Source organism: Streptomyces sp. SS7 (assembly GCF_037993025.1).
GTDB lineage: Bacteria > Actinomycetota > Actinomycetes > Streptomycetales > Streptomycetaceae > Streptomyces.
The window spans coordinates 2,670,858-3,126,274 of sequence record NZ_CP141223.1; the positions used below are offsets into that span (position 1 = coordinate 2,670,858).

Genomic DNA, 455,417 nt, shown 5'->3' on the forward strand with positions numbered 1-455,417 from the left:
GGGTAGGCCTCGTACACCGGGTCCTGGCCGACGCGTTCGCACCAGCGCAGATACGCCGTGGTCGACAGATGGGTGTACGTGTCGGTCGAGGTCCCCGTCAGCAGTCCGATGCGGCGGGCGCCGGCGTCGGCCAGGTGGTCGAGGATGCCGAGCACGGCGGCCTCGTGGTCGTTGTCGACCCATGCGGTGACCGGGAGCGAGCCAGCCGGGCGGCCGTCGGAGACGACGGGCAGCCCCTGCCGGACCAGCTCGCTGACGACCGGGTCCTGGTCGGAGGGGTCGATGACAACCGTGCCGTCCAGGGCCACGTTCGACCACACGTCGTGCCGTGAGGTCGCCGGCAGGATCACCAGCGCGTAGCCGCGGGCGAGGGCGGCAGAGGTGGCGGCGCGCGCCATCTCGGCGAAGTACGCGAACTCGGTGAAGGTGAAAGGTTCACCCCCGTACGTCGTTACGGTCAGGCCGATGAGTCCCGACTTGCCGGTGCGGAGCGTGCGGGCGGCAGCCGAGGGGCGGTATCCCAGCCGGTCGGCGACCTCGCGGACATGGCGGCGGGTGGCGTCCGGGAGCCGGCCCTTGCCGTTGAGGGCGTCGGAGACGGTCGTGATGGAGACCCCGGCCGCCGCAGCCACGTCCCTGATGCCCGCCCGGCCCGGCCGGCTGCCTCGACGTGAGGTTTCCGCGCGGCTCACCTGGTGCTTCCCTGCGTGCGGGTCGTCCGCAGAGCGCTATCGTCGGTGATCGGGGATGTGTAGCGACTGGAAGTGCCGTGCTTCGCGCTGCAGTTCGGGCCGATGATCCAGGCCATGAGTTTGCTCCTGATGTGTGTCGGGGTGGTCAGTACTTCTTGCGCCGGCGCGCGAGACGCCAGCGGTAGAGGGGGCTCGGCACGCGGTTGGACTTCCGCCGGTTGTGCTGGCGGCAGAGCAGCTGGCCGTTCCACAGCTCAGTCGCCCCGCCGCGGCTCCAGGGGTGTATGTGATCGGCCTCGGTTCCCGGTGCCGCGCACCGGAACCAGAGGGGCGGTTTGTGCTCGCACCGGCCGTTGGCCTGGCGGATGAGTTGCTGCTTCTGGGGCCAGCTGAAGAGCCGGGTGGGATCACGCCAGCGCCGCTTACGGCCAACGCCGGCGGCGAGGCACAGGATGCCGAACGCGGCAACGGCCAAGCAGGCGAGCAGCACAGTCGGGGCAGGCAGCACGGCGCTCAGTGCCGGTCGTTGCCGAAGGAGATCAGCTCATGCCCGGCCGCCCAGAACAGGTCCTCGGCGTCGACGACCGTGACGAGACCGGCCTTGCCGAGGCAAAGGTTGGCCCTTCGGGGCTCACGATGTCCTGCGCCGGGGTCGGGATCGGAGACGATGCGGTACTGGGGCATGGTCGAGGGCTGCTTTCTGTACAGGAACGCGTGAGCCGGACAGCGAACCGCCGAGGAGACCGGAGTGGCTCCTCGGCGGTTCGGATGGGGGCGTCCTCAGAAATCGATGGAGTACTTCGGGGGACGGCGCAGGATCACCGCAGCGGCACGCAGGTCCTTCTCGTCGTCGGGCGACCTGTCGTCCTCGTCACGGAGGTCGGTGAGCGTGAAGGCACCATCCGGGAGCTGGTAGCCGTCCTCGGACGGGACGGCGTCGCGCATGCGGAACTGCAGCCCGGTGCCGGTGTCCCAGTCGTTGATGGTCTGCAGGCTGTCGCTGTTGAACAGATCGACACGGCCATCGAAGACGTCGGTGTCGCCGTTCTTCCAGGTGATGTGGGCCTCGATCCGCGAGCCGGCGTGCTCACTGCGCTTGATGTTCAGGTCACCGATCACCTCAGCGAACGACTCGCCCAGGCGCAGCTCGAAGGCGATCGCCCGCAAGTGGTCGAAGTTGATGTCGTACTTCCGGGAGAAGTCGACGATCTCGGCCACCTGCTTCTCGGCCACTCCGGGCACCTGGTCGCGCAGGTAGGTGGCCACCGTCTCGGGCTCGGGGTAGGAAAAGCGCATGTGGTAGTGGAAGCGGCCGGGGCGGTTGAGCATGTAGTCGTTGACGCGGTGCAGCTCGTTGACCGACAGGACGTAGAGGCGCTTCGTCGTGCTCAGCCCGTCGAACAGACTCAGGAACTGGTTCTGCGACTCGTCGTCCTCGTTGGAGAAGATCTTCTCGAACTCGTCGAAGACAACGACGACTTCGCCCAGCTCGTCGAGGAAGGCGGCCAGCCCTGGCGTGTCGTGCTGCACGAGCACGGTGGGCAGGTGGTGTTCCTCGCGCATCCGCTCGGCGAGCAGGCGGAGCATGAGGCTCTTACCCATGCCCTTGTCGCCGGAGAGGATGACGCCGAGCGAACGGTCCATAGCGGAGTAGCCGGTGACGATCCGCTGTACACGGGAGGCGTGGCTGCCGTAGACGGTCTCCTCGGCGGATGCCAGCGGCTCCGTCTGGCGCAGGCTGTAGCCGGCCACCTGGGAGAAGGAGATCGTGTAGGTGGCCACGGGCAGATCGGAGAAGGTCTGCACGGAGTCCCCGTAGAGGCGAAACTCCCCACCAGAAGCAACGATCGTAGATGCGGGCATGAAGACTTCTCGCTTTCGCGGGAGTTGAGTTTGGTGGTGGTGGCAGCGCAGCGGCGCTCAACGGATATGGGCAGCACGCTGCTGTCCGGGCGGTAGACGCGCTCTCCCTCATCGAGCACGGACTCGGTGAGGGTGACGGTGGCCGGCATCAGGTCTGTCGCGGCGCGGCGCCAGGTTCGCGGCGGGGTTGAACGTGACTGGTCTTCGCGGGCGCGTAGTCGTGGGGTCCTGCGTCATGCCGCGAGTCGACGCAGGTCCGGCGATACCCTTGAGTCGTTCAGTTCAGAAGCGGTCGCCGATCTCGACGCTGTCGTACTCCTCGCGCGTGACGGTCTCCCAGTCGGTCACATTGCCGTCCTTCAGTCGCAGCTCCCACTTCGCGGGTGTCTTGTATCCCCTGAAGACGCGCACGGTGGTGGTCCCGCACGGTGCAGAAGAGCCGCCCTTGCCGGGGGTGCGGGCACTCGGTGTAGAGCGGGGCGGGTTCTTCTTCGAGGTGTCGGTGCGCGGCGGCTGCTGTGCGTGCTGATCCGGCTGGTCATCGCTCGTGTCAGCGGGCGGCTTGGGCCGGGGCTTGGGCAGCGGCTTGGCGAGCGTGGTCCGGAGCATCTGGGTGCGCGTGGACCGGCAGGGGGCCGGCCGCTCGATCTGGTCGTAGACGGGGTCCCGGGCGGCCCGGCTGCGCTTGTCGATGACCTTGCCGTGGTCAAGGTCGGTGCCGGAATCCGCGCATCCGGCGAGAGTGAGGGCTGTGGTGACGGTGGCCACGGTCGCGATAACCGACCGCACGGCGGTGGAGCGCAGGATGCGTCCTTGGGGGAGGGAGTGGCTGGCCACGGGCTTGCTCCTTGGCAGGGATGCTGGTGGGTGTGTCATGCGTGTGCTGCGTGCCGCCCGTGTGACGTGGCGGCGTAGGTTTTCCTGTACCGGGCCCCGGGCTGTGGGTCTCCGGGCCGTGCTCGACTTTCGCTGTCAGCGGGTCAGAAATTTGTCGAGGAGGCTGTCGATGTCGACGGCTTTGGACTCCTGGCCTGCGGCGACGGCCGCGTAGGTCTCGGCGAGCCACTCCTTGATGGGGGCTGCCGGTCCTTCAAGGCGGGCGTATCCGTCGGGGGATTCCAGTTCGATCCTGAGGCGGCGGTTCTGGAGAGGGCCGATCGGAGTGATCTTCACGTCGCCGATGCCAGCGGGTGCGGTGAGGCCCTGGTCGAGCAGCTCCCGGGCGAACGTCCACCGGACCACATCGTCGGGCGTGACGTCGAAGGAGAACTGCACCGCGTAGGGGTCCGTGTTCTTGTAGTACAGCCGCACGGGGACGAATACACGCAAGTCCGGGCCGGCCACGAGCGACATGCGGATCTTCAGTTCCAGGCCGGGAAAGCCCATGGGCGGATTCCTGTTCTTCGGCGGAAAAGCGTGGTGGAGGCGGGCGGCAACGCCCAGCGATGCTCAAACACCGCCGTCCCGCCGAGGTCGTGAGGGGGACATGGCGGGTGCGGCTTGCTGCGCCTGGCGTTCTGCCAGGGCGTTGATGGCGAAGAGGACCTCGCCGTGGATGGCCCATTGGTCGAGGTAGCGCCAGGCTTCGGCGAGGCTCTCGGCGAGCGGTTCGTCGTAGGCCTTCGTGCCGGGCGCCCTGTGTGCCAAACACGGTCATGGTGTGGGCTTGGGGGCTGGGTCATTCAGGTGTGTGAAGGGTGGAAGACCGCAGGGGCGGGTGTCTCGCTCGTCGAGAACACCCGCCCCTGCGGCATGGGGTGGCGGCGGTTGGTCAGACGGCCGCAGTGACCGCAGAGCGATCGTCAGTGTTACCGGGAGCAGCGCTGTCGTTGTCGTCCAGGAGGTCCGGATCGATGCCGAGGGCACGAGCGGCGTTCCTCTTGTCGCGCTCGGTCAGAGCCGTCACGATCTGCTCGTAACTGCTCTGGATCGGCGGGTTCTTCACGGTGCCGTAGCCGAGTACGTACTGGCTCTTCATGGCACGAGTGAAGGCGACGTAGAACATCCGCTTGACGTCCTGGGTCATCTTCGTGTCCTCCCTGTAGAGGACGACAGCGTTGTCGAATTCGAGACCCTTGGCACCATGGATCGTCGAAACGACCAGGTCGGCCTTGGACTCGAGGTTCTTGCGCTTGCGCTCCTGGTTCCTCTGCTTGTTGATGTTCAGCTTCTGCTGGTTCCGCTGAATCTCGAAGGAGAGCAGGTTGTCGCGCAGTCGATCGAAGAACGCCTTGTGTGTGAGCGTGCCCTGGTGGCAGAGCGTGACCCAGCCGTTGATGGTCGCGCTGTTCTCGATCCACCACTCCGAGATCGTGCGCAGGATCGCCTTCTCAACGTTGGCGTTGGCAGCGTTCTTCGTCAGCTTGCCCATGTTGTCCTTGATCCCCTGGGAGACCACGAACGCGGCGTTGGTCGGCGGTGCCTGCAGGACGTCGTTCCAGAAGAACTTGATGTACTTCGAGAAGATGTCCGTGGCGTAGACGCGATCGCTGACCAGAGAGGCGACGCGGCGGTCCGGGTAGCGCTTTTCGAGCACATCCTGGATCAAGGACACCTCGCGGCGCGAGTAGGCCAGGAAGGCCACCTGCTCGCCCCGGTCCAGGCACTTGTCCACGTAGTCGGGGATGACCGTGTTGCGCACGATCGCCTGCAGGTCCTGGGTGACGAACCCGGTGAGTCTGGCCACCTCGCGGTACTCCAGGGTGACCTTCTCCTGGAACGAGTCCGCCGTAGGCATGGCGAGCGAGTTCGCCTGCAGCTGGATGTTGGCGAACTTGTTGGTCTCCAGCCCGCCGAGCACGACGTTCGCGAAGTCCAGGATCTCCTGGTTGCTCCGGTAGTTCGTCGTGAGCTTGAAGGTCGCGAAGACCCCCGAGCCCTCCAGCGTGTTGAGCGCCCGCGGGTTCGCTGAGCGGAACTCGTACAGCGTCTGCGAGGCATCGCCGACGATGAACAGGGACTGAGCGTGCTTGGTGATGTACTTCAGCACGTAGATGAACTCAAACACGCTGTTGTCCTGCACCTCGTCGATGATGAGGTATTTCGACTGCACGTGGGCCGGCTCGGCCATGTCGTCGATCTTCTGGTAGCAGATGATGATCTGCAGCTCCAGCGACGTCTGCTCGATGCGGTCGAGCAGGGCGATCACCTCGTCGAAGTGGCTCTCGACGAAGGTGTTCAGGGCCGTGAAGGCACCGGTCCTGTTCTGGTCGACCTCCAGCAGGCGGTGGCGGAACGTCGCCGCGAACTGGCTGTTCGGGTAGAAGATGTCGATCGAGTTGATGATCGTGTCGATCGCCGAGACCTTGTGCCTCGGGTGGTTCATCGAGTAGATGTCGATGATCATCTTGGCGATCGTCATCGAGCCGACGTCCGGGTTCTTCTCCGTGATGTTGTCGGCAGCGGCGTTGGTGAACGAGAGCACCGTGATGTCCGAGGCGGGGACGCCGCAGGCTTCGAGGTACTTGATCCGTTCGAGGATCACGGTCGACTTGCCGGTGCCGGCTCCCGCCTGCGTCATCACCAGCGGCTCGTGCGTGGTGAGCGCGTCGAGCTGCTGTTTGGACAGGTGAGGCGGCAGATTCGGAGGCGTGGCCGGCTGCGCAGGCACGATCAGCTGAGGCTTCATCTGCTCCAGGTGGTCGAGCGTGTGGTTCATCAGCAGGCTGAGGTTCTGCTTCGACAGCTTCGTGGCGATCTGGTCGGAGAAGGTCGCATCCAGCTTCTTGTGGATCTGGCGGTAGGCCTCCAGCGGGACGTTGTAGTTCTCCAGGTAGCGCAGCTGGACGGCGAGCATGTTCAACTGCTGCTCCGTCGGGCCCGCGGGCATGTCCTGGATGTAGCGGCAGACTTCGTCGGCAATCGCCTCGGAGTCCCAGATCTGGGCCAGGCGCGTGATGCGCTCGTAGATCGAGTACTGGCGCATCCACTCGTCGAACTCATCGCCGAGGTTGGAGGCCGTCAGGCCGGCGGATGTGAGCACGTCCTGGACGTAGTCACGGGCGTTCTCCAGCGGGCTGGTGTCCCACTGCAGGAAGACGGCGGCGGCGTGGTTGCCGTAGCCGACCGAGCGCGAGACGGCGGTCGCGTACTCGGGCTCGGGGAGCCCCTTCTTGAAGAGGTACAGCTCCATCCGGTACTGGATGACGAGGTCACGCGTGGACTTGCCGCCGGACTTGTCCTCGTAGAACACGAGCGCCTGCGGGGTCATGTCGAAGGCGACGTCCCAGTCGTCGAACTGGCTGGACGAGGTGTCGACAGCGAAGCGGTCGTCGGCGTGCGGGCTCGGCAGGGTGAAGGACCCGCCGGCGTTCAGGGCGCGGCGCGTGATCGGTGCGAGCGGGATCGATGTCGTGGTGATGTCGTGCTGTGTCGAGCTCTGCTTGACCTCGATATCGGTGGCCATGGCGTAGGCGGTGTTGGTGGCAGTGTTGATCGGCAGCAGGGACTCGTTGAGCAGGCCGATCTTCTTGCCGTTGCCGGTGAGCTTCGAGGAGAAGAACTTCGGGTCGACGGCCTTCTGAGCAACGGCATTGGCCGAGAGGTCGAGGTCATCAAGCAGGACAGGCATGTCGTTGCCTTTCTCCAGTGGATCGAGAGGCGAATTGAGAGAAGGTACAAAAAACGTCGCACAGCAATTCCGACAAGAAATGAATAGTCAGTCGAATGCTCGAAGGCGAGCGAAAGCGCAGCAACAGGGCTGGGCCATGGGCGCAGGTACGAACACGGGCGGGGCTCTCGTCAGCCGACGAGCCCCGCCCGTGTTCCTCTCAACCCACCCGTCAGGGGCCGTTAGGCCCCTAAATCCGGGGTATGTGGCGAAGCCACGCCCCGGACACCGCGCGCTACCCAGGCGCGCGGTCGTTCATCAGCGGCAGCTCATCTCACTTCGAGGTCGAGTCCGAGCGCCGGTCGGGACCATCGACGGCAGCATCGCCGACATCGAGATCCCAGGGGCAGGCCGTGACGAGGGATCCTGCGGGATCGACCTCGACCAGGCCGAGCATGAGGCCCAGTTCGCGGAGTTCATCGGTGCTCCGGACATGGGTGGCGAGGTTCGCTCGGGCCGCGGCGGAGAGCTCCATGGCTCGCTTTCGGTGCTCTTGGAGCAGAGGTTCGGGGAGCATGGTGGACATGGCTGTCCCCCTTTCTGAGCAATGAGGGTGTGGCGGTGAGGTACGCCGAGGGCTCCTGTTCCGGAAGATCTGGAACAGGAGCCCTCGGTGCGATGCGGACGGCTACTCAGTCGTCCGACGGGGATGCCGAGGCTGTGCCGCCGGTCTGGGCAGCGAGCAAGTAGTCCTCGATCCAGGTGCGAACAGCCTTGCGCGCCGGCCGCGCACCCTGGGAGTCCACGTAGGTGGTCTCTTCGATGGCGCGCAGCTCGTCGTCGGGCATCGACACGGGCAGCGCCTGGGCCAGCCGCGGCTTGGCCTCAACGATCCGCTCACGCTGCCGCTCGTAGTCGGCGGCCATGATCTGCCGGTAGGTCTGCCGGTCGATGGGGTTGAACCCCACGACCAGTGAGAACCGGCCCAGCAGCTCGGCGTCGAAGAACTGCTCCAGTGCCTTGTTGAGGCTCTGGTTCGAGATGGTCTTCGGGTTGTTACCGAAGCCGATCATCTTGCCGTCGAGCGAATCACGGGCGGCGTTGGTCGTGCAGATGACCAGGGCCTTGGAGAAGTCCAGCATCTTGCCATGGGCGTTGCGGATGTAGCCCTCGTCGAACGCCGAGAGGAACAGGCGCTGCACGGCCTTGTCGGCCTTCTCGAACTCGTCGAGCAGGATCACCCGGTGGGGGTTGGACTCCAGCGTGTCGAACGGGAGTTCCTGGTTGGAGTCCGATCCGACATAGCCGGGAGGTGAGCCGATGATCTTCGACGTCGACCACTCGCTGTGGAATTCGGTCATGTTGAGGATGATCGGCTCGGTGCCGGTTGTCTCCTCAGCGATGATCTTGACCGCCTCGGTCTTACCCACGCCCGAGGCCCCGGCGAACAGCCACGTCGTGGGCGTCTTCGTCGGGAACAGGTCGAGTTCTTCGCGGGCCAGACGGTCCGTGAGCTTGGCGAGCACGTCGTCCTGGCCCTGCAGGCGGCTGGTGAGCGTGGCGCTCAGCGCGGCGACGTCGAGGTCTTTGCGCTGGGCGTTTCCGGTCATCAGGCGTTTGGCCACATCGAGCACACGGGTGTTCGTCAGCGGCACCTGCGGGATGGACCGCAAGGTCTGCGCGAGTGCCGTGTCGCCGGCGTTCACGGCCTGGACGATGAGCTTCTTCTGCTCCAGGACCCGATCAGCCATCGCGCGGTCGAGCAGCGTGATGGCGTTGTCCGGACGGTGCTGGCCAGCCCGGGAGTTCGCTTCGGCGATCTGCACCACCGAGGCCAGGACGTCGTCGGAGACTCCGATCTGGTGACGGTAGTGCGCCATCAGGCCGGGCCGGACCGCGGTCATCACGGCCAGCGTCTGTTCCACGCTCAGCTCGTCGACGATGAGCCGGGTGAAGCGGCGGGCGAAGGCCGGGTCCTCGTCGAAGGCCCGTGACTCCGTACTGGTGGTCGCGCCGATGACGGACATGTCGCCGCGGGCCAGGGCCGGCTTGAGGATCTGCGAGATCTTGCGGCCGACGGCGTCTCCATGGCTGCCGGAACCTCCGGTGATCTGGTGGATCTCGTCCATGAACAGGATGGCCTTGTTCTTGGGGTCCGAGGCGAACTCGACGATCGCCTTGACCTTCTCCTCCAGCGAGCCGACGATGCCTGTCCCGGCGATGATGTTGGTGACGGGCAGCTCGTAGATCGTGTAGTCCTTGAGCTGGTCGGGAATGAGGGCGTCGCCGAGCGCGATGCGCCGTGCAATGTCCTCGACGATCTTCGTCTTGCCGACGCCGGCGGAACCGACCAGCAGAGCGTTGGGCTTGGTCTTGCTGATGACGACCGAGAGGACCTGCCCGATGAGCGTGTCACGGAACATGGTCGGATCGGCGTTCTTGAACCTCTCGTTGTAGTCGACGAGGAGCTCCTTGACGTCATCGGCGCTGCCACCGCTGGACGGCAGTCCCACGGACGGGAACTGCGGAGGGAAGCTGCCGCCACCGCCGTTGCCCTTGTCGTCGTCGGAGCCGCCGGGTGTGAAGTTGCTGAGACCCACCGGGTCCTCCTTCGGTGCGGGTCGCTCGGCGTGGTGGCGCGCTGGGTGGATGCGCCACGGTGTCCCGAGCAGGGATATGGATGAGTGAGAGGGAAAGTCAGGGGTCGTCAAAAGCGGCACTGCTCTTGACGTTTTTCGAGGGGCAGCCGGATCAGGTGGCCTCGACAGTGCCCGGCGCGGTGATGGGCTCAGGCTTTGCGAGCGTGGCAGCGACCTCCTCGAAAGCGGCGATCGCTTTGCGAAGATCAGCGACGATCTCCGCAGCGATGTCGGCCGGGTTTCCGAGTTCCTCCACGTCCTGCGTAAGGAGGTCGCGCACGGGCCAGACCGTGGGCCGGGCGTCGGCCGGACGGGTGGCAGGAATGGTGACGAGGACGGTGTCGACGGTCGTCCCGGACTGGGCGAACGCCCGGGCCGGAAGTGCTTCGACGAGACCACCGCGCTGTTCCACGAGCTTTCGGAAGGCTATGGTGCTGCCGGTCTGTTCAGCGACGGCCCACGACATGACCGACACCAGCAGCCCGTCCGGCTTCAGGAACCGCAGGGCATGGGTGACATGAGCCATGTCGGTGCCGCGGGTGAACGGCGGGTTCATCAGCACCCGGTCGTAGCCAGGGTTGGCGGGGGTGGTGAGAAAGTCGGCGACCTGCACTCGTCGTACCACATGCGTGTCCAACAGGTCGGTGGCGTACCCGGGGTCCCGCTCGATGCAGTCCACGATCGCACCGCGGGCTGCTGCGGCTGTGGCTATGGCACCGGAGCCGGCAGATGGTTCCAGCACCGTCATACCGGGCTCAAGGGCGGCCAGAGCGATGAGCCGGCCGACAACGGGGTCGGGTGTGGGGAAGTACTGAGCGAGGGTGCGTTTCTCCCCCAGGGTCACGACTTCACCAGTGGTGAGCACTGGGGCGAGCGCCTCGGCGGCGTCGACGGGGAAGAGGTGCGCACCCTCAGTCTTCGTCCATCGACCGCCGACCGCTTCGAGGACCTCGTTGACGCGCTGGTACAGGGCGGGAGTCAAGCGGGGGCCGACGAGCACCAGGCGATGACCGTCAGTCCTGGTGCGATCTGAGAGAACTGCGAGCACATCCGTGGGGATTCGCATCGATGGTTCCTTTGGTGCGGCCGAGCAGGGACCGGATGGACGAGAGAGAAAGGCAGGGGTCGCCAAGAGCGGTGCCGACCAGGGGAGTTGGTTGCACGGCACCGCTCTTGGCGGTCTTTGGGGGCAGCAGAGTCAGACGACCATGCCGAGGAGCCTCTGCCGGATGCTCGGATCGATGTGCTGCATCGAGTCGGCGTAGCGTTTTGCCAGGTCAACCATGAACGACCAGTCCATGGCGGAGCACGGTGCGTAGTACAGGTTCTTCGGGTGGTCCTGACGCGTGGACGGCGGCAGCCAGTCGAAGTCGGTGACCATGAGCGAGAGCCTGCGCTGGCGCACGCGGCTGGCGTTGATGTACCGCCAGATCTGCGTGTACTCCGTTCCGCCCGACACCTTCGGGATCCTGCGGAACTCCTTCCAGATCTGAGCCGTCGACTTGTTCTCCGTACGCAGCATCACCTCCTGGGACAGGAAGTGGCTGAACGAGTTGAAGTACAGGTTGATGTTGAGCTTCTTGGCGATCCGGATGAGCATCATGACCGCCTCCTGGTAGTTCTCCTCGGAGATCGATCCGGAGGTGTCGATGTAGATGTGCAGGTCGGGCATGTACTGCACCGAGGTGATCCGGCCGGGCTTGTTGAAGTCGTCCGGGTTCCGGCGGTTGGCCTTGAGGAAGGTCGCGCTCGTCGTGCGGAAGATGTTCTGCGACTTGTTGACCTTGCCCATCCGGCGGAGCACGCGGGTGATGTCCTTGAACAGGTCGAGCTTGCTCGGCGGCTGCTTGCGGAACGCCACCTGGGCGCTACGGCTGCCGGGTTGACCCGATTGCTGTTTGGCGCCCATGGCGGCGGCCCGGGCTGCGGCCCGCGGCAGTGAGGTGAGCTTGGACAGCGACGCGTTCGAGACGACCTTCACCGGCGAAGCCAGCGACTGGTTGATGAGGTTCCACTCCCCCGTGATCTTCGCCGCGGTGGCCCGGGCATGGGCCTCGACGTTGACCAGGACGAGGGAGCGCGGGCAGAACAGCTCCCCGACTGTGAACGGCAGGACGCCGGTGTCCAGGGCGGTGTTCTGCTGGCTGGCCTGGGCCCGCTGCTGCTCGACGTAGTTCATGAGCATGTGCACGAGCACGCGGGCGAAGGAGTGCTCATCGTTGGCGTCAGAGTCGTCCTTGCGCACCAGCAGCGACTCGGTGAGTCCCTTCAGGGACAGGGCCGTGAAGTCGTTGAGCAGCTTGGTGGTGGCCGGCGGCAACGCACTGGCCATCGTCTGAGTCTGCTGGGCCAGCCAGATCTTGAAGTCGTCGAAGGCTGCGGAGGACTGGAACCAGAACCCGAGGGTGTCGGGGTTGAAGGTGTAGGCGATCGAGGCGAAGAAGGCGCTCTCGTCGCCGGTCCCCGCAAGCAGAGCCTTCGCGGCCGGGAGGACATCAGCCTGCGCGGTGTAGAGCACCCGCGGGGAGGGCGCGGGCATCTTGTTCTGCTGCCCGGCCTGGACGGCGAAGAGCTCGGCGACCGGCAGCGGCGTGCCCTGGTCGAAATTGATCAGGGTCTGCCCGAGCAGCTCCTTGACGGTCTGCTCGCTGGCCACGTTCAGCGTGTCGCCGAGGCAGCTCAGAACCAGATCCGGGATGTCCCCCGTCAGATCAGCGCCCTGAGCGTCGGTGATGCTCGCCGGGGCGTTGGGGTTCAACGGCTCCAGCAGCGGGTCGATGAGGGTCTGCCGGATCGCCGGCATCGGGTCGTAATCACCGGTGCACGAGATGGTGTGCAGTGCGTCGAGTACGGCCGGCTTCTGGTTCGTGACGGTGATCGTCATGGGTCGTGGTCTCCTTCTGAGGACAAGGCAGCGGCAGAGCGCCGCCGACGGTGGGGAGTTGCAGCAAGGACGGCAGCCCGCCGCAGTCCCCACCACCGGTGAGCGAGCGATCAGAGGAAGGCCGAGAGGACCGGCTTGGCCTGGTTGACGATCGGAGCGTCGATCTCCATGAAGGCCTCGAGGTTCTGGCGGTCGATCTGCTGGCTGGTCACCATCTCGATGAGCGTGCGCGTGTGCTCCGGCTCGATCTGGGTGATGGCCTGGGCCAGCTGCTCGATGAGGCGCGCGTTGTCCTTGCTCTCCTTGAGCGCGTACAGCAGCGACCCGGACTTCTCGTTGTCGGTCAGCGTCACGATGACCGCGGCCATGTCGGTCATGGTCGCTGCGGCCTTCAGGCTCTGGTAGCAGTTCGGCTTCGGGACGTTCACCCGGTTCTGCTGCACGCCGCCGACGTTGTTCGCCAGGTCCTGGGCGATGGTGGCCACGAGCTGCGTGGTGAACATGGTGTCCCCCACGTAGGCCTCGATGGCCTCGTTCAGCAGCGAGGTCTCGCGGTCGCCGATCTGGATCGGGGTGGCCAGGTACTGCGCCAGCTGCTGCGGGTCGGCCGCGTTAAGCCACTTCGACAGGTTGTCGATGGTGCGCGGCGTGGTGAGCTGGTTCATCTCCTCGCCGCCGTCGAACAGATCGGCCATCGTGACGTTGCCGTTGTCGTCGTCGTCCTGGCCGTCGGCGACGATGGCCTCGGGCGTCGACTTCTGGAAGATGAGCCCGGGGTACTGCGTGAGCACCGTCTTCACCCAGGGGTTGATGTTGTCGCCGAGGACGGACATGAGGGTGGCGGCGTCGGGCTCGACGTGAAAGATCGCGAAGCGGGACAGGCTTGCCTCGTCGAGCGAGGTGACGTTGCCCCTGTCGTTGCCGGCCACGACGATGCGGACATTCTTGGGCAGCTCGACGTACCCCATGCGGCGCAGCGTGACCAGGGTCAGCGCGCCGGAGGTGACGTCGGAGGTGGTGCGGTTGATCTCGTCGAGGAAGAGGATCGGCCACTCGCGCGGGTTCTTCTCGGCGTAGTCGATGCACTCCTGGATCACCTGGTGCGGGTAGAAGACCTGCTTGTAGCTCTGCGTGCCGTCGTCCTTGGTGTACGGCACCAGGCGCGCACCGGTGAGGTCGGCCTTGTCGGCGAGCTGGTTGCACGGCAGCGTGAATGCCTGCGTGCCCATGGAGTAGGCCAGGTCTTCGACGAAGCTGGACTTGCCGATGCCGGGTTCGCCCATGAGAGCGGGCGTCGCGCCGACCTCAAGGGACTGCTTGATGAGGGTCGTCAGGGTGTCGTTGAACTTCATGTCGACGTCTTTTCTGTGCGTGGGCGAGGAAGAGAGAGAAAGACAAGAGAGGTCGGAGGACGGCGCTGCTGATCTCGGCGTCGCCGAGGCTGCATAGGCCGTGAACGGTCCTGTGGCGCGGGCCGCGCCGTCGGAGCCTGGCGGAGACCTGCACTCCCGCCATTGGTGGCGATGGAGCCCCGCTGCACATCGCCACCCGATCGCGCTCCGCGCGATCCAGCACTGTCCTCCACCTGTGCTCGGCCCCGCCGCAGCACCGGTCACCCACCCCACCCGCTGCCGGAGGCAGCAGATGAACCAGGAGCAGAAGCAGCAGCAGGAACAGGCACAGAGCGTCAGTCAGTTGGTCGACGAGGAACGGGCCTCGCGGTCGGCCACGAGCGCAGCCGCCCGGTCGAGGAGGAAGGGCCGGCCGTTGCGCCGCTCGCTGTGCTTGGGTCGCGCAGGGATGACATCGACCGCCGCCTTGTAGAGCAACCACGCGGCATCGCCCGTCGAGAACTCGACGCCGAGGGCGCTGTAGGCGCGCAGTTGCGTCCGCATCCAGCCGTAGAGCGACGCGAGAACGGAGAACTCCCAGCGGGACATGTCGTGGTTGAAGTCGCCGGGATCCCGGAGCTGATGGCGTGCGCTGGCCAGGGTCTGCTCGACGATCGCCTGTGAGTACGGGATGTCGGGCATGTCCTCGGCGGTGTCGACATCTGATGCTGAAGCACCGGAGCTCTTGCTGGCGTTCACGGCCAGCTGCGCGTAGAGGTCCTCGATGGAGGCGAAGGCCGGCGCGCTAGTTGCTGCGTTGACGTGAGCGACGATGCGATCGGGCACCGGCTGGCGGGTGAAGGTCGACCAGTGGTCCAGGAGCAGCTCGTACCAGCCGTGTTCCTCACGCAGGACGCGCTTGCCGGCGGCCACGGGGAAGTCGTGGAAGTTCTTCGGCAACGGCATGACGAGATGGAAGCCCTGGCCGGACATCGACAGCTCAGAGTAGAGGATGCCCGGCAGCCGCAGCAGGTCTGTGGCCACACCTAGCGGGCAGTCGGCCTCGATGTCGAGGACGAGCAGCCCGTCAGTCTGGGCTTGGAGGTAGAAGGCGGTGTTCGCGGCGTCCGGTATCGCCGCGGTGAGTTCGTCGAGGGTGAGCAGGCAGGTCTCGTCCAGGGCGAAGGCTCCGCGTAGTGGGCCGGCGTGCTTGCAGCTGGAGGTGCAGCCGGCGAGCAGGTGCCGTACGTCGATCGGGGCCTTGCGCTTCGGCGGCCTGGTGGGATCGTCAGGGGTCTCTTCCCCGATCTGGCCGGAGATGGTCCACCGACCGGCACTGGCGAGGGTGCGGATCGCGGGGTTGCCGTAGAACTGCGGGAACCAGGCATGGGGGTCGGCTGGAGTCATCGTGGGACGCACGCTTTCGATCGGAGGCGTCAGGAGGGGAAGAGAAAGACAGGACCCCCGTACTGCACGGATGCGAGTACGGGGGTCTCATCGATGGTCAGCGTGAATCAGCCCTGGTAGGTGATCCCCGCCTGCTGGGCCGGGCCGGAGCCGTTCCAGGGGCCGGTGGCCACGGGCGTGCCCACCGCCGAACCGGCGTCCTTGAGGGAGGCGTTCTCGGCCTCAAGGCGCGCGAGCTTCTGCTCCAGGGTCTCCTGCTGGGCAGGAGCCGGAGCTGCGGCCGCAACAGCAACCGGAGCAGGAGCAGCAGCGACGGGCGCCGCCACGGCGGTCGCCGGGGCCTGAACCGGAGACTGCGCGGCCACGGCCACAGGTGCGGAAGTCGGCTGCGGGGCCGGGAAGGACAGGCCGTCCTCCACCTCGGTCGCCACGGGGACGCCGGCGGCAGGGGCAGCACTGGCAGGAGTGGCCTGAACGGGGCGCGGCGTGCCGTTGAGCACGATGCCACGCGCAGCCAGCTCAGCCTGGTCGATGCCGCCAGCATTGTAGTAGCGCGGCACCTCGTGGACGATCACCTGTTCGAGGGCCAGGCCGCGGTTGTTGAAGTTCTTCGGCTTGTAGGTGCGCAGCACGAGCGTGACGTCGAGGCCCTGCGCGAGCTCCTGGCCGGACTCGTCCTGGTCGTAGGTGCCGTCGCCCTTCAGAGAAGGGATCGCAATGACCGGCAGGGTGCTGCCCTTGGAGTCGATGGAGTAGTTGGGGCCGGTTTCGGGCCGCTTCGGGGAGTCGTAGCGGCGCTCGGAGACGAACTGCTCTTCGAGGGTGGGGTTGTTCGGATCGGCGAACTGGACCTCGGCGTGAATGATCGTCGCGGTGGTGTGCGGCTTGCCGACGGGGTTCATGCCGTTCTTCGTCTTGCGCTGGTCGCTGGCAACGAGCTCCGCGCCATCGATGAGGCGGGCGAGTACGGCGAAGCCGAGCTTCCCGCGGATGAAGACATTCTTGCCCTCGGTGATCTGGCTGGCGGAGATGGAGTAGTTGGCCATGGTGATGCGGTTCCTTCGTTCGGTCTGGCGGTCGGTGACTCAGGGGTCCATTGGGGTGCTATCGGACAGGATTCGGACTGCCATCCAATCCCTTATTCTATCAACTTCTGTTCGGCTATGAGTAGAATGTCAATGCCAAACATGAATGGTTGTGTGCGCTATTCGCAGAGGAGTCGAGACAGGGATGACGGCTACGATTCAGAGGCCAGTGGGGACGGCGTTGAAGCCGTCGGCGCAGACGAGAGCAGCTGCCGGGAGTCACGCCGGCCCGATGGGCTTCGGCAACGGACCCGTCATCGCCGCCAGCGTCATGGTGGGCGGAGCGGCGCTCTTCGCCGGATGGGGCCTGACGCAGCTCGCGACGTCCGACGGCGGCTTCATCCAGGCACTGCAGGGCCATCACGCCCCGGTCGAGGCACCGGTGCATCCCGGCGAGAAGAACGCCGGAGGCGGCAGCGCCCAGCAGCCGAGCGAGGGCGGCACGGGGAAGCAGGACGGGAACGGGGCGAGTCAGGATCCGACGCCGGGGCGCGGCGACGAGGACAAGCCCAACGGATCGGGTGCACCGGCCGAGGCGAAGCCAGCGCCGAAGGCGAAGCCGTACACCATCAGGCCAGGCGATACGCTCACCGCGATCTCGGGGACGACGGGGGTGCCGATCGGCATCCTGGTCGAGACGAACAAGATCCAGTATCCGGATCTCATCTACGCGGGGGCCTCGCTGCTCATCCCGCCGGTATGACGACCCGGCAGGGCGGCACTGCCGCGTACCGAGCCTGATTCGATGCCCTGAACGCCACGAGGCGGTCAGGGCATCGTCGTCTTCTCAGGCGGAGGACTCTGCTTCCCGGCGGGCCTGCACGTCCATCAGTCGCGTGCGCAGCTGCTGCAGCTGCTCGACCTCGTCATTCATGGACCGGATGTCATCCGGCTCGAAGTCCTGCGGGTATTCGAGCTTGTACTCGCTGAGCAGTTCGATCTTCGCATCGACGAGATCGAGCGCTGTACTCAGATCGAGGACGTCGTCCAGCGTGAGCCCGGAATCGGCGGAGGCGGTCATGCTTCGGTCCTGGGCTCTGCCACCCAGTCGTCACTCAAGGTCGGGGGATGGTTCTGGATGTCCAGCCAGCGGTTCATCGCTTCATCCTGGTCGGCGACGCCGTCTGCGTCTTTGTGCAGGGCCAGAAGCGTGATCCACCCGGTGGGGACGAGGGTCGCGATCTCGAACTCGGCCGGGTCCAGACGCTGGACGACGCGGTAGAGACTTCCCTCAGGGGCCTGCCAGATCGTGGTCTCGACGTGGGAGACGCCGACGCGACTGCTGTGGAACTTGACCGTGAGGTCCTCCATGCTCAGCGGTTTACTCATGGTTGCTGCTCCTGGACGTCGAAGGTGCCGAAGACGAGCTGCGTGGCCCCGTAGGGCTCACCGCGAGGCGTCACCCGGGACCGGCGTGAGCCGGTCCACGGCATGTCTCCCCGCAAAGCACTCGGCCCGGGTTCGACGCCCGGATCAGCTGTGCTGATCCCCTCCCCTGTTGCGAAAATGCAGCACTGTAACAGCGTCAGAGATCAGAAAACCCCGCCGGCCAGGCAGCCGGCGGGGTCGCCTGAGGTACGAGTTTGTGGCCTCTCACGCCGCATCAGTGTCACCGGACTCACCCTGGCCAAACAGGAATCCGCGGACGTCACCGTTCTTCATCATGTCCTGCAGATGCGCCAGGAACACCGCGCGCTGTGTGGCCCGGCGATCGGCCAGGAGGTCGTACTCGCGCAGGGCCGTCATGTTGACGACCCAGCCGTTCTCACGGGAGATGGCCTGCTCAAGTGGGGAGTCGGGTATGACGTCCATGCCGGTGAAGTCGTGGTCGAACTCGGGCGCGATGTCGAGGTGTTGATTCGGCTCGTCGATGTAGAGAGTGTCGACGCCGACCTGCTGGCCGGCCTTGTCGAATGCCACGAGGAACACACGGTCTGCCCTGGTGGTGTTGTCGACGTGGACCGCTGCAACGTTCGTGTCACCGATGAAGCTCGTCTGCTCGAACCGCTCGTACACGCGAGCACGAGCGTCATGGCACCACATGATGCGCCGGGCTTCGTTGAAGCCTTTGAACTCGTCAGAGTTGGACGCTTCTGGGTGGGGGTGGTTCATCGGTCGGTGCGCTCCTTCATATGCGAGATCCGGGAGGTTTGCGATGCCAGGGGGCGTATTGGCTACGACACATGCCTCTAAGCAGCGAGCCTCAATCGTTCTTCACTGCGGCGCGGCAGGAGCAGCTGCTGGGAGTTCGCCTCGCTCCTGCTGCGCGCCGCTCGCTCGGGGGAAGCAGATCTTCCCCGGGCGGAAGGGCCGGCCATGGATCTGGTGAATCCGCGACCGGCTCGGACGCGCCATCGGGCGTGTTCGGGTGCTAGCCACTCAGCCCGGCTGCTCCGAGGTCCCTCGTACGGTCCGGCTGGGCCCAGGAGCATCGGCGGTGAGCCGTCACTGTGGCGCGCGGCGCCGGCTGGTCCGTCGCGTGCTTGGAGGTCATGCAGTTCGCCCCGTCTGGCTCGGGGGGCCTTCTCTCGTGAAAGTCCAGCGGAAGCTGTTCTCACGCCGCGCACTGGTCTATTCTCAGCACCGCCGACGTGCTCGAACAGGCCGGTGGAAGGCCCCAGGGTTCCTCAGATCTGCTGGTGGTGACTCTGCTGAGAGTCGTTATGAACAGGCCCTGGCAGGGACCTGGTTTTGCGCTGGCGAGAGCGGGCGCCGGGACAGTGGTTGGAGCCACCCTCTGATGCCCGCCTCCTGGTGCTGCGGCGCATTCGTTGCCGCTCACCGGGCCAGCTCGCCGCTGGCCTGATCGGCTCCCCCGCGGACGGGTTCGGCTTGTGCCTCACTCGTCCGGTGGTGGGGCCGGGCTTGTATCGACAACGCTAGGCATATGCTGCGGGCGATGCCATTTCGCCGGTGCACAAACTGATCAATTACACCTGTTGGCATTGCACCAGTCGGCCGCGCGCCAGCGCGGAAGTGCACCTTCCTCATGACGGTCGTGTCGGGGGTGCACACATCCCGGTTCCCGGCATGACCCATCCGGCACTTGGCAAACTTTGCACCACATTCACAACACCACGCCTCGACCGGCCAGTTGGTCGGCAAAGCGCCATTTCACCGGTGGACCTTTGTGATCTTGGCAGGGTGAGTTTACCCCCTCTCGACGAGCCACTTTCCTCGTGTCCTCCTTGGGTCGGTGAGGGGTTTGTGGTACCCCCTCCGATGTGATCGAGCTTCCCGCCGAGCCGATGCTGGCGACACCCGTCGAGACGTTTACCCTCCCGTTGAATTGATTTGCCGAACCGAAGTGGGACGACGACTTCCGGGCCTTCGCAGCGCGGGCTGCTGATGGTTCCTCGGTGCTGCGCTCGCGCAGGGCGGTGAGCTGGCCGCGGCCTTTCCGGAGATCACCGATGCCATCGGCCGGCTGGACTGCTCCGTCGTCTTCGACGGAACTGGTCGTGTGGAAAGAGACCAGGCTCGCGTTCGAGCGGCTCACACAGCGGCTGCACCGACGGGGTGCCGCCGCACAACGTGCCGCGGCCGTCTGGCGGGCTCACTATGTTGCCTTCGACCTGCTCCATCTGGACGGCCGGAGCCTGCTCGAGCGCCCCTACGTCGAAAGGCGGTACGCGCTGGAGGACTTGTTCCGGCGGGAGGGTCCTCGGCGCCCTGGACGTTGTGCCCGTCAACCAATGATGCGGAGGTGGCCCGCGGGTGGCTGGCCTGGTCAGCAGCCGGCGTGGAGGGCTGTGTGTTCAAGGACGGCGGCGAAAGCTAACGGCCAGGGGCGCGCTCCTGGCGGAAGTTCCGCGTGCGCGACACCCTCGAGATGGTCGTCGGTGCGGTCACCGGAGCGCCGCACCGCCCCGGGATCCTGCTGCTCGGCCGGCACGACTCGGAGGGACGACTGCGATATCTGGGACGTACAAGCGCCTTGCCAGCCGCCCAGGCCCGGAGCGCGGGCGGCTTCCTACGCCCGGTGCAGACGGATCACCCGTGGGCCGGGCGGTCCTTCTCTGCCGGTTGGGGATCACAGCAGAAGCTGAAGGTGTCGCTGGTCGTTCCGGAGACGGTCGTGGAGGTCAGCGCGGACATCTCCCGGGACGCTCGAGGCCGTCTGCGCCACCCTGTTGGGTTCGTGCGAGTACGAGCGGACATGGCCGTCGCCGACGTGCCACCCTTCGAGGTCCGCAGGCCGGAGGGGACAGGGAGATGAAGACCGGGACCCGCGCCGGGCGCTGGCGGCGACGGTCAGCAGGCGACCACGGACAAGCCCGGACGATCTGAGCGCAGATCAGGCTGGCCCGTGACGACGTGCAACGAGAACTGGAGATCGCGTACGCCCGCGAGGGTGGCAAGATCGCGCTGCATGTGGTCCTCCACGGCGCGCAGGTGGGAACGCACCGTGACCTCGGAGAGACCGAGCGCGCGGGCTGCGGGCTCGACGTGTGTGTCGAAGGTGAGCCAGGCGAGCGCCGTGGACTGGAGGTCACGCCGGTCCGCCTGGACCGGTCTGACCAAGGTCTGTGCCCACGCGTGCACGTGGGGAGTTTCCAACAGCCGTGCCAAGGAGGGCGGTTCCGAACCGCTCAGAACCGGCGAAGCGGAAATCTCTCGTTGCGTGACCAGTTCCATGGCCAGGGCGACGGCGATGCGGTCGCTTATGGACGCGAAGTCCATGCGCAACAGTTCAGCGGCTCGTGAGGCGCGCCGCATGACCGTGTTGCGGTGCAGGCGCAGCCGGCGGGCGGCCACCGTGTAGGGGTAGGCGAGGGCGGCAGGAAGGGTCTCGCGCATGGACTCCCACTGCGTCTCGTCGCGCATCAGCGGGTGCAGCAGGCGGCGGGCCCAGTTTTGCGCTTCAGCCTGCGGCAGGAGACTGACGAGGTCGGAGCCGTGTACGGAGAGGGCCACGGAGTCCGGCTGGGAGGCGGCGAACCTCTGGGCGGTGATGGCCTCGTGAAGTGCGTCGGCGAGCAGAGTCATGGAGTAGACCCCGCTGCCGCCCAGTGACGAAGGGGGTCCCAGGGCGGCCACCAGCCGGGTGAGTTCGGCAGAGACCTCTGCCCCGGTGTCTTCGTCGGAGCGGATCGGATGCACGATCAGGATCCGCCGGTTGTCTCGCGGGTCAGGGACGACAATGGCCTGCTGGCCGACGGCTGCGCTGCAGCGGCGTGCAGCCAGGTCCCGGCGTGCCTGCTGGGTCTCCACAACGAAGACGCGTGCGGTTTCCGTTTCCAGAAGTCCGGGCGCCAGATTGGCCATGACGCGCCGCGCCTTTTCGACCTCGCCGTCCAGAAGAAGCTCGAACGCTGCGCTGCGCGCCGCGCGGGACGCGTCGGAGGCTGCCCGGTACTCGCGGTGCGCCTGGTCGACGAGGCCCAGCAGTTTTGCCGCATGCCGCAGCAACCGCAGGTCGGCCTCGTCGAATGGGGTTCTGCGGGCCACCGCGAGGACGGTGTCCGCGGCCGAGGCCGGGGCCAGCGAGATGAGCTGGGTGTGGGGTCCGGAAAGCGTCTCGGGGAGAATTCCGTCGACGGACTGCCGGATGATGGCTTGGGCCAGTTGCTCGGCGGCCGTGGCCGGTGAGGCGGCGAGGACGCGCTCCGGTTCGCTGACCAGGACCTGACAGTCGAGGGCCCGGGCGAGCCAGTCCGCTATGCGCTGCATGGCCCGCGTATCGGCCAGCTGGGCCGGCAGTTCCTGTACGAGCGAGCTGAGTTGGGCAGCACGGCGTTCGGCGAACATCAGGCGAGCCTGCTGGATCTCCTCATGCACCCCGTCCCAGGACTCGGTGGGCGCGGACGAGGTGAGCAGGGCGATGCCAAACCGGGCGGCCCGGTCCACGATGTCCGGGGGGAACGGCTGGCTTGCGCCGAGGGCAGCGCTCACGGCCAGACCTGCTCCGCCGTCCCGGCTCATCCGCTGGAGCAACAGCTCGAGCACCGTCGTGATGCGGCCGCGGAGACGGAAAGGCGATGTGCCGGTGATCAGGACGAGCGAGCCATCGGGCAGAGTCGACGGGACTCCGTCTTCCAGCAGTTGTTCCGGCGTCATCGTCACCACGCTGTTGATTTCCGTGGTCTGGGCACGCCGGGAACCGCTTTCCACGAATGTCAGTTCGAGTTCAGGCTTATCGGTGGGCAGTGAGCCCAGGGTCGGCATGACGTGCTCCTCGGGAGTTGGGACGAGGTCGTGTAGCGCCCCTGGCACCGGCTGGCCGGCATGGGCGCGCGGCGATCACGGCCTCATGGCTCCACTCCCGTCAACCCGCGCTGTCGACCGTGGAGTCGCACCCTGACGCACCCGTCCACCGAGAAGGGGAAGCCGGGGATGTAGCGCAGCCGTCCTCTTGAGGCGGTGCCGCGTCTGCGGTGCCGCCGTGCGGGCGAGGATCCCGGTCGGGAGTCCTCTTCCGGCGCGGAGCACGCATACCCGGCGAAGGACCACGCGGCGGCGAGGACGATCCGGCAGCCCTCCCCCGGCGGCCGCCCTTCTGGACCGAGAGCGGCGGCGGTCAAGAAGCGCACGCGGCATGGTCGGCACTCCGCCGCGCGCACCCTGGCCAGCGTGGTCACTGATGTTGGATGCCCGCTCCATCGTCAACTCTTCCCCCCTGCCGGTGCAGCGCCAACCTGCAAGCGCGAGCCGCAGTTCGGCAAACACCAACGTCGTATCCCCCGCCGTCGCGCCAACTCTTCGGGCCACTGGGGACCCAGCGCCCGGGAGATCATTCCCGCACTACGGACGTCATGGTCAGTAACCAATCCGCTTCACAGGGTTTCATTCTCCCTATCGCGATCCTGCCTTGCGCCCCCGATCATGTCAACTAAAGTACACAGCAACGAACCCAGCCCCGACTGAGCGAAAGATCGATACGTGGTGGTGTGCAGTCTTCAGCAGGACAGCTCCCGGGCCCTGTCCGGCAACTCCTGCCTGTGCTGAGGCGCAACCGCCGTCCACTGGCGGAGAGACTCAGCGCCCTGATGGCCTCCCGTCGGGATGCCAAGGGCCGCGCGTTCTCGTCGCGCACCTTGTCTGCTGCCGTGGACGCACTGCCCGGCGAGCATCCCTCGGTGTCCCACGCTGCCATCGCCAAGCTGGCCAAGGGGGCCCAGGACAACCCGACCGTGGGAACCATCCTGGCTCTGTGCGAAGCTCTGGGCGGTGTTCCACCCGCGCACCTTCTGCCGCACGACAGCTACGGCGATCTCAAGGCCCTGGAGGCCTTCGAGGATCCTCTGCTGCGCCGTGTACTGGCACTACTGAACGGCATTCCTCCTGACGAGGTGCAGAACGTCATCGCGGACTTGGAACGCCGCCGCGATGAACTCGGCCTGGAGCCGGTGCCGGACGAGACGGCCCAGACGCCGGGCAGGCGCCAACGGCGCCGGAGTATGGACGACGCCGCACGGTATGCGGCAGATTCACTGGAGGGGCTGTAAGTGGTCGACGGCATAGTCTTCGGGACGTGCACCGTAGCCGGATTGGTGGTCACGGTGCTCTGCACGCGGAGAGCCGTGGGCAATCCGCGGGTCTCTACCTGGGCGATCGCCCTCGCCTTCGGGGTGTGCACACTGGGCGTCCTGTGCGCCGTCCCCGCGGTGGCCGATGCGTTGCAGGACATCACGGGCGTGCACAACGTCGGCAAGCTGGTGGCTCACATTTGCGCGATCCTGTGGTGCGCCTTCCTCCAGATCACGATGGTGGACCTGGCCTACCGGCCCGAGTATCTGAAAGCCGCGATGTTCCAGCGCGGCTTCGCCGCCACGGTGGAACTGATGATCCTGGTACCGCTCTTCCTGGCCACGAACCGATCCGATGTCGAGTTCACAACCGAGTACGTCGACGACCCGAAGGTCGCCGCCTACCTGCTGATCTACCTCTCCTACGTCCTGGTCACCTGCGCTGAACTCGCATTCATGTGCGGCAGGACGGCACGCCGTAACTGGGGCATCAGACCGTGGAGTGGCGTCGGCTTTGCCTTGTCCTCCGTGTCGGCGGCCCTCGGCCTGGCGTACGCGTTCTCCAAGGGCTCGTACATCATCTTCTACACCCTCGACAATCCCTGGCCGCTGAAAGCCGAGGAGGTCGTGAGCCCCACGCTGAGCGGACTGGCGGTGCTGTTCCTCTTCGGCGGCCTGACGCTCCCCATGATCGGTGCTCTGCGTGAGCGCCTTCGCGACAAAAAGGCGCTGGCCGGAGACTAATTAGCAGTGAAGCCGAATGTGGACATCAACGGGGAAGGCCCTGCTGAGGCGTGGGCGCGGAACTTTGCTGACCTTGCAGGCGTCGAGTTCGTTCCCGTGGTCCGGGTACGTCCAGCCGACGAGCCCGGCATAAGCGTCGTGCGGTACCTCTTTGAACGGACGCACCGGTTAGACAAGAACGAGGGGCCTGTGACCCTGTCTGTGCACGCCGAGCATGCCAGGCATAGCGGCCCGGGGAGAGCTAATCGGGCGGCCGGGCCAGAGCCCGAGAACCGCTCATTCCGTCGGGCGTCCTAGGGTGGGCGCATGGATCTTGCCGACGATTTGACAACCCGCCCATACGACGTGTATCAGAGGCTGCGGACCACCTCTCCGGTATACCGCATCACGGGAACGGATGGGCAACCTGCCTGGCTCGTGACCCGGTTCGACGACGTTCGCGCAGGCCTTGCCGATCCGCTGCTGTCGCTGGACAAGACGCATGCGCGTGAGGGCAATTACCGAGGGCTGTCCCTGCCTCCGGCTCTGGACGCCAACCTCCTGAATATGGATCCTCCCGACCACACCCGTCTGCGTCGCCTCGTCGGGAAGGCCTTCACCCAGCGCCGGGTCGAGCAACTGCGCGCGCCGATCCGCGCCACCGCCGACCAACTCCTGGACGCTCTGGGCGCGGGCGGTACCACAGACCTGATCACCGCCTATGCGGCCCCGCTGCCGATTACCGTGATCTGCGATCTCCTCGGCGTCCCGGCAAGCCACCGCAGGGACTTCCGCTCCTGGACGACAGCGCTGATCGCCCCGGATCCGGCCCGCCCCCACGAAGCCAAGGAAGCCATCGTGGCCATGCTGGGCTTCTTCACAGAGCTCATGGCCCACAAGCGGCGCGAGCCGGCCGACGATCTCCTTTGCGACCTGATCGCCGTACGGGACACGGAGGGCGACCGGCTCACCGAGGACGAGCTGATGTCCTTGGCCTTCCTCATCCTCTTCGCCGGCTACGAGAACACCGTCCAGCTGATCGGCAACGCGATCCTGGCCCTGTTGCAGCATCCGGACCAGATGGCGCTGCTGAGGCAGGACCCGTCCCGGATTACTGCCGCCGTCGAGGAGTTCGCCCGATTCGAGGGCCCGGCCTTGCTTGCGATCCGGCGCTTCGCGATCGAGGACGTGACGATCGGCGGCGTCCGGATTCCGGCGGGCGAGACGGTACTGCTGTCCTTGTCCGCCGCCAACCGCGACCCGGACCGCTTCCCGGACCCGGACCGCCTGGACCTCGGCCGCGACGCCGTCGGCCACCTGGCGCTCGGCCACGGCATCCACTACTGCCTGGGCGCACCCCTGGCCCGAGCCGAGACCGAGATCGCTCTGGCCGCGCTCCTGGAGCGGTTCGCGGATCTCGAGCTCACCGGGAAGGAACCTCGGTGGCGGCCTTCGCTGCGCGCCCGCTCACTCCTCGAGCTGCCGGTGCGCTACGCAGGCACCCAGGCCTCGTCCTGACCAGGGCACTCGCCGAAGACGTCGCTGCCGTTCCCGGCGAGGGCAGGGCAGCTCGATGGCGTCCCTTCTCCTCATACCGGTGTCAGGACAGTGGTGCCAGCGTGATGCTGTCGGTGTAGCTCGGACAGCGGCAGTGGGTAAGCAACCCCGTTGCGGCGCTGCCTGAGCATCGAGACCGGCTTACCCAACAGGTCTCGTATGCCCTGTTCCTGGGCCTCAGCGAACGCGAGACGCTCCGGCTGGACTTTCAAGGTGAGCTTCCACTGCTTCTGCCCGGCCCGGACGCACAGCCCGCCGCATTTGTTGCGCGGCACGGCAGGCAAGGGGCGCGGCAACCGGGGGTCAGGGCTTGCGGTCGAGGTTCACCGTCATCGTCGGCGTCCACTTCTCGATGGGGCGGCGTACGGCCCTGCCCTCCCTGACAGCCTCCTGCGCCAGGCGGTTGGCCTCCTGCGCGTCCGGCGCGTCCACCTCGACCTCGGCACCGGCGTGAGCATGAAGAAAGACTTTGTACCGGGGCATGCGTTCCTCCAACTGGCCACAGACTGAGCGGGAGTACGGCGCGGCCACAATCGGCGCGACAGTGATCTGTAACGGCGCTGTGCAGCACGGGACTTACTGCTGCCCTGGCCGCCTGCCGCGCTGTGCCGCACCCAGAAAGCTACGGTCCTGCTCCCCCTGCTGGCAGAGCGGTGACCAGGAACAACACCGCCGCACCGCTGCGCGCTGGTGGCCGTGGCGGACCCGGCAGCCAGACCGTGGGAGTGTCGACGGTTCCGCGCGGCCTCGGCAACTCCGATCGATGTGCCCGGCCGGCTGGTCGGGCGGTGCCCAGGAGACGGCAGCACGTGGGGCCCGAACCCGGGTTGCCGGGTACGGGCCCCACCACGAACGCGTGGCTGCCGCTCAGCGGTCCCGGCTGCCGGGAGTGTCACCGGCGTCGGGGTGGGCTGGTGATCCGTTAGGCCGCCCACTTTCCGGACCGTTCGAACTCGCCGGTCGTGAGGTCCACGATCAGGTGGTCGCCGGGCTGCGGCGGGGTGTCGGAGGCGATGTCTGTCAGCAGGTCCCGGAACATGTCGTCCAGGTCGGCGTACAGCTCCTTCTCGTCACCGTCCTCGGTGAAGTCCTCGAACTCGTCCACCGACCCGTCCGCGTGGTGGAGGTAGACCCTCGACTCGTTCCAGAACACGCCGTTCTCCGCCGGGGAGTCGGTCACGAACTCGACCCGGGCGACAGGCTCGCCTGCGCTCGGGGGGATGTAGAACAGGGCGCGCAGCACGTCCGCGAACATGGACTCGCGGCGCCGGATGCTGGCGGCCGTGAGGGCGCTGGCGGCGGCCGTGAGCTGTTCCAGCGACCAGTCGGCGGTCGCCTGCTCAAGGGCAGCATGGTCGGCCAAGAACGAGGCACTGAGACGGCCCACGCACATGGGCCGGGCCGAGGTGGCGGCCAGGTGCGCCGCATCGCCGGTGGTGACGAAGCTGTCCGGAGCCAACTCGGTCGTGCTGCCGTGCTGCTCCTCGTACAGCTTGATCAGGGTCGAGCAGACCTTGCAGTCCGTTGCCGGGAATTCCTCCAGCTCCGAGTGGATGCGGCAGTTGCCAGCCGCGTCGACCGGCCAGCCATGGCGGTGCTCCAGCCAGTCGTTGTAGTCCATGCCGGTCAGCCCGACGAACTCGTACTGCTCAGCCGGCTGCTTCTCCCACTGCTCGCGCAGCCCGTCCATGAACGCCTGACGATTCACTGAGCTGGTGTCCTGAGACACATGTTCTCCTCTCGTTTACTTGCGGACACCACGTCCGCATGGAGCCCTGGCCGGGAGGCGAGTCCGGCTGTGGTCGGTGTGTGGTGGCCCGGCTTTGATGGAGGGGGATTTGGAGGCCCGGGGTGGGCCCGGGGGTGGGGACGTGGGGGCCCGGCGGGGTCAGTTCAGTACGCGGAACGTGCGCCAGTCGGCCCACTCGATCCAGGTCGGCCATTGCGGAACGGACCCGTCAAGGATGCGCGTGGCGCCGTTCTGCTGCTGGTAGTCAAGGAGTCGCACGCGTCGGGTGGCTGCGATGAGCACGGTCCGGGAGTCGACCATGACCGAATCGTCGACCTCGATCAGCTTTCCGATGTGCTCTGCCGACAGGTCGGCGAGAGTTGTGCCCATATCAGGTGCTGCTCCTTGGTGGCGGGTGGAGGGGTTTCTCGGTCAGTTCGGCGCGGGCAAGCTTGAGGGCCTGGATCTTGCCGTTGATCTTGTCGATGGCGTCCTGGACGGCTTCGGCCCGCTTGGTGTCGAGGAACTGGGCGTTGGCCTTCTCCCGCGCCGGGGTGGCCTTGTCGGCCTGGTAAGCCCGGTGACAAGGTCCTGGACCTTCTCGAAGGCAGCTGGGGCCTCATACCGTCGGAGCCTGAAGAAGTAGACCGGCTCCGACAGCTCACCTGTCGAGGCCAGCCGGCTCACGGGTGACCACGCACACCTTGTCGTAGCAGAGCGGGTCTCGGCTGCCGTCCTCGAAGACGAGCGCGTAGCCGGTCACCGGCGAGTTCGGCACTACAGCGGCGAGCCGCTTGAAGGAGAAGTTGTACATGTGCGCGGGCTGGAGGACGCCTCGGGCCTCGTCCACTCCGTGCGGGTCGTCGCGCCAGTACGCACGGCAGACCAGCTTGCCAATCAGTTCCCTGCTACGGCAGTACACCTCGTCAGAGGTGCTGATGTACTCGTACGCCCAGCCCTCGGCCGCCGCCTTCGCCTCGATCTCCGCGTGTCGCCTACGCACACGGTCGTAATGCCGGTTGTCGCTGCACCGCCGGCAGCAGCTCTCCCCGTTCTCCGGGTCGGTGAAGACACCCGGCTCCTGGAAGGAGAACAGCTCGTCCGGCTCGTGTCCGCAGCCAAGTATCCGGTGGTGGTTGATGAGTTCCATGCCGCTCCTAGAACGTGACCCGATTGCGGAGCATCTGCAGACCGTCGTTCGGGTCGACCGTCGACATCTGGTGGCTGTTCAGCAGCGGGGTTCGAATCGTCGTGCTGGACGTCGTGCCGACCGCGAACGCCTCGGGGTCGACGTTGCTTTCGCGCCGTACTCGGCGAACCGGTCCGCGCGGTCTTCCGCCTTCTCGTCCCGCTCGGCCTCCGCCTACGCGAAGCTGCGCCGCGCGGCGTTGTCGATTGACCCGGCATACCTTCAGGCCGAGTTCCGAGCGAAGGACGACGCCTTCCAGGGTGTGAAAGTCCGTCATGGGGTTCCGAACCCGTCCAGCTTCGTCACGGCGTACCCGGCGACCACGACCCCGTTACCCCGCTGCTCCCGTTGTGGGTGCAGGCGGGGCGGCTTTCGCCCCGGGGGAACTCGACGGCCGCACCGCACGAGCAGCACCCGCCCACCATGACCGGCGCGGTCGTCTCGGCCTTCGCGTCCTTGACGGGGTAAACGCGTCCGTCGGCGGACCGGTACAGCGTCCCCGCCACGATCAGCGGCGCCACACGGGCAGCGGGCACCCTACGGCCCGCGTGCCCGAACCCGTCACCGCGCTGCCACAGCAGACCCGCCCCGGCCCACTCGATCACCTCGGCATCCGTGCCCGGCTCGGCGGTCTGTACGAACTCACGCGACGCCCACAGCTCCGGCGACTCCTGCGCCTCCGGCTCCTCATCGGCGGCGAGCACGGCGAGCGCGGCCCTGCCTGCGTCCATGGCGGCCTGAAGGTCGAGCCGGTACACCCCGTACCGCTCATCCACCGACGTGCACAGCGCGTGCCAGGTGTCGGCCGTGGCGTCGGTGAGGTTGGCGGGGATCGCCGACAGCGTGTCGGCCGCCTCGCTCGTGATCGGCTTCTCCACGCCGTTCACGTTGTACGTACGCGACACGTGCCGCTCATCGTCGTTCGAGCCCTCATCGAGGCGGACCGAAGTAGCGCCGGGCCGGTACCGGGTAATGACGTGCCCGATGTACGCGGCCGACAGCACCGCCACCGCGTTCTCGTCCAGGCCCTCACGCCCCAACGCGTCGATCACGGCGAGTTCGTCATCAGTGGGCGTCGCGGCCTTCAGTGCCGCGCGCTCTTCCTCGGCCTTGCGCAGCGCTGCCGCCTCCGCCTCCGCCTTGGCCTCCGCATCGGCGGCGGCCTGCGCGGCCTTGACCTCACCGGGCCAGGTGTCCCCGGCGGAAAGCCAACGATAGGGGCCATCTTTCACGGCCGTGTGCTTGGTGTCCTTCTCCGGCTCGGTCACTGCGCCGATGCGCACGGCCTGAGACCACAGGCGGAACGCGGCCTCACCCTCATCGGTGAGACCGAACGCGCGCACGCCGGGGGCGACGGCGTACACCTTCACGAACCCGGCCAGCCACAGGCCCGGCACCCGCTGCTTGTTGATCTTCGCGGAAACGTCAGCCCTGTCGGGGGAGACGTCAAAGGCGGTGAACCCGTCGGCGGTCTCGCGCACCTTGCCCTCACGCATCCATCCGAGGGCGCGCCACTGGTCCCGGCTGAAGTTCAGCGACTGGGCGGCGTCGATGTCGTCGGGGGTCATGGTGTCGGCGTCCTGTGCGGCGTGCCGGTCCAGGTGGAGGCGGACGGCGTCGTCGGCCTCATCGCGGGAGGTGTACACGTACGCGGCGGAGACGTCGGCCACCGGGTCGCCGTACTTGTTGAGGGCCATGGAAACGGGGCCGTGCCGGTCGCACTCGGCTACCCACTTGGTCTCGCGGACGTCCAACGCGACCGCCCGCGCGGGGGTCGGCGTGTTGTAGGCGTCGCCGGAGGCGGGGACGTCGGCGGCCTCGTCCGCGTCGCTGCCCTCGGCGCTCTCGCCGGCTGCCTCCTCGGGGGTAGCGACGGCATCGGCGGCCCGCTCGGAGTCGGCGGGGAGACCGGGAACGGGCTTGCCGTCGGCGTGCGCCCTGACAATGTCGCGGATGTCGTCGGTGGACGGCTCGTTGTTGATCACGGACGGGTGGGCGATGCGCTCACCGACGGGGGAGACCACGATCCACGGCCACTCGCGGCCGTCCTCCTGCACGATCGTATACACCTGCCCGCGCGTGGTCGCGTGCCACAGAAATCCCGTGATCCGCTTCACCGTGATTCGCCGCTTACCCGCCATGTCCGTGTGTCCATCCGTGTCGTTGTCGTGGTCCTGCTGTGTCCTGCTGTCGCTGTCGCCCGGAGGAAGGGCGGGGAAGTCCTCGATGCCCCGCGCTGCCAGTTCCCGGCACTCCCCGCACCGCCAGTCCAGCGGCCACACCCCCCGGCAGCACCGGCGCGGGGCGGTGCGCTCGGCCTCCCGTGCTGCCTCGCGACGGGCCTCCCGGCGGTCCCGGATCCGCGCCCGCCGCATCAGGGCCTCGATGCGCTTGCGGGTCTTCTCCGCCTCGACGGCCGCCCGCTCCGCGCCCTTGCGGGTGACGGCCAGGCGGCGGCGTTCCTCACCGCCCCCGGGGAGCACCGGCAAGGCGTGCGAGTCCTGGCCAGCGTGGCTGTCCCACTGGCGGGCGCGGCGGGCCTTGCGAACCGACGCCATGACGTCGGCCTCATCGCGCAGCACGCCTGGCCCGGCAGCCTCGGCGAGCCTGAGCGCCTCGTGTCCGTCCTCCGTCGCCACGACCAGGCCCGAGGCGTGACGCGCGAGGTATCCGCAGCGGGCGAGTAGCCGCACCCGCTCACCCTTGACCCGCCGCCCTGTACGGCCGTCCGCGTCGACCGCGCGGAACCCGGAACCGTCGGCTTTCAGGCCACCGGCGACAGCCAGCCGCACCGTGTCCACGAACGTGGCGCACCAGCCGAGAGCGGCCATGGTCCGCGCGGCGTCGCTATCCGGGCCCTGTGAGCCGGCCGCGACCTGGGGGCCAGCGACCAGCGCCGGCCGAGGTCGGGGGGCCGCCCCGAAGAGGGCGGCCGTCGTCTTGCTGCTCATCAGGCCCTCCACCCAACGCGAGCGGAGATCGTCAAGCGACGCCGGAACGGATCCACCGACAGCAGCACCTCAGCCGGGGGCGCCGGGGCAGGGGCGCCCGGGTCGCGTCGTACTGGACGGTGAGGTCGTCCTCGGTGACGAGGGGCGGGTCAACAGTGGTGTAGGTCATGGTCTGTTCTCCTGGGTCGCGGTGAGGCTACGGATAGCGCTCAGCCGTTGGCTGATGGTTTGTTCGAAGCCGTTGGATGTCGGCAGGTAGTACTGCGTGCCGAGCGCTCGGTCGGGTAGGTACTGCTGGGTGACGACGCCGTGCTCGAAGTCGTGCGGGTACAGATATCCCTGGCCGTGGCCGAGGGCCTTGGATCCCGGGTAGTGCGCATCGCGCAGATGCACCGGGACCTCCCCGGTGCGGCCACGCCGCACATCTGCGAGCGCCTGGTCGATACCACGGACGATGGCCGGCGACTTGGGAGCCGTGGCGATCGCAACCGTCGCCTGGGCAAGGTTGATCCGGGCTTCCGGCATGCCGATCAGCTGAACCGCCTGCGCGGCGGCCACTGCGATGGAGAGCACCGACGGATCAGCCATGCCGACGTCCTCGCTGGCGTGCACGATCAGCCGGCGAGCGATGAACCGCGGGTCCTCCCCCGCCTCGAGCATCCGGGCCAGCCAGTGCAGGGCAGCGTCGGGATCCGAGCCGCGAAGCGACTTGATGAACGCCGAGATGACGTCGTAGTGCTGGTCGCGGTCGCAGCGCTGGAGTGCTGCGCCGGTAACGAGCTCGATGGTCCGGGCGGTGACCTCCGTCTCGCCAGCAGCCATCGCTGTGGCGGCAGCCGTCTCAAGGCGGCTGAGCGCCTGGCGCACGTCGCCGGCGGACAGGTTCGCGATCAGTTCGAGCACCGAAGACTCTGCGCTGACGTGGCCATCGAGGTCAGGGTCCTCATTGAGCGCGCGGGCGAGGAGCTTCACGATGTCGGCGGTGCTGATCGGCTTGAGCACCATGAGGATCGAACGCGACACCAGCGCAGCGTTCACGCTGAAGATCGGGTTCTCGGTCGTCGCGCCGATCAGCGAGATGACGCCGTCCTCCACGGCAGGCAGGAGCACATCCTGCTGAGCCTTGGAGAAGCGGTGGATCTCGTCGATGAACACGAGCGTCCGGGTGCCGTCGACGTCGAGCTCCTTCTGGGCCGCGGCAAGCACCTTGCGCACCTCGGCGACGCCCGCCGACGTGGCAGAGAGCTCGACGAAGCGGCGGCTCGTCTGGTGCGCGACGACGCTGGCGATGGTGGTCTTGCCGCATCCTGGCGGGCCGTACAGGAGCACTGAGGTCGCGCCGCGGCCGGACACGAGCAGTTCGAGCGGCGAGCCGGGGAAGACGAGGTGCGCCTGTCCGACGATCTGGTCGAGCGACGTCGGCCGCATGCGGGCGGCCAGGGGCTGATGGGTGGTGGTTGGCACTGCTCAGCCCTCTTTCTCGGGGTTTTCGCGTTTCTTCCGGGCACGCCGCTCGGCGACTCATTCGGGGGGTGTACTCGGGGCAGTTTTGGCTGCCGTTCTGCTGGAAGAATCGGCCGGACTTGATGTGGCCCCAGGCGCGTAGGGAGGCGAATCCGGGCATAGAGAAACCCCGCCGAAAGGGGAATTTCGACGGTGTTTCACAAGGTCCGCGCCTGGCGTCTCCGGGAGTTGATCAGACTCCCTCTCGCTTCGGCCGTCCTCACTCGGGACCGGATTCACCTGGTGCCGAGCTGCCCTGCTCGCCCAGGATGGGCGCCTCCAGCGACGCTTCGTACGCTCCGTATGCGGCATCGCCAGCATGCGTCCAGCCCCAGCCGGTCGACGACTTCGCGCAGGCCGTGGCGGTAGCGGAAGTGGAATACAGCGCTGCCGTCGGAGAAATCGCATGTCCAGGGAAGCGGCAGGTCGCTGATGCTGCCGTCCACGATGCGAACGAAGCCGAGCCTGTCAGCATCCACCGGCATACGCGGATAGCCAGTCATCATCGCCCCCGATCCTCAGCACCTCGATCACGGTGTGCTCGCCTGTGGCGGCTTCATCGACGATGTCCGACTGGTGCTCGTTGCAGGCCGCGGGATGCTCCTCCCGGAGTCCTAGTTGTTCTGTCTCGGGAGGTTGTGGACGGGTGAGCCAGGTCTCGGCTGAGGGATCTTGAACAGGTGAGGGCCTTCCGGTTCGGTGTGGATTGCGACGTCTACACCAATAGAAAGGCCCTCGTGCCCCACCGTAATGCACCCCTGACCGAGACCGGCCGTCTGCGTCTGGCCCGCTGCGTGGTCGAGGACGGCTGGACCCTGCGCAGGGCCGCCGAACGCTTCCAGGTCTCGCCGACCACGGCCCAGCGATGGGCGGGCCGCTACCGCGGGCTCGGCGCGGCAGGCATGAGCGACCGCTCGTCCCAACCGCACCACAGCCCGAGCCGGACCCCGACCCGCACCGAGCGGCGGATCATCAAGGTCCGTGTCCTGCGCCGCTGGGGACCGGCGCGCATCGCCTACCTGCTGCGCTTGAACCCCTCCACCGTGCACCGGGTCCTGGCCCGCTACAAGCTGGCCCGTCTCGCTCATCTCGACCGCGCCACCGGACGGGTGATCCGCCGCTACGAACGGTCCGCGCCGGGCGAGTTGGTGCACGTGGACATCAAGAAGCTCGGCAACATCCCCGACGGCGGCGGCCACAAGACCCTGGGCCGCCAGGCCGGCCGCAAGACCCGCTCCGGCGTGGGCTACAGCTACCTGCACAATGCCGTCGACGATCACTCCCGCCTCGCCTACAGCGAGATCCACGCAGACGAGAAGAAGGAAACCGCAACCGCCTTCTGGGGCCGGGCCCAGACGTTCTTCACCCAGGCCGGGATCACCGTCCAGCGGGTGCTGACCGACAACGGCTCCTGCTACCGCTCACGCGACTGGCGCGATGCCCTTGCCACAGCCGGGATCACCCACAAACGAACCCGCCCCTACCGGCCGCAAACGAACGGCAAGGTCGAGCGCTTCAACCGCACCCTCCTCGACGAGTGGGCCTACGCCCGCCCCTACCGCACAGAGGCCGAACGACGCGACGCGTTCCCCGGCTGGCTGCACACCTACAATCACCACCGCGGACACACCGCACTCAAGGGCCAACCACCTTCCAGCCGCGTCCCCAACCTCACGGGTCAGTACACCTAGTGCGCCCTGCCTGCGGACGTATCAGACCGAAGGATCCTGCAACGCCTCCACTGACCACGTCAGCAGGTAGGCCCGGAACGTCAGCCCCTCAGCCCGGGTGCTGGGTTCCTCGTTCGCCCATGCGGCCCGCTGGATTGCCTCCTGGGGTTCCGGGAACGTCCAGTACCCATCGAACCGCTTGGCGTCCGGGAACGGGGCGTTGGGCTTGCTCCACACGTTGTGACGTCCCTCGGTGCTCCAGGCGAACACCCAGTCCTCCCCCGGGGGCGGGCGTGTTTTCTCGTCAGCCAGCATGCTCGCGCGTTCCACGCAGTAGAGAGTCGGCCCCATGCGGCTGGCCTCTTGACGCTCCGCGTCTTCCCGGGCGGTGTGGACGTGTCCCGCGAGCCATGCGCCGTCATCGGCCTCCCGCAAGCTCACCAGCCCCCAAGCCAGTTCGGGTGAGGGCGCCCACACGTAGTGGATCAGCGTCTCCAGCGCGCTCATGCCATCACCTTGATCCCCGACAGCGGGCACTCCTTGCCCCGGACGAAGTGCCGCTCGATCTTGCCGCCAATGATGCTCACGATCTCTTCGCAGTCGACCGACGGGCACCGCACAGCCATCGGTGCGCCCTGGTCGTCGACGAGGGGGGCTTCTTCGGCAAAGCCCAGGGCCTCCTGCTCGCCGATCTGACGCGCGGAAGCGACAAAGGTGATGGCGCCCGTTTCCTCCTGCTCTTTCATGCAGGAGGAGCAGACGGCGCGCCGGCGGGACCGCTTCATGGCCTCTGAAGTAGGTACCCTGGGCGCGCCCGTTGCCGGGTCGATATTCGGCGGCAGACCTGTCTCAGGATCTATGAGGAGACTCTTCGCGGTGTGGCGCTCCAACTGGTGCAGCAATATGGGGTTACCACAGCACGGGCATTGCATTAGGTAGTACATGTCTTGATCCGCCGCATCTCGACGACAGCGTCATCGTTTCCGGAAAAGAGATCTTCGGCGACGTCGGCCAGGTTTTCTTTGCACGCCGCCGCAGGACTGGTGTCCCAGTCGCCCGTAGTGCCCTGCTGGCGCACGAACCAGACGGAAGGATCTGGGCAGTTGCCGATAGGGCTGACGCCATGGCAGTAGATGTGTTCGCTCACGACTTCATCTCCCCCACGAGCTGGGCGGTCGATCCGTCGCGGTAGACGGCCTCCCAGGAAAGTGACTCGCGATCGTACTCAACCCAGAACTGTTCGTCATTCTCATGATCGCGATCGCAGTTGGAGCCGAGCACATGTCCTATGCCCGGGGTATGGAGGATCGTCGGATTCTCGCCGGCTTTATCGAGCTCGTTGAGCACCGCGGCGAGCAGATTCCAGAGTGGCGCTGAACGTTCGGCCATCACTGTCACCCCCTCAGCTTCGATATCAGCGTCGACTCGAAGACCAGATTACGCTCGACCGGCAGCTTCAGCGGGGGCGCGAGGACGTCGTCAAGCCCCTCCAGGCCGATATAGCCCCACTCGGGATGACCCTGGCTGAGGTCCTGGAAGCCGTATGCCCGGTGCGACGGCGGATCCATTTCCGTGAGGTACCAGTCGCAGCCGCCGATGAGGTAGTGGACGTAGACCACCATGGCTTCGCCCCTGCCCTCTTGAGCGCCGATCGGGGGCGGGATGCTGCCCTTGATGTTCGGGTAGAACGCATGACTCTTGCCCCATGCGCGTCCGGGAATGGTGGCGTCGCAGCCATCTTGCGAGAAGTGTTCGACAGTTGATCGCCGGTTTTCGCGTCGACGGTCGACGGGCATGATTCCTCCTTGGTTCATGGTCTTGTGTAGTTCAGTAGTGCCGTAGCCCGGAGTCGAACCGGGCCGAGAAGCATCTAGGGCTGCTCTACTTGAGCCACGACAAGCCGTACAGAACGCGCAGAGTCGGCCGGTTCACATTGGTGTACATGCTGGGCATATCGAGTTTCACCCAGTAATGCTCCTGAAGGACTGCAGCGCAGAACTCCAGCCCCTTACGCTGTGCATCCTGATCATCATCCGGGTCGAACGTGTGCCAGATGATCCACGTCTCGCCTTCGCGATGCTCCGCATGCCAGACCTCGAAACCAGCTCGCTGCTCCTTCCAGGAATACTCCGGGATACCTGCACGCTTCAGGTGGGTGCGAAGGTTCTGCCGCATGCTCTTGAGGGTCTGAACCTCTACTGCAATAATCGGCATTCCTGTTTTCCCTTTCCAATCGAGTAAGGGACTAGCTGACCTCACCTATGTAGTGGGTGGAGTAGCGACCTCCGTAAGGAACGACATCCAGAGCAATGCGGCGAGCCGCAGCCATAACGGAATCCTTACTTTCTCCCCAAACGGTGTGCCGCAGCTCCTCAGGAAGTTTCACGTCGCAGTCAACGACAACGTCTGTGTCCTCGGACTTTTCCGCGCACCGCTTGTGTGCGTGATCTGCGGTTACCGTGACCTCGTGGACGCCTTCTGCTTCCGGGGTCCACTGAATGTAGGCCCAATGCACTTCGCGCCCTCCAGGGCTTGTATCAGCAGCCGTAAAGCTCTATGTCGTCGCCAGTGTTCTGGTTCGTAATCCAGACATCACCATTGCTGACGGTCCAGACGTCGCCGAAGGCCCACATGCGTACCCGGTCAATGCGGGACTCGGGCGTCCTGTGGTCGTCGAGGAATGCGGCGAATATGTCGAGCCAGTCACCCTGCGAGCAGTCGCAGGGTGACTGGATGGCGACCGCGTACTTCTTCTCGGGGTGGAAGATGGCGAGCCAACGACGCGCCCTGCCTCATCGGCTCCCGGGGTTGCGGTCAACCTTCCTTGGGGTGTTCGTAGATGGGCTGAACGGTGTCCAGGTCGACGACCTGGCCCACGCGAAGGGTGTTCAGCCCGCGGAGCATCGCGATCTCCTGCTTGCGCTCTGCGATACCCGCGGGGCTCAGCGGCCGGCCGTCCTGCCTGACGTTGCCCTCTTCGAGCATCTGCTCAAGCGTGTTCTTCCACTCGTTGACCTGGTACTGCGTGATCTTCTGCGTGCGGGCCATGGGTCAGTCCCTCCTTGAAGGACGTGATGTGGGTTGGATGTCGAGCTGCACGACCTCGTCCAGCGCGAGCACGTCGTCGATGACACGGGAATTTCTTCTTCAGATGGCCGGCGGTTACTGGATCTCCCCCCGGACCCTGAAGGCACGCCTGAACTCGGGAGAGTCCTCTTCTTCTGCGTGGTCCAAAGCGTCGAGGTACTCCTCCGGCTCACCGCTGGGACATCTTGCGGGGGTCCGTCGAGTCAGCTATCGGAGTTTTCCTCGGCGGCGCGGCTCTTGCGGGCCGAGCGTCGGCGGATGCTGGCGGCGAGGCGGTCGTACTCTCGACGTGCCTCGCTCGCCCTGACACGGTGGTGCTCCGCCTGGCGGTTGTGCTCTCCGATCATCTTCCCGAGCCGGATCAGCTCCCGATGGGCAAGGTGCGCCTTTTCGCTCCAGTACATCTCGCGTACGGCGGCGGTGAGTTGAGACTCCTGCATCATCAGCCACTCGCCGGGGATCCAGGCCATCACGTAGGGCTGCGTCCTGCGGTCAAGCTGGAGCATGATCTTGCCGTCGCCCGTCATGGGCGGTCGAGCGAACGCAACGCTTGGTGAGCCGAGGAACGGCCTGAGTATCTGAGGCACCGTCTCCGCGGGAAACTTCGCGAGCACGCGCGAGATGAGTCCGGCGATCTCCTGGAGGTCGGCGTACATCTGGATCGTGGCGTCGACGATCTCTGTGGTCTTGTGCTTCGTCACTGCTGGTCCTTGAAGATCGGGTCCTGCTCGGGGAACCGGGACAGGACCGCCTCGCCTTGATTGGCCTCCCCCTCATGACGTAGAGGAAGGCGCTGCCCTTGACGCAGAGGATGGAGGCGCTCTGTTCCTTCGTATCTATGGCCAGACCCGTCGTCAGGGCGCGCTCGTGTGAGGCCGTCAGGGGTCTGGTTGGAGGGCGATGCGTGTCCCGGCCGGTGCATTGACGGGTCTCATCGGTGTCTTGCTCGGGGTTTCGGCGATCAGCGTCGTTGTCGCGTCCGGCCGGTGGCCGCAAAACGTCTCCTCAGGGGGCACCGCCGGAACCCGGGGATGCCCATGCCGAGACGCCGACGTATCAACGGGGAACAGGCCGATGCACGAACACGCGGCCTGTTCCGGTGTCGATCCCGCACCCGGGTCGGCTATGCCGACCCAGCCCCCCGAGGCCAGCGCCCTGTCAACGGCCATGTCGTTCCCCGTAGGCGGCGCAGGAGTTCGCCCCACTGCACAGTCAGCGCCCGTAGGGCGCGAAGCCGAGGGGGTTACTCTTGCGACTTGCGGACCGTTTCCTCCAGGCGGGCCCGCTCCTTCTCGTAGTCATCGAAGAGACCCAGCATCGTCAGCCTGAAGTCGCCGGTCGCGGAGGTCAGGTCGAGGTCATCCAACTCGACCGTGAACACCTGAACACCGTGCTTCCTGGCGATCTCCGTCAGCGCTTTCAACTTGGCCGCCTGCCGGCTGTACCGATCGCTCTTCGTGGCCACTACCGCCTCTACCTTGCCAGCGGCGACGTCGTTCATCAGGTCAAGGAACATGTCGTCCTGCCCGACCGACTTGTAGGTCTCCGTGACCTCCATGCCGTGCCGCTGTGCCCACTCCGCGCAGTCCTTCTCCTGAGCTTCCAACGCTGCGGGATTCTCCTTGGCGACCCGGCTGTAGACCGCCACGCGCTTCGTCTCGCTCACCCGTCCGCCTGCCCATCTTCCATGGCGATGAGAACATCAGCCAGGCCAGCCTCGGTGAGGGGCTTCTTGACCTCCACCGGCTCACCATCCGGGTCGTCGTACGACAGCGTCACGACCGGGATCCAGGCTCCACGGCCTTCCATGCTCTGTCCTCTCTTTGAATCGAAAGCCTGCCACATTGGTGTGACAATCGTGGCGCGCTCAGGCCGGCACGAATCCGACGCTCAACCGCCACCACTCGCCACCGCCCGGAGTGATCCGCCGGCTGATGTCCTCCGGCAGGACTGAGGTCATTTCCGGAAGGAACCACACCGCCAGCGTCCCGCCCGTCGCAAGGGTCAGGGCCGCCCACCGACGGACACCTTCCGCGAGCGGCAGAGCAATATGGGCAACACCATCATCGGCAAGAAATGTGACGGTCACCCGTCCATCCCGCTCGATCGTCCACCGGGCCTGTGACTCCGCCGCCCGTGCCGTCTCTCCGCTCGGGGCGAAGTGGTGGCGTTCGAGGAAGGCGTCGATCTCCTCCCGAGAATCCTCAGCTGTACCGATGAGGGCCAGCGCTGGCTCCAGCGTGCCGTCCTTCTGTGGCGCTCCAGTCGGAACCGCGGCCGTGGCCGGCACACCGTTGATCGAGACCGTCGAGACCAGCCGAAGCGGCTTCTTGCGTCGGCTGCTCACTCGCCAACCTCGTCCTTCTTGCGCACGCAGTCTGCGTGGGCCTTGGAGACCCGCGCCTTCCACTCCTTCCACGCCTCGTACGTGGGCAGCGTCTTCGGGATGCCCTCGCCGATCAACGTGTTCGAGAAGTCCCCCAGAACGATCTCCGGCACGCCGCTGCTGAGCCAGCCGTAGTGGCGGTCGCCCCGGATGGTCGTCCTCGTCGGCGAGTCGTCCTCCAGCACCTGGCGGATGAATCGGGGGTCGGGGGTGAAGCGCCAGGAGTGCTCCACCATGACCCGGGTCGTGAACAGCTCGTCCTCGGTCAGCCGGAGGCCCGGCTTCCGGTCGTGCATACCTCTCCTCTCAATGACAGGGGAGCCTGCCAGACACCACTGACAGGCTCCTCGGCTGTTTGGGCTGCCTAGCCCTCGGACTCCCGCAGACCTCGCAGCTCACGGCTGAGGTTGGCGCCGAGCTTCACGAACTCGGCAACCTACTCCTGCCGCGGTTGCCGGGCCTTCTTGCCCTTGCCAGCCGGCTTGACCGGCGGGCGGTACAACTCGGCGTCCTCCGGGTTGCTGCTGGCGTAGGACACGGTGTGCAGCACCTGCATGAGGTACTTCCGCAACCACGCGTGTTCGGTGAGCGGTCGCCGCAGCGACGGTCCGGCTGTGGGATCACAACCGGGCCGTCGTCGGATGGGTGTGGGTTAGACCCGCTCGGAAGCCCAGAGGTCGTTGAGGTCCTCGCGGATCTCTTCCTCCAGGGCGGCGAGGAGTGCCTGCTCTGCGTTGAAGTCCCCGGAGACGGCCTCGATGAGGTCGTCCTGGACCTGCTGCTTGCCTGCGAGCACCGAGGGCATCCGCTCGTCCTGTGTGCCCTTGGCGATGAGCCGATGGACGGTCACCGGCTTCGTCTGGCCCGTGCGGAAGAGCCGGCCGTTAGTCTGCAGGTAGTGCTCGAGCGAGAAGGGCAGCGTGTACCAGATCAGCGTCGAGCCGCCGTGCTGCAGGTTCAGGCCGTGCCCCGCGGCGGCAGGGTGGAGCAGCATCACCGGGATCTGCTTGGCATTCCACCGGCGGACCATGTCGCGCGAGCCGTCGAAAGCCTGCGCGTCGATGCCGGCCTTCCGGAGCCGCGTGAGCAGCTGCTCCTTGTCGGACTTGAAGTGATAGGCGAGGAGCACGGGCTCGCCGCCGTTGTTCCGCACCAGGTACTCGGTCATCTCGATCTTCTTGTCGTGGATGACCTCGTACCGGCCCTTCGTGGCCGGGTCGTCAGGATCCGCGGTGTAGAGCGTGCCCGAGGCGAACTGCATCAGCTTGCTCGTCAGCACCGCCTGGTTCGCGGCAACGATCGATTCGACGCTCTGCGTCAGCTTCCCGTCGTCGTCGGTGTAGGTCTGCACGATGTCCAGGACCAGGTCGCGCTTGAAGTCCTTGTAGGCCTGGAGCAGGTCCGGCGGGAGCGTGACATTGACGTCCTGGATGCTGAGCGCCGGGAGCTGCAGGCTCGTGTTCTGCGCGCTCATCACCAGGTGTGAGATGGCCTGATGGATCTCAGCCTCGGCGTTTGCCGTGGGGATCCACTTCGCCGGCGTCGTAGTGCCGGGCACCATCTTCGGAGTAAACCACCGGTTGCGGAACGCGGTGATGTTCTGACCCAGCGTCTGGCCCTGGTCGAGCAGGTAGACCTGGCTCCACAAGTCGTGGAGACCGTTGGGGCTGGGCGTTCCCGTCAGTTCGATGAGCCGGGTCATGGCCGGGCGCACCGTCGCCAGGGCCAGGAAGCGCTGCGAGTCGTGCGACTTGAAACCCTGGGACTCATCGATGATGACCGTCTGGAAGGGCCAGATGATGGTGTTCTGGCCGTTGATGTTCTGGACCGGCAGCTGGTCGACCAGACCGAAGCGGCACTGAGCGCAGCCTGCGCCGGAACAGGTTCGGCAGTCATAGGCTTCCCATGCCACCAGGGCCGATTTGAGCAACTCCTGAATCCAGGCGCGGATCTTGGCCTTGGCGGGGACCCGGTTGTTGGCGTTGCCGGCGACCAGAGCGCGGTACTCGGTGATGACCTCGTCTCGGTTCAGTGGCCCCTGGGCCTGGAGCAGACCCAGGATCGCCGTCGCCTCCGGTGAGACGGTTGGGGCAGGCACTGCGCCCGGCACCGGCGTGATCAACTTCGTCTCCTGGGACGGCTGAGTCAGCAGCTCCTGGTTGATGAAGTACATCGTCGGCGGATCGGTGGCGACTTCCTGGAAGCGCTTCAGGCGCTTGGTCTTGGAGAGCTTCCTGTCGTTCTCGTCGACGATGAGCGACTTCGTCCGGATGGGGAAGCCCCACTTCTCGATCTCGTCGATCCAGGTGGAGCGGGCGATCGCCACGGGCGCTATGACGAGGATGTGCCCCATCGGGCGGACCGTCTGCAGGACACTGAGGGTCGTGAGCGTCTTGCCGGCCCCGACGCCGAGCCACGCGCCGGCGAAGGGGTGGTCAACGAGGAAGTCGTGGATCTGCTGCTGATGCGGCATCAGCGAGATCGGAGACGGAGCAGTAGCCGCGGTCATGTCGCTGGTCATCCCTTCTCTTCGAGTAAGTGTTCATTCGCTTTCTGCGGAGCCTCGGGAGTGATGCCGGAGTTCGTTCTGGTTGCGGGAACCGACGCGGCACAATCGAGGTGGACTCGCCGACGCGAGCCCAGAGCAACCGCAGTGCTGAAGGGTCGCTGGCAGACCTCGTATCTGAACTCCTGTGCCCGGGGCGTGTATTCGGCTTCAGTCGCGCGTATGACCTCGAATAGCGGCTGACCGGACTCGTCGAAGGTCATCTTCAGCGGCGCATCCGCGGGAAGGCTGCCTTCTTGGGCGTCGAACCAGGCGGTGAAAGCTGTGCTGTGCTGGATGAACGCCTGGGCCACCGTGATCTCTTGGGCCGGTCTGGGTTCCTGAGTGGTGTCCGACGATGGAACTTCAGCATGGTGCTCGGCCATGAGCCGGCGCATGTCGGCCCTGGCTCGCCCAGACGGCCCCGGAGGGTGCTCAGCACCCCGGCGTCTCCGTCATCCGTCGGCCAGCAGTTCATCCAGCAGGCGGAGGCTCTGTGCGTCCAGTCGGTTCCGCAGACGGCGTTCAGCCTGGAGCGGCGCCACCTTCTGAACGGACTCCCGGATCTTTCCGCTGTACCTCACGACGCGCCCCCGATGCCGTAACGCTCCAGCGCCGCGTCCACGCCTCGCCGGAACGACTCCAGGTTCAACCGAATGTCCGCCGGGACGGGCACGCCCCGGTAGTGCGGCTGCGGAACATCCCGGCTGCCGAACCCAGGGCCCCACTCCCCGGCCGGAGGGCGCTCGCTGTAGGGGTACGCCATCGGCAGCGGGCCGTCGTTGTGCGTGCCCCACATCTTGGCCGTGTGCATGGTCGGGGTGAGGGTGCCGGCAAGGCCCCGGCAGCGGTTGCAGGGGTAGTTGACGTACCGGACGTCCGTGTTCGCCCGCTGTCCGTCGCAGGCGGAGCAGTTCCACGTGCCGCACCGGCGGCACGCGTAGCGAGGCTCGCTCACGACGCACCTATGTATCTGTGGGTCATGGTGCTGCTCTCTGTTGGTTGGATGAGATCCTGAGGAGGTGCCCGATGAAGACGTCGATGCTCGGCTTGTCGTCGACGACGTGAACCTCGGCCCCGTGGCGGCGCAGCTTGGCGTGCGTGAGTTGTTGCAGCTTCCGCAGCTGGCCGCCGGGGCGCTTGACCTCGACGAACACGGTGCCGCCGGGGGCGACGACGATCCGGTCGGGCACTCCCCCGCGTGCCGGCGAGACGAATTTCAGGCACAGGAAGCCGTGCGCCCGGCACTGGCTGAGGAGGTAGTCCTCGATGGTGCTCTCGCGCGTGCGAGCCATCAGGGCTGTGTGTTCTCGTCCGAAGAGGCCGTCGGCGCACCGTACTTCAGCTCACCGGGCTCGACGAGCCGGAAGCCCGTGGAGTGCCTGCACATTCGGGAGACACTGAGGGTGGAGTGCTTCGTGCCGTAGTGATCCCGGACTTGGGCCTCCCCGTCCGCAACGGACTCGATGACGACGCGGCGCTTGTACTGCCGAGTGTCGAGGTCCTCCCAGATCTGCCCCCGGCGGACCAGGATGCCCTCGCGGGTCGTGTTCTTCTCCTGCTGGGCCTGTGCGTCGTCGTCCTGGGCGGAGGTGCCGGTCGGCACGGCATCGGGCACGATCTCGCACTTCTTCAGGAACAAGCAGAACTCGGTGATCGTCCGACGCTGCGCTCGATGATGGACCGAGCGCCGGAATTGGAAGGGTGAATCTACGTAAATGACCTTGGTCAGGACCCCGTCGCTTTTGCGCCGCCAGCGTTGACCGGGCTGGACTGGTTCGGTCGCGGCACTCACAACTCGTCGCCCCCCTCAACGGTGCGGACGGGAAGTGTGGTCTGGAACATGACGTCTCTCGCTTCTCTTGCCATGGCGAGCCAGACTCGCCTTCATCTCAAATTCGACTCGGGCACCGAGCAGCGTCGTGTCGACACGGCCCGGCACCCTGCGGTCCGATGGTGATGCGGGGAGCTGATCAGGCGGCGTTCTTCCAGTTCTTGGTGAACGTCTCGTCGAGCATCCGGGTGTAAATGTCGAGGTCGAGCGCCCCGATGAGCGGCTCGACTCGGGAGGCCGGCAGCGTGCGGAGATCGTCATTGACGACGACCACCGACCAGCACGGGTCGATGCCGTTGATCCGGCGGATCACGACGTCCTGGTCATCGGGCAGCAGCGTGAGGCCGTCGGAGGTGCTGGCCTCGCTGCGGTTCTTCGCCCACCCGTGGTGGCGCAGGATCTCCAGCGCGATCGGGTCACGTCGCACGCCGGCGCTGCCGGACTCGCGCCGCTTGCTCTGGCTGGCCGGGGTCACTTTCCATGCGCCGGCGTTGTGCAGGCTCACGGCACCGATTGTGCCGCCGCGGACGATGAAGACCCGGTTGACCATCTGCAGGGCTCGTGGGTTCACCAGTTGCGCATCGGTGTCCTCGTTGTCGTCACGGTCGGGCCCGGCGCTGACCGGGTCGGCGGCGAACGGGTAGGTGATTGATCCACGCGAGGCGGCGAGGACGTTCTGGAACAGCAGCAGCGTCCGCACGGGATCGGCCGGGTCGATCGCCTCCTCGATCATCTTGCGGCCCAGTACGGGATCGAACGGCTCGGCGAGAGCCTCCTCTCCCCTGCTGGCAACGGCCTGCAGGTAGCGGGCCAGGGCGAAGTCGATCACGGCCGGGTGGGCCAGCGACTTCGTGGGGGTAGGACCCGCGTGGCAAGCCAGCGTCCCGCCGGAGGCGGTGATGATCGGGCTGTCGGCGACGCTCCGGTCCTCACTGGGCGACTCCAGCTCGAGCCGGTTGTTCGAGTCCTTGCTGATGAGGAACATCAGCTCCGGTTCGATGTCGATACCGATGGCGGCCTGCTGCTCGGCGAGCACCCGGTTGTTGGTCGTCTCATCGAAACCATTCTCGCCGCCGACGACGGAGTAGAGGCCGTCGGTGTTCGTCGAGATGATCCGCGCGCCGGCCAGCGTCTGGGCCTGCCCGATCCGCCAGCTGAACAGCTGGCCGATGATCCGCATCGAGATGGTGCGGTTGTTCATCCTGATCGGGGTCCGGTGCGCGGCGTCAGCAGCTCCAGAGGCCGAGTTGAGGATCAGCTTCGTGCCGTTGCGCAAGGTCGTGAGCCGGGCCTTCTCCTCGGCGGAGATCCCCGGCTTCTTCATCTCGAAGCCCAGGCGCTCCTTCTCGAAGAAGATCGTCGTGTAGCGGTCCTCGCCCAGCTCGGGGTTGTAGAACGCCCTCATGTTGCGCAGCAGGTTCGGGTAGTAGCTCGTGAAGTCCTCGTGGATGACGAGGCCTGCCGAGGTCCGTGCGAACTTCGGGTGCAGCTTGGTGGATTTGTCGGCCTTCGCAGTGAACAGCGTGGGGGCCTTCTTCGCCGGCTCATCGCGATAGATGGCCTTGACCGCCGAGGTGACGGCCAGGACGATCTTGCCGTCGAGCACGGTCCCGTCGGCCAGGCGCACGTGCATCGCCTCGGTGTCCGGGCGCTGAGTGTCCAGCAGCTGGGCTGGATCCGGCACTTGGGCCTGCGCACGCGCGAGCTGCTCGGCCTGGTCCGGGTCGTCCCTTTTCGGCTTGCGGTACTTCACCTTTTTCGGGTCCGAGCCCAGCAGCACGAGCCGCTTGTCGACGGTCGTGCCGTCGGGCAGCGCGAGCAGGTTGTGCTGGCGCTTGGCCTCGGCGACGAAGTCCTTCGCGTCCGGGTAGAAGAGCTTGGCGAGGCCGATCATGGCTGCCTGTTCCCGGTGTTCGAAGGAGTCGGCGTCGAAGACTGTCATGTCTGCCTCGGCTCCGTGGATGCCGCCGGTGCTGAACGTGGCGAAGCACGACGACGGAGAGGCGTCACGGTGGAAGTAGGGCACGTTGTTCGGTGTCTTCGGCAGCTCGCGCAAGGACTTGGCCGGGAGGTCGAACAGGTCGCGGTACTCCTCGGAGTCGTTGAAGTTCTGTCCCTCGATCGAGCGGTAGTAATTGACGACCTGTATGAACTGGCGGTGCGCCTTCGCCTGTGCCGGCGTCGCGGCTGGGTCCTTGGCAGGGTCGGGGGCCACGTTGTCCTCGAAGAAGCGCACGCACTCGTCGAGAACGTTGACCTGGGAGATGCCCTGCTCCTCGGCCACCTCTTTGGCCGGATAGAGGAACGACACGGCCTCGATGTCGTTCAGCGAGGTGTACGGCGCGAGGATGCGGCCGACGAACTTCGCCGAGGACGAGTCGATGGTCAGGCGGTCCCGGCGCACCGAGCCGTTCTTGGCGTAGACGGTCTCGGAGTACTGCGCCAGCAGGCCGGCCTTGAGGTCGAAGTTGCTGGCGTAGGCTGGGTGCTGGAAGAGCTGGGCCAGGCCCAGGCAGTCGGAGACGTTGTAGGCCAGCAGCTCGTAGAGATCCTCGATCGTGGCGATCGAGGTGTCGTGGCTGAGCTTTTCGGACTCCTTGATCTGGCGGCCGAGCATCCCGAGCAGGCGCTTGAGGCTCACCTTGGTCTGCAGCTCGTTGAGACGGGCGACGTCCAGGTGCCGGCCCGAGTGCATCATGGCGCGGCGGATCTTGGCGGCCGGGCCGTCCCAGCCGAGGTAGCCGGGCATGTACTCGGTGTGCTCGTTGAACAGCTTGTCGTTGTGCTCGCGCATCTCGCGCGCGGTGGTCGGCTGGACAAGACGACCGGAGTGCGGAGCCGGGAAGGTCTCCATCAGGTACAGCGCGAGCATGGTCATGTCGTAGTTCAGCGAGTTGTACCCGGCCAGGAACGGGTGCTTCAGCGGGTCGTACTCGGGATCCGTGTCGCAGACCGGGCGCAGGCTCGCCGGATAGGACGAGACCTCGCTGCGGTCGTTGACCTGGTCCGCGTTCGAGAGGCCCATCAGCTCGGCGAGGCGGAGGTTGCCCCGCTCGCCGCGCAGGTTCCACAGCTGGACGCTCACCGCGGGCAGGCCCGGGTTGGAGCGCACCACGGCTTCATAGAGTGCCTGCGGGTCCACGGTGTCGGAGAGCTGCTGGTTGTCGGCGAGGAAGAAGATCTCCAGGTCGTCGACGGCTCTGCCGGGCCGCGGGGTGTAGGCGCACAGAGTGAAGACGTCCGGCAACGACTCGATGTCGTAGAAGGTGAAGCGCGCCTTCGAGGCCGTGACGGGTGTTCGCTGTGTGGTCATGATGGGGGTCTCCTTTCGTCGGTCCGACCATCACGGCCGGCGTCTGGGAGGAGGCGCGCGTGGCCTCAGAAGGAGTCGTGAGGAGAGCGCCGGTGCAGGGCATCCATGCACCGGGCCTTCTCCACGGGGTCTGCCGTGATCTGCGGGCGGACGATGAGGTTGGTGATCCGCTGCTCGCGCGCGTCGTCGGACATCGCCGTGATCAGGCGGCCCTGGCCGCGGGCGAGTTCGAGTACAGCCTGGGTGAGTTCGCCGACTGCGCCGGCAGTTTTGACCACGGCTGCATCAGTCCTGTTCGTCAGTGGTGTCGCAGGTCGAGGCGGATGCGCCCGTGTGCCGGAGCAGTCCGCGGTAGTTGGCCTGCAGCGTCGGCTGGGATTTCTTCTTCGGGTCGCTGCCGGTGTAGCCCGGGTGCATCCACTTCTTCAGCTCGTACTCGGCGATGAGCACCTCGGGGTCGCTCATCATCTGGCCGGGCCGGATCTTGCGGTTCTTGTCCGGGCAGTGCCACAGGGCATCCGGCCGGACGATCGCCACGAGGTCGGTGATGAACTGCTTGTTGCTCACAGGCGAGCCCGACGGCGAGACGTCGGCGAACCACGCCTTGTACAGGTCGTAGAGAAACGTGAACGGTGCCAGGTCCCAGACCAGCCGCCCGCGAAACTCCTCCCAGAAGGCGCGCACGGGGTCGTTGACCTCCTTGTACTCGGCCAGGACTTCCTTGGTGGCCACCGGCTCTGAGAGCTGGTAGTAGTCACCCGGAGATGACGCGCCGGCACGGTTGATCGCGTACCAGAAGACGTACTCCAGGACCTCGCGGCGCTGGAGGTAGTCGTCCTTGATGTACTTCTTCTCGGCTCCGGTGAAGCTCTTGGTGAAGGGCACGAAGAGCTGCCGGCGGTAGAACGACTCGGACTTGTCCTTCACACGCGGGAACTCGTTCAGGCACTGGACCATGAAGCCGAAGAACTGGTAGGCGATCGGCATCCGGTACTTGCGGTTGATCTGGATGACGTCGTTGGTCACGATCGCCTTCAGGTTGGCCGCCTTGTCGATGAAGGTGCCGACATCGTTCTCATCGACGATGATCGCGTTGGCGCGCACCAGCGGTTCGAGCGCGAAGTCCTTGCCGAAGTCCGAGAGCGGAATCGAGGTATGCGCGCCGCTGCCGACGAGGTTGCGCATGAGCGCGCAGAGCGTGCCCTTACCGTTGTTGCCCTGCTCGGAGTAGAACCAGGCGGTCTTGCCCCAGCGCACGTGCGGCCGGATGATCGCGCCGATGATCTCCCAGATCAGATTGGCGAGGCCCTCGTCACCGGGCTGGTCGAAGAGCTCTTCGATCCAGGCGACGACTTCCCAATCTCCGTCCTCAGGGTGCGTGATGACCTGCTGCGGGGCGTCGTCGACGTAGTCGACGTCGTTCTTGGTCAGCAGCACGATGGCGGGGTCGAAGGGGTGGACCTGCTTGGGCTCGAAGTGGAAGTCCTTGCCGAAGATCGTGACGTCCAGCGGCTCGGTACCGTAGAAGACGATGCCGTTGCGCGCGGCGATGAAGTCGCGGTTCGTGCTCTGGTGCCGGCGCGGGCTGTCCTCGCGCAAAACGGCCAGGACCTCGGCGAACTCCTTGAGGGTCAGCTGGGTGTTGTACATGCGCGCCGTGGTGCGGATGTCGTCCTCGCTGGTGGTGTACGTCCCACGCGCGCGGCCCGCGGCCTGGTACATCGCCAGTAGGTCGTACTCGCGGTCGGTGTCCTTGGCGTTGGGCGCGATCCGGATGACGTGGTGCAGACGCAGGAGGATCTGCGCGACCTGCCAGTACGTCAGATATCTCGGCAGGGGGTACTTCTCGGCGGCCGCGGCCGCCTTGAAATTCTCGGCCTTGATGACGCCGCCCACGATCGCCAGCAGCTCCTTCTCCAGCACGCGAGGCGTCGGAGGATCGGTCGGGTCGATCTGGTCGAGGTAGGCGGCGGTGACGTAGGTGACGATCTCGTTCTGCGGAGCCATGTCGTCGCGGGTCGAGAAGTACCCCATGACGCTGGCCAGGACGTCGGCGACGGGGTTGGTGCGCGGTCCGGCGTTGGAACCGGCGGCAGGTACGGACATGAGGGCATCAGGAGGCGTCATGTTGCTGCTTTCTCGATCGTGATCGAGTTCCTGCCGGCGATGAGTGGGAAGCCGATTGGACTCGTAATCGAATGGAACGCGATCTTGACCCTACGCCACCCGAGTGCTCTTTTGCAACGATTGGACTACCAGTCGATAAGAGAGTCAAGTGATGCACTGAATGGCAGTCAATGGAAGCCCGAAAGGGCCACTGACAGGGCCCGGAGAGAGCGCGACCGTCACGCCCATGCCACACGCGTCGCAAGCCCGGGTGGGACGTGAGAACCCGCGACTCAGTCGGGCACATGCCCCACGGAGTCGCTGGCTTCTCGTGCTCGACCACGCGCCCGCGGGCGGCGTGAGCCGCCCGGCCCGCGGTCGAGGTCCGGAGGAGTTCTTCTGACCGGCCGGGCCAGCTGCCACCAGAGCATCGACCGGACGCTCTCCAGGGGGATCCCAAGAGCCACATACCCTCTAAGGGTATGTGAGGCGTGTACCACTTGACGTGGTACACCTGTTTTCCCAGGTCAGAGCGAGAAATCCGGGAGTCCGAGAGCAAGCTGTACCATGTGGCATTTTCTACGTGGTACAGGTGTTTGCCCAGGTCATGCGAGGCTTACATACCCCCCGTACCACTTGTACCAGGAAATAGAGACTAGATACACACGCAGGGGGGATAAGAGAGCAGACTGGCGAGCTGGGGCTGGAGCCGCCTGGATCGCTCCCGAACGCGCCCTCCATGTAAACGGTCAAAAAGACGTGGTACTCGTGGTACATGGGCGGGAAACACTGACTGACCAGGCAAAACGTCGTACCACGTCGGCGATCCCACGTGGTACACCCGATGCGGGAAAGAGCCTCGCGGTACAGGTGTTTGCCCAGTTCAGACGCGGTTTTCAGGGGTGTACCACTTCTCGTGGTACAGCTGGCAGCTCGATGCGCCCAGCCCCCTGGCGACCAAGTCGAGGCGGACTTCCACGCCGAGCCGCCGTGCGGCTTCCAGGCGGCGCGGCCGAGCCTCAGCGGGACTGGAAGCCGCATGGAACATCCTCGGCATCCTGAGGCTCGCAGAAGGCTCCTGACGCGTCCTCCGAGCGCGAGTCAGAACTCTGTCCGAGTCGTTCGTCCATGAGGCTCTACTGGAAGCGAGAGGGTATTTGACTGACATTCATTGCTCATTGCGAGTGATGCACGACAGCTGCTATCTTTGACGCCAGGTGATCGATGTTGCACTGGAACGTGGAAACAGAGAGGCCGGAGAGCATCCCCGTGGGAAGGGAGCTCTCCGGCCTCTTTGCATGTGCTGATGAGTGCGAGGCGTGGATGGCGCGAATCACCCAGGGGTGACCGTGCTTCAGCCTCGCTGGTGTCCCGCATTGGGGGACTCGGGACTGCGGCTACGGGATCGCTCGTCTGCTTCGACGACGTAGAGGATCTCGTAGGAAATCGTGGTGTTGAGGTTGAGCCGGTTCTTGCTCTGGTTCTTCTTCATCGTGATCTTGCGGAAGCCGCGAACGGCCTCAGCGCGATCGAAGAACCGGCGCAGCCTCGAGTTCACGCGCTCACAGGCCTGTTCGGCCGTGACGCCCATGTCGGAGATGACGAAGACGTGCGTGTGACCGCGGTCGAAGGTGGGCTTCTCACCAGTGTCGAGGTCCAGACGGATCTTCGCACGGCTGATGTCGAGCGTGTCGGGACGGACGAGCTTTCCTCGTGAGTCGTACGTGCAGGTGCTGACGATAGCCATGATGAGATCCTCTCCTCTCCTGATGAGTATGACTGAATAGTTACTTTCAGTCACACCCCCGGTGACCGGAGCACCCCGGTCACCACGAGCATGCCCTCCGCACGAGGGACCGGCGGCTGAAAGGCCGCCGGGTCCCGCAGGGAGGGCACCATCGTTTTTCAGAAGAGGCTGAGTATCTCGATCACTGCATCGCGGACTCGTCTCCCGCGCCCTGGACTGCGCCTGGCGCAGTCCCGCCGGCGACCCGCCGGTAGAGCCCTAAGGCACAACCAGCAAAGGCCAGGCACAGGAACACCGCGGAGACGGGGTTCGCCAGAGCGCCGAGCGCCTGCGCTGGGACAAGTGCGGCAGCGAGGTTGAAGCCCAGGTGCAGGAGCACGCAGGGCCACAGCACACGCGTGCGTTCGTAGACCAGGGCCAGGAGCACCGCCAGCGGCAGGGTCGAGGCGAACTGCACGGCGTTGCCGTGCACCAGGCCGAACACCGCGGCGGTGACCAGCGTTGAGACGAGGATGCTCACCCGCTTGCGCAGCAACGGGTAGATCAGCCCTCGGAACAGGGTCTCCTCCCCTGCGGGAGCCGCGACGAGGGTGAGCAACAGGGTCACCAGGGCTCCAGCCGCGTGCCTGGTCCGGTTCGAGGCGTCGAAGCCGGCGGATCCGACCGTGACGTAGATCCACAAGGCCAGCGACTGGCCGGCGAGGAAGGCCAGGACCGCGCAGCCGAGGACGGTCCACCCGAAGCGTGGGATCTCCGGCCTCGGCCGCGGCCCCGGCGCATGCGCGAGCCACCGGGGCCGCTGGATCCTCATCGAACCGACCAGGACGACGACGAGCATGCTCAGGACGGTGGTCGCAACGATCGGCTCTCCGATGAGGCGGACTGCGAAGGTGCCGAGGCTGAGGTAGACCGCGACGGCGGCGAACGGCACGAGGACGCACCACCCGATGCCGAGCAGACGCGAGGTGATCGGTGACGTCGTCAAGGTCTCCTCCTCTACGGGGCTCAAGCCGCCGTGGTGATCTGCTCGTTGATGACGGCCTGGACGCGGGTGTCGCCGCGGAAGGTGTTCAGCTGCAGCGTCGCCGTGAAGCGCAGCGTCCCGAGCTCGGTGCGGCTGGCGCGCTGCACGAGGCCCCGGAGCATGTCGAACTTCTTCTCGGCGACGTTCCACCACAGGCAGGACAGGCCGGACCGGGTGACCAGACGCAGGTGCTGTGATTCGGATCCGATCCGGTCCACGCGCAGTCCCAGGGGCTCGATCGCGATCTCGATGACCGGAGCGGTGAAGCCGTGCCCGAAGGGCTTGAGCCCCTCGGTCCGGCGCACCAGCTCGAACAACGGCTGCAGGTCCTCGAGGCCGGCGTCGCAGTCGGCGTCCGGGCCGAGCACGAGATCACCGTTCGGTCCGTCGGTGCTGACGGCGAGCAGGGCGACCTGTGTGGCTTCCTGCAGCACAGCGACGAGGTCGCCGAGCTTCTCGGCTTTCGCGACGCGGACGCCGCAGGCCTGCTGGTGTCCGATGGCGCTGAGTCCGTCGTGCGGTTCCAGGCTGGTGATGATGTCGAACCAGCCCGGCGCGCGACCGGAGCCGCTGACGAAATCGTCGGGACTGACGGGGCGGTTGACGACGACGACCGGGTGGCCGTTGAGTTCCATCATCCGGTTGGCCAGGAGCCCGTACATGCCCGGGTAGGCGTCCGAGAAGTACACCCACGGGGCCAACGGCTGGTCCCCGGTGGTGAGTTCTTCCATGTGCTCGATGACCAGCTGCTTGCGCAGCTCGTTGCTCTCGATCACCTGGTGGGCGACCTTGAGCTTGACGTCAGCACCGGCGGCCGTGAACACCGCGAAGCACGGCTCAAGCGGGGCCCCCGTGCGGCGCGGGCTGTTCATCGCCGGGGCGAGGTAGAAGCCGAAGAGGCCCTCGTCGAGGTCGTCGACGTCTCGGATCTTGCCGATCTGCGCGAAGGCCTTGAGCATGATCGCGAAGCCCTCGAAGGCCCGGAGGAAGACCGGGTGGTGCGGCTCGGTACGCAGCAGTTGCATCAGGATCGACTGCTCGATGTCGATGGCATCGGGATCAGCGTCGAACCCACCCCAGGGATTGGGGATCGTCTTCGGCGCGGCGACGCGCAGCAGGCGGGCAATCGAGATCGCATCGCGCACCAGCTGTCGGTTCTCGTACAGCACGGGCATGACGTCGGAGACGGTGCCGAGGCCGGCGAACAGGCGCAGCAGGTGGATCTCCCAGAGCTTCTCGGGCCGGTGCACGCGGGCGTAGGCCTCGATCACCTGGTAGAGCACGTGGGCACCGCAGATCCCGGTGTGGGCGTAGGTCTCGTCGATCCGGCACGGGTTGACGGTGATGTCCGCGGTCGAGCCCGGCGCGAGCTCCTCGTGGTGATCGGTCACCAGCGTCGTCCAGCCCAGGGCACGCGCGGCGGCGATACCGCGGTGGGAGTTCACTCCCCCGTCGCAGGTGAGCAGGACCCGCGTGTCGGGCCACTTTGCGTGGATCTCGGCGATGTCCTCGGGCGTGAGCTCGTGGCCGCGGCGGTAGTCGGGCAGGTGCAGCTCGACGTCGAAGCCGAGCTCGGACAGGCCTGCGTAGCCGAGGACTCCGGAGGAGATGCCGTCCATGTCGAAGTCGGGGGCGATGGTGATCTTCTTGCCCGTGGTCCGGGTGTCATGAAGGGCCTCGACCATCTCGGCCAGGTCCAGGAGCTCGTCATGCTCGGTGGACTCGATCTCCTTCAGGTACTGATCCGACCACCCCCTGCGCTGGCACAGCAGCTCGAAGAGGTCGGTGTCCTCGTCGGTGAGCGAATGGTCGTCGACGGTGTGGAGCGTGGACATGGTGGAGGCCTCTCGATCGGGGTCTTGGTCGGTGGGGAACGGGGTACGAGACCCCCTCGCGGCACTGTGATTTTAGCAGTGACATTCACGCCCTCTGCTCTTTTCGCAGTAATTCTGAGTCTCATTCGGGCCCTCAATGGCACACTTATCGCGAATGACCGCGACAGACTTTCCAAGGTCCTTGCGTATCGGCTACTCTCGCTGGTATGGCCATTCGAAGCATTGTCGAGTCGGATCTCAGTGGTAAGCCGGATGCGGCTACACAGATGTTCGGCTTGGGTGACACCTGGTACGAAATCGATCTCACAGCTGAGGAGCAGAAGAAGCTTGAGGAAGCGCTGAAGCCGTACCTGAAGGCCGGCCGGAAAGCTGGGAAGACAACGCCAGTCAAGAAGCGAGTCGTACCCGAGACGACTGCCGAGGAGCGCGACAAGATCCGCGAGTGGGCCAAGAAGGAGGGCTATGAGTTCGCGGAACGGGGACGCATCCCGAAGGCAGTCATGAAGGCCTATGACGAGGCACACGACATCGATCGGAGCAAGTAGCGCTGAGCCTGGTGTTCGCCTCCCGGCCGACTCCTCCCATCCGTCCCTGAAGGGCCCTGCAGCACACTGCAGGGCCCTTCGTGCGTCATCAGAACGGCGACAGCGACGGATGGAGCACAGTGGCCGTCTCGATCCCCGCGGCTCGCGCGCGAGACCTGCAGTGGATCGTGCCGTGCGAGAAGTGCCCCGGCGTATGCGGCATGAGCTGCTCCTGGTCTCGCTGCGGGCATCCGGACTTCCGGCAGAGGTCGAGGAAGGCCGTGCACAGCACCTGAGCCCCGGCCTCGCGGAAGACCTGGGCGGCGTCGACCATCTCCTGGTTGCGCTGAAAGCCGGCCCGCTTCCCATGAGCCGACCAGTCGGCAGGGAAGGTGATGATCTCGAAGCCGACGGCCCGCCACAGGCGCTCGGCCATAGCGTCGGCACCCTCGGGGCAATGCCCGGAGAGGAGCACCGGCCGGGTGACGTTCTTGGGACCCCAGTCGCGCCAGGCGTCGTCGAACGCCGAGCGCATGCTCTGCTCGTCGTTCCAGCTGCGGGAACCGGTGACGAGGACGACGTGCGAGAACGATTCTGGAATCATTTCAGCAATCATTCGAGTCTCCTCTCCTTATGACTCGGCGGTCTCCACAGCTGGAGTCGAGAGCTGTGGCCACGATGTCTGGACAGGCGCAGCGGCCTGCATGTCGCTGGCTCATACCGGCCGACTGGTACTGGGCTCGATGACGGCCAGGTCCTTCTCCCGGTGGAGCTCGACGCGGATCTGATCGTCATCACACATTGGCATGAGGTGGACGGTGTACATCCCGTCATCGCTGCGGGAGACGTGCACGGTGACGACCGTGCCGTTCTCGCCGTTGGTGAAGTCGACGTTGCCGATGTCCCCGGCTTCGCCGGAGCGCATCACCTCGGCGACAGCTTCGCTGTTCGGTTGCCACAACTTCGGCCCGTAGCGGGCTCCGGTGTCGTAGCTGGAGATTTCGGGCTGGGACTGCGTCCTGGTGGCGCCTCCTCGTGGACTCGGGTGCGGGTGACGACCATCGAGTGCGGACCCCGGTGGGGTCCGTGTGATCTCGATGTTCGACCCAGCTCCCGTGCCAGCTTTGCTGGCTGACGACTCGGAAGATCTTACTGGCGCGATCTGCTCCCGGATGGATCGCGTGGCGAGCCGTCGCACGGGTCGTCACTTCTCGCCTGAGCCAGGCGCGCAGCGCCAGGCGATCCACCACTGCTGCACCCTTTGCCGCTGTCCACATCTGTGGACAACTGCAGCGGGGCAGTGGTGGGGTTTCGTCTCTCAAGCGCAGCGCTGGGCATAGCCGGAGAGAGCGCCAGCGACCGACGGACCGGCGAGCGAAGCGATCGGTGGAACCCGTCGGCTATGCCGACTAACACGTCCTCGGAGCACAGCGGAGAGGCCGAGCGAAGCGAGGGTCCGCAGGACACGTGTTATCAGGTTCCCTTATGCCCTTTTGCTTCCTTGCCGTCGTCCTCGCTGTTCCACGGCTGGAGCGTTAGCGGAAGCCTGGAACATCAGGGGAAACGGTCCGTACCCTCTTGACCCGTACCCCTCCTCTTCTTCCGCGTAGCGGGAGTACGGGTCTGGCCGTTTCGCCTGGTCATTGCATCTTCTGGCTGTACTGCTGTTTTGCCGCCCGTGATACGGCCGTACCCCCATGCCGATCCGTCCTCGTGAGGCACGAGCGAGGCGGGGGTACGGGTCTGCTCCTGACGGGGCGCAGCCCCGGTTCATCACTCTGGTGCCGTCGGCGGCACAGCCTTCGCCGCCCAGCGGATCCGCCCTCTCGCGACACCGTCGCTTCGGCTGTGGATAACGCTCTGCTCCACCGCTCGCCGCGGCGGCGCAGCCGGCCTCGCCCCGTCGCGTTGTGCTGGCTGCGCCGACGTGGATTCACCTCGCTCCGGTGCTGCCGCGGCAGCGTGCCAGCACTTTATGCACCGCGTCCGAGGCGGGCGTTCTGCACTGTGTCGACGACGCACGTTCCGGCCCCGGGCTGTGCTCCGTCTCGCGCTTGCGCGGCGAGCCCGGGGTGGTCCTTCGTGGACGCATCAGAAGAAGAGAGGCCCGACTGCTGCGACCATCTGCTCATCGAGCGAGCCGAACGTCTCCAGCGTCATCGGGCCGTTGTGGGATTCCTCCAGGGGCTGCTTCCGCAGCAAATGCCTCTGCTCTTCCTCCACCCCACAGGCCTTTGCTGCGGAAGCAAGTCGTTCCTCGCCCTCTCGCTGCATGCGGGGCCTACTCCCCTCCGCGCCTTCTCCCTCTGCTCTCCTCCGCGTGACCACGACGACTTGATGACGCCCCTGCACCGACCGTCGCAACAGCACTGCTCCGGTGGTACGCCGCCGGCGGTTCCGGTCTCGCTCCGCCGGCTGTCCGCGGCTGGTTCGCCGTGCCCACCGACGGGCTTCGACAAGGGGGTGCAGTCAGGCTTCCCGGCCCCATGGGACAGTCGCGAAACGGCGTCTCCCCCGCGTCTATGAGGTGACTCATCGGGACACTCCCGAGACGCGACAGAGACGCAGATAAGACGTCGACTGGTAGCAGTGAGCTTCTCAGAGTCCCGCGCGTGTCCCCTTGTTGTTTCTCCCGCGCTCCGGCTGCGCTGCTCCGGCGTCGCCCCCGGTGCTCTTTGAAGACTCTCCCGTGCAGGGGTGCCGGGTGACGTCTCCCAAGAGACACAGACCGGACGCCAATGGGACGCCGCAGGTACTCCAATGCGGCCTTCTTGGATCACTGTCGGTACGGCGGGCGCCTCGGAGGCGTCCAGCGTGAGCACCCATGGTGTCGCGGATGGGGCGCAGAAGCGCATGGCTTCGGCGACTTGCGTGCGGCCGCCCCAGGCGGGGGCACTGCGGCGTCCCGTAGGTGTCCCTGCCAGCACTCGATAGGGACACCACTGGCACCCTACTCGCGTGTCGAATGGGACTTGCATAGGACTCGATAGGGACGCTAACGTGAACTCGCATCGATTCCCATTCGAGAGGAAACGCGAAGGGCGGTGAGTCCATGTGACAGAGCGAGAGACATCCGGCGAACGACCGGATGAAGTGCAGGAGCGAGTGGCAGGGCGAGGTGAGTGCAATGGCGAATCAGTCGGGTGAACCTCGCAAGGTCCGCTGGACCGTGCCCGCTGCCGACACCTCGGTGATCGAGTGGCTCGATCAGCAGGAGAACATCTCGCAGTCGCTGCGACTGCTCATTCGGGAGTCCATTCAGCGCGACGGATACGTCGACGTCTACTACAAGCCCGTAGAGCAGCTGCCGCGTCGCGGCCGGCCGCCGCTGGAGAGCATCGAGCAGCGCGAGGAGGACGAAACAACAGCCGAGCACCGCCCGGCCGCCAGGCCGGTTCAGCCGCAGCCGCAACCCGTGGTCAACGACCAGGCCGACGCCATCGTCGAGAAGACAGCACCAGCGCCGGTAGCCCAGCCCGAGCCGGTTCCCGCACCGGTTGAGACGGCCGAGGAGCCCGCGGCAAGCGCCCCCAGCGCATCGCCGGAGCCGCCGAAGCAGGCATCCATCGACGAAATCATGGCGAGTACTCGGCGCTGAGTGACGCGGTGAATTTCATTTTCCAGGCAGACAACACAGACACCGAGGGACCGAATTCATGAGCGCCAACAGCAACGACATCATCACTCTCACCGGCGGCATCGACGTCGGCAACGGCTACGTCAAGGGCGTCATCCAGAACACGAAGCAGGGGACTTTCGACGAGATCGATCTGCCCAGCGCGGTCGTCTCGACTTCCCGCACCTCACCGAAGGTGCCGCTCCCCGACGCGGATGCGGCCTCCGTGCTGGCCGGCGACTTCTACAATCAGATCGACTGCTCGCTCACCACTCCCCTGGTGGCGGCGTCGGACCGCCGGATCTTCGGCCGCGCAGCGCTGTCTGTGCGTGGCTCGAAGTTCACCGAGTTCGAGGTGTTGGGCAAGCACTCCAAGGCCGATCAGGAGCTGAGCAAGGTTCTGGTCCTGGGTGTCTTCGCCGCGAAGGCCCTGCGCGACTACGTCCGCGAGAACGGCGCGCTGCCCGATCACGAGCTGCGCGTGCAGGTGCGCGCCGGCCTGGCGCTGCCGATCTCTGAGTTCGTCGCGCGTCGCCACGCCTACGCCGCCGAGTTCATCGGTCTGCTGGGCAACGCGGATCCGACGGTGCACCTGGTGACGATCAAGAACTTCAGCACTCCCGTCTCGGTGCGTCTGCAGTTCGTCGACGTCCAGGTGATGGCCGAGGGCGCCTCCGCGCAGTTCGCCATCACCGACAAGGGCGAGCCGCTCGCACAGGCCCTGCTCGATGATCTGCGCGCCCGTGACGCGTCCATCGTGGAAGGTGTCTCTGCCTCCGATCTGGTGGCGGTGCAGAACACCATCGGCGTCGACGTCGGCGAGGGCACCGTGAACTTCCCGGTCTTCACCGACGGCCGGTTCAACCCCGAGGCGGCCGACACCCTCGAAGAGGGCTACGGCACCGCGCTGATGAACGCCATGGAGCGCATGAGCGAGTCCGACGCCACGCTGCAGTTCTCCTCGCGCAAGCAGCTGGCCGACTTCCTCCACGCGGAGCCGTCGGTGCTGGTGAAGAACCGCCACCAGCGCGCCGCCGGCTTCGTCGAGGACGAGGCCAGCTACCTGGTCGACGAGATCGTCTCCTCCTTCGGTGACGTCCTCTCCCAGGCCGGCGCGACGACTGAAGTTGTTTACGTCTACGGCGGCGGCTCGGGCCCGATCAAGCACCTGCTGCACCCGGCGCTGCTGAAGGCCGCCGGCGATGTGCCCGTGCTCTACCTCGACTCGAGCTACTCGCGGCACCTGAACCGCGAGGGCCTGTACATCGCGGCGCGCCACGTCGAGCAGCAGGCCCTCGCCGCGAAGCCCGCGGGCAAGCGCAGTAAGGAGGTGGCCTGATGTGTGAGGCACTGGATGCGACCTCGAAGGCCGAGGCCGAAGAGATCAGCAGCCGCATCGAGTTGTCGGACGAGATCGTGCTCGCGTTCTTCCGTGATGGGGCGCTGGTTCCGCTTCGCGAGCAGGCCCGGCAGAAGCCACTCGGGTCGGATGAGGAGCTTCCGGGCTCCGCCGCAGTCCTCACGGTCGGCTCGAAGAGCAGCCTCGAGCCGGGCGTATGAGCGGCTACCGCGAGATCGTGAAGTTGCTGGCGGCGAACACCGGCGCGAAACGGATGAGCGAAGTCTTCGACAACTTCGTCGAGATGGCGGCGCTGGCTCTGCGCAACGCCGTGGACGTCCGCGGGAGCGAGGCCTGGGAAGCGCGCGAAGGGCAGTACCTCCAGATCGCCAGCCGCTACAGCAGAACAGAGCTGGACCGCTTCGCGCACGCCCTGGCACTGGTGACCACGGAGATGCAGCGCGAGCCCTGCGACGTACTCGGCCGCCTCTACATGGAGTTGGAGCTCGGCAACGAGCGGCTCGGCCAGTACTACACTCCCTACGACATCGCCCAGCTGATGGCCGAGATGCAGATCGACTCGGTGGTCGAGCAGGTGCAGAGGGACGGCTTCGCCAATGTGTACGAGCCCGCCTGCGGCGCGGGCGCGTTCATCATCGCCCTGTCGCAGGCGATGCTGGAGCACGGCCTGAACCCACAGACGCAGCTGCATGTGACGGCAGAGGACATAGCACCGCAGGCCATGCACATGATCTACGTCCATCTGACGCTGCTGCACATCCCGGCGGTGGTGCGCCGTCGCGACGTCCTCACGCTGGAGACCTTCGAGTCGTGGCCCGCTCTCGCTCATGTCCTGGGCGGTTGGAGCCGGAAGCTCAGGCTGGCCCAGGCGGTCAATGGATCACGGCGGCTGATCATCGCGTCGTCTCAGGGGACCACCGAAAAGCCCACTGATGCTCTGGAGGTGCAGCGATGACGATCACGCAAGAACGAAACCGATCTCTCTGGCAAGGGAACTTCACGTGCCCGCCTTCCTGAGGCAACCCGTACACGGACCAGCCGGCCCTGACAACAAGGGTTGGAATCGAGTCGGCCCGAACGTCCACTTCGACCAGCTGCACCAATGCGGGTGGCAGCCGATGAACCACGCAGCCCTCGCGGAGGCGCTGACCGGCCGCCAGCGCTGGGGCAGTTACGAGAGCTGTTCGGAAGACGGTCCCACCGCCTGCCGGACGTGCCCGGTCCAGCAACGCCGTCTCGCCCGCCTGGGCGACCTCCCGTGGCCCCCTGACGTGCCCGTGCTCCTGGCCCGCACGACGCCCCGGACGCCGACCCCGGGGATGCTCTTCGCTGACCCCGCCCATGGACGCAGCACGGTCGAGCTGTTCGGATGGAGGGACAGCCGGCCCATCGCCACTACAGGATGGGAAGAGATTCTCAACTCCCCGTCTATGCACATCAGCTGGCGTTGGATTCACGCCGGACGAGAGGCATTCTGGATCGTCCGGGACCGCCCAACGGCCGACGTAGTCTCGGTAGATGAGCAGCACGGCGCTGCAACCCGGCACGAGTTGCGCTCCAGGCACAGCAGCAGCCGACTGGCCGTTATGACCTGCCACGGCGCCTGCGCTCACAACACAGGCCATCTGGAACAGTTTGCTGCTGACCTCGCCGTCCACGCGGCACCGTCGACCGAGCCGGACGAGTTTCCCGAGAGCCTGCCTGGTGTGCCCCTGCTCCGCTTCTCCAACGAGGGCACCCGCACTGTCCTGAACCGGGAGCGCTCCCGCGACTACCCCGCCTCCACCGTCCACATCACCTGGGACGTTCCCGGAGGCGACAGTGCAGCCGCCGCGTTGGTCGCCCATGCCGTCCGACTCACCTGCCTTTGCATCTGAGTCGGGGACAGACATCCCACCTCCCGACCGCGGCCGGACACTCGACCTCATCAGCGCATACCCACCAGACCCACGACCGCAGAAGTGAAAGCATGACGCAGGCAACCCGCCGGTCCACGACCGCTGCCAGGCCCTCAGCCAGGTCGATTGGCGAGGACTCGGCCTCCCTGAGCACGGAGCCGGCCACACAGCACGAACTCGGCGAGGACCAGGCCTTCGACTACATCGGTGGCACCACGGTGGTCCGGGTGACGGAAGCAGAGAACATTCGTCAGCAGGTCGCACGGGCGGTCTCCGAGCAGTACGGCATCGATCCCCGCGACATGGCCGCCGACTTCCTCCTCCTCGTGACGGACCCGTCGGGCGGCCGACCGTCGCGCCGGCGGGTGGGCATCGCCGTCTTCGAACAAGGCAGGCCGCACGAGCAGGAGTTCATTCGCCGCATCGTGGTCACTGCCGCCCGGCCCAAGAAGAACCGTGCCATCTCCACCAGCAGCGACCAGGCGCAGAAGCACACAACCGAGGTCACAGCGCTGATGGACGCGGCCGGCCCCGGTTGCAGGTACGGCATGTGGACGGACGGCACCGACCTGTTGTTCCTCGGCCGTGACTCGTCCGGCGCTTCACAGAACACCGTCCTGCCCCTGAAGAACTGGCCGCCCGTGCACGCGCACACACCCGGCTCTCACCAGGATGACCCGTTCGCCGTCACCGCGCCGTCGGCCAACGAGATGATGCTGCGCCTCGCCGTACGCCGCTGCCGTAACGCCATTGGCGATGAGGGGCAGTCCAGCGACACGGCCTACTGGCAACTGCTCTACGTCCTGTTCGCCAAACTGCACCACGAGCGCCTGGTCCGCGAGGGCCGAGCGGACGCCATGTCCCCGGCAGGAACCGCCACTTCGCTGCTGAGGGACCTCTTCGTGGATGCCAAAGGTTCCGCCTCGCGAGGCCTGTTCGGCCAGCACGACCAGCTCACCTTGGGTGACCGCGCCCTCGCCTTCGTTCTCAGCGAACTGGATCCCTTCGACCTGCACAGCACCCCACCGGACACTCTCAGGAGTGCCTACCAGGAACTGTTCGGCACTCCCCTTGCCGGAGACCGGGGCCAGTTCTTCACACCGCCCAGCATTGTTCGACTTCTGGTGGAGATCACTGACCCCGCTTTCGAGGAGACGGTGATCGATCCCTGCTGTGGCAGCGGCGGGTTCCTGCACGAGACCATCGCCCACCAGGGACGTAGTCTGAGCGACCCCGGAGGGCCGACACCAGACCAGAAGGCTGCCCGCCTTCGTCAGTACGCCCGGACCCGCTTGTTCGGCGCGGACCTCGATCCTGTCCTGGCCAGGGCTGCCGGAGTCGGAGTGGCGCTGCTGACCGGCGCCCCGGCCACCACCTTCCATTTGGACTCGCTCGCATATCCCGGCGGCTCCCTGCCCGGAGCCCTCCAGGCCAGGAATCATCGTGAGCGCATCGGACCGGGAGTCGTCGATGTCGTGCTCACAAATCCCCCGTTCGGCGCTGACATCGCCGTCAGCGGTCCGGTCCTCGAAGAGTTCTGGACCGCAAGCGACCCCACTTCCACGCCAAGCGCGGCCTACCAATGGACCCGGCAGAAAGACGGCACCCTCAAGCGTGGCGCGCCGGCCTCCTCCGTCGCACCCGAACGGCTCTTCGTTCAGAAGGCCATCGAATGGGTACGTCCCGGCGGTCGTATCGGCCTCGTCCTGCCGAACGGGCCACTGTCCAATCCTGGCCCCGACGACGAGGCGCTACGCCGCTACATCCTGGACGAGTGCTGGGTCCTGGCCAGTGTCGAGATACCTGTGGAGGTCTTCCTCGTAGGGGCGGGCGTCAACATCCTCACCACTGCTCTCGCCCTGCGGAAGAAGACCGCCTCAGAGAAGAGCAGGGAGAAGAAGCACGGCCCGGTCGACTATCCGGTGTTCATGGCCGTCGTCGAGAAGGTCGGCCACGACCGGCGCGGAAATGCGCTGTATGAGCGGGATGCCGCAGGCAGCCTCGTCCTCACCCGACACGAGGAGCGGGACGAGATCATCGCCTGCGGCGAGACCATCTCCCGTACGACGATCAGGCATAGCTCCGTACTCGATGACGACCTCGCGGCTCCACGGGGACCACACGGGGCAGGCCGCCGCCAGAGCGTCATCACGGCATACCGGGAGTTCGTGGATGACCACTCCAGCGAGTTCCCCTGGATGGCGGGAGAGCAGGCGTGAGGACCGAGGCATCCGCCTTCAGCGGGCTCGGCTGGATGGGGTCACGCTCTGCTGTTGCGCGGTGCGGAAGAACGTGACAGGCACAGACCAGTCTGCGGACCAGCAGCGCGCCGTCATCGTGGGGGCGGCCGGCGTGATGCAGATCGAACCCGCAAGGCTGCTTCAGGAACCGACGGATCCCGACCGTCCAGTCCTGGCCGAGATGATCGCAGACCTGGAGCCGGGCGACGAGGTGACCGTCTTCAACCGCGAGGTCGTGGGCGACGACGCTGCCGCGGCGACCGAGGAGAAGGGCGCTACGCCGCACAGCGTCACGGAGCCACATCAGCCGACGAGGACCTTTGGCTACGTGCGGACGGCGAGCGGATCCGCGGATTCGCAGCGTGCCGCTATCACGGAGGCAGTCGGCGCGATCCGGATCTTCTCGGACGAGGGCGTCTCAGGAACCACCGCAAGCACTGACCGCCCCGGGCTGCGCGAGCTGGTGGCGGAGCTGCAGGCCGGCGACGAAGTCGTCGTCTGGCAGTACGACAGGCTCGGACGGACCCTCGAGGCAATGCGGGCCGTCGTTGAGCTGATCACCGCGAAGGGTGCGGCGCTGCGCAGTCTCACGGAGTCCCCCGCCGAGGGGTTGTTTTCGATGAAGTTCATGACGGCCCTTGCCGAGTACGAGCACGCCTGGAAGCTGGAGAAGTAGGAGCACCGCCGGCCGCCGGCGAGAAAAGAAGATCCCCGTGGAGCGCACGTCTCCGCGGGGATCTTCGGAGTTCAAGGTGGGTGTCAGGCACACCGTTCGATGGATGTGGCCCCCGAGTCGTCCTGAAGCCCGGTGGCCAGGTCGTACCAGAAGCCACTGCCCAGTCGGACCAAGGTCTTTTCCTCCCGACCTCCCCAGCCGGGGATGGCGGGGACGTCGCGTCGGTCGAGGACGGTGGTCGTGCAGATGGACTCTCCGGTGTTCTCGTCAAGGCCGCTCTTGACGACGACCTTGTCGCCGGTCTGAAGGTTCGCAAGATCATTCGTGCTGATGGTGCTGGTGCTTATGGCGCCGTGTCTCTTTCGGATCGAATCTGGACTGCGGTTTCAGTTCTGGGTCGCGCTCATGAGCGCCTTCTTCGCGCGGCGCTTCTCGGCAAGAGCCCGAAGGGTACGCAGGAGGATCCACCAGCACAGGCCGCTGAAGGCGATGCTGACGATGATCGGCGTGTACTGGTCGGTCATGACGCAGAAGACCGCAGCCGGTGCGAGGACGATCACATTCGTCGCGATCATGAGGGTGAGGAGCACCCGGCCGATCGTCTTGACGGCGCGGTCGCGCCCCGTCGAACCCGCGGTGCTGGTAGTGGCGTTCATGCGCTGGGTCCTTCCTCGATGATGTAGATCTTCTCGGCGACGTAGGCGTCGTCCTGCTCCTCGGCTGCACTCTCGACCTCATGGGAGATCTGGCTGATCACAGGGATCAGCGTCAGCCGGTCGATCGGGTAGGCCGTGCGGATGGTGATCACGGCGGTGGTGAGGCCTGCAGCAGACGGGAACGTCACGCCGTCAAGCTCCGCGTGTGCACCACGGATGCTGCAGCCCGCCGAAATGGACACCGTGTGCCGCGGCAGCTCCGGCATCTGCTCTGCGCGTGCGTGCAACGCGGCGCTCACTGCGCCGTGAGCATCAGCGAACTCGCTGGCGTGCAGGACCACCGGCGTAGCGTGCTCGTAGCCCGCCGCCACCTCGAAGGCGACCTTGGCGGCCTCGACGGCGCGCGTCGGACAGTGCGGTCCCGGGTAGACCTCGTCTCGCCCCGTCATCTCGGAGCGCAGGTGGCAGTGCGCGGGCCCCAGGTCCGGAACGCAGTCGCAGCGCATGTGCTCCGTCTGCCGGAGATCAGTGGGTTCGAGGGGCTGGCTCATGGCTGTACTCCTGGCGCTGGACGTGATCTTTCGCAGACCAGACCGCATCAGCTCCGCTGATCAGACAAAGAGAGACCCCCGCCCAGCGAGCATGATGCTCAGCAGGCGGGGGTTCTGCGGAGTTCAAGGAACCGGCGGGCGGCCGGCCATTCGGGTCGGCCTGCACCGGGGGGCAGGGGCGTTACGGCGCCGTCCTTGCGGCTCGGTGCGCCCCGGCGTGGCGGACCGAGCCCGTCCTGCGAGAGCAGGCCAACGGCCCCGCCCCCGCCGGTCGGCGCAGGCCGTGGGGCGGGGTTCAGCGCAGGCCCATGCTGGCCTCGATCGCGTCACCCTCCTCCTGCTGGTCCTGCCAGCAGGGCTCGCATGGGTCGCTCTCGGAGCACTCCGGGCTGGGCTGCCCGTTGGGGCACAACTCACCGGCGGCCCCGGCAGGCTGGGCGGGGGTTCCGCCGGTGCCGCACTCGCACGTGTGGGCGCAGCGCTCACAGTCCTCGCAGACCTGGTGCGGGCAGCAGCCGCAGGGCAGGAACCGGTTCGGCGGCAGGGTGCAGCGGTGCGTGGCCTCTGCGGCGGCCGCGGCCTCGGCCTCCTCGCGCTCCTCGCGCTTGCTGAGGAGTGCCTTCACGCAGGCCTGGCACGACACGTCGGTGCCGGGGGCCTCGAGGCTGCTCTCTATGTCCTGCGGGAAGTACGTGCCGCACGCGCTGGCGTCGCCGACGCCGCCGTCCATCTGCCTGGTGGCGTATACGGCGTAGCCGCGGTTCGCCTTCTTCCGGCTCGGGTAGCCGTCGCGCCCGGCATCCCGCTCCAGCTTGGCCAGGGCCTGGCGTACGGCGTCGGCGTCGGCGTCGGTGCGGATCCCGACGGCGCGCAGCGACTTGCACGGCCACGGCACCTGACCGCCGATCGTGTGCTCGCTGCTCCGGCACTCCGGCCGGTGCGTCCCCTTGCAGACCTTCGGCGTCGCGCAGCACCCGTGCCGGGGGTTGGCCGTCTTCGGGTGCAGGGCGAGCATCGCGCCCTGGAGGCGGAGCGCGTCCACCGCGGCGGCGGCCCGGACAGTGTCCTCGTGGGCGTCGAGGAGCGCATTCGCCTCCTCGTGGAACATGGGCCCGCCGGCCTCGGGGGCGACGAGTTGGTTGAAGATCGGGCGCCGGGTCCCGTTCACGGTCGGATCCGGGGCCTGCCCGCCCAGCTCGTCGGCCTGGTCGTCCAGCCGCAGAGCGGAGATGAGGATGGCGTCGTGGGTCTTGGAGTCGGCCGTATCCGGCAGGTTCAGTTCCGTGCGGCGCAGGAACTTCGCGGCCCGGCGCAAGGTGGGGATGTCCTTCGGGGTGAATTCGACGGCGACCATCGGTGTCCCTACTTTGTAGGTGGGTTGATTCCGGCCACTCGTAGGATCGGGAGACCCAGGAATGCCGGGTGTGGCACACGGGCGGCCACGTCGGTCTGCTGGCGGCGGAGCCGATGCCGACGACTGGCTCGTGCGTGAGGTTCACGGCGACCTGGTCGTACATCAGGGCGCTGTTGATCCGAACGGAATGCGTGGGCCACGTTCGTCGGGGTGTTCAGCTCGGTATGTCCGGGAGGTCGAGCGCCCGCCACTGCTCCCCGTTCCAGAACTGCCAGGTGGTGGTGTCGGGGTACTGGTCGTCCGACTCGGGGGCGGTCCAGTACCGGGACGCGGTGTCGCACCCCGCGCCCTCGGCAGGCGTGCCGTTCTCCTGCAGGAACATGTGCGTCCGCGTGCCCGGGTTTCCGGGAGTGCGCCGGACTGCGGTCCTAGCGCCAAGTCCGCGAGCACCCCCGGGACCGTGGCCCACGTCTTGACCTTCCTCGCCGTTGCCGGTCGCGGCCGGGGTTGTGGCGGGGCTCGAGAGTCTGGGCACGGACAGAGGGGGAGCACACGGTGAACACGACCACGATGGCCGCGCCTGTCGCGCGGCGGAACCTGGACGTCAGCGACCCCGGCGAGGTCGTATGGCCACTGTGGGCAGCCATGACCGCATCCGGCGAGTGGTTCCGGCGGGCAGGGAAGGCATGGCGCACAGACCCGGCAAGCGGCCGGGGCATCGGTTCTGCTGGGACGATCAGTCAGCGGATGGGCTTCCCGCACTGGTCGCAGCGGTACGCGTAGACGGCCATCAGGTCCGAGCGTCGCGCGGGCATCAGCGTCTCGATGTCGTCCCGCTCCCGTGCGCAGGGCGGACAGAACCAGAAACTGCCCATGAGGTACGCGACGGTTTCCTGCTGCGGGTCGCCCTGGCTGGCGTTGATCTCAGACATGGCCCGATCCTTTCAGCGCTGCGGCACGGCGGTGTAGTGGTGGCAACCCTCCAGCGCCTTCACCGGCAGCTCGGAGCCGCCGGGGGCTTGCGGTCGACGGACCACCACGAGTGTTGGCGTCCAGCGGCCTCGATGACCGGGTCATCGAGCTGCCATGTGTCGGTGGTGGACTGATCCCAGCAATCGCTGCTGGGGAAGTCACTGGCGGCCATGGCTTCGCCAGGGTGGTGGGGCGGGTGTGCGGGGGAGCGGGCTCACTCGGAGGCGGGCGGGCTCACTCACTCCAGCCAATGAGCCTGAACTCAGTTCCCTCGCTCTCCAGCTCCTGTTTCGAGCTGCACTGCTCCGAGGCCCAGACGAGGCGGAGGATCGCGTCTCCGCGCGCCGCATGCTGGCCGTGTGGCACCGGACCAACCGCCGTGCGCCGCAGTGATCGTGACCGTCATCGTGTCGGATCCCGTCTCAGTAACCCTTCTCTCAGTAGCCCTTGCGGGCCGCCGCGCGGGCCTGCGCTTCGGCGTCACGGGCGGGGATGGTGGCGAGGAGTTCGCCGGGGCTCGCGGCCCTGGCGAGGGACTTGGTACGGGCCGGGTCGGCGTACAGGGTCCACACGTCGCCGCCCATCCGGGGCCAGTAGGAGAGCTGCCAGAACCGGCGGTTGGCGTAGCTGATCTGCCAGGAACGCGGGCCGGACGGGTGCGCGCTCACACCGGCCGGAAGGCCCGGCAGTTCCGGCGCGGGACCGTACGCGCGGTCGATGTAGGCGAGGTGTTCGGCCGTCGCCGTGATGGCGACGCGCACCGTGTGCGGCCACCGGTGCCCCTCGGGCAGCATCGGCGACCACTCCTTCCACTGCGCCTCGCTGGTCGCGCAGCCGGTGTACGGCGCCCAGGCCGCACCGCGCGCGTAGTTGAAGCCGAGCCGCATCAGGTGCCAGCCGGCGGCGGTCTTCAGCCCTTCCGTGTTCGCGCCGTCGGTGATGGCGTCCAGGTAGATACCGGCGGGGTCGTTCTCCCGACCGGCCGCGCCCTGCTCCGTGAGCGGGATCATGTGGCGTTCCGCCGTGCTGCCCTCGGCGGTCATCAGCCGCAGCGTGGCGCCCCCACCGGCGAGCGGGTACGCCATGCGGATTTCCGCGACGGTCGGCAGGGCGGCGAGTTGGCCCGCACGCATTCGCTCCAGCCGCTCGGTCATGGTGGCCGACACCTGGGAACGCTCGCCGCCCTCGGCGGCCATACGCCACGCGGCGCCGTGTGCACGGGTACCCTGCTCGCGAGTTGCCGGCGCGGCGGCCTTCTCCCGTTGCTGGGCAACCGTGTTCACCGCGAGCGCGAGCGCGCCCTTACGCGTCGTGCTGTCGGATCCGATCTGCCTGCGCTCACCCCCCACCTCCCGCACCCTCCAGAACAGCGCGCCGCGCTCGCTCACCTGAAAGGCGGCGTACATGGCCTGCGGGAACCGGACACCGCCGAGAGTCTCGCCGGGCAGCGCGAACAGCCAGCCGTCAACGCCGAAGTCAGCGCCGTCAGGCTTCTTGCCGTTGGTCGGCGTGTACCGGGTGTATTCGGGCTTGGCAGTCTCCCGGACGATGCTGCGGGCCTGCGTGGTCATGCTGGGTTTCCTCTCGGGTTGCTGCCGTGGTCGGGTGTGTGCTGAGTGCCCCGGCCGGTCTCGAACCGGCCGCACTCCTCGCAGGGTCGGGGGCGCCATGAGGGCTAGAACGGGGGGCAGCACAGGGGGCCGGTGCACTCGTGCGCGGCGGCCTGCGCCTGCGCGGCCTGGCGCTCGCGCTCGGCCTGATTGCTGCGCATAATGCGCCGGGCGACACACGGCGCGTTGTCGCACGTGGTGTGCCCCTTCAGGGCGTCGGTGGAGTCGTCGAAGACCTCGATCAACCCGTAGTCCTCGCACCAGCCGCACAGCGGCTCCGGGGCGTGCAGGCTCTCGCCGTCCACGCACCCGGTCCGGTTGGACGAGTCGTACCAGGCGCCCTGCCCGTCGGCCTCGATCCACTCGATAACGCGCGCGCAGTGCAGACAGGTGTACTCAGGCTCCGGCACCGTCAGCCCGAAGTGCTCGGCCACGGCGGCAGCACACTGCCCGGCCTGCATGCCAGCGCTCGCCGTGGGCTTATGCTCGTCGCCAAACCCGTTGAACACGAACCGGGTTGACTCGTCGTCGGTGACTATGGCGGCCACGGCCCGCAGTGCGACCGTGGGCAGGTCGTAGTGATCGGCGAACCGGCGGTCCTCCGGGGTGCGGGCGGACGGGTCGGCCACACAGTGGATCCACACCCGCGCACGCCCCGGCACGCTGCACACCAGGTACTCCGTAGGCAGCCCACGCCACGGCTGGTCCACGTGGTGCACGATCCCGAGTACTTCGAGCGCGTCACGGAGCATGGCGCCGGTGTGGCCGTCATACGCGGGGTGCGTCTTGGTGAGGCTGGGGCGTGCGGTGAGCGTGGACATGCGGGGGTTCCTCCTCGGGTTGGTTCGGATTACGCGGCCGTGGACGTCCCACCCAGGTGCAGGGCGCCGTAAGGGGGTTGGGGCGTCAGGTGCCCTGGACGGTCAGGCCGCGCGCGGTGCGGTAGGCGGGGATCAGGTCCCAGGTGGAGCCAAGCCGGTACCACCAAAGAGTTCGCCGCGGTCGCGGCCGGTCGCGGGTTCAGCGGGTCTCGGCGGTGAGGTCGGCCACGCGCCGCTGGTAGGCGCCCCAGACACTTGCGGTGTCCAGGCTGGGGCCGGTGGTGTAGCCGGTGGGGGAGGATGCGTGCGCCCACGTGCCGTGTGAGGTGACGACTTCCCGGTATTCGGTGCGGCTGGCCGGGTGGGATGCGATGGTGACCCACTGCGCGCCGGTCAGGGACGGATAGGCCGCCAGGTGGGCGGCGACGGCCGATGCCATGGCGTCGGCGGCGGCGGCCGGGTCGGTGATGGGCGCCTCGGTGAAGTCGTAGTGCACATAACGGGTGTTGAATTCGTCGGTGATCACAGCACTGATGCCGAACAGTCCGGCCAGTGGCACGTCGTAGCCGGACATGGCGGGGCCGTTGGTGTGGGAGTGCGCGTCGATCCACACGTCCGGCTGGCCCGGGGCGGTGGTCACCAGGGAGGCGCCGGGCAGGGAGCGCCAGGGCTTGACCACCCGGAAGGTGACGCCGTGCGCCGTCAGCGCGGCCTTGAGGATCGTGCCGGTGCGCTCGGCGGCGGCGGAGGCGGTCTTGCTCAGGTCGTGGGGCCAGGAAAGCATGGTGTACCTCTCACATCGATGGAGTGTGGGTGGGGCTAAGTGCGTGCGGCCCGGTTCGGCCGGGCAACCGGCCTACCGGGCGGCGCGGGTGGTGGATCAGAAGAGCGGTGCGTCCTGGTCCGTGCGGACGGGCGGGGACCAGACCGGCGCTGATCGCCATACGGCGCTCGGGGCTCACCCGCCGCTGAGGGGCACGCCGGGCACGCGGAGGCCGTGCCTTTGAGGTGGGTGCGCGGCCAGAGCGGCCGCAGCCTCCGCCGTGGCCTCCGTCTGCCCGAGGCTGCTGCCCGCGCCGTTGCGGTACTCCGCCGGAGCCGGAGCCTCGGGGGTGTTGCCGTCGTGCAGCTCAGCGACCGCCGCGATGCGGGCCGCCTTGCCGCGCGCCGTGCACGGGTCCTCATACCCTGAAGACCAGACCGGATCAGCTCCGCTGATCAGGCAGACAAAGAAGGACCCCCGCCCGGCGAGCGTGATGCTCAGCAAGCGGGAGTTCTGCGGAATTCACCTGCCGACGCCCAGAGGTGAGCCCCAGTCGGCTACGGCTGGATGCTGCCGTCCGGCACGAGGATCGTGACCCGGTCCTGGCACAGCTGCTGGCTTCCTGCGTCCGTGCCTTCCTGGTCGGGCCCGATCTTCAGCCGACTCCTGTCGTGCGGGTCGCCGGTGTAGCTCGGCTTCGACGCATCGACGGGCTCGACCGTGCAGCGCAGCCGCTCGACGCGCGGCGTCTGGTCTGCTTCGTGTGGATCGATGACTCGGACCGTGATGTCGTTGATGAACGTCGAGCGGTGCCACAGGAACGACGGCTGAGCTCTGCGCTCCTCTACCGACACGCTTCTGGGCACGACGACGTTGTGGTCTTCGATGGTCGTGTAGTCGTAGGTGCCGGTGTACGGAGTCTCCGCCTCGGGGGTCGCCTTGTAGTAGGAGCCGTCGGTGCGCTTGACGAGCTTCTGCACGGGGTCCGCGACGTAGACGATCTTCGTGTTCGCCATGGCAGCCCGCTCCTGGGCGTCTTGCTCCTTGATGTGGTTGAGCCAGAGGAACACGCCTGCGACCAGAGCGGCAACTATCGCGATCGAGATCGCCCAGTCACGCAGACGTTGGCGTTGACGTAAAGGGGTGTTGTACATGGTGCTGGGTCTCTCTCATTCTGAGCGTGGTCAGGTGGTTTCGACGTCGCTGCGCACGCGCAGCCGTTTGGCGAAGAAGCCGGCCTGGACGGTGAAGTAGCCCTGGTGCAGTTCGTAGATCTCAGGGACGGGCCCGGAGGCCCATGCCTGGATCGCTTCCGGGAAGAGGGCTCTGCCCTCCCAGGCGAGGTGCCAGGCCTGGCAGTAGTAGACGAGCTTCTGGAGCTTCATCGCGGTCATCGCCGGCCGGGCGGGCTCGGCCGCGGCGTGCTTCTGCAGGATGTACTCGGCGACGTCGAAGACGGATGTCTGAGACTGAGCGATGGTTCCAACCTTCGTTCCGCTTCGATCACCACCAGTGCCGGAACAGGTAGTCGCCGCGCGGCAGTTCGCCGCGGCGGATCAGATCGGCCAGGACCAGCCGCAGCGACGGCGAGAAGGCGCGATCGGCGAAGAACCGGTCCTCGAACACGGCGTTCTCAAGGTCTTGCGTCGCCGGCGGGTTCGCCTCGACGGTGGCTGGTGTGTTTTCGTCGGCGACGCGGATGCTCAGCCAGTAGTCCAGCTCCGTCATGCCGGTCTTGAAGGCACTCTCGCCGGTGCGGGAGTCCCAGCCCAGGTAGATCTCGGCGCCGTCGAGGTCGCCGAGTGCCTGCAGGTAGTCCCCGTCGGAGGTGAGCTCGTAGAGCTTCACGCTGTCATTGCCGATGTGCTCGTCGTCCCGCTGGCATCCGCGCAGCGAGCTGTACGGCTTGCCGTAGACGCGCTCGGCGATGGCCTCGATCGGAATGTATCCGTTCTCGGCGGTCACAAGATCAGCGTGCGGTTCCAGCGTGTAGATGCTGCGGGGCGTGTATTCGGGTGCATCGGGCATGACGGAGCCTCCTATGGGTGGTTCGGTGATGGCTGCGGGGGCGAGCGCGTGCGGCTCAGTACTCGCCCCGCAGGAGGTCCGCCAGAGCCTGGGCATGGGCGTTCTTCGCCAATTCGACGGCTGCCTGCTCCTGGAGGGAGTGGATCTTCTCCCCGGCCTGGATGCGTTCCTCCACGGCGGCCATGGCGAGAATGGCGGCAGCGAGCTCGAGCCGGGCGTCCGCCACGCGGCGCTTCAGCTCGGGGTGCCGCTCGGACATCATGCTCAGTCGGTGGACGGCGGCGACCTTCTGCTCTTCGCTGATGGTCATGGTGCTACGCCTCCTTGGTGGCTCTCCCAGATCTGCCTGCGCTCCGGGCAGACCGGGTACTTTTCCGGGTTCTTCGACGGGGTCCACTTCTTCACTTCTTGCCGCAGAGGGCGAAGACGGGCTCGCCCGTCATGGAGGAACGGACGATGTCCTCCTTGCTGATGTAGTGGCTCAGGCGGTTGTGGTCACCAGCGCCGTCGTCCTTCACCCGCTCCTCGTTCTCGACGATCGAGTCGAAGAGGGTGTTGCTGTCCGTGTTGGTGCCGGGGCGGTCGAGGGTCGTGCTCATGCTGCGGGCTCGGCGAGGTCGATCTTCCGGCCGCGGGCCAGCTCGGCGGCCGGGACGACGATGCGGTAGCCGCCGACTGGGTAGCTCGGGTGGTCGGAGTACACGACGGCGCAGGTCCAGGAGCCGGAGTGGCGCTTGCGCGGCAGCGGCTCTTCCTCGACGCCGTCGGGCAGGGGATCCTTGCGGAACTCGATCGGCACCACGACGACGCGGTACGACTGATCGGTGCGCGGCTGCTGCCAGGGCAGCTCGACGACCAGGTCCTTGGGCCAGCCTTCGATGGTCACGGGCAGGGTGGACAGATAGTGGTTGGTCGAGCCTTCGGGGGCCTGAGCCAGCCGGGCCTGCTCCTGCTCTGCGGTCTCAATGAAGCCGATGCGGCTGAGGAAGCTCATGGTGGTCAGTGCTGGGCCAGTGGGCGGTGCTGGGGCCTGGCGGCCGGCGCGTGTTCGAAGAAGGCGAGCTCGTCGAGCTCGCAGCGCACGCCGTGGATGCGCGCGGCCTCCAAGGCGGCGAGGTCCTGGTGCACGAGGTCGTCCGACTTCGTCAGCCAGTGGACGAACACCCCGGTGTCGATGTCGTTCAGGGAATGACGCACGACGATGCCGATGCTGCCAGGAACTGCGCCGAACTCGTATTCGAGGTAGCCGCTGGGCTCGGCGAGGAGGACGTAGCTGCCGACGGCGGGCCGGACGCGCTGGCCGGGCCTGCCGTCGTGGTTCTTGGCCTTCGGCTTCCGTCCGATCAGGTCCGGCAGGAGGAAGGCGAGTCCCATCGTCGCGAGGGCGGCGGCGAAGACGATGAGAATGATGGGCAAGCCGGGCATCGTCTGGAGCGTGTTCATCGGCGTGGTTTCCTTCGCGATCGCAGTAGAAGAAGAGGAAAGGCAGGGCGAAGAAGCCGCTGGTCAGCGCGTCTCGCTGTAGCCGCACTCGGAACACGTGTGCGTGACCTTTTCGGCCTTCTTGCTGGCGCGGACGCCGTGGGCGTTCGACTCCATGTCGATGGCGCAGTTCGGGCAGTTCATGGCTCGGCTCCTGACGCGACGAGGATGTTCTTCAACGCCAGATCCGGATCAGCTCCGCTGATCCCTTGTGCTCACTGCCTTCACGGGACGAGCAAGGCGAGCCACGAAGAAGAAAAAACACAGCACCCCGGCGCATCTGCTGCCCAAAGGCAGAGCGCGCACCGGGGTGCTGGGGAAGCCGGAGCCGCGGAGATCTCCAGGGACGCGCCGCGGGGATCAGCTGCAGCGCTCAGGAATCGAACCTGTTCCGCGGTCGGTCTGCACGGTGTGCCCACTGGCGCACGCCGAGGATCAGTCGGCGTACTGCGGATTCGAACCGCTCCGTGCAGAAGTCTGTGGTGGGTCTACTGGGCCAACCGCCGTGCGGCTGCCCGGAAATCCTCGAAGGTGACGGGCTGCGCCGCCTGGTGGCCAGAGCCGAATGCGCCGGCCCAGCGGCTCAGGTAGCCCTTGCACAGCTCTTGGTCGGCCAGGCGGTCTTCTTCGCTGTAGAGCGGTGTGTTGGCCGCGAAGTCGAACGGCAGGGTCTCCTACAAGATGGCGACGGCGCTCACGACTGACCTCCAGACGTGACAAGGATGTTGTTCGCTGATCCCCTTCGTGGTGACATGAGATTCAGCGAAAACGAAGATCCCCGGTGACGGAGCGGGACAGGCTCCATCACCGGGGATCGCTGTATTCGATTCTCGGTATTCAATTGTGGCTTGTGGCGGCTTGGCTCAGCCGAACGGCAGCTGCTCGTCCACGGCGCTCGCGTGCGCGACGGCCGGGGCGGCAGCCGCCACGGGAGCAGCCTGGGCCTGCAGGGCCTGGTTCTGGGCCTCGGCGTTCTGCACGCGCTCATTCAGGCGGGCCTGGGTCACGGAGCGCGGCTCCAGGAAGGTGATGTCCTCGGAGATCACCTTCAGGTCGAAGACCTGCTCACCGTTCTTGGTGTAGCGGTCCATGCGGAGCGAGAAGCCGACGGCGACGAGGTCGCCCTTGTGGATGTTGGCGTAGGGGCCCAGACCCTGGGTCTGTGCGCGGACGAAGGCCTCGACCGGCACGGCGTCCGAGTCGCGCTGGTTCTGCGCGTTGGTGTAGGCGCGGTCGGTGAAGACCGTGAAGAGGACCTTCTTGGAACCGTCCTTGTTCTCGAAGACCTTGGGGTCGTTCGCGAGGCGGCCGATGAGCTGTCCGTTGTTGCGGGGGTTCGACATGAGTTCTTCTCCTCGAATACAGCACAGCGCACGGTCGACGTCGTCGTCCGCGCGCAGTTGGGTGGGTTGAGCTGAGATGTTCAGTTGTCTGTCATGCCACCATCCGGATCAGCTTCGCTGATCAGACGATGTTCTCTTTCAAATGCTTCATCTGAATCAGCTGTGCTGATCGAATGCTTTGTCATTCCGAGTCCCGAATCGGCTTCGCCGATCAGACTCGTGTTTCTCGCTGGTTTACCGGCCACTTCCCCGACCAGACCCCCGACGTGATGTCCGGATGTCCCGCAGCTCGGCTTCTACCTGGCCTGCCCTGGCGGTGTCGCCTCTCGTGCAGGCGAGCCGGTAGGAACGTTCGAGATCCGCGATCTTGGCCCGGTGGAACGTTGCGGTGGTGAACCAGAACACCAGGGCCATTGCGAAGATGATGAGAGCGCCTACGAGGAACGGACCGAGGAACTCAGGGGCGGGAGTCCTACAGCGTCACCTGCACTTCGTAGGCCGTCGAGTGGTAAGGCCCAACGGTGAGTGCGTGTATGGGCGTCACCAGACCTGCCTGCGCCAGGCGAGCCGTCAAGCCCGAGTGTTCAGACCAGTCCTTGATGAAGACGTTCCCGGGCTCGGGCGTGAGACCGTAGCCCTGCAGGCTGATCGAGATGGGCTCGGCGGGGCCCTCTGCGTTTTCGAGTTCCAGCACACGGTTCTCGTCGTCGTGCACGAGCGCTCCGGTCAGCTCGATGCCGCCGAAGTCGACGGTGACGTCGTGCTTCACGGTGGTCGTGGACTCAGCCATGGTGGTCTCTCTCTTCTCGTGATGTGGATTGTGGACGCCGATGGGCGCGATCAGCTGATGCCTCCTCCGCTTTCGCATGCTCCGTGGGCGTGAAGCGCGAGCGATAAGGCGGGGGCGGCAGGATGGTGCCGGTTCGTGGTCACGGCTGGTCCCCCTGGAGTACGGCGCGCAGCCGGGCGGCCAGGTCGGTGTCCTGACCCTCCAGCAGCGCCAGGGCCCGCTCGATGCGCTGCTCGGTCGTCAGGCGCCGGCGGCGCTCGGACTCAGCACGGTCGTGCAGCTCCTGGATCGCGGTGTTGAGCTGCCGGTTGGTGCGGGTGCGGATGATGCCGAACATGATGTGCTCCTGGTTCGGAAGGTGATCTGTCCGATGGGGTGAGCGACTGCGGCGGCGCCGGCGTTGAGCTCGTAGCGGCAGGAAGACAACCGACCTCATGGGCTCCGGCACAGCGGTAGGATTCGAGCCCACGAAGCGATCGCGCCCGTGGGCGAGGGGGATGCCTATGCCCCTGCAGATCTACTTCCGGATCGACTGCGTCGATCCAGATCAGTCACCGACCGGAACCTGTTCGCGATACAGCTCGCTGATCCGGGCAACGGCTTCAGCTGGAGGCTCATAGACCGGTGGCAGCTCGCTGAGTGCGATGTCGAGGTCTCGGGCATCCGGCAACGGTTCAGGTCGGAGCATCGCTGCTCCGTCGGCAGTGCTCAGGTAGAGCTCGATCGCGCGCTCGATACGCCTGTTGCGGGTCAGCACTCTGCTGATGCCGTTGACCTCGTCGAGGTCCAGGTCGCGGGTCACCGCCCGGTTGAGTGCCCGGCGCATGCGGTGCTCGATGGTGCAGTGCGCGTTCAGATCGATGGTGGTGTCCTTGTATCCGAGCAGCACCGCGTCGAAGACGCCCTCGATGCTGTCCGGGAGCTGCCAGCCGGGGAGATGTCCCAAGGTGCCGTCCGTCTCGCGGTCGTCGGCGTCGAACAGAAGGTTCCAGTCGTCGCGCCGGCGCATCCACTCGTCCTTCCGGATCTCCTTCGGTCGGTCAGCCTGGTTCTGGTAGTGGTAGTCGACGAAGAAGGGCCGGCCGTCGGCTTCGAGAGCCCTGAGCGCGTCGGTGTACGCGCGGTTCCCGGCGAAGGGGTACGCCAGCCGGCGCGTGCCGTAGTCGTCGTCGACCTGGCCGAAGACGATGCTGAAACGGAGCGGGTCGTGGAACGTCATGCGGTCATCGAGCCCGGCCTGCTCGTCGAGCCAGAGCTTCCGGGCCCGGTAGACGGTGTAGTTGTGCAGGGGGCCGCCCATGTCGCGTTCGCGTACCACGGTGTCATCGACGACGCGGGCGACATTCCTGGCGATGACGGGCACAGCCAGCTCGCGGAAGACCTCACGCATGCGCTTGGAGATCACGCGGGTGAGTTCGAAGAGGTCGGGCGCGTGCGCGGTCAGCCGCAGCCCGTCATACAGCTCGGTGCTCATCGGATTTTCCGTTCTCAGGATGCTCCTAGAGCTGTCAAGCAGCTGGAGCGAGGTCGTTTTGAGTGATGTGCGTGGCCGGTGTGCTGGTCAGGGCGCGGTAGACCTCGCGGGCGACGAGTCGCTTGAGGCAGCGCATGATGTCCTTCTTGGACAGCCCTTCCTTGGTTCGGCGTTCGACGTAGGCGCGGGTGCGTTCGTCGAAGCGCATCCGGACCAGCACGATGGTGTGCAGCACGTTGTTCGCGGCCCGGTCACCGCCGCGGTTGAGGCGATGGCGGTGGGTACGGCCGGCCGAGGCCGGGATCGGAGCGACACCGGCGAGGTGCGCGAACGCCCTCTCGGACCGCATGTGTTCGGGGTTGTCCCCGGCCGAGGTCAGCAGCTGGCAGGCGGTCTCGCGGCTGACGCCGAACAGATGCAGCCCGAGCCGTACACCCGGCCCGCATCGCCCGCGTGCCCGAGGTCGTGCCCGCCGCCGAGCAGCACCTCGCGTCCGCCCCGCCTGCGCGTGATCGGGTAGGTGCGCATCGACGGCATGCTGCACCGGCAGTACGGGCCCGAGTATCAGCCGGTCGCCTACGCCCCGCCCCCGGCGCCGTCCGGGCTCGACCCGCAGGCGAAGCGCACCGCCGCGAAGGGCGTGTTCGCTGCGGGCGCGGGCGCGGGCTCTTACTTCGGCATGCTCGCGCTGCAGATCCTCGTCGGCAACCTCGTGCGGCTGCTCGCCGCCGCCGCAGTGGTCGCCGTCGTACGGTGACCGCGGGCGGCAGACGTGGGGGCGCGTCGACGACATACGTCACGAACAACCGCGGGTTCCTGGGAGGTTGGAAGTCGCAGAATGGGCGGCACCGTTGACCGTGGAACGCGACAATGCGGTCATGACTGCTTGTCTGCTGTCGATCGACGGGGCATTCACGCGGCACGCGACAATCGAAGAGGCCGGCGAGGCAGCCATCGCGGCGATTGACAGTCGCCTCGATCAGGCGACAAGCACATTCGTGCGTGATGCGAGGTACGTGAAGCGGGCGTTGGCCTCCGGAGACGTCAAGGCCGCTACGCGTGAACACGGAGAGTGGTACGGATCCCTGGGCAGTTCCGGCGATGCCACGATGCATGTCCGAGTGATCGAGGACGTGAACGGGAAGCTCTGGGCGGAAGTAGCAGCAGAGGCAGCCGCGATCGACGACATGGACGCCGAGCCGGACGCGCACCGCGACACACTGCTTGGACAGCACTTCGGCGGGCTCAGTGAGGAGTCGGCCGACGCAGTACGACGTGAGATGCAGCGCCGGGAAGACGCCGGGCTGCCCGCAGTACCTGAGATGCACTGGGAAGACTGACCGGCCGCCCCAGCAGCACCCGCTCGGCACCCCGCCGAGCGGGTCCCGCAGTCCCGCAGGGCGCCACGGCACATCCCGAACAACCGTGGGGTTTCTCGCAGGCTTTCGCTCGCAGAACGGCCCGCGCCGATGAACACCGGAGAGACACCGTGACCGAGCAGACCAGCCACCAGGACGACCCCGAGACGCGCGTACGGCGCCCCTTCGGCTACCGGCCGTACCTCGTGCCCAACGACGCGGGGCGCGTGCTCGGCGAACTGACCGCCATGTATGCCGACGGCGACGTCGGCCTCGAAGCGATCGCGAAGGTTCTCAAAGCGTCTGACGACGCCGGCCGCACCTTGGAAGACAACACCCTCGGCGTGCTCGACGCGCTGCGTGCCGAGGGCACCCTCGACGCCGCGACGTACGAGCGGCTGCGGGGCGCCGTCGAGCGGGCAGGCGATGAACAGGTCGGCGAGGCCGGCGCGTACGTCATGAGCACCCGCGAGCGGGCAGACGAGCCGGCCGGCGAGGGCGGTTTCGTCGACGACTTCACCTCGGCCAAGTGTGACTGACCCGCCGTGGCCCCTCTGAGCCCAGCGGCGTTTGCGGTCCGGTCCGGACGGCCCATGTCCCCAACGGTGACACCGGCGGCAGCCAGCACCCGGGCGAGCCCGGCACCGTAGGCGCCGAAGTCCCCCCTCCACACCGGCCGGGAACGACGCAAGCAGGCGGCGTCAGCGCTCCTCGCTGATCTCGATCAGGTCGGTGCGGATCGCGCCCATCGGGTCCGGCGCCTGCACCCGCAGGCGCACGGGCTCGCCAGGCACCGTCAGGATCGGTTCGACGGTCAGGATGTCTCTGCACTGCGTGCCGGCCTGCGCGTTCAGGTCCTTGTGGATCAGCGCGCGCAGCTCGATCGGGTTCATCGCCGGACCTCCTTGACGCTCGGGGTGCCGTTGAACTTCGCGACCCACGATCCGGGCGGTCCGGTCAGGCGGGCCGTTGCGGTGCCGTCCGGGCTCGGCGCCCAGCCGGCCATCGCCGTCCGGCGCGCGTCCTCCTCGTCCAGCGCACGGACGGTCGTGGTGATCGGAGCCGTGATCGTGACGGTGAACGTCTTGAGCGGCGGCGCCGTCCTGCGCCACTTACGGTGCTGAGCAACGGCGTGCTGGTAGCGCACCAGCTCCCGCACGTACTGCTCGATGCGTACGAACCCGCGGGCCGCGTCGTGGCCGGTGGTGTTGATGTCGCTGAACCGCACCCACTCTCCGGTACCGACCCCGCAGGGACCCGAACGCTCGTACAGGGTGTCCAGCGGGGCGCCTGCGGCCTTCGCCTTCGCGCACCGATCCTTGATGTACTCGGCGTGGGACCCGATCTCTACGGCCCAGGCGACCATGTGCACGTAGCCGTGATGCTCGGCGGGATCGGTGACGTGGCTGATGACGCCACCGTAGGGCGGGTTGAACTTCGGCTCCTGCACGGTCAGCTCTCCTTGATCGCGGTGTCGGAAGTGGTGGTCGGAATGTAGAGACGGCGTCCGTCGACCCGGCACTTCGAGGAGAAGCCGGTCAGGTGCGCGACGCGGTTCGGGTACAGCGGCTCGACGTCTTCGTTTTGGACGCAGGCCCAGTCGTTGATCTCGTTCGCGACGGTGTCGGCCTTCGCATAGTCGTCGAAGATCACGCCCATATGCTGCTTGGCCCTGGCCTCCAGCTTCGGGGTGACCGCGATGGCGACGACGAAGTTGGCCAGGTTCTCGTGCTCGACGAGGGTGTAGCGGGGCATGGTCAGGTCTCCTTGGAGGTTTTCAGGAGGTGGGCCGGCCGAAGAACCCGGCGCTGATGAGGTCCGTGTGTGTTTGACCATCAGGTCGTAGAAGGCGGCCCGGGCTCGGTTCATCACCTCGATCTCGTCGGCCAGTGCGCCGTGGGTGGCCTCGACGGCGACGTTGTCCTCCTTCCGGCATAACAACAGCGGCCCACCGGAATGGTGAGCCGCTGAGTTGTTGTGGCGTCCTTGGGTCTACTGCTCTTCGTGACAGAGCCCGTTGTCGATCAGGTACGTCTTGTCGGCAGCGAGCTGCCGGATCTTCTCGATATAGCTGGATCTGGTCCTGACCCGTGCTGCGGCTGCGTCCGTGATGACCCTCATTGCGGACTGCCACTCTTCTGCGCTGCCTTCTGCCTGGTGCGCCTGCTGTAGTCGTCCGATCAGGCGGTAGGACCGCACGAGATCCTGGGCCAAGTCGCTCGGTGCGGGAAGCGGCATGTGGTGGAGGCTGCTCCACGGCGTGGTGAGCAGCGCGGTCGAGCTGACAACGGCGATCTTCATTGGTCAGGGGTTCCTCTTGAAGATGAAGACGCGCCCGTTCTCCTGGACGAAGGCCTCGTCTTCCCTGAGCACGTACTCAGTTGAAGCGGGTGAGGGACGTGTACGACTTCTCGGCCTCGGCCCGAACGCTGTGGGCGAGCTGCCTGTCGAACTGTACGTCCGTCAGCTTCTTCGTGCCGTCGGCTGCGGCCACGCCGACGTTCTCGCGGACTTCCTCGACCGTTGTGAACCGCTGCTCGTCGGCGTCAGCGTCCCATCGGGAGCACCGGACGGCGTCCTCCCACATCCGGATGCGGACCCACACCTTCTCGATGTTCCGCGCGGTGATCTTCTCGATGCCGACGATCCGCAGCATCTTCGCCAGGTGCTCCTGCACGTTGCTCACCGGTGCCCCTCCTGCTCGATGATCGCGGCCAGCGTCAGCTCGGCCCACTGCTTCTTGACGTTCTCCACTCCGAGCTTGGAGTTCGGGTAGCCCTCGCGCGGGTTCGGCACGTTCTCGCGGATCGTCATGCTGCCGATACGCGAGCCGTCGCTGAGGCTGAACCGGCGGCCGTCGAACTCGGCGTACTCGCACGCCTCGGTCGACTCGCAGTTGCAGACGCTCGTGATGCTGTCGGCGAAGATATTGTTGCCCTTGAGGCTCTCTCCGAAGTACTTCACGGCCAGGGAGCGACGGACCTCGCCGAACACATCCAGTGACATGTTGTGCTCGTCGGCGTACTTCTCCAGCAGGATCACGTCCGTCTTGCGATCCGCGGTCTCGTCCTGCCCCGGGCCGCCGAGCGGGTCCCGGTAGTACCAGACCACTTCAACCGTTCGAGCCAGGCTCACTTCTCCGCTTCCTTCCAGTGGTGACCTCTCTGACCTTCTTCAGTTCCTCGACCCACACCAGGAGACGGACGGCTGTCGTGGTGGTGGGCTGGCAGAGAATGAATCCGGTGTTGGCACCGATGTCGCCGTAGTCCTGGCCGACCTGGTCGTAATTGACCACCAGCAGGTTTTCTCCGCCGAAGGTGACCAAGTCGCCGGGCCCGATACCGAAATACGGGGTCCAGTGATCGGTGGCGCAGTACGCCAGCCACTTCTCTTCGATTTCGGCGGGCCGCTGGTAGACGCCTTCGAGGCCGGGGCCGGCCAGCCGGTTCGGGCACTCCGTGATGACCTCGCCGATGCTGTCGATGATGTCGATGACGTATACCTGGAGCAGACCCGCGCGCATTTCTGCTGCGTCCTTGACGTCCCACCAGTCGCTATCCCGGGGGTACGCGTCGGGCTCGTCGTCGAACTGAATCCGGACCCTGATCCTCGGCGACATGCTCTGCTCTGCGGCACCGTTGCGGGCCAGGTACGGGCGCCAGCGCTTGACCCGGTTGGTGCGCATGTAGTTGTTGCCGCATTCCTCGCACACCTGGTCGTGCACCCGGCGCACGTTGTCCGCGAGCGGGGAGTCGTCGTTGTACTCCAGGAGGTGGGTCGCCCTGCTCTGGCAGCCGCCCGTCGTGCACGTCTTACGCAGCGGTGTGTGCACCCTGCTGCTCCTTCCATGCGGCGTACATCTCGGCAGCCGGGGCCGGGACCAGCCAGGGGAAGGTCTCGGCCCACTCCCGGTACACGTCGGCGTCGGACTTCTCCCACACCTCCCGGTAGTCGGTGACCGGTCCCGTGATCAGCGTCGGGTCCGCACGCAACTCCAAGATCGTCTGCTTGGCGTTGCGCTGGGACATCAGTGCCTCGTCGGCGAGATCGGCCCGCTTCTCCGGGGTGTTGCAGGCGTCGCAGAACCGCTTCTTCCGCCCGGACACCTTGTGGATCACCATCACCGTGGCGGGCGGCGGGTATGGGCCGTGACCGCCGATGCACTGGTAGACCCCGTAGTTGTGCTGCGGCCCACCCTCGTGGACCTGGGACCACTCGGTGACGATCTCGAAGTCCTCGATCTCCGCGACCAGCTCGGACAGCGGCACAACGTGGCTACGGGTGTACTCCGGGTGGAGAAAGGCGGCGTACGGCCTGACCATGTTACGGCGGTAGAAATTCCCGTCGGGCTTGCGGAAGTTCTCGATCGGCCCGTAGTGGTACTCGGTGAAACCGTCCTCGACCTCCACCGTGATGCGCACCCAGTCACCGACCATGAACCGGATGTGGTGCTTTTCGACGGCCGCCTTCCACACCTCGTCCGACCCGTTGCCGTTGACCCAGGCGTCCCGAACGATGCCGTCGATGTTATACCGCTCCGGGTCGCGCCCCTCCCATTCGAGGTATTCACGAGCCGACTCGCGCATTTCGCGCATGCTCGCACCCATGGTTTCCCTTTCTGCTGCTGAGACGAATGTGTGTAAGTGCCCGGTCCGGGAATCGAACCCGCCGAATGCCGCACAGGGGAGGACGGGCTTTCGTTGCTCATCGGCCGGACCCGACATCTAGGCGTCGACCAGAACGCCCCAAACCTTGTCGATGATGTGCGTGCCCTCGTCCTTGACGTACGTCTCGTACGCCTCTTGCAGCGCGCGTTTGTGGTCGTCGACCAGGAAAGAGGCGGCCCACGCCATGCGGTCTTCGTCGTCCTGCTCGTCGACCAGGGCGGTGATGGTTTCTTCCGGCATGTCGTCGGGGAACTCGTCCGACGACTCGACGATGAGATTGCCGCCGTGGTCCCAGCGACCCATCAGAAGAATCACGGTCAGATCTCCCAGCCTTCGAAGACCCCGTCGAGAACGCCGAGGATCTGAAGGTGCTTGGCGACGTTCTCTGCTTCGCCGGCCGCGCGTTCCAGCTCTTCACGTTCGGCGCGCGGGCTGTCGCCCTCCGACTTGAGCTGCTTCCATGCTTCGAGCGCCGACCGCAGCTCCCCGCACTTGACCTTGAGGATGTTGCGGTTCGCCTCGGAGATCACCCGGTCCCCCTCGCAGACGAGCACATTCATGTGCGGGTGGTCGGTCTGCATGCCGGGCTGGGCGTGCCAGGCGTCCGGGAGTCGGCCGCCCTCGCGGGCCGCCTGGTCGATCGCACCGAAGTGCTCCAGGAATCCGCTCTGAACCGGCGTCAGCTTCACGCCTCGTCCTTGAGTGCTGCGGAGCGCTGCCAGCATGCCGGTCAGCACGTTGTGCGATCCGTTGGCGTCGTACGGCTCGGAGACTGCGGGCATGGGTGTTTTCCCCCTCATGTCGTGGGCTTGGCCTCACGGAACTTGATCTGCCCCTTGACCTGGACCTCGTGGCCGTGCGGCGCATCGGCCGGCACGTGGTTGCCGCAGGTGGTGCAGGTGAACGTGTGCTTCTCCCAGGGCTGTTCGCAGTAGAAGCAGGGGTCGTTGTCGTACTGCGGCGTGCGCATCAGCACGATGCGCTGCGGGTTGCCTTCGGCGTGCACGGTGGCGTAGTCATGCGGGAACATCACGGCGGCCTGGCGGACGTTGTCCTCCGTGATGAACTCCGGGTGCGACAGGCCCCACTCGCGCAACTTCCTGGCGATCTCTCGGGCCAGGGCCTGCGGCAGCTCGTAGTCGTCGCGGACCCAGCGGGTCAGACCGGCCTCGGTCGGCGACTTCTCCCCGAGCTTCATCCACTTCCCGCACCGGTCGCACTTCTCGTCCTCGATCTCGCCGCGCTCTCCGTCCGGCAGCTCGGTCAGCTCCGTGCGGGCCTGCTGGCTGGTGATCGACTTCGGGAAGTCGCTGGCGTCGTAGGAATGCTCGTCGCTGTAGTCGACTCCGACCCGCTCGGCGGCCCGTCGGATGGCCTCGTCCTGCTCACTGCTGCGGGCGACCTTGATGCCGTTCGCTCGCATCCGTCCGACCGTGCAGGAGGGGCAGAGGTTGTCGTGTGCATACGTGTAGCCGACGACTGACATGTTCAGCCCTCCTGCTTCTCGGTGCTGAACTTGATCCACGAGCCCTGGAAGGCGCCGAACTCCGCGCGGTCCTTGAGGCGCATCGATCCGCGCGTCCCGGCGACGAGCCAGCCCACGTGCCGGATGCCGTGCTCTTCGGACGCCTCGATCAGGCGGTGGTAGCCGATCAGGTCCCCGAGCTTGATCAGCTCGGCCTCTTTCCTAAGCAGGGCCTCGTCGACCGGCGGGAAGACATCCCGCTCCAGGTGCTCCCAGATGAGCTTGGTCAGCTCGCCTATGTGCTCGTACGAGGGCTCGGGCGTCTCGAACCCGCACGCGCACATCCCCGCATAGCCCTCGTATGAGGGCAGCCGTCGGAAGCTGTGGTAGCCGGGCTCACCGCTCTCGGCGATCATCTGCTTCGCCGTTTCACGGGCCCACTGCGCGCCGGGGAGGTCATCGTCCAGCCCCAACTCAGGGATTTTCGACATGATTACGCTCCTTCGAATTCTTGAATTCCGTTCTTTCCCTTGCACGCGGCACACTCGCAGAAATGCACATTGTGCAGTTCGCTCGGCTTGAACGCGCCCATCATCTGCCACGGTGCGCTTTCGGTTTTCCAGGCGAATTCGACCAGGACCATGCCGTCGCAGATCAGACGCTTTACGTACGCCTCAAAGGAGAACGGCGACCGGACCACCGTGAGGCAACTCTGGCTGGTCGGCACGTTGTAATGCGGCCGGGCCCGCACCAGCGTCCCGTTCTCCGTCAGCATTTCTGCTGAGTCATCGGCATGAGTGATCGGCTCACCGATCGGCCGAACCTCCCTGCTGAACGCCGAATACCTGACATACGTCTCCGGTTCGTTGTCCGTCTCGGTCTCCTTGTTCGCCACGTTCATTCCTCTCCACTGATGGGCGTGCGCGTTCCATCGACGTGCACAACAAATGCCTGACTGAAATTGCGCCCCTCGTACTCACGGACCTTCAATCGGAACTGAGGCTCGCCCTTTTGCTGACGCGCTCGCATCTTCGACCTCGATCACCTCGACGCCCGACACCTGGGCGTAGATGTCCTCGACCGTCCGCAGCAGGGACCGGGCGTCTTGCTCCTTCACATCACCGACGTCCAGGTCGAGGAGCATGTCGTCGATCACGATGCGCGCGTACGTCAGCTGCTCCCGGACCGTCGGCTCACCCTCCGAGCGCTCGGCGGGCCACTCGACCATGCGCGTCGACGACAGCACGGACTTGACGACGTCCCGAGCGCTGCGCCGCTTACGCCGCCTGACCTCCGGCACCACCGGCCGGGATGCCGGCTCGCTCTGCCCGTAGACGTACGGCTTGGTCAGATTCACCGGCGCCAGGTGCGACTCGTGACGGGTCGGCGACTGGCCGCGCGCCATGGCCCCTTGCCGACCCTCGACTGTGGTGATCCGATTCCGTCGGGAATTGGTCATGCGGTGCGGATTCCTTCCTTTTCGATGATGGACGGCAGCACCTTCGTGGCGGTCTCGGCCAAACCGCCACGCCACCAGATCGGGCACAGCAGGTTGGGCAGGCGTGGGAGTTGAGGGCGGTCAGATGATTGGAGTGCTGGTCTTCAGAGACCGTGCTTCTCGTAGTCGTAGGGCTCGTCCGGCCGGTGGACCGCGATGCACACGACGGGTGTGGACCCGTCGGTCGCCGGGCGCGGCGCGGCCGGTGCCGGCGTCCGGGTCTGGGTGCTGATCTCACGGGCGATCCAGAGGATGCAGGCGACGATGGCCGGCACGATGAAGAGGAGCGCCAGGCTCTGTAATGGCGTCAGGGGGTACATGGGGAAGGTCCTTCCGGTGAGTGGAGCGTCGAGCCGCCGAATCGCAGAGCTCGGCGAGTGTGTGGCCACAGGAGAGGTAGGTGACCTCGTACAGCGGACCCTGGCCCCAGCCCGGGTCCCAGTCCTCGGGCGGGAGGGCGGGTTCGACGGTGCGTTTGACGATGTCGCGGGGCAGGCCCGGCTCGCTGGTCTCGTCGTAGGAGCAGAAGGGGCACCACTCCAGCTCGGGCAACTGCGCGGCGACGCCGAGCAGTTCAGGCGCGGTGCCTGTACGGGTCATCTCGGCCGACGCGGCGTCGGTCAGGAGGAGGTCAGTGATCGGTGCGGCGATGACGGTCATGGGGTCCTCGGCTCGGTCGTGGTGGGATTCGCGCAGGGCTGGACAGCGCACAGCGCAAAAAGAGGAGTTTTCAAAGTTGAGTAGTGCGGAGGTGTCCGCGGACTCGGCGGGTGGTGACACAACGTGTCCGTAGTTGTTGGTTCACGGCGTTGCGGAAGCCTTGCATTTTGAGTTCCCGGTCACTCCGGGTGATGCGTACCGCTCGGGGGCGGGACGGACTCCGCAGTTCTTGTGACGCAGGTTCTTCCACCGCCGCCAACGCCAGCCGCATATCGTCCGCGGTTACTTCGGCGGCTCACACGTCCGCTGCACTTTCGAATAGAACCCTTTGATCCAGGCCTGTTGATTAGCGCGGCGCTTCGAACCGCAGTGTCAGTGTGGACGCTCGACCGCCGGTGTATGCATGGTCAGCCTTGTACTTGGTGATTGCGGTACCCTCAATGGTGAAATCGTCACCTTCCAGTGGCCATGTGTACAGGCTCGGCGCTCCCTTGGTCGGATTCATCCTCACTTCGGATACACCGACTTCGGCAATGCTCAGTTGCCCCCGGAACTCGTTGGCCTCGTGACTAGTCCAGTGCACGGTCCAGCCCGATTGGACAAGCGCGATCAGTTCCCGGAGCCTTTCCATGTTTCCGGGGAAGATAACGTTTGCACCAGAGACCCTGGCGGATGTCTCCTTTACTCCCGGCTCAGCAAACAGCGGGCGATAGGCCACACGACGATCCGGAAATTCAACCCCAGGCGGAATCTGATCGGCATTCGGTCCCGGTTCGGCATCCCCGAACGGAACCAGAATCGGGGGAGCCGAGACACGCTCCACCTCGTAGTGGCCAGCATGCTTGTGGTCATTGCTGTAGCGGACCCTGGCAAACCCATACACGGTCTCACCCTTCACATGGACTCGTACGCGGAGACCCGTGAGAGGTCGCTTTTCGGTTGACACAACAGTTCCCCTTTCCAGATCCTTGCGGTTCATCGCCCCATTCGGGGATCGAACGGTGTCGCAGATACCGATGGATTTCAGCCGCAAGCCAGCTCTGTGGCCCGCGACCAACTGCCCATACGGAAGCGGATGGTGGTGGCCGGCGGGACATCACCCTTCAGGTCCGCCGGATCAGTGCGCCAGGCCTCGTAGGCCGCTAGCGTCGTGGATCCCGTCTCCCTCAGGCACTGCCGGATCGCGGCAATGAGCTGCTCCTGGGTCCACTTCGTTGTCGCAGTCCGGAGCTGCTGGGGCTGTTCGGTCACGGCGAGACCCGCGAGCTCCAGCGCACGGTTCCAGCTGCCGAAGCGGCGCTCGTAAAGCGGAGCTGATGGATCGGTGCCCCTGCGGCGCTGCTCGAAGGTGCGACGTCCCAGGGTCTCCTCTCCCTGCGCCAGGTGGATGAGCACGTGCAGGAGCTGCTGGTCGGTGTAGACGACCGGCCCGGCCTTCATGGGCGCAGGGACGTGCACAGCAGACAGAGTGATGGTCGGACCTACCTCTCGTTCTGAAAGCCGGATGCGCGTCAGAGCGTCTGCACTTGCACGAGCTGCCGGTCGCGGGCGATGGACGCGAACACCTCGTTGAAGGTCCTGGGGAACTCGCCGTCGAAGTCGATCGGGTGCCAGGTCTTCTGGTCATCGCTCATGTGCAGCGTGAGCGTCACCGGATCGGCGTCGGTGGTGGCCGGGGCAGGAGCAAGAGCAGTCATGGCGAGCGGTCCTTCACGGGATGAGATGAGAAGCCCACGCACTGCCGCCCGGCAGGGGGCCACCCGTAGCCGGCACGCGCACGACGTGTCGCAGTGCCCTCCGGATCAACTCCGTTGATCCCCAAGCGCCAAACAGCCCCGCAGGCACCCTGCGCGCCCGAGCCCCGCTCGGCGCGCCCTCTGCACCCCCTTACTTCACGGCATTCTGACTCATCACAGACTGCCATTCAATAGGCATTCGCATAAGATACCCTCAGAGACCAGTCGATCCAATCGGACTGGTCGGCAACAGGCGAGGCGAGGCGAGAAGCGATGAAGACCTGGAGGACGAGGAAGGCTGCACCCGCGGCCGCAGCACTCGGTGTGGCCGCGGGCGTTCTGCTCGCCGGATGCTCCAGCGGCGACGGCAGCACAACCCAGGCGCCGTCTGCGCCGAGCCCGACCGTGAGCACCGTCAAGGTCACCGACATGGCCCTCGGCGAGGCGCTGGACAAGCTCGCCTTCCAGGGCACTGGGAGTTTCAGAAAGGATGGCGGGGCCTGCCTAACCAGAGCAGTGCGGAAGGCGGGCATGCCGGAGGAGGCGCTGGCCTACATCGTCAAGGCCGACGGCGACGACATGGGTGCAGTCATCGACGGACTGAACAAGGTGAGCGAGGACGACGCTGCGCTCCTGGCCTCGCGGTCGCTGCGCGAGGACTTCGACGCGTGCATCGACAAGGCTGTACTTCCGAACGGCAGCAGCCCCAAGACTCAGAGCTACGTGCCGCCGAAGGCAGCCGCGAAGCCTGTAGATGGTAAGCCGAACCTGAAGCCGGCTTACCAGGTCCGCGCGGATCAGCCGGTCAACTCGTCCATTGAGCTCACCAAGGGTCTGGTCTCGATGTTCTCCTCCTACGCCCTGGACGAGGGTCAGAGGAAGACCTACGCGACGGCCGGCCAGTGCCTGTCGACCTTGGTGTACAACGCAGGCTTCAGCCAGGAGGCGCTGCACTTCTTCGCCGGCGGCGCGCCCCTCGGCGCCGGGTCGATCGTCGAACACCTGCCGAACGACAAGGACAAGGCGATCTGGCAGTCGCCGAGGTTCACCCAGGGGCTCGTCGACTGCACGACAAATGCGACGCCGACTCCCATGCCCGGCCCCTGAGCGGAAGTCCATCAGGCAGACGAAGGACCCGGTGCGCCATGTGTCGCACCGGGCCTTTTCTCTTCTCGCCTTCACGCGAAGGTGGGTGTGGTCCGCAGCAGGTGACCCCGCCCGAGAGGAAAGGAATCGAACAGGGCCACCCGCTGCGGTGATGCGCCGCCAGGGGGACTGACTGGGCACGGCTGCGACTCTACTGGTATTCGAGTGGAAGCGCAAAGAGTGCAGATAGCTTATCGACTAGCATTGATAAGATGGCCTCATAGATCAGACAAATAAGTCAAGGAGAAACCGCGCATGACCGTCACGAAGGAGTTGGAGAAGGCGACGCAGCCCGTGCGCGGCACGAAGAAGAAGCCGCCGGGCGCGACGCAGAGCAGCAGCAGTAGTGGCCGCCAGGGCATGTTCGTCCGGCTGGATCCGGACGACAAGCAGCGCGCGGAGTACTGGGCTGACAAGCGCGGGTTCTCCTCGGTGAACGAGTACGTGGCCGAGGCGGTGGTCGAGAAGATCCGACGCGAGAACCTCGACTACGACCTGCCGACCCTGGAGATCGCGCGACTCAACGAGCTTGTCGACCAGGTCGCGGCGCTGGCGAAGAACTCGGCGAACCTCGAACGCGTCGTCACCACAGGCTTCGACTCCCTCATCGGGCTCACCCGCGGCGACAACTACCTCCTGGATGACGAGGACGGTGAGCTCGGATGAGCCGGGACTTCGCAGAGATGCTGGAAGCGGCCACACCCACCGCCGAGGTGATGGAGGTGGACACGTCCTTCCTCGACGCCTACCGGCGCGGCGGAAGCGAGGAGCTCAAGCGCGTCCAGGCCCAGGCAGCACCGCCTGAGCCTGAGGTGGCAACGCCCGAGCCGGAGGCGCAGCTTGACGAGGCTGGCGACGTCGACTCTCAACCCGAGGTTGAAAGTCTGCAGACTGATCCCGACGTGGACGCCGAAGAGGATCGCCTGGACCTGGAGCCGGACTACGAGCCCGACGCCGGCGACTCCGACCGGGCCGGCGGATCCAACCAGCGTGGCGGTGGTGACGTCGGTGGACAGGGAGGAACTGCCGGGACGCTCCCGGATGGTGCGCCGGCAGGCCCTATGGCTGATGCTGTTCCGGCTCCCGGGGCACAGCCGGACGTCGAGGACGCTGCCGCGGCGGAAGTCACTTCTCACGACGTCGTCGCCACACCGGATGAACCCGAGCATGTAACGCCCGGCTCGCTCCAGCTCACCGACCATCAGGACGCCGTGCAGAGTGCGGCAATGAAGGGCGGATCGGGCAGCACAGCCGAGACCGCCACGCTCCCCCAGTCGGGCTTCCGGCTCACCGGCGTGCAGAGCCAGCCGCACATCAAGGCGCTGCCCGAGAGCATCATGAACGCGCTGCGGGAGCAGCTGCGAGCAGCCGCGGTCCGTGAGCTGGGCGTGAGCGACAGCGCTGCTCGGGAGTTCAGCCAGCGGCTGAGCCAGGGCACGCTGGTGACGGCGTTCCTGCTGGCGCAGCTCGACCTGCACCTTGATGCCGATCCTGCCACCGAGCGCGCCGTCGAGCTGTTCCGCTCCCGCGACCCGCTGCTGGGCAGCGTGGTGGCACGCCTGGCGAACATCGAGGCCGCTGAACGCAAGCGGGACGGGTTGCTGCGCAAGCTGCGCGACGAGCTGGGCGAGGTGCGCCAGACCAGCGCGGTGATCGAGCAGGCGCTGGCGTACTCCATCGCCGACCGCACGGAGAACTTCCTGCGGGGCTCGCACAACCTCCACGACGCGCCGATCACGCACAAGGAGGCGATCTACTTCCGGGACAAGGCCCGTGAGGCGACCAGGAAGCAGCTGAAGCTTGAACGCGAGCGGGACGGACGGCCGATTCGATGACCACGGCGAGCAAGGAGAAGCTCTTCCCCGCCCGGCACCGCTGCAAGACGTGCGGCAAGGGTCTGGGCCTCCGCGCCCAGGACCCGGTGTACCTCGGCCTGTACTGCAGCCCGCGCACTCAGCCTGACCCCCGTTGTTCGCGGGCGAAAGCCAGTGGACGAAGACCCGCCGGATACCGGAGCCGCACGCGCACGAGGACGACCTGCGCCACCTCGCCTACCAAAGATGATGGACGCCGCCGTCCTCCAGCGCGGCCGCCTGCGGGGCCTCGCCCTCTGAGCCGAGCACCTCATCGACGGCGCCGACGCTGCCGAGCAGATCCTCTTCGACCGGGCCCGTGAACCCCGGCTCGTGGCCGAAGGTGCCGTCGACCGGATCCGCGACAAGTTCGGCGTCGCATCATCGCTCCTGCCGCGGTTCACCGCCGCGTGTCCTGCCCCTCGCTCGCAGCTACGCCTCCTGCTTCCCGCCGTCCGGGCCCGCGGCCGCCGCCAGGGCGGCGTGACTGAGACCGCTGCGTGCGTCCGGGCGTTCCGGTTCGGCGACCGCACTCCAGAAGCCGTGCGTGATGATCGTGGCGGCCAGTTCGCGCTCACGCTCGCGCAGTTCGGCGACTTGCTGCTGCTCCGAGTCCGTCCAGCCGGGAGAGTCCGGGTACGCGCGGGGCGTGGCGAGCCAGTAGCCCTCGCGCTCCCAGGCCTCCATCGGCTCCACGCTGTAGGGCAGCTTCTTGAACAGGGACGCAAGGTCGGCGCGCACCGTGTGGAGGTCGCGCTGCGCGTTGAGGAGATCGTCGGGGTAGTTGCACTTCGCCTTTGCCACGTCGGGATATTAGTTCGACCCTGCGCGGCCGGAAGCTCGGCGTGCCGGTCGCCGGCCCTGCGGCGCGGGCGCCGGGCAATCACGTTCGATCTGTCGCTCATCAGGGTGGCGAGAGCCCCCGAAGTGCTGTCACAGAGCCCCTATAGGTACGCACGCCGCGGCCGCGCATCGGTCGGCGGCGCACCTGCCCACCATCCCGAGCTGCTCCCCGTACGCCCCGTGTACGGGGAGCAGCTCTGTTCACCATCGCCAGCGCAGAGGAGACCACATGATCACCATCCACAGGGTGGCGCTCGCCACCCCCGCCACCATGGACGCTGACGCCTACCGGGAGTTCTGCTGGGGCGCTGGCCTGGAGCGCACAGACACCGGCTACGGGCTGCTCCTGGTCTTCGACGACATCGGTGACGAGTTCACCGCGGTCGTCAACGACGTGGAGTACGTGCGGCTCCTGACCCAGATCTCCGGGATCGCCGTACCCGCCGACAAGGTCACCCACATCCTGCGCAAGTGGCCGGACCTGCGGCCCGAAGCCGCCACCGTCTGGCCCTGACACGAGGTCGCGCCCGGTCAGGAGGCCGGTCCGGCCGGGGCGTCGCGCAGCAGGTCGGGGCCGGCGCCGTCCGGGCCGACCCGCCCCTGCACCGCCTTGACACTGGTCAGGCTCCCGCCGATCCGCGAGATGGGGATCGGATGCGTCGGGTGGTGGGCGAAGTGCTGCTGGACGTCGTCGTGAAGACGCGTCGACGAGCTGGTACTGGTGCGAAGAGAGTTGTGGCGCGATTCGCGTCGGCCACACGCGCATGAGCGAGCGTGAGAAGTTCCGGATGCTCTAGGACCTGACCGCGGACCTGCCGGATCTGCTGATCAAGCTCAGGGGTCAGGCCACACGCAAGCAGGTCGCCGAGGTGGCCGGTGTGCGGCCCGTCCGCCTGAAGGAGCTTGAGGAAGGCCTGAAGCACCCGGAGGGACTCGAGACGCTCGGCAAGGTGCTGTCGGCGTGCCGGCGCCGGCCTTCTTCACATGACCCTCGCGCCATTCAAAGCCCTTTCATGCCCCTTTCGACTCTCATTCAGCCGCCCTTTTCGAGTAGGCTCGCACTCGCTTCCAAGTCAACGAAGAGAAGGAGTCGACATGGTCGCGATCGTGGTCGCAGAGAAGCCGAGCGCAGCGAGGAACATGGCCAGCGCCCTCGGCGGGACGAAGGGCAGCTACAAGGGCACGGCCTACGAAGTGGCGAGCCTGCGGGGTCATCTCTACGAGTTCGCCCAGCCACACGCGATGGTGGACTCCTCGCTCGCGGACGCCTACCAGACGTGGGACCTGGGCAATCTGCCGTGGAACCCGCAGGATCTTTCGTGGAAGCGCGAGCCACAGAAGAACGTCGCAGACGTCATCAAGGCTCTGCGTTCCGCGCTCAGCCGCGGTGCCGAGATCGTCATCGCCACGGACCTGGATCCGTCCGGCGAGGGCGATCTGCTTTTCTGGGAGGCGATCGACGAACTCGGCTTCCATGGCAAGCGGTTCAGCCGCATGGAGTTCACCGACGAGTCGAAGGCCTCGATCCAGAAGGCCTTCGAGCAGCGCCGGCCGGTGAAGTCCATGCAGGACGAGGGCGACTACCGCAAGGCGATGTACCGCTCGCAGTGGGACTTCCTCTCGATGCAGTTCACCCGTATCGCCACGGCGATGGGCCGCCAGTCCGGTCAGGACCTCGTGCTGCGCCAGGGCCGGCTGAAGTCGGCGATGGTCTCTCTCGTCGGCGACCAGCAGAAGGCTTATGACGCGTACGTCAAGAAGCCGTTCTTCCAGAACCGCTTCCGCGACGAGAACGACGTCATGTACACGAACCCTGATGAGCCGCGGTTCGACGAGAAGGGCCAGGTGCCGCAGCAGTACGGCCCCTCCCCTGTCGTCCTGGACAGCAAGGCGGGCAAGAAGACCGGGCCGCCGAAGCTGCTCGACCTGGCGTCGCTGTCCTCGATGCTCGTCGGCAAGGGTGTGAAGGCGAACCTGACGCTCTCGACGTACCAGAAGATGTACGAGGACCAGGTCGTCTCGTACCCGCGCACGGAGGACAAGACGATCGCGCCCGAGCAGTTCAAGGACCTCGCCCCGCTGGTCGACAAGATCGCCGCCGTGGTCGGCGTCGACGCTGGGCTTCTGACGCACCGCCAGCCCCGGTCCACACACGTGAAGCCCCAGGGCGCGCACGGCGCGAATCGTCCGGGACCGAAGGTGCCCTCCTCGCTGGACCAGGTCGAGCACAAGTACGGCAAGGCCGGACGGCTCATCTACGAGATGCTCGCGAAGAACTACCTGGCCATGCTCGCCGAGGACTATCTCTACGAGCAGCAGAAGGGCCACGTGGAGAAGTACCCGGACTTCGTGGGCATCGCCAATGTGCCCAAGAGCCCCGGCTGGCGGGCCGTGTTCGATCCGGACGCCGGCGACGACACGGCCGAAGGCGACGAGAACGAGTCCGGCAAGGGCCTGGGCCAGACCGCGGAGCCGTTCATCTTCGAGGGCGCGAACAAGCGCCCCGAGCATCCGACGATGAAGTGGCTGATGAAGCAGCTGGAGAAGCGCGACGTGGGCACGGGCGCGACCCGCACCTCGACGTATTCCGAGGTCACCAATGGCAAGGCGAAGTACCCGCTGCTGACGGAGAAGGGCCGGAAGCTCAGGCTGGCGCAGGCCGGCGAGATGAGCTGGCGGCTCCTGCCGGGCACGCGCATCGGCGACCTCGGGCTCACCGAGAAGGTCTACGCCGACATGCGCGACATCGCTGCCGGGACGGCGACCGCTGAGGAACGCCTGGCCGTCATCGCCGACTGGGTGCGCGAGGACATCGACACGATGACGAAGAACGCCGCGTCCATGCGCGCCGAGCTGGGCCTGAAGAAGCAGGCCGTCGCCGCCCGCGCCGAGGGCGTGTGGCAGGCCGCTCCGGGCGGCCCGAAGAAGATCGCCTTCAAGAAGATCTGGTCGGGCCACGAGTTCAGTGACGACGAGGTGGCGAAGCTGCTGGCTGGCGAGACGATCTCGTTCGAGACCACGAACAAGGCGGGCAAGCCCTACACGGCCACCGGAGCGCTCGGCGTCGGCGACTACAAGGGCCGCAAGTTCGTCGGGTTCCGGCTGGAGGTGCCGGACAAGCCGACGAAGTGGTCCGGCCGGACGTTCACGCCGACGGAGGTCACGGCGCTCTTGGCGGGCCAGTCGCTGGAGATCGACGACTTCGTCAGCGCGAGGACCGGAAAGACCTTCGGCTGCAAGGTCAGCTGGGACGCGAAGGCCAAGAAGATCGTCCCCGACTTCGGCTCCGGCGACGAGCCGCCGCGGTCCTGGTGCCAGCACGTGTTCACGGACGCGGAGCGCAAGGATCTGGCGGCTGGCAAGACCATCCAGGGTAAGGGTTTTGTTTCCGCCAAGGGCAAGACGTTCGATGCCGCCGTGTCCTGGAAGGAAGAGGGCGGCAAGAAGAAGATCGTGCCGTCATTCGGCTGATGCCCAGGCCGTTGACGACTGAGGAGTGGGTGGACCGTGCACGGTCCACCCACGGGGACAAGTACGACTACTCACGGGTCGAGTACGTCAACAAAACCACCAAGGTAGTGATCGTCTGTCCGACCCATGGTGAGTTCGAGCAGTCCCCTGTGAACCACGCTTTTCACGGTCACGGATGCTTGCCATGCGCGTCAACTCGCACGGGTCGGGCGAGGCGTATGTCGACGGACACATGGATCGAGCAGGCGCGGGCTGTGCATGGGCATCGCTATGACTACACAAAGGTCCAGTACGTGACGGCATTCGACAAGGTCACGATCGTGTGCCCAGAACATGGTGAGTTTCTGCAGACTCCAGCGAGTCATGTTCGGGGTGGTCGGCGCTGTCCGGCATGCGCTGACCGCTCGCTGACCACTGAGGAGTGGATCGAGCGAGCCTATGAGATTCATGGTGATCGATACGACTACGGGCAGGTCGTATACGTCCGAGGTCGGGACAAGGTGCAGATCACATGTCGAGAGCATGGTGACTTTGAGCAGCAAGCCGCATCGCATCTGTTTGGTTGCGGGTGTCCGGCCTGCCTTCTCCCAAAAGGTGAGCAGGCGATTGCTCGAGTTCTTGATGAGCTCGGAGTGCTGTCCGATCAGGAATGGGGTCATCCCACGTGCCGGCATAAGAAGCCGCTTCGCTTCGACTTCCATCTGCCCCGCCATCGGGCGCTGATTGAGTTCGATGGTCTGCAGCACTTCCAACCCGTGAGACGACCTGGCATGGCGGAGGGAGACGCGGAGCGGGAGTTAGTCGGCGTTCAACACCGTGACCGGATCAAGACGGCCTGGGCAAAGGCGAACGACTATCAACTGCTGCGTGTGACTGACCTTGATGCGATCGAGGTCGAGGTGCCTCGGTTCATCGCTGTGCTCAAGGAAGACGAGCACCGACGAGCAGCAGCGGGTCCCGGATCTTGGGGCCCGCTGTCGGCATTTCACGACAGAGACAGCACGAGGGAGCGATGGAGACGATGAACGAAGCAGTGCGGCTGGGAAAGATCGGGTGGGCTTGATCGGCGGTGTCCATGGTCAGCTGGCCGTGGTGGGCTCTGCCGTCGCTACCGAGGGCAGCCAGCGAACAGCGTTGTCGTGGAAGGAGGCGTGGATCGGCACGAGGTCCTCGCCGCTGGCGTCGTCGAGGGCCGTGACGTTGATGCCGAACTCCGGGATGTCGCTGTCGATCGCCGCGACGCGGCTGCCGCAGGTCGGACAGAAGCCGCGCTTCGCCTCACCGGGGAAGGTCTCGTACCAGGTCGGCTCGCCACCCTCGCCGATCCAGGTGATCGTCTTGAAGCCCACCCACCACATCACGGGGGTGCCGCCGAGTTTCTGGCAGTGTTCACACTCACAGGTGTGAGGGAAGACTGCGGGGCCCTGGGCGGTGAAGCGGAGGCGACCGCAGAGGCAGCCGCCGGTGCGATCCTCGGCCTGCTCGGTTCGCTGGGTGTCGGCGGTGGGGGTGGCGTTCATCAGGTGATCTCCCAGGTGTGATGGGCAAGTTGGGCAGATCAGTGTGCCATCGGTTCCATGATCGTCAGGACGCTGTTGGCGGCTCTGGTCCGGCCGCGTGCGCCGATTGCGGAGGCGTCACGGGGCCGGGTGACGAAACCGCGGCTCAGGGGCTGCCGAGGGCGCGGACGGTCCATCCGGCGTCGCGCCAGGTGTCAGCGTTCAGGGTGCCGCGGTCGTCGTGACGCGCGGGGTGGCGGTTCGGGCGGCGGCGCGGGGCGGGTCGATGCGGGAGGACGAACGGCTGCGACAGTCAGGGACCAACGTCGCGCTCCTGCCCGCCCTGAGCCCACCTCCACTCTGCTCGGGCGCGTCACCTGCCAGTTCGCGCGGCCTTCAGCGGTGTGACTAATGTGTCGCGCGCCAGGCATATGCGTCCTGCCACGGGGGACCCGCCCTTCCCCTGAACGGGGCATAGACCTTTGTCCTGGCGGAGCACGGACCGGGCGAGTAGGTATGCGAGCAATCTGGTGATGCGCGAGCTGGACGAGGAGGCCGCCGGCGGCCCGATTGGGGCCCGCCTGGCCGCCTGGCGCCGCCGCCGGGAACTGACCCGGGATGACCTTGCCTCCCGCACCGGCCTGGAGCTCGATTACCTCGTCGGACTGGAGACGGGCCGGGAGTGGGTAGACCGCCGTGGCCGACTGGCGGCGCTGGCCACCGCCTTGCGGCTGGATGTCGCGGACCTGACCGGGCAGCCCTACCCGCCACGTGGGGAGGAGCACGCGGCGGTGCGGGCGGTCGCCTTCCACGTGCGGCGCAGCTTGGTCCGTCGACAAGCGGATGCAGCCCCCGGCGTGCTGCTGGAGGAGCTGGTGGAACGGACCCGGGCCGCCGCACGGGCCGATGCCGCGGGCGATGAGCACCATCTCGCGCTCGAGCTACCGGACTTGATCGAGACGGCCGACCGCGCAATGGCCGCCGCTGCGGGGCCCGGGTGGGAAGAGGCGGTGCGGCTGCGCGTGGACGCGCATGTGCTGGCCGCCGGGCTGCTCAGGCGCCTGGGTTACAAGGACCTGGCGTGGATGCTGCTGCACCGGGCTCGTCCCGGCACGCGCGAACCGCTGCCGGTGCTGGTCGAGGAGGTGCGGCTGCTGATCGACCTCGGCCTGCCGGAGTATGCGCTGGCCCGCGCCGACCGCGCTGAGGATGCCGGAGCGGACTGGGAGCTGCCGGCGCTGGCCGCCGTCGCCCAGGCGATGGCCGGACGCCGCCTGGCGGCCGAGCAACTTCTTGCCACGGCCGCCGAACGAGCCGACGGCGTACGGGAGGCGGCCCTGGTGATCGCGGCCCGGGCTGCCGTCGCGGCCGAGGCGGGGGACGCGGCGGAGGCCGCCGACTATGCCCGCGCGGCGGATCATGCCGCACTCGACGGCGCTCACCGCTCCAGTCTGCTGGTGGTCGCCGCGGCGGCCGAGGCCCGCCAGAACCGTGCCGATGAGGCTGCCGCCCGGCTCATCGAGGCCGATGCGGCGGCACCGCTGCGGCTGCGGCTGGACCCCTTCGCCCGGGACCTGGTCGCCGCGCTCACCGACCGCACCACCGTTCAGGCCGCGGCATTGCGGGATCTGGCCGAGCGGGCCGGGCTGCGGTGATGTCGCCCGCCTGGCGGGAAAGACCCCTGAGGGCGGCAGGCTCGCCCTACGCTACGGCTGAGGCACGGGAGTTGAGGCGGGGGCAATGAACGAAGAGCAGGCTCGGAGGATCGGCGAGCGTCTGCGCTCGGCCCGCCGGCAGCGCGGGATGAGCCTGCGCAATCTCGCGGGCCTGGCCGGGGTGTCGGTCGGCTACCTGTCGATGGTCGAGAACGGCCAGCGGCTGCTGGACCGCTCCAGTCTCATCACCTCCTTCGCCGAGGCGTTGCAGATCGCCCCGTCCGAACTGACGGGGCAGCCCTTCGCCCCCGTGGACCCGCACACCAGCGCAGCTCACGAGGCGATCCCCGCCCTGCGGCTGACGCTGATGGGCCTGACCATGGCCACCCCACCGGACCGCCGCCCACCGGAGGTTCCGGCAGCAGTGCTGACTGAACGGGTGGCGAAGGCCAACCGGCTGTACCACGGGGCCGAATACGGCACCCTGGCCGCCGGGCTGCCGACGCTACTGGCCGACCTGCACGCAGCCGCCGAGGCCGCCGACGGCGCCGCTCGCCGCGACCTGCTGAAGCTACTGGCGGACGCCTACCATCCGGCCTGCACCCTGCTGCTGAAGAATCTCGGCTACACCGACTTGGCGTTCATCGCGGTGACCCGTGCCGCCGAGGCGATTGCGGAGTTGGACGACCCGGTCTACTCCGCCCTGTCCGGCTTCTTCCACACCCACGTGCTGATGTCGGCCGGCAGTCCCACTCAGGCCCTGGCTCAGGCTACCGCCGCCGCCAACACGCTCGAAGCGCACCTGACGAGCCCTGATGCTCATGCGCTGCTCGGTGAACTCCACCTGATCTCTGCCACCTCGCTGACCCAGGACCGGCAGCGGCCCGGGGACACCCGCGCTGAGGATGTCCGCGGCCATCTGGCGGAGGCCGCCAAGCTGGCTGGCCGCACTGGCGAGACGCGGGCCTGGCACCTGAACTTCGGCCCCACCAACGTCGGCATCCACAAGGTGAGCCTGAACACCGACCTCGGTCTGCACGGAGTGGCCGTCACCGCCGGGGGCGGGGTCCATCCCGAGACGCTGGCGGAGGCTCCGGGACGGCAGGCCGCCTTCCACGCTGACCTGGGCCGGTCGCTGGCTCATCTGCGAGGCCGGGAGGCTCAGGCGGTTGCGGCCCTGCTGACCGCCGAGGAGATCGCACCGCAGCGCATCCGCGCCAACGCACCGGTGAGGAACACCGTCGAATTCCTGACCGACCGGCAGCTGTCCGCCCACGCCGCGCGGGACCTGCGGGGCCTGGCCCACCGTATCGGTCTGCCTCTCTGACCAGCGGCGTCTACCTGATCCGGCTGAGCGCATAAGTCCGTAGGCGGCTGGCGACGGTCGGCACGTGACTTCTGTACGGGCGCCGTACCCGGTTGAGCACGTTGGTCTGTACGCAACTCCCGTACCCGAGTCGGCGTTCGCCGTCGTTCGACCCTGATCCGGGGCTCGGGGTGGTGGGTTCACCGTCGTGAACACCTCTGCGTGCTGGGGCTCTTACCTTCGGTTACGGTCCGGGCGCTGCCGCTCGGAGAGAGGGTGAGTCCCGCGATGTCCAGCACCGTGATGCGCCACGACTTCCAGGTGGTCTCCGAGGCCGAGTACGTCCCGCTGGCCCGCCGTGAGACGGCCAAGGTCCTTGCCGGCTGGGGCATGTCCGAGGAGGTCGTGGGCACCGCCTGCCTGATCGTCAGCGAGCTGGTGACGAACGTGGTGCAACACGCGGCCGTGCTTTCGCCCACCGCCGCCGTCACCCTCGCTGTCGAGGAGGAGGCTGCGCTGGTGCTGGCCGTCGCGGATGCCCACCCGCTCAAGCCGAAGCCGCTGCCCGCCGCCCACGACCTCGGTGGCCGCGGCCTGTTCCTGGTCGACGCCCTGGTGCGGGAAGTCCACGGCAGAGCCGAGGTCCTCCCGGAGACGGCCACGGGCGGCAAGCGGATCGTCATCCGCCTTCCCCTGGCTCCCATCGCGGCCTGATCCATCCCACAGCACCCGCATCAGACGGCGGCTACAGCGCCGTAGACGACCTGCACCTCCCACCACACGAAGGGAACCGCTGATGCTCGAATCGGTCCGCCAACTTGACCAGGTGGCCCGCGAGTGGAACGTCAACCCCGAGGACGTGCTGCTGATCGCGCTCAACGCCTCCGGCGCCCGCTCCCCGCTGACCAAGCCGCGCATGCGCTTCCGGCTGCGGCTGGACTCCCGCCCCGACACCCCGCTGTTCCTGATCCTCTCGCTGGGCCGTGAGGACTCCCCGTTCGAGCTGGACGAGTACGAGCTGCGGCTGAACGGCGAGAAGGTCGGCGAGGTCGACGGCATCGAGGACGACGACGCGGTGCTGGGCTACTGGCGCAACGGCACGAAGATGCTCACCCTCAACTCCAACGCCCGCAGCCAGTGCACCGGCTGCGTGTTCTGCCCCAACACCCTCGAAGACGCCTCCGACCCGAAGATCAAGGCCCTGGACCTGCCCGGCTACCTCGGCGCTCTCGCGGCGAACTCCGGCATGGAGGACCTGTCGTCGGTGGAGACGGTGACGGTCTGCACCGGCTGCTTCCTCTACGAGCACCTCGCGCTGGACCATCTCGCCGAGGTCCGCGCGGCGATGGGCCAGAACGGCTGCACCGGAACCCTGCACTTCCTGTCCTCGGTGCTGAGCAGCGACGAGGGCATGGACGCCGCCGCTGGTCTGGGCCCGTTCCACCTGACCCTGACCGCGGAGTGCTTCACCGAGCGGCGGCAGATCCTCAAGGAGTCCAAGGCCAAACTCACCCCCGCCGAGATGACCGCCGCCCTGGGCCGGGCCAAGCAGCGGGGCATCACCACCGACTTCACCTACATCGTCGGCCTGGACCCGATCGAGGACGCGATCGAGCACCTGAAGGACTTCGTGCCGGTCACCACCGCCTTCCCCCGGTTCCAGACCTACCAGGCCCACAACGCGTTCATGGACGTCTACCGCACGCCGGGCTCGGACACGATCGAGTGGCACCTGACCATGCGCCGGCACCTGGAGGAACTCTTCGCGCCGACGGGCTTGCGTCCGCAGTGGTGGCAGAACTACCGCAGTCCGTGGTGCTTCACCTTCGCCGGGGAGGAACTGACGGGGGCGAAGATCTGATGACGACCCTCACGGTTCGCGCACCCGCCCAAGCCGGGATGGCCACGAAGACCGTGGTCCGCGCCGTCCGCGCCTGGCAGCTGCCCCCGCAGCCCGCCGGGCTGCCGTCCGAACTGCCCGAGCCGGTTGCCGCCGCGGCAGGTGAGCTGCCGGCGGGCCCGGCCTGGGCCGAGCACCGCACCCGGTTCGCCATCGAGCTGGTCGGCGACGGAGTCTCCGGCTGGCATGCCCCGGTCGCCGAGACCGTCGCGCAGATCATCGCCGACGATCTGGCCGCCGGGCTGATCGGGCACGATGCCGCCGCCCCCCGCTGCCTGGCCTACCGCAAGAAGACCGGGCGGCACCGCAACGGTGCACACGCCCGGCAGGCCGCCTCCGCGGTCGAACTGGCCTGCTGGGACCTGGCCTCCCGGGCCACCGGGCTGAGCGTGACCGGCCTGCTGGGCGGCACCATCCGGCCCAAGGTCCCCGCCTACGCCTCCGCCCTCGGCCTCGACCCGTCCCACGCCTCGGCCCCGGAGGCGGCGGCCTGGATCACCGCGGCGGGATTCTGGGGGCAGAAGTGGCCGCTGCCCAAACCGCTGATCCTGGCCGGTCCGAGGGCGGTCGCGAAGACGCTCGGGCGGTTACGGGAAGCAGCGGGCGAGGGCCGGTTCATGGTCGACGCCCTGGGCCGGTGCCGTCTGGACGAGGCGATGCAGCTGCTGCCCGTCCTGGCCGATCTTCAGGTGACCTTCGCCGAGGAACTCCTGCCGCCCGGCTCCTTCGGCTGGCACCGGCTGCGGGCGGCCGGAACCGGGGTCCCCCTGGCGGCGGGCGAACACGCCGTCGACGAGGCCGAGCAGACCCGGCTGCTGACCGGCGAGGCGGTGGATGTCTGGCAGGTCGATCCGGGCTGGTCGGGCGGGCTGGCTCGCTCGCTGCACACCACCGAGGTCGCCGCGGACCTGGGCATGGCGACCTTCCCGCACGGCGACCGGCTGCCCGCCGCTCTCGCCCTGGCCGGCGCCTGCTGCCGCGACAAGATCCCAGCTATCGAGTGGCACCTGACCCTGGAGCCGCTGCGGCAGCAGATCTACCCCGCCCCCGTCCAGGTCGAGGACGGGATGCTGCCCGTCCGCACCGTCCCGGGCCTTGCCGAGGCCCCCACGCTGCCTGAGAAAGCGGCAGTGCTGGAGGTGACGGGCTCGTGACTCCCCAGCAGCGGTTGCGCCGCACCCTCTGGGAGGGGGTACGTGGCATCTGCTTCGACCTGGGCGGCACCCTGGTACGTCCCGAGTCCGAGCCGACCACCGGGCAGGTCGCCCAGTTGCTGGGCATCTCGCTGGAAGAGGCCCGCGCGGTGATGGAACAGGGAGCGAAACGCCGCCGGATCACTCCCGAGGACCTCGCCCGCGACCTGGCAGCAGCCTTCCGCCGCCCTGCCCTGGTCGGCCCGCTCACCCACGTGCTGGAGCGGGCCCGGCAACGGGCCGCCGAGCCGGAGCTGTTCCCGGATGCGAAACCGGCACTGAACTTGCTGCGCGAGCGGGGCTTCGCACTGTTCGCCCTGACCAACAGCCTCGGATCCTCCATCCCGGCCGAGCCGCCGCAAGCATTCAGGAACTTGCTGGATCGGGTGATCTATTCGGCCGAGACCGGCGCGGTCAAGCCCGAACGCGAAGCCTTCGCCGCCGTCGAACACGCCTCCGGGCTCGGCCCGGATCATCTTCTGCACGTCGGGGACTCGCCCCGGGCGGATGTCGCCGGAGCCGCTGCGGCCGGCTGGTACACCGCCTGGCTGGATCGCCGCATGGCCGGCGGCCCGCTGATGACCTCCGCCCGCACCGTTCGCCTCCACACACTCACCACCCTTCCCCTGCTGCTGCCCGCCGGGCCCGCACCGGCCCCGGCGACGACCTCGGAGGCTTCCCGCTGATGGACCCGACCGGCAAGCACTGCCCGAAAGTGGCCGCCCACGACCCGCTCGTCAGCTCGGTGCCGCTGTTCGACCCCGCGCAGCTCCCGCTGCGCGAGTGGTGCGCCGGCAGCCGCGAGGACGCGGTGACCGGCCTGGTCGCCTTCCCCGACTTCCACAGCCACATCCCCCGGGCGCTGGCGTCCGCCCTGACCCGCGGGGGACTGGTGGGGCTGGCGATCGGCGACGTCGACGGGCTCAAGGGCCACGTCGAACAGGCCAACGCCACCGACCCCGGCTGCTACGGACACCTGGCCGGAAACAAGGTGATGGCCCGCCTCGGCGCCGTCACCCGCACCTGGTTCCACACCCAGCCCTGGGAGGCCGCATGCGCGGCCACCTTCGGCGGGGACGAGGTCATCATCGCCGCCGCCCTGGACGACGCGAACGCCTTCCACCGGGCCGTCACCCAACTACGGGACCGGCTCGCCGACGAGCTGCCGGTACGCGTCTCCTTCGCCCTGGCCTTCGCCTCCGCCGAGCACCTCCCCACCGACCGTGGCGCCGGCGGCTGGAAGCACCACTTCACCGACCAGCTGCTCGCCGCGGTGGACCGCTGCCTGTTCACGCACAAGGCCACCCGCCGTGCCACCGGCGGCGAAGGCGGCATCATCGCCATCACCCAGCCCCCGCTGGCCGGCCACCTCTCTCTGGCCCGGGATCATCGCACCCTGCTGCCGCTGCCTACCGGCGGCGAGACGCTGCACGTGCTCGCCCGCCCGGCCGGCACCGGGACACGCAGCATGCTGCTTCTGCCCTGCGCCGGACCGGCCGGTCTGCGCGGCAAACGGCTGCGGGTGACCTGCCCCGACGGCACAGCCCGCACCGCTGTCGCTGTCTCCGTGTACGGCCAGGCCGCCGTCCCCCACGCAACCGCCGCGACCGACACGATCGAGGGGCCAGGCATCCCGCTCACCCTCCAGCCCGTCCGCGAGAAGTCCACCCGTGGCGTCCCCGACGACCTGGCCGCAGCCCTGGAGAAGGCCCAACTGGACTGGTCGGTACTGCCCGCCCACGAGCAGGCCCAGATGCTCCACCTGATCACCGAATCCGCCACCGCCGACATCCGCACCGCCCGCATCACCGCCGTCATCGACGCGGTCGCCACCCGCACCCAGAGCTGACCCATGGCCTTGACCACCGAACGCGTCGCCGACCCGGCCCCGCCCGGCTTCCCCGACTGGAGCTACGCGGCACGGCAAGCTGCCGAGGCTGTGCCCGACCAGGCCATCAACGCCTGCTGGCGGGCGTTGAACCACCTGTCCGCCGCCCAGCTCTACCTCACGGACAACGCCCGCCTCGCCCGCCCGCTCCGAACGACGGACGTCAAGGAGACTCCCCGCGGGCACTGGGGCGTCTGCCCGCCGGTCAACTACATGCTCGCCCACCTCGGGCCGCTGACCGCCTGGCGGCCCGCGGGGTCCGAACTGCTGGTGCTGCACGGCGCCGGACATGCCGGACCCTCGGCGCTCGCCCACGCCTACCTGGGCGGCAGCCTGCACCTGACCGGGAACGGGCCGGGCTGTTCGATGCCCGAACTGCGTGCCCTGATCACCGGCTTCCCGCACCCGGAGCGGTTCGGCGGGGAGATCACCCCGCTCATCCCCGGCGTCCGGCACACCGGCGGACAGCTCGGCCCCGCCCTCGCCATCGCCCAGGGCATGGTGCTGGACGCCCCGCACCGTCTGGTCGTCCCGCTGATCGGGGACGGCGAGCTGGAGACCGGGGCGACCGCGGCGGCCTGGCTCGCCCGCCGAGCCCTTCACGGCAGCGGAGAGCACGGGGCGGTGCTGCCGGTGGTGCTGGCCAACGGGCTGAAGATGGGCGGCCCCTCCCTGCTGGCCGGCATGAACCAGGACGAGGTACGCGCATATTTCACCGGCCTCGGCTACGAGCCGCTGATCCACGACGGCGCCGACCTGCCCGGCTTCCGCCAGCTGCTGGCCGACGCCCTCACCCAGCAGCGGCCGCTAGGCGAGCCCGCCCGGCAGCCGGTGATCGTGCTGACCATGCCCAAGGGACACACCGGGCCCGAACGGGTGGCCGACCGGCAGATCGCGGGCACCCCGGCCGTCCACAAGACCCCGCTGAAAAGTCCCCGCCACAACGACGCGGAGTTCGCCGCACTGGCGGCCTGGCTCGCCTCCTACCGACCCGCCGAGCTGTTCACCACCCAAGGACGGCCGACCCACCTAGTCCGCCAGGCCCTGCCCGGTCCCCCCGGCGAACCGGGGACGGCACGGCCCTCGGCCCCGCTCGCCTCCCGGCGGCTTCAGTCCTGGCCCGACGTGTCCACAGCTATCCGCGAACGCGCGGCCAGCGGGGCGTTTCGCCTGTTCAGCCCGGACGAGATCGCCTCCAACCGGCTGGTGGTGACGACGGACGATGCGCTGCCGCCCTGGGCGACCGAGATCCTGAATGAGGAGATCTGTCACGGCTGGCTGCAGGGCTACACCGAGACCGGCCGGGACGCGCTGCTGGCCACCTACGAAGCCTTCGCCCCGGTCAACACCAGCCTGCTCGTCCAGCACCTCAAGCACCGGCGGCTGCGCTATCTCACCGGGCAGGGCGGACTGCCCTCGGTCAACTACCTGATCACCTCGCTGGGCTGGCGCAACACCTACACCCACCAAAACCCCGGCCTGGTCTCCTCGATACTGGAGACCGAGGACGGCTTCGTACACGTCTACACCCCCGCGGACGCCACGCGGGCCGCCGCCGTCCTCGCGGCGATGCTGGCCGGGCACGACCGCGTCAACTTCCTGATCACCGACAAGCACCCCGGCCCCGCCTTCCCGCCGGACCCGTTCCGCGACGAGCTCACCGACGGCGCCGCCGTCTGGCCCCACCTGAGCCACCACGGCCGCCCGCACCTCGTCCTCGCCTCGGCCGGGGACGTCCCGGCCCGCGAGCTGACCGCCGCCGCCACGCTGCTGCGCCGGTCGCATCCCGAGATCAAGATCCGCTATCTGCATGTCAACGATCTCGCGGTCCTCGGTCCGGCCCCGCACTGGCCCTACGCTCTTGATGAGAGGACCTTCACCCGCCTGTTCGGCACCGGCACTCCCGTCCTGATGGCCGTCCCCACCCATCCCGCTCCCGTCCGCGCGCTGCTGGCCGCCCGCGGCGAGACCAGCCGGTTCCACGTCGTCGGCTACCGGGAGCCCAGCCGTCCCACTACCCCCGAGGGCCTGCTGGAGCACTGCGGCCTCTCGTCCGCCGCCCTCTCCGCCCAGGCCGCCCTCATGATCAAGGAGCACAGCGGATGACGACCCTCGAAACGGCGTCCCCGCCCGACCCGAAGGTCCTGGACGCCTTCGAACGTGACGGCTTCGTCGTGCTGCGCGACGTGATCACGCCCGAGTGGCGCGAGCAGGCCGCCGCGGCGGCGTTGCGGCTGCTGGCGAGCGACCGCACCCTCGGAAGGGACCGCAGCGTCGACGGCAAGGACGGCTTCCGCGGCATCGTCGCCATGGACGACACCTTCCTGCCGCTGGTCACCAACCCGAAGGTGCTGCCCACCCTCGTCGCGCTGCTGAGCGCGAACCTGCTCCTGATGTCCAGCAACCTGATCTACATGCCGTCCATCCCGCCCGGCGGTACGCGCACCATCCGCGTCCCCGAGCGGCACGGCTGGCACCGCGACATGAGTTCTGCCACCCGCGACCTCGGCACCGATGTTGTCCCGCGCATGTCGATCAAGGTTGCCTACTTCCTCAGCGACCTCACCCCCGACGCCGGCGTCACCATGGTCCTCCCCGGCAGCCACACCGACACCGGACCCGTCACCGTCCCGGCCGGAGCAATCGACCCGCCCGGCGCGATCACCCCCGATGTCGGCCCCTGCGACGCGTTCCTGTTCGAGAACCGCACCTGGCACGCAGGCGGTCTCAACACCTCCGGCCACCCCCGGCTGGCAGTGATGATGCAGTACGGCTACCGCTGGCTCGCCCCCGTCGACGACCCCGCCCCCCAGCTACTACAACGCGGGGATCTGACCGACATCGAGCAGCAGCTGCTCGGCCGCCCCGACCGCAACCCGGACGGCTCCGTTGCTCACGAAGGCGCCGGAGCCGCGGTCCTGCGCGCCTGGTGGCAGCACCTCAACGCGGACCCGGCTCGTTCTCCGGAATGACACCACACACGGCCAACTGAACGCGAAAGACTGACGAGATGACCTACACGCCCGACGAGCTGTTTGCCTCCACCGCCCCCTACTACGCCCGCTACCGACCCGGCTACGACCAGGCTTTCTACGACATGCTGGCCGCGCGCTTTGCCCTGGACGGCACTCAGCGCGTCCTGGACCTGGGCACCGGCACCGGCGTGCTTGCCCTCCCCCTCGCCAAGCTCGTCGGCCACGTCACCGCCGTCGACCCCGAGCCCGGCATGCTCGACGAGGGCCGCAAACTCGCCGCCGAGCAGGACATCACCAACATCGACTGGCGCCAAGGCGACTCCACCACCCTTCCCGGCATGGGCCTGGAACCGGTGCTGCTGACCGTGATGGGGGCCGCCTTCCACTGGATGGACCGCGACCAGACCCTTCGCGATCTCGACCAACTCGTCGAGCCGAACGGGGCCGTCGTCCTCGCCTCCGGCGGAGCCCCCGGCGACCTGGAGCCCGCGCCCTGGCTCCAGGTCATCGCCGACGTCCGCACCCGCTACCTCGGGCCCGAGCGACGGGCCGGGTCGGGGACCTACTCCCACCCCAGGGAACGCCACCAGGACGTGGTGGCCCGCTCCCCGTTCTCCAACGTCGAAACCGCCCGCTGGGACCGCACCGTCATCCGCACCCTGGACGAGGTGATTGGTCTTCAGTTCTCGTACAGCTACTCCAGCCCCGCCCAACTCGGCGCCCAGAAGGACGCCTTCGAACGCGACCTGCGCCAGGCACTCAGCGAGTTCGCCCCCGACGGCGTCTTCGACGAAGTCGTACGCACCGAAGCCATCATCGCGACGCGCCCCTGACAACTGCACGCTACTGCCTGGCTCACTTCCTCGTCATGCGGCCAGGCAGCGGCGAAGCCTTGAGACGCTCCGGGGCTGGACGAGCCGGCCAAGGACTGCGTTCCCGCGTTCAATGGCGCCCTCGCCCCCTGGGCGGCGCGAGCCAGCCGTCCGCGAGTCCACCCACCGGACCCGCAAGGAGCTCGGCGTCGCCGCGTGACGGCCTGCTCTCTTTATTCGCCGGGCGGGCGGAGCGGGATGACGTTGCCGGGGGCAGGCTGGTCCAGGCTGACGGGTCGCCGGAGGGTGAGGACGGCTGCCGCGAGGGCCATCTGCTCCGCCCGATGCCGGGACTCGGCCTCGGCAGCCCGGGAGTCCTTGAGAGCTTCCTTCAGGCGGACGACCTCTTTGCGAAGCCGCCTTTCGACTTCCGGTGTCTGGTGCGTTTCCGTACGCACCTGCGCGTAGAACTCCTCCTTGAGGTCGGCGTGGCGCTTCTGCAGAGCCATGCGGTGCACACCCGCTTCGGCGGCGAGTGCGACCACCGTGAGGCAATCATCAGGGAAGCACAGCTTCGGGATGATCTGGCGCGGCACGCGCAGCGAGATCCGGGCTCTGGAGGCTTTGAACAAGCAGCTCGCCCTGCTGGGCGAGCGCCTGCACGTCGTGTTAGGCGACCACGATAACTACGACGTAATCGACGCGCTGTTGCGCAACGGCCCCGGGGTCCTCTGGATGGGACCGCACCTGGCGCTCCTCCCCCGCTCCAGTCTCGTGCGCGCCGACCAGCACTCCGTCGGCCGGCTGGCAGGGGCCGCGAGTTTCGACCGGTGCGTGCGGATGCCGGGCCTGACGTGGTGGGAGGCTGAGCTGCCCACGGACGAGCAGGCGGCGGGTCTTCTGGACGCCGGGGCAAGTCCTGATGTGGTGCTCGCTCACGAGGCGCTGATGGTCCCGGGGTTGATCCAGCGGCTCGGCGACAGCCACGGCTGGCGCCCCGACGATCTGGCGTACGCGCGCGAGGCGCAGCAGGTGCACACCGCGCAGGTGCTCTCGGTGCTCGATCCGGCCAAGGAGACGCTGTGCGTCGCCGGGCACTACCACTTCCGGCACTCGGAGCAGGCAGTGCTCGATGGGATGCCGGTCCGTCAGGAGATCTTCGACCGGGACGACGCAGCCGATCCGCTGGCGGTGCTCGACCTGGACGACGACGTCCCGCGCTTCGAGGCCGCAGCAATGGGCTGAGCGCGTCTGCTTGCGTGGCATGGCTGCTCTGTCAGCCGCTCAGACGACACCCGATAACCCGAACTCGTCAGTCCAATCCATCGGACGTCGCCATTCAATCCCCTTTCATCCTCGATTCGAATGGCCTATCTAAGATAGGATGCCATCTACGCACCTCATGTATGAGGACTTTTCGACAGAACGAGCAATGACCATTGGGGTTGCAGCGGGAGATGAGAGATTCATGGCGAAACTGTCCTATAAGGTGCCGAGTTCGCTGAACAGGAGCTTCCTCGACCACGAGATCACGCTGAGCAAGGGAGGTTGGGCGGCCAAGCCCTCCCCGATCAAGCAGCTGCTCTTCTTCGGCGGTGGCATCCTCGCCCTGCTGTGGTTCAGCACGTCGACGTTCGTCGCGAGCTCGGGCCCAGTCGCCATCACGTTCTTCGTCCTCTGGGGACTGGCGGCGATCGCCTACTTCGGCGGGCTGATGAGGACGAAGGAGCTGCGCATCATGCGCGTGCCGGCCTTCCTGGCTTACCTGCCGCCGAAGGCCCGTCACGTCTTTACGCGCCGCAGCTCGAACCCCACGGACTTCTACTCGATCGTCGGCATCGACGGGATCGACGAGGACGGGCTGATCCGCTTCTCCGACGGCGGCGAAGGTCGGGCCTATCTGGTCGTCGGCTCGGCGAGCTACTTGCTCTTCGACGAGGACCGGGTCGGGATCCTCGATCGGGTCGACTCTTTCTGGCGCAAGGTCGAGACGGCCTGCGAGCACAGCTTCATCACGACGAAGGAGCCGCAGCGGATCTACCACCAGGTGGCGAACCTGGAACGGCGCAACCAGGCCCTGCAGGTCCGCGATCCCGATCTGATCGAGCTGCAGAACGAGCAATACGACATTCTCACGCAGCACGTGGGCGGGAAGTTCACCTCGATCCACCAGTACCTGCTGCTCAAGGGCAAGAACGCCGACGCACTGCGCAAGGGGCACCAGGTCCTCCAGGCCGAGGTCGGCGGCTCGACTCTGATGATCAAGGAAGCCACGATGCTCGACCGCGAGGAGGCCCTGCCGATGCTCCGGGTCTTCTACCAGGGCATCGACGACGAACTGCTCAGTCTCAAGGCGTCGCTGAACTGACCAGCGCCAGGCCGACCACCACGACAAGGAACGAACGAAGGACAACATGGCGCTGATGACGAAAGTCCGGGCACAGCTCGGCATCCCGGGAAAGAAGCCTGACGAGACGAATGAGACCGCGGAGCTTGTGGTCGATGATCCGCGCGCGGACGGTGCTGCTCAGGCTGAGGGCGTGCAGGACGCTGCGCCGGCGGACGGCGCAGCCGATGAGGCCGCCGAGCCGAAGAAGAACTGGTGGCAGCGCCGCCGGGAGGTGAAGCACCTCCAGGGCACGTTCGACGCCTACCCTCACCTGCTCGCGCTGAAGCCGAAGGAGAGGTACCTCTTCCGCTCCGACTACTTCGAGGTGGACGGCTCGGTCGCCTGCATCCTGGCGTACTTCCACGACGACGCCGCGCACGACAACTTCGCCGCCTTCTGGGGTATCGACCGGATCCCGGACGGCTTGGACGAGCGGGTCACCGCTGTCGTGCTTGAGCAGGTCAAGCGGATGGATGAGAAGTGGATCGACTCTTATATCAAGCAGTCGGAGAAGCTGGACCGGCTGGATGCGAACGAGCAGGAGGAGACGGGCACGACCTCCTCCAAGCGCAAGGCCGCGAAGATCTCCGGTGACCTCGGGATCACGATCGGCGAGATCCAGGACGGTGCGAGCTACCTCTCGGTGCACAACCGGCTCTTCCTCAAGGCCCCCGATCTGGCGACCCTGGACGACACGATCGACCGGGTCACGCGTTTGTACATCGACCGATTCGGCACGCTGAAGGCTGCGCCCTACGCCGGCGAGCAGCGCCAGGAACTCTCGGGCCTGTGGAAGAACAACGAGAAGAAGAAGGGCAAGGGCTTCCACTTCACCTCGACCGAGCTGGCCGGCTCGTACTCGCTGGTGACCAATGGCCTCAACGACCGAGGCGGCGAGTACGTCGGCTACATGGTCGGCGACGTCAACAACAGCGCCGTGCTCATGGACGTCAACGCCTACGACCACCACGCGATCGTCGCCGACGCCACGCTCAGCGAGTACCTCGACCGCCAGCGGGTGGCCAACATGTGGTGCTCGAAGATCTCTCAGGCGGCGCTGCTGAACAACGGCCAGGTCGTCCACCTCATCCTCGACGGAGCGAACCTCGACAAGCTCGGCCCGAAGTTCGAGCGGCTCACCTCGCGCGTGGACCTGAATCAGGGCGACGTGAACATGTTCGAGATGTTCGGCGAGGAGGAGGACGAGCTGACGGTCTTCTCCGCCCAGATGGAGAAGCTCAAGCTGATGTTCGAGCAGCTCTACGAGACCAGCGACGGAGCGATCGGCTCGATCATCCGCAGCGCCCTCGAAGACACCGCGACCGACTTCTACATCGAGCAGGGCATGTGGCGGCACAACGCCAAGGAGCAGCGTCACCGCCTGCGCGTGGTGAACATCCCGCACACCCAGGTGCCGCGTCTTCAGATGTTCGTCTCCTACTTGGCAACCGCGCACAAGGCGCTGCTGAACTCCAGCAAGACCGACCCGGACCAGCTGCGCGCCTACAACGTGCTCAGGGGCATCGCCAACGCGATGCTGAGCACCAACGGCGACCTGTTCAACAACCACACGGCCTCGGCCGTGGACGGGGTCCGGGATTCGCGGCGCGTGGTCTACGACTTCTCGAGGCTCATGCGCCGCGGCAAGGGCGTGGCGATGGCGCAGCTGGTGAACATCGTCGGCTTCGCCGTCGGCAAGCTGGGGCTCGGCGACACGGTGATCATCCACGGCACCGAGCACATCGACGACCGGGTGAAGAAGTACATCAAGGACCAGTTCGACCATATGTACGAGCGCGGCGGCCGGGTGGTCTACAGCTACAACGACGTCGACACAATGCTGGCCGACAGCGACTTCAACAAGTTCGACGCCGCGGACTACACGCTCTTCGGCCCGATGCGCGACGGCACGGTGGCGGAATACCAGAAGCAGTTGCACCAGCGGATTCCGCCGGACCTCGCCCAGCTCATCACGACCAGGGGCGAGAACCTCACGTACCTGCGCCGGGGCGTCTCCAACGTGGTCTTCCACCTGGACCTGGCACTGGGGATCAACCCCTACCGCGAGGCCCAGCGCAGGCAGGTCCGCCTGGAGGCGGCCAGGGCCGAAGAGGCGGCGCGAATGGACGCGATCATGCACGACAAGCCGGCACCGGGCGCGAACCTCACCAGCATCCAGAAGCACAGCGAGGGCGGCGACGGCGAGGCTGACGCGAGCCAGAGCGACAGGGGCAGGCGCCGCGACGGCAAGAAGAGCCTGCAACTGCCCGAGGACGGCGCAAGGCGGCCAGCGAGGAAGCCCAAGCCGAAGAAGCTGGCCAAGGCATGAACGAGGTCAGCGCTGATACGAAGGCGAGGAGTAAGGGGGAGACGATGAACGGGACGATCACGGCGGTGGCGCGGATGCGTGCCTGGGCCAGCCACGGCGGTGGCGGAGCCCGCCAGGGCAGGCTCGCGCGCGGGCTCGCCCTCGTGCTCCTGGCCGCGCTGTTCGTGCCGGTCTTCATGATGGCGGCCTCTTCGCCGGCGTCCGCGGACGACCAGAAGGAGCGCGACAACTACAGCCTCTACCAGCTGGCTTCGAATGCGAGCTCGTACTTCAGCGAGAAGAACTCGCCGTCGAACGACAAGGGCATGCACGAGAACTGGAAGCCGGTCACGAGCAGTCCTGCTTCGGGTGGTTCCATGCTCGGCTACTCCGACCCGGATTTCAGCCTGGGCAACATCGTGGGCTGGTTCTTCGCTGAGGTCTCGGGGTCCTCGCAGACCGTCACGTACGAGACCCTGGCAGCGAAAGACGACAAGGGCAACGCGAAGTACTCGGGCATGCTCGACTACGCGCACTTCGGGGCGGCGAACGCTGACCTCGGCCTGGACACGATGTCCTCGGGCATCGGCGGCCAGATCGTGAGCGTGATCGGAGGCTCCATCATCTGGGTCCTCTACGCCCTGGCGCTGGCGGTCGGCACGCTGTTCTACGTCATCCTGCAGTTCCTGAAGCTCATCAACCCCTTCATGTGGTTCTACCAGGCGGTCAGGGCGGTCAATCCGACCTTCGCCGACGGGATGACGGGAGGTGACACCGGAGGCGGCGCGCTCTCGGGCCTCCAGCACTGGATCAGTGACTGGTATGGCCTGCTTGTCGATATCTCGTGGCAAGCGCTGGTGCCGATCTTCATCGGCTTCCTGCTCATCGGCCTGGTCATGTTCAAGAAGATGGACCGCGGCTCGGCGATCAAGAAGCTCATCGTGCGCGTCGTCTTCATCGGCGTCGGCCTGCCGCTCATCGGCTCGATGTACACCAGCGTGCTCGACAAGTTCGACAACTCGGTTCTCGGCCAGCATGCCGGCCCGACGCGCGTCGTGCTGAGCACCTACGTCGACTTCGAGGCGTGGATGATGAACGACCGCCTCGGAATCCCGGACCAGGCCACTGTCTCCTGGAACGGCGACCAGGCCAGCTCTGACGCGATGATGTCGGTGCGCACGAGCGCGCTGGCGATCAACAAGCAGTCCCACGGAGCGACGTTCAACGGCATCAGCATCGGCACGAAGGCCAACGACGCCGAGTCGGCCTGGAAGGACGGCACGGTCTCCGTCGGCACCGGCGCGTCGGACGACTTCAAGGCGGTGTTCTCGACCTTCGGGATCATCGGCAAGTACATCGCCAGCAACGAGATCGCAGCTTCCGACTTCGAGTCGGGAATCAAGAGCTCGATCACGCAGCTGGACGAGAGCGCGGATGTCAAGAAGAGCTGGTTCGTCGACAAGGACAGCTACGGCGACGTGGAGGGGTTCGGTGAGGAGAAGGGGCCGAAGCCGGTCGATCACCCGGTGATCTCGACCGACGGCACGGGCCTGACCTCCTCTCGTCCCGGCAAGGACTCGACGGTTTTCACGACGACCGGGACGAAGAGCAACTGCGGCTTCACGGTTGGCAAGACGCCCTCCTCGTGCAACCTGTCGCCCCTGGCGGCGTACAACTACCTCAACACCGGGTTCAGCCCCAGCTCGCTGGACATGTACAGCTCGAACAACGCCACGTCCGGCTTCACCCGCGAGAACCACATGGCCGTCAGCCAGGTGGGCACGGGGCCGGCGAAGTTCATGTACTGGTCCAACGCAGCCACGGTCCTGGGTTCCATCGTCCTGCTCGGCTTCTGGTACGCCATCGGCATGCTGGCCGGCGCGATCAAGAGGACCTTCGGCCTGGTGGCAGCCGTGCCGTTCGCGACGCTGGGCGCGATGGCCGCGATCGCCAAGGTGATCGTCTACTCCATGGCGCTGATCCTCGAGGTCCTCGTCACGCTGTTCATCTACCAGTTCGTCGGAGAGTTCCTGATCTCGGTCCCGGACATCATGGCCGGGCCCGTGTCGAGCTTCATGAGCCCGGGCGGCCTGTGGGGCAGCGCTGCGCTCGGCGGGATCATCGTAGTGATCCTGACGTTCATCTCGTCGTTGCTGATCATGGGCATCACCTTCGCTCTGCTACGGGTCCGCAAGACGGTGCTGCAGGCGATGGACGAGGTGGTCACCAAGCTCGTGGACAAGTTCCTGGAGACCAACACCGCGCCGAAGCCGGACAAGGGCGGGCTGATGCCTGCTCTGGCCGCAGGTGCAGGGGCCGGCGCGGGTATGGCCATGGGCAACAAGCTCGCCAACGGGTTCAACAGCAAAACCAGCGGCCCAGCGTCTCCGAGCACGGGCAAGCCCGCGGGCAAGACCGAGTCGACGAACGCCGGCGGCACGAACGGCGACGCCACGGCGCTGCCCACGGGCAAGGAGGCGCTGGCCCTGGAGGGCGACGGAGAGGGTGACTCGGGCGATCCGAACAGCCCAGCGCTGGACGGCGGTCCTGGTGGCGGTGGCCCCGGCGGCGGCGACGCCAAGGCTCTGCCGGGCGGCAGCGGTCCTGCTGGTGCCCTGGGCGCGTCTGACCAGGGCGACGGCCCCGACGACAAGGGCGGTCCGCTGCAGCTGACGAGTGGCGGAGCGGGCAGCTCGCACTCGGACAAGCAGACGGCACAGAATCTGAGCAACCAGGGCGGCCTGTCGAACCTCGGGTACACCTCGGACGGCAACAAGGTCATCCCCGGCGAAGTTCTGGCCTCGCACACGGAGCCGCCGAGCTCGCGCGGTGGCGCTCAGGGGCAGAGCAGCGCCGTCGGCGCTGGTTCTGTCCCGACCAGCCGAGAGGCTGTCGCCGGCCAGACGGGCCCGACGCAGTTCGGCACGGGTGCCCAGGGTGCGCAGAGCCAGCAGGGCAGCAACCAGCAGGCTGCACCGCAGCGCTTCAGCGGCGGCGCTACTCCTGATCTCGTTCCCGTTCGCGCTTCCGGGCAGCCGGCCGCACCGAGCACGCGTCCGACGCGCTCCGCTCAGGACACCCCGACTCCGAGGCAGTTGGGCGCCGGAACGTCGGCTCCTCGTCCCGTGGCCGCTCCGGTTTCGGGTCAGACTCCGGCTGCGCCTGGTGCGCGGACTCCGGCCCGGACGCAGGCAGCGCGTCAGCCGAGTTCGATCCAGGCGTCGACGCCGACACCGCGCCAGACGCCCGCCCCGCGGGCTCAGGCTCCGCGGCCGTCGGCTCCTGCACCGGCTCCTTCGCCGCGGCAGGCTCCGGTTCCGCGCCGGGTTGCCGAGCCAGCCCCTCAGAGCGTGGAGACTCCCGAGCCGCAGCAGCGGCCGGCCGGTGGTCTTCGCCGGCGCCGGCGCGAGAAGCCGCAGGACTGATCAGGCGAGCGTGGAGGGCTGCCGCACCCGGTGAGGACGACCATTGCGATCGTCCTCACCGGGTGCGTCGTCTTTTGCGCGGCAGGAGGAGAAGGAAGAACATGAGGCTCGGATCGAGGCTTCGCGGCGAGTTCCCGCGCGGCTGGTGTCGCTCGGCGCGATGGTGGATCACCGGGATCCGCGACATGGCATTGAGCACTGCGGCGGCCGTGGCCACCGTGGTGCTCGTCGGCGAGATGAAGCGCGCTTTGCGGCATCGCGACGAGCCGCGGACTCTGGCGCGCCTGTCCGGCACGTTCGAGGGGTACGTGGCCAGCCTCTTGGTCAACAGCGCAGGCTTGGTCGTTCTGGTCACCATGGCGATCGAGGACGGTCTGCCTGTGGTGCTGACGGCGTTGCTGGCTGGGTGGTGTCTGCTCAACATCGCCATCAGTGCCGCGGTGTTCGTCGTGGTGGCCCGGTCGAGGATCCGGCAGCCGGCAGCGTGGGCTGAGCTGGATTTCGTCGAGCAGCACGCGCCGAAGTACGGTCGGCCACCTGAGACGATTGAGGAGTACCGGGCGCAGCAGCTCCAGGAGTAGGTGTCAGAGAAAAGACAGAACCCCGTGGACATCATGTCCACGGGGTTCTGTGCTGCCTGGGTGGTGCGGCAATCAGCTCTGCTGGTTGCAGTCCTTGGCCATCAAGGCCTTCGCCTGGTCGCTGCCTGCGGGGATGAGCTGTACCTGGTCGATCGAATAGGCGAAGGTGTACCCGAGCGTGATCATGCTGTCCGACATCGAGATCGAGCCGGATCCCGGATCAGTGCCTGTCTGGTCGGAACCGTTGACGTCGTCCCAGAGCACACTGGTCCGGCCGTCGTTGATCGTGCCGGTCGAGAGAACCTGGTACTGACCCTTGTCGGTCGTGCCGTCCTTGACGATCGAGCCGTGCTTGATGTCGTCGAGGGCCTTCGTGGTCAGCTGGCACTGCTGATCACCAGCGGTGACGTTGATGTACGTGATCTTGTGGCCGTCGATGGCAGCGATGCCGCCGCGCGCCCCGTCGGTGATGGAGATGTAGGCACCGTCGAAGCTGGAGGCCTGGCTGCTGCTGGGGCTCTGCGAGGAAGCGGCATCGCTGCTCCCGCTGCAAGCGGTGAGCATGAGAGCACCCGCGGCCAGGGCCGCGGCGGACACGGCGATCCTGGTCCGCGTCGCACGTGCGGTCCTGGTGAAGTTCATGGTGTTCTTCCTTCATTCGTTCTGGACAGTCGGTTTGGTTCAGCTCTGCGGAGGCTGGACCGGCGGCATGCTCGGCATCGGCGGAACCGCAGAGGCCTCACGCGGCGGCAGCAGGATGAGGATGGCCGTAGCCAGCATCACGACCGACAGCAGGGACAGAAGTACCAGCCCGCCCCCGACGGACACGCCGTCGGTGCCGCTGACGGAGCCCATGGTCCCGAAGCCGTCGATCATGCCGATCAGGCCGGCGACGATGCCCACGACTCCGGCGGTGATGCGGGACCAGTTCGCCTTGCGGATGACTGCCACGACAGAGGCAGCGATGGCCGCGAGCATGATGAAGAGCAGGAAGCCGCCCTCGCCGCCGGCCTCGTCGCTGAAGTAATTGACCGAGAAGCCCATGGCTGAAGCAACCGGCATGAACAGCGAGATGATCGCCAGGAACGCCGCGGCGGGAAGGATGAAGGTGGCCATCCCCCTCAGCTTGGCCAGTCCCGCACGCGAGGTGCTCTGCTGCATCGAGCGCGTGGCGCTCTGCGCGGCGGGGGCAACGCGGTTGCTGAGGAACTCCTTGGCTCCAGAGTTCTCGACGGCCGGCGCGACCTTGGTGTTGAAGAAGTCCCGGGCACCGTTGACGACCTGCTTGGCTCCGTCGGCCATCTGTTGCATCGACGGATCACGAGGCCGGCGCTCGGGATCGATCAGTCCGGCCTGAACGGCGGCCTGGCACTCGGACATCGTCGGCTCGCGGTGATGCGTCTGCTGGACCCCGGCGGCCCACTGCTCGGCCGTGACAACGGGCGGAACCTGCGGTCGCGGCGGCACGGCCTGCGATGCTGTTGCATGGCCCTGTGGCGGCTGCTCGGGTAACTGAGGCTGATCCGCAGTCATGATCGCCCCCGCTTTCCCTCGTTCAGTCCTGCGCGTCCAGGTGGTGCCCTCTTCACAGGGACCAGCGTCTCGGCTCCACAGTTCCACACTGCATCCCGGAGACCCGGATCCCGACCACGCCCAGGAGCCGAAGCCGGCCCCCTTGAGGACCACCTGACCGACTTCCGAGCTTTCTTCTCGTACATCAGCACTTGCGAAGTGCATTCACAAGAGCGCTATTAGTATTGCAGATTGCTGTACCAGATGTACCACCTAACGACAGAAGGCCAGTCAAAGTCGCCTATGCATAGGTGACTTTGACTGGCCAGGACTCAGACTGTCAGGCGTCTTCTCGGAGGTTGTCGAGTCGATGCTCAGTCAGCGCCAGTGCGACTTCGGACTGGTTGAGCGCGTGCTCGCCGTCCTGGATGCGCCACTGAAGACGCTGCACCGGCGGGGCGTCTGCTTCCTGGAGCGCCAGGTCACCGAGCTCGCGCAGCTCCGCGTACGCACCCTGCAGCTGTTCCTCATGGTGCGCCGACCGGACCCTGAGGCGGGCAACCCGCTCTCTCCACCAGTTCACCCGCGACTCGCGGTCGAGCGTGGTCTTTCCCTCAAGCCAGGCGCGGAGCTCGGCCTGGTCGACGTCGCCGGGGAGCCCGGTGGCCAGGGGCCCCTCGGGTTCCGGCATGTCGATGGGAATGTGCGACAGCAGCACCGCGGGGGTCGTGTCGAGCGCGTAGGCGATCGCGACGAGGTCGTCGACGGTCACGGGGCGAGCACATCGCTCCATCTCCGCAAGGGCGTCGGCCGAGATCGGGTGATCGAGCATCCGGAGCACATAGGCCAGCTCGTCGACGCTCAGCTCGCGCAGCTGGCGGTAGTGGGTGATGGCGTCAGACACAGCAAGGGACGTGGGAAGGGACGACGGCATGCATCGATCATAGGCGCGCTCGGCGCGGCCCCCGGGTGGGTTGTCACAAAGTCCTGAGCCGTCGCCACAGAGACGCACGACAGATTCCGGGAGTCGTAGCCTCCGCGTCCCCTCACACCGAAGGCGGGTGCGACAAGAGGCGCAGCTTGGCGAAGAAGCTCAGGTCGGTCTTGCAGTCACAGCCAGCTCTGCACATGTCCCGCACAGTGGCGTTCATTGAGCCGCAGTCGACTAGCCATTGAATAGCAGTCGGACTCATGATTCGATAGGGTGGCAATAGACGTTCGGTTCACTCCATACAAGGCGGGCAATCATGTTCGGGCGCGACTCTTCCGCTGATTGCGGCGCGGTCGTGACCGAGCGTGCCTCCTCGCCGAGTCGAGTGCGAGTCTCCACCGCCGCGTCTCGCGCAGTCTCGCTTCGCCCGATTCCCATGGAGGCCATTCAGGTCGGAGCCGCTGCCGCTGCATCCATCGCCTTGCGGCGCGACGCCATGACGACAACTCAGGCCTCGGTCGCACGCCGGAGGAAGGCCGCATAGAACCGCCGGCGTCTCGCCCCGTCACCCATGTCCCCACCCCATGAATTGAAGGGATCCCATGCGACTTCGTACTCCCGCTCGACTTGCCACCACGGCCATGCTTGCCCTGTCGGTGACCGCCGGCCTGGCCGCGACTACCGCCCCGGCCGCCACTGCGGCCGAGATGCCGTGCAAGCCGCGCGTCTACTACGAGATCAACACCAACGCGGTGAACTTCAGGACGGGGCCGTCGACCGCCTACAAGTCCAAGGGCCTGCTCTACAAGGGCGACTGGGGCAAGAAGGTCGCCACCAAGGGCTCCTGGATCAAGCTCCAGCTCGGCCAGAAGTCCAGGACCGGGCTGGCCAAGAACACCACCGGCTGGGTCGCCAAGAAGTACGCCTACGACTGCGTCCCCATGCAGCTCGACTGATCCGGCCGCAGCTCGCCGATCCACGCCGGGCAACTCAAGGCGTCATCAGGCAGACACACGCCCCGCATCACTCACCAACGCACCACTCCGCACCCCCACACAGCGGTCCCCCTGGCCGGGCTGCCCGGCCAGGTTCGCCTCCACTCGAAGGAATTCACCGTGATAACCCAGCGCGTCAAGCGCACCCTCATGGCCACGACGATGGGCCTGGCCGTCGCCACCGGCGGCCTGGCCACCGCCTCGGTGGCGCAGGCAGCCGACACCGGCCACACGAAGGTCAGTTGCAGCGCGGTCAAGATCCGCAAGGCCCCGTCGAAGTCCGCCACGGTGGTGGGCATCGGCTACCGGGGCGACAAGGTCGCCTACGACCAGTGGGCCTACAAGCGTGCCGAGAAGCAGTGGTACACCCGCGGCACGGTCACACGGAAGAGCGACGGCAAGAAGGTCCGCGGCTACATGGTCTACCAGTGCGCCAACCCTTACGGCACTAACCCCGCGCCTACGCCGCCCATCCCCAAGTAGCCGACGTCTGACCGGCGTTGTGTCCGACGGCGCCCACGTGCGTGCCGTGGATGGTCTGTCCGTCCCCCGCGCCCAGCACCGGACGTGCCTCCTCCCTTTCCAGGGGGGCCATCACGTCACAGTCCTGCCGCAGGGGCCCCGCCCTCTCCTCCCTTTCGGAAGGTCGCGTTTCCCAATGATCCGCAATCTCGCCCTCCGCTCGGTCGCGCCCGCCGCCCTGGCACTCGCGGCCGCTGCCACCCTGACCGTGACCACCGCCCCGGCCGCGCACGCCGTCGGCGAACACAGCAAGTGCACCACCAACTGGACAAACTTCCAGGCCACCGTGGCCAAGAATGGCTGGAACTACCGCACCGGCCCGGGCACCACCTACGCCAGCCGCGGCCTCCTGTACCGGGGCGACAAGGTGACTGTGCTGTGCAGCCGCGGCAACTGGGACTACAGCCAGCTCACTCAGCGCTCCAAGTCCGGCATCCCCAAGGGCACCCGAGGCTGGGTGCGCGACGACGGCCTCTACCAGCTGGCCGGTTGACCAACCCAGTCCGCATCCCGTGCGGGATCCCGTCTGAGGACGACACAGAGCCGACTAGCCGCAGCAGTGCTGGTCAGGGCCTTCACCGCGGACACCCGACCGCGGAATCTGCACGTGCTCACCGCCCCTTATCAACGGCCAGCCCACGAACAACGGCCCGCCGACCCCACTCGCCTTCCGGAGGAAACACCTGCATGCCCGCGTTCAAGCGCACCGCCATAACCCTGCTCGCTGCCGGAGCCCTCGCCGGCACCACGCTCGCCACCGCGACCACGGCATCCGCCGCTGACTACAGCTGCAAAACCAGCAGTGCTTCCGTCGACAATCCGGCCTACTCCGGGCCGTGGGCCGACAACTACAACTTCGACGTCACGCTGTGTGCCAAGCGCTCCGGAGGCTACATCTACGCCTACGCCAACGTGAAGTTCGAGGGCCCCGTCTCGTACGTCAACATGACCGAGACCCTTGATGGAGCCCGGTTCCACCTCCAGGTCAAGAAGTCGGTCTCCGGTCCCGACCCCGTCGTGAAGTGGGCGAACTACACCGGCCTCGAGTACAAGCTCGAGCACGGCAACATCGCCGGCAACGGGAGTTACAGGACCGGGACGGTCAAGTACAAGGCCGGCTCGGGCCGGTACCTCGCCGACGGGGTCATCCAGCTGGACTGGAACAACGACGGCAAGGGCTACCGCAACACGAACTTCCGAGCCTCCCCGACCGTGTAGCCGCACTGAACTCCCCGGCCGGACGGAGCGTCCTCCGTCGGCTGGCACCAGGCGCAGCCCGGCCCCTCGCTCCCATCCCCCTGGGGTGACATCCCCGCGTCCTTCCGACGCGGGCGCGGGCCCGGCTGCTCAGTGGGGGCGTCGTCCGCCCACGGCGACGCCCCCACCCACTCCACCCTTCCCGTCCGGCGCCCGAACCAGCTGACGCCGGCCGCCCCATCAGGAACGTCTCGCCCCTGCTTTCCCTGGAGCGTCTGTGTCAGCCACCACCATGCCCGTCTCCACCGGCAAGGCCGTCGAGCCGTCCCGACCGCGGCCCTGGCCGCCGGCGATCTGGGCACTGCTCGTCATCACCTTGGTAGCGCGCGGCTTCGGCTTCGCCTATCCCTTCCTCAGCTATCACCTCAAGGACCTCGGCTACACCACGGCCGCCGCCAGCCAGGCCCTCGCGGTCTTCGGCATCGGATGGCTCGTCGGCCAACTGCTCACCGGCTGGGCCGCCGACCGGCTCGGCCGGCGCCGGACCCTCGTGGCCGCCATGCTCACAGCCGCCGTCTGTCTTCCCGTGATGTCCCAGGCGCACGCGTTCGCCGCCGTGTGTACCGGAGCCCTGATCGCGGGCATCGTGTACGACGCGCCCAGGCCGGTCGTCTCCGCGGCCATCGCCGACCTCATCACCGACGACGGACAGCGCGCCGCCGTCAACGGCTGGCGCCACGGGGCCGTGAACATCGGCGCGGCGATCACAGGCGCGGCCGGAGGCATGCTGGCCGGACAGCTCGGCTTCCCGGCGCTGTTCTGGTTCAACGCCGCCGCCTGCGCGGCCTGTGCCCTGCTCGCCCACCGCTATCTCGACGACGACACCCCGGCCGCCTCCGCCCGGCCCAGCGAGCCCGCCGCGCGCACCCCGCTGCGCTCGGCCATGCGCGACGCCAGCCTGTGGCTACTGTGGATGGCCAGCGTGGCGGCCCTGACCTGCGCTGCCGGCATGTTCACCACGCTGCCACTGCTGATGGAGGACGACTGGCTCGCCGCCGACGCCTACGGATGGACACAGGTCGCCAACGCCGGCGTCGTCGTCCTGCTCACCCCGCTGCTCAACCCGTGGTTGCGCCGCCGCTGCGACGGGCCCCAGCCGGTCACCGGCCTGCTCGCCGTCGGCTCGCTCCTGCTGGGCGCGGGCATGGGCAGCGCAGGCCTCGCCGACACCACGGCCGGCTACAGCCTCGCCGTGGCGGCCGCCGTCCCCGGGGAGATCGTCTTCTTCATCGCGGCCAACGACATCGTCACCAAGATCTCGCCCGTTCACGCCCGCGGTCTGTACGCCGGGATCTGGGGTTCAACCCTCGCCGTCGCCGTGATCACCGCCCCGGTTCTCGCAGCCGTGTCCCTGACATCGGGCGGTGGGGTTCTCGCCGCGCTTACCGCCCTTGCCGCCGGTGCCACGGGCGCAGCCCTGTGCGTGCCGCTCGCCGGCCTCACCCACCGCCGCACGGCCTCCCGTGTGACCGCCGCCCCTGTCCCCGCCGCCACCTGACCGCCGCATCGGAGAACCCGACCATGAGACACAGCACCACGTGCCCCAACTCGTGGGCAGCACCGCACAGGTGGCCTCCCGTTTCGACAGCCTTGTCCACACCCGTGCCGGGGGCAGGCCGATGACCGCAATCGCTCCGGCCCAGCAGTCCGCACCGCCGACGAGCGACCGACGGCTGCTGCTCGGTGTCTTCGCCGTGATGGGTCTCGTCATGGCGGTCTGGGGCACGAGGATGCCCTCAGTGCAGAGGGCGGCCAACCTGGGGACGGGCCATCTGTCACTCGTTCTTCTCGGCGCCGCAGCCGGCATGGTCGTCGGACTCCAGCTCGGCGGGCGCCTGGCCCACCGGCACGGTTCCTCCCGACTGCTGGTCGTCCCCGCCGTCGTCTTCGGCCTCGCCCTGGCTCTCCTCGGCCAGTGCCGCACGCTGCCGACCCTGATCGCGGCTGCCGTCGTCTTCGGCCTCGCACACGGCCTGCTTGACGTCGGCTGCAACGTCTCTGCCGTTCACTGCGAGATCGCCTTCCAGCGGTCGATCATGTCCGGGCTGCACGCCGCCTACTCGATCGGTGCTCTGTGCGGGGCCGCGCTCGCAGCCGTGACCACCTGGATGTCCCACGAGTTGCTGTTCGCGATGGTCGGTGCCCTCACGGTGATCGCCGCTGTCACCGCCGCTCCTGCCGTACGAACGGCAACCTCCCTCGACCACGCACCCGAGCGTCCCGAAGCGGCTGCGGACGAGGCAAAGCCGGCGCAGACCTCCCACATCAAGGTGTGGCTGTTCGGTGCCCTGGCCGCTGCGTGCCTGCTGGCCGAGGGTGCCGCCGCCGACTGGTCGGCAGTTCACTTGCACTCCCTCCACAGTTCCGAGGCAACCGCGGCAGCCGCCTACGCCCTCTACAGCGCCGCCATGGCCGCGGGCCGGCTCGCCGGTGACCGGCTGACCGGCCGCTACGGAGCACCCGCCCTGCTACGCGCCGGCGCCACCCTGGCCGCCGCCGGACTCGGCGCTGCACTGATCGCCGGCAGCGCCCCGGCCGCCCTGCTCGGCTGGATGGCCCTCGGAGCCGGCCTGTCCACGGCCATGCCGGCCCTCATCACAGCCGCCGGACGGGGAGGACCACGCGCGGTGGGCACCGTCTCCACCATCGGCTACCTCGGCCTGCTTGCCGGACCGGCTGCCATCGGGGCGATCGCCTCGCTCACCAGCCTGACCACCGCGCTGGCCCTGCTCGTCGTCCTGACCGCGACCGTCGCTGTCGTCTCCCACCGAGCCCTGGAGTCCCGTTGACCTCTTCCCAGCCCACCACCCCCAGCGGCGCCGACCTCGAGGCCGTGATCCTCGACTACAACGGGGTCATCGGCCGCCAGCCCGGCCCGGCCCAGTGGGCCCAGCTCGCCGAAATCGCGGGCTGGCACCCCCACGAGACCCACGCCTTCCAACAGGCGTTCTGGCAGCGGCGGGAGCCCTACGACCAGGGCGTCGCCCTCACCCACACGTTCTGGAGCGGACTGCTGCGTAACGGGCGCACCGCGCCTGTGGGCAGCACCCTCCTGGCCGCTCTCGAACACGCCGACATCGACATGTGGACCGACACGGACCCCGCCGTGCTGGACCTCCTGCACACAGCCCACGCCACCGGGCTGCGCCTCGTACTCCTGTCCAACGCACCCAAACCGCTGGCCAACACCCTCGACGACGCCGAATGGTGCGCCACCTTGTTCAGCCGGACCGTCTACTCCGCCCGCATCGGAGTGAACAAGCCCCACAAGCGGGCCTACGAGGCAGCGCTCGAGGCCGCCGGAATGCCCCACCCCTCAAAGACCCTGTTCGTCGACGACCGGCTGGACAACGTCGAAGCCGCCGAGCAACTCGGCCTGCAGGCCCTGCACTACACCGGCGCCCCGGCCGCACTCGCCCGCTGGCTTCCCCGGCCGCCCGCCGTCACACACCCGGCAGCCGCCCTCACCACGAGCGCATGACCCCCCTCGCGACGCCCTCCCGCCAGCCCGGCACCCGCCGCATCCCGATCACCGAACCGGAGATCCGACGATGCCCATGACCGCCCTGCACCCCAACTCCCGTGCCGTGACGAGCACGTGGCACTCCTCGGTGGTCGCACTCCCCGCCGAGCGGCGCGCCGCCACCCCCTTCCACACCCGCGAGTGGGCCTCTCCACCTTGTCCCGCGGCGTCCTAGGCGCCGCGGTGTGCCTGCCGCTCGGCCTGCTCCTTCGCCGGGCCCGCGCACCGAAAACAGGCGCCTCCTTTCACCTGAAGTCAATCCTTGGAAGGAACTCTGTGTCCGTCTCACGCTTCGTCAAACACACGGTGCCCGTCGCTCTGGGCGGTGCGCTCGCCACCATCGCGCTCGCCACCACCCCGGCCTCCGCGGTGAGCTCCGGCTACGTCTACTCCAGCGGCCGTGGTGCCGAGGGCTGGTACTACTACGGCAACGGCCGGGTCTATGCGAACGACATCAAGGCCGACGGTTTTGCGTCTGTCACCCAGGTCTTCGCCGACGACGGCCGTCGTCTCCTCGTCAGCGTCCAGGACTCCGGGGCCAATAACGGGATCAGCTGGAAGACACCTGTCCTTTTCGAGGGTTATCACAAGATCCGGGCGTGCGTTTACAAGACCGGTCACGCGCCCACGAAGTGCGGCGCGATGACCCGCTGGTACGTCGACTGACTTGTGGGTCCATCGGCTGACCCCTCTGCGCCCGGCCCGGACTTGCCGCAGGCGCCCCTGACCGCCCTGCCGGCCCGGGCCGGGTCCTCGTCTCACCGTTTCCGTTCCGTCCGGATCCACCGGACCACCATTCCCTCTTCCTGGCCCGCTCGGGAGTTCACCTGTGCAGCAGCCCACTTCACGGCCGGTCACCGGCGCCTCGTCCGGACCTGCTGTGGCCGTCCTCGGTTCCACGGCTGAGCCGCCGAGGCGTCCGGTGCCTGTCGGGTACCGCGATGTCCTGCGGGTGCCCTGCGCGGCGCGTCTGCTGGCCGGGACGCTCATCGGACGCCTTCCCAACGGGATGGCCCCGCTCGCGATAGTGATCGGAGCTCGCAGCTCCGGTGCGGCGGTCAGCGCGGCTCTGGCCGCCTTGTACCTGGTGGCCAGCGCGGTCGGCGGTCCGCTGATCGGCCGTCTGGCCGACCGGTACGGACAGACGCTCCCATTCTCCGCAGCCACCGTGCTGAGCACAGCCGCCCTCGTCGGCGTGGCAGTTGGGTCTCAGCACCCGTGGTGGGCGATAGCCGGCGTTGCGGTCGCCGGGGCGGCCAAAGCTCCGCTTGAGGCAGGGTTGAGGGCGTTGTTCGGAACGGGGTCCTTCATGCCGAGCCGCGCCCACCAGCGAACGGCGCTGTCGCTGGAGGCAGCGGCTCAAGAAATGATCTACGTCGTGGGGCCGCTGCTGGTGGCGGGGATCGTCATGGTGTCCTCGGCATTCGCCGCGCTGGTGGCGACGGCCGCTCTCGGTGCCGTCGGCACCGCTCTGGTCGTGGCGACGCCGGCCTCCCGGACGTGGACCACCGTCCGCCTCCACAGGTCCGACTGGCGGGGTCCGCTCAGGTCCCCACAGTTGCGCGGGTTGTACCTGGCCATGGTGGGCGTCGGTATCCCCCTCGGCGCTCTCACTCCCCTCGCGGTATCGGCCGCCGCCGAGTACGGCACACCGTGGCTGTCCGGAGCCCTCCCGGCCGTGCTGTCCCTCGGTGCCGTCGTCGGCGGACTCCTGTACGGGGCGCGGCTATGGCCGGGCACAGCAGTTCAGCACCTGATCGTCCTGAGCTCGGCTTTTGCAGGGGGCTGGCTGCTGATCACTCTGGCGGCCAGTCCCACAACGGCGCTGGCCAGCACGGTCGTCCCGGGCCTGGTGATGGCGCCGCTCCTGGGCGTCGCCTTCGCGGTCACGGGCGATCTGGCCCCGGCCGGCACCGCGACGGAGGCGCAAGCGCTCTTGGTGGCCGCGCTGGACGTGGGATGCGCCGCGGGCGCCGCGGCCGCGGGCCTGGCACCGACCGCAGGGCTGCTGCCGGCCGGCGCCGCGGGCGCAGCCCTCATCCTCGTCGCCGCCCGCCGCCGCCTGAGCGTGACCGGTCGCCGTCCGCCCCTGCCCGTGTCCTGACCCCGTCTCAAGGGAGCTTTGTCGTGAACTCGTTCCGTCTCACCCGCACCCTGCCCAAGAATGCAACGGACGCCGCGCTGCGTGCCGACGTCCGCCATGGCCTCACCAGTACTCCCAAAACGCTGCCGCCGAAGTGGTTCTACGACGCGTACGGCAGCGAACTCTTCGAGAAGATCACCGAGTTGCCCGGGTACCACATCGCACGCTCGGAGCGTGAGCTGCTGGCGGCCCACGCCAGCGAGATCGCCAAGGTGTGCGGCGCACGCACCCTGGTGGAACTCGGTAGCGGTTCGTCCGCGAAGACGCGGCACCTGCTCGATGCACTGCCCGGATTGCACACGTACATACCGGTCGACGTCAGCGAGAACGCCTTGCGGCAGGCCGGGCAGGCTCTGATCGTCGAACGCCCGGACCTCACCGTGCACGCGCTGATCGCCGACTTCACCAACGCGCTCACCGTGCCGGATATCCCTGGCCCGCGACTCGTTGCGCTCCTCGGCAGCACCATCGGCAATTTCCCGCCCGCCGAACGCGCCGTGTTCCTCGCCGCCATCCGCGCCCTCCTCGCGCCCGGCGACGCCCTGCTGCTCGGTGCCGACCTGGTGAAGGACCCTTCGCTCCTCGTCGCCGCGTACGACGACGCGACGACCGGCGCTTTCAACAAGAACGTCCTCACGGTCATCAATCGGGAACTCGGCGCCGACTTCGATCTCGACGCCTTCGAACACGTGGCCATCTGGGACGCTGCCGTCGAGCACGAGTGGATTGAGATGCGGCTGCGCTCGCGCATCGAGCAAACCGTGAAGATCCCCGCCCTCCAACTCGCCGTCGACTTCGCGGCAGGTGAGGACCTGCGTACCGAGATCTCGGCGAAATTCCGGCCCGCCGGCCTGGCCGGTGAACTCGCGTCCGCCGGAATGGAGTTGGAGCGGTTCCTGACCTCACCGAATCATTCCTACGGCCTGGCGCTCGCCATCCCCAAGGAACACGCAGCGGTCCAGGACGCGTCAACGAGCCACAGCACCGCCTGTGTCCGCTGATCCCGGCAGCCCTCCGCCCCCTGTCCATGCGTCTCAAGCGTTTCGGAGTGGCCCCATGGCCTTGCCTTTGATCAGTCCCGACCGAACCTCTGCTGGTAGCTCCCTTTCGTCGGTCCTCCCGGGGCGCGCCGCTGTCGTCGCCCCGTACGGCTCGGGCAGGCACTACCAGAGCGAGTTCGCCGACCGGGGATGGGACTGCGTCGCGGTCACCCCTGCGGATGACGCGCTGCCTCCCCTGTACCGCGGCAGTCTCGACGCCACCGGGTACCGGCGCGTCGTCGTGCACGACGGCAACGTCGCCGCGACCGCCCGGGCACTGCGCGCACTCCGGGTGAGCGCCGTGGTCGCCGGGACGGAAATCGGCGTACCACTCGCCGAGCAACTGGCGTACCACCTGGGCCTGCCCGGCAACGACCCGCAGACCTCAAACCGCCCCCACGACAAGGGCGCCATGGCGGCCGCGCTGACGAGCGCGGGCATCGACGCTCCACGGAGCCTGAGCACCGACCGCCTCCGGGACGCCCTGTCCTGGGCGCACTCGCTGGACACGCCGGACGTCGTACTCAAGCCGGCCGACTCCGCCGGATCAGACGGCGTTATCTTCTGCTCCGGGATCGCGTTGGTGGTCGAGGCGACATTCCACACCTGCTGCACTCGCCGCCCCTCGACGGCGTCGTACGGGACGCGCAGACGCACCATCCCGGATGCCTTGGCGATATCGATCGCCGCGACCCGGACCATCGTTCCGTCGTCGTGGCCGTCCGTCAGCTCCTGCATCGCCTGCCTCCCCTTGAGCATGGTGCGGACGGGGCTGCCCGGTGAGCTTCAAGGGGAGACGGAGATCCTGAACGGCGTGCTCGAAACGACAATGTGCAGCCCCTGGGACGGCTCCCTCACCAGACTCTATTGCGGGCTCAACAGCTCATGGACCTGCGGCGTCGGCTGACAGCCCCCACACCAATTTTCACGCCGGCGAGACGTCATCGACAGATGAACGGACAACTCTAATGAGCCAACATGCCTAGCTCCAGGGCTTTCGCACGCCTTTGACGCCGTGCTTGTTGAGCCGATGGCTCGGCAGTCCCGGCAAGGGGAACGACTCCCCGCATTCAGGGCAGGGAACCGGCTTCGGATGCGCGTAGTTCCTGTGGTGCCGCAGGTTGTTCTTGTACCGGAAGACGCGGGGCTCCTCGCAGTCCGGGCACTGGTACTCGCCGTCGGGCGGCAGGAGCGAGTAGCCGGAGCCGCGCCGGGGCTCCAGCTCGTCCCCCTCTCCCAGGTACCAGAAGCCGATGCGGCTGAGGTTCGTGCCCTGCGAGCCGAACAGCCCCTTCACGGACCCGCGGTTCCCGTCGTCGGGATCCACGACGATCTTGCGGATGAAAGCCCTGGTGGCGGTCTTCTGTTCGGCTTCGGGAAGTTCCAGGAACTCGGCTCCGCTGATGTTCGGGATCTCGCGGGGCCGGCCTTCGGCCTTCTCGGCGATCCGCTGGTCGATCTGGCTCTTCAGGGCGTCCTCCTCCCTGATCCGGTTGAGGAGCGCGGCCATGGCGATGGCCGGTGCGTTCTCGACCTGCTTCTGGAGGAGGAGGATAGAGTCCCGCAGCGCGTCGGACTGGTCATGGAGTTCGAGCAGCTCGGCACTGGTGTTCCCTGCCGCGGCTTGGCGGAGGCGGTCGGCCTGGAACTCCCGGACTTCGGGCGTGTCCAATGACGTCGCGACCACCTCGCGCACGAACTGCTCGGTCGACCCGGCTGTGATCGCGACTCCAGGGCACTTAGCGCCCCTCATCCGTCCGTTGCAGACATACGCCCCCGACTCCCCCAGTGACCGGTTGCTGGTCATCTTGGAGCCGCACGCGCCGCAGTAGATGAGCCCCACGAGGGGCAGGCCTCCTGCTCGGGCTCTGGTCTTCTTCAAAGGCTGGGGCTTCATCAGTAGTCGCAGCGCCTCCCACTCTTCGGGCGTGCAGACCGCTTCGTGGCTTTTCACGGGCAGGCCGTCCTTGCCGATGACGATCTCGCGCGTGTCCCTGATGTCCGGCCCCTCGCCGCTCGTCCGACCCTTGGCCTTGGCCGTGATCGAGTTGTATCCCGCGAGCAGCGGGTGACGGAGCATCGATGCGACGCTCCGGTATTGGAACGGCTTGCCGGCGCGGTTGGTCACGCCGGTCTCGCTGAGCTCACGAGTGATCTCAGAGACGGACATGCCCTCCAGTCGCCAGTCCACGATCTGACGGACGACCTTGCTCTCCTCGGGGTGCAGCGTCAGCGTCTTCACGCCGTTCGCATTGTGGTGCTCGGGGAGCACCCAGCCGTAGGGTGCCATGCCGTTCCAGCCACCTCGCAGCCGGATGTTCTCGGCGGTGCGCTTGAGGCGCTTGCTGGTGGTCGCGGCCTCGGTCTCGGCCAGTCCGCCCAGGACGGAGATCAGGAGGATCGTGTCGGGCGACCTTGGCGCGAACACGCGATCGTGCGTGTAGATCGTCACGTCGTACCGATTGCAGGTGTCGACGATGCGAGCTGTGTCCATCAGGCGGCGGGCCAAGCGGTCGAGGTCGCGGACGTAAAGGGCCCTGACGTCGCCTTCGGCGAGCACCTCTTCCATGCGGTTGCGCTGAGGACGACGACGATCGCGGTACGCGCTGACGACCTCTTCGAAGATGTCCTTCTCTGCCAGCTGGTGCCCCCGCTTCTGGCTCTCCTCCATGATCCAGAACCCGCTGGTCCACGAGGGAGGAGTTGCCTTCGTTGGGGTCCTTGGATCGTCGGATGTACGCCAGAGCTCGCATCCGTCAAGCATACCTACTTAAGGACATGGACCTGATGGATCGCGCAAATGACTGGTGGTACCTCGCATGCGATCACCCTGTGACCAGGCAAACGCCGCGACCACCACCTGTGCACTTCGCCTCGCTCTACCGAGCGCTCGCTGAGGCAGAGGATGCCGCGCCGGACGACGGCCTGCCGCTCCGGTCCAAGCCCGTCCGCATCCGCCGGCCCGAGGACCCGCTCAGCCCCGAAGAGATCGACCTCCGCGAACGTCTCCAGGCCAGCCCACCCGAACGAGCAGATCCCCGGACAGTAACCGTGAGGGCTGCCCGCTGACGCTGACTAGGGCGTGTTCCCGCATGAGCGTGTGGGGTTACCGTGCTGCACATGGCCACTGCCTCGACGCCCCACAACCTCACGGCGCTCCTGCTGTTCATCGACACCCACATCATCGATGCCGTGGACGAGGCAAGTGTGTGCTTGAGGCACCTCCGTGACGAGGGATGGATCAACCTTCAGCGGACCGACGCCTTGGACACGGAACTTGCCGACGCGCCCCCTGAAAAGTGGGCACAACTCACCGAGGCCAGCGCCGCCTACCCGGAAGCGCTCGGGCCCATGGTCTGGGGCCAATCCCGCTGGGATTCCTCCGTGTGGGGCACTGAGGAGGACCACACCCGCCTGCACGACGTGTTCGCCATCCTGTTCCCGAACGTGGAACGGGCGACCGCTCGGGACAACCACGTCCGTGATGCCATGCACGTCTCCACGGCCATCCGGTACGGAGGGTTCGGGTTCGTCACGCGCGAGAGGCGCCTCCTGAACAAGGCGGATCGGATCGCCGAACGCTTCCACGGTTTCCGGATGTGGCCGCCAGAGGACGCCCTTACCGAGGCAGCCGTCCGGATCCGGGGCCTTCGGGAGCTCCACCACCGCGAACCTCACCGCGGCACCCTGCCGATGTGGCCGACGGAGGGCGATCTCCCAACCGCGCCGGAATAGTCGGGACCGCCGCTGCGACACTGGGCCGTTCGGTAACTTGCTCGACACTGCGGAGAAGGAGAAGCCGGTGACACCGCCTGTCCCTGAGTACCTCTCACCGCTCCGGTGGCGCTGGATCCTACTGACCACCCAGCACCGGGAGGTGCGGTTCCTGTACTGGCCGCCGCAGCACTCGACCGGATACCGCAACCTCCGGATGTTCAACCGTGACGGGTACAACATCGGTCGGCTGGTGTGGGTGGTGTGCGATGAGTGCCGCATCGGCAGTATCAACAAGATCTCCATCGACCCCGACCGTCACCGCCAGGGCCTCGGGCGGCGCCTGATCCGTCGGGCGCTCGCCGACGGCCCCGGCTACACCTGGCAGACCACCGGCCAGTCCCCACAGGCCAAGCAGTTCTTTCCCGCCCTGGAAAAGGAGTTGGGCGTCGCGCTCCCCGAATACGGCGGGGTCTGCGAGCACCTTGCCTCACCACCCGGCTAGCAGCCGCCCCCGCCTGACTGCCGGCCGCGCCCGGTGCTGGAGCGCGGCATCTGACACCACCGCGTTGATGGCGGCGCTCCGATGTCCGCGGCGCCGGGTAGCGCCGCTGCCCGTCGGTGTGCACGGTCCGGCGGATCTGCCCCGTCTTGGGGGGCGAATCCCCGGTGTTCACACGGTGTTCGTTAGGCGGCGACGGCGCCGGTGCGTACTGCGAACTCCCGCAGGCCAGGCAGGCTTCCCGGGGTGTAGAGGAGGTCGGCGGTGAGCGTGCGGATTGCGGGGCGTCGGACTTCTTCAGGTGCGGTGTGTTCGATGGCCCGCAGCGCGCTGAAGGTGCGGCGACCGTCGCCGAGTTGGTGCCACATGCGGGCTGTGTCGGTGAGGTAGCGCGCGACCCTTTCGGTGTTGGCCAGTTGTGCCGGCACGAGACGCTGGACGTACGGAACGGCATCGTCGGGCGTTCCGAGGACTGTGAGGCTGCTGATCCGGTACATCGCGACCTCGGCGGGGCTTGCCGAGATCGTGAACAGGCCGGCTGGCTTCCCGTTCTCGGTGCGAGGGATACGGTCAGCGGTCTCTTCGGCTTCGTGGAGCAGGTCGAGCGCGGTACTGCGGCGGCCTCCGGAGGCTGCGGTGTAGGCGGCGGTCATGAGGAGGCAGACGCGAGCGGCAAGGGTGTCGGCCTGCGGCTGGCCCTTCTCCGCGGTGAGCGTGGTCGCGGTCCGGGCGAGGAAGTCGACGGCGGCGGAGCTGCGGCCGGCGCGGCGCATTGTGATGGCCAGGACTCGTGCGGCGTCGCTGAGGGGGCGCGGGTCACCGCTGGCCCATGCGGCGATAAGGGCGCGGTCGGCGGTGGCCCAGGCGGCCTCGGAGTGTTGCTTGACGGCGAGTTCGGTAGCCAAGACGTAGGAGCGGGCGACGGCCGCCTGGGCGCGCTCCCGCGTGCGGCCGGTGGTTGGCGTCACGGGTCGCTTCCGCCGTCGCGATGAGTGAGGGCAGCGCGCTTCCCAGGGCGCTGTAGCGGGCGCCGGAGAACAGCTCGCGGGCGGTCGCGAGGCCGGTGGCGAGGTCTTTGAGGCTTGCCGGCTGTCCGGCCACCGGTTCGAACAAGGCCCGTTCCATGGCGGCGGCCGGGTTGTGGGTGGCCGGTGCTGCCGCTGCGGCCTCGGAGCTGGTGCCGGCGATCAGGCTGGCGCCGAGTCCCAGTGCACCAGCCATGAGTTCGCGACGCCGCACATCGTCCTCCTGCTCCTGCTCGGTTTCGGTCACCTTAGCGGCCGTCGGCAGGGGGATGTGTGCGTTGTGGTGCGTCGGGTGGTCGGCGTGTGCTGCATTGTCGCCCAGGCCCAGACGGGCGGGCGGGATGCCCAGTCCCTCGGCGATTCGGGTCAGGACGTCGACGCTCTGCATTTGGCGCAGTCCGCGCTCGATCTCGCTTATGTCGGACTGGGCGAGCCCGACGAGGGAGCCCACGGTGGTCTGGCTGGCGCCCGTGTACTGCCGGAAGTGCTTGAACACGGTGGCGATGTCGCGTTCCGCGAGGGCTCGCCGGGACACCGCGGTCCTTCAGCGCGCGGGCGAAGAGGAGCTTGTCGGTCCCGTACGGCCGGTGTCTCACCGTGGGTCCGTCTGCTCGATGGTGAAGGCGCTGCCCGCATGGGTCAGCCGCAGCAGCCTCGCCAGCGTGTGCGGCACCGCGCACAGGCGCAGCTCGCTGCCGGCGGCCTTCGCTGCGCGGGCGGCGGCCAGTAGTGCGGACAGGCCGGTCCAGTCGCAGAAGGTCAGCCCGCTGCAGTCGACGTCAACGCGGTCGTGGACGGAGACGGCTGTGCGCAGGGCTTCCCGGATGTCCGGGGCGCTGACCACGTCGAGGTCCCCGGCCACGGTCACCCGGCAGCGACCGGGCCCGGTCGGGTGCACTGCGACGTGGAGCGTGTCGTACACGGCGCCCCCAGCGACGCGGACGGGGGTGTGCCTCCTCCAGGAGAACCCGCGACCAGCGGCGATGTCCACACCCGGCAGCAAAGGGGCCCGGCGGCGGCAGCATCGGCTCACGTCACCCGGTCGCCGGGCGGCGTCCAGTCTCCCCTAGTCGGTCGCGGCCTCAGTGCCCGGGGCAGTCCCGTTCACCCAGCGCTGGGCTTCCGCAAGGTTGGCGGCGGTGCCCGCGGGCTCGTACGTGAACCCGTTCCACTCCTCCAAGGCCCGAGTCTCGTCCGGGCAACGGTGTCCGCCTCCACCGTGAAGGGGGCGGTGCCGGCACCAGACGTCCATGGGTGGGCGGCGCCGCTTGTTGTACGCGGCCAGCGGATCGTCGGCGTCGACGCTCGGCGCCGCGCGGGACGGCTGGTTCGGCGGCCCGGGTCGGGAGTGTTTGCCCATGGCGTCGATGGTCTCAAGCCGCGAGGGTGGTCGGCCGGGTCAGGAGTCGTACGCCCAGGACCGGCCGGTCTGCCGGTACTGCTCGACGGGGATGGGGTCGACGCCTGGCCTCATCCGGTCCAGATACAGATGGCCGTCGAGGTGGTCGATCTCGTGGGCGACGAGCCGGGCAAGACCCCCTTCGTAGACCGTGGTCACCGTAGTGCCGTCCAGCGCGGTGGTCTCCACGGTCATCCGCAGGGGACGGGGGACCAGGCCGCGGACATCGAAGAACGACAGGCACCCCTCGTACTGCACGTCGCTCTCTTCGGAGGCGGCGGTGACGCGGGGGTTGAGCAGCACGATGGCGCCGGCACCTTCCTCGGCGGGCTGGACGACGGCAGCCGCCCGGCCGATGCCGATCTGCGGGGCGGCAATGCCCATGCCCTTGGCGAAGGTGTGGACGCGGGCGATGCGCTCGATCGAGGCGAACAGCATCTCCACGGCGTGTTCGACCGCCTCCCGCTCGGCGGGCAGTTCGAAGGGGCGGGCCGATTCGGCAAGGACGGGGGCACCCTGCTGGACGACCCCGAGGGCGCGCATCTGCTGACTGGGCCGCACCTCGCTCACCTGAACTCCCCTTGGTTCACGTCCTGTTCGGGCTGGTCCCGGAACCTGCATTCCCCACGGTATCGGGCGTGCAGCACCGGCTGGGCGGTCGTCCAGGTGAAGACGCGCATCCCGTGGGCACTGCTGCTACGCAGCGACGCCCCGCCAATCGTCCAGTGGGGCGTCGTGGTGTAGGGGGGGCTGACTACTCGGCCATGGCCCTACGGCGTCGTAGGGCTACTGGCCCTTGGCGGCTTCCTTGAGCTTGGAGCCCGCGGAGACCTTCACGCTGTGGCCGGCCGGGATCTGGATCGGGTCGCCGGTCTGCGGATTGCGCGCGGTGCGGGCGGCGCGGTGGGTGCGCTCGAAGGTGAGGAAGCCGGGGATGGTGACCTTCTCGTCGCCCTTGGCGACGACCTCGCCGGTGATCTCGGCGAACGCGGCCAGCACGGCGTCGGCGTCCTTGCGGGTCACCTCGGCGCGTTCAGCGAGGGCGGCCACCAGCTCAGTGCGGTTCATAAGGGTCGTACTCCGTATCCGTGGGTTGTCGCGACCGCGGCGCGGTCGGGACAGGTCACGGGTCATCCTGCCATTGGGAACTGACATCGCCGTTCCGCCAGCCGCGAGGGGTTGGTGGCGCGTCTGCGGCGGCCACAGGGCGCAGCCTCTGCTGGCTGTTCTTGAGAGCGGTCAGGGACACCGACGAACCCTCCATCACCGCACTGACGAAACCCGATGACGGTGGCTCACAGGCGGCTGAGGCTGTAAGGGGACCTCTGATGCTGTGGCGTGCATCACTTTTTCAAGATTTATTGTCGGTTCCGGTCCGTGCCGCGCCTGAAGAGTGAAGGGGTTTATGCGATTTGGTGTTGGAGGACTTGATGATCCCGCGGAAGACGTCCCTGCCGACCATTACGCCGCCGGGGAGGTACGTGCAGCTCGTGGAGCTGATTTCGGCTGTCACAGAGCTGGATGAGGCGGCGGAGAGGCTCGCGGACGGCCTGCTGGACCGGTTGGGACTGTACGGCCCGACCCCTGAAGTTGTAGCGGATGCGTGTTCGGCGATGTTCTTCGACGCAGACCCAGACAGCTACGGATGGGTGCAGTGCAGCGAGGAGCCGGGACACGTCCGGCGTGGGGAGGCACTGCACAGGGACCGGTGGAGCGGCCGCTCCTGGAGCGACGACCACCGGCAGGCCGTGCCGGAGCACGCTGAGTAGCAGGGCAACGGCCCTCCGCCCTGCATCCGGCGCTTGGTAGCCGGTCGCCTTCGGACGGGATTCATCCCGTCCGAAGGCGGGAGTCGATCTTCGTGGACGGACTATTGCTGCAGGCGACAGGGGTTTCGTCGGCGGTCCGGTCACCTTCTCTGGCGGGCTCGCACTCAGGCTGTTGCCGGAAGGGAGATCTCCTCGACGACCTGCCACTGGTATGCACCCTCGACCCGCCACATCTCTACGATCTGCACACGATCCACGAACAGTTGCACGGGCGGGAGCATCCGCAAGGGCTCGATCGCTGCACGGACCTCGGAAGCCGGCAGTACCCGGTTGCAGTAGGCGATGCCGAGGTGAGGGCGCAGGTGCCCGGTCGCGCTCAGGAGCGGCAACCCTACGGCACTGCTCGCCTGGGCCAGTTCGGCGTGAAGAGAGAGCACGGGCGTCCACGGGGCCACGCTGTAGCGCACGGCTCCGCGCGAGGCGGTCATCGGGATGGCGCTCAGCGGGAAACCGTGCGGGAGGCGTTGTCGGCGGACTGTGGCGGCGAGGCTCCTGAGCTGGGTGAGAGGCACCTCGCTGGCGGGACCGATACGGCCGAGGGTCAGGTGCATGCTCTGCATCTCGATCTCGTCGAAGCCGAGATGACGGATTCGGACCTGGCACTGCCGGGCGTGAGAAACGAGGAGCGGCGAGGAGAAGGTCAGCAGCCAGTAGCCCGCGCGCATGCCAGGACCCCAGTTCGGGCGGTCCCAGTGGTTGACCATGGTGGTGACCTGGTCGAATGCGTGCCAATCGTGGGCTGCGACGCTCCAGGCGTTGTCGGGGTCGCGTGGTGGATCGGCTGGGAACGACGCCGGGTGGGGCACCAGCCGCACGGTCACCGTCGCCCCCTTCTCTGTACGGCACACTGCCGGTCAGCTCGTTGGACTCCTCGGGTCGGGCCATCCCGTCAGGTGGCCCGCTTCCTCACCCGGTCCAGCCGTTCACGTTGAAGCGTCGGAACAGGTCCGGCAGGAACCGCTCCAGCAGAGCCCGGGCGTCAGCGATTGCCTCGAGTTCGTCGTGGCCGAAGCGGAATACCTCGTAGCCGCTGAGTTTGAGGTCGCGGTCGCCGGCCATCATCTCCGCGTACTTGGAGGTGTCGGGGCGCTGCCCGCCGTCTCGGGTGTAGTGCTGGGATCCGTCGACCTCGAGGACGATCCGTTGGCCGTGCGGCATCAGCAGCAGGAAGTCCATGCGGAAGCGCAGCAGGGCTTCGGGCCCCCGCTGGCGGACGGTCTTGTGATCCCAGTGCAGCCACACCTCGGGAAGGAGTGCCGGAAGGTCGTAGACCGCCGAGCCGAGAATGTGGTGGTAGAGATCGAAGAGGTTGCGCTGGCCTGGGGAGTTGCGGGGCAGGCTGTTGCGGAGCCGGTTGTAGAGGGACTTCTTGGCGTCGGCTTCGCTGGAGATCTGCTGAGTGTCCTGCCACCAGTTCTGGAGATCTCGCCAGCGTATGCCGTCGCCCGTGATCTGGCGGTCGTAGACGAGGGCGTTGTTGGGGTCGCCGACGACCTCGATGTCGTTGTCCACCGCGGACAGGAACCGGATGTCGGGCTTGGTGTATGAGGCGAAGATGACGTTCTTCGGCCGTCGGTTCTCGGCGAGATGAGTCGAGACGATCGTGAAGCGCGGATAGCCTCCGTCGGTGCCGGTCTCTCTCAGCTCGATCGTCGCACTGCGAAGGTGCTGGTTGATCGTGTTCGCGAGATTGCGCTGCGCGGCTTCGTCGAGGAGAACGTCTGCGGAGACCGATCCTTCCAGGAAGCGGGCGAACCTGGTATCGCCGGCCTCGAACGCCCCGAGGTTCTCGAGCAGGTCCTCCGCTGACCAGTCCTCCGGGTTGCGGAAGACATGCCGCACGATCTGGTCCCTGAGGCTTGGCCTGGGGTTGGGCAGCAGCCAGTCAACGAGGGATTCTTCGTGGTCGAGCGCCCAGAAGCGATCCAGCAGCTTCATGAAGCGTTCTTCGCTGCGGACCATGTCCGTCAGGTCGAGGGCCCGGGCGAGTTCGCGCCGCACCCGCTTCGGTATCTGCGGTGGCGACGATTCCGCCCACAGCAGGTCCTCTATCCCGTTGCGGATCGCGGCGGTCATTTTGCCTTGGGCCAGGACGCGTTCGGCGACGCCGGGAAGTTCGCTGTCGGGGACCTGGGAGAAGCTCTGTTCAATGCGTTCGCGCTTGGTCCGGTCCTCTTGGGGGACGGGCGGCATGCCCAGTTCTGCGAACGCTGCGTCAAGTGTGGCGTGCGTGTTTCCGGCGCAGTGTGTCGAGACCACGTCGCCGACAAGTTGTCGAAGCGCCGAGCGATCCCTGCTGTCGACCATCTGTCGATGATCGCAGAGCCTCGGCCACGCAGTCAGCGGCCCGAGAGGACAAGTCCGATATCCGGGTCGAGTTGGCCAGCCACGAGGCGTCGTCAGTTGCGTTTCGTCCCACAGGGGCCCAGGGGCGCTTGAGGGTGGGGCTATCGGTCGCGGAGGGCGCGGCGGGCTGCCCGGTAGGCGACGGCGGGGTCGGTGGAGTGGCCGGGGCGGGGCCGCACAGCGCACGGATACCGATGTCCTGACCCGAGGGCACTTCGGTCCCCGGGAAGCCGGACGACGAGCCGGCACCGCCGGAGCCCCCGGAGCCGCCCCACTCCCCTGCCGGCCGATCCAGCCGGAATGTATGCCGCGAACTGCCCGGCCCAGCGACGCCGCGGTCCAGCATCACGGCCGTCGTCGTCGAGGATGTACGCCTTGGCGAGGAGATCAATGAAGGCATCGGCGGCACGAGGGCCCCGTCATCCATGAACACGTGCAGCGTCAACGTCGCCGCTCAGCGATCGCACGTATCCCAGCGCAAGCTCAGGCAACTGCCCGCAACACGGCCCCGTCCAGCGCTGCATCCACGCATGGCCAGCTCGGGCGAACGCAACGCCGGCCCCGCTGCCGACGAGTACCGACACTGCGTACGCACGCACGCCCGGTTCTCCGAACGCGTCGTCACCGCCGGCAGAAGCGCCAATCGACTGCTCGAACAGACAGATCCGAACATCCACCACGGCGAGGCCAAGGCGGCACTGTCGGCGGCTCGAACTACTGTTGGGCCGTGACGACGTACGACTATCCCGACGATCTCCTCAAGGCGCAGCAGACCCTCAACGAGGTGCGCGGCAGCCTCAACGCCCTGGTCAAGACGCTGCCGTACTCCGTGGAACCCATGGAGGCCTGGCAGCGCCCCGAGGGTTACTGGCTCGCCACGTCCCCCTCGCATCCGGCCTCGCCGGGCTGGTCGGAGCAGGAACAGAACGACGTCGCCACGCTACGGGAGCGGGAACGCGACCTCGCCGCCGCGATCGTCACGCACTCGTTCTGGAACGAGATCCCCGGACCCGAACGCCCCGATGCCCGCTCCCAACTCAGGCACGCCCTCGGCAACGGGGACGGCGAGGGCCAGGAGGCCGCGTAGCCGTGGCGGACACCCCGCCGGAGCCGCCGCCCATCATCGTGATCCTCCCGGACGACCAGGAGGTCACCGGCCGCCTCCAGGAGCGCCAGCAAGTCCCGGACGCCTGGCTGTACAAGGTGGCCGTCCCGGCCTGGCAGAACACGCCTGACGGCCGGGTGGAGCCCGCCTGGTACGTGGTGTGGGTCAAGGCCCCCGACCACGTGAAGCCCGTGCCCGGCGTCTCCTACGACGACGTCCCCACCACCCGGCTACCCCCGCCGCCGGCGGAGCGCGAGATCCTCGGTCCGCGCCGGCCGTCGGGCTGGGTGCTGCAGAAGCTGGAGCGCGGCCGCGGCATCATCCATGCCGTCGACTGCGAGGAAGCACCCCCCGGGGCGCCGGTGCTGACCCTGGACAAGGCGCTGGACGCGGCGGAGCACCCCGGCACCCGGCTGTGCTCCTTGTGTAGCGCGGCGGCCGAACTCGACCCCGTGCTCAAGGGCTTCGAACATGGCTTCGGCGGTCCGGAAAATGGCAGTAGGGAACCGTCGTGATCGTCACACTGGCAGCATGAGCCTGTTCGACGCCGACGCCTACGATCCCGACGACATGATGGTGCACCCTCGCCATCAGGCGATGCAGCCGGTCTTGACTCAGCTCATTCAGCAGCTCCGCGAATGCGAGACGGAGGAGGCCGGCGTCGAGTTCCAACGGGACCTGCTCACCCGCCTGCTGGAGGTGGAGAAGGACCGCGCCGGATTCAAACGCGCCGCCAAACGGATGCGCAGCGGCAAGGGCCCGCAGCCGGAGGCCCCGGAGCCCCAGTCGGGCCGTGACCTCGCCGACATGGCGACCTGGCGGTTCGAGCAGGACGTGTGCGACCGGCTGGCCCGCCAGCTGCGCTCGGTGGGTGATGCGCTGGCCTGGCGCGTCTTCGGCTTCCACCGCCCGTTCATCCTCGCTCTGTGCCGCAACGACTCGCCCGGCCTGATGTACGGCAAGGCAGGGCTGCAGGCGGAACGCGAACGTGTCGAGAGGGCCTTCAAAGAGGACGGTGCTTTCGCACTCCTGCACGACGTGACCAACTGCCTGCGCATCGGCGACATCACGGTCTGGGACGGCATGCACCCGCCCCGCACGGAAGAGATCAAGACGAACCCGAACAACACCAAGAGCGCCCAGCTACGGCGGATCAACCAGGCCCGCGAGGCGGTGCTGAACGGCGGCCCGCTGCCGGGGGACAATGCCTCAGAGCTCCTCTACGACCTGAACCTGCCGCTGCGCACGCACCTGGACGTGCTGCGCGAGGCCCTCGAGCGGGCCGCAAACGATGGCGTCTACGCCACCGACGTTCCTGGCAGCCGGGCTCTGTTCGTCATCGACCAGTACGGGTGTGCCCAGCAAGGACTGTCCTCGAAGAAGTACAACGAGCGCCTTCGGCAGAGCGTCGACACGGCCTTGCAACGGGCAGGGATCGCGGCCGGCCGCGAGGACCACAACATCCACGTCACCAGTCTCGACAGCACGGCCCGCGACCCGCTGCGGGTGCCCTGGGCGAACTACCCGCTGCATCCCGTGGCCTGCGCCCGCCTGATCGGCGACTACGCCGTGGCCACCGTGGAGACCTCCGGTCCTGCGCTGACCCGCCTGCTCCAGGTGGCCGGCTTGGATGCACGCTGGGTACGCCCGCCCGGGAAGGCGGACCTGCAGCAGGGCGAGGTCATCATGGAGATCCACCAGCAGGAGGAGCTGCGGGCCGTCGCACTGCCGGGGGGCATGACGATGACGCCGGGCTGGACGCTGCAGATGCGCCGCTCCGAGCTGGACCGCTATCTGATGGAGCTGCTGCGGCCGGGCTCGTGGGTTGCCGGCATCAAGCACGTCCTCGCCGCCCGGCAGGCCGGGCGGCCGTGGCCGCACTACCGCAACGAACACGAGGTCTGGGTTTAGCCGACCAGCACCCAAGGCTCATCAGCCCAGCGCCCCTGCAGTAACTGATTCCGGAAGCCATGCCGCATGCACTCTCATATGCGGACAATTAACGTAGATCAGGAGGAAGGGGAGCGGCAGCCACCGACTGGGCCAGCAGAATCTCCCGTTAGCCCCGGATCATGTCGCTTCACCCGTCGCTGTCCAGTACGGGGGCGGTCTCGTACCAGCTCGCCAAGCTGGAGGAGGCCGTTCTCATCGACCGCCGCAGCCACGGCCGAGGAATCGCCCTGCGCTGGTGAGACCCCCGTACGCCCGAGGACAGACCTCCGAAACCGCCTGCATGCCGGGCCTCGCCCGGTCACACTGGTTTGTATGAAGTTGCCCCGAGTTGAGTGCGGGTCCTGTCAGCGGCAGGTCGCCGCCGGTATGGTCGCGGGACGCCCCAGCAAGGGCCGCATCTGGCGGCACGACCCCCCGGGCATGCGCAGCATGTACGGCGGCTCGCTGGTCTCCTGCGCCGGATCGCTGGTCATCGTCGACCTGCCGCTCCCCACGCAGCAGCTGGAGTTCCCCGACGCGGCCGACGAGCTCGCCGACGTCGATGGCGCCGAGGAGATCGCGCTCTTCTGACCGGCCGCCGCGGCGAATCAGGGACGGGCTGGCCGCCACGGCGCGAGCGGATCGAACCCGAGCAGCTCGATCTTCTGCCGCCGCGCCGACTCCGTCGGCTTGTACGCCAGGGACAGCGGATATGGCAGCGCGAGATGCGTAGCGGGCGGGTGGTCCATGTACTCCGCCTTCGGGCAGCCGTCGACGTGCGGGCACTCCTCGACGGTCCGATTGCACAGTTTGCACAGGAGACCGCGCACCATTCCCGTGGAGTAGTCGTGGTCGACCATCGCCCCGGGCAGTGCGCCGCACAGGTGGCAGTCCGGCCCCAGAGCTTCGACCAGTACCGCGCGCATCCTCCGGACCGGGGCGGTCTTCGCCGGGGGCGGAGGCCACATGTGCATGACGCCATAGGAGCCCTCTCCCTGGCACCGCTGCTCCAGCGCTACCGACGACAAGGGAACGCTCTCGGCTCCGGTCTCCACGAACCACTCCAGCGCGACCGAGTCGTACGTACCGCCCATGCTGTAGCCGTAGGACAGCACTCCGTCTGTCTCCGTCCAGGAGCAGATCTGTAGGTGCCAGCCCTGCTTGGCCTGGCTCTTGCCGCAGACCATCCGGCCGTCGCTCATGACGTGGTACCGGCCGTCGCCGCCGAGCACGGCGACCCGGGGCGAGGCTGGCTTGGATACGCCCGACAGATGGCACGGCTTCCCGGCCTGCTCCCGCACCATGTCGTCGATTCGGTCCACGCCGAAGTGGGCGTACTCCCACAGCAACTTCGCCCGCCGGTACGGGGGCAGGTCATCCAGGGTCGGCATGAGCGGCATCGTGCCGGACGGCACTGACAACAGCGCCGCCTGAGACCGTCATCCGGTCCAGCCGACCTCGTACACCTCGATGCCGTCCCCGTACGCCACGTATGCCACCCAGGCGCGCCGCCCCTGCTGCACCGCGCCGTCCCAGCCGCCGGGCGCCGGCCACGCCCCCCGCCGCGCCAAGGCGGCCGCGATCACTTCCATGACGTCGCGATGCCCTTCGGCGGGCAGTTTCTTGAGCGCATCCTCGACCTGGACGGACAGATCCACCCTGAACGCCATCGCACACCCCCGAACTCGTTGGAACGGCACCGTACGACGAGGCGGGCTCTCTCGTATCGACCTGTGGATAACCCCTGTGGATCCGGGTGCGCGGAGTTGCACGGCCGTCCGGGGAACAAGTCAGGCCTTCGACTGGGGCAGCTGTCCGGGCCGGACTTCGACGAGTTCCACGTCAGTGCAACCGGCATCCTCCAGGCGCTGCTTCTGTCTCTCCCCGCTCGCCGCGTCGTAAGCGACGGCGGACGCGCGATGTACTCCCTCAGGATCAGTCCAGGTGAGCCCAAAGTTGATCATGTTGATGGTCATGGGCCCATCATTGCCGCTGGCACTGACAGCGCCTATTTCCGGCCGGGATCTATCCCGGTGGCCGGTTTGTGGTGCATGGTGTGCGGACGGCCCCTCACCCCCAGGTGGAGGCGCCCTGGGGCCCTGCCGCTTCCCCCCGTGGCGGCGGGGCCCGGCCGCGCCTCCCGGCTCCCCACGGGAGGCCACGCGGCTGCCCGCGCGCGCCGGCTTCTCGGGGGTACGGGGCCACGGCGTCACAGGTCGCCGGTATCCAGCCCGAGGTCGGTCATGGGCTGGGTGGTGGTGAAGACGTCGACAGGGTGGGCGCGGGAGTAGGCGGTGAGCGCCAGGGACAGCTTCGGTTCACTCGCGGAACGCTCCTCAGCTGCGTTGAGGGCGCGCAGCAGGTCCTGCGTGATGCGCATGCGGCCCTGCAAGAGCCGCAGGGAGCCGGCGCCGTGCTCGGCGAGTAGCTGACACTCCTCCGGGCGGTCGGGCTTGTCGACGAGCCCGAGCATCCTCTGTACGGGCCCCGTGCCTTCGCAGACGATCACGTCGTAGGAGCCGGCCGAATCCACGTCGAACGGGGAAGCCAGCACCGCGGGTACGCCGGGCGTCACCGCAGCGGCGAGCAGGGGCAGCGCCGTGTGCGTGACGTCGACGTTGTCAGCGAACACCACGTAGACGTCACCCGAGCGCAGATATTCGGCACCCTCAAGCACGGACGTGACGTCCGCATACACGAAGAACAGGTTCGTCTCCTTCACCAGGTGCCGGTCGGGTCCGTGCAGGTCGCACAGCGCACACACCAGCTGGTGCCAGCCCAGCCCGCTCAGCCCGGCCTCGTGCAGGCTCGGCGGGACGCGGTCGGCGGGCGAGAGCGGATGCTCCCGGCTCAACTGCTGCCGGAAGGGCTCGCATAGTTCGTCCCCTCATTCATCCGTGCTTGCCGAGAGTGGGCAGTCCGCCCGAGACGGTTCGGACGCTGCGTCCGCGCCGACTCGCCCGCTTGGCCATCAGCAGCTGACGGGCCATCGCGCTCCACTGCGCTGCATCGTCTTGGTTCCCCGCGGCTCTCTGCTCCCGGCTGGCCGCGAGCATGGCCGCCCGGGTCCTCCCGTACAGCGGCTCCGCTATCGAGGACACAGCTCCGCTGATCCGGACCGCACCTTCCAAACCTCGCTGACAGAGCACCAGACGGTGGTCCGCACCGTCCTCCGTCAGACGCACGGCGTACAGGCCGGCACGGCTGCCGCCGAGCGAGATCTTGCCGAGCTGTATCAGGATTTCCGGGGAGCACGGCAGCAGGACGTGATCCGCTTGGGCATCGCGTGCGGGCGCCAGCGACACGAGGTTGAGACGCTCGCCTTCCCATCGAACCCACATGGCGAGTGTGGGCCAGGCGATGGCAGGGTCGAGAGCGGGGTGGGGTGTCGTCGCGTCCATGCTCGGGTCTCCTGGGCCTTGACCTCGGTTTCGTGGCTGATCGGTCATGGCGCGTTTGGCGGCTGGCCGAGCCAGAACGCGGCGACGGAGGGCTGGTCGATTCCGGCGGTCGAGCCGTCGTGAGCAAGGGACTCGGTCGGAGCGATGTAGCCGTCGCCCGGATCGAGGCGGATGCGCAGGCAGCGCAGCGGGTGTCCTGCGGCGACGTACCGGCGGATGTCCTCGGTGTGGGGGTGGTGCCGGTCCGGGTCGGTGTGGAGCGTGCGGCAGATCTGCTGGATGTCGTGGTCGCCGATGAGCAGGTAGCGCGGGCCGGGGCCGAGATTGAGGCAGAGCCGTCGGCGAGCCTGGTGGCGTCGGGCGTACGGCAGTCGGTCGAAATTGTCGACGTGCGGTCCGATCCGGCGACCGGTGTTGGAGTCCTCTGTGGTGGTGGCCCAGTGGCCGGGGCTGGCCGCGCACCCCAGGAGGGTGGTGGGCCAGCGACCGTCGAGGGGGTCGAGGCGGGCGGCGGCTTCGAGGCGGCCGGCCAAGTCGTCGGGGACGGTAGCGCCGTCGTCGTAACCGGACTCGCTGGCGGTCTGCCGGACCGATGCGATGTCGCACCGGCCGCGTAGGTCGTCGAAGGAGTGGAATAAGAGCTGTGGGCCCATGGCCGTGCCTCCCCAGGGCAGGTGCGGGGCTACTTGTCGTCGAGGTCGTCACCGAAGGTGACGTCCAGCTCGGCGGCGAGGGCCTCGGCGAGCTGGAGTGTCTGGGCGTGGTCGATGACGATCTGCTTGAGCGAGGCCAGGCCGCGGAGCTGGGAGAGGTCGTTACCCCGAAGGTCCAGGCCGCGGTTCTTCCCGCCGTCGAACTCGGTCAGCCGTAGATCGCAGTCATCGATCAGGGCGGCGCCGAGGTCAGCGGCGGCGAAGGTGGTCTCGCGCAGAGAGCACTTGGCGAAGATCACCGGGCCGGTGGCCCGGACGCGGGTGAGGGTGCTGTAGTCGAACTTGCAGTTCTCGAACAGGACGTTGTCGAGCGTCACGTCTTCGAGTGCGGCGCCCATGAGCTTGCAGTCGCGGAAGATGGCTCGGGAGATCTTGCTGTCGGTCCACTGCAGGGAGGACAGGTCGCATCCGGTGAACTCCACGGAGTCGACGCGGAGCTTCTCCAGGCGGGTGCGCTGGGCCTTGAGGCCGGTGATCCGCCCGTCCATCAGGTGGGTGTCGGCCAGGTCAAGGTCCCGCAGGTCAGCGCCGGCGTAGTGGAACTCCGCCACCCGGCCACGACCGCCCTCCAGCGAGGTGACGTTGGAGAGGTAGAGGCCCGGCTCGTTCAGGGCAGGGAGCGTGACGCTCGTACGGCGGATCGTGCGGGTGTCCATCAACAGCCTTTCAGCGCGGTGGCTCGGTCGCCGGTGCTGCTGGCACGCCCGGGGCGTGCCAGCAGCACCGGCGCGGCCTACTTCTTCTTGTTCCAGTTGTCCCAGGTCGGCCGGCTGCCGGACAGGCCCGCAGCCGGCCGACCGCCCAGGGGGCCACGGTGCGGTCGTACGGCTCGATGCCCGTGCCCGTCACGGCCGCCCCCACAGAGTCTCAGCATCCCAGTCCCGGCTCGCCTGACCGGCGAGGCGGGCCATGGCCTCCGGGGCGGCCTGCCAGTCCCGGGAGACGCGCGGAGCCTCGGCCGCGAGCCGGGTCAGCGCCCGCTCCCAGGACAGGACATCGGGGTCGTTGAGGAGCTGCTCGGCACGGCGGCTCACGATGCGACGGCGAAGGTGCTGGGCGAGGTCGGGCCGCACGTCCGGGTAGTCCACGCTCTCCTCGCCGGGCCACGGCATCCAGGTTCGCCGGTAGACCCAGCCCTCGCAGAACACGCAGTGGGCGAGCTGGATGGCGTGCAGCGGCGCCCGTACGGCGACGGGCATCGGTAGCGGCCGGTACACAGCCAGGGTGCCGCGGTGGCGGCAGTCGGGGTTACGCCAGGTGCTCGGGCCCGCGTCCATGCGCCAGAAGAGCTCCTCCAGGGGAACGGCCGGCCGCTCGGTCACCGCCAGCGGGTCCTCACACCAGGGCAGGACGTCGCGAAGCCACCACATGATCCGGCTGTTCCACAGCCGCCGCCCCAGTCGCTGCACCGCCGCCCCTCCACCCGTGACCTGCGCCCACGGTACCGGGCGGCCTCGCCAGACGCAGATGCCGTCGCGGATCAGCAGGGCCTTGAGCTCCGGATCGGCCTGCTCATCGACGCCGCACAGCTCGCCATCGCGGAATGCCCACACGCCCCTCAGCCCGAAGTCGACCGCGACACACAGCGTCTCGCCCTGGTAGTCGAGCGCGTAGTACGTGCAGTGATCCAGTTCAGGAATCGCACGCTGCACCCGCGTGATGACGTCCACCTCGGAGGGCTCGGCAGCGCGCTGCGCGGGTACGGCGTTCGGGTCAACGAACTCGGGCCGGCAACCTCCGCATTCGAGGCGGAGTTCGCCGTCCGGGCCGGGGACCTCGAAGGGGAGCGTGTCGGGCTTGTTCTCGTTGCGGTCGCGGCGGAAGTCGACCTTGCCGCAGGCGGCGCAGGCGAGCCTGCCTCGCGCGTCCCTGCGTCACAGGGCCGGTGATCGAGGACCGCCTGCCGCACGGCGGCCTGCTCGGCCTCCCCGAGCACCTGGTGCACCTCCACCGGCTTGCCCCGCGGCCGCATCACCAGCGCCTCCCGGCCGCCGGCCAGCCACTTCGCCCACCACCCGTCGACCGCCTTCAGCGACACCCCGAACACCGCAGCCACGTCCTCACGGTCCCGCCCCGCCACCAACGCGGCCACCACCCGCAGCCGCAGGGCCTCCTGCGCCAACGGCGACGGATGCCGCGCGTCCCCCACCAGATCGCCCACACCCCCACAATGACCCAGAACCCGAACCGTTTCGGATCAATAGTGCCCACAGCCCCTGTCACACGGGGCGTTCACGAAACATCTGTGATCGGACCAGCGGTACTTCTTCCGGTGTGGTCAGTGCCCTTCGGGATGGGCCGAAAAGTGGTGGCCAAATATGGCTCGGGCGCTCTTGGACGCCTCCGCTTTCGCGCCAACTCCCCGCCACGTTCCAGGGCCGCTTTCACGGCGTCGGCGCAGGTGAACTGTCGGCAGCCGGCGGCGGATCGGCGAGATGCCGTGGTGCGCATACCAGTGGGCGACGACCGCATGGCATTGAGAACCTCCAGGTAAGAGGCGTGATGCTCGCTCACCTCATCGGTCGATGAGGACGATTCGATCGGCCCTGGCTGGATTGTGATCGATGCGGGCCGACCCTCGTGATGATCCATCAGTTTTTGTCAGTGCCCGCTGATACACCCATATCCACAGGGGCAGCATCATCAAGTTGCCAGGTCACAGGAGGGGGAAAGGGCATGCCGCCGGAGGGATTTCACGAGGTTCGTCGCCACATCCGCAGGAATCCTCGGCCACGCGGAAAGAAGCTGGGCGGCTGGACCATCGCGGGAATCGTCGCCTTCGTCTGGCTGTGGGGGCAGATCTTCGGTTTCGGCAGCAGCAGCGACAGCGGGGCCCAGACGAACAAGCCGGCCTCTACTCCGTCGGTGTCCGCATCGCCGAGCCGGTGATGGGTGGCATCCGGATACGGCTACGCGCGCCACGCGGCCGCCGCGAACAGGTAGCAGCGGCCCTCGTCGCCCTGGCCGTGGCCACCATGCTGGTCCAGGCGGCCACGGCTCTGTGGCACGCGATCGTGCGCGGGTGGCCGCTCGCGGTCGCCCTGGCAATGGCGGCCCTGCTGGCTGCCGGCTGGTGGCAGATACGGCGGATTCGGCTGCGGCGGGCTCAGGCCGCGCTCGTCGCGGTCCTGCGACTCCCGCTCGACCGGATCGACTCGCTCGGTGATGCGGAGTTCGAGTTCGCTCTGCGGGATCTCCTCATCCGTGACGGCTGGTCGGCGCAGCGGGTCGGGCAGGCCGGCGATCAGGCAGCCGACGTCATCGGCCGACATGCCCAGCGTGGGCGGATCGTGCTGCAGGCCAAGCACACCACCGTCGGCGGGAAGGTCGACTCGAAGGTGATGTACCAGGTCAAGGGGACCGCCGGCCCCGTCCACAAAGCCGATGTCGCGGTCGTGGTCACCAACGGCGGCTTCACCCGGGATGCCAAGGCATGGGGCGAGCGGCACCAGGTCCACTGGGTCGATCGCGAACGGCTGCGGCAGTGGGCTGAAGACGGAGTCCCGCTGCACACCCTGTTGCGACTGCCCGCCCGCAAGGCACGCAGGACCGCGGTTCGACGAGCCGCGTAGCGCGGGCCACCGAGAGGGCAGAGAAGGGGGAACGGTGTTCGACGAGGACGGGTCACTGGACCCGGTGCTGAAGGTCATCCTCTGGCTGATCCTCGGCTTGGCCATCGCCAAGGTCGCCTGGCAGTGGCTGACTGAGGGCGCGTGGCCTTGGCTGCGCGACGATGTGGGTGGCTGGTTCACGGAAGACGTCTGGGGATGGCTCATGGGGCATCCCTGGTGGTTCGCGCTGATCATCCTGGGCACCCTGGTGCTGCTGTGCTTCGTGGTCTTCTCCGACCGAGGCGGCTACGTTGTCCCCTACAGCGACACCGAAGTCGTGGAGGAGGAGCACGCCACCGCGCCGGTCGCCGATGCGCCCAAGGTCCTGACCTTCCGGATGAAGCAGCTCGCCGCCATGAGCGCGGACGGCTTCGAGCAGGCGTGCGCCGACCTGCTCGCGCGGGACGGGTTCGTACGCGCCCGCCGGATCGGCGGCTCCGGAGACCTGGGGGCGGACGTCGTGGCCTGGGACGACGACGGCGACAAGATCGTTTTACAGTGCAAGCAGTACAGCGGCACCGTCGGATCCGAAGCCGTGCAGAGGTTCAACGGCACCGCGGTGCCCGAACATCACGCGCAGGTGGCCGTCATCGTCGCCCTGAACGGATTCACCCGGCCCGCGACGGACTTCGCCCGGCGCCACGGAATCGTCCTCGTGGGCCGGCCCGAGCTCAAACGCTGGGCCCACGGTGAGCATCTGTACGCCGTCGTCGACGAACAGCACTCACCGGCGTAGCCGACCAGCCCGATTTGGGCTGGCCGCCACGATCGGCGCGGCAACCCGCTGCTCGTGCGGGACGCGAGGGGTGGCGTTGCTGAGTGCCAGGACGAGGAGATGCAGGAAATCGTCGTCAACAACGTCGTAGTCCGGCAGACCTACAAGCAGCGTGCCCCGATTCCGGACAACGACCTGACGTCCCAGCGGGAGCAGCCGGGCCACCACGACCGGCCCAGCGTCATCAGCGAGTACCGCGAGTTCGTTCAGCGGCACTCAGGTGAACTCCCCTGGAACGCAAGGCCCAGGACGTAAAGGTCACCGGGCGGCAGGCCTACCTGTGGGCCGGAGCAGCCGCGTTCACCACGGGCGTGAACGCTGATGCCTACCGTTCCGTTGGCCACCATTCGTGATGGTATGACTGGGGGCAGAGTGATCTGCGCTCAGTTTCAATCTTGACTGGTACGCACCAGTGCGCCATTGGAGCCGGGGGCGTACTCGCGACGCGTGTTCTTCGCGATCTTTTGCCTGACGGCGTCGGCGAGGTCGACACCCTGCATCTCCGCGATCGCCGTCAGGTAGAGGAAGACGTCGGCGAGTTCTTCACCGTGGTCGGGCAGGCCTTTGCGCCACGCTGTGAATGCCTCGCCGACCTCGGCCGTGAGCAGGCCGAACTCCAGGGCGATGTCGGTGGTGTTGAAGCCCTTGGCGAGTTTGTTCTCCCAGGCGAGCTTCTGGGCCTCGGCGATGTCCACGGCAGATCCCCTTGACGGTGCAGTGCGGCGTTCTCGGGGAACAGTAGCGAGGCTCAGGCGCCGGAGAGGCAAGAACGGGACAGGAGTCAGCCGGTGGGGCGGCAGCCAGCTTCTGGCGCCGTCTTGTAGGTGAGAACCGTCGCATGGCTGTCCAGGAGCCGGAAGACGCGCTGGTAGGCGTGGGATAGTTCGGCGATCGCCTCCAGATCGGGTGCCTGACCGTCGCGGGCCTTGAGACGGCTGTGCACGATGGCCGCGGGGGCGGTGAGGTGGAGGAAGATTCCGTCGCGGGTGGTGACGAGGTCGGCGAGTTCGAGTGCCTGGTCCCAGGTGAGGCGGCTGCGGCCGCGGTAAAGAGGGCCGTAGACGAGCTCGCTGACGAAGCTGCGGTCCAGGACGAGCCGGCCGGGCCGGGCGAGGAGATCACGGTAGCGGCTGGTCAGGTCCTGACGGTCGGGCGTGCGGGGTGAGTGAGCTGCGGTGAAGTCGTGCTGGGTGACGAGGAGGTCGGCAAGCGTGCTCTTGCCGACGCCGTCGCCGCCTTCGAGTACGACCGTTCGGTGGCCGGCAATCTCCTGAAGAGTCATCCGCCGAGCCACGCGGTCACCTCGTCCGGTGTGCGGAGCACGGCGTCGACGCCGTACTGGATCATCAGGTTGCGGAAGTTGGGCTCGCGGCCTGCCGCGTGGGTGTAAGTGCTGTGTGGCAGATACGCGGCGACCGGCTGGCCCGTGGCGCAGGCAGCCCCTATGAGCAGGGCGGCTCCGGGCGGGGTCTCTGGGCCGGAGGTGTCGACGACGATGCGGCTGGAGCGGAGAGCGGTTGCCCAGTCATGGCGCGCGGCCGTGATGGGGTCGCCGGCGTCGAAGCGGGTCGGATGGAGGACCGTGGTCACCGTGGTGGCGGGAAGTCCGGCGCGTGCTGGGGTGTACGGGCTGGGTTCGACGAACACCGTGTGGGCCTCTCGGGATGGGCGGGGTGTTGCCGCGGCCGGGGAGGGGAGTTGGAGGACGGCGTCGACGCAGGCCTCGGTGGCCTCCTGGATCTGGGTGTGGTTGCGGGCGGCGAAGTCTGCGAAGCGGCTGCCGCCCGTCGGCTCGCCGGGGGTGCCCAGACGGGGGACGCGGACGATGCGGGTGGCGAGGGCGTCCAAGAGAGGATCGGGGAACACGGAGCGTGGGCCGTGGAGGGTGGCGGAGTAGTCCTGGAAGTCGGTGGTCATCACGATCACGGGTGCGCCGAGGGCCGCGGCGTAGCCGATCTCCATGCAGACGCCGTCGTCCGGGCTGGGGCCGTGGACGATGGCGATGAGGGCGCGGATGCGGCGGAGGCGGTCGCGGTCGAGTTCGAACAGGCGCCGGCCCTTGAGGTCGGCGACGAGGTCCTCCTCGTCGGTGTCGCAGAAGGGAAGGAAGACCTGGTCTTCACCGAGCTTGACGGCGAGGCGATCGGCCAGGTCGGCGGCGAGGGCGCGGTCGTGGGCGGCGAAGAGACGGTGTGCGACGTAGTGCATCGGACGGCCTCCTGCTACGGGTCAGGACGGGGCGCGGCGTGGTGCGGGGACAGTAAGAGGGAACCGGGCCGTGTGGCGGGTGGCGGCCTGGACGGCGAGGTCGAGGGCGGCGGCCGGTGGAAGGTGTCGCGCGCGGTGCGCGAGGTAGGCGCCGGCCAGAGTGTCCCCGGCACCGGTGATCTGCCGGACGGTGGGAACGGCGGCTGGCGCGACAGGTCGTGGAGCGTCGCGGTGCGCGAGCACGCGGGCGGGGCGGGGGCCATCGGTGATGACGGTCTCCGGGCAGGGGCTTGGGCGGCCGGTGTGGTGGCTGAGGAGCGCGTATTCCTGGGCGTTGACGAAGATCGTGGTCGCGTGGTGAAGCCAGGGAGTGGCGGCGGGGATGACCTGGGGGGCACTGGGGAGGTGGAAGTCCAGACTGAAGGCGCAGCCCTGTGCGGTCAGCGCTGCGAGGACCGTGGGGACGTCAAGGGGATGGCGGCAGCTGACGTGGAAGACGGCCCGGGGATGGCGGTCGATCACGTGGAGGGCGTGGGCGGTGAGGTGCCCGGCGGCCCCGTAGTCGGTGGCGACGGCCGTGACGGTTTCCGTTTCGTCGTAGCGGATGGTGAACACGGCCGACGGCTCGCGGGCGTGGTGGAGGAGGCTCCAGTCCAGGCTGGGAAGACGCGTGTCGTCGGCCAGAGTGGAAAGGTCGTCTCCGACGGCGGCGGCGGGAGCGGCCGTCAGGCCGGCGCGGGCCGCCGCGGCGGCCAAGTGGAGGGCGGCGCCGCCGAGTTGATGTACCGGCCGGTGGCCGGGACGGTGGATGTGGTCGAGGGAGATGTTGCCGATCACGATGGTGCGCTGCATCGCGGCTCTCTCCTCGGTCAGGTCCGGGTGTGCGTGCAGTCGGTCAGAGCGGCGCAAGTAGGACGGCGCGGGCACAGGCGGACGGGTGGCCGGTTGAGGTAGAGGCGTTTGAAGTAGATCAACACGAGGTGGGTCCACCAGGCCGGTGCCGCCTCGACCGGGATGGTGACATCCTGGCCCGCGGCCAGGGTCCGCAGGGCGTCGGTGTGGCGGGCGACGGCGTGCTCCAGCAGGGTGCGCAGGTGTTCGTGGGCGGCGGGGCCGGAGGGGAGGGTGAAGCCGAGGGCGGGGGTGAGCGTGGTGACCATGCCGGAGTCGACGGGGATGATGCCGCAGTGGTAGCCGCGGGCGTACAGGGCGGCGCACTGGGCGACCTTGTAGGAGGCTCCGCGCACCTCGCGGGCGAAGGCGGCGATGAAGGTCTTGGCGTCCCAGGCGGCCGGGTCGGTGCCGTCCTTGTCCCAGCGAGCCAGGGTGTCGGCCAGGGAGTAGAGGTAGGTCAGGCGGGCTTCGGTCAGGCCGAGCGGGGCGACCAGGTCGCGGGCCTGGTCGTCATCGAGGTCGGTGAGGGCGTCGAAGCCGATGGTGTCGGCGTGTGCGAGGACGGCCGCGTAGGTGTCGACCATGCGGTAGTTGATCCGGGTGGACCAGCCGGCCGCGAGCATCCGCATGCGCGGGTCGGTGATGGTGGGCGGCCACCAGCGGTTGTGGTCGTGGTTGGCCTCCACCTCGGCGCGGACGTCGTCGAGGGCGGCTGCGCGGGTGACGAACGCCAGGACGCGGTCGTCGCTGCGTTTGGTGGGTCTGGTGACGGTCACGGCGCTGCTCCTGGAGCGGGCGAGTGGGTGTGGGTGGCAAGGGCGAGGGCGAGGTTGGAGGAGATCACGGGGATGCGCAGCCGTGCCTGTAGGGCGGCCGCAGCGGTCAGAGTCCGCCAGCCGGTGCACGACAGCACGAGTGCGTCGGCCTCGGCGAGCGCGGCCGGCGGAAGGCCGTCGCACAGCGTGAGGATCTGCGCGGTGGTGATGTGGGGGTAGCCGTCGTCGAGGCCGAGGCTGGCGTTGGCGGTTACCTCGATGCCGTGGGCTGCGAGGGCTTCGGCTTCGGTCTGGGCGACTTGCTCGGGGTAGGGGGTGGCCAGTGCGACGCTGGCCACGTGGCGCTGGTGCAGGGTGGTGGTGAGGGAGTCGAAGGCGGTGATCACGCCCGGCGGCAGCTCCGGCCCGCCGGTGAAACCGGCGGAGGTGCACGCCAGCACGGTGGCGTCCAACGGCAGGTGGCGCATGGAGTCGACGGCACCGGTGGCGGCGGCCCGCAGCCCGTGCCAGAAGGAGTCGTCGACGGCGGTCGTGCGGGAGGCCGGCACGAGCCGAGCGTAGTGGAAGACCACGCCCGGCTCGCCGAGTTGCGGCAACTCCTCCTCCACCGCCACGTTGGCCCACGGCAGCAGCACGCCCACATGACGCCGCACCGCCCTGCCGGTGACTGCGGGATCAGCGGGCACGGTGGGTGCCGTAGATGACGCGCGGGGCGTGCCCGGTGACGGTGATGTCGGCCGGCGTGCCCACCGGGACGACGGCGCCGGGATCGACGATCTGGATCGCGTAGGAGCCCAGGCGGCGGAACCAGGTGCCGCGCTCGTCGACGAAATAGGCGTGCACGCCGGGAATCTCCAGGTCGGCCGGGTAGACGCGTTCCTTCATCGGCCGGTCCCACAGCTGGTCGATGTCAGCCTTCCAGGTGGCGAAGTGCTCCGCGGACGGCAGTCCCTCCAGGCTCGCCTCTTCCTCCGCGAGCGGAGTGCCTGGGAACGCGCGAGCCAGGCGGACGTTGGTGCGGTGGCACATCAGCCCCGCGTCGTAGATCCGCCGCAGGGCGGTGAGGTTGGCCAGGTGCGTGGCATGGGTCTCGCCCGGCAGGCCGTAGATCAGGTTGAGACCGGGCAGCAGCTTGGGCAGCCCGTCCGGCCCGCGCTCGGCGCCGGCCTCGTTCACGTGCTCGACGGCGCGCAGCAGGATGTCCTCGGTGCACGTCAGGGTGTTGCGTTCGATCACGGCCGGGTCGAACGACTCGATCCCCATCGGGGCGCAGTTGCCCTCGGTGCAGAACTCGGCGACCGTGGCCGCGATCCGCTTGCCGACCCGCGCTGCCACGGCCAACGGGTCGGCGTTGTCGATGTGCAGCATCTGCAGGTCCGGGCCGAGCTCCCGGATTCCGCCCAGCAGGGCCCGGATCGCCTCCTCGCTGCGGCCCTGGTAGGAGAAGAAGCACGTCTGCTGGCCGAGCCGGAAGTGCCGCACCCCCGCGTCGTACAGTTGCCCGGCCTCGGCCAGGACGTCTTCGACCGCCCGGTGCGCGACCGTCGGCGCCTTGGCCGGCTCGTTGCAAAACCGGCAGAACGCCTTGCGGGTGCAGCCGCGGTACAGCTCCAGCTCGGCAACGGGCGCCCAGGGCATCTGTCCGATCAACTCGGCGAACGAGTCGCGGTCCGTCGCCAGCTGCCCGTACGGGGCGGGCTCGCGGCTGCCCAGGGCCAGGGTGGACGCGGTGACGGTGTGGGTGTGGACCGCGTCGAACAGCCCGGCCCAGGAAGCAGGCTCCGACAGGGCCCACGTGGCCATCGGACCAAGCAGGTAACGGCGGCCCCGCACGCAGGCCATCGCCCGGGCGATGTCGTCCTGTCCGGCGTTGACGGCGTGCAGGTGCACCGACGGGACCTTGTCGCCCGCCACCACGACCACCATGTCGGCGTCGCGTAGCAGCTCCACCGCCTTGTCGCGGTTGACGGTCGCCGAGTACGTCAGCCGGTCGCTCAGCGGCGGCTCCACCGCGGGGCGGCCGCCGGCCAGGCACCAGCGGACATCGTCGATCGTCACGTACTTCACCTCGGCGTCGGGCCTGGCCCGGCGCAGGGCCGCATACGCCTGCCGCACGTATGCGGACAAGTAAGGGGGGACGCCCAGGCCGCTGGGCTCGACGGTGTAGCAGTCCAAGATCACCACAGGGGCGGTCACCGAGACTCCTCTCCAGTACCAGCTGATCGGGCCGGGCCGTCCGCACCGACGCGGGCGGCCCGCTCCACCGGGCTCACGCGAACGTCCTCGGCCGGAAGCCGGGTCATGAGCGTGTCAACATCCTTGTTCAGGACCGCCGTTCGGGCGGAGGGAAAGTTCAGTCAAGCTCCGCGTGCGCGCCCCCGGAAGAGGGGAAGATGTAGTCCTCCGTAGTCCCGCGTAGTCCAGGGACGGGGTGACGGGATGACGCCTGCACCGCACGCACAGCACCTCGCGTACCTGATCAGCTCAGCCTGCCGGAAACGTGGCTGGGGACCGACCCAGCTGGCACGTGCTGTCGGCCGGGCCGAGGGCAGCGGACCCGACCGATTACAACGTCAGTACGCGCGCAAGTGGATGACCGGCGAACGTACGCCCGACTACTGGTGGCCCTACGTCGCCCGCGTCCTTGAACTCGACCCCGACGCCAGAGGCGTCCCGCAACCGCCCCTCACACCGGCCCCCGCCGATACCGTGGCCTCAGTCATCCAGCTGGGAAGGAGCGACCTCGAGGTGGACCGCCGGAAGTTCCTCACCGCGTCCAGCGGCTACGCCCTCGCCGCCCTCGGCCTGCCCGACCCCGACAGCATCACCCGTCGTGTCCACAGCGCACCCGCTGGAGCCGTCCGCGTCGGGCGCGGCGAAGTGGCCGCCGTCAAGATCATGGTGAAGAGCCTCGGCGACTCCGCGTCCGAGCTCGGCGGCGGACACGCGCGCCACCGCGCCGTGCGCTACCTCACTGAAGACGTCGCACCGTGGCTGAACGGAAAGTACACGGAGGCCACTGGCAGAGAGCTGTTCGCTGCCGCTTCCCAGCTCGCGCACCTCGCCGGCTGGATGGCGCAGGACGAAGGCGACTCCCCCGAGCTTCAAGGGCTCGCCCAGGGCTACTACGCCCACGCCTACGGGCTCGCCGCCGAAGCCGGCGACCGCGAACTCGCAGCCACCGCCTTGCGAGGGCTCGCGGTCCACTGCATCGACCTGGGCTACCACGCCGAAGCCGTCCAGCTCAGCGAAGCCTGCGTCTCCTACGGACGCGACCTCGACAATCCGCGCGCCGTGGCCTACTACAACGCCACACTGGCCAACGCCGCCGCTCAGGACAACGACCGTCGCCTTGCCTCCCAGCACCTCGCCCTTGCCGAAACCGCCATCGGCCGCCCCCAGACCGGCCCTACCGACTCCTGGGCCGCCCACTACTCCCCAGGCCGCTGGGCCCACGAAACCGGCATGATCCTCAACCGCCTCGGCGACCTCACCGCCGCCGAGGAACACCTTCTCCTCGCCCTCAACTTCCACGGGGTCGACCGCCGACGTACCCGCGCCATCGTCACAGCCGACCTCGCGGGGGTCCGCCTGCGCCGAGGAGACACGGACGGCGCTCTCACGACGTGGTCCGAGTTCCTCGACTGCGCTGAGGGCATCCGCTCCATCAAAGTTCGCTCGGCCGTTCAGGACATGTCCGTTCGACTACGCCGCCTCCCGAACAATCCCAAAGCACAAGAACTCAGAAGTCGCGCCGCAGCCCTCGCTTGAGACCAGTCCGGCCGGCGCCATCCCGCAATGGAGCCGGTGTCCTATGCGAGCACCAGCCGCCAGCGCCGAAATGCCCAGTGCGTGTCCCCGTCCCAGGTCTGCAAGATGGAGAGGCTACGGGAGCAGGTAGCCAGGAGCTGTTCGACGATGCGGTGATCGGCGAGGAGCCGTTCCGTCTGCTGGAGCAAGATGGTGTCGCCGAGCTCGGTCAGGTGGACACCGTCGCTCCACAGACCAGTTGGTTCGCCGGTGAGGTGCCGCGCGGCGGCCGTGTTGTAGCGCGAGCTCAGCGTTCATGGCCGTGACGGTCTTGGGGTGCCTTGACGGACCTCGGCGTACGCGACACTGGATCTTCCGGAAGGGCTCTACGGGGCGGACATGCTGGCCGCGCCGATGATGGTGGACGACCAGCCCTTCCGGGAGAACGTGGCCGTTCCGTCGGGGGTGATGGTCACCTTGGCGCCGCGGATGGGAAGGTCGCCGTCCACGACGAGCCAGGTGCGGATGCGGTCCAGCTCGTCCCACAGCCGCCGGGGCCCGCCCTGGTGCACGGTCGGGGAGTCCCTGCGCCCGGCGGCCGTGGCGCGTGCCCACGAGCCGTCCGTGTGAAGCATGTAGACGGTGCGGGTGCCGTCGTCCGCCGTGTGCTGGCGGTGGTCGATGCCGGGCGCGAGGAGTTCGAGGGTGGAGCGCACGTCCCAGGTGTCCGGCACGTACATCAGCGGGTAGCGGCTGGTGGTGATGCTCTCGCCGTCGGCGTGCTGGGCGGTCTGCCACAGTGGCGGGTTCTCCGGGAAGGTGTTGTCGTAGTCCTCGCCGTGGCGCGCGGACATGAACCCGGCCGCCTCCGGTGCGACGCGGCCGACGGCGCCGCCGTCGGAGGTCTTGTCCGCGATGATGACCAGCCCGGTGTCGGTGATGGTGGTCACGAGGCGTCCGTCGGGGGCGAGCGCCTCGAGCCACGACGTGGGCACGGCTGGCACGGCGACGGTGGAGATGATCCGGTCGTAGGTGCCTTCGGGCAGGTCGCCAGTCAGGTCGCAGACTTCGACACGCGGATGGTGGCCGGCCTCGGCCAGCCGTTTCCGTGCCACGTGTACGAGATACGGATCGACGTCCACGCTCGTGACTTGATCCTCACCGAGCCGAGCGCAGGCCAGGGCGGTGCCGTAGCCGCTGCCACAGGTCACCAGCACGCGGGAGGTGTCGGTGATCCACGCCGCCCGGTACATCGTCAGGACCAGCGCGGGCAGCGTGGAGGACGAGGTGGAGCGGCCCGCTCGTCCCCGGGCAGGCGTCTGGCCCGCCTCGGCGTGGTCGGCGTGGAGGTTTCCGACGCGGGTGACGAGCGTGGTGTCGGCGTAGGTATCCCGCAGCCACGCCTCGGGGTCGCTCGCGCCATCGCGCAGCTTCCACACGGCCTCGCCGTCGCTGCTCGTGGCCTTGGTCCACCACCGCGGCACGAACAGGTGCCGCGGGGTCGTGGCCAGCGGCTGATACCAGCGTGACTCGGGCCGGATCACGGTACCGGCGGCCAACCGCTGTGCTGCTGCTTCCCAGTCCTTCAAAGGGTCCTGCCTTTCAGCCCGCAGAGTTCGGGATGACGCTGTCGTCGGCGGGGCCACAGGTTCCGCCACCGCCCTGGCTGTCGTCGTTGGGACCGCAGTCGGGGCCGCACGGGTCGAGGCGGCCGGCCGGGATGCTCGCGGCGACCTGCTGCCACTGCGGCGAGGCGAACACCCGCCCCAGCGGCGTGCCTTGAACGTGCCCGGCCGAAAGGAAGCGGCCGATCACGCAGGGGGTCACGGTACCGTCCGACAGGATCGCGGCGGTCCCTCTCGCGCACCGGCCGCACAGCTCTGACGTGGACGGCAGCCCCTCGCCCTTGACCGCGTTGCCGACGGCTCGGACTCGGTCGACGTGGACTTCCGTGATACCGAGCCCTTCCAGCTCCGCGCGGGCTTCTGCGACACGCTGTCCGTCCAGCACGTCCACGATGCCGACCCGCACGCGGATCCGGCGGCGGTGCGCTTCGATGATGTTCGCGCGGGTCGCGGCCATGGGAGCCCTCGCGCCCCGTGACCGCGTCGTGCCCCTCGTCCGTGTCGGCGTAGTAGGACGTCGCTAGGGAGACACCGGGCCGCTCGAAGAGCGTCCAGTGGTCGCGGCGGACGCGGTACAGGTTGGAGAACACCTCCACCTTGTGCCCTTCGCCCAGGGCGTGTTCCACGATCTCGGCGAAGCCCGGGTGGAGCGTGGCTTCCCCGCCGATCAGCTGGATCTTCTTGACGCCGAGGGCGGCGGCCTCGCTGATGACCCGCTTCCAGTCCTCGACCGCCATGGTGCCGTGCCCCTGGGTCGGGCCCGCCTTGACGAAGCAGAGCGTCGGGCACGTGAGCTGACAGCGGTTGGTGATCTCCAGCTCCAGGAAGGTGGGGATAAGGGGCGTTGTCGTCGGTGCTTCGGGTGCGATCGTCACGGGCCGTTCCCTTCGGTCGTGTTCCACGGTGGACCGGCCGCCCCTTCGAAGGAAGGAGACCGGCCAATTCGGGGGCGCTTTTACTCGGACAGCAGGCCCTCGGCGGTCTTGGCGAGCAGCTCGGTGGAGGCACGGCTGTCGTGGGTCAGGACCAGGGCGCGGCGCGGCAGCAGGGCGAGCCGGTCGGCGAGGTCGGTGGCCGGGGCCGCCTTGTCCGGCGCGAGGCGGAAGATGTCCGGGTAGCGGTCCTCGGTCTTGCTGGTGAAGAAGTCCTCTTCCTCCAGCGCGCGCGGCGCCGGGACGAGTTGGGGCTCGGCGTCCTTCGCGACGCGGGGGAAGAGCAGCGCGGTGGCGCGGGCCTGTGGAGCGAGCGTCATGCCGAGGATTGAGGAGAGCTGGTCGGGGAAGAACTGCGGCTTCAGTTCCTTGCCCTTGGCGTTCCAGATCGGCTTGGTGCTGCCGGCATGCAGGGCGTCGGTGACGCGCTGGTCCTGGGTGGGGTGCATCTGCTCGCCGTCCAGGACGCGGGCACGCAGCGGCTCGTACAGGCCGGTGGACTCCAGTAGGCCGAAGCCGATCGCGGCGGCCGACGGCCAGGGCAGGATCCGCAGGCCCTCGTCCTCGGGACGGACGAACACCCGGTCGTTGGCGAGGAGTTCGTACCCTTCGCGGGCGAGCAGGAGGGCCGTGGTGGTCTTGCCGGCGCCCTTGTGCCCGAAGGTGAGGAGGGCGCGGCCGTCGCGGACGACGCAGGAGGCGTGCAGGATGTGGAACCCGGCGCGCAGCAGCTGGCCGCGGATGAGTTCGCGGGCGAGGCGGGAGGCGGCAACGGCGACCGGCTCCGTGTGGGCGCCGACGATGACGAGCCGGCTGGTGGCCGGGTCGTAGTGGTAGGCGAGGCGTTCGGCGGGCTGGATAGCGTAGATCGCGCCGCCCTCGTGCCGGGCGACCAGGGTGCGGGCGTTCGCGTAGTCGACTTCGTCGTGCTCGTAGTCGCCGACCAGGGTCTCGATGTCCGCCAGGCGGTCCATGTCGACGTCGGCCAGGAGCAGGGCGCCGCCTTCGGCGATGCTGCCGCCGGGCGCGACGGGGGCAGCCTCGGCGGTGGCGTTCCACCAGCCGCCGAAGTAGCGCAGGGCCCAGTCGGTGATGTCCTTGGTGTCGCTGACGACCGTGACGGTCGCCTCGTCGGCGTGGATGCGGGTGGCGCTCAGCACGCGGTCTCTCCTTGGAGGGTCTGCTGGTAGGCGGAGTCGAGCTTGGTACGGGCGGCGGTGAACTGCCGCTGTTCATCAGGATCGAGGTCGGGCAGGGCCACGGTCGGGCGGCCCGCGGAGAACTGCAACGGGATTCCGAGCCACACGCCGTCGTGGTTGACGGAGAGCACCTCGGTGCCGTCACTGATGCCGAGCGTCTTGCGCGGCGCGCCGAGGATCGCGCCGGCCGTGCCGCCAGTTGGGCCCGGACGTACTCCAACGGCACGTCGGCAGCACGGCCGTTGACCGTGGTGGTCGAGGCGCAGATGACCGCGCCGTCGCCGTGCTCGCCGATCACCCAGCCGCGTACGGCGGCGGCCGGGACTCGGTGGTGAATGGCGAGGGTGAGCCGGTAGCGGGCCGAGTCGGTGCTGGACCCGATGCCGTACACCCGAGCGGCCGGGCCGACGTCCCTCCTGGACGAGGCAGGGGTTACCCGGTGCTCGCACCCCGTCAGCGAGGCGCTGCTGGCTTCGGCAATGGACACGATCCTGACCGGGTTCGGCTCCATCCCCGCCTACCTGGCACCTTACGGGGTCACGGCGACCGATCTGGACGCCCTTCGCTCCAACCTGCTCGCCTGATCAGACCCGCCCATCTGCGCCCGCGATCCCGAGGATCGCGGGCGCAGATGCGTTGATGAGCCTGGCCGCCATTGGGCTGCACACCAGCGCCTCATCATCCGTTCGGGAGATGGTTCGCTGCGCAACCCACCGTGGGAACGCCATGACGCTGAAGTCCGGTCCTGGCATCGCCGCAGGCCACGCCTGACGCGCTTTGATCAATTGCAGGGCCGGTGCCTACCGAATTCGATCTTGAAATGCCAAACTGTACATGTGCTGCGGCAATTTGGACACCCCTTGGCCGTTGTGCTGGGCGGCTCGTATAACATCGCTTGGGTCGCAACGCGAGCTCTGGTGTCCTAGCGTGGGAATGTGCTGCTGGTAGACCCCTGGGCCGATTCGGAATCTAGGTATGGGAGCGGCTGCAATGGCCGATGCACCCAGTGATGCGATCACGCTTTCCGGTGGACGGATGACCGACGGTGTCGTCCGGGTCGATGATTCCGTGCGCAGGCCGGTGACGGATTCCTCGGAATTCGTCGCCGCCCTCCTGAAGATTTTCGAGCAGCGGGAATTCGAGGGCGCCCCGAAATATCTCGGGCAGGCTGACGGAATGGATATCCTCAGCTTTCTCCCGGGTGAGGTTCCAGCCCGTTTCCAGGTGTGGGAGGACGAGCAGGTGGCGGCGGCCGGCGCGCTGCTGCGTGCCATGCACGACGCAACGCGAGGCAGCGAGCTGGCTGGCCGCTCGCCGGTGGTGTGCCACCACGATGTCGGCCCGAACAATGCCGTATTCGTCAACGGCCTGCCCACCGCGTGGATCGACTTCGACACTGCGGCCCCGGGCTCGCCCCTGGAGGACCTCGGCTACGCCGCGTGGACGTGGTGCATCGCGTCCAAGTGCACTGTCCCGGTGGAGCGGCAGGCGGAGCAGGTGAAGATCCTCGCCGACGCCTACGGCCTCCAGGGGCCGGAGCGCGGTGCCATGATCGACGCCATCCTCGAGCGGCAGGCGCGCAACGCGCGGTTCTGGGCTGAGCTCATGGCCTCTCCCAACACCGCGCCCGCCGAACCCGAGGTGCTGGCCTCGCGGATCGAGTGGAGCCGCCGGGAGTTCGCGTTCACTGCCGCGAACCGGTCGGTGTTCGAGGACGCTTTGACCTGACCGGATCTTGTCATGCTCACGGGGTGGGCGGACCGAGGAGCGGCGCGGGGGCAGTCCGAACATCGAGCCGCTGGTCCGCGCCAGTGCCGCGATGTCCACGGCTTCGCTGTCCCCGGTGGTGTAGGGGCCACGTTCCGGTCCATCCGCGGGTTGACCAGGAAGAGCGTGGTGATGCGCCGGTCCAGCTGGTGGTTGCGGACCTGGTGGTAGAGCGGCGGGATCTGACTGGCGGCCATCGCGGTGAGCACGCTGCCGGGCATGACGAGCAGGCTGCTGTCACCCCAGGAAGCAGCTTGGCTGGTAGAAGCCGCGAAGGTTCACGGTCGTGCAATCGGATCCGCCCGGATCTCGCCATGCTTCACGCCCGGGCCTGTCGAGCCCACGCGCGGGCGGGCGACCTGCGTGCCTCCGACCGGGAAGCGAACGCGGCTCTCGACGCTTACAGCAACGCCATCCCGCTCATTGAGGACCTGCCGTCGTTGTACTGGGTCAACCACGGCGTTATGCGGTCTGTCAACCTGTTCCAGCCTGGGACTGTCTCAAGGCTTCGCTACTGCCTAGCTGCGTGACGAGGAACTCCGGGGTCACCAGCGCCCTCTCCTTATCGGTGGTGGATGCCCGGCGGGCAGCATCGGTATCAGGGTGCTGAGGTGCCACTCCAGTTTTCCTGACTCCCTGTGGGCACAGGAGAGGGAAACGGGGCTTTTCGACCCTGTCACTGGGGGAGAATGGGGGAACCCCGCCGCCGGTACTGCCCGGCTCACCGGCACCCGCTGAGGGAGTCGCATGGATTTCCGACCGATCGAGCGCGACGCCCAGGCGTTCCAACAGTCCGTGACCGCCGACGAGATTCACGCGATCTGCCGTCGCGTCTTCGGTTCCGAGGCCCGGGTCGTGTCCGCCGTCGAGCTGGGTGCGGGCATGTACAACAACACCTACCGGGTGACGGTGGCCGGGCAGGAACGGCCGGTGATTCTGCGGGCAGCGCCGGGGCCGGAGAAGCAGTTCCGCAGTGAGTGGGAGCTGATGCGCAACGAGTACGCGTCCGTGCCGTACCTGGCGGCGATCGCGCCGCTGATGCCGCGCGTCATCGCCGCGGACTGGTCGCACGAGGTGATCGGCCGCGACTGGATGGTGCAAAGCTTCCTCGACGGCGTCCCCGCCCCTGAGCACCTGCGCGACTACCCCCGTACGGCCTGGCCCGCGTTCTTCAGGCAGATGGGCACCATCGCCAGGGCCGTACACGCGGTGACAGGCCCTCACTTCGGGCCCGTCAACGGCCCGTCGTACGCCACGTGGAGCCAGGCGGTGATCACGTCCCTGAGGGACATCGCCGCCGATCTGGACAGCGTCGGCCTCGATGCCGCCGACATGCGCAAGGTCGCCGCCGTGGCCGAGCACGAGCGTGCGGTTCTCGACGAGATCACCGAGCCGCGGCTGACCAGCGGCGATTTCTGGACTACCAACGTAATGATCGCGAAGAGCGCACCAGAGGGGCCGGTGATCACGGGGGTGGTCGACATGGACCGCACGGCCTGGGCCGATCCGGCCGCTGACTGGACGATCCGGATGGCCTTGGCGAAGGCGGACGAGCGGGAGTCGTTCTGGGAAAGCTATGGACCCCTCGACCGCTCCGACGCGGCCCGGTGGCGCTCCCGGATCTACGAGGCCCGGCACCTGGGGGCCCTGCGTCTGGAGCGACACCGTCTTTCCAACCCCGGTGGGGTGGAGGAGAGTTACTCCGCGATGAGCGCGGTGCTTGCCGACCTGACCTGAACGGGACGTGCCTCGTGGAGCGGCTCGATGCAAATGCGGATCTGGTGTAGGAGAGTGTCGGCCCGCTCCTCGACCTCGGCGGCGTTGGTGCCGGTGACCACGAAGGAGCCCAGCCGGTGGACGTTGGCCCCGAGTGCGTTGGACGAGGCCGCCGATCGCTGCCCGCGCTCCCCGGCCGCCGCGTGGCCCTGCTGACCCTGCGGCGCACCGCGACACAACCGGCGGCGCGCGACGCAGCCGATACGATGACCGGACCCGGCCAGCGCCCGAAGTCCGACGGCCCCGCGACCAGCGAGAGGACTCCGCAGTGAGTCAGCACCGCCCCGCCCGCGCGGCAGTGTTCTCGGCCGGGTCCTGGGGCACCGCCGCCGCCAAGATCCTCGCCGACGCCGGCACCACCGTCATTGCACACGCCCGCCGTAGCGAGATCGCCGACGCGATCAACCACCACCACCGCAACCCCGGCTACTTTCCGGACGTCGACCTGCCCGCCTCCCTGAGGGCTACGACGGACCCGGCCACCGCGCTGGACGGCGCCGACTACCTCGTACTGTCCATCCCCTCCCAGTCCCTGCGGGCCAGCCTCGCCGAGTGGAGTCCGTACTTCGGGCCCGGCACCGTGATCGTGTCGCTGATGAAGGGCATCGAGCGGGGCACCGGGAAGCGTGCGAGCGAGGTCATCGCCGAGGTAACCGGCGTGAGCGCCAACAGGATCGCGGTGCTGTCGGGGCCGAACCTCGCCCGAGAGATTATGGACGGCCAGCCCGCCGCCACCGTCGCCTGCCCCGACGAAGACGCCGCGCGCGGCTTCCAGGCGGCCTGCCACACCCCATATTTCCGGCCCTACACCAGCACCGACGTGATCGGCTGCGAAATGGGCGGCGCGGTGAAGAACGTCATCGCTCTGGCCACCGGCATCGCCCACGGCATGGACATGGGCCACAACGCGGCCGCCATGCTTATTACCCGGGGCCTGTCGGAGGCCACCCGTCTGGCCACCGCGATGGGCGCCCACCCGGCCACCCTCGCGGGTCTGTCGGGCATAGGAGACCTGGTGGCCACCTGCACCTCCCCGCTGTCACGCAACCGCACCTTCGGCACACACCTCGGCCAGGGCATGACCGTCGAGGAGACCACCGCCGTCACGCGGCAGACCACCGAGGGCGTCAAGTCCGCCGAGGCGATCCTCGAACTGGCCCGCGTCCATGACGTCGAGATGCCGATCACGGAGATCATCTCCGCACTGCTCCACGAGAAGGCCAGCCTCGAAGAGGCCGCTGCCGCGCTGATGCAGCGGCCCCCCAAGCCCGAGCGCTGATCCCGGCGCCCCGCCCCTGGGGCGCACGCCACCTCTCACCCTCCCGTTCCGGAGGCCCTGCCATGCCCCCCTCTGTGCTGCCCGCTGCCCAACTCGCCGTTACTGCTGCCCTGGTGGCGTGGATGATCACCGGCTTTACCCGGCTGCCCGGCCGATGGCTGCGCTGGAAGATGTTCTGCTGGGCCACGTTTACCATCGTCTCGCTCACCGGCAGCAAGGACGGCCGTACCGAGCCGGTGAACGTCTACTCCCATCTGTCCCCGGGGAGCTTCCTCCTCGGGCCGCCCCAGCTGCAGGCGGTCATCAACTACCTCGTCCGCAGCGGCCGGTACGACCGGATGACGGCAGCGGCCATGTCCTGTCCCGCAGCCGGGCAGAAGCCGTTGGAGGTGACGGACAGCCGTGTGGTTCTTTGACGCTGTCGCCTCCGGCTTCCAGCACCCGACCGACCCCAGCTGTTCCACGTCGTCTTCGGCGCGGTCTGTGTCGCGCGGTTCGCGCTGTCCATCGGCCAGGGCGGCTGGGACCGTCTCGCACCCGGATCGCTCAGCCTGCACCTCGCAGAGCAGCGCTTCGGCCCTCGGCGCGCCCGACTCCTGGCGACCGTGTACCGCCCCGCGCTGCTCGTCCGGACGGCCGCCGCCCTCGCCCTGGCCGCCGGGCTGGTACCGCGGCTGTCGCTGTTGCTGGTCCTGGCCGGAGCCGCGATGGAGCTGCTGTACCTCAAGAGCCCAACGCGGTGCGCTACACGCTGCTGACCGGCAGCTGTCTTCTCCTCGCCGGCGATCTCGGCCGGGGACTGAGCATCGGGCACTAGCCCAGCACAACCAACACCTGGGCACAGTGTCTGTTGGTGTTGGTCACTACCGACATCTACTGGAACAGTGCCTGGCAGAAGCTGAAGTCTCCGCAGTTCCGCACGGGCCTGTAACTCGCCCAGTGGGTTCACGTTTTCACCCAGGTCAGGGAGCAGCTGCCGTACCGGCGCCAGTTCGCCGTGCCCGGCTTCGTCCGACGCCACATGGGCAACCTCACCGATCGGGACGTGCGCTTGTGGCGGCTGGTGGCGGCGGCCGTGATCGGGGCGGGAATCGTGCTGCCGCCCGCGCTGCTCGATGCCGTACGCCGTCGCCGCCGGCATCGGGATGCACGCGGCCTTCACCTGTCTCAAGCCCCGTCAGCTCATCACCTTCTCGGGCCTCACGCTCGGTACATACGTGGCCTTCGCTGCCTGACACAATTTCCGGACGTCTTGTGGAGTCCCCCCGGCGCAGGTGGTGATCCGCATCGAGGCCGCTCACCGTGCCCCGGCCCCGGCAAGCCCCTGGCCACTCGGGCATACTGCCTCGGTGACACCGCCCAGGATCGGCGAGGTAGCCGAAGCACGCGTCGCCCGCTATCTCCAGGAGCGGGGCTACACGTTCGAGGTGGAGCCCGAGTTCGGCACCGGCCGCCACCCGGACTACCTGATCACCGCAGGTGATCACACTCTCGTGGCCGAGGTGAAGGCGTTCGAGACGTACGGGATGTTCGAGAACGCCGTTCCGGGCCAGGTGATGTCGCGCTCGCTGACGGAGGCCCTTGCGCCGATCCGGAAGCAGATCAAGAAGGCCGCCGGCCAGCTCAAGGGTCTACGGGACCGAGGCTGGCCACTGGTCATCGTGCTCGACAATCCCGGCGGCCGACCGATCCCCTTCGATACCCCGCACATGGTGCTCTCGGCGATGTACGGCGACCTCACGATGGAGGCGCCCGTGCTGGCGGACGGGTCTCTGGGCGACTTCCGCGGCGTCGCGGGCCGTAATGGAAGCCTGCGGACCGACCATCCGTACATCAGCGCCGTCGCGGTCATGCGGCGGGAAGACCACTCTGCCTCTTGGGCGGGAGCCTGGTTCGACGAGAACCGAGCCCAGTACGACGACGCCCAGTCCATGGCCGCCGCCTTCGCCGAGGCGAGCAGGGACGCCCCCGAAGGGGACGAGCTCTACCTGGAGGTCTTCGAGACCCTCAGCCCCACTGCCGTCCCGCTGCCCCGGGACGTGTTCGACGGTCCGCGGGATCGCCGCTGGGTCCCGAACGCGGACCGCACGGCGCTCATCCCGATGTCCGGAACTGCCGAACGCTGAGGGCAGGGCGCACCGCCCGGCCGCGATGCGGCCGATAGCACCGCGCGTGGGCCGGTCGTCAGTGGTCTCTGTTGGCCAGCCACCGTTCGGCGTCGTCGCCGGTGCCGATGGCTGCGATGGCGGTGGTCTCGCGCTGCTCGGCCTCGCGCCACCGGGTCACGGCCTCGCGCGCCAGGTCCTCGTAGCGCAGCGGGTCGGACAGGGAGAGACGCACGAGCAGCGGTGCCTTGCGGCGGTAGTGGGTGCCCCACTCCTCCAGCGTCGGCGGGTTCTCACCCTCCTTGGCCCGCAGGCGAAGGGCGGACGCGTCGGCGTGGAGCACCGCCAGCTCCAGCTCGGCCTCTTGCTGCTCTTCGAGTGCGAAGGGGCCGGAGTGCGCGCGGATATGATCCCGAGTCAACTCGTACTCCGACTCCATGGCCCACTTTGCCCCTCCGCCGACTGTTCCCGGCTGTGATCGTCTCCGGAGGCGACCGTAACCGAAGGGCCGCCGGGAACCCTGTTCCGGGTCTGGTTCGTCTCCTGTACCTGTGCGGCCGCGGGCTCCGAACTGCGGCCCCGATTCACGACCGGAGGTCGGCGTTGCCCCAATCCGTAGGCCGGATCTCTCGCGCCTCTAATAATTCTCCCGCACGTACTCGTACGTCCGGTCGAACAGCTCACCTTTGATCGGCAAGCTGTACTCCTTCAAGACGGAACGCAGCTCGCGACGGACGCGTTTGTCGCCCGCGTCACTCGTGCTCCAACCGGCGTAGGCGACTTCGACGACGATCGAGTCGATCCGCGAAACTATGTCGGGGACGATCTTGTGCAGTCCCGGTGGCGTGTTCTCCTCGACGATCTGGGTGAGCGCCCCGCGCTTGGGATCGGCCAGCCGGTCGAGCGCACTCTGGTCGCCCTGTTCCGCTGCCCTGTCCGCGGCGACCACATCTTGAGCGATCTTCAGCGCTTCCTCGAGGAACGCCAGCGAGTCCTCGACGTTCTCGATCGCCTTGGCACGGAGCCTCTCGATCCGCTCCGCCAGCGACCGGTACGCCGGGCTCTCCGAATCCGCGAGCCGACGCCTAAGGCGCGCCTCGATGGAGTCGAGGACCTCCTGGTACACGTCATCGGACTTCGGCTCCGGCGTCTGCTGCTCGGAGAGCTTCAGCTGCTCGGCGATCTTCTTCACCAGCGCCAGGCCGGCAGCGTCGAGCGTGACGGTTTTCGACGGCATCGACTTCACACCAACATCGGTCATGTGACCGTGGATCAGGCCGGTGGTCTTCGCGCCGAGACGCGCCCAGAGGAACGTCTTGGAGACGTCCTTGGGCCGGATCGACTCGTACACCTTCGCGAGCCAGAAGTACTGCCGCTTGAACGGCTGGAGCATCGGGTGCGGGTCGAGGAACTCCCACACGGTCTGCAGCGCGACGTAGGTCTCGATGAACTCGGTGCGCTGCGCGCCACCCTCGGGGATCCGCTCGTGGGCCTCGGCGAGCGACTCGAACGACGCGTCGCTGGTGTCGATGCCGTCGAACAGATGGAGCAGACGCGTGAGGTCGGTGACGAACTTCCCCGCCAGCTTGGAGGCGTCCGTGACGTTGAGTTCCTCTTCGTCGCCGTCCTTGACCTCTGGACCGGCAACAGCCTTGCCGATGGCCTTCGCGAGCCCGATGTAGTCGACGACCCGCCCGTAGTCCTTGCGCTGCCCGGTGACGGGGTTCTTCCACGGGCGGTTGGGCCGCGTGATCGTCTGGAACAGGTTCGTGTCCTTGGCGGGCTTGTCGAGATACAGCACGCCCTCGATGGGCGCGTTGAAGCCGGTCATCCACTTCGCGGTGACGACGATGAACGACATCGGGTCGTCGACCTTCTTGAAGCGGCGCTTGAGCGCCTCCTCCTGCTCCGGAGTGAGCAGGTGCTTCTTGAACTCCTTCGGGGTCTCCTTGCTGTCGGCGACGTGCATCACCACACCGACCTCGCGCATCCGCCCGTCCGGCATGACGGCCTCTCGGCGCTCCAGCTCGGCCTCGATTGCCTTGGTGTAGGCGATCACAAGGCGCTGGTTGTAGGCCACAACCTGAGCCTTCTGGCCCAGAGGCGCTACGTAGGTGAGGAAGTGGTCGACGATGTCTGTGCACACGGCAGCCACGCGCTCGGAGTTGGAGAGGATCGTCTCGATGTGAGAAGCCTTCCCCGACAGGAAGACCTTCTCCTCCTCGTCCAGGCCCTCCTCTGTGGCCAGCTCGTCGAAGGCCTCGTCCAGGGCCTCCTTGTCGAGGTTGAAACCGACAGCTCGGCCTTCCACGATCACCGGCTTGGTGAACCCATCGGCGATGGACTGCTCCGGCGTGTACCGCGACATCACGAAGTCCGGATCGTCAGGGTCGCCGAACAGCTTGAACGTTGAACGGTCCTTGTCCTGGACCGCGGTACCCGTCGCGCCGAAGAACTTCGCGTTCGGCACCGCCGCGCGCCACGCGTCGCCGAACTTCCCCTCCTGCGAGCGGTGCGCCTCGTCGACGAGGACCACGATGTTCGACCGGTTGTTCAGATGGCCGGCCTCCGCGAACTTGTGCACCGTCGTGATGACCACACCGGATTCACCGCTGCGCAGCAGAGCGTGCAGCTCGCGCCGGTTGCGGGGCACCGTCATCCGCGGCATGCCGGCGGTTTCGAACATCTCCGCCGTCTGCCGGACCAGATCCTTGCGGTCGGCGATCACGATGACCGTCGGCGCGCTCCCGAACTTCCCCGTCACCGCGTCGTCGCGCAGCAGACGGGCGGCGGCGAACGCCATGAGTTCGGTCTTGCCCGATCCCTGGTGATGCCAGATCAGTCCGCCTGGACGGCCTGCGAGCACCTTGGCGTGGATCGCCAGCGCGGCCTCGAACTGCGGGTAACGAGGCAGGAACTTGATGTCGACCTCGGAGGCGTCCCGGGCGTGACGGAACATCACCAGGTCCTTGAGGATCGGCAGGATCGTCTCCGGCCGCAGCAGCAAGCGCGCGGCCCGCTCGACGCGAGCCGGGCCCGTGACGGTTTTCGGGTCGTCCTCAGTGGATCCCCACGGGGCCCAGATCTCGGAGTCGGGGTCCGGTATCGCACGGACCGGAGCCATGCGGAATTCCAGGCCCTCGGTGGCGACGTTGAAGACATTCGTCGCGAAAAAGTTCGGGTACTCCTCCTCGTACACGTCGTAGAGGTCCTTCGCGGCGTTGACCCACGAGACCTGATGCTTCACAGGCGTCTTGGTCTCGGCAACGACCAGCGGGAACCCGTTGACGTAGTAGACGACGTCGAACCGGCGCGGCCTGGCAGCACCGTTGACGGTGACCTCGTCAGCGACAGTGAAGCGGTTGTTGTCGAGGTTCTTGAAGTCGATCAGCCGACGAGGCACATGCCGTCCGTCGATCGTCGTGAACGAGTGGTCGCCACGAAGCATCACGGTCAGCCGCTCGTTGGCCGCAACGAGACCGTTGTGCGCATCGAGGACAGCCTGATTGAGCTCATGTAGAACGAGGTCCGCCGACTCAGGGTCGTCGACCAGCTCCGGGTTCAGCGCGAGCAACGCTTCGCGTGCCCAGTCCTCGACGATGACGTCATGCTCATCGCGCGGTAGCTCGTCCCCTTGGAGACGCCCCCAGCCGGCCTCCTCCGCCCACTCGAGCAGTGAACGCTGGATCGTGCTCGCTTCCGTCCACCCCATGTCAGGACACCTCCGCGAGTAGAGCGTCGTACGATTCCGGGATCTCGATTTCCTGGTTCAGGAGGGAGGCCATCAGCGCCGAACGGAAGGCGCGGAGATTGGCAAGTTCCAGATCCAGGTCTGCTACTGCGAACGCGACAGCATCACAGTGCTGAACGTACTGGGCTTGCTCCTCAAGCGATGGAATCGGTAGACGCAGAGAACCCAGCAGGGCCTTATTAATCTTCCTCATCGATGCGGTCCCACGCGCTGATGCTGTGATAGTTGAGCGCACCGACGGGGAACACAATAGATGTGCCAGAAACGTCGCCTGACAAACCTCGGGCTTTGTTTGAATTCGCCAGATAAGGTCAGGTAGGTAGGTCTGAGGAGCTACGTTTCGCGCGATTGCAGCATAGCCGACGCGATCGAATGAACCACTGGCTCTAGTGATAAGAAGGTCACCCTCTGTCACTAGATGGGCATTGGTGTAACTCGCCAGATCGGCAAGCCGCTTTGCTTCGGTGCTCACGAAAGCGCCAAGTTGGATTGCACTCAGTTTCAGGACAGCCGGATCTCCGCTTCGCGGCTTTTCATCCGAAGTCTGAACACTCTTTCCGCCTTGGATTCCGGAAATAATGCTGCGTAGTTCATGTTCGGTGCCTTCGGGATGCGCGTCGCGAACGAGTGCCAGCAATGAGGCCGCTTTCTGCCTCTCTGCATCCAAGCCGTAAATCTGTGCATCCACCGATGCCATAACGTCGACAATGCGGCATTGCTCCGGCAAGGACGGGAGGGCAACTTCAATCGTCAAAAAATCGGCAGGCTTGACCCGTTCCCGCCTGCCGCCCATGCCGGTCGACAAGGCCTGCAGTTGCTCCCACAGCCGTTTTGTGGTGGTAAGGAGCCGAAAGTATTCAGGAAGCATTCGTTCGCCGCAGGTGAAAGTGGGAAACTCTTGCGACGCGTAAACCTCCCCCAGATCGTTAGGAGCAACGGTGATCGCTCCTTCGAACGCCTTCAAGCGGCTGTAGACGATCTGGTTCGGCCGGATGCGATTCAGCGTCTTGTACGAGGTCTCATCGCCAGCGATCGATTCCCGGAACAACAGCCCCCGACCGCGGTTCAAGACACCGACGATGTCATAGGAGGTCGTCGCCATGCACGGGACCGCGTCGACGTCCAGCGCGATGACCTCGTCGAGCCGGACCCGCTCCCACTCACTCACTGGACACCCCGAACACGCTCACGTCGATGCCTGCCGCTGCGAGCCGCCTAAACATGACGGTCTCGGTGTCGATGCGGTGCTGCCGGGCATCGGCATACGCCACGAGCGCACTACCCAGATCGGCGGTCTCCTCGGCAGCGACCTTGATGTAGCGGCCAATGTTCAGGTCGAAGCCGTTCTGCTCGATCTCCTCGAGCGGCACCAGCCGGACGTTCGCACCGCCCTCACCCGCTGAGTCGCTACCTGCCTGGTAGGCCCCGATGACAGCTCTGACGTCATCCTCGGACATCAGGTTCTGCTTCTTGCCCTTGGCGAACCGCGCCGAGCCGTCAATGAAGAGCACGTGATCCTTGCGCTCAGCTGGCTTCTGGTCGCGGAAGATCAACAGGCATGCTGGGATTTCGGTCGAGTAAAAAAGCTTGGGTGGCAGCCCGACGACGGCTTCCAGGACGTCCTTCTCGATGAGGCCCTGGCGAATCTTCGCCTCCGCACCTCCGCGGAACAGCACGCCGTGGGGCATCACCACACCGACGCGGCCGGATCCAGGCTTCATGGACGAGACCATGTGCTGGACGAAGGCGTAGTCGCCGTTCTTCGCGGGCGGAACGCCGCAGATGGCTCGCGGGTCCGAGGACCAGCGGTCCGCTCCCCAATCCGCCAGCGAGAAGGGCGGGTTGGCGATCACGACGTCGAACCGGCGGACAGCACCGCTGGGAGCCTTGAACGCCGGAGCGCGGAGGGTATCTCCGCGCTTGATGTCGAAGTCCTCGATCTCGTGCAGGAACAGGTTCATCCGGGCGATCGACGCCGTCGTCAGGTTGATTTCCTGGCCGTACGCCCTGAGCGTGCGGTGGTCCTTGCCGGACTCGCGCAGCTGGTTGATCGTTGCGACCAGCATCCCGCCGGAGCCGCAGGACGGGTCGTAGACGGACTCGCCGGGCTCAGGCTGGAGGATCCCGACGAGCAGGTTCACCACCTCACGGGGCGTGAAGAACTCGCCGGCCTTCTTGCCCGACTCGTCGGCAAAGTTCTTCAGCAAGTACTCGTAGCCCGCGCCGAGCAGGTCGTGCGAGACCGTCGACGGATCGAGCTTGATCTTGTTGAATGCTCGGATGAGCCCCAGCAGTGCCGACTCCGGGATGCGCTCCTGGTTGCCCCACGAGGCGTCGCCGAAGACGCCGGCGAGCGAGCGGGGGTTGGCCATTTCGATTCGCTGGAAGGTCTTCGCGATCTCCGCACCGAGGTTGGTGACCTTCTCGGTGACCTCGCTCCACAGCGTGCCCTCGGGCAGCTCGAACCTGTGGAAGTCAGCCTCGATCTCGTCGTCGAGGTCGTCGCCGTACGCATCGAACGCCGCGTCGTGCTCGTGAACCCAGGTGTCGCTGATCCACTTCCAGAACAGCATCGGGAAGACGTAGGTCTTGAAGTCAGCGGGGTCGACGGGGCCGCGGAGCGCGTTCGCGGCGTCCCACAGCCGGGCTTCGAGCTCTTGCTGAGTGATCGTCACAGAGATGAGGTCCTTCGTTGAAGACGGTGCCTCGATTATGGCGGAGGGCACTGACATCTCGGGAGGCCGATACGGCAGGCAGCAGCGACCTGCAGACGATGACCAGTGCCCACGCTCCGAACCGAGCATGATCACAGACACACTGAGGCTGGATCTCTGCGCCTCCGCATCTGAGTCACGGCGTATGAGACGGGCCTTCTCCTCGGAGCGGAACATGAAGGCTAAAGAGGGAGGCCGAAGAGCCACAGGGTGGCCTACTCGGTGAGCTCGGGTAGGCCCTCACCAGCTGGCACTGCGTGAGCGGACAGGTTGACACCCGGGTGGACCAGGCGGCATGGAGGTCACAGCCATAGGCTTCTGATCAGCGAAAACAGGACTCTGTGGCAAGGTCCCGCACAGTTCAGGATGATCTTGCAGGCCCTCGTAACTTGCCGTCCAGAAGATCCGCCGCAACAAGCAGATCACGGCCCGGGACCTGTCGGAGCTGGAGCAGATCTTCGTCGAGGCCGGCCTCGACACGCCGACAGGCATCGACTACATCAAGGACACCAAGGGCGGCCTCGGCCCTATCCCGTGGTCGCTGACGGGGTTGGAGCGGGATGCGGATGCCCTGGCGTTCGATGCCTTCCAACCGGCCAAGCGCTGACCGCCAACAACTCCGCTTTGTCAACGAGGTGACCGACTACCTGGCACGCAACGGCACGATAGACGTCGACGCGCTGTACGAGTCCCCGTTCACTGCGCTCGCCCCTACCGGCCCCGAGGCGATCTTCGCTGAGGCCGAGGTCGACGTCATGGTGTCCGTCATCCACTCGGTCCGCTCTACTGCCGTTGCCGCGGAAGACGCGGCCTACTGTAATCAACCGGGTGCGCAGGAGAAGCGAAGCGTCAAGAAGGTGTCACCGAAGAGTGCCCCAGCAGGGTACAGGGAGCGGGAGGCTACCAGGCGCGAGTACTGGGCGAGTAGCAGTCCGTTAAGGTGATCTGTATGGCGTCTACCCACCTCGTGATCCTCGGCGAGCGTAGCGCGTTGCGATGGGTGTTGACCGAGCAGCGCATGGCTTTTCCTGCAGGGCGGGTGCGGCAGGCACGTGCTCTACACGAAGGTGACGAGGTCATGCTCTATACGACGCGTGGCTGCTTCAGGAACCCAGCCCGTGACGTCGGCCGCGTTATTGGTCATGGCGTGGTGGCCACGCCGGTGAGTGTCCTGACAGACCCCGTGCGGTTCGGTGAACGCGAGTTCACTACGGGATGCGATATCCAGATCCAGGGCCTTGCTCTGTACCGTGATGGGCTGAACCTCCGAGAACTCGTGCATGCACTTGACGTGTTCCCCAACCCGGGAAGTTGGGCTGCGAAGCTCAGGCGGACGACACTTGCGCTCCCTGCGCAGGATGCAGAGTTGCTCCGAAGGAAGCTGAAGCCTTACCTCAAGCCGTATGCGGAGGCCATTGCGGGATACAAGGAGCTTCCGGTATCTCCGTCGGTTCCCTCGCGTGGCTTGTCCGAGCCATCGCCTGCGGCAGCCCGTCATGCGTGAGCCCCAGATGCCGCTGCCGCTGGCCGGTCAGCACCTGCACTTCAACGGCCTGGGCGGCAAGGGCATCGCCCCGGCCACGTCCCTCGCCCACGCCGCGGGCATGCGCGTCACCGGCGACGACCTCGTCCCCAACTACCGCACCCGCGCGAGCGCGGCCGAGGGCATCGAGGTCACCCTCGGCACCAACACCGTCCCCGACACTGCCGCGCTCCACGTCGCTAGCGCCGCCTGGCCGTCCTGCCCGAGGACGTCGCCGCCCTCCTCGCACCCCACCTGGCCGGCCACCGGGCCCTGACCGTTCAGACCGTCGGCGAGGACGCCGACTGGAGCATCGACGTCGCCGCCGCCGACCCCACCGGCCCCGCCTTCCGCCTCGCCCAGCACGGCACCTGTGCCGGCACGTGGACCGTGCCCGCCCCGGGCCGTCACCTGGTCACCGCCGCCGCCTGCGCCCTGGTCACTTCCCTGCACCTCGGCATGGCTCCCGCCGACAGCGCCGACGCGCTCGCCGGCTTCCGCCTGCCGCGCCGCAGGATGAGCACGATGCACCACGACGACCACCTCGTCCTCGTCGACGACAACGCACGCCAGCCCGGCCAGGCCGCCGCCCTCCTCCAGGCCCACCCCAACCGCCACCTCGTGATCACCGTCGCCCCCTGGGGCCGCAAGAACCAGCGCGACCTCGGCGCCTGGGCACTCGGCCTGTCCGAGGCTGACACCGTCTGGGTGCTGCCCGTCGGCGACGCCGCCGTCCCCGACGCCGACGTCCGCCTCACCGAACTCATCCGCCTGGAGGGCACCCCCGCCTACGCGATCCGCCCCGGCGGCGACCTGCCGCTCCCGCCCGACCGCGATCGCCGTCTGAGACCATCGAGCGCATGGGCAAGCACCGCCGACCCGGCCCCCCGAACCAACCGTCCCGCGCCGGCCGCGCGTGAACGCCGACGACCCGCTCGCCGCGTACAACAAGCGCCGGCGTCCGCCGATGGACGTCCACCTGTCGTCACCGACCCGTCCACGGCGGGGCCGGACACCTGCGGCCCGACGAGCCGCGTGGCCTGGAGGAGTGGACCGGGTTCGCGTACAAGGTGACCGGCACCGCCCCTGACCTGGCGGCGGCCTGGGAGTGGGTGAACGAACTCCAGATCGGAGACGGCTCGGCTGGGTGATCGCCCTCTACAACACGCCCCGGACCCGCCGGAGCCGAACAGGACCAGGAGTGGCCGACCAGGGTGGTGATCGGCGGTTGCCCGCTCGGCCATGCGTCACGTGTTTTCGGCCACCGTTCCCGTGGCCGCTGCTTCGGGGGCTCAGCTCATGCGCCCGTAGGCCAGGCCGGCCGCGAACATGGCATCAGATGCAGAGGCCCGTCAGGCTGGCTCACGGCCGTCGGCCTGGCCCCCAACGCGCAGGTAGAGCTGGGACTCGACGACACCGTCGCCGGTCAGCCGTACGTCAGGCTCTTGCACTGTGTGGCGCTGACGGAGGCTGGTGACGATGGCGCGGACAGTCTTCTCGTCTCCGGCAGTGATCATGAGGTGAGCCACTCCGTCTTCCCGAAGAGCGGCCCAGGGGTCATCGGCGGCGGTCATCGGAACTCCTCGCAGGGTCGGCAACGCGGTCACACGGAGAAACACCCCTGCCAAGGCGCGGTTCGCGGCTCTAGGCAGGATCACCCCAACGAGACCTTCTGCCCGGGGACGACCGCCGGGCACAGCGGACATCCGAACCCAGCTCGGCAGACGCCGGCGGCCCGCCCCGAAGGCTTCGGGGTCGGTCAGGAGAACGGATGGGCGGGCGTGGCCGACCTCGGACTCGCCGGGCGCGAGGCTATTGAGAACAAGGTGGAATTTCCCCTCGATCAATACGGTCCTGCCAAATATTGAGCACGAACTCCGTCACGGTCACGGTGCCAAGCCGGTCACCTTCGTCATGCCACGGAGCCCCGGGAAGGCAGACCTCCCGGGGCTCCGTGGCGTTGTACGGCGAGGCGCTACTGCACCAGCGCTCCGAGGGCCTGCTCGGCCATCTGGACACCCATCGTGGCGGCCATGGTGGTGCCGGCCTCCAGGAGCTTGTCCTTGAGCTGGGTGGCGAACTGCCTCAGTCGGCCCGGCTCGGGGTTCTCCGAGGTCGCTTCGTCGTGGAGGTCCTGGGCGACGCGCTCCAGCTCCACACGCTCCGGCTCGGGCATGCCCAGTGTGGGGCTGATCTGTCCGACGTACCCGGCAAGCTGGACGAACAGCGTCGGGTCGACGCCGTCGGTGTTGTTCTGGGTGAAGTGCTGCTGCTCGCCGATGATGACGCCCTTGGCGTTCGGCAGGAAGTTGTTGTACGTGGTGCCGGTGCGCGCCCGGTTGGTGTGGTCTTGCACGCTTCCTCCAGACAGGGCGCAGCTGACGCCTTCAGGGGTGATGGCGACCGTGGCGGGGTCGGTGTCGATACGTTCGATGAGGTTGGGCTCCGCCAGATGGGCGAGCGCCTGATGCAGGTCAGTCCCAGAGACTGCGGCACCGGCGAAGTAGGCGGAGGGGGTCACCAGGAACAGGGACGGGTCGGTGGGCGACTGATCGCCGGCGGTGTCGAACAGCCACCGCAGGAAGGCGTCCATCGTGTAGCGGAGCCTGGCGGCGCGGTCCTGCTGCAGCTTCTTCAGTCGGCTCACCGCGATGCGGCCCGCGTCGCTGAGGTGTACGTCGGGGGTTCCGCCCATGGTGCGTGCGATCTTGACCAGGTCGCGCTGTTCCAGCTCGAAGGCGAGCACGGACGGGTCCTCACCGTCCAGCTGCTCTTCTTCGACGAACCGGGTCACGTCGACGTAGTGCGCGGGGTTCAGCTGGGCCTGTTCGTCCAGCCACATCAGCAGCCGGGCCAGGATCGGGTTGCCTTCGACAGTGTCGCGGCCGGCCATGGAGACTCCTTCGGCAGTCGCGTCCGTCTGGATCGGCACGCGGATCGGATTCCGTCGGGCTGCGCGCTCATAGCCCTTGACGATGTCCTTGACGTGTCGCTCGATCGCGCGCTGATCAATCCTGGGTTTGCGGGCCACACTGCCCTCCTGTCTCAGATACCTCACGACCAGCCTACGGAGGGGGTCTGACATTGGGCCGTCCCTTCCACCGCCGTCATGGCGGGTTGCCGGGCTGAGCCAGAGGGGCCAGTGCGGGCCAGCCGCACCGAATGGGGCGACGTGTGCCGTCGCCGGTGCGGCGGCTCTCAGAACGTGGTGGCGGTCGGAGCCTGCCGGAATCCGGCGGCGATCTCAGGGTGGCGTGCGGGCACCGTATTCGGGCCGACGCGGACGTAGAACTCCGGGCGCTGTGAGTCACGGTCGCGGTAGGCGTACATCTGGCCCCCGCCGGAGACCTCGATCGCGAGGACCTTCTTGCCGTCGTGGTCGATCACGCGTGACTCGTACGGCGGCGCTGGTTCCACGCTGTCCCGGATCATGACGACGACCTGGAGTTCCTGCTTGTCGACGGTGGGCTTCTCGGGCAGGCCCACGATCTGCAGGTCGTCGCGGACGCCGATCAGGACGGTGCCGCCGTCCTGCGATGCGAAGGCGGCGATGGTCTTGAGCATCTTCTTCCGAGAGTCGCCCTCCGGGACCTCCTGTTTGCACTCCAAGTGCTTTCCCTCTCCGTTCGCCAGGAGAAGCTCCAGCTCCGGGCCGGGCTGCTCCCAGACGACCGAGGCATCGCGGGCGCGCCCGTACGTGGGAGCCGGGAAGTGGCGCCAGTCCAGCCACTGATCCTCGCGGCGGAGCATCAGCAGGCTGTCGTGCGCGAGTCCGTTGGGCAGCTCGAAGCGGTAGGCGCCGGCGCCGTCGACGGAATGACGCTCGTTGCCCGCCGCCCAGCTCAGCTCCAGTACGGCGCCGTCCAGGGCCTCGCCGTCGACGACGGCCGTCAGCAGGTCGGGCCCAATGGTGATCTGTGAAAGCCAGCCCGCGCGCTGCGGCAGGACGATGCGCCACAGGTCCGAGCGGCCCGCGTTGCTGTCGTGGGGGCGCTGGTGGAGGAAGGCACTGAGGGCCTGGTCGAAGTTCAGGAAAGAGGGGCCGTCCCCGACCAGCAGGTCGTGGCCGGGCTGGAGTGTGTTGGCGTCCCGGTTGATGGTCCACTCGGTGCGCGGCCACGGTGTGGTCACCCGGTCCCACTCTTGCTGGCCGCGCAGCCGAGAGGTGGAGGCGCTGGAGGCCAACGGGCCGGCGACGACGTGGAGACCGTGGATGTCCTGTTCGTCGCCCCGCAGCAGCGCGGCGACCGTCGGGCCGGGCAGGCGTAGTTCCAGGAAGCTCGCCGTGCTGTAGCGCCAGGCCCGCTCCTTCACCGGGGTGTCGTCGTCCAAGGTGACCTGGCCATGGTGCAGTTGCCACTGTTGTCCGTCCGCGACCAGTGCCAGCCGGACGTTCACGGCGGCGCGCTCGCTGAGCATCGCCACCAGTACGGCCGTGTCCGTCTGCCCGTTGTTCGCCATGTCCGGCTTCCTTCTCCCCGCAGCGTGTGAAGCCGCCCCAGGCGCAGCGTGACGTCCCGTGCTCCCGAGCAGGCTACGCCGCAGGTACGCGAGCAGGAGGCCAAGGGCTCTCCTCAGTTCAGGCGGTAGCCGAGCAGCGCGAGGCCGACAGCCGCGGCGCAGTGCAGCGTAGCCCACCCGCGTGCGTTCAAGTCCGCGCGTCCGATTCGAACGATCCGACTCGAATTCGAGTCACTCCCATCTCCTATGACCAGGCAAACGCCGCGACCACCACCTGCGCACTATTGATCAGCCCGGCTCGGCGGAGAGGACGCTTACCGGGTCCGGCTGGTCAAGGCCCTGCTCGGCATGGTGCAGACCGAGGCGGCGCTCGCCGACGGTGTCGTCCTGGACGACGGCGCCCACCACGCGGCGTGGGAGGCACAGCTGTAGGCCGCAGGTGCCGGGCAGGACGGCCCGGTCAAGCGTGTCGAGTTCATCCGCTGGCAGGTCCTGCGGGCCGGCACGCCACTCAGGTTGATGGCCCAGCACCATGAGACCGGGCCGATACCTCTGGCCGCCGCACACGCGGCGAGTGGTCTGCACCTGCTGCTCGGCGTGATCGCCGCGAGTCAGGACGCCGTCGCCCAGGGCGACGTGGACACCTTGGCCGCGCAGGCCGAACAGATGGAGGCGGCCCGGGAGGCGCTGGAGACTGCGATCGGCAACACCGACATCGTGCTGAACATGCTCAAGTCGGCCGGCCTGTAGGAGGCGCTGGTGGCGGGGATGCCGACTCCCGGGAACGTGCAGCGGGTGCGGGCGAAGCAGATGGAGGAGGCCGCGGCGAGGAAGGCGCTGAAGGCCCAGCAGCGTGAGGAGAACGAGCGGAACCGGCTGGCTGGCCAAGGGAGCGTCTCCGAGGTGACTCACCAGTACACGAACGAGACTCGACGGGGACGCCGACAAGACACCGGCTGATGCCGGTGCACCTCTTGGAGTTCTGAGCACGTCCTCACAGTGTCTCGTGTGCGCCCCGGCAGCGCCGCACTGGCGTTGCACACAGAGCCTTCGGAGGACTCACGTGTGCGGGGTGTCGGGTGGTGCCTCCCAGGAGACACGACCGGGACACCACAGGGACGCCGCCGCGGCTGCGCGACGTCCAACGAGTGCTGGAGTCCGACATGACCGCCTCGCCGAGCCTGGCTGAACTCGGTCGGAGGGTCAGCGCGAGCGAGCGGACCCTGTCCAGGCTGTTCGGCGACAAGCTGGGGATGGGCTGCACGGCCTGGCGCACACAGCTCCGCCTGCACCGGGCGGTCCTGCTCCTCGCCGAGGGACGGACCGTCACGCAGGCGGCCGCGGTCTGCGGGTTCTCCTCCCCCAGCGCCTTCGTCAGCGCATTCAGGGCCGCCTTCGGACGGACTCCCGGGTCGTTGTACAGACAGCCGGCAAGCCGCGAACGACGACCATCCCGCTCCCGAGGGCCACTCCGGACGAGGTGCGTCGATGCGGAAAATCAGGACCTCTACGGCCATCCGAACCAGAGCTCCGGGGTGCGATTCCGTTCGTTTACGAGGCTTCCATCACCTAATCGTTTAAATGCATGGACCCGGCGGTCCCTCCAGGAAGAGGTGGTGGCCACCGGCCGCGGCGACTTCCACCGCGGTCCGTGCCGAGCGCTGGCCCACCACGTCGGCGAGATCGTGCCCCTGGTCGTGCTGGGCGGCGCCGAGGCTGTGCATGCCCGTGGCGGCGCCGGTGCCGGGCATGCGCAGACCGGCGAGGAGGGGATCGGGGCGGCCCAGGTCGTCCGGCTCCTCCTCGGGGACGGGTTCGTCCGCGAGGACCGCGATCAACTGGCGCAGGCTGCGCACCCCGAGCACGGAGACGCCCGGCACCAGCGAGGCCTCGGCCGCCGCGCACTCGGGCACGACGACCTGTTCGTAGCCCGCTTCGGCGGCGGCCAGCACGGCGGGCAGGATGCCCCGGACCGGGCGGACCCGGCCGTCCAGCCCGAGCTCCCCGATCATCACGATGTCGGCGAGGACCCGGGGGTCGATCCGCTCCGAGGCGCCGAGTACCGCGCAGGCCACGGCCAGGTCGAAGCCGCTGCCGGCCTTGGGCACCGACGCCGGACTGAGTCCGACGGTGAGTTTCTTCTGCGGCCACTCGGCTCCCGAGTTCACCACCGCCGCCCGCACCCGGTCCCTGCTCTCGGTCAGGCTCTTGTCCGGCAGGCCCACCAGGGTGAACGCCGCTACCCCCGGCTCCAGGTCCGCCTGGACCTCGACGACGACGCCCTCGACGCCCACCAGTGCCACCGAACACGTCCGTGCGAAGCCCATCTCAGGCCACCCCCCGCACATGCTCGACGACGGGGGCTCCGCGGTCCGGGAGCAGGACTCCGACCAGGTCGATGCGGACGCCGCCGGGCGGCGCGCCGCCATGGGTCTGGATCCAGCGCTCCGCCAGGTCCCGCAGCCGCCGGGCCTTCCGTGGGGTCACCGCCGCCATCGGGTGCTCGTAGGAGCCGCCCTTGCGGGTCTTCACTTCGCAGACGACGAGGACGTCCCCGTCGTGGGCGACGATGTCGATCTCGCCCGTCCTGCCGGAGCGCCAGTTGCGCTCCACGATCGTCATCCCGGCCCCGGACAGCCGCCGGGCGGCCACGTCCTCGCCGTAGCGGCCCATCGCACGTCGTGCGTTCATGCAGGCACCACCTCCGGCGCCCACAGTCACGCACCCGCCCGCCCGCAGTGGATCTTGGTGGATGAGTCGCCCCTTGTGGACAACTCCGTCACCCACAAGCGGGACACATCGGCCGGGCGGGAGCCCCGGGTCAGCTGCCCGGCAGCTCCAGGTCGCTCTTGTTCAGCTCCTCGATGTTCACGTCCTTGAACGTGAGCACCCGCACCTGTTTCACGAACCGCGCCGGCCGATACATGTCCCACACCCAGGCATCGGCCATCGAGACCTCGAAGAACACCTCGCCCTGGACCGAGTGCACCTGCATCTCGTAGTCGTTGGTCAGGTAGAACCGTCGCTCGGTCTCGATCACGTATTTGAACAGACCGACGACATCGCGGTACTCCCGGTAGAGCTTCAGCTCCATCTCGGTCTCGTACTTCTCGAGGTCCTCGGCGCTCATGGCATGTTCCCCTTCAGCCGTGCGATCCCCCCATTGTGCGCCAGTCCCGCGGGGCCCTAGACGATTTCCGTGTCGAGGGTTACGGGTCTGGCCGGGGGACCTTCGTCTAGCAGCCTGCCCAGCAGTTCGGCGAGTCTGGTCGGATACACCGTCTCATGCGCCCGGCCCAGTTCCTGACACGTCCACCAGCGCGCTCCGGCGACGCTGCGCCGCTCCAGCTCGGTCAGGGCCGTGGCCCCGGTCGTCGTCACCGTCGTACGGGCCAGGTAGTACCACTCGTCCTGGTCCCAGCGGCGGCCGGCGAACGGGAAGGAGCAGGTCCGGCGCCACAGCACCGGGCCGAGTTCGACCTCGGTGATCCCGGTCTCCTCGACGAGTTCCCGCAATGCGGCCTGCTCACGGGTCTCGTCGCCCTCCACTCCCCCGCCGGGCGTGAACCACCAGTCGTCGGAGGGGTCGTCCGGCTCGTGCCCGTGCAGCAGCAGGATGCGGTCCTGCGGGTCGAGGAGCACGACCCGGGCGACCTTGCGCAGCCCGGCCCCGGAGACGGTTCCGGAGGCGTCCGGCGCCCCCTGCGCAGGCTCAGCGGGCACCGGCGGGCTCCGGCCGGGGGCGCGGACGGCGGGCGGAGGCCCGTTTGGCGACCGGGCCGTACGCGGCGCCGCCGAAGATCAGCACGGTCCCGCCGGCGATCATCCACAGGATCAACCGCAGCGGACCCGGCCGGGAGAGGGTGCCGAGTTCCTCGAAGCCCGTCGGGCTCTTGAGCATGCCCCTCCAGGGGAAGACGACGGCGTCCACCCGGGCCCTGACCGCGCTGCGCGCCACCGTGCCCTGGGCCGCGTCCGTGAGGTGGGCGGTGGAGTCCAGGGAGCCCTGCCGCTCGTCGCCGAGCAGGAACAGCCGGCCCTCGGGGACCTTCACGGTCGGGAAGTCCTGGATCTCGGCCAGGCTGCCCTCGGGCAGATACGGTTCCTCGATCTGCTTGCCGTTGACGGTCAGCCTGCCCTCGGAGCAGCAGGCGACGGTGTCACCGCCGACCGCGACCACGCGCTTGACCACGAGGGCGTTGCTGACCCACTCCTTGTCGCTGAAGACCACGACGTCACCGCGGCGCACCTCGTCGCCGTCCACCTTCTGGGCCAGTACCCGCGAACCGCCCTCGATCGTGGGGCTCATGGAGCTGGTGGGGACGGTGTAGGGCCGGTAGACCAGGGCCGCCCAGCCGAAACCGCCCAGGAACAGCGCGAGGCCCAGCGCGACGACCAGACCGGACAGGCGCTGTCCGGTCCGGCTGCCCACCGGGCCACTGCTGGTGCCTCCGCCGCTGCGCGGGGCCGTACGTGTCGTGCTCTCGCCGCCCATGGGTCCGCACCCTACCCGGCGGTACCGAACGGGGTCAGCCCTTCTTCGTCTCTTCCCCCGGCCATGGTCACAAGCTTGGGAAAGGGTTTACGGACGGGATGAAGGATCAGCTGCGCCCGGCGTCCGCCGTCGCGCGGCGGCGGCGCCACAGGACCAGCGGGACCGCGCCGACGAGCGCGAGGCCCTCCGGGGCGACCGTCAGGGCCGCGGAGGCCGCCGACTGGTCGTTCAGGCCGGCCTGGTCGAAGGTGTCCGGCACCGGCAGCGTGCCCCAGCGGGTGATCGGCCAGGCCTTGACGATGGCGCGGCCGACGACCTGGTCGACGGGCACCATGCCGTGGTTCTTGTCCGACTGGTTGTAGCGGGAGTCCCGCGAGTTCTGCCGGTGGTCGCCCATGACCCAGACGTAGCCCTTGGGGACCTTCACCGTGAACTGGCCGCCCTGGTCGTCCTGGCTGCACGGGGTGTTCCCCGGGTAGACGTACGGCTCGTCGAGGGCCTTGCCGTTGACCTTCAGCGGGCCCGTGCCCTTGCAGGAGACGGTGTCGCCGCCGACGCCGATGACCCGCTTGATCAGGTCCTTCTCCTCCGCGGACGGCATCAGGCCGATCCAGCTGAGGAAGGTCTGCACGGCGTTCGGCTCGGTGGTCGCCTCGCCGGCCAGCCAGTTGTCCGGGTCGTGGAAGACCACGACCTCGCCGCGCTCGGGCTCGGAGCCGAACCACGGGGTCAGTTTGTCGACGAGCACCCGGTCGCCGATCCTGAGGGTGTTCTCCATCGACGCCGACGGGATCGAGAACGCCTGCACCAGGAAGGTCTTGATGATCAGCGCGAGGACGAGCGCGATCAGGATCAGGATCGGCAGCTCCTTCCAGAAGGAGCGCGGCTTCTTCTGGTTCGGGGTCGGGTCGCCCGGACCGTCGCCGCCGCCCCGGGGGGGCTCGTCCGCCGGCGGGCCCTCGCCGCCCGCCGCCGGGTCATTCCCGGAGGTCACGGCGCCGTCTCCAGCCGGGTCGGCAGTGTCCACGGGACGTCCGCGGTGCTCCTCGCCTTCGTGCCCGGACCGTGCGCCAACCGCCACATCCCCCACGCCAACTCCTCACTCCGTGCCGCCGCCTGCCCCATGCTCGGCGCAGGCCCACCACTCCCATAACGAGCGGGAGTTCCGCAGGGATCGGGAGCTGTCGGATCGTTCCGTTCGGATCGTCCTGGGCAACCCTATGCGACAGCCGGTCGGCGGAAGCCGCCGTGGCGGCCGCGCCGGTGACGGAAGAGAAAGTTTGCGGTTCCTTGAGACGGACCCAGTGTCCGAACGGCCAGGCGATGACCATGGCCCGGCCGACCACCTCGTCCTCGGCGACCGTGCCGCCGTAGTCCGTGTTCTGGTGGGAGCGGGAGTCGGCGGAGTTGGCCCGGTGGTCGCCCATCACCCACAGCCGGCCCTGGGGCACGGTGATGTCGAACGCGGCGTCGGAGGGGTTGTTCCCGGGGTAGAGGTAGCTTCCCTCTTCCAGGGGAACGCCGTTGACGGTGACGCGCCCCTGCGTGTCACAGCACTTGACGTGGTCGCCGCCCACGCCGACGACGCGCTTGATGAGGTCCTTCTCGTTGTCGGACGGCAGCAGACCGATGAAGGTGAGCCCTTCCTTGACCTGCTTGACGACGACGGGGTCCTTCTTCTTCGCCGTGGCCGTCTCGTCGTTGAGCCACCCGCCGGGGTCCTTGAACACGACCACGTCCCCCCGCTTCGGCTTGGAGCCGAACCAGGGGGTGAACTTGTCCACCAGGACGCGGTCGCCGATGCGGATGGTCTGTTCCATCGACCCGGAGGGGATCACGAAGGCCTGCACCAGGAAGGTCTTCAGGACCAGCGCTATCAGGACGGCCACGCCGACCAGCAGCGGCACCTCCCGGGCGGCGGACCGCCTGCGCTTGCGCTTGACCTTGCGCTGGAGTTTGCGCCGTTCCGCGCGGGTGCGGCCACCGGAGGAGCCGGAGGTGCGCCGGACGCCGGTGGGCAGCAGCTGGTCCACGGGCGAGGTGGGGGTGCCACGGGGTTTGCCTCGGTTACCCATGGGCGGCCGCCGCCGTCGGTGTGCCGCTCGCCCCCTGGGCGCTCGCGGCGGGCACGCGCGCGTAGGCGCTCGGGCGGGACAGCCGGGTGAGGTGGCCGTACGGCCAGACGATCCAGTCCGCGCGGCCGATCACCCGGTCCACGGGGATCATGCCGCCGCCCGGTGAGCCCAGGTGGTCGCGGGAGTCGCTGGAGGCGCCGCGGTGGTCGCCGAGGACGAACAGGGTGCCCGCGGGGACCTCGACGTCGAAGTCCACCGTGGACGGGCTGTCGCCCGGATACAGGAAGGACGACTCGTCGACCGACCGGCCGTTCACCCGGATCCTCCCCTCCTTGTCGCAGCAGACCACGTGGTCCCCGCCTACCCCCACGACGCGTTTGACGTAGTCGGAGTTCCCGAAGTACCCGGTGCCGTCGAACACGACGACGTCGCCGCGCCGCGGCCCGGCACCGAAACGGTACGTGAACTTGTTTACGAGAACGCGGTCGCCGATCCTCAATCCCTGTTCCATGGATCCGCTGGGAATCTGGAATGGTTGGACCACGAAAGCGTTCAGGAGCAGCAAAAACACCAGGCAGATCAGCAGGGTGAGGCTGATGCGGCCACCAGGCAGCCGCTCGGCGATCCAGGCCGTCAACGAGAAACGCGACCGTCCCTCCACGGTCCCCCGAGGGGGGCGGGAGGAGCGGTCGCGCTCCGTCGTCGGCTGAGCTTCGGTGTCCATCGGGGTCAGATGCTATCCGGCCCCCCTGTGGATCACCCGGGTGTGCTCAGTGGATCACCAGTGGATCCACCGTGCGGGCTCAGTTGTCGCGCTTCTCCTTGATCTTCGCGGCCTTGCCGCGCAGCTCACGGAGGTAGTACAGCTTGGCGCGACGGACGTCACCGCGGGTGACGAGCTCGATCTTCTCGACGATCGGGGTGTGCACCGGGAAGGTGCGCTCGACGCCGACGGAGAACGAGACCTTGCGGACCGTGAAGGTCTCGCGGACACCGGCGCCCTGGCGGCGGATGACGACGCCCTTGAACTGCTGCACACGAGAGCGGTTGCCCTCGATGACGCGGACGTGGACGTTGACGGTGTCGCCCGGGCGGAAGGCCGGGACGTCGCTGCGCAGCGACGCGGCGTCGACGGAGTCGAGCAGGTGAGACATTTCGTCTGCTTTCTTCGCCGATGCCACAGGTCATCAGCGGGAGAGGGTTACCGGAAGGTCTGCCGGCGGCGTCAGGGCGGGCGTCGTGTCCCCCTGTGGCAGGGGCGCACGCCGGACGGCGCACAACAGCGGTCTATTGTTCCATGGCCTCGGGCCTGCGCCAAAATCGGCCGTACGGCTCGCCCTCGGGGTCGGGTGCCCAGCCCAGGATGGAGAGCATCTCGCGGTCCTTCTTGTCGAAGGCCCGGGGTGCACAGCGCTCGATCAGGTCGGGCCGGTGGGCCGTCGTACGGCGCAGGGCCTCGTCGCGGCGCCAGCGGGCGATCTTCCCGTGGTGGCCGCTGAGCAGCACGTCCGGGATCTCCCGGTCGCGCCAGACGGGGGGCTTGGTGTAGACGGGGCCCTCCAGGAGGGCGGCCATGGCGCCGGGGGCGAAGGAGTCGTCGCGGTGCGACTCGGCGTTGCCGAGCACCCCGGGCAGCAGCCGGGCCACGGCCTCGGTGATCACGAGGACGGCCGCCTCACCGCCGGCGAGGACGTAGTCGCCGATGGAGACCTCGTACACGGGGACGCGGGTGGCGTACTCGTCGACGACCCGGCGGTCGATGCCCTCGTAGCGGGCCGGGGTGAAGATCAGCCAGGGCCGGGCGGAGAGTTCGACCGCGAGTTCCTGGGTGAAGGGGCGGCCGCTGGGAGTGGGGACGACGACGGCGGGGAGCGTCGAGCCGCTCTCGTAGCCGTCGGCGAGGACCGTGTCCAGGGCCTCGCCCCACGGCTCGGTCTTCATGACCATGCCGGGCCCGCCGCCGTAGGGGGTGTCGTCGACCGTGTTGTGCCGGTCGTGGGTCCACTCCCGCAGGTCGTGGACGCGGACGTCGAGCTGTCCCCGCGCGCGTGCCTTGCCCACGAGGGAGATGTTCAGCGGCTCGAGGTACTCGGGGAAGATCGTGACGACGTCGAGGCGCATTACGACTCGTCCCCGGCAGCGGCGTCCTCGCGCGAGGAGGCGATCTCCGCGCGGTCGTCGATCAGACCGGGCGGCGGGGCGACGACCGCCCGCTGCTCCTCCAGGTCGATCTCGACGACGATCTCCGAGACGAACGGGATCATCACCTCGGTGCCGTCCGGGCGTTCGACGATGAAGAGGTCCTGGGAGGGCAGGTGCGAGATCTCGGTGATGCGCCCGACCTCGGTGCCGTCCTCGGTGACGACGTCGAGGTCGATGAGCTGGTGGTCGTAGTACTCGTCCTCTTCCTCCGGCAGCTGCTCCGGGTCGACCTCGGCGATCAGGAGCGTGTTGCGCAGGGCCTCGGCGCCGTTGCGGTCGCGGACGCCCTCGAAGCGCAGGAGGAGCCGGCCGCTGTGGACCCGGCCGGTCTCGATGGTGAGCGGTCCCGCGGCGGCGGGATCGGTGGCGAGTACGGCGCCGGGCGCGAGCCTGAGTTCCGGCTCGTCGGTGCGGACCTCGACGGTGACCTCGCCCTTGATGCCGTGGGCGCGGCCGACGCGAGCGACTACCAGCTGCACTGTGCTTGTTCTCCTGTCCTGCAACCACTGTCATACAACTACGGGCCGGGGACGGCCCCATGGCCCTCCCCGGCCCGAGCCGGTGCTGCGATACGTCAGCGGACGTGGTCCACGTCGACGAGGTCGACGCGCACTCCGCGGCCGCCGATGGCGCCCACGACGGTGCGCAGAGCGCGTGCGGTGCGGCCGTTGCGGCCGATCACCTTACCGAGGTCGTCCGGGTGGACCCGGACCTCGAGAACGCGCCCGCGGCGCAGGTTGCGCGAAGCGACCTGCACATCGTCAGGGTTGTCGACGATGCCCTTCACGAGGTGCTCGAGAGCCTCCTCGAGCATGCTCAGGCCTCGGTCGACTCGGACTCAGCGGCGGCCTCGTCCTTCTTCTCGGCCTTCTTCTTCTGGGTGATCGCCTCACCCTTGCCCTCGTCGTCGCCACCGAGGGCCTCGAACGAGGGGCGCGCCTTCTTGGGCGCGGCCACGAGCAGCGGAGCCGGGGCGGGCTCGCCCTTGAACTTCTGCCAGTCGCCGGTCTTCTTCAGGATGGCGAGCACGGGCTCGGTCGGCTGCGCGCCGACGCCCAGCCAGTACGCGACGCGGTCCGCGTCGACCTCGATGATCGAGGGGTTGTACGTCGGCTGGTACTTGCCGATCTCCTCGATCGCACGGCCGTCACGGCGGGTGCGGGAGTCGGCGATGACGATGCGGTAGTGAGGCGAACGGATCTTGCCCAGACGCTTCAGCTTGATCTTGACTGCCACGGGAGTGGACTCTCCTGATTTTGACGTGGTTGGGCACGGCGAGAGAGCCGCGTGGGGTTGCGGTACCCGAGTGCCCGATGGACGCGTCAGCCGGAGGAGAGAGGGGTCCTGTGCGGCTGTCGAGTACAGCTAGCCATTGTGCCACACCCCGCGGGTCGCCTCGCGCCGAGGGTGTGCGCGGGCATGCCTCGGCAGCGCCCGGCGCTCGGCGGGGAGCCCTGAGATCCACGGCTCCCCGCACCACGCTGAACCGGCAGCCACGAGATGCCGGTGCATGACCGTCGCAGGGCCTACGCGGCGCCCGCGATCTCGGGGATGCGGAACGGCTTGCCGCAGCCGCCGCACACGATCGGGGCCTGGGCCAGGACCGACGGCACCACCCGGACGTTACGACCGCAGTCGCAGACGGCCTTGACCCGGACGCCGCCGCCGGAGGAGCCGTGGCGGGCGGCCGGGCCGCGGAAGGTGCGGGTGGTGCTGTCGGCGGAGGTGGCCGCCGTGTGGGCCTTGAGTGCCCGCTGGAGGCGCTCGATCGTCGGACGGTAGCGGCGCTTGGCCTCGGGGTTGAGGGTGACCAGCGAGAAACCGCTGCTGGGGTGCGGTTCCTCGGGGTGGTCCAGGCCCAGCTCCTCGGCGATGGCGAGGAATCTGCGGTTGTGGTAGCGGCCGGCGCGGGAGGTGTCGCGAACGCCGCGGGCGGCGGCGATGCCATGGACTGCCTCATGGAGCAGTCGCTCGAAGGAGAGCTCGTGACCGCAGGCGGACGACGACTCCCCGATCAGGGACTCTGGCGCGGCAAGGTCCGGCAGCTCGGGGTGGTACCGCTGAATGTCGGCCCACGCCTGTGCCAGCTCTGCGGCGAGAACAGGTGGTGTCTGTGTCGTGCTCACGTAATGACAACGAGCGGGAGTGCCGCTGTGTTCCTATTCCGGGGCATCCCAAATAATTTGCACGTACCCGTCAGTTGCCGCTGATGCGTGGAGACGAGGGCGGGTGCGCTGATCTGCGGAGAAGCCGCACAGCTCCCCCCAAGGTGGTGCGTAGTTCGCCGTACGCCCCGGCGCGTAGCCGAAGTCCGCACGCCGGGGAACAGGTGTACGGCGGGGCGCAAGGGGTGTTTCGGTCGCGCCGGACCCCCGGAGCGCGCCGTCTCAGTAGGCGCGCGCGACGACCGCGACGTTACCGGGCGCGTCCTCGGCGTCCGGCACCGACCCGTCCTCGGCGACCAGACACCGTACGGTCACGGCGTGCTCGGCGAGGGCCGCCTCGCCCTGCGGGCCCAGGACGGCCCAGGGGATGCGCGCCCAGCGGCCGGCCGTGGCCGCCTCGACGGCCTCCCGCACCGTGGCCGTCTCCACCGTCCGCGCCTCGCGCCGCTGGAGGGACTGCGTCAGCAGCAGCGCCTGGTCCTCCTCCAGCACGGACGGCAGGAGCTGTACGAGGCTGTCGAGGGCCACCGGCTCCTTGCCTCCCGGGATGCGGCGGGCCAGCATCGCGGTGCCGTTCTCCAGGTCGCGCGGCCCGATCTCCACACGGACCGGCACGCCCTTCAGCTCCCAGTCGACCGCGCGCCGCCCGAAGGGCACGTCGGTGCGGTCGTCGACGTGCACCCGGATGCCGGCCGCCCGCAGCCGGTCGCCCAGCTCGCGGACCTTGGCCAGAACCGCCTCCTCGCCCTTGACCGCGAGGAGCACGGCCTGGATCTGCGCCAGCCGGGGCGGCACCCGCAGCCCGTCGTCGTCGCCGTGCATCATCACCAGGGCGCCGATCATGCGGGTCGTCGAACCCCAGGAGGTCTGCCAGACCAGCTCCTGCGTGCCGTCCTTCGACAGGTAGGTGGTGTCGAAGGCCCGGGCGAAGTTCTGGCCGAGTTCATGGCTGGTGGCCATCTGGAGCGCCTTGCCGTCGCCCATCATCCCTTCGAGGGTGAGGGTGTTGACGGCTCCGGCGAACCGCTCCCGGGTGGTCTTGCGGCCGGCCACCACGTCCATCGCGAGGACGTTCACCATGAAGTCCTCGTAGACCCGGCGGTGGATGTGCGCGGCGAAGTCGCGGGCGTCCTCGTAGGTCGCGTGGGCGGTGTGCCCCTCCTGCCAGAGGAACTCGGTCGTCCGCAGGAACAGCCGGGGGCGCAGCTCCCAACGGACCACGTTCGCCCACTGGTTGATGAGCAGGGGCAGGTCGCGGTAGCTCTGCACCCACTTGGCGAAGTACTCGTTGATGATCATCTCGGAGGTGGGGCGGACCACCGCCGGCTCCTCCAGCTCCTTGCCGCCGCCGTGCGTGACCACCGCCAGTTCCGGGGCGAAGCCCTCGACGTGGTCGGCCTCGCGGGTCAGGTACGACTGCGGGATCAGCAGCGGGAAGTACGCGTTCTGGGTGCCCGTCTCCTTGATGCGGGCGTCCATCTCGGCCTGCATCCGCTCCCACAGCCCGTATCCGTACGGCCGGATGACCATGGTGCCGCGCACCGGACCGTTGTCGGCCAGTTCCGCCTTGCTGATCAGATCCTGGTACCACCGGGGGAAGTCGTCCGCCCGCGGCGTGAGAACGGGTGCCTTGGCCATGACGCGATGCTACGGGCCCACGTTGCCGGAATGTGAATTCTCGCCACTCCCCCCCGCGCGTCCGCAGACAGGGCCCCGAGACCCCTGGACGCGGCCGCAGAGGGGGAGTTACCTGGCATACGGGAGCGGTGCGAAGGCACTGCACGGGGGTCACCTGATCGGTACTGCGGCAAATTCTCGGCGGAATGGGGCGCTTATTCATGACACCTGTGCTCGTGCGGCAGCACCTTCCCACCGCGGGGCCGGTGCCCCGTACGGACCTGGGTGCACGCGCGCGTGACTGGTCCGAGATCCAGGAACGGATGCTGGTTCCGCTCTACGAGGCCGTCTACGAGCGGCTGGAAGTGGGCCCCGGCACCCGGCTGCTCGCCCTCGGCTGCGGCTCCGGGCTCGCCCTGCTGATGGCCGCCTCCCGGGGCGCGTCCCTCACCGGGGCCGAGCCGGGCTCCCCCGAGCGGCTGGCCCTCGCGCGCGAGCGGCTGCTGCCCTCGGCCGGGGAGGGACCAGCGCGCGGGGACATCCGGCTGACCGGCCGGTCACCGGGGGACGCGGCCGGCGTGGAAACGCCTGCGTACACCCTGGTGACCGCCTTCGAGCCGATCGGCGCCCTCGCCGGGGACGCGGAGGCGCTGGCCGGGCCGCTCGCGGCGGCGGTGCCGCTGGCCGAGCGGGGGGCGCCGGTGGTGCTCGTCGGCTGGGGCCCGCCGGAGCGCTGCGCCACCTGGGACGTACTGCGCGCGGTGGCCGGACCGGACGCCCTGACGCGCGACGCCGAGGCCGACGGCGGCCCGGGCCGGCTGCGGCACGCCCTGCGGGACGACCTGGAGGAGACCGCGCAGCGTGCGGGGCTGAGGCCGGACGGTTCCGGCCGGGTGGCCTGTCCCTTCGGGTACGCCGGGGTGGACAGTGCCGTCCGGGGCCTGCTGTCGACGGGGCTGTTCGACACGGCGGTCGCGGCGGCCGACCAGGACCAGGTCGGCAAGGAGCTGGCGGAGGCGCTGCACCCCTACCGCAGGCGGGACGGCACGGTGTGGATGCCGAACGTGTTCCGGTACCTGATCGCCCGTACGCCGTGACGCGTCGCCCGTACGCGGTGACGGGTCGTCCCGGGACTCAGTCCTCGTCCTTGCGGAGCCGGGTGATCCCGGCGATGCGGTAGGCGTCCGCCTCCTCCAGGGTCTCGTGCTCCAGGAGCGCCTCGGCGAGGGCGTCCAGCTGGCCGCGGTGGTCGCGGAGTTTGGTCAGCGCCTCGGCGTAGCACTCGTCGACGATCCGGCGCATCTCGTCGTCGATGACGTCGAGGGTGGCGGGCGCGGCGGCGAGGCCGTAGGCCTGCTGGGCGTCGCTCGGCAGGGCGGAGAGCCGGCCGACGCGGTCGCTCATGCCCCAGCGGGCGACCATCCCGCGGGCGATGTTGGTGACCTGTTCGAGGTCGTTCTCGGCGCCGGTCGTGACGACCCCGTAGATCACCTCCTCGGCCGCCATCCCGCCGAGGGCGCCGATGATGCGGCCGCGCAGATACTGCTCGGAGTGCGCGTACCGCTCGACCTCCGGGGTCGACATGGTCACGCCGAGGGCGCGGCCGCGGGGCACGATGGTGACCTTGCGGACGGGGTCGGCGCCCGGCTGGAGCATGCCGAGGAGGGCGTGGCCGCTCTCGTGGTAGGCGGTGCGGCGGCGGTCCTCCTCGGGCATCACCAGGGTGCGTTCGGCTCCGAGCTGCACCTTCTCCAGCGCTTCCGACAGGTGCGCCGGGGTGACCTGGCTCTGCTTGCGCTTGACGGCGAGCAGGGCGGCCTCGTTGGCCAGATTGGCCAGATCCGCGCCGGTCATGCCGGGGGTGGTGCGGGCCACCTGGGTCAGGTCCACGTCGGGGGCGAGCGGGATCCGGCGGGTGTGGATGCGCAGGATCGCCTCGCGTCCGCCGCGGTCGGGAGGGGAGACGCTGACGACCCGGTCGAAGCGGCCCGGCCGGGTGAGCGCCGGGTCGAGGATGTCGGCGCGGTTGGTGGCGGCGATGACGATCACGCCCTCGGAGCCGGAGAAGCCGTCCATCTCGGTGAGGATCTGGTTCAGCGTCTGTTCGCGCTCGTCGTGACCGCTCACCGACGCGCCCCCGCTGCGGACCCGGCCGATGGTGTCGATCTCGTCGATGAAGATGATCGACGGCGCCACCTTGCGGGCCTCGGCGAACAGCTCCCGGACCCGGGAGGCGCCGACGCCCACGATCATCTCGATGAACTCGGAGGCGGAGGCCGAGAAGAACGGCACCCCCGCCTCGCCGGCCACCGCGCGGGCCAGCAGGGTCTTGCCGGTGCCGGGCGAGCCCGCGAGCAGCACCCCGCGGGGCATCTTGGCGCCCATCCTGCGGTAGGCGTCCGGGTGTTCCAGGAAGTCGACGACGTCGTCCAGCTCGCCCTTGACCTCGTCGATGCCGGCCACGTCGGCGAAGGTCGTGCGCTGGGTGCCGGGGCGCAGCTCGACGGGTTTGGGCGGCGCCTTGCGGCCGAGCATGCCGCCGGCCCCGCCGAGGCCCCCGGTGAACCTGCGGGCGAAGAAGACCCACACCGCGACCAGCAGCACGATCGGGATCAGCGAGATCAGCAGGTTGGAGAGCAGACTGCGCTGCTGCACGACCGGCCGGGCGGTGACCGTGACGTCGTGGCTGCTCAGGTTCTGCCAGAGGTTGTCGTCGGCGAAGGCGGGGCGCTGGGTCCTGAACCGGGTGTAGGTGCCGTCGTCGTCGGGGTTGTCCCGGGCCTTCCTCAGCTCGCCCTGGATCGCGTCGCCCTTGGAGTAGATCTTCGCGACGTTGCCCTCGTCGACCTGTCTGCTGAACTCGGTGTAGGAGATGGTCGGCTCGTTGCCCTGGCCGAGGTAGTTCAGTCCGACGTAGACGATCAGGAAGACGATCACCGCGGTGACGGCGAGGCCCCACCAGCGGCCCCGGGGACGTCTGCCACCGGGGCCGGCGGGAGGCGGTGTTCCCTCGTCCGGGGTGCCCTCGGAGCGCCATGGCTGGTCGGGTGCCCTGCGCGGCGGAGCGGCATTGCTCATATCTGGACGTTACGGCAGACACCGGGCCTCGGCATGCGCTGAGGGCGCCCTTCCCGGCGGAAGGGCGCCCTCAGTGTCGTGACAACCGGCGACGGTCGCGTCAGCCCATGAACTTCTTGAACTCGTCGGGCAGCTCGAAGTCCTGGGCGCCCTGCTGCGGCACCCCGAAGGCGTTGCCGCCCTGTGCCTGGGCCTCGCGGCGCTGGGCCGCCTCCAGCTCCTGCTGGCGGCGCTTCATCGGGTTGCCGGAGCGCTGCTTGCCCTTGGCCTGCTTCGGCTGCTTCTTCTGCCGGCCGGGACCGCCGCCCATGCCGGGAATCCCCGGCATGCCGGGCATACCGCCGCCCTGGGCCATGCGGGACATCATCTTGCGGGCCTCGAAGAACCGCTCGACCAGGCCCTTGACCGCGCTGACCTCGACGCCGGAACCCTTGGCGATACGGGCGCGGCGCGAGCCGTTGATGATCGTGGGGTCCTGGCGCTCGGCCGGGGTCATCGACTTGATGATCGCGGCGGTGCGGTCGACGTCCCGCTCGTCGAGGTTGTTGATCTGGTCCTTGATCTGCCCCATACCGGGCAGCATGCCGAGCAGCTTGCTGATGCTGCCCATCTTCCTGACCTGCTCCATCTGGGACAGGAAGTCGTCCAGGGTGAAGTCCTGGCCCTTCTTCGACGCCAGCTTGGAGGCCATCTTCTCGGCCTCTTCCTGGCTGAACGTCTTCTCCGCCTGCTCGATCAGGGTGAGCAGGTCACCCATGTCGAGGATGCGGGAGGCCATCCGGTTCGGATGGAAGGCGTCGAAGTCGTCGAGCTTCTCGCCGTTCGACGCGAACATGATCGGCTTGCCGGTGACCTGGCGGATCGACAGGGCCGCACCGCCGCGGGCGTCGCCGTCGAGCTTGGAGAGCACGACACCGTCGAAGCCGACGCCGTCGCGGAAGGCCTCGGCGGTGTTGACGGCGTCCTGGCCGATCATCGCGTCGACGACGAAGAGGATCTCGTCGGGCGAGACGGCGTCGCGGATGTCCGCGGCCTGCTGCATCAACTCCTGGTCGATGCCGAGGCGGCCGGCGGTGTCCACGATCACGATGTCGTGGACCTTGGCCTTCGCGAACTCGATGGAGTCCTTGGCGACCTGGACCGGGTCACCGACGCCGTTGCCCGGCTGGGGCGCGTAGACGGCGACGCCCGCGCGCTCGGCGACGACGCTGAGCTGGTTGACGGCGTTGGGGCGCTGGAGGTCGCAGGCGACGAGCAGCGGCGAGTGGCCCTGCTCCTTCAGCCAGCGGCCGAGCTTGCCCGCGAGGGTGGTCTTGCCGGCGCCCTGGAGACCGGCCAGCATGATCACGGTGGGCGGCTGCTTGGCGAACCGCAGCCGTCGGGTCTCCCCGCCGAGGATCGTGACGAGTTCCTCGTTGACGATCTTCAGGACCTGCTGGGCGGGGTTCAGCGCCCGGGAGGCCGTGACACCGAGGGCGCGCTCCTTCACGTTCTTGATGAAGCTGCGCACGACCGGCAGGGCCACGTCGGCCTCGAGCAGCGCGATGCGGATCTCGCGCGCGGTGGCGTCGATGTCCGCCTCGGAGAGCCGTCCCTTGCCGCGCAGGTTCTTGAAAGTCGCTGAGAGGCGATCGGAGAGAGTATCGAACACGGCGGCGTCGGTCCTCGGGGTCGGGGGCGGTACGAGCGTCTTCAAGGGTATCCCGGACGGGCAAGACCGGGTCACGGCAGTGCCGCGACCCGGTCCGGCGGTGTGCCGGGCTCAGCCCCGCAGGGTCTCCTCCAGCTTGCGGGAGACGGCCGCCGCCTCGTCGACCGGCAGCGGCGCCCCCTGCGCGCCGGTGACGTAGAAGGCGTCGACGGCGTTGGCGCCCAGGGTGCTGACGTGCATGCTGCGCACCCGTACCGCCGCGTCCTCCAGGGCCGAGCCGATCCGGAACAGCAGCCCCGGCGCGTCCTGGGCGCGGACCTCGATGACGGTGGCGTGCCGGGAGGCGGCCGGGGCGACCGTCACGCGCGGCGGGGGCGCGACCACGCCCCGGCGCCGGGGGTAGGCCGCGTCGCGCTCGGCGAGCCGACCGGCGATGTCCAGGGAGCCGTCGAGGGCGCGCACGAGGTCGGCGCGCAGCCGGGCGGCCTGCGGCAGCGAGCCGTACTCGGCGGCGACCCGCCAGTTCAGCAGCAGGACGGAGCCCTCGACGCCGTCCGGCAGGTCCAGGGCGCGCAGCTCGGCGGTGCGCACGGTCAGCCGGTGCACGGCGAGCACGCCGGCCACGGCGGGCAGCACGCCCTCCTGGTCGGGTACGGCGATGAGCAGTTCCACGCCGAGCGGCTCGGGGTCGCCGGGCGGCTGCTCCCCCGCGTCGGCGGGCGGTTCGGTCTGGGCGCGCAGGGCCAGGACGGGGCTGCCGGTGGCGACCGCCTCGATGGCGAGCCGTTCCTGCTCGGCGGTGGGCGCGGCGGTGTCCGGCTCCTGCGGTTCGTCCCCGGCGAGGACCGCCCCGACCCGCTTGACCAGGTCCGCCACGAGCGAACCCCGCCAGGAGGACCAGGCGGCGGGCCCGGTGGCCAGCGCGTCCGCCTCGGTGAGCGCGTGCAGCAGTTCGAGGGTGCTCTGCGAGCCGACGGCGTCGGCGACCGAGCGGACCGTGGCCGGGTCCTCCAGGTCGCGCCGGGTCGCCGTCTCGACGAGCAGCAGGTGGTGCCGTACGAGGGAGGAGAGCACCGCCACGTCCGCGCGGTCGAAGCCGATGCGGGCGGCGACGTCCTTGACGATGATCTCGCCCGCGACCGAGTGGTCGCCGGGCCAGCCCTTGCCGATGTCGTGCAGCAGCGCGGCGACCAGGAGGAGGTCGGGGCGGCTGACGCGGCGGGTGAACTCGGAGGCGCGCACGGCGGTCTCGATGAGGTGCCGGTCGACGGTCCAGATGTGCACGGCGTTGCGCTGCGGCCGGCAGCGCACCCGCTCCCAGTCGGGCAGCAGCCGGGTGATCAGGCCCTCGGCCTCCAGCGCCTCCCAGACCTCCACGGTGGGCCGGCCGGAGCCGAGCAGGGTGACCAGCTGTTCGCGGGCCTCGGCCGGCCAGGGGGTCGGCAGGGCGCGCACGGTGGCGGCGAGGCGCCGTACGGCGTGCAGGGAGAGCGGGAGGCCGGCCTGGGCGGCGGCGGCCGCGGCGCGCAGCGGCAGCACGGGGTCGCGTTCGGGGCGGGCGGCGCGGGCGAGCACCACCTCGCCGTCCTGCTCCACGACGCCCTCGGCGAGCGGGGACCGCTCGGGGACGGGCTTCCCGCCGCCGAGCATGGCGCGCAGTCGTGGCCGTACGGCGCGGGAGCGCAGCACGCGGGCGACTTCCCGCCAGGTGACGTCGCTGGCGTAGGAGATGACGCGCGCGGCCTCGTATACCTGCCGCAGGAGGGTGTCGGCGTCGAGGAGGCCGAGTCCGGCGGCTACCTGGTCCTGCTCCTGGAGGGCGAGGCGGTCGGTGGCGCGGCCGGTGGCCAGGTGGAGGGCGTCACGGACGTCGAGGAGGCGGCGGCGGGCGTCGTCGAGGCCCTCGCGGGGCGCGTCGGCGAGCCAGGAGGCGGCGACGGCGCGCAGCGCGGTGGCGTCCCGGAGGCCGCCGCGGGCCTCCTTGAGGTCGGGTTCCAGGAGGTACTGGAGCTCTCCCTGGCGCTCGGCGCGCTCGGCGCAGAGTTCCTGGAGCTCGGGCAGGCGTCTGGGGGCCTGGTTGCGCCAGTCGGCGAGGACGGCGGTGCGCAGTCCGGAGGTCAGGGCCAGGTCGCCGGCGAGGTGGCGGGCGTCGAGGAGACCGAGGTTGACCTTCAGGTCCTCCCCGGCGGTCTTGCGGGCCTCGGCGGGGGTGCGCACGGAGTGGTCGAGGGCGAGGCCGAGGTCCCAGACGGGGTACCAGAGGCGGTCGGCGAGGGCGGCGACGGCCTTGGGGTCGCTGCCGTCGTGCAGGAGCAGCAGGTCGAGGTCGCTGCGGGGGGAGAGCTCGCCGCGGCCGTAGCCGCCGACGGCGACCAGGGAGACGCCGGCCAGTCCCTCGGCCGCCGCGGTGAACAGTCCGGCCAGCCAGTCGTCCGTGAGCGCGGAGAGGGCGGCACGGCGCGGCGGCCCGGACCGCGCCTCCTCGGTGAGGAGGCGCAGCCGGGCCGCCGCATAGCCGCTGGGTCCCGAGTCCTCTGTTTCGTTTCGCACGTCTGTGCCCGTCACCCAGCGACTCCTGTTCTGTTCTGCGGTCAGAGCGCGTCGGGGCCGCGCTCGCCGGTGCGGACCCTGACGGCCGTCTCGACCGGGAGGGACCAGACCTTGCCGTCACCGATCTTGCCGGTGCGGGCCGCCTTGACGATGACGTCGATCAGCTGCTCGGCGTCGTCGTCCTCGGCCAGCACCTCGATGCGGATCTTGGGGACCAGGTCGACCGTGTACTCGGCGCCGCGGTAGACCTCGGTGTGTCCCCGCTGACGACCGTAACCGCTCGCCTCGGTGACCGTCAGGCCGTGCACGCCGAAGGCCTGGAGGGCTTCCTTGATCTCGTCGAGCCGGTGGGGCTTGACGACGGCGGTGATGAGCTTCATGCGTCCACCTTCTTGCTGCTCGCGGAACCGACGGCGGCCGGCGCGGCGGTCCGGGCGGCGCCGCCACCGGCACCGCTGAAGTCGTAGGCGGTCTCGGCGTGCTCGGCCTGGTCGATGCCGGAGATCTCCTCGTCCTCGTCGACCCGCATACCGATGGTCTTGTCGAGGAGGAAGGCGAGCACCGCGGAGGCGATCAGGGAGTAGGCGAGGACGGCGAAGACACCGGCGCACTGCTTCCAGAACTGGTCCAGGCCGCCGCCGTAGAAGAGGCCCTTGACGTCGGACTGGCCCTTGCCGCTGGCGAAGAAGCCGATCAGCAGGGAGCCGGCGATACCGCCGACCATGTGGACGCCGACGACGTCGAGGGAGTCGTCGTAGCCGAACTTGTACTTCAGGCCGACGGCCATGGCGCACAGGACACCGGCGATGGCGCCGATCGCGATGGCGCCGATCGGGGTGATCGCGCCGCCGGAGGGGGTGATGGCGACCAGACCCGCGACCGCGCCGGAGGCGGCGCCCAGCGTGGTGAACGCGCCGTGGCGGATCTTCTCGTACACGAGCCAGGCGAGCATGGCGGCGGCGGTGGCGATCTGGGTGTTGACGAACATCAGGGAGCCGACGCCGTCGTCGTTGCCGAGCCACGAGCCGGCGTTGAAGCCGAACCAGCCGAACCACAGCAGACCGGCGCCGAGCATGACCAGCGGGAGGCTGTGCGGGCGCATCGGGTCCTTCTTGAAGCCGACGCGCTTGCCGATGACCAGGATCACGCCGAGCGCCGCGGCACCCGCGTTGATGTGGACCGCGGTACCACCGGCGAAGTCGATCACGCCGAGGTCGAAGGCCCAGCCTCCGGTGCCCCAGACCCAGTGGGCGACCGGGAAGTACACGACCGTGGCCCACAGGACGACGAAGATCGACCACGCGGAGAACTTCACCCGGTCGGCGATCGCGCCGCTGATCAGGGCGGGGGTGATGATGGCGAACATCATCTGGAAGACGGCGAAGGCGAAGACCGGGATCGTGTACCCGGACCAGATGTCCGCCTTGTCGATGCCGGCCCATCCGACGAAGTCGGACTCCCAGCCGACGAGCGATCCGTGGTCCGTGCCGAACGCCATGGAGAAGCCGTACAGCACCCACAGGATCGTGACGATGCCCATGCTGATGAAGCTCATCATCAGCATGTTGAGGGTGCTCTTGACGCGGACCATGCCTCCGTAGAAGAAGGCCAGACCCGGGGTCATGATCAGCACCAGGGCGGAACAGATGAGCATGAAACCTGTGTTGGCCACAGACAGCTTGTCTGCGGCAAGCGTGATGGCTGGTGCCATCGGCGTCTCCTCGTCGTAGTACGGCCCCGTGCGGGCGAAGCCAGAGCGGAAAAGAGGGGTGGGCCGGTTATGCGCCATGAGATTGACGCAGCGCCGTTTCGGTCGAAGCCCCTCGTTGTTTCGCCGCCGTGACGAAGGCACCTGGTGCGTTACGCGTCGGTGAACTGGCTGATGTTCGCCGAGCGGATCGTTATCGTGGCGCAACCTTCCTTCGGGGAAGGAAACCGGCCGCGGACGGCCTTCCGATGACCTGGCATGGGGGAGCCGAGTCGGGCACTTCGGGAAGGCCGGCCGCGGCCGGGGTTCATGGGTTTCGCCCAGTGGTTGCGGGGTTGGATCGGGGCGTCAGACGGCCTCGGCCGTCTCCGGCAGCTCCATGGCGAGCCGCTCGGTGAGGTCCACGACCTCGGCCAGGTCGCCGAACTCGCGGACGGCACTGTCGACGGTCTTTCGAATACGAGTGTTGACCCGCTCGGAGCGGACCTTCTTGGCCTCCTGCATGGCCCGGGCGGCCAGGACGGCGCTCTGCTCGGGCTCCTGGCGCAGCAGGTGCACGGTGGCCATGCCGATGAGGTTCAGCACGTACGACCGCTTGTGGTCGGCGTCGTCGGCGAACAGGCGTACGGCCTTCTGCATCAGGGGTTCGGCGAGGGAGGCGTAGGCGGGGCTGCGGCCTGCGACGTAGGCGAGGTCGCGGAAGGAGTGGCTGTTCTCGCCGTACAGCTCGGCCTCGGAGAAGAAGCGGATCCAGTCGGGGTCCGGCTCGTCCCACTCGTCGGCGTCGGCGAAGGTGTCCTCGGCCATCCGCACGGCCCGTTTGCAGCGGCCCGGCTGGCCCATGTTGGCGTAGGCGCGGGCCTCCATCGCATACAGCATGGACTGGGTGCGCGGGCTCGCGCAGTCCCGGCTGCCGTACTGCGCGAGGTGGATCAGTTCCAGCGCGTCCTCGGGCCGTCCCAGGTGGATCATCTGGCGGCTCATGCTGGACAGGACGTACGAGCCGAGCGGCCGGTCGCCGGCTTCCTTGGCGGCGTGCAGGGCGAGCACGAAGTACTTCTGGGCGGTCGGCTGGAGCCCCACGTCGTAGCTCATCCAGCCGGCGAGTTCGGCCAGCTCGGCGGCGACCTTGAACAGCTTGCGGGAGGTCGCCTCGGGCTGGGGTTCCTGGAGGAGGTCGGTCACCTCGTGGAGCTGGCCGACGACGGCCTTGCGGCGCAGTCCGCCGCCGCACTGGGCGTCCCACTGCCGGAACATCACGGTGGTGGACTCCAGCAGGTCCAGCTCGGGCCTGGAGAGCCGGCCGCGGGCCCGGCTGGTGGGCACGGACTCGGGCTCCGTGAGCGGGGCGGGCTGGGTGGGGACGAGCCAGCGCTGCATCGGCTCGATCAGGGACGGGCCCGCGGACAGCGCCAGCGAGGTTCCGAGGAAGCCGCGCCGCGCCAGCATCAGGTCGCTGCGCGAGAACTCGCTGAGCAGGGCCACCGCCTGCGGGCCCGTCCAGGGCAGGTCGACGCCGGTCGCGGAGGGCGCCTGACGGGTGGCGCGCAGACCGAGGTCCTCGACCGAGACGACGCAGCCGAACCGCTCGGAGAACAGCTCGGAGAGGATCCGGGGGATGGGCTCGCGGGGGTTCTCGCCGTCCAGCCAGCGGCGCACACGTGAGGTGTCGGTGGAGATGTGGTTGGCGCCCAACTGGCGTGCGCGACGGTTGACTTGCCGGGCCAGTTCACCCTTGGACCAGCCGCTGCGCACGAACCAGGAGGTGAGCAGCTCGTTCGGGCGCTTGTCCGCATGCGAAGCGCCGCTCCCGCTTCCGTCATTGCCGCTCACTGGAACGCCCCCATCCCTGAGACCACTTGTCACTGAGTGCGCCAAGCCTTATCAGAATGCCGGTAAATACCGCCCCTCGTCCGATAGTTGTCACCCCTCGAACGGAAAGTCGACTTGCCTCCGGCATACCCACAAGCGCATGTGCCTCCAGGACCCGCACACTCAAAGTAATCCTACGATCACGGACACAGCCACGAGGATCCCGGAAACGCCACCATTCGCCACCCCTTCGAATGAACTACCGATGCCCCGTAGGCGATTCACTTGACACAGGACGGGTGGGGGTGAGCGGAGGGAAGCACTCAGGGGCGCGTGTCGCCGACCACACCACCCGGCGTGCTTCCGGACGCCGTCTACAGCGGGCGGCCGCCGGGCAGCGAAAGCACGCAGAGTTACGACATGCGACCGTTACGTAACCACCGGCGCCGCACACCCGTTGGAGGGGGCATGGGCTTCACGATCGGCGGCATCCGCGAGATCCGCTCCGGCACGCGCAGGCGCGGTCGCTCGTCCGAGTGCACCGCCGTCGCCGAGTTCACAGGACTGTGGGGCTGGGACGTCGTACCGGGTGCCCGGGCCGCGGCCGGCGTCTGCTCCTGCGGCCGCCGCGACTGCCCCGAACCCGGCGCCCATCCCCTGGAGTTCGCGCCCCGGGTGCCGGCCGGCGCCACCCTCGACGACGTGACGCGGGCCTGGGCGGAGTTCCCGGGCGCCGCGGTGATGCTGCCGGTCGGGCGCGCCTTCGACGTGATCGAGGTCGCCGGGCCCGCCGGGCGCCGCGCCCTGGTCCGGCTGGAGCGCATGGGCCTGCCGCTCGGTCCGGTCACCGCCACCCCCGAGGGCCGCACCCAGTTCTTCGTCGCCCCCGGCGCCGCGGCCGGGCTGACCGGCCTCCTCTACCGCATGGGCTGGGACGACCCGGCCGCCCTCGACCTGCGCGGCCTCGGCCCCGGTACGTACGTCACGGCCCCGCCCTCCGACCGCGGCGGCCTCGGCCCGGTCCACTGGCTGCGCCCGCCGGCCCTGGACTCGGCGACCCGGCCCCCGGAGGCCCGGCTGCTGCTCGGGACCCTGGCGTACGTGGCGCACCGCTCCCGCGCCTAGTGCCGTGACCGGAAAGGTTTGCCGGGAAGCTCGCGGCGTCCGGTGCGGTGCATCGCAAGGCGGAGCGTCGCCCGCGTACTGGATGTACTCGGGTGATGCGACAACGCGGCGAGGTGCCGTGCCGGGCGTCGCGAGCCGGTGAACCTTTCCGGTCACGGCACTAGGGGGCCCCGGCCGTACACAGCGAAGCGCCCGCTCCCACTGCACCTGGGGGCGGGCGCTTCTCGCGCGTCCCGAAGCCGGTCCCGCATACGCGGTCACCTGGCTCACGGGGCTCTTCGCTAAGAGCGGGTCACTCTCCGATGAGGGCGTCAACGAACGCCTCCGGCTCGAACGGCGCCAGGTCGTCCGCGCCCTCGCCGAGGCCGATGAGCTTGACCGGGACGCCCAGCTCCCGCTGGACGGCGACGACGATGCCGCCCTTGGCGGTGCCGTCGAGCTTGGTCAGCACGATGCCGGTGATGTCGACGACCTCGGCGAACACGCGGGCCTGGACCAGGCCGTTCTGCCCGGTGGTGGCGTCCAGGACGAGCAGCACCTCGTCGAGCGGGGCGTGCTTCTCGACGACCCGCTTGACCTTGCCCAGCTCGTCCATGAGCCCGGTCTTGGTGTGCAGCCGCCCGGCGGTGTCGATGAGCACCACGTCGACGCCCATCTCCTTGCCCTCCTTCACCGCGTCGAACGCGACGGAGGCGGGGTCGCCGGCCTCGGGCCCGCGCACGGTGTGCGCGCCGACCCGCTCGCCCCAGGTCTGGAGCTGGTCGGCGGCGGCGGCGCGGAAGGTGTCGGCGGCGCCGAGGACGACGGTACGGCCGTCGGCGACCAGCACCCGGGCGAGCTTGCCGGTGGTGGTGGTCTTGCCGGTGCCGTTGACGCCGACGACCATCACGATGCCGGGCTTGCGGTCCTCGGGCTCGGTCCGCACCGTGCGGTCGACGTCGGTGCCGACCAGCTTGAGCAGCTCCTCGCGCAGCAGGCCGCGCAGCTCCTCGGGGGTGCGGGTGCCGAGCACCTTCACCCGCTCGCGCAGCCGGTCCACCAGCTCCTGGGTGGGCAGGACGCCGACGTCGGCGGTGAGCAGGGTGTCCTCGATCTCCTCCCAGGTGTCGTCGTCGAGGTGCTCGCGCGCGAGCAGGGTGAGCAGCCCCTTGCCCAGGGCGTTCTGGGAGCGGGAGAGACGGGCGCGCAGGCGTACGAGACGCCCCGCGGTGGGCTCCGGGATCTCGATCTCCGGGGCCTCGACGGCGGGCGGTTCCTCGACGACGACCCCGGCCGGGCCGCCGTCGGGAAGATCCACCTCCTCGATCGTGCGGCGCGGTTCTTCGCGCGGCGTCTCGGCCTCGTCGCCGACGTGCGGCTCGGCCGGAGGCGCGGTGATGTCGGGCGCTGCGGGGGGCGGCGGGGGCAGCGGCTTCTTGCGCCGACTGCCGACGACGAGCCCGCCGAGCACCGCGAGCACGACCACGGCGATGACTACAGCAAGGATGACGGTTTCCATAACCCGTCCAGTATCCATCCCGCTCCCGGCGGCGGCCCGGCTCCCCGGGGCGGGTGTCTCGCGCCTCTGGTCACCTGACGAACCGTCAGCTACGGTCCCCCCACATCCGCCGAAGGGGGTCCGTCATGCCCGTCACCGTCGTCCGATTCAACCTCGTCGCACCCGGCGCCTCCCCCGCCGAGCTGGGCGCCCGCTACCGGGCCGCGCTGGAGATGGCCGCGTACGCCGACGAGCACGGGGTGACCACCGTGCAGACCGAGGAGCACCACGGTGCCGGGAACAACTGGCTGCCGTCGCCGTTCGTCTTCGCGGGCGCGGTGCTGGGGGCGACCCGGCGGCTGGCGGTCACGGTGTCGGCGGTGATCGGCCCGCTGCACGACCCGCTGCGGCTGGCCGAGGACATCGCGGTCCTGGACCTGCTCAGCGGCGGCCGGCTGCTCACGGTCGCCGGGATCGGCTACCGGCGCGAGGAGTACGACCGCGCGGGCGTCGACTGGACGCGGCGCGGCCGGCTCCAGGACGAGCTGCTGGAGACCGTCCTGAAGGCGTGGACCGGCGAGGAGTTCGAGTACCGGGGCCGTACCGTACGAGTCACCCCGCGCCCGGCGTCCGATCCGCACCCGCTGCTGCTGGTCGGCGGCTCCTCGAAGGCCGCCGCCCGCCGGGCCGCCCGGCTCGGCCTGCCGTTCTTCCCGAGCGCGCATCTGCCGGAGCTGGAGACGTACTACAAGGAGCGGCTCGTGGAGTACGGGACGCAGGGCTGGACGATGATGCCGGGCGCCGAGACGCCGCTGCTGCACATCGCCGAGGACCCGGACCGGGCCTGGGCCGAGTACGGCGGCCACTTCCTGCACGAGGCCCGCACCTACGCCTCCTGGCAGTCCGGCGAGATCCACTCGGCGGTGCGTTCGGGGGCGGCGACGGTCGAGGAGCTGCGCGCGGAGGGCGTCTACCGGATCCTCACCCCGGACGAGTGCGTGGCGCAGGACCTGGACAACCTGGTCCTGCATCCGCTGGCGGGCGGGATGCCGCTGGAGGAGGGCTGGCGAAGCCTGCGCCTGTTCGCGGAACGGGTACTCCCGGCACTGCAGCCCTGAGCCCGCCCCTCGACACGGCCCGGCCTCACCACCGGCCCTCGGCGCGGCCCGGCCTCACCACCGGGCGCGCACGGCCCCGCCGGGTCCGGGCGCGCCCGCACCCCACCCGATCACCGGGCCTCGGCGCCCGGACCGAACGTCCCACCACCGGACCGCGGCCCCGCACCCAACCCCCACCACCGGCCCTCGGCGCGACCCGCGCTCACCTACTGGCCCGGCGGCCCCGCCGGGCCCGTACGCGCCCACACCCCACCCGCCCACCGAGCCACAGGGCCCCGCGCCGAACGCCTGACCACCGAGCCACAGGGTCCGCGTCGAACGCCTCACCTCCGAACCGGAGCGCCCCCCGCACCACGCCCCCGACCACCGGACCACAGTGCCCCGCGCCACGCACCCGACCGTGACACCGCGCGCCGGACCGTGGCGCCCCGCGGCGGCCCCCAGCAGCCCTACGAGGCCCCCGCCCGACCACCGGGCGGACAACACCCCCACCCGGACACCCGACCGCCCCGCCCTGGCGCCCCGCGCCCAACACCGCCCCCGAACCTCAGCGCCCCGCGCCCCACACCGACCCCCGGTCCCCCACCCCGAACACCCCCGCGCCCCCCGCACCCCGTGTGTCTACCAACCACCCCCCTGGGCCGATCCCCCGTCAACCTCGCGGGCCGCATGCCGCCGCCCCCGCTTCGGGGTGGCCGGGGCGGGGGCGGGGCTGGGGCGGGGAGAGGGGCGGCGGGGTTGGAGCCCCTTCCCCCCGGCTGTGGGGGGCGGTCAGCCCATTTCCTCCAGGGCCTTGCCCTTCGTCTCCTTGACGTACCTGAGGACGAAGGGGATCGAGAGGGCCGCGGAGGCCGTGTAGACGACGTAGGTGAGGGAGAGGTTCCAGTCGGCGAGGGACGGGAAGCTCGCGGTGATGGCCCAGTTGGCGATCCACTGCGCGGAGGCGGCCACGCCCAGGGCGGCGGCTCGGATCCTGCTGGGGAACATTTCGCCGAGCATGACCCAGACGACCACGCCCCAGGACAGGGCGAAGAAGAGGACGAAGACATGGGCGGCGATCAGGGCGGTCCAGCCCTGGGCGGCTGGGAGCCGGCCGTCGACCAGGTCGTAGGAGAAGGCCCAGGCCTCCAGGGCGAGGCCGATCACCATGCCGGCCGAGCCGATGATCGCGAGCGGGCGGCGGCCGATGCGGTCCACGAAGATCATCGCGATGACGGTGCCGACGATGTTGATGATCGAGGTGGTGAAGGAGTAGAAGAACGACTCCGCCGGGTCGACGCCGACCGACTGCCAGAGCGTGGAGGAGTAGTAGAAGGCGACGTTGATGCCGACGAACTGCTGGAAGACGGAGAGGCCGATGCCGATCCAGACGATCGGCTTGAAGAAGAAGCCGCCGCCGAGCAGGTCCTTGAAGGTGGAGCGGTGCTCACTGTTCATGGCGTGCTCGATCTCCGCCACCCGGGCGTCGAGATCACCGCTCTCGCCCTCGACCTCGGCGAGGATCTCCCGCGCCCGCTCCCGCTTGCCGACGGAGATCAGGAAGCGCGGGGACTCGGGGATGGCGAAGGAGAGCATGCCGTAGAGGACGGCCGGGACGACCATGACGCCGAGCATGACCTGCCAGGCCTCCAGGCCCATCAGCCAGCCGCGCTGGTCGCCGTCGGCCGCGTTGAGCAGACCCCAGTTGACCAGCTGCGACACGGCGATGCCGATGACGATCGCGGCCTGCTGGAAGGAGCCGAGCCGGCCGCGGTAGGCGGGCGGGGCGACCTCGGCGATGTAGGCGGGGCCGATGACGGAGGCCATGCCGATGGCGAACCCGCCGACGACCCGCCACAGGGCGAAGTCCCACAGCGAGAAGGGCAGCGCCGAGCCGACGGCGCTGACGGTGAACAGCGCGGCGGCGATCTGCATGACCCGGATGCGGCCGATGCGGTCGGCGATCCGGCCGGCGGTCGCGGCGCCGACGGCGCAGCCGATCAGGGCGATGGCGATGACCTGGGCGAGGGCGGCGGAACCGATGTCGTAGCGGTCCCGGATGGCCTCGACGGCGCCGTTGATCACGGAGCTGTCGTAGCCGAAGAGGAACCCGCCCATCGCCGCTGCCGCCGCGATGAAGATGACGTGCCCGAGATGATCGGGAGGAGCCGTCGCGGCTCCCGACTTCCGTGCCTGCGCAGTGCTCGTCACTTCAACTCCTAAGGCCATCGGCAACGCTGCCTGAAGGCAAGAACAACGCTGCAGACCCTATGTCTTCAAGTTCTGAATCCACTAGCCGAAGCGGTGTGAGAAAAGAGGCACGGAAGAGCAAGGTGTGTTCAAGGAATGAAGGAAGAAGGTCGGGGTACCCGGAGGAGTTAACGCAACCGCTGGCTGATCACCTTCGACACCCCGTCGCCCTGCATGGACACGCCGTACAGCGCGTCGGCGACCTCCATGGTGCGCTTCTGGTGGGTGATCACGATGAGCTGCGAGGACTCCTGGAGCTCCTGCATGATGCGGATCAGTCGCTGCAGGTTGGTGTCGTCGAGCGCGGCCTCGACCTCGTCCATCACGTAGAACGGGCTGGGCCGGGCCTTGAAGATCGACACCAGCATGGCGACGGCCGTCAGCGACCGCTCCCCGCCGGAGAGCAGGCTGAGCCGCTTGACCTTCTTGCCCGGCGGCCGGGCCTCCACGTCCACGCCGGTGGTCAGCATGTTGTCCGGGTCGGTCAGGATCAGCCGCCCCTCCCCGCCCGGGAAGAGCCGGCCGAAGACACCCTCGAACTCCCGGGCCGTGTCCCGGAACGCCTCGGTGAAGACCAGCTCGACCCGCTCGTCGACCTCCTTCACCACCTGGAGGAGATCGGCGCGGGTCTTCTTCAGGTCCTCCAGCTGCTCGCTGAGGAACTTGTGGCGCTCCTCCAGCGCCGCGAACTCCTCCAGCGCCAGCGGGTTGACCTTGCCGAGCTGCTGGTACGCCCGCTCGGCCGCCTTCAGCCGCTTCTCCTGCTCGGCGCGGCGGAAGGGCACCGGCTGGTTGCGGGGGTGCTCCGGGTCGTCGGGCAGCACCTCGCCCTCGGCGGGCGGCGACGGCGGGACGAGTTGATGGGGCCCGTACTCGGTGACGAGCCCCGCGGGCTCCACGCCCAGCTCCTCCAGCGCCTTGGTCTCCAACTGCTCGATCCGCATCCGCTTCTCGGCGCCGAGCACCTCACCGCGGTGGACCGAGTCGGTGAGCTTGTCCAGCTCGGCCTTGAGGTCGCGCCCGGCGGTGCGGGCGGCGGCCAGCTCCTGCTCCCGGCGTGCCTTGGCGGCCTCGGCGGCGGCCCGCTCCGCCTGCGCCCGGCCGAGGGACACCTCGACATGCGCGAGCAGCTGGCGGGCGGCCGAGGCGACGGCCCCGGCGACGGCGGCCTCGTGACGCAGCCGGGCGCGCCGCTGCTCGGCACGCGCGCGTGCCTCGCGTTCCGCGCGGGCGGCCCGGTCGAGGGAGTCGGCCCGGCCGGCCAGCCCCTTCACCCGCTCCTCGTGCGTACGGACCTGGAGCCGCGCCTCCATCTCGGTCTGGCGGGCATTGGCGCCGTCGGCGGCGAGCCGGTTGCGCACCGAGGTGTCGGGCTCCTCCTCGACGGGCATCTCCTCGGCCACGGCCAGCCGTTCGGCGAGTTCCTCGGCCTCTTCCCGTGCACGGTCGAGGGCGTCCTGGGCGCGGGCGGCGGCCGCCGTGGACCGCTCGGCCTCGCCCGCCGCGCCGCGCGCCTGCCCGGCCAGCCGGCCGAGCTGCTGGGCCACGGCCGACTTCTCCCGGTCGGCGGCCCGGCGTCGCTCGCCCAGTTCCTCCACCTGCGCGGCGCACCGCTTGCGCTGTGCGCCGGCCTCCTGCTGGGCCTCGCCGAGTTCCGCGCAGCGTACGGCCAGTTCCTCGAGCTGTGCGGCCGCCTCGTCCACCGAGGCCTGTACTTCCAGGAGGCTGGGGGCGCCGGCGGAACCTCCGTGGGCGAAGTGGGCGCCCAGCAGGTCGCCCTCGGCGGTGACCGCGGTGAGGTGGGGGTGGGTCCGGACGAGGTGTTCGGCGTCCTCCAGGGTGTCGACCACGACGATGTCGTGGAGGAGGCGGCGTACGGCCGGCATCAGGTCGGCCGGGGCGCGGACGAGATCGGCCGCGGGCTGTCGTCGGGCGTCCGCGGGTGCATGAGGGCCGGTCGTGCCGTTTCCCGCGCCGGTGAGGGGTGCGTCCGGCGAACAGGCGAGCAGGAGGGCCGCCCGGCCCGCGTCCTGTTTGCGGAGCAGGCGCAGGGCCTGAACGGCCGCGGCCGGGGTCGTGACCGCGATCGCGTCCGCGGCCGCTCCGAAAGCCGCCGCCAGCTGGATCTCGTACCCCGGTGTCACCGTCAGCAGTTCGGCGGCCGGGCCGAGCAGGCCGGTGAGGCGGTCGCGCGCGCCGAGCAGGGCGCCCGTGCCGTCCTTGCGCCGCAGGCCGAGGGCGAGCGCCTCGTGGCGGGCCCTGGTCGCCGCGCGTTCGCGTTCCGCCGTGGTGGCCGCCTCGCGGGCGGCGGTGAGGGCGGCCTCGGCCTCGGCCAGCCGGCGTTTCGCCGCGTCGTGCTGCTCGGCGAGTTCGGCGTCGCCCGCGTCGAGGCCGTCGACCTCGGCCTGGAGGGTCTCGTACTCCTCCTGGGCGGCGAACGCCCGCTCCTGTGCCTCGTCCCTGGCCGCCGCCAGCCGGTCGATCTCGGCCTGGGCCGAGGCGGCGCGTGACCGGGCGGCGTTGACCTGGCCGTTCAGCCGGGCGAGGCCCTCCCGGCGGTCGGCGATGGCGCGGGCGACGTCCTTCAGCCGCCGTTCCTCGGCGGCGAGTTCGCGTTCGAGGTCGGCGCGGTGGGCGACGGTGTCGTCGAGGGCGTGCTGGGCCGCTTCGAGGGCGGCCTCCAGCTCGGCCTCCTGTTCCCGGACCCGGGCGGCCTCGCGCTCCATGTCCTCGGGGTCGCGGCCGCGCCGCTCCTCGGGGGGCGCGGAGGTCGCGCTCTTCACCCGGGCGTCGGCGAGGGAGACCGTGCCGCGGACGCGTTCGGCGAGCTGGGAGAGCTCGTACCAGGTCTGCTGGGCGCGCTGGAGGCGGGGGGAGAGCCGACGGACCTCGTCCTCCAGGAGCGCCTCGCGCTGGAGGGCCTTGCGGAGTTCCTGCTCGGCGGCCTCCTTGCGTTCCTTGAGGGCGGCCTCGTCGGCCACCTCGGCCTGGAGCGCCTCCCGCATCCGGACGAGATCGTCGGCGAGGAGGCGCAGGCGGGCGTCCCGCAGGTCCGCCTGGATCACGGCGGCCCGGCGGGCGACCGCCGCCTGCCGGCCCAGCGGTTTGAGCTGGCGGCGCAGTTCGTCGGTGAGGTCCTGCACCCGCGCGAGGTTGGCCTGCATCGCGTCGAGCTTGCGGAGCGCCTTCTCCTTGCGCTTGCGGTGCTTGAGGACGCCGGCCGCCTCCTCGATGAAGGCCCGGCGGCCCATGGGGTCGGCGTGCAGGACGGAGTCGAGCTGGCCCTGGCCGACGATGACGTGCATCTCGCGGCCGATGCCGGAGTCGGAGAGGAGGTCCTGGATGTCGAGGAGGCGGCAGGTGTCGCCGTTGATCTGGTACTCGCTGCCGCCGTTGCGGAACATGATCCGCGTGATGGTGACCTCGGCGTACTCGATGGGCAGGGCCCCGTCGGAGTTGTCGATGGTCAGGGACACCTCGGCGCGGCCCAGCGGGGGGCGGCCGGTGGTGCCGGCGAAGATGACGTCCTCCATCTTGCCGCCGCGCAGCGACTTGGCGCTGTGCTCGCCCATGACCCAGGTGAGCGCGTCCACGACATTGGACTTGCCCGAGCCGTTGGGCCCGACGACGCACGTGATCCCGGGTTCGAACCGGAGCGTGGTCGCCGAGGCGAACGACTTGAACCCCCGGAGGGTCAGGGCCTTGAGGTGCACGGCGCTGGACTCTACCTTCCGGGGGTGTCTCACTCCATGAACGCCCGGCGACCCCGCGGTTTCACCCATGAACGCACAGGGCACACCACACGTTAAGAAGACGGAGGGGGCAGGGCGCTGGACGACGGGGACGGGCCCACCGGACGCGGGGGAACGCGGGCGGGAAAACGCGGGGGAAAGAAAGAAGGGACGCCGAGGCGTCCCTTGCAACTTCTGACAACTTAGCGGTCCGACGCGCTTGAGACGGGTCGCCCGACCACTGCGTGGTGCTGTCGTGGAGCGGTGCAGCGATCAGGTGAGCGCAGGCTCCGCCTGGTGTGCGTCGATGCTCTCCATGAACCTGTCGTGAGAAGCGGCAGCCGTGAGCGCGTCGTTCTCGGCCTGGATTCGTCCGAGCTCGGATTCCAGATCCTGGACGCGCTGCTGGAGCCGTCGCATCTCGGCGAGGAGTCGCGGGTCGGAGCCGCCGACGTAACCGAGAAGCGCCTTTGCCATGATGGATGGTCCTCCACACTGAGTGACCGACCGAAGCGGTGTGGGTCGTGAGGGATTCGCACCCGCGGTCTTGGCTAGATCTTGTTCGTGCTGCCGTTCATCCATGCCAAACAGCTAGGTGCGCGGGGTGCTTTCAGCGTCTCACCAAAAAGTTTGACGGTCAACACGATCACGCCCCGTATTGGCGGGCAACCCACCGGAGCGCGGCCTGAACGGCGGCGCTGCGACGAACGCGGGGCCCTGGAGACGTGGCGATCATCCTTGCCTGCGGAGCATGCCAGCGCAAGCGATTCTTGGCAACCACCTGCTCCTTTTCATCCGGGGCACATGCCGGTGGCACATCCCTCCCCCGGGCGGCGGCCGCTCGGCGCGGGGTGGTCAGCGGATCGCGAAGCCGTCGTAGCCGCCGCGCGGTGTGTCCCATATCTCGGTGACTCCGTCCACGCGTCCGGGCGTGTCGTCACCCGTGAGCCAGTCCAGCAGGCCGTCGCAGCCCTCTTTGGCTCCTTCGGCGACCACCTGGACCCGGCCGTCGGCCAGATTGAGAGCAAAACCACTCAGCCCGCCGATCTCCAGCGCCTTGGCCCGCGTGAACCAGCGGAATCCCACACCCTGCACGTGTCCGCGGACCCAGGCGACCAGCCGCACATCCTCACTCATGGGTGCAACCTAACCGGGCAATGTCCCTCGGGGCACTTCCTCCCCGGGCGCCATGCGGTACCGTCCCGACCCAATGATTCTCATATGAAACTCACTCGATCGAGTGAGATGGGTTCGCCCAAGATCGTATGAGATGGGTTGACCGAGGGACGAGGAAGGCACAGGCATGGGACGCCACCGACGCTCCGCCGCCGGCCGCGCCGCCACGGGCCGCGCCACGGGGGTCACGGAGACGCACGGCTCGTACACGGACAGCCATGAACCGCAGTACGCGTACGCGGACGGCCCCGACACGCTCGGCATCGCGCCCTACCTGAACCCGGAGGCGTACGCCGACACCGTCGCGAGAAGCAGGGAGTACCTGTACGCGACGGAGGAGGGGTACGGCACCGGTCCCACGGCCGACGGCTTCCAGGCCTACGGCCCGACGGGCTACGGCTCCACGGGCGACGCCTTCGCCGGCGACGGCTTCCCGGGCGACGGTTTCGCGACCGACGGCTTCATGCCGGACGGCGGTGGGCGGGGCGGGGCCGGCCGCCGCCGTCGCAAGAAGAAGGCGGCCACCCCGGTCAAGGCGGGTCTGCTCGGCGTCTCCGCCGCGGTCGCCCTCGGCACCGTCGCGGTGGCCACCGGTGTGGTGCCCGGCCTGGAGGGCTACCGGCTCGGCGGCGGCACCGGTCCCGGCGACCGTGTGCAGGCCGCCGACACCCCCGGCAACTCCAACGCCGAACAGGGCGGCACCTCCGGCTCGGCCGACCCCGGCCGCGCCGGCACCTCGACCAGCCGCGACGCGGGCCGCTCCGCCTCGGCGCCGGCCTCGACCTCGCCCACTCCGTCGGCCTCGAAGTCCTCCGCCTCGGCCTCGCCGAGCGAGACGGCCGAGAAGAAGCCCGAGGTCACTCCCTCGGAGGAGCCGCAGACCTCCGCCTCCAAGGCGAAGGCGGTCACCAAGGCGCCCCAGAGGTCCGAGTCCGCGGTGACGGTCTCCGCCGAGGCGCAGGCCGCGGCCGAGGTGCTCGCCCTCGTGAACGAGGAGCGGGCCAAGGTCGGGTGCAGCGCCCTCTCCGCGAACAGCGCGCTGTCGGAGCTGGCCGAGAGGTTCAGCGACGACATGGCCGCGCGGGGCTTCTTCGACCACACCGACCCCGACGGGAAGACCCCGTGGGACCGGGCCGAGGCGGCCGGCATATCCAGCCTCGGCGGCGAGAACATAGCCCGCGGGCAGGCCGACGCGGCCGCCGTCATGGAAGCCTGGATGAACAGCCCCGGCCACAAGGCGAACATACTGAACTGCGACTTCAAGACCCTGGGCGTCGGCGTGCACTTCGGGTCCGGCGGACCCTGGTGGACCCAGGACTTCGGGTACTAGACCCGCGCCCGCCGGAGCGACGCAGAAACGATCATGCAGCCTGGGCCCGGCCGGCCAGGAAGACCGACGCGGTCTCGGCGACCCGTCGGCCCAGGTGTTCCGCCGTCGCCGCATCGGCCTTGTGGACGGCCTCGGCACCCTCGTCGACGTTGGTCTGCGCGGCCGCGCCGAGGAACACGCCGAGGCGGTTGAGGTCGTGCTCGGAGGCGCTGCTGCTGTTCCAGCCGGGCAGCAGACCGAGGTTGACCCAGTGCATGCCGAGCTGCGCGGCCAGGATCTGGAAGAACTGGAGCGTGTGCAGCTTGTCGCCGCTCTTGGAACCGGAATTGGTGAAGCCGGCGGCGAGCTTGTCCTTCCAGGCCTGGGTGGCCCAGCGCGCCGAGGTGGCCTCCGCGAAGGCGTGGAAGGCGCCGGACGCGGTGCCCATGTAGGTCGGTGACCCGAACACGATCGCGTCCGAGCCGTCGAGCAGACTCCACTGCTCCTCGGTGATCTCGTCGACCTTGATCAGATGCACCTCGGCACCCGCCTCGACGGCACCGGTGCGGACCGCTTCGGCGAGGACGACGGTGTGGCCGTAGCCGGAGTGGTAGGCGACGGAAACGACGGGCTTGGACATGGGAACTCCTCGGAAGGGCAGCTCGGAGACGGTGACCACAGGAAAGCACTAACTTTTGGTTAGTGCAACCTGTTGGTTAGCGCTGCCGTCGCGTACGCTGATGACATGACCAGCAGCCAGGAGCGCGCGGAGGACCTGGACCTCCCGTACAACGTGTTCGCCAAGGCCTGCCCCTCGCGCGGCACGCTGGAGCACGTCACGGGCCGCTGGGGCGGCCTCACCCTGGGCGCGCTCCACGACGGATCACTGCGCTTCAACGAGTTGCGCCGCCGGATCGACGGCGTGAGCGAGAAGATGCTGTCCCAGACGCTGCACGCGCTGGAGCGCGACGGACTGGTGCGCCGCGAGGCCCAGCCGACCAACCCCCCGCGGGTGGACTACGAACTGACCCCGCTCGGCCGCGAGGTCACCGAGCGGCTGCTGACCCTCATCCACTTCGTGGAGGGCCGCATGGACGACGTCCTGGCGGCCCGGGAGCGCTACGACGGGACGCGCGGCACCTTCTGACACCGCGGGCAGAAATAGCTGGACCGGTTCATCCACGGGCGCCGGCGCATCGGTGTGCCGCACCGCTTGCAGGGCAGCCCCTCCCGCCCGTACGCGTCCAGGGAGCGGTCGAAGTAGCCCGACTCGCCGTTGACGTTGACGTACAGACTGTCGAAGCTGGTGCCGCCGACGGCGAGGGCCGCGTTCATCACGTCCCGGACGTGCCCGAGGAGTTCCTGGGTGCGGGGCCGGGTGAAGCCGCTCGTCGCGCGCTCGTAGTGCAGACGTGAGCGCCACAGGGCCTCGTCCGCGTAGATGTTGCCGACGCCGCTGATCAGCGACTGGTCGAGCAGTGCCCGCTTGATCGTGGTCCGCTTGCGGCGCAGCGCCTGGTGGAAGGCCTCGTCGTCGAACAGCGGATCGAGGGGGTCGCGGGCGATGTGCCCGATGACGTCGGGCAGCCCGTCGGGGGTGGTGTCGTGCAGCGAGAGGCCGCCGAAGGTGCGCTGGTCGACGAAGCGGAGCTCGGTGGCGAGCGCGTCGGCGAAGCGGACACGGATGCGCAGGTGCTTCTCGTCGGGGGAACCCTGCGGCTGGACCAGGAGCTGGCCGCTCATCCCGAGGTGGGCGAGGATCGCCTGGCCGGTGTCCTCCAGCGGCAGCCAGAGGTACTTCCCGCGGCGGCTCGGGGTGCCGATGCGCCGGCCTTCGAGCCGGTGCGTGAAGTCGTCGGCGCCGGCGAGGTGACGGCGTACGGCGCGCGGGTGCAGCACCTCGGCGTCGACGACCGTGCGCTGGGCGACCCAGCGCTCCAGACCGCGCCGGACGACCTCGACCTCGGGCAACTCGGGCATGGCGATCCCCCGGATGTGCGGCGCCCGCCCCCCGGGTGGTGAGGGACGGGCGCCGTACTGTCGTGTTCCTATCAGGCGGAGGCGGACTCGGGGTCCGCGCCGGTGTCGGCCTCGACGGCTGCCGCGGCCTGGGCCGCCTGCACCGCCTTGGCGCGCTCGTCCGCGGCGGCCCGGATGGACCGCCAGGCGGACTCGGCGGCCTGCTGCTCCGCCTCCTTCTTGCTGCGGCCGGTGCCGGTGCCGTACGAGACGCCTCCGACGCGGGCGGCAGCAGTGAAGGTCTTCTCGTGGTCGGGTCCGGTCTCCGTGACCAGGTACTCGGGGACGCCGAGCCCTTCGGTCGCGGTGAGCTCCTGGAGGCTGGTCTTCCAGTCCAGGCCGGCACCGAGGTTCGAGGACTTCTCGATGAGCGGGTCGAACAGGCGGTGCACCAGTTCGGAGGCCGCGTCGAGGCCCTGATCGAGATAGACCGCGCCGATCACCGCTTCGAGGGTGTCGGCGAGGATGGACGCCTTGTCCCGGCCGCCCGTGCCCTCTTCACCCCGGCCGAGCCGGATGAAGGAGCCCAGGTCGAGGCCACGACCGACCTCCGCCAGCGCACGCGAGTTGACCACCGCGGCCCGCAGCTTGGCCAGTTGGCCCTCGGGCAGATCGGGGTGGGTGCGGTACAGCGTGTCCGTGACGACGAGGCCGAGCACGGAGTCCCCGAGGAACTCCAGCCGCTCGTTCGTCGGCAGACCGCCGTTCTCGTACGCGTAGGAGCGGTGGGTCAGCGCACGCACCAGAAGGGCGGACTCGAGCTGATAGCCGAGCCGCCCTTCCAGAAGCGTGTGGGACGAGGCCGTGTTGTCCGCCTTTTTCTTGGCGGTGGAATCCGCCTTGGCGTCTTCCGCCTTCTTGGGGCTAGACACGGAGCCTCTCACCAGCCGCTCAGACCTCGAGGACCTGGCGCTTGTTGTAGGTGCCGCAAGACGGGCACGCGATGTGCTGCTGCTTGGGCTCGTGGCAGCGCTCGCACGCAACCAGGGTGGGGACCGCAGCCTTCCACTGCGACCGGCGGTGGCGCGTGTTGCTGCGCGACATCTTCCGCTTCGGAACAGCCACGGCTACTTCTCCTGCTTCTCGTCGACGCCCGCTTCCGCGTCAGCGCCGCTCATCTCGTCCTTCTCGCCGTCTTCGAGTGAACCGGCGAGTCCCTGCAGTGCCGCCCAACGGATGTCGACGGCGTCGTGATGGTGGTCCGGGTCGTCCGCCAGCCGGGCTCCGCACTCGGAGCACAGACCGGGACAGTCGTCCTGGCACACCGGCTGCATCGGCAGTGCGAGCACCACCGCATCGCGCAGCACGGGTTCGAGGTCGAACATGCCGTCCTCGAGCAAGAGCGTGTCCTCGTCGTCCTCAGCGTCGTCGACCGGTTCCGCCTTCACGCGGCCACGGTCGTCGGCGTCGGGGTACGAGAACATCTCCTGGAAGTCCGCTTCGAGAGCGAGCTCGAGCGGCTCCAGACACCTTACGCACTCCCCCGCGGCCCGTGCACGGGCGGTGCCCGTGACGAGCACCCCCTCCATGACCGACTCGAGGCGGAGTTCGAGTTCCACCGGGGCGCCTTCCGGCACTCCGATGACTCCCTGGACGCCGAAGTCCTTGGGGGCGTCGACCGTGCGGGCCAGCCGCTGCAGCGCGCCGGGACGCCGGCCCAGCTCGTGCGTGTCGAACACGAGGGGGTTGCGGTGGTCTAGGCGAGCGTTGGGGGCCATTCCTGCTTTCGATCTTTCGAACTCTGAGGGCCGCCGCCCTTCGGTGTTGCGGGCAGCGGTAATCGCGGACGTACTCGCGACCGAAGAGCCAGGATACTGGAGCTTTCGCCCACAGCCCAATCCGGGTGGCTCTAGATGCCACGGCCCTGTTCGTAGGCGCGCAGCTGCTCCGGAGTGATCATGCCCGTGTCGAAGAGGCTGGTCTCGTCGAGGGCGTAGGACTGCTGGGCCTGCTGGGCCTGTTGGGGCTGCTGGTCCGGTTGGGGCTGGTGAGGCTGCTGGTGCGGGTCGTAGCCGGTCTGCTGGGCGTCGTAGCCCTGGTAGGACGCCACCGCGTAGGGGTCCGCCTGCTGGTAGCCGTAGGGGTCCGGCTGGGCGTACGTCTGGTCGTAGCCGTACTGGTCCTGCTGCGGGTAGGCGTACGCGACCGGCTGTTCCTCGTACGACGGCTGCGGCGTCCCCTGTCCGGACGCGGCCGCGGCCGCGTTGTCCTGCTCGGCGAGGGCCGCGAGGTCGGCGAGGTAGTCGGCGTCGGAGGAGTGCTGGAAGGTCGTGTTGTCGTCGGCGAGCGCGCCGAGGTCGTCGCTGGCGATCCGCCCGTGCAGTTTCTGCCGGCCCTTGCCGACGGCTTCCAGGGTCTTGGTGAGGACGGCCTCGAAGGCGCCCAGCTTGGTGTCGACGTAGGTGTCGGCGTCCCGGCGCAGGGTCTCGGGGTCGTGGCTGCGCTCGGGGGCGTCCTCGTCCTCGTAGCCCTGCTCGTCCAGCCCGGGGCCGGTGCCCAGGAGCTTCTCGCGGCCCCGGCCCACCGAGCCGATGGTCTTGGTGAGGACGACCTCGAAGTTGGCGAGCTTGGAGTCGACGTAGTCGTCCGCCTCCGCGCGGACCTCCTCGGCCTCCCGACGGGCCTCGGCGAGGATCCGGTCGGCCTCGGCCTGGGAGCGGCGGGCGATCTCGGTGTCGGAGATCAGCGAGCCGCGCTCGACGTGCGCGGTGGAGATGATCCGGTCGGCCTCCTGGCGGGCCTGCTCGACCATCTGGTCGCGGTCGCCGATCAGCTCCTGGGCCTGGGCGAGCGAGTCGGGCAGGGCCGCGCGCACCTCTTCCAGCAGGGCGAGCAGCTCGGCGCGGTTGACCACGCACGAGGCCGACATGGGCATCGACCGGGCTCTGGAGACCGCCGTGACGATCTCGTCGAGCTTCTTCTGTACGTCCACCGGGTGCTCGCCACTCTCTACAGCTGTGTTGGAGACGGACGGGACGACTGTAGCCCCATCAGTCCTTGCGCAGGCGCTCGTTGAGAGCGTCGAGGACGAGCGGCGGGACCAGGTGGGAGACGTCGCCGCCCCAGGTCGCCACTTCCTTGACCAGGGAGGAGGACAGGAAGCTGTAGGTGGGGTTGGTCGGGACGAAGAGCGTCTCGACCCCGGACAGCCCGTTGTTCATCTGGGCCATCTGCAGCTCGTAGTCGAAGTCGCTGACCGCGCGCAGCCCCTTGACGATGGCGGGGATGTCGCGCTGCTTGCAGAAGTCGACGAGCAGGCCGTGGAAGGCCTCGACCCGTACGTTGCCGTACTCGGCGGTGACCTGACGGATCAGGTCGAGTCGCTCGTCGACCTCGAAGAGGCCCTTCTTGGACTTGTTGATCATGACCGCGACATAGACCTCGTCATAGAGACGGGAGGCGCGGGAAATGATGTCGAGGTGTCCGTTGGTGATCGGGTCGAACGACCCGGGACAGACGGCGCGGCGCACTTGTGATCCCTCGCTCTCCGGTCCGGTCATCGTGCGTCTTCGCACGTAGAGGCGGCGCGACCGTACCAAAACGTTCCCTCGCCGTAACGACGGGCCCGGAGCGCTTCGAAACCGTCCGGCCAGCCGAACTCCCCGCCTCTGGTGCTGCGCTCCACGGTGACGAGCGCCCGGGGCGCGAGCCAGCCCCCCGAGCGGAGTGTGAGGAGAATCTCGCGAAGATCGTCGTCCGTGACGGCGTAGGGCGGGTCCAGGAAGACGACGTCGTACGGCTCCGTGGGCGCCGTCTGGATCACCTGGTGCGCCTTGCCCGCGCGGACCTCGGCGCCGGGGAGGGCGAGGTTCTTCACGTTCTCGCGGATGACGCGGGCGGCGCGGGCGTCGGCCTCCACGAGGAGGGTGTGGCTCGCGCCCCGGGAGAGGGCCTCCAGGCCCACCGCCCCCGATCCGGCGTAGAGGTCGAGGACTCGTTCGCCGTCGAGGGGGCCGCCGAGGAGGGACTGCCAGGTGGACAGGAGGCCTTCTCGGGCACGGTCCGAGGTGGGGCGGGTGCCGGTCCCCGGCGGGACGGCGAGGCGGCGTCCGCCGGCTTTGCCGGCGATCACGCGGGTCATCTTCGGTCCTTGGTGGTGGGCGACTTTACGTTCAGTGTGGCTGGTCGCGCACGCGCGGCGGTAGCCGCATATTCAATACCGCCCCGCGCCCCTGGGTGGGCCGCTCCTCAGCCCTTCTCCAAGTACTGCTCCCGCTCCTCGTCCAGGAGGGCGTCCAGGGCTGTGCGCAGGCCGGGGAGTCCTGTCAGTTCCGGATCGGACGTCACCACTGCCATCGCCTCCTGTCTCGCCTCGGCGATGACCTCCTCGTCCTCGATCACGGCGAGGACCCGCAGGGAGGTGCGGGCGCCGGACTGGGCCTGTCCGAGGACGTCGCCCTCGCGGCGCTGTTCGAGGTCGAGGCGGGAGAGTTCGAAGCCGTCGAGGGTGGAGGCGACGGCGTTCAGCCGCTGGCGGGCGGGGCCCGCCTCGGGGGTCTCGGTGACCAGGAGGCAGAGACCGGCGGCGGAGCCCCGGCCGACGCGGCCGCGGAGCTGGTGCAGCTGGGAGACGCCGAACCGGTCGGCGTCCATGATCACCATGGCGGTGGCGTTCGGGACGTTGACGCCGACCTCGATGACGGTCGTGGCGACCAGGACGTGGGTGTCCCCGGCGGCGAAACGGCGCATGACCGCGTCCTTGTCGTCGGGGGGCATACGGCCGTGGAGGACCTCGACGCGCAGGCCGTGCAGAGGGCCTTGGGAGAAGCTGGTCGGCCACCTCCAGGACGGCCAGCGGGGGGGCGCTTGTCGGCCTCGTCCGCCGCGGGCTTGCGGGCCTTCTTCGGGTCGTCCTCCTCGTCCCCGATGCGGGGGCAGACGACGTACGCCTGATGGCCGTTCTGCACTTCCTCGCGGACCCGTTCCCAGGCGCGGGCCAGGAAGTGGGGTTTGTCGGCGGCGGGGACCACATGGCTCGCGATGGGCGAGCGGCCGGCCGGGAGCTGGTCGAGGACGGAGGTCTCCAGATCGCCGAAGACGGTCATCGCGACCGTGCGCGGGATGGGGGTGGCGGTCATGACGAGGAGGTGCGGGGGCTGCTTGCCCTTGCCGCGCAGGGCGTCGCGCTGTTCGACGCCGAAGCGGTGCTGTTCGTCGACCACGACCAGGCCCAGGTCGTGGAACTGGACCTTGTCCTCGATGAGCGCGTGCGTGCCGATGACGATGCCGGCCTCGCCGGTGACCAGGTCGAGCAGGGCCTGGCGGCGGGCTGCGGCGCCCATGGAGCCGGTCAGCAGCACGACCTTGGTCGCCCGCTCGGCACCGCCCAGCATGCCGCCCTCGGCCAGCTCGCCCATCATCTCCACGATCGAGCGGTGGTGCTGCTGGGCGAGCACCTCCGTGGGCGCCAGCATGGCGGCCTGCCCCCCGGCGTCGACGACGGCGAGCATGGCGCGCAGGGCCACCAGGGTCTTGCCGGAGCCGACCTCGCCCTGGAGCAGCCGGTGCATCGGGTGGGCGGTGGCGAGGTCGTCGAAGATCTCCGCGGAGACCTTGCGCTGGCCCTCCGTGAGGGTGAACGGGAGGCGGTCGTCGAAGGCGGCGAGGAGGCCGTCGGGGGACGGTCGGCGCGGGACGGCGGGGAGTTGGGCGTCGGCGTGCCGTCGGCGGGCCAGGGCCACCTGGAGGACGAAGGCCTCGTCCCACTTGAGGCGGGCTCGGGCGTCGGCGATGTCGGCCTTGGTGTGCGGACGGTGGATCTTGAGGAGGGCCTCGGGCAGGCTGAGCAGGCCGCGGCCCTCGCGCAGGGCGGGCGGAAGGGGGTCGACGGCCTCCTGGGCGCTGGGCAGGACGGTCTGGATCGCCTTGCCGATCTTCCAGGACTCCAGTTTGGCCGTCGCCGGGTAGAGGGGGATCAGGGCGCCCGCCCAGGTCTCCACCGTCTCCTCGGTGTCGCCGCGCAGCAGTTCGTACGCCGGATGCATCAGCTGTACGCGGCGGTTGAAGAGGGAGACCTTGCCGGCGAACATCGCGCGGGTGCCCGGCAGGAGGTCCTTGTGGGGTTTGTGGACGCCGTTGCCGAAGAAGACCAGCTGGACTCGGCCACTGCCGTCGGTGATGGTGACTTCCAGCCGTTGCCCCTTGCCGCGGGGGGCCTTGGCCGAGGCGAAGGAGTGCAGCCGGGCGTCGGCGACCATGGCGACCACCGTGACGTGCTCGTCCATGGGGAGGTCGGCGAGGTGGGTGAGCTGGCCGCGCTCCTCGTATCTGCGGGGATAGTGGTGCAGGAGGTCACCGACGGTGTGCAGGCCGAGGTGCTCGGCCATCACCTTCGCGGTAGGTGGGCCGAGCACCTTTTTCAGTGGTTCTTCGAGTGCGGGCACGGGATCCATTGCACACCACGCCACTGACATTGCTCGATACGTGTCCTGAAAGACCTGGTCAGACGGCTCGTTCGGGCTCTAGGATGACGCGCCTCCGGCCATCATCCGCGGTCACCGCCCCACCGGGACCGCCCGACCCCGCGCCGTGCTCGTCCCCACTTCGCGGCGCTGCAGCGATGGACTCCCAGACCTCACAGTCATCCCAGGCATCACCGTCACCTCATACGTTCCAGGTCGACCTGCGTGGTCTGGTGGACCTGCTGTCCCATCACCTCTACTCCAGCCCCAAGGTCTATCTGCGGGAACTGCTGCAGAACGCCGTGGACGCCATCACCGCCCGGCGGGCCGAGGAGCCCTGCGCCCCGGCGCGGGTCAGGCTGTACGCCTCGGGCGGCACCCTGCGGGTGGAGGACTCCGGCGTCGGGCTCACCGAGGCCGACGTGCACGACCTGCTGGCGACCATCGGGCGCAGCTCCAAGCGGGCGGAGGGCCTCCAGGAGGCGCGCTCCGACTTCCTCGGGCAGTTCGGCATCGGGCTGCTGGCCTGTTTCGTGGTCGCCGAGCGGATCCGGGTGGTCAGCCGCAGTGCCCGGACGCCCGCCGCGCCGCCGGTGGAGTGGACGGCGCGCGACGACGGTTCGTACACCGTGCGGACCCTGCCGCACGACGAACGGCCCGAGCCGGGCACCACGGTGCAGCTGGTGGCGCGCGCCGGGGCCGGGGAGTGGCTCACCGAGGAACGGGTGCTGAGGCTGGCGCGGGACTTCGGCTCGCTGCTGCCCTACGACGTCCGGGTGGGCGAGGAGGCGGTCACCGATCTGCCGGCGCCCTGGGACCGGCCGTACCCCTCCCCCGCGAACCGGCGGGTGGCGCTGGCGCGGCACTGCCACGGGTTGTTCGGGTTCACGCCGTTGGACACGATCGATCTGGACGTGCCGCTGGCGGGGATCCGCGGGGTGGCGTACGTGCTGCCGGCGGCCGTGAGCCCTGCCCAGCGGGCGACGCACCGGGTGCACCTGAAGGGCATGCTGCTGACCGAACGGGCCGAACAGCTCCTGCCCGACTGGGCGTTCTTCGTGCGCTGCGTCCTGGACACGGACAGTCTGCGGCCGACGGCCTCGCGCGAGGCGCTGTACGAGGACGAGACACTGGCCGCCGTGCGGGAGGCGCTCGGGGAGCGGATCCGGTCCTGGCTGACGGGGCTCGCGGCGGGTGATCCGGAGCGCCTCTCGGCGTTCCTGGCCGTGCACCACCTCGGGGTGAAGTCGCTGGCCCGGCACGATGCGGAGATGCTGCGGACCATGCTGCCGTGGCTGCCGTTCGAGACGAGCGACGGGCCGCTGTCGCTGGAGGAGTTCGCGCAGCGGCACCCGGTGGTGCACTTCACGCGGACGGTGGAGGAGTACCGGCAGGTGGCGCCGATCGCGGCCGCGCAGGGCGTCGGGGTGGTCAACGGCGGTTACACGTATGACAGCGAGCTGGTCGAGGCGCTGCCGTCGGTGCGGCCGGGGACGGTGGTCGCCGAGTTGGACGCGGACACCGTGACGGCGCACCTGGACGCGGTGGACCCGGCGGAGGAGCTGGCGCTGGCGGGGTTCATGGCGGCCGCGCGGGCGAAGCTGGACCCGCTGGGCTGTGACGTCGTCCTGCGGGCGTTCCATCCGCTGTCCGTGCCCGCGCTGCACCTGGACGACCGGGCGGCGCGGCACGAGCAGGCGCGGGCGGAGGCCGAGGCGCAGGCGGACGATCTGTGGGCGGGCATCCTGGGCTCGCTGCGCGGCGGCGCCCCCCGCGCGCGTCTGGTGCTGAACCATCTGAACCCGCTGATCCGGCGGATCAGTTCGCTGGGGGAGGCGGAACTGATCGGCACCGCCGCGGAGTCCCTGTACGGGCAGGCGCTGCTGATGGCGCAGCGGCCGCTCAGGCCCGCGGACTCGGCCTTGCTGAACCGGGCGTTCATCGGCCTTCTGGAATGGGCCACGCACGGGGGGTCCGCACACGGGGAGGACGACCACCGATGAGTGAGATCAGGGACTTCGACGGGCTCCGCCGGGCGATGGCGGAGAACGGCGAGCAGCCGGAGGGGCCGGCGCGCAACGCGCGTGCGGAGCAGTTGCTGGCGGAGGCCGAGAAGCTGAACATCCCGCTGGCGGTGATCGAGGCGCTCGGGCACCAGCTGAAGGTCTACAACTACAGCTCCGAGAAGGACAAGATGTTCGTCCCGTTCGCGCGGCTGCTGCGCCTGTGGGACGAGCGGCCCGGGGACTTCGACGACCACGAGACGCATGCGCTGCACTGGGTCTTCAAGTGGATGTCGGCCGGGATGCTCGACCAGCCGCACGTCCCGCTGGCGTCGGTGGAGAAGTGGCTGGGCGAGATGGAGCACCGCTACCGGCTCGCCGGGCACTCGGAGCGTGCGGTGCGCAGTGCCGAGTTCAGTGTGGCCGCGCATGTGGGGGACGTCCCGCGCGCGGAGCGGGCGTTCGCCGCGTGGCTGGCCGCGGACCGGGACGCGATGGCGGACTGTCACGCGTGCGAGTTGCACGGCCAGGGCTGGTGGCAGGCGGAGCGGGGCCGGGACGAGGAGGCGCTGCGGGTGTGGGCGCCGGTCCTGGAGGGTGAGTACGCCTGTGCGCACGAGCCGCACACGGTGCTGGCCTCGTCGCTGGTGCCGCTGCTGCGGCTGGGGCGGCTGGAGGAGGCGCGCGCCCACCATCTGCGGGGCTTCCGGCTGGTGCGGCCGATGGAGAGCATGCGGGGCGCGTACGCCGATCACGTCGAGTTCTGCGCCCTGACCGGGAACGAGGCGCGGGGTCTGGAGCTGCTGGCGGAGCGGCCGGCGTACTTCACGGACGACGGGCATCCGCGCAGCAAGCTGGACTTCCTGTGTGTCGTGGTGCTGCTGACGGAGCGGCTGGTGGAGCTCGAGCTGGGCGGGCAGCGGGTGCCCGGTCCGGCCGGGCGGGAGTGGACGGCCGGTGAACTGGCCGCCCACGCGCGCGCGGAGGCGCTGGCGCTGGCGGCGCGGTTCGACGAACGCAACGGCACGGCGTACGTCGGTGAGCGGGCGCGGGAGCGGATGGCGCAGCGTCCGCTGGTGGAGCGGCTGCCGCTGGGGGTGCGTGCGGCGCGGCCGGTCGCGGTGGGCGCGCCGGTGCCGTCCGCGGCGGCGGAGCCGGTGGGGTCCGGTCTGCCGGAGCTGCTCGCCGAGGCGCGGCGGCTGTCCGACACGCTGCGGCCGCAGGCCGTGGAGGCGTGGGCGGCGGTCGCGCGGGCGGCGGAGGCCGCGGAGGGGGTGGCGCTGGACGCACGTGACCGCGCGGAGATCGCCGAGCACGAGGCGATCGCGCTGGGCCCGCGGGGTGCGGAAACGTTCGAGCAGGCGGCGGAACTGTACGCGGAGGCGGAGGACCCCGGGGAGGCGCTGGCGGCACGCGCGCGAGGGGCGTACGTCCGTGCGCTCGCCGGTGAGGACGTCGACGAGGCGCTCGCGGCGGTGGCGGGGCCGTACGACGACGTGCTCGCGCTGTACGCCGAGGGCGGCACGCAGGTGCGGCAGGCGGCCGGGGTGCTGATGGCGCGGGCGCGGATCCTGATGCGGCGGGTGCACGAGGCCGACGGGCCGATGGCGGAGACGGTGCTGGGGGAGGCGGAGGCGGCCGTACGGGAGCTGCTCGCGCTGGTGGAGGGGCGGACCGGGGACGACGTCCGGCTGACGGCGCGGCTCGCCGAGGGGCACGCGATGCTCGGGGAGCTCGCCACACACTCCGGGGACGTCGAGGCGGGCGCGCGGTTGTTCGCGCGGGCCGCCGCGGAGTTCACCGGGGCGGGGCTGCCGTGGTTCGCCTGTGAGTACGAGGCCCGGCTGGCGGGTCTGGCGCACCATCTGGGCGACATGGCGGAGGCGGAGCGGGCGCTGCGGGCGGCACTGGAGCACGGCGGGCCCGTGCTGGAGCCGGTCGGGCGGGCCCAGCTGCATCTGCAGCTCGCCGAGGTGGTCGGGGAGCGGGGGCAGGCGGCGGAGGCCGCGGAGCACGCCCTGGAGGCGGCGCACTGGGCCGACGAGGCGGGTGAGGGCCCGACGTTCGGTGCGTGGGCGCGGCACCAGCTCGGCGGGTACCTGGTCCGGCTGGGGCGTTGGGCGGAGGCGGCGGAGGTGCTGGAGTCGGCGCTGGCCGATCTGCGGGAGGAGACGCACGGGGACGGGGCGGTCGTCCAGACGCAGTGGTGGCTGGGCGACTGTCTGAGCGAGCTGGGCGAGCACCGGGACGCCGCCGAGCGCCGGCTCCAGGCGGCGGAGATCGCCCGGCACTGGCCCGAGCAGCACGACCACGCGACGCTCGCGCATCTGGCCGCCGAGTCCCTGGGGCAGGCGGGGCTGCACGAGGAGGCGGACCGGGCGTACGCGCGCGCGGGGGAGCTGTGGCGTGCCCTGGGCCATGTGCACGGGCTGGTGCGTGCCCTGCGCGCCCGCGCGTGGCTGGCGCTGCGCACCGAGGACGGGACGGAGGGGGCGCGGGCGCTGATGGCCGGCGCGGTGGAGGAGTGCGTGGACGCGCTCGCCGCGGCCCAGGACGACGAGGAGGCGCGGCTGCGGCTGGTCGCCGAACTCGGGCACACGCACCGTCAGTTCGGGGATCTGCTGGCCCGCTCGGCGTCGGAGGACGCCGACGACGACTCGATCCGGGGCGCTCTGGAGGAGGCGTTGTCGCAGATGGCGGAGGCGGTGGCGGTGTTCGTCGCGCTGGACGGGGACGCGCTGCACGCGCGGACCGGCGCGGAGCTGGCCGCGGGCTGGCTGGAGGCCGACCTGGGGCGGCCGGCGGAGGCGGCGGCACGCGCGCGTGCGGTGCTGCGGGCCTACGCGCAGGCGGACGACGACGAGACCGGGGACGGCGACGGCCCGGGGCACGAGGAGGGGACGGTGGCGGGCCGGCGGGCCGAGGCGGAGCAGCTGTTGCAGGTGGCGCTGGAGCAGCGCGACGAGTCCGGCGCGTAGCGGTTACTCGACGCCGATCAGCAGCAGCGCGCCCTGTCGTCCGCCGCGGTAGACGACCGTGTCGACGGCGAGGTAGGCCTCCCGTACCCGGCTCTCCAGGTGGTCGGCGATGCCTTCGGGGGCGTCGTCGCCGAGCACCAGGGTGACCAGCTCGCCGCCCGCCGAGAGCATGCGGTCCAGGGTCCGCTCGGCGGTGGCGGTGACGTCGGCGCCGATGACGGCGACGTCGCCGTCGATGAGCCCGAGGACGTCCCCGGCCTGGCAGATGCCGGCCATGGTCCACGACTGGCGTTCGGCGACGGCGACCTCCGCGTAGCGGGTGGCGCCGGCCGCGGAGGTCATGGAGACGACGTCCTCGTCGAAGCGGCGGTCGGCTTCGTGGACGGCGAGCGCGGCGATGCCCTGGACGGCGGAGCGGGTGGGGATCAGGGCGACCCGGATGCCTTCCGAGCGGGCCTGTTCGGCGGCCGCGGCGGCGGTGTGGCGCAGCTCGGCGTCGTTGGGCAGCAGGACGACCTCGCGCGCGTGGGCCCGTCGTACGGCCTCCAGCAGTTCCCCGCTGGCGGGCGGCTCCCCGGGGCGGGCGAGGACGGTGGTCGCGCCGGCCTCGGTGTACAGCCCGGCCAGGCCCTCGCCGGGCACGACGGCGACGACGGCCCGCTGGACGCGCTCGCGGACCGGGCGTTCGCCCCCGCGCGTGTGGGCGTCACCGGCGCCGAAGTGGGTGATGCGGATGCGGTACGGCCGTCCGGCCTCGACGCCCGCCTCGACGGCGGCGCCCGCGTCGTCCACGTGGACGTGGACGTTCCACAGGCCGTCGCCGCCGACCACGACCAGGGAGTCCCCGAGGGCGTCCAGTCGCTGCCGGAGCCGGGCGACGGCCGGGTCCTCGGCCTCCAGGAGGTAGATCACCTCGAAGGCGGGGCCGTCCGCGCCGCCCGGTGCGTCGGCGCAGTCCGCGGTGGCCGGTTGCGGACCGGCCTCCTCGCGCGTGTGCGTCCCGCCCCCGGGGAGCGCTGGCGAGTAGACCGGCGCCTCGCCCGTGAACGTCTCCACCAGGGCCGCGAGGACGGCGACCAGCCCCCGTCCGCCGGCGTCGACCACCCCGGCGTGCTCCAGGACGGTGAGCTGGGCCGGGGTCGCGGCCAGGGCCGCGCACGCCCCCCGGTAGGCGGCGCGGGCGACGGTCCCGCAGTCGCCCCCGGTGCCCTCGGCGGCGTCGGCGGCGGCCGAGGCGACGGACAGGACCGTGCCCTCGACGGGGTGGGCGACGGCCTGGCGGGCGGAGTCGGCGGCGCGCCGCAGGGCCAGTCGCAGCCCGTCCGCGTCGGTGTGAGAGGTCTCACGTCCGTCGGCGAGGACCTGGGCCATGCCGCGCAGGAGCTGGGCGAGGATCGTCCCCGAGTTCCCGCGCGCCCCTATGAGCGCGCCGTGCGCCATCGCGTGCGCGGCGTCGGCGAGGGACGGACTGCGCACGGCCGTCGGAGCGGTCTCGTACCCCGCGAACACGGCCTCCACGGCGGTCGTGGCGGACTCGACGGTCAGATAGAGGTTGGTGCCGGTGTCGCCGTCCGCGACGGGGTAGACGTTGATCGCGTCGATCTCCTCGCGCGCGCGGCCCAGCGCCGTGAGCGCGAGCGAGCACCAGGTCCGCACCGCGAGAGCATCGAAGAATGTCTGCGGCACCTGCGCCACCTGCGCCTCCCTGAGCTGCTGGACTGCACGCAGCGTAGAGCAGCCGTGGTAGTTTCGTTCTACTGGCGCAGTCGTTGTATGCTGCTCCGGTTGCCCGATCCGATCGGGCCATTCCCCTGGCTACGCCACTCAGATCTCTGATCCTGCGATCTCGATCCCGGCATGCCGGGATCCAACCGTAAGTGCATCTGAAGTCTTTGGAGTGACCCGTGGCTGCCAACTGCGACGTCTGCGGCAAGGGGCCGGGCTTCGGCAACAACATCTCGCACTCGCACCGCCGTACGTCCCGCCGCTGGAACCCGAACATCCAGCGTGTGCGTACCGTGGTCGGCGGGACGCCGAAGCGCGTGAACGCTTGCACCTCGTGCATCAAGGCCGGCAAGGTCTCGCGCTGACGCACTGCTGAGTGCGCGGCCACTGCTGGTTCGCTGCAACGAGCCGGTCCACCTCGTGTGGGCCGGCTTTTTGCTGTGCCCGTGCGGCCTGGGTGTACTGCCCCGGAGCCCTAGGCCGTGGGGCGGGTGAGGGACCAGGCGTGGTCGACGGGGCCGATGCCGGCGCCGAGCGGGAAGCCGGCGGCGATCGCGCCCGTGACGTACCGCTTGGCGGCCGTCACGGCCTCCGGCACGGACCGGCCGCGGGCGAGGTGCGAGGCGATCGCGGACGCGAGGGTGCAGCCCGTGCCGTGCGTGTGCCGGTTGTCGTGGCGCGGCGCGCGCAGCCAGTGCTCCTCGGTGCCGTCGGTCAGCAGGTCCACGGCGTCGCCGGGGAGGTGGCCGCCCTTGATCAGCACCCAGCGCGGTCCGTACGCCAGCACGGCCGCCGCGGCCTGCCTCAGCTGCTCCTCGGACTCGACGCGTACCCCGGTGAGTTGGGCGACCTCGTCGAGGTTGGGCGTGGCGACGGTCGCCACCGGGAGCAGCCGGGTCCGTACGGAGTCGAGGGCGGACGCGGCGAGCAGGGGGTCACCGTGCTTGGAGACGCCCACCGGGTCCACGACGGCCGGTGCGTCGGTGCCGGCGATCAGGGCCGCCACGGTGTCGACGAGTTCGGCGGAGGCGAGCATGCCGGTCTTCACGGCCTGGACGCCGATGTCGTCCACGACGCTGCGGTACTGGGCGCGCACCGCCTCGGCGGGCAGCTCCCAGGCGCCCTGCACTCCGACGGAGTTCTGCGCGGTGACGGCGGTGAGGACGCTCATGCCGTGCACGCCGAGCGCGAGCATGGTCTTCAGGTCGGCCTGGATGCCGGCGCCGCCGCCGGAGTCGGAGCCGGCCACCGTGAGGACGCGCGGTCGCACCGTCCTCACCCTCCTTCTATGTCCCCGAAGTGGTCCCAGCCGCCCTGCCGGGTCCAGGGCGCCCCGTCGACGGTCACCTGGGGCAGCGCGGAGGGGTTGAGGACCTCGCCGATCACCTTCCACCGGGCGGGCAGCTTCACGTCCGGCGGGAAGGTCGCCACGATCGCGTGGTCCTCTCCCCCGGTCAGCACCCACTGGATGGGGTCCACGCCGACGGCCGACCCGATGTCGTTCATCTGGGTGGGGATGTCGATGGCGCCGGAGCGGATGTCGATGCGGACCTTGCTGGCCTCGGCGATGTGCCCGAGGTCGGCGATCAGTCCGTCGCTGACGTCGCACATCGCGGTCGCGCCGAGGGCGGCCGCGGCCGGGCCCGCGTGGTACGGCGGCTCGGGGCGGCGGTGGGCCTCGACGAAGGCGCGCGGGGAGCGGAAGCCGCGGGAGAGGACCGCGTACCCGGCGGCGGACCAGCCGAGCCAGCCGGTCACCGCGACCAGGTCGCCGGGCTGGGCGCCCGCCCGGGTGACCGGCTCCTGGTTGCGCAGGTCGCCGAGCGCGGTGATCGACACCATGATCATGTCGCCCCGTACGACATCGCCGCCGACCACGGAGGCGCCCGCCACCTGGCACTCGTCGCGGATGCCGTCCATCAGCTCGCTCGGCCAGGTCACCGGCAGCTCGGCGGGCACGACGAGGCCGAGCAGCAGCGCGGTCGGCACCGCGCCCATCGCGGCGATGTCGGCCAGGTTCTGGGCGGCGGCCTTGCGGCCGACGTCGTAGGCGGTGGACCAGTCCCGGCGGAAGTGCCGGCCCTCCAGCAGGATGTCGGTGCTGGCCACGACCCGGCGGTCGGGCGCGGCCACCACCGCGGCGTCGTCGCCGGGGCCGACCCGCACCGCGGAGGTGGTGGTGAGACGGGAGGTGAGCTCCCTGATGAGCCCGAACTCCCCGAGCTCACCAACAGTGCCCTTCATTTCCCTTTCGCCCCTTCTGTCCCTGTCCGTGCCCGGTCGCGCAGCACCAGTGTCCTCGATACGGTCGAGGGGGCCGAGACGGCCCGCCCTACCGGGACGGCCGACGTGACCGTCAACCTCTGCCATCCCTGCACCCCGGCACGGGGGCCGTGCGTCCCGCGGGTCTCCCCGTGGCACGCGGCGACGCGATACCGTGGCGTTCCTTTTCCCCACATGATCCTCGTGGCCGCCCTGGAGGTTCCGTGGTACAGGCGTACATCCTGATCCAGACGGAGGTCGGCAAAGCGTCGACCGTCGCCGAGGAGATCAGCAAGATTCCTGGGGTCGTCCAGGCCGAGGACGTGACGGGTCCGTACGACGTGATCGTGCGGGCCCAGGCCGACACGGTCGACGACCTCGGCAGACTGGTGGTCGCCAAGGTCCAGCAGGTGGACGGGATCACCCGCACCCTGACCTGTCCGGTCGTGCATCTGTAGCCCCCGTCTACCCTTGGCCGGTGAACCTTTTCCGTCACCGGCCCGGTGGTCCGCCCGCTCGCCTGCCCGCCCTCGTTCTGCTCTGCGCCGCCGTGGGCTGCTCCTCGGCAGACGGTGGCGCGTCGGCGGCGGTTCCCCGTCCCACGGCGAAGACCGTGAAGCTGTGCCGCGACCTGGACGAGGCACTGCCGTCGAAGGTGGACGGCCGGGGCCGCCGGGATCCCGAGCCCGCGTCCGCACTGACCGCGGGCTGGGGAGACCCGGCGATCATACTGCGCTGCGGTGTGGAACGGCCGCCGAAGATGGTGGATCCGAAGGTGGCGCAGGGCCAGGACGCGGACGCGGTGGCCGGCGGCGTGAACGGGGTCGACTGGCTGATGGAGAAGCGGGACGGCGGGGGGTACCGCTTCACGACGGCCGGCCGGCTCGCCTATGTCGAGGTGACGGTGCCGAAGGACGTGGACAGCTCTTCGGTGCTGATCGACCTGGCACCGGCCGTCAAGAGGGCGGTGCCCGAAGGGATCGCCGACTGAGCGCCGTGCGGGGCGCGGTCGTGCGCCGAGTACGGGCGGTGCGGGGTTGCTCGCGCAGGTCCCCGCGCCCCGTGCGGTGGGCTACCTGAGCCCCGTGGAGCGGCGCAGGGCCGCCTGGATCAGTCGGTCGACCAGTTCCTCGTAGCCGATGCCCGTCGCCTGCCACATCGCCGGGTACATCGAGATCGGGGTGAAGCCCGGCATGGTGTTGATCTCGTTGATGACGAAGTCGCCCTCCTCCGTGAGGAAGAAGTCCGCGCGGACCAGGCCCTCGCAGGAGGCCGCCTCGAAGGCGTCCACGGCGAGCCTGCGGACCTCGGCGGTCTCCTCCGGGGTGAGCGGCGCGGGGACGATGCCGGGCGTGGAGTCGATGTACTTCGCCTCGAAGTCGTAGTACGCATGCGCGTCCGGCGGCGGGATCTCGGCCGGGACGGAGGCCCGCGGGCCGTCCTCGAACTCCAGGACCCCGCACTCGATCTCCCGGCCGCGCACGGCCGCCTCGACCAGGATCTTCGGGTCGTGGCGCTGTGCCTCGGTGATCGCCTCGTCCAGGCCGGCCAGGTCGTCGACCTTGGTGATGCCGATCGACGAACCCGCGCGCGCGGGCTTCACGAACAGCGGCCAGCCGTGCTCGCCGGCGAAGTCGACGATCTTCTTGCGGGCGGCGGACTCGTCCCGCTCCCACTCGCGGGGCCGGATCACCACGTACGGGCCGACCTTGAGCCCGAAGGAGGTGAACACCCGCTTCATGTACTCCTTGTCCTGGCCGACGGCCGAGGCGAGCACGCCCGAGCCGACGTACGGGACGCCGGAGAGCTCCAGCAGGCCCTGGAGGGTGCCGTCCTCGCCGTAGGGGCCGTGCAGCACGGGGAAGACCACGTCGACCTCGCCGAGCGCCTTGGGCACCGATCCGGGCTCGCTGTAGACGACTTCGCGGTTGGCGGGGTCGACGGGGAGCACCACGCCGCCCTCCTGCGACTCGGCGAGCGCCTCGATGTCGGGCGTACGGCGGTCGGTGATCGCCATGCGCTCGGGGTCGTCGGCGATGAGGGCCCAGCGCCCGTCCCGGGTGATGCCGATCGGCAGGACCTCGTACTTGGTCCGGTCGATGGCCTTCAGGACGGCGCCGGCGGTGACCACGGAGATCCCGTGTTCGGAGCTGCGGCCACCGGACACGACGGCCACCCGCGGCTTGCGCGGGGGCTGCTCGGGATTCTGGGGGAGGTTCTCGGTGCTCATATCGGCTTGAGAGTACCCGGTGGTAGGGCCGGGAGTCAGCGGTCACCCGCCGGGTTCGCTCAGCGTCGTGCCGGGTTCGCTCAGCGTCGTTCGGGTTTCGCGCTGCGCGACATCAGCTCCTTGAGCGCGACGACCGGCGGCTTCCCCTCGTGGACGATGTCGACGACCGTCTCGGTGATGGGCATGTCGACACCGTGCCGGCGGGCCAGATCGGCCACCGACTCGCAGGACTTGACGCCCTCGGCGGTCTGCTTGGTGACCGCGATGGTCTCCTGGAGGGTCATGCCCTTGCCGAGGTTGGTGCCGAAGGTGTGGTTGCGGGACAGCGGCGAGGAGCAGGTCGCCACCAGGTCGCCCAGGCCGGCGAGCCCGGCGAAGGTCAGCGGGTCGGCGCCCATCGCCAGACCGAGGCGGGTGGTCTCGGCGAGCCCGCGGGTGATGAGGGAGCCCTTGGCGTTGTCGCCGAGCCCCATGCCGTCCGCGATGCCGACCGCCAGACCGATGACGTTCTTGACCGCACCGCCCAGCTCGCAGCCGACCACGTCGGTGTTGGTGTAGGGGCGGAAGTACGGCGTGTGGCAGGCGGTCTGGAGCGCCCGGGCGACGGTTTCGTCGGTGCAGGCGACCACGGACGCGGCCGGCATCCGGGAGGCGATCTCACGGGCCAGGTTGGGCCCGGTGACCACGGCGACGCGGTCCCGGCCGACCTTGGCGACGTCCTCGATGACCTCGCTCATCCGCATGGTCGTGCCGAGTTCGACGCCCTTCATCAGGGAGACGAGGACGGTGTGCGGGGCGAGCAGCGGGGTCCACTCGGCGAGGTTGGCGCGCAGGGTCTGGGAGGGGATCGCGAGGACGGTGAAGTCGGCGCCGCGGGCGGCCTCGGCCGCGTCGGCGGTGGCCCGGAGGTTCTCGGGCAGCTCGACGCCGGGCAGGTAGTCCGGGTTGGTCCGGGTGGAGTTGACCGCCTCGGCCAGCTCGGGGCGGCGCGACCACAGCGTCACCTCGCAGCCCGCGTCGGCGAGGACCGTGCCGAAGGCGGTCCCCCAGGATCCGGTACCGAAGACGGCCGCCTTGACGGACTTGCTCACTTGCTGCTCTCCCCCTCGTGACTGGGCTGCGCACCGGTCTGGGCGGCGGTCTCCACCCCGGTCTCCGCCTGGGTGCGGCGCCGCTGCTCGATCCGCTCCTGACGCGGATCGTAGGGCGTCTCGGGCGCCTTCTCGCCGCGGATCTCCTCCAGCAGGCGGGTGACTGCCGCCATGATGACCTCCGTGGCCTCCTTGAGGACCTCCGCGGTCATCTCCTGGCCGTGGAAGCGCGTGAGGTCCACGGGCGGGCCCGCGAGCACGTGGTGGGTCTTGCGCGGGAAGAGGTGCGGCTTGCTGCTGTACGGCGGCAGCAGCTCGTTGGCGCCCCACTGGGCGACGGGGATCACGGGGCACTTGGTCTGCAGCGCGACCCGCGCGGCGCCGGTCTTGGCCGTCATGGGCCACAGGTTCGGATCGCGGGTGATGGTGCCCTCGGGGTAGAAGGCGACGCACTCGCCGCGCTCCACCGCGTCGATCGCGGCCCGGAAGGCGCTCAGCGCGTCCGTGGACTCGCGGTAGACGGGGATCTGCCCGGTGCCGCGCATCGCGGCGCCGACGAACCCCTTCTTGAAGAGGCCGCTCTTCGCCAGGAACCGCGGCACCCGTCCGGTGTTGTACTGGTAGTGCGCGTAGGCGAAGGGGTCGACGTGTGAATTGTGGTTCACGGCGGTGATGAATCCACCCTCGGCCGGAATGTGCTCCATTCCGCGCCAGTCCCGCTTGATCAGAACCACCAGCCAGGGTTTGCAGAGGACCGCTGCGAAGCGGTACCAGAAGCCGATTCTGCGGCGGGGCACGCGGACACCTTCCCTCTGGGACTTCTCCCGGTACTTCTCTCGGCACTTCGCCCGGGGCTTCTCCTCGGAGCCTGTGAGCCGCACAAGTGTCGCCCCGGGCCGCCGGTCTGTCGAGAACACCGTACGCCCGACGCGTCGGCGTGCCGATGGGCCGGGTGACAATGGCCGCGACAGGAGAGGGGACGGTACGCCGGTGCAGTGGACCTTGGTCATACCCCTGAAGCCCTTGGCGCTGGCCAAGAGCAGGCTCGCGGACACGGCCGGGGACGAGCTGCGCCCCGGGCTGGCCCTCGCGTTCGCCGAGGACACGGTGGCGGCGGCGCTGGCCTGCGCGGCCGTACGGGATGTGGTGGTCGTCACGGACGACCAGCCGGCGGGGCACGCGCTGGCCGCCCTGGGGGCCCGGATCGTGCCCGACGAGCCGCGCACGGGTCTGAACGCGGCGCTCGCGCACGGTGCCGCCGCCGTACGGCACCTGCATCCCGAAACTCCGCTCGCGGCGCTCAACGCGGATCTCCCGGCACTGCGCCCGGGAGAATTGGCGCGCGTTCTGGATACGGCGGCGGAATTCCCGCGCGCATTTCTCGCCGATGCGGCGGGAATCGGCACCACTCTGCTGGCCGTCTCGGCGGACCGTGAATTGCTCCCCGCATTCGGCACGGATTCCCGCGCCCGTCACCACGCGTCGGGAGCCGAGGAACTCCGGCTCGTCTCGGTCGATTCGGTGCGCCAGGACGTGGACACCGGCGAGGACCTGCGCGCGGCGCTGGCCCTGGGGGTGGGCCCCCGGACGGCCGCGGCGGCGGCGCGGCTGCTCGGAATCGGGCAGTAGGCTCGACCCATGCAGGCGACCGCATACACGTACGACCCCGACACCCGCAGCGGGCAGGTGCTGCTGGACGACGGCACCCCGGTGCCCTTCGACGCGCCGGCGTTCGACGCGGGCGGGCTGCGGCTGCTGCGGCCGGGTCAGCGGGTGCGGATCGAGGTGGAGGGGCCGAAGGGGAGCCCGCGGATCACCCTGGTGACGCTCCAGACCTTCTGAGGGCCTGCCCCCCTGCCCCCTGAACACGCCGCGGGCCGGGCTCCGTGAGGGAGTCCGGCCCGGCGCGTGAGTGCCCTTGCTGCTGTCGGTCCTACGACTGGCGGGCGGTGGCCTTCTTGGCGGTGGTCTTGCGTGCGGTCGACTTCTTGGCCGGGGCCTTCTTGGCGGTGGCCTTCGTCGCCGGGGTGGTCTTCTTCGCGGCGGCCGACTTGGTGGCGGTCGTCTTCTTGGCGGCGGCCGTGGTCTTCTTGGCCGCGGCGGTGGTGGTCTTCTTCGCGGTGGTCTTCTTGGCGGCGGCCGTCGTCTTCTTGGCGGCGGCAGTCGTCTTCTTCGCCGCGGCGGTCGTCTTCTTCGCGGCGGCGGCCTTGGTGGTGGCCTTCTTCGCCGCGGCCTTCTTGACCGTGGCGGAGGCGCCGCCGGTGAGGCTGCCCTTGGGGGCCTTCTTGACGGCGACCTCGCCGCCGCGCGGGAGCTTCTTGGAGCCGCTCACCAGGTCCTTGAAGCCCTGACCTGCGCGGAAGCGCGGCACGGACGTCTTCTTGACCCGAACCCGCTCGCCCGTCTGGGGGTTGCGAGCGTAGCGGGCCGGCCGGTCGACCTTCTCGAACGAACCGAAGCCGGTGACCGAGACCCGGTCCCCTGCGACGGTCGCGCGGACGATGGCGTCCAGGACCGCGTCGACCGCGTCGGCGGCCTGCTGGCGGCCGCCCAGCTTGTCGGCAATCGCTTCTACGAGCTGCGCCTTGTTCACGTCTTCCCCTTCGGAGACCTCGCCAGAACGAAAGTGTTCAAGCTTTTTCGCACGTTAGGCAGATATATACCGCAAATCAAACACGAAACGGGCTAATCACCCTTGTGCCGCAACGAAGTCGGCTGTTCCGGAGGCGATCAGCGCTCCTCTTCGGGCATTCGCCCCTCGTCGAGGTCCGCCATGAACCGCTCCAGACGCCTTGTCGCATCGGCGAGATCGTGCTTGGCCGCGGCCGTAATGACCAGCAGCTTCCGGGTCAGCGCCATCCGTACGCCCTCCGGGACTTGCAGTGCGCGCACTGTGGTGTGCGCTTCCTTGAGCTGGTTCGCGACCGCCGTATAGAGCTCGAGTTGGCCGTCGTGTTCCATGCACAGATTGTGCCATCTGGGGCGAGTTGTCGCCCGCCCAGGGGGCAACTGCCCCCTCGAACGGCTCTCACGGCACCGACGGAAGTCGCGTCCACAGAGGGCGCGTACCCCGGCAACCACCGCTCTAACGTGGGAAGTTGGCAAGAAGGACGAGGGTGCGGCGTCGGTTGCGGGCCCGGACACGGCTGTACCCCCGATCGGACCGATCGGGGGTACAGGAGGGGTGTTTGGGCTGGCCGAAACTCGCCTTGCCCCGGGGGCTCCGGATCAGACCTGGAGCGTCCTCGGCTTGTAGGACGGGCGCTTGGCCTCGTAGGCGGCGATGTCCTGCTCGTTCTGGAGGGTGATGGAGATGTCGTCCAGGCCGTTCAGCAGCCGCCAGCGGGAGTTCTCGTCCAGCTCGAAGGAGGCGGTGACGCCCTGGGCGCGCACCTCACGGGTCTCGAGGTCGACGGTGATCTCGGCCTGCGGGTCGTTCTCCGTGAGCTCCCACAGCGCATCCACGATCTTCTGGTCCAGGACCACCGTGAGCAGGCCGTTCTTCAGCGAGTTGCCGCGGAAGATGTCGGCGAAGCGGGAGGAGATCACGGTCTTGAAGCCGTAGTTCTGGAGCGCCCAGACGGCGTGCTCGCGGGAGGAGCCGGTGCCGAAGTCGGGGCCGGCGACCAGCACGGTCGCGCCCTGCCGCTCGGGACGGTTGAGGATGAACTCCCCGTCCTTGCGCCAGGCCTCGAACAGTCCGTCCTCGAACCCGTCCCGCGTCACCTTCTTGAGCCAGTGAGCGGGGATGATCTGGTCGGTGTCGACGTTGGAGCGGCGCAGCGGGACGGCCCGGCCGGTGTGCGAGGTGAAAGCTTCCATGACTGATCAGACTCCAGCGGACGCGGGGGTGTCGGAGGACAGGTCGGCCGGGGAGGCCAGATGGCCCAGGACGGCCGTGGCGGCCGCGACCTGCGGCGACACCAGGTGCGTACGACCGCCCTTGCCCTGCCGGCCCTCGAAGTTGCGGTTGGAGGTGGAGGCGGAGCGCTCGCCGGGGGCCAGCTGGTCGGGGTTCATGCCGAGGCACATCGAGCAGCCCGCGTGCCGCCATTCGGCGCCGGCCTCCTTGAAGACCACGTCCAGGCCCTCGGAGACGGCCTGCAGACCGACCCGGGCGGAGCCGGGGACGACCAGCATCCGTACGCCGTCGGCGACTTTGCGGCCCTCGACGATCGCGGCGGCGGCGCGCAGGTCCTCGATGCGACCGTTGGTGCAGGAACCTACGAAGACGGTGTCCACCTTGATGGAGCGCAGCGGCTGTCCGGCCTCCAACCCCATGTACTCCAGGGCCTTTTCGGCGGCGAGGCGCTCCGAGGCGTCTTCGTACGAAGCCGGGTCGGGGACGTCCGCCGAAAGCGGCGCGCCCTGGCCCGGGTTGGTGCCCCAGGTGACGAACGGCGAGAGCGCGGCGGCGTCGATGACGACCTCGGCGTCGAAGACCGCGTCCTCGTCCGTCTTCAGCGTCTTCCAGTACGCGACGGCGGCGTCCCAGTCCTCGCCCTTGGGGGCGTGCGGACGGCCCTCGAGGTAGTCGAAGGTGGTCTGGTCGGGGGCGATCATGCCCGCGCGGGCGCCGGCCTCGATCGACATGTTGCAGATGGTCATCCGGGCTTCCATCGAGAGCTTCTCGATGGCGGAGCCGCGGTACTCCAGGACGTAGCCCTGGCCGCCGCCGGTGCCGATCTTCGCGATGATCGCCAGGATCAGGTCCTTGGCGGTGACGCCGTCGGGCAGCTCGCCGTCGACCGTGATCGCCATGGTCTTGGGGCGGACCAGCGGCAGCGTCTGGGTGGCCAGCACGTGCTCGACCTGCGAGGTGCCGATGCCGAACGCCAGGCCGCCGAAGGCGCCGTGCGTGGAGGTGTGGGAGTCGCCGCAGACGACGGTCATGCCCGGCTGGGTCAGACCGAGCTGGGGGCCCACCACGTGGACGACGCCCTGCTCGACGTCGCCGAGCGGGTGCAGCCGCACGCCGAACTCGGCGCAGTTCTTGCGCAGCGTCTCCAGCTGGGCGCGGGAGACCGGGTCGGCGATCGGCTTGTCGATGTCGAGGGTCGGGGTGTTGTGGTCCTCGGTCGCGATGGTCAGGTCGAGACGGCGGACCTGGCGGCCGTTCTGACGCAGCCCGTCGAACGCCTGGGGGCTGGTCACCTCGTGCAGCAGGTGCAGATCGATGAAGAGGAGGTCGGGCTCGCCCTCGGCGCGCCGGACGACATGGTCGTCCCAGACCTTCTCCGCGAGTGTCCTACCCATCGCTTTCCCTCCGGCCGGCTATGACGCACCGGCCCAACTAGAGATCTTGTGGAGGCGACGCCCTCGGCCCCTGTTCCCGGGCACCCGCCGCCAGGCCCGTCGGTCATCGGGCCGCCATGCCTCCAGGGTTGCGCGTCTCACGGAAAAATGAACTTGCGTTTCACAGAGTGAGACGGGAATATCGTTTCATGGACAACAGTAGCGGCGTGGGCGTTCTGGACAAGGCAGCCCTTGTCCTGAGCGCCCTGGAGTCCGGTCCGGCCACCCTCGCGGGGCTGGTCGCGGCCACCGGACTCGCACGACCCACGGCCCACCGGCTGGCCGTGGCATTGGAACACCACCGCATGGTGGCGCGCGACATGCAGGGCCGTTTCATTCTCGGTCCGCGTCTCGCGGAGCTCGCCGCGGCGGCCGGCGAGGACCGCCTGCTCGCGACCGCGGGCCCGGTGCTCACCCACCTGCGGGACGTGACCGGGGAGAGCGCCCAGCTCTACCGCCGCCAGGGCGACATGCGCATCTGCGTCGCCGCGGCGGAACGCCTGTCCGGCCTGCGGGACACGGTCCCGGTCGGCTCCACGCTCACGATGAAGGCGGGTTCCTCGGCGCAGATCCTGATGGCCTGGGAGGAGCCGGAGCGGCTCCACCGCGGGCTGCAGGGCGCCCGCTTCACCGCGACGGCCCTCTCGGGCGTCCGGCGCCGTGGCTGGGCCCAGTCGATCGGCGAGCGCGAGCCGGGCGTGGCGTCCGTCTCCGCCCCGGTCCGCGGTCCCTCCAACCGCGTCGTGGCCGCCGTCTCGGTCTCCGGCCCGATCGAGCGCCTGACCCGCCACCCGGGCCGGATGCACGCCCAGGCGATCATCGACGCTGCGGCCCGTCTGTCGGAGGCGTTGCGCCGCACGGGCTGAAGCCGCGAGGGACAAGGGCGCCTCAACGCCGCGGCACTCTTTTCCCGACGGCAAGGTCCGCGACCTCGGGGGCGCGGGGAACCGCGCAACCAGCCACGACGATCCCGCACCCACCGTACGACCAGGCCCCCCTTCACCCGCGCCGTGCGGTGGAACGCGTCGGTCGCGCTCACATGGCGCGGTCGGCCGGCTCCCGGCATGGGGCGCAAGGGATGCGACCGGCCGAGCCGAGCAGACACAGCCGGGTCCCGACGGCGACGATCAAGTGCTACCTGCGAGGGGCTGGTGCGGGCGATGATCCAGGTGGGCCGGATCCCGGTGACCCCGGTCCGGACGATCCTCGGGCACGTCGACGACGCCCGGCTGCTGACCACGATCGCCCCGGCCTGTCGCTCCCCGGTGGTGTCGGTGGCCGCGCTGCGCCGCCTCGTGACGACTGGGACGCCGAACTGCTCAGGTCCTACGCGGAGTTGATGCGCCGGGCGGCAGTGCTGGGCGAGTAGGCCACGGGATCATGACGAAGGCCCTCTGCCTGAGCAGAGGGCCTTGCGCGATGTACCCCCGACCGGATTCGAACCGGCGCTACCGCCTTGAGAGGGCGGCGTGCTAGGCCGCTACACAACGGGGGCGTGGACACTGCGTTTCCGCAGGTCCGAGCTGGTCTACCTGGACTCGAACCAAGACTAACTGAACCAGAATCAGTCGTGCTGCCAATTACACCATAGACCAATGTGGTTTAGACCAGTCGTACCCCCGACCGGATTCGAACCGGCGCTACCGCCTTGAGAGGGCGGCGTGCTAGGCCGCTACACAACGGGGGCCCTAGCAGTTCCGACATGATCCTGCGCGATCGGAACCAGTACCCCCGACCGGATTCGAACCGGCGCTACCGCCTTGAGAGGGCGGCGTGCTAGGCCGCTACACAACGGGGGCTTTGCAGATGAGCTCTGCGAGCTGGCCTACCTGGACTCGAACCAAGACTAACTGAACCAGAATCAGTCGTGCTGCCAATTACACCATAGGCCACTGGAACGCAAGCCCCTGTGGGGATCTTGTTCTAGTTTTGCGCTTCGGTTTCCCGGCCTTCCGGCCCGCTTCCCTCGGCGCAGGAAGAACATTACCCGAAGGTGGACGGGGCTCCAAAACGGGTATCCGCGCCGAGGACGGCGGGGAGTTCGGCGAGGGTGGCGATCCGGTGCCGGCCGGGTGGCACCTCGACGGTCGCCGTACCGCCGTACCGGTCGATCCACACCGACAGCAGACCGGCGTCGGCGGCGCCCCGCCCGTCGATCTCCGGGTGGTCGCCGACGTACGCCACCTGGTGCGGGGCGAGTTCCAGGGCGTCGCAGGCGGCCAGGAAGGCGGCGGCCTCGGGCTTGGACACGCCCAGCTCGGCGGCGCACAGGATGGTCTCGAAGCGGTCGTGCACGCCGAGGACGCGCAGCTTGTGGTCCTGGACCCGGAGGCTGGAGTTGGAGAGCACCGCGTGGCGGTGGCTGGCGGCGAGCGCGTCCAGCACCGGCAGGACGTCGGGGAACAGCGCCCAGGCCGCCTCGTAGTGCGTGAGGTAGCGCCGGAACCAGTCGTCGGTCTCGGCGTCGGTCAGCTCCGGCCGGCCCAGGAAGACCCGGACCCGGTCCCGCCGCTGCCCCTCGAAGCTGATCTGCCCCGCGGAGAACCGCGCCCACTGCTGATCGGTGACCTCCCGCCACCGGTCGAGCGCCTGCTCCGCCGTCCCGTACCCCGCCAGCAGCCCCTCGGCCACCAGATGCCCCCGCATGCCCTCCCGGTCCGCGGTCGTGTAGTCGAAGAGAGTGTCGTCAACGTCCCAGACCACGGCGCGAATGCTCATGGGTCCGACGGTATCGCGGGCTGGCAGACTGGGGGGCATGAGCGAGTACCGAGTCCAGTTCACTGTCGAGGCCCGCGCGGCGTACGACGGCCTGCCCGCCGAGCGGCGAGCGCAGTTGGACAAGGCCGTGCGGATACTGGCACGGGACCCTTTCCGCAAGGTCGCGACCGCGCAACTCGGGCCCGACGAACACCTGCGCAAAGCCTACGTGGCTCCCGGTGTGATGGTGGAGTACATGGTCGCCGGCGCCGTCATGGTCGTCGTCGTGCTGGAGATCTTCGACGAGTTCGCCTATCTGATCGACGAAGCCGACGCGCAGTGAGCAACGAGTGAGGGGCGGCACCCGCAGTCACCGGGTGCCGCCCCTCACGTACGCCTGTCGGTCACGCCGCCAGCTTCGCCAGCGCCGCGTCGATGCGCGACAGGGTCTTCTCCTTGCCCAGGATCTCCAGGGACTCGAAGAGGGGGAGGCCGACCGTGCGGCCGGTGACGGCGACACGGACCGGGGCCTGGGCCTTGCCGAGCTTGAGGCCGTGGGCCTCGCCGGCGGCCAGCACGGCCTCCTTCAGCGACTCCGCCGAGGTCCAGTCGGCCGACTCCAGCTTCTCGCGGGCGGTGACGAGCAGCGCGTCCGCGCCCTCCTTCATCGCCTTGGTCCACGAGGCCTCGTCGGTGGCCGGCTCGGCGAGGAAGAGGAAGTCGACGTTGTCGGTGATCTCCGACAGGACCTTCAGACGCGTCTGGGCGTGCGGAGCGATCGCCTCCCACTTCGCCTCGTCGAAGTCCTCGGGGGCCCAGGGCGCGAACGGCGCCCGCAGCCAGGGGGCGCAGCGCTCGGTGAAGTCCTTCACGTCGAGCATGCGGATGTGGTCGGCGTTGATCGCCTCGCACTTCTTGAGGTCGAAGCGCGCCGGGTTGGGGTTGACGTCCGCGATCTCGAAGGCCGCGATCATCTCGTCCAGCGTGAAGATGTCCTGGTCGGCCGAGAGGGACCAGCCGAGCAGCGAGAGGTAGTTGAGCAGGCCCTCGGGGAGGAAGCCGCGCTCGCGGTAGAGGTTGAGGGACGACTCGGGGTCGCGCTTGGACAGCTTCTTGTTGCCCTCGCCCATCACGTACGGCAGATGCCCGAAGGACGGGATCTCCTTGGCGACGCCCAGTTCGATCAGCGCCTTGTAGAGGGCGATCTGGCGCGGGGTGGAGGAGAGCAGGTCCTCGCCGCGCAGGACGTGGGTGATCTCCATCAGGGCGTCGTCGACCGGGTTGACGAGCGTGTAGAGCGGGGCGCCGTTCGCGCGGACGATGCCGTAGTCCGGCACGTTCTCCGGGGTGAAGGTCAGCTCGCCGCGGACCAGGTCGGTGAAGGTGATCGTCTCGTCGGGCATCCGGAAGCGGACGATCGGGGCGCGCCCCTGGGCCTCGTACTCCGCGACCTGCGCGGCGCTGAGGTCGCGGCAGTGGCCGTCGTAGCCGGAGGGCTTCCCGGCGGCGCGGGCGGCCTCGCGGCGGGTGTCCAGCTCCTCCTGGGAGCAGTAGCAGCGGTAGGCGTGGCCGGCGTCCAGCAGCTTCCCGGCGACGTCGGCGTAGAGGTCCATGCGCTGCGACTGGCGGTAGGGCGCGTGCGGGCCGCCGATCTCGGGGCCCTCGTCCCAGGCGAAGCCCAGCCAGCGCAGCGAGTCGAGCAGCTGGGCGTAGGACTCCTCGGAGTCGCGGGCCGCGTCGGTGTCCTCGATGCGGAAGACCAGCGTGCCCCGGTGGTGCCTGGCGAACGCCCAGTTGAACAGGGCGGTGCGGACCAGGCCCACATGGGGGTTACCGGTGGGGGAAGGACAGAAACGTACGCGGACGGGTGAGCCGGGTGCGCTAGCCACGCTTGACAACCTTGTTGGTGAGAGTGCCGATGCCTTCGATGGTGACGGCGACCTCGTCGCCGACAGCCAGGGGGCCGACCCCTGCCGGGGTGCCCGTGAGGATCACGTCGCCGGGGAGCAGCGTCATGGCCTCGGTGATGTTGACGATCAGATCCTCGATGGAGTGGATCATCTCGCTGGTGCGGCCGAGCTGGCGCTGCCGGCCGTCGACCGTGAGCTGGATCGTGAGGTCGGACGCGGTGGCGAGGTCCAGGTCCGTCTCCACCCAGGGGCCGAGCGGGCAGGAGGTGTCGAAGCCCTTGGCCCGCGCCCACTGCTTCTCGCGCCGCTGGACGTCCCGGGCGGTGACGTCGTTGGCGCAGGTGTAGCCGAAGATCACGTCCGCCACGCGCTCGCGCGGGACCTCGCGGCACATCCGGCCGATGACGACCGCGAGCTCTGCCTCGTGGTGCAGTTCCTCGGAGAACGGCGGGTACTGGATGTCGTCCCCGGGGCCGATCACCGAGGTGGAGGGCTTGAAGAAGGCGAACGGGGCGTCCGGCACCTCGTGGCCCAGTTCTCGCGCGTGCTCGGCGTAGTTGCGGCCGAAGGCCACCACCTTGTTGGGCAGGACGGGCGGGAGCAGCCGGACCTTGCTCACCGGCACCTTCGTACCGGAGAGCTCGAAGTCCGCGAACGGGATGCCCTTGATGATGTCGAGGACGAGCTCGTCCGGTGTGTCGCCCTCGACCGCGCCGAAGGCGACGTTGCCGTCGATGGAGAACCTGGCGATGCGCACGGGTTGGTTGGCCCCTTGCCTGAAGACGGAGACTGAGCTGGCTGGAGTGTGACGCTCCAGGCTAACGCGGAAGGGCGTCCCCGGCCGGGGACGCCCTTGACATCCGTGTGCGGCCGCCTTGAGCATTCGGCGGCCCGTGCGCGTATCTGTCCGCGGAGATCGTGAAGATCTCGTGGATCTGTACGGCAGATCTACTCCGCGACGGAGGCCGCGACCGGGGCTTCCATGAGGATGGTGCGCTTGGGGTTGGCGGTCTGGGCCGGCAGGTCGACGGCGTGCTCCTGCTGGACCGGGAGCTGCAGTTCGGCGGCGCCCGCGAGGTGGGCCAGCGTCGTGCGTCGCGGGTTGGCGATCTTGTGGAACATCGTCGTCGTCTTCACTGTTGTTCGTGACCCTGTCTGCTCGTGGTGCCGGGTTGTCGGATAGGCCATCCCTGTAAAGCGTCAGGCTAAACATGCGATTCCCCGGGTAACTCATCGAGGCAGCACGATCACCGTGTGAGTTTGCTCACGAATCGGTGATCAAAGCGGTCAAACCATGCCGTCGAACGACCGCTTGGAAACGGACATTGACTCCCTGAATCACCCATTCCGCTCCTGATCATGGCGACTGGGACACCTGCCTCACCTTCACGTTTCGGGCCCTTATGCCCGCTTTATACTGGAACGTTTTCCACGTCCCGTAACGTTCCCCTCACGCGCTGTCACGCATGTCACAGCCCGGCCAACACACCTTGTTGGACCTCCGGCACTGTGCTGGAATCTCACGGACCGCCGCTGGATCGAGCCGGCGCACCGGGGCGCGACAGCGCCGTAGTGGCGGTTGGAAGGGGGAGCCAGCGCCGGTCACTCACGACCGTTCGAGGGACGTAATTCAGGACGTCCTTCAATACGCCGACACCGTCCTTCCGTTCATCCGGAAGGGCGCCTGGTCCAGAGGTTGCGACGCTAGTGCAGGGACGTTTCAAGAGGGATGGCAGTGCTTCGGCGGAGCCGGAGCCGCACGGCGGGACTGCCCCCAGTAATGGCAGCTCCTCGCTCCAGCACGCCCAGAACCCGGGCCCGAACCCGTCCGGCGACGGTGGTGAGCGCCCCGGGCGCCCCGGCGCGTCCGCGTCGCCGAGCCCCCTTCCCCCGACTCCGACGATCAAGCCGCCGACCGGCCCCGGCGGGCCCGGCTCCCGCGTGGCCCTGCGCAACTGGCGCATCTCCACGCGTCTCGTGGCGCTGCTGACCCTCCCGGTGGTCGCGGCCACCACGCTGGGCGCGCTGCGTATCAACGAGTCCATGGACGACATCCAGCAGCTCGACAACATGCGGCTGCTGACGGACATGACCAAGCAGGCGACCGAGCTCGCCGTCGCCCTCCAGGAGGAGCGCGACCGCTCGGCCGGCCCGATGTCGCACGGCACCAAGGCGACCGACTTCGGCATCAAGGGCTACCGGACCAAGACGGACCGGGCCGTGACCGCCTTCCAGGACGCCTCCGAGGAGATCAACACCGCCTCCAAGGACGGCAACCTCCAGGGCGTGAGGGACAGCCTCATCGGTCTGCTCTCCGACCTCGCGAACCTGCAGAAGATCCGCTCCACGGCGTACGCGGAGAAGGGCAACGCCTCCCAGACGGTCGACGCCTACCACCAGCTCATCACGAGCCTGCTCGACCTCTCGCAGGACATGGCCCAGGCCACCAGCAACCCGGAGATGATCCAGCGCACGCGTGCGCTGGCCGCCTTCTCCAACGCCAAGGAGTACGCCTCGGTCCAGCGCGCCGTCCTCGCGGCCGCGCTGCCGGCGAACAACACGTCGTACGGCGAGCTCTCCAACAACGAGCGGCAGTACGCCGACGCCGCCTTCGACAACGAGGCCTCCGAACTCGCCAGTTTCCGCAGCATCTACGGCGACGACGGCGCCGAGTCTCTGCTGAAGCCCATCGAGCAGGGCAACCCGGTCATCGAGGAGTCCGACACCTACGCCTCGCGTGCGTTCGCCTCCGCCTCCGGTCTGACCTCGCAGGACCAGCGCTCGTACCAGGACTGGATCGACGACTCGTCGACCAAGATCCGCCAGATGAACAACATCGAGCTCACCCTGCTCGAGGACATGGAACAGAAGGCCCGTGAGCTGCGCTCCGAGTCCGAGCGCGACGCCATCATCAACGGTGCCCTGATCCTCCTCGTCCTCGGTGTGTCGCTGGTCGGCGCCTTCGTCGTCGCCCGGTCCATGATCCGCTCGCTGCGCCGCCTCCAGGAGACCGCCACCAAGGTCGCCCAGGACCGCCTGCCCGAGCTGGTCAAGCAGCTCTCCGAGTCCGACCCGCAGGACGTCGACACGTCCGTGGAGTCGGTCGGTGTGCACTCCCGGGACGAGATCGGCCAGGTGGCCGCGGCCTTCGACGACGTGCACCGCGAGGCGGTCCGCCTCGCCGCCGAGCAGGCCCTGCTGCGGGGCAACGTCAACGCGATGTTCACCAACCTCTCGCGCCGCTCCCAGGGCCTCATCCAGCGTCAGCTCTCGCTCATCTCCGAACTGGAGTCCCGCGAGGCCGACCCGGACCAGCTGTCCTCCCTCTTCAAGCTCGACCACCTCGCCACCCGCATGCGCCGTAACGGTGAGAACCTCCTGGTCCTCGCGGGTGAAGAGCCCGGCCGACGCTGGACCCGCCCGGTCCCCCTGGTCGACGTCCTGCGCGCCGCCGCCTCCGAGGTGGAGCAGTACGAGCGCATCGAACTGGCCTCCGTGCCGTCCACCGAAGTGGCCGGCCGGGTCGTCAACGACCTCGTGCACCTCCTCGCCGAGCTGCTGGAGAACGCCACCTCGTTCTCCTCCCCGCAGACCAAGGTCAAGGTCACCGGTCACGCGCTGCCCGACGGCCGCGTGCTGATCGAGATCCACGACACCGGCATCGGCCTCTCCCCCGAGGACCTCGCCGCGATCAACGAGCGGCTCGCCTCGCCGCCCACCGTGGACGTCTCCGTCTCCCGCCGCATGGGCCTCTTCGTGGTCGGTCGTCTGTCCCAGCGGCACGGCATCCGCATCCAGCTGCGCCCCTCCGACTCCGGTGGTACGACCGCGCTGGTCATGCTGCCCGTGGACGTCGCCCAGGGCGGCAAGAAGCCCCAGCCCAAGCCCGGCCAGGGCGGCTCCGCCGGCGGTCCCGCCGCCGCGCAGGCCGCCGCGGGCGCGGCCGCCGCGCGTCGCCAGAACGGCGGCCCGCAGGGCGGTGCGCTCGGCGCCGGTGCCCCCGGCGGGGGCGGCGCCCTCGGCGCGGGTCCCGGCTCCGCTCCCGGTGGAGGCGGCCGTCTCGCCGCCGGCCAGGGTCCCCGGGCCGCGCTGCCCGGCCGTGACGGCGGTGGCCGTCCCGGCGGCCAGCCCCCGCGCGGACCGCAGCCGCCCCTCCCGCCCCAGCAGGACCGTCCGGCCCCGGCCGGTGCGGGCGCCGGCTTCGGCGGTCAGGCCCCGGGCGCCCCGCAGGGGTTCCAGAACTCCGGTGCGAACGGCCAGAACCAGGACTTCTTCGGCGGCGGGCGGCCCCCGCAGCGCAAGAACAACTCCGAGCAGCGCGGCCGTCAGCCGCAGCTCCCGCCGCGCGGCGGCCCGCGCGCCGAGCTGCCCGGCGGCAACCCGCAGCCGCGCGTGACGAGCTGGGGCGACGAGAACGCCCAGCCGCCGGTGCCGCGCACCCCGCTGGACGCCCCGCGCGGCCACGAGGAGCCGGACGTCGCGCAGACCGCGCGCATGCCGCGGATCGACGACCGCCAGGGCCCGGCCGACTTCGGCCGCGGTGCGGGCGGTCCGCAGAGCACGGGCCAGTTCCCCGCCGTCGCTCCCACCGGTCCCCAGGACACGGGCCAGTTCCAGCGCCCGGGCACCGCCGACCGCGACGACAACGGGTTCACCCGCTCCGACGTCTTCGGCGCACCGGGCGGCCAGAACACCCCGCCGAACCCGAACCAGTTCGCTCCGCAGGCGTACGACAACGGCTCCACCGGCCAGTTCGCGGCGCCCGGCTACGACGGCTCCGGCACGGGCCAGCACGCGCTGCCCGGCCGCCAGGACATGACGTCCACGGGCCAGTTCGAGCGCCCGCAGATCAACGGCGCCGCGGGCGGTTTCGGCTCGCCGCGCCCGCAGGTCCCGCCGCGCCCCGCCCACCGTCCCGAGCCGGAGGCCCTGCCGCCGGCACCGGGTCCGGGCGACGGCCGCACCCCGCTGTACGACACGCTGGAGACCAACTGGTTCCACGGCGGGCCGCAGGCGGGCGATCCGGGCCAGGCGCCCGCTCCGCAGGCACCGCAGCAGCAGCCGCAGGCTCCGGCCGCACCCCAGCGGCCCGCGGCCGGCGGCCCCTCCACCTCCTCGTGGCGCACGTCGCCGAACGACGAGCTCGTCCGACAGGCCGAGCGCGTCCGGCAGCCCGCCGCGGGCGGGGTCACCACCTCCGGTCTGCCGCGCCGGGTGCCCCGGGCCAACCTGGTCCCCGGCACCGCACAGCAGCAACAGCACCAAACCGGTCCGCAGGTCTCGCGTGCGCCTGACGACGTACGCGGACGGCTGACCAATCTTCGTCGGGGCATCGCGCAGGGTCGTCAGGCCGGCAACGGTCAGACCGGCAGTTTCCCGAGCCCCACTCACCCGCAGGAGCGTTAGTTGAGTCAGATGAGCCAGGCGGCACAGAATCTGAACTGGTTGATCACCAACTTCGTGGACAACACCCCCGGGGTGTCCCACACCGTCGTCGTGTCCGCCGACGGGCTCCTGCTCGCGATGTCCGAGGGCTTCCCGCGCGACCGTGCCGACCAGCTGGCGGCGGTGGCTTCGGGGCTCACCTCGCTCACGGCCGGTGCCTCCCGGATCTTCGAGGGTGGCAACGTCGCCCAGACGGTCGTCGAGATGGAGAGGGGATTCCTCTTCCTCATGTCCGTCTCGGACGGCTCGTCCCTGGCCGTGCTCGCGCACCCCGAGTGCGACATCGGCCTCGTCGGCTACGAGATGGCGCTGCTCGTCGACCGCGCGGGCGCGGTTCTCACCCCCGACCTGCGCGCCGAGCTCCAGGGCAGTCTGCTCCACTGACCGGCCCCGGCACCACCCGCCTCACGAAATCACCGTCCGGCCGACACACTCCCCCCACCGGCCTCGACGGACGGCACGACTGACCGAGAATGCTGTCCCGCCCGGAGGATCCATGACCCCGCCCCCCGCCCATCATGATCCGTACGCGGAGCCGTACGGGGATGAGGGCGACCAGCCGCTGGTGCGTCCTTACGCGATGACCGGTGGCCGGACCCGGCCGCGCTATCAGCTCGCCATCGAGGCGCTGATCAGCACCACGGCCGACCCGGCAGCACTGATGGGGCTGCTCCCGGAGCACCAGCGCATCTGCCACCTGTGCCGTGAGGTCAAGTCGGTCGCCGAGGTCTCGGCGCTGCTGGCCATGCCGCTGGGTGTGGCCCGGATCCTGGTGGCGGACCTCGCCGAGGCCGGCCTGGTGGCCATCCACCAGCCGGGCGGCGACGAGAACAACGGCGGCGCTCCGGACGTGACGCTGCTCGAAAGGGTGCTCAGTGGACTTCGCAAGCTCTGACGGCGGCCGGGCCACCACTTCCGCGAAGATCGTGGTGGCGGGTGGCTTCGGCGTCGGCAAGACCACGTTCGTGGGGGCGGTCTCCGAGATCAACCCGCTGCGTACCGAGGCCGTCATGACGTCCGCGTCGGCGGGCATCGACGACCTCACCCACACCGGGGACAAGACCACCACCACGGTGGCCATGGACTTCGGCCGCATCACCCTCGACCAGGACCTGATCCTGTACCTGTTCGGCACCCCCGGCCAGGACCGCTTCTGGTTCATGTGGGACGACCTGGTGCGCGGCGCCATCGGCGCCGTCGTGCTCGTGGACACCCGTCGTCTCGCCGACTGCTTCCCCGCGGTCGACTACTTCGAGAACAGCGGCCTGCCGTTCGTCGTCGCCCTCAACGGCTTCGACGGGCAGCAGCCGTACCAGCCCGAAGAGGTGCGCGAGGCGCTCCAGATCGGGCCGGACACCCCGATCATCACGACGGACGCCCGGCACCGCTCGGACGCCAAGTCGGCACTCATCACGCTGGTCGAACATGCGCTCATGGCGCGCCTGCGGTAACTTTCGAGTTCCCCGTACCTCTACGGCACTTGTCGTAGACACTTCGGAGCCGGCTGTGGCCTTTGACACGGCCGGCTCCGGTGTTCATAACGTTTCGGCAGAGGAATCGGGTGGTACCGCCACGCGTCGCGGTCACTTGGTCTCGCTGTGCGCACGAAGGCCCCGTCTTTTGACGGGGCTCGCTCTTTTTGACCGTTTTACGTGGGGCTTACATCACGTCGAACCGGCACTTCTCCATGTTTGGAATCGCGCAGGACGTCGTGCTGGAATGCCTGAACTGCCCAATAGTCAATGACGTACTGATGGTCGATGGCTGACCGGGCTCTGAGACACTGCGGCACGGAAGGTGCCGACCGCCGAGAGGTTGTTGGTCGAGTGAGGCGAAGCAAGAAAAGTCCCGAGCCTGCGGCCCGGGGCAACTTCACGCCGCCGCCGCGCGGAGCGGCGCCCGCCCCTGTGCCCGGCTCGGAGCCGACGGCCGCACCCCCGAAGAGCGGTGGTCGTCTGTCTCCGCGCAACTGGCGGGTGCCGACGAGGCTGAACGCGATCCTGCTCATACCCGTGCTGGTCGGCCTGGTCATGGGCGGCTTCCAGGTGAAGGGCTCGATCGACACCTGGCAGGAGGCGCGCGACGCCGAGAAGACCGCGAAGATCGTGGCCGCCGCCGGCCAGTACGCCGAGGCGCTGCTCAACGAGCGTGACATCTCCGCCGAGCCGCTGCTGGAGAACAAGACCGACTCCGCCGTCGTCAAGCAGGCCCGGGCGCTCACCGACGCGAAGGCGGCCGCCTTCCACCAGGAGACCGTCGGGATGCCCGACAAGGAGGGCCTCAAGCGCCGGCTGAACCTGGTGGAGGAGGCCGAGCCCACGCTGACGAAGATCCGTGCGGCCGCCTACACCAAGAAGATGGACCCGGTCCAGACCGAAGAGGGCTACGTCGCGGTCGAGCACCTGCTGATGGAGTTCTCCAACGAACTCGGCCTCGGCACCGGCAACATCACCGCCTACGGCCGTACGGTCTACGCGATCGCCCTCGCCAAGGGCGCCGAGTCCCTCCAGCGCGCGATCGGCATGCACCTGCTGGTGCGGCCGAGCCCCGACGAGGCGACGTACAAGTCGCAGCTCATCTCCTTCACCTCCTACGCCTACCTGGAGCAGGTCGCCGTCCAGGAGTACGGCTCCGGTGGCACCGTGCAGGACGCCACGCGTCTGAACGAGGTCATGAAGGAGAAGCAGGCCGAGGGCGAGAAGGCCGCGGCCGACGCCAAGGCCAAGGCGGAGGCCGCGGGCCAGGAGTACACCCCGCCGCCGTCGATGACCGACATGATCAAGCTGATCGGCAGCGGTCAGCGGCCGTCCCAGCTCGCCGCCCAGGGTGTCACCGCCAAGTCCTGGATGGCCGCCGCGACCCTGAAGTTCCAGGGCTACAGCCAGGTCGAGAACGAGCTGATCGACCGCGCGGTGGACGACGCCGGCCAGATCGCCTCCGACGCCCAGCGCGACGCGATCATCAACGCCTCGATCGTCATCATCGCCCTGCTGGCCGCCTTCATCATCGCCTCGCTCATGGCCCGCCAGATGAGCACCTCGATGCGCCAGCTGCGCAACGCCGCCTTCGGCATCGCCGAGCAGCGGCTGCCGATGCTGGTCGACCAGCTCTCGCGCACCGACCCCGGCCGGGTCGACACCCGGGTCCAGCCCATCCCGATCAACACCCGCGACGAGATCGGCGAAGTCGCCCGCGCCTTCGACCAGGTCCACCGCGAGGCCGTCCGGCTCGCCGCCGAGCAGGCCCTGCTGCGGGGCAACATCAACGCGATCTTCACCAACCTCTCGCGGCGCAACCAGTCGCTGATCGAGGGCCAGCTGACCCTGATCACCGACCTGGAGAACAACGAGGCCGACCCGGACCAGCTGGAGAACCTCTTCCGTCTGGACCACCTCGCGACCCGTATGCGCCGCAACGGCGAGAACCTCCTGGTCCTCGCCGGCGAGGAGCCGGGCCGCCGCTGGGACCAGCCGGTCCCGCTGGTCGACGTGCTGCGCGCCGCCTCCTCCGAGGTGGAGCAGTACGAGCGCATCGAGCTGTCCGGCGTCCCGGAGGCCGAGATCCACGGCCGGGCCGTGACCGACCTCGTGCACCTGCTCGCCGAGCTGCTGGAGAACGCCACGACGTTCTCCTCCCCGCAGACCAAGGTCCGCGTGACCGCGACCCGGCTGCCCGACGGCCGCGTGATGATCGAGATCCACGACAAGGGCATCGGCCTGACCGCCGAGGACTTCGCGGACATCAACCACAAGCTGGCCAACCCGCCGACCGTGGACGCCGCGATCTCCCAGCGCATGGGCCTCTTCGTGGTCGGCCGGCTGTCCGACCGGCACGGCATCCGGGTCCAGCTGCGCCCCTCCGGCGAGCAGGCCGGCACCACGTCGCTGGTCATGCTGCCGGACGCCATCACTCACGGTGGCGGCGGCGAGCAGCCCGAGCGCGACGAGTTCACCGTCTCGCAGATCATTCCGGAGCAGCACCAGCAGCAGCTCCCGGGCGAGGACTTCAGCAACGGCCTGCCCATGCGCACGGCCGCCGAGCTGGGCTTCGACGACAGCCGCTACGAGGTCCCGGACGACCTGCGCGACCTGGACCCGGTGGGCCGCTCGCTGATGCGCGAGGAGCGCAAGGCGGCCCTGGAGTCCCAGGCCGGTCACCCGCAGCAGACCCAGGAGATCCCCGCCTTCGCGGAGGGCTTCGACGGCACCCCGCAGCAGCAGCCCGCGTACGACAACGGCTTCGACGCGGCCCCGACGGGCTTCGACAGCAGCCAGACGGCGTTCGTGGACCAGCAGGGGGCGTACGAGGGCGCGAACGGCCAGAGCGGCCGTACGGCGTACGAGGAGCCGCAGCAGGCGCCGTACGAGGAGCAGCAGCGGCCTGCGTACGACGAGCAGTACTTCGCGCCGGGCGAGGGGATGCCGCGGGGCGAGTCCTTCTCGGCCCCGAACGGGGTGCCGCAGAGCAACGGCTTCTCCCCCAACGGCGGTTACCCGGACCCCGCGTATGCGGAGCCGGCCCAGGAGGAGCACGCGGCGTCGCACGCCACGGCGGGCGACGGATACCCGGCGTACGAGGAGAAGTCCTACCAGGACGACTGGCCGCAGCAGTCCGGTTACCAGAACGGCTACCCGGACCAGTACGCTCCGGAAGCGGAATCCTCGCAGGCCGCTGACGCGGGTGAGCAGGACCGCGTAGGCTTCGAACGTCCGGGACCGGCCCCGTCCGCCGTCCACGAGCTGACCGACGCCGGGCTTCCCCGCCGCGGATCCACCGCGGCGAACGGTTCGAACGGCGCCGCACGGCCCGTGAACGCGGAAGCGCCGGCCTCCACTTCGGAGAGCAACGGCGACAGCGCCTGGCGTTCGGCGAACGACGCGCGCTGGCAGCAGGCCTCGCAGCTCCGGAAGCCCAAGGCAGGCGGGGTCACCTCGTCCGGTCTGCCGCGGCGCGTACCCAAGGCCAACCTGGTCGAAGGCACCGCCGAGAGCACCCCTCAGGGAGGCCCACAGGTCTCCCGCGCCCCGGAGGACGTCCGAGGCAGGTTGAGCAACCTGCGTCGGGGCGTCCAGCGCGGACGCAACGCAGGCAGTGAAACGAACGGCCAGGGCTTCGGTCCTGACAGCACCTACAACCAGGAGCGTTAGTGTGAGCCCGATGAGCCAGGCGGCACAGAACCTGAACTGGTTGATCACCAACTTCGTGGACAACACCCCGGGGGTGTCCCACACGGTGGTGGTCTCCGCCGACGGACTCCTTCTGGCGATGTCCGAAGGCTTCCCCCGCGACCGCGCCGACCAGCTCGCGGCCGTCGCTTCCGGTCTGACGTCCCTGACCGCGGGCGCCTCCCGGATCTTCGAGGGCGGCGCCGTGAACCAGACGGTCGTGGAGATGGAGCGGGGATTCCTGTTCATCATGTCCGTGTCCGACGGTTCCTCGCTCGCGGTGCTCGCGCACCCCGAGGCGGACATCGGTCTCATTGGGTACGAGATGGCCCTTCTGGTGGACCGTGCCGGTACGGTCCTGACGCCCGACCTTCGTGCGGAGCTCCAAGGGAGCCTTCTCAACTAGCAGTCGGACGGTGCGTTTTGGCGTCCCGAGGCCGTAGGGTTTCGGGACGCGGCTCCATAGTGATGGGTGCCCGGCACAGTCGGAGGAGGAGAGAAAGTGGCAACACCCCCAGGCGGTTCGAATACGGGTAATTGGTCGTACGGTCCTCCCCAGGGTCCGGGCGACGGTTCCCACAACCCGAACCGTTACAACTTCCCCTCCGCACCGAGCCAGCAGCGCCCGTACGCACCCCAGAGCCCGCAGGGGCCCGGTCCGTCGCCGTACGACCAGCCGCAGGCCCCGCGCATCCAGCCCGTGCAGCCGCAGCGCCGCGCCCCCGAGCCGGCGCCCGCCGGGGCGTCGAACAACCCCCTGGTGCGTCCGTACGCCATGACCGGCGGCCGGACGCGCCCGCGCTACCAGCTCGCCATCGAGGCGCTGGTGCACACCACTGCGCAGCCGCACCAGATGCAGGGCCAGTTGCCCGAGCATCAGCGGATCTGCAATCTGTGCCGTGAGATCAAGTCGGTGGCCGAGATCTCGGCCCTCCTGACCATCCCTCTCGGCGTGGCCAGGATCCTCGTCGCCGACTTGGCGGAGGCGGGACTGGTCGCCATCCATCAGCCCGGCGGCGACGAGAGCGCCGGCGGCCAGCCAGACGTGACACTGCTCGAAAGGGTGCTCAGTGGACTTCGCAAGCTCTAGCGGCGGTCCTTCCCGCTCCACCACCTCGGCGAAGATCGTGGTGGCGGGTGGCTTCGGCGTGGGCAAGACCACGTTCGTCGGGGCCGTCTCGGAGATCAACCCGCTGCGTACCGAGGCCGTCATGACGTCCGCGTCGGCGGGCATCGACGACCTCACCCACACCGGGGACAAGACCACCACCACGGTGGCCATGGACTTCGGCCGCATCACCCTCGACCAGGACCTGATCCTGTACCTGTTCGGCACCCCCGGCCAGGACCGCTTCTGGTTCATGTGGGACGACCTGGTGCGCGGCGCCATCGGCGCGATCGTCCTGGTGGACACCCGTCGTCTCGCCGACTGCTTCCCCGCGGTCGACTACTTCGAGAACAGCGGCCTGCCGTTCGTGATCGCCCTCAACGGCTTCGACGGCAACCAGCCGTACAACCCCGAAGAGGTCCGTGAGGCCCTGCAGATCGGTCCGGACGCCCCGATCATCACGACGGACGCCCGGCACCGCTCGGACGCCAAGTCGGCACTCATCACGCTCGTCGAGCACGCGCTGATGGCCCGCCTGCGGTAGCTCTCCGCCATGCGTACGGCCCCTGTGCCCTCCCCGAGGGGGCACAGGGGCCGTTCTCGTCTCTGCCGGGGATGGGCAGGGAGAGGCGGGGACGGGCGGGGACGGGCACGAAGAAGGGCCCCTCTGTGGCAGAGGGGCCCTTCTTACAGGTGCGGACCGCCGGAGCGGCGCGGCCTAGCGCCAGCTGTGCGGGGCGCGGAAGCCGTTCTCGCGCTCCAGACGGCGCCAGCCGGCCTTGCGGTGGGGGCGGTGGGTCGGGGCGGGCTCGGAGGTGCGGGCTGCGGCGCGGGCCAGCAGGATCGCCGTGATGGCGGCGACCTCCTCGGGCTCGGCGTGGCCCTTCTCGACGCGGATGTCGGGAGTGTTCATGGGTGTCAGTCTCCGTGAGAGAGGTTTCCGCAGGGGTGCCGGGGAGAGTCCGCCGGGTTACTGCGGGGGGTTGCCGTGCTTGCGCGACGGCAGGTCGGCGTGCTTGGACTGGAGCATCGCGAGCGACTTGATGAGGACCTCGCGGGTCTCGGCGGGGTCGATGACGTCGTCGACCAGGCCGCGCTCGGCCGCGTAGTAGGGGTGCATCAGCTCGGACTTGTACTCCTTGACCATGCGGGCCCGCATGGCTTCGGGGTCCTCGGCACCGGCGATCTGACGCCGGAAGATGACGTTGGCGGCGCCCTCGGCACCCATCACGGCGATCTCGTTGGTCGGCCAGGCGTAGGTGAGGTCGGCACCGATGGACTGGCTGTCCATGACGATGTACGCCCCGCCGTAGGCCTTGCGCAGGATGAGCGAGATCCGGGGCACGGTCGCGTTGCAGTAGGCGTACAGCAGCTTCGCGCCGTGGCGGATGATTCCACCGTGCTCCTGGTCGACGCCCGGGAGGAAGCCGGGGACGTCCAGAAGGGTGAGGATCGGGATGTTGAACGCGTCGCACATCTGCACGAAGCGGGCTGCCTTCTCCGAGGCCTCGATGTCGAGCACACCGGCCAGGGACTGGGGCTGGTTGGCGACGATGCCGACGACCTGGCCGTCGAGGCGGGCCAGGGCGCAGATGATGTTGCGGGCCCAGCGCTCGTGGACCTCGAGGTACTCGCCGTCGTCGACGATCTCCTCGATGACCTTGGTCATGTCGTAGGGCCGGTTGCCGTCGGCGGGGACCAGGTCGAGCAGGACGTCACCGCGTCGGTCCGCCGGGTCGGCGGTGGCGACGCGCGGGGGGTTCTCGCGGTTGTTCTGCGGCAGCAGCGACAGGAGGTAGCGGACCTCCGCGATGCAGGTCTCCTCGTCGTCGTAGGCGAAGTGGCACACACCGGAGGTCTCGGCGTGCACGTCCGCGCCGCCGAGGCCGTTCTGGGTGATCTCCTCGCCGGTGACCGCCTTGACGACGTCCGGGCCGGTGATGAACATCTGCGAGGTCTCGCGGACCATGAACACGAAGTCGGTCAGGGCGGGGCTGTAGGCCGCGCCGCCCGCGCAGGGACCGAGCATGACCGAGATCTGCGGGATGACGCCCGAGGCCTTGGTGTTGCGCTGGAAGATGCCGCCGTATCCGGCGAGCGCGGAGACGCCCTCCTGGATGCGGGCGCCGGCGCCGTCGTTGAGCGACACCAGCGGCGCGCCGGCCGCGATGGCCATGTCCATGATCTTGTGGATCTTCATGGCGTGGGCCTCGCCCAGGGCGCCACCGAAGATGCGGAAGTCATGGGCGTAGACGAAGACCGTACGGCCTTCCACCGTGCCCCAGCCGGTGATGACACCGTCCGTGTAGGGCTTCTTGGTCTCCAGACCGAAGCCGCTCGCCCGGTGCCGGCGCAGCTGCTCGACCTCCTGGAAGGAACCCGGGTCCACCAGCAGCTCGATCCGCTCCCGCGCGGTCAGCTTGCCCTTGGCGTGCTGGGCCTGGGTCGCCTTCTCGCTCGGACCGGCCAGCGCCTGCGCACGGATCCCGTGCAGCTCTGCCACCCGGCCGCGCGCGTCCGTGGGCTCCGAGGGCGCCGCGTCCGGTTCACCCGTCGTCTCTTCCAATACGGTCATGTAGCGACCTTACGAAGCCCACCAAGGAAAGCGAGACGTCGACTCCGTACAGTCCTCGGAGCGTTTTCCTGGTAGCACCGAACAGAACCAGGGGGGCGTGCAGGCGTTCTGACTGCTCAGGAGGCTTGTGGCTTGTGGGGGTCGCACAAAGGCGGAGGGTGAGACACCGTTCACATCCGGGCGGGCGCCGCGCCGGGGGGCATCCGCCGTCGGAGTGACGCGGCGGCCCGGCGGGGTACCCGCGGAATAGGTCCGGGAGGGCCCGCGTTAATACGGTTGAAGATTCAACAGAAAAGATCTTCCCGTCCCCACAGGAGGCACGTCATGGGCATCTTCGGCCGCAAGGACACCGGCGAGAACACCGCCGACGCCGCGGTGACGCCGGACCTCGCCGCGCTCACCGGCGACTACTCGATCGACCCGTCCCACTCCACGATCGGCTTCGTCGCCCGGCACGCGATGGTCACGAACGTCAAGGGCAAGTTCAACGACTTCACCGGGTCCCTGCACCTGGACGGCACCGACCCGTCCCGGTCCAGCGCCTCCATCGACGTGAAGATGGAGAGCATCGACACCGGGTCCGCCGACCGTGACGGCCACCTGAAGAGCGCGGACTTCTTCAAGACCGACGAGTTCCCGGCCATGACCTTCCGCTCCACCTCCGCCGAGGCGCTGGGCGGCGACGACTACCGGATCACCGGTGACCTGAGCATCCTCGGCGTGACGAAGCCGATCACCATCGACCTGGAGTTCAACGGCTCCGCCAAGGACCCGTTCGGCAACGAGCGCGTCGGCTTCGAGGGCAAGGCGGAGATCCTGCGCTCCGAGTGGGGCCTGACCTGGAACGCGGCGCTGGAGACCGGGGGCGTCCTGGTCTCGGACAAGATCAAGCTGAACTTCGACATCTCGGCGATCAAGAACGCGTGACCCGAGGACCCGGGCAGGGCAGAAAACTTCAGAAAGCAGCAGATGGCGGCCGGAAACGGAATGCTCCCGGCCGCCATCTGTGAGCTGTGCCACAGTCCGGTCATGAGCACCAGGACCGGACCCCAGCACTACCCGGGCGCGAGCCGCGACCACTGGTACCAGAGCGAGTTCGGCGGTGACCGGATGGAGGTCAACGCCGTCGTCCTGCACACCACCGAGGGACGTTCGCTGCCCGACTACCAGGGGGGCGCGAACGCGCCGAACCTCACCGCCGTACCGGACTTCGGCGCCAGGCGGCTGCGGTGGTACCAGCACTTCGACATCGACGTCTCCTCGCGCGCGCTGGTCAACCTGCGCGGCGGGGTGGAGACGAACACCCTGAACGTCTGCCAGGTGGAACTCGTCGGCACCTGCGACCCGGAGCGCCACACCAAGTGGGGGACGGGCGAACCGGGGCACGTCTACTGGCCCCAGGCTCCCGAGTGGGCCCTGCGCGGCGTGGCCCGGTACCTGGCATGGATGCACATCCACCACGACGTACCGCTGCGCGGCCCGTCCCTGTGGCCGCCCTATCCGAGGTCCTCCGGGAACGGCGGCGGCCAGCGGATGGGCTTCCAGCGCTGGAACGCGTTCCGGGGGGTGTGCGGACACATGCACGTGCCGGAGAACACCCATGGCGACCCGGGAGCGATCGACTTCGAACAGCTGCTGGACTACGCCAAGTCGGCGGCCCAGGACTGACCGATTCGGCCACTCCGCCGCCGGCGGCCGTCGGCGGCGGAGTGGCCGAATCGGGCCTCTTGTGCGGGCGCTCGGCGGATTCACATAATCCAGGGGACAGACTTGACCTGCCCATGCCAGTGCATGGGTGTTTCTTTGCCGTGATGCATGACATGGGCACGTCATTAGGGTCTGGCCACCCCCCTCTCCTCACCCCCCACGGAGGCAGCACCATGAAGAAGCTCCTCACCGCACTCAAGAGACTCGCGGCCGTCGGCGCCACCGCGCTCGCCGTCGCGAGCCTGCAGCCCGTGTCGGCCGCGCAGGCCGCCCCCTCCCCCGTCGTCGGCGGAACCCGTGCCGCGCAGGGCGAGTTCCCGTTCATGGTGCGTCTCTCGATGGGCTGCGGCGGCGCGCTCTACACCCAGCAGATCGTGCTGACCGCCGCCCACTGCGTCAGCGGCACCGGCGCCACCACCGGCATCACCGCCACCGCCGGGGTCGTGGACCTGCAGTCCACCACCGGCCGGGTCCAGGTGCGGTCGACGTACGTCTACCGGGCCCCCGGCTACAACGGCAACGGCAAGGACTGGGCGCTGATCAAGCTCGCGCAGCCCATCAACCTGCCGACGCTGAAGATCGCCACGACCACGCAGTACAACACCGGCACCTTCACCGTCGCCGGCTGGGGCGCCGCGACCCAGGGCGGCGCCCAGCAGCGCTACCTGCTCAAAGCCACCGTGCCGTTCGTCAGCGACGCGACCTGCCGCACGTACAGCGGCTACAGCGGGCTCGTCGCGAGCGACGAGATCTGTGCCGGCTACGCCTCCGGCGGCGTCGACACCTGTCAGGGCGACTCCGGCGGCCCCATGTTCCGCCGGGACTCCGCCAACGCGTGGATCCAGGTCGGCATCGTGAGCTGGGGCATCGGCTGTGCCCAGCCCAACGCGCCCGGTGTCTACTCCGAGGTGTCCACCTTCGCCTCGGCCATCGCCTCGGCGGCGGCCTCGCTCTAGGTCGTTTTCCACCGGGGGCGCGGGGGGAGCAGCGGGCGCGGGTCGGTCGTGGCCCGGTGCGCGGTGCCCCGCGCCCCGTCGGGCGCCGTTTTCGGCGCGCGCCCTCGCGCCCCCGCCCCCGTGACTCAGAAGCCGCCGCCGAAGTCGCCGCCGCCCCCGAAGTCACCGCCCCCGCCGAAGTCACCGCCGCCGAAGCCGCCGCCGAAGTCGCCCGGGTCGAAGTCGGCGCCGGAGACGTCGCCGCCGTCGTAGCCCGCGCCGAAGTCCCCGTAGCCCGAGCCGTAGTCGCCCGCGTAGGACGGGGCGGCCATCAGGCCGCCGAGCATGGTGCCGACGAGCAGGCCGGGCAGCAGTCCGCCGCCGAAGTAGCCGCCCGCCCACGGACCGTAGGCCGGGCCGGCCTCCCAGTAGGGGCGGCGCCCGTAGTCGCTGTCCACCTCGCGGATCACCGGATCGCGGCCGTCGGCAAGCCGGGTGGCGTCCGCCGCGCAGACCGGCACCTCGCGCGCGGACCCGCCCGGCGGGGTCCAGGTCGCGTCGGTGACGGAGGGACCGTGGCGGGGGTCGAAGAAGCAGGGCGGCCGGCGCTCCGGCAGCGGCCGCCGCTCACGCCGGGCGGCCAGCTGGGCGAGGGAGAAGCGGCCGTCCTCCAGGGCCTGGGTGACGGCCCGCACGTCCTCGGGTCTGCTCGCCTCGGCCATCGCCGACTTCGCCTGGTCGTAGGCGTCCAGCGCGCGTTCGTAGTCGGCGCGCATCGCGTCGTCGGCGCCCCGCTCGGCCGGGTGGAAGTCCAGGCGGTCCAGTTCCTCGCCGAAGGCGGTGATGTCCTCGTCGACCACCACCCGCAGCTTCTCCAGCGCCGCCCGCCGCTCCTCCTCGTGCCGGCGGCGGTTGCGCCGGACCAGGGTGTAGGCGCCCGCGCCGCCCGCGACGAGGACCACCCCGGCAGTGACCAGACCCGCCGTGGAGACCCCGCCCCCGCCACCGGAGGAACCCCAGCTCGCGGGCGCCGAGCCACGCATGGACGGCAGCGCCCGGTCGGTGAAGTCGCCGAGCTGGGTGGCCGCGTCGGGCTCGCCCCGGACGCTGCTCACCAGGTTCCCCACGGCCCGGCGGGACAGGACGACCGAGTCGGCGCGGGCGTCGAAGCGGTCGCCGAGGCGGATCGCGTACAGGCCGGTGACGCCGGTGGCCGTGCGCAGGTCGGTGAAGAGCCGGGCGGTCGGGTAGCCGGCCGGGAGGACGGCGACGAACAGGGGTCTGCCGGCGTCCTCGATCCGCTGCCGCAGGGCGTCCGCGTCCGCCGCGGAGAGCTGGGCGGACGCGGCGGGGTCGACGTAGACGGGGTTCTCGCGCAGGGCGTCGGCGATCCGCGACACGCTCGTCTCCGCCGCCGCCCGCGGGGCGAGCACGGTCAGCAGCGCCAGGACCAGCGCCGCCAGCAGGACCGGGAGGCTTCGGGGCGGTACGACACCCTTCATATCTCGAAACTACCCGAAGCCTCCCAAACGGGTCACCCGGCGCGATAGGCCTCGATCAGCTTGCGCACCGCCTGCGCGTACCGCCCGGTCAGCAGCAGGTGGTCGGCCTCGGCGAACGGCTTCGCGCAGGCGGCCGTGATCCGGCCGGCGATGCGTGCCTGGACGATCCCGCGGGCCCGGTCGACGGCGTCGCGGCCCGCCTGCGCGGTGCGGGCCCGCCCCGCCGCGCCCGCCAGCCGGTGCAGGGCGGCCAGTCCGCCGCCGGGGGTCTTCGTCAGGGTCGTCAGACCCCAGCCGTACGGGAACTGCGGGTCGTACGCCGGGTCGCCCACGTTGATCGGGAGCTGGGCCTGCGAGCGGGGCCAGGTCACCGGGAGCCGGCCGGTGAAGGGACGGCGGCCGTAGAGGACGTCGGCCACGCCGTCGCCCTCGGTGCCCGGCAGCCAGGAGGCGACCAGGGCGTCGATCGAGCCGAGCCGGTCGCCGATCAGCTGGGGACGCCCGGAGACGATCAGCACCACGCACTTCATGGCCGCGCACACCCGGTCCACGGCCGTTCGGTCGGCGGGGCTCAGCTCCAGGTCGTTGCCGTTGCCGACATCGCCGACACCCTCGGCGTAGGGGGTCTCGCCGACGACGACCACACCGACGTCGTGGCCGGCCAGGGGTGCGGAGGCGTCCTCGGAGTAGGTGATCGCGGCACCCGTTCCGCGCATCCCCTGCAGGATCGTCGTGCCGGGGGTGGTGTTCCCGGACGCGCCCTGCCAGGTGACCGTCCAGCCGCCGGTCTGGTTGCCGATGTCGTCGGCGTTCGATCCGGCGACGTACACCTTCTGCGACGTCCTCAGGGGCAGCAGAGCGCCGGAGTTCTTCAGCAGCACCTGCGACTCGGCGGCGGCCCGGCGGGCCACGGCCCGGTGGGCGGCGGAGCCGATGTCGGCGGCCCCGCGGGTGTCGGCGTACGGGTGCTCGAAGAGGCCGAGCCGGAACTTCTGGGTGAGGATGCGCGAGACGGCGTCGTCGATCCGCCGCTCGCCGATCCGGCCCGCCGTCACCTCGGCGGTCAGCGTGCGGGTGAAGTCCTGGTAGGCGTGCGGGACCATGATCATGTCCAGGCCGGCGGCGACCGAGGTGCGGACGTCCGAGGCGTAGTCGCCGGGGAGCTGGTCGATGGCCGCCCAGTCGCTGATCACGAACCCGTCGAAGCCCATCCGGCCCTTCAGCACCCCGTTGATCATGTCGGCGCGGGCGTGCATCTTCACCGGACCCTGCCCGTCCCCCGCGATGTCGAGGGAGGAGTAGGAGGGCATGACCGTGCCGATGCCCCGGTCGACCGCCTCCTGGTACGGCGCGAGGTGGACGGACTCCAGCTGCTCGCGGGTGACCTCGGTGACGCCCTGGTCGATGGTGTAGCTGCCGGTGGTGGAGGAGCCGTAGGTGGTGCCGCCGTCGCCGACGAAGTGCTTGGCGGTGGCGAGCACCTTGTCGGCGTCCTTCAAGTCCCGTCCGTCCGGGGCGCCTTGGAGGCCCTGGATGACCGTCTCCATGGACTCCACCAGCGCCGGGTCCTCCCCGAAGGACTCGTAGGAGCGGCCCCAGCGTTCGTCGCGGGTGACGCACAGGCAGGGGGCGAAGTCCCAGGGGACGCCGGTGGCGCGGACCTCGGCCGCGGTCACCTCGCCGGTGCGCTGGGCGAGTTGCCGATCGCGGGTGGCTCCGATGCCGATGTTGTGCGGCATGACCGTGGCGCCGACCAGGTTGTTGTGGCCGTGCACGGCGTCGACACCGTAGATCAGCGGGATCTGGAGCCGCGTGGCCCGCGTGCGGAGCTGGAAGGCGTCGATCATCTTCGCCCAGGCCTCGGGGGTGTTGGGCGTGGGGGTGGAGCCGCCGCCGGACAGCAGTGAGCCGAGGTGGTACGCGGCGATGTCGCCGGGCGCGGTCAGCGCGCCGCGCTCCGCCTGGGTCATCTGTCCGGCCTTCTCCGCCGGGGACATCCGGGAGAGCAGGTCGGCGACGCGCTTGCGCACCGGCAGCTTGCTGTCCAGATACGGCAGTCCGTGCGCGTCGATCACGATCTGCGGGGTCTCGGCGGGGGCCTTGGCGCCGGTGACCGCGAGGGTCAGCGGGACGGTCTCGGCGGCTTCGGCGGTCCGGTCCCGCAGGGTCGGGACGCGGACCGTGCGGGAGGTCCCGGAGGGGGTGCCCGCGGGGAAGGTGAGGGTGCCAGCGACCGGGGTGTAGTCCCGGCCGGGTTCGGCGGTGCCGCCGGCCGTTCCGTACGTCACCGTCACGGGTTCGTCGACCGGGGCGGAGCCGGTGGTGGCGAGGGTGACGCGGACCGTGGCCGCGCCGCCCTCGGCGACCGGGTACACGGCCGCGTCGGTGGTGACGGAGGCGCGCAGGGACTGGTCGGCGCGGCCGTAGAGCTCGACGCCGTCCATGGCGAAGTCGCCGCGGGTGCCGGCGGGCAGGGTGACCGCGTACCCCCACATCTGCGTCAGCCCGAGGACGTGGTCGATGCCGCCGACCGGCTGATAGTCGGTGCGGTACCGGAAGTCGGCGAAGGGGATCTCGATGCGCCTCCAGCCGGTGACGTCGTCGGTGAAGGACGTCGTCCACAGCTCGGAGGCCTCGCCGTGGGCGCCGCCGTCCTTGATCTCGAAGGCGATCCGGCGGCCGTCGCCGTGCCCCTCCCACCAGAACCGGATGCCGCGGTGGGCCGACCAGTCGTGGGCGGGTCCGGTGGCGGCGTAGTCGTGGGTGAAGCCGCCCCAGCCGCTGATGTCGTACGTGCCGGTGAGGACCCGCTCGCCCTCGGGGGCGTCGGCGCGGTCGGCCAGCCGGAGCGCGGGCGGGTCGTCGGCGTCGCTGCCCCAGGTGAAGATGCCCTCGGCGGGCTGGGACGCGAAGGGGACCTCGCCCTCGAAGCGGTCGACGGGGACAGGGGCGGGGTCGGCGGCGGCGCGGACGGCGGCCGGGGACAGCAGTGCGGCGAACAGTGCGGTGGCGACGAGCAGGGCGGTTCTCGGCATGGACCTTCCCTCGGCTCTCGGATTCACTCAGGGCCTATCCACTCGGGCTCATCCACTCGGGGCCCGTTCACTCAGGTCTTAGATCACGCCGTGAGTTAACTAACGCCCCGCAGGCCCGTCAAGAGGTGTTCTCGCCGTCGGCCGGTGAGGGAGGGATCATGGGGGCAACCGACCTGGAGTCCGCCATGACCACTGCGCGCGATCTGCTGATCGTCTCCCTCGACGTCCCGTCCGCCCGGCCCGTCGAGCGGGGCGACCTCTCCCTGGCCCTCGCGGGGGCCGAGCTGGCCGACCTGCTCGCCGCCGAGGCGGTCGCGCTGGACGACGACCGCATCGTGCCCGGGCTGCCGCCGGCCACGGACGACCGGCTGCTCGCCGAGGCCGGGGCGGCCCTCGTCCGGCAGCCGCCGCACGAGTCCGTCGAGGACTGGCTGTGGCGCCGGGGGGACGGGCTCGCCCAGACCTATGCCAACGAGCTGGAGACGGAGGAGTCGGCCGGCCGGCCACGGTACCGGCTGCTGGCGCCGCGGAGCGGCCGCGAGGTCGCCGCCGAGGCGCCGGACCGGGCCCGTGCGAGGGAGCGCTGGAGCGCGCGCGAGCCCGTCCTCGCCTCACTCGCCGCCGCGCTGGGCATCCCCGAGGGGGCGGCGGACGAGCCGCCCGTCCCGGCCGACGAGGCGCTGGTGACCGTGCTCGCGGCGGTCAACGGCGCGCTGACGGAGCTGGAGGCCGTGCGGCAGCGGCGGCGCGTCGAGGACGCGGCCTTCGACAACGTGTGGCGGGGCTTCTGAGCCCCGTCACTCGGCCGGCTGGACCCCCGCCTTCAGCAGGCCGTACGTGTAGGCGTCCTCCAGGGCCTGCCAGGAGGCGGCGATGACGTTCTCCGCGACGCCGACGGTGGACCACTCGCCCGTCCCGTCGGTCGTGGAGATCAGCACGCGGGTGGTGGACTCGGTGCCGTGGACGCCTTCGAGGATACGGACCTTGTAGTCGACCAGGTCGAGCTTGGCGAGCTGGGGGTAGATCTTCTCCAGCCCGACCCGCAGGGCCCGGTCGAGGGCGTTCACCGGGCCGTTGCCCTCGGCCGTGGCGACGATCCGCTCGCCCTTGGCCCACAGCTTGACGGTGGCCTCGTTGGCGTGGGTGCCGTCGGGGCGGTCCTCGACGATGGCCCGCCAGGACTCCACCTCGAAGTAGCGCGGCGGCCTGCCGCCCTGGACCTCGGTGCGCAGCAGCAGTTCGAAGGAGGCGTCGGCGGCCTCGTACGTGTAGCCCTTGAGCTCGCGCTCCTTGACCCGCTCCACGACCCGGCCGACCAGCTCGCGGTCGCCGCCGAGGTCGATGCCGAGTTCCTTGCCCTTGAGCTCGACCGAGGCCCGGCCCGCCATGTCGGAGACCAGCATGCGCATCGTGTTGCCGACGAGCTCGGGGTCGATGTGCTGGTAGAGGTCGGGGTCGACCTTGATGGCGGAGGCGTGCAGTCCGGCCTTGTGGGCGAAGGCGGAGACGCCCACGTAGGGCTGGTGGGTGGAGGGGGTGAGGTTGACGACCTCGGCGATGGCGTGCGAGATCCGGGTCATCTCGCGCAGCCGGCCGTCGGGGAGGACCTTCTTGCCGTACTTCAGCTCCAGGGCGGCGACGACCGGGAAGAGGTTGGCGTTGCCCACGCGCTCGCCGTAGCCGTTGGCCGTGCACTGGACGTGGGTGGCGCCGGCGTCCACGGCGGCGAGGGTGTTGGCGACCGCGCAGCCGGTGTCGTCCTGGGCGTGGATGCCGAGGCGGGCGCCGGTGTCGGCGAGGACGGTGGAGACGACCGCGTGGACCTGGGCGGGGAGCATGCCGCCGTTGGTGTCGCAGAGGATGACGACGTCGGCGCCGGCCTCGGCGGCGGCGCGGACGACGGCCTTGGCGTACTCGGGGTTGGCGCGGTAGCCGTCGAAGAAGTGCTCGCAGTCGACGAAGACCCGGCGGCCCTGCTCCTTCAGGAAGGAGACGGTGTCGCGGACCATCTCCAGGTTCTCGTCCAGGGTGGTGCGCAGGGCCAGCTCGACGTGCCGGTCGTGCGACTTGGCGACGAGGGTGACGACCGGGGCCCCGGCGTCCAGGAGCGCCTTGACCTGCGGGTCCTCGGAGGCCTTGGCGCCCGCGCGGCGGGTCGCGCCGAAGGCGACCAGCTGGGCGTGCTTGAAGTCGATCTCCTGCTGGGCGCGGGCGAAGAACTCGGTGTCGCGGGGGTTGGCGCCGGGCCAGCCGCCCTCGATGAAGCCGACGCCGAAGTCGTCCAGGTGCCGTGCGATCGCGAGCTTGTCGGCGACGGTGAGGTTGATGCCCTCCCGCTGGGCGCCGTCGCGCAGGGTGGTGTCGAAGACGTGGAACGAGTCGTCGAGCTCGCTGGTTGCCGTCTCGGTCATGGTCTCAAGGCTCCTGTTGTGGATCTTCGGTCTTACCGGAATGACCGGCTCCACCGTCCCCATGGTCCCTCGTGCGCTCGCTCCCGGCTGTGGGTGGGCCAGAAAAGCGAAAAACCTCTCGCGGGTGCGAGAGGTCTGCGCGCGGGTCGAGGACGACGGTGGCCGCCCGTACCTGGTCGTACGTGGCGGTCACTGCGGACCGGCGCGCCTGCTGCCAATAATCGTGGCGAACGAGAGCACGGGGGCAGTTTGGCACAAGCCGGACCGCGGCGAGCCGGGCGTCTCAGGATGCGAGCAGGGAGGCGTCCAGGAACTCGCGCACGTGCGCCAGCACCTGCCGCCGGTCGGTGCCGCGCAGCCCGATCGCCACATGGATGGAGAAACCGTCCGGCAGTGCCCGCAGCCGGGCCGCGCAGCGGTCGGGGTCGACGGGGCGGAACGCGCCGCGCGACACCCCTTCCGCGAGCAGGGCCACCAGGTCGCGGTGCCAGGCGCCCTCGATGGCGGCCTGCCGGTCGCGGGCGGTGTCGTCGGCGTTCTGCGAGCGGTTCCAGACCTCCAGCCAGAGCGTCCGGTGCGGATCGCGGTGCCCGTCCGGGACGTACAGGTCGACATAGGCGTCGAGCCGCTCCCGGACGCCCGCGTCCGCGGTCAGCAGCCGCGCCCGCTCGACCCCGAGCCGGCCCTCGCTCCACTCCAGCGTCTGCAACAGCAGCTCGTCCCTGGATTGACATCCTCCCCCCTCCTGAAAGAGGGGGAATACGAGGTGATCCCCCGGAAAGGCGGCAGGGCCGCCCCCGGAGGTCGGGAGCGGCCCTGTGCAGGAGGGCGGCGGCTCAGCCCAGCGGGTGCATCCAGCCGTGCCGGTCCTCGGCCGTGCCGCGCTGGATGTCCAGCAGGGCCTGGCGGAGCTTCAGGGTGACCTCGCCGGGCTCGCCGCCCGACTGCTGCCACTCGGCGCCGGTGCGCTTGACCGTGCCGACCGGGGTGATCACGGCGGCGGTGCCGCAGGCGAAGACCTCGGTCAGGGTGCCGTTCTCCGAGTCGCGCTGCCACTGGTCGACGGAGACCCGGCCCTCCTCGGCCCGGTAACCGAGGTCGCGGGCGACGGTGAGCAGGGAGTCACGGGTGACGCCCTCCAGGATGGAGCCGGTCAGCGACGGCGTGATGATCCTGTCGCCGTAGACGAAGTAGAGGTTCATGCCGCCGAGCTCCTCGACCCACTTGCGCTCGACCGCGTCGAGGTAGCAGACCTGGGCGCAGCCCTGTGCGGCGGCCTCGGCCTGGGCGAGCAGCGAGGCGGCGTAGTTGCCGCCGGTCTTGGCGTCGCCCATGCCGCCGGGGACGGCGCGGACGTGGTCCTCGGAGACCCAGATGGAGACCGGCTTCACGCCGCCCGGGAAGTAGGCGCCGGCCGGGGAGGCGATGACCAGGAACAGGTACTCGTTGGCCGGCTTCACACCCAGCCCGACCTCGGTGGCGATCATGAAGGGACGCAGGTAGAGGGACTCCTCGCCGCCGTGCGCGGGCACCCAGTCCTTGTCCTGGGCGACCAGGACGTCACAGGCCTCGATGAAGGTCTCGACGGGCAGCTCGGGCATGGCGAGGCGGCGGGCGGAGGCCTGGAAGCGCTTGGCGTTCTTGTCCGGCCGGAAGGTGGCGACGGAGCCGTCGGGGCGGCGGTAGGCCTTCAGGCCCTCGAAGATCTCCTGGGCGTAGTGCAGGACGTTGGTCGCCGGGTCGAGCGGGATCGGCGCGTAGGGGACGAGCTGGCCGTCGTGCCAGCCGCGGCCCTCGGTCCACTTGATCGTCACCATGTGGTCGGTGAAGTGGCGGCCGAACCCGGGGTTCGCCAGGACCGCCTCGCGCTCGGCGGCGGCGGTGGGGCTGGCGGAGGGCTTGAGCTCGATCGTGGGCGTCGTCATGAGTGGGTGTCCTTCACCGGTTGTAGTGACGGGCCGCGCTCACGTCCGCACGGCCGGTGGCCAGTGGTAGGACGTCCGAGCATTGCCTCATTCCGCGGCTCCGCGTTCGATTATCGCAAGCGGGGCAGCGGGAAGAAAACGGCGTGAATGCGACCCGGGGCTGATGGTTCCACCCGGCGGGGACATGCGGAAGCCGCCGGGTGCGGATGCGACCCGGCGGCTTCGAAAGATATCGAGTGGCGGCGGGGTCAGCCGGCTACTCGTACGGCCAGCGCGTCACCGATCTCGGACGTGCTGCGGGCGGGCTTGCCGGTGCGCTCCGCGAGGTCGGCGGAGACGGCCTCGTCGATGCGCGCGGCCTCGGTCTCGTAGCCGAGGTGGCGCAGCAGGAGGGCGACGGACAGGACCGTGGCGGTGGGGTCGGCCTTGCCCTGGCCGGCGATGTCGGGGGCCGAGCCGTGGACGGGCTCGAACATCGACGGGAACTCACCGGCCGGGTTGATGTTGCCGGAGGCCGCGACGCCGATGCCGCCGGAGACGGCCGCGGCGAGGTCGGTGATGATGTCACCGAAGAGGTTGTCGGTGACGATGACGTCGAACCGGCCCGGGTCGGTGACCAGGTAGATCGTGGCCGCGTCGACGTGGATGTAGTCGGTGCTGACCTCGGGGAACTCCGCGGCGACCTTGGTGAAGATGTTCGTCCACAGATGACCGGCGAAGGTCAGCACGTTGTTCTTGTGGACGAGGGTGAGCTTCTTGCGCGGGCGGGCCTGGGCGCGGGCGAAGGCGTCCCGCACGACACGCTCGACACCGAAGGCGGTGTTCACCGAGACCTCGGTGGCGACCTCGTGCTCGGTGCCCTTGCGGATGGTGCCGCCGTTGCCGGTGTACGGGCCCTCGGTGCCCTCGCGGACCACGACGAAGTCGATGGCCGGCTGGCCCTTGAGGGGGGTGTCGACGCCGGGCAGCAGCTTCGAGGGCCGCAGGTTGACGTGGTGGTCGAAGGCGAAGCGGAGCTTGAGCAGGAAGCCGCGCTCCAGGACGCCGGAGGGGACCGACGGGTCGCCGATCGCACCGAGCAGGATCGCGTCATGCCGCTTGAGCGCGTCGAGGTCGGCGTCGGTGAGGGTCTCACCGGTGTCGTGGTAGCGCTTGGCGCCGAAGTCGTACTCCTTGGTCTCCAGCTTCACATCCTGCGGAAGGACGGCGGAGAGGACCTTCAGACCTTCGGCCACGACCTCCTGGCCGATGCCGTCACCGGGAATCACTGCGAGATTGATGCTGCGAGACATGTCGGCACCGTACTCCTTGTCCCATGGGATGACACGCCCAAGTCCGCCATACGGACAGTCAGGGGACGGCCCAGGGGACGGGCACTCAGGGGGAGGACGGTTCGCTCCGGTCGACCGGTGTTCACCCGTACGCAGGACGCCCGTCGGTCCGACCGGGAAACTTCTCGGACATGGAGACACCGGACGTCGGCATTCCGCCGCGGCTCGCCCGCGGGATGAGTATGGCGGAGCAGTACGAGTACCTGCGCACGAAGCTCACCCGGCGCCGCACCCTGGTGTCGGCGGGCACGGTGGCGGCGGGTGCGCTGCTGACCGGCTGCGGGGGCCGCTCCCCCGGCCCGCGGGCGCAGGCGACCCCCGCCTCCTCCCCGCCCCGCCCGCCGGGGCGCTCCTCGGCCGTCCCCTTCGGCCGCCATCTCTCCTTCGGCGCGGACCCGCGCACCGGGATGCGGATCTCCTGGCAGGTCCCGGCGGCCGTGCGGGAGCCGTACGTCCGGATCGGCACCCGCCCCGACGACCTCGGCGGCAAGGTGCGGGCCGAGGTGCGCGCGCTGCACACGCCGGGCGTGGACGGGGTGCGCCGGGCGCTCGACCAGTACTACGTGCACGCCGCGGTGGACGGTCTGCTGCCCGGGACGACGTACTACTACGGCGTCGGCCACGACGGCTTCGACCCGGCCGACGCGGAGCACCGCGCCACGATCGCCCCGCTGCGCACGGCACCGGCGGGCGGCGGACGGTTCGTGTTCACCGCCTTCGGCGACCAGGGCGTGGGCCGCTCGGCCGCGGCGGTCGACCGGCTGCTGCTGAAGGCGGCACCCGCCTTCCATCTGCACGCGGGCGACATCTGCTACGCCGACGGGACCGGCCGGGGCGAGAGGACGGACGGCTACGACCCGACGGCCTGGGACGCGTTCCTGAAGCAGAGCGAGCCGGTGGCGCGTTCGGTGCCGTGGATGGTGACGACCGGCAACCACGACATGGAGGCCTGGTACTCCCCCGACGGCTACGGCGGCCAGCTCGCCCGGTTCTCCCTGCCGGACACCGGCTTCGACCCGCGCACCGCCCCGGGCGTGTACACGTTCACGTACGGCAACGTGGGCGTGGTGGCGCTGGACGCGAACGACGTGTCGTACGAGATCCCCGCGAACCAGGGCTGCACCCAGGGCCGGCAGACGGCCTGGCTGAAGCGGACGCTGGCCGCGCTGCGGGCGTCGCCGGACGTCGATTTCGTCGTCGTCTTCTTCCACCACTGCGCCTACTCGACGTCGGCGCACGCCTCGGACGGCGGGGTGCGGACGGAGTGGATGCCGCTGTTCGACCGGTACCGGGTAGACCTGGTGGTCAACGGGCACAACCACGTCTACGAGCGGACGGACGCCCTCAAGGGCGGACGGGTGGGCCGGACCGTCCCGGTCGGCGGGTCCACGGACCCGGCGCGGGACGGGACGGTGTACGTCACGGCGGGCGGCGGCGGCCGTGATCTGTACGGCTTCCCGGCGGACGCGCCGGAGAGCTACGAGGGGCGGGTGCGCGACCGCGACGCGGTGGACACCTTCCACTGGACGCGCTCGCGCGAGAACGCGGCGGAGACCGTGGAGTGGTCGCGGGTGCGCTACCGGGGCTTCTCCTTGCTCTCGGTGGAGGCGACCGGCGGGCCCTCGGCCCGGCTGACGGTGTCGGCGCTGGCGGAGGACGGGCGGCGCATCGACCGGTTCGAGGTGCGGCGCGAGGCCTGAAGTCCCGTTCAGGCCCCGCGCCGCGCCCCGTGCGGGTGCGGCTCCCGGACTGCGGGGGGCTGCCTACAGGTGGCCGGTCTCGCCGCCGTTGTCGCGGCGGTCGAGGGCGCGCTGGAGGGCGGCGGCGGCCTGCTTGCGGTCGGACTCGCTCGTACGCGAGGTGTGACGGACTCGGCGGCGGACGGTCGTCTCGGCCATGGGGAATCGACTCCTTCGAAGGACCCAGGGAGTGCGGAAGGGGGTACGAGACGCCGGGGCGGGGAGCTGCGGGCCGCAGGGGTTGCCTGCACGGGGCCCGGCTCGCGACCGCCCTTCGCTTGATCGAGCGAGACGTTCGGCTCCTACAAAGTTAGGCGAGGAGCGCGCGGCTGTCTGCACAATTACTCGGACTTCCTACTATCTGAGACGGCGGACCCGGACGGAGCAGAGGAGACCTTTACCCCGGCCACGCCGCTCGGCCCGACCGCGCGGCCGAAAACGGACGGCAAGATAGGGATGCCCGGCGGGTACGCCGTCGGCTGCCGCCCGTCCCGGAAAGGCTTGGCCGCTGAACGCCGCGCTCGCAGAAACACTCTCCGCCGCCCTGCTCGTCGTGATCCTGGCGTGTGCGGTGATCCGGCCGTGGGGCTGGCCGGAGGCCGTCGTCGCCGTCCCGGCCGCCGGGGTGGTCATCGCCACCGGGGCCATCTCCCTCGACCACGCGGCGGACGAGGCCGCCCGGCTGGGACCGGTGATCGGCTTCCTCGCGGCCGTGCTGGTCCTGGCCCAGCTCTGCGACGACGAGGGCCTGTTCCACACCTGCGGTGCGTGGATGGCCCAGCGAGCGGGCGGGCGCCCACGCCGGCTGCTGGTGCTGGTGTTCACGGCCGCGTCCGTGATCACGGCGGTGCTCAGTCTGGACGCCACGGTGGTACTGCTGACCCCGGTGGTGTTCGCCACCGCCGCCCGGATCGGCGCCCGCCCCAAGCCCCACGTGTACGCCTGCACCCATCTGTCGAACACCGCCTCGCTGCTGCTGCCGGTCTCCAACCTGACCAACCTGCTCGCGTTCGCCGCCAGCGGCCTGAGCTTCACCCGTTTCGCCGCTCTGATGGCGCTGCCCTGGCTGGTCGCGATCGGCGCCGAGTACCTGGTCGTCCGCCGGTTCTTCGCCACCGACCTCGACGCCGGAGCCCAGGCACCGCCCGCCCCGGCCCCGGGTGAGGTGCCGGTGTTCGCGCTGGCCACGGTGGGCTGCACGCTGGCCGGGTTCGTGATCACCTCCGTGGTGGGGATCGACCCGGCGTGGGCGGCGGCGGCCGGCGCGGCCGTGCTCGCCGGGCGCGCCCTGGTCCGGCGCCGCACCACCCCCGCCGCGATCGTCCGCGCCGCCGCCGTGCCGTTCTGCGCCTTCGTCCTCGCGCTGGGCATCGTGGTGCGCGCGGTCGTCGACAACGGCCTCGCCGACGCCCTCGGGCATCTCGTGCCCGGCGGCACCGGCCTGCTCGCGCTGCTGGGCATCGCGGCGCTGGCCGCGCTGCTGGCCAACGTCATCAACAACCTGCCCGCCGTCCTGGTCCTGCTGCCGCTGACCGCCCCCACCGGCCCCGGCGCCGTCCTGGCGGTGCTGCTCGGGGTGAACATCGGCCCCAACCTCACCTACGCCGGTTCGCTGGCCACCCTGCTGTGGCGGCGCATCGTCCGCGAACACGACAGTGACGTGGAACTGGGCGAGTTCACCCGCCTCGGGGCTCTCGCCGTGCCCGCCGCCCTGGTGCCCGCCGTTGTGGCACTGTGGGCCTCGCTCCAAGTGATCGGAGGATGAAACCCGTGACCGTCATCGCCTGGATCGTCGAAGGCACCTGGGCCGCCTGCGTCGACGCCGCCCGCACCCACGCCCCCGCGGACGCCGACATCGTGCTGCTGCACGTCAGCGGCTCCGAGGCGCCCGGTGCCGCCCGCGGCGCCTACGCCGGGCTGTTCGGCCGCGCCCGCCCCGACCGCGACCCCGGCACTGTCGTGGAACACCTCGCCACCGAGGCCGGGGAACACCTCCTGGCCGACGCCGCCGAACGGCTCGGCCGGCCCTGCACCCGCACCGAGCGCCGGGGCCGCGTCGAGCGGGAGGTCGTGGCCGCCGCCGAAGGCGCCGACCTGCTCATCCTCGCCCGCGACGGCGACCGCACCCACCTCGGGCCGCGCAGCCTCGGCCCCGCCAGCCGCTTCATCGTCGACCACGCCCCCTGCCCGGTGCTGCTCGTCTGGCCGGAGGCCGCGCCCGGCACGGACACCATCCCGCCCCCACCGCCCCACCACCGGTAGCACCGGCTCCCCGCCCGCCCGGGCCGCCTGCGGCGATCGCCCGGACGGCTGATCCTGGACGGGGGACGCGAGAGCGGGTCGGCTCAGCGGGAACGGTGAGGACATGAGCGACACGGCGAAGGCGGTCCTCGAAGGCGGCCCGGACGATCTGCCCCAACGGATCGTCCCGGTCACGACACCCGGCGCGGACCTGAAGATCGAGTTCCGGGGCGGCTACGAACACTTCCGGCCCTCCGGCCGTCGGACGGACACCGCGGAGGGCACCCTGCCCGTCTACACGTGGTGGGAGCGGACCGAGATGCCCGGCTAGGGCGTGGCGCTCCGGTTCAGGGCGGATGCCACGGCCGTCCGGAAACCCTCCGGGTCCTCCTCCCAGGGGTGGTGTCCGGCAGTCGGCAGGACGACCCTGCGCACGTCGGGCAGAGCCCGCTCCAGTGAGTCGACCGCCGAGCGGGGCCGGATGTCCCCGGCGCCGTCGACGATCAGCACCGGCACGTCGAGGGCCGCGCAGGCTGCGCGCAGCGCCGGGGTCCCCCAGGTCCGGCGCCGCTCCCGGCCGAGGGCCTTGTTGCAGGCGCCGTTGACCCCGAACCACGGGTCGGCCATGCGCTCGGCGAGGTCCGGGGCGCGCTCGCGGTCCTCGAACTCGACGGACCACTGCAGGACGGCGTACTCCCGGGCCTCGGCGGGCGTGAGGGCCGTACGGTCCGCCAGTTCCCGCCAGCGCGCCAGGCGCCGGGGCGTCTCGCCGAGGCGGGCGAGGAGGTTCTCCCGGTAGGCCGGGTGCCAGTCGGCGTCGGGGCCGATGCCCGTGCCGCCGACGTACACCAGCGTGCTCACCCGCTCCGGGTGGGCGAGGGTGTAGGCCAGGGCGAGCTGGGCGCCCCAGGAGTGGCCGAGCACGGCGATGCGGTCGAGGCCGAAGTGACGGCGTACGGCGTCCAGGTCGGCGACGAAGCGCTCGGTGGTCCACGGCCCGTCGCACCGCTCGGAGCGGCCGCAGCCGCGCTGGTCCCAGCGGATCACCGTCGCGGTGTCGTCGAGCAGCGCGGCCACGTCCCCGAACATGTCCCACAGGCCGGGTCCGCCATGACACAGCACGAGCGGCGCGCCCCGGCCGGACGCGCGCGCCCAGAGTCGTAATCCGTCGTCGGTGTACGGGGTCACCCTCATCCCCGCATTGTGCGGGATCAGCCCATGTGCGGGTAGGTGTAGTCGGTCGGGGCGACCAGGGTCTCCTTGATGGCGCGGGTCAGCGTCCAGCGGGTCAGGTTCTGCGGGGCGCCGGCCTTGTCGTCGGTGCCGGAGGCGCGGCCGCCGCCGAAGGGCTGCTGGCCGACGACGGCGCCGGTCGACTTGTCGTTGATGTAGAAGTTGCCGGCCGCGTAACGCAGCTTCTCCATGGTGTACGCGGTCGCCGCCCGGTCGCCGGAGATGACCGAGCCGGTCAGGGCGTAGTCGGAGACCGACTCCATCTGGGTGAGCATCTCGTCGTACTTGGCGTCCTCGTAGACGTGCACGGCGAGGAACGGGCCGAAGTACTCGGTGGTGAACACCTCGTTCTCGGGGTCGGTGCACTCGACGACCGTCGGCCGGACGAAGTATCCGACCGAGTCGTCGTAGGTGCCGCCCGCGACGACCGTGCAGGTCGGGTCGGCGTGGGCGCGGTCGATCGCGGCCTTGTTCTTGGCGAAGGCGCGCGCGTCGATGACGGCGCCGAGGAAGTGCGACAGGTCGGTGACGTCGCCCATGGTGAGCTGGTCGACCTCGGCGGCGAACTCCTCCTTGAAGCCGGAGTTCCAGATCGACGCCGGGAGGTAGGCGCGGGAGGTCGCGGAGCACTTCTGGCCCTGGTACTCGAAGGCGCCGCGGGTGAGAGCGGTCTTGAGGACCGCGCGGTTGGCGCTCGGGTGGGCGACGACGAAGTCCTTGCCGCCGGTCTCGCCGACCAGGCGCGGGTAGGAGCGGTAGTTCTCGATGTTGGCGCCGACCGTCTTCCACAGGTACTGGAAGGTCTTCGTCGAGCCGGTGAAGTGGATGCCGGCCAGGTCACGGTGGGTGAGCGCGACCTCGGAGACGGCGATGCCGTCGCCGGTGACGAGGTTGATGACGCCCTTGGGCAGACCGGCCTCCTCCAGCAGCCGCATCAGCAGGACGGCCGCGTGGGTCTGGGTCGGCGACGGCTTCCACACCACGACGTTGCCCATGAGGGCGGGCGCGGTGGGCAGATTGCCCGCGATCGCGCTGAAGTTGAACGGCGTGATCGCGTAGACGAAGCCCTCCAGCGGGCGGTGGTCGAGGCGGTTCCACACGCCCGGCGCGTTGGCCGGGGGCTGCTCGGCCAGGATCTGACGGGCGTAGTGGACGTTGAAGCGCCAGAAGTCGACCAGCTCGCAGGGGGTGTCGATCTCGGCCTGCTGCACGGTCTTGGACTGCCCGAGCATGGTGGAGGCGGCGATGGTCTCGCGCCAGGGGCCGGCGAGCAGTTCGGCGGCGCGCAGGATGATCGCGGCGCGGTCGTCGAAGGACATCGCGCGCCAGGCCGGGGCGGCGGCCAGGGCCGCGTCGACGGCGTCCTTCGCGTCGGCCTGTGTGGCGTTGCGGTACGTGCCGATCACGGCCCGGTGGTTGTGCGGCTGGACCACGTCGAACGCGTCGCCGCCGCCCATGCGCCGCTCGCCGCCGATGGTGCAGGTGAGGTCGAGCGGGTTGTCGGCCAGTTCCTTGAGCTTGGCCTCCAGCCGGGCCCGCTCGGGTGAGCCGGGGGCGTAGCCGCGCACCGGCTCGTTGACGGGGGCGGGGACCTGGGTCACAGCGTCCATGGAATCCGTAACTCCTTGTACGTGAGCGGGTGTTCGGGCTTGTGTCGGGGTTCAGCCCTTGGTGAGCATGGAGCGGGCGAAGAAGCGCAGGTTGGCCGGCTTCTCCGCGAGCCGGCGCATGAAGTAGCCGTACCAGTCGGTGCCGTAGGCGGTGTAGACGCGCATGCGGTGGCCCTCGGCGGCGAGCCGCAGGTGCTCGTCGCCACGGATGCCGTACAGCATCTGGAACTCGTACTCGTCGGGCTTGCGGCCGGCCCTGCGGGCCAGTTCCTGCGCGATGGAGATCAGCCGCGGGTCGTGGGACCCGACCATCGGATACCCCGTCCCGTCCATCAGCGTCCGCAGGATCCGCACGTACGCCTTGTCGATCTCGGGCTTCTGCTGGTAGGCGACCTCGGCGGGCTCCTTGTAGGCGCCCTTGACCAGCCGCACCCGGCTGCCGTTCGCGGCGAGGCGGCGGGCATCGGCCTCGGTGCGGAACAGGTAGGCCTGGATCACACAGCCGGTCTGCGGGAAATCTTTCCGCAGCTCCTCGTGGATCGCGAACATCGAGTCGAGGGTGGTGTGGTCCTCGGCGTCGAGGGTGACGGTGGTGCCGATGGCGGCGGCGGCCTCGACGACCGGGCGGACGTTGGCGAGCGCCCGGTCATGGCCGCCGGGGAGGGACTGGCCGAACATCGACAGCTTGACCGACATCTCGACGCGCTCGCCGAGGTCGAGCGCGCGGAGGCGGTCGATCAGGGCGAGGTAGGCGTCACGGGCGGCGGCGGCCTGCTCGGGGGTGGTGATGTCCTCGCCGACGACGTCCATCGTCAGCTCCAGGCCCTGAGCGGTGAGGCCCTCGACGATCGGCACGATGTCGTCGACGGTCTCCCCCGGGATGAAGCGGTCGACGACCTGCCTGGTCACGGGGGCCGCCGAGATCAGGCGTCGCATCCGGTCGCTGCGCGACGCGGCGAGAATCACGGGACCCAGCACGGGGCACCTCCACATACCAACCCATACGAGGCCGATACCCGACGATCCGGGAACGGCACGGAGAACCACCGTGAAAGTTAAGGATCTCTCCGATCGTGGGCCATCGACAGCTGTCACGCATCCGTGCCGCGGATCTCAGACAGATGTATGAAGGCCTGCGGGACTGCGGGAGAATGCCCAGGTGACCGCCGAACACCAAGGTGACTACCAGGACCTGGTCGATGAGATCTCGGAGCTGCTGGGCGTCCCCGCGACGCTGGAGAACCGGGACTTCGAGCTGATCGCGTTCGGCGCGTACGACAGCGAGGACGAGCTGGACGCCTCCGCGCTGGACCCGGTACGGGCCCGCTCGATCCTGACCCGGCGGTCGACGGCGGCCGTGCGCACCTGGTTCGAGGGCTTCGGCATCACCCGCGCCACCGGCCCGGTCCGGATCCCGCCGGCCCCGGAGGCGGGCGTGCTGCGGGGGCGGATCTGCCTTCCCGTACGGCATCGGGGTGTCGTCCTCGGGTACGTCTGGCTCCTCGCCGACGATCCCGGGCCCTCGCGGGGGCAGCTGGCCGCGGCGATGGAGGTGACCGTGCGGATCGGCGCGCTCCTCGCGGACGAGGCCCAGCACGGCGCCGACCTCACCCGTGAGCTGCGGGCGGTCCTGACGGCGGAACCGGGCTGGCCGTACGAGGCGGCGCTGGCGGAACTGCGCACCGCCCTCGGCCCCCGGGCGGACGTCCCGCACACCCTGATCTGCGTGGCCCCCTGGCCGGCCACGAACCCCGACGACGCCCCGTCCCTGCGCACCCTGCCGGGCGCCACCGCCCTCTGCACGGCCCCCTGGGGCCCGACGGCCCACGCCCTGGCGGTCCTGGTACGCCTGCGCGCCCCGGACGTCCTCACCCCGGCCACGACGGTGGCGACCCGCCTGCTGGAACGGACGCCGGCCCCGGGGGCCCGGCCCGGCGCCCCCGGAGACGAGCCGGGCGGCCACCCGGGCGGCACGGGCACCGGAACCGGCGGCGGCGACACCGGGGGGCGGGCGGTGAGTGGTGCCGGTGAGGCCGGCGGGGCACGAGAGGTCGGAGCGGTGGTGGCCGGGGTCGCGGTGGGGCGGGTGGGGCTCGGGGAGCTCGGCGGGGCCTGGCGGGAGGCGGTGGGGGCCGCTCGGGCCGCGTTGGGTGACGGGCGACTGGGGCCGGTGGCCCGATGGACGGCGATCGGGCCGTACCGGCTGCTGACCGCACTGCCCGGGGACACGGCCGACGACCCCGCCGTACGCCCCCTGCTCACCCCCGCCCACCGGGAACTCGCCCGCACGGCCGAGGTCTTCCTCGACTGCGCGGGCCAGGCGGGCCGCGCCGCGGCCCGGCTCGGCATCCACCGCCAGACCCTGTACTACCGGCTCTCCCGCGTCGAGCAGCTGACCGGCCTGGACCTGGCCGACGGGGAGGACCGGCTGCTGCTGCACATGACGCTGAAGGCGGCCCGGCTGCCCTAGGGGGTGGCCGGGTCAGCTCGCGTGGCGCCCTCGACGATCTGGCGGAGCCCCTCGGTGAGCACTTCGCCGTCGGGCGCGGTCTTCGGATCGAAGGTCCACTGCGAGATCAGGCCCGACATCAGGGTCATGTAGAAGCGGCCGAGGGTGTCGGCGGTCTCGTCGGACACCTCCTCCTCCGGCACGCCCGTCATCAGCGACACCAGACCCCGGCCGCCCTCGCGCTGGGCACGGGACAACTGGTCACGGACCTCCGGCAGTTGGTCGCCCATCGCGATGATCTCCACGCCGAGCCGCCACATCGCGCCGGACTCGCGCATGCTGTCGACGATGTGCGACCACACCTCCCGGAACCGCTCCAGCGAGCCGGGCGCCCCGGCGATCGTCCCGCCGCCGTCGAAGGACATCTCCTCCACCAACGCGATGTAGGCCTGCGCGAGCAGCGCGTCCTTGGAGCCGTAGTGGTAGCCGATGGAGGCGAGGTTCGTCCCCGACTCCTTCACGATGTCCCGCGCGGTGGTGCGCGCGAACCCCTTGGCCAGCAGGCAGCGCTTGGCGCCTTCGAGCAGATCCTCACGGTGTCCCATGGCGCCAGCCTACCGCCGATCCATACAGACGTCCTAGGCGGCCGACCTATACGAGCGAATTACACAATCGTTCTAGACAAGCGTTTAAGACGCGCGTACATTCCTCGGCATGACGAACTCGACGTGCACCACCGTGAACCCGGCCGGCCGACGGGCCGGCCGCCGTGAATGGACCGCGCTCGGCGTGCTGATGCTTCCGCTGCTGCTGGTCTCGATGGACGTCTCGGTCCTCTACTTCGCGATCCCGGCGATCAACGCCGACCTGGAGCCGAGCGGCACCCAGCAGCTGTGGATCTTCGACATCTACGCGTTCGTCCTGGCCGGCCTGCTGATGACGATGGGCTCGCTCGGCGACCGCATCGGCCGCCGTCGGCTCCTGCTCGCGGGCGCCACCGCCTTCGGCGCGGCCTCCCTGCTCGCGGCCTACGCGGACAGCGCCGAGACCCTGATCGCGGCCCGTGCGCTCCTCGGGGTCGGCGGAGCGACCCTGATGCCGTCGACGATGGCCCTGATCCGCACCATGTTCACCGATCCGGCGCAGCGCGCGAAGGCGATCGGTCTCTGGTCGGGTGTCATGACGGCCGGTGTGGCGCTCGGCTCGGTGATGAGCGGCATCCTCGTCGAGTACTTCTGGTGGGGCTCGGTCTTCCTGGTCAACCTCCCCGCGATGGCCCTGCTGCTGGTCCTCGGCCCGGCCCTGCTGCCCGAGTCGAAGGACCCGCGCCCCGGCCGCTTCGACTGGCCGAGCGTCCCGCTGTCGATGGCCGCCGTGCTCCCCGTCGTCTACGGCCTGAAGGAGATCCCCTCCGAGGGCTGGCACGCGTCGTACGTCGTCTCGATCACCGTCGGTCTGCTCTTCGCCGCCCTCTTCGTCCACCGTCAGCGCACCGCCGCCGACCCGATGATCTCCCCCGCCCTCTTCCGCGGCCCCGGCTTCGGCCCCGCGGTCGTCCTGAACCTGGTCTCCTCGTTCGGGATGATGGGCTCGGCCTTCTTCACCACGCAGTACCTGCAGTCGGTGCTCGGCAAGAGCGCGCTGGAGGCGGCCCTGTGGGCGCTGCTGCCGTCGGTGCCGATCGGGATGGCCGCCCCGCTGGCGACCGCCCTGGTCCAGAAGGGCGTCGACCGGGCGTACGTCGTGACGGCGGGCTTCGCGACCGCCGCAGCCGGCTACGGCCTGCTCGCCCTCGCCGGCACGGACTCGATGTGGCTCGTGCTGACCGCCTGCGGGGTCCTCGCCTCCGGGATCGTCATGGTCATCTCCCAGATGACGGACCTGGCGATGGGCGCGGCCCCGGCCGAGCGGGCCGGCTCCGCCTCCTCCCTGCTGGAGACGGGCGCCGAGTTCGGCGGCGCCCTCGGCATGGCCGTCCTCGGCTCCATCGGCACGGCGCTCTACCGCCACGAGATGCCGTCCTCGGCGCCGGCCCCGGCCCGGGAGACCCTGGGCGGTGCCCTGGCGGTCGCCGACCGGGTCCCCGGACTGGCCGCGGCGGCCCGGGAGGCGTTCACCAGCGGGATGCAGGGCGCGGCGATCGCCGGGGCGGTGCTGCTGGCGGGGGCGGCGGTGGCGGCGGCGCTGACCTTGCGGCGCATCCACGCGAAGTGAGGCGACGGCCACATGCAAACGCCGGACGGGCGTGTTCAGCCCGTCCGGCGTTCGAGGACGAGGCCCCTTCAGGGCCGAAGCGGGGGCCCGGGGGCGGCAGCCCCCGGACGGTGGGCAACCTCAGGCGAGGTTGACCGCACGAGCCGACGTCGCACCGATCTCCGTGGCGACCTCGGTCAGGACGGCGGCCGGGACCGTGTCGTCCACGGTCAGGACGGCCAGCGCCTCGCCGCCCGCCGCCGCACGGGCGACCTGCATACCGGCGATGTTGATGCCCGCCTCGCCGAAGATCCGGCCGACGGTGCCGACGACACCGGGACGGTCCTCGTACTTGAGGACGACCATGTGGTCGGCGAGGGCCAGGTCGACGTCGTAGTCGCCGACCGCGACGATCTTCTGGAGGTGCTTGGGGCCGGCCAGCGTGCCGGAGACCGACACCTCCTCGCCGTCCGCGAGCGTGCCGCGCACCGTCACCACGTTGCGGTGGTCGGCCGACTCGGAGCTGGTGGTGAGGCGCACCTCGACACCGCGCTCCTGGGCGAACAGCGGGGCGTTGACGTAGGAGACCGTCTCGTCGACGACGTCCTCGAAGACACCCTTGAGGGCGGACAGCTCCAGCACCTTCACGTCGTGCTGGGTGATCTCGCCGTAGACCTCGACGTCGAGGCGGGCCGCGACCTCACCGGCGAGCGCGGTGAAGATCCGGCCGAGGCGCTCGGCGAGCGGCAGACCCGGCTTGACGTCCTCGGCGATGACCCCGCCCTGGACGTTCACCGCGTCCGGTACCAGCTCACCGGCGAGGGCGAGGCGCACCGAGCGGGCGACGGCGATACCGGCCTTCTCCTGGGCCTCGTCGGTGGAGGCGCCGAGGTGCGGGGTGGAGACGACCTGGTCGAACTCGAACAGCGGGGAGTCCGTGCAGGGCTCCTTCGCGTAGACGTCGAGGCCGGCACCGGCGACCCGGCCCTCCTTGAGGGCGGAGTACAGCGCCTGCTCGTCGACGATCCCGCCGCGCGCGGCGTTGACGATCCGCACGGTCGGCTTGACCTTGCGCAGCGCCTCGTCGCCGATGAGACCGACCGTCTCGGGGGTCTTCGGCAGGTGGACGGTGATGAAGTCGGAGACCTCCAGCAGTTCGTCCAGCGACAGCACCTTGACGCCCATCTGGGCGGCGCGGGCGGGCTGGATGTAGGGGTCGTACGCGACGACCTTCATGCCGAAGGCGGACATCCGCTGGGCGACGAGCGCGCCGATCCGGCCGAGGCCGACGACGCCGAGGGTCTTCTCGGCCAGCTCCACGCCGGTGTACTTGCTGCGCTTCCACTCGCCGTTCTTCAGCGCGGCGTTGGCCTGCGGGATGTGGCGGGCGGTGGCGAGGAGGAGACCGCAGGCCAGTTCGGCGGCGGTCACGATGTTGGAGGTGGGGGCGTTGACGACCATCACGCCCGCCTTGGTGGCGGCGGAGACGTCGACGTTGTCGAGGCCGACGCCGGCTCGTGCGACGACCTTCAGCTTGTGCGCGGCGGCGATCGCCTCGGCGTCGACCTTGGTGGCCGAGCGGATCAGGATCGCGTCGACGTCGGCGACGGCGGGGAGCAGCTCGGCTCGGTCCGCTCCGTTGCAGTGCCGGATCTCGAAGTCCGGGCCAAGCGCGTCCACGGTCGCGGGCGACAGCTCTTCAGCGATGAGTACGACGGGTTTCGAGCTCACGTGAGTCCTCACAAGTCCAAAGCATGCGGACGGCCGTCCCGACGGCCGCAGGCGGAGGAAGGCTAGTCGCGTGTGAGACGCACGACGCTGTGGGCCTGAACGCGTATATAGACAGCAGTGTAGTGCTGCGACGGAGGTCGCCTCACGCCTCCGCGCAAGGATCACCCGTCCGGGGCCGGACGGGATGGACGAGAGGGCCGGAGCGACATGCCCCGGCCCTCTCGCGTGAGGCTTACGCCTCCTCGTTCACCCAGCTCATCAGCTTGCGGAGCTGCTTGCCGGTCGTCTCCAGCAGGTGCTCGGAGTCGGCCGTCTTGTACTCGTTGTACTTCTTCAGACCGCCGTGGTACTCGTCCATCCAGTTCTGGGCGAAGGTGCCGTCCTGGATCTCGGCGAGGACCTGCTTCATCTCGGCCTTGGTGGCGTCGGTGATGATGCGCGGGCCGGTGACGTAGTCGCCCCACTCGGCGGTCTCGGAGACGGACCAGCGCATCTTCTCCAGGCCGCCCTCGTACATGAGGTCGACGATCAGCTTCAGCTCGTGCAGGCACTCGAAGTAGGCGATCTCCGGCTGGTAGCCGGCCTCGACCAGGGTCTCGAAGCCCGCCTTGACCAGGGCCGCGGTGCCACCGCAGAGGACGGCCTGCTCACCGAAGAGGTCGGTCTCGGTCTCCTCGGTGAAGGTGGTCTTGATGACACCGGCGCGGGTGCCGCCGATGGCCTTGGCGTACGACAGGGCCAGCGCGAAGGCGCCACCGGTGGCGTCCTGCTCGACGGCGGCGATCGCGGGGACGCCGCGGCCCTCCTCGTACTGGCGGCGGACCAGGTGGCCCGGGCCCTTCGGGGCGACCAGGGCGACGTCGACGCCGGCCGGGGCCTTGATGAAGCCGAAGCGGACGTTGAAGCCGTGCGCGAAGAACAGGGCGTCGCCGTCGTTCAGGTTCGGGGCGATGGACTCCTCGTAGACCTGGGCCTGGATCGGGTCCGGGATGAGGATCATGATGACGTCGGCCTCGGCGGCGGCCTCGGCGGGGGTCACCACGCGCAGGCCCTGCTCCTCGGCCTTGGCCTTGGAGGTGGAGCCCTCGTGCAGACCGACGCGGACGTCGACACCCGAGTCACGGAGCGACAGCGCGTGGGCGTGGCCCTGGCTGCCGTACCCGATGACCGCGACCTTGCGGCCCTGGATGATGGACAGGTCGGCGTCGGCGTCGTAGAACAGCTCGGCCACTTTGGGTTCTCTCCTTGAGTGCAGGTGTTGCGTCCCACCGTATGACGGCGGGCGGAAGGGAAGTCTCGGGGTCTCGGTATACGGGCGGCCGGAGTCACCCGACCGCCCGAGTCCAGCCTTACGCGGATCGGTCGAGCGCGCGCAGCGAGCGGTCCGTGATCGAACGGGCGCCGCGGCCGATCGCGATCGTGCCCGACTGGACCAGTTCCTTGATGCCGTATGGCTCCAGCATCTTGAGCATGGCGGACAGCTTGTCGCTGCTGCCGGTGGCCTCGATGGTCACGGCCTCCGGGGAGACGTCCACGGTCTTGGCGCGGAACAGCTGGACGATCTCGACGATCTGGGAGCGCGTCTCGTTGTCGGCGCGCACCTTCACCAGAACGAGTTCGCGGTGGACGGCCTGGGCCGGCTCCAGCTCGACGATCTTCAGCACCTCGACGAGCTTGTTGAGCTGCTTGGTGACCTGTTCCAGCGGCAGGGCCTCGACGCTCACCACGATGGTGATGCGGGAGATGTCGGCGTGCTCGGTGACCCCGACGGCGAGCGAGTCGATGTTGAAGCCTCGGCGGGAGAACAGGGCGGCGATCCGGGCCAGGATGCCCGGCTTGTTCTCCACCAGGACGGAGAGCGTGTGCTTGGACATGTTCGTTGCGTCTCTCTCTGCGTCTTCGCGGCTCAGTCGTCTTCGCTGTCGCCGAAGTCGGGGCGGACGTCCCGGGCGGCCATGATCTCGTCGTTGGAGGTGCCGGCGGCGACCATCGGCCAGACCATCGCGTCCTCGTGGACGATGAAGTCGATGACGACCGGACGGTCGTTGATCGAGTTCGCCTCCTCGATGACCTTGTCCAGCTCGTCCGGGGACTCGCAGCGGATCGCGTGGCAGCCCATGGCCTCCGACAGCTTCACGAAGTCGGGGACCCGGGTGCCGCGGGCGTCCGGGTTGACGTCGTTCGGCCCGGAGTGCAGCACGGTGTTGGAGTACCGCTGGTTGTAGAACAGGGTCTGCCACTGGCGGACCATCCCGAGGGCACCGTTGTTGATGATGGCGACCTTGATCGGGATGTTGTTCAGGGCGCAGGTGGTGAGTTCCTGGTTGGTCATCTGGAAGCAGCCGTCGCCGTCGATCGCCCAGACGGTCTTCGCCGGCGCTCCGGCCTTGGCGCCCATCGCGGCCGGGACCGCGTAGCCCATGGTGCCCGCGCCGCCGGAGTTCAGCCAGGTGGCGGGCTTGTCGTACTGGATGAAGTGGGCGGCCCACATCTGGTGCTGGCCGACGCCCGCCGCGAAGATCGTGCCCTCGGGGGCGAGCCGGCCGATGCGCTCGATGACCTGCTGCGGGGAGAGCGAGCCGTCGGCGGGCTGGTCGTAGCCGAGCGGGTAGGTCTCGCGCCAGCGACTGAGGTCCTTCCACCAGGCGGTGTAGTCGCCCTGCTGGCCCTCGCTGTGCTCCTTCTGCACCGCCTGGATCAGATCGGCGATGACCTCGCGGGCGTCGCCCACGATCGGCACGTCGGCGGCGCGGTTCTTGCCGATCTCGGCCGGGTCGATGTCCGCGTGGACGATCTTGGCGTACGGCGCGAAGCTGTCCAGCTTGCCGGTGACGCGGTCGTCGAAGCGGGCGCCGAGGGCGACGATCAGGTCGGCCTTCTGCAGACCGGTGACCGCGGCGACGGAGCCGTGCATGCCGGGCATGCCCAGGTGCTGCGGGTGGGTGTCGGGGAACGCGCCGAGCGCCATCAGGGTGGTGGTGACGGGCGCGCCGGTCAGCTCGGCGAGGACCTTCAGCTCGGCGGTGGCACCGGCCTTGATCACCCCGCCGCCGACGTACAGGACGGGCCGCTTGGCGGCGGTGATCAGCTTGGCGGCCTCGCGGATCTGCTTGGCGTGCGGCTTGGTCACCGGGCGGTAGCCGGGCAGGTCCATGGTGGGCGGCCAGGAGAAGGTGGTCTTCGCCTGGAGGGCGTCCTTGGCGATGTCGACCAGGACCGGGCCGGGGCGGCCGGTGGAGGCGATGTGGAAGGCCTGGGCGATCACCCGCGGGATGTCCTCGGCCTTGGTGACCAGGAAGTTGTGCTTGGTGATCGGCATGGTGATGCCGACGATGTCCGCCTCCTGGAAGGCGTCCGTGCCGATCGCCTTCGACGCGACCTGCCCGGTGATCGCCACGAGCGGCACCGAGTCCATGTGCGCGTCGGCGATCGGGGTGACCAGGTTGGTCGCGCCGGGGCCGGAGGTGGCCATGCAGACGCCGACCTTGCCGGTGGCCTGCGCGTAGCCGGTGGCCGCGTGGCCGGCGCCCTGCTCGTGCCGGACCAGGACGTGGCGGACCCGGGTGGAGTCCATCATCGGGTCGTAGGCGGGAAGGATCGCACCGCCGGGAATGCCGAATACCGTCTCGGCGCCGACCTCCTCGAGGGAGCGGATGAGGGACTGCGCGCCCGTGACGTGCTCGACGGTGGCGGAGTGTCCTCCGGATCGGGGCCGGGGCTGCGGATGAGCCCCGGTGGCCTGCTCGGTCATCGGCATTCTCTTCTCGATGCTGAGGGTTTCACTGCGGGTTCACTGCGGTTTTGTGCAACAAAAAACCCCTCGTGCCGTAAGGCAAGCGAGGGGAGCGCGCCGGGTGTGGGGCGCTGGGAGTCCGGGGTTTCCCGGGCGTCACCAGCTTCAGCCGACGCGCTTTCCAAGTACGAGAATTCGGGTGCGCATGGCATTGACCCTCCCCCTGGCGCGCACCGACTGTCAAGTGGGTGGGACAGGAGTCTCAGTATGTGAGCGCAGTCCACTTCCGCTCCCCAGGACGGCCGTTACCCCACTGGTGTACACCCCGGGGGCGCCGCCCGCGAACGCGGGTTCCACCGGACCGTGCGGCACCGCGTAGCGGCCGGCGGCGAGCGCCCGCCGCAGCCGGTACTCGTCCAGCGGCCCGGAGAACGCCATGCCCTGGCCGTGGGTGCAGCCCATCGCGCGCAGGGCCACGACCTGTTCGGGCAGGTCCACGCCCTCGGCCACGGACTGGAGCCCGAGGTCGCAGGCGATCCGCAGCAGCCCGCTGGTGATCTTGTGCAGCCGCGCGGACTCGACGACCCCCTCGACCAGTGAGCGGTCGAGCTTGAGGACGTCGACGGGGAGCCGGCGCAGCGCGGTGAGGGCGCCGTAGCCGCCGCCGAAGCCGTCGAGGGCGATCCGGACACCGAGGCGGCGCAGCGCGCCCAGGCGGCGCTCCAGCTCGTCCAGGGACACCTTGGGGTCGAGGTCCGCCAGTTCGATCAGCAGGGAGCCGGAGGGCAGTCCGTGCCGGGTGAGCAGGGCCTCCACGGAGCCCAGCGGCGTCGACCGGTCGAGCAGCCGGCGGGCGCTCGTGCGGACCGCCACGGGGACGGTGAGTCCGCTCGCGGTCCGGTCGGCGGCCTGTTCGACGGCCTCCTCCAGGATCCAGCGGCCCAGTTCGGCGGTCCGGTCGCCGTCCTCCGCGACCCGCAGGAACTCGGCGGGGGTGAACAGGACCCCTTGGGAGGAGCGCCAGCGGGCCTGGGCGGCGACCGACGAGATCCGGCCGTCGTCCAGCCGGACCACGGGCTGGTGCAGCAGGGCGAACTCGCCGTCGTGCAGGGCGGCCCGCAGCCGTGTGGCGAGTTCCGCCTTGCGTACGACGTCCTGCTGCATCTGCGGCTTGTACAGCTCGACCCGGCCCTTGCCGCCCGCCTTGGCGCGGTACATCGCGAGGTCGGCGTTGCGCAGGATCTCGCCCGCGCCGAGGCCGGGTTCGGCGAAGGCGACTCCGATGGAGGCGGCGACCCTGACGTCGTTGCCGTCGATCGGGTAGGGCTGGGAGAGGGTGACCCTGAGGCGGTCGGCGAGCTCCAGGATGTGCCGCTCCCGTGCGGCCCGGTCGCGGGTGGTGTCGCCGACGATCAGGGCGGCGAACTCGTCGCCGCCGAGGCGGGACGCGGTGTCGCCCTTGCGGACGGCGTCCTGGAGACGGCGGGCGGCCTGGACGAGGAGCGCGTCCCCGGCCTGGTGGCCGATGGTGTCGTTGACCGCCTTGAAGCCGTCGAGGTCGATGAAGAGGACGGCGGTGTTGCGCAGGGCGGTGCCCCGGTCGGAGCTGCGGCGGCCGGACAGGGCCTGCTGGACGCGCCGGGTGAACAGGGCGCGGTTGGGCAGGTCGGTGAGCGGGTCGTGCTCGGCGTTGTGCTGGAGCTGGGCCTGCAGGCGCACCCGCTCGGTGACGTCCCGGCTGTTGAAGATCAGGCCGCCGTGGTGGCGGTTGACCGTGGACTCGACGTTGAGCCAGCCGCCCCCTCGGTCGGCCTCGCCGGAGCGGAACCGGCACTCGATGCGGGTGGTGGGCTCGTCCTGGGGGTTGGCGGCGAGGAAGCGGCGCACCTCGTGCACCACGCAGCCGAGGTCCTCGGGGTGGATGAGGTCGGCCAGCTCGGTGCCCACGAGCGCTTCGGCGGGCCGTCCGTAGACTCCGGCGGCGGCCGGGGAGACGTACCGCAGGATGCCGCTGGGGGCGGCGATCATGATGACGTCGCTGGAGCCCTGCACCAGGGACCGGAAGTGGTTCTCCTTCTGGGCCAGTTCCTGGGTGAGGGTGATGTTGTCCAGCAGCATGATCCCCTGGCGCACCACGAGCGCGAGCACGACCGCACCGCCGGTCAGCAGCACGACGCGGTCGACGCTGCGGCCGTTGAGGACGTTGTAGAGGATCCCCAGGGTGCAGACGGCGGCGGCGAGGTAGGGGGTGAGGGCGGCGAGGGAGCCGGTGATGGGCCGGTTGGCCGGATAGCGGCCGTGGTCGCCGCCCTGCGGGGGCGACTGCGCGGGCGGGTGGGCGCCCGCGGAGGGGTGCGGGGCCGCGTGCGGGTGTCCGCCGGGGTGGTGTCCCGGTACGTGCTCGTGGACCACGCGCGTGTGTCCCTCGTCGGCGGTCCCCTGCCGCCGGGTGGCGGCCCAGGGGGCGTAGGCCAGGAGCAGGGAGCCCGCGAACCAGCCCGCGTCGAGGAGCTGGCCGGAGTGGTAGTTGTTGTGCATGAGCGGCGAGGTGAACAGGGCGTCGCACATCACGGTCAGCGCGAGCGCGCCCACGGCCGTGTTGACGGCCGTGCGGTTCACGTAGGCCCTGCGGAAGTGCAGGACCAGGACCATGCTCACCAGGGCGATGTCGAGCAGCGGGTACGCCAGGGACAGGGCCGCGTGCGCCACGCTCGGTCCGTCGAACTTCGCGGCCTGTGCGAGGGCGAGGCTCCAGGAGAGCGTGAGCAGCGAGCCGGCGATCAGCCAGGCGTCGAGCATCAGGCAGACCCAGCCGGCCTTGGTGACGGGCCGGGCCGCCAGCACCAGCAGCCCCACGATCGCGGGGGGCGCGAAGCACAGGAAGAACAGGTCGGCGTAGCTGGGGCTGGGCACGGGACGTCCGAGGACGACCTCGTACCACCCCCAGACGAGGTTGCCGAGGGCGGCCATGGCCGAGGAGAGGGCGAAGAGCAGCCAGGCGGGTCGAAAGCGGACGCGGCGGGTGCGCGCGTAGAGGAAGCAGGAGACGGCGGCGGTGCCCGCCGCGGCGGACAGTCCGAAGTCGCCCATGATCAGGGCGAGTTCGTCGGAGCCCCAGCCGATCGCGGAACCGACGGCGTATCCCGCGCAGAGGAGGGCCAGCACCAGGTGGTGCACCAGGTTCTTGCCGGCGCCGAAGGCAGGGCGTCCGGCCGGGGGCCTCTTGGCCGGGGACCGGTCGCGCGGGGCCCGGTCGACTCCGTCGAGGAGGGTCGTGGAGGTCGTCGGCGTGCTCACCGGGTCCCCCACGTCCGCGGCGCCGGGTCCCTCGGGTCCCGGTGCGCCTGCTTCCGGCGGCCGCCGTGCCCGTGGCGGTGACGGCCGGGGTGGGTGTCGTGACCGTGCCTGCTCGCGGCCGTGCGCCAGGGCCGCCGCCGGCGGCTCCGCCGCGTCGGATCGTTCGTCCATAGGCCGTGCATCGCCCGTCGCCCCCCTCACAAGTCTGATATGTCCGTCCCAGGCGCCGAAAGGTCGCGGCGCAGCCCCTGTCGGGACGATACACCAGTCTCGTCACTCAGGGACATAGGTTCTCTACGCTCCGTGACGATCATCGGCATATGCGTACGGAACGCGCCCGGGGGACTGCGGAGGGTGCCGGAACCGGACTACACGGCTGCCGCACCCGTCGTGAGGATCACGTGGCGCAGCGGTTCCCGGTTCACGAACCGTCCCAACTGGTCCACCAGCAGCCGCTTGGCGCGCGGCAGGAAGGCGGAGGTGGGGCCGCCGACGTGGGGGCTGATCAGCACACCGGGCGCGCGCCACAAGGGGTGCGCGGGGGGCAGCGGTTCGGGGTCGGTGACGTCCAGGGCGGCGGTGAGGCGCCCGGTCTCCAGTTCGGCGAGCAGCGCCTTGGTGTCGACGACCGGGCCGCGGGCCACGTTGACCAGCAGCGCGCCGTCCTTCATCCGGGCCAGGAACTCGGCGTCGACCAGGCCGCGGGTGGTGTCGGTGAGCGGGGTGGAGAGGATGACCACGTCCGCGTCGGGCAGCAGGGCGGGCAGTTCGGTGAAGGGGTGCACAAGACCGCGCGCCGTCGTGCGCTGGGAGCGCGCGACACGCGCCACGCGCGCCACCTCGAACGGAACGAGCCGGTCCTCGATGGCGGCGCCGATGGCCCCGTACCCGACGACCAGCACGTTCTTGTCGGCGAGCGCCGGGTGGAAGCCGCCCTCCCAGTGTCCCCGGTCCTGGGCCCGCACGAACTGCGGGACCCCCCGCAGCGCGGCGAGCGTCAGGGTGAGCGCCAGTTCGGCGGTGCTGGCCTCGTGCACCCCGCGCGCGTTGCAGAGCCGCACACCGGACGGCAGGTCCGCCAGCCGCGCGGTGACGTCGTCCACCCCGGCGGTGAGCGTCTGCACGACCTGCACCCGGCGCATCTCGGCCAGCGGCGCCACCCGCACCCGCTGCGCCTTCATGTACGGCACGACGTACACCACGCAGTCGGCGGGGTCCCCGGGGTACGGCTGGTCGCCGTCCTCTCCCCCGTCCCAGAAGAGGTAGTCGAACCCTTCGGGGAGACCCTCGATCTCCTGCGGGGGGATGGGCAGCCATACGTCACGGGGTGGGTCGATGCTCATGCCGAGAGGCTAATTGAGGTACGCGCGTGTGCAGAGGTTAGGTTGGGGGGTCGTAAGAGGGAGGGTCGCGGGCAGGTGGAGCGCAGGACGATCGGTGTGGGGGCGCTCTCGGTGGGGGCCGTCGGACTCGGGTGCATGCCGATGAGCTGGGGATACAGCGGGTCCCGGCGGCGGGGCGAGGAATCGGTGAGGGCGGTGCACCGGGCACTGGACCTGGGCTCGACCCTGCTGGACACGGCCGACATGTACGGGCCGTTCACCAACGAGCTCTTACTGGGACGGGTGTTGAAGGAGCGGCGCGAGGACGCGTTCGTGTCGACGAAGGTCGGTCTGCTCGTGGGCGAGCAGCACATCGTGGCCAACGGCCGCCCCGCATACGTGAGACGGGCGTGTGACGCGTCGCTGCGGCGGCTCCAGACGGAGGTCATCGACCTGTACCAGCTGCACCGCGCCGACCCCGAGGTCCCGGTGGAGGAGACCTGGGGCGCGATGGCGGAACTCGTACGGGCGGGCAAGGTGAGGGCGTTGGGGCTGTGCGCGGTGGGAGCGCGGGGAGGCCGGCGCTCCGGCGGACGGCTGCACGACGCGACGATCGCGCAGCTGCGGCGGCTCCAGCAGGTGTTCCCCGTGAGTGCGGTGGAGGCGGAGCTGTCGGTGTGGTCGCCGGAGGCCCTGGACGCGCTGCTGCCGTGGTGCGCGGAGCGCGGGGTGGGGTTTCTGGCGGCGATGCCGCTGGGGAATGGTTTCCTCACCGGCACGCTGACGCCGGGCGAGGGCTTCGAACCGGACGACATGCGGGCCCGCCACCCCCGTTTCACCGCCGAGATGATGGCCGCGAACCAGTCCGTCGTCGCCGGTCTGCGCCGGGTGGCGGCGCGGCACGGCGAGGGGGTGACGGCGGCGCAGGTGGCGCTGGCCTGGGTGCTGGCGCAGGGGCGGCACGTGGTCCCGGTGCCGGGGGCCAAGCAGGAGCGGTGGGTGGTGGAGAACGCCGGTGCGGCCGGGCTGCGGCTCACGTCGCGGGATCTGGCCGAGGTGGCGGAGCTGCCCGCCGCCCAGGGATCGTGGGAGTGAGCGCCGCGCGGTTGCGGGTGCCGCTTTCGGGTGGGACCGGCCGGGATCGGGAACCTGGGGGGCGGGTCCCGCGTAGTCACGGGTGGAAGCTGCCGCGGGACCGCCGTGTCGAAGGGAGCGCGATCGTGCGAGGTCGAGTGGTGACGGCCGGTCTGGCCGCGGGTGCGCTGTTGTTCGCGGCCGGCTGCTCCTCGGGTGACGGGGGGTCGTCCGGGGCGGGCCCGAGCGCGTCCGCGAGCCGTACGGCCGTCCGGGGATCGTCCTCCCCGAGCACCGAGGCGACCCCGCCCGCGAAGGGCACGGTCGAGGTGGTGCGCACGGTCGCCGAGGGCCTGAACTCGCCTTGGGGCCTGGCCCCGCTCCCCGAGGGCGGACTCCTGGTGGCCTCACGCGACGAGGGCACGATCACCCACGTCGAGGAGTCGGGCGGCAGGAAGACCGAGGTCGGCGAGGTCCCGGGGGTCTCCGCGGCCGGCGAGGGCGGACTGCTCGGCCTCGCCCTCTCCCCCGACTACGCCTCGGACCACATGGTCTACGCGTACCTCACCTCCGTCTCGGACAACCGGATCGTCCGGATGATCTACGACCCGAAGCGGCCCGCCGGAGATCAGCTGGGTGCGCCGGACACGGTCTTCAAGGGCATCCCCAAGGGCATGATCCACAACGGCGGCCGGATCGCCTTCGGCCCCGACGGGATGCTGTACGCCGGGACGGGCGAGAGCGGCGACCGCGGCCTGTCCCAGGACAAGAAGTCCCTGGGCGGCAAGATCCTGCGGCTGACCCCCGAGGGCGAACCGGCTCCGGGCAACCCCTTCCCCGACTCCGCGGTGTACTCGTACGGCCACCGGAACGTGCAGGGGCTGGCCTGGGACGCCGACCAGCGGCTGTTCGCCTCGGAGTTCGGCCAGAACACCTGGGACGAGCTGAACGCGATCAAGCCGGGCGGCGACTACGGCTGGCCGGCGGCGGAGGGCGAGTCGGACGACCGGGCGTACGTGAACCCGATAGCCCAGTGGCACACCGACGACGCCTCCCCCAGTGGCATCGCCTACGCCGAGGGCTCGATCTGGATGGCGGGCCTGAAGGGACAGCGCCTGTGGCGCATCCCCCTCAAGGGCACCGAGGCCTCGGCCGCCCCCCAGTCCTTCCTCCAGGGGGATCACGGCCGTCTGCGCACGGTGGTCGCGGCGGGCGGCGACAGGCTCTGGGTCACCACCAGCAACACGGACGGCCGCGGCGACCCGAAGAAGGGCGACGACCGGATACTGGAGCTCAAGGTGAGCTGAACGGGCGGGGCCCCGGTCTCAGGCGAGCGCGCGTTCTCCCCGCTCCGGCGGGAAGACCCCCAGCCGGTGGGCCAGGGCGGCCGCCTCCCCGCGGCCCGAGACACCCAGTTTGGCGAGGATGTTCGAGACATGGACGCTGGCCGTCTTCGGGGAGATGAAGAGCGCGGCGGCGATCTGGCGGTTCGTGCGGCCGGCGCAGACCAGACGCAGGACGTCGCGTTCCCGGCTGGTCAGGCCGAGGGTGTCGGCGGGGCCGGCCGGGTCGGCGGAGGTCTTCGGGATGAGGGGGATGCGGGCCCGCTGGGCCAGGGACGTCACGGTGTCGGTCAGCGGGCGGGCACCGAGGTGGCCGGCCACGGCGTGGGCGAGGCGCAGCAGCTCGGTCGCGCGGTCGCGGTCCTCGTCGCCCGCCGCCAGCAGGGCCTCGGCGAGTCGGTGCCGGGTGCGAGCGAGGTCGTAGGGGCGCTCCAGCCGCTCGAAGGCGGTGACCACCTCGCACCAGTCGTCCGGGCCGGCGCGGCCCTCGGCGCGCAGCAGTTCGGCGCGGAGCCAGCTCGCGTGCGCCTGCCAGACCGGTGCGGGGGCCGCGACCGACCGGGCGGCCTCGCGGAGGGCGGCCAGGACGTCGGGGCCGGCCTCGGCTCCCGTGATCAGCAGCGGCCAGGCGTAGCGCTGGGCGCCGGGCGGGAAGCCGGGCTCCAGGGCGCGTTCGAGGTGGGCGCGGGCGTCGGTGGGACGGTCCTCGGCGAGGGCCAGGGCGACGGCGATCCGGGTGAGCGGGAGGTGGTGCTGGGCGGCGCGCTCATGGGCGCCGAAAAGGTTCTGGGCGAGGGTGAGTTGGCGTTGAACATCGGCGAAGTCGCCTCGCACCAGGGAAAGTTCCGCGCGGCGGGTGGCGTGGATGCCCTGGGCGGACACGCCCTGCCCGACCCGGTCGGCGACCGCGGCTGAGGCGGCCTCCGACTCCTGCCAACGGCCCAGCGAGAACAGGGACTCGGCGAGGTTCCCGCACACCCAGGCCTTGGTGTCGTTCAGGCCGTGCCGCTCGGCGAAGGCGACACCCTCCTCCAGGAGCGTCACGGCATCCCGGGAGCGGCCGACCGCCTCCAGTTCGGAGGGGAGGTTGATGTAGACGCTGAGGGCGACGGAGGTGACGTCCTCGGCGAGGGCCCGCTCCTTCACCTCGTACATCTCGGCCAGCCCGGCCTCGATGGCGCCCGCGTCGACCTTGAGGGCGCCGAGGACCTGGCGGGCGTCGAGCTCGGTCTCGCGGGCGCCGACCATCCTGGCGTACGCGACCGCGCGCTCGGCGTCGTCGTACGCCTCCGGACCCGGCGCGTGGATCATGGACCAGTTGGCGGCGCGGACGAGGACCTGGGCGTGCACCTCGCTGGGCGGCAGGCCGCGGACCAGGTCCTGGGCACGGGCCAGTTCCTCGCGGCCGCTGCCCCGGCCCAGGGAGCGCACCAGCCGGGAGCGCTGGACCCAGAACCAGGCGGAGCGCAACGGGTCGTCCTCGTCGGCGAGGAGCCGCAGCGCCCGCTTGGTGATCTTGAGGGCGCGCTCGCGTTCCCCGCAGAAGCGGCCGGCGACCGCCGCCTCGGCCATCAGATCGAGGTAGCGCAGCGGGGTGGTGGCAGGGTCGCAGCCGCAGGGAGGGTAGGCCTCGGTGTGGTCGACGGGGCGCAGCCGGGACCGCACCTCCTCGGGGGCCGCGTCCCACAGCTCCATCGCCCTTTCCAGCAGCCGCAGTTGCTCGCTGTAGGCGCTGCGGGAGCGGGCCTCGACGGAGGCGGCCAGGACGGCGGGCAGGGCCTTGGCCGGTTCATGGGCGTGGTACCAGTGGCTGGCCAGCCGCATCACGCGCTCCTCGGCGGGGACGAGCGCCGGACGGGCTTCGAGGGCCTCGGCGTAGCGGCGGTGGAGGCGGGAGCGTTCGCCGGGGAGCAGGTCGTCGCCGACGGCCTCGCGGACGAGGGAGTGGCGGAAGCGGTAGCCGTCGCCCTCGGGGGTGGCGAGCAGCAGGTTGGCGTCCACGGCGGCCCGCAGCGCGGTGATCAGCTCGTCCTCGCCGAGCCGCGCGACGGCCTCCAGCAGCTGGTACTCGACGGTGGCGCCGCCCTCGGCGACGATCCGGGTGACGCGCTGGGCGGTCTCCGGCAGCGCCTCGACCCGGACCAGGAGCAGATCGCGCAGGGAGTCGGTGAGGCCGGTGCAGCAGCCCTCGTGGGCGGCGACGGCGAGCTCCTCGACGAAGAAGGCGTTGCCGTCGGAGCGTTCGAAGATGTCGTCGACCTGGACCGGGTCGGGTTCCTCGGCGAGGATGCCCGCGATCTGACGGCCCGTCTCCTCGCGTGTGAGGCGGCCGAGTTCGAGGCGGCGCAGGGTGCGCAGCCGGTCGAGTTCGGCGAGCAGGGGGCGCAGCGGGTGGCGGCGGTGGATGTCGTCCGCGCGGTAGGTGGCGAGGACGACGAGGCGGCCGGTACGCAGGGTGCGCAGCAGGTAGGAGAGCAGGTGGCGGGTGGAGGCGTCGGCCCAGTGCAGGTCCTCCAGCGCGAGGACGACCGTGCGGTCGGCCGTGACGCGTTCCAGGAGGCGGGCGGTGAGCTCGAACAGGCGGGCCATGCCCTCCTCGTCGTGCCGCCCCGGCCGGGTCTCCCCCATCTCGGGCAGCAGCCGGGCGAGTTCGGCCTCCTGGCCGGCCGCGGCCGCGGTCAGTTCGTCCGGCAGGGCGCGGCGCAGGGCGCGCAGGGCGGTGGAGAACGGGGCGAAGGGCAGTCCGTCGGCACCGATCTCCACACAGCCGCCGAGCGCGACGACGGCGCCCCGGCGGGCGGCCACGGCCGTGAACTCCTCGACGAGGCGGGTCTTGCCGACCCCGGCCTCGCCGCCGATCAGGAACGCCTGCGGCTCTCCGGCGGCGGCGCGGGCGAGAGCGTCCTCCAGGAGGTCGAGCTCGTCGCGGCGGCCGACGAAGACGGGACTGACGGACCTGTTCTCCACGGGGGCGAGCATCGCACGCGAGTCCGGCACCGGCCCACTCGTTATCGGCACCGTGCCGCTGCCCGCCGGTGCCCCGGCAGGTACCGGGGAGCGGCCGACCCCTGTGCGGCCGCCCCCCGGTCCCACCGCGGCGGCGGTCATGCCGGGCGGGCGGACCGGCGGAGCCCGCGGGGCCGGGCGCGACGGGACGCGGACGCACCGTCGCCGTCGGACTCGCCCTCCCGGCCGGCACGACCGGCGCGGGCGGCGCGCTCGGCGCGCTCGGCGGCCTCGAGACGGGCGGCGCGGCGGCCGCGGACGGCCTCGCGGGCCAGCCGCTCGTGCGCGGCCCGGCGCAGCAGTTCGGCGGCACGGGCCTGCTGGATCTCGTACGCGTACATGGTGCTTTCCCCCTCGGGACGGCGGGCCGGCGTGGCGCCTGCCGCGTTGTCCCCACCCTCGTCCCCGACGGGGTTCCGCCACATCGGGAGAGTGCCGCATCTTCGGCCGGGGGCGGGGGCCTTAGACGCGCGTGAGGGGCCTCAGGGCCGCCGTAAGGTGCTTACGGCGGCCCTGAGGCCCCTCGTGACGTGCGCGGACTCAGCTCGCGGAGGGCAGGCCGAGCAGGGCGTCGGTGTACTTGAGGACGGCCAGCAGCAGGCCGATCACACCGAGCACCACGCCGGCCCAGGAGACCGACTTGATCCAGGGGGCCTGCGGGCCGGGGTTGCCGAACGCGGGCCGCGCCAGCACGACGACACCGACGACCAGGGCGGCCAGCGCGAACAGGCCGGCCCACAGGGCGGTGGCGTGCCAGGCGTCGCTGTAGAGGACCTGCACCTGCTTGGCGACGCCCGCGGTCGACGAGGTCTGGAGCTGGCCCACGAGGGTCTGGCGGGCGCCCGCGATCGTGCCGATCCAGCTGCCGCTGAGCGACACGAAGCCCAGCACGGCGGCGACGACGGCGCCGGCGCCCTGGCCGACGCCGGGGGTGCTCTCCTGGGCGACGGCGTCGCTCCGGTCGGCGTCCAGCTCGTCCGGGTCGGCGTCCGGGTCGGCGTCCAGCTCGGTCTCGGTCACGTCGTCGGACGCGTCGGTCTTGGTGAGGTCCGCCGTGTGCTCGTCGGCGGCCTCGTCAACAGTCTTGGTTCCCATAACCTCGCACCGTACGGACGCTCTCTGAGAGGTCCCTTAATGATCGTTGTGAGCGGCGCGCCCGTGTGCGGCACGCCACTCCCGGGCCAGCACGGACCAGACTTCGAGGTCGTGCCGCACCCCACGATAGGGGTAGGCCTCCCGGCGGACGCCGTCGCGGATGAACCCGAGCCGCCGGGCCACGTTCAGGCTGTTGGTGTTGCCGGCCGAGGCGACCCACTCGACGCGCTGGATCCCGCGCCGCTCGACGGCGAAGTCGATCAGGGTCCGCATGGCCCGGGTGACCAGGCCGCGCCCGGTGGCGGCGGGCTCCAGCCAGCAGCCCACCTCGCAGTTGCCGCTCTCCGCGTCGAAGTTCAGGAACAGCACCCCGCCGACGAGCCGCCCCTCCAGCCAGAGTCCGTGCAGGGAGCCGGTGTCGGCGGCGCGCAGGTCGGCGTACCGCTGGAGCACCTCGCGCGCGCCGGCGGTGTCCGTGGCCCGGGAGCCGAAGGGGATGTGCGCGTTGACGAAGTCGCGGCCGCGCTCGAGGTGCGCCAGGAACTCCTCGGCGTGCCAGGGTTCCAGCGGCCGCAGTTCGGCTCCGTCGTCACCCAGCGATATCGCGTACATCCGGTTCCCGCTCCTTCTCCAGGGTCTCGACCACCTCGGTGAGCCTCTCATGGGCGGCACGGCACTCGGGCGGTTCGATGCTGATCCGGGGCAGGCGGCGGTCGAGGCCGCGCGGCAGCCACCAGTTGGCGCCGCCGAGCAGATGCATCAGCGCGGGCACCAGCAGCGTGCGCAGGACGAAGGCGTCCAGGGCGACGGCGGCGGCGAGCGCGATGCCGAACATGGCGATCACCCGGTCGCCGCTGAGGACGAAGGCGAGGAACACCGAGATCATGATGACCGCCGCCGAGTTGATCACGCGGCTGGTCTCGGCGAGGCCGACCCGTACGGCACGCCGGTTGTCGCCGGTCTCCAGCCACTCCTCGTACATCCGGCTGACCAGGAACACCTGGTAGTCCATGGAGAGGCCGAAGAGCACCGACACCATGATGACCGGGAGGAAGGGCTCGATCGGGCCGGCCCGGCCGAGGCCGAGCAGCTCGCTCCCCCAGCCCCACTGGAAGATCGCGACGACGACCCCGAAGGCCGCGGCGACGGCGGCCACGTTCATCACGGCGGCCTTGAGCGGGATGCCGACGGACCGGAAGGCGAGCAGGAGCAGCAGACAGCCGAGGCCGATGACGACACCGACGAAGAGCGGCAGTTTTCCGACGATGACCCCGGCGAAGTCGTCGTAGCCCGCCGTGACCCCGCCCACCTGGACGTCGAGGGAGGTCCCGGTCTCGGCCCGGGGCAGCACCTCCTCGCGCAGCCGGTCGACCAGCTCACTGGTGTTCTTCGACTGCGGGGCGGACTCCGGTACGACGGTGAGGTACGCGAGGTGTCCGCCGGAGTCGAAGGTCACCGGGGTCACCGAGGCGACACCCTCGGTGGCGCGCAGGGTGGTGTCGAGGTTGTCGAGGGCGAGCCGGTCCTCGGCGCCGTCGAGGCGGGTCACCAGGGTGAGCGGGCCGTTCACGCCGGCCCCGAATCCGTCGGCCAGGAGGTCGTAGGCCTGGCGCGTGGTGGTCGTCCTCGGGTCGTTGCCCTGGTCGGAGGTGCCGAGGCGCAGGGAGAAGGTCGGCAGGGCGAGGACGGCGATGACGACGACCGCGAGCGAGCCGAGGAGTTTGGGGTGGCGCTCGACGAACGCGGACCAGCGGGCGGCGAACCCGGTGGGCAGCTCCGGTTCGGGCCCGTGCTCGGCGAGCCGGCGGCGTTCGCGGCGGCTGAGGGCGCGCGGGCCGATCCAGGCCAGCAGGGCGGGCAGCAGGGTGACGGAGGCGGCGACCGTGAGGACGACGGTCAGGGAGGCGGCTATCGCGACGCCGTTGAGGAAGTTCAGGCGCAGGATCAGCATGCCCAGCAGGGCTATGCAGACCGTGGCACCCGCGAAGACGACCGCGCGTCCGGTCGTCGCCACGGCGTTGGTGGCGGCCTCGGTGACCGTGAGGCCCCGTTTCAGGCCGCGCCGGTGGCGGGTGACGATGAACAGCGCGTAGTCGATGCCGACGCCGAGGCCGACCAGCATGCCGAGCATCGGCGCGAAGTCGGCGACGGTCATGGCGTGCCCGAGGAGCTGGATGCCGGCGTAGGCGGTGCCGACGCCGACCAGGGCGGTGGCGATGGGCAGCAGCGAGGCGGCGAGCGAGCCGAAGGCGAGGAAGAGCACGACGGCGGCCACTGCCACGCCGACGATCTCGGCGAGGTGTCCGCCGGAGGACTCGGTGAGGGCGATCGCGCTGCCGCCCAGCTCGACCTGGAGTCCGTCGCTCTCGGCGGCCTTGGCGGCCTTGACGACGGCCCGTGCCTCGGACGCGCCGATGTCCTCGGCGCGGTCGGCGAAGGTGACGGTGGCGTACGCCGTGTGCCCGTCCTCGCTGATCTGCGCGGCGCCCTGCTCGCCGTAGGGGCCGGTCACGGAGGCGACCCCGGGCAGGTCGGCGATCCTGTCCAGGGCCCGGGTCATGCTCTGTTCGACGTCGGCGGCGCGGACGGTGCCCGAGGCGGTGTGCCAGACGACGGTGTCGCTGTCGCCGCCCAGGGTGGGGAACCCCTCGGCGAGCAGCTGGGTGGCGCGGCCGGACTCGGTGCCGGGGACCTCGTAGTCGTTGGAGTAGGCGGAGCCGGTGGCGACGGCGGCGGTGGCCGTGCCGACGAGAGCGAGAAGCCAGAGCACCACCGTGACGAGGCGGTTGCGTACACACCAACGTGCGAGGGCTGCCACTGACGTGCTCCCGGGGTGAATTGTGGATCTTTGACCGGGAAACAGCCCGCAAAGAACGCATGAGCAATGCGCTGCCACTCTCGCAGGCGGTGAAGATCCTTTGATGCGTTCGTGTGCCTTTTCACAAGAGTGGGAGGCAGATCACAGGACAATAACGGCGCCGGTGTCGGCGCACGTCAGTCGGCCTGGTCGCCGAACGCCATCACCATCACCCCGGCGATCAGCAGCCACAGGGCGCGGCGGGTACGGCCCCGGGCGCCCAGGAGGCCCGCTGCGGCGCAGACGACCGCGCCGAGGGCGTAGGCGGCCGGGACGAAGGCCGGGGCGGTGCCGCCGAGGCGCATGAGCGACGCGGCGAGACCGGCGAGGGTGAGCAGGGCCCCGGTCGCGGTCGCCGTCCAGCGGGCCCGCCGGGCGTCCTCGTAGGCGTACTCGTCGTACTCGTCGTACTCCTCGTCGTCGGAGTCGTCGGAGTCGTCGGAGATGGCGAAGTCGTCGAGGTCGTCGAGGTCGTCGGCTGCGGCGACGGGGACGTCGGAGGCGTCCGAGGCGTCGGCGCCGGCCGCCCGGCCGGGAACGCCGGAGCCGGGCACGTCACCTGTGTCGTCCGCGCCGTCCGCGCCGTCCGCGTCACCCGTGTCGTCCGGGGCAGCCGCGGCGTCTATGTCGCCCTGTGGCCCTGAGTCGGTTCGTGCACTCATGGCGCGCGAGCGTAGCGCTTCCGGCTGAGAGCGCGAGAGGGGGTGCGCCCGAGCGGACGCACCCCCTCTCCGGGATCACCCGAGGTCAGCCCTCGCCGACCCCCAGCTTCTCCAGGATCAGCTCCTTGACGCGGGCCGCGTCGGCCTGCCCGCGCGTGGCCTTCATCACGGCGCCGACCAGGGCACCGGCCGCGGCCACCTTGCCGCCGCGGATCTTGTCGGCGATGCCCGGGTTGCCGGCGATGGCCTCCTCGACGGCGGTGGTCAACGCGCCCTCGTCGGAGACGACCTTCAGCCCGCGCTTGTCGACGACCTCGTCGGGGGTGCCCTCGCCCGCGAGGACGCCCTCGATGACCTGACGGGCCAGCTTGTCGTTCAGGTCGCCCTTGGAGACCAGCTCAGTGACCCGGGCGACCTGCTCCGGCGTGATGGCCAGCTCGTCCAGGGACGTGCCCGACTCGTTGGCGCTGCGCGCCAGTTCGCCCATCCACCACTTGCGGGCGGAGGCCGCGTCGGCACCGGCGTCGATCGTGGCGACGATCTTGTCCAGGGCGCCGGCGTTGAGGATCGCCTGCATGTCGGTGGCGGAGATGCCCCACTCGGCGAGCAGCCGGGTACGGCGGACCAGCGGCAGCTCGGGGAGCCCGGCCCGGATCTCCTCGACCCACTCGCGCGAGGGGGCCACCGGCACCAGGTCCGGCTCGGGGAAGTAGCGGTAGTCCTCGGCCTCCTCCTTCACCCGGCCCGAGGTCGTCGACCCCGTGTCCTCGTGGAAGTGGCGGGTCTCCTGGACGATCGTGCCGACGCTGCCGAGGACAGCCGCGTGCCGCTGGATCTCGAAGCGGGCCGCGCGCTCCACGGAACGCAGCGAGTTCACGTTCTTCGTCTCGGAGCGCGTGCCGAACTTCTCGCTGCCCTTGGGCATCAGCGAGAGGTTCACGTCACAGCGCATCTGCCCCATCTCCATGCGGGCTTCCGACACGCCGAGCGCCCTGATGACCTCGCGCAGCTCACGGACGTAGGCCCGGGCGACCTCGGGGGCGCGCTCGCCGGCGCCGACGATCGGCTTGGTGACGATCTCGATCAGCGGGATGCCGGCGCGGTTGTAGTCGAGCAGCGAGTGCGAGGCGCCGTGGATCCGGCCGGTCGCGCCGCCCACGTGGGTCGACTTGCCGGTGTCCTCCTCCATGTGGGCGCGCTCGATCTCCACGCGGAAGACCTCGCCGTCCTCCAGCTGGACGTCGAGGTAGCCGTTGAAGGCGATGGGCTCGTCGTACTGGGAGGTCTGGAAGTTCTTCGGCATGTCCGGATAGAAGTAGTTCTTCCGGGCGAAGCGGCACCACTCGGCGATCTCGCAGTTCAGCGCGAGACCGATCCTGATCGCGGACTCGACGCCGGTCGCGTTGACGACCGGGAGGGAGCCCGGCAGGCCGAGGCAGGTGGGGCAGGTCTGCGTGTTGGCGTCCTGACCGAGCTCGGTCGAGCAGCCGCAGAACATCTTGGTCTTGGTGCCGAGTTCGACATGGACCTCGAGGCCCATGACGGGGTCGTACGACGCCAGTGCGTCCTCGTACGACACCAGGTCGGTCGTGGTGGTCACGGTGTAACTTCCCTCTCAGCCCAGCAGGACGTCGTCGTCGCCCAGCCGCTTCAGCTCGCGGTACAGGATGGCGAGGCCGGTGACGATCGCCACCGCGGAGACGGTCGCGTCGATGAGCCGCAGCGTGTCGTGCTCGGCGCGGGCCTTCTTGATCTGCTTGGCCACACCGATGGCGCCGAAGGCCGTGCCGGCCATCGACAGGTAGGTGCCGGACTTGGACTTCTTGAAGCCCTTGGCCTTGTTCAGTGCACTCACAGCGACGGAGCCTCCTCCAGGAGCGGGTGACCCCACTTTTCCACGAAGGCGGCCTCGACGGCGGCGCCGACCTTGTACAGCCGGTCGTCCTTCAGCGCCGGGGCGATGATCTGGAGACCGACCGGGAGGTTGTCCTCCGGGGCCAGACCGCACGGCAGCGACATCGCCGCGTTGCCCGCGAGGTTGGTCGGGATGGTGCACAGGTCGGCCAGGTACATCGCCATCGGGTCGTCGGCACGCTCGCCGATCGGGAAGGCGGTGGTCGGGGTGGTCGGCGAGACGATCACGTCGACCTGCTCGAAGGCCTTCTCGAAGTCGCGCGTGATGAGCGTGCGGACCTTCTGGGCGGAGCCGTAGTACGCGTCGTAGTAGCCGGAGCTGAGCGCGTACGTGCCGAGCATGATCCGGCGCTTGACCTCGGGCCCGAAGCCCTCCGCCCGGGTGAGGGAGGTGACCTCCTCGGCCGAGTGGGTGCCGTCGTCGCCCGTACGGAGCCCGTAGCGCAGCCCGTCGAAGCGGGCGAGGTTGCTGGAGCACTCCGACGGGGCGATCAGGTAGTACGCCGACAGGGCGAGGTCGAACGACGGGCAGTCCAGCTCGACGATCTCGGCGCCCAGGTCCTTCAGCAGCGCGACGGACTCGTCGAACCGCTGGATGACACCGGCCTGGTAGCCCTCGCCGCGGAACTGCTTGACGACACCGACGCGCATGCCCTCGACGCTGCCGTTGCGGGCGGCCTCGACGACCGGCGGGACCGGGGTGTCGATCGAGGTGGAGTCGAGCGGATCGTGCCCGGCGATCACCTCGTGCAGCAGCGCCGCGTCCAGGACCGTACGGGCGCAGGGTCCGCCCTGGTCGAGGGAGGAGGAGAAGGCGACCATGCCGTAGCGCGAGACGGCCCCGTACGTCGGCTTCACGCCGACCGTGCCGGTGACGGCGGCGGGCTGGCGGATGGAGCCGCCGGTGTCCGTGCCGATGGCGAGGGGCGCCTGGAAGGAGGCGAGCGCGGCGGAGGAACCGCCGCCGGAGCCACCGGGGATCCGGGTGAGGTCCCAGGGGTTGCCGGTCGGCCCGTAGGCGCTGTTCTCGGTGGAGGACCCCATGGCGAACTCGTCCATGTTGGTCTTGCCGAGGATGACGACGTCGGCAGCCTTCAGCTTCTTGGTGAGGGTCGCGTCGTAGGGCGGGATCCAGCCCTCCAGGATCTTCGAACCGACGGTCGTGGGAACGCCCTCGGTGGTGAAGATGTCCTTCAGCGCCAGCGGGACACCGGCGAGCGGACCGAGCTTCTCGCCGCGCTCGCGCTTCTCGTCCACGGCACGGGCCTGGGCGAGGGCGCCCTCGCGGTCGACGTACAGGAAGGCGTGGACCTTCTCGTCGACGGCCTCGATCCGGGCCAGGTGGGCCTCGGTGACCTGGACGGCGGTGAGCTCGCCGGAGGCGATCTTCGCGGCCGTCTCGGCGGCGGTGAGCTTGATGATGGTGACGTTGTCCGTCATGGTGATCAGTCCTCCCCCAGGATCTGCGGCACCTTGAAACGCTGCTGCTCCTGGGCCGGGGCGCCGGAGAGCGCCTGCTCGGGGGTGAGCGACGGACGGACCTCGTCCGCGCGCATGACATTGGTCAGCGGGAGCGGGTGCGAGGTCGGCGGTACGTCTTGGTCGGCGACCTCGCTGACGCGGGCGACCGCGCCGATGATGTCGTCCAGCTGTCCCGCGAAGTGGTCGAGCTCTTCGGGCTTCAGCTCCAGACGCGCCAGCCGGGCGAGGTGGGCGACCTCCTCGCGCGTGATGCCAGGCATGCAGCGTTCCTCTGGGGTGAGTGAAATGTGATGTGGGGCCAATCCTAGGGGGCGGCGGCCCGTGGCCGTGAAACGGTTTGCCGGACGGCACCGGTTCCGACGGCAACACCGGAGCCGCGGGCCGCGCGGCGGCGACAGCGCCGGGGACGCCGGACGTCGGCCAACCGTCACCCTCCCGGTCGCCCACACGGTCCACGACCAAACGCCGACCGGGCAGTCGGCAGAGGCAGTGACGGGATTGACGGGATGCCGCCGCCGACGGGCACGCCCTACGGCAAACGCCAGCCTCCCGGTCCCCCGCACGGACGGTCGGGCGGCACCCCCCACAGCAAACGCCAGCCCCCCAGTCCCCCCGCACGCCTTCGGGCAGAGGCTGGCGGCGGCGCGGTGGGCGGGCGGGTGGGAAAGGCAGTGAGCCGCAGCCGCCCAGCCCCCCGTCCCCCGGAGGGGCAGGGCCGTGGCCCGTCAGTCCTCCGTCGCCGCGGCCGGCAGCGCCGCTGCCGGTCGCTGCCAGCCCCGGGACCCCCGCGCCCGCAGCCACGCCGTCGTCTCCTCGGGAGGCATCGCCGCGGCCACCAGCCACCCCTGCACCGCGTCACAGCCCAGGTCCCGAAGCCGTTCCCAGGTCTCGTCGTCCTCGACCCCCTCCGCGACCACCAGCAGCCCCAGGGAATGCGCGAGATCGACCGTGCAGCGCACGATCTCCGCGTCCTCGGTGTCCACCGCCAGCCGCGCCACGAAGGAACGGTCGATCTTCAGCTCGCTGACCGGCAGCCGCCGTAGGTGCACCAGCGAGGAGTACCCGGTACCGAAGTCGTCCAGGGACATCTTCACGCCGTGCCCGGTCAGGCCGTTCAGCGTGTCCGCCGCCCGCTGCGGGTCCTCCAGCAGCACGTGCTCCGTTATCTCCAGTTGGAGCGCTCCCGCGGGCACGCCGTGCCGGGCGAGACGCGCGGCGACCGACCCGGCGAACCCGGGCGTGTGGACATCGCGCGGGGAGACGTTCACCGCGACCGGCACGAACAGCCCCTGCGCCCGCCACCGGGCGACCTGTCCCAGCGCCGTCTCCAGCACGTACTCCGTGAGGTGCGGCATCAGCCCGGAGGACTCGGCGATCGCTATGAACTCGTCCGGCGGTACCTTCCCGCGCTCCGGGTGCACCCACCGCACCAGTGCCTCCAGCCCCGCCACCTGCCCGTCGAAGCGGACCTTCGGCTGGTAGTGCAACTGCACCTCGTGCGCGTCCAGGGCCCGCCGCAGATCGCCCAGCAGCCCGAGCCGGTCGGGGGTGTTGGAGTCCCGCTTGGACTCATACACCTCGACGCCCGTACGGTCCCGTTTGGCCTGGTACATCGCCACGTCGGCCCGGCGCAGCATGCCCTCCGCGTCGAGGGCGTGGTCGGGGAAGACGGCGACGCCCGCGCTGGCCTCCAGCACGAGGGTGAGCCCGTCGAGGTCGAGCGGCGAGCTGAGGGCCGCGACCAGCGCGCGGGCGACGCGGGTCGCGGAGGTCGTGGAGTCGGCGACGGGGAGCAGGACGGCGAACTCGTCGCCGCCGAGCCGCGCCACCTCCGCCCCGCGCGGAAGGGCCACCCGCAGCCGTTCGGCCGTCTGGAGGAGGAGCCGGTCACCGGCGAGGTGCCCGAGAGTGTCGTTGACCGAACGGAAGCGGTCGAGGTCGATCAGCATCAGGGCGGACCGGGCGCCGATGCGCTCGGCGTCGTCCAGGGCGGTCCAGATGCGTTCCAGCAGCCACTGCCGGTTGGGCAGCCCGGTCAGCGGGTCGCGCAGCTGTTCCTCGGCGCGGGCCCGGGCCATCCAGAGCGTGGAGTCGAGGGCGACGAGCGGGATGGCGAACAGCGGCAGCAGGATCGGTTTGGCGATGGCGACCACGCAGAGCAGCGGCGCGATGCCGAGCAGCGCCACCGCGACCAGGCCCTGTCTGACGAGGGCGGTACGGGCGACCGTGGGCAGCCCGCCGGAGCGGGGGGCGTGCAGGTACCAGAGCAGGACGCGGGTGACGGAGAGATAGGCCACGGCCACCAGGGCCACCTGGGGGCCGGTGTAGACGGTCCAGCCGTCCGGGTACCAGGGGTGTTCCACGGACGGGACCCGTCCGCACGCGGCCAGCAGCAGGGCGCCCGCGCCGATGCCGAGGACGTCCACCGCGCCGTGCAGGACACCCTGCCGCCAGCGGTGGCGCCTGGCTATGCCGACCAGGACGACGACGGTGAGGCTGACCAGGCCGGCGGGTACCCAGCCGTACAGCAGCAGGACGGCGAGGGTGAGGGCGGCGCCGGAGCCGGTGCCGCCCCACCAACGGGCCCGGCCCAGCATGACGAGGTGTCCGACGATGACCCCGGTCAGCAGGGCCAGCGCCCAGCCGGCCGTACCGGACGGGAAGAGGGCGTGGCTGTCGGTGAAGGCGCGGTAGAAGCCGGCGCCGAGGGCGAAGGCGGCCGCGCCGACGACCGCGGCGGGCAGGGCGGGCCAGGACGGCTGCCGGTCCGGTTCGGCCCCGGGCAGTCCGGAACTCGCGGACAGCGCAGAGGTGCCGGGCAGGGCGGAGGTCCCGGAGTAGACGGAGGCCGCGGGGAGGGCCAGGGCCCCGGCCGGGCCCGGGGACCCCGTCGGGCCGGGTACGACGGGCGGTGCCATCTGCCGGAAGGGGGCGGCGGGTCCGGGCGGCCCGGCGGCCGGCTGCGAAGGCGGTCCGGGGGCGGGCCCGGCGGGAGGTCCGGTGGGGGCGCGGAGGTCGAAAGCGGTGCGCGGGGGGTGTGCCGGTGCGCCCGGATGTCGTCCGGAGCGCCCCGCCCAGCGGCTCCCCCACCTGACGCCGACGCTTCGGAGCCGGCGCAGCCGGGAGTCCGGGGCGGCGCTCTCGGTCGGTTCCATTCCCGTCCCTCTCACAACCGGCGGTGCCCACGCCACGCGGCCCGCTGCCCGACAACCCCGGGGCGGCACCGCGTCGGAAAGCCCTTCCCACGCCCTTCGGGAGCGAGGAGGTGCGCCGACCGCAGCTGGGCACGGCAGGCGCACACCTCAACAGTAGGCCGCGGAAGGCGTCCACGGGCAGCGGTCGTCGACGGTTGCCCGAATGCGCCCCGGCCACCCGTATGCATCTGGTATGCGCCGATCGGGTGGCCTTCAACCGCCGGTTCGGGCTACTCCTCGGCCGACTCCGGAGCCGCGAGGGCCACTTCGGCGGCGGCGTCGGGGCCCTGGTCGAGCAGGACGGTGAAGCCGTCCTCGTCCAGCACGGGCACCTTCAGTTGCATCGCCTTGTCGTACTTGGAGCCGGGGTTGTCGCCCACGACGACGAACGAGGTCTTCTTGGAGACCGAACCGGTGACCTTCGCGCCCCGGCTCTGGAGCGCGTCCTTGGCGCCGTCGCGGGTGAAGTGTTCGAGGGTGCCGGTGACGACGACCGTGAGGCCTTCGAGGGGGCGGGGGCCCTCGTCCTCGCCGGACCGCTCGTCCTCCATGCGGACCCCGGCGGCCGTCCACTTGCGGATGATCTCCTGATGCCAGTCCTCGGCGAACCACTCCTTGAGCGAGGCCGCGATGATCGAGCCCACGCCGTCGGTGGCCGCCAGCTCCTCCTCGCTCGCCTGCTCGATGCGCTCGATGGAGCGGAACTCGCGCGCGAGCGCCTCGGCGGCGACCGGGCCCACATGACGGATCGACAGCCCGGTGAGGACGCGGGCGAGCGGGCGGTCCTTGGCGGCGGCGATGTTCTCCAGCATCGCCAGCGCGTTCTTCCTGGCCTCGCCCTGCTGGTTGGCGAAGACGGTGGCGATCTTCTCCTCGCCGGTCTTCGGGTCGCGCTTGGGCAGCCCGCTGTCCTGGTCGAGGACGTACGCCTTGATGGGCAGCAGCTGCTCGACGGTGAGGTCGAACAGGTCGCCCTCGTCGGCCAGTGGCGGGTCGGCGGGTTCGAGCGGCTTGGTGAGGGCCGCCGCCGCCACGTACCCGAACTGCTCGATGTCGAGCGCCCTGCGGCCCGCCAGGTAGAACAGCCGCTCACGCAACTGGGCCGGGCAGGTGCGGGCGTTGGGGCAGCGCAGGTCGATGTCGCCCTCCTTCATCGGCCTGAGCGGCGTGCCGCACTCCGGGCACTCGGCGGGCATGACGAACTCCCGCTCGGTGCCGTCCCGCAGGTCGGCGACGGGGCCGAGGATCTCGGGGATGACGTCACCGGCCTTGCGCAGCACCACGGTGTCCCCGATGAGGACGCCTTTGGCCTTGACGACCTCCTGGTTGTGCAGGGTCGCGAACTCGACCTCGGAGCCCGCCACCGTCACCGGCTCGACCTGCGCGTACGGCGTCACCCGGCCCGTACGGCCCACACCCACGCGGATGTTGACGAGCTTGGTGTTGACCTCCTCCGGCGCGTACTTGTACGCGATGGCCCAGCGCGGGGCGCGGGCCGTGGAGCCGAGCCGGCCCTGCAGCCGGATCTCGTCGAGCTTGACGACGACGCCGTCGATCTCGTGCTCCACGGAGTGGCGGTTCTCGCCGTAGTACGCGATGAACTGCCGTACGCCGTCCAGGTCGTCGACGACCCGGTTGTGGGTGGAGGTGGGCAGGCCCCAGCCCTTGAGGAGGTCGTAGGCCTCGGAGAGTCGGTCCATGCCCTCGTAGCCCTCCAGGGCGCCGATGCCGTGGACCACCATGTGCAGCGGGCGGGCGGCGGTGACGCGCGGGTCCTTCTGGCGCAGTGAACCGGCCGCCGCGTTGCGCGGGTTGGCGAAGGGCTTGTCGCCGGCCGCGACCAGCCGGGCGTTGAGCTCCTCGAAGCCCTCCATCGGGAAGTAGACCTCGCCGCGGATCTCCACGAGCGTGGGCACGCCGTCGCCCGCCAGCCGGTCCGGGATCTCCGCGATGGTGCGCACGTTGGGCGTGATGTCCTCGCCGGTGCGGCCGTCGCCGCGGGTCGCCGCGCGGGTGAGGCGGCCGTTCTCATAGGTGAGGTTGACGGCGAGGCCGTCGACCTTCAGCTCGCACAGGAAGTGGTACGCGGAGGCGCCGACGTCCTTGTGGACGCGCTCGGCCCAGGCGGCCAGCTCCAGGTCGTCGAAGGCGTTGTCCAGGGAGAGCATGCGCTCCCGGTGCTGGACGGCGGTGAAGTCCGTGGCGTAGGCCCCCGCCACCTTCTGGGTCGGCGAGTCGGGCGTGCGCATCTCGGGATACTCCTGCTCCAGCGCCTCCAGGGCGCGCAGCAGACGGTCGAACTCCGCGTCGCTGATGACGGGAGCGTCCTTCACGTAGTACCGGAAGCGGTGCTCCTCGATCTGCTCAGCGAGCTGCGCGTGCTGCTCCCGTGCCTCGGCGGGCACCGTCGTCTCCGCTTGCTTGTCGCCGGCCACCGTGTGGTCCTCCCGTTACTCTGGGTTGTCCGCGAGGGATCTCGCCGCCCGGACGCAGTGGGCGAGGGCCCGGCGGGCGTACGCGGGAGAGGCTCCCGCGAGTCCGCAGGCGGGTGTGAGGGTGACCGCCTCCGTGAGAAGCCCCGGTTGCAGCCCCAGCCTGCGCCACAGCGTCCGTACACCCATGACGCTACTAGCAGGGTCCGACAATGCGGCGTCCGTGCCCGGCACGACACCGGCGAAGAGCCGGGTGCCGCCCTCCACCGCCTCCCCGATCGCCTCCTCGTCACGTTCGGTGAGCAGCGAGAAGTCGAAGGAGATCCCGTCGACCCCGGCCCGGCGCAGCAGGGCGAAGGGCACGTCCGGGGCGCACGAGTGGACCACGACGGGGCCGTCCCCGTGCACCCCGGCCACGTCCCGCAGGGTGGCCTCCACGAGCTGGCGGTCGACGGCGCGGTGGGTGCGGTAGCCGCTGGCGGTCCGCACCCGGCCGGTGAGGACGGAGGTGAGGGACGGTTCGTCGAGCTGGAGGACGAGGCGGGCGCCGGGGATGCGCCGGCGCAGTTCGGCGAGGTGCAGCCGCAGCCCCTCCGTCAGGGAGGCGGCCAGGTCGCGGCAGGCGCCCGGGTCGGAGAGGGCGGCCTCGCCGTTCCTCAGCTCCAGCGCGGCGGCGAGCGTCCAGGGGCCGACGGCCTGCACCTTGAGCGGGCCCTCGTAGTCCTGGGTGAACTCCTCGAGGGCGTCCAGGTCCTCGCCGAGCCAGGAGCGGGCCCGCTTGGTGTCGCGGCCCGGGTGGTCGCCGATCCGCCAGCCGCTGGGTTCCACGCGCGCGTACAGCTCGACGAGCATCCCCGCCGTCCGGCCGATCATGTCGGCGCCGGGGCCGCGGGCCGGCAGTTCGGGCAGGAAGGGGAAGTCCTCGAAGGAGCCGGTGGCGGTGCGGGCCGCCTCCCGGGCGTCGCCGCCGGGGAGCGAGCCGACGCCGGTGGCGGGGCCGTAGGGCGAAGTTGCGTTCACGTGGGGAAGCCTACGGAAGGTCAGCGGCCCGGCCGTACCGTCAGGTCGTTGACCTCGGCGTCCCGCGGCAGGTCGAGCGCCATGAGGATCGTCGTCGCCACCGACTCGGGGTCGATCCACTCGGCGGGGTCGTACTCCTTGCCCTCCTGCTGGTGCACCTTGGCCTGCATGGGGCCGGCGGTGCGGCCGGGGTAGACGGAGGTGACGCGGACGCCGTTGCCGTGCTCCTCGGCCCGGAGGGAGTCGGCGAGGGCCTTGAGGCCGTGCTTGGAGGCGGCGTACGCGGACCAGTCGGCGCTCGCCCGCAGGCCGGCTCCGGAGTTGACGAAGAGCACGTGGCCGCGCGCGGCCCGCAGCGGGGGCAGGAAGTGGCGGGTCAGTTCGGCGGGGGCGATCAGGTTGACGTTGAGCTGGTGGTGCCAGGTCTTGGGGGTGAGCTCGCCGACCGGGCCGAGGTCGACCACGCCGGCGATGTGCAGCAGCGAGTCGACCCGGTCCGGGAGCGACTGGTGGGAGAAGGCCCAGCTCAGCCGGTCGGGGTCGGCGAGGTCGCCGACGAGGGTGCGGGCGCCGGGGAACTGTGCGGCGAGTTCCTTCGCGCGGCCCGCGTCGCGCGCGTGGAGCACGAGGTCGTCCCCGCGCGCGTGCAGCCGGCGGGCGACGGCCGCGCCGATGCCGGAGCCCGCTCCGGTGATCACATGAGTAGCCATGCCCGCCATGCTCGCATCACGTGCCGTCAGGAGGTGCCCTTCCTCTCCTCCAGGTACGCGAGCGCCCCGGCCGGCTCCTCCGCGAAGAACACCAGGTCGGTGAGGGGGCGGGGCAGGAATCCCTCGTCGTCCATGCGCTGGAAGTGGGTCTTGAGTCCGTCGTAGAAGCCCGCGGTGTTCAGCAGCACGACCGGCTTGTCGGTGTGGCCGTGCTTCTTCAGCGCCAGGATCTCGGTGGCCTCGTCGAGCGTGCCCGTGCCGCCGACCAGCACCACCACGGCGTCGGCCTTCTCCAGCAGCAGCCGCCTGCGCTCGGCCGGGTCCGCGGCGATCACCATCTCGTCGGCGCCGGGGCGGGCCTTGGCGGCCAGGAAGGTCACCGACACCCCGCACAGCCGTCCGCCGCTCTCCTGCACCCCGTCGGCGACGACCTTCATCAGACCCGAGTCGGACCCGCCCCACACCAGGGTGTGCCCGCCCTTGCCCAGCAGTTCCGCGAACTCGCGCGCGGGTCGGGTTTGACATGCTCCTCGGGCTGAAGCCCGAGGATTCTGGCCGTCCCCACCTGTTGCTGTGCCGCTACGCGGCACGGCTTCCGGCGGGGATTCCGTGGCTTCCTGTTTCTTCGCGCTGTGCCCGGACAGGTCCCGGTCTTACCGGCGCTCCGCAGGCCGATACCGGTGGGTTCGAACCGGCCGATCTTCACGAAGGTCCGCCCGTACCGGGCCGCCTTGTACCGCAGCATGCCGACGAACTGGGACCAGCCCGCGTCGTGCACGCTCTTGGCCAGTCTGGTGCGTGCGAGTCCGGATACCGCCAGGTCCTCCACCGCGACGGCTTGGTTGTCGAGGATCAGCTGGGTGGAGAGCTGGTGGTGGAACTCCTTGCGCGCGTCCGCCACAGCCGCGTGGGCGCGGGCGACCTTCATGCGGGCCTTGGCCCGGTTCCTCGAACCCTTCTGTTTGCGGGACAGCTCCCGCTGAGCTTTCTTCAGCTTCTTCTCCGCCCGGCGCAAAAACCTCGGGCTGTCGATTTTGGTGCCGTCGGAGAGAACACACCTTCACGTCGCCGATCTTCGGCAACGAGAGCCGCCCGCCCCCAGTGATCTTCCAGCGGGCGTTGGCGGTGAACCGGATCGCCTGCCGGGTGTCCTTGCGCGACCTGAAACGCGGCGCACCCACCCGCTTCCCCTTGCGCTCACCCTTCACCGAGGCGAAGAAGTTTCTGTATGCGGCCTCCACGTCCCGCAACGCCTGCTGCAGGACGACCGAGGACACCTCGCCCAGCCAGAACCGTTCAGGGGTGTTCTTGGCCCGGGTGATCAACCGCTGGGACAGAACGGCGGCACTGGGGTAGGGCGCCTTGGCCGCGCGGGCATCCTCACGGGCACGCACCGCGTCGTTGAACACGACGCGAGCGCACCCGAACGCCCTCGCCAACGCGGCGCGTTGACCAGGCTCCGGGTACGACCGGAAGGCGTACCGAAGCCGCGTTCGCCGATCGTACGAACACACGACATCCTCTGCCGCCGGGAACACCCGTTCCCCACCACACCCCCACGACCCGCAGCGTCCGGCTCCGCCGGAACGACACTGCGGGGCTCCGCGCCGCGGTCATGAGATCGGCTTCACCACCGGCGTGCGCCGATGCACTGCCGATGAAGCCCGGTAGCGGTCGTCGAGATCGGCGGCGGAGAGGAAGACACAGATACGCATGCGGTCACCGTACGCGGGAAGAACCGGGGGCCCGCGAGCGCTTCTCCCACATGACCGAAGGACACACGATCACGATCGAGCGGGACACCCGGCGCGTCAGGGCCGTCCACGACGGCCGGGTGCTCGCCGAGACCGACCGGGCCCTCGCCCTGCGCGAGACGGGCTGTCCGGTGCGGTACTACATCCCCGAGGCCGATGTGCGCATGGACCTGCTGACGCCGTCCGACACCCACACCTACTGCCCCTTCAAGGGAACGGCGTCGTACTGGTCGCTGCCGGGCGCGCCCGACCTCGTGTGGGCGTACCCGGACCCGAAGCCCGACGTCGCCGAGATCGCACACCACCTGTGCTTCTACGAAGTGGAGGTGTCGTAGGCCGATGACCGCGCCGTCGTGCGGCAGTCTGCTCTGGCATGGACAAGAAGACCATTTCGCGCGACGGAACCGAACTCGCGTACACCCGGGCCGGACAGGGTCCCGCGGTCATCCTGGTGAGCGGGGCGATGTCCACGGGCGGCACCGTGGCGCCCCTGGGCGGGCTGCTGGCGCGCCGCTGCACGGTCCTGACGTATGACCGGCGGGGGCGCGGCGACAGCGGCGACACGGCCCCCTTCGCGGTGGAACGCGAAGTGGAGGACCTGGCGGCACTGATCGACGTGGCGGGCGGCGAGGCCTGTCTGTACGGCGTCTCCTCGGGCGGGGCACTGGCGCTGCGGGCGGCGGCGAGCGGGCTGCCGGTGCCGCGGGTCGCCGTCTACGAGACGCCGTACGCCGTCGACGAGGAGGCGGTCCGCGGCCGCGCCACGTACACCGAGCGGCTCACCGAGGCCCTCGACCACGGGCGGCGCGGGGACGCGGTGGAGCTCTTCCTGCGGCTGACGGGGCTGGCCGAGGAGATGATCCAGCGGGCCCGCCAGTCGCCCATGTGGGCCGGCATGGAGGCGATCGCGCCGACCCTCGCCTACGACGACGCGGTGATGGCCGGTGGCCGGGTCCCGGCGGATCTGCTGGCTGCCCTCGGTGTGCCGGTGCTCGCGGTGGCGGGGGGCGACAGCCCGCTCTGGCTGCGGGAGGCCACGCGCGCGGTGGCGGAGGCGGCGCCGCACGGGACGTACCGCCTGTTGGAGGGGCAGACGCACGTGGTGGATCCGAACGTGCTGGCGCCGGTGCTGGCGGAGTTCTTCGGCGTGTAGGGGTGGGCGGCGCGGACCGGTCACAGCACTGGGAGTGGGCGGCGCGGGCCGCTCAGAGCGCCCCGGCCGTCGTCGCCCGGACCGTCGTCGCGATCGTCGCCGAGCCCACCACGCGCGTGCCGTCGTAGAGGACGATCGCCTGGCCGGGTGCCACCCCGCGGACCGGCTCGGCGAACGTCACCCGCAGCTCGCCGTCCACGCACTCCGCGCGCACCTCGGTCTCGCCGCCGTGGGCGCGCAGCTGGGCGGTGTAGGTGCCGGGGCCGGTGGGGGCCGCCCCGCACCAGCGCGGCCTGATCGCCGTCAGGCCGCTCACGTCGAGCGCGGCGGCCGGGCCGACCGTCACGGTGTTGTTCACCGGGGAGATGTCGAGGACGTAGCGGGGCTTGCCGTCGGGGGCGGGGGTGCCGATGCGCAGTCCCTTGCGCTGGCCGATGGTGAAGCCGTAGGCCCCTTCGTGGGTGCCGATCTTCGCGCCCGACTCGTCGACGATGTCGCCCTCGGAGCGGCCGAGGCGGTTCGCCAGGAAGCCCTGGGTGTCGCCGTCGGCGATGAAGCAGATGTCGTGGGAGTCGGGCTTCTTGGCGACCGCGAGGCCCCGGCGCTCGGCCTCCGCGCGGATCTCGTCCTTGGTGGTGAGGGTGTCGCCGAGCGGGAACAGCGCGTGGGCGAGCTGCTTGTCGTCCAGCACGCCGAGGACGTACGACTGGTCCTTGGCCATGTCGGAGGCGCGGTGCAGTTCGCGGGTGCCGTCCGCCCGCTCGATCACCTTCGCGTAGTGGCCGGTGCAGACGGCGTCGAAGCCGAGGGCGAGCGCCTTGTCGAGGAGCGCCGCGAACTTGATCTTCTCGTTGCAGCGCAGGCAGGGGTTGGGGGTGCGGCCGGCCTCGTACTCGGCGACGAAGTCCTCGACGACGTCCTCGCGGAAGCGGTCGGCGAGGTCCCAGACGTAGAACGGGATGCCGATGACGTCTGCGGCGCGGCGGGCGTCGCGGGAGTCCTCGATGGTGCAGCAGCCGCGCGCGCCCGTGCGGAAGGACTGCGGGTTCGCCGAGAGCGCGAGGTGGACGCCGGTGACGTCGTGGCCGGCTTCCGCGGCGCGGGCGGCGGCGACGGCGGAGTCCACCCCGCCGGACATGGCGGCGAGTACGCGGAGGGGGCGGGGGCGCTGCGAGGTCTCAGTCATAACCCCTCCAGGGTACGGGGCGCCGGGAACCGGGGCCCGCGCATATCCGTTGACGATCACGACGGGCGAGAAAGGGCGGACGATGGGAGCGAGAGGGAGCGACGCCGACCGGCGGATCGGGCGGCGGGCGCTGCTGATCGGCGGGGCGGTGGCCGCCGTGGGGTCGGCGGTGCTGGCGCGCGAGGAGCTGACGGAGCTGTACTGGCGGCTGCCGGGGGTGCGCAAGCCGCGGGTGGAGGGCGCGGTGGACTTCGGGGGCGCGCGCTGGGTGCAGGCCTCGGAGGCCAACTTCCGCTGGGCGGACCGGCCGGACGACTACGGCGTCGACCTGGTCGTCGTCCATGTCACGCAGGGCGATCTGGCGAGCGCGGTGCAGGCGTTCGAGGACCCGGGGCACCGGGCGGCCGCGCACTACATCGTGGGCAAGGACGGCAGCGTCACCCAGATGATCCGGGAGCTGGACGTGGCGTACCACGCGGGCAACCGCGCGTACAACGAGCGCAGTGTCGGCATCGAGCACGAGGGGTTCGTGGACCGGCCGGAGGACTTCACCGACGCGATGTACGAGGCGTCCGCGCGGCTGACCGCCCGGATCTGCGCGCGGTACGGCATCCCCGTCGACCGGGAGCACATCATCGGGCACGTGGAGGTGCCGGGGACGGACCACACCGACCCCGGTGAGCACTGGGACTGGGGCCGGTACCTGAAGCTCGTCAAAACGGCGCGAACCGCCACCACCTGACGTCAGGCGTGACGCAGCTCACAAGCTGCCGGAACCGTCGGCGATGCACGGGGGCCGGGCGCCCGATGTGTCCCGCGCCGTGATCCTGACCTGCGGCACGCCAACACGCTCCCCGTGCAGAGGAGTTGCCGATCCAAGCGGAGGGCTGAGGCTGCACAGCGATCAGGGCCGACTCCTAACTTGGGCCCAGTCCTCACACAGCCCTTGGCCCGAAGCTCCACGGCCATGACCCACACCACAGATCCCGCTTCCGGAGCGGGCGAGCAGAGCACGGGTGCCCAACCGGCGGGCGGCCGGGCCGCCAAGGGCGAGCACACGAAGGGGACGAGGGGCCGGGGCGGCAAGGGCCTGCACCGGCGGAGGTTCCTCAGCGGGATGGCGGGCGTCGGCTTCGGCGCGGTCGGCGCGGCCGGGATCGGCTTCTCGCTGCTGACCGGCGGCGGCAACGACAAGGCATCCGCGGCCACGGAGGCCACCGGCACCCTGGACATCCCGGACCTGCTGGAGGCCACCACCACCGACGGCACCACCACCTACACCCTGACCGCGAAGACCGGCACCGGCGAGGTGATCAGCGGCGTCACCAGCACCACGGCCGGCTACAACGGGTCGTACCTCGGCCCGACGATGAAGTGGACCAAGGGCGAGACGGTCCTGATGAACATCACCAACAGCCTGGGCGACGACACCACCGTCCACTTCCACGGCGCCCACATCCCGCCCAAGATGGACGGCGGCCCGCAGAACGCCTTCGCCGACGGCGAGACCTGGTCGCCCACGTTCGAGGTCCTCGACGAGGCCAAGACCCTCTGGTACCACCCGCACGCCCTGGGCACCACGGCCGAGCAGGTCGTGCACGGCCTGGCCGGAATGATCATCGTCGAGGACGACTCGGACGTCTCGGCCGCCCTGCCGAGCGAGTACGGCGTCGACGACATCCCGATCATCCTGCAGTGTCTGGCCGTCGACAGCGCCGGCGACATCAAGTACGACGCCACCGGGTACCGCGGCTCCGCCGTCGCCTTCCCGGTGCTGGTCAACGGCACCAACGTCGACTCGACCACCCTCGGCTTCACCGCCACCAGGACGCGGACGCGCTTCCGCGTCCTGAACGCCTCCCCCGCCGACATCATGACCGTCCAGCGCGGCGACGGCGGGACGCTCACCCAGATCGCCACCGACCAGGGCTATCTCACCGAGCCCACCGAGGTGACCACGATCCGTCTGGTGGCCGGCGCCCGCGCCGAGTTCGTGCTCGACCTGGAGGACGCCGTCACGCTCCAGGCCGTGGTCACGACCGGCTGGATCCGCGGCGGAAGCGGCACGTACGACTTCCTCACGGTGACGCCGGAGGCCTCGGACACACCCGACGCCCTGCCGAGCACGCTCAACTCGATCTCCCGGTACGACACGAGCGACTTCACCGCCCGGACGATCACCCTCGGCCAGAGCGGCGCGACGATGCTGATCAACGGCTCGGCGGGCACCAGCATGTCCTCGATGGCGATGATCAGCACCACGCTGGACGCCGAGGAGGTCTGGACGATCAAGAACAGCACGCAGCTGGAGCACTCCTTCCATCTGCACGACGTGCCGTTCCAGCTGATCGAGATCAACGGCGAGGAGCCCACCGGGGTCGACCTGGGCTGGCGCGACACCTTCGAGGTGGTCGGCGGCGGCTCCATCAAGATCGCGATGAAGTTCACCGACTTCACCGACGACACGTACATGTACATGCTCCACTGCCATCTGCTCCAGCACGAGGACGAGGGCATGATGGCGGCCCTCATGGTCACGGAGAGCTAGTGCCGTGACCGGGAAGGTCTGCCGAGCCGGTGGACCTTTCCGGTCACGGCACTAGGCACTTCGGCCTCGTCCCTGGCCCGGCTGCGCCTGGTCAGGGGCAGGGTGGTGGCGGTGGCCGTCGGCACCGGACCCGCGCCGGACGGGTTACGTCAGCCCCGCCGCCCGGGCCCGTTCCACCGCCGGCCCGATGGCCTTGGCGAGCGCCTCCACGTCGGCCTCGGTGCTGGTGTGTCCGAGGGAGAACCGCAGCGTGCCGCGGGCCAGGTCGGGGTCGGTGCCGGTGGCGAGGAGCACATGGCTGGGCTGGGCGACGCCGGCCGTGCAGGCGGAGCCGGTGGAGCACTCGATGCCCTGGGCGTCGAGCAGCAGGAGCAGGGAGTCGCCCTCGCAGCCCGGGAAGGTGAAGTGCGCGTTGGCCGGCAGCCGGCCGTCCGGCGCCGGGTCGCCGCCGAGGATCGCGTCCGGCACGGCCGTACGGACCGCGGCGACCAGGGAGTCGCGCAGGGCGCCGATCTCACGGGCGAACCACTCGCGCTGTTCGGCGGCGAGGCGGCCGGCGACGGCGAAGGAGGCGACGGCCGGGACGTCGAGGGTGCCGGAGCGCACATGCCGCTCCTGGCCGCCGCCGTGCAGGACGGGGACGGGGGTGTGCTCACGGCCGAGGAGCAGGGCGCCGATACCGTACGGGCCGCCGATCTTGTGGCCGGAGACCGTCATCGCGGCGAGGCCGGAGGCGGCGAAGTCGACCGGGACCTGGCCGAAGGCCTGGACGGCGTCGGCGTGCAGCGGGACACCGAACTCGGAGGCCGCGTCGGCGAGTTCACGGACCGGCATGACGGTGCCGATCTCGTTGTTCGCCCACATGACGGTGGCGAGGGCGACGTCGTCGGGGTCGCGGGCGATGGCCTCGCGCAGCGCGTCGGGGTGGACCCGGCCGTAGGTGTCGACGGGGAGGTACTCGATCCGGGCGCCCTCGTGCTCGCCGAGCCAGTGCACGGCGTCGAGGACCGCGTGGTGCTCGACGGGACTGGCCAGCACCCGGGTGCGGGCCGGGTCGGCGTCGCGGCGGGACCAGTACAGGCCCTTGACGGCGAGGTTGTCGGCCTCGGTGCCGCCGGAGGTGAACACGACCTCGCTGGGGCGGGCGCCGAGCGCCTCCGCGAGGGTCTCGCGGGCCTCCTCGACCGTCCGTCTCGCCCGACGGCCGGATGCGTGGAGGGAGGAGGCATTGCCGGTGATGCTCAGGTGCACGCTGAGTGCCTCGACCGCCTCGGGGAGCATCGGGGTGGTCGCGGCGTGGTCGAGGTATGCCATGGTGGCCACGATTCTACGGGGCGCCGTGGAGGGACCTCGTGTCCAGGTCGCCCGAGGGTCCGGCCGAGCGTGCGGGCGGCGCTAGAAGCCCCAGGACACCGACGCGTCCGCCTGCATGAACGCGAAAAGGAGCAGCAGGTCGGCGACGCCGAGGGCGAGGCCCAGCCAGGCCCGGCCGGGGCGGGCGGTGCCGCGGACCAGGGCCACCGAGGCGAGGACGATGGCGAGCGGGCCGAGGAAGAGGTTCAGGACCAGCAGGCCCAGCAGACCGAGGACGAAGGACGCGACGGCCATGCCGTCGGTGTCGCGGACGCCGGCGCCACGGGTGGCGCGGTCGGGGGCCGGTGCGGTGAGGTGCATGTCGGTTCAGCTCCTGTGGGACGGTGCCGGGTCAGCGGGTCGAGGCGCGGCGGCGGGCGTGCCGCTCGCGCAGTGCGAAGACGCCGAGCCAGACGGCGATCACGGCGGCGACGGCGATCGAGAAGTCGAGCGGCGCGTGGGCCACGGTGCCCATGACGACACCGAGCAGCAGCAGGGCGGCCACGAGGAACAGCATGGGATCGGATCCCCCTCCGTGAAGTCCGGGTGAACTTTTCGGTGAACAGTTGTGGTTACAGTTGTTCACTGACTTTGAGTCTAGCGTGCCGCGCGGCTTTTCAATTCCGGAGAACAGTTGTTAACTGGATGACATGAGTCACACCCTCGGCATCCGGCAGGCCCAGAAGCAGAAGACCCGGCAGGCGCTCCTGGACGCGGCGCTCGCCCTGCTGGAGGAGCAGAGCCTGAGCAGCCTGGGCCTGCGCGAGGTCACCCGTGCCGTCGGGGTCGCGCCCACCGCCTTCTACCGGCACTTCCGCTCCACCGCGGATCTCGGCGTCGCCCTGGTCGAGGAGGCGCTGGGCAGTCTGCACCCGATGATCCGCCACACCGTGGCGGGCGCGGAGTCGAGCGACGAGCGCATCACCCGCGCCGTGGAGCTGATAGAGGGTCATGTGACCGCGTACCCGGCGCATGTCCGTTTCATCGCCCGGGAGCGCCACGGCGGAGTCCAGCCGGTGCGGAAGGCGATCCAGGAGCAACTGGGCCGGTTCGTCGAGGAGGTGCGGGACGAGCTGGCCAAGGACCCCGAGGCGAAGGGCTGGAGCGACGAGGACCTGCTGATGCTGTCGCACCTCTACGTCGACCAGATGCTCATCACGGCCTCGCTCTTCCTGGAGGCCCTGGAGGCGGCACCGGAGGAACGGGAGCGCGTCGCCCTGCGCGCGACCCGCCAGATGCGGCTCATCGGCATCGGCCGCCACCACTGGCTCGACTGAGCCCCGCGGACGGACGGAACGGACGGTCGAGGGCGGACGGTCGAGGACGGACGGTCGAGGGCGGACGGTCGAGGGCGGCGCACCCCCGTCCCCGGTGCGCCGCCCTGTCCGCCGTACGTCAGCCCTGCTGCTGGGCCTGTCGGCCCTGACCGCCGCCGGGGCCCCCGCAGCCACCACCCTGACCGCCGCCGGGGCCGCCGCCCCGACCGCCGCCGGGCGCGCCGCTCGGCATCCCGGAGGGGACATCGGTGGGCGTACCGGTCGGGGTGCCCGGGGGCTGTCCGGAGGGGGCGCCGGACGGGGCACCCGAGGCAGCGCCGCTCGGAGCGGCCCCGGTCGGCATGCCGGACGGGGCCTGGCAGTTCCGGCTCTGACCGGAACTGCCGCCGGAGGACGAGGAGTCGCCGGAGCCGCAGGCGACCAGCGCCAGGGGCGCGAACGCCAACAGGGCCACCGCCGGGACGAGACGCACACGCTTCATGAGAGACGGCTCCAAGCACGATGAGGGGGTCCTGGGATGAGTCCCGGGATGAGTCCTGGGATGCGGGCACTCAACCAACGGCGGCTGAGGCTTCCTTGGGCCCGCTCTGTCCGCTGCCTGTCAACGAGGTAAAGCGGACCTCAAGAAGCCGTCCCGGCCTGCGTGTTCACCGGGGGTGTCCCCTCGTCGGGCTGGTACAGCTCCGTGACAGAGGCCGCGGCCGCACGCAGTTCCTCCCGCACCTGGGGTGGCGCGAGGACCTCCACCCGGTCGGAGAACGCGAGGAGTTGACGGGTCGCGGGAACGGACGGGTACGACAGGCGCGCGGTCACCCAGTCGTCGCCGTGGCTGTCGCCCTCGGGGAGTTCGACGAGCGCCGGGGCACTCATCCGCAGGAACATGTCGAGCCGCTCGCGCCGGACCCGGACGGTGACGTCGACCCCGGCGGGGCGCTCCTCCACCTGACGGCGCAACACCTCCCAGGCGTCGGCGAGTTCGACGCCCGGACGACGCCGCACGGGGTCGTCGAGCACGGTCGCCGAGCGCACCCTGTCGGCACGGAACAGTCGGGGTCTGCCGCGCCGGTCGGCGACGAGGTACCAGACGCCCGCCTTGGCGACGAGGCCGTAGGGGTCGACGGTGTGGGTGGTGGGCTCCGGGTCGCCGCTGTGGCGGTAGCGCAGCCGCAGTCGCCGGTCGGTGAAGACGGCGTCCTGGAGGGTGTCGAGGTCGACGGCCGGCTGGGGGCCGCCCTTCCAGCGGGTGGCGTCGACCAGGATGCGGCGACTGGTCACCTCGGCGGCGGGGCGGTGCGGGGCGGGCAGCGCGGCCATGACCTTGCGCAAAGCGGAGCCGAGGGCCGCGTCCAGGCCGAGGGCGGCGTGCGCGCCCTCGGCGGCCAGGATGAACAGGGCCCGGGACTCGTCGGCGGTCAGGCCGGTGACGTCCGTGCGGAACCCGGGGAGCAGTGCGATGCCGCCGTGGCGGCCGCGTTCGGCGTAGACGGGGACGCCGGAGGCGGACAGGGCCTCGATGTCCCGGTAGATCGTGCGCACCGACACCTCAAGGCGTTCGGCGAGTTCGGGGGCGGGGACCCGGCCGCGGGTCTGCAGGAGCAGCAGGATCGACAGGAGACGGTCGGACTTCACGGCCCCAGGTTCCCCCGTCCGGGACGGCCGGACAAATGCTGACGGCGGATGTCAGGTTATGCGGCCAGCATGCGTGCCGTGTCCACCCCAGGAACCGAGGAAAGGCCTGTGCCCATGAACCCCACCGACCCCCGCCCCGTCTACAGCCGCGCGACGGGGCAGGCCGCCGCGCTGATCCGGACGGTGCGGCCCGAACAGCTGGACGGGCCGACCCCGTGTGCCGAGTTCGACGTACGGACGCTGCTGAGCCACATCGTCGGCGGCACCCGGCGGATCGCGATCGTCGGCGAGGGCGGCGACGGCCTCGCCGAGCCGCCGTTCGCCGAGGGCGTCGCGGACGACGGCTGGGCGGAGGCCTACGACGCGGTCCGGTCCCGGGCCGTCAAGGCCTGGGAGAGCGAGGACCGGATGGCGGCGCCGGTGCGGGTGCCGTGGGGAGAGGTCCCCGGCCACGCGGCCCTCTCCGGATACGTCATGGAGATCGTGACCCACACCTGGGACCTCGGCGAGTCCCTCGGTCACCCCGTCGCCCTCGACCCGGAGCTCGCCGAGTTCGCCCTCGCGGCCGGCCACCTCAACCTGCCCGACCCCGAACGCGACAGCCGCACCCCCTTCGGCTCGGCCCGCCCGGTCCCCGAGGGAGCGGACGCCTACACCCGCCTGGCGGCCTGGCTGGGCCGAAAGCCGCTCGGCTGACCTTCCGGCACGCCGGAGCCGCTCGAGCCTCCTCCCGTACGGTGCGGCCACCGGACCGCTCCCGGGCCGACCGGGCCCCGTAGGCCACAAGCGCACGCCGGCCGTCAGGCCAGGCGGGCGCGGGCCAGTTGGCGGGACTGGGCCACCAGGCGGTCCGTGCTGTCCCAGACCTCCGCGTCCTCCTCCAGGAAGCCGCCCGCGAGGTTGCGGGTGGTGATGGAGACGCGCAGGGGGCCGGGGGCCGGGCGGCTGCGGACGTGGACGGTGAGCTCGACCGTGGGCACCCAGCCGCTCAGGCCGATCTCGAAGGCGGTCGGCGGGAGGGCGTCGACGGCGAGGAGGAGGGAGAGCGGATCCGGGTCGCGGCCGTCCTTGAGGCCGAACCAGGCCCGCATCTCGCCCTTGCCGGAGGGCGCGCCGAGGGCCCACCCCAGGGTGGAGGGGTCGAGCTTGAGCATCAGGCGCTCGGTGATCGCGGAGCTGCCGTCCACGGGGGCCGGTCCGTCCTCGGGGCCGAAGCACTGGTCGAGCGGCGGGAACGCCGGCGGCTCGGCCGTCGTACGGACGTCGTCCGGCAGGGAGTCCAGGTCGCCGTAGGAGGCGAGGACGCGGATCCGCTCGACCTCGGCGCCGTTCTCGTCGTACTGCAGGAGCGAGGCCTGGCCGGTCGACAGGGTGCGGCCGGTGCGGACCACCTCCGTGCGGACGAGGGCCGGGCCCGGCTGGGAGGCGGTGAGGTAGTGCGCCGAGATGGTGAACGGGTCGCGGTGCGGCAGGGCGTCCGCGAGGGCACGGCCGAGGACGGCGAGCAGATACCCGCCGTTGACGGCGTTGATGATCGTCCAGCCGGCGGAGAGGTCGATGTCGTAGACGCCCGGGGCGCGCCGGGTGAGCGCGGTGTCGCGGTCGAACTCGCTGTCGCCGATGGTGGCCCGCTCGGCCGCCGCGGTAGCTGCTTCTGGCATGGGTGAACCGTACAACAGGCGATTACTAAGCAGTAGCTTTTTGGAAAAGTGAGACCCGGGCAATTTCTCGGTAAGTGTCCGTACTCATCCGTCAACCCCGGGACCCGGCATCTCCTCTATGGGGACATGAGCCTCACCGGTACTGCGTTCCTCTACACCCTGATCGTGCTGGCCGTCGTCGCCGTCGCGCTCCCCCTCGTCCTGTGGTCGCGCATCGGCGGACCGAGATTCCTGCGGGGCGCGGCCCGGATGCTGATGCTGGTGTTCGCGCAGGGGACGGCCGTGGCACTGGTCTTCGTCCTGGTCAACAACGCCAACAACCTCTACGACAACTGGTCCGACCTGCTCGGCACGAGCAACCATGTGCAGCAGGCCGCCGACCTCGGCGCCGACGGCACGGGCGGCATCTCGCTGAAGCGGCTGCCGAGGGTCAGACAGCGGTTCACCCAGGCCCAGGGGGCGGGGATGCACCAGGCCGGCGGGGTCCGCGTCACCCAGCTCCGGGGCCGGGTCTCCGGGGTCGACGCCGAGGTCTACGTCTGGCTGCCCCCGCAGTACCACGAGGCCGCCTACGCCCACCAGCGGTTCCCCGTCGTGGAGCTGCTGCCGGGCTACCCCGGCTCCCCGAAGTCCTGGTTCGGCTCGCTGCGCGCGACCGCCCAGCTGGAACCGCTGATGCGCCAGGGCAAGGTCGCGCCGTTCATCCTGGTGGCGCCGCGCACCACCCTGCTGCCCGGGGTGGACACCGGCTGCGCCAACGTGCCCGGCACGGTGAACGCCGACACCTGGCTGAGCATCGACGTGCCCCGCATGGTCATGGACAACTTCCGGGCCCAGCCCGCGCCCAAGGGCTGGGCGGTCGCCGGGTACTCGGCCGGAGCGCACTGCGCCATCAAGCTGGCCGTCGCCCACCCCGACCGCTACCGGGCGGCGGTGAGCATGTCCGGCTACAACGACCCGATCGGGGAGCGGGACTCCCTGGCCGCCCAGGACCCGGCCCTGCGCCGGGCCACCAACCCCTATCTGATGCTCGCCCGCGCGGCCGCCCCGCCGGCCGTGGCGCTCTACCTCTCCGGGCAGCCGGGCGACGGCTACGAGGCCGCCCTCGCGCTCCAGAAGGAGGCGAAGGCCCCGACGGCCGTGCACGTGGTGTACATCCCGAGGAGCGCGGGCGGACACACCATGGCGCTGTGGCGGCCGCAGGTGGTACCGGCGTTCCGCTGGCTGAGCACCCAGCTCGACCAGCACCGGATCAGCGCCCGGCGGGCCATGGAGGGCACGGGGGACACGGGGACTACTCCTCCCGTACCGTCGACCGGCGGTTCCACGCGCGAGGCGCTCGCCAGTGGAACCGCATCGCGAGCAGCCTCAGGACGAAAGCGGTAGCGGCCGCGAGGCCGCTGGCCAGCGGGGTGAGCACGTCGTAGCGGATGCAGATCACCACCAGGGTGGCGCCGACGATCGCCGGGACCGCGTACAGGTCGCGGTCCCAGCGCAGCAGCGACGGCACCTCGTTGGCCAGCACGTCCCGCAGCACACCGCCGCCGACGGCCGTGGTGAGGCCGAGGGCGGCCGACGCGGTGAGGCCGAGGCCGTGGTCGTACGCCTTCGTCGTGCCGGTGACGCAGAACAGACCGAGGCCCGCCGCGTCGAAGACGTTCACGGCCGACTGGATCCGCTCCACCTGCGGGTGGAGGAAGATCACCAGCAGGGCGGCGAGGAGCGGGGTGAGGAAGTACCCCAGGTCGGTGAAGGCGGCCGGGGGCACCGCGCCGATGATCACGTCCCGGATCAGCCCTCCGCCCAGCGCGGTGGCCTCGGCGAGCACGGCGATGCCGAACACGTCGAAGTTCTTGCGCACGGCCAGCAGCGCACCGGAGATGGCGAACACGAAGATGCCGGCCAGATCGAGCGTGTGCTGGACGGAGGGGCTGAAGATTTGCTGGAACACCTTTACATTGTCACCCGAGAGTCCGGATGCACCTTACAAAGCCAGGCAGCATGGCATCAGAGGGCGGGTTTTCCTGTGGTGAACAGCCACGTCTGGAAGAGGTCGTCCAGCTGCTGCCCGGAGATCTTCTCGGCGAGGCGGACGAAGTCGGCGGTGTCCGCGTTGCCATAGCGGTGCAGTTTCGTCCAGGCCGGGAGCAGCCGGAAGAACGCGGTGTCGCCGATCCGCTCGCGCAGGACCTGGAGGGTCATCGCGCCGCGCTGGTACACGGCGGAGGCGAACATCGTGTCGCGCTGCGGGTCGCCGACGGTGATCTGCCAGAAGGAGGAGTCGGCGGGGCGGGCGTTGTAGCCGGCGAGGAAGGAGTCGTGCGCCGAGCGGGTGCCCTGGTGCTCGGCCCACAGCCACTGGGCGTAGGTGGCGAAGCCCTCGTTCAGCCAGATGTCCTTCCAGTGCGCCACCGACACCGAGTCACCGAACCACTGGTGGGCCAGCTCGTGCACGATCGTCGACTCGCTGCGCACCGCCGAGTACACCGGCTTGGACTGCACCTCCAGGGAGAACCCGGCCTGCGGCATGTCGTCGACGATCGCGCCGGTCTCCTCGAACGGGTACGGCCCGAAGACCTGCGACCAGTAGTCGGTGGCGGCGGCCGTCACGGCGTACACGTCGACGTTGTTGCTGTTCGCCAGCACGGGGTCGATGGCGACGTAGATCGGGGTGCCCCCGGGGGTGGTCCCGGTCCGCACGTCGAACTTCCCGATCGTGGCGGTCGCGAGGTAGGTCGCCATCGGCCTGGTCTCGCGCCAGTGGGTGTACGTCGAGGTGCCCTTGTCGTACGTCGAGACCAGCCGGCCGTTGGAGACACCGGTCAGGCCCTTGGGCGCCTTGATCCGGATGTCGTAGGTGGCCTTGTCGGAGGGGTGGTCGCTGGACGGGAACCAGGTGGAGGCGGCGTTGGGCTCGCACGCGACGAACACGCCGTCGTCGGTCTTCATCCAGCCGTAGTCCGAGCCGAACACGATGGGGCCGCCGAGGGGTTCGGGTACGCCGCCGTAGGTGACGGTGACCTCGAAGGTGCCGCCCTTGCGGAGCGTTCCGCGCGGGGTGATCCGGATCTCGTCGCCGTCGCGGGTGAACTGCGCCCGTCTGCCGTTCACCTCGACCCGGGTGACCTCCAGCTGCTGGAGGTCCAGGTCGAAGGAGGAGAGGTTCTGGGTGGCGCGGGCGGTGATCGTCGTACGGCCGTCGAGGCGGTCGGTGCCGGGGTCGTAGGCGAGGGAGAGGTCGTAGTGGCGGGCGTCGAAGCCGCCGTTGCCGAGCTGCGGGAAATAGCTGTCGCCGATGCCGTCGGCGCCCGGGGCGGGGGCGGCGGAGGCCGCGATGACGAGAAAAGAGGCCGCCGCGGTCGCGAGGGCCCCTAAACGTGCCGAACGGGAGAGTGCCATGGGTCGTCCCTTCGAGCGTGTGCCGATCAGTCGGACACGGAGGACTCTGGCCTCTCCCGTTCAGACATGTGCATGACTTTGCCAACTCGTCATGCGCTACTTGTCGGTTGACTCCTGGCTCTCGGACTTGGTGCCCCGAGGGGTTGCGGGCTCCGCGGGCGTCCCGGGGGTGTCACTGGACCCGGAGGCCTCGGGGGCCTGCGCGACATCCGCGGCCTCGGGAGCCTCAGGCGTCTCGGCGGCCTCGGGAGCCGCAGGGGTCTCGGCGGCCTCAGGCGTCTCGTCGGGCTCAGAGGTCTCAGCGACCTCGCCAGCCCCGCCCACCTCGGCAGACCCGCTGGCCTCAGCCGTCTCCACGGCTTCCGCCGTCTCGATGCCCTCGGGAATCCGAGGGATCTCGGGAGCCTCGGTGGCCTTGGAGAGGTCCGGCGCCTCGGTGGCCTCGGCGACCTCAGGGGTCCCCGAGCCCTCGGGGGACTCGGCGATCTCAGCAGTCCCAGCGGCCTTGGCAGCCTCGGGCACCTCAGCAACCTCAGCGCCTTCGGGCACCTCAGCAACCTCAGCGCCTTCGTGCACTTCAGCAGCCTCGGTCTCAGCCTCGCCTGCCGCAGCAGCCTCGCGTACCTCAGTAGCCTCAGCGGCCTCGGTCGCCGCCGCCTCAGCCGTCTCCGGCGAAGTGGGCCGGTCCGCGGCGACCTCCGCCGCCACCGCTGCCGAGGTCTCCGCCGACTCGGCGAGAACCTCGTCGGCCACCAGCTCCGCCGCCTCCTTCGCGACCGTCAGCAGGACGGTGTCCTGCGGCGCCTGGTCGGCGAAGTTCTCCGGGTGGTGGCAGGCGACCTGCTGACCGGGGCGCAGCTCCAGCAGCGGCGGCTCGGTGGTCTTGCAGATCTGCGTCGCCTTCCAGCACCGCGTGTGGAAGCGGCAGCCGCTCGGCGGCGAGATCGGCGAGGGCACGTCGCCCTTGAGCAGGATCCGCTCGCTCTTGGCGTTCCTGCGCCGGGGGTCCGGGATCGGCACCGCCGACATCAGCGCCTTGGTGTACGGGTGCATCGGCGTCTTGTAGAGCAGGTCGCGGTCGGCCAGCTCCACGATCTTGCCGAGGTACATCACCGCGATCCGGTCCGAGACGTGCCGGACGACCGACAGGTCGTGCGCGATGATCACGTACGTCAGGCCCAGCTCCTGCTGGAGGTCGTCCAGCAGGTTCACCACCTGCGCCTGGATCGAGACGTCCAGCGCGGACACCGGCTCGTCGGCGACGACCAGCTTCGGGTTCAGGGCGAGCGCCCGCGCGATGCCGATGCGCTGGCGCTGACCGCCGGAGAACTCGTGCGGATAGCGGTTGTAGTGCTCGGGGTTGAGACCCACGACCGACAGCAGCCGCTGCACTTCCTTCTTGATGCCGCCCTCAGGGGTCACGCCCTGGAGCTTGAAGGGAGCGCCGACGATCGTGCCGATGGTGTGGCGCGGGTTCAGCGAGGAGTACGGGTCCTGGAAGATCATCTGCACGTCGCGGCGCAGCGGACGCATCCCGCCCACACCGAGGTGCGTGATGTCCTTGCCCTCGAACTCGACCTTGCCGCCGGTCGGTTCGAGGAGCCGGGTGATCAGCCGGCCCATCGTCGACTTGCCGCAGCCGGACTCGCCGACCACACCGAGGGTTTCGCCGGAGCGGACCTCGAAGTCCAGGCCGTCGACCGCGTGCACCGCCCCGACCTGCCGCTGGAGCAGGCCCTTCTTGATCGGGAAGTGCTTCTGCAGCCCGGTGACCTTCAGCAGCACCTCGCCGTCGGTACGACGGCCTTCGCCGGCCTGCGCGGGAATCTTCACCGCTTTCTCGTCACTCACAGCTTCGGCGCAATCTCTTCGGTCCAGATCCGCTCCCGCTGCTCCTTGCCCAGGTGGCAGGCCGCCCAGTGCCGGCTGCCGACCTCGGCGAGCTCGGGCCGGACGGTGCGGGTGACGTTGTCCTTCGGGAGGTCCGCGTACGGGCAGCGCGGGTTGAAGGCGCAGCCGGACGGAACGTTGATCAGGGAGGGCGGGGAGCCCTTGACGGGGATCAGGCGCTCCTGCTGGTCGCGGTCCAGCCGCGGCATCGAGCCCAGCAGACCCCAGGTGTAGGGGTGGCGGGGCTGGTAGAACACCTCTTCGGCCGGTCCGCGCTCGACGCAGCGGCCGCCGTACATCACCAGCAGGTCGTCGGCGAGTTCGGCGACGACGCCCAGGTCGTGGGTGATGACGATGACCGCGGAGCCGAACTCCTTCTGCAGGTCCCGGATGAGGTCCAGGATCTGCGCCTGGACGGTCACGTCCAGGGCGGTCGTCGGCTCGTCCGCGATGAGCAGCTCGGGGTTGTTGACCAGCGACATCGCGATCATCGCGCGCTGGCGCATACCGCCGGAGAACTCGTGCGGGTAGTTGTCGACGCGCTTGTCGGGCTGCGGGATGCCGACCCGGTCGAGCATCTCGATCGCACGGCGGCGCGCGGTCTTCTTGTCCACGTCGTGGTGGATCCGGTACGCCTCCACGATCTGCTGGCCGATCGTGTAGTACGGGTGGAGCGCGGACAGCGGATCCTGGAAGATCATCGCCATCTCGCGGCCGCGCAGCTTGCGGACGTAGTCCGGGTCGGCGCCGAGCAGTTCGGTGCCGTTCAGCCAGATCTCACCGGAGATCTGCGCCTTGCGCTTGCCGTACTGGCCGGCGGTGTGCAGGCCCATGATGCCGAGCGAGGTCACGGACTTGCCGGAACCGGACTCACCGACGATCCCGAGGGTCTTGCCCTTCTCCAGCTGGAAGCTGAGCCCGTCGACGGACTTGACCAGGCCGTCGTCGGTGGGGAAGTGCACCTTCAGGTCGCGTACTTCCAGGAAGGCGGAGGGGGCCGGGGAGGCCGAGGTGGGCTCGTTCACGGCCGTTCCGCTCTTGCTGAGTTCGGTCACGTGAGCCTCACTCGGGGGTCGATCACGGCGTACAGGATGTCCACCACGAGGTTGGCGAAGAGGACCGCCAGCGAGGTGATCAGGGTGACGCCCACGATGATGGGCAGGTCCTGGTTGCGGATGGCATCGAGCACGGCCCGGCCGAGACCGGGCAGGTTGAACGTGGACTCGGTGAGGATCGCGCCGCCGATGAGGGCGCCGAGGTCCATGCCGAGCATGGTGAGGATCGGGGTCATCGTCGAGCGCATGGCGTGCTTGCCGATGACGGTCTGCTCCTTGAGGCCCTTCGCGCGGGCGGTGCGGATGTAGTCCTCGCCGAGGATCTCCAGCATGGTGGCGCGGGTGATCCGGGCGTACATCGCCGCGTACAGGAACGCGAGGGTGATCCAGGGCAGGATCATGGCGCCGAGCCAGCCGGTGAAGCTGTCCTCCAGCGGCACGTACTGGGCGTCGATCCAGTGCAGCCCGAACGCGAAGATCGCGAGGCTGAGCATGCCGGTGAAGTAGATGGGCAGGGAGACGCCGGCGAGGGCGACGACCATCGCGCCGCGGTCCCACAGGGTGCCCCGCTTGAGCGCGGAGAGCACGCCCGCGGCGACACCGAAGACCAGCCACAGGAAGGCGGCACCGAGCGCGAGCCCCAGGGTCACCGGGAAGCGGTCGGTGAGCACCGGCCAGACGGCCTGCTCGCTGCGGAAGGAGTAGCCGAAGCACGGCGCGGCGCAGTGAATGGTGTCCCCGCCGCCCGAGTAGGTGCGGCCGGCGAAGATGCCCTTGAAGAACTCCCAGACCTGCGCGTAGATCGGGGTGTCCAGGCCCAGCTTCTGCCGCACGCCCTCGACGGCGGCCGGGTCGGCCTGCTTGCCCACGAAGCTCGTGGCGATGTCCACGCCCGCCCACTTGGGGACGAGGAAGAAGATGCCGAAGACCACCATGATGATGACCACGAGCATCACTGCGGCGGCGAACAGCCGCCTGATGAGGTAAGCGAGCACAGCTCTCGGCCCGCCGCGGACCGCGGGCCACCGGTGGGGGTACCACCCACGCCTTTTGGGCTGTGGGGGACTCCCGGTGACCCGCGATCACGCCGCGCCGGCCTTCACCTGCCTTTCGTGCCGTTCGGCGGGTGGCCGGGGTTACTTCTTGGGGTTCTTCAGACCGAGGTTCACGAAGTCGTACATACCGCTGTAGTTGTCGGTCGTGTAGACGTTCGCGAGGTTGTCCGAGCGCCAGTTGATGAACTTCTCGAAGACGAAGGGCAGGTAGTACGCGCCCTCCATGACCTTGTGGTTGATCTCCGTGGCGATCTTCTCCTTGCCCGCGTTGTCGAGCGTGGTGACGTAGGAGCCGAAGAGCCCGTCGATCGTCTTGTCCTTGATCAGCGCGTAGTTGGAGTTACCGCTGTCGAGGATGTACTTGCTGTCCCACAGGGGCAGACCGAAGCCCTGGACGGTCGGGAAGTCCGGACCCCAGCCCATGATGATGATGCCGTAGCCCTTCTTCGCCACGTTGGCGGGGCTGCCGATGATGCCGGTGGTCTGCGAGCCGTCGTACTGGTCGATCTGCGCGTCGATGCCGATCTTCTTCAGCGACGCCTGGAGCGACTGGGCGGTGGCCACCTCGACCGGCTTGTTGTTGCGGACCGCGATGGTGGTCTTGAAGCCGTTCGGCTGACCGCAGGCCTTCAGGGCCTCCTTGGCCTTGGCCTCGTTGCCGCTCTTGTTGGCACCGGCGATCTCGTACGGGTCGTACTTCTGGCCCTCGGCGCCCGGGACGGACGGCGGGAGCATGTTGGTGCCGATGTCGCCACCGGCCACCGGGCCACCGCGCGCGGTCTGCAGCGACACGTGGTCGGCGCCGTAGATGACGGCCTTGCGGCACTCGATGTTGTCGAACGGCTTCACGCTCTGCGGGAAGACCGCGTAACGGATGTAGCCGGAGACCGGGTTGTCCAGGTTGCCCTTGTGCTCCTTCAGGGCGGTGGTGCGGCCCTGCGGGGACATGCCGGTTCTGGTTGATGTCCAGGTCGAGGTCACCGTTGAGCAGACGCTGGTCGAGCTGGTTGGCGTCCGAGAAGAACGTGACGGTGATCTTGTCCGGGTAGGCCTTGCGGATCGGGTCCGACGCCTGGCTCCACTTGTCGTTGCGGACCAGCGTCAGTTCCTTGCCCGGGCTGTACGAGGCGAACTTGTACGGGCCGGAGGAGAACGGGTGGAGACCGTACTTGGACTTGGTGTCCATGTCCTGGCGGACCGGGGACGCCGAGACCAGGCCGAGGATCTCCTCGAAGTCCGAGTTGGCCTCGGGCAGGTGGAAGACGATGGTCTTGTCGTCCGGCGTGTCGATCGCCTTCAGACCGAGCTTGTCCTTGGAGCTGTCCTTGTAGGGGCCCTTGTACGTGCCCTTGGGGTCGAGGACGTCCTTCAGGTACACGGGACCGCCGGACAGCACGTCCTGGGCCCACACGCGCTCGATGCCGTACTTCACGTCCTTGGACGTGATCGGCTTGCCGTCCTCCCACGTGACGCCGTCACGCAGGGTGTACGTGTAGGTCTTGCCGCCGTCCGTGACCTTGGCCAGGCCGGTCGCGAGGTCCGGGGTGAGGGTGGCGCCCGCCTTGCCCGGCTCCGTCTTGCCCGTGACCAGCTGACGGCTGTAGTAGCGCGCGAAGTTCCACATGAAGCCGTAGTAACCGCGCGTGGTGTCCCACGAGTCGGCGTCCTGGGCGCCACCGAACTTCAGCGTGCCGCCCTTCTTGGCCAGGGAGGCCTGGGCGACCTTGTTGTTCGCGGCGTCGAAGCCGGCGGCACCGGTGCTCGAACCCTTGCCGCTGTCGTCGCTTCCGCCACCGCCGCACGCCGCCGTGGTCAGCAGCGCGGCGACCGCGGCGGCAGCGGCAAACGCCTGCTTCCGCCGCCCTGAGGTGCGTTGGGTAGTCACGATCTCGGATCCTCCGGATTGATGAGAGACCCCGTGTCGGTGCCACGGGACGTTTGGGGGTGCGGCAGTCGTGCGGGCTGTACTGCGAGCTGTACTGCGGCGGTTCGGGGGGATGTGCGGTTCAGCGGGACGCCTTCGGGTCCAGCGCGTCCCGGACGCCGTCGCCGAAGAGGTTGAAGGCCAGCACGGTGATGAAGATCGCCACACCCGGGACCACCATGTACATGGGGTCCGACTCGTAGTAGTCGATCGCGCTCGAGAGCATCTGTCCCCAGGAGGCGGTGGGCGGCTTGACGCCGACGCCCAGGAAGCTCAGGGCCGCCTCGGTGAGGATGTTGGTGGGGATCATCATCGTCGTGTAGACGACGATGGGGGCGACGAGGTTGGGCAGCAGCTCCTTGAACAGGATGTACAGCCGCCCGGCGCCCAGGGACCGGGCCGCCTCGACGTACTCGCGCTCGCGCAGGGAGAGCGTCTGACCGCGGACCACACGTCCGATGTACGGCCAGCCGAAGAATCCGATGACCAGGATCATCACGAACACACGCACGCTGGAACCCGTCAGGCCCAGCAGGTCGTTGGGCATGACGGAGACCAGCGCGATGATGAACAGCAGCTGGGGGAAGGCGAGAAGACCGTCCATGACGCGGCTGATGACGGAGTCGATCCAGCCGCCGAAGAAGCCGGCGAGGATACCGAGGACCGTGCCGAGGACGACGGCGACGACGGCGGAGAGGAAGCCGACCAGGAGCGAGATCCGGGCGCCGTAGAGGATGCGGGCGAAGATGTCACGGCCGTTGACCGGCTCGACGCCGAGCAGGTGCTCGCCGCTGATGCCGCCGAGGGACCCGGTCGGGGTGCCGAACAGCGGGTCGATGAGGTTCTCGTGATACTCGTTCGGGTCCTGGTCGAGCAGGCCCGTGATGACCGGGGCCAGCAGCGAGACCACGACGAGCAGAAGCACCACGACGCCGCCGGTCAGGGCGAGCTTGTCCCGCTTCAGGCGCTCCCAGGCGATCCGGCCCAGGGAACGGCCCTGTACGGCCTTGGCGCCGCCGGTGGCGACCGCCGCTTCTTCAGCCGCGCTCGGGGCCGCTTCCGCGGTCGGCTCGTGCAATGGTGCCGTCATCTGGCAGGGACCCCTCTCAACCGGCGGTGACCGGCGCGCACTTGCCGCTTGTAGCGGCACATTCAGTCCGTCGTACACAGGGACGAAGTCCCCTGGACCGGGAGTCTTCAACGCTTTGGCGATCTGTAGCCAGAGTTGGCGACGAAAGGATGCGTAAACGTGATGCGACCATGGAGGTTCCGTTATCCGGACGCTGGGTAACGGGGGCCGGACGTCGACTTATGCGGACACACCGGGCGCGAGCGGGGTGAATCGCCAACATCTACGCGCGAAGATCAACGGCCGTCCGTCCACACGAACACACAGGGTTCACCACATTTTTCAGTACCGGCCGGCGGGCGGGTAGCCGTAACCGCCCGCGGGAGCCTGCGCGGGGGCGGCCGGAACGTGGGCCTCACGGTCGTAGAACGGGCGCGCCCCGGCCCGCATCCACATCACCACCGGGTCGTGCTCGTCGGTCATGGCGACCGTCGACACCGGCAGCCCGTCCGGTACGGCCCCGATCGACTGCTGCATCATCGCCCGTACGGCGTCCACGGCCGGCGGGGAGGTGTCGTACACGTCGAGCCCGATGGCCAGGTAGGGGACGCCCAGCGCCGGCTGCACCCAGGCGCGGCGCAGCGCGCGGACCGCGGGGGTGCGGTGGGCGTTCTGCGCGAGGAGGGCGTAGAACTGGGGGATCTCGATGCCGGGTTCCGACAGCCGCAGGGGGCCGGCGGGCTGGCGGTCCAGTCCGGTGGCGATCCGGCGCAGGTCCAGCCAGGGGAGGCCGACGCCGCCGCCCGGGGCGTGCGGGTTCAGCCAGAGGCCGTAGTGGTCGGGGTAGAGGGTGCGGGCCACGTCGACCGCGTCGACCACCTCGTAGCCGCGGTTCCAGCCGCTCGCCGAGAGCTCCTGGGCGGAGGTGACACAGGGGGCGTAGCCGTGGCCGTCGACCTCCATGTTCCCGTACTGGGCGTCCGGGGAGCCGGCCTGACCGTGCCACAGGAGCATCCACACCTGGCCGGAGGCGGGGGTCGCGAGCGCGCGCAGGAGGGCCTCGTAGGCGTCGTAGCGCCCGGGCGTGACCTGGCGCAGCATGTGCTCGACCTGTCCGGTCGCGATGCCGCTGGCGCTCACCGTTTACCGCCCCTTCTTCTTTGTTTCCCCGCGTCTGTGAACAGCTTAAGCGCCCGCCGCCCCCGGCCCGTGGTGCGTGGGCGAGTACGGGCGCGTGGTCGCTCGTCGCGCCCCGCGGCGGAGCCGTGTACCGATACGGCTCCGCGCCCGGTCGGCTCAGTGGCCCCGCAGGTAGAACGGCCGTATGCGCTCGCGCATCCAGTCGGCCACCGGGTCCTGGGCGACGTCCAGGAGGATCAGGTTGACCGGCCATCTCACCGGGGCCGCGCCCATCGCGCGGCCCAGGGCGTCCAGGGGGACCTCGCGGACCTCGGGTTCCAGGTGGGCGAGTTCGACGCCCACGAACATGACCGGGTCGGCCGTCTCGACGGCGGCGAGGCAGCGGCGGGCCGTGAGGACCACGCCGGTCGCCTCGAACTCGGCGGAGGCCTTCCCGAGGAACTCCATCGGGTCCTCCTGCCAGTCGGGCTCGAAGAGACGGACCCGGCCGCCGCTCGCGGGTCCGTCCAGTACCGTGCGGCCGCCGCGGCACAGCTCGGCCACGGCCGCCGGGGGCAGCGGGACGCCGACCGTGCCGTCCGGGTTGATGAGCAGCCCGGCCTGCGGGGGCAGTCCGCGGGCGAACTCGACCGCCGGGGCGATCGTGAACGACATGTGCGAGCCGGCGGCCAGGTGGAACTGCTCCTCGGAGCTGAACACCGGCACGTAGACCTGGCCCTCCAACTCCAGGGTGGGCAGGTCGAGGGGACCGCTGTGCGGGCCGCCGCCGTTGGGCAGGGGCACCCAGAGGAAGCTGCGCCCGAGCACCTCCACGATCCGCGCACCGGCGCCGGGCACGCCGAGGGAGACGGAGAGCACCTCCTCCAGTTCGTTGCCGGGCCATCCGCTGTGCGGATGGGGGTGCGCCTGCGCCGGGAAGCCCGGGGAGACCGGGAAGTCGGCCGGGGGGAAGTCCATCTGCCTACCGCCTGCTGGGAACCGCTGTCGAGGCTGAAAGGCTAGCGGGTACGCGGGGGCTTTCCCCCGTCCGCGGACGGTCCGGGGCGCTCATGCGGTGAACCCGATCTGCTGCAGGGCGTCCGCCGAGTCCCGGTCGAGCAGCACCGCCGAGCCGACCCCGGCGGGCAGCCGGCCCCGCTCCACGGCGCGGACCAGGCGGGCGGCGGCCCTGCGGTGCCGCAGGAAGGCGTACCGCGAGACACCGCGGCCGCGCTCGCGCTGGCCCTCGATCGCGGTGTCCGGGGTGACGTCGAGGAGGAGCAGGTGCAGGGTGCCGCCGCGGCGGCGGGCCTCCCGGGCCAGCCAGTCGCGCACCCAGGTCTGGGTCCCGCAGTCGTGCACGACGACGCCCTCGCCGGAGCGCAGGGCGCGGCGCAGTCCGGCGAAGTGGGCGAGGCGGACCAGAGGGCGGTACACGGCGTAGGGCAGGAGGCGGGGGGCGCGGGCGTCCCAGCGGTCGCGGGTGTCCTGGGAGTCGATGGCCGCGCCCCGCACGGCGCGCCGCATCAGCGTGGACTTGCCGCTGCCGGGGAGTCCGGTGACGACGACCAGGTCACGGGGGCCGAAGAGCAGTCCGTGCGGGCTGCGGCCGGCGCGCTCGCGCAGATCGCGGACGACGGGGACGGTCCGCGAAGCGCCGGCCTCCCGGGCCCGGCCCGCGGGCTGTGCGGGCAGTACGGGCAGTGCGGGCAGTGCGGGCAGCGTGAGCGCCGAGGTGGTCGCGAGTGCCGTGGTCCTCGCCGTGGTCCTGTCCACCGTGATCGTCCTCCCCTGGGGTTCGGGTAAGTCCCTCCTCCCCGTCGAGCGTAAAGAGAAGGTAATGCGCGAGGTCTCCTCATTTCGTGCGCGTACAGCAACAAGCCGGTTACAGATGCGGCCTGCCGCGATCGGGTGCGGGCGTGCAATGATGTCCGCGCCAACTGCATACCGGCCGTTTGAATCCGCGCGGGAGAGTCCCCGACAGCTGTGCGCACCGGGGCGCCGAAGGAGCAAGTCCCTCCCTTGAATCTCTCAGGCCCCGTTACCGCGCGGGCGAGGCACATCTGAAAAGCGGGCCGCCGTGTTCCGGTGGTCCCACCCAAGGTGCAAGCCGTGAACCCGTCCGCGGGTCATGGCGAACCTCTCAGGTTCCGATGACAGATGGGGAGGAACGGGCAGGAACGACCTCGCCCGTCATGCCTTGGGAGACGACCGTCCGATGAGCAGTAACCCACCCCGTCGTACCGCGCTCGATGCCCTGCACCGTTCGCTCGGCGCGACCATGACCGACTTCGCCGGCTGGGACATGCCGCTGCGCTACGGCTCCGAGCGCGACGAGCACCTGGCCGTGCGGACCAGGGCCGGACTCTTCGACCTCTCGCACATGGGCGAGATCGCGGTGACCGGGCCGCAGGCCGCCGAGCTGCTGAACCACGCGCTGGTGGGCGACATCGCCGCCGTCGGCGTGGGCCGCGCCCGCTACACCATGATCTGCCGGGAGGACGGCGGCATCCTGGACGACCTGATCGTGTACCGGCTCGGCGGGACCGAGTACCTGGTCGTCGCCAACGCCTCCAACGCCCAGGTGGTGCTGGACGCGCTGGTGGAGCGGTCCGCCGGGTTCGACGCCGAGGTGCGCGACGACCGGGACGCGTACGCGCTGATCGCCGTCCAGGGACCGGAGTCGCCGGGCATCCTGAAGTCGCTCACCGACGCCGACCTCGACGGCCTGAAGTACTACGCGGGCCTGCCCGGCACCGTCGCCGGGGTCCCCGCGCTGATCGCGCGCACCGGGTACACCGGCGAGGACGGCTTCGAGCTGTTCGTGCGGCCGGAGCACGCGGTCGGGCTGTGGCAGGCGCTGACCGAGGCCGGCCGGGACGTCGGGCTGGTCCCCTGCGGTCTGTCCTGCCGGGACACCCTGCGCCTGGAGGCGGGCATGCCGCTGTACGGGCATGAGCTGAGCACGTCGCTGACGCCGTTCGACGCCGGGCTCGGCCGGGTCGTGAAGTTCGGGAAGGAGGGCGACTTCGTGGGGCGTACGGCCCTGGAGGCGGCGGCCGAACGCGCGGCGTCGTCCCCTCCGCGGGTCCTGGTCGGCCTGGTCGCCGAGGGCCGGCGCATCCCGCGCGCCGGGTACCCCGTCGTCTCCGGCGGCCAGGTGATCGGCGAGGTCACCTCCGGCGCCCCCTCCCCCACCCTGGGCAAGCCCATCGCGATGGCCTACGTCGACGCCGCGCACGCCGCGCCCGGCACCGGGGGCGTCGGGGTGGACATCCGGGGCAGCCACGAGCCGTACGAGGTCGTGGCCCTGCCCTTCTACAAGCGCCAGAAGTAACCACCGACCCCGCCCGGCACGTGACCCTGCGCACATTCGCGCAGCTCACGCCCGTTCTGAGCGGTCCCCATTCATCAGCACTCCCTCGCGTACAGGAGAATTCAGGCCATGAGCAACCCCCAGCAGCTGCGCTACAGCAAGGAACACGAGTGGCTGTCGGCCGCCGAGGACGGCGTCTCGACGGTGGGCATCACCGAGCACGCGGCCAACGCGCTCGGCGATGTCGTCTTCGTGCAGCTCCCGGAGGTCGGGGCCACGGTGACCGCGGGCGAGTCCTGCGGTGAGCTGGAGTCGACCAAGTCGGTCAGCGAGCTGTACTCGCCGGTCGACGGCGAGATCGTCGAGGTCAACCAGGACGTCGTCGACGACCCGTCGCTGGTGAACTCCGCCCCCTTCGAGGGCGGGTGGCTGTTCAAGGTTCGCGCCGCCGGTGAGCAGGAGGAACTGCTGTCCGCCGACGAGTACACCGCCTACACCGCCGGCTGAGGATGACCGTCCAGATGACTGTTCTGAACACCCCCCTGCACGAGCTCGACCCGGAGATCGCGGCCGCGGTCGACGCCGAGCTGCACCGTCAGCAGTCCACGCTCGAGATGATCGCGTCGGAGAACTTCGCTCCGCTCGCGGTCATGGAGGCGCAGGGCTCGGTCCTGACCAACAAGTACGCCGAGGGCTACCCGGGCCGCCGCTACTACGGCGGCTGCGAGCACGTGGACGTGGCCGAGCAGATCGCGATCGACCGGGTCAAGGACCTGTTCGGCGCCGAGTACGCCAACGTCCAGCCGCACTCGGGCGCCTCCGCCAACCAGGCCGCCCTGTTCGCGCTGGCCCAGCCCGGCGACACGATCCTCGGCCTGGACCTGGCCCACGGCGGCCACCTCACCCACGGCATGCGGCTGAACTTCTCCGGCAAGCAGTTCAACGTGGTCGCCTACCACGTCGACGCGGCGACCGGGCTGGTCGACATGGCCGAGGTGGAGAAGCTCGCCCTGGAGCACCGCCCCAAGGTGATCATCGCGGGCTGGTCGGCCTACCCGCGCCAGCTCGACTTCGCCGAGTTCCGCCGTATCGCGGACGCGGCCGGCGCCCACCTGTGGGTGGACATGGCCCACTTCGCCGGCCTGGTCGCCGCGGGCCTGCACGCCAGCCCCGTCCCCTACGCCGACGTGGTCACCTCCACCACCCACAAGACCCTCGGCGGCCCGCGCGGCGGGATCATCCTGGCGAAGAAGGAGTTCGCGAAGAAGCTGAACTCCTCCGTCTTCCCCGGCTTCCAGGGCGGCCCCCTGGAGCACGTGATCGCCGCCAAGGCCGTCTCCTTCAAGGTCGCCGCCTCGCCGGAGTTCAAGGAGCGCCAGCAGCGCACCCTGGAGGGCGCGCGCATCCTGGCCGAGCGCCTGACCGCCCCGGACGCCCGGGAGGCCGGCATCGACGTGCTGTCCGGCGGCACCGACGTGCACCTGATCCTCGTCGACCTGCGCGCCTCCGAGCTGGACGGGCAGCAGGCCGAGGACCGCCTCCACGAGGTCGGCATCACCGTCAACCGCAACGCCGTCCCCGACGACCCGCGCCCGCCGATGGTCACCTCCGGCCTGCGCATCGGCACCCCGGCCCTCGCCACCCGCGGCTTCACCGCCGAGGACTTCGCCGAGGTCGCCGACGTCATCGCCCAGGCCCTCAAGCCGGTCTACGACGCCGCGGCGCTCAAGGCCCGGGTCGAGGCCCTCGCCGACAAGCACCCGCTCTACCCCGCTCTGGACAAGTAGTTCCCCGGTGGGGGTACCCGAAGGCGTGTGCCCCCGCCCTTCCTGTGAGGAAACCCTGTGGCCATCTCGGTCTTCGACCTCTTCTCGATCGGCATCGGCCCGTCCAGCTCGCACACGGTCGGCCCGATGCGCGCGGCCCGGATGTTCGCGCGGCGCCTGCACGGCGACGCGCTGCTGGACTCCGTCGCCACGGTCCGCTGCGAGCTGTACGGCTCGCTCGGCGCCACCGGCCACGGTCACGGCACCCCCAAGGCGGTCCTGCTCGGCCTGGAGGGCGCCTCTCCCCGCACGGTGGACGTGGAGACCGCCGACGAGCGGGTGGAGCAGATCAAGGAGTCGGGCCGGCTGCGGCTCCTCGGCGAGCGGGAGATCCCGTTCTCCTTCGACGACGACCTGGTCCTGCACCGCCGCAAGGCGCTGCCCTACCACGCCAACGGCATGACCGTCCGGGCGTACGACGCCTCGGGCGCGGAGCTGCTGACGAAGACGTACTACTCGGTGGGCGGCGGTTTCGTCGTCGACGAGGAGGCGGTGGGCGCGGACCGCATCAAGCTGGACGACACGGTCCTGAAGTACCCCTTCCGCACGGGCGACGAGCTGCTGCGCCTGACGCGGGAGACCGGACTGTCGATCTCCGCGCTGATGCTGGAGAACGAGCGGGCCTGGCGCACCGAGGAGGAGATCCGCGAGGGCCTCCTCGAGACCTGGCGGGTGATGCAGGCGTGCGTCGCCCGAGGCATGTCCCGGGAGGGCATCCTGCCGGGCGGGCTGCGCGTCCGCCGCCGGGCCGCCGTCACCGCCCGTCAGCTGCGCGCCGACGGCGACGCGCTCGCGCACTCCATGGAGTGGATCACCCTCTACGCGATGGCGGTGAACGAGGAGAACGCCGCGGGCGGCCGCGTCGTCACCGCCCCGACCAACGGCGCGGCGGGCATCATCCCGGCCGTCCTGCACTACTACGTCAACTTCGTCCCCGGCGCGGACGAGGACGGCGTGGTCCGCTTCCTGCTCGCGGCCGGCGCGATCGGCATGCTCTTCAAGGAGAACGCCTCCATCTCCGGCGCCGAGGTCGGCTGCCAGGGCGAGGTCGGCTCCGCCTGCTCGATGGCGGCCGGCGCCCTCGCCGAGGTGCTCGGCGGCTCCCCCGAGCAGGTCGAGAACGCCGCGGAGATCGGCATGGAACACAACCTCGGCCTCACCTGCGACCCCGTGGGCGGCCTGGTCCAGATCCCCTGCATCGAGCGCAACGGCATGGCCGCGGTCAAGGCGGTCACCGCCGCCCGCATGGCCATGCGCGGCGACGGCTCCCACAAGGTCTCCCTCGACAAGGTCATCAAGACGATGAAGGAGACGGGCGCCGACATGAGCGTCAAGTACAAGGAGACGGCCCGGGGCGGGCTGGCGGTGAACATCATCGAGTGCTAGGGAATGGGCCCTGAACAGCGCGTTCGTTTCTTTCGGCGCTGTCAGGGCCTTTCCTGCTTACGCGGCGGAAAGTCCCCGGAAACTCCCCGAGACAGACGTGAAAGTCCCCGAAAAGTCCTCCCAGGGGACGTCTATAAGGGGGGCGTCCCGTCCGGGGCGCCCCCTTCCCCGCCCTACTTGCTCAGGTACACCCAGAACTCGTCGAACGACAGGACCTTGTCGCCGTTCAGGTCGCGGGTCTTGATGATGGCCTCGGCCACCGACTCGGTGACGTTCCAGTCGCCCTCCTGGGCCAGGGCGGTCTTGAACTCGGCGGCGGTGATGAAACCGTCGCCGTCCGTGTCGATGCGCTGGAACTGCGTGCGTGCTTCTTCGATGTCGGCCACCGATCCGCCCCTCTTCGCCATACCTTGCGGTGTCTTGCTGTCGTACTGACGCAGGTCAGATTAGCTGCCCGTGTGTTCCTCCAGTGCGGCGACCACCCAGGCGAACTCCTCACGGTGGGCCGCCTCGGGCGCCTCTCGCTGCCAGAGCGGTCCAGCGTCCGGCATTCAAGTACCGCTTCCATCCGGCCGACGCGCAGGCAGCGGAGCTGTCGCGTACGTTCGGGTGCGTGCGGAAGGTCTACAACCTCGCTCTAGTGCCGTGACCGGGAAGGTTTGCCGGGAAGCTCGCGAGGTGCCGTGCCGGGCGTCGCGAGCCGGTGAACCTTTCCGGTCACGGCACTAGCGGAAGATGCCGGTGTGGCCGAGGGAGTAGCGGCCGGGCTGGGGGTAGACGGCGAGGCCGTGCGGGCCGCTGCCGACGGGGATGCGGGCGAGCTGCTTTCCGGTGCGGGTGTCGACGGCGTACACCTCGGCGTCGTAGCGGCCGGAGAGCCACAGGACCTTGCCGTCCGCCGAGACGCCCCCCATGTCGGGGCTGCCGCCGTGGGGCAGCCGCCACTTGCGGGTGACCTCACCGCGGGCGAAGTCGAAGACGGAGATGGTGCCCTCGCCCCGGTTGGAGACGTACATCTCGCGGGAGTCGCGGCTGACGTACAGACCGTGGGTGCCCTTGCCGGTGGGGAGGAAGGCGGGCCGGGCGAAGGTGGCGCCGTCGAGGATCCACAGGCCGTCGGCCTTCATGTCCGCGATGTAGAACCGCTTGCCGTCGGGCGAGATCTTGACGTCCTGCGGCATGGCGCCCTTGAAGGGCAGTCTCTGCTGGGCGATCACCTTCATCTTCTCGGTGTCGACCTTCAGCAGCTCCCCGCTGAACTCGCAGGACACGATGAAGTAGCGCCCGTCGAGGGAGAAGTCGGCGTGGTTGACGCCGTAGCAGGTGACCGGTTCGGTCCTGATCCGCTTCATGGTGTGCGGGTCCCGGAAGACGAGTTCGCGGTCGAGGGAGGCCATGACGACGGCGTACCTGCCGTTGGGCGTGAAGTAGAGGTTGTACGGGTCGTGCACGTCGACCGGCTTGCCGGTCCTGCCCGTCCGCGGGTCGATGGGGGTGAGGGTGTTGCCCCGGTCGTTGTTGACCCAGAGCGTCTTCAGGTCCCAGGAGGGCACCACGTGCTGCGGCTGCCGGCCCACCCGCAGGGTCCTGATCACCTCGTAGGTCCTGGGGTCGATGACGGAGACCGTGTCGGACTCGGTGTTGGGGACGTAGACGCGGGAGGGGAAGTCCTTGACCACCGGGGAGAGCTTGTCCGGGCGGTCGGCGGCGTAGACGTCCTTCGGGTCGAGGACGGGCGGCATGCCGGGCAGTCCGTCCACGGCCGGCTTGCGCGCCGGGGCGGGGACGGCGGCCTTGGTGGTGGCGGCCCGGTCCGGCCGGCCCCCGGACCCGCCGCCGCAGGCGGCGAGGGCGGCGAGGGCGGCGGCGGTGAACAGGGCACGGGTGAGGAGGGGGGGTCGCATCAGCCGATCAGCTCCGTGGTGGTGACCGCGCGCAGTCCGCGGCGGGCGAGTTCGTCCAGTACGGCGGGGAGCGCGGCGAGGGTGTCCGCGTAGCCGAAGTGCAGGCTCACGACGGATCCGTCGCGGACCTCGCGCAGGACGTTGGCCGTGACGGCGGCGGCGCCGGGCGAGGTGAAGTCGAGGGAGTCGACGTCGTAGGACAGGACGTGGGGGTAGCCGGCGGCGCGGGCCAGCCGCTGGACGAGCGGGGAGGCGCGGGAGGCGCGCGAGGGCCGGAACCAGGTCCCGACGGAGCCGGTGAGCCGTCTGAGCCGCCGGGCGCACTCCTCGATCTCGCCGCGCGCCTCGGTCTCGGACATCGCGTTGATGTCGAGGTGCCGGTGGGTGTGGTTGCCGAGGTCGTGCCCGCCGTCGAGGATCCGCCGGGCCAGGGCCGGGTGGGCGTCGAGCCAGGTCCCGACGGCGAGGACGGTGACCCGCGCCCCATGCTGCTCGGCCTCCCCCAGGAGGGCCTCGGCGAGGGCCGGTTCGCCCTGCCCGTGGAAGGTGAGGGCGACCCGGGGCCGGTCACGGGGGCCGTGGCTGATCTGGGCCGGCTGTCCGGGGAAGGCGCGGGGGGCCGGGGCGGGCCGGGGACCGGCGGGTGCCGGACTGGTCGCCGGGGGCGAGGGCGGGCCGGGGGACGCACCGGAGGAGGGGCCGGAGGCGGAGCCGGACGCGGAGCACGCACCGGCGAACGCGCCCCCGGCGACCAGTCCGGCACCCGCCCGCAGCGCGGCACGGCGGTCGGTCGGAGTCACCCGCACCATTTAAGGGGCAAAAGGTAAGAAATGGAGTCATTCACCCGCGTGGCGACCCCAGCCGGCGTCGGCCCGGGCGGGCGGCCCCCTGCCTCCCGGCGCGCCCGGCATGCCACGCTGGAGCGCCCCTCAGTGAGTGAACGGTGGTCTCCTTGAACTCCTCCGCTCCCCGGACCGCACAGGGCCCCGGGCGATCGTTCCGGCTCGGCCTCGCGCAGCGCGCCCTCCCCGGCGCGCTCGGCTTCCTCTGCGCCGCGCTGGTGCTGTACGCCGGGAAGCTCCTCGCCGGCGACCCGATGAGCGCGCGCGACCTCGGGCAGGTGCTGGGCTGGTCCCTCGTCGGCGTCGCCGTCCTGACGCTGACGGGGCGTCGGCGCGGGGTGGTCCTCACCGAGGACGCCCTGGTGGTCGTGAACGGGGCGCGCCGTGAGCTTCCGTGGTCCGGGATCGCGCGGCTGGAGGTCCGCCGCGTCCTCGGAGTGGGCCAGGTGGTCGCGCACCTCGCGGACGGCCGCCGGACGACCCTGCCCGCGCCGACGTCGTTCGCCGACGCGCGCTTCGAGGAGAAGGTCCGGGAACTGACGGGGTGGTGGGCCGAGCGGCGGCTCAGCCCGCCACCCGCAGCAGCACCACCGACCGCGCCGGCACCGTGACCGCCTCCCCCGCCCGGTGGAGCACGCCCGGGGGCTCGGTCTGGTGCTCGCGGGAGGTGTCGACGACCACCTCGTAGCGCTCCGCCCACGGCGGCCCCGGCAGGACGAAGCTCACCGGCCGGTCCCCGGCGTGCAGCACCGCGAGGAAGCTGTCGTCGGTGATGGGGGCGCCCCGTTCGTCGCGGCCGGGGATGTCCCGGCCCGAGAGGTACATGCCGAGGGTCGCGGCGGGGGCGTACCAGTCGCCCTCGGTCATCTCCGTGCCCCGCGCGGTGAACCAGGCCAGGTCGCGCAGCCCGTCCGCCGAGTGCGCCCGGCCGGAGAAGAACGCGCGGCGGCGCAGCACCGGATGCCGGTGCCGCAGCGCGATCAGCCGGGAGGTCAGGTCGAGGAGGGCGCGCCACCGGGGCTCCTCCAGCAGGCCCCAGTCCAGCCAGCCGGTCTCGTTGTCCTGGCAGTACGCGTTGTTGTTGCCGCCCTGGGTGCGGCCCATTTCGTCGCCCGCGACCAGCATGGGCACGCCGGTCGACAGCAGCAGGGTGGTGAGCAGGTTGCGCAGCTGCCGTCGCCTGAGGGCCTGGACCCGCTCGTCGTCCGTCTCGCCCTCGGCCCCGCAGTTCCAGGCCCGGTTGTCGTCCGTGCCGTCCCGGTTGCCCTCGCCGTTGGCCTCGTTGTGCTTGCGCTCGTAGGACACGAGGTCGCGCAGGGTGAAGCCGTCGTGGGCGGTGATGAAGTTGACCGAGGCGTACGGGCGGCGGCCGCCCCAGGCGTAGAGGTCGCTGGAGCCGGACAGCCGGTAGCCCATCTCGCGGACGTCCGGCAGCGCGTGCCGCCAGAAGTCGCGCACGGCGTTGCGGTAGCGGTCGTTCCACTCGGTCCACAGGGGCGGGAAGGCGCCCACCTGGTAGCCGCCCGACCCCACGTCCCACGGCTCGGCGATCAGCTTGACCCGCCGCAGCACCGGGTCCTGGGCGATGACCGCGAGGAACGGGGAGAGCATGTCGACGTCGTGCATGGAGCGGGCGAGGGCGGCGGCGAGGTCGAAGCGGAAGCCGTCCACGCCCATCTCGGTGACCCAGTAGCGCAGGGAGTCCGTGATCAGCCGGAGCACGTGCGGCTGCACCACGTGCAGGGTGTTGCCGCAGCCGGTGTAGTCGGCGTAGCGGCGGGCGTCGGACTGGAGTCGGTAGTACCCGCGGTTGTCGATGCCCTTGAGGGAGAGGGTGGGGCCGAGTTCGCCGGCCTCGGCGGTGTGGTTGTAGACGACGTCGAGGATCACCTCGATCCCGGCCGCGTGCAGGGCGCGCACCATCCGCTTGAACTCGCCGACCTGCTGTCCCGTCGTACCGGAGGAGGCGTAGCCGGCGTGCGGGGCGAAGTAGCCGATGGAGTTGTAGCCCCAGTAGTTCCTGAGGCCGCGGCGGAGCAGGTGGTCCTCGTGGGCGAACTGGTGGACGGGGAGCAGCTCCACCGCGGTCACGCCCAGTCCCACCAGGTGCTCGATCGCCGCGGGGTGGGCGAGTCCGGCGTAGGTGCCGCGGAGTTCCTCGGGGATGCCGGGGTGGCGCCGGGTGAAGCCCTTGACGTGGAGTTCGTAGATGACGGAGTCGGCCCACGGCGTCTTGGGGCGGCGGTCGTCGGCCCAGTCGTCGTCGTCATGGACGACCACGCCCTTCGGGACGTACGGCGCCGAGTCCCGTTCGTCGCGCACGGTGTCCGCGACCTGCTGCTGGGGCCAGTCCCTGACGTGCCCGTACACCTCCGGGGGGAGGGTGAAGTCGCCGTCGACCGCGCGGGCGTAGGGGTCGAGGAGCAGTTTCGCCGGGTTCCAGCGGCCGCCGGTCCACGGGTCCCAGCGGCCGTGCACCCGGAAGCCGTAGCGCTGGCCCGGCATCACGCCCGGGACGAAGCCGTGCCAGATCTCGTGCGTCAGCTCGGTGAGCGCGGCCCGGGTCTCCCGGCCGGCCTCGTCGAACAGGCACAGCTCGACGGCTTCCGCCCCGCCCGCCCACAGCGCGAAGTTGGTGCCCGCGACCCCGTCCGGGCCGACCCGGAAGCGGGCGCCGAGCGGGGTGGGCGCACCCGGGCGCACGGGCACGCCGGGCACCTTCTGGGACATCCCGTTCAGTCGGGTGTCCGGCGTGGCGCGCTGCTCCGCCACCGCCTCCTGCTCGGCTGCGCTGGACACCGTTCAGCCTCCCGCGGCTCGTGGGTACGACGTAGGGGCGGGCGTACGGCGTCCCGGCCGCCGCCGCCCCGCGCTGTCGTCCTCCCCCTGTTCTGCCCAGAGCGCGCCTCGCACTCACGTTTCCCGGGGGCGCACCCGGTCGTTGGACACACCGTGAGGCACGTACATGGGCGCGCACGGCGCGCGGGCGTCGCAGTGGCCGCCGTAGTGACCTGGGCAGGACTCCTGGCCGGGGCCGCGGGCTGCTCGGGCGACGGCGGAAACGGGCTGGACCGGATGCTCGGCAGACCGGCGGCCCCCGAGGACGTCATCCGGGTGACCCCGGACGACCACGCGAAGGGGGTGCGGCCGGAGACGGCGCTGCTGGTCCGGGTGCCGGACGGGCGGCTGGAGTCGGTGAAGGTGGTGCGGTCGCAGGACGCCCAGGAGACCCGGGTGACGGGCCGGATCTCGGCCGACGGGCGCAGCTGGCGGCCGGACGGCGGCCGGCTGGCGCTGGCCGCCCGCTACACGGTCGACGTCGTGGCGCTGGACGGCGACGGCAACCGCTCGGCCCGGCACACCACCTTCACCACCTACGTCCCCGACGAGCGGTTCATCGGGTACGTCACGCCGGAGAACCGCTCCACGGTGGGCACCGGGATGATCGTCTCGCTGGACTTCAGCCGGGAGATCGAGAACCGGGCCGCCGTGCAGCGGGCGATCGAGGTGACCGCCGAGCCGGCCGTGGAGATCCGGCCGCACTGGTTCGGCGGCGGCCGGCTCGACTTCCGTCCCGAGGAGTACTGGAAGCCCGGCACCAGGGTCACGGTCGCGCTGCGGCTGCGGGACGTGGAGGGCGCGCCCGGGGTGTACGGGCTGCAGTACAAGACGTTCTCCTTCACCGTCGGCCGCAGCCAGGTCTCCCTGGTGGACGCGGAGAAGCACACGATGAAGGTGTGGCGCGAGGGCGATCCGATCGCCACCGTGCCCATCACGGCGGGGGCGCCGAGGACGACGACGTACAACGGGAAGATGGTCGTCACCGAGATGCTCGAACTGACCCGGATGAACGGCGCCACGGTCGGTTTCAAGAAGAAGGACGGCAAGGGCGAGTACGACATCCCGGACGTGCCGCACGCCATGCGGCTGACCGAGTCCGGCACCTTCCTGCACGGGAACTACTGGGCGGAGCCGGACGTCTTCGGCAGCGCCAACGTCAGCCACGGCTGCGTCGGCCTCATGGACGTCAGGGGCGGTGCCTCGGACACCCCGGCGGGCTGGTTCTTCGACCGCTCGCTGATCGGGGACGTCGTCGAGGTGGTCCACAGCAAGGACAAGGAGGTCGCGCCGGACAACGGGCTCGGCGGCTGGAACATGAGCTGGGCGGACTGGACCGCGGAGGACGCCGGGTAGCCGACCGCGGACAACCTCTCCCCGCCGTGCAACCATCCCCGCCCGATCATGGTCCAAGTTGCGACGGAACGGTGACATTCACCTGACACGCAGCTCAAAACCGCGCGGTTAATATGCGCAAATGATCGCGCGGGAAGCGCGGGGGTGGGGGCCTGGCCAGGCCCGGGGAGGGGAGAACGACTTGAACGTGCGACCGATATCGGGGGCGTCGATCGCGAGGCGCCCACGCGGCCGCAACAAGCGGTTGGCGCTGATCGTCGGCGGGATGCTGCTCGCCGTCACGGCGTGCGGCGGGGGCGGCGGCTCGGACTCCGGGTCCGACGCCAAGGAGAAGAACGACAAGGGCAGCACGGCGGCGGCGGCCGGGAGCAAGCAGTCGGAGGCGGTCGTCTCGATCGCCCCGAAGACCGGCGCCAAGGACGTCGACACCACCGGCGCCCTGAAGGTGACGGCCAGCAAGGGCAAGCTGACCGAGGTCACCGTCAAGGACGACAAGGGCACGGCGATCAAGGGCGCGATCTCCGCCGACGGCAGCGGCTGGACGCCGGCCACGCACCTGGCCGCCTCGACCGAGTACCAGGTGCACGCGGTCGCGAAGGACTCCGAGGGGCGTACGGCCGCCGAGGACTCCTCCTTCACGACGCTCAGCCCGCAGAACACCTTCATCGGCAACTTCACGCCCGAGGACGGCTCCACCGTCGGCGTCGGCATGCCGTTCTCGGTCCGCTTCACGCGCGGCATCACCAAGCCGGCCGACGTCGAGAAGGCCATCGAGATCAAGACCGAGCCGGCCGTGGACGTCGAGGGCCACTGGTTCGGCAACGACCGCCTGGACTTCCGCCCGGAGCAGTACTGGAAGGCCGGCACCAAGGTCACCGTCAAGCTGAACCTGGACGGCGTCGAGGGCCGCAAGGGCGTCTACGGCAAGCAGTCCAAGACCGTCTCCTTCACCATCGGCCGCAGCCAGGTGTCGATCGTGGACGCCAAGAAGCACACGATGAAGATCATGCGGGACGGCAAGCTCTTCAAGACCATCCCGGTGACCACGGGCAAGCCCGGCTACGCCACCTGGAACGGCCAGATGGTCATCAGTGAGAAGTTCACGGTGACCCGGATGAACGGCGACACCGTCGGCTACGACGGCGAGTACGACATCAAGGACGTCCCGCACGCCATGCGGCTGACGAACTCCGGCACCTTCGTGCACGGCAACTACTGGGGCGGCGACGCCTTCGGCAACTACAACGCCAGCCACGGCTGCATCGGCCTGCGCGACGTGCGCGGCGGCTACGACAGCGGTGTCCCGGCCGCGTGGTTCTTCAACCACTCGATGATCGGCGACGTGGTGACGGTGAAGAACTCCACCGACCCGACGGTCGACCCGGCCAACGGCCTCAACGGCTGGAACCTCTCCTGGGCCGAGTGGACCAAGTAGGCCCCCGGCAGGACCCCTCTCCGGCGGGCCCGGTGCTGTGACCAACGGCACCGGGCCCGCCGTCGTTAATGGTGGTTAACCTGCTGCCATGACCGTTCATCTCGAAGTCGCCGACGGCGTCGGCACGATCCGCCTCGACCGCCCGCCCATGAACGCCCTGGACGTCGCCACGCAGGACCGGCTCAAGGAGCTGGCCGAGGAGGCGACCCGCCGGGACGACGTCCGCGCCGTCGTGGTGTACGGCGGGGAGAAGGTGTTCGCGGCGGGCGCGGACATCAAGGAGATGCAGGACATGGACCACACCGCGATGGTCCTGCGCTCGCGCGCCCTCCAGGACTCCTTCACGGCGGTGGCCCGGATCCCCAAGCCGGTCGTGGCGGCCGTCACGGGCTACGCCCTGGGCGGGGGCTGCGAGCTCGCCCTCTGCGCGGACTTCCGGATCGCGGCCGACAACGCCAAGCTGGGCCAGCCGGAGATCCTGCTCGGGCTGATCCCCGGCGCGGGCGGCACCCAGCGCCTCGCCCGGCTGATCGGCCCCTCCAGGGCGAAGGACCTCATCTTCACCGGCCGGATGGTGAAGGCGGACGAGGCGCTGACCCTGGGCCTGGTGGACCGGGTGGTCCCGGCGGCCGAGGTGTACCCGCAGGCCCACGCCTGGGCCGCGAAGCTGGCCCAGGGCCCGGCGCTCGCGCTGCGGGCGGCGAAGGAGTCGGTCGACACCGGTCTGGAGACGGACCTCGACACCGGTCTCGCGGTCGAGCGCACCTGGTTCGCGGGTCTGTTCGCCACCGCCGACCGTGAGATCGGCATGCGGAGCTTCGTCGAGGAAGGGCCGGGCAAGGCCAAGTTCCTGTGAGGCGGGTCCCGTGAGGCGGGTCCCTTGAGGCCGGCCGTGTGAGGCAGGTCTCCCCGAACGGAGTTGCAAAGGCTTGCAATTGACGGGATGTCTCATCCGAGATGTCCCGTCCGGGTCCCTCGATGGGGCGGTTCGTGGGACCCTGGGGTTGACCCTGAGCCCGCCTTGTCGAGGGAGTCCGGCGATTGCCCGCACAGGATCCGTCACCGCAGGTCAACGTGGATTCTCCGGACTCCGAACCGCCCCCGGCGCAGGCCCTGGGCCGGGCGTCCGACGAGACCGCCGAGGGGGCGTATTCCGCCGGAACGGCCCCGGAGGGCGCCCCGGACGGCCATGATGGGGGCATGGCGGGGCTGGAGGATGTCGAACAGCCGCGGGGGCACGGGCACGTGGCCGCGGCACGCTGGTCGCCTGCGGTGGAGGACGAACGGGCGCTGAAGGCGCTGGAGTTGTTCGGCAACCCCACGGAGGGCGAGGTTCCGCTCCCCTCCCGCCCCGAGTCCGCCGCCACGGCCCGCCGTCTCACCCAGGTCGTCGTCCTGCGCCAGTGGGGGCTGTCCCCCAAGATGACCGAGGACGCGGTGCTGCTCGTCTCGGAACTCGTCGGGAACGCCGTACGCCACACCGGCGCCCGTGTCTTCGGCCTCCGGCTGCGCCGGCGCCGGGGCTGGATCCGCGTCGAGGTCCGCGACCCCTCCCGGGGTCTGCCCTGCCTCATGCCGGTCCAGGAACTGGACATCAGCGGCCGCGGCCTCTTCCTCGTCGACAAGCTCTCCGACCGCTGGGGCGTGGACCTGCTGCCCCGCGGCAAGACGACCTGGTTCGAGATGCGCGTCGCGGACCGCTGACCGCCGCCCGGCCGGGGACGGACCCCCGAGATTCACCCGCACGGGGTACGGGCCCCTCGAACGCGCAGGTCGTAGGACCAGCGACCGACCCGGCACCGGCCAAAACCCGGTGGGCGATGTCCGTGCCGATCCGTAGGCTCGCTCGTGATGTCGACGACACGTGCAACCACCAAGGACCGGTCCGCGGTGCGGACGTTGCTGCGCTTGTGGCCGTATGTGCGGCCGGTGCGGGTGCGGCTGTTCACCGCCGCGGCCGTGGCCGTCGTCGCCTCCTGCGTGGGGCTGGTGATCCCGCTCGTCCTGAAATGGATGGTGGACGGGCCGATCGCCGACCGTGACCCGGCGGGCGTCTGGCTCGGGGCGCTGTACCTGCTGCTGCTCGGGCTCCTGGAGGCCGGACTGTTCGGGCTCCGGCGCTGGCTGGTGGCGCGGCCGCTCTCGCACGTCGAGGCGGAGATGCGGGCCGGGCTGTACCGGCATCTCCAGCGGCTGCCGGTGGCCTTCCACGACCGGTGGGCCTCGGGACAGCTGCTGTCCCGGGCCACCACGGATCTGATGCTGGTGCGGATGTTCCTCGCCTTCCCGCTGACGTTCCTGCTGGTCAACGCGGTGACCATCCTGGCGGGCGTGATCATCATGCTGCTCCAGGACTGGTCCCTGGGCCTGGTGATCCTGGGGCCCGCCCTCCCCGTGATGGTGATGTGCGTGGTCTTCGAGAACCGCTACGCGGTCGTGGCACGGCTCGCCCAGGACCAGGTCGGCGATCTGACCACGGTCGTCGAGGAGAGCGTGCTCGGCATCCGGATCATCAAGGGGTTCGGCCGGCACCGCAGCCAGGCGCGGGCCTTCCGTTCGTTGTCGTCCACCCTGCGGGGGACGGAGCTGCGCAAGGCCCGGCTGCTGGCGACGATCTGGGCCGTCATCGTGACCCTGCCCGAGACGGCGATCGGGGCGGCGCTGGTGCTGGGCACCGTCCAGGTGGCGGACGGGGAACTGTCCGCGGGCACCCTGGTCGCCTTCCTGTCGACGGCCCTCGCCCTGCGCTGGCCCGTCGACTCGATCGGCTTCCTGCTCGCGATGAGCCAGGAGGCGTCGACAGCGACGGAACGCTACTTCGAGGTAATGGACGAACCCCCGGAAACGGAAACAGCGACGGGGGTGCGGGCGGGCGCGGGGGCGTTGGCGGGTGCCGGGGCCCGGACGGGTGCCGGGAGTGGGGAGTCCGCGGGCTCGGGTCCGGGCGTCACCGGTGACGGGCTGCGGTTCGTCGGGGTCGTGTTTCGGTATCCCGATGCCGATCCCGGCTCGCCCCCGACCCTGGACCGGGTCGACCTGCACATCCGGCCCGGTGAGTCCATGGCCCTCGTCGGCGCCACCGGCAGCGGCAAGACCACACTCACCGCGCTCGTCCCCCGGCTGCACGAGGTGACCGCCGGGCGGATCACGCTCGACGGCGAGGACGTCACCGCGATGCCCCGCGACGAACTGCGCGCCAAGGTCGCCGTCGCCTTCGAGGAGCCGACGCTGTTCTCGGCGAGCATCGGGGAGAACGTGCTGATGGGGGCCGGCGACCGGGCCGGCGCGGCCGACCTCGAGCGGGCGCTCGCCATCGCCCAGGCCGAGTTCGCGCACGACCTCCCGCAGGGCACCGAGACCCAGGTGGGCGAGCAGGGACTCAGCCTCTCCGGCGGGCAGCGGCAGCGGCTGGCGCTGGCCAGAGCCGTGGTGGGACAGCCGAGGTTCCTCGTGCTGGACGACCCGCTGTCCGCGCTGGACGTGCACACCGAGGCCGCCGTGGAGGCCGCGCTGCGCCAGGTCCTCGCCGACACGACCGCGCTCATCGTGGCCCACCGCCCGTCCACCGTGCTGCTCGCCGACCGGGTCGCCCTGCTCTCCGGGGGCCGGATCACCGCCGTCGGCACCCACCAGGAACTGCTGCGCGCCAACACCGAGTACGCCCACCTCATGTCAGGGAACGGCCGCCAGGAGGACGACCGATGAGCGCCCCCACCACCTCGTCCCCCACCACCGACGACCGGTCGGAGGACCTGCCCGTGCGGGCGGCCGGCGACCCCTTCGACAAGGACGTCCTGCCCACCCCGCCCGGCGCCACCGGCATCCTGTTGCGCTCCCTGCTCGCCCCCATGAGGGCACGGGTCGCGCTGACCACGCTCCTGCTGCTGCTCCAGCAGGCGGCCGTCCAGGCGGGGCCGCTGCTGGTGGCGTACGCCATCGACCGCGCGGTGCCGGCGCTGCGGGCCGGGGACGACGGCCCGCTGATCGCGGTGGCCGTCGGCTATCTGGGCTGCGCGCTGGCCTCCGGCGCGCTCCAGTACGCGTTCCTGATCGCGGCCGCCCGGGTCAACCAGGACGTGCTGCTCGATCTGCGCGGCCGTATCTTCCGGCACGCGCAGGCCCTCAGCGTGGACTTCCACGAGCGCTACACCTCGGGCCGGCTCATCTCCCGCTCCACCACGGACGTGGAGTCCCTGCGCGAACTCCTCGACGAGGGTCTCCAGGAGGTGGTGACCGTGGTGCTGTCCTTCGGGTACATCTCGGCGATGCTGCTCTGGCTGGACCTCGGGCTCGGCGCGGTGGCGGTCGCGTCGTTCGTGCCGCTGTACCTGCTGGTCCGGATCTACCAGCGGCGCGCGGGCCGGGTGTTCACCGCCCGGTCCACCGCGATCGCGGCCGTGATCGTGAAGTTCGTGGAGACGATGAACGGCATCCGGCCGGTGCGCGCCTTCCGCCGCGAGGCCGTCAACGACGCCGACTTCGGGGACCTCAACCGCCGCCACGAGCGGACGAACGGCGACGCGCTGCTGGAGATGGCCCGGTACGTCACGGGCTCGCGGATCGTCGCCAACACGGCCGTCGCGCTGATCGTCCTGTGGGGCGCCTACCGGGTGGCGGGCGGCACCCTGGCGCTGGGTGTGCTGGCGGCGGCGGTGCTGTACCTGCGGCGGCTGTACGACCCGATCGACCGGCTCGGCATGTTCCTCAACTCGTACCAGTCGGCTGCGGCCTCGCTGGAGAAGATCGCGGGGCTGCTGGCACAGACGCCGTCGGTGCCCGAGCCGTCGGTGCCGAAGGAACTGCCCGCCCGCCGGGGCGGACTGCCCGGCCGCGAGGTCGTGTTCGACGAGGTGTCCTTCGGTTACCGGACCGGCGGGGAGGTCCTGCCGCGCTTCGCCCTCACCCTGCCCGCCGGGCAGACGGTCGCGGTCGTCGGCTCCACCGGCGCGGGCAAGTCCACCCTGGCCAAGCTGCTGGCCCGCTTCTACGACCCGTCCGGCGGGCGGGTGCTGCTCGACGGGGTCGATCTGCGCGAGCTGGCCGTGCCCGAGCTGCGGCGCGGGGTGGTCATGGTGACGCAGGAGGCGTTCCTGTTCTCCGGCACGGTCGCCGAGAACATCGCCATCGGACGCCCCGACGCGACCCGGGAGGAGATCGAGCGGGCGGCGAAGGCGATCGGCGCGCACGAGTTCATCAGCGCCCTGCCCGACGGCTACGACACCGACGTCCGCAAGCGGGGCGGCCGCATCTCCGCGGGTCAGCGGCAACTCGTGGCGTTCGCAAGGGCGTTGCTCGCGGACCCGGCGGTGCTGATCCTGGACGAGGCGACCAGTTCGCTGGACATCCCCGGGGAGCGGGCCGTGCAGGCCGCGATGGCGACCGTACTGAAGGGCCGTACGGCGGTGGTGATCGCGCACCGGCTGTCGACGGTGGAGATCGCCGACCGGGTGCTGGTGATGGAGCACGGACGGATCGTCGAGGACGGCGCGCCCGCCGACCTCGTCGCGGGCAGGGGCCGGTTCGCGGACCTGCACCGGGCCTGGCGGGACAGCCTAGCCTGATCATCCGTTTATCGAACACGAACCCCCGGACACCGGACCCTTTCCGGCCAAATTTCTGACGCGCTCCTGACAGAGAGCGCAATCCCCTGCCACTCTTCCCACTGCTACTCCACAGCAACCCCACAGCACAAACCGTTCTGCGCACCGCCTTTGTCGTGTCCAGCAGAAGGAGTCAGTGGTGAGAAGCACTTCCTCTCGCAGACGCACCCCCCACACAGCAGTCCGCAAGACCGCCGCCGTCGCCCTGATCGGCGTCTCCGCCCTGATCGCCGCCGCCGTGCAGTCCGGCGCCGCGACCGCCGCCCCGGAGCGTGCCCCGAAGCCGACGGGCGCCGAGTCCGTCAAGCTCACCCCCGCCCAGCGCGCCGAGCTGATCCGCACGGCCGACGCCGGCAAGGCGGCGACCGCCGACAAGCTGGGCCTCGGCGCCCAGGAGGCACTGGTCGTCCGTGACGTCGTCAAGGACGCCGACGGCACCCTGCACACCCGCTACGAGCGCACCTACGCCGGCCTGCCCGTCCTCGGTGGCGACCTGGTCGTGGACACCGCGAAGTCGGGCGCGACCAAGGCCGTCCGCAAGGCCACCGGCGCCACCATCAAGGTCGCCTCGCTGACGCCCACCGTCACGGCGGCCAAGGCGGAGAAGCAGGCCCTCACCCTGGCGAAGGCCGACGGCGCGGCCGGCGCGGCCACCGACCGCGCGCCGCGCAAGGTGATCTGGGCGGCGAACGGCACCCCGGTCCTGGCGTACGAGACGGTCGTGGGCGGCCTCCAGGAGGACGGCACCCCGAACGAGCTGCACGTCATCACCGACGCGGCCACCGGCAAGAAGCTCTACGAGTACCAGGGCATCGAGACCGGCACCGGCAACACGATGTACAGCGGCACGGTGACGCTCGGCACCACGCAGTCCGGGTCGACGTACAACCTGACCGACGCGGCGCGCGGCAACCACAAGACGTACAACCTCAACCGGGGTACCTCCGGCACCGGCACGCTGTTCTCCGGCCCCGACGACGTCTGGGGCAACGGCGCGGCGTCGAACGCGGAGACCGCGGGCGCCGACGCCCACTACGGCGCGGCCCTGACCTGGGACTACTACAAGAACGTGCACGGGCGCAGCGGCATCCGCGGCGACGGCGTGGGCGCCTACTCGCGGGTCCACTACGGCAGCAACTACGTCAACGCGTTCTGGTCGGACAGCTGCTTCTGCATGACGTACGGCGACGGCTCGGGCAACACCCACCCGCTGACGGCGATCGACGTGGCGGGCCACGAGATGACCCACGGCGTCACCGCCAACACCGCGGGCCTGAACTACTCCGGCGAGTCCGGCGGCCTCAACGAGGCGACCTCGGACATCTTCGGCACCTCGGTGGAGTTCTACGCCAACAACTCCTCGGACGTCGGTGACTACCTCATCGGCGAGGAGATCGACATCAACGGCGACGGGACCCCGCTGCGGTACATGGACAAGCCGAGCAAGGACGGCTCGTCGAAGGACAGCTGGTACTCGGGCATCGGCTCGATCGACGTGCACTACTCGTCCGGCCCGGCGAACCACTTCTTCTACCTCCTCTCCGAGGGCAGTGGCACCAAGACGATCAACGGTGTCACCTACAACTCGCCCACGGCGGACGGTCTCCCGGTCACCGGCATCGGCCGGGACAAGGCGGAGAAGATCTGGTTCCGCGCGCTGACCACGAAGTTCACCTCGACCACCAACTACGCGGGCGCCCGCACCGGGACGCTGGCGGCGGCCGGTGAGCTGTACGGCACGACGAGCGCGGAGTACACGGCGGTGGCGAACGCCTGGGCGGCCATCGCGGTCGGCTCGCGGCCCGGTGGCGGCGGGGGCGGTGGCACCTCCTTCGAGAACACCACCGACGTATCGATTCCGGACAACGGCGCGGCGGTCACCTCGTCGATCACCGTCTCCGGCCGGACCGGCAACGCGCCCTCCAACCTCCAGGTCGGGGTGGACATCGTCCACACCTACATCGGTGACCTCCAGGTGCAGCTGGTCGCCCCCGACGGCTCGGCATACACGCTGAAGGCGTACGGCACCGGCGGCAGCACCGACAACCTCAGCACCACGTACACGGTGAACGCCTCCTCCGAAGTCGCCAACGGTGTCTGGCAGTTGCGGGTCCAGGACAACGCGGCCGCCGACACGGGGTACATCAACAGCTGGAAGCTGACCTTCCCGTAGGTCGCCGACAGGCTGCTCACAGGTGCCGCTCCGGAGGACACACCCCTCCGGAGCGGCACCGCCTTTTTGCCAGGCGATTGCCCACGACCTGTTGGCCCTTTACCGAGGTCACCTCGGTTTACATTCCGGCAATGTTCATCGGTTGGTCGATTTTCAGCCAACATCAGAAGGGGGTCCTGACATGTACGCGACCTTAGTGCGACGCTTCCTGGCAACCGCCGCACAACTTCACCGCAGCTTCGGACGGCATCCCCACGCCGTCCGGGCACCCCCACATCCAAGGAGCTTGTGTGACCTCCCTCTACGCGCGTCACCAGCGCACCACCCTGGCGATCGCCACCGCGGTCGCGGCCGGCGCCCTGGTCACCACCGGCCTGACCTCCGGTGCCGTGGCCGCTCCGACCGCCTCGGACGCCGCGGCCAAGCCGTTCGCCGCGCCGACCGCGCTCTCCGCCTCCGCCCGCACCGCGCTGATCAAGGGCAAGCAGGCCGACGCGGCCGAGACGGCCCAGGAGATAGGCCTCGGCACCAAGGAGAAGTGGTCGTCCGCGACGTCGTCAAGGACGCCGACGGCACCGTCCACACGCGCTACGAGCGGACCTACGCGGGCCTGCCGGTGCTCGGCGGCGACCTCGTCGTCCACGAGTCGGCCTCGGGCGTGAACAAGGGCGTCACCAAGGCGACGAAGACCACCATCAAGGTCGCCTCGCTCAAGCCGGTCGTCACCGCCGCCAAGGCGGAGAAGCAGGCGCTGACCCTCGCCAAGGCCGCCGGCTCGGCCAAGACCGCCGCCGACAACGCGCCGCGCAAGGTGATCTGGGCGGGCAACGGCAGCAAGCCGGTCCTCGCCTACGAGACGGTCGTCGGCGGCCTCCAGGACGACGGCACCCCGAACGAGCTGCACGTCATCACCGACGCGGCCACCGGCAAGAAGCTCTACGAGTACCAGGGCATCGAGACCGGCACCGGCAAGAGCCTGTACTCCGGCACCGTCAGCCTGAACACCACCCTGTCGGGCTCGACGTACCAGCTGACCGACGGCACCCGCGGCGGCCACAAGACGTACAACAAGGCGCACGCCACGTCCTCCTCGGCCGGCACCCTGTTCACCGACGCCGACGACACGTGGGGCACCGGCGCGGCCTCCAGCTCCACCACGGACCAGACGGCCGCCGTCGACGCCGCCTACGGAGCCCAGGTCACCTGGGACTTCTACAAGAACACCTTCGGCCGGAGCGGCATCAAGAACAACGGCGTGGCCGCCTACTCCCGCGTCCACTACGGCAACGCGTACGTCAACGCGTTCTGGGACGACAGCTGCTTCTGCATGACGTACGGCGACGGCTCGGGCAACACCCACCCGCTGACCTCGCTGGACGTGGCCGGCCACGAGATGAGCCACGGCGTCACCGCCAACACCGCGGGCCTGAACTACTCCGGCGAGTCCGGCGGCCTCAACGAGGCGACCTCGGACATCTTCGGCACGGGCGTGGAGTTCTACGCGGCCAACGCCAACGACCCCGGTGACTACCTCATCGGCGAGAAGATCGACATCAACGGCGACGGCACCCCGCTGCGCTACATGGACAAGCCCAGCAAGGACGGCGGCTCGGCGGACTACTGGTCCTCCTCCGTCGGCAGCAAGGACGTCCACTACTCGTCCGGTGTCGCGAACCACTTCTTCTACCTGCTGTCCGAGGGCAGCGGCTCGAAGACGATCAACGGCGTGACCTACAACTCGCCGACGTACAACAGCTCCACGGTCACCGGCATCGGCCGCGCCAAGGCGCTGCAGATCTGGTACAAGGCGCTGACCACGTACATGACCTCGACGACGAACTACAAGGGCGCCCGCACGGCGACCCTGAGCGCGGCGTCGGCGCTGTACGGCTCGACCAGCACCGAGTACACGGCGGTCGCCGCGGCCTGGTCGGCGGTCAACGTCAGCTAGGACATGAGGCTCCGACACGGGGCGGTACCCGGGAGGAAGGCATCCCCGGGTACCGCCCTACCCTTGTCTCCCATGCCGCCCAAGGACTTCACCTACGACGACGTCGGCGCGACCCGCGACCGCCCCGGCTTCTGCCCGCCCGGCTTCCACGCCCTGCACGTGCGCACCCGCGTCGGCGAGGGCCACGACCTCTTCCGGCGCGCGGCGGAGGCCGTCATGACGTGGGAGATGCACCGCGCGATGGGCGTCGGCGTCACCACCTCGGCGGACCGCGCGGCGCCCGACGTGGACGTCACGATCACCCTGGCCGGCCTGATCAAGGCCCCCTGCCGCGTCATATGGACCACCGACGAACACCGCCGCGCCGGCTGGGCCTACGGCACCCTTTCCGGCCACCCCGAGTGCGGCGAGGAGTCCTTCCTGGTCGACCGCACCGGCGACGGCACGGTATGGCTGACGGTCTCGGCCTTCAGCCGCGCGGCCAAGTGGTACGCCCGCGCGGCGGGCCCGGCGACCCGGGGGTTGCAGCAGGCGTACGCGCGCAAGTGCGGCACGGTCCTTCGCGGTCTGTGCGAGCGAGGACCGAAGGACTGAACAGAGCGCCCGGCCTCCCCAGCAGTCCGCGTACTCCTGGGCGCACGCCGCCGCCGTCCCCCCACCGCACCGCCACCCCCTGGGTGCCCGGGTCGACGCCGCTGGTCCCCGGTGGAGGGTGGAGGAGGCCTTTCCGGGGACGCCTTTCAAGCGGAGGCCTTTCCCGCCGAGCAGGGGCGCATTGCGCCGCGCCTCTTCGGGCTCCGGCGCTCTGAACTCCTGGCGAACGACGGAGAATCGCGAGGAGGCCGACACGTGTCACTGACACCGCATTTCAGTCATTCAGGCGGCCGGCGCGATGGTGCATTTATTCCGATTGGGGTCATTGGCGAGGGGGTGCGACCTCCGAATTGAGCCCCGTGACCGGTTCACCTGCAGTTTCCTGCACCATGCCGGTCGAAGGTCTGGACCGTCGCGACGTGGCTGAATTTTGATGTTTCCGGGGCGCACTCCACTGTTTTGGAAGGGTTTGAGGGTTCCCCTAGCCCGGCAAATCGCTACTTGACTCTTCAATGAGGGTCACTAGAGTTGCCATCGTGATCTCCCCGCAGGGAACCTGACCATCTATCGGATTCCAGTCATCGATACGCACACCTCGCGCATAGCTCCTTGCGTGACCGGCCCTGCAATCAGGGCATTTCACGAGCAAATCCTCGCGCGTACAGCCGGTTGATCCTGATCTCATCCGCCAAATGACACCTCACGCAGGCCTTTGGAGCGTCGATGAAACACCCAGCGAGAGTCGAGGAGACGATTCTCGTCAATGCTTCCGCAGAATCCGTCTACCGCGCGGTGAGCGATCTCCGGCGCATGGGTGAGTGGAGTCCCGAGTGCGTGGGTGTCTGGTCTCGAAGCCAGCACTTCGAGGCGGGCACACGGTTCATCGGATGGAATCGCAGGCGACTGTGGTTCTGGTTCACCTCATGCAGCGTCGTACGCGCCGAGAAGGCACGTGACTTCGCCTTCTCGGTGCATACGTTCGGCATGCCGGTCGCGCTGTGGGGCTACCGCTTCGAGGACCAGGACTCCGGCTGCCTGGTGACGGAGTACTGGGTGGACCTGCGAACAGGTCGCAGTGCCCCGGCCGCCAAGCTCCTCGGCCTGGTCTTCACGGGCACCCCGCCCAAGCGCCGGTCCGCCGCCAACCGGGAGGGCATGCGCGCCACACTGGCCAGACTCAAGGCGGTGGTGGAGCGAGCGTGAGGCCCTGGTGGCGGACGGCGAACGACGAACCACCTCCCTGGAGAAAAACGCCAGAATGAATGCATCCGCGAAGGCCGGCGATATTTCCACCGACGAAGCGATCGCCCTGCACCGTGCACACCTGAGCAAAGGACGCAGCCAACTCGCCGCGATGTTCGGCAGTCTCGTCGAGCACTCCGCTTCCGGCGCCCGCGTCACCACCACCGATGGCCAGGAATTCCTCAACTGCGGCGGCTACGGTGTCTTCTTCACCGGAGCCGGGCACCCGCACATCGTCACAGCAGTACAGCAGCAGGCGGAAAAGCAGGCCCTTTCCACCCGTCTTTTCCTCGACCCCGTGGTCGGTCTCGCCGCCCAGGCGCTGACCTCGGTCGCACCGGCCGGGCTGGACAGGGTCCATTTCTCCGGATCCGGTACCGAAGCCACGGAGACGGCCATCAAGCTGGCCAGGGCGCACGGTAAGCGCCGGCTGATCTCGATGGAGAACGGTTATCACGGCAAGACCGTCGGAGCCCTGTCCCTGACGGCGAAGTCCTTCTACCAGGATCCGTTCCGGCCTCTCCTGCCCGCCGTGGAACACGTACCCTTCGGCGACACGGCGGCGCTGGCCGCAGCCCTGGCCGAGGGCGACGACGCCTGCGTCGTGCTCGAACCGGTCCAGAGCGAGGCCGGCGTGATCATGCCACCGCCCGGTTACCTCAAGGAAGTGGCAGCGCTGTGCCGCGAGCACAACGCCTTCCTGGTGGTCGACGAGGTGATGACCGGACTGGGGCGGCTGGGCGCATGGTGGGGCTGCGACCTCGAGCAGGTGCGGCCGGACGTCCTGCTGATCGGGAAGGCCCTCTCCGGGGGCGTGGTCCCGGTATCGGCCGCACTGGCCACCCCGGAGGCCTTCGCGCCCTTCGACGCCGACCCCTTCCTGCACACGTCCACCTACTCCGGGGCCCCCATCGCCATGGCCGCGGCCCGCGCCACCGTCGAGGTGATCCGCGACGAGCAACTGGTCGACCGGGCCGCCGAGACGGGTGCCCGGCTACTGGACGGCCTGCGCGCCATCGCCGCCGACCGGGCCCCCCACCTGGTCCGCGAGGTGCGCGGTGCCGGTCTGCTCATCGGCATCGAACTCGTCGACGCCAGCCAGGCCGGGGAACTCCTCCTGGAGCTGGTGGACCGTCACGTGGTGGTCAACCACTCGCTCAACGCGCACCCGGTCGTGCGCGTCACCCCGCCCGCCGTGATCTCCCCGGACGAGGAGACCCAGCTGCTGGAAGCGATGGACGACGCGCTGGCCGCCATGGCGAAGAGATTCTGAGACTCCCCCTACCCCACAGCTCCGAAAGAGCACCCACATGTCAGACAAGACTGTCCTGCTCACCGGCGGTTCCGGAGTGCTCGGCACCGCGCTCGTACCGCAGCTGAAGCACCACCGCGTCATCGCCCTCGCCCACCGAAACCCCCCCTCCGACTGCGCCGAGGTGGTGTACGGCGACGTCTCCCAGCCCCTGCTGGGCCTCGACGAAGCCGCGTACCGCAAGCTGTGCTCCGAGGTGGACGTCGTGATCCACGCCGCGGGCATGGTGAAGTTCAGCAGCACCGCGGAGGAGATGGAAACCCTCAACGTGCAGGGCGCCCATCGGATGTCACGGTTCGCCGTCGACGCCGCCGCACCGCTCATCCACGTCAGCACGGCCTACGTCTCGCGCGCCGAGGAGATCCGGGCGGCAGGCGGCGAGCAGGCCGGCCGCGCCAACAGCAGCCCCTCGCTGTACGTGAGTTCCAAGGTCGCCGGCGAGAAGATCGTCCGGGAGAGCGGCGCACAGGCCGTGATCGTACGCCCGTCGATCATCATCGGGGACTCCGTCACCGGCGAGATCTCGGAAACGCAGGGGCTGCACACCTTCGCACACAACGTGCTGCGCAACCGGCTGCCCTTCGTACCCAGCCACCCCACGGGCTACGTCGACTTCGTTCCCCAGGACGTGGTGGCCCGGGCCATCGTGACACTGCTCGACCAGGATGTCCGGCACGGGGAGTACTGGATCAGCAGCGGCTCCCACGCCCTCACCTCCGCCCGGCTGACCGAAGTGATCATCGAAGAGGCTGCCGCCCTCGGCATCACGGTCAACCCCCTGCGGGTCCTCGCCCCCGACATCGTCGAACGCCTGGTGCGACCCGCGTTCTTCGACGTGGTACCCGACTGGGCGAAGACCCGGCTCGACCGGCTGCTGGACATGACCGCCGTGCTCTTCCACGAGCACCCCATCCCCAGCTCGCTGGCGGAGATCCCCGGCTGCGAGTCCGCGGCGGACGTCAAGGCCAGCGAGAACGCATGGCGGGCCTCCATCCGCCACATGATCCAGAACCGGTACCAGGTCTACGCCACGGCCTGATCGCCCGGGTGTGGGAAGGAAACCATGAGCGCGGAACAAGCCTTCGGGCACCGGCAGAACTACCGCACCACACGGGCGGAATACCTCGGCGCCCTGGCCGTGGCCGCCGTCGCCTTTCTGTGGCACATCGACGAGGTGCGCTGGGGACCGGCGATCCTGCTGTTCGCCTACATCGACATCATCGGATACATCCCGGGCCTGATCGCCTACACCCTGTCCAAGGACGGGAAGGTCCACCCGGTGTTCCACATCCTGTACAACGTCATGCACACCTGGCTGTCCGCGGGCGCCGTGATCCTGCTGTGGGTGTGGCTGGTCGGCCCGGAGTGGGCCCTCCTGGTCGTCCCGCTGCACCTGTTCGGCGACCGAGGCCTGCTGGGCAACTACGCCAAGCCGATACCCGAGCCGTTCGAGCACTTCGAGACCGGCCGTCAGAAGGCCTTCCACGCCGCGCAGAAGGGCGAGGTGCAGCCCGTATGACGGCCGCGCCGCCGGACGCGCTGGAGAGCATCGCCGCCTACGCCGACCACCCCAGCGGGTACCTCGCCTACAACGACGGCGTCGAGCACTTCACCTCCGCATCCGTGCCGGGTGTCATCCCCTACCGGCGCCGCGGCGGGACGGTGTTCGTCTTCGGCGGGCCGTTTGCACCCGCCGAGCACCGGGGCGCGCTCCTGGCCGACTTCCAGGAGCGGGTGGTCACCGGCCGTCAGCGGCTGGTGGCCGTGCAGGTCCGGGCCGCGGACCTGGACCTCTTCGCCGGAGCGGACTGGACGGTCAACCAGCTGGGCAGTTCGTACAGCGTCGACCTCGCCCGCTTCTCGCTGAAGGGCAAGTCCCTGGCGAAGATCCGGCAGAACATGGCCCGCGCGAGACGTGAGGGTGTGTCGGTCCGTGAGGTACCGGCGGCCGATCCACCGCCCGAACTGGACGAGATCGACCGCAGATGGCTGCGCGACAAGGGCTGGCACGTCAAACGGATGACCTTCCTGGTCGGCGAACGCACCGGCCGGGGCACTCCTCACCGGCGGCTGTTCGTGGCCGAGCGGGACCGGGCCGTGATCGGCTACGTCTCCTACTCGCCGTCGTACGGCAGCCGCCCCGGCTGGTTGTACGACCTGACCCGACGCACCCCCGAGGCATCGGTCGGGACGATCGAGCTGATCAACTTCGCCGCCCTGCAGGCCTTCACCGAGGAAGGAGCCGAATGGCTCCACCTGGGCCTGACCCCGTTCGCCGGACTCGGCACCGAGCCGGCCAACGCCAGCGCCGTCCTCGCCCGCATGGTGCGGCTGATCGCCGAGCGGGGCACCTTCGTCTATCCGGCCCGGTCCCAGCAGGCGTTCAAGCTCAAATGGGCGCCGCACGTGATCGAACCCGAGTACGTGGCCTTCAGAGGCGGCCCCCGGCCCTCCTCCCTCTGGCAACTGTTCCGCATTACCAACGCAATCTGATCCGACAATCTCGAGGACCACAGGATGACGACGAACATCGCCCCCGAGGCGGACTGGGACCTGGCCCCCAACGTGCTCGAGGGGGCCCGTGAGCTCAGGCTCAGCCCGGAGCAGTGCGACCTGGACTACTGGATCGCCAACGTCGCCCAGGGCACGCTGAAGGGGCTCGTCAACGGCCACCACCCGGACGCCGTCACGCCGGACTACATGGCCAAGCCCGGCCCGCTGCGTGACGCGCTCCTCTTCGAGTTCTCCTTCCGCTCCATCGCCGAGGACAAGGCCGCACGAGCCATCACCTCCCTGGTGCAGAACGCCCCCGACGTGAAGTCCATGGAGTTCTACGCCACCCAGCTCATCGACGAGGCCCGGCACGCTCAGGCGTTCCGTGCGCACATGCTGGAGGTCGGCGTCGCGGAGACGGAACTCGACGACGTCATCGAGGAGTACGCGGGCGAGCACCAGCGCAACGTCCTCGACCCGCTGGAGGAGTTCGGTCTGGAGGTGATGAACGGACCGCACGCCTTCGTCTCCGGGGTCGCCGTTCTCACCATCCTGGTCGAGGGGGTGCTGGCGCCCACCGGTGAACTCAGCGAGCACAAGTGGAAGATCGTCGATCCCGCGGCGGCGAGCGTGGAGCGCGGAGCCGGCATCGACGAGATCCGGCATCTGACGGTCGGCAGTGAGATCGTCAAGCGGCACCTGGAGCGTGACCCGTCGCTCAAGCCGCACCTGGCGGACGTGGTCCGGCGCGGCAACGAGCTGTGGGCCAAGCTGCCGGTGCTCGCCGTGCTGCAGCGCCGGGAGGAGCTGTTCCAGGCCGGCATCGAGCAGATCGCCGACGTCATCGGCGACCACGAGATCTGGCCGGGCCGCCGGCTGCTGGACAGCACCCCGGACGAGCGGATCGCCACCGCCCTGCAGTGGGCCGCCGAGACCCAGACCACCCGCCTGGCGTACATGGGAATGGGCGAGTGACCGACCGGGCCGAACGTCCTCCGGCGGGCGACGAGCCGGACCGCCTGGTCGTGCAGCTGCCGGCCGGAGCCGAGCTGGCGGTGCTCCACTGGCCGGGTCCGGCCGGGGCCCCGCTGGTGGTGGTGTGGCCGGCGCTCGGTGTACGGGCACGGTTCTACCGGCGCTTCGCCGCCGCGCTCTCGGCGCACGGCCTGGGCGTGGCGGTGGCTGATCTTCGTGGCTACGGAGACAGCCGTCCCCGACCGGACGCTTCGGCCCGGTACGGCTATCACGAGCTGGCCACCGTGGACTACCCGGCGGTGTTCGGCGCCCTGCGCGAACGGGCGCCGGACAGCGCGGTGTTCCTGTTGGGACACAGCCTCGGTGGGCAGATCGGCCTGATGTACGCGGCCAGGCAGCCGGCCGCACTCGACGGCATGCTGCTGGTCGCGGCGGGTACGCCGCACTTTCGCACCTTCCCGGGACTGACCGGGCTGATTCCGCTCCTGGGCACCAACACCGTCGCAGGTGTCGCCCGATTGCGCGGCTACTGGCCCGGTGACGTCCTGGGCTTCGCCGGCCGTCAGTCCCGGGTCCTGGTCGGCGACTGGGCGCGGATGGCCCGTACCGGCCGCTACCACCCGACCGGCGCCGACGTCGACTACGAACAGCTCATCGCGGACCTGCGCCTGCCGGTGCTGGCGGTGTCGGTCGGCAACGACCTACTGGCGCCGCCGGGAGCGGTGGACGCCCTGTGCGGGCTGCTGCGGAGCGCCGAGGTGTCCCGCTGGCACCACTCCGAACGACTCAGCCACACCGCCTGGGCCAACCGGCCCGAGCCGATCGCCAGGGAGATCGGCCGTTGGATCGACAGTACGCTCGCGGGCAAGCCCTGGCCCGGACCCGCAGGAGACAGTGATGCGGTTTCTTGAGCCAGAGCGCTCGACTCTGGAGACGTTCCTGCCCGGACTGGACGACCGACTGGCCGCTCTCCCGCTGAAGGAACGGGAACGGCCGCAGGGCCCCGCACTGACCCTGTTCAAGGAAGCGGGCGGCCCCGGGCTGGTGGTGCCCGAGGAGCACCGGGGCCTGGGGGCGAGCGCGGTACAGGCCGTACGGCTGCAGCGGGCCCTGGCCTCGCGCAGCCCGTCCCTGGCGGTGGCCACCACCATGCACCACTTCTCCGTCGCCGGCCTCATCCAGGCGTACGAGGCCACCAAGGGACTGGAGTGGATGCTGCTGGAGGCCGTGGCCGACCAGAAGCTGCTGATGGCTTCCGGATTCGCCGAGGGCAGGTCGGGGCAGTCGATCCTGGCGTCCTCCATCACGGCCAGACAGGACGGCGACGACATCGTCCTCAACGGGGTCAAGAAGCCCTGCAGCCTGTCTGCCTCGATGGACCTGCTGACGGCGTCCGTGACCCTCGACACCGACAACGGTCCGCAGCTCGCCGTGGCACTGATCTCCGCCACCACCCCCGGCATCTCCGTGCACCCCTTCTGGGGTACCGCCGCGCTGGCGGGCGCCGAGAGCGACGAAGTGCGGCTCCAGGACGTCCGGGTGCCCTCGGACATGGTGGTCCGCACCGAGCTGGGTGAGGACGGCAGCCTGGACGGAATCCAGAACGTCGGCTTCATCTGGTTCGAACTGATGATGGCGGCCTCCTACCTGGGCATGGCCAGCGCACTCGCGGAGCGGGTGCTCGACCGGGACCGGACGGACGTCGCCGAGCGGGCCCGGATCCTGGTGGAACTGGAGGCCGCGATGGGCGCCGTCGTCGGCGCCGCGTCCCCCCTGGACGGCGACGGACCTGTGGGACAGGCCGAACTGCTGCAGTCGCTGGTGGTCCGGTTCTCGGTCCAGGACACGATCGACCGGGTCGTGCCGCGCTGCCTGGAGGCGCTCGGCGGCATGTCCTACGTCTCCAGTGACGAGACGTCGTACCTGGCCGCCTGCGCGGCCGCCCTGAAATTCCACCCGCCGTCACGCGCCTGGTCCAGCCAGGCACTGTGCACGGCCTTCGCCGGCGGACCGCTCGTCCTGGGCTGACCCCCGCCGCTGCCGGCCGGGCCCCTGCTGTACGAACTTCTGGAAGGAACCCCCATGCCCTGCTTCATACGTGTCGAGGGACTGCTCTCCGGTCGGAACGCGGACGAGGTGTTCGAGCGCGTCCGGGACTTCGAGCGGTACGCCGACCACACCGACGCCGTCCGTGAGGTCACGGTGACCGCCGACGAGGCCGGAACCGTCGACTCCGCCTGGGCGGTGAACTTCCGCGGCGGTGTGCTGCACTGGACCGAACGGGACGTGGTCGACGCCGCCAAGCGGACCATCACCTTCGAGCAACTCACCGGCGACTTCGCCCGGTTCGACGGCAGCTGGGACGTCCAGCAGGCCGGCGACGACGTCGTGGTGCTGTTCTCCTGCGAGTTCGACATGGGCATCCCCAGCCTGGAGCCGATCATCAACCCGGTCGCCATGCGCGCCCTCATCGACAGCATCGGCCTCATCCTGCGCGGTCTGCTCGGAGAGGACATCGAGCTCACCAGCAGCCACCGAGACACTGCGGTCGTCGGCTCGTGACGGCGCAGGCCGCACAGGGGCGCGGCCCGCGCCCGTTGCGCCTGGCCTTCATCTGCGCCGGTGTCGTCATGGTCTACCTGGACAGCACCGTCGTGGGAGTGGCTCTCCCCGACATGCAGGAGAAGATGGACATCGGGGTGTCGGACCTCCAGTGGGTGTTCGACATCTACGTCCTCACCTTCGCCTGTTTCCTGCTGACGGCCGGCACGCTCGGGGACTCCCTGGGGCGCGGCCGGGTCTTCCTGGTCGGCCTGACCGGCTTCACCGGCGCGTCGGTGGCCTGCGCGCTCGCCACCGGCATCGAGGCGCTGCTGGTGGCGAGGGCCGTGCAGGGCGTCTTCGGCGCGGTCATGATCACCGTGTCGCTGGCCCTGATCCGTCAGCTCTACACCGAGGAACGGGCGCGAGCCTCGGCGGTGGCGACCTGGGCCGGGGTGGGCGGCGTCGCCCTGGCCGCCGGCCCGATCGTCGGCGGGCTGCTGGTCGACGCCTACTCCTGGCAGAGCATCTTCTGGATCAACCTGCCGATCGGCGTCCTCGCACTGGGGGCACTGGCCGCTCTGCTGCCGCTCGGCCGGACCCGGCCCGAGCCCGGCACGGCGGGGGCCGGCCGGCGGGCCGACTGGATCGGTCAGCTGCTGTTCGTCACCGGTATCGGTGCGATGGCCTACGCCCTGATCGAGGCCGGCCGCCGGGGCTGGGGATCTCCCCTGATCGTCGGGCTGCTCGCCGGCTCGGTGCTGGTGCTCGGGGGATGCCTGCGCTGGGAGAGCCGCACCCCGTACCCCATGCTGCCCCTGGCCCTGCTGCGCCACCGGGTCGTCCTGATGACGTGCTCGGTGAACTTCTTCGGCTTCTTCGGCCTGTACGGGGTCATCTTCCTGCTCACCCTGTTCCTGCAACAGGTGAACGGGCTCACCCCCGTGCAGACCGGTCTGCGCCTACTGGCGCTCACCGCCTCCATCACGGTGGCGTCGTTGCTGGCGCCGGCCGTGGCCGCCCGCCTGGGCACCCGGCTCGCCGTCGTGGCCGGTTCCCTGGTGGCGGTCGCCGGATTCGTCGGGCTGGTGGGCATGGAGGCCGACAGCGGTTTCGGAACGTACTGGTGGCCCCTGGTCCTGATCGGTACCGGCGTTTCCGTGGTCGGGGCGCCTGCCACGGTGGCGCTGCTGTCGGCGGTCCCGCCGGAACAGGCGGGCGTCGCCTCGGGGATGTCCCAGACCTGCCGCCAGGTCGGGGCCGTCTTCGGGGTGGCCCTCTCGGGCACCGTGGTCCAGCAGCGACTGCACTCACGTCTGCCGGACGTGCTGGCCACGGTTCCGCTGCCGGACGCCGCCCGGGAGAAACTGGCCAGTGCCATCGAACACGGGCAGTCAAGCGGTGCCGAGGCCCTGCCCGCCGATGTCAGGCAGAGCATTCTGCGCTCGGTGGGTGACCTGATGGCGGACGGGCTGCACACAGCGGTCCTGGTGGCTGCGGCGGGTGCGGCCCTGGGCGCGGTCGCGGCAGCCGTACTGCTGCGGGGGCAGAGCAGCGGTACGACGGTGGCACCCGGCCCCGAGCCGGAAGCCACGGCGGGCGGACTCCGCCCCGAAGCATTGTCCTAGTGCCACGGGACGGGATCCGGTGAACCGCTCCGGCGGCGCGGGAAGGTCACGGGCACGCCCGCGGACGTACGACGGCACGGCACGGCACGTACGACGCAGCTCACAGCACCACACGCCCCGAATCCTGTCGCCGCACCTCCGGTGGGGTACGACGACAGGATCCTCCCGGCCCGGTGCCGGCCGCACGGACGGTTGCCGTGGACGGCCGGCACATGCGATCACGAAGCCCGGCGGCCAGGGGCCGCTGCGATCCCCGAGGAGTGCACGGTGAGGACCAGGCCCGTCGAGCCGGCCGTCGAGTCGGCTCAGGCGGAGGACTTCCGCTCGTTGATGTCAGGATTCCCGACCGGTGTCGTCGTCGTCACCACGTTCGACCTCGAAGGCGGACCACGAGGCTTGACCTGCTCCTCGCTGAGCAGCGTAGCCCTGGATCCCCCGACCCTGCTGGTCTGCGTGAGAGAGGGGAGCCCCACGCTGCGCGCGGTCGAGCAGCGCGGATCCTTCGCCGTCAACCTGCTGCACGACGGCGGGAGGCCGGTGGCAGAACGGTTCGCCTCGGGCGTACCGGACCGCTTCGAGGGGGTGCTCTGGAGAACCGGGCCCGCAGCCGCCGGCCCTCACCTGCCCGACCACGCCCGCACGGTGGCGGACTGCAAGGTGACCGCCATCAAGCCGGTGGGCGACCACAGCGTGGTGTTCGGCGAGGTCCTGGAAGTGACGGCGTACCGGGACGCCGCCGCGCCGCTGATGTACGGCTTGCGGCGGTACGCCGTGTGGCCGACGGCTGCGGTGGACTGATCCCGGCCCGTCGCCCTCGGGGAAGGCCTCGCGGACGACGACGGCGAGGGGACGGAAAGCAGCTGCACCCGGCGTGCCGTCGAACGGTGGACGCGGCACGTCGGGCAGCCCCCCGCGGCCGCCCGACGCCCTTGTCTCACCGTGCCGCTACCGCATCAGCACCCCGGCCCCCGCACCCCCGTCCTCCTCCGAAGGCACCGCCACCACCCCCAGCTCCGCCCCCGAGGCGAGGAGGCGGTGGGAGGGGAGGATGCGGACCGTGTAGCCGTAGGGGCCGGTGCGGTCCAGGGACAGGGGGCCCTCGTAGAGCCAGCGGCCCTCCAGGTCGGGGCCGGAGGCCGCCTTCAGGGGGACGGTGGAGGCGTCCGTGATGCGGTCCTCCTCGTCGACCCGGCCGGAGACCGCCTGGACCTCGACGTCCTCGGGGGCGAGTTCGCCGAGGCCCACCCGGACGCGCAGGGCGAGCGTGGTGCCGAGTTCCGCGGTGGTGGTGGCGACCGAGGTCTCCACGTGGTCGACCGACACCGCGTGCCAGGCCGAGCGCACCCGTGCCTTCCAGTCGGCGAGTTCGCGGGCGGTGTCCGGGGTCATCGCGCGGTGCGCCTGGGCGGCGGGGGTGTAGAGCCGGTCGACGTACTCGCGGACCATCCGGCCGGCCAGGACCTTGGGTCCCAGCAGGGTGAGGGTCTGGCGGACCATCTCGATCCAGCGGTCGGGCAGACCGGCACGGCCCCGCTCGTAGAAGCGCGGCGTGATGCGCTGTTCGAGGAGGTCGTACAGGGCCGCCGCCTCGATGTCGTCGCGGTGGTCGGGGTCGGTGCCGGCGCCGTCCGCGGTGGGGATCGCCCAGCCGAAGTCGGGCTGGAACCACTCGTCCCACCAGCCGTCCAGGACGGAGAGGTTGAGGCAGCCGTTGAGCGCGGCCTTCATGCCGGAGGTGCCGCAGGCCTCCAGCGGGCGCAGCGGGTTGTTGAGCCAGATGTCGCAGCCGGGGTACAGCTTCTGCGCCATCGCCATGCCGTAGTCGGGGAGGAAGACGATCCGGTGCCGCACACGCGGGTCGTCGGCGAACCGGACCAGCTCCTGGACCAGGCGCTTGCCGCCGTCGTCCGCCGGGTGCGCCTTGCCCGCGACGACGATCTGGATCGGGTGGGTCGGGTGGAGGAGGAGTTCCCTCAGCCGGTCGCGGTCGCGCAGCATCAACGTCAGTCGCTTGTACGACGGGACGCGGCGCGCGAACCCGATGGTGAGGACGTCGGGGTCCAGGACCCCGTCGATCCAGCCCAGCTCGGCGGTGCCCGCCCCGCGCTGCCGCCAGGAGGCCCGCAGCCGTTTGCGCACCTCCACCACCAACTGCTCGCGCAGGACGCGCCGCAGGTCCCAGATGCTCTGGTCGGAGATGCCCGAGACGACGTCCCAGCGGTCGCCGTCGCCGACGGCCAGCGCGTCCTCGGCGCGTTGGGCGCCCACCTGGCGGGCGCCGAGCCGCAGCACCTCGGGGGCCACCCAGGTCGGGGCGTGCACCCCGTTGGTGACGGAGGTGATCGGCACCTCGTCGGGGTCGAAGCCGGGCCACAGGCCGGCGAACATCCCCCGGCTGACCTGGCCGTGCAGCAGGGACACCCCGTTGGCCCGCTGGGCGAGCCTGAGGCCCATCACGGCCATGTTGAAGAGGTCGGGTTCGCCGCCGGGGTAGGTCTCCCGGCCCAGCCGCAGGATGCGGTCGACGTCCATGCGCGGGAGTTCGGCGTCGGGGCCGAAGTGCCGGGCGACCAGCTCGCGGTCGAAGCGGTCGATGCCGGCCGGGACGGGGGTGTGGGTGGTGAAGACGGTGCCCGCCCGGACCGCCTCCAGTCCCGAGTCGAAGTCCAGCCCGTCGTCGCCGAGTTCGGCGATCCGCTCCAGGCCGAGGAAGCCCGCGTGCCCCTCGTTGGTGTGGAAGACCTCGGGCGGGGCGTGCCCGGTGAGCCGGCAGTACGTCCGTACCGCCCGGACACCTCCTATGCCGAGCAGCATCTCCTGGAGCAGCCGGTGCTCGCTGCCGCCGCCGTAGAGCCGGTCGGTCACCCCGCGTTCGCCGAGGTCGTTCTCCTCGACGTCGGAGTCGAGCATCAGCAGGGGGACCCTGCCCACCCGGGCCAGCCAGATCCGGGCGTGCAGCTGCCGGCCGGCGGGCAGGGCGAGGGAGACCCGGGCGGGGGTGCCGTCCGCCTCCCGCAGCAGGCTCAGCGGCAGCTCGTTGGGGTCGAGGACGGGGTAGTGCTCCTGCTGCCAGCCGTCGCGGGAGAGGGTCTGGCGGAAGTAGCCGTGCCGGTAGAGCAGTCCCACGCCGATCAGCGGGACGCCGAGATCGCTGGCCGCCTTCAGATGGTCGCCGGCGAGGATGCCGAGGCCGCCGGAGTACTGGGGCAGGGCGGCCGTGATACCGAACTCCGGCGAGAAGTAGGCGACGGCGGCGGGGAGTTCGGCTGCGGTGGGCCGGCTCTGGTACCAGCGGTCGCCGGTCAGATAGTCGTGCAGCTCGTCGACGGCGGCGGTCAGCCGGCGCAGGAACCGGCGGTCCTCGGCCAGTTCGGCGAGGCGCTCCGGCCGTACTCCGCCGAGCAGCCGTACCGGGTCCCCGTCCGAGGCGGCCCAGCGTTCGGGATCGACGGACTGGAAGAGTTCACGGGTGTCCGCGTGCCATGACCAGCGCAGATTGCGGGCCAGGTCACTGAGCGGCCGGAGGGGTTCGGGGAGAAGGGGTCGGACGGTGAATCGACGGATCGCCTTCACATTCCACCTCGGCGTGGCGCGTTCGCTGGATGGACGTACGGCTGTGTACGCCCGGTCATCCAGCACGGTACCGGTGTTGTCCTCGCCCCTGCCGGAAGCCAGGCGCGCCGGATCACGCAAACGACGATATGGCCGATTCACCCCCCTAGGCCACCTTGTGACCCTCCGGCCCGCACGAGAGGCTGCCCAGTGGCGCGCCCGGTCGCCGTACCCGGACCGGGGTGCGCCGAGTCGAGGAGGGGACGCGAACCATGGCACGGACGCACATCCGGCGTCTGCGCCGGGCGGGGAGCCTGACCGCGGTCGTCACGACCCTGGTCCTGTCGGCCGCGAGTCCGCCCGCGCAGGCCGTACCGGAGGGGAGAGTCGTCGGCGCCGGCCGGCCCGGTTCCGTCGGCGGGAGCTATCTCGTGACGCTGAAGGGCGACACCCGGGCGTCCCCGGACACCGGCCGGCGCCTCGTCACCGCCTACGGGGTGAGAATCAGCCACACCTACGGCACGGTCCTCAACGGCTTCGCCGTGCACGCCGACGCGGGACAGGCCCGGCGGCTCGCGGCCGACCCCTCGGTCGCCTCCGTCGTCCAGGACACGGCGGTGACGGTGGACGCCGTGCGCAGCCCGCCCTCCTGGGGGCTGGACCGGGTCGACCAGCCGGGCCTGCCGCTGGACGGGGGCTACCGGGCGCCCGGTTCCGGGGGCGCCGGGGTGACGGTGTACGTCATCGACACCGGGATCCGGATCAGCCACCGGGACTTCGGCGGACGCGCGAGCTACGGCTGGGACTTCGTCGGCGGCGACCGCGGCGCGCCCGACGGCAACGGCCACGGCACCGAGGTCGCCGGGATCGTCGCGGGCCGGACCTTCGGGGTCGCGGCGAAGGCGAGGGTCGTCGCCGTGCGCGTCCTGGACGACGCGGGCGCCGGCACGACCGCCCGGGTCATCGCCGGCATCGACTGGGTCACCCGGCACGCCCACCGGCCGGCCGTCGCCAACCTCAGCCTGGGCGGCTCGTACAACGCCCAGCTCGACGCGGCCGTCCGTGCCTCGATCCGGTCCGGCGTCACCTGTGTGGTCGCGGCAGGCAACGCGGGCCGGCCCGCCGCCCTGGGGTCCCCGGCCGACGTCCGGGAGGCCGTCACCGTCGGTGCCACCGACCGCCGGGACGCCCGGGCCGCGTTCTCCGACTACGGTTCGGCCCTCGACCTGTTCGCCCCGGGGGTGTCCGTCACCTCCGCGTCGTCCGCGAGCGACACCGGCCGCGTCACCCGGTCGGGTACGTCGATGGCGGCGCCGCACGCGGCGGGGGCGGCCGCGCTGTATCTCGCGGGTCACCCGAAAGCCACACCGGAGCAGGTGGCCCGGGCGCTGGTCACGGGCGCCGTGAACGGGAGGATCTCCGGCCGGGGAGCCGGTTCGCCGGACAGACTCCTGCAGGTGGCCCCCCTCGGGTGACGGACCGCCACGACCGGCTCCCCCGGGGCCGCCGGGGCCGCGAACGGGGCCGGTCTTGTGCGTAGACATACGCGCGAGTAGTTAACAAAGTGCCGGAATGCGCACCCGATCAGGGTGGGAAGGCTCCACCGGTACCCGGACCCCACATCCCTCCGCCCACCCTCGTTGCTGCGGACAGGAGCGGTCATGCCCGCCACGCACCACTCGTCATCACCCCCGACACCCCGTACCCCCCGCACCGAGGCCACCCATGCCTGTGCACCCGCGCCGCCCGGGCCCACCGCCGTCGGGCGCATCCCGGTCCTCGACGTCCGCCCGATGGTCCTGCAGGGGCGCCGGCCCGCGAAGGCCGTGACCGGTGAGACCTTCGAGATCTCGGCCACCGTGTTCCGCGAGGGCCATGACGCCGTCGCCGCCAATGTCGTCCTGAGGGACCCCGAGGGCCGGCCCGGGCCCTGGACCCCGATGCGTGAACTGGCCCCGGGCACGGACCGCTGGGGCGCCGACGTCACCCCGGACGCGCCGGGGCACTGGACGTACCAGGTGGAGGCCTGGAGCGATCCGGTGACCACCTGGCGGCACCACGCACAGATCAAGATCCCCGCGGGGATGGACACCGAACTGGTCCTGGAGGAGGGCGCCCGGCTGTACGAGCGCGCGGTGGCCGGCGTGGCCAAGGGGGGTGGGAAACGCGCCGTTCTGCGCGCCGCCGTCGCGGCGCTCCGCGACGAGGGCCGCCCGCCCGCCTCCCGTCTGGCGGCGGCGTTGACGCCGGAGGTGGACGCGGTCCTGGCCCGTCATCCGCTGCGGGAGCTGCTCACCGTCTCGCCGCCCCTGCCACTGCTGGTGGAACGCGAACGCGCCCTGTACGGCGCCTGGTACGAGTTCTTCCCCCGCTCCGAGGGCACCCCCGACCACCCCCACGGCACCTTCCGCACCGCCGCCCGCCGGCTGCCCGCCATCGCCGCCATGGGCTTCGACGTCGTCTACCTCCCCCCGATCCACCCCATCGGCACCACCCACCGCAAAGGCCGCAACAACACCCTCGACGCCACCCCCGACGACGTCGGCGTCCCCTGGGCCATCGGCTCCCCCGAAGGCGGCCACGACACCGTCCACCCCGACCTCGGCACCCTCGAGGACTTCACCCGCTTCGTCGAACAGGCCCGCACCCTCGGCCTGGAGATCGCCCTCGACTTCGCCCTCCAGTGCTCCCCCGACCACCCCTGGGTCCACAAACACCCCGAATGGTTCCACCACCGCCCCGACGGCACCATCGCGCACGCGGAGAACCCCCCCAAGAAATACCAGGACATCTACCCCATCGCCTTCGACACCGACCTCGACGGCATCGTCACCGAGACCCTCCGCGTCCTGCGCCACTGGATGTCCCACGGCGTACGGATCTTCCGCGTCGACAACCCCCACACCAAACCCGTCGTCTTCTGGGAACGCGTCATCGCCGGCATCAACGCCACCGACCCCGACGTCCTCTTCCTCGCCGAGGCCTTCACCCGCCCCGCGATGATGCACACCCTCGCCCAGACCGGCTTCCAGCAGTCCTACACCTACTTCACCTGGCGCACCACCAAACAGGAACTCACCGACTACCTCACCGAACTCTCCGGCGACGCCGCCTCCTACATGCGGCCCAACCTCTTCGCCAACACCCCCGACATCCTCCACGCCTACCTCCAGCACGGCGGCCGCCCCGCCTTCGCCGTCCGCGCCGTCCTCGCCGCCACCCTCTCCCCCACCTGGGGCATCTACAGCGGCTACGAACTCTGCGAGAACACCCCCCTGCGCCCCGGCAGCGAGGAATACCTCGACTCCGAGAAATACCAGCTCAAACCCAGGAACTGGGACACCCCCGACACCCTCGCCCCCCTCATCACCCGCCTCAACACCATCCGGCGGGAGAACCCCGCCCTGCACACCCTGCGCTCGCTGCGCTTCCACCACACCGACAAGGAAGCGGTGATCGCCTACTCGAAGAAGAGCGGTTCGAACACGGTTCTGGTGGTCGTCAACCTCGACCCCCACCACACCCAGGAGGCAACGGTCTCGTTGGACATGCCGCAACTCGGCCTGGACTGGCACGAGTCGGTGCCGGTGCGCGACGAGCTCACCGGCGAGACCTACCACTGGGGCAGGGCCAACTACGTGCGCCTCGAACCGGGCACCCGGCCCGCGCACGTCCTCACCGTCCTGCGACCGTCCAACCCGCAGATCGGAGGGTCACCCACACGATGATCGTCAACGAGCCCGTTCCGGACACGTTCGAGGACACCCCCGCCAAGGACCGCGACCCCGACTGGTTCAAACGAGCCGTCTTCTACGAGGTCCTCGTCCGTTCCTTCCAGGACAGCAACGGCGACGGTGTCGGCGACCTCAAGGGCATCACCGCCAAACTCGACTACCTGCAATGGCTCGGCGTCGACTGCCTCTGGCTGCCGCCCTTCTTCAAGTCCCCCCTGCGCGACGGCGGGTACGACGTCTCCGACTACACCTCGGTGCTCCCCGAGTTCGGCGACCTCGCCGACTTCGTGGAGTTCGTGGACGCCGCCCACCAGCGCGGGATGCGCGTGATCATCGACTTCGTCATGAACCACACCAGCGACCAGCACCCGTGGTTCCAGGAGTCGAGGAAGGACCCCGACGGCCCCTACGGCGACTACTACATGTGGGCCGACGACGACAAGCAGTACGCCGACGCCCGCATCATCTTCGTCGACACCGAGGTCTCCAACTGGACCTTCGACCCCGTCCGCAAGCAGTACTTCTTCCACCGCTTCTTCTCCCACCAGCCCGACCTCAACTACGAGAACCCGGCCGTCCAGGAGGAGATGATCTCCGCGCTGCGGTTCTGGCTGGACCTGGGCATCGACGGCTTCCGGCTGGACGCGGTGCCGTACCTGTACGCACAGGAGGGCACCAACTGCGAGAACCTTCCGGCAACCCATGAGTTCCTCAAGCGGGTCCGCAAGGAGATCGACGCCCACTACCCGGACACGGTGATCCTCGCCGAGGCCAACCAGTGGCCCGAGGACGTGGTCGACTACTTCGGCGACTACGCCTCCGGCGGCGACGAATGCCACATGGCGTTCCACTTCCCCGTCATGCCGCGGATCTTCATGGCCGTCCGCCGGGAGTCCCGCTATCCGGTCTCGGAGATCCTGGCGAAGACCCCGGCCATTCCCGCCAAGTGCCAGTGGGGCATCTTCCTGCGCAACCACGACGAGCTGACCCTGGAGATGGTCACCGACGAAGAGCGCGACTACATGTACGCGGAGTACGCCAAGGACCCGCGGATGCGCGCCAACATCGGCATCCGCCGCCGCCTCGCCCCGCTCCTGGACAACGACCGCAACCAGATCGAGCTGTTCACCGCCCTGCTGCTGTCGCTGCCCGGCTCGCCGATCCTCTACTACGGCGACGAGATCGGCATGGGCGACAACATCTGGCTCGGCGACCGCGACGCCGTCCGCACGCCGATGCAGTGGACACCGGACCGTAACGCGGGTTTTTCCTCCAGCGACCCCGGACGGCTCTATCTGCCGACCATCATGGACCCCGTCTACGGCTACCAGGTCACCAACGTCGAGGCGTCGATGTCGTCGCCCTCGTCGCTGCTGCACTGGACCCGCCGGATGATCGAGATCCGCAAGCAGAACCCCGCCTTCGGGCTCGGGACGTACACCGAACTGCCCTCCTCCAATCCCGCCGTGCTCGCGTTCCTGCGCGAGTACGAGGACGACCTGGTGCTGTGCGTGCACAACTTCTCGCGCTTCGCCCAGCCCACGGAACTGGACCTGAGCCGGTTCAACGGACGCCATCCGGTCGAGCTGTTCGGCGGGGTGCGCTTCCCGGCCATCGGCGATCTGCCCTACCTGCTCACCCTGGCCGGACACGGCTTCTACTGGTTCCGGCTCCGCGGGAAAGACGCCTAGTGCCGTGACCGGAAAAGTTCACCGGCTCGCAAACCTTTCCGGTCACGGCACTAGAAGGCCCGCGGCGGGGCGGTTTCCCCCGTCCCGCCCGGGGCACGCATCAGTGACACCCCGACCACCCGGGGAAAGGAATGTGACGCCATGGCGAAGACGGTCACACGCTCCGGCGGTTCCGGCACGGTCAGCCCCGGTCTCCTCGCGTCACTGGACCCGCTGCTGCGGGAGTGGCTGCCGCGGCAGCGCTGGTTCGCCGGCAAGGGCCGCCCGGTCACCGGGTTCTCCCTGGTCGCGGCCACCGAGCTGCTGCCGGCCGGCACCCGGCTCGGCCTCTACCACCTGGTGCTGCGCGCCCATCAGCCGGACACCCACGGCGACCGCTACCAGCTGCTGATCGGGGTCCGCGAGGCCCTGCCGCCCCGCCTGGCACCCGCGCTGATCGGCCATGTGAGCCGGGGACCGCTGGCCGGGCGGACGGTCTACGACGCCCTGTACGACACGCGGCCCGCCGAGCTGCTGCTGGAGGCGCTGCGCTCCCGGGCCCGGATCGGTGCCCTGCGCTGCGAACGCGACCCCGCGCAGGAGATCCGGCCCGGACTGGTCCCGCGGCTGATGACCGCCGAGCAGTCGAACTCGTCCGTCGTCTATGGAGATACGTTCATCCTGAAGCTGTTCCGCCGGGTCGCGCCCGGGGTCAATCCCGACCTGGAGCTGCCCCTGGCGCTGGCCCGCGAGGGCTGCCCCCGGGTGCCGGCGCCGACCGCCTGGCTGGAGATGGACCCGGAGGACGGCGCCGGTGAGCCGTACGTCCTCGGGGTGCTCCAGCCCTATGTGCAGGGCGCGACGGACGGCTGGGAGCTGGCGCTGCGGGAGCTGGCCAAGGGCGAGGACTTCGGCGCCGAGGCGCGGGCGCTGGGGCGGGCCACCGCCGAGGTGCACGGCGCGCTGGCCAGGGCGCTGCCCACGGTGACCCTCGGACCGGCGCAGATACGGCCGATGGTCGAGGGAATGGCCGTACGGCTGGAGACGGCGGCGCAGGCGGTGCCGGCGCTGCGGCCGTACGCGCCCGCGCTGCGCACCGCCTTCACCGCGCTGGCGGACCTGGCGGCGGAGGGGCAGACCTGGACCGCGCAGCGCGTGCACGGCGACCTGCACCTCGGGCAGTGTCTGCGGGCGCCGTCCGGGCAGTGGTCGCTGATCGACTTCGAGGGGGAACCGGCCAGGCCGCCGGCGGAACGCCGGATGCCGCAGCCCGCGGTGCGGGACGTGGCGGGCATGCTGCGGTCGTTCGACTACGCGGCCCACGCGGGCGAGCGGCCGGACCCCGGCTGGGCGCACGCCTGCCGGTCGGCGTACTGCTCGGGGTACGCGGAGGCGGCGGGCCGCGATCCGCGTACCGATCCGGTGCTGCTGCGGGCCTTCGAGACCGACAAGGCGGTCTACGAGGTCGTGTACGAGGCCCGGCACCGCCCCGACTGGCTGCCCGTCCCGCTGTCCGCCGTAGAGCGCCTCGCCGCACCCGAACTGCCTTGAGGAGGCCCCGCACGTGACTCCCCCGAAGAAGAAGGCCACCGGCAAGGGCGGCAAGAAGCGCAAGCCCGCCGCGCCGTCGGCCGTCCCCGCCTTCTCCCCCGCCCCCGACGCCGCGGACCGCGAGCGGCTGCTGGACGGCACCCATCACGACCCGCACTCCGTGCTGGGCGCGCACCCGCGGCCCGGCGGGGTCCTCTTCCGCGCGCTCAGGCCGTACGCCCGGTCGGTCACCGTGGTCGCGGGCGGGCTGCGGGCGGAGCTGCACGACGACGGGGACGGCTTCTTCTCGGGGCTGCTGCCCCTGACGGAGGTCCCGGCGTACCGGCTGCTGGTGGAGTACGGGACCACGACCGTGGAGACCGAGGACGCCTACCGCTTCCTGCCCACGCTGGGCGAGCTGGACCTGCATCTGATCGGCGAGGGCCGGCACGAGGAGCTGTGGACGGTGCTGGGCGCCGAGCCGATGACCCACCAGGGGGTGGCCGGCACCCGGTTCACGGTGTGGGCGCCCAACGCGCGCGGGGTGCGGGTGGCCGGGTCCTTCAACTTCTGGGACGGCACCGGGTGCCCGATGCGCTCGCTGGGCTCCTCGGGGGTGTGGGAGGTCTTCCTGCCGGGGGTCGGCGAGGGCGAGCTGTACAAGTTCGACATCGCCCGCCCGGACGGCTCGCACACCCTGCGCGCCGATCCGCTGGCCCGGCGTACGGAGGTACCGCCCGCGACCTCGTCGATCGTGCACGCCTCGCGGTACGCGTGGGGCGACGAGGAGTGGCTGGCGCGGCGGGGCGAGATACCCGCGCACGAGGCCCCGTTCTCGGTGTACGAGGTCCATCTCCCGTCCTGGCGACCGGGGCTGACGTACCGTCAGCTCGCCGAGCAGCTGCCCGCCTATGTCGGCGACCTGGGCTTCACGCATGTCGAGCTGATGCCGGTCGCCGAGCACCCCTTCGGCGGGTCCTGGGGCTACCAGGTCACCGGGTTCTACGCGCCGACGGCCCGGCTGGGCACCCCGGACGACTTCAAGTACCTGGTCGACGCGCTGCACCGGGCGGGCATCGGCGTCCTGATGGACTGGGTGCCGGCGCACTTCCCCCGCGACGAGTGGGCGCTCGCGGAGTTCGACGGCCGGCCGCTGTACGAGCACGAGGACCCGTTGCGCGCCGCGCACCCCGACTGGGGGACGCTGGAGTTCGACTTCGGGCGGCGTGAGGTGCGCAACTTCCTGGTCGCCAACGCCACGTACTGGTGCGAGGAGTTCCACATCGACGGGCTGCGGGTGGACGCCGTCGCCTCGATGCTCTACCTCGACTACTCCCGCGAGCCGGGCCAGTGGACGCCGAACGAGCACGGCGGCCGGGAGAACCTGGACGCCGTCGCCTTCCTCCAGGAGATGAACGCGACGGTCTACCGGCGCAACCCGGGGGTCGTGACGGTCGCCGAGGAGTCCACCGCCTGGGACGGCGTCACCCGGGCCACCCACCATCGCGGACCGAGCGGTTTCGGCGGGCTCGGCTTCGGGCTGAAGTGGAACATGGGCTGGATGCACGACTCGCTGCAGTACATGGCCCATGAGCCGGTGCACCGCAAGTACCACCACCATGAGATGACCTTCTCGATGGTGTACGCGTACAGCGAGAACTACGTGCTGCCCATCTCGCACGACGAGGTGGTGCACGGCAAGCGCTCCCTGGTGTCGAAGATGCCGGGCGACTGGTGGCGGCAGCGCGCCGACCTGCGGGCCTACCTGGGCTTCATGTGGGCCCATCCCGGCAAGCAACTCCTCTTCATGGGACAGGAGTTCGCGCAAGGCGCGGAGTGGTCGGAGGCGCACGGCCCGGACTGGTGGCTGCTGGACCCGGCCTACGGGGCCGAGCCCGACCACCGGGGGGTGCGCGATCTGGTCCGCGACCTCAACGCGGCCTACCGGGCGACGCCCGCGCTGTGGCAGCGGGACACCGATCCGGCCGGCTTCGAGTGGGTGGTCGGGGACGCCGCCGACGACAACGTCTTCGCGTTCCTGCGCCACGGCGCGGAGGGCGCGCCGCTGCTGTCCGTCTCCAACCTCTCCCCCGTCGTCCGCCACGACTACCGCCTCGGCGTCCCCGACGACATCCCGGCCTGGCACGAGACGCTCAACACCGACGCCGAACGCTACGGCGGCAGCGGTGTCGGTCACCCCGACCCGGTGAAGCCGGAACCCCAGCCCTGGCACGGGCGCCCGGCCAGCATCCGGCTGACGCTGCCACCGCTCGCGACGGTGTGGCTGCGACCGGCCTAGGGGGTGTTTCGAAAGTCCCGCACAGCACCCACGGCGCCCGGCACGCCCTCTCGCCGCACCGGCCGAAACCCCAAGTACGTCCAGTACGAGGGCTTTCGTCCGGCACTCCCCCAGCCTTCGGCCGGGGGGACCCCCAGAGCACGCACCGGACACCGCGGGCACCGCACGGGACTTTCGAAACACCCCCTAACTCTCCTTCCTGATACCGAACATCACGCGGCGCAGGGCCGCGAGCAGGCCTCTCGCGTGGCTCTCCTGGTGAGGGACGGCGGGCAGGAGGTCCGGGTCGGGGCGGTGCAGAACCGGGGTGTCGGCAGCGAGCTCGTAGCGGACCGGGAGGACCTTCAGGCCGCGCACCACCGGGCCGGACCGCCAGGGCAACTGGTCCAGCGGGAGGGCGAGTTCGGCCTGCGCGAAGTGGTCGAAGACCCGGCCGACGACGGTGGAGACGATCAGTGCGCCGAGTTCCCGGGCGGCGCTCGGGCACTGATGGGGGCCGGCGCCCCAGCCGAGGTGGGCCCGGGTGGAGACGGTGGAGCCGACCATGGTGGAGGAGCCGATGGCGAGCAGGTCCTGGTGCGCGGCGGCGGAGGACGGGGAGACGATGTCGCCCGCCCGGATCCAGAACCGGCCGAGCCGCACGTCCCGCGCCGCGAACCGGAAGCACATGTTGGCGACCGGCGGGTTGGCGAGGGCGGCCCGGTTGACGGTCTCGCCGAGCTGGCCCGCCGAGAGGCTGCGGCGCACGGTGGCGTTGCCGCGCAACACCTCCAGCAGGGTGTTGAGGACCATGTTGCCGGTGATGTCGTTGAGGTAGACGGCGTTCATGAACAGCTCCCGGCCGAGCTGTTCGTCGTCGAGGTCGGGGTCGGCCAGCATCAGGTACGAGGTGAGGTCGTCGCCGGGGCGGGCGCGGCGGTGGGCGGCGAGGCGGGTGAAGGCGGCCAGGGCCCGGCCGGTGGCGGGTCCCGCGTCGGGGCCGCCGTCCAGCATCCGCCACAGGTCCATGACCAGTTCGTCGCCGAGGTCGACCGGGCAGCCGAAGAGTTTCGTGGTGACCATCAGCAGCAGCGGGCGGGTGTACTGGGCGCCCAGGTCGCAGTGGCCGGTGCGGCCCGACTCGGCGGCGAGGAGGGCGACGAGTTCGTCGGCGTACCGGGCGACGGCCTGGCGCAGCTCCCAGCCGACGGGGCTCCTCGGGTCCTGGAAGGGACGCAGGGCCGCATGGTGGGTGCGGCGGGCGGCGCGGTGCTCCTCGTCGTCCATGAACATCATCTGGCGGACCTCGTACCCCGCGAGCAGCGGCCAGTCGTGGGGCAGTTCGCCCTGCGCCCGGGCCCGCCAGTGCCGTACGTCCCGCCGCCACTGGCTCTCGTTCTTCAGGACCTCCAGGACCTCGCGGTAGTCCAGGACCAGCCACACCGGTACGCCCATGAGGCCGACGGGCGCCACGGGGCCGTAGGCGGCGCGCAGCCGCCGGTACACCGCGCCGGGGTCGGCGTCGAACTCCGCGGTGAGCAGCGGCTGGACGGCCAGCGAGCCGAGATCGGGGCTGTCGGCCGGTGCGGTGGCGTGGGGCTGGGCTTCCATACGGCAACGCTTACCGCACCGGCCGTGCACGCGCGGTGATCACGGCACGAACTGTTACGTTCCGGTGATCCCGCGTTACGCCAGGGCCGCCACCAGCGCCTTCGGCAGCTCCTTGGTATGGACCACCCCGAGGCGCTGGGTGGCGCGGGTGAGGGCGACGTAGAGGTCGCTGGTGCCGTAGAGGCCCGGCTCGACCACCAGCACCGAGTCGAATTCGAGGCCCTTGGACTGGCGCGGGTCGAGCAGCACGACGGTCCGGGTGAGGTCCGGTTCGGTGCCGGCCGCGACCCCGTCCAGCCGGGCGGCCAGCCTGCGGTGCAGATGGCGCGGGGCGATGACCGCGAGCCGTCCCTCGGCGGGCGTCAGCTCCCGCACCGCCTCGGCGACCGCTTCGGGCAGGTCGTCGGCGGCGCGGGCCCAGGGCCGTACCCCGGTGGAGCGCACCGAGCTCGGCGGCTCGAAGTCCGGGTCCTCGGCGCGTACGACGGCCGCCGCGACCTCCATGATCTCGGCGGGGGTGCGGTAGTTGACGCCGAGGCGGGTGTGCTCGTAGCGGTCCTCGACGTAGGGCTCCAGGATCTTCGCCCAGGAGCCGACGCCGGCCGCCTCCGCGGTCTGCGCGGGGTCGCCGACCAGGGTCATCGAGCGGGTCGGGCTGCGTCGCATGAGCAGCCGCCAGGCCATCGGGGACAGCTCCTGCGCCTCGTCGACGATGATGTGCCCGAACGCCCAGGTCCGGTCGGCGGCGGCGCGCTCGGCGGCACTGCGGTGGTCGTCCTCCTCCTGCCGCTCGGCGAAGCGTTCGGCGTCGATGATGTCGTGCGCGGACAGGACCTCGCTGTCCTCGTCGTCGACGCCCTCGAACTCGTACGTCCGGGAGGCGTAGGAGACGTCCAGCACGCCCTGGGCGTAGGCCACCTGGGTCTCGCGCTCCCGCTCCGCGCGGGCCCGCGCCACCCGCTCGTCCCAGCCCAGCAGCTCGGCGGCCTCGTCGAGCAGCGGGACGTCCGCCACGGTCCAGGCCCGGGTCACCGGGCGCCGGACGGCGGCCGCGTCCTCGTCGGGGAGGTAGCCGACGGGGTCGGCGAGGAAGTCTGCGACCAGGCGCTGCGGGGTCAGCCGCGGCCAGAGCTGGTCGATGGCGGCCCACACCTCCGGGTTCTCGGCCAGCTCGTCGCGGATCTGGGTGAGGTCGGCGGCGCCCAGGAGGCTGGAGCCGTCGTAGGGGTCGGTGCCGACGCGCTCGGCGTACAGCTCGGTGAGGGTGTTGAGGATGTGGCCCTCGAAGTGCTCACGGGCCACGTTGTGCGGCAGCCGCGCCGCCCGGGTGCGCTCGCGCGCGACCTTCACGAGGCCGTCGTCGAGCATCAGGACCTCCCGGTCGTGCTCGATGGTGATCACCGGGTCGGGCAGCGACTGCCAGTCCCGGACCACCTCGGCGAGCACCTCGGCCATGTCGGCGCGGCCCTTCACCGCGGCGGCCTCGCGGGTGTCCGTCGCGGTGGCCCTGACACCGGGGAACAGCTCGCCGACGGTCGCCAGCAGCACGCCGGTCTCGCCGAGGGAGGGCAGCACCTCGCCGATGTAGCCGAGGAAGGCGGGGTTGGGGCCGACGATGAGAACGGCGCGCTTGGCGAGCAGCTCGCGGTGTTCGTAGAGGAGGTAGGCGGCGCGGTGCAGGGCGACGGCGGTCTTGCCGGTGCCGGGGCCGCCCTCGACGACCAGGACGCCCCGGTGGGGGGCGCGGATGATCTCGTCCTGTTCGGCCTGGATGGTCTGCACGATGTCGTGCATACGGCCGGTGCGCGCGGCGTTCAGCGCGGCGAGCAGGACGTCGTCGCCGGTGGGGTCCTCGTGGCCGGTGCGCTCCTGGTCGCCGAGGTCGAGGATCTCGTCGTGCAGGGCGGTGACCTCGCGGCCCTCGGTGGTGAGGTGCCGTCGCCGCCGCAGGCCCAGCGGGGTGTGCCCGGTGGCCAGGTAGAACGGGCGGGCCACGTCCGCCCGCCAGTCGATCAGCACGGGGGTGCGGTCGGTGTCGTCGGCGCGCAGCCCGATCCGGCCGATGTGGTGGCTGACGCCCGATGGGGGTCCCCCCGCTCGAGCGGAGTCGGGAGTGGGGGAGAAGTCGATGCGGCCGAAGCAGAGCGAGCCGTCGACGGCGTTGAGCGCGGCCAGCAGCCCCGAGCGTTCGGCGACCAGGATGTCCCGCTCCAGGCGGGCCTGCATGGGCGTGTTGCCCTGGGCGAGCGCGTCGTCGACGGAGGCCTCGGTGGCACCGCGCAGGGCGTCCACCCGGGCGTACAGGTCGTCGATGAATTCCTGCTCGCGCCGCAATTCACTGTCTGGAAAGCCGGTGTTTGACAATTCCGCTCCCGCCCGGATATACTGTGCTCACTGAACTTCTTTGTGACTGGACAATCTGGAAGTCACGAACCATCGAATATACGCAGAGAAATCCCCCGGGCGCAATTGCCCGGGGGATTTCTCTGTGCTGCCGCAGGTCAGAGCATGTCGGAGGCCAGCACGTCCGACAGCTCCTGCAGGAGCCGGCGCTTCGGCCGGGCGCCCACCATCGCCTTCACCGGCTCACCGCCTCGGAACACCATGAACGTCGGCATCGACAGCACCCGGTAGGCGTTGGTCGTCTCGGGATTGTGGTCCACGTTCAGCTGCACCACCTTCAGCCGGTCCCCCTCCTCGGCGGCGAGCGCCTTCAGCACCGGTCCCATCTGCCGGCACGGCGGGCACCAGTCGGCGGTGAACTCCACCAGTACCGGCAGCCCGGAACCGATCACCTCGGCCTCGAAGTCCGCGTCCGTCACCTCGGTCACCATCTACCGTCCTCCCAGTTCGCACTCGGGTTCCGGACCCCCCGGAACCCGCGCCTCGGCAGCCAGCGCGTCCCGCGCCCGCTCGGCCCGCACCAGCTGACCCGCGACCTGCGCGCGCACCGCCCGCAGCTCCCCGATCAGCGCGTCGAGCTCGTCCAGCTTGCGCCGGTAGACCGCGAGCGACGCCGGGCACGAGTCACCCTCGGGGTGACCGGCCCGCAGACACTCCACGAACGGCCTGGTCTCCTCCAGGCCGAACCCGAAGTCCTGGAGCGTCCTGATCTGCCGCAGCAGCTTCAGGTCGTCCTCGTCATAGGTCCGGTGGCCGTTCTCCCCGCGCCGCGCGGGCAGCAGCCCCCGGGACTCGTAGTACCGCAGCGTCCGCGTGGTGGTCCCGGCCCGTGCGGCCAGCTCGCCGATTCGCATGTCCACGACCGTACGGCTTGACGCCGACGTCAAGGCAAGAGCGGTTCGCGCACCGGCAGTCCCGCCGACTCCTCGACCTCCAGCAGCGACGCGCTGCGGCGTTCCGCCTCGAACGCGCGGTGCCCGCCGCGCAGCCCGAACAGCCTCTTGGTCAGCAGGATGTAGAGGACGGCGAGGACGTTGAGCACCAGCGTGCCGATCTTCAGCCAGCTGACGTGCTCGGTGAGTTCGTAGATCTCCAGGGGGAGGAAGGCCGCGGTGGCGACGACCGTCAGGTACTCCGCCCAGCGCTTGGCGTACCAGAGGCCGCCCGCCTCGACCAGTTCGATCAGCGCGTAGGCGAGCAGCAGCCCCGCCACCAGCAGCAGCGTGGAGTGCCGGTAGCCGAAGGTCTTCTGGAGGGTGCCGACGACCGGCGAGTGGTCGAGGTCGTAGTGGAAGTGCCGGAAGACCGGGCGGAAGACGTCCAGGTACTCGTCGAAGAGGCGGTGGACCGCGTCCCGCGAGTTGCTGAACTTCCACACGGCCGCCGCGACCAGCACGATGAACACACCCCGCACGGCCCGCTCGACGGCGAGGAAGCGGAGCACGAACAGGTCCCGGAGCACCTTGCCGCGCGGGACGAGCGGGGCGTCGGCGGCCGGTCCCGCCCCGTGCGGCTCGCCGAGCACGAAGTCGCCGCAGCGCAGACAGCGCCAGACCTCGCCGAGCGCGGTCTCCGCCGTCAGCCGTACCCGCAGTGCCGGTTCGTCCGGCGCGTACGTCACGTGCCCGCGCCCGGCGCAGGTCCGCCGGTCCCAGTCGATCTTCATCCCCCGTGCCTCCCGTCGCTCTGTCGGCGCGGCAGGCTAGTGGATCCCGGTAAGAGGTCGGTGAGGATCCGGATCGGCCCGTCCACCCTGCATCGGCGCGTCCACAACGAAAAAAGCCGGGCGGCTGAGCTGCGGGGGAGCGCTCAGCCGCCCGGGCCTTGTCCGGGTGTCCGGCCCCGGTTCAGGCGGGGCCGGACACCCGGGGTTCGGGGGGGTCCTGCGGTACGACGGGGTGCCGCGGTCGGGCCGTCAGGCCTTGGCGAGTTCCTTCTCGCCTTCCTCGCGGGGCTCGGGCACCTCGCCGCCGGTGGCGGTCTCGCCCTCGTCGAGCAGGGTCTTCTCGTCGAAGGGCAGCTCACCGGCGAGGACCTGCTGGACGCGGGACTTGTCGATCTCCTTGGTCCAGGTGCCGACCAGGACGGTGGCGACCGCGTTGCCCGCGAAGTTCGTCAGGGCGCGGGCCTCGCTCATGAAGCGGTCGATGCCGACGATCAGGCCGACGCCGTCCACCAGGGCCGGCTTGTGGGACTGGAGCCCGCCGGCCAGCGTGGCCAGGCCGGCGCCGCTGACGCCCGCCGCGCCCTTGGAGGCGAGGAGCAGGAAGAGCAGCAGCGGGATCTGCTCGCCGATCGACATCGGCGTGCCGAGGGCGTCGGCGATGTAGAGGGACGCCATGGTCATGTAGATCATGGTGCCGTCGAGGTTGAAGGAGTAGCCGGTCGGGACGGTGATGCCGACGACGGGCTTGCTGACGCCGAGGTGCTCCATCTTCGCGATGAGGCGCGGCAGCGCGGACTCGGAGGAGGAGGTGGAGAGGATCAGCAGGAACTCACGGGCGAGGTACTTGAAGAGGGTCAGGATGTTCAGGCCGGCGACCACCCGCAGCAGGACGCCGAGGACGATGAAGACGAAGAGGAAGCAGGTGACGTAGAAGCCGAGCATCAGGACGGCGAGGCTCTTGAGCGCGTCCAGGCCGGCCGAGCCGACGACCGCGGCGATGGCGCCGAAGGCACCGATCGGGGCGGCCCACATCACCATGGCGAGGATGCGGAAGACGAGCCGCTGGATGTGCTCGATGCCGCGCAGCACCGGCTGGCCGACGTTGCCCATGGCCTGGAGCGCGAAGCCGGCGAGCAGGGCGACCAGCAGGGTCTGCAGGACCTGGCCCTCGGTGAACGCGGACAGGAACGTCTTCGGGATGATCGACAGGACGAAGTCGACCGGAGGCAGTGCCTCGTCGGAGACCTGGTCGTGGCCGGTGGCCTTGATCGCCTCGGTGAGGTGCAGTCCGTCGCCCGGGTGGAGGATGTTGCCGACGACGAGGCCGATGCTCAGCGCCACCAGGGACATGACCAGGAAGTAGCCGAGGGCGATACCGCCGACGGCGCCGACCTTCGCGGCCTTCCGTACGGAGCCGATGCCGAGCACGATCGTGCAGAAGATGATCGGGGAGATCATCATCTTGATCAGGTTCACGAACCCGGTGCCGAGCGGCTTGAGCTCGACACCGAGGTCGGGCCAGATCAGCCCCACGGCGATGCCGAGCGCCACGGCGGCGATGACGGCGATGTAGAGATAGTGGGTGCGGTCCCGCTTCCCAGCGGGTGCGGCAGGTGCCGTATGGGGAGTGGTGCTGGCGGCCACGGCTGCCCTCCTTGACGTCTTCGTCGGCATCACCGGCGTGCGGCTCACGTCCGGGGAGATAAGGGGAATGCAGTGACTATCGCCGGGCATGTGAGGGCGGTCACCCTTACGTTCATTTAGTTCGCACTTAACACGGGAGGCACACTGGCGACATGCGCCTCCCCGTCCGTGTGCCGATGCCCCGCAGCCTGGCCGGCCAGCTCTTCGCCATGCAGGCCGTGCTGATAGCGGTGCTCGTGGCCGGGTACGCGCTGTTCACGTACGTCAGCGACCGCACGCAGGCCGAGGAGGCCGCGGGCCGCCAGGCCACCGCGGTGGCCCGCTCGGTCGCCGACTCCCCCTCGGTGCGGACGGCCGTCCGCTCGGCGAACCCGACGGCCGAGCTCCAGCCGTACGCGATGCGCGTCATGAAGGACACCGAGGTCGACTTCGTGACGATCATGAATCCCGCGGGCATCCGCTGGACGCATCCGGACGTGCGGGAGATCGGCCGGCACTTCCGCGGGAACACGGCGAAGGCCCTGGCGGGCCAGACCTTCACCGAGACGTACACGGGCACGCTGGGCGCGTCCGTGCGGGCGGTCACCCCGATCGAGGACGGCGACCGGATCATCGGGCTGGTCAGCGCGGGCATCAAGGTGGAGGCGATCAGCAAGCGGGTCCAGGACCAGGTCACGGCCCTGTTCTCGGCGGCGGCGGGTGCGCTGCTGCTGGGCGCGGTGGGCACGTACGTCGTCAACGCCTCGCTGCGCCGGCACACCCACGGAATGAACGCCACCGAGCTGAGCCGGATGCACGACTACCACCAGGCGGCCTTGCACGCGGTGCGCGAGGGGCTGCTGATGCTGGACGGGCAGTACCGGGTGGCACTGATCAACGACGGCGGGCGGGAGCTGCTCGGGCTGCCGGGGGACGTCGTCGGCAGGTCGGTGGCGGACCTGGGGCTGCCGGCCCCGCTGACGGGCGCGCTGCTGGCCTCCGAGCCGCGGGTGGACGAGGTGCATCTGACGGCGGCGGGGGTGCTGGTGGTCAACACGTCGCCGGTGTCCGGCGGAGAACGCAGGGGTACGGTCGTCACCCTCCGGGACGTCACCGAACTCCAGTCCCTGATGGGCGAGTTGGACTCCGAGCGGGGGTTCACCCAGGCGCTGCGCTCGCAGGCGCACGAGGCGGCGAACCGGCTGCACACCGTGGTCTCGCTCATCGAACTGGGCCGGGCGGACGAGGCGGTCGAGTTCGCCACGGCGGAGCTGGAGCTGGCGCAGGCGCTGACCGACCAGGTCGTGGCGGCGGTGAGCGAGCCCGTCCTCGCGGCGCTGCTGCTGGGCAAGACCGCCCAGGCGAACGAGCGCGGCGTGGAGCTGGTGGTGTCGCAGGACAGCGGACTGGACGACGGTCTGCTGCCGCCGTCGCTGCCGGCCAGGGACCTGGTCACCATCCTCGGCAACCTCATCGACAACGCGGTGGACGCGGCGCAGGGCAGCGTCGGGGCACGGGTCACGGTGACCGCGTGCACCGACGGGGACGAGCTGCTGCTGGGGGTGGCGGACACCGGCGCGGGGGTGGATCCTGCCCACGCCTCCCTCGTCTTCGAGCGGGGCTTCTCGACCAAGCCGTCGGGCCCCGGGGGGCGCGGTCTCGGTCTCGCCCTGGTCCGGCAGGCCGTGCACCGGCACGAGGGGACGCTGTCGGTGACGGAGGCGGACGGCGGCGGGGCCGCGTTCACGGTGCGGCTGCCGTTGCGGCGGGCGACGGCGGTGCCAGGAGGCAAAGGATGACGGAAGTGCCGGAGAGACCGGAAGTACCGGGTGGTCCCATCAGAGTGCTGGTCGTCGAGGACGATCCGGTGGCCGCGGACGCGCATGTGATGTACGTCGGGCGGGTGCCGGGGTTCGTCGCGGTCGGGAAGGCGCACACGGGCGCGGAGGCCCGGCGCCTCCTCGACCGCACCCCGGTGGACCTGCTCCTCCTCGACCTCCACCTGCCGGACGCGCACGGCCTCCAACTGGCCCGCTCCCTGCGGGCGGCGGGCTATCACGCGGACGTCATCGCGGTGACCTCGGCCCGCGATCTGACGGTGGTCCGCGAGGGCGTCTCCCTGGGCGTCGTCCAGTACGTCCTGAAACCCTTCACCTTCGCGACGCTGCGCGACCGTCTGGTGCGGTACGCGGAGTTCCGCGGCGCGGCCGGCGAGGCGAGCGGCCAGGACGAGGTGGACCGCGCCCTCGCGGCCCTGCGCGCCCCGACCCCGGCGGCCCTGCCCAAGGGCCTGAGCGCCCCGACCCTGGAACAGGTCACAAAGGCCGTCCGCGAGGCCCCGGAGGGCCTCACGGCGGCGGGCGTGGCCGAGACGGTGGGCATCTCCCGCATCACCGCCCGGCGCTATCTGGAGCACCTGGTGGAGGCGGGCCGCGCCGAGCGCAAGCCGCTGTACGGGCAGGTGGGACGGCCCGAACTGGTCTACCGGTGGGTGAAGGGGGCGGCGGGCAAGGGGCGGTGACCGCTCCGGGCCGGCCGGAAGCCCCGGAAGCCCCGGAAGGAGTTCCGGAGAAGCTAGTGCCGTGACCGGAAAGGTTCACCGGCTCGCGACGCCCGGCACGGCACCTCGCCGCGTTGTCGCATCACCCGAGTACATCCAGTACGCGGGCGACGCTCCGCCTTGCGATGCACCGCACCGGACGCCGCGAGCTTCCCGGCAAACCTTCCCGGTCACGGCACTAGAAGACCGACTCCGCCTCGTCCATCCGGTCCTTGGGGACCGTCTTCAGTTCGGTGACCGCCTCGGCCAGCGGGACCATCACCACGTCGGTGCCGCGCAGGGCCGTCATCCTGCCGAACTCCCCGCGGTGGGCCGCCTCCACGGCGTGCCAGCCGAAGCGGGTGGCGAGGACGCGGTCGTAGGCCGTGGGGACACCGCCGCGCTGGACGTGGCCGAGGATGACCGGCCGGGCCTCCTTGCCGAGCCGCCTCTCCAGCTCGTACGCGAGGGCCGTACCGATGCCCTGGAAGCGCTCGTGGCCGAACTTGTCGATCTCGCCCTTGTCGTAGTCCATGCTGCCGTCGAGCGGATGGGCGCCCTCCGCCACGCAGATCACGGCGAACTTCTTGCCGCGCGCGAAGCGCTCCTCGACCATCTTGACCAGGTCGGCGGGGTCGAAGCGACGCTCGGGGAGGCAGATGCCGTGGGCGCCCGCCGCCATGCCCGACTCCAGGGCGATCCAGCCCGCGTGGCGGCCCATGACCTCGACGACCATCACGCGCTGGTGGGACTCCGCCGTGGTCTTGAGGCGGTCCATCGCCTCCGTGGCCACCCCGACCGCGGTGTCGAAACCGAAGGTGCGGTCGGTGGAGGAGATGTCGTTGTCGATGGTCTTGGGGACACCGACCACCGGGAGACCGGCGTCGCTGAGCATGCGGGCCGCCGTCAGCGTGCCCTCGCCGCCGATCGGGATCAGCGCGTCGATGCCGAAGTCGTGGATCATGTCCGAGGCGGACTCGCAGGCCTCGCGCAGCCGGTCGCGCTCCAGGCGCGAGGAGCCGAGGATCGTACCGCCGTGGGCCAGGATGCCGCTCACCGCGTTGAGGTCGAGACTGCGGTAACGGCCGTCCAGGAGACCGGCGTACCCGTCCTCGAAGCCGATGACCTCGTCGCCGTAGTTGTCGACCGCGCGGTGCACCACCGACCGGATCACTGCGTTCAGGCCGGGGCAGTCGCCGCCTGCGGTGAGAACTCCGATGCGCATCGTGCTGTGTCTCCTGCTCGGTGTTGATGCCGGTGAGCCAGGTCCGATTGTTCCATGCCGCCGAGGGCACTGTCTCTTGACGGGCGCCTTATCCATGCCCAGGGGTATTGTCAAGGGGGTTCTGCTCACCCAGGTGGGCGATTTTTATGATCCGGCCCCCCCCACACCGCCTCGACACACACCATCAGACGAAACGGAGTGCTCGCGTGACCCGCAGCGTGTACGTGACCGGTATCGACCGCGGCGACGGCAGGCAGGTCGTCGAACTGGGGGTCATGGAGCTACTGACCCGGCAGGTCGACCGGGTGGGCGTCTTCCGGCCGCTCGTCCACGACCGGCCGGACCGGCTGTTCGAGCTGCTGCGGGCGCGCTACCGGCTGACCCAGGACCCGGCGACGGTCTACGGCCTGGACTACCACGAGGCATCCACCCTCCAGGCCGAGCAGGGCGCGGACGAACTGGTCTCCACCCTCGTCGAGCGGTTCCACCGGGTCGCCCGCGACTACGACGTCGTCCTCGTCCTGGGCACGGACTACGCCGACACCCAGTTCCCGGACGAGCTGGCCCTCAACGCGCGCCTCGCCAACGAGTTCGGCGCGTCCGTGATCCCGGTGGTCGGCGGCCGCAAGCAGACCGCGGAGTCCGTCCTCGCCGAGACGCGCAACGCCTACCGCGCCTACGTGGCGCTCGGCTGCGACGTGCTCGCCATGGTCGCCAACCTGGTCGCCCGCGAGGACCGGGACGGGATGGCCGAGGCGCTGGCGAAGCGGCTGCCCGTCCCCTCCTACGTGCTGCCCGACGAGCCCGCCCTGTCCGCGCCGACCGTCGCCCAGGTCAGCCACGCGCTCGGCGCCCGGGTGGTGCTCGGCGACGACTCCGGGCTCGCCCGCGACGCCCTCGGCTTCGTCTTCGGCGGCGCGATGCTGCCGAACTTCCTCGCGGCCCTGACCCCGGGCTGTCTCGTGGTCACCCCGGGCGACCGGGCCGATCTGGTCATCGGCTCGCTCGCCGCACACAGCGCCGGCACCCCGCCGATCGCCGGGGTGCTGCTCACCCTCGACGAGGTCCCCAGCGACGCGATCCTGACCCTCGCCGCCCGGCTGGCCCCCGGCACCCCCGTCCTGTCGGTGCCCGGCAACAGCTTCCCCACCGCTGAGCAGCTGTTCTCCCTGGAGGGCAAGCTGAACGCGGCCACCCCGCGCAAGGCCGAGACCGCGCTCGGGCTGTTCGAGCGGCACGTCGACACCGCCGAGCTCCTCAGGCGCGTCTCCGCCCCCAGCACCGACCGGGTCACGCCGATGATGTTCGAGCACCAGCTGCTGGAGCAGGCCCGCGCCGACCGGCGGCGGGTGGTGCTGCCGGAGGGCACCGAGGAGCGGGTGCTGCACGCGGCCGAGGTGCTGCTGCGGCGCGGAGTGTGCGACCTCACGCTGCTCGGGCCGGAGGACCAGATCCGCAAGAAGGCCGCCGACCTCGGCATCGACCTGGGCGACTGCCAGGTGATCGACCCGGCGACCAGCGAGCTGCGGGACGCGTTCGCCGAGCGGTACGCGCACTTCCGCGCCCACAAGGGCGTCACCGTGGAACTGGCGTACGACGTCGTCTCCGACGTGAACTACTTCGGCACCCTGATGGTGCAGGAGGGGCTCGCGGACGGCATGGTCTCCGGGTCCGTCCACTCCACGGCCGCTACCATCCGGCCCGCCTTCGAGATCATCAAGACCAGGTCGGACGCGGACATCGTCTCGTCCGTCTTCTTCATGTGCCTCGCCGACAAGGTCCTCGTCTACGGCGACTGCGCGGTCAACCCCGATCCGAACGCCGAGCAGCTCGCCGACATCGCCATCCAGTCGGCCGCCACCGCCGCCCAGTTCGGCGTGGAGCCGAGGATCGCGATGCTGTCGTACTCCACGGGTACGTCCGGCTCGGGCGCCGACGTCGACAAGGTGCGCGAGGCCACCGAGCTGGTGCGCTCGCGGCGGCCCGATCTGAAGATCGAGGGGCCGATCCAGTACGACGCCGCGGTCGAGCCCAGCGTCGCGGCGACCAAGCTGCCGGGCTCCGAAGTGGCGGGCCAGGCCAGCGTGCTGATCTTCCCGGACCTCAACACGGGCAACAACACCTACAAGGCCGTGCAGCGTTCGGCCGGCGCGATCGCCGTCGGGCCGGTGCTCCAGGGGCTGCGCAAGCCCGTCAACGACCTGTCGCGGGGCGCGCTCGTCCCCGACATCGTCACCACCGTCGCCATCACGGCGATCCAGGCCCAGTCCCTCGACCAGTCGGTCGACCGCTCCCTCGGCCAGTCCCTCCAGTCCCTCGACCAGAAGGCTCCCCAGCAGTGACCGCGACCCGCGTCCTCGTCCTCAACTCCGGCTCCTCGTCGGTGAAGTACCAGCTGCTCGACATGCGGGAGGGCGACCGGCTGGCGAGCGGGCTCGTCGAGCGCATCGGTGAGCGGACCTCGCGGCTGAAGCACACACCGCTCGCGGCCGGCGGGGAGACCCGCGAGTGGACCGGGCCGATCGCCGACCACGACGCCGCGCTGAAGGCGGTGGCCGAGGAACTGGCCCGGGACGGGCTCGGACTGGACTCGCCCGAACTCGCCGCGATCGGGCACCGGGTGGTGCACGGCGGCAAGCTGTTCACCGAACCGACGGTCGTCGACGACACGGTCCTCGCCGAGATCGAGCGGCTGATCCCGGTCGCGCCGCTGCACAACCCGGCCAACCTCACCGGGATCCGCACCGCGCAGGCGCTGCGGCCCGACCTGCCCCAGGTCGCCGTGTTCGACACCGCGTTCCACACGACGATGCCGGAGGCCGCCGCCCGCTACGCGATCGACGTGGAGACCGCCGACGCGCACCGGGTCCGGCGCTACGGCTTCCACGGGACCTCGCACGCGTACGTCTCCCGGGCGACGGCGGAGCTGCTCGGCAAGGCACCCGAGGAGGTGAACGTGATCGTGCTGCACCTCGGCAACGGGGCGTCCGCCTCCGCGGTCGAGCGGGGCCGGTGCGTGGACACCTCGATGGGTCTGACGCCGCTGGAGGGACTGGTGATGGGGACCCGCTCCGGGGACGTCGATCCGGCCGTCATCTTCCATTTGGCACGAGTTGGCGGAATGTCCATCGATGAAATCGACACTCTTCTCAACAAGAAGAGCGGGCTCGTCGGACTGTGCGGCGACAACGACATGCGGGAGATCCGGCGCCGCATCGACGAGGGCGACGCACGGGCGCGGCTCGCCTTCGACATCTACATTCACCGTCTGAAGAAGTACATCGGCGCCTATTACGCCGTCCTCGGGCGGGTGGACGCGGTCGCGTTCACCGCGGGGGTCGGTGAGAACGCGGCCGAGGTGCGCGCGGCGGCCGTCGCGGGCCTGGAGACCCTGGGCCTGGCGGTGGACGGCGGGCTCAACGCCGTACGGGGCGGCGGGCCCCGGCTGATCTCGCCCGCGGGCGCCCGGGTGGCGGTCGCCGTGGTGCCGACGGACGAGGAACTCGAGATCGCCACACAGACCTATGCATTGGCCGTACAGACGAACTGAGCCGCAGGATGGATATGCGGCTCCGCCGCGTGGCAACTGAGCGCGAACCCGCCCATTTGTATCTTCCGCCAGACGGAATATTCCGTAGCGAAACAAACCGATAGGATCGCCCCATGCGCCGTTCGAAAATCGTCTGTACTCTCGGCCCCGCGGTCGACTCCCACGAGCAGCTGGTCGCCCTGATCGAAGCCGGCATGAACGTGGCCCGCTTCAACTTCAGCCACGGCACGCACGCCGAGCACCAGGGCCGTTACGACCGGGTCCGGGCCGCCGCCAAGGAGACCGGCCGGGCCATCGGCGTCCTCGCCGACCTCCAGGGCCCGAAGATCCGTCTCGAGACCTTCGCCGAGGGTCCGGTGGAGCTGGTGCGGGGTGACGAGTTCACCATCACCACCGAGGACGTCCCCGGCGACAAGACGATCTGCGGCACGACGTACAAGGGTCTGCCCGGTGACGTCTCACGCGGCGACCAGGTCCTGATCAACGACGGCAACGTCGAACTGAAGGTCCTGGACGTCGAGGGCCCGCGGGTGCGGACGATCGTCATCGAGGGCGGTGTCATCTCCGACCACAAGGGCATCAACCTGCCCGGCGCGGCCGTCAACGTGCCCGCGCTGTCCGAGAAGGACGTCGAGGACCTCCGTTTCGCGCTGCGCATGGGCTGCGACATGGTCGCGCTGTCCTTCGTCCGCGACGCCAAGGACGTGGCCGACGTCCACCGCGTGATGGACGAGGAGGGCCGCCGGGTCCCCGTCATCGCCAAGGTGGAGAAGCCGCAGGCGGTCGAGAACATGGAGGACGTCGTGATGGCGTTCGACGCCGTGATGGTCGCCCGTGGCGACCTCGCCGTCGAATACCCGCTCGAGAAGGTCCCCATGGTGCAGAAGCGCCTCATCGAGCTGTGCCGGCGCAACGCCAAGCCGGTGATCGTGGCGACCCAGATGATGGAGTCGATGATCACCAACTCCCGCCCGACCCGCGCCGAGGCCTCCGACGTGGCCAACGCGATCCTGGACGGCGCGGACGCGGTCATGCTGTCGGCGGAGTCCTCGGTCGGCGCCTACCCGATCGAGACCGTGAAGACGATGTCGAAGATCGTCACGGCGGCCGAGCAGGAGCTGCTGAGCAAGGGCCTCCAGCCCCTCGTCCCCGGCAAGAAGCCGCGGACGCAGGGCGGTTCGATCGCGCGCGCGGCGTGCGAGATCGCCGACTTCCTCGGCGGCCGGGGCCTGGTGGCCTTCACCCAGTCCGGTGACACGGCCCGCCGGCTCTCCCGCTACCGGGCACAGCAGCCGATCATCGCCTTCACCACCGACGAGAACACGCGCAACCAGCTGACGCTCAGCTGGGGCGTGGAGTCGCACGTCGTGCCGTTCGTCAACACCACCGACGAAATGGTCGACATGGTGGACCAGGAGATCGCCAAGATCAACCGCTTCAACCCGGGCGAGACGGTCATCATCACGGCCGGCTCCCCGCCCGGCGTCCCGGGCACGACGAACATGCTCCGGGTGCACCACATCGGCGGCGTGGCGTAGCAAGGGCCGGTACGCCACTGAGGGCGCCCCCCTGTGACAGGGGGGCGCCCTCAGCTGTGAGCGGCTCCCGAAGTGGCTCTGTGGGCCGGGTGGTTCAGGTGTGGTGCGTCAGGTGACGTACTGGTGCAGGCCCGGGACGGTCAGCGTGCCGCCGAACTGGCCGGCCTGCTGGACCTTGACGTTGGTGAAGTAGATCAGCGGGATGTTCAGCGGCGGCGGGTTCTCCGGGGTGAACGTGACCGGTATCAGGCCGAACAGGTTCCCCGAGATGCTCTCGGTGTACATGACCGTGTCGCCGTGGTCGATGGTCGAGTTCGGAAGACCGGTGCGCGCCTGGACGTGGTAGGTCTTGCCCGCCTTCTTGTCGATCACGGTCTGGTGCAGGTCGCCGATCTCGATGCCGCCGGAGATGACGTACTTCAGGACCTGCTTGGTCTTGCCGTTGGACGTCTTCACCTTGACTATGCCCTGGTAGTCGGCGCCCTTGAGCAGCAGCGAACTGGCGTTCAGGTACCAGGGGTCGTCGGGCAGGGCCAGCTTGTTGTCGACGCCGCTCACGTCGTCCGTGGCGACCGGGCAGTCCTCGACGTCCGTCGTGGCGCTCGCGGAGGGGCTCGGCGAGGCGCTGGCGGAGGCGGAGGGCGAGGGGCTCTCTGTCGCGGTGCCGGTGGCGTCGGCGGCGGCCGCCGCCTCGCTCGCCGCGTCCTTCACCGTGCCGGTGGTCTTCTCGGTCTTCTCCTTGGTGGCACCGGAGGAGCCCGAGGAAGAGTCCGAGGAGGTGCCCGCGGCGCTTTCCGAGGCGGAGGCGGAGGGCGACGGGCTCGCCGTCGCGGTCGCGTCGCCGGAGTTGTCGCCGTCGAAGACGTCCTTGATGGCGTCCCCGATGGTCTCCAGGATGTTCTTGCTCGTCTCCGTGGCAGCCGGGGTCTCCGCCGCGGTGTCGTCGGAGGACGACGCCGAGGTGTCCGTCGAGGACGCGGCGCCGGAGGAGGCCGACGGCGAGGGCTCGGCCGTGTCGTCGGAACCTGAATCCGACGAGGAGGAGCCGCCCGAACCGCTGTCCGCGCCCGCGTCCGTGTCCTTGGAGGTCGTGTCCTTGGAGGTCGTGTCCTTGGACGTCGTGTCCTTCGAGTCGCTCGTGGACGCGTCCTTGGTGTCGGCCGGCGACTTGGAGGCCGACGGCGACGCGGAGTCGGACGCCTCGGCCGTCATGGCGTCGACACAGGCCTTGTACTCATCGGCCGTGAGGCTCTTCGACGCCGGCTGTTCGTCCGCGCGGGCGAGCGTGGGCGTGAAGCCCATCCCCATGAGCACGGCCGTCGGCATCGCCGCCAGGGCGATCGCCTTGCCCGCCGGCACGTGCATCCGCGCGAGCAACGGCTTCCTGGGTGCCGCGTGGCGTGGCCCGGTTCTCACACGGGACGCGTCCGCGTCCGCCCCGTGCGTCACCTCGTCAGCCGACACTGTGCCTCCCGTTCGCCCCGTTGGCCGGGCTCGTTTCTGACATGTCGTTCGGCTCTTCCGGCCCGCCGTCGGCGTCGGGGCGGGCGGGGGCGTCGTCGGCCTTGGTGAGGTCCAGGACGGCGCTCTCGGGCGCGCCGCCGAAGCCCTCCGGCGTCTGCTCCGCCTGCGGCTCCTGCGGTGTACCCGGCACCCACGCGATGGCCATCGCACCGCCGATCATCCCGAACAGGAAGCCGACGACGAAGCCACCGAAGTTGGACACCGGGAGGGAGACCAGGGCCAGCAGGATCGCCGCGACACCCGCGAAGGTGCGGATGTGGTGCTGGAACCAGACGCTGACGCCCAGGACGACGAGCAGGACCCCGATGATGAGCGATCCCGCACCGGCCGTGGTGGACATGCGGATCGTCAGCTGACCGATCGTGAGGTGCGCGTACGGGAAGTACATGATCGGGACGCCGCCGATCATCATGAACAGACCGGCCCAGAACGGCCTCATGCCGCGCCAGGCGCGGAACTGCAGCCTCCAGCGGGTGAACAGGCTGGTGGCAGCAGGAGTCTCGGCGCTCATGGAAACAGCTCCCTGGTGCGGTGTTGCTCTGTGAAAGGGGGTCTTCCTAGCCGCACGGGACCGTGCGGGAAGACCCGGTGGAGAGATGCGGGCGGGGGCGCCTCACCGGCTCCCCCGCCCGTCACCGAGTGCCTAGTAGCACGGGTTGGCACCCGCGGAGAGCTTCATGCTCAGCCCGGGCAGGGTGAAGGTTCCGGCGGTGGTCGCCCACGCCGTCTGCTTCACGCCGTACAGGTCCACGGACGTCGCCTGCTGGCCGAAGCCGTAGGGGTTGGACTTCTCGTCGCCGCCCTTCATGGGCGGGTTGGTCATCGAGCCGGCCTGGACGCCGATGTCGAGACCGTTGAACACCGCGTTGTCGGCGCCGAGGTCCTCGACGTCGATGTACAGGTTCGAGGCCGAGACCTGCTTGTCCTCGTCCTTGCTGTCACCCGCCCTCAGCGTCAGGGTGACCGAGCCGAGCAGCGGGATGTTCGGCGTGACGACCGACTGGCACATGTTCTGGATGCGGGCCTTGTGGAACGCCGACACCGCGACCGGGTGGATCGTGTCCTTGCCGTCCAGCGTCTTGCCGGCGTCGATGGCACCGTACTGCGAGAAGCCGTCGCCGTGGATGTAGTCGGCCTTGACCTTGAACGACTGACCCGACACGCTGAACGACGCGGCCAGCGCACCCTGTGCCAGGGCGACGCCTATCGCTGCCGTGGCGGCGACGCTGGGCACCATGACCAGCGCGAACCGCTTCCATCTGGTCCCGCCACGCACCTGGGACTCCATATTTCCTCCTTCTCGGACGTACATCTCCTGGCCCCGACTCGCCCCACTTATGCGGCAGCTCAGCCGGACAGGGATGGGAGAAGTGCTACGTCCTCGGGAAGGGGAGCGCCCGTCCCGGAGGCGCGTACCGCGCACCGATCACCGGCGATCACCCCCGAGCGACAACCACTGGTCGCGCCTGACACGCATCACGCACAACCTTGCTGGACAGGCTTCACCCAGCGGCGAAGACCCCCCTGCCCAAGAGCCCGCGGCGTGTGCCGTCGGCTCTGCTCGGTGGGGACCCAGGAAAACCCGTTGTACCCAACCGGCTGTCGGGGTACGGGAATGGACCGAGCGTGGCCGATCGTGGTCCATTCTGGCCGCCCGCACAAGGGGGTTCGTTACTCGCTAGTAACGGCCGGATAACCGTACAACGACCCAGAGGTCTCGGGCGGCGACTGAGGGTGTCAACAGGGCCCGGCACAAAGTCGTTGATGGACGGACAGAACCCGACAGATCAACGGCCTCGTCTTACTTCCAGTAACAGCGGCCGCGATTACCAAGATTTGGTAAAGCGCGGCCGCTGAGGAACCAACTCGGCTGAATTTTCACTCGGGAACCACACGCCCCCGACGTTTAGCGACTGGTCAGCCCCGGGCCCGGGCGCGGCTCAGAACAACGCGCGCGCCAGCGCCCGCCGCGCCGCCGCCACCCGGGGGTCGTCCGGCCCGACGACCTCGAACAGCTCCAGCAGCCGCAGCCGTACGGCGTCCCGGTCGTCGCCGGCCGTGCGCCGCACGGTCTCGATGAGCCGCCCGAACGCGTCCTCGACATGACCCCCCACCAGATCCAGGTCGGCGGCGGCGATCTGCGCCTGGGCGTCCGCGGGATGCTCGGCCGCGTCCTTGCGCACCTGCTGCGGGTCCATCCCGCCGACCCGGTGCAGCAACTCGGCCTGCGCCAGACCGAGTTTCGCCTCCGTGTTCGCCGGGTCATCCGCGAGTACGTTCTTGTACGCCTGCACCGCGCCGCCGAAGTCACCCGCGTCCAGCGCCTGTACGGCGGCCTCCAGGAGCGCGTCGTACGGGCCGGGCTGCGCCTCGGCGGCCGACGCGCCACCCGCGCCCCGGGGCGCGGCATCGGGGTCGACGGTCAGCCCGGTGAGCCCGAACCGCTCCTCGGCGACCTGCACCAGCTGGTCCAGCGTCTGACGGATCTGGGCCTCGCCCGCGGCCCCCTGGAAGAGCGGCAGCGCCTGGCCCGCCACGACGGCGAACACCGCGGGGATCCCCTGCACCCCGAACTGCTGCATCAGCATCTGGTTGGCGTCGACGTCGATCTTGGCGAGCAGGAAGCGGCCGTCGTACTCGACGGCGAGCCGCTCCAGGACCGGGCTCAGCTGCTTGCAGGGCTGGCACCACTCGGCCCAGAAATCGATGACGACCGGCACCTCGGCGGAGCGTTGCAGAACCTCGCGCTCGAAGCCCGCCTCGTCGACGTCGATGACGAGATCGGCCGGGGAGACGGCCCCCGTGCCGCCCTGCCGGGCCGTTTCGGCGCGCGTCTGCTCCGCCTTCGCCTTGGCCTCCTGGGCCGCCTTCACCGCGGCGAGGTCGACGACTCCGCTCATGGACATGTTCCGTGGCTGCATGCGTCTATCCTCCCCCGTCCGCGCGCCTGGGCGAAAAGCGTTCCGAAAGCGTCCTGCCCAGGCGTCGGGGTCCCCACCCCACGCCCGCGTCCCCGGTTCGTGAAACGTCCGTCACGAGTGGTGCGGAGCGGCGTCGCACGCTTTCGCTACGCGTCGTATCGTAATGGCACCGAGTGCCGGTGCACCATGGGTTCCCCGTGATCTCTCTCACGGCGACCGGGGGACTGGCAGGTCCGAAAACTGCGGTTATGGTCGGGGCCATGCAGAGCCGTACCCCCGTCGGCCGCGCCGGCCGCCCGCGCAGCGCCGCCGCGGACACCGCGATCCTGGCCGCGACCCGGGAGGCGCTGGTCGAGCTGGGCTGGTCGAAACTCACCCTGGGGGACGTGGCGACGCGCGCCGGGGTGGCGAAGACGACCCTGTACCGCCGCTGGGCCGGCAAGAACGAACTCGTCGTCGACGCGGTGGCGGAGCTGTTCGCCGCACTGGAACTCCCCGACCGGGGCAGTCTGGCCGCCGACATCGAGGGCGTGGTCCTGCAGTTCGCGGCGATCCTGGCACTGCCGGAGGCACGCAGCGGGCTGATGGCGGTGATCGCCGAGTCCACCCGCGACGAGGCGCTGCGCGCCCGCATCCGCTCGTCCATCGTGGAGCCGCAGAAACACCTCGTCCTGGAGGGCCGCAGCCGGGCCCGGCTGCGTGGTGAACTCCCCCCGGAGGCCTGCCCGGCGGAGGCCTCCCGCACGGCCGACCTCATCTTCGACATCGTCGCCGGCGCCGTGGTCCACCGCACCCTGGTCAGCGCGGAACCGGCGGACGAGGAGTGGGTGCGCCGGTTCACCGACGTCCTGCTGCTGGGCCTGGCGGGCGCACCGGGCGCATAGGGCCTGTCGTTTGGATCATGCCGCGCGTCCGAACGACAGGCCCTAGCGGGGCGCGGCAGGGCAGGGTGTTGCGGTGGGGGCCCAGGGCAGCACGAAACCGCCGCACGCGTGCGTACGGCGGTCGGGTGCCGCTCGGGGGCTACGCCTTGACGACGTCCGGGGCGGCGTCGGCGACCCGCTCCTCCAGCTCGCGCGTCACCTTGCGCTCCACGAAGAACGCGGCCGTCGGCACGGTGCCGGCGAGCAGCACCCACAGCTGCTTGCCGACCGGCCACTTCGCCTTGGAACCCAGGTCGAAGGCGAAGACGAGGTAGACGACGTACAGCCAGCCGTGCGCGATGCCCACGGCGCGGGTGAAGCCGTCGGCGCCGTCGAGGTCGAGCACGTACTTGGCGATCACGCCCAGGGTCAGCAGGACCAGCAGCACACCGGTGACGTAGGCCATCACGCGGTAGCGGGTCAGCACGCTCTTCTTCATGCCGTCGAGCGTAACCGCCCGTTCCGGTAGATCTTGGGCCGGGTCAGTCCTCGTCGAAGTCGCGCGCCGCGACCCGCAGCGGGCGCAGCATCGCGAAGATCTCGGCGCACTCCTCCGCGTCGTACACGCCGAGCCCGAAGTCCATCGCCATGAGGTCACGGGTGGCCGCCTCGACGACCTCGCGGCCCTTGTCGGTGATGACGGCGAGGGTGCCGCGGCCGTCGTTGGGGTTGGGGCGCCGGGCGACCAGACCCGACTTCACGAGGCGGTCGACGGTGTTGGTCACCGAGGTGGGGTGCACCTGGAGCCGCTCGCCGATCTTCGACATGGTCAGCTCGCCCTCCTTGGAGAAGGTGAGCAGCACCAGTGCCTCGTAGCGGGCGAACGTCAGCCCGTACGGCTTGACCACCGCGTCGACCTCGGCGAGCAGGATCTGGTGCGCCCGCATGATCGACGTGATCGCCGGCATGGACGGCACGTTGCCCCACCGCTGCTTCCAGAGCTCGTCGGCGCGGGCGATGGGATCGAAGGGGAGACTGAGCGGCTTCGGCACGGAATCGACCCTACCCGCCGGTCATATCGTGGTCAGCCCCGTCTCGGCTTTCGGTCCCCCGGCGCGCGGGGCCTTCGCGCGTCCGGCGGACGGCGAAGGCCGACGGCGGCTCTCAGTAGATGCTGCGCAGTCCCAGCACGTCCCCCTTGCCGAGGGTGCGGGCGGTGGTGGAGCAGGCGAAGGAGCTCGGGAACATCGTGAGGTTCTCGTGGCCCTGCCCGACGTGGCCCAGGCCGAAGACATGGCCGGCCTCGTGGGTGGCGACGCTGCGGATGTCGTACGCGTCCTCGCAGGGCCCCGTCGGGTCGTCGGTGAAGGTGTAGTCGTGGATGTTGAAGCGGACGTCGGCCTCGATCAGCCGGTCCGGGCCCCGCGAGACGGGGCGGCTCCAGGAGCAGGTCGTTGCGACGCTGTCGCTGCTGAGGTCCCCGGCGTCCCAGACGTTCATGCCGTCCCGGTAGGTGCAGCGGGCCATGTGGTCGATCCCGGCCTCGTGGCCGGTGGCGGCCAGGAACCTGGCGCGGGCCCTGATGGTGTCGGCGAGTCCGCAGGCGTTGCGGCCCCGGATGACGGCGGTGATGCCGTCCTGGAAGGCCTGGCGGACCTGACGGCGGGGCAGGTCGCCCGGCTGGGGGCCGTCGCCGATGAACCACTCGTACGTGCCGTACTCCTTGCGGTCGGCCACGGAGTAGGCGGTGTCCGCGCAGGGGGCGGGGGCGTCGGCACGGCTGCCGGTGAGGCGGGGGGGACGGGCGCCCTTGGCCGACGGCCGGTGCCGGGCGTCGGCGTGGCTGCGGTCACCCTTGCCGTCCGCAGGGTGGCCGCCCGTGCCGCCGCCCCCGCCGTCGTCGTAGCCGTAGGACACCGTGCCGTCGGCGGCGACGGCGAGGGTGAAGCCGCGGCTGGAGCCGTCCGCCGTGAGGGAGTCGACGCTGACCTGGGTGCCCGGTTCGGGGACCGTGAGGCCCGCGCCGCCGTGGGTGACCAGACGGCCCACGGCGCCGCAGCGGGTCGCGGAGGAGCCGGCGGGCAGGTCGTCGACGGTCAGCTCGCCGGGGGCGAGCACGCACGCGTGGCCGGGGTGTCCCGCACGCGTGTGCGTTCCGGCTCCGGACGCGAGAAGGGCCAGCGCGGCCGCCAGGAGCACGGCGGCCGAACAACGGTTCATCACACAGGACTTGATCGACACCGGGAGAGATTAGCCAGCGCCCCTCGGGCCGAAACCCGTCCCCCGGTCGCCCTATTGAGCGATTGCTCAAACGGGTGTACCGTCCCACGCGAGCCGTTTGAGCGATCGCTCAAACAGGCCCCGACCTGGGGAATTCGTATGACGATCTTCATGGAGATGCGCATCCGGGTGCGCCCGGACGGGTACCGGGCGCGACCACAGGACCCGTCGGAGCGCCACCGCTGGGGTCCGTGATGCACCCGGAATTCACCCGTATCGACCATATTCCGAGCACGGAGGCACCCGATTGAGCCCCGCACCGCGCACCGGTCCGGACACCAGGACCAAGCTGCTGGAAGGCACCTTGCGCACCCTCACCGAGCAGGGCATCGCCAAGGCGTCGGCGCGGACGATCGCGGCGGCCGCCGGTGTCAACCAGGCGCTGGTCTTCTACCACTTCGGCACCGTGGACGAACTGCTCGCGGCGGCCTGCCGCTACGGCGCCGAGCGCACGGTGGCGCGCTACCGCCCGCGTCTCGCCGCCGTCACCTCGCTGACGGAACTCCTCGCCCTGGGGCGCGAGATCCATGACCGGGAGCGCGCGGGCGGCCATGTGGCGCTGCTCGGCCAGCTGCTGGCCGGCGCCCCGACCCACGCGACGCTCGGCCCGGCCACGGCGGCGGGCCTCGACCTGTGGGTCGCGGAGATCGAGCGGGCCCTCGAACGCGTGCTCACCGGCACCCCGTTCGGCGAGTTCACCGATCCCCCGGGCCTCGCCCGGGCCGTCGCGGCCTCGTTCGTCGGGATCGAGCTGTACGAAGGGGTCGACGCGGCCGGTGCCGCCTCCGCGCTCGACGCGCTGCAACAGCTGGGCCTCCTGGTCGCCGCGCTGGAGGAACTCGGGCCGGTGGCCCAGCGGGCGGTGCGGCAGTACCTGCGGCGGGCGTCCGCACGGCGGTGAGCCACGCCCCGCGGCCGCCCTTCACGGGGGGGGGCGGCCGCGGGGGGCGCTCAGTCGGCCAGATGGCGCTCGACCGTCTCCACCTTCGACGTCAGACCGTCCGTCACTCCGGGGCGGATGTCGGCCTTGAGGACGAGGGAGACACGGGGGGCGCGTTCCTCCACGGCGGCCACGGCGCGCCGGACGACGTCCATGACCTCGTCCCAGTCGCCCTCCACGGAGGTGAACATGGCGTCGGTGCGGTGGGGCAGGCCGGACGCGCGGACCACCCGGACGGCTTCGGCGACGTACTCGCCCACCTCCTCGCCGACGCCGAGCGGGGTGACGGAGAAGGCGACGATCACGCGTTCACCACGCCTTCCTTGCGGGCGCGGGCGGCGATGGCGGCGTCGACCGCGCTCTCGGCCTCGCGGCGCAGCCTGCGCTCGGCGAAGAAGCCGCCGGTCGGCAGGACGGAGAGGACGAAGTAGAGGGCGGCCGTCCGCAGGGACCACTTGGCGCGGTTCCAGGCGTCCGCCCAGAACAGCACGTACAGGACGAACAGGATGCCGTGGACCATGCCCATCACGGGCACCGCGTTGAAGTCCGTGGTCCGCTTCAGCACCGAGCAGACGAGCAGCAGCAGGAACGAGACGGCCTCCGGGGCGGAGACCAGTCGGAGGCGGCGGAGGGCGGAGGCGGTCTTCAGGTCCACGGGTCACCTTCGGGGGACATCGGGGGGACATCAGGGGGACTTCGGAGGGTTTGCGTCGGTCCGTTCGCTTGTGAACGCACGCACAAAGGTCCGTCCATTGTGGCAAACGGTCCACCTAGGGGTGCGCTCAGGGTCGTTCTCCACCCTCAGGTGCTGTTCGGCGCACCCGCGGGGCCGCTACCTTTCGCAGCGTGGCGATGTTCCGACTGCAAGGCAGCAAGGTACTCGCCGTCGACATGACCGGGGACGCCGTGAAGGCGAAGAACGGCTCGATGGTCGCGTACGACGGTCAGATGGCCTTCAAGAAGCTCAGTGGCGGCGGTGAGGGCATCCGGGGAATGGTGACCCGGCGGCTCACCGGCGAACAGATGACCGTGATGGAGGTGAGGGGACAGGGGACGTGCTGGTTCGCCGACCGCGCCTCCGAGATCAACCTCGTCAGCCTCCAGGGGGACAAGTTGTTCGTGGAGTCGAGCAATCTGCTCGCGACGGACGCGGGCCTGCGGACGGGGACGAGTTTCACCGGCCTGCGCGGCGCCTCCCAGGGCAACGGGCTGTTCACCACGACGGTGGAGGGGCACGGCCAGGCGGCCATCACCTCCGACGGACCGGCCGTCGTGCTGCGGGTCAGCCCGCAGTACCCGCTGACGGTCGACCCGGGCGCGTACATCGCGCACCAGGGGAACGTCCGTCAGTCCTTCCAGTCCGGTGTGACGTTCCGCACGCTCCTGGGCGAGGGCGGCGGCGAGGCCTTCCAGATCCGCTTCGAGGGGGACGGCCTGGTGTACGTCCAGCCGAGCGAGCGCAACACGATCGCGGGGGACGTCTGAGGTGACCTTCCGAGAGTTCAACTCCAAGATGATCGAGGCGACGGTCGTGCCGGGGCAGCGGCTGTTCAGTCAGCGCGGCGCCATGCTGGCGTACCGCGGCGAGGTCTCCTTCACCCCCAACATGCAGGGCGGTCAGGGCGGCGTGATGTCCATGATCGGCCGGCGGCTGGCCAACGAGGACACCCCGCTGATGACGGTCGAGGGCAGCGGCACGGTCTTCTTCGGGCACGGCGGCCACCACGTCCAGGTCATCCGGCTCACCGGTGACACCCTCTACGTCGAGGCGGACCGTCTGCTGGCCTTCGAGGGCACCCTCCAGCAGGGCACGATGTTCCTGGGCTCGCAGGGCGGGGTCATGGGCATGGTCCGGGGGCAGATCAGCGGCCAGGGCCTGTTCACCACCACCCTCAAGGGGCACGGCGCGGTCGCCGTGATGGCCCACGGCGGGGTCTTCGAGATCCCGATCACCCCGCAGCGCCCCGTGCACGTCGATCCGCAGGCCTACGTCGCCCATCACGGCGACGTCCGCAACAAGCTGTCGACGGCGCTCGGCTGGCGGGACATGGTGGGGCGCGGCTCCGGCGAGGCGTTCCAGCTGGAGCTCAGCGGCAGCGGTGCGGTGTTCGTCCAGGCGTCGGAGGAGAAGCTGTGAGCCACCACCCGGGCGCGGGCCCCGCCGGCCCCACCGTGTACGACCCGATGACCCTCCCGGTCGACGACAACGTCAACCACTACACCTTCTGCGTGGAACTGAAGGGGAGCCAGTGGTTCCTCCAGAAGGGGAAGATGATCGCCTACTACGGGTCGATCGATTTCAACGGCATCGGGCACGGCCGGCTCGACCGGCTGGTGCGCACCTCGTTCCATTCGCCTCTGCACGCGAGCGACTGGGTCGTGGCGGAGGGCTCGGGCAAGATGCTCCTCGCCGACCGGGCCTTCGACGTGAACTCGTACGACCTGGACGACGGCAACCTGACCATTCGCTCGGGCAATCTGCTCGCTTTTCAGCCAACTCTGTCCCTCAAGCAGTCGATCGTGCCGGGATTTCTCACGCTGATCGGAACCGGAAAGTTCGTGGCCGCATCTAACGGCCCGGTGGTGTTCATGGAACCTCCCCTCCGGGTGGATCCCCAGGCACTCGTCGGCTGGGCCGACTGCCCCTCCCCGTGCCATCACTACGACCACGGGTACATGACGGGTGTCATGGGCGGTCTACGTGCACTGACGGGCCTCGGCGGGGCCTCCGGGGAGGAGCACCAGTTCGAGTTCGTCGGCGCCGGCACGGTGCTTCTGCAGTCGACCGAGACCCTCATGGCGGAGCAGGCCACGGGGACCGTTCCGCATGAGCCGGGGGTACCCGGAGGGGGCGGAATGCCAGGTGTCCCGGGTGGGCACGGAGGTCAGAGCGGTGTACCGCGCCTTCCCGGACAGCTGGGCGACCTCCAGCGTCGCTTCGGGCTGTGAGCGGTAGTCTGCGGAGTGTGACATCGAACGCGTGCGCACCGTCACACCACCCTCACTAGTTCGCCTTTCAACATTTTAGGTAGACTTCACATATGGAGACCGAAACGGCCACGCGCTGGCTGACCGATGCGGAGCAGTGCGCCTGGCGCACCCACCTGGAGGTCAACAGGCTGTTGACGTACCAGCTCGAGAAGGACCTGCAGCCGTTCGGCCTGACCATGAACGACTACGAGATCCTGGTGAACCTCTCCGAGTCGGAGGACGTCCGGATGCGGATGAGCGACCTCGCGTCCGCCACCCTCCAGTCCAAGAGCCGTCTCTCGCACCAGATCACCCGCATGGAGAACGCGAACCTGGTCCGGCGCGAGAACTGCGAGTCCGACCGTCGGGGGCTCTACGCGGTCCTGACCGAGCACGGCATGGAGACCATGATGAAGGTCGCCCCGCACCATGTGTCATCCGTGCGGCGCCACTTCATCGACCTCCTCTCCCCCGAGGCCCTCGCGGACCTCGACAAGTCCCTGAAGCCGATCGCGGAGCATCTGCGCGGTCAGCGGGGACGCCCGTAACCGCACCCGCGCGACCGCCGGGCGGAGCCCTGTCAGGGCTCCGCCCGGCGGCGTTCGCCCACACCGGTGAGTCACGCGGAATGCAGGGCCCGGGCCGTCGCCAGCTCCATCGCGCCCAAGACGGCGCCGGCCAGGGGACGGCACCCGGTGCCATTCCGGTGGGCTCCCCAGGGCCAGGCCACGGACGCGCCGCCGCGGCCCCGGCCGTCGGTGAACCGCACGATCAGCAGGTCGGCCACCCCGATCGCGAGGGCACGGGCGGCGCGACGGCCACCGGCCCCGCGATCCGGCGCAGCCCTCCGTCACGGAGGTGGCCGTCGCCGCGCGGATCAGGACCGGCCGGGCGGGCGCCCGCGGCAACACGGCGGTACCGCCGAAGAGGGTCGTCATCCCGTCGGCCACGGTGGACGAGCCGCAGGTGCGGGGCACGGAGAGCCTCGCGGGCAGCGGAACGACGGCGTACGACAGCGCCCGGAGCAGGGCGGCGGACGCGTGAGGAGGGCTCAGCTCGCGGTGAGGCCTTCGATCAGGGTGTCCGCCGCGCGGTAGGGGTCGAGTTCGCCCGCGACGATCCGGTCGGCCAGGGCGCCGAGGCGACGGTCGCCGTGCAGGTCGCCGATACGGCGGCGCAGGGCCGTGACGGCGATCGTCTCGACCTCGTGGGCGGCGCGGGCACGGCGGCGCTCGGTGAGGACGCCGTGCTCCTCCATCCAGGCCCGGTGCTTCTCCAGGGCCTCGACCACCTCGTCGACGCCCTCGGCCCGGGAGGCGACCGTCTTGACGATCGGCGGGCGCCACTCCCCCGGCCTGCGGGGCTGGCCGAGGCCCAGCATGTGGTTCAGTTCCCGGGCGGTGGCGTCGGCGCCGTCCCGGTCGGCCTTGTTGACGACGTACACGTCGCCGATCTCCAGGATCCCGGCCTTGGCCGCCTGGATGCCGTCGCCCATGCCGGGGGCGAGCAGGACGACGCTGGTGTCCGCCTGGGAGGCGATCTCGACCTCCGACTGGCCGACGCCGACCGTCTCGACCAGGATCACCTCGCAGCCCGCCGCGTCCAGTACCCGGATCGCCTGCGGGGCGGACCAGGCGAGGCCGCCCAGATGGCCCCGGGTGGCCATGGAGCGGATGTAGACGCCGGGGTCCGAGGCGTGGTCGGACATCCGGACCCGGTCGCCGAGCAGGGCGCCGCCGGAGAACGGCGACGACGGATCGACGGCCAGGACACCGACCCGCCGGCCCTGTCGGCGGTACGCCGTCACCAGCGCGGACGTCGAGGTGGACTTGCCGACGCCCGGGGAACCGGTGAGGCCCACGACATAGGCGTTGCCGGTGAGCGGGGCCAGGGCCGCCATGACCTCACGGAGCTGCGGGGACGCCCCCTCCACCAGGGAGATCAGCCGGGCCACGGCCCTGGGCCGGCCTTCCCTGGCCTGGGCGACCAGCGAGGGGACGTCCTGCATCACAGCTCCGTTCCGAAGGGGTCTACCGCGTGCCCGGGCCGCGGCTCAGGCTGGGCTCAGGCCTTGGGCACGCGCACGATCAGCGCGTCACCCTGGCCGCCGCCGCCGCACAGCGCGGCCGCGCCGACACCGCCGCCGCGCCGCTTGAGCTCCAGGGCGAGGTGCAGCACGAGCCGGGCGCCGGACATGCCGATCGGGTGACCGAGGGCGATCGCACCCCCGTTGACGTTCACCTTTTCCGTGGACACGCCGAGGTCCTTCATTGACTGGACCGCGACCGCGGCGAAGGCCTCGTTGATCTCGATGAGGTCGAGGTCGGCGACGCCGAGGCCCTCCTTCGCGAGGGCGTGCGTGATGGCGTTGGAGGGCTGGGACTGGAGCGAGTTGTCCGGGCCCGCCACATTGCCGTGGGCGCCGATCTCGGCGATCCAGGCGAGCCCCAGCTCCTCGGCCCTGGCCTTGCTCATCACGACGACCGCGGCGGCGCCGTCGGAGATCTGGGAGGAGGAGCCCGCGGTGATCGTGCCGTCCTTGGTGAAGGCCGGGCGCAGCTTGCCCAGGGACTCGGCGGTGGTGTCGCCGCGGATGCCCTCGTCCTTGCTGAAGACCACCGGCTCGCCCTTGCGCTGCGGGATCTCGACCGGGGTGATCTCGGCCTCGAAGATCCCGTTCTTCTGCGCGGCGGCGGCCCGCTGGTGGGACAGCGCGGCGATCTCGTCCTGCTCGGGGCGCTGGATGCCGAGGCGCGTGTTGTGCTTCTCCGTGGACTCGCCCATGGCGATGTTCTCGAAGGCGTCCGTGAGACCGTCGTACGCCATGGCGTCGAGCATCTCGATCGCGCCGTACTTGTAGCCCTCGCGGGACTTCGGCAGGAGGTGGGGGGCGTTGGTCATGGACTCCTGGCCGCCCGCGACGACGACGTCGAACTCACCCGCGCGGATCAGCTGGTCCGCCAGCGCGATCGCGTCGAGGCCGGACAGGCACACCTTGTTGATGGTGAGCGCCGGGACGTTCATCGGGATGCCGGCCTTGACGGCGGCCTGACGGGCCGGGATCTGGCCCGCGCCGGCCTGGAGCACCTGGCCCATGATCACGTACTGCACCTGGTCGCCGCCGATCCCGGCGCGGTCCAGGGCGGCCTTGATCGCGAAGCCGCCGAGGTCGGCTCCGGAGAAGGACTTCAGCGAGCCCAGCAGCCGCCCCATGGGCGTACGGGCGCCCGCGACGATCACCGAGGTCCTGCTGTTCGTTCCAGTCGATCCAGTCATGAGCTGCGATTCCCCTTACCGGCCTGCACGGGCCGAGGAGTGAACGAGGGTTTACATCGAATGTACTGAGTGGCACTCCGTGCCGTCATCGGCCCTTCAGTGTGATCGCGCGCACGTTGCGTAACCACCTCCGCCGCGCTCCACTAACACCATGCTGACGCGAATCGACCACATCGGGATCGCCTGTCACGACCTCGACGCGACCGTCGAGTTCTACCGCTCCACGTACGGCTTCGAGGTGTTCCACTCGGAGGTCAACGAGGAGCAGGGTGTCCGGGAAGCCATGCTCAAGATCAACGAGACCTCCGACGGCGGCGCCTCCTACCTGCAGCTCCTGGAGCCGACCCGCCCGGACTCCACCGTCGCCAAGTGGCTCGACAAGAACGGCGAGGGCGTCCACCACATCGCTTTCGGTACGGCGGATGTGGACGCGGAGGCCGCGGACATCCGCTCCAAGGGCGTACGCGTTCTGTACGAAGAGCCGCGACGCGGCTCCATGGGGTCACGAATCACCTTCCTGCACCCCAAGGATTGCCACGGAGTACTGACAGAACTGGTCACTTCGGCGCCTGTTGAGTCACCTGAGCACTGACCCTCGTACATATGGGCCGGTAGGGTTGGGGGCGGTCGTCGCTCCACCAGGGCGGCCGGTCCTGCCGCCTTGGACGGCGGGACGCAGCCGGGGTCCGGGTTTCGGGGGACGAGCGTCGGGGCAGCAGCCCATGCTCCGTCGTTGATCTGACACCATTCCCCGGGGGCCCCGTTCGGCGGATGGACGGAGCTCGTTCGGCAAGCTTGCGACCAGGGACGGATGGGACCGCGCAGTGCGGGGCTACGAGAGCCAGGAGCGGGAACCGGCGGCTGACGTCGACCACCTCACACGGTTCGAAGCCGAGATGAAGCGGCTGAAGACCGAGCGTGAGAAGGCGATCCAGCATGCCGAGGACCTCGGCTACCAGGTCGAGGTGCTGCGCGCCAAGTTGCACGAGGCGCGCCGCACACTCATGTCCCGGCCGTCCTTCGACGGCGGCGACCTCGGGTACCAGGCCGAACAGATGCTGCGCACCGCGCAGATGCAGGCCGACCAGTTGCGCCAGGACGCCGAACGCGAGCTGAGCCAGGTCCGCGCGCAGACCCAGCGCATCCTCCAGGAGCACGCCGAGCAGGCCGCCCGGCTCCAGGCGGAGCTGCACCAGGAGGCCGTCAGCCGCCGCCAGCAGCTCGACCAGGAACTGGCGGAGCGCCGGCAGACCGTCGAGTCGCACGTCAACGAGAACGTGGCGTGGGCGGAGCAGTTGCGGGCCCGTTCCGAGGCCCAGGCCCGCCGGCTGCTGGAGGAGTCGCGCGCCGAGGCCGAGCAGGCCGTGGCCGCCGCCCGCGCCGAGGCCGAACGGGTGGCGGCGGAGGCCCGCCAGCGGCTCCAGGCCGACGCGGAGCAGACCCGCGCGGAGGCCGAACAGCTCCTGCTGCGCGCCCGCACCGACGCCGAGCGGCTGCTGAACGCCGCCTCCACGCAGGCCCAGGAGGCCACCGAGCACGCCGAGGCGCTGCGCAGCTCCACGGCGAACGAGTCGGACTCGGCGCGCCGCCAGGCGGGTGAGCTGAGCCGGGCCGCCGAGCAGCGGATGGCCGAGGCCGAGGAGGCGCTGCGCAAGGCGCAGTCCGAGGCCGAGAAGGTCGTCGCCGAGGCCAAGGCCGCCGCCGAGAAGGCGCTCGCGAGCGCCGAGGCCACCAACGAGCAGCGCACCCGTACGGCGAAGGAGCAGGTCGCCCGGCTGGTCACCGAGGCCAACCAGGAGGCCGAGACCACCAAGGCGGACGCCGAGCAGATCGTCGCCGACGCGCGCGCCGAGGCCGAGAAGATCGTCGCGGAGGCCTCCGAGAAGGCCCGGACGATCACCGCCGAGGAGAGCGCCACCCAGCTGTCGAAGGCGGCCAAGACCGCCGAGGACGTCCTCAACAAGGCGCAGGAGGACGCGCGGGGCACCACGAAGGCCGCCGCCGAGGAGGCCGAGCGGATCCGCCGGGAGGCGGAGAACGAGGCGGACCGGCTGCGCGCCGAGGCGCACGACATCGCCGAGCAGCTCAAGGGTTCCGCGAAGGACGACACCAAGGAGTACCGCGCCAAGACGGTCGAGCTCCAGGAGGAGGCCCGTCGGCTGCGCGGCGAGGCCGAGCAGCTGCGCTCCGACGCGGTCGCCGAGGGCGAGAAGATCCGCGCGGAGGCCCGCAGGGAGGCCGTCCAGCAGATCGAGGAGGCCGCCCGGTCGGCCGAGGAGCTGCTGTCCAAGGCGAAGGCCGACGCGGACGAGCTGCGGCAGAAGGCCACGGCGGACAGCGAGAAGGTCCGCACGGAGGCCATCGAGCGTGCCACCACCCTGCGCCGGCAGGCCGAGGAGACCCTGGAGCGCACGCGCGCCGAGGCCGAGCGCTCCCGCGAGGAGGCGGTGGAGCTCGCCGAGACCATCACCTCCGGCGCCGAGCGCGCGGCGGAGGAGCTGCGCGAGGAGACCGAGCGCGCGGTCGAGGCCCGGCAGGCGGAGGCCGCCGAGGAGCTGACCCGGCTGCACACGGAGGCCGAGTCGCGGCTGGCGTCCGCCGAGCAGGCGCTGACGGACGCGCGTGAGGAGGCCGCGCGGATCCGCCGCGAGGCCGCCGAGGAGGCCGACCGGCTGCGCACCGAGGCCGCCGAGCGGATCCGTACGCTGCAGCAGCAGGCCGCCGACGAGATCGACCGGCTGCGCACCGAGGCCGCGGCCGACGCGTCCGCCTCGCGGGCCGAGGGCGAGGCCGTCGCCGTACGCCTGAGGTCGGAGGCCGCGGCCGAGGCGGAGCGGCTCAGGAGCGAGGCGCAGGACTTCGCCGACCGGGTGCGCACGGAGGCCACGGCGGCCGCCGAGCGGCTGGCCGACGAGGCGACCGAGACGCTGGACGCCGCCCAGGAGGAGGCCGTCCGCCGGCGCCGCGAGGCCGAGGAACTCCTCGGCTCCGCCCGCCAGGAGGCCGACCAGGAGCGCGAGCGGGCCCGGGCGCAGTCCGAGGAGCTGCTGGCGTCGGCGCGCAACCGCGTGGAGGAGGCCCAGACCGAGGCGGTCCGGCTGGTCGAGGAGGCCGACCGGCGCTCCGGCGAGATGGTCGCCGCGGCCGAGCTCCACGCCCAGCAGGTACGGGACTCCGTGAGCGGGCTGCACGAGCAGGCCCAGGAGGAGATCAACGGGCTGCGCTCGGCCGCCGAGCACGCCGCGGACCGTACCCGGCGGGAGGCCGAGGAGGAGGCGGACCGGGTCCGCTCCGACGCCTACGCCGAGCGGGAGCGGGCCAGCGAGGACGCGAGCCGGATCCGCCGCGAGGCGAACGACGCCGCCGAGGCGGCGCGGGAACTGGCCGAGCGCACGGTCGGCGAGGCGATCTCGGAGGCCGAGCGGCTGCGCGCGGAGTCGTCGGCGTACGCCCAGCGGGTGCGCACGGAGGCCTCGGACGCGCTGGCGGAGGCCGACCAGGCCGCGGCCCGCACCCGGGCCGACGCCCGCGAGGACGCCAACCGCATCCGGTCGGACGCGGCGACCCAGGCGGACACCCTCATCACCGAGGCCCGCAACGAGGCCGAGCGGCTCCAGACGGAGACCATCGCCGAGGCGGAGCGGCTCACGGCCGACACGGCCGCGGAGGCCGAGCGGGTCCGTGCCGAGTCCGTCGCCCGCGCGGAGAAGCTGATCCAGGACGCGAGCGGCGACGCGGAGCGGCTGCGGGCCGAGGCCGCCCAGACGGTGGGTTCGGCGCAGCAGGCCGCCGAGCGGATCCGGCTGGAGTCGGAGCGGGTCAAGGCGCAGGCGGCGGCGGAGGCCGACCGCATGCTGAGCGTGGCCCGCGACGAGGCGGACGAGACGCTGGACGCCGCCCGCAAGGAGGCCAACAAGCGGCGTTCCGAGGCGGCCGAGCAGGTCGACACGCTCATCACGGAGACCACGGCCGAGGTCGACAAGCTGCTGACGGAGGCACAGGAGCAGGCGCTGCAGACCACCGCGGACGCCGAGACGCAGGCCGATTCGATGGTGGGCGCGGCCCGCACCGAGGCCGACCGGCTGGTCGCCGAGGCGACGCGCGAGGGCAACACCCGGGTGGAGAAGGCCCGTACGGACGCGGACGAGCTGCTCGTCGGCGCCCGCCGGGACGCCACCGCGATCAGGGAGCGCGCGGAGGAGCTGCGCGACCGCATCACCGCCGAGATCGAGTCGCTGCACGAGCGGGCCCGCCGTGAGGCCGCCGAGACGATGAAGTCGACCGGCGACCGCTGCGACGCGCTGATCAAGGCGTCCGAGGAGCAGCTCGCCAAGGCGCAGGCCAAGGCGAAGGAGCTGGTGTCGGAGGCCAACTCCGAGGCCGGCAAGGTCCGGATCGCCGCGGTGAAGAAGGCGGAGGGCCTGCTGAAGGAGGCCGAGCAGAAGAAGTCGGCGCTGATCAGGGAGGCCGAGGAGCTCAAGGCCGAGGCGATCCGCGAGGCGCGGCTCACGGTCGAGGAGGGCAAGCGCGAGCTGGAGGTCCTGGTGCGGCGGCGTGAGGACATCAACGCCGAGATCTCCCGGGTCCAGGACGTGCTGGAGGCGCTGGAGTCCTTCGAGATCCCGTCCGCGAACAAGGACGGCAGTGTGCGGGCGGGGGCGAGCATCGGCGCGCCACGAGCGGGCGGGAAGGCCTCTGACGGTTAGCGGAATGTGTGGATTGCGTTAAAGTCTGCCCCCTTACCCTGAGTTTTTGGCAAGGGGTGTGGGGTTCAGCCACCCAAAAGGGGTGTCATTCCTCAGATCAAACACGCATACGCTCGATGACACAGCGCTCCGGCCCCTAGGATTCCACCTATCACCTCACCGGTCTCATTCGACAGGAACCCCATGAGCGACACTTCCCCCTACGGCTTCGAGCTAGTGCGGCGTGGGTACGACCGCGCTCAGGTGGACGAACGGATCTCCAAGCTCGTCTCCGACCGTGACAGCGCTCTCGCCCGCATCACCGCTCTGGAAAAGCGCATCGAGGAGCTCCACCTCGAGACTCAGAACGCCCAGGCCCAGGTCACCGACGCCGAGCCGTCGTACGCCGGGCTCGGTGCGCGGGTCGAGAAGATCCTCCGCCTCGCCGAGGAGGAGGCCAAGGACCTGCGCGAGGAAGCCCGTCGCGCGTCCGAGCAGCACCGCGAGCTCGCCGAGTCGGCGGCCCAGCAGGTGCGCAACGACGCAGAATCGTTCGCTGCGGACCGCAAGGCCAAGGCGGAGGACGAGGGCGTCCGGATCGTCGAGAAGGCCAAGAGCGACGCGGCCCAGCTGCGTCAGGAGGCCCAGAAGGACGCGCAGTCGAAGCGTGAGGAGGCGGACGCCCTCTTCGAGGAGACCCGCGCCAAGGCCGCTCAGGCCGCCGCCGACTTCGAGACCAACCTGGCCAAGCGCCGCGAGCAGTCCGAGCGCGACCTCGCGTCCCGTCAGCAGAAGGCGGAGAAGCGGCTCGCGGAGATCGAGCACCGCGCGGAGCAGCTGCGCCTGGAGGCGGAGAAGCTGCGCACGGACGCCGAGCGCCGCGCCCGCCAGACCGTCGAGACCGCGCAGCGCCAGGCCGAGGACATCGTGGCCGACGCCAACGCCAAGGCGGACCGCATCCGTTCGGAATCCGAGCGCGAGCTGGCGGCCCTCACCAACCGCCGCGACAGCATCAACGCGCAGCTGACGAACGTCCGCGAGATGCTCGCCACGCTGACCGGCGCCGCGGTGGCCGCGGCCGGCGCCCCGGTCGCGGACGACGAGCCGATCTCCCGCGGAGTGCCGGCCCAGCAGTCCCGTTAACCCTCGGGGCACCCCGGCCGACCGTCGGACGAAGCCCGTTGCCAACGGTGGCAGCGGGCTTCGTGGCGTGTCGGCGCGGCCGCGTGGTCGAGGCTTTCAGCTGGGCGGAACCGTCAGCGGCTCGATAAGCTCCTAACCCTTACGGGGGGCGTGTGCCCCGCTGTCCTGAACCTGTCGATGGGTGCGGAGCATGATCGAGGCAGTCGGCCTGACCAAGCGCTACGGCGACAAGACCGCTGTGTACAACCTTTCCTTCCAGGTACGGCCGGGTGCCGTCACCGGTTTCCTCGGGCCGAACGGCTCGGGCAAGTCGACGACGATGAGGATGATCCTCGGCCTGGACAACCCCACCTCGGGGACGGTCACGATCGGCGGCTACCCGTACCGCAGGCTGCCGAACGCGGCCCGCCAGGTGGGTGCGCTGCTCGACGCCAAGGCCGTGCACGGCGGCCGGTCGGCGCGCAGCCATCTGCTGTCCCTGGCCCAGCTCTCCGGCATCCCGGCCCGCCGGGTGGACGAGGTGCTCGGCGTGGTCGGACTGCAGGACGTGGCGAAGCGGCGCTCCAAGGGCTTCTCGCTCGGTATGGGGCAGCGGCTCGGCATCGCGGCGGCGCTGCTCGGCGATCCGCAGGTGCTGCTGTTCGACGAGCCGGTCAACGGCCTCGACCCCGAAGGCATCCTCTGGGTGCGCAACCTGATGAAGGCGCTCGCGGCGGAGGGCCGTACGGTCTTCGTCTCCTCGCACCTGATGAGCGAGATGGCACTGACCGCGGACCATCTGATCGTGATCGGACGTGGTCAGCTGCTGTCCGACATGAGCGTGAAGGACTTCATCTCGGCCAACTCGGCGGACTTCGCGCGGGTCCGCACCCCGCAGACCGAGCCGCAGCTCCGCGAGAAGCTCGCGGGGGCGCTGTCGGCGGCGGGCGGCCATGTCCTGCCCGAGCAGGACGGCGCCCTGCGGGTGACCGGACTGGCGCTGCCGCAGATCAGCGACATCGCCCATGACGCGGACGTACGTCTGTGGGAGCTGTCGCCGCACCAGGCCTCGCTGGAGGAGGCGTACATGCGGATGACGCAGGGCGCCGTCGACTACCGCTCGACGACCGACCAGAAGGCCGGCCTCCAGCAGCCGCTGCCGCCCGGCGCCACGCCGCCGATGCCGGTCCCCGGCCAGGGCCAGCCCGGCTGGTACGCCCCGCCGCCCCCGCAGCACGGCTACGCCCCGCCGCAGCCCGCCCAGCCGTACGGCCCCGGCTACGGCGCCCCCGCCGCGCCTGCGGCACCCCACGGCGCCAACCCGTACGCCCAGGCCCCGGCAGCGAGCCCGGCGCCCGCCACCGCGCCCTCCCCAACGCCTTCCCCGACGCCCTCCCCCACGGCGGACGCCCCGGCAGTCCAGGCGGTGCCGGCCGCCCCGCCCGCCCCGGCCTCCCTCGCGAAGGCGCCCGCCGAACCCTCCGCCGCCCCGACGACCCAGCCCGAGGACGCCCGATGAGCACGCCCCAGCACCCGGCCCCGCAGGCCGCCGCGCCCGGCTGGCAGGGGGCGCCCGGCCCCTCGTACGCCGTCCCGGGCTACACCTCGCCGATTCCCGTCGTGCGGACGCACCTCGGGCACGCCATCGCGTCCGAGTGGACCAAGATCCGGTCGGTGCGCTCGACGATGTGGACGCTCGGGGTGTTCGTGCTCCTCGTCGTCGGCATCGGGATGGTGGTCGCGCTGATCGTCGACGCGAACGCCTCCGAGGCGGACCTCGCGGGCGACAGCCCCCTGTCGTTCGGCTTCTTCGGTGTGCTCCTGGGCAGCATGCCGATCATCACGCTCGGCGTCCTGACCACCGCCTCCGAGTACGGCACCGGCATGATCCGCACCACGATGGTCGCCTGCCCCTCGCGCGGCCGGGTCCTCGCCGCGAAGGGGATCGTGTTCTTCGCGCTCGCCTTCGTGGTGACCCTGGTGTCCACCGGACTGGTCGCCATGGTGGACGCGGCGCTGTTCACCGAGGCGCGCGAGCCCTCGGGCGGCGAGTGGCTGAAGGCCACCGTCGGCGTGTCCCTCTACATCGCGCTGCTGGGGCTGCTGTCGCTGGCCGTCGGCTCGATCATCCGCCACTCGGCGGGCGCCATCACCATCATGATCGGCCTGCTGCTGGCCCCGCTGGTCATCGCCATCTTCATGTTCGCCGAGTCGCTGCAGAAGCTGCGCGAGGCCCTGTTCGAGTACTCGATCCCGAGCCAGCTCGGCGTCTGGTACTCCACCCAGCTCAGCGAGACCGGCCCCTCCGGCTGGGACCCGCTCTGGATCGCGCTCGGCGTCACGGCCGCCGCGTTCGCCGGTGCCTTCGCCCTGCTGGAGAAGCGGGACGTGTAGCCGGCAGGAAGCTCAGAAGCGAGGCGCGTTACGGGACCGCCGCACCCCCGGGTTGCGGCGGTCCCGCGCGTTCCAGCAGGCCTTGTGCCAGTGCCGGCGGTCATCGACGCCCACGTGCTCGGGCCAGGCGACGACATGCGGCACGCCGTCCGGGATCATCTGGTCGCAGCCGGGGCACCGGTAGCTCTTGCCCTGCGCACTCGCACCGGCCACGTGCCGTACGTTCCACTCCTCGCCCTGCCAGCTCACCGAGGACTGCCAGCCGCCGTACCGGCTCGCCCGGTCGTCCTCGGCGCTCCGGCCGGACGAGCCGGACGAGCCGGACGCACCGGACGGATCGGCACCCTTGGGTCGGTTGCGACGCGGGGACACGGAACACCTCACGGGGCTATACAGGAAGCAGGGTTCCCGTCCAGCCTACGCGGCGCCGGCACGGGTACCCGGAAGGGACCGATCCCCACAAGTCCCCCTGCCCGGGACCACATTCTGCAGACAATCGGCAAATCTCTCCGCCAGGCCGTGTCCTCGGCACGTGTCGGACGGTTATGCCGGGTGGGGGAGCTCCGTGTCGGAGCCAAGGAAGCAGGAAAGTCCATGCGCGTTGGTAGTTTCGTGTTGGGTGCCCAGTTCCCCGGGCAGGGCCAGGGAGAGGCGCTGCACCGCGCGGTCCGTTCCGCCGAGGTCGCCGAGGAGTCGGGCCTCGACTCGGTCTGGCTGGGCGAGCACCACTTCGTGCCGTACGGCACCTGCCCGTCGGCGGTCACACTCGCCGCGCTGCTGCTGGGCCGCACCCGGCGCATCCGGGTCGGCACGGCGGTGAGCGTCCTGCCCACCGTCCACCCCGTCGCCCTCGGTGAACAGGCCGCACTGCTGCATCTGACGAGCGGCGGCCGGTTCTCGCTGGGTGTGGGCCGCGGCGGGCCGTGGATCGATCTGGAGGTCTTCGGATCGGGCCTCGCGGCGTACGAGTCGGGGTTCCCCGAATCACTCGATCTGCTGGTGCGCTGGCTGCGCGAGCCGTCCGTGGGAGCCGACGGCGAGCGCTTCCGCTTCCGTGAAGTCCCGGTCGTCCCGCGTCCGTCGGAGGCGCTGACGGACACCGGGGGGCCGGAAGTGATCGTGGCGTGCACCTCGCCGGCGAGCGTCCGGCTGGCCGCCGAGCGCGGGCTGCCGATGCTGCTCGGGATGCACGTCGGGGACGAGGAGAAGGCGGAGATGGTCTCCCTGTGGCGGAAGCACGCCCGCGCTGCCGGGCGTTCCGGCGCCGAGATCCGGGCCGCGGCCCATGTCTCGGCGGGCGTCTGCCAGCTCGCGGACCGGCGCACGGACGCGGTGGAGACCCTCGTGAAGGCGATGCCGGGCTGGCTGCGGCAGGGCCTCGACGCCCATGTCACGGTGGACGGCCGCCCCCGCTCCATGCGGGACCCGGTGGCGTACACCGAACTGCTCTGCGGACTGCACCCGGTGGGCACCCCGCGGCTGTGCGCCGACCGTCTCGCGGCGACCTGCGAACGGACCGGCATCTCGCGCTTCGCCCTGCTCGTCGAGGGCTCGGGCGATCTGGCGGCCACGGAGGAGAACGTCCGGCGGCTGGGCGCCGAGGTGCTCCCCCACCTTCGCTGAACGGGGCGGGACGGCCGGGAGCTTGCCGCTCCGGTACTGATCGCACCTCCTGCGGGCGGAGCGGCAAGCGACAGGCTCACACCTATGCCTCAGCAGTCCCGGAATTCCGGCGACTGGTTCAGCACCTGGCTGCGGACCGAGGTGAAGCGGGCGAGCTTCTCGTCGACAGCCGAGTCCAACGGGAACACCGCCACCCGGTGGCAGTTCTGGAAGGCCAGCCGGACACCGAAGTGCCGCTGCAGGGCGCCGCGTATGGCGTCACTCGCGAGCGCGCGCAGCAGCTGCCCGCGCGCCTGCTCGTCCGGCGGGGGCGTCTGGTTGTCGGCGAAGGGTCCGCCGTCCACCTTCAGCTGGGCCACCAGGGAGCTGATCATCTCCCATGCGTAGGGCAGGGAGGTCCGGACGCAGTCGACGAATTCAGCTTCGTCGACCTCGCCTCGCTCGGCCTGTTCGAGTAGGGCCGGTGAGACGTCGAGCGACATGGGTTCTCCTCTCGCACCCCTACGAGAGCAGGGGTTGCCGGACAGGGCACGGGAGTTCGCCATGCCGAAACACCGCAACGCTGAGTACACGCATCACGACCTCCCGTTTACTACGGTAGGCAACTGACCGTGACGGCACCAGGAGAATGGGCACATAGGGGGTTCCTGCGGGGCACACAATCGGCCAGAGTCGGCCGTCGTCCGAACGATCGTTTTCCAGGGCGAATCGCGTGGGGCGCGAGGTGTCGGATAGCGTTGCCGACCATGCGTCTCGTCATCGCCCGGTGCTCCGTCGACTACGCCGGCCGGCTCACCGCCCATCTCCCCGCCGCCCCCCGTCTCATCCTGGTCAAGGCGGACGGCAGCGTCTCGATCCACGCGGACGACCGGGCCTACAAGCCCCTGAACTGGATGTCGCCGCCCTGCACGCTGAAGGAGGGCACCGGTGACGAGGAGGGCGTCTGGACCGTCGTCAACAAGGGCGGGGAAAAGCTCATCATCACGATGGAGGAGATCCTCCACGACTCGTCGCACGAACTGGGCGTCGATCCGGGCCTGATCAAGGACGGCGTGGAAGCACACCTCCAGGAGCTGCTCGCGGACCGCATCGAGACCCTCGGCGAGGGCTACACCCTCATCCGGCGTGAGTACATGACGGCCATCGGCCCGGTCGACATCCTGTGCCGGGACGCGGGGGGGCAGACCGTCGCGATCGAGATCAAGCGGCGCGGCGAGATCGACGGCGTGGAGCAACTCACGCGCTACCTGGAGCTGTTGAACCGCGACCCGCATCTCGCCCCGGTCCGCGGCATCTTCGCCGCGCAGGAGATCAAACCGCAGGCACGCGTCCTCGCGACGGACCGCGGCATCGGCTGCCAGGTCCTGGACTACGACGCCCTGCGCGGCATCGAGGACGACAAGCTGCGGCTGTTCTGAGGAACGGGTCGTACGAGGCCGAGGGCCGGGTTCCCGGGGAGGAACCCGGCCCTCGGGCGTGCCCGGGGTGCCTCAGATCACCGTCCCGGAGGAGGACGAGGAGAGGGAGGAGGCGGAGTCCGCCGAGCTCGGCGACACGGGGACGCCGGGAGCTGGTGCCGCTGGCCGAGGTGCCGGAGGACGGGGAGTCGCTCGGGGTGGTGGGCGTCGTCTCGGACGCGGACGGCGAGGGCGTCGGCGAGCCGCCGGAGCCCGAGCTGCTCGATGCCGACGGCCCCGGCGTCGAGGACGTCGAGTGCGACGGTGAGGGAGACGTGGACCGCGACGGCGACGGGGAGCCGCCGTCGGTCGACCCCGTCGAGCCGCTCTCCGTCGCCGACGGCGACTCCGACGGTGTCGGGTCGTCCGAGGTCCCCATCGTCCCGTCCGGCCCCGGGTCCGTGGGCCGGCTGGTCGCCGTGCCCGTGTCGCCGGTGCCGGTGTCGGCGCCCGGGGTGTCGGAGCCGGCGCCGCCGTCGTCGAGGCCGGTGCTGGCGGAGGGGTGGACGCCGCCGCGGTCGGCGGGGTCGCCGGCGTCGTTGTTGGAGGTCGCGCCGAGCGTGACGACCGTACCGAGGACGGCGACGAGGAGCGCGCCCGCGCCGGCCGCGACGAGGTTGCGCTTGGCGAGGCCCTTGAGGCCGCCCTGGCGCCGGGGCTGCGGGGCCGGGGCGCGCGGCGGGGTCACCGCGCGGTGGGCGACGGTCCGGGCCTCCGGCGGGTAGGTCGGCAGCGCCGCCTGGATGCCGCGCGGCGGGGACACGGGCTCCTCGGGGCGGGCTGCGGGCACCTCGTCGCCGAACGTCGCGGCGGCGAGACCCGGTACGTCCCCGGAGGCGTCGGCGACCAGGGCGAGGGCGCGGCGGCCGGCGACGGTGCCGCGCTTGTCGGTGAGGGCGCCGCGCAGCCCGAGGGAGGCCTCGAGTTCGGAGCGGGCCCGGTCGAGGTCCCCGGCGCACAGGGCGAGGACGCCGAGTTCGTGGTGGAAGTAGGCGCGGTCGGCGGACCGGCCGGCCAGCCGGGCCGCCTCGGCACCCTCGTGCAGGGCGCTCTCCCAGGCGCTCCAGTGCAGGCCGGCGGCGAACGCGGGCGCCGCGGCGCGGGCGAGGCGGACCGCGGTGGCCTCCTCGTCCTCGGCGGGCGGGGTGGTCGAGGGCACCACGCGGGCGAGGGCGGTGAGGACGGCGTCCGCCTCGGCGCAGACCCGTTCGGGGGTGACCGAGGGGTGCCCGGCCCACCAGGCGTAGTGCTGGGCGGCGGCCTCGGCGCGGGCCTCGATGTCGTCGTCGTATCCGGCGGCCTCCAGCTGGGTCTGGATGCCGGCGGCGAGCCGGTAGCGGACGCCGACCGGGGAGACGAGTCCGCAGGCGACGAGTTCGCCGAGCGCGGCGTCGGCGTGGGTGTCGCCGACCAGGGCGGGCAGGTGGGCCTGGTGCGGGACCTCACCGTCGAGGGCGACGGCGAGGCGCAGGGTGGCGCGGGCGGAGGCGCTGAGCCGGGCGGCGAGCAGCGGGGCGGGCGCCGCGGCCTCGCCGAGGGAGGGCAGGGGTATCTCCTCGGCTTCACCGGCCCCGGCGTCGACGGGGGCGGTGAGCGGACGGGCGTCCTCGAACACGCCGAAGGCGTCCACGGCGTCCACGTCGGCGCGGAGCTGGTCGCGCTGCCGCAGCAGGGCGCCGGCCTGGACGAAACGCAGCGGCAGGCCCTCGGACTCGAACCAGAGGTCCCCGGCCCAGTTGGCCTCCTCCTCGGTGAGGGCGCGGCCCACGGCGCGCTCGATCACGTCCACGCCGCCGGGGCGGTCGAGGCCGCTGAGGACGACCTCCTCGACGGCGGAGTCGGCGGAGGGCAGCGGGGTGTCGGGGGTGGCGCCGAGCAGGAAGGCGCACTCGGGGGTGGCGTCCAGGAGTTCGTCGAGGAGCGCGCCGCCGAAGGCCAGGTCGTCGACGACCACGACCGCGCCGATCTCGCGGACGAGGGTGCGCAGTTCCTCGGGGTCGGGGCGGTGCCGGTCGGCGGCGTGGACGGTGTGGAAGAGGTCGTGGAGGAGTTCGGCCGGGGTGCGGCCGTAGCCGGAGAGACGGACGACACCGTCGGGGGCGAGGTCCTCGCAGTCCTCGGCGACCAGGTCGAGGAGGCTGGTGCGGCCCGAGCCGGAGGGCCCGGTGAGGCGGACGGAACGGCCGCGGGCGAGCAGGCGGACGAGCTGTTCGCGTTCGTCCTGGCGACCCAGCAGGGGCTGTTCCGGCCGGGCGGGTCCGGCCGGGGCGGGCGGCCGGGCGGCGAGCTCGTCGTACTCGGCGCGTTCCTCGGCGGACCGTTTGGCGGGGCGGCCGGGGCGCTCGGTGGGCGGGCAGAGCTCGATCTCGCTGCCGTCCACCGGGTTGACCGTGAGCAGATGTTCGCCGGCGACCACCCGGACCGTGCGGGCGGGTCCGGGGGTGTGCGCGCCGAAGTCGGGCGTGAGGGGGTCCCTGGGCGGGCGGGGGCGCGGCGCGCGGCCGTCGTCCTCGTGACCGTACTCCTCGGGCCCCTGGTTCGTCGGGTCCATGGGTTATAGCCCCCCAAGAGCGTCGTGTGGCGGTAGCCCCTCCCGGCCTCGCTGCACACTGCGCTGTCGCTTCTGGTCCGGTGCCCGCTCGGTAGAGGGCCGAGGGCGGCGGGCAGACGAACCGTAAACCTTGGCACAGTATCCACGACAGTCCGGGGTGCCGCCCGGCCCGAGACGTCACGGTCCGGTGAGGATTGGTGCCCGCCGTACGTTTCGCCGCAGGTGGACCCCCGGATCCCGGGCGGTCGCGGTCAGACCCGGGGCAGGGACTCCACGCCGATGCCGCCCTCGATGGCGAGGATGCGGTGCAGCCGGGTGGCCACCAGCAGACGCTGCATCTGCGGGGGTACGCCGCGCAGCACCAGGCGACGGCCGCAGCGGCCGGCCCGTCGGTGGACGCCCATGATGACGCCGAGTCCGGTGGCGTCCCAGGAGTCCAGTTCGGACAGGTCGAGCACCAGGTCGCCGACGCCGTCGTCCACGGCCGTGTGCAGGGCCGTGCGGGCGTCCGCCGCGCTGCGCACGTCGAGGCGGCCCCCGACGACCAGCTCGACGTGGTCGCCCCTGATGTGCATAGCGCTCCCCTAAGCGTGCGTCTCGTGCTCCGCGGTGTGATGTCCGGTGTTGCATGCTCTGACTGCGCGAAGCGGTCGGAGGTTGCCGTCTGTGAGCGAACCGATACCGAATTCACCCGCAGGGGTGAGACCCCTGGGGCCTGTGCGGTTTCGGCGCTTGGAGTAAGCCCTGCCCGCTCTCGCCTCGGATGTCACCGGCGTCAACCATCCGGCGCATTCGCCGTAGGGCTCACGTATGGCTCTCGGCCGGAGATTAGCGCTCGTGGAGCGCTGTGCGACCGGTTAGTAACGCGTCTCACGTCTCACGGCGTGAGACACCGGTCACGTCGTCAATTCCTGTCCGATTCAAGCCTATTCGCACCGTTTGGATCTTCGTGGGTCGACGTGACCGAGCAAACGGAGAAGGACCGGCCGGGACGGTCCAGTGCCCCGACAGGCAACGTTTGCCCGTAAAGGAGCGGCGTCCGGTGCGTGCTCCGGGGGTCTCCCCGGCCGAAGGCCGGGGGAGTGCCGGCCGGAAGTCCTCGTACTGGATGCACTTGGGCTTTCGGCCGGTGCGGCGAGAGGGCGTGCCGGGCGTCACGACGGGGCGAACGTTGCCTGTCGGGGCACTAGATTGGCGGCATGGTCAATCTGACGCGCATCTACACCAGGACCGGGGACCAGGGCACGACCAACCTCGGCGACATGAGCCGGGTGGCCAAGACCGACCTCAGGATCGCGGCGTACGCCGACGCCAACGAGGCGAACGCGGCCATCGGCACGGCGATCGCGCTGGGCGGCCTGCCGGAGGAGGTCGTCGCGGTCCTCACCCGGGTCCAGAACGACCTGTTCGACGTGGGCGCGGACCTGTCGACGCCGGTGGTGGAGAACCCGTCGTTCCCGCCGCTGCGGGTCGAGCAGTTCTACGTCGACCGGCTGGAGGCCGACTGCGACCTCTTCAACGAGCGACTGGAGAAGCTCCGCTCGTTCATCCTCCCCGGCGGCACGCCGGGCGCCGCCCTCCTCCACCTGGCCTGCACGGTGGTACGCCGCGCCGAACGCTCCACGTGGGCCGCCCTGGAGGCCCACGGCGAGACCATGAACCCGCTGACGGCGACCTATCTCAACCGCCTGTCCGACCTGCTGTTCATCCTCGCCCGCACGGCCAACAAGGACACCGGCGACGTGCTCTGGGTACCGGGCGGGGAGCGCTGACAGCGGTCACAGACGCCGACAGATCTCCCTGCGGCGCCCCACCTCGACCACCGGAATGACGAGTTTGCCGTCGTCGATGACGTAAGCGATCCGGTAGGCACCCACCCCCGCAGGCGGTACAGGTCGTCGCGACCCGACAGCTTCTTCACGTCGGCATCGCCGCGGCAGGGATCGTCGCCCGGGCGGCTGAGCGCATGTACGGCCACCGGGACGGCGGTCCGCGCGCGCCCGGATCCGGGGCGGGGCCGGTGGGGATGCGGGAGCGGGCGGCGCTGCTCGGCGGCACGTTCGAGGCCGGTCCCGAGGGCACCCTGTGGACCGTACGCGCCGCACTCCCCCTCACCGAAGGAGACCCTCCGTGATCCGCGTACTCGTCGCCGAGGACCAGTCCCCGGGAGCTGCGCCCGGACGTGGTGCTGATGGATGTGCAGATGCCGCGGCTGGACGGGGTGGCGGCGACCCGTCAGGTGGTCGCGGAGCGGCTGGCGGACGTCCTGGTTGCTGACCGCCTTCGACCTCGACGCGTATGTGTTGGGGGCATTGCGGGCGGGGGCGGCCGGGTTTCTGCTGAAGAACACGGAGGCGGCGGATCTGCTGGCGGCGGTCCGCACGGTGGCCGGCGGCGAGGGGCTGATCGCGCCCGCCGTGACGCGTCGGCTGATCGCCGAGTTCGCCGCCCGGCCGGCGCGGCAGCCGACGGCCGGTCCCGCCGTCCTCGACACCCTGACCCGGCGCGAGCGCGAGGTGCTGGGCTGTCTCGGGGAGGGCCTGTCGAACGCGGGGATCGCCGCACGGCTCGACATGGCGGAGGCCACCGTCAAGACGCACGTCAGCCGTCCGCCGGGGAAGCAGGAACTCCGCAGCCGGGTCCAAGCCGCCGTACTGGCCCAGGAGTTGGGTATCCAGCGGTCGCACCCGGAAGCCGGGTGAAGCCGTATACGAGAGTGGTCCAGACCTATTGACCCATGGTCCAGACCTTTCTATTCTCGCGGCACCGTGGGCGTGAAGGCTCAGTCACGCCCCCCAACTCCCCCAAGGAGGCGCAGCATGCGCTTCAGACACCGAGCCGCGGCAGGGTTCGCGACCCTGTTGCTGCCGTTGGCCGGGCTGGTCGGTCTCGCGAGCCCCGCCCAGGCCGCCGCCACGGCCACCGCCACCTACGCCAAGACCCAGGACTGGGGCACCGGCTTCGAGGGCAGGTGGACGGTGAAGAACACCGGCACCACCGCCATCAGCTCCTGGACCGTGGAGTGGGACTTCCCCTCCGGCACGTCCGTCACCTCCGCCTGGGACGCCGACGTCACCTCCTCCGGCACCCACTGGACCGCCAGGAACAAGTCCTACAACGGCTCCCTCGCCCCCGGCGCCTCCGTCTCCTTCGGCTTCAACGGCGCGGGCTCCGGCTCCCCGTCCCACTGCAAGCTCAACAACGACAGTTGTGACGGTACGACGGTCCCCGGCGACGCGGCCCCCTCGGCGCCCGGCACCCCCACCGCCTCCGGAGTCACGGACACCTCGGTGAAGCTGGCCTGGTCCGCCGCCACCGACGACAAGGGCGTCAAGAACTACGACGTCCTGCGCGACGGCGCCAAGGTCGCCACGGTGACGACCACGTCGTACACCGACACGGGCCTCACCGCGGGCACCGACTACTCCTACACCGTCCAGGCCCGCGACACCGCCGACCAGAGCGGACCGGTCAGCGGCGCGGTCGCCGTGCACACCACGGGCGGCACCACCCCTCCCCCGACCACCGGCTCCAAGGTCAAGCTCGGCTACTTCACCGAGTGGGGCATCTACGGCCGCAACTACAACGTCAAGAACCTGGTGACCTCGGGCTCCGCCGCGAAGATCACCCACATCAACTACGCGTTCGGCAACGTCACCAACGGACAGTGCGCGATCGGTGACTCCTACGCCGACTACGACAAGGCCTTCACCGCCGACCAGTCCGTCAGCGGCGTCGCCGACACCTGGGACCAGCCGCTGCGCGGCAACTTCAACCAGCTGCGGCAGCTGAAGGCGAAGTACCCGAACATCAAGGTGCTGTGGTCCTTCGGCGGCTGGACCTGGTCCGGCGGCTTCGCCCAGGCGGCCGCCAACCCCACGGCCTTCGCCCAGTCCTGCTACAACCTGGTCGAGGACCCGCGCTGGGCCGACGTCTTCGACGGGATCGACATCGACTGGGAGTACCCGAACGCCTGCGGTCTGTCCTGCGACAGCAGCGGAGCGGCGGCCTTCAAGAACCTGATGTCGGCACTGCGCGCCAAGTTCGGCGCGCACAACCTGGTCACCGCGGCCACCACGGCCGACGGCTCCTCCGGCGGCAAGATCGACGCCGCCGACTACGCGGGCGCGGCGGCCTACGTCGACTGGTACAACGTGATGACGTACGACTTCTTCGGCGCCTGGGCCGCCCAAGGGCCGACCGCCCCGCACTCCCCGCTCACCTCGTACAGCGGCATCCCGACGGCCGGGTTCACCACCGCCGACGCGATGGCCAAGTTCAAGGCGAAGGGCGTCCCCGCGAGCAAGCTGCTCATCGGCATCGGCTTCTACGGCCGCGGCTGGACCGGGGTCACCCAGGACGCCCCGGGCGGCACCGCCACGGGCACCGCGGCGGGCACCTACGAGCAGGGCATCGAGGACTACAAGGTCCTCAAGACGTCCTGTCCGGCCACCGGCACCGTCGCCGGCACGGCCTACGCGCACTGCGGCAGCAACTGGTGGTCCTACGACACCCCGGCCACCATCGCCGGAAAGATGACCTGGGCCAAGAACCAGGGCCTCGGCGGCGCGTTCTTCTGGGAGTTCAGCGGGGACACCGGCAACGGAGAGCTGGTGAGCGCGATCAGCAACAACCTGTGAGCGGGTACGGCGAGTGAAGCGAGTGAGCGACTAGGCGACGTTGACGCGCTGACCGGGCGGGGCTGCCTCCAGCCACGCGAGGAAACCGGTCAGCGCGTCTTCGCTCATCGCGAGTTCCAGGCGGACGCCCTGGTGGGAGCAGGCGAGGATCACCGCGTCGGACAGCAGGGCCAGCTCCTCCTCGCCCTCGGGGAGCCGGCGGCCGGCCACCTCGATCGAGGCGCGCTCCAGGACCCGGCGCGGCCGGTAGGCGTACGAGAAGACGCGGTACCACTCGATGCGGTCGCCGTTGTAGCGGGCGACGCCGTAGCTCCAGCCCTTGCCGCTGGTGTCCGGTTTCTCGGGGACGTCCCAGCGCAGGGAACAGTCGAAGGTGCCGCCGGAGCGCTGGATGAGCCTGCGGCGCAGGCCGAAGACGAACAGCCCCAGCACCACCAGGGCCACGACGATTCCGCACACAGTCAGAGCGAGGACCATCGACACCGACCTCCTCGTCTCCTAGGTACCGAAAATAGGTAACGGAACGGAAAAAACATCCATATCTGCCTCAGCCGCGGTCGGCTCCGGATTCCTCCGGTGCCGACCGCGGCTGAGTGACGTCATACAGCTCCGCGCCGGGTTGTCAGCGCGACGCCGCCGCACGCAGACGTACGTCCGCACGGCGTTCGGCGATCGCGTCGCCCTCCGCCTTCGCGCGCTCGAGCTCGCGCTCCTCGCGCTGGACGTCGATCTCGTCCGACAGCTCGGCGGTCTCGGCCAGCAGCGACAGCTTGTTGTCCGCGAACGAGATGAAACCGCCGTGCACCGCGGCGACGACCGTCCCGCCCTCACTCGTACGGATGGTCACCGGGCCCGACTCCAGCACACCGAGCAGCGGCTGGTGACCGGGCATGACGCCGATGTCGCCGGACGTGGTGCGCGCGACGACCAGGGTGGCCTCGCCGGACCAGACCTCTCGGTCGGCCGCGACCAGCGCGACGTGCAGCTCAGCAGCCAAGGTGGCTCCTCGGGTCACCACCCGGCGGATCTGCCGGGTGTTGGTTACTAAGTCTAGTGGGCGTGGATGAGGGGGCGGGACGCGCCCGCCCCCTCACACGTTCTCGGGCAGTCCGAGATCAGGAGACGCCCAGCTCCTTGGCGTTGGCCTTGAGGTCCTCGATGCCACCGCAGAGGAAGAACGCCTGCTCCGGGAAGTGGTCGTACTCACCGTCGATGATCGCGTTGAACGCGGTGATCGACTCGTCCAGCGGCACGTCCGACCCGTCGACGCCGGTGAACTGCTTGGCGACGTGGGTGTTCTGGGACAGGAAGCGCTCCACGCGACGGGCGCGGTGGACGGTGAGCTTGTCCTCCTCGCCGAGCTCGTCGATACCGAGGATCGCGATGATGTCCTGGAGGTCCTTGTACTTCTGGAGGACCGTCTTGACGCGCATCGCCGTGGCGTAGTGGTCCGCCGCGATGTAGCGGGGGTCCAGGATGCGGGACGTGGAGTCCAGCGGGTCCACGGCCGGGTAGATGCCCTTCTCGGAGATCGGACGGGAGAGCACCGTCGTCGCGTCGAGGTGGGCGAACGTGGTGGCCGGGGCCGGGTCGGTCAGGTCGTCCGCGGGGACGTAGATCGCCTGCATCGAGGTGATCGAGTGACCACGGGTCGAGGTGATGCGCTCCTGGAGGAGACCCATCTCGTCGGCCAGGTTCGGCTGGTAGCCCACCGCGGAGGGCATACGGCCGAGCAGGGTCGACACCTCGGAACCGGCCTGCGTGAAGCGGAAGATGTTGTCGATGAAGAACAGCACGTCCTGCTTCTGCACATCGCGGAAGTACTCCGCCATGGTCAGACCCGCGAGGGCCACGCGCAGACGGGTGCCCGGGGGCTCGTCCATCTGGCCGAAGACCAGCGCGGTCTTGTCGATGACGCCCGAGTCGGCCATCTCCTCGATGAGGTCGTTGCCCTCACGGGTGCGCTCACCGACGCCTGCGAACACGGAGACACCGTCGTGGTTGTTGGCGACGCGGTAGATCATCTCCTGGATGAGCACCGTCTTGCCGACGCCGGCACCACCGAACAGACCGATCTTTCCACCCTTGACGTACGGGGTGAGGAGGTCGATGACCTTGACGCCGGTCTCGAACATCTCGGTCTTCGACTCGAGCTCGTCGAAGTTCGGGGCCTTGCGGTGGATGGACCAGCGCTCGCCCTCGTACTTCTCGTCGACGTTCAGCACCTCACCGAGGGTGTTGAACACCTTGCCCTTGGTGAAGTCGCCGACCGGGACGGTGATGCCCGTGCCGGTGTCGGTGACCGGGGCCTGGCGGACCAGACCGTCGGTGGGCTGCATCGAGATCGTGCGGACCAGGCCGTCGCCCAGGTGCTGGGCGACCTCGAGGGTCAGCGTCTTCTTCTCGCCCTCGTTCGCCGGGTCGGTGACCTCGACGTGAAGGGCGTTGTAGATCTCCGGCATGGCGTCGACGGGGAATTCCACGTCGACGACCGGGCCGATGACCCGGGCGACGCGGCCCGTGGCAACGGCCGTCTCAACTGTCGTCGTCATTACCTGTCACTCCCCGCGGTCGCGTCGGCCAGGGCTGCGGAGCCACCGACGATCTCGCTGATTTCCTGGGTGATTTCGGCCTGGCGGGCCGCGTTGGCAAGGCGGGAGAGCGTCTCGATGAGCTCGCCCGCGTTGTCGGTCGCCGACTTCATCGCGCGCCGCGTGGCGGCGTGCTTCGAGGCTGCCGACTGGAGGAGAGCGTTGTAGACGCGGCTCTCCACGTAGCGCGGCAGAAGGGCGTCGAGGACGTCCTCCGCCGAGGGCTCGAAGTCGTAGAGCGGAAGGATCTCGCCCGCCGGCTTCGCCTCCTTGGCGCCCGCGGCGGTAGCCGCTGATGTCACGGCGTCGAGGCTGAGCGGCAGCAGGCGGTCGTCGAGCGCCGTCTGCGTCATCATCGACACGAACTCGGTGAACACGATGTGGATCTCGTCCACCCCGCCGTCCGCCGTGTCCTTCTCGATGGCCTCGATGAGGGGGGCCGCGACCGTCTTGGCGTCCGCGTACGTCGGCTCGTCCGTGAAGCCCGACCACGACGCCGCGACCTTGCGCTCGCGGAAGTTGTAGTGCGCGAGACCACGCCGGCCGACGATGTACGTGTCGACCTGCTTGCCCTCGGCCTCGAGGCGGGCCGTCAGCTGCTCCGCGGCCTTGATGGCGTTGGAGTTGAAGGCGCCGGCGAGACCCCGGTCGCTCGTCAGGAGCAGCACCGCGGACCGCACGACCGTCTCGGCCTGCGTGGTGAGCGGGTGCTTCGTGTTCGAGCCGGTGCCCACCGCCGTGACCGCGCGGGTGAGCTCGGTCGCGTACGGCGTGGAGGCCGCCACCTTGCGCTGCGCCTTGACGACGCGCGAGGCGGCGATCATCTCCATCGCCTTGGTGATCTTCTTGGTCGCGGTGACGGATCGGATGCGACGCTTGTAGACCCGGAGCTGAGCTCCCATGAGTCAGGTCCCTTCCTTACGTCACTTGGCCGCGGCCGGGGCGTCCTCGCCGAGAAGCTTGCCGTCCGAGGTCTCGAACTGCTTCTTGAAGTCGGCGATGGCGTCGGCAACAGCGGTGAGGGTGTCGTCCGACATCTTGCCGCCCTCCTTGATGGAGGTCATGAGGCCCTGCTCCGAGCGGTGCAGGTACTCCAGGAGCTCCTTCTCGAAGCGGCGGACGTCGGCGACCGGGACGTCGTCCATCTTGCCGGTGGTACCGGCCCACACGGAGACGACCTGGTCCTCGGTCGGCATCGGCTGGTACTGAGCCTGCTTGAGCAGCTCGACCAGGCGCTGACCGCGCTCCAGCTGGGCCTTCGACGCGGCGTCCAGGTCGGAACCGAAGGCGGCGAAGGCCTCCAGCTCACGGTACTGGGCGAGGTCGAGGCGGAGGCGGCCGGAGACCTGCTTCATCGCCTTGTGCTGCGCGGAACCACCGACTCGGGAGACGGAGATACCGACGTTCAGCGCGGGGCGCTGACCGGCGTTGAAGAGGTCCGACTCCAGGAAGCACTGGCCGTCGGTGATGGAGATGACGTTGGTCGGGATGAACGCCGAGACGTCGTTGGCCTTGGTCTCGACGATCGGCAGACCGGTCATCGAGCCCTTGCCCAGCTCGTCGGAGAGCTTCGCGCAGCGCTCCAGCAGACGGGAGTGCAGGTAGAAGACGTCGCCCGGGTAGGCCTCGCGGCCCGGCGGGCGGCGCAGCAGCAGCGACACGGCGCGGTAGGCGTCGGCCTGCTTCGACAGGTCGTCGAAGATGATCAGGACGTGCTTGCCCTCGTACATCCACTGCTGGCCGATGGCCGAGCCGGTGTACGGCGCCAGGTACTTGAAGCCGGCCGGGTCGGACGCCGGGGCCGCGACGATGGTCGTGTACTCCAGAGCGCCGGCCTCCTGGAGGGCGCCACGCACGGAGGCGATGGTCGAGCCCTTCTGGCCGATGGCGACGTAGACGCAGCGGACCTGCTTGTTCACGTCACCGGAGCGCCAGTTGTCGCGCTGGTTGATGATCGTGTCGACGGCCAGGGCGGTCTTGCCGGTCTGACGGTCACCGATGATCAGCTGACGCTGGCCACGGCCGATCGGGGTCATCGCGTCGACGGCCTTGTAGCCGGTCTCCATCGGCTCGTGCACCGACTTACGGGCCATGACGCCGGGAGCCTGAAGCTCCAGGGCACGGCGGCCGGACGTCTCGATCTCGCCGAGGCCGTCGATCGGGTTGCCGAGCGGGTCGACGACGCGGCCGAGGTAGCCCTCGCCCACCGCGACGGAGAGGACCTCGCCGGTACGGGTGACCGGCTGCCCCTCCTCGATGCCGCTGAACTCACCGAGGACGACGGCACCGATCTCACGCTCTTCGAGGTTGAGCGCGAGGCCGAGGGTGCCGTCCTCGAACTTCAGCAGTTCGTTGGCCATGGCCGAGGGGAGACCCTCGACCTTCGCGATGCCGTCGCCGGCAAGGGTGACCGTACCGACCTCCTCGCGCGAGGCCGCGTCCGGCTTGTACGACTGGACGAAGTTCTCCAGCGCGTCCCGGATCTCCTCCGGCCGGATCGTGAGCTCCGCCATCTGGGTTCCCTGCTCTCCTTGTTGGGCCCGAAGTTTCACTTTGGGGGGATGCCTAAACTCCCGGACTCCCCCCTGAAAGAGGTGAATCCTCTGCACGGCCCAACCAGGGCCGCTTGCGTACGTACTGCTGCGTTGTTGCGGTGCTGCTAGCTCGCCATACGGCGGGCGGCGTCCTCGATGCGGTCCGCGAGGGAGCCGTTGATCACCTCGTCGCCGACCTGCACCCTGATCCCGCCGACGACGTCGGGGTCCACGTCCAGGTTGAGGTGCATCTGGCGCCCGTAGAGCTTCGCGAGGGCGGCGCCGAGGCGTCGCTTCTGCGGGTCGCTCAGCGGCACGGCCGACGTGACGACGGCCACGACACGATCCCGGCGCTCGGCGGCGAGCTTGGACAGGGACTCGAGTCCCGCTTCCAGGCTACGTCCTCGCGGGGCGGTCACCAGGCGCGTCACCAGACGAACGGTGGCCGCGTCCGCACGCCTGCCGAGCAGGCTGCGCAGCAGCTCGCCCTTGGCCGCGGCGGTGGCCTTCCGGTCGGTCAGCGCGGCGCGCAGCTCGGTGTTGGAGGAGACGATCCGCCCGAAGCGGAACAGCTCGTCCTCGACGTCGTCGAGCGCGCCGGCCTTCTGCGCGGCGGTGAGGTCGGCGATGTTCGCCAGCTCCTCCAGCGCGTCCACCAGGTCGCGGGACTGCGACCAGCGGGACCGCACCAGGCCGGAGACCAGGTCGGCGGTGGTGCCGCTGACCTGGGAGCCGAGCAGGCGCTGGGCCAGCCCGGCCTTGGCCTCACCGGCCTGCGCCGGGTCGGTGAGGACCCGACGCAGCGACACCTCGCGGTCGAGCAGCGCGGTGACGGCGGCCAGCTCGTCGGCGAGCCGCGCCGCGTCCACAGACGTGGAGTCCGTCAGCGCGTCGAGACGCTCGCGTGCGGCTGCCAGGGCCTCGCGGCTCGCTCCGTTCATCGCGACGCCTCGGCCTTCTCCTCGAGCTCGTCGAGGAAGCGGTCGATGACGCGGCTCTGGCGGGCGTGGTCCTCGAGGGACTCGCCGACGAGCTTGCCGGCCAGTTCGGTGGCGAGCTTGCCGACGTCCTGACGCAGCGCGGACGCGGCGGCCTTGCGGTCGGCCTCGATCTGGGCGTGACCGGCGGCGACGATCTCCTCACGCTGCCGCTGGCCTTCCGCGCGCATCTCGGCGATGAGCGTGGCGCCCTGCTCCTGAGCCTCCTGGCGCAGGCGCGCGGCCTCGTGGCGGGCCTCGGCGAGCTGAGCCTTGTACTGCTCGAGCACGCTCTGGGCCTCGGTCTGAGCGGCCTCGGCCTTCTCGATACCGCCCTCGATCTGCTCGCGACGCTCTTCCAGAACCTTGTTGATGTTCGGGAGGAGCTTCTTGGCGAGGAAGCCGAAGACGATGACGAAGGCGATCAGGCCGATCACGAGCTCCGGAATCGGCGGGATGAGCGGGTTTTCCGCTTCCTCGGCCGCCAGCTGAACCAGGGGGCTCATATCAGTGCCTTTCGTCGAAAGGGGCAGTCCGACGGATCAGGTCAGGAGCTCGGGTAAACGAACGGCATGACCAGACCGATCAGGGCCAGCGCCTCACAGAAGGCGAAGCCGAGGATCTGGTTGGCGCGGATCAGGCCGGCCGCCTCGGGCTGGCGGGCGAGCGCCTGGGTGCCGTTACCGAAGATGATGCCGACGCCGACGCCCGGGCCGATCGCGGCGAGGCCGTAACCGATCGAGCCGAGGTTGCCCTTGATCTCGACGCCGGCGGCAAGGGTCTGGAGAGCGGACATGCCGGTTCTTCCTTCTCTTTCAAGGACCGGTGGGGGTTGGCCACCGGATGTCTGGATGGGGGGTGGGACTGGCTCAGTGGTGCTCGGCGAGCGCGCCCTGGATGAAGCTGCAGGTCAGCAGGACGAAGACGTAGGCCTGCACCGCCTGGATGAAGAGCTCGAAGGCCGTCATCACGATGACCATCACGAACGAGACGGCGGAGTAGGCGATGCCGATGCCGTTCAGCATGTACCAGCTGGCGATCGTGAAGAGCAGCAGGAGGGTGTGGCCGGCGAACATGTTCGCGAAGAGTCGGACGGCGTGGGTGAAGGGCCGCACGAGGAGGTTCGAGAACAGCTCGATCGTCATCGACAGCGGGAGGACCGCGCCGAGGGACTTGTCGTAGCCGGTGAAGTTCTTGAAGGCGCCGACGAAGCCGTGGCGCTTGAAGGTCAGGGAGACCCAGAGGATGTAGACGATGCCGGCGAGGACCGCGGGGTAGGAGATGATCGCGGTGACCGGGAACTGGGCGACCGGGATGATCGACCAGAGGTTCATCATCCAGACGAAGAAGAACAGCGAGACGACCAGCGGTACGTACTTCTCGCCCTCCTTCTTGCCGATCGTCTCGTAGACGACGCCGCGGCGGACGAAGTCGTAGCCGGCCTCGGCGACCATCTGGAGCTTGCCGGGGACGACCTTCGGGCGGGCGAAGGCGGCCCAGAAGAAGCCCACGATGATGATCGAGCCGAGCAGCGCCAGCAGCATCGTCTTGTTGAAGTACGTGTTGCCGTCCGCGTTGCCGAAGATCGGCTCGAACAGGAACGAGTGCAGGCCCGGAGCCGGGAAGCCACAACCGTCGAACAGGTGGCAGTCGGTCTCGAAGGCGAGCACCTGCGTCGGGTCAGCACTCACCGCGGGCTCCTTCGTCGTGGCGCATAGGTACGGCAACCTCGTTGTGTCGGCGCGGCGTACGGCCGCGTTTCGGCACGGGACTGGTGATTCGGATGTGGGGGCGGCTGTGGGGCATCTCGCCTCGCGCTTGAGCAGGCGTCAGCTGGGATGCCCGCGCCCGCGATGCCGCAGTTGGCACCGGACGATAGCAGGAGATCTCAGACGTCTTTATCCCGGCCCTACCCCTCACGACGAGTGCCCCGATTTTTCGGGCTTCTCGCCCTTCGAGGAACTCGAAGAGGAGGCCGAATCGGGTTCGACGTAAAGGATCTTGGCCTTCATGTGGGCTCGGGTCTGCGCGGCGATCCAGGCGATCGTGGCGACCACGAGCGTGATGGCGAAGGCCCGGGGGTTGAACAGCGTGGTGTTCTTGAACGCGGCCATGAAGATGAACAGCAGCAGGATCTGTGCCGCGTAGAGCATCAGGCCCATCATCTGGAACAGCTGCGGAAGCGACTTGGCGGTGCGCTGCAGGACGTAGAGGCCGATCCCCATGAAAGCGATCACGATGACCGTGCCGACGACTGCGCCGATGGCCCCCTTGCCGCCCGCGACCACGCCGCTGACGACGGCTGCGATCGCGCCGGCGGCAGCTGTGGGCACGGCGGCCTGAGCCAGGATCCGGACGTCGTTGGACGGCATGGCGGCAACTCCGCTTTCAATGGGGGCAGGGTGTCGTCATGGACGAGCGTAGTCCCGGTTCGAGGGGCGAAAGACCTCACGCCGTCCTCGGGCCAAGGGGCCGTCGCACTACGGTCCTTCGGCTGTGTCCGGGGTTCTCGTGAACCGTATCACAAACTATTTGATGAGGTCTTTACCTGGATCGTGTGCTCGCTGTCACACATGAGAGTGACAGTGCGCGTCTGTGCGGAAACGGCGCCGGGTTGTCTGGTATTGGGCAGCTTTGCCCCCGCCCGCTTCCCCCACGACTTGGCAATGCTCTAGTCAGATTCTTACCTTGCCGACCGCGAGCGAGAGCCCACGGCAGTCGCCCCGTTGACCCCGGAGACCCCGACCGCCACAGGCGTGCGCGGGTGCGGCTCGGCGCCCTCGGCGGCGGCCAGCGCGGCCTCCGCGGCCCGCTCGGCGGACCGGCGGCGACGGTAGCGCGGCGGCACGAAGGCCTCCGCCCAGCGCGGCGCACGCGGGGTGAAACGCGGCAGCAGGAGCAGCAGCAGACCGAGCGCGCTGAGGAACACCACACCGAGGACGATCCACATGGACGCCGCGTTGACGGAGTAGGCGAGCGCGCCGAACGCGATCAGCGCCGACCAGAAGTACATGATCAGCACAGCCCGGCTGTGCGAGTGGCCGATCTCCAGCAGCCGGTGGTGCAGATGCCCGCGGTCCGCCGCGAACGGCGACTGACCGCGCCAGGTGCGGCGCACGATCGCCAGGATCAGGTCGGCGGCCGGGATCGCGATGATCGTCAGCGGCATCAGCAGCGGGATGTAGACGGGCACCATCTGGTGCACGGTGGAGCGCTCGGAGCCGCCGAACAGATTGTCCGGGTCGACGTTGCCCGTGACGGAGATCGCGCCCGCGGCCAGCACCAGGCCGATGAGCATCGAGCCCGAGTCGCCCATGAAGATCCGGGCGGGGTGCATGTTGTGCGGCAGGAAGCCCAGGCACATGCCCATCAGGATCGCCGCGAACAGCGTCGCGGGGGCGGCGGCCTCGATGCCGTACGAGTACCAGATCCGGTACGTGTACATGAAGAACGCGGCGGCGGCGATGCACACCATGCCGGCCGCGAGACCGTCGAGGCCGTCCACGAAGTTGACCGCGTTGATGGTGATGACGACCAGCGCCACCGTCAGCAGGGTGCCCTGCCACTGCGTCAGCGCGACCGTGCCGACCGTCGGGATCGGCAGCCACAGGATCGTCAGACCCTGCATGACCATCACGCCCGCGGCGATCATCTGGCCGCCCAGCTTCAGCAGCGCGTCGATCTCGAACTTGTCGTCCAGGACGCCGATCAGCCAGATCAGGGCGGCTCCCGACAGCAGGGCGCGCGGCTCGTTCGACTTCGCGAAGACCCCGTTGAGGTTGGTGAGGTGGTCCGCCACCAGCAGTCCCGCGCACAGCCCGAAGAACATGGCGATCCCGCCGAGCCGCGGAGTGGGTTCCCGGTGCACGTCACGGGCCCTGATCTCCGGCATCGCGCCCGCCACGATCGCGAACTTCCGCACCGGCCCGGTCAGCAGGTACGTCACCGCGGCCGTGATGCAGAGCGTCAGCAGGTATTCACGCACAGGCTTCCCCACAGGTCTCGCTGGCCATCTCAGCCCCACACCCTAGCGATCGACTCACACAGGGCGCATATGTGTGGGGACTTCCGGGTAGCGACGATGGTTGCACGTCCGGCTGTGTGCGTGGGCGCACGGGGGCGTTTTGTGACAGCGCGCGTACCCGCTTTTCCAGCCGCCACACGCGAAGTTGGCCGGTTCCCGGTCGCTCAGCCGGGATACGGCGGGAAGGCCGCGGCCAGTTCCCGTACCTCCTCGCGGGCCCGCCCGGGCTCGACCCGGCCGCGCAGCACGCCTCCGATCAGCGCCCCGACCCCGGCCATCTCCTGCTCCCGCATCCCCTGCGTGGTCACCGCGGCGGTACCGAGCCGCAGCCCGCGCACGTCGGCGTGGGGCAGCGCACAGCAGTCCAGGACGATCCCGGCCGCCGCGAGCAGCCCCCGCGCGGAGCGCCCGTCGACGCCCAGGGGGGCCGGGTCGACGGTGAGGAGGTGGGTGTCGGTGCCGCCGGTCGTCACGGCCAGCCCCTCCCGCGCCAGCCCGGCCGCGAGCACCCGCGCGTTGGCGACGACCTGACGGGCGTACGCCGCGAACGCCTCGGTCGACGCCTCGCCGAACGCGACCGCCTTCGCGGCGACCGTGTGCATCTGCGCACCGGCCTGGGTGAACGGGAACACGGCCCGGTCCACCCGCCCCGCCAGCTCGCTCCCGCACAGCAGCATCCCGCCCCGCGGGCCCCGCAGCACCTTGTGCGTGGTGGCGCAGACGATGTCGGCGTACGGCACCGGAGAGGGCGCCGCTCCCCCGGCGACCAGCCCGATGGGATGGGCGGCGTCGGCGATGAGATGGGCGCCGACCTCGTCGGCGACCTCCCGGAAGAACGCGTAGTCGATGTGGCGCGGGTAGGAGATCGACCCGCACACGATCGCCTTGGGCCGATGGCTGCGGGCCAGCGCCCGCACCTGCTCCCGGTCGATCAGCCCGGTCTCCGCGTCCACCCCGTACGGCACGAAGTCGAACCAGCGCCCGGAGAAGTTCGCGGGCGAACCGTGGGTGAGATGACCGCCGTAGGTCAGCCCCAGGGCCAGGACGGTGTCCCCCGGCCTCAGCAGGGCCGCGTAGGCGGCGAGTACGGCGGACGATCCGGAATGGGGCTGCACATTGGCGTGCTCGGCCCCGAACAGCCGCTTCGCCCGCTCCACCGCGAGCCGCTCCGCGACGTCGACGATCTCGCAGCCCCCGTGGTGCCGGGCGCCCGGATACCCCTCGGCGTACTTGTTGGCGAGCGGCGAGCCCAGCGCGGCCAGCACGGCCGGGGAGCAGAAGTTCTCGGCGGCGCTCAGCTGGAGCGTCGACGCCTGCCGCGTCGCCTCGCCGAGCAGCACCTCGGCCATCTCCGGATCCTGCCGCCGCAGGACATCGGCGTCGGCGGCCGCAGCAGATACAGGGGTGACCGACATGACGGACTCCGGGACGTCGACGATGCCGTACGACCAATGTAGGCCCGCCCCGCCCGCCCCGCCCACCGCCTGCGACCACATCCACGCCGTCAAACCCGGGCGGACTCCGTCCACCGGGCCGGTCTTGTGCCACCTCAGGCCCGCGCCGGCACCCCTTCAGTGCCTTCACCACCGGGGCCAATCCCCAACCCACCCCTCGCACCGCCGACCCCGGCAGGCCCCCCGGGCAGCGAGCCGCTGCGCCGGACTCCGTCCATCGGGTCGGTCCCGGCCCGCCTCAGGCCCGTGTCGGTACACCCGTCAGTGCCGTCACCACCGGGTCCAGGGCCTGGTGTATCTCGTCGCCGATCGAGCGGAAGAACGGCAGGGGCGCGCCGTAGGGGTCGTAGACCTCGTCGGCCTCCAGGGTCGGGGCCAGCAGCCAGCCCCGCAGGGCCGCGGCGGCGCGGACCAGGGCGCGGGCCCGGCGGACCACGCCCTCCTCCAGAGGGGGCAGGGTGGCCGGGTCGATCGCGTTCACCAGGCGGGTGAACTCCTTCAGGGTGAAGGTGCGCAGGCCCGCGGAGTGCCCCATGGAGATGACCTGGGCCCGGTGGTCACGGGTCGCGGTCAGGACGAGGTCGGCCATGATGACGTGCTCGTCGAGCAGCTCACGGCCGGTGAACCCGGAGGGGTCCGCGCCGAAGTCGGCCAGCACGGTCTCCGCGTTGGCCTCCATCGGCGCGCCCTCGTGGCCCCAGGTGCCCGCGCTCTCCACGATCAGCCCGCCCCCCAGCACCCCGAGCCGCTGCGACAGGAAATGCCGGGTCAGCCGCTCGGTGATCGGCGAGCGGCAGACATTGCCGGTGCTGACGTGGAGGATGCGGAAGGTGTCGCGCGGAAGTCCGACGAAGGTCGTCGTGATCTCCGCGGCGCGTTCCCCGTTGCCTATGCCACGCCCCGCGTCAGGGGCTGTCAATTCGCCACCTCGAGGTCGGGTACGACCTTCCTCAGCTCGTCGGCCGTGATCGCCCCCTCGCGCAGCAGCAGCGGAACCTCGCGGCTGACGTCGACGATCGAGGAGGGGACGTTCCCGGGGGTGGGGCCGCCGTCGAGGTAGACGGAGACGGAGTCGCCGAGCATCTCCTGGGCGTAGTCGCAGTTCTCCGGCGCCGGGTGTCCGGTGAGGTTGGCGGAGGAGACCGCCATGGGGCCGACCTCGGTCAGCAGCTCGATGGCGACCGGGTGCAGCGGCATGCGCACGGCGACCGTGCCGCGGGTGTCGCCCAGGTCCCACTGGAGGGACGGCTGGTGCTTGGCGACGAGCGTCAGCGCGCCCGGCCAGAACGCGTCGACCAGCTCCCAGGCCAGCTCGGAGAAGTCCGTGACCAGGCCGTGCAGGGTGTTCGGGGAGCCGATGAGGACGGGGGTGGGCATGTTGCGGCCCCGGCCCTTGGCCTCGAGCAGATCGCCCACGGCCTCCTTGGAGAACGCGTCGGCGCCGATGCCGTACACCGTGTCGGTCGGAAGGACCACGAGCTCGCCCCGGCGGACGGCGGACGCGGCCTCGCGCAGACCGGTCACGCGGTCGGTCGCGTCGTTGGTGTCGTATCGCCGAGCCATGTCTAGCGGGCCTCCTCGTGCACGTACTGCTGGACAGAAGTCAGGTGGATGTTCGCTCGAGCGGTGCTCACGGCATCGCCCG

General features: G+C 69.8%; 434 protein-coding genes, 5 tRNA genes, 18 pseudogenes and 1 riboswitch (2 of these 458 cut by a window edge). Of the genes and pseudogenes, 172 read left to right on the forward strand and 285 right to left on the reverse strand.

Annotation, left to right across the window (positions count from 1 at the left end; translation table 11 throughout):
* The 15 genes from U5640_RS11950 to U5640_RS12020 form a co-directional block, all read right to left on the reverse strand.
* Positions 1-692 carry the 5' portion of a LacI family DNA-binding transcriptional regulator gene (locus U5640_RS11950; protein ID WP_340375786.1) on the reverse strand. 397 nt of this gene lie to the left of the window's left edge, so only the first 692 of its 1,089 coding nucleotides appear in the window; its start codon is at positions 690-692; its stop codon lies off the left edge, out of view.
* A gap of 145 nt (positions 693-837) precedes the next feature.
* Complete coding sequence (locus U5640_RS11955) at positions 838-1,200, reverse strand: HNH endonuclease (protein ID WP_340375787.1); 363 nt, start codon at positions 1,198-1,200, stop codon at positions 838-840.
* A gap of 5 nt (positions 1,201-1,205) precedes the next feature.
* Complete coding sequence (locus tag U5640_RS11960) at positions 1,206-1,376, reverse strand: hypothetical protein (RefSeq protein ID WP_340375788.1); 171 nt, start codon at positions 1,374-1,376, stop codon at positions 1,206-1,208.
* A gap of 96 nt (positions 1,377-1,472) precedes the next feature.
* Positions 1,473-2,555 (reverse strand): AAA family ATPase, encoded by a 1,083-nt coding sequence (locus tag U5640_RS11965; protein ID WP_340375789.1) that lies wholly within the window; start codon positions 2,553-2,555, stop codon positions 1,473-1,475.
* 282 nt (positions 2,556-2,837) lie between these two features.
* Positions 2,838-3,392 (reverse strand): hypothetical protein, encoded by a 555-nt coding sequence (locus tag U5640_RS11970; protein WP_340375790.1) that lies wholly within the window; start codon positions 3,390-3,392, stop codon positions 2,838-2,840.
* Positions 3,393-3,527: 135 nt separating this feature from the next.
* Complete coding sequence (locus U5640_RS11975; RefSeq protein ID WP_340375791.1) at positions 3,528-3,941, reverse strand: SsgA family sporulation/cell division regulator; 414 nt, start codon at positions 3,939-3,941, stop codon at positions 3,528-3,530.
* A gap of 63 nt (positions 3,942-4,004) precedes the next feature.
* On the reverse strand, positions 4,005-4,202 hold the full coding sequence (locus tag U5640_RS11980) for a hypothetical protein (RefSeq protein ID WP_340375792.1): 198 nt from the start codon (positions 4,200-4,202) through the stop codon (positions 4,005-4,007).
* A 124-nt stretch (positions 4,203-4,326) separates the two neighbouring features.
* Positions 4,327-7,125 carry an ATP-dependent helicase gene (locus U5640_RS11985; protein WP_340375793.1) on the reverse strand — a complete coding sequence of 933 codons (2,799 nt, stop codon included), beginning with the start codon at positions 7,123-7,125 and terminating at the stop codon, positions 4,327-4,329.
* 313 nt (positions 7,126-7,438) lie between these two features.
* On the reverse strand, positions 7,439-7,690 hold the full coding sequence (locus tag U5640_RS11990) for a hypothetical protein (RefSeq protein ID WP_340375794.1): 252 nt from the start codon (positions 7,688-7,690) through the stop codon (positions 7,439-7,441).
* Positions 7,691-7,796: 106 nt separating this feature from the next.
* Positions 7,797-9,704, reverse strand: coding sequence for an AAA family ATPase (locus tag U5640_RS11995; RefSeq protein WP_340375795.1), 1,908 nt, complete (start codon positions 9,702-9,704; stop codon positions 7,797-7,799).
* Positions 9,705-9,855: 151 nt separating this feature from the next.
* Entirely contained in the window at positions 9,856-10,809 is a 954-nt protein-coding gene (locus U5640_RS12000) for a class I SAM-dependent methyltransferase (RefSeq protein WP_340375796.1), read from the reverse strand.
* A gap of 132 nt (positions 10,810-10,941) precedes the next feature.
* Complete coding sequence (locus U5640_RS12005) at positions 10,942-12,627, reverse strand: hypothetical protein (RefSeq protein WP_340375797.1); 1,686 nt, start codon at positions 12,625-12,627, stop codon at positions 10,942-10,944.
* A 110-nt stretch (positions 12,628-12,737) separates the two neighbouring features.
* Positions 12,738-13,979: a MoxR family ATPase gene (locus U5640_RS12010; RefSeq protein WP_279930512.1), complete on the reverse strand. Its 1,242-nt coding sequence runs from the start codon at positions 13,977-13,979 to the stop codon at positions 12,738-12,740.
* 339 nt (positions 13,980-14,318) lie between these two features.
* A complete protein-coding gene (locus U5640_RS12015; protein ID WP_340375798.1) occupies positions 14,319-15,365 on the reverse strand; it encodes a hypothetical protein in 1,047 nt (348 codons plus the stop codon).
* Between the two features lie 107 nt (positions 15,366-15,472).
* Positions 15,473-16,411 carry a hypothetical protein gene (locus tag U5640_RS12020; protein WP_340375799.1) on the reverse strand — a complete coding sequence of 313 codons (939 nt, stop codon included), beginning with the start codon at positions 16,409-16,411 and terminating at the stop codon, positions 15,473-15,475.
* Between the two features lie 271 nt (positions 16,412-16,682).
* Between U5640_RS12020 and U5640_RS12025 the strand changes: the two genes are divergently transcribed.
* The gene (locus U5640_RS12025; RefSeq protein WP_340375800.1) at positions 16,683-17,153 is read left to right on the forward strand and encodes a LysM peptidoglycan-binding domain-containing protein; all 471 of its coding nucleotides are present in this window, start codon (positions 16,683-16,685) and stop codon (positions 17,151-17,153) included.
* 84 nt (positions 17,154-17,237) lie between these two features.
* On the opposite strand, the gene U5640_RS12030 is transcribed toward U5640_RS12025, so the two are convergent.
* From U5640_RS12030 to U5640_RS12040, 3 genes are all read right to left on the reverse strand, one after another.
* On the reverse strand, positions 17,238-17,471 hold the full coding sequence (locus tag U5640_RS12030) for a hypothetical protein (RefSeq protein WP_340375801.1): 234 nt from the start codon (positions 17,469-17,471) through the stop codon (positions 17,238-17,240).
* Positions 17,468-17,779, reverse strand: a complete 312-nt coding sequence (locus U5640_RS12035) for a hypothetical protein (protein WP_340375802.1) — start codon at positions 17,777-17,779, stop codon at positions 17,468-17,470. Before U5640_RS12035 ends, U5640_RS12030 begins: the two co-directional genes overlap by 4 nt.
* 264 nt (positions 17,780-18,043) lie before the next feature.
* Complete coding sequence (locus tag U5640_RS12040; protein WP_340375803.1) at positions 18,044-18,562, reverse strand: hypothetical protein; 519 nt, start codon at positions 18,560-18,562, stop codon at positions 18,044-18,046.
* A gap of 1,301 nt (positions 18,563-19,863) precedes the next feature.
* Between U5640_RS12040 and U5640_RS12045 the strand changes: the two genes are divergently transcribed.
* A complete protein-coding gene (locus U5640_RS12045; protein ID WP_340375804.1) occupies positions 19,864-20,499 on the forward strand; it encodes a hypothetical protein in 636 nt (211 codons plus the stop codon).
* Positions 20,500-20,704: 205 nt separating this feature from the next.
* Here the strand turns inward: U5640_RS12045 and U5640_RS12050 are convergent, their stop codons facing one another.
* The gene (locus U5640_RS12050) at positions 20,705-22,618 is read right to left on the reverse strand and encodes a helix-turn-helix domain-containing protein (protein WP_340375805.1); all 1,914 of its coding nucleotides are present in this window, start codon (positions 22,616-22,618) and stop codon (positions 20,705-20,707) included.
* Between the two features lie 881 nt (positions 22,619-23,499).
* Here U5640_RS12050 and U5640_RS12055 point away from each other — a divergent pair.
* The 3 genes from U5640_RS12055 (at position 23,500) to U5640_RS12065 (ending at position 26,160) form a co-directional block, all read left to right on the forward strand.
* Positions 23,500-23,898 carry a hypothetical protein gene (locus tag U5640_RS12055; protein WP_340375806.1) on the forward strand — a complete coding sequence of 133 codons (399 nt, stop codon included), beginning with the start codon at positions 23,500-23,502 and terminating at the stop codon, positions 23,896-23,898.
* Entirely contained in the window at positions 23,899-24,663 is a 765-nt protein-coding gene (locus tag U5640_RS12060) for a hypothetical protein (protein WP_340375807.1), read from the forward strand.
* Between the two features lie 306 nt (positions 24,664-24,969).
* Entirely contained in the window at positions 24,970-26,160 is a 1,191-nt protein-coding gene (locus tag U5640_RS12065) for a cytochrome P450 (RefSeq protein WP_340375808.1), read from the forward strand.
* A gap of 342 nt (positions 26,161-26,502) precedes the next feature.
* Here the strand turns inward: U5640_RS12065 and U5640_RS12070 are convergent, their stop codons facing one another.
* The 8 genes from U5640_RS12070 to U5640_RS12105 all read right to left on the reverse strand — a co-directional run bounded on the left by U5640_RS12070 (position 26,503) and on the right by U5640_RS12105 (position 33,532).
* Positions 26,503-26,682: a hypothetical protein gene (locus U5640_RS12070; protein ID WP_340375809.1), complete on the reverse strand. Its 180-nt coding sequence runs from the start codon at positions 26,680-26,682 to the stop codon at positions 26,503-26,505.
* Positions 26,683-27,121: 439 nt separating this feature from the next.
* Positions 27,122-27,928: a hypothetical protein gene (locus tag U5640_RS12075; protein WP_340375810.1), complete on the reverse strand. Its 807-nt coding sequence runs from the start codon at positions 27,926-27,928 to the stop codon at positions 27,122-27,124.
* Positions 27,929-28,087: 159 nt separating this feature from the next.
* The gene (locus U5640_RS12080; protein WP_340375811.1) at positions 28,088-28,318 is read right to left on the reverse strand and encodes a hypothetical protein; all 231 of its coding nucleotides are present in this window, start codon (positions 28,316-28,318) and stop codon (positions 28,088-28,090) included.
* Positions 28,319-28,589: 271 nt separating this feature from the next.
* A complete protein-coding gene (locus tag U5640_RS12085; protein WP_340375812.1) occupies positions 28,590-29,078 on the reverse strand; it encodes a hypothetical protein in 489 nt (162 codons plus the stop codon).
* Between the two features lie 7 nt (positions 29,079-29,085).
* Positions 29,086-29,394, reverse strand: a complete 309-nt coding sequence (locus U5640_RS12090; protein ID WP_340375813.1) for a hypothetical protein — start codon at positions 29,392-29,394, stop codon at positions 29,086-29,088.
* 25 nt (positions 29,395-29,419) lie between these two features.
* On the reverse strand, positions 29,420-32,068 hold the full coding sequence (locus U5640_RS12095) for a hypothetical protein (protein ID WP_340375814.1): 2,649 nt from the start codon (positions 32,066-32,068) through the stop codon (positions 29,420-29,422).
* Between the two features lie 31 nt (positions 32,069-32,099).
* Complete coding sequence (locus tag U5640_RS12100) at positions 32,100-32,237, reverse strand: hypothetical protein (RefSeq protein ID WP_340375815.1); 138 nt, start codon at positions 32,235-32,237, stop codon at positions 32,100-32,102.
* On the reverse strand, positions 32,234-33,532 hold the full coding sequence (locus U5640_RS12105; RefSeq protein ID WP_340375816.1) for a replication-associated recombination protein A: 1,299 nt from the start codon (positions 33,530-33,532) through the stop codon (positions 32,234-32,236). Before U5640_RS12105 ends, U5640_RS12100 begins: the two co-directional genes overlap by 4 nt.
* A 776-nt stretch (positions 33,533-34,308) precedes the next feature.
* On the opposite strand from U5640_RS12105, the gene U5640_RS12110 reads away from it, so the two are divergent.
* Positions 34,309-35,262, forward strand: a complete 954-nt coding sequence (locus U5640_RS12110) for an IS481 family transposase (protein WP_340375817.1) — start codon at positions 34,309-34,311, stop codon at positions 35,260-35,262.
* 21 nt (positions 35,263-35,283) lie between these two features.
* On the opposite strand, the gene U5640_RS12115 is transcribed toward U5640_RS12110, so the two are convergent.
* The 23 genes from U5640_RS12115 to U5640_RS12225 form a co-directional block, all read right to left on the reverse strand.
* On the reverse strand, positions 35,284-35,748 hold the full coding sequence (locus U5640_RS12115; protein WP_340375818.1) for a hypothetical protein: 465 nt from the start codon (positions 35,746-35,748) through the stop codon (positions 35,284-35,286).
* On the reverse strand, positions 35,745-35,987 hold the full coding sequence (locus U5640_RS12120; protein WP_340375819.1) for a hypothetical protein: 243 nt from the start codon (positions 35,985-35,987) through the stop codon (positions 35,745-35,747). The genes U5640_RS12115 and U5640_RS12120 overlap by 4 nt, the downstream gene beginning before the upstream one ends.
* A 185-nt stretch (positions 35,988-36,172) precedes the next feature.
* Positions 36,173-36,388, reverse strand: coding sequence for a hypothetical protein (locus tag U5640_RS12125; RefSeq protein ID WP_340375820.1), 216 nt, complete (start codon positions 36,386-36,388; stop codon positions 36,173-36,175).
* Entirely contained in the window at positions 36,385-36,639 is a 255-nt protein-coding gene (locus U5640_RS12130; RefSeq protein WP_340375821.1) for a hypothetical protein, read from the reverse strand. The genes U5640_RS12125 and U5640_RS12130 overlap by 4 nt, the downstream gene beginning before the upstream one ends.
* Positions 36,636-37,037, reverse strand: coding sequence for a DUF2958 domain-containing protein (locus U5640_RS12135; protein ID WP_340375822.1), 402 nt, complete (start codon positions 37,035-37,037; stop codon positions 36,636-36,638). The genes U5640_RS12130 and U5640_RS12135 overlap by 4 nt, the downstream gene beginning before the upstream one ends.
* An 85-nt stretch (positions 37,038-37,122) precedes the next feature.
* Positions 37,123-37,416: a hypothetical protein gene (locus tag U5640_RS12140; RefSeq protein WP_340375823.1), complete on the reverse strand. Its 294-nt coding sequence runs from the start codon at positions 37,414-37,416 to the stop codon at positions 37,123-37,125.
* Between the two features lie 639 nt (positions 37,417-38,055).
* The gene (locus tag U5640_RS12145) at positions 38,056-38,289 is read right to left on the reverse strand and encodes a hypothetical protein (RefSeq protein ID WP_340375824.1); all 234 of its coding nucleotides are present in this window, start codon (positions 38,287-38,289) and stop codon (positions 38,056-38,058) included.
* A gap of 242 nt (positions 38,290-38,531) precedes the next feature.
* Complete coding sequence (locus U5640_RS12150) at positions 38,532-39,029, reverse strand: hypothetical protein (RefSeq protein WP_340375825.1); 498 nt, start codon at positions 39,027-39,029, stop codon at positions 38,532-38,534.
* Positions 39,030-39,571: 542 nt separating this feature from the next.
* Positions 39,572-39,994, reverse strand: coding sequence for a recombinase family protein (locus U5640_RS12155; RefSeq protein ID WP_340375826.1), 423 nt, complete (start codon positions 39,992-39,994; stop codon positions 39,572-39,574).
* A complete protein-coding gene (locus U5640_RS12160; RefSeq protein WP_340375827.1) occupies positions 39,991-40,137 on the reverse strand; it encodes a hypothetical protein in 147 nt (48 codons plus the stop codon). Before U5640_RS12160 ends, U5640_RS12155 begins: the two co-directional genes overlap by 4 nt.
* Positions 40,138-40,195: 58 nt before the next feature.
* Positions 40,196-40,675: a hypothetical protein gene (locus U5640_RS12165; protein ID WP_340375828.1), complete on the reverse strand. Its 480-nt coding sequence runs from the start codon at positions 40,673-40,675 to the stop codon at positions 40,196-40,198.
* A complete protein-coding gene (locus U5640_RS12170; RefSeq protein WP_340375829.1) occupies positions 40,672-41,010 on the reverse strand; it encodes a hypothetical protein in 339 nt (112 codons plus the stop codon). The genes U5640_RS12165 and U5640_RS12170 overlap by 4 nt, the downstream gene beginning before the upstream one ends.
* Before the next feature lie 356 nt (positions 41,011-41,366).
* Positions 41,367-43,235: a DEAD/DEAH box helicase gene (locus U5640_RS12175; RefSeq protein WP_340375830.1), complete on the reverse strand. Its 1,869-nt coding sequence runs from the start codon at positions 43,233-43,235 to the stop codon at positions 41,367-41,369.
* Positions 43,232-43,645 carry a hypothetical protein gene (locus U5640_RS12180; protein ID WP_340375831.1) on the reverse strand — a complete coding sequence of 138 codons (414 nt, stop codon included), beginning with the start codon at positions 43,643-43,645 and terminating at the stop codon, positions 43,232-43,234. Before U5640_RS12180 ends, U5640_RS12175 begins: the two co-directional genes overlap by 4 nt.
* A 194-nt stretch (positions 43,646-43,839) precedes the next feature.
* The gene (locus U5640_RS12185; RefSeq protein WP_340375832.1) at positions 43,840-44,217 is read right to left on the reverse strand and encodes a hypothetical protein; all 378 of its coding nucleotides are present in this window, start codon (positions 44,215-44,217) and stop codon (positions 43,840-43,842) included.
* 22 nt (positions 44,218-44,239) lie between these two features.
* Entirely contained in the window at positions 44,240-44,554 is a 315-nt protein-coding gene (locus U5640_RS12190; protein WP_340375833.1) for a VRR-NUC domain-containing protein, read from the reverse strand.
* Positions 44,554-44,877, reverse strand: coding sequence for a hypothetical protein (locus tag U5640_RS12195; RefSeq protein ID WP_340375834.1), 324 nt, complete (start codon positions 44,875-44,877; stop codon positions 44,554-44,556). The genes U5640_RS12190 and U5640_RS12195 overlap by 1 nt, the downstream gene beginning before the upstream one ends.
* A gap of 355 nt (positions 44,878-45,232) precedes the next feature.
* The gene (locus tag U5640_RS12200; protein ID WP_340375835.1) at positions 45,233-48,406 is read right to left on the reverse strand and encodes a hypothetical protein; all 3,174 of its coding nucleotides are present in this window, start codon (positions 48,404-48,406) and stop codon (positions 45,233-45,235) included.
* Between the two features lie 65 nt (positions 48,407-48,471).
* The gene (locus U5640_RS12205) at positions 48,472-48,684 is read right to left on the reverse strand and encodes a hypothetical protein (RefSeq protein ID WP_340375836.1); all 213 of its coding nucleotides are present in this window, start codon (positions 48,682-48,684) and stop codon (positions 48,472-48,474) included.
* A 7-nt stretch (positions 48,685-48,691) separates the two neighbouring features.
* On the reverse strand, positions 48,692-50,512 hold the full coding sequence (locus tag U5640_RS12210) for a phage/plasmid primase, P4 family (protein WP_340375837.1): 1,821 nt from the start codon (positions 50,510-50,512) through the stop codon (positions 48,692-48,694).
* 1,354 nt (positions 50,513-51,866) lie between these two features.
* The gene (locus tag U5640_RS12215; protein WP_340375838.1) at positions 51,867-52,259 is read right to left on the reverse strand and encodes a hypothetical protein; all 393 of its coding nucleotides are present in this window, start codon (positions 52,257-52,259) and stop codon (positions 51,867-51,869) included.
* Positions 52,260-52,440: 181 nt separating this feature from the next.
* Positions 52,441-53,244, reverse strand: coding sequence for a CPBP family intramembrane glutamic endopeptidase (locus U5640_RS12220; protein ID WP_340375839.1), 804 nt, complete (start codon positions 53,242-53,244; stop codon positions 52,441-52,443).
* A 20-nt stretch (positions 53,245-53,264) separates the two neighbouring features.
* Positions 53,265-55,118 (reverse strand): DHH family phosphoesterase, encoded by a 1,854-nt coding sequence (locus U5640_RS12225; protein ID WP_340375840.1) that lies wholly within the window; start codon positions 55,116-55,118, stop codon positions 53,265-53,267.
* 206 nt (positions 55,119-55,324) lie between these two features.
* Between U5640_RS12225 and U5640_RS12230 the strand changes: the two genes are divergently transcribed.
* Positions 55,325-55,663: an Lsr2 family protein gene (locus tag U5640_RS12230; RefSeq protein WP_340375841.1), complete on the forward strand. Its 339-nt coding sequence runs from the start codon at positions 55,325-55,327 to the stop codon at positions 55,661-55,663.
* Positions 55,664-55,751: 88 nt separating this feature from the next.
* Here the strand turns inward: U5640_RS12230 and U5640_RS12235 are convergent, their stop codons facing one another.
* The 3 genes from U5640_RS12235 to U5640_RS12245 all read right to left on the reverse strand — a co-directional run bounded on the left by U5640_RS12235 (position 55,752) and on the right by U5640_RS12245 (position 57,916).
* A complete protein-coding gene (locus tag U5640_RS12235) occupies positions 55,752-56,246 on the reverse strand; it encodes an SLOG family protein (RefSeq protein ID WP_340375842.1) in 495 nt (164 codons plus the stop codon).
* A gap of 111 nt (positions 56,247-56,357) precedes the next feature.
* Positions 56,358-56,567, reverse strand: a complete 210-nt coding sequence (locus U5640_RS12240) for a hypothetical protein (RefSeq protein ID WP_340375843.1) — start codon at positions 56,565-56,567, stop codon at positions 56,358-56,360.
* A 1,166-nt stretch (positions 56,568-57,733) separates the two neighbouring features.
* On the reverse strand, positions 57,734-57,916 hold the full coding sequence (locus U5640_RS12245; protein WP_340375844.1) for a hypothetical protein: 183 nt from the start codon (positions 57,914-57,916) through the stop codon (positions 57,734-57,736).
* Positions 57,917-58,769: 853 nt separating this feature from the next.
* Here U5640_RS12245 and U5640_RS12250 point away from each other — a divergent pair.
* From U5640_RS12250 to U5640_RS12280, 7 genes are all read left to right on the forward strand, one after another.
* Positions 58,770-59,240, forward strand: coding sequence for a hypothetical protein (locus tag U5640_RS12250; RefSeq protein WP_340375845.1), 471 nt, complete (start codon positions 58,770-58,772; stop codon positions 59,238-59,240).
* A gap of 58 nt (positions 59,241-59,298) precedes the next feature.
* The gene (locus tag U5640_RS12255; protein WP_340375846.1) at positions 59,299-60,597 is read left to right on the forward strand and encodes a ParM/StbA family protein; all 1,299 of its coding nucleotides are present in this window, start codon (positions 59,299-59,301) and stop codon (positions 60,595-60,597) included.
* Complete coding sequence (locus U5640_RS12260; protein WP_340375847.1) at positions 60,597-60,818, forward strand: hypothetical protein; 222 nt, start codon at positions 60,597-60,599, stop codon at positions 60,816-60,818. Before U5640_RS12255 ends, U5640_RS12260 begins: the two co-directional genes overlap by 1 nt.
* The gene (locus U5640_RS12265; protein ID WP_340375848.1) at positions 60,815-61,573 is read left to right on the forward strand and encodes an N-6 DNA methylase; all 759 of its coding nucleotides are present in this window, start codon (positions 60,815-60,817) and stop codon (positions 61,571-61,573) included. The genes U5640_RS12260 and U5640_RS12265 overlap by 4 nt, the downstream gene beginning before the upstream one ends.
* Positions 61,574-61,736: 163 nt before the next feature.
* Complete coding sequence (locus tag U5640_RS12270; protein ID WP_340375849.1) at positions 61,737-62,495, forward strand: hypothetical protein; 759 nt, start codon at positions 61,737-61,739, stop codon at positions 62,493-62,495.
* 92 nt (positions 62,496-62,587) lie between these two features.
* Positions 62,588-64,735: an N-6 DNA methylase gene (locus U5640_RS12275; protein WP_340375850.1), complete on the forward strand. Its 2,148-nt coding sequence runs from the start codon at positions 62,588-62,590 to the stop codon at positions 64,733-64,735.
* 61 nt (positions 64,736-64,796) lie between these two features.
* Positions 64,797-65,432 (forward strand): recombinase family protein, encoded by a 636-nt coding sequence (locus U5640_RS12280; protein ID WP_340375851.1) that lies wholly within the window; start codon positions 64,797-64,799, stop codon positions 65,430-65,432.
* 386 nt (positions 65,433-65,818) lie between these two features.
* Here U5640_RS12280 and U5640_RS12285 read toward each other — a convergent pair whose 3' ends face one another.
* The 22 genes and pseudogenes from U5640_RS12285 to U5640_RS12390 form a co-directional block, all read right to left on the reverse strand.
* On the reverse strand, positions 65,819-66,088 hold the full coding sequence (locus U5640_RS12285; RefSeq protein ID WP_340375852.1) for a hypothetical protein: 270 nt from the start codon (positions 66,086-66,088) through the stop codon (positions 65,819-65,821).
* Entirely contained in the window at positions 66,085-66,639 is a 555-nt protein-coding gene (locus U5640_RS12290) for a hypothetical protein (RefSeq protein WP_340375853.1), read from the reverse strand. The genes U5640_RS12285 and U5640_RS12290 overlap by 4 nt, the downstream gene beginning before the upstream one ends.
* Before the next feature lie 295 nt (positions 66,640-66,934).
* Positions 66,935-67,993, reverse strand: a complete 1,059-nt coding sequence (locus tag U5640_RS12295; RefSeq protein ID WP_340375854.1) for a hypothetical protein — start codon at positions 67,991-67,993, stop codon at positions 66,935-66,937.
* A 214-nt stretch (positions 67,994-68,207) separates the two neighbouring features.
* Complete coding sequence (locus U5640_RS12300) at positions 68,208-68,375, reverse strand: hypothetical protein (RefSeq protein ID WP_340375855.1); 168 nt, start codon at positions 68,373-68,375, stop codon at positions 68,208-68,210.
* Positions 68,376-68,733: 358 nt separating this feature from the next.
* Positions 68,734-68,925 (reverse strand): hypothetical protein, encoded by a 192-nt coding sequence (locus U5640_RS12305; RefSeq protein ID WP_340375856.1) that lies wholly within the window; start codon positions 68,923-68,925, stop codon positions 68,734-68,736.
* Between the two features lie 477 nt (positions 68,926-69,402).
* Positions 69,403-70,536 carry a hypothetical protein gene (locus U5640_RS12310; protein ID WP_340375857.1) on the reverse strand — a complete coding sequence of 378 codons (1,134 nt, stop codon included), beginning with the start codon at positions 70,534-70,536 and terminating at the stop codon, positions 69,403-69,405.
* A 104-nt stretch (positions 70,537-70,640) separates the two neighbouring features.
* Entirely contained in the window at positions 70,641-71,396 is a 756-nt protein-coding gene (locus tag U5640_RS12315; protein WP_340375858.1) for a hypothetical protein, read from the reverse strand.
* Positions 71,397-71,595: 199 nt separating this feature from the next.
* Positions 71,596-72,180 (reverse strand): hypothetical protein, encoded by a 585-nt coding sequence (locus tag U5640_RS12320; RefSeq protein ID WP_340375859.1) that lies wholly within the window; start codon positions 72,178-72,180, stop codon positions 71,596-71,598.
* A 174-nt stretch (positions 72,181-72,354) separates the two neighbouring features.
* A complete protein-coding gene (locus U5640_RS12325) occupies positions 72,355-72,663 on the reverse strand; it encodes a hypothetical protein (RefSeq protein WP_340375860.1) in 309 nt (102 codons plus the stop codon).
* A gap of 53 nt (positions 72,664-72,716) precedes the next feature.
* Positions 72,717-73,229 carry a hypothetical protein gene (locus U5640_RS12330; protein ID WP_340375861.1) on the reverse strand — a complete coding sequence of 171 codons (513 nt, stop codon included), beginning with the start codon at positions 73,227-73,229 and terminating at the stop codon, positions 72,717-72,719.
* A gap of 114 nt (positions 73,230-73,343) precedes the next feature.
* Positions 73,344-73,544 carry a type II toxin-antitoxin system antitoxin SocA domain-containing protein gene (locus tag U5640_RS12335; protein WP_340375862.1) on the reverse strand — a complete coding sequence of 67 codons (201 nt, stop codon included), beginning with the start codon at positions 73,542-73,544 and terminating at the stop codon, positions 73,344-73,346.
* A gap of 118 nt (positions 73,545-73,662) precedes the next feature.
* Entirely contained in the window at positions 73,663-74,187 is a 525-nt protein-coding gene (locus U5640_RS12340) for a hypothetical protein (RefSeq protein WP_340375863.1), read from the reverse strand.
* Positions 74,188-74,242: 55 nt separating this feature from the next.
* Positions 74,243-74,497 carry a hypothetical protein gene (locus U5640_RS12345; protein WP_340375864.1) on the reverse strand — a complete coding sequence of 85 codons (255 nt, stop codon included), beginning with the start codon at positions 74,495-74,497 and terminating at the stop codon, positions 74,243-74,245.
* Complete coding sequence (locus U5640_RS12350) at positions 74,494-74,592, reverse strand: DUF3039 domain-containing protein (protein WP_340375865.1); 99 nt, start codon at positions 74,590-74,592, stop codon at positions 74,494-74,496. The genes U5640_RS12345 and U5640_RS12350 overlap by 4 nt, the downstream gene beginning before the upstream one ends.
* Positions 74,589-74,786 (reverse strand): DUF3039 domain-containing protein, encoded by a 198-nt coding sequence (locus U5640_RS12355; RefSeq protein ID WP_340375866.1) that lies wholly within the window; start codon positions 74,784-74,786, stop codon positions 74,589-74,591. The genes U5640_RS12350 and U5640_RS12355 overlap by 4 nt, the downstream gene beginning before the upstream one ends.
* Positions 74,783-75,181: a hypothetical protein gene (locus tag U5640_RS12360; RefSeq protein ID WP_340375867.1), complete on the reverse strand. Its 399-nt coding sequence runs from the start codon at positions 75,179-75,181 to the stop codon at positions 74,783-74,785. Before U5640_RS12360 ends, U5640_RS12355 begins: the two co-directional genes overlap by 4 nt.
* 5 nt (positions 75,182-75,186) lie before the next feature.
* Positions 75,187-75,603 carry a hypothetical protein gene (locus U5640_RS12365; protein WP_340375868.1) on the reverse strand — a complete coding sequence of 139 codons (417 nt, stop codon included), beginning with the start codon at positions 75,601-75,603 and terminating at the stop codon, positions 75,187-75,189.
* A gap of 929 nt (positions 75,604-76,532) precedes the next feature.
* Positions 76,533-77,012, reverse strand: coding sequence for a single-stranded DNA-binding protein (locus U5640_RS12370; protein ID WP_340375869.1), 480 nt, complete (start codon positions 77,010-77,012; stop codon positions 76,533-76,535).
* Between the two features lie 472 nt (positions 77,013-77,484).
* A complete protein-coding gene (locus U5640_RS12375; protein WP_340375870.1) occupies positions 77,485-77,802 on the reverse strand; it encodes a hypothetical protein in 318 nt (105 codons plus the stop codon).
* 139 nt (positions 77,803-77,941) lie between these two features.
* Positions 77,942-78,139: a hypothetical protein gene (locus U5640_RS12380; RefSeq protein WP_340375871.1), complete on the reverse strand. Its 198-nt coding sequence runs from the start codon at positions 78,137-78,139 to the stop codon at positions 77,942-77,944.
* A 210-nt stretch (positions 78,140-78,349) separates the two neighbouring features.
* Entirely contained in the window at positions 78,350-79,276 is a 927-nt protein-coding gene (locus tag U5640_RS12385; protein ID WP_340375872.1) for a hypothetical protein, read from the reverse strand.
* A 34-nt stretch (positions 79,277-79,310) separates the two neighbouring features.
* Positions 79,311-79,685, reverse strand: a pseudogene (locus tag U5640_RS12390) (IS110 family transposase); the annotation flags it as partial.
* 111 nt (positions 79,686-79,796) lie between these two features.
* On the opposite strand from U5640_RS12390, the gene U5640_RS12395 reads away from it, so the two are divergent.
* The 3 genes from U5640_RS12395 (at position 79,797) to U5640_RS12405 (ending at position 81,173) form a co-directional block, all read left to right on the forward strand.
* A complete protein-coding gene (locus U5640_RS12395) occupies positions 79,797-80,033 on the forward strand; it encodes a hypothetical protein (protein WP_340385700.1) in 237 nt (78 codons plus the stop codon).
* Positions 80,034-80,154: 121 nt separating this feature from the next.
* Entirely contained in the window at positions 80,155-80,616 is a 462-nt protein-coding gene (locus U5640_RS12400; protein WP_340375873.1) for a hypothetical protein, read from the forward strand.
* Positions 80,617-80,765: 149 nt separating this feature from the next.
* A complete protein-coding gene (locus U5640_RS12405) occupies positions 80,766-81,173 on the forward strand; it encodes a hypothetical protein (protein WP_340375874.1) in 408 nt (135 codons plus the stop codon).
* A gap of 162 nt (positions 81,174-81,335) precedes the next feature.
* On the opposite strand, the gene U5640_RS12410 is transcribed toward U5640_RS12405, so the two are convergent.
* The 19 genes from U5640_RS12410 to U5640_RS12500 all read right to left on the reverse strand — a co-directional run bounded on the left by U5640_RS12410 (position 81,336) and on the right by U5640_RS12500 (position 90,621).
* Complete coding sequence (locus U5640_RS12410; protein ID WP_340375875.1) at positions 81,336-81,527, reverse strand: hypothetical protein; 192 nt, start codon at positions 81,525-81,527, stop codon at positions 81,336-81,338.
* Positions 81,524-82,084, reverse strand: a complete 561-nt coding sequence (locus U5640_RS12415; protein WP_340375876.1) for a hypothetical protein — start codon at positions 82,082-82,084, stop codon at positions 81,524-81,526. Before U5640_RS12415 ends, U5640_RS12410 begins: the two co-directional genes overlap by 4 nt.
* Positions 82,085-82,086: 2 nt before the next feature.
* On the reverse strand, positions 82,087-82,389 hold the full coding sequence (locus tag U5640_RS12420; protein WP_340375877.1) for a hypothetical protein: 303 nt from the start codon (positions 82,387-82,389) through the stop codon (positions 82,087-82,089).
* 237 nt (positions 82,390-82,626) lie between these two features.
* Positions 82,627-82,935, reverse strand: a complete 309-nt coding sequence (locus tag U5640_RS12425) for a hypothetical protein (protein ID WP_340375878.1) — start codon at positions 82,933-82,935, stop codon at positions 82,627-82,629.
* 76 nt (positions 82,936-83,011) lie between these two features.
* Complete coding sequence (locus U5640_RS12430) at positions 83,012-83,320, reverse strand: hypothetical protein (RefSeq protein ID WP_340375879.1); 309 nt, start codon at positions 83,318-83,320, stop codon at positions 83,012-83,014.
* A complete protein-coding gene (locus U5640_RS12435) occupies positions 83,317-83,769 on the reverse strand; it encodes a hypothetical protein (protein WP_340375880.1) in 453 nt (150 codons plus the stop codon). Before U5640_RS12435 ends, U5640_RS12430 begins: the two co-directional genes overlap by 4 nt.
* Positions 83,747-84,466, reverse strand: a complete 720-nt coding sequence (locus tag U5640_RS12440; RefSeq protein WP_340375881.1) for a hypothetical protein — start codon at positions 84,464-84,466, stop codon at positions 83,747-83,749. Before U5640_RS12440 ends, U5640_RS12435 begins: the two co-directional genes overlap by 23 nt.
* A complete protein-coding gene (locus U5640_RS12445) occupies positions 84,447-85,220 on the reverse strand; it encodes a hypothetical protein (protein ID WP_340375882.1) in 774 nt (257 codons plus the stop codon). Before U5640_RS12445 ends, U5640_RS12440 begins: the two co-directional genes overlap by 20 nt.
* A 138-nt stretch (positions 85,221-85,358) precedes the next feature.
* Positions 85,359-85,616 (reverse strand): hypothetical protein, encoded by a 258-nt coding sequence (locus tag U5640_RS12450; protein ID WP_340375883.1) that lies wholly within the window; start codon positions 85,614-85,616, stop codon positions 85,359-85,361.
* A 2-nt stretch (positions 85,617-85,618) separates the two neighbouring features.
* The gene (locus tag U5640_RS12455; RefSeq protein WP_340375884.1) at positions 85,619-86,083 is read right to left on the reverse strand and encodes a hypothetical protein; all 465 of its coding nucleotides are present in this window, start codon (positions 86,081-86,083) and stop codon (positions 85,619-85,621) included.
* 14 nt (positions 86,084-86,097) lie between these two features.
* A complete protein-coding gene (locus tag U5640_RS12460; RefSeq protein ID WP_340375885.1) occupies positions 86,098-86,787 on the reverse strand; it encodes a hypothetical protein in 690 nt (229 codons plus the stop codon).
* 2 nt (positions 86,788-86,789) lie between these two features.
* On the reverse strand, positions 86,790-87,257 hold the full coding sequence (locus tag U5640_RS12465) for a hypothetical protein (RefSeq protein WP_340375886.1): 468 nt from the start codon (positions 87,255-87,257) through the stop codon (positions 86,790-86,792).
* Positions 87,258-87,259: 2 nt separating this feature from the next.
* Positions 87,260-87,661: a hypothetical protein gene (locus U5640_RS12470; RefSeq protein WP_340375887.1), complete on the reverse strand. Its 402-nt coding sequence runs from the start codon at positions 87,659-87,661 to the stop codon at positions 87,260-87,262.
* Positions 87,662-87,742: 81 nt separating this feature from the next.
* Complete coding sequence (locus U5640_RS12475; RefSeq protein WP_340375888.1) at positions 87,743-88,171, reverse strand: hypothetical protein; 429 nt, start codon at positions 88,169-88,171, stop codon at positions 87,743-87,745.
* Between the two features lie 197 nt (positions 88,172-88,368).
* Positions 88,369-88,539: a hypothetical protein gene (locus U5640_RS12480; protein WP_340375889.1), complete on the reverse strand. Its 171-nt coding sequence runs from the start codon at positions 88,537-88,539 to the stop codon at positions 88,369-88,371.
* Positions 88,499-88,924 (reverse strand): hypothetical protein, encoded by a 426-nt coding sequence (locus tag U5640_RS12485; protein ID WP_340375890.1) that lies wholly within the window; start codon positions 88,922-88,924, stop codon positions 88,499-88,501. The genes U5640_RS12480 and U5640_RS12485 overlap by 41 nt, the downstream gene beginning before the upstream one ends.
* Positions 88,925-89,270: 346 nt before the next feature.
* Positions 89,271-89,903 (reverse strand): hypothetical protein, encoded by a 633-nt coding sequence (locus U5640_RS12490; RefSeq protein WP_340375891.1) that lies wholly within the window; start codon positions 89,901-89,903, stop codon positions 89,271-89,273.
* A 44-nt stretch (positions 89,904-89,947) separates the two neighbouring features.
* Entirely contained in the window at positions 89,948-90,364 is a 417-nt protein-coding gene (locus U5640_RS12495; RefSeq protein WP_340375892.1) for a hypothetical protein, read from the reverse strand.
* Between the two features lie 71 nt (positions 90,365-90,435).
* On the reverse strand, positions 90,436-90,621 hold the full coding sequence (locus U5640_RS12500; RefSeq protein ID WP_340375893.1) for a hypothetical protein: 186 nt from the start codon (positions 90,619-90,621) through the stop codon (positions 90,436-90,438).
* 312 nt (positions 90,622-90,933) lie between these two features.
* On the opposite strand from U5640_RS12500, the gene U5640_RS12505 reads away from it, so the two are divergent.
* From U5640_RS12505 to U5640_RS12515, 3 genes are all read left to right on the forward strand, one after another.
* Positions 90,934-91,767: a hypothetical protein gene (locus tag U5640_RS12505; RefSeq protein ID WP_340375894.1), complete on the forward strand. Its 834-nt coding sequence runs from the start codon at positions 90,934-90,936 to the stop codon at positions 91,765-91,767.
* 294 nt (positions 91,768-92,061) lie between these two features.
* The gene (locus U5640_RS12510) at positions 92,062-92,472 is read left to right on the forward strand and encodes a hypothetical protein (RefSeq protein WP_340375895.1); all 411 of its coding nucleotides are present in this window, start codon (positions 92,062-92,064) and stop codon (positions 92,470-92,472) included.
* Entirely contained in the window at positions 92,469-93,641 is a 1,173-nt protein-coding gene (locus U5640_RS12515) for a hypothetical protein (RefSeq protein WP_340375896.1), read from the forward strand. Before U5640_RS12510 ends, U5640_RS12515 begins: the two co-directional genes overlap by 4 nt.
* 450 nt (positions 93,642-94,091) lie before the next feature.
* Here the strand turns inward: U5640_RS12515 and U5640_RS12520 are convergent, their stop codons facing one another.
* Positions 94,092-94,463: a nucleic acid-binding protein gene (locus U5640_RS12520; RefSeq protein WP_340375897.1), complete on the reverse strand. Its 372-nt coding sequence runs from the start codon at positions 94,461-94,463 to the stop codon at positions 94,092-94,094.
* Between the two features lie 268 nt (positions 94,464-94,731).
* Here U5640_RS12520 and U5640_RS12525 point away from each other — a divergent pair, with 268 nt between their 5' ends.
* From U5640_RS12525 to U5640_RS12535, 3 genes are all read left to right on the forward strand, one after another.
* Positions 94,732-95,016: a hypothetical protein gene (locus U5640_RS12525; protein WP_340375898.1), complete on the forward strand. Its 285-nt coding sequence runs from the start codon at positions 94,732-94,734 to the stop codon at positions 95,014-95,016.
* A 581-nt stretch (positions 95,017-95,597) separates the two neighbouring features.
* Entirely contained in the window at positions 95,598-97,973 is a 2,376-nt protein-coding gene (locus U5640_RS12530; RefSeq protein ID WP_340375899.1) for a DNA topoisomerase, read from the forward strand.
* Between the two features lie 218 nt (positions 97,974-98,191).
* On the forward strand, positions 98,192-98,998 hold the full coding sequence (locus U5640_RS12535) for a hypothetical protein (protein WP_340375900.1): 807 nt from the start codon (positions 98,192-98,194) through the stop codon (positions 98,996-98,998).
* A gap of 54 nt (positions 98,999-99,052) precedes the next feature.
* On the opposite strand, the gene U5640_RS12540 is transcribed toward U5640_RS12535, so the two are convergent.
* Positions 99,053-99,493 carry a GFA family protein gene (locus tag U5640_RS12540; protein WP_340375901.1) on the reverse strand — a complete coding sequence of 147 codons (441 nt, stop codon included), beginning with the start codon at positions 99,491-99,493 and terminating at the stop codon, positions 99,053-99,055.
* Between the two features lie 512 nt (positions 99,494-100,005).
* Here U5640_RS12540 and U5640_RS12545 point away from each other — a divergent pair.
* From U5640_RS12545 to U5640_RS12590, 10 genes are all read left to right on the forward strand, one after another.
* Entirely contained in the window at positions 100,006-101,127 is a 1,122-nt protein-coding gene (locus tag U5640_RS12545; RefSeq protein WP_340375902.1) for a helix-turn-helix domain-containing protein, read from the forward strand.
* 85 nt (positions 101,128-101,212) lie between these two features.
* Positions 101,213-102,454, forward strand: a complete 1,242-nt coding sequence (locus U5640_RS12550) for a helix-turn-helix domain-containing protein (RefSeq protein WP_340375903.1) — start codon at positions 101,213-101,215, stop codon at positions 102,452-102,454.
* A gap of 267 nt (positions 102,455-102,721) precedes the next feature.
* Complete coding sequence (locus U5640_RS12555; protein WP_340375904.1) at positions 102,722-103,147, forward strand: ATP-binding protein; 426 nt, start codon at positions 102,722-102,724, stop codon at positions 103,145-103,147.
* A gap of 82 nt (positions 103,148-103,229) precedes the next feature.
* Positions 103,230-104,294, forward strand: a complete 1,065-nt coding sequence (locus tag U5640_RS12560) for a radical SAM protein (protein ID WP_340375905.1) — start codon at positions 103,230-103,232, stop codon at positions 104,292-104,294.
* 38 nt (positions 104,295-104,332) lie between these two features.
* Positions 104,333-105,487 (forward strand): enolase C-terminal domain-like protein, encoded by a 1,155-nt coding sequence (locus tag U5640_RS12565; protein ID WP_340375906.1) that lies wholly within the window; start codon positions 104,333-104,335, stop codon positions 105,485-105,487.
* 14 nt (positions 105,488-105,501) lie between these two features.
* Positions 105,502-106,212, forward strand: coding sequence for an HAD family hydrolase (locus U5640_RS12570; RefSeq protein WP_340375907.1), 711 nt, complete (start codon positions 105,502-105,504; stop codon positions 106,210-106,212).
* Complete coding sequence (locus U5640_RS12575) at positions 106,212-107,375, forward strand: hypothetical protein (RefSeq protein ID WP_340375908.1); 1,164 nt, start codon at positions 106,212-106,214, stop codon at positions 107,373-107,375. The genes U5640_RS12570 and U5640_RS12575 overlap by 1 nt, the downstream gene beginning before the upstream one ends.
* A gap of 3 nt (positions 107,376-107,378) precedes the next feature.
* A complete protein-coding gene (locus tag U5640_RS12580; protein WP_340375909.1) occupies positions 107,379-109,520 on the forward strand; it encodes a phosphoketolase in 2,142 nt (713 codons plus the stop codon).
* A complete protein-coding gene (locus tag U5640_RS12585) occupies positions 109,517-110,386 on the forward strand; it encodes a phytanoyl-CoA dioxygenase family protein (protein WP_340375910.1) in 870 nt (289 codons plus the stop codon). Before U5640_RS12580 ends, U5640_RS12585 begins: the two co-directional genes overlap by 4 nt.
* A gap of 38 nt (positions 110,387-110,424) precedes the next feature.
* Positions 110,425-111,222 carry a methyltransferase domain-containing protein gene (locus tag U5640_RS12590; protein ID WP_340375911.1) on the forward strand — a complete coding sequence of 266 codons (798 nt, stop codon included), beginning with the start codon at positions 110,425-110,427 and terminating at the stop codon, positions 111,220-111,222.
* A 212-nt stretch (positions 111,223-111,434) separates the two neighbouring features.
* On the opposite strand, the gene U5640_RS12595 is transcribed toward U5640_RS12590, so the two are convergent.
* A complete protein-coding gene (locus U5640_RS12595) occupies positions 111,435-111,797 on the reverse strand; it encodes a hypothetical protein (RefSeq protein WP_340375912.1) in 363 nt (120 codons plus the stop codon).
* Here U5640_RS12595 and U5640_RS12600 point away from each other — a divergent pair.
* From U5640_RS12600 to U5640_RS12620, 5 genes are all read left to right on the forward strand, one after another.
* On the forward strand, positions 111,781-112,446 hold the full coding sequence (locus tag U5640_RS12600) for a hypothetical protein (RefSeq protein ID WP_340375913.1): 666 nt from the start codon (positions 111,781-111,783) through the stop codon (positions 112,444-112,446). The genes U5640_RS12595 and U5640_RS12600 overlap by 17 nt on opposite strands.
* A 223-nt stretch (positions 112,447-112,669) precedes the next feature.
* On the forward strand, positions 112,670-113,569 hold the full coding sequence (locus tag U5640_RS12605; protein ID WP_340375914.1) for a hypothetical protein: 900 nt from the start codon (positions 112,670-112,672) through the stop codon (positions 113,567-113,569).
* A 172-nt stretch (positions 113,570-113,741) separates the two neighbouring features.
* Positions 113,742-115,919, forward strand: a complete 2,178-nt coding sequence (locus U5640_RS12610; protein WP_340375915.1) for a hypothetical protein — start codon at positions 113,742-113,744, stop codon at positions 115,917-115,919.
* Between the two features lie 44 nt (positions 115,920-115,963).
* Positions 115,964-119,323, forward strand: coding sequence for a hypothetical protein (locus tag U5640_RS12615; protein WP_340375916.1), 3,360 nt, complete (start codon positions 115,964-115,966; stop codon positions 119,321-119,323).
* A 101-nt stretch (positions 119,324-119,424) separates the two neighbouring features.
* Positions 119,425-119,904 carry a hypothetical protein gene (locus U5640_RS12620; RefSeq protein WP_340375917.1) on the forward strand — a complete coding sequence of 160 codons (480 nt, stop codon included), beginning with the start codon at positions 119,425-119,427 and terminating at the stop codon, positions 119,902-119,904.
* A 72-nt stretch (positions 119,905-119,976) separates the two neighbouring features.
* Here U5640_RS12620 and U5640_RS12625 read toward each other — a convergent pair whose 3' ends face one another.
* The 3 genes from U5640_RS12625 to U5640_RS12635 all read right to left on the reverse strand — a co-directional run bounded on the left by U5640_RS12625 (position 119,977) and on the right by U5640_RS12635 (position 122,320).
* The gene (locus tag U5640_RS12625) at positions 119,977-120,546 is read right to left on the reverse strand and encodes a hypothetical protein (RefSeq protein ID WP_340375918.1); all 570 of its coding nucleotides are present in this window, start codon (positions 120,544-120,546) and stop codon (positions 119,977-119,979) included.
* A gap of 39 nt (positions 120,547-120,585) precedes the next feature.
* Positions 120,586-121,437 (reverse strand): hypothetical protein, encoded by an 852-nt coding sequence (locus U5640_RS12630; protein WP_340375919.1) that lies wholly within the window; start codon positions 121,435-121,437, stop codon positions 120,586-120,588.
* A 319-nt stretch (positions 121,438-121,756) separates the two neighbouring features.
* Positions 121,757-122,320, reverse strand: a complete 564-nt coding sequence (locus U5640_RS12635) for a DNA-binding protein (protein WP_340375920.1) — start codon at positions 122,318-122,320, stop codon at positions 121,757-121,759.
* A gap of 629 nt (positions 122,321-122,949) precedes the next feature.
* Here U5640_RS12635 and U5640_RS12640 point away from each other — a divergent pair.
* The 11 genes from U5640_RS12640 (at position 122,950) to U5640_RS12690 (ending at position 132,734) form a co-directional block, all read left to right on the forward strand.
* Complete coding sequence (locus U5640_RS12640; protein ID WP_340375921.1) at positions 122,950-123,303, forward strand: SH3 domain-containing protein; 354 nt, start codon at positions 122,950-122,952, stop codon at positions 123,301-123,303.
* A 159-nt stretch (positions 123,304-123,462) separates the two neighbouring features.
* Positions 123,463-123,825 (forward strand): hypothetical protein, encoded by a 363-nt coding sequence (locus U5640_RS12645; RefSeq protein ID WP_340375922.1) that lies wholly within the window; start codon positions 123,463-123,465, stop codon positions 123,823-123,825.
* Positions 123,826-124,000: 175 nt separating this feature from the next.
* Positions 124,001-124,357 carry an SH3 domain-containing protein gene (locus U5640_RS12650; RefSeq protein WP_340375923.1) on the forward strand — a complete coding sequence of 119 codons (357 nt, stop codon included), beginning with the start codon at positions 124,001-124,003 and terminating at the stop codon, positions 124,355-124,357.
* A gap of 194 nt (positions 124,358-124,551) precedes the next feature.
* Positions 124,552-125,082, forward strand: a complete 531-nt coding sequence (locus U5640_RS12655) for a hypothetical protein (protein WP_340375924.1) — start codon at positions 124,552-124,554, stop codon at positions 125,080-125,082.
* 256 nt (positions 125,083-125,338) lie between these two features.
* The gene (locus tag U5640_RS12660) at positions 125,339-126,619 is read left to right on the forward strand and encodes an MFS transporter (RefSeq protein ID WP_340375925.1); all 1,281 of its coding nucleotides are present in this window, start codon (positions 125,339-125,341) and stop codon (positions 126,617-126,619) included.
* A 121-nt stretch (positions 126,620-126,740) separates the two neighbouring features.
* Entirely contained in the window at positions 126,741-127,910 is a 1,170-nt protein-coding gene (locus U5640_RS12665; protein WP_340375926.1) for an MFS transporter, read from the forward strand.
* Positions 127,907-128,602, forward strand: a complete 696-nt coding sequence (locus tag U5640_RS12670; protein WP_340375927.1) for an HAD family phosphatase — start codon at positions 127,907-127,909, stop codon at positions 128,600-128,602. Before U5640_RS12665 ends, U5640_RS12670 begins: the two co-directional genes overlap by 4 nt.
* Before the next feature lie 318 nt (positions 128,603-128,920).
* Positions 128,921-129,310 carry a hypothetical protein gene (locus U5640_RS12675; RefSeq protein ID WP_340375928.1) on the forward strand — a complete coding sequence of 130 codons (390 nt, stop codon included), beginning with the start codon at positions 128,921-128,923 and terminating at the stop codon, positions 129,308-129,310.
* Positions 129,311-129,566: 256 nt separating this feature from the next.
* A complete protein-coding gene (locus tag U5640_RS12680; protein WP_340375929.1) occupies positions 129,567-130,748 on the forward strand; it encodes an MFS transporter in 1,182 nt (393 codons plus the stop codon).
* A gap of 23 nt (positions 130,749-130,771) precedes the next feature.
* Positions 130,772-131,788 (forward strand): L-histidine N(alpha)-methyltransferase, encoded by a 1,017-nt coding sequence (gene egtD / locus U5640_RS12685; RefSeq protein WP_340375930.1) that lies wholly within the window; start codon positions 130,772-130,774, stop codon positions 131,786-131,788.
* A gap of 55 nt (positions 131,789-131,843) precedes the next feature.
* The gene (locus tag U5640_RS12690) at positions 131,844-132,734 is read left to right on the forward strand and encodes a hypothetical protein (RefSeq protein ID WP_340375931.1); all 891 of its coding nucleotides are present in this window, start codon (positions 131,844-131,846) and stop codon (positions 132,732-132,734) included.
* Between the two features lie 75 nt (positions 132,735-132,809).
* On the opposite strand, the gene U5640_RS12695 is transcribed toward U5640_RS12690, so the two are convergent.
* Positions 132,810-134,498, reverse strand: a complete 1,689-nt coding sequence (locus tag U5640_RS12695; protein ID WP_340375932.1) for a recombinase family protein — start codon at positions 134,496-134,498, stop codon at positions 132,810-132,812.
* 449 nt (positions 134,499-134,947) lie between these two features.
* Here U5640_RS12695 and U5640_RS12700 point away from each other — a divergent pair, with 449 nt between their 5' ends.
* Positions 134,948-135,562 carry a hypothetical protein gene (locus U5640_RS12700; RefSeq protein WP_340375933.1) on the forward strand — a complete coding sequence of 205 codons (615 nt, stop codon included), beginning with the start codon at positions 134,948-134,950 and terminating at the stop codon, positions 135,560-135,562.
* A gap of 67 nt (positions 135,563-135,629) precedes the next feature.
* Positions 135,630-136,046, forward strand: coding sequence for a hypothetical protein (locus U5640_RS12705; RefSeq protein ID WP_340375934.1), 417 nt, complete (start codon positions 135,630-135,632; stop codon positions 136,044-136,046).
* Positions 136,047-136,228: 182 nt separating this feature from the next.
* Here U5640_RS12705 and U5640_RS12710 read toward each other — a convergent pair whose 3' ends face one another.
* The 6 genes from U5640_RS12710 to U5640_RS12735 all read right to left on the reverse strand — a co-directional run bounded on the left by U5640_RS12710 (position 136,229) and on the right by U5640_RS12735 (position 139,535).
* Positions 136,229-136,948, reverse strand: a complete 720-nt coding sequence (locus U5640_RS12710) for a transcriptional regulator (protein WP_340375935.1) — start codon at positions 136,946-136,948, stop codon at positions 136,229-136,231.
* Positions 136,860-137,564, reverse strand: coding sequence for a helix-turn-helix transcriptional regulator (locus tag U5640_RS12715; protein ID WP_340375936.1), 705 nt, complete (start codon positions 137,562-137,564; stop codon positions 136,860-136,862). Before U5640_RS12715 ends, U5640_RS12710 begins: the two co-directional genes overlap by 89 nt.
* A gap of 96 nt (positions 137,565-137,660) precedes the next feature.
* Positions 137,661-137,990 carry an STAS domain-containing protein gene (locus U5640_RS12720; RefSeq protein ID WP_340375937.1) on the reverse strand — a complete coding sequence of 110 codons (330 nt, stop codon included), beginning with the start codon at positions 137,988-137,990 and terminating at the stop codon, positions 137,661-137,663.
* A gap of 144 nt (positions 137,991-138,134) precedes the next feature.
* The gene (locus tag U5640_RS12725; protein ID WP_340375938.1) at positions 138,135-138,428 is read right to left on the reverse strand and encodes a DUF6087 family protein; all 294 of its coding nucleotides are present in this window, start codon (positions 138,426-138,428) and stop codon (positions 138,135-138,137) included.
* A gap of 39 nt (positions 138,429-138,467) precedes the next feature.
* Positions 138,468-139,037 (reverse strand): peptide deformylase, encoded by a 570-nt coding sequence (locus U5640_RS12730; RefSeq protein ID WP_340375939.1) that lies wholly within the window; start codon positions 139,035-139,037, stop codon positions 138,468-138,470.
* A gap of 216 nt (positions 139,038-139,253) precedes the next feature.
* Positions 139,254-139,535: an HU family DNA-binding protein gene (locus tag U5640_RS12735; protein ID WP_340375940.1), complete on the reverse strand. Its 282-nt coding sequence runs from the start codon at positions 139,533-139,535 to the stop codon at positions 139,254-139,256.
* A 344-nt stretch (positions 139,536-139,879) separates the two neighbouring features.
* Between U5640_RS12735 and U5640_RS12740 the strand changes: the two genes are divergently transcribed.
* Positions 139,880-140,236 (forward strand): hypothetical protein, encoded by a 357-nt coding sequence (locus tag U5640_RS12740; RefSeq protein WP_340375941.1) that lies wholly within the window; start codon positions 139,880-139,882, stop codon positions 140,234-140,236.
* A 164-nt stretch (positions 140,237-140,400) separates the two neighbouring features.
* Here the strand turns inward: U5640_RS12740 and U5640_RS12745 are convergent, their stop codons facing one another.
* Both U5640_RS12745 and U5640_RS12750 read right to left on the reverse strand, forming a co-directional pair.
* On the reverse strand, positions 140,401-141,117 hold the full coding sequence (locus tag U5640_RS12745) for a 2'-5' RNA ligase family protein (protein ID WP_340375942.1): 717 nt from the start codon (positions 141,115-141,117) through the stop codon (positions 140,401-140,403).
* A gap of 85 nt (positions 141,118-141,202) precedes the next feature.
* A complete protein-coding gene (locus U5640_RS12750) occupies positions 141,203-142,603 on the reverse strand; it encodes a hypothetical protein (protein WP_340375943.1) in 1,401 nt (466 codons plus the stop codon).
* A 766-nt stretch (positions 142,604-143,369) separates the two neighbouring features.
* Here U5640_RS12750 and U5640_RS12755 point away from each other — a divergent pair.
* The 4 genes from U5640_RS12755 to U5640_RS12770 all read left to right on the forward strand — a co-directional run bounded on the left by U5640_RS12755 (position 143,370) and on the right by U5640_RS12770 (position 146,270).
* Positions 143,370-143,729, forward strand: a complete 360-nt coding sequence (locus tag U5640_RS12755) for a nucleic acid-binding protein (protein ID WP_340375944.1) — start codon at positions 143,370-143,372, stop codon at positions 143,727-143,729.
* 2 nt (positions 143,730-143,731) lie between these two features.
* Complete coding sequence (locus U5640_RS12760; protein WP_340375945.1) at positions 143,732-144,262, forward strand: DUF6233 domain-containing protein; 531 nt, start codon at positions 143,732-143,734, stop codon at positions 144,260-144,262.
* Positions 144,263-144,278: 16 nt separating this feature from the next.
* Entirely contained in the window at positions 144,279-145,658 is a 1,380-nt protein-coding gene (locus tag U5640_RS12765; RefSeq protein ID WP_340375946.1) for a hypothetical protein, read from the forward strand.
* Positions 145,659-146,012: 354 nt separating this feature from the next.
* Complete coding sequence (locus tag U5640_RS12770) at positions 146,013-146,270, forward strand: hypothetical protein (protein ID WP_340375947.1); 258 nt, start codon at positions 146,013-146,015, stop codon at positions 146,268-146,270.
* A gap of 17 nt (positions 146,271-146,287) precedes the next feature.
* On the opposite strand, the gene U5640_RS12775 is transcribed toward U5640_RS12770, so the two are convergent.
* The 9 genes from U5640_RS12775 to U5640_RS12815 form a co-directional block, all read right to left on the reverse strand.
* Positions 146,288-147,070, reverse strand: coding sequence for an endonuclease domain-containing protein (locus U5640_RS12775; RefSeq protein ID WP_340375948.1), 783 nt, complete (start codon positions 147,068-147,070; stop codon positions 146,288-146,290).
* A 48-nt stretch (positions 147,071-147,118) separates the two neighbouring features.
* The gene (locus U5640_RS12780; RefSeq protein WP_340375949.1) at positions 147,119-147,349 is read right to left on the reverse strand and encodes a hypothetical protein; all 231 of its coding nucleotides are present in this window, start codon (positions 147,347-147,349) and stop codon (positions 147,119-147,121) included.
* A gap of 120 nt (positions 147,350-147,469) precedes the next feature.
* The gene (locus U5640_RS12785) at positions 147,470-147,655 is read right to left on the reverse strand and encodes a hypothetical protein (RefSeq protein WP_340375950.1); all 186 of its coding nucleotides are present in this window, start codon (positions 147,653-147,655) and stop codon (positions 147,470-147,472) included.
* 233 nt (positions 147,656-147,888) lie between these two features.
* Entirely contained in the window at positions 147,889-148,533 is a 645-nt protein-coding gene (locus U5640_RS12790) for a hypothetical protein (protein WP_340375951.1), read from the reverse strand.
* A 37-nt stretch (positions 148,534-148,570) separates the two neighbouring features.
* Positions 148,571-149,080, reverse strand: coding sequence for a hypothetical protein (locus U5640_RS12795; protein ID WP_340375952.1), 510 nt, complete (start codon positions 149,078-149,080; stop codon positions 148,571-148,573).
* A 44-nt stretch (positions 149,081-149,124) separates the two neighbouring features.
* Complete coding sequence (locus U5640_RS12800; RefSeq protein ID WP_340375953.1) at positions 149,125-149,733, reverse strand: hypothetical protein; 609 nt, start codon at positions 149,731-149,733, stop codon at positions 149,125-149,127.
* A 29-nt stretch (positions 149,734-149,762) separates the two neighbouring features.
* Positions 149,763-150,449, reverse strand: a complete 687-nt coding sequence (locus U5640_RS12805; RefSeq protein WP_340375954.1) for a pentapeptide repeat-containing protein — start codon at positions 150,447-150,449, stop codon at positions 149,763-149,765.
* Between the two features lie 189 nt (positions 150,450-150,638).
* Entirely contained in the window at positions 150,639-151,463 is an 825-nt protein-coding gene (locus U5640_RS12810; RefSeq protein WP_340385703.1) for a hypothetical protein, read from the reverse strand.
* Positions 151,352-151,954: a helix-turn-helix domain-containing protein gene (locus U5640_RS12815; RefSeq protein ID WP_340375955.1), complete on the reverse strand. Its 603-nt coding sequence runs from the start codon at positions 151,952-151,954 to the stop codon at positions 151,352-151,354. Before U5640_RS12815 ends, U5640_RS12810 begins: the two co-directional genes overlap by 112 nt.
* A 515-nt stretch (positions 151,955-152,469) precedes the next feature.
* Between U5640_RS12815 and U5640_RS12820 the strand changes: the two genes are divergently transcribed.
* From U5640_RS12820 to U5640_RS12835, 4 genes are all read left to right on the forward strand, one after another.
* The gene (locus tag U5640_RS12820) at positions 152,470-152,682 is read left to right on the forward strand and encodes a hypothetical protein (RefSeq protein ID WP_340375956.1); all 213 of its coding nucleotides are present in this window, start codon (positions 152,470-152,472) and stop codon (positions 152,680-152,682) included.
* Positions 152,682-153,365 (forward strand): restriction endonuclease, encoded by a 684-nt coding sequence (locus tag U5640_RS12825; protein WP_340385051.1) that lies wholly within the window; start codon positions 152,682-152,684, stop codon positions 153,363-153,365. Before U5640_RS12820 ends, U5640_RS12825 begins: the two co-directional genes overlap by 1 nt.
* A 34-nt stretch (positions 153,366-153,399) precedes the next feature.
* Positions 153,400-154,140, forward strand: a complete 741-nt coding sequence (locus U5640_RS12830) for a restriction endonuclease (protein ID WP_340375957.1) — start codon at positions 153,400-153,402, stop codon at positions 154,138-154,140.
* A 99-nt stretch (positions 154,141-154,239) separates the two neighbouring features.
* Positions 154,240-154,434 (forward strand): hypothetical protein, encoded by a 195-nt coding sequence (locus U5640_RS12835; RefSeq protein ID WP_340375958.1) that lies wholly within the window; start codon positions 154,240-154,242, stop codon positions 154,432-154,434.
* Positions 154,435-154,568: 134 nt separating this feature from the next.
* Here U5640_RS12835 and U5640_RS12840 read toward each other — a convergent pair whose 3' ends face one another.
* The 7 genes from U5640_RS12840 to U5640_RS12870 all read right to left on the reverse strand — a co-directional run bounded on the left by U5640_RS12840 (position 154,569) and on the right by U5640_RS12870 (position 160,253).
* Positions 154,569-154,874 (reverse strand): MazG nucleotide pyrophosphohydrolase domain-containing protein, encoded by a 306-nt coding sequence (locus tag U5640_RS12840; protein ID WP_340375959.1) that lies wholly within the window; start codon positions 154,872-154,874, stop codon positions 154,569-154,571.
* An 86-nt stretch (positions 154,875-154,960) separates the two neighbouring features.
* Positions 154,961-155,461 (reverse strand): hypothetical protein, encoded by a 501-nt coding sequence (locus U5640_RS12845; RefSeq protein ID WP_340375960.1) that lies wholly within the window; start codon positions 155,459-155,461, stop codon positions 154,961-154,963.
* Positions 155,458-156,387, reverse strand: coding sequence for a nucleoside 2-deoxyribosyltransferase (locus U5640_RS12850; RefSeq protein WP_340375961.1), 930 nt, complete (start codon positions 156,385-156,387; stop codon positions 155,458-155,460). Before U5640_RS12850 ends, U5640_RS12845 begins: the two co-directional genes overlap by 4 nt.
* A gap of 21 nt (positions 156,388-156,408) precedes the next feature.
* Positions 156,409-157,239 (reverse strand): carbohydrate kinase family protein, encoded by an 831-nt coding sequence (locus U5640_RS12855; RefSeq protein ID WP_340375962.1) that lies wholly within the window; start codon positions 157,237-157,239, stop codon positions 156,409-156,411.
* Positions 157,240-157,256: 17 nt separating this feature from the next.
* Entirely contained in the window at positions 157,257-158,057 is an 801-nt protein-coding gene (locus U5640_RS12860; RefSeq protein WP_340375963.1) for a hypothetical protein, read from the reverse strand.
* Positions 158,054-158,743: a hypothetical protein gene (locus U5640_RS12865; RefSeq protein WP_340375964.1), complete on the reverse strand. Its 690-nt coding sequence runs from the start codon at positions 158,741-158,743 to the stop codon at positions 158,054-158,056. The genes U5640_RS12860 and U5640_RS12865 overlap by 4 nt, the downstream gene beginning before the upstream one ends.
* Positions 158,733-160,253, reverse strand: coding sequence for a radical SAM protein (locus U5640_RS12870; protein ID WP_340375965.1), 1,521 nt, complete (start codon positions 160,251-160,253; stop codon positions 158,733-158,735). Before U5640_RS12870 ends, U5640_RS12865 begins: the two co-directional genes overlap by 11 nt.
* Positions 160,254-160,496: 243 nt before the next feature.
* Here U5640_RS12870 and U5640_RS12875 point away from each other — a divergent pair, with 243 nt between their 5' ends.
* Entirely contained in the window at positions 160,497-161,828 is a 1,332-nt protein-coding gene (locus U5640_RS12875) for a tetratricopeptide repeat protein (RefSeq protein WP_340375966.1), read from the forward strand.
* 365 nt (positions 161,829-162,193) lie between these two features.
* Here the strand turns inward: U5640_RS12875 and U5640_RS12880 are convergent, their stop codons facing one another.
* The 5 genes and pseudogenes from U5640_RS12880 to U5640_RS12900 all read right to left on the reverse strand — a co-directional run bounded on the left by U5640_RS12880 (position 162,194) and on the right by U5640_RS12900 (position 165,694).
* The gene (locus tag U5640_RS12880; protein ID WP_340375967.1) at positions 162,194-163,366 is read right to left on the reverse strand and encodes a methyltransferase domain-containing protein; all 1,173 of its coding nucleotides are present in this window, start codon (positions 163,364-163,366) and stop codon (positions 162,194-162,196) included.
* 43 nt (positions 163,367-163,409) lie between these two features.
* On the reverse strand, positions 163,410-163,889 hold the full coding sequence (locus U5640_RS12885; RefSeq protein ID WP_340375968.1) for an SPASM domain-containing protein: 480 nt from the start codon (positions 163,887-163,889) through the stop codon (positions 163,410-163,412).
* 121 nt (positions 163,890-164,010) lie between these two features.
* Positions 164,011-164,334 (reverse strand): annotated as a pseudogene (locus U5640_RS12890) (radical SAM protein); the annotation flags it as partial.
* Between the two features lie 53 nt (positions 164,335-164,387).
* Positions 164,388-165,524 (reverse strand): hypothetical protein, encoded by a 1,137-nt coding sequence (locus U5640_RS12895; protein WP_340375969.1) that lies wholly within the window; start codon positions 165,522-165,524, stop codon positions 164,388-164,390.
* Entirely contained in the window at positions 165,518-165,694 is a 177-nt protein-coding gene (locus U5640_RS12900) for a hypothetical protein (protein WP_340375970.1), read from the reverse strand. The genes U5640_RS12895 and U5640_RS12900 overlap by 7 nt, the downstream gene beginning before the upstream one ends.
* Positions 165,695-165,943: 249 nt before the next feature.
* On the opposite strand from U5640_RS12900, the gene U5640_RS12905 reads away from it, so the two are divergent.
* The 7 genes from U5640_RS12905 (at position 165,944) to U5640_RS12935 (ending at position 172,511) form a co-directional block, all read left to right on the forward strand.
* Positions 165,944-166,147, forward strand: a complete 204-nt coding sequence (locus U5640_RS12905; RefSeq protein WP_340375971.1) for a tyrosine-protein phosphatase — start codon at positions 165,944-165,946, stop codon at positions 166,145-166,147.
* 406 nt (positions 166,148-166,553) lie between these two features.
* Positions 166,554-167,291: an aminoglycoside phosphotransferase family protein gene (locus U5640_RS12910; protein WP_340375972.1), complete on the forward strand. Its 738-nt coding sequence runs from the start codon at positions 166,554-166,556 to the stop codon at positions 167,289-167,291.
* 786 nt (positions 167,292-168,077) lie between these two features.
* The gene (locus U5640_RS12915) at positions 168,078-169,067 is read left to right on the forward strand and encodes an aminoglycoside phosphotransferase family protein (protein WP_340375973.1); all 990 of its coding nucleotides are present in this window, start codon (positions 168,078-168,080) and stop codon (positions 169,065-169,067) included.
* Between the two features lie 307 nt (positions 169,068-169,374).
* Positions 169,375-170,385, forward strand: coding sequence for an NAD(P)H-dependent glycerol-3-phosphate dehydrogenase (locus U5640_RS12920; RefSeq protein ID WP_340375974.1), 1,011 nt, complete (start codon positions 169,375-169,377; stop codon positions 170,383-170,385).
* Positions 170,386-170,447: 62 nt separating this feature from the next.
* Positions 170,448-170,801, forward strand: coding sequence for a hypothetical protein (locus tag U5640_RS12925; protein WP_340375975.1), 354 nt, complete (start codon positions 170,448-170,450; stop codon positions 170,799-170,801).
* 189 nt (positions 170,802-170,990) lie between these two features.
* Positions 170,991-171,143 carry a hypothetical protein gene (locus tag U5640_RS12930; protein ID WP_340375976.1) on the forward strand — a complete coding sequence of 51 codons (153 nt, stop codon included), beginning with the start codon at positions 170,991-170,993 and terminating at the stop codon, positions 171,141-171,143.
* Positions 171,144-171,734: 591 nt separating this feature from the next.
* Positions 171,735-172,511 (forward strand): hypothetical protein, encoded by a 777-nt coding sequence (locus tag U5640_RS12935; RefSeq protein ID WP_340375977.1) that lies wholly within the window; start codon positions 171,735-171,737, stop codon positions 172,509-172,511.
* 58 nt (positions 172,512-172,569) lie between these two features.
* On the opposite strand, the gene U5640_RS12940 is transcribed toward U5640_RS12935, so the two are convergent.
* The 4 genes from U5640_RS12940 to U5640_RS12955 all read right to left on the reverse strand — a co-directional run bounded on the left by U5640_RS12940 (position 172,570) and on the right by U5640_RS12955 (position 178,916).
* Positions 172,570-172,929, reverse strand: a complete 360-nt coding sequence (locus U5640_RS12940; RefSeq protein WP_340375978.1) for a hypothetical protein — start codon at positions 172,927-172,929, stop codon at positions 172,570-172,572.
* A gap of 198 nt (positions 172,930-173,127) precedes the next feature.
* Positions 173,128-176,202, reverse strand: coding sequence for an HsdR family type I site-specific deoxyribonuclease (locus U5640_RS12945; protein ID WP_340375979.1), 3,075 nt, complete (start codon positions 176,200-176,202; stop codon positions 173,128-173,130).
* Position 176,203: 1 nt separating this feature from the next.
* Complete coding sequence (locus U5640_RS12950; RefSeq protein ID WP_340375980.1) at positions 176,204-177,409, reverse strand: restriction endonuclease subunit S; 1,206 nt, start codon at positions 177,407-177,409, stop codon at positions 176,204-176,206.
* A complete protein-coding gene (locus U5640_RS12955) occupies positions 177,402-178,916 on the reverse strand; it encodes a class I SAM-dependent DNA methyltransferase (RefSeq protein ID WP_340375981.1) in 1,515 nt (504 codons plus the stop codon). The genes U5640_RS12950 and U5640_RS12955 overlap by 8 nt, the downstream gene beginning before the upstream one ends.
* A 674-nt stretch (positions 178,917-179,590) precedes the next feature.
* Here U5640_RS12955 and U5640_RS12960 point away from each other — a divergent pair.
* The 5 genes and pseudogenes from U5640_RS12960 to U5640_RS12980 all read left to right on the forward strand — a co-directional run.
* Entirely contained in the window at positions 179,591-179,899 is a 309-nt protein-coding gene (locus tag U5640_RS12960) for a hypothetical protein (RefSeq protein ID WP_340375982.1), read from the forward strand.
* Positions 179,900-179,904: 5 nt separating this feature from the next.
* Positions 179,905-180,459: a hypothetical protein gene (locus U5640_RS12965; protein WP_340375983.1), complete on the forward strand. Its 555-nt coding sequence runs from the start codon at positions 179,905-179,907 to the stop codon at positions 180,457-180,459.
* Positions 180,452-180,754 (forward strand): Mur ligase domain-containing protein, encoded by a 303-nt coding sequence (locus U5640_RS12970; protein ID WP_340375984.1) that lies wholly within the window; start codon positions 180,452-180,454, stop codon positions 180,752-180,754. Before U5640_RS12965 ends, U5640_RS12970 begins: the two co-directional genes overlap by 8 nt.
* A 113-nt stretch (positions 180,755-180,867) precedes the next feature.
* Positions 180,868-181,551 (forward strand): hypothetical protein, encoded by a 684-nt coding sequence (locus U5640_RS12975; protein WP_340375985.1) that lies wholly within the window; start codon positions 180,868-180,870, stop codon positions 181,549-181,551.
* Positions 181,482-181,628, forward strand: a pseudogene (locus U5640_RS12980) (DUF6087 family protein); the annotation flags it as partial. The gene U5640_RS12975 and the pseudogene U5640_RS12980, both read left to right, overlap by 70 nt.
* A 201-nt stretch (positions 181,629-181,829) precedes the next feature.
* Here the strand turns inward: U5640_RS12980 and U5640_RS12985 are convergent.
* From U5640_RS12985 to U5640_RS12995, 3 genes are all read right to left on the reverse strand, one after another.
* Entirely contained in the window at positions 181,830-182,051 is a 222-nt protein-coding gene (locus tag U5640_RS12985; RefSeq protein WP_340375986.1) for a hypothetical protein, read from the reverse strand.
* A gap of 401 nt (positions 182,052-182,452) precedes the next feature.
* On the reverse strand, positions 182,453-183,370 hold the full coding sequence (locus tag U5640_RS12990; RefSeq protein WP_340375987.1) for a hypothetical protein: 918 nt from the start codon (positions 183,368-183,370) through the stop codon (positions 182,453-182,455).
* A gap of 305 nt (positions 183,371-183,675) precedes the next feature.
* Positions 183,676-184,938, reverse strand: coding sequence for an ATP-binding protein (locus U5640_RS12995; protein WP_340375988.1), 1,263 nt, complete (start codon positions 184,936-184,938; stop codon positions 183,676-183,678).
* A gap of 348 nt (positions 184,939-185,286) precedes the next feature.
* Here U5640_RS12995 and U5640_RS13000 point away from each other — a divergent pair.
* The 3 genes and pseudogenes from U5640_RS13000 to U5640_RS13010 form a co-directional block, all read left to right on the forward strand.
* Positions 185,287-185,688, forward strand: a pseudogene (locus U5640_RS13000) (DUF6245 family protein).
* Positions 185,689-185,706: 18 nt separating this feature from the next.
* On the forward strand, positions 185,707-185,898 hold the full coding sequence (locus U5640_RS13005; RefSeq protein WP_340375989.1) for a hypothetical protein: 192 nt from the start codon (positions 185,707-185,709) through the stop codon (positions 185,896-185,898).
* Positions 185,899-186,101: 203 nt separating this feature from the next.
* Positions 186,102-186,344, forward strand: a pseudogene (locus U5640_RS13010) (AraC family transcriptional regulator); the annotation flags it as partial.
* A gap of 183 nt (positions 186,345-186,527) precedes the next feature.
* Here the strand turns inward: U5640_RS13010 and U5640_RS13015 are convergent.
* The 15 genes and pseudogenes from U5640_RS13015 to proS form a co-directional block, all read right to left on the reverse strand.
* Positions 186,528-187,265 (reverse strand): annotated as a pseudogene (locus U5640_RS13015) (magnesium chelatase domain-containing protein); the annotation flags it as partial.
* A 1-nt stretch (position 187,266) separates the two neighbouring features.
* Complete coding sequence (locus U5640_RS13020; RefSeq protein WP_340375990.1) at positions 187,267-187,659, reverse strand: YraN family protein; 393 nt, start codon at positions 187,657-187,659, stop codon at positions 187,267-187,269.
* Between the two features lie 100 nt (positions 187,660-187,759).
* On the reverse strand, positions 187,760-188,068 hold the full coding sequence (locus U5640_RS13025) for a DUF2469 domain-containing protein (RefSeq protein WP_005311352.1): 309 nt from the start codon (positions 188,066-188,068) through the stop codon (positions 187,760-187,762).
* 56 nt (positions 188,069-188,124) lie between these two features.
* On the reverse strand, positions 188,125-188,661 hold the full coding sequence (locus tag U5640_RS13030; protein WP_340375991.1) for an NUDIX hydrolase: 537 nt from the start codon (positions 188,659-188,661) through the stop codon (positions 188,125-188,127).
* On the reverse strand, positions 188,651-189,433 hold the full coding sequence (gene lepB / locus U5640_RS13035; protein ID WP_340375992.1) for a signal peptidase I: 783 nt from the start codon (positions 189,431-189,433) through the stop codon (positions 188,651-188,653). The genes U5640_RS13030 and lepB (U5640_RS13035) overlap by 11 nt, the downstream gene beginning before the upstream one ends.
* A 106-nt stretch (positions 189,434-189,539) precedes the next feature.
* The gene (gene lepB, locus U5640_RS13040) at positions 189,540-190,523 is read right to left on the reverse strand and encodes a signal peptidase I (RefSeq protein ID WP_340375993.1); all 984 of its coding nucleotides are present in this window, start codon (positions 190,521-190,523) and stop codon (positions 189,540-189,542) included.
* A complete protein-coding gene (gene lepB, locus U5640_RS13045; protein WP_340375994.1) occupies positions 190,411-191,508 on the reverse strand; it encodes a signal peptidase I in 1,098 nt (365 codons plus the stop codon). The genes lepB (U5640_RS13040) and lepB (U5640_RS13045) overlap by 113 nt, the downstream gene beginning before the upstream one ends.
* The gene (gene lepB, locus U5640_RS13050) at positions 191,501-192,232 is read right to left on the reverse strand and encodes a signal peptidase I (protein WP_340375995.1); all 732 of its coding nucleotides are present in this window, start codon (positions 192,230-192,232) and stop codon (positions 191,501-191,503) included. The genes lepB (U5640_RS13045) and lepB (U5640_RS13050) overlap by 8 nt, the downstream gene beginning before the upstream one ends.
* A gap of 79 nt (positions 192,233-192,311) precedes the next feature.
* The gene (rplS, locus tag U5640_RS13055; RefSeq protein WP_020128707.1) at positions 192,312-192,662 is read right to left on the reverse strand and encodes a 50S ribosomal protein L19; all 351 of its coding nucleotides are present in this window, start codon (positions 192,660-192,662) and stop codon (positions 192,312-192,314) included.
* A 133-nt stretch (positions 192,663-192,795) separates the two neighbouring features.
* The gene (gene trmD, locus U5640_RS13060; RefSeq protein ID WP_340375996.1) at positions 192,796-193,629 is read right to left on the reverse strand and encodes a tRNA (guanosine(37)-N1)-methyltransferase TrmD; all 834 of its coding nucleotides are present in this window, start codon (positions 193,627-193,629) and stop codon (positions 192,796-192,798) included.
* The gene (rimM, locus tag U5640_RS13065) at positions 193,629-194,189 is read right to left on the reverse strand and encodes a ribosome maturation factor RimM (RefSeq protein WP_340375997.1); all 561 of its coding nucleotides are present in this window, start codon (positions 194,187-194,189) and stop codon (positions 193,629-193,631) included. The genes trmD and rimM overlap by 1 nt, the downstream gene beginning before the upstream one ends.
* A 95-nt stretch (positions 194,190-194,284) precedes the next feature.
* Positions 194,285-194,524 (reverse strand): RNA-binding protein, encoded by a 240-nt coding sequence (locus tag U5640_RS13070; protein WP_003973401.1) that lies wholly within the window; start codon positions 194,522-194,524, stop codon positions 194,285-194,287.
* A gap of 2 nt (positions 194,525-194,526) precedes the next feature.
* Positions 194,527-194,946 carry a 30S ribosomal protein S16 gene (gene rpsP, locus U5640_RS13075; protein WP_340375998.1) on the reverse strand — a complete coding sequence of 140 codons (420 nt, stop codon included), beginning with the start codon at positions 194,944-194,946 and terminating at the stop codon, positions 194,527-194,529.
* A gap of 290 nt (positions 194,947-195,236) precedes the next feature.
* Entirely contained in the window at positions 195,237-195,836 is a 600-nt protein-coding gene (locus tag U5640_RS13080; RefSeq protein ID WP_067257435.1) for a hypothetical protein, read from the reverse strand.
* Between the two features lie 261 nt (positions 195,837-196,097).
* Complete coding sequence (proS, locus tag U5640_RS13085; protein WP_340375999.1) at positions 196,098-197,513, reverse strand: proline--tRNA ligase; 1,416 nt, start codon at positions 197,511-197,513, stop codon at positions 196,098-196,100.
* Positions 197,514-197,713: 200 nt separating this feature from the next.
* Between proS and U5640_RS13090 the strand changes: the two genes are divergently transcribed.
* The gene (locus tag U5640_RS13090; RefSeq protein WP_340376000.1) at positions 197,714-198,589 is read left to right on the forward strand and encodes an SAM-dependent methyltransferase; all 876 of its coding nucleotides are present in this window, start codon (positions 197,714-197,716) and stop codon (positions 198,587-198,589) included.
* Positions 198,590-198,626: 37 nt separating this feature from the next.
* On the opposite strand, the gene ftsH is transcribed toward U5640_RS13090, so the two are convergent.
* The 6 genes from ftsH to U5640_RS13120 form a co-directional block, all read right to left on the reverse strand.
* Positions 198,627-200,570, reverse strand: a complete 1,944-nt coding sequence (ftsH, locus tag U5640_RS13095) for an ATP-dependent zinc metalloprotease FtsH (RefSeq protein WP_340376001.1) — start codon at positions 200,568-200,570, stop codon at positions 198,627-198,629.
* 100 nt (positions 200,571-200,670) lie between these two features.
* Complete coding sequence (ffh, locus tag U5640_RS13100; protein WP_340376002.1) at positions 200,671-202,221, reverse strand: signal recognition particle protein; 1,551 nt, start codon at positions 202,219-202,221, stop codon at positions 200,671-200,673.
* A gap of 111 nt (positions 202,222-202,332) precedes the next feature.
* Positions 202,333-204,786 carry a [protein-PII] uridylyltransferase gene (locus tag U5640_RS13105; protein WP_340376003.1) on the reverse strand — a complete coding sequence of 818 codons (2,454 nt, stop codon included), beginning with the start codon at positions 204,784-204,786 and terminating at the stop codon, positions 202,333-202,335.
* A gap of 26 nt (positions 204,787-204,812) precedes the next feature.
* Entirely contained in the window at positions 204,813-205,151 is a 339-nt protein-coding gene (locus U5640_RS13110; protein ID WP_003997576.1) for a P-II family nitrogen regulator, read from the reverse strand.
* Complete coding sequence (locus tag U5640_RS13115; protein ID WP_340376004.1) at positions 205,148-206,482, reverse strand: ammonium transporter; 1,335 nt, start codon at positions 206,480-206,482, stop codon at positions 205,148-205,150. Before U5640_RS13115 ends, U5640_RS13110 begins: the two co-directional genes overlap by 4 nt.
* A gap of 345 nt (positions 206,483-206,827) precedes the next feature.
* The gene (locus U5640_RS13120) at positions 206,828-208,312 is read right to left on the reverse strand and encodes a hypothetical protein (RefSeq protein ID WP_340376005.1); all 1,485 of its coding nucleotides are present in this window, start codon (positions 208,310-208,312) and stop codon (positions 206,828-206,830) included.
* Between the two features lie 447 nt (positions 208,313-208,759).
* Here U5640_RS13120 and U5640_RS13125 point away from each other — a divergent pair, with 447 nt between their 5' ends.
* Positions 208,760-209,416, forward strand: coding sequence for a bifunctional DNA primase/polymerase (locus U5640_RS13125; protein ID WP_340376006.1), 657 nt, complete (start codon positions 208,760-208,762; stop codon positions 209,414-209,416).
* Between the two features lie 292 nt (positions 209,417-209,708).
* Here the strand turns inward: U5640_RS13125 and ftsY are convergent, their stop codons facing one another.
* Positions 209,709-210,914: a signal recognition particle-docking protein FtsY gene (ftsY, locus tag U5640_RS13130; RefSeq protein WP_340376007.1), complete on the reverse strand. Its 1,206-nt coding sequence runs from the start codon at positions 210,912-210,914 to the stop codon at positions 209,709-209,711.
* A 125-nt stretch (positions 210,915-211,039) separates the two neighbouring features.
* On the opposite strand from ftsY, the gene U5640_RS13135 reads away from it, so the two are divergent.
* Entirely contained in the window at positions 211,040-212,011 is a 972-nt protein-coding gene (locus U5640_RS13135; RefSeq protein WP_340376008.1) for an LLM class flavin-dependent oxidoreductase, read from the forward strand.
* A gap of 771 nt (positions 212,012-212,782) precedes the next feature.
* Here U5640_RS13135 and U5640_RS13140 read toward each other — a convergent pair.
* The 4 genes from U5640_RS13140 to U5640_RS13155 form a co-directional block, all read right to left on the reverse strand.
* Positions 212,783-214,201 (reverse strand): sugar porter family MFS transporter, encoded by a 1,419-nt coding sequence (locus U5640_RS13140; RefSeq protein WP_340376009.1) that lies wholly within the window; start codon positions 214,199-214,201, stop codon positions 212,783-212,785.
* Positions 214,202-214,368: 167 nt separating this feature from the next.
* Entirely contained in the window at positions 214,369-217,953 is a 3,585-nt protein-coding gene (smc, locus tag U5640_RS13145) for a chromosome segregation protein SMC (protein ID WP_340376010.1), read from the reverse strand.
* 291 nt (positions 217,954-218,244) lie between these two features.
* A complete protein-coding gene (locus tag U5640_RS13150; protein ID WP_030793895.1) occupies positions 218,245-218,448 on the reverse strand; it encodes a hypothetical protein in 204 nt (67 codons plus the stop codon).
* 378 nt (positions 218,449-218,826) lie between these two features.
* Positions 218,827-219,108, reverse strand: a complete 282-nt coding sequence (locus U5640_RS13155; RefSeq protein ID WP_067257404.1) for an acylphosphatase — start codon at positions 219,106-219,108, stop codon at positions 218,827-218,829.
* Between the two features lie 166 nt (positions 219,109-219,274).
* Between U5640_RS13155 and U5640_RS13160 the strand changes: the two genes are divergently transcribed.
* The gene (locus U5640_RS13160) at positions 219,275-220,477 is read left to right on the forward strand and encodes a CAP domain-containing protein (protein WP_340376011.1); all 1,203 of its coding nucleotides are present in this window, start codon (positions 219,275-219,277) and stop codon (positions 220,475-220,477) included.
* A 31-nt stretch (positions 220,478-220,508) separates the two neighbouring features.
* Here the strand turns inward: U5640_RS13160 and U5640_RS13165 are convergent, their stop codons facing one another.
* The gene (locus tag U5640_RS13165) at positions 220,509-221,096 is read right to left on the reverse strand and encodes a flavodoxin family protein (RefSeq protein ID WP_340376012.1); all 588 of its coding nucleotides are present in this window, start codon (positions 221,094-221,096) and stop codon (positions 220,509-220,511) included.
* A gap of 105 nt (positions 221,097-221,201) precedes the next feature.
* Here U5640_RS13165 and U5640_RS13170 point away from each other — a divergent pair, with 105 nt between their 5' ends.
* Positions 221,202-221,603, forward strand: coding sequence for a helix-turn-helix domain-containing protein (locus tag U5640_RS13170; protein ID WP_340376013.1), 402 nt, complete (start codon positions 221,202-221,204; stop codon positions 221,601-221,603).
* On the opposite strand, the gene mutM is transcribed toward U5640_RS13170, so the two are convergent.
* The 8 genes and pseudogenes from mutM to recG all read right to left on the reverse strand — a co-directional run bounded on the left by mutM (position 221,576) and on the right by recG (position 228,867).
* A complete protein-coding gene (mutM, locus tag U5640_RS13175; protein ID WP_340376014.1) occupies positions 221,576-222,436 on the reverse strand; it encodes a bifunctional DNA-formamidopyrimidine glycosylase/DNA-(apurinic or apyrimidinic site) lyase in 861 nt (286 codons plus the stop codon). The two genes, U5640_RS13170 and mutM, sit on opposite strands and share 28 nt — an antisense overlap.
* Positions 222,437-222,507: 71 nt before the next feature.
* A complete protein-coding gene (gene rnc / locus U5640_RS13180; RefSeq protein ID WP_340376015.1) occupies positions 222,508-223,359 on the reverse strand; it encodes a ribonuclease III in 852 nt (283 codons plus the stop codon).
* Between the two features lie 7 nt (positions 223,360-223,366).
* Positions 223,367-223,540 carry a 50S ribosomal protein L32 gene (rpmF, locus tag U5640_RS13185; protein WP_003951102.1) on the reverse strand — a complete coding sequence of 58 codons (174 nt, stop codon included), beginning with the start codon at positions 223,538-223,540 and terminating at the stop codon, positions 223,367-223,369.
* Positions 223,541-223,542: 2 nt separating this feature from the next.
* A complete protein-coding gene (locus tag U5640_RS13190; protein WP_340376016.1) occupies positions 223,543-224,193 on the reverse strand; it encodes a DUF177 domain-containing protein in 651 nt (216 codons plus the stop codon).
* Positions 224,194-224,324: 131 nt separating this feature from the next.
* Positions 224,325-225,407, reverse strand: coding sequence for an ATP synthase F0 subunit B (locus U5640_RS13195; protein WP_340376017.1), 1,083 nt, complete (start codon positions 225,405-225,407; stop codon positions 224,325-224,327).
* Between the two features lie 58 nt (positions 225,408-225,465).
* Positions 225,466-225,945: a pantetheine-phosphate adenylyltransferase gene (gene coaD, locus U5640_RS13200; RefSeq protein ID WP_067257385.1), complete on the reverse strand. Its 480-nt coding sequence runs from the start codon at positions 225,943-225,945 to the stop codon at positions 225,466-225,468.
* 26 nt (positions 225,946-225,971) lie between these two features.
* Positions 225,972-226,628 (reverse strand): 16S rRNA (guanine(966)-N(2))-methyltransferase RsmD, encoded by a 657-nt coding sequence (gene rsmD / locus U5640_RS13205; protein ID WP_340385053.1) that lies wholly within the window; start codon positions 226,626-226,628, stop codon positions 225,972-225,974.
* Between the two features lie 35 nt (positions 226,629-226,663).
* Positions 226,664-228,867: pseudogene (gene recG / locus U5640_RS13210) on the reverse strand (ATP-dependent DNA helicase RecG).
* A gap of 167 nt (positions 228,868-229,034) precedes the next feature.
* Between recG and U5640_RS13215 the strand changes: the two are divergent.
* Together U5640_RS13215 and U5640_RS13220 are read left to right on the forward strand one after the other, a co-directional pair.
* Positions 229,035-230,879: an HSP90 family protein gene (locus U5640_RS13215; protein ID WP_340376018.1), complete on the forward strand. Its 1,845-nt coding sequence runs from the start codon at positions 229,035-229,037 to the stop codon at positions 230,877-230,879.
* Positions 230,876-233,857, forward strand: coding sequence for a tetratricopeptide repeat protein (locus U5640_RS13220; protein WP_340376019.1), 2,982 nt, complete (start codon positions 230,876-230,878; stop codon positions 233,855-233,857). Before U5640_RS13215 ends, U5640_RS13220 begins: the two co-directional genes overlap by 4 nt.
* A gap of 3 nt (positions 233,858-233,860) precedes the next feature.
* Here U5640_RS13220 and U5640_RS13225 read toward each other — a convergent pair whose 3' ends face one another.
* Positions 233,861-235,552, reverse strand: coding sequence for a DAK2 domain-containing protein (locus U5640_RS13225; protein WP_340376020.1), 1,692 nt, complete (start codon positions 235,550-235,552; stop codon positions 233,861-233,863).
* Between the two features lie 209 nt (positions 235,553-235,761).
* Between U5640_RS13225 and rpmB the strand changes: the two genes are divergently transcribed.
* On the forward strand, positions 235,762-235,947 hold the full coding sequence (gene rpmB / locus U5640_RS13230) for a 50S ribosomal protein L28 (RefSeq protein ID WP_003993230.1): 186 nt from the start codon (positions 235,762-235,764) through the stop codon (positions 235,945-235,947).
* A 110-nt stretch (positions 235,948-236,057) separates the two neighbouring features.
* Here rpmB and thiD read toward each other — a convergent pair whose 3' ends face one another.
* Positions 236,058-236,852, reverse strand: coding sequence for a bifunctional hydroxymethylpyrimidine kinase/phosphomethylpyrimidine kinase (thiD, locus tag U5640_RS13235; protein ID WP_340376021.1), 795 nt, complete (start codon positions 236,850-236,852; stop codon positions 236,058-236,060).
* 5 nt (positions 236,853-236,857) lie between these two features.
* Positions 236,858-237,826 (reverse strand): thiamine-phosphate kinase, encoded by a 969-nt coding sequence (locus U5640_RS13240; protein WP_340376022.1) that lies wholly within the window; start codon positions 237,824-237,826, stop codon positions 236,858-236,860.
* A gap of 242 nt (positions 237,827-238,068) precedes the next feature.
* Here U5640_RS13240 and U5640_RS13245 point away from each other — a divergent pair, with 242 nt between their 5' ends.
* Positions 238,069-238,302, forward strand: coding sequence for an Lrp/AsnC ligand binding domain-containing protein (locus U5640_RS13245; RefSeq protein WP_030793842.1), 234 nt, complete (start codon positions 238,069-238,071; stop codon positions 238,300-238,302).
* 20 nt (positions 238,303-238,322) lie between these two features.
* Positions 238,323-238,835 (forward strand): DUF3515 domain-containing protein, encoded by a 513-nt coding sequence (locus tag U5640_RS13250; RefSeq protein WP_340376023.1) that lies wholly within the window; start codon positions 238,323-238,325, stop codon positions 238,833-238,835.
* A gap of 81 nt (positions 238,836-238,916) precedes the next feature.
* Here the strand turns inward: U5640_RS13250 and U5640_RS13255 are convergent, their stop codons facing one another.
* The 3 genes from U5640_RS13255 to U5640_RS13265 form a co-directional block, all read right to left on the reverse strand.
* Positions 238,917-240,074 carry a D-alanine--D-alanine ligase family protein gene (locus tag U5640_RS13255; protein ID WP_340376024.1) on the reverse strand — a complete coding sequence of 386 codons (1,158 nt, stop codon included), beginning with the start codon at positions 240,072-240,074 and terminating at the stop codon, positions 238,917-238,919.
* Positions 240,075-240,154: 80 nt separating this feature from the next.
* The gene (locus U5640_RS13260) at positions 240,155-241,165 is read right to left on the reverse strand and encodes an NAD(P)H-dependent glycerol-3-phosphate dehydrogenase (protein ID WP_340376025.1); all 1,011 of its coding nucleotides are present in this window, start codon (positions 241,163-241,165) and stop codon (positions 240,155-240,157) included.
* Positions 241,162-241,962: a 1-acyl-sn-glycerol-3-phosphate acyltransferase gene (locus tag U5640_RS13265; protein WP_340376026.1), complete on the reverse strand. Its 801-nt coding sequence runs from the start codon at positions 241,960-241,962 to the stop codon at positions 241,162-241,164. The genes U5640_RS13260 and U5640_RS13265 overlap by 4 nt, the downstream gene beginning before the upstream one ends.
* 193 nt (positions 241,963-242,155) lie before the next feature.
* Here U5640_RS13265 and cofC point away from each other — a divergent pair, with 193 nt between their 5' ends.
* A complete protein-coding gene (cofC, locus tag U5640_RS13270) occupies positions 242,156-242,794 on the forward strand; it encodes a 2-phospho-L-lactate guanylyltransferase (RefSeq protein ID WP_340376027.1) in 639 nt (212 codons plus the stop codon).
* Positions 242,795-242,803: 9 nt separating this feature from the next.
* The gene (locus U5640_RS13275; RefSeq protein WP_067257356.1) at positions 242,804-243,007 is read left to right on the forward strand and encodes a hypothetical protein; all 204 of its coding nucleotides are present in this window, start codon (positions 242,804-242,806) and stop codon (positions 243,005-243,007) included.
* A 91-nt stretch (positions 243,008-243,098) separates the two neighbouring features.
* Here the strand turns inward: U5640_RS13275 and U5640_RS13280 are convergent, their stop codons facing one another.
* The 4 genes from U5640_RS13280 to leuC all read right to left on the reverse strand — a co-directional run bounded on the left by U5640_RS13280 (position 243,099) and on the right by leuC (position 246,421).
* A complete protein-coding gene (locus U5640_RS13280) occupies positions 243,099-243,758 on the reverse strand; it encodes an HU family DNA-binding protein (RefSeq protein ID WP_340376028.1) in 660 nt (219 codons plus the stop codon).
* Positions 243,759-243,895: 137 nt separating this feature from the next.
* Positions 243,896-244,126 carry a hypothetical protein gene (locus U5640_RS13285; RefSeq protein WP_067257351.1) on the reverse strand — a complete coding sequence of 77 codons (231 nt, stop codon included), beginning with the start codon at positions 244,124-244,126 and terminating at the stop codon, positions 243,896-243,898.
* Between the two features lie 267 nt (positions 244,127-244,393).
* Positions 244,394-244,987 carry a 3-isopropylmalate dehydratase small subunit gene (gene leuD, locus U5640_RS13290; RefSeq protein ID WP_340376029.1) on the reverse strand — a complete coding sequence of 198 codons (594 nt, stop codon included), beginning with the start codon at positions 244,985-244,987 and terminating at the stop codon, positions 244,394-244,396.
* 6 nt (positions 244,988-244,993) lie between these two features.
* Positions 244,994-246,421 carry a 3-isopropylmalate dehydratase large subunit gene (gene leuC, locus U5640_RS13295; RefSeq protein ID WP_340376030.1) on the reverse strand — a complete coding sequence of 476 codons (1,428 nt, stop codon included), beginning with the start codon at positions 246,419-246,421 and terminating at the stop codon, positions 244,994-244,996.
* Positions 246,422-246,609: 188 nt separating this feature from the next.
* On the opposite strand from leuC, the gene ndgR reads away from it, so the two are divergent.
* Both ndgR and U5640_RS13305 read left to right on the forward strand, forming a co-directional pair.
* A complete protein-coding gene (ndgR, locus tag U5640_RS13300) occupies positions 246,610-247,326 on the forward strand; it encodes an IclR family transcriptional regulator NdgR (RefSeq protein ID WP_055634332.1) in 717 nt (238 codons plus the stop codon).
* Positions 247,327-247,538: 212 nt separating this feature from the next.
* Positions 247,539-247,817: pseudogene (locus U5640_RS13305) on the forward strand (transcriptional regulator); the annotation flags it as partial.
* A gap of 65 nt (positions 247,818-247,882) precedes the next feature.
* Here the strand turns inward: U5640_RS13305 and U5640_RS13310 are convergent.
* The 6 genes from U5640_RS13310 to U5640_RS13335 all read right to left on the reverse strand — a co-directional run bounded on the left by U5640_RS13310 (position 247,883) and on the right by U5640_RS13335 (position 249,178).
* Positions 247,883-247,955 (reverse strand) — tRNA-Glu (locus U5640_RS13310).
* Between the two features lie 28 nt (positions 247,956-247,983).
* Positions 247,984-248,055 (reverse strand) — tRNA-Gln (locus tag U5640_RS13315).
* Between the two features lie 19 nt (positions 248,056-248,074).
* Positions 248,075-248,147 (reverse strand) — tRNA-Glu (locus U5640_RS13320).
* Between the two features lie 39 nt (positions 248,148-248,186).
* A tRNA-Glu gene (locus U5640_RS13325) sits at positions 248,187-248,259 on the reverse strand.
* Between the two features lie 21 nt (positions 248,260-248,280).
* Positions 248,281-248,352, reverse strand: a tRNA-Gln gene (locus U5640_RS13330).
* Positions 248,353-248,443: 91 nt separating this feature from the next.
* Entirely contained in the window at positions 248,444-249,178 is a 735-nt protein-coding gene (locus tag U5640_RS13335) for an HAD family hydrolase (RefSeq protein ID WP_340376031.1), read from the reverse strand.
* A 37-nt stretch (positions 249,179-249,215) separates the two neighbouring features.
* On the opposite strand from U5640_RS13335, the gene U5640_RS13340 reads away from it, so the two are divergent.
* Positions 249,216-249,500, forward strand: a complete 285-nt coding sequence (locus tag U5640_RS13340; protein ID WP_340376032.1) for a hypothetical protein — start codon at positions 249,216-249,218, stop codon at positions 249,498-249,500.
* A gap of 61 nt (positions 249,501-249,561) precedes the next feature.
* On the opposite strand, the gene gltX is transcribed toward U5640_RS13340, so the two are convergent.
* The 3 genes from gltX to U5640_RS13355 form a co-directional block, all read right to left on the reverse strand.
* Positions 249,562-251,046, reverse strand: a complete 1,485-nt coding sequence (gltX, locus tag U5640_RS13345) for a glutamate--tRNA ligase (protein ID WP_340376033.1) — start codon at positions 251,044-251,046, stop codon at positions 249,562-249,564.
* A complete protein-coding gene (locus tag U5640_RS13350) occupies positions 251,039-251,824 on the reverse strand; it encodes a fumarylacetoacetate hydrolase family protein (protein ID WP_340376034.1) in 786 nt (261 codons plus the stop codon). Before U5640_RS13350 ends, gltX begins: the two co-directional genes overlap by 8 nt.
* A 191-nt stretch (positions 251,825-252,015) precedes the next feature.
* Positions 252,016-252,204, reverse strand: coding sequence for a hypothetical protein (locus U5640_RS13355; protein WP_340385705.1), 189 nt, complete (start codon positions 252,202-252,204; stop codon positions 252,016-252,018).
* 570 nt (positions 252,205-252,774) lie between these two features.
* Between U5640_RS13355 and U5640_RS13360 the strand changes: the two genes are divergently transcribed.
* From U5640_RS13360 to U5640_RS13395, 8 genes are all read left to right on the forward strand, one after another.
* Positions 252,775-256,473, forward strand: a complete 3,699-nt coding sequence (locus U5640_RS13360; RefSeq protein WP_340376035.1) for a nitrate- and nitrite sensing domain-containing protein — start codon at positions 252,775-252,777, stop codon at positions 256,471-256,473.
* Positions 256,474-256,482: 9 nt separating this feature from the next.
* Positions 256,483-256,896 (forward strand): roadblock/LC7 domain-containing protein, encoded by a 414-nt coding sequence (locus U5640_RS13365; RefSeq protein WP_003973453.1) that lies wholly within the window; start codon positions 256,483-256,485, stop codon positions 256,894-256,896.
* Between the two features lie 112 nt (positions 256,897-257,008).
* Positions 257,009-257,407: a DUF742 domain-containing protein gene (locus U5640_RS13370; RefSeq protein WP_055633953.1), complete on the forward strand. Its 399-nt coding sequence runs from the start codon at positions 257,009-257,011 to the stop codon at positions 257,405-257,407.
* On the forward strand, positions 257,388-257,963 hold the full coding sequence (locus tag U5640_RS13375; RefSeq protein WP_030793795.1) for an ATP/GTP-binding protein: 576 nt from the start codon (positions 257,388-257,390) through the stop codon (positions 257,961-257,963). Before U5640_RS13370 ends, U5640_RS13375 begins: the two co-directional genes overlap by 20 nt.
* 375 nt (positions 257,964-258,338) lie before the next feature.
* Complete coding sequence (locus tag U5640_RS13380; protein WP_340376036.1) at positions 258,339-261,659, forward strand: nitrate- and nitrite sensing domain-containing protein; 3,321 nt, start codon at positions 258,339-258,341, stop codon at positions 261,657-261,659.
* 10 nt (positions 261,660-261,669) lie between these two features.
* On the forward strand, positions 261,670-262,083 hold the full coding sequence (locus U5640_RS13385; RefSeq protein ID WP_003993185.1) for a roadblock/LC7 domain-containing protein: 414 nt from the start codon (positions 261,670-261,672) through the stop codon (positions 262,081-262,083).
* 96 nt (positions 262,084-262,179) lie between these two features.
* Positions 262,180-262,767: a DUF742 domain-containing protein gene (locus U5640_RS13390; protein ID WP_067257327.1), complete on the forward strand. Its 588-nt coding sequence runs from the start codon at positions 262,180-262,182 to the stop codon at positions 262,765-262,767.
* Complete coding sequence (locus U5640_RS13395) at positions 262,748-263,329, forward strand: ATP/GTP-binding protein (RefSeq protein ID WP_055633955.1); 582 nt, start codon at positions 262,748-262,750, stop codon at positions 263,327-263,329. Before U5640_RS13390 ends, U5640_RS13395 begins: the two co-directional genes overlap by 20 nt.
* A 174-nt stretch (positions 263,330-263,503) precedes the next feature.
* On the opposite strand, the gene U5640_RS13400 is transcribed toward U5640_RS13395, so the two are convergent.
* Complete coding sequence (locus U5640_RS13400; RefSeq protein WP_340376037.1) at positions 263,504-263,698, reverse strand: acyl-CoA carboxylase subunit epsilon; 195 nt, start codon at positions 263,696-263,698, stop codon at positions 263,504-263,506.
* Positions 263,699-263,755: 57 nt separating this feature from the next.
* Positions 263,756-265,360 (reverse strand): acyl-CoA carboxylase subunit beta, encoded by a 1,605-nt coding sequence (locus tag U5640_RS13405; protein WP_340376038.1) that lies wholly within the window; start codon positions 265,358-265,360, stop codon positions 263,756-263,758.
* A 324-nt stretch (positions 265,361-265,684) separates the two neighbouring features.
* Here U5640_RS13405 and U5640_RS13410 point away from each other — a divergent pair, with 324 nt between their 5' ends.
* From U5640_RS13410 to U5640_RS13420, 3 genes are all read left to right on the forward strand, one after another.
* Positions 265,685-266,287, forward strand: a complete 603-nt coding sequence (locus tag U5640_RS13410) for a YceI family protein (protein WP_340376039.1) — start codon at positions 265,685-265,687, stop codon at positions 266,285-266,287.
* A 102-nt stretch (positions 266,288-266,389) separates the two neighbouring features.
* Positions 266,390-267,028 (forward strand): hypothetical protein, encoded by a 639-nt coding sequence (locus U5640_RS13415; RefSeq protein WP_340376040.1) that lies wholly within the window; start codon positions 266,390-266,392, stop codon positions 267,026-267,028.
* Positions 267,029-267,240: 212 nt separating this feature from the next.
* Entirely contained in the window at positions 267,241-268,023 is a 783-nt protein-coding gene (locus U5640_RS13420; RefSeq protein WP_340376041.1) for a serine protease, read from the forward strand.
* A gap of 125 nt (positions 268,024-268,148) precedes the next feature.
* Here U5640_RS13420 and U5640_RS13425 read toward each other — a convergent pair whose 3' ends face one another.
* Together U5640_RS13425 and U5640_RS13430 are read right to left on the reverse strand one after the other, a co-directional pair.
* A complete protein-coding gene (locus tag U5640_RS13425) occupies positions 268,149-269,504 on the reverse strand; it encodes a hypothetical protein (protein ID WP_340376042.1) in 1,356 nt (451 codons plus the stop codon).
* Between the two features lie 32 nt (positions 269,505-269,536).
* Positions 269,537-272,539: a glycoside hydrolase family 3 N-terminal domain-containing protein gene (locus U5640_RS13430; protein ID WP_340376043.1), complete on the reverse strand. Its 3,003-nt coding sequence runs from the start codon at positions 272,537-272,539 to the stop codon at positions 269,537-269,539.
* 185 nt (positions 272,540-272,724) lie between these two features.
* Here U5640_RS13430 and U5640_RS13435 point away from each other — a divergent pair, with 185 nt between their 5' ends.
* Complete coding sequence (locus U5640_RS13435; RefSeq protein ID WP_340385079.1) at positions 272,725-273,330, forward strand: GPP34 family phosphoprotein; 606 nt, start codon at positions 272,725-272,727, stop codon at positions 273,328-273,330.
* Positions 273,331-273,336: 6 nt separating this feature from the next.
* Here the strand turns inward: U5640_RS13435 and cimA are convergent, their stop codons facing one another.
* From cimA to U5640_RS13455, 4 genes and pseudogenes are all read right to left on the reverse strand, one after another.
* Positions 273,337-274,950: a citramalate synthase gene (gene cimA, locus U5640_RS13440; protein ID WP_340376044.1), complete on the reverse strand. Its 1,614-nt coding sequence runs from the start codon at positions 274,948-274,950 to the stop codon at positions 273,337-273,339.
* Positions 274,951-275,233: 283 nt separating this feature from the next.
* Positions 275,234-275,677: pseudogene (locus tag U5640_RS13445) on the reverse strand (TetR family transcriptional regulator C-terminal domain-containing protein); the annotation flags it as partial.
* Between the two features lie 109 nt (positions 275,678-275,786).
* Positions 275,787-276,875, reverse strand: coding sequence for a branched-chain amino acid aminotransferase (locus U5640_RS13450; RefSeq protein ID WP_340376045.1), 1,089 nt, complete (start codon positions 276,873-276,875; stop codon positions 275,787-275,789).
* A 248-nt stretch (positions 276,876-277,123) separates the two neighbouring features.
* Positions 277,124-278,167 (reverse strand): 3-isopropylmalate dehydrogenase, encoded by a 1,044-nt coding sequence (locus U5640_RS13455; RefSeq protein WP_340376046.1) that lies wholly within the window; start codon positions 278,165-278,167, stop codon positions 277,124-277,126.
* Between the two features lie 170 nt (positions 278,168-278,337).
* Here U5640_RS13455 and U5640_RS13460 point away from each other — a divergent pair, with 170 nt between their 5' ends.
* Positions 278,338-279,906, forward strand: a complete 1,569-nt coding sequence (locus U5640_RS13460) for a metallophosphoesterase family protein (protein ID WP_340376047.1) — start codon at positions 278,338-278,340, stop codon at positions 279,904-279,906.
* A 63-nt stretch (positions 279,907-279,969) separates the two neighbouring features.
* Here U5640_RS13460 and U5640_RS13465 read toward each other — a convergent pair whose 3' ends face one another.
* Entirely contained in the window at positions 279,970-280,104 is a 135-nt protein-coding gene (locus tag U5640_RS13465) for a hypothetical protein (protein ID WP_099053954.1), read from the reverse strand.
* A gap of 349 nt (positions 280,105-280,453) precedes the next feature.
* On the opposite strand from U5640_RS13465, the gene U5640_RS13470 reads away from it, so the two are divergent.
* The 3 genes from U5640_RS13470 to U5640_RS13480 all read left to right on the forward strand — a co-directional run bounded on the left by U5640_RS13470 (position 280,454) and on the right by U5640_RS13480 (position 282,517).
* Positions 280,454-281,710, forward strand: coding sequence for an SLC13 family permease (locus U5640_RS13470; protein ID WP_340385081.1), 1,257 nt, complete (start codon positions 280,454-280,456; stop codon positions 281,708-281,710).
* A gap of 5 nt (positions 281,711-281,715) precedes the next feature.
* Entirely contained in the window at positions 281,716-282,207 is a 492-nt protein-coding gene (locus U5640_RS13475; protein ID WP_340376048.1) for a universal stress protein, read from the forward strand.
* A gap of 103 nt (positions 282,208-282,310) precedes the next feature.
* Positions 282,311-282,517, forward strand: coding sequence for a DUF5988 family protein (locus U5640_RS13480; RefSeq protein WP_340376049.1), 207 nt, complete (start codon positions 282,311-282,313; stop codon positions 282,515-282,517).
* On the opposite strand, the gene U5640_RS13485 is transcribed toward U5640_RS13480, so the two are convergent.
* The 3 genes from U5640_RS13485 to U5640_RS13495 are packed head-to-tail and all read right to left on the reverse strand — an operon-like array spanning position 282,514 to position 286,007.
* Positions 282,514-283,380, reverse strand: a complete 867-nt coding sequence (locus U5640_RS13485; protein WP_340376050.1) for an alpha/beta hydrolase — start codon at positions 283,378-283,380, stop codon at positions 282,514-282,516. The genes U5640_RS13480 and U5640_RS13485 overlap by 4 nt on opposite strands.
* Before the next feature lie 17 nt (positions 283,381-283,397).
* Complete coding sequence (gene pruA / locus U5640_RS13490) at positions 283,398-285,029, reverse strand: L-glutamate gamma-semialdehyde dehydrogenase (protein WP_340376051.1); 1,632 nt, start codon at positions 285,027-285,029, stop codon at positions 283,398-283,400.
* Between the two features lie 51 nt (positions 285,030-285,080).
* Complete coding sequence (locus U5640_RS13495) at positions 285,081-286,007, reverse strand: proline dehydrogenase family protein (RefSeq protein WP_340376052.1); 927 nt, start codon at positions 286,005-286,007, stop codon at positions 285,081-285,083.
* A gap of 181 nt (positions 286,008-286,188) precedes the next feature.
* Between U5640_RS13495 and U5640_RS13500 the strand changes: the two genes are divergently transcribed.
* The gene (locus tag U5640_RS13500) at positions 286,189-287,499 is read left to right on the forward strand and encodes a helix-turn-helix domain-containing protein (protein ID WP_340376053.1); all 1,311 of its coding nucleotides are present in this window, start codon (positions 286,189-286,191) and stop codon (positions 287,497-287,499) included.
* Here U5640_RS13500 and U5640_RS13505 read toward each other — a convergent pair.
* Positions 287,496-288,083, reverse strand: coding sequence for a TetR/AcrR family transcriptional regulator (locus tag U5640_RS13505; protein ID WP_340376054.1), 588 nt, complete (start codon positions 288,081-288,083; stop codon positions 287,496-287,498). The two genes, U5640_RS13500 and U5640_RS13505, sit on opposite strands and share 4 nt — an antisense overlap.
* 109 nt (positions 288,084-288,192) lie before the next feature.
* Between U5640_RS13505 and U5640_RS13510 the strand changes: the two genes are divergently transcribed.
* Positions 288,193-289,692, forward strand: coding sequence for an MFS transporter (locus U5640_RS13510; RefSeq protein WP_340376055.1), 1,500 nt, complete (start codon positions 288,193-288,195; stop codon positions 289,690-289,692).
* A gap of 120 nt (positions 289,693-289,812) precedes the next feature.
* Here U5640_RS13510 and serA read toward each other — a convergent pair whose 3' ends face one another.
* The 6 genes from serA to U5640_RS13540 form a co-directional block, all read right to left on the reverse strand.
* Positions 289,813-291,402 (reverse strand): phosphoglycerate dehydrogenase, encoded by a 1,590-nt coding sequence (gene serA, locus U5640_RS13515; protein WP_340376056.1) that lies wholly within the window; start codon positions 291,400-291,402, stop codon positions 289,813-289,815.
* A gap of 232 nt (positions 291,403-291,634) precedes the next feature.
* Positions 291,635-292,633, reverse strand: a complete 999-nt coding sequence (gene ilvC / locus U5640_RS13520) for a ketol-acid reductoisomerase (RefSeq protein WP_067257268.1) — start codon at positions 292,631-292,633, stop codon at positions 291,635-291,637.
* A 118-nt stretch (positions 292,634-292,751) separates the two neighbouring features.
* On the reverse strand, positions 292,752-293,276 hold the full coding sequence (gene ilvN / locus U5640_RS13525; protein WP_055635625.1) for an acetolactate synthase small subunit: 525 nt from the start codon (positions 293,274-293,276) through the stop codon (positions 292,752-292,754).
* A 32-nt stretch (positions 293,277-293,308) separates the two neighbouring features.
* Positions 293,309-295,153 (reverse strand): acetolactate synthase large subunit, encoded by a 1,845-nt coding sequence (locus tag U5640_RS13530; protein ID WP_340376057.1) that lies wholly within the window; start codon positions 295,151-295,153, stop codon positions 293,309-293,311.
* Positions 295,154-295,375: 222 nt separating this feature from the next.
* On the reverse strand, positions 295,376-298,432 hold the full coding sequence (locus tag U5640_RS13535; protein ID WP_340376058.1) for an EAL domain-containing protein: 3,057 nt from the start codon (positions 298,430-298,432) through the stop codon (positions 295,376-295,378).
* Between the two features lie 368 nt (positions 298,433-298,800).
* On the reverse strand, positions 298,801-299,775 hold the full coding sequence (locus U5640_RS13540; RefSeq protein ID WP_340376059.1) for a 2-hydroxyacid dehydrogenase: 975 nt from the start codon (positions 299,773-299,775) through the stop codon (positions 298,801-298,803).
* A 75-nt stretch (positions 299,776-299,850) separates the two neighbouring features.
* On the opposite strand from U5640_RS13540, the gene U5640_RS13545 reads away from it, so the two are divergent.
* Positions 299,851-300,849, forward strand: a complete 999-nt coding sequence (locus U5640_RS13545) for an aldo/keto reductase (protein WP_340376060.1) — start codon at positions 299,851-299,853, stop codon at positions 300,847-300,849.
* A 125-nt stretch (positions 300,850-300,974) separates the two neighbouring features.
* Positions 300,975-302,135, forward strand: coding sequence for a PQQ-dependent sugar dehydrogenase (locus tag U5640_RS13550; protein WP_340376061.1), 1,161 nt, complete (start codon positions 300,975-300,977; stop codon positions 302,133-302,135).
* An 18-nt stretch (positions 302,136-302,153) separates the two neighbouring features.
* Here U5640_RS13550 and U5640_RS13555 read toward each other — a convergent pair whose 3' ends face one another.
* From U5640_RS13555 to U5640_RS13630, 16 genes and pseudogenes are all read right to left on the reverse strand, one after another.
* On the reverse strand, positions 302,154-305,150 hold the full coding sequence (locus U5640_RS13555) for an AAA family ATPase (protein ID WP_340385083.1): 2,997 nt from the start codon (positions 305,148-305,150) through the stop codon (positions 302,154-302,156).
* A 125-nt stretch (positions 305,151-305,275) separates the two neighbouring features.
* Positions 305,276-305,518 carry a hypothetical protein gene (locus tag U5640_RS13560; protein ID WP_340376062.1) on the reverse strand — a complete coding sequence of 81 codons (243 nt, stop codon included), beginning with the start codon at positions 305,516-305,518 and terminating at the stop codon, positions 305,276-305,278.
* 199 nt (positions 305,519-305,717) lie between these two features.
* Positions 305,718-306,272, reverse strand: a complete 555-nt coding sequence (locus tag U5640_RS13565) for a hypothetical protein (protein WP_340376063.1) — start codon at positions 306,270-306,272, stop codon at positions 305,718-305,720.
* 36 nt (positions 306,273-306,308) lie between these two features.
* Positions 306,309-306,884, reverse strand: a complete 576-nt coding sequence (locus U5640_RS13570; protein WP_340376064.1) for a GNAT family protein — start codon at positions 306,882-306,884, stop codon at positions 306,309-306,311.
* Positions 306,862-309,090 carry an MMPL family transporter gene (locus U5640_RS13575; RefSeq protein ID WP_340376065.1) on the reverse strand — a complete coding sequence of 743 codons (2,229 nt, stop codon included), beginning with the start codon at positions 309,088-309,090 and terminating at the stop codon, positions 306,862-306,864. The genes U5640_RS13570 and U5640_RS13575 overlap by 23 nt, the downstream gene beginning before the upstream one ends.
* A 176-nt stretch (positions 309,091-309,266) precedes the next feature.
* On the reverse strand, positions 309,267-309,575 hold the full coding sequence (locus tag U5640_RS13580) for a hypothetical protein (RefSeq protein WP_340385085.1): 309 nt from the start codon (positions 309,573-309,575) through the stop codon (positions 309,267-309,269).
* A gap of 301 nt (positions 309,576-309,876) precedes the next feature.
* On the reverse strand, positions 309,877-311,391 hold the full coding sequence (gene gatB / locus U5640_RS13585; RefSeq protein WP_340376066.1) for an Asp-tRNA(Asn)/Glu-tRNA(Gln) amidotransferase subunit GatB: 1,515 nt from the start codon (positions 311,389-311,391) through the stop codon (positions 309,877-309,879).
* A gap of 15 nt (positions 311,392-311,406) precedes the next feature.
* Complete coding sequence (locus tag U5640_RS13590) at positions 311,407-311,646, reverse strand: hypothetical protein (RefSeq protein WP_067008367.1); 240 nt, start codon at positions 311,644-311,646, stop codon at positions 311,407-311,409.
* Positions 311,643-313,145 carry an Asp-tRNA(Asn)/Glu-tRNA(Gln) amidotransferase subunit GatA gene (gatA, locus tag U5640_RS13595; protein ID WP_340376067.1) on the reverse strand — a complete coding sequence of 501 codons (1,503 nt, stop codon included), beginning with the start codon at positions 313,143-313,145 and terminating at the stop codon, positions 311,643-311,645. Before gatA ends, U5640_RS13590 begins: the two co-directional genes overlap by 4 nt.
* A gap of 5 nt (positions 313,146-313,150) precedes the next feature.
* On the reverse strand, positions 313,151-313,447 hold the full coding sequence (gene gatC, locus U5640_RS13600; RefSeq protein ID WP_018531282.1) for an Asp-tRNA(Asn)/Glu-tRNA(Gln) amidotransferase subunit GatC: 297 nt from the start codon (positions 313,445-313,447) through the stop codon (positions 313,151-313,153).
* Positions 313,448-313,912: 465 nt separating this feature from the next.
* Positions 313,913-316,342 carry a bifunctional diguanylate cyclase/phosphodiesterase gene (locus U5640_RS13605; protein WP_340376068.1) on the reverse strand — a complete coding sequence of 810 codons (2,430 nt, stop codon included), beginning with the start codon at positions 316,340-316,342 and terminating at the stop codon, positions 313,913-313,915.
* Positions 316,343-316,611: 269 nt separating this feature from the next.
* A complete protein-coding gene (gene ligA / locus U5640_RS13610) occupies positions 316,612-318,816 on the reverse strand; it encodes an NAD-dependent DNA ligase LigA (RefSeq protein ID WP_340376069.1) in 2,205 nt (734 codons plus the stop codon).
* Positions 318,817-318,831: 15 nt separating this feature from the next.
* Positions 318,832-319,833: a methionine synthase gene (locus tag U5640_RS13615; RefSeq protein WP_340376070.1), complete on the reverse strand. Its 1,002-nt coding sequence runs from the start codon at positions 319,831-319,833 to the stop codon at positions 318,832-318,834.
* Positions 319,834-319,853: 20 nt separating this feature from the next.
* On the reverse strand, positions 319,854-320,552 hold the full coding sequence (locus U5640_RS13620) for an SDR family oxidoreductase (protein ID WP_340376071.1): 699 nt from the start codon (positions 320,550-320,552) through the stop codon (positions 319,854-319,856).
* Between the two features lie 17 nt (positions 320,553-320,569).
* Positions 320,570-321,061, reverse strand: a pseudogene (locus U5640_RS13625) (LOG family protein); the annotation flags it as partial.
* A gap of 61 nt (positions 321,062-321,122) precedes the next feature.
* Positions 321,123-322,057: pseudogene (locus U5640_RS13630) on the reverse strand (transposase).
* Between the two features lie 251 nt (positions 322,058-322,308).
* Between U5640_RS13630 and U5640_RS13635 the strand changes: the two are divergent.
* Together U5640_RS13635 and U5640_RS13640 are read left to right on the forward strand one after the other, a co-directional pair.
* The gene (locus U5640_RS13635) at positions 322,309-322,632 is read left to right on the forward strand and encodes a DUF427 domain-containing protein (protein ID WP_340376072.1); all 324 of its coding nucleotides are present in this window, start codon (positions 322,309-322,311) and stop codon (positions 322,630-322,632) included.
* A gap of 38 nt (positions 322,633-322,670) precedes the next feature.
* Entirely contained in the window at positions 322,671-323,450 is a 780-nt protein-coding gene (locus U5640_RS13640; RefSeq protein WP_340376073.1) for an alpha/beta hydrolase, read from the forward strand.
* A 52-nt stretch (positions 323,451-323,502) separates the two neighbouring features.
* On the opposite strand, the gene mnmA is transcribed toward U5640_RS13640, so the two are convergent.
* Complete coding sequence (gene mnmA / locus U5640_RS13645; RefSeq protein WP_340376074.1) at positions 323,503-324,636, reverse strand: tRNA 2-thiouridine(34) synthase MnmA; 1,134 nt, start codon at positions 324,634-324,636, stop codon at positions 323,503-323,505.
* An 82-nt stretch (positions 324,637-324,718) separates the two neighbouring features.
* Between mnmA and U5640_RS13650 the strand changes: the two genes are divergently transcribed.
* Complete coding sequence (locus U5640_RS13650; RefSeq protein WP_340376075.1) at positions 324,719-325,378, forward strand: peptidoglycan recognition family protein; 660 nt, start codon at positions 324,719-324,721, stop codon at positions 325,376-325,378.
* A 225-nt stretch (positions 325,379-325,603) separates the two neighbouring features.
* Positions 325,604-327,184, forward strand: a complete 1,581-nt coding sequence (locus U5640_RS13655) for a multicopper oxidase domain-containing protein (protein ID WP_340376076.1) — start codon at positions 325,604-325,606, stop codon at positions 327,182-327,184.
* A gap of 144 nt (positions 327,185-327,328) precedes the next feature.
* Here the strand turns inward: U5640_RS13655 and U5640_RS13660 are convergent, their stop codons facing one another.
* The 3 genes from U5640_RS13660 to U5640_RS13670 form a co-directional block, all read right to left on the reverse strand.
* Positions 327,329-328,498 carry a cysteine desulfurase family protein gene (locus U5640_RS13660; protein ID WP_340376077.1) on the reverse strand — a complete coding sequence of 390 codons (1,170 nt, stop codon included), beginning with the start codon at positions 328,496-328,498 and terminating at the stop codon, positions 327,329-327,331.
* 81 nt (positions 328,499-328,579) lie between these two features.
* Positions 328,580-328,858 carry a DUF4190 domain-containing protein gene (locus U5640_RS13665; RefSeq protein WP_340376078.1) on the reverse strand — a complete coding sequence of 93 codons (279 nt, stop codon included), beginning with the start codon at positions 328,856-328,858 and terminating at the stop codon, positions 328,580-328,582.
* Between the two features lie 31 nt (positions 328,859-328,889).
* On the reverse strand, positions 328,890-329,054 hold the full coding sequence (locus U5640_RS13670; RefSeq protein WP_340376079.1) for a hypothetical protein: 165 nt from the start codon (positions 329,052-329,054) through the stop codon (positions 328,890-328,892).
* 133 nt (positions 329,055-329,187) lie between these two features.
* On the opposite strand from U5640_RS13670, the gene U5640_RS13675 reads away from it, so the two are divergent.
* The gene (locus U5640_RS13675) at positions 329,188-329,814 is read left to right on the forward strand and encodes a TetR family transcriptional regulator (protein ID WP_340376080.1); all 627 of its coding nucleotides are present in this window, start codon (positions 329,188-329,190) and stop codon (positions 329,812-329,814) included.
* A gap of 118 nt (positions 329,815-329,932) precedes the next feature.
* Here U5640_RS13675 and U5640_RS13680 read toward each other — a convergent pair whose 3' ends face one another.
* Both U5640_RS13680 and U5640_RS13685 read right to left on the reverse strand, forming a co-directional pair.
* On the reverse strand, positions 329,933-330,295 hold the full coding sequence (locus tag U5640_RS13680; protein ID WP_340376081.1) for a hypothetical protein: 363 nt from the start codon (positions 330,293-330,295) through the stop codon (positions 329,933-329,935).
* A gap of 140 nt (positions 330,296-330,435) precedes the next feature.
* Positions 330,436-331,443 carry a YafY family protein gene (locus U5640_RS13685; protein ID WP_340376082.1) on the reverse strand — a complete coding sequence of 336 codons (1,008 nt, stop codon included), beginning with the start codon at positions 331,441-331,443 and terminating at the stop codon, positions 330,436-330,438.
* 114 nt (positions 331,444-331,557) lie between these two features.
* Between U5640_RS13685 and U5640_RS13690 the strand changes: the two genes are divergently transcribed.
* Complete coding sequence (locus U5640_RS13690) at positions 331,558-332,139, forward strand: TIGR03086 family metal-binding protein (protein ID WP_340376083.1); 582 nt, start codon at positions 331,558-331,560, stop codon at positions 332,137-332,139.
* A 104-nt stretch (positions 332,140-332,243) separates the two neighbouring features.
* Here U5640_RS13690 and U5640_RS13695 read toward each other — a convergent pair whose 3' ends face one another.
* Positions 332,244-333,104, reverse strand: a complete 861-nt coding sequence (locus U5640_RS13695; RefSeq protein ID WP_340376084.1) for a thioesterase family protein — start codon at positions 333,102-333,104, stop codon at positions 332,244-332,246.
* Between the two features lie 126 nt (positions 333,105-333,230).
* On the opposite strand from U5640_RS13695, the gene U5640_RS13700 reads away from it, so the two are divergent.
* On the forward strand, positions 333,231-334,490 hold the full coding sequence (locus U5640_RS13700) for an alpha/beta hydrolase-fold protein (protein ID WP_340376085.1): 1,260 nt from the start codon (positions 333,231-333,233) through the stop codon (positions 334,488-334,490).
* Here the strand turns inward: U5640_RS13700 and U5640_RS13705 are convergent.
* The 10 genes and pseudogenes from U5640_RS13705 to U5640_RS13750 form a co-directional block, all read right to left on the reverse strand.
* A complete protein-coding gene (locus U5640_RS13705) occupies positions 334,399-335,055 on the reverse strand; it encodes a trimeric intracellular cation channel family protein (protein WP_340376086.1) in 657 nt (218 codons plus the stop codon). The genes U5640_RS13700 and U5640_RS13705 overlap by 92 nt on opposite strands.
* A gap of 56 nt (positions 335,056-335,111) precedes the next feature.
* The gene (locus U5640_RS13710; protein WP_340376087.1) at positions 335,112-336,503 is read right to left on the reverse strand and encodes a M1 family metallopeptidase; all 1,392 of its coding nucleotides are present in this window, start codon (positions 336,501-336,503) and stop codon (positions 335,112-335,114) included.
* Positions 336,504-337,196: 693 nt separating this feature from the next.
* Positions 337,197-338,336, reverse strand: a pseudogene (locus U5640_RS13715) (dipeptide ABC transporter ATP-binding protein); the annotation flags it as partial.
* 14 nt (positions 338,337-338,350) lie between these two features.
* Positions 338,351-339,448, reverse strand: coding sequence for an ABC transporter ATP-binding protein (locus tag U5640_RS13720; RefSeq protein WP_340376088.1), 1,098 nt, complete (start codon positions 339,446-339,448; stop codon positions 338,351-338,353).
* Complete coding sequence (locus U5640_RS13725; protein ID WP_340376089.1) at positions 339,445-340,443, reverse strand: ABC transporter permease; 999 nt, start codon at positions 340,441-340,443, stop codon at positions 339,445-339,447. Before U5640_RS13725 ends, U5640_RS13720 begins: the two co-directional genes overlap by 4 nt.
* Before the next feature lie 141 nt (positions 340,444-340,584).
* Positions 340,585-342,388: pseudogene (locus tag U5640_RS13730) on the reverse strand (ABC transporter substrate-binding protein).
* Positions 342,389-342,509: 121 nt separating this feature from the next.
* Positions 342,510-343,517, reverse strand: a complete 1,008-nt coding sequence (locus tag U5640_RS13735) for an ABC transporter permease (protein WP_340376090.1) — start codon at positions 343,515-343,517, stop codon at positions 342,510-342,512.
* Between the two features lie 321 nt (positions 343,518-343,838).
* The gene (locus U5640_RS13740) at positions 343,839-344,636 is read right to left on the reverse strand and encodes an enhanced serine sensitivity protein SseB C-terminal domain-containing protein (protein ID WP_340376091.1); all 798 of its coding nucleotides are present in this window, start codon (positions 344,634-344,636) and stop codon (positions 343,839-343,841) included.
* A gap of 156 nt (positions 344,637-344,792) precedes the next feature.
* A complete protein-coding gene (locus tag U5640_RS13745; RefSeq protein ID WP_340376092.1) occupies positions 344,793-345,593 on the reverse strand; it encodes an enhanced serine sensitivity protein SseB in 801 nt (266 codons plus the stop codon).
* A gap of 90 nt (positions 345,594-345,683) precedes the next feature.
* A complete protein-coding gene (locus tag U5640_RS13750; RefSeq protein ID WP_340376093.1) occupies positions 345,684-346,391 on the reverse strand; it encodes an AAA family ATPase in 708 nt (235 codons plus the stop codon).
* A gap of 180 nt (positions 346,392-346,571) precedes the next feature.
* A riboswitch (glycine riboswitch) is annotated at positions 346,572-346,672 on the forward strand.
* 161 nt (positions 346,673-346,833) lie between these two features.
* On the opposite strand from U5640_RS13750, the gene gcvT reads away from it, so the two are divergent.
* From gcvT to U5640_RS13770, 4 genes are all read left to right on the forward strand, one after another.
* A complete protein-coding gene (gene gcvT, locus U5640_RS13755) occupies positions 346,834-347,952 on the forward strand; it encodes a glycine cleavage system aminomethyltransferase GcvT (RefSeq protein ID WP_340376094.1) in 1,119 nt (372 codons plus the stop codon).
* 108 nt (positions 347,953-348,060) lie between these two features.
* Positions 348,061-348,438 (forward strand): glycine cleavage system protein GcvH, encoded by a 378-nt coding sequence (gene gcvH / locus U5640_RS13760; RefSeq protein ID WP_340376095.1) that lies wholly within the window; start codon positions 348,061-348,063, stop codon positions 348,436-348,438.
* 14 nt (positions 348,439-348,452) lie between these two features.
* On the forward strand, positions 348,453-349,718 hold the full coding sequence (gene glyA, locus U5640_RS13765) for a serine hydroxymethyltransferase (protein WP_340376096.1): 1,266 nt from the start codon (positions 348,453-348,455) through the stop codon (positions 349,716-349,718).
* Positions 349,719-349,775: 57 nt separating this feature from the next.
* Positions 349,776-351,143, forward strand: coding sequence for an L-serine ammonia-lyase (locus U5640_RS13770; protein WP_340376097.1), 1,368 nt, complete (start codon positions 349,776-349,778; stop codon positions 351,141-351,143).
* A gap of 173 nt (positions 351,144-351,316) precedes the next feature.
* Here U5640_RS13770 and U5640_RS13775 read toward each other — a convergent pair whose 3' ends face one another.
* On the reverse strand, positions 351,317-351,529 hold the full coding sequence (locus U5640_RS13775; RefSeq protein ID WP_340376098.1) for an EF-hand domain-containing protein: 213 nt from the start codon (positions 351,527-351,529) through the stop codon (positions 351,317-351,319).
* Between the two features lie 83 nt (positions 351,530-351,612).
* Between U5640_RS13775 and U5640_RS13780 the strand changes: the two are divergent.
* Positions 351,613-351,783, forward strand: a pseudogene (locus tag U5640_RS13780) (helix-turn-helix domain-containing protein); the annotation flags it as partial.
* A gap of 85 nt (positions 351,784-351,868) precedes the next feature.
* Here U5640_RS13780 and U5640_RS13785 read toward each other — a convergent pair.
* Both U5640_RS13785 and U5640_RS13790 read right to left on the reverse strand, forming a co-directional pair.
* Complete coding sequence (locus U5640_RS13785) at positions 351,869-353,047, reverse strand: hypothetical protein (RefSeq protein ID WP_340376099.1); 1,179 nt, start codon at positions 353,045-353,047, stop codon at positions 351,869-351,871.
* Positions 353,047-353,856: a polysaccharide deacetylase family protein gene (locus U5640_RS13790; RefSeq protein WP_340376100.1), complete on the reverse strand. Its 810-nt coding sequence runs from the start codon at positions 353,854-353,856 to the stop codon at positions 353,047-353,049. Before U5640_RS13790 ends, U5640_RS13785 begins: the two co-directional genes overlap by 1 nt.
* Positions 353,857-353,999: 143 nt before the next feature.
* Between U5640_RS13790 and U5640_RS13795 the strand changes: the two genes are divergently transcribed.
* Entirely contained in the window at positions 354,000-354,500 is a 501-nt protein-coding gene (locus U5640_RS13795; RefSeq protein WP_340376101.1) for a hypothetical protein, read from the forward strand.
* Here the strand turns inward: U5640_RS13795 and glgX are convergent.
* Positions 354,454-356,688, reverse strand: a complete 2,235-nt coding sequence (gene glgX / locus U5640_RS13800; protein ID WP_340376102.1) for a glycogen debranching protein GlgX — start codon at positions 356,686-356,688, stop codon at positions 354,454-354,456. The two genes, U5640_RS13795 and glgX, sit on opposite strands and share 47 nt — an antisense overlap.
* A 153-nt stretch (positions 356,689-356,841) precedes the next feature.
* Between glgX and U5640_RS13805 the strand changes: the two genes are divergently transcribed.
* From U5640_RS13805 to U5640_RS13900, 20 genes and pseudogenes are all read left to right on the forward strand, one after another.
* Entirely contained in the window at positions 356,842-358,083 is a 1,242-nt protein-coding gene (locus U5640_RS13805; protein ID WP_340376103.1) for an Ig-like domain-containing protein, read from the forward strand.
* 181 nt (positions 358,084-358,264) lie between these two features.
* Positions 358,265-359,518, forward strand: coding sequence for an Ig-like domain-containing protein (locus tag U5640_RS13810; RefSeq protein ID WP_340376104.1), 1,254 nt, complete (start codon positions 358,265-358,267; stop codon positions 359,516-359,518).
* A gap of 88 nt (positions 359,519-359,606) precedes the next feature.
* The gene (locus U5640_RS13815) at positions 359,607-360,374 is read left to right on the forward strand and encodes an enoyl-CoA hydratase-related protein (RefSeq protein ID WP_340376105.1); all 768 of its coding nucleotides are present in this window, start codon (positions 359,607-359,609) and stop codon (positions 360,372-360,374) included.
* Between the two features lie 344 nt (positions 360,375-360,718).
* The gene (locus U5640_RS13820; RefSeq protein WP_340385087.1) at positions 360,719-361,222 is read left to right on the forward strand and encodes an ATP-binding protein; all 504 of its coding nucleotides are present in this window, start codon (positions 360,719-360,721) and stop codon (positions 361,220-361,222) included.
* A 147-nt stretch (positions 361,223-361,369) separates the two neighbouring features.
* The gene (locus U5640_RS13825; RefSeq protein WP_340376106.1) at positions 361,370-363,223 is read left to right on the forward strand and encodes an ABC transporter ATP-binding protein; all 1,854 of its coding nucleotides are present in this window, start codon (positions 361,370-361,372) and stop codon (positions 363,221-363,223) included.
* Positions 363,220-365,079 carry an ABC transporter ATP-binding protein gene (locus U5640_RS13830; RefSeq protein WP_340376107.1) on the forward strand — a complete coding sequence of 620 codons (1,860 nt, stop codon included), beginning with the start codon at positions 363,220-363,222 and terminating at the stop codon, positions 365,077-365,079. Before U5640_RS13825 ends, U5640_RS13830 begins: the two co-directional genes overlap by 4 nt.
* 178 nt (positions 365,080-365,257) lie before the next feature.
* Positions 365,258-367,291, forward strand: coding sequence for a M4 family metallopeptidase (locus U5640_RS13835; protein WP_340376108.1), 2,034 nt, complete (start codon positions 365,258-365,260; stop codon positions 367,289-367,291).
* A 290-nt stretch (positions 367,292-367,581) separates the two neighbouring features.
* A pseudogene (locus U5640_RS13840) lies at positions 367,582-369,242 on the forward strand (M4 family metallopeptidase).
* A 72-nt stretch (positions 369,243-369,314) separates the two neighbouring features.
* Complete coding sequence (locus tag U5640_RS13845) at positions 369,315-369,836, forward strand: DUF1990 domain-containing protein (protein ID WP_340376109.1); 522 nt, start codon at positions 369,315-369,317, stop codon at positions 369,834-369,836.
* Between the two features lie 723 nt (positions 369,837-370,559).
* Positions 370,560-371,039 carry an SRPBCC family protein gene (locus U5640_RS13850; RefSeq protein ID WP_340376110.1) on the forward strand — a complete coding sequence of 160 codons (480 nt, stop codon included), beginning with the start codon at positions 370,560-370,562 and terminating at the stop codon, positions 371,037-371,039.
* A 55-nt stretch (positions 371,040-371,094) separates the two neighbouring features.
* A complete protein-coding gene (locus U5640_RS13855) occupies positions 371,095-372,351 on the forward strand; it encodes an aminotransferase class III-fold pyridoxal phosphate-dependent enzyme (RefSeq protein ID WP_340376111.1) in 1,257 nt (418 codons plus the stop codon).
* 37 nt (positions 372,352-372,388) lie between these two features.
* A complete protein-coding gene (locus tag U5640_RS13860) occupies positions 372,389-373,429 on the forward strand; it encodes an SDR family oxidoreductase (RefSeq protein WP_340376112.1) in 1,041 nt (346 codons plus the stop codon).
* A gap of 24 nt (positions 373,430-373,453) precedes the next feature.
* Positions 373,454-373,909, forward strand: coding sequence for a hypothetical protein (locus U5640_RS13865; RefSeq protein WP_340376113.1), 456 nt, complete (start codon positions 373,454-373,456; stop codon positions 373,907-373,909).
* Positions 373,906-374,883 carry a DUF2156 domain-containing protein gene (locus U5640_RS13870; RefSeq protein WP_340376114.1) on the forward strand — a complete coding sequence of 326 codons (978 nt, stop codon included), beginning with the start codon at positions 373,906-373,908 and terminating at the stop codon, positions 374,881-374,883. Before U5640_RS13865 ends, U5640_RS13870 begins: the two co-directional genes overlap by 4 nt.
* Before the next feature lie 24 nt (positions 374,884-374,907).
* Positions 374,908-375,858 carry a VlmB-like protein gene (locus U5640_RS13875; protein WP_340376115.1) on the forward strand — a complete coding sequence of 317 codons (951 nt, stop codon included), beginning with the start codon at positions 374,908-374,910 and terminating at the stop codon, positions 375,856-375,858.
* On the forward strand, positions 375,855-376,769 hold the full coding sequence (locus U5640_RS13880) for an alpha/beta fold hydrolase (RefSeq protein WP_340376116.1): 915 nt from the start codon (positions 375,855-375,857) through the stop codon (positions 376,767-376,769). Before U5640_RS13875 ends, U5640_RS13880 begins: the two co-directional genes overlap by 4 nt.
* Complete coding sequence (locus U5640_RS13885) at positions 376,756-377,886, forward strand: acyl-CoA dehydrogenase family protein (RefSeq protein ID WP_340376117.1); 1,131 nt, start codon at positions 376,756-376,758, stop codon at positions 377,884-377,886. Before U5640_RS13880 ends, U5640_RS13885 begins: the two co-directional genes overlap by 14 nt.
* 54 nt (positions 377,887-377,940) lie before the next feature.
* Positions 377,941-378,420: an SRPBCC family protein gene (locus U5640_RS13890; RefSeq protein WP_340376118.1), complete on the forward strand. Its 480-nt coding sequence runs from the start codon at positions 377,941-377,943 to the stop codon at positions 378,418-378,420.
* Positions 378,417-380,027: an MFS transporter gene (locus U5640_RS13895; RefSeq protein WP_340376119.1), complete on the forward strand. Its 1,611-nt coding sequence runs from the start codon at positions 378,417-378,419 to the stop codon at positions 380,025-380,027. Before U5640_RS13890 ends, U5640_RS13895 begins: the two co-directional genes overlap by 4 nt.
* A gap of 267 nt (positions 380,028-380,294) precedes the next feature.
* A complete protein-coding gene (locus tag U5640_RS13900) occupies positions 380,295-380,825 on the forward strand; it encodes a flavin reductase family protein (protein WP_340376120.1) in 531 nt (176 codons plus the stop codon).
* Positions 380,826-380,972: 147 nt separating this feature from the next.
* On the opposite strand, the gene U5640_RS13905 is transcribed toward U5640_RS13900, so the two are convergent.
* Complete coding sequence (locus U5640_RS13905; RefSeq protein WP_340376121.1) at positions 380,973-383,600, reverse strand: glycosyltransferase family 1 protein; 2,628 nt, start codon at positions 383,598-383,600, stop codon at positions 380,973-380,975.
* A gap of 251 nt (positions 383,601-383,851) precedes the next feature.
* On the opposite strand from U5640_RS13905, the gene U5640_RS13910 reads away from it, so the two are divergent.
* The 5 genes from U5640_RS13910 (at position 383,852) to glgB (ending at position 392,812) form a co-directional block, all read left to right on the forward strand.
* Entirely contained in the window at positions 383,852-385,054 is a 1,203-nt protein-coding gene (locus U5640_RS13910) for a S8 family peptidase (protein ID WP_340376122.1), read from the forward strand.
* Positions 385,055-385,240: 186 nt separating this feature from the next.
* Positions 385,241-387,307 carry an alpha-1,4-glucan--maltose-1-phosphate maltosyltransferase gene (locus U5640_RS13915; RefSeq protein WP_340376123.1) on the forward strand — a complete coding sequence of 689 codons (2,067 nt, stop codon included), beginning with the start codon at positions 385,241-385,243 and terminating at the stop codon, positions 387,305-387,307.
* Positions 387,304-389,004, forward strand: coding sequence for a maltose alpha-D-glucosyltransferase (treS, locus tag U5640_RS13920; protein WP_340376124.1), 1,701 nt, complete (start codon positions 387,304-387,306; stop codon positions 389,002-389,004). The genes U5640_RS13915 and treS overlap by 4 nt, the downstream gene beginning before the upstream one ends.
* A 141-nt stretch (positions 389,005-389,145) precedes the next feature.
* Positions 389,146-390,534, forward strand: a complete 1,389-nt coding sequence (locus U5640_RS13925; protein ID WP_340376125.1) for a phosphotransferase — start codon at positions 389,146-389,148, stop codon at positions 390,532-390,534.
* A 127-nt stretch (positions 390,535-390,661) separates the two neighbouring features.
* Complete coding sequence (gene glgB / locus U5640_RS13930; RefSeq protein WP_340385089.1) at positions 390,662-392,812, forward strand: 1,4-alpha-glucan branching enzyme; 2,151 nt, start codon at positions 390,662-390,664, stop codon at positions 392,810-392,812.
* Positions 392,813-392,998: 186 nt separating this feature from the next.
* On the opposite strand, the gene U5640_RS13935 is transcribed toward glgB, so the two are convergent.
* The 6 genes from U5640_RS13935 to U5640_RS13960 all read right to left on the reverse strand — a co-directional run bounded on the left by U5640_RS13935 (position 392,999) and on the right by U5640_RS13960 (position 400,145).
* Positions 392,999-394,402, reverse strand: a complete 1,404-nt coding sequence (locus U5640_RS13935) for a cytochrome (protein WP_340376126.1) — start codon at positions 394,400-394,402, stop codon at positions 392,999-393,001.
* Between the two features lie 75 nt (positions 394,403-394,477).
* Positions 394,478-396,736 carry a UvrD-helicase domain-containing protein gene (locus U5640_RS13940; protein WP_340376127.1) on the reverse strand — a complete coding sequence of 753 codons (2,259 nt, stop codon included), beginning with the start codon at positions 396,734-396,736 and terminating at the stop codon, positions 394,478-394,480.
* A gap of 167 nt (positions 396,737-396,903) precedes the next feature.
* Entirely contained in the window at positions 396,904-397,233 is a 330-nt protein-coding gene (locus U5640_RS13945) for a thioredoxin domain-containing protein (RefSeq protein WP_340385091.1), read from the reverse strand.
* A 3-nt stretch (positions 397,234-397,236) separates the two neighbouring features.
* Positions 397,237-397,659 carry a MerR family transcriptional regulator gene (locus U5640_RS13950; protein WP_340376128.1) on the reverse strand — a complete coding sequence of 141 codons (423 nt, stop codon included), beginning with the start codon at positions 397,657-397,659 and terminating at the stop codon, positions 397,237-397,239.
* A gap of 29 nt (positions 397,660-397,688) precedes the next feature.
* A complete protein-coding gene (locus tag U5640_RS13955; protein WP_340376129.1) occupies positions 397,689-398,471 on the reverse strand; it encodes a DUF2127 domain-containing protein in 783 nt (260 codons plus the stop codon).
* Positions 398,472-398,720: 249 nt separating this feature from the next.
* Positions 398,721-400,145 (reverse strand): cation:dicarboxylase symporter family transporter, encoded by a 1,425-nt coding sequence (locus tag U5640_RS13960; RefSeq protein ID WP_340385093.1) that lies wholly within the window; start codon positions 400,143-400,145, stop codon positions 398,721-398,723.
* 122 nt (positions 400,146-400,267) lie between these two features.
* On the opposite strand from U5640_RS13960, the gene U5640_RS13965 reads away from it, so the two are divergent.
* Together U5640_RS13965 and U5640_RS13970 are read left to right on the forward strand one after the other, a co-directional pair.
* Entirely contained in the window at positions 400,268-401,893 is a 1,626-nt protein-coding gene (locus U5640_RS13965; protein ID WP_340376130.1) for a sensor histidine kinase, read from the forward strand.
* Positions 401,890-402,615: a response regulator gene (locus tag U5640_RS13970; RefSeq protein WP_340376131.1), complete on the forward strand. Its 726-nt coding sequence runs from the start codon at positions 401,890-401,892 to the stop codon at positions 402,613-402,615. Before U5640_RS13965 ends, U5640_RS13970 begins: the two co-directional genes overlap by 4 nt.
* Positions 402,616-402,832: 217 nt before the next feature.
* Here U5640_RS13970 and U5640_RS13975 read toward each other — a convergent pair whose 3' ends face one another.
* A complete protein-coding gene (locus U5640_RS13975) occupies positions 402,833-403,858 on the reverse strand; it encodes an ATP-dependent 6-phosphofructokinase (RefSeq protein ID WP_340376132.1) in 1,026 nt (341 codons plus the stop codon).
* 206 nt (positions 403,859-404,064) lie between these two features.
* On the opposite strand from U5640_RS13975, the gene pta reads away from it, so the two are divergent.
* From pta to pyk, 3 genes are all read left to right on the forward strand, one after another.
* Positions 404,065-406,200 (forward strand): phosphate acetyltransferase, encoded by a 2,136-nt coding sequence (gene pta, locus U5640_RS13980; protein ID WP_340376133.1) that lies wholly within the window; start codon positions 404,065-404,067, stop codon positions 406,198-406,200.
* Complete coding sequence (locus U5640_RS13985) at positions 406,197-407,408, forward strand: acetate kinase (RefSeq protein WP_340376134.1); 1,212 nt, start codon at positions 406,197-406,199, stop codon at positions 407,406-407,408. Before pta ends, U5640_RS13985 begins: the two co-directional genes overlap by 4 nt.
* Positions 407,409-407,521: 113 nt before the next feature.
* Positions 407,522-408,946 (forward strand): pyruvate kinase, encoded by a 1,425-nt coding sequence (gene pyk / locus U5640_RS13990; RefSeq protein WP_340376135.1) that lies wholly within the window; start codon positions 407,522-407,524, stop codon positions 408,944-408,946.
* Between the two features lie 108 nt (positions 408,947-409,054).
* Here pyk and U5640_RS13995 read toward each other — a convergent pair whose 3' ends face one another.
* The 4 genes from U5640_RS13995 to U5640_RS14010 form a co-directional block, all read right to left on the reverse strand.
* The gene (locus U5640_RS13995; protein WP_340376136.1) at positions 409,055-410,410 is read right to left on the reverse strand and encodes a hypothetical protein; all 1,356 of its coding nucleotides are present in this window, start codon (positions 410,408-410,410) and stop codon (positions 409,055-409,057) included.
* The gene (locus tag U5640_RS14000) at positions 410,400-410,981 is read right to left on the reverse strand and encodes a DUF6114 domain-containing protein (RefSeq protein ID WP_340376137.1); all 582 of its coding nucleotides are present in this window, start codon (positions 410,979-410,981) and stop codon (positions 410,400-410,402) included. Before U5640_RS14000 ends, U5640_RS13995 begins: the two co-directional genes overlap by 11 nt.
* 132 nt (positions 410,982-411,113) lie before the next feature.
* A complete protein-coding gene (locus U5640_RS14005; protein WP_340376138.1) occupies positions 411,114-411,758 on the reverse strand; it encodes a DUF6230 family protein in 645 nt (214 codons plus the stop codon).
* 652 nt (positions 411,759-412,410) lie between these two features.
* Positions 412,411-413,391 (reverse strand): tetratricopeptide repeat protein, encoded by a 981-nt coding sequence (locus tag U5640_RS14010; RefSeq protein ID WP_340376139.1) that lies wholly within the window; start codon positions 413,389-413,391, stop codon positions 412,411-412,413.
* 260 nt (positions 413,392-413,651) lie between these two features.
* Here U5640_RS14010 and U5640_RS14015 point away from each other — a divergent pair, with 260 nt between their 5' ends.
* Positions 413,652-414,275, forward strand: coding sequence for a TetR/AcrR family transcriptional regulator (locus U5640_RS14015; protein WP_340376140.1), 624 nt, complete (start codon positions 413,652-413,654; stop codon positions 414,273-414,275).
* A gap of 139 nt (positions 414,276-414,414) precedes the next feature.
* Here U5640_RS14015 and U5640_RS14020 read toward each other — a convergent pair whose 3' ends face one another.
* The 3 genes from U5640_RS14020 to U5640_RS14030 form a co-directional block, all read right to left on the reverse strand.
* Complete coding sequence (locus U5640_RS14020; RefSeq protein WP_340376141.1) at positions 414,415-414,753, reverse strand: DUF3817 domain-containing protein; 339 nt, start codon at positions 414,751-414,753, stop codon at positions 414,415-414,417.
* A gap of 43 nt (positions 414,754-414,796) precedes the next feature.
* Positions 414,797-415,306 (reverse strand): MarR family transcriptional regulator, encoded by a 510-nt coding sequence (locus U5640_RS14025; RefSeq protein ID WP_340376142.1) that lies wholly within the window; start codon positions 415,304-415,306, stop codon positions 414,797-414,799.
* Between the two features lie 112 nt (positions 415,307-415,418).
* On the reverse strand, positions 415,419-416,495 hold the full coding sequence (locus U5640_RS14030; RefSeq protein WP_340376143.1) for a matrixin family metalloprotease: 1,077 nt from the start codon (positions 416,493-416,495) through the stop codon (positions 415,419-415,421).
* 286 nt (positions 416,496-416,781) lie between these two features.
* Between U5640_RS14030 and U5640_RS14035 the strand changes: the two genes are divergently transcribed.
* Positions 416,782-417,435, forward strand: a complete 654-nt coding sequence (locus U5640_RS14035) for a TetR/AcrR family transcriptional regulator (RefSeq protein ID WP_340376144.1) — start codon at positions 416,782-416,784, stop codon at positions 417,433-417,435.
* Between the two features lie 50 nt (positions 417,436-417,485).
* Here the strand turns inward: U5640_RS14035 and U5640_RS14040 are convergent, their stop codons facing one another.
* Positions 417,486-417,779: an MTH1187 family thiamine-binding protein gene (locus tag U5640_RS14040; RefSeq protein WP_340376145.1), complete on the reverse strand. Its 294-nt coding sequence runs from the start codon at positions 417,777-417,779 to the stop codon at positions 417,486-417,488.
* Positions 417,776-418,129: a DUF3817 domain-containing protein gene (locus U5640_RS14045; RefSeq protein ID WP_340376146.1), complete on the reverse strand. Its 354-nt coding sequence runs from the start codon at positions 418,127-418,129 to the stop codon at positions 417,776-417,778. The genes U5640_RS14040 and U5640_RS14045 overlap by 4 nt, the downstream gene beginning before the upstream one ends.
* Positions 418,130-418,326: 197 nt before the next feature.
* Here U5640_RS14045 and U5640_RS14050 point away from each other — a divergent pair, with 197 nt between their 5' ends.
* From U5640_RS14050 to U5640_RS14070, 5 genes are all read left to right on the forward strand, one after another.
* A complete protein-coding gene (locus U5640_RS14050) occupies positions 418,327-418,959 on the forward strand; it encodes an AIM24 family protein (protein ID WP_055635098.1) in 633 nt (210 codons plus the stop codon).
* Position 418,960: 1 nt separating this feature from the next.
* Positions 418,961-419,611, forward strand: a complete 651-nt coding sequence (locus tag U5640_RS14055) for an AIM24 family protein (protein WP_340376147.1) — start codon at positions 418,961-418,963, stop codon at positions 419,609-419,611.
* A gap of 47 nt (positions 419,612-419,658) precedes the next feature.
* Positions 419,659-420,423: an AIM24 family protein gene (locus tag U5640_RS14060; protein ID WP_340385097.1), complete on the forward strand. Its 765-nt coding sequence runs from the start codon at positions 419,659-419,661 to the stop codon at positions 420,421-420,423.
* A 92-nt stretch (positions 420,424-420,515) separates the two neighbouring features.
* A complete protein-coding gene (locus U5640_RS14065) occupies positions 420,516-420,992 on the forward strand; it encodes a MarR family transcriptional regulator (RefSeq protein ID WP_340376148.1) in 477 nt (158 codons plus the stop codon).
* Positions 420,993-421,302: 310 nt separating this feature from the next.
* The gene (locus U5640_RS14070; protein ID WP_340376149.1) at positions 421,303-421,488 is read left to right on the forward strand and encodes a hypothetical protein; all 186 of its coding nucleotides are present in this window, start codon (positions 421,303-421,305) and stop codon (positions 421,486-421,488) included.
* A gap of 7 nt (positions 421,489-421,495) precedes the next feature.
* Here the strand turns inward: U5640_RS14070 and meaB are convergent, their stop codons facing one another.
* On the reverse strand, positions 421,496-422,452 hold the full coding sequence (gene meaB, locus U5640_RS14075) for a methylmalonyl Co-A mutase-associated GTPase MeaB (protein WP_340376150.1): 957 nt from the start codon (positions 422,450-422,452) through the stop codon (positions 421,496-421,498).
* Positions 422,453-422,508: 56 nt separating this feature from the next.
* On the reverse strand, positions 422,509-423,720 hold the full coding sequence (locus tag U5640_RS14080; RefSeq protein WP_067259239.1) for an acetyl-CoA C-acetyltransferase: 1,212 nt from the start codon (positions 423,718-423,720) through the stop codon (positions 422,509-422,511).
* A 151-nt stretch (positions 423,721-423,871) separates the two neighbouring features.
* On the opposite strand from U5640_RS14080, the gene mce reads away from it, so the two are divergent.
* The 5 genes from mce (at position 423,872) to U5640_RS14105 (ending at position 431,921) form a co-directional block, all read left to right on the forward strand.
* Positions 423,872-424,312: a methylmalonyl-CoA epimerase gene (gene mce / locus U5640_RS14085; RefSeq protein ID WP_340376151.1), complete on the forward strand. Its 441-nt coding sequence runs from the start codon at positions 423,872-423,874 to the stop codon at positions 424,310-424,312.
* Between the two features lie 232 nt (positions 424,313-424,544).
* Positions 424,545-428,426: a polarized growth protein Scy gene (scy, locus tag U5640_RS14090; protein WP_340376152.1), complete on the forward strand. Its 3,882-nt coding sequence runs from the start codon at positions 424,545-424,547 to the stop codon at positions 428,424-428,426.
* A gap of 183 nt (positions 428,427-428,609) precedes the next feature.
* Positions 428,610-429,548: a cellulose-binding protein gene (locus tag U5640_RS14095; protein WP_340376153.1), complete on the forward strand. Its 939-nt coding sequence runs from the start codon at positions 428,610-428,612 to the stop codon at positions 429,546-429,548.
* Between the two features lie 190 nt (positions 429,549-429,738).
* Positions 429,739-431,046, forward strand: a complete 1,308-nt coding sequence (locus U5640_RS14100) for an ABC transporter ATP-binding protein (RefSeq protein WP_340376154.1) — start codon at positions 429,739-429,741, stop codon at positions 431,044-431,046.
* Positions 431,043-431,921: an ABC transporter permease gene (locus U5640_RS14105; RefSeq protein ID WP_340376155.1), complete on the forward strand. Its 879-nt coding sequence runs from the start codon at positions 431,043-431,045 to the stop codon at positions 431,919-431,921. Before U5640_RS14100 ends, U5640_RS14105 begins: the two co-directional genes overlap by 4 nt.
* A 12-nt stretch (positions 431,922-431,933) precedes the next feature.
* Here U5640_RS14105 and U5640_RS14110 read toward each other — a convergent pair whose 3' ends face one another.
* Positions 431,934-432,293, reverse strand: a complete 360-nt coding sequence (locus U5640_RS14110; protein ID WP_340376156.1) for an ATP/GTP-binding protein — start codon at positions 432,291-432,293, stop codon at positions 431,934-431,936.
* Between the two features lie 222 nt (positions 432,294-432,515).
* Between U5640_RS14110 and U5640_RS14115 the strand changes: the two genes are divergently transcribed.
* Complete coding sequence (locus U5640_RS14115) at positions 432,516-433,544, forward strand: LLM class flavin-dependent oxidoreductase (protein WP_340376157.1); 1,029 nt, start codon at positions 432,516-432,518, stop codon at positions 433,542-433,544.
* 89 nt (positions 433,545-433,633) lie between these two features.
* Here the strand turns inward: U5640_RS14115 and U5640_RS14120 are convergent, their stop codons facing one another.
* Complete coding sequence (locus U5640_RS14120; protein WP_067259253.1) at positions 433,634-434,026, reverse strand: SCO5389 family protein; 393 nt, start codon at positions 434,024-434,026, stop codon at positions 433,634-433,636.
* A gap of 264 nt (positions 434,027-434,290) precedes the next feature.
* Here U5640_RS14120 and nucS point away from each other — a divergent pair, with 264 nt between their 5' ends.
* Positions 434,291-434,962, forward strand: a complete 672-nt coding sequence (gene nucS / locus U5640_RS14125) for an endonuclease NucS (RefSeq protein WP_340376158.1) — start codon at positions 434,291-434,293, stop codon at positions 434,960-434,962.
* A 72-nt stretch (positions 434,963-435,034) separates the two neighbouring features.
* Here the strand turns inward: nucS and U5640_RS14130 are convergent.
* A pseudogene (locus tag U5640_RS14130) lies at positions 435,035-437,552 on the reverse strand (ATP-binding protein).
* A gap of 251 nt (positions 437,553-437,803) precedes the next feature.
* A complete protein-coding gene (locus tag U5640_RS14135) occupies positions 437,804-438,127 on the reverse strand; it encodes an STAS domain-containing protein (RefSeq protein WP_020131168.1) in 324 nt (107 codons plus the stop codon).
* Positions 438,128-438,751: 624 nt separating this feature from the next.
* Between U5640_RS14135 and U5640_RS14140 the strand changes: the two genes are divergently transcribed.
* From U5640_RS14140 to U5640_RS14155, 4 genes and pseudogenes are all read left to right on the forward strand, one after another.
* Positions 438,752-439,324 (forward strand): cob(I)yrinic acid a,c-diamide adenosyltransferase, encoded by a 573-nt coding sequence (locus U5640_RS14140; protein ID WP_340376159.1) that lies wholly within the window; start codon positions 438,752-438,754, stop codon positions 439,322-439,324.
* Between the two features lie 197 nt (positions 439,325-439,521).
* Positions 439,522-439,686, forward strand: a pseudogene (locus U5640_RS14145) (two-component sensor histidine kinase); the annotation flags it as partial.
* 30 nt (positions 439,687-439,716) lie between these two features.
* Positions 439,717-440,254 (forward strand): annotated as a pseudogene (locus tag U5640_RS14150) (response regulator transcription factor); the annotation flags it as partial.
* A 117-nt stretch (positions 440,255-440,371) separates the two neighbouring features.
* On the forward strand, positions 440,372-442,192 hold the full coding sequence (locus U5640_RS14155; protein ID WP_340376160.1) for a glycoside hydrolase family 18 chitinase: 1,821 nt from the start codon (positions 440,372-440,374) through the stop codon (positions 442,190-442,192).
* A 30-nt stretch (positions 442,193-442,222) separates the two neighbouring features.
* Here the strand turns inward: U5640_RS14155 and U5640_RS14160 are convergent, their stop codons facing one another.
* The 15 genes from U5640_RS14160 to prmC form a co-directional block, all read right to left on the reverse strand.
* Positions 442,223-442,669, reverse strand: coding sequence for a DUF2550 domain-containing protein (locus tag U5640_RS14160; RefSeq protein ID WP_067259265.1), 447 nt, complete (start codon positions 442,667-442,669; stop codon positions 442,223-442,225).
* A 145-nt stretch (positions 442,670-442,814) separates the two neighbouring features.
* On the reverse strand, positions 442,815-443,189 hold the full coding sequence (locus U5640_RS14165) for a F0F1 ATP synthase subunit epsilon (protein WP_067259266.1): 375 nt from the start codon (positions 443,187-443,189) through the stop codon (positions 442,815-442,817).
* A gap of 118 nt (positions 443,190-443,307) precedes the next feature.
* Positions 443,308-444,744 carry a F0F1 ATP synthase subunit beta gene (gene atpD, locus U5640_RS14170; RefSeq protein WP_340376161.1) on the reverse strand — a complete coding sequence of 479 codons (1,437 nt, stop codon included), beginning with the start codon at positions 444,742-444,744 and terminating at the stop codon, positions 443,308-443,310.
* Positions 444,744-445,685 (reverse strand): F0F1 ATP synthase subunit gamma, encoded by a 942-nt coding sequence (locus tag U5640_RS14175; RefSeq protein WP_340376162.1) that lies wholly within the window; start codon positions 445,683-445,685, stop codon positions 444,744-444,746. The genes atpD and U5640_RS14175 overlap by 1 nt, the downstream gene beginning before the upstream one ends.
* Positions 445,686-445,706: 21 nt before the next feature.
* Positions 445,707-447,296 carry a F0F1 ATP synthase subunit alpha gene (atpA, locus tag U5640_RS14180; protein WP_340376163.1) on the reverse strand — a complete coding sequence of 530 codons (1,590 nt, stop codon included), beginning with the start codon at positions 447,294-447,296 and terminating at the stop codon, positions 445,707-445,709.
* Positions 447,297-447,442: 146 nt separating this feature from the next.
* Entirely contained in the window at positions 447,443-448,258 is an 816-nt protein-coding gene (locus tag U5640_RS14185) for a F0F1 ATP synthase subunit delta (RefSeq protein WP_340376164.1), read from the reverse strand.
* On the reverse strand, positions 448,255-448,800 hold the full coding sequence (locus U5640_RS14190; protein ID WP_055635048.1) for a F0F1 ATP synthase subunit B: 546 nt from the start codon (positions 448,798-448,800) through the stop codon (positions 448,255-448,257). The genes U5640_RS14185 and U5640_RS14190 overlap by 4 nt, the downstream gene beginning before the upstream one ends.
* Before the next feature lie 41 nt (positions 448,801-448,841).
* Entirely contained in the window at positions 448,842-449,090 is a 249-nt protein-coding gene (locus tag U5640_RS14195; RefSeq protein WP_030610088.1) for an ATP synthase subunit C, read from the reverse strand.
* A 73-nt stretch (positions 449,091-449,163) separates the two neighbouring features.
* Positions 449,164-449,985, reverse strand: a complete 822-nt coding sequence (gene atpB, locus U5640_RS14200) for a F0F1 ATP synthase subunit A (protein ID WP_133917182.1) — start codon at positions 449,983-449,985, stop codon at positions 449,164-449,166.
* A 225-nt stretch (positions 449,986-450,210) separates the two neighbouring features.
* Positions 450,211-450,666, reverse strand: coding sequence for a hypothetical protein (locus tag U5640_RS14205; protein WP_340376165.1), 456 nt, complete (start codon positions 450,664-450,666; stop codon positions 450,211-450,213).
* A 311-nt stretch (positions 450,667-450,977) separates the two neighbouring features.
* Positions 450,978-452,279 carry an MraY family glycosyltransferase gene (locus U5640_RS14210; RefSeq protein WP_340376166.1) on the reverse strand — a complete coding sequence of 434 codons (1,302 nt, stop codon included), beginning with the start codon at positions 452,277-452,279 and terminating at the stop codon, positions 450,978-450,980.
* 203 nt (positions 452,280-452,482) lie between these two features.
* Positions 452,483-453,733 carry a serine hydroxymethyltransferase gene (glyA, locus tag U5640_RS14215; protein WP_340385099.1) on the reverse strand — a complete coding sequence of 417 codons (1,251 nt, stop codon included), beginning with the start codon at positions 453,731-453,733 and terminating at the stop codon, positions 452,483-452,485.
* Positions 453,734-454,010: 277 nt separating this feature from the next.
* On the reverse strand, positions 454,011-454,691 hold the full coding sequence (locus U5640_RS14220; RefSeq protein WP_340376167.1) for a protein-tyrosine-phosphatase: 681 nt from the start codon (positions 454,689-454,691) through the stop codon (positions 454,011-454,013).
* Entirely contained in the window at positions 454,688-455,335 is a 648-nt protein-coding gene (locus U5640_RS14225; protein ID WP_340376168.1) for an L-threonylcarbamoyladenylate synthase, read from the reverse strand. Before U5640_RS14225 ends, U5640_RS14220 begins: the two co-directional genes overlap by 4 nt.
* Positions 455,336-455,402: 67 nt before the next feature.
* Positions 455,403-455,417, reverse strand: the final stretch of a protein-coding gene (gene prmC, locus U5640_RS14230; RefSeq protein WP_340376169.1) for a peptide chain release factor N(5)-glutamine methyltransferase. Its footprint extends 831 nt past the window's final position; only the last 15 of its 846 coding nucleotides appear in the window; its start codon lies beyond the right edge, outside the window; its stop codon occupies positions 455,403-455,405.

Excerpts from the sequence above, each read along its gene's own strand:
- U5640_RS11960 (WP_340375788.1), bottom strand. The coding sequence starts at position 1,376 with ATGCCCCAGTACCGCATCGTCTCCGATCCCGACCCCGGCGCAGGACAT.
- U5640_RS11965 (WP_340375789.1), bottom strand. The coding sequence starts at position 2,555 with ATGCCCGCATCTACGATCGTTGCTTCTGGTGGGGAGTTTCGCCTCTAC.
- U5640_RS11975 (WP_340375791.1), bottom strand. The coding sequence starts at position 3,941 with ATGGGCTTTCCCGGCCTGGAACTGAAGATCCGCATGTCGCTCGTGGCC.
- U5640_RS11985 (WP_340375793.1), bottom strand. The coding sequence starts at position 7,125 with ATGCCTGTCCTGCTTGATGACCTCGACCTCTCGGCCAATGCCGTTGCT.
- U5640_RS11990 (WP_340375794.1), bottom strand. The coding sequence starts at position 7,690 with ATGTCCACCATGCTCCCCGAACCTCTGCTCCAAGAGCACCGAAAGCGA.
- U5640_RS12000 (WP_340375796.1), bottom strand. The coding sequence starts at position 10,809 with ATGCGAATCCCCACGGATGTGCTCGCAGTTCTCTCAGATCGCACCAGG.
- U5640_RS12005 (WP_340375797.1), bottom strand. The coding sequence starts at position 12,627 with ATGACGATCACCGTCACGAACCAGAAGCCGGCCGTACTCGACGCACTG.
- U5640_RS12010 (WP_279930512.1), bottom strand. The coding sequence starts at position 13,979 with ATGAAGTTCAACGACACCCTGACGACCCTCATCAAGCAGTCCCTTGAG.
- U5640_RS12015 (WP_340375798.1), bottom strand. The coding sequence starts at position 15,365 with ATGACTCCAGCCGACCCCCATGCCTGGTTCCCGCAGTTCTACGGCAAC.
- U5640_RS12020 (WP_340375799.1), bottom strand. The coding sequence starts at position 16,411 with ATGGCCAACTACTCCATCTCCGCCAGCCAGATCACCGAGGGCAAGAAT.
- U5640_RS12025 (WP_340375800.1), top strand. The coding sequence starts at position 16,683 with ATGGGCTTCGGCAACGGACCCGTCATCGCCGCCAGCGTCATGGTGGGC.
- U5640_RS12030 (WP_340375801.1), bottom strand. The coding sequence starts at position 17,471 with ATGACCGCCTCCGCCGATTCCGGGCTCACGCTGGACGACGTCCTCGAT.
- U5640_RS12035 (WP_340375802.1), bottom strand. The coding sequence starts at position 17,779 with ATGAGTAAACCGCTGAGCATGGAGGACCTCACGGTCAAGTTCCACAGC.
- U5640_RS12040 (WP_340375803.1), bottom strand. The coding sequence starts at position 18,562 with ATGAACCACCCCCACCCAGAAGCGTCCAACTCTGACGAGTTCAAAGGC.
- U5640_RS12045 (WP_340375804.1), top strand. The coding sequence starts at position 19,864 with ATGCCATCGGCCGGCTGGACTGCTCCGTCGTCTTCGACGGAACTGGTC.
- U5640_RS12050 (WP_340375805.1), bottom strand. The coding sequence starts at position 22,618 with ATGCCGACCCTGGGCTCACTGCCCACCGATAAGCCTGAACTCGAACTG.
- U5640_RS12065 (WP_340375808.1), top strand. The coding sequence starts at position 24,970 with ATGGATCTTGCCGACGATTTGACAACCCGCCCATACGACGTGTATCAG.
- U5640_RS12070 (WP_340375809.1), bottom strand. The coding sequence starts at position 26,682 with ATGCCCCGGTACAAAGTCTTTCTTCATGCTCACGCCGGTGCCGAGGTC.
- U5640_RS12080 (WP_340375811.1), bottom strand. The coding sequence starts at position 28,318 with ATGGGCACAACTCTCGCCGACCTGTCGGCAGAGCACATCGGAAAGCTG.
- U5640_RS12085 (WP_340375812.1), bottom strand. The coding sequence starts at position 29,078 with ATGGAACTCATCAACCACCACCGGATACTTGGCTGCGGACACGAGCCG.
- U5640_RS12090 (WP_340375813.1), bottom strand. The coding sequence starts at position 29,394 with ATGACGGACTTTCACACCCTGGAAGGCGTCGTCCTTCGCTCGGAACTC.
- U5640_RS12095 (WP_340375814.1), bottom strand. The coding sequence starts at position 32,068 with ATGAGCAGCAAGACGACGGCCGCCCTCTTCGGGGCGGCCCCCCGACCT.
- U5640_RS12100 (WP_340375815.1), bottom strand. The coding sequence starts at position 32,237 with ATGACCTACACCACTGTTGACCCGCCCCTCGTCACCGAGGACGACCTC.
- U5640_RS12115 (WP_340375818.1), bottom strand. The coding sequence starts at position 35,748 with ATGAGCGCGCTGGAGACGCTGATCCACTACGTGTGGGCGCCCTCACCC.
- U5640_RS12120 (WP_340375819.1), bottom strand. The coding sequence starts at position 35,987 with ATGAAAGAGCAGGAGGAAACGGGCGCCATCACCTTTGTCGCTTCCGCG.
- U5640_RS12135 (WP_340375822.1), bottom strand. The coding sequence starts at position 37,037 with ATGCCCGTCGACCGTCGACGCGAAAACCGGCGATCAACTGTCGAACAC.
- U5640_RS12140 (WP_340375823.1), bottom strand. The coding sequence starts at position 37,416 with ATGCGGCAGAACCTTCGCACCCACCTGAAGCGTGCAGGTATCCCGGAG.
- U5640_RS12145 (WP_340375824.1), bottom strand. The coding sequence starts at position 38,289 with ATGGCCCGCACGCAGAAGATCACGCAGTACCAGGTCAACGAGTGGAAG.
- U5640_RS12160 (WP_340375827.1), bottom strand. The coding sequence starts at position 40,137 with ATGGAAGGCCGTGGAGCCTGGATCCCGGTCGTGACGCTGTCGTACGAC.
- U5640_RS12170 (WP_340375829.1), bottom strand. The coding sequence starts at position 41,010 with ATGCACGACCGGAAGCCGGGCCTCCGGCTGACCGAGGACGAGCTGTTC.
- U5640_RS12175 (WP_340375830.1), bottom strand. The coding sequence starts at position 43,235 with ATGACCAGCGACATGACCGCGGCTACTGCTCCGTCTCCGATCTCGCTG.
- U5640_RS12180 (WP_340375831.1), bottom strand. The coding sequence starts at position 43,645 with ATGGCCGAGCACCATGCTGAAGTTCCATCGTCGGACACCACTCAGGAA.
- U5640_RS12190 (WP_340375833.1), bottom strand. The coding sequence starts at position 44,554 with ATGGCTCGCACGCGCGAGAGCACCATCGAGGACTACCTCCTCAGCCAG.
- U5640_RS12200 (WP_340375835.1), bottom strand. The coding sequence starts at position 48,406 with ATGACCACACAGCGAACACCCGTCACGGCCTCGAAGGCGCGCTTCACC.
- U5640_RS12210 (WP_340375837.1), bottom strand. The coding sequence starts at position 50,512 with ATGTCCGTACCTGCCGCCGGTTCCAACGCCGGACCGCGCACCAACCCC.
- U5640_RS12215 (WP_340375838.1), bottom strand. The coding sequence starts at position 52,259 with ATGGCTATCGTCAGCACCTGCACGTACGACTCACGAGGAAAGCTCGTC.
- U5640_RS12225 (WP_340375840.1), bottom strand. The coding sequence starts at position 55,118 with ATGTCCACGCTCCACACCGTCGACGACCATTCGCTCACCGACGAGGAC.
- U5640_RS12230 (WP_340375841.1), top strand. The coding sequence starts at position 55,325 with ATGGCCATTCGAAGCATTGTCGAGTCGGATCTCAGTGGTAAGCCGGAT.
- U5640_RS12235 (WP_340375842.1), bottom strand. The coding sequence starts at position 56,246 with ATGATTCCAGAATCGTTCTCGCACGTCGTCCTCGTCACCGGTTCCCGC.
- U5640_RS12240 (WP_340375843.1), bottom strand. The coding sequence starts at position 56,567 with ATGCGCTCCGGCGAAGCCGGGGACATCGGCAACGTCGACTTCACCAAC.
- U5640_RS12245 (WP_340375844.1), bottom strand. The coding sequence starts at position 57,916 with ATGCAGCGAGAGGGCGAGGAACGACTTGCTTCCGCAGCAAAGGCCTGT.
- U5640_RS12250 (WP_340375845.1), top strand. The coding sequence starts at position 58,770 with ATGGCGAATCAGTCGGGTGAACCTCGCAAGGTCCGCTGGACCGTGCCC.
- U5640_RS12255 (WP_340375846.1), top strand. The coding sequence starts at position 59,299 with ATGAGCGCCAACAGCAACGACATCATCACTCTCACCGGCGGCATCGAC.
- U5640_RS12260 (WP_340375847.1), top strand. The coding sequence starts at position 60,597 with ATGTGTGAGGCACTGGATGCGACCTCGAAGGCCGAGGCCGAAGAGATC.
- U5640_RS12265 (WP_340375848.1), top strand. The coding sequence starts at position 60,815 with ATGAGCGGCTACCGCGAGATCGTGAAGTTGCTGGCGGCGAACACCGGC.
- U5640_RS12270 (WP_340375849.1), top strand. The coding sequence starts at position 61,737 with ATGAACCACGCAGCCCTCGCGGAGGCGCTGACCGGCCGCCAGCGCTGG.
- U5640_RS12275 (WP_340375850.1), top strand. The coding sequence starts at position 62,588 with ATGACGCAGGCAACCCGCCGGTCCACGACCGCTGCCAGGCCCTCAGCC.
- U5640_RS12285 (WP_340375852.1), bottom strand. The coding sequence starts at position 66,088 with ATGAACGCCACTACCAGCACCGCGGGTTCGACGGGGCGCGACCGCGCC.
- U5640_RS12290 (WP_340375853.1), bottom strand. The coding sequence starts at position 66,639 with ATGAGCCAGCCCCTCGAACCCACTGATCTCCGGCAGACGGAGCACATG.
- U5640_RS12295 (WP_340375854.1), bottom strand. The coding sequence starts at position 67,993 with ATGGTCGCCGTCGAATTCACCCCGAAGGACATCCCCACCTTGCGCCGG.
- U5640_RS12300 (WP_340375855.1), bottom strand. The coding sequence starts at position 68,375 with ATGTTCCTGCAGGAGAACGGCACGCCTGCCGAGGGCGCGGGGTGCGAC.
- U5640_RS12305 (WP_340375856.1), bottom strand. The coding sequence starts at position 68,925 with ATGTCTGAGATCAACGCCAGCCAGGGCGACCCGCAGCAGGAAACCGTC.
- U5640_RS12310 (WP_340375857.1), bottom strand. The coding sequence starts at position 70,536 with ATGACCACGCAGGCCCGCAGCATCGTCCGGGAGACTGCCAAGCCCGAA.
- U5640_RS12315 (WP_340375858.1), bottom strand. The coding sequence starts at position 71,396 with ATGTCCACGCTCACCGCACGCCCCAGCCTCACCAAGACGCACCCCGCG.
- U5640_RS12320 (WP_340375859.1), bottom strand. The coding sequence starts at position 72,180 with ATGCTTTCCTGGCCCCACGACCTGAGCAAGACCGCCTCCGCCGCCGCC.
- U5640_RS12335 (WP_340375862.1), bottom strand. The coding sequence starts at position 73,544 with ATGAAGCTCCAGAAGCTCGTCTACTACTGCCAGGCCTGGCACCTCGCC.
- U5640_RS12340 (WP_340375863.1), bottom strand. The coding sequence starts at position 74,187 with ATGCCCGATGCACCCGAATACACGCCCCGCAGCATCTACACGCTGGAA.
- U5640_RS12345 (WP_340375864.1), bottom strand. The coding sequence starts at position 74,497 with ATGACCATCAGCGAAGAGCAGAAGGTCGCCGCCGTCCACCGACTGAGC.
- U5640_RS12355 (WP_340375866.1), bottom strand. The coding sequence starts at position 74,786 with ATGAGCACGACCCTCGACCGCCCCGGCACCAACACGGACAGCAACACC.
- U5640_RS12360 (WP_340375867.1), bottom strand. The coding sequence starts at position 75,181 with ATGAGCTTCCTCAGCCGCATCGGCTTCATTGAGACCGCAGAGCAGGAG.
- U5640_RS12370 (WP_340375869.1), bottom strand. The coding sequence starts at position 77,012 with ATGTCGAACCCCCGCAACAACGGACAGCTCATCGGCCGCCTCGCGAAC.
- U5640_RS12375 (WP_340375870.1), bottom strand. The coding sequence starts at position 77,802 with ATGGCTGAGTCCACGACCACCGTGAAGCACGACGTCACCGTCGACTTC.
- U5640_RS12380 (WP_340375871.1), bottom strand. The coding sequence starts at position 78,139 with ATGTTCGGCATCATCCGCACCCGCACCAACCGGCAGCTCAACACCGCG.
- U5640_RS12385 (WP_340375872.1), bottom strand. The coding sequence starts at position 79,276 with ATGAGCACCGAGCTGTATGACGGGCTGCGGCTGACCGCGCACGCGCCC.
- U5640_RS12400 (WP_340375873.1), top strand. The coding sequence starts at position 80,155 with ATGACTGCTTGTCTGCTGTCGATCGACGGGGCATTCACGCGGCACGCG.
- U5640_RS12410 (WP_340375875.1), bottom strand. The coding sequence starts at position 81,527 with ATGAACCCGATCGAGCTGCGCGCGCTGATCCACAAGGACCTGAACGCG.
- U5640_RS12420 (WP_340375877.1), bottom strand. The coding sequence starts at position 82,389 with ATGCCCCGCTACACCCTCGTCGAGCACGAGAACCTGGCCAACTTCGTC.
- U5640_RS12425 (WP_340375878.1), bottom strand. The coding sequence starts at position 82,935 with ATGAAGATCGCCGTTGTCAGCTCGACCGCGCTGCTCACCACGCCGTGG.
- U5640_RS12445 (WP_340375882.1), bottom strand. The coding sequence starts at position 85,220 with ATGCGCGAGTCGGCTCGTGAATACCTCGAATGGGAGGGGCGCGACCCG.
- U5640_RS12455 (WP_340375884.1), bottom strand. The coding sequence starts at position 86,083 with ATGCCCGCAGTCTCCGAGCCGTACGACGCCAACGGATCGCACAACGTG.
- U5640_RS12460 (WP_340375885.1), bottom strand. The coding sequence starts at position 86,787 with ATGTCAGTCGTCGGCTACACGTATGCACACGACAACCTCTGCCCCTCC.
- U5640_RS12465 (WP_340375886.1), bottom strand. The coding sequence starts at position 87,257 with ATGTCGAAAATCCCTGAGTTGGGGCTGGACGATGACCTCCCCGGCGCG.
- U5640_RS12475 (WP_340375888.1), bottom strand. The coding sequence starts at position 88,171 with ATGGCGCGCGGCCAGTCGCCGACCCGTCACGAGTCGCACCTGGCGCCG.
- U5640_RS12485 (WP_340375890.1), bottom strand. The coding sequence starts at position 88,924 with ATGACCGTCATCGCCGCACCGATCACTGACCTCCTCCTGACCGACGCC.
- U5640_RS12490 (WP_340375891.1), bottom strand. The coding sequence starts at position 89,903 with ATGAACCGCAAGGATCTGGAAAGGGGAACTGTTGTGTCAACCGAAAAG.
- U5640_RS12495 (WP_340375892.1), bottom strand. The coding sequence starts at position 90,364 with ATGAAGGCCGGGCCGGTCGTCTACACCGACCAGCAGCTCCTGCACGTG.
- U5640_RS12500 (WP_340375893.1), bottom strand. The coding sequence starts at position 90,621 with ATGACTGCTCTTGCTCCTGCCCCGGCCACCACCGACGCCGATCCGGTG.
- U5640_RS12505 (WP_340375894.1), top strand. The coding sequence starts at position 90,934 with ATGAAGACCTGGAGGACGAGGAAGGCTGCACCCGCGGCCGCAGCACTC.
- U5640_RS12510 (WP_340375895.1), top strand. The coding sequence starts at position 92,062 with ATGACCGTCACGAAGGAGTTGGAGAAGGCGACGCAGCCCGTGCGCGGC.
- U5640_RS12515 (WP_340375896.1), top strand. The coding sequence starts at position 92,469 with ATGAGCCGGGACTTCGCAGAGATGCTGGAAGCGGCCACACCCACCGCC.
- U5640_RS12525 (WP_340375898.1), top strand. The coding sequence starts at position 94,732 with ATGATCACCATCCACAGGGTGGCGCTCGCCACCCCCGCCACCATGGAC.
- U5640_RS12530 (WP_340375899.1), top strand. The coding sequence starts at position 95,598 with ATGGTCGCGATCGTGGTCGCAGAGAAGCCGAGCGCAGCGAGGAACATG.
- U5640_RS12535 (WP_340375900.1), top strand. The coding sequence starts at position 98,192 with ATGTCGACGGACACATGGATCGAGCAGGCGCGGGCTGTGCATGGGCAT.
- U5640_RS12540 (WP_340375901.1), bottom strand. The coding sequence starts at position 99,493 with ATGAACGCCACCCCCACCGCCGACACCCAGCGAACCGAGCAGGCCGAG.
- U5640_RS12545 (WP_340375902.1), top strand. The coding sequence starts at position 100,006 with ATGCGCGAGCTGGACGAGGAGGCCGCCGGCGGCCCGATTGGGGCCCGC.
- U5640_RS12550 (WP_340375903.1), top strand. The coding sequence starts at position 101,213 with ATGAACGAAGAGCAGGCTCGGAGGATCGGCGAGCGTCTGCGCTCGGCC.
- U5640_RS12555 (WP_340375904.1), top strand. The coding sequence starts at position 102,722 with ATGTCCAGCACCGTGATGCGCCACGACTTCCAGGTGGTCTCCGAGGCC.
- U5640_RS12560 (WP_340375905.1), top strand. The coding sequence starts at position 103,230 with ATGCTCGAATCGGTCCGCCAACTTGACCAGGTGGCCCGCGAGTGGAAC.
- U5640_RS12565 (WP_340375906.1), top strand. The coding sequence starts at position 104,333 with ATGGCCACGAAGACCGTGGTCCGCGCCGTCCGCGCCTGGCAGCTGCCC.
- U5640_RS12575 (WP_340375908.1), top strand. The coding sequence starts at position 106,212 with ATGGACCCGACCGGCAAGCACTGCCCGAAAGTGGCCGCCCACGACCCG.
- U5640_RS12580 (WP_340375909.1), top strand. The coding sequence starts at position 107,379 with ATGGCCTTGACCACCGAACGCGTCGCCGACCCGGCCCCGCCCGGCTTC.
- U5640_RS12585 (WP_340375910.1), top strand. The coding sequence starts at position 109,517 with ATGACGACCCTCGAAACGGCGTCCCCGCCCGACCCGAAGGTCCTGGAC.
- U5640_RS12590 (WP_340375911.1), top strand. The coding sequence starts at position 110,425 with ATGACCTACACGCCCGACGAGCTGTTTGCCTCCACCGCCCCCTACTAC.
- U5640_RS12600 (WP_340375913.1), top strand. The coding sequence starts at position 111,781 with ATGATCTGGCGCGGCACGCGCAGCGAGATCCGGGCTCTGGAGGCTTTG.
- U5640_RS12605 (WP_340375914.1), top strand. The coding sequence starts at position 112,670 with ATGGCGAAACTGTCCTATAAGGTGCCGAGTTCGCTGAACAGGAGCTTC.
- U5640_RS12615 (WP_340375916.1), top strand. The coding sequence starts at position 115,964 with ATGAACGGGACGATCACGGCGGTGGCGCGGATGCGTGCCTGGGCCAGC.
- U5640_RS12620 (WP_340375917.1), top strand. The coding sequence starts at position 119,425 with ATGAGGCTCGGATCGAGGCTTCGCGGCGAGTTCCCGCGCGGCTGGTGT.
- U5640_RS12625 (WP_340375918.1), bottom strand. The coding sequence starts at position 120,546 with ATGAACTTCACCAGGACCGCACGTGCGACGCGGACCAGGATCGCCGTG.
- U5640_RS12630 (WP_340375919.1), bottom strand. The coding sequence starts at position 121,437 with ATGACTGCGGATCAGCCTCAGTTACCCGAGCAGCCGCCACAGGGCCAT.
- U5640_RS12640 (WP_340375921.1), top strand. The coding sequence starts at position 122,950 with ATGCGACTTCGTACTCCCGCTCGACTTGCCACCACGGCCATGCTTGCC.
- U5640_RS12650 (WP_340375923.1), top strand. The coding sequence starts at position 124,001 with ATGATCCGCAATCTCGCCCTCCGCTCGGTCGCGCCCGCCGCCCTGGCA.
- U5640_RS12655 (WP_340375924.1), top strand. The coding sequence starts at position 124,552 with ATGCCCGCGTTCAAGCGCACCGCCATAACCCTGCTCGCTGCCGGAGCC.
- U5640_RS12665 (WP_340375926.1), top strand. The coding sequence starts at position 126,741 with ATGACCGCAATCGCTCCGGCCCAGCAGTCCGCACCGCCGACGAGCGAC.
- U5640_RS12690 (WP_340375931.1), top strand. The coding sequence starts at position 131,844 with ATGGCCTTGCCTTTGATCAGTCCCGACCGAACCTCTGCTGGTAGCTCC.
- U5640_RS12695 (WP_340375932.1), bottom strand. The coding sequence starts at position 134,498 with ATGGAGGAGAGCCAGAAGCGGGGGCACCAGCTGGCAGAGAAGGACATC.
- U5640_RS12700 (WP_340375933.1), top strand. The coding sequence starts at position 134,948 with ATGGCCACTGCCTCGACGCCCCACAACCTCACGGCGCTCCTGCTGTTC.
- U5640_RS12725 (WP_340375938.1), bottom strand. The coding sequence starts at position 138,428 with ATGGGCAAACACTCCCGACCCGGGCCGCCGAACCAGCCGTCCCGCGCG.
- U5640_RS12735 (WP_340375940.1), bottom strand. The coding sequence starts at position 139,535 with ATGAACCGCACTGAGCTGGTGGCCGCCCTCGCTGAACGCGCCGAGGTG.
- U5640_RS12750 (WP_340375943.1), bottom strand. The coding sequence starts at position 142,603 with ATGGTCGACAGCAGGGATCGCTCGGCGCTTCGACAACTTGTCGGCGAC.
- U5640_RS12765 (WP_340375946.1), top strand. The coding sequence starts at position 144,279 with ATGAGCCTGTTCGACGCCGACGCCTACGATCCCGACGACATGATGGTG.
- U5640_RS12770 (WP_340375947.1), top strand. The coding sequence starts at position 146,013 with ATGAAGTTGCCCCGAGTTGAGTGCGGGTCCTGTCAGCGGCAGGTCGCC.
- U5640_RS12775 (WP_340375948.1), bottom strand. The coding sequence starts at position 147,070 with ATGCCGACCCTGGATGACCTGCCCCCGTACCGGCGGGCGAAGTTGCTG.
- U5640_RS12780 (WP_340375949.1), bottom strand. The coding sequence starts at position 147,349 with ATGGCGTTCAGGGTGGATCTGTCCGTCCAGGTCGAGGATGCGCTCAAG.
- U5640_RS12785 (WP_340375950.1), bottom strand. The coding sequence starts at position 147,655 with ATGACCATCAACATGATCAACTTTGGGCTCACCTGGACTGATCCTGAG.
- U5640_RS12795 (WP_340375952.1), bottom strand. The coding sequence starts at position 149,080 with ATGGACGCGACGACACCCCACCCCGCTCTCGACCCTGCCATCGCCTGG.
- U5640_RS12800 (WP_340375953.1), bottom strand. The coding sequence starts at position 149,733 with ATGGGCCCACAGCTCTTATTCCACTCCTTCGACGACCTACGCGGCCGG.
- U5640_RS12805 (WP_340375954.1), bottom strand. The coding sequence starts at position 150,449 with ATGGACACCCGCACGATCCGCCGTACGAGCGTCACGCTCCCTGCCCTG.
- U5640_RS12820 (WP_340375956.1), top strand. The coding sequence starts at position 152,470 with ATGCCGCCGGAGGGATTTCACGAGGTTCGTCGCCACATCCGCAGGAAT.
- U5640_RS12825 (WP_340385051.1), top strand. The coding sequence starts at position 152,682 with ATGGGTGGCATCCGGATACGGCTACGCGCGCCACGCGGCCGCCGCGAA.
- U5640_RS12835 (WP_340375958.1), top strand. The coding sequence starts at position 154,240 with ATGCAGGAAATCGTCGTCAACAACGTCGTAGTCCGGCAGACCTACAAG.
- U5640_RS12845 (WP_340375960.1), bottom strand. The coding sequence starts at position 155,461 with ATGACTCTTCAGGAGATTGCCGGCCACCGAACGGTCGTACTCGAAGGC.
- U5640_RS12850 (WP_340375961.1), bottom strand. The coding sequence starts at position 156,387 with ATGCACTACGTCGCACACCGTCTCTTCGCCGCCCACGACCGCGCCCTC.
- U5640_RS12855 (WP_340375962.1), bottom strand. The coding sequence starts at position 157,239 with ATGCAGCGCACCATCGTGATCGGCAACATCTCCCTCGACCACATCCAC.
- U5640_RS12875 (WP_340375966.1), top strand. The coding sequence starts at position 160,497 with ATGACGCCTGCACCGCACGCACAGCACCTCGCGTACCTGATCAGCTCA.
- U5640_RS12885 (WP_340375968.1), bottom strand. The coding sequence starts at position 163,889 with ATGGCCGCGACCCGCGCGAACATCATCGAAGCGCACCGCCGCCGGATC.
- U5640_RS12905 (WP_340375971.1), top strand. The coding sequence starts at position 165,944 with ATGCCGTACACCCGAGCGGCCGGGCCGACGTCCCTCCTGGACGAGGCA.
- U5640_RS12910 (WP_340375972.1), top strand. The coding sequence starts at position 166,554 with ATGGCCGATGCACCCAGTGATGCGATCACGCTTTCCGGTGGACGGATG.
- U5640_RS12915 (WP_340375973.1), top strand. The coding sequence starts at position 168,078 with ATGGATTTCCGACCGATCGAGCGCGACGCCCAGGCGTTCCAACAGTCC.
- U5640_RS12925 (WP_340375975.1), top strand. The coding sequence starts at position 170,448 with ATGCCCCCCTCTGTGCTGCCCGCTGCCCAACTCGCCGTTACTGCTGCC.
- U5640_RS12940 (WP_340375978.1), bottom strand. The coding sequence starts at position 172,929 with ATGGAGTCGGAGTACGAGTTGACTCGGGATCATATCCGCGCGCACTCC.
- U5640_RS12945 (WP_340375979.1), bottom strand. The coding sequence starts at position 176,202 with ATGGGGTGGACGGAAGCGAGCACGATCCAGCGTTCACTGCTCGAGTGG.
- U5640_RS12965 (WP_340375983.1), top strand. The coding sequence starts at position 179,905 with ATGGCGTCTACCCACCTCGTGATCCTCGGCGAGCGTAGCGCGTTGCGA.
- U5640_RS12970 (WP_340375984.1), top strand. The coding sequence starts at position 180,452 with ATGCGTGAGCCCCAGATGCCGCTGCCGCTGGCCGGTCAGCACCTGCAC.
- U5640_RS12985 (WP_340375986.1), bottom strand. The coding sequence starts at position 182,051 with ATGACCGCCGCCGATGACCCCTGGGCCGCTCTTCGGGAAGACGGAGTG.
- U5640_RS12990 (WP_340375987.1), bottom strand. The coding sequence starts at position 183,370 with ATGGCCGGCCGCGACACTGTCGAAGGCAACCCGATCCTGGCCCGGCTG.
- U5640_RS12995 (WP_340375988.1), bottom strand. The coding sequence starts at position 184,938 with ATGGCGAACAACGGGCAGACGGACACGGCCGTACTGGTGGCGATGCTC.
- U5640_RS13005 (WP_340375989.1), top strand. The coding sequence starts at position 185,707 with ATGCCGACTCCCGGGAACGTGCAGCGGGTGCGGGCGAAGCAGATGGAG.
- U5640_RS13025 (WP_005311352.1), bottom strand. The coding sequence starts at position 188,068 with ATGAGCGCCGAGGACCTCGAGAAGTACGAGACCGAGATGGAGCTGAAG.
- lepB (WP_340375992.1), bottom strand. The coding sequence starts at position 189,433 with ATGGGCGGCGAGAGCACGACACGTACGGCCCCGCGCAGCGGCGGAGGC.
- lepB (WP_340375994.1), bottom strand. The coding sequence starts at position 191,508 with ATGGGTAACCGAGGCAAACCCCGTGGCACCCCCACCTCGCCCGTGGAC.
- lepB (WP_340375995.1), bottom strand. The coding sequence starts at position 192,232 with ATGGACACCGAAGCTCAGCCGACGACGGAGCGCGACCGCTCCTCCCGC.
- rplS (WP_020128707.1), bottom strand. The coding sequence starts at position 192,662 with ATGTCTCACCTGCTCGACTCCGTCGACGCCGCGTCGCTGCGCAGCGAC.
- trmD (WP_340375996.1), bottom strand. The coding sequence starts at position 193,629 with ATGCGCCTCGACGTCGTCACGATCTTCCCCGAGTACCTCGAGCCGCTG.
- U5640_RS13070 (WP_003973401.1), bottom strand. The coding sequence starts at position 194,524 with ATGCTCGAGGAGGCTCTCGAGCACCTCGTGAAGGGCATCGTCGACAAC.
- proS (WP_340375999.1), bottom strand. The coding sequence starts at position 197,513 with ATGGCCAAGGCACCCGTTCTCACGCCGCGGGCGGACGACTTCCCCCGG.
- U5640_RS13090 (WP_340376000.1), top strand. The coding sequence starts at position 197,714 with ATGACACCTGTGCTCGTGCGGCAGCACCTTCCCACCGCGGGGCCGGTG.
- ftsH (WP_340376001.1), bottom strand. The coding sequence starts at position 200,570 with ATGAGCAATGCCGCTCCGCCGCGCAGGGCACCCGACCAGCCATGGCGC.
- U5640_RS13110 (WP_003997576.1), bottom strand. The coding sequence starts at position 205,151 with ATGAAGCTCATCACCGCCGTCGTCAAGCCCCACCGGCTCGACGAGATC.
- U5640_RS13115 (WP_340376004.1), bottom strand. The coding sequence starts at position 206,482 with ATGGCACCAGCCATCACGCTTGCCGCAGACAAGCTGTCTGTGGCCAAC.
- U5640_RS13125 (WP_340376006.1), top strand. The coding sequence starts at position 208,760 with ATGGGCTTCACGATCGGCGGCATCCGCGAGATCCGCTCCGGCACGCGC.
- ftsY (WP_340376007.1), bottom strand. The coding sequence starts at position 210,914 with ATGGAAACCGTCATCCTTGCTGTAGTCATCGCCGTGGTCGTGCTCGCG.
- U5640_RS13135 (WP_340376008.1), top strand. The coding sequence starts at position 211,040 with ATGCCCGTCACCGTCGTCCGATTCAACCTCGTCGCACCCGGCGCCTCC.
- U5640_RS13150 (WP_030793895.1), bottom strand. The coding sequence starts at position 218,448 with ATGGCAAAGGCGCTTCTCGGTTACGTCGGCGGCTCCGACCCGCGACTC.
- U5640_RS13155 (WP_067257404.1), bottom strand. The coding sequence starts at position 219,108 with ATGAGTGAGGATGTGCGGCTGGTCGCCTGGGTCCGCGGACACGTGCAG.
- U5640_RS13160 (WP_340376011.1), top strand. The coding sequence starts at position 219,275 with ATGGGACGCCACCGACGCTCCGCCGCCGGCCGCGCCGCCACGGGCCGC.
- U5640_RS13165 (WP_340376012.1), bottom strand. The coding sequence starts at position 221,096 with ATGTCCAAGCCCGTCGTTTCCGTCGCCTACCACTCCGGCTACGGCCAC.
- U5640_RS13170 (WP_340376013.1), top strand. The coding sequence starts at position 221,202 with ATGACCAGCAGCCAGGAGCGCGCGGAGGACCTGGACCTCCCGTACAAC.
- mutM (WP_340376014.1), bottom strand. The coding sequence starts at position 222,436 with ATGCCCGAGTTGCCCGAGGTCGAGGTCGTCCGGCGCGGTCTGGAGCGC.
- U5640_RS13190 (WP_340376016.1), bottom strand. The coding sequence starts at position 224,193 with ATGGCCCCCAACGCTCGCCTAGACCACCGCAACCCCCTCGTGTTCGAC.
- U5640_RS13215 (WP_340376018.1), top strand. The coding sequence starts at position 229,035 with ATGGACTCCCAGACCTCACAGTCATCCCAGGCATCACCGTCACCTCAT.
- U5640_RS13220 (WP_340376019.1), top strand. The coding sequence starts at position 230,876 with ATGAGTGAGATCAGGGACTTCGACGGGCTCCGCCGGGCGATGGCGGAG.
- U5640_RS13240 (WP_340376022.1), bottom strand. The coding sequence starts at position 237,826 with ATGAAGGGCACTGTTGGTGAGCTCGGGGAGTTCGGGCTCATCAGGGAG.
- U5640_RS13255 (WP_340376024.1), bottom strand. The coding sequence starts at position 240,074 with ATGAGCACCGAGAACCTCCCCCAGAATCCCGAGCAGCCCCCGCGCAAG.
- U5640_RS13275 (WP_067257356.1), top strand. The coding sequence starts at position 242,804 with ATGCAGGCGACCGCATACACGTACGACCCCGACACCCGCAGCGGGCAG.
- U5640_RS13285 (WP_067257351.1), bottom strand. The coding sequence starts at position 244,126 with ATGGAACACGACGGCCAACTCGAGCTCTATACGGCGGTCGCGAACCAG.
- leuD (WP_340376029.1), bottom strand. The coding sequence starts at position 244,987 with ATGGAAGCTTTCACCTCGCACACCGGCCGGGCCGTCCCGCTGCGCCGC.
- leuC (WP_340376030.1), bottom strand. The coding sequence starts at position 246,421 with ATGGGTAGGACACTCGCGGAGAAGGTCTGGGACGACCATGTCGTCCGG.
- ndgR (WP_055634332.1), top strand. The coding sequence starts at position 246,610 with ATGGACAACAGTAGCGGCGTGGGCGTTCTGGACAAGGCAGCCCTTGTC.
- U5640_RS13335 (WP_340376031.1), bottom strand. The coding sequence starts at position 249,178 with ATGAGCATTCGCGCCGTGGTCTGGGACGTTGACGACACTCTCTTCGAC.
- U5640_RS13340 (WP_340376032.1), top strand. The coding sequence starts at position 249,216 with ATGAGCGAGTACCGAGTCCAGTTCACTGTCGAGGCCCGCGCGGCGTAC.
- U5640_RS13365 (WP_003973453.1), top strand. The coding sequence starts at position 256,483 with ATGAGCCAGGCGGCACAGAATCTGAACTGGTTGATCACCAACTTCGTG.
- U5640_RS13370 (WP_055633953.1), top strand. The coding sequence starts at position 257,009 with ATGACCCCGCCCCCCGCCCATCATGATCCGTACGCGGAGCCGTACGGG.
- U5640_RS13385 (WP_003993185.1), top strand. The coding sequence starts at position 261,670 with ATGAGCCAGGCGGCACAGAACCTGAACTGGTTGATCACCAACTTCGTG.
- U5640_RS13400 (WP_340376037.1), bottom strand. The coding sequence starts at position 263,698 with ATGAACACTCCCGACATCCGCGTCGAGAAGGGCCACGCCGAGCCCGAG.
- U5640_RS13405 (WP_340376038.1), bottom strand. The coding sequence starts at position 265,360 with ATGACCGTATTGGAAGAGACGACGGGTGAACCGGACGCGGCGCCCTCG.
- U5640_RS13410 (WP_340376039.1), top strand. The coding sequence starts at position 265,685 with ATGGGCATCTTCGGCCGCAAGGACACCGGCGAGAACACCGCCGACGCC.
- U5640_RS13415 (WP_340376040.1), top strand. The coding sequence starts at position 266,390 with ATGAGCACCAGGACCGGACCCCAGCACTACCCGGGCGCGAGCCGCGAC.
- U5640_RS13420 (WP_340376041.1), top strand. The coding sequence starts at position 267,241 with ATGAAGAAGCTCCTCACCGCACTCAAGAGACTCGCGGCCGTCGGCGCC.
- U5640_RS13425 (WP_340376042.1), bottom strand. The coding sequence starts at position 269,504 with ATGAAGGGTGTCGTACCGCCCCGAAGCCTCCCGGTCCTGCTGGCGGCG.
- U5640_RS13430 (WP_340376043.1), bottom strand. The coding sequence starts at position 272,539 with ATGCCGAGAACCGCCCTGCTCGTCGCCACCGCACTGTTCGCCGCACTG.
- U5640_RS13435 (WP_340385079.1), top strand. The coding sequence starts at position 272,725 with ATGACCACTGCGCGCGATCTGCTGATCGTCTCCCTCGACGTCCCGTCC.
- cimA (WP_340376044.1), bottom strand. The coding sequence starts at position 274,950 with ATGACCGAGACGGCAACCAGCGAGCTCGACGACTCGTTCCACGTCTTC.
- U5640_RS13450 (WP_340376045.1), bottom strand. The coding sequence starts at position 276,875 with ATGACGACGCCCACGATCGAGCTCAAGCCCTCCGCCAGCCCCACCGCC.
- U5640_RS13455 (WP_340376046.1), bottom strand. The coding sequence starts at position 278,167 with ATGTCTCGCAGCATCAATCTCGCAGTGATTCCCGGTGACGGCATCGGC.
- U5640_RS13460 (WP_340376047.1), top strand. The coding sequence starts at position 278,338 with ATGGAGACACCGGACGTCGGCATTCCGCCGCGGCTCGCCCGCGGGATG.
- U5640_RS13465 (WP_099053954.1), bottom strand. The coding sequence starts at position 280,104 with ATGGCCGAGACGACCGTCCGCCGCCGAGTCCGTCACACCTCGCGTACG.
- U5640_RS13480 (WP_340376049.1), top strand. The coding sequence starts at position 282,311 with ATGAGCGACACGGCGAAGGCGGTCCTCGAAGGCGGCCCGGACGATCTG.
- U5640_RS13485 (WP_340376050.1), bottom strand. The coding sequence starts at position 283,380 with ATGAGGGTGACCCCGTACACCGACGACGGATTACGACTCTGGGCGCGC.
- pruA (WP_340376051.1), bottom strand. The coding sequence starts at position 285,029 with ATGGACGCTGTGACCCAGGTCCCCGCCCCCGTCAACGAGCCGGTGCGC.
- U5640_RS13505 (WP_340376054.1), bottom strand. The coding sequence starts at position 288,083 with ATGGGACACCGTGAGGATCTGCTCGAAGGCGCCAAGCGCTGCCTGCTG.
- U5640_RS13510 (WP_340376055.1), top strand. The coding sequence starts at position 288,193 with ATGACGAACTCGACGTGCACCACCGTGAACCCGGCCGGCCGACGGGCC.
- ilvN (WP_055635625.1), bottom strand. The coding sequence starts at position 293,276 with ATGTCCAAGCACACGCTCTCCGTCCTGGTGGAGAACAAGCCGGGCATC.
- U5640_RS13530 (WP_340376057.1), bottom strand. The coding sequence starts at position 295,153 with ATGACCGAGCAGGCCACCGGGGCTCATCCGCAGCCCCGGCCCCGATCC.
- U5640_RS13540 (WP_340376059.1), bottom strand. The coding sequence starts at position 299,775 with ATGAGCATCGACCCACCCCGTGACGTATGGCTGCCCATCCCCCCGCAG.
- U5640_RS13555 (WP_340385083.1), bottom strand. The coding sequence starts at position 305,150 with ATGCTCGCCCCCGTGGAGAACAGGTCCGTCAGTCCCGTCTTCGTCGGC.
- U5640_RS13560 (WP_340376062.1), bottom strand. The coding sequence starts at position 305,518 with ATGTACGCGTACGAGATCCAGCAGGCCCGTGCCGCCGAACTGCTGCGC.
- U5640_RS13565 (WP_340376063.1), bottom strand. The coding sequence starts at position 306,272 with ATGGGAACCAAGACTGTTGACGAGGCCGCCGACGAGCACACGGCGGAC.
- U5640_RS13570 (WP_340376064.1), bottom strand. The coding sequence starts at position 306,884 with ATGTACGCGATATCGCTGGGTGACGACGGAGCCGAACTGCGGCCGCTG.
- gatA (WP_340376067.1), bottom strand. The coding sequence starts at position 313,145 with ATGACGGACAACGTCACCATCATCAAGCTCACCGCCGCCGAGACGGCC.
- gatC (WP_018531282.1), bottom strand. The coding sequence starts at position 313,447 with ATGCCTGGCATCACGCGCGAGGAGGTCGCCCACCTCGCCCGGCTGGCG.
- U5640_RS13605 (WP_340376068.1), bottom strand. The coding sequence starts at position 316,342 with ATGGAACCGACCGAGAGCGCCGCCCCGGACTCCCGGCTGCGCCGGCTC.
- U5640_RS13620 (WP_340376071.1), bottom strand. The coding sequence starts at position 320,552 with ATGGCGGGCATGGCTACTCATGTGATCACCGGAGCGGGCTCCGGCATC.
- U5640_RS13635 (WP_340376072.1), top strand. The coding sequence starts at position 322,309 with ATGACCGAAGGACACACGATCACGATCGAGCGGGACACCCGGCGCGTC.
- U5640_RS13640 (WP_340376073.1), top strand. The coding sequence starts at position 322,671 with ATGGACAAGAAGACCATTTCGCGCGACGGAACCGAACTCGCGTACACC.
- mnmA (WP_340376074.1), bottom strand. The coding sequence starts at position 324,636 with ATGACTGAGACCTCGCAGCGCCCCCGCCCCCTCCGCGTACTCGCCGCC.
- U5640_RS13650 (WP_340376075.1), top strand. The coding sequence starts at position 324,719 with ATGGGAGCGAGAGGGAGCGACGCCGACCGGCGGATCGGGCGGCGGGCG.
- U5640_RS13655 (WP_340376076.1), top strand. The coding sequence starts at position 325,604 with ATGACCCACACCACAGATCCCGCTTCCGGAGCGGGCGAGCAGAGCACG.
- U5640_RS13660 (WP_340376077.1), bottom strand. The coding sequence starts at position 328,498 with ATGGCATACCTCGACCACGCCGCGACCACCCCGATGCTCCCCGAGGCG.
- U5640_RS13665 (WP_340376078.1), bottom strand. The coding sequence starts at position 328,858 with ATGCACCTCACCGCACCGGCCCCCGACCGCGCCACCCGTGGCGCCGGC.
- U5640_RS13670 (WP_340376079.1), bottom strand. The coding sequence starts at position 329,054 with ATGCTGTTCCTCGTGGCCGCCCTGCTGCTGCTCGGTGTCGTCATGGGC.
- U5640_RS13675 (WP_340376080.1), top strand. The coding sequence starts at position 329,188 with ATGAGTCACACCCTCGGCATCCGGCAGGCCCAGAAGCAGAAGACCCGG.
- U5640_RS13680 (WP_340376081.1), bottom strand. The coding sequence starts at position 330,295 with ATGAAGCGTGTGCGTCTCGTCCCGGCGGTGGCCCTGTTGGCGTTCGCG.
- U5640_RS13690 (WP_340376083.1), top strand. The coding sequence starts at position 331,558 with ATGAACCCCACCGACCCCCGCCCCGTCTACAGCCGCGCGACGGGGCAG.
- U5640_RS13695 (WP_340376084.1), bottom strand. The coding sequence starts at position 333,104 with ATGCCAGAAGCAGCTACCGCGGCGGCCGAGCGGGCCACCATCGGCGAC.
- U5640_RS13700 (WP_340376085.1), top strand. The coding sequence starts at position 333,231 with ATGAGCCTCACCGGTACTGCGTTCCTCTACACCCTGATCGTGCTGGCC.
- U5640_RS13710 (WP_340376087.1), bottom strand. The coding sequence starts at position 336,503 with ATGGCACTCTCCCGTTCGGCACGTTTAGGGGCCCTCGCGACCGCGGCG.
- U5640_RS13735 (WP_340376090.1), bottom strand. The coding sequence starts at position 343,517 with ATGACGGCACCATTGCACGAGCCGACCGCGGAAGCGGCCCCGAGCGCG.
- U5640_RS13745 (WP_340376092.1), bottom strand. The coding sequence starts at position 345,593 with ATGGACTTCCCCCCGGCCGACTTCCCGGTCTCCCCGGGCTTCCCGGCG.
- gcvT (WP_340376094.1), top strand. The coding sequence starts at position 346,834 with ATGAGCAGTAACCCACCCCGTCGTACCGCGCTCGATGCCCTGCACCGT.
- gcvH (WP_340376095.1), top strand. The coding sequence starts at position 348,061 with ATGAGCAACCCCCAGCAGCTGCGCTACAGCAAGGAACACGAGTGGCTG.
- glyA (WP_340376096.1), top strand. The coding sequence starts at position 348,453 with ATGACTGTTCTGAACACCCCCCTGCACGAGCTCGACCCGGAGATCGCG.
- U5640_RS13785 (WP_340376099.1), bottom strand. The coding sequence starts at position 353,047 with ATGCGACCCCCCCTCCTCACCCGTGCCCTGTTCACCGCCGCCGCCCTC.
- U5640_RS13790 (WP_340376100.1), bottom strand. The coding sequence starts at position 353,856 with ATGGTGCGGGTGACTCCGACCGACCGCCGTGCCGCGCTGCGGGCGGGT.
- U5640_RS13815 (WP_340376105.1), top strand. The coding sequence starts at position 359,607 with ATGACCGTTCATCTCGAAGTCGCCGACGGCGTCGGCACGATCCGCCTC.
- U5640_RS13820 (WP_340385087.1), top strand. The coding sequence starts at position 360,719 with ATGGCGGGGCTGGAGGATGTCGAACAGCCGCGGGGGCACGGGCACGTG.
- U5640_RS13825 (WP_340376106.1), top strand. The coding sequence starts at position 361,370 with ATGTCGACGACACGTGCAACCACCAAGGACCGGTCCGCGGTGCGGACG.
- U5640_RS13830 (WP_340376107.1), top strand. The coding sequence starts at position 363,220 with ATGAGCGCCCCCACCACCTCGTCCCCCACCACCGACGACCGGTCGGAG.
- U5640_RS13845 (WP_340376109.1), top strand. The coding sequence starts at position 369,315 with ATGCCGCCCAAGGACTTCACCTACGACGACGTCGGCGCGACCCGCGAC.
- U5640_RS13850 (WP_340376110.1), top strand. The coding sequence starts at position 370,560 with ATGAAACACCCAGCGAGAGTCGAGGAGACGATTCTCGTCAATGCTTCC.
- U5640_RS13855 (WP_340376111.1), top strand. The coding sequence starts at position 371,095 with ATGAATGCATCCGCGAAGGCCGGCGATATTTCCACCGACGAAGCGATC.
- U5640_RS13860 (WP_340376112.1), top strand. The coding sequence starts at position 372,389 with ATGTCAGACAAGACTGTCCTGCTCACCGGCGGTTCCGGAGTGCTCGGC.
- U5640_RS13865 (WP_340376113.1), top strand. The coding sequence starts at position 373,454 with ATGAGCGCGGAACAAGCCTTCGGGCACCGGCAGAACTACCGCACCACA.
- U5640_RS13870 (WP_340376114.1), top strand. The coding sequence starts at position 373,906 with ATGACGGCCGCGCCGCCGGACGCGCTGGAGAGCATCGCCGCCTACGCC.
- U5640_RS13875 (WP_340376115.1), top strand. The coding sequence starts at position 374,908 with ATGACGACGAACATCGCCCCCGAGGCGGACTGGGACCTGGCCCCCAAC.
- U5640_RS13885 (WP_340376117.1), top strand. The coding sequence starts at position 376,756 with ATGCGGTTTCTTGAGCCAGAGCGCTCGACTCTGGAGACGTTCCTGCCC.
- U5640_RS13890 (WP_340376118.1), top strand. The coding sequence starts at position 377,941 with ATGCCCTGCTTCATACGTGTCGAGGGACTGCTCTCCGGTCGGAACGCG.
- U5640_RS13910 (WP_340376122.1), top strand. The coding sequence starts at position 383,852 with ATGGCACGGACGCACATCCGGCGTCTGCGCCGGGCGGGGAGCCTGACC.
- U5640_RS13915 (WP_340376123.1), top strand. The coding sequence starts at position 385,241 with ATGCCCGCCACGCACCACTCGTCATCACCCCCGACACCCCGTACCCCC.
- treS (WP_340376124.1), top strand. The coding sequence starts at position 387,304 with ATGATCGTCAACGAGCCCGTTCCGGACACGTTCGAGGACACCCCCGCC.
- U5640_RS13925 (WP_340376125.1), top strand. The coding sequence starts at position 389,146 with ATGGCGAAGACGGTCACACGCTCCGGCGGTTCCGGCACGGTCAGCCCC.
- U5640_RS13935 (WP_340376126.1), bottom strand. The coding sequence starts at position 394,402 with ATGGAAGCCCAGCCCCACGCCACCGCACCGGCCGACAGCCCCGATCTC.
- U5640_RS13950 (WP_340376128.1), bottom strand. The coding sequence starts at position 397,659 with ATGCGAATCGGCGAGCTGGCCGCACGGGCCGGGACCACCACGCGGACG.
- U5640_RS13955 (WP_340376129.1), bottom strand. The coding sequence starts at position 398,471 with ATGAAGATCGACTGGGACCGGCGGACCTGCGCCGGGCGCGGGCACGTG.
- U5640_RS13960 (WP_340385093.1), bottom strand. The coding sequence starts at position 400,145 with ATGCCGACGAAGACGTCAAGGAGGGCAGCCGTGGCCGCCAGCACCACT.
- U5640_RS13965 (WP_340376130.1), top strand. The coding sequence starts at position 400,268 with ATGCGCCTCCCCGTCCGTGTGCCGATGCCCCGCAGCCTGGCCGGCCAG.
- U5640_RS13970 (WP_340376131.1), top strand. The coding sequence starts at position 401,890 with ATGACGGAAGTGCCGGAGAGACCGGAAGTACCGGGTGGTCCCATCAGA.
- U5640_RS13975 (WP_340376132.1), bottom strand. The coding sequence starts at position 403,858 with ATGCGCATCGGAGTTCTCACCGCAGGCGGCGACTGCCCCGGCCTGAAC.
- pyk (WP_340376135.1), top strand. The coding sequence starts at position 407,522 with ATGCGCCGTTCGAAAATCGTCTGTACTCTCGGCCCCGCGGTCGACTCC.
- U5640_RS14000 (WP_340376137.1), bottom strand. The coding sequence starts at position 410,981 with ATGAGCGCCGAGACTCCTGCTGCCACCAGCCTGTTCACCCGCTGGAGG.
- U5640_RS14005 (WP_340376138.1), bottom strand. The coding sequence starts at position 411,758 with ATGGAGTCCCAGGTGCGTGGCGGGACCAGATGGAAGCGGTTCGCGCTG.
- U5640_RS14010 (WP_340376139.1), bottom strand. The coding sequence starts at position 413,391 with ATGCAGCCACGGAACATGTCCATGAGCGGAGTCGTCGACCTCGCCGCG.
- U5640_RS14015 (WP_340376140.1), top strand. The coding sequence starts at position 413,652 with ATGCAGAGCCGTACCCCCGTCGGCCGCGCCGGCCGCCCGCGCAGCGCC.
- U5640_RS14020 (WP_340376141.1), bottom strand. The coding sequence starts at position 414,753 with ATGAAGAAGAGCGTGCTGACCCGCTACCGCGTGATGGCCTACGTCACC.
- U5640_RS14050 (WP_055635098.1), top strand. The coding sequence starts at position 418,327 with ATGTTCCGACTGCAAGGCAGCAAGGTACTCGCCGTCGACATGACCGGG.
- U5640_RS14060 (WP_340385097.1), top strand. The coding sequence starts at position 419,659 with ATGACCCTCCCGGTCGACGACAACGTCAACCACTACACCTTCTGCGTG.
- U5640_RS14065 (WP_340376148.1), top strand. The coding sequence starts at position 420,516 with ATGGAGACCGAAACGGCCACGCGCTGGCTGACCGATGCGGAGCAGTGC.
- meaB (WP_340376150.1), bottom strand. The coding sequence starts at position 422,452 with ATGCAGGACGTCCCCTCGCTGGTCGCCCAGGCCAGGGAAGGCCGGCCC.
- U5640_RS14080 (WP_067259239.1), bottom strand. The coding sequence starts at position 423,720 with ATGACTGGATCGACTGGAACGAACAGCAGGACCTCGGTGATCGTCGCG.
- mce (WP_340376151.1), top strand. The coding sequence starts at position 423,872 with ATGCTGACGCGAATCGACCACATCGGGATCGCCTGTCACGACCTCGAC.
- U5640_RS14095 (WP_340376153.1), top strand. The coding sequence starts at position 428,610 with ATGAGCGACACTTCCCCCTACGGCTTCGAGCTAGTGCGGCGTGGGTAC.
- U5640_RS14100 (WP_340376154.1), top strand. The coding sequence starts at position 429,739 with ATGATCGAGGCAGTCGGCCTGACCAAGCGCTACGGCGACAAGACCGCT.
- U5640_RS14105 (WP_340376155.1), top strand. The coding sequence starts at position 431,043 with ATGAGCACGCCCCAGCACCCGGCCCCGCAGGCCGCCGCGCCCGGCTGG.
- U5640_RS14115 (WP_340376157.1), top strand. The coding sequence starts at position 432,516 with ATGCGCGTTGGTAGTTTCGTGTTGGGTGCCCAGTTCCCCGGGCAGGGC.
- U5640_RS14120 (WP_067259253.1), bottom strand. The coding sequence starts at position 434,026 with ATGTCGCTCGACGTCTCACCGGCCCTACTCGAACAGGCCGAGCGAGGC.
- nucS (WP_340376158.1), top strand. The coding sequence starts at position 434,291 with ATGCGTCTCGTCATCGCCCGGTGCTCCGTCGACTACGCCGGCCGGCTC.
- U5640_RS14135 (WP_020131168.1), bottom strand. The coding sequence starts at position 438,127 with ATGCACATCAGGGGCGACCACGTCGAGCTGGTCGTCGGGGGCCGCCTC.
- U5640_RS14140 (WP_340376159.1), top strand. The coding sequence starts at position 438,752 with ATGGTCAATCTGACGCGCATCTACACCAGGACCGGGGACCAGGGCACG.
- U5640_RS14155 (WP_340376160.1), top strand. The coding sequence starts at position 440,372 with ATGCGCTTCAGACACCGAGCCGCGGCAGGGTTCGCGACCCTGTTGCTG.
- U5640_RS14160 (WP_067259265.1), bottom strand. The coding sequence starts at position 442,669 with ATGGTCCTCGCTCTGACTGTGTGCGGAATCGTCGTGGCCCTGGTGGTG.
- atpD (WP_340376161.1), bottom strand. The coding sequence starts at position 444,744 with ATGACGACGACAGTTGAGACGGCCGTTGCCACGGGCCGCGTCGCCCGG.
- U5640_RS14175 (WP_340376162.1), bottom strand. The coding sequence starts at position 445,685 with ATGGGAGCTCAGCTCCGGGTCTACAAGCGTCGCATCCGATCCGTCACC.
- atpA (WP_340376163.1), bottom strand. The coding sequence starts at position 447,296 with ATGGCGGAGCTCACGATCCGGCCGGAGGAGATCCGGGACGCGCTGGAG.
- U5640_RS14185 (WP_340376164.1), bottom strand. The coding sequence starts at position 448,258 with ATGAACGGAGCGAGCCGCGAGGCCCTGGCAGCCGCACGCGAGCGTCTC.
- U5640_RS14190 (WP_055635048.1), bottom strand. The coding sequence starts at position 448,800 with ATGAGCCCCCTGGTTCAGCTGGCGGCCGAGGAAGCGGAAAACCCGCTC.
- U5640_RS14195 (WP_030610088.1), bottom strand. The coding sequence starts at position 449,090 with ATGTCCGCTCTCCAGACCCTTGCCGCCGGCGTCGAGATCAAGGGCAAC.
- U5640_RS14205 (WP_340376165.1), bottom strand. The coding sequence starts at position 450,666 with ATGCCGTCCAACGACGTCCGGATCCTGGCTCAGGCCGCCGTGCCCACA.
- glyA (WP_340385099.1), bottom strand. The coding sequence starts at position 453,733 with ATGTCGGTCACCCCTGTATCTGCTGCGGCCGCCGACGCCGATGTCCTG.
- U5640_RS14225 (WP_340376168.1), bottom strand. The coding sequence starts at position 455,335 with ATGGCTCGGCGATACGACACCAACGACGCGACCGACCGCGTGACCGGT.